General features: G+C 63.5%; 412 protein-coding genes, 1 tRNA gene, 2 other RNA genes, 4 pseudogenes and 2 riboswitches (2 of these 421 running past the window's edge). Of the genes and pseudogenes, 228 read left to right on the top strand and 191 right to left on the bottom strand.

The features are described 5' to 3' along the window. Positions 1-942 carry the 5' portion of a DNA alkylation repair protein gene (locus tag AC1Z3V_RS31520; RefSeq protein WP_483503959.1) on the bottom strand. The gene continues 159 nt to the left of window position 1, outside the view, so the window shows 942 of its 1,101 coding nt (coding positions 1-942); it begins with the start codon at positions 940-942; its stop codon lies beyond the left edge, outside the window. A gap of 50 nt (positions 943-992) precedes the next feature. Continuing rightward, positions 993-1,292: a hypothetical protein gene (locus AC1Z3V_RS31515; RefSeq protein ID WP_483503958.1), complete on the bottom strand. Its 300-nt coding sequence runs from the start codon at positions 1,290-1,292 to the stop codon at positions 993-995. A 145-nt stretch (positions 1,293-1,437) separates the two neighbouring features. Between AC1Z3V_RS31515 and AC1Z3V_RS31510 the strand changes: the two genes are divergently transcribed. Then, on the top strand, positions 1,438-2,112 hold the full coding sequence (locus AC1Z3V_RS31510; protein ID WP_429816329.1) for a helix-turn-helix transcriptional regulator: 675 nt from the start codon (positions 1,438-1,440) through the stop codon (positions 2,110-2,112). 126 nt (positions 2,113-2,238) lie between these two features. Beyond that, positions 2,239-2,688, top strand: coding sequence for a host attachment protein (locus AC1Z3V_RS31505; RefSeq protein WP_173517480.1), 450 nt, complete (start codon positions 2,239-2,241; stop codon positions 2,686-2,688). Between the two features lie 57 nt (positions 2,689-2,745). On the opposite strand, the gene AC1Z3V_RS31500 is transcribed toward AC1Z3V_RS31505, so the two are convergent. Both AC1Z3V_RS31500 and mnmC2 read right to left on the bottom strand, forming a co-directional pair. After that, complete coding sequence (locus AC1Z3V_RS31500; protein ID WP_483503957.1) at positions 2,746-4,332, bottom strand: trimethylamine methyltransferase family protein; 1,587 nt, start codon at positions 4,330-4,332, stop codon at positions 2,746-2,748. A 168-nt stretch (positions 4,333-4,500) separates the two neighbouring features. Continuing rightward, complete coding sequence (mnmC2, locus tag AC1Z3V_RS31495) at positions 4,501-5,217, bottom strand: tRNA (5-methylaminomethyl-2-thiouridine)(34)-methyltransferase MnmC2 (protein WP_483503956.1); 717 nt, start codon at positions 5,215-5,217, stop codon at positions 4,501-4,503. 39 nt (positions 5,218-5,256) lie between these two features. Here mnmC2 and AC1Z3V_RS31490 point away from each other — a divergent pair, with 39 nt between their 5' ends. After that, complete coding sequence (locus AC1Z3V_RS31490) at positions 5,257-6,399, top strand: NAD(P)/FAD-dependent oxidoreductase (RefSeq protein WP_483503955.1); 1,143 nt, start codon at positions 5,257-5,259, stop codon at positions 6,397-6,399. Between the two features lie 64 nt (positions 6,400-6,463). Here the strand turns inward: AC1Z3V_RS31490 and AC1Z3V_RS31485 are convergent, their stop codons facing one another. Next, positions 6,464-6,853 (bottom strand): PRC-barrel domain-containing protein, encoded by a 390-nt coding sequence (locus tag AC1Z3V_RS31485; protein ID WP_483503954.1) that lies wholly within the window; start codon positions 6,851-6,853, stop codon positions 6,464-6,466. 244 nt (positions 6,854-7,097) lie between these two features. Between AC1Z3V_RS31485 and AC1Z3V_RS31480 the strand changes: the two genes are divergently transcribed. The 5 genes from AC1Z3V_RS31480 to uraH all read left to right on the top strand — a co-directional run bounded on the left by AC1Z3V_RS31480 (position 7,098) and on the right by uraH (position 10,457). Further along, complete coding sequence (locus tag AC1Z3V_RS31480; RefSeq protein ID WP_483503953.1) at positions 7,098-7,898, top strand: DUF1045 domain-containing protein; 801 nt, start codon at positions 7,098-7,100, stop codon at positions 7,896-7,898. Between the two features lie 126 nt (positions 7,899-8,024). Then, positions 8,025-8,954: an allantoinase PuuE gene (gene puuE / locus AC1Z3V_RS31475; protein ID WP_429816314.1), complete on the top strand. Its 930-nt coding sequence runs from the start codon at positions 8,025-8,027 to the stop codon at positions 8,952-8,954. After that, on the top strand, positions 8,954-9,457 hold the full coding sequence (gene uraD, locus AC1Z3V_RS31470) for a 2-oxo-4-hydroxy-4-carboxy-5-ureidoimidazoline decarboxylase (RefSeq protein ID WP_429816312.1): 504 nt from the start codon (positions 8,954-8,956) through the stop codon (positions 9,455-9,457). Before puuE ends, uraD begins: the two co-directional genes overlap by 1 nt. Positions 9,458-9,553: 96 nt before the next feature. After that, on the top strand, positions 9,554-10,051 hold the full coding sequence (locus AC1Z3V_RS31465; protein ID WP_483503952.1) for an ureidoglycolate lyase: 498 nt from the start codon (positions 9,554-9,556) through the stop codon (positions 10,049-10,051). Between the two features lie 43 nt (positions 10,052-10,094). Beyond that, on the top strand, positions 10,095-10,457 hold the full coding sequence (gene uraH / locus AC1Z3V_RS31460) for a hydroxyisourate hydrolase (RefSeq protein WP_483503951.1): 363 nt from the start codon (positions 10,095-10,097) through the stop codon (positions 10,455-10,457). Between the two features lie 241 nt (positions 10,458-10,698). Here uraH and AC1Z3V_RS31455 read toward each other — a convergent pair whose 3' ends face one another. From AC1Z3V_RS31455 to AC1Z3V_RS31435, 5 genes are all read right to left on the bottom strand, one after another. Continuing rightward, entirely contained in the window at positions 10,699-11,835 is a 1,137-nt protein-coding gene (locus AC1Z3V_RS31455; RefSeq protein ID WP_429816307.1) for an alpha-hydroxy acid oxidase, read from the bottom strand. Positions 11,836-11,949: 114 nt separating this feature from the next. Then, a complete protein-coding gene (guaD, locus tag AC1Z3V_RS31450) occupies positions 11,950-13,266 on the bottom strand; it encodes a guanine deaminase (protein WP_483503950.1) in 1,317 nt (438 codons plus the stop codon). Then, entirely contained in the window at positions 13,263-14,501 is a 1,239-nt protein-coding gene (gene puuD, locus AC1Z3V_RS31445; protein WP_483503949.1) for a urate hydroxylase PuuD, read from the bottom strand. The genes guaD and puuD overlap by 4 nt, the downstream gene beginning before the upstream one ends. Positions 14,502-14,560: 59 nt before the next feature. After that, positions 14,561-14,815 carry a hypothetical protein gene (locus AC1Z3V_RS31440; protein WP_483503948.1) on the bottom strand — a complete coding sequence of 85 codons (255 nt, stop codon included), beginning with the start codon at positions 14,813-14,815 and terminating at the stop codon, positions 14,561-14,563. A gap of 467 nt (positions 14,816-15,282) precedes the next feature. Next, positions 15,283-16,197 (bottom strand): LysR substrate-binding domain-containing protein, encoded by a 915-nt coding sequence (locus AC1Z3V_RS31435; protein ID WP_483503947.1) that lies wholly within the window; start codon positions 16,195-16,197, stop codon positions 15,283-15,285. 29 nt (positions 16,198-16,226) lie between these two features. Between AC1Z3V_RS31435 and AC1Z3V_RS31430 the strand changes: the two genes are divergently transcribed. Further along, on the top strand, positions 16,227-16,544 hold the full coding sequence (locus AC1Z3V_RS31430; RefSeq protein ID WP_483503946.1) for a hypothetical protein: 318 nt from the start codon (positions 16,227-16,229) through the stop codon (positions 16,542-16,544). Positions 16,545-16,632: 88 nt separating this feature from the next. Here the strand turns inward: AC1Z3V_RS31430 and xdhB are convergent, their stop codons facing one another. The 3 genes from xdhB to AC1Z3V_RS31415 all read right to left on the bottom strand — a co-directional run bounded on the left by xdhB (position 16,633) and on the right by AC1Z3V_RS31415 (position 21,564). Continuing rightward, complete coding sequence (xdhB, locus tag AC1Z3V_RS31425; RefSeq protein WP_483503945.1) at positions 16,633-18,969, bottom strand: xanthine dehydrogenase molybdopterin binding subunit; 2,337 nt, start codon at positions 18,967-18,969, stop codon at positions 16,633-16,635. A gap of 240 nt (positions 18,970-19,209) precedes the next feature. Continuing rightward, a complete protein-coding gene (gene xdhA, locus AC1Z3V_RS31420; protein WP_483503944.1) occupies positions 19,210-20,682 on the bottom strand; it encodes a xanthine dehydrogenase small subunit in 1,473 nt (490 codons plus the stop codon). Positions 20,683-20,787: 105 nt separating this feature from the next. Further along, positions 20,788-21,564 (bottom strand): 3-hydroxybutyrate dehydrogenase, encoded by a 777-nt coding sequence (locus tag AC1Z3V_RS31415; protein ID WP_483503943.1) that lies wholly within the window; start codon positions 21,562-21,564, stop codon positions 20,788-20,790. A 311-nt stretch (positions 21,565-21,875) separates the two neighbouring features. On the opposite strand from AC1Z3V_RS31415, the gene glpK reads away from it, so the two are divergent. The 5 genes from glpK to sbmA all read left to right on the top strand — a co-directional run bounded on the left by glpK (position 21,876) and on the right by sbmA (position 28,347). Next, positions 21,876-23,363, top strand: coding sequence for a glycerol kinase GlpK (gene glpK / locus AC1Z3V_RS31410; protein ID WP_483503942.1), 1,488 nt, complete (start codon positions 21,876-21,878; stop codon positions 23,361-23,363). 167 nt (positions 23,364-23,530) lie between these two features. Then, positions 23,531-24,589 (top strand): LLM class flavin-dependent oxidoreductase, encoded by a 1,059-nt coding sequence (locus AC1Z3V_RS31405; protein ID WP_483503941.1) that lies wholly within the window; start codon positions 23,531-23,533, stop codon positions 24,587-24,589. A gap of 101 nt (positions 24,590-24,690) precedes the next feature. Next, positions 24,691-25,440, top strand: a complete 750-nt coding sequence (gene map / locus AC1Z3V_RS31400) for a type I methionyl aminopeptidase (protein ID WP_483503940.1) — start codon at positions 24,691-24,693, stop codon at positions 25,438-25,440. Between the two features lie 275 nt (positions 25,441-25,715). Beyond that, positions 25,716-26,915, top strand: a complete 1,200-nt coding sequence (locus AC1Z3V_RS31395) for an MFS transporter (protein WP_483503939.1) — start codon at positions 25,716-25,718, stop codon at positions 26,913-26,915. Between the two features lie 163 nt (positions 26,916-27,078). Then, positions 27,079-28,347 carry a peptide antibiotic transporter SbmA gene (gene sbmA / locus AC1Z3V_RS31390; RefSeq protein ID WP_483503938.1) on the top strand — a complete coding sequence of 423 codons (1,269 nt, stop codon included), beginning with the start codon at positions 27,079-27,081 and terminating at the stop codon, positions 28,345-28,347. A 27-nt stretch (positions 28,348-28,374) separates the two neighbouring features. On the opposite strand, the gene AC1Z3V_RS31385 is transcribed toward sbmA, so the two are convergent. Next, positions 28,375-29,382, bottom strand: a complete 1,008-nt coding sequence (locus AC1Z3V_RS31385) for a polysaccharide deacetylase family protein (protein WP_483504188.1) — start codon at positions 29,380-29,382, stop codon at positions 28,375-28,377. A 225-nt stretch (positions 29,383-29,607) separates the two neighbouring features. Here AC1Z3V_RS31385 and AC1Z3V_RS31380 point away from each other — a divergent pair, with 225 nt between their 5' ends. Continuing rightward, positions 29,608-30,195 (top strand): NnrU family protein, encoded by a 588-nt coding sequence (locus AC1Z3V_RS31380; protein WP_483503937.1) that lies wholly within the window; start codon positions 29,608-29,610, stop codon positions 30,193-30,195. Positions 30,196-30,474: 279 nt separating this feature from the next. Next, positions 30,475-31,143, top strand: a complete 669-nt coding sequence (locus AC1Z3V_RS31375; RefSeq protein ID WP_483503936.1) for a tetratricopeptide repeat protein — start codon at positions 30,475-30,477, stop codon at positions 31,141-31,143. Positions 31,144-31,195: 52 nt separating this feature from the next. On the opposite strand, the gene AC1Z3V_RS31370 is transcribed toward AC1Z3V_RS31375, so the two are convergent. Continuing rightward, complete coding sequence (locus AC1Z3V_RS31370; RefSeq protein WP_483503935.1) at positions 31,196-31,558, bottom strand: hypothetical protein; 363 nt, start codon at positions 31,556-31,558, stop codon at positions 31,196-31,198. On the opposite strand from AC1Z3V_RS31370, the gene der reads away from it, so the two are divergent. Then, the gene (gene der / locus AC1Z3V_RS31365; RefSeq protein ID WP_429816264.1) at positions 31,539-32,972 is read left to right on the top strand and encodes a ribosome biogenesis GTPase Der; all 1,434 of its coding nucleotides are present in this window, start codon (positions 31,539-31,541) and stop codon (positions 32,970-32,972) included. The genes AC1Z3V_RS31370 and der overlap by 20 nt on opposite strands. Positions 32,973-33,051: 79 nt before the next feature. Here der and AC1Z3V_RS31360 read toward each other — a convergent pair whose 3' ends face one another. Continuing rightward, positions 33,052-33,969, bottom strand: coding sequence for a sugar kinase (locus AC1Z3V_RS31360; RefSeq protein ID WP_483503934.1), 918 nt, complete (start codon positions 33,967-33,969; stop codon positions 33,052-33,054). 165 nt (positions 33,970-34,134) lie between these two features. Here AC1Z3V_RS31360 and bglA point away from each other — a divergent pair, with 165 nt between their 5' ends. Together bglA and aac(6') are read left to right on the top strand one after the other, a co-directional pair. Beyond that, positions 34,135-35,772, top strand: a complete 1,638-nt coding sequence (bglA, locus tag AC1Z3V_RS31355; RefSeq protein WP_483503933.1) for a beta-galactosidase BglA — start codon at positions 34,135-34,137, stop codon at positions 35,770-35,772. Further along, positions 35,772-36,236, top strand: coding sequence for an aminoglycoside 6'-N-acetyltransferase (aac(6'), locus tag AC1Z3V_RS31350; protein WP_483503932.1), 465 nt, complete (start codon positions 35,772-35,774; stop codon positions 36,234-36,236). The genes bglA and aac(6') overlap by 1 nt, the downstream gene beginning before the upstream one ends. Positions 36,237-36,254: 18 nt before the next feature. On the opposite strand, the gene ade is transcribed toward aac(6'), so the two are convergent. Further along, complete coding sequence (gene ade / locus AC1Z3V_RS31345; protein ID WP_483503931.1) at positions 36,255-37,952, bottom strand: adenine deaminase; 1,698 nt, start codon at positions 37,950-37,952, stop codon at positions 36,255-36,257. A 135-nt stretch (positions 37,953-38,087) separates the two neighbouring features. After that, positions 38,088-39,413 (bottom strand): omega-aminotransferase AptA, encoded by a 1,326-nt coding sequence (aptA, locus tag AC1Z3V_RS31340; protein WP_483503930.1) that lies wholly within the window; start codon positions 39,411-39,413, stop codon positions 38,088-38,090. Positions 39,414-39,684: 271 nt separating this feature from the next. On the opposite strand from aptA, the gene AC1Z3V_RS31335 reads away from it, so the two are divergent. Both AC1Z3V_RS31335 and AC1Z3V_RS31330 read left to right on the top strand, forming a co-directional pair. Beyond that, complete coding sequence (locus AC1Z3V_RS31335; RefSeq protein ID WP_483503929.1) at positions 39,685-41,934, top strand: glycoside hydrolase family 9 protein; 2,250 nt, start codon at positions 39,685-39,687, stop codon at positions 41,932-41,934. A gap of 60 nt (positions 41,935-41,994) precedes the next feature. Beyond that, positions 41,995-43,083, top strand: a complete 1,089-nt coding sequence (locus tag AC1Z3V_RS31330) for a Gfo/Idh/MocA family protein (protein WP_483504187.1) — start codon at positions 41,995-41,997, stop codon at positions 43,081-43,083. Positions 43,084-43,089: 6 nt separating this feature from the next. On the opposite strand, the gene AC1Z3V_RS31325 is transcribed toward AC1Z3V_RS31330, so the two are convergent. The 7 genes from AC1Z3V_RS31325 to AC1Z3V_RS31295 form a co-directional block, all read right to left on the bottom strand. Beyond that, positions 43,090-44,038, bottom strand: a protein-coding gene (locus AC1Z3V_RS31325; RefSeq protein WP_483501827.1) for an IS630 family transposase whose coding sequence is annotated in 2 segments (ribosomal slippage) — positions 43,090-43,701 and positions 43,703-44,038 — 948 coding nt in all. Because the reading frame shifts where the segments join, the coding sequence is not laid out codon by codon here. 177 nt (positions 44,039-44,215) lie between these two features. After that, entirely contained in the window at positions 44,216-45,250 is a 1,035-nt protein-coding gene (locus AC1Z3V_RS31320) for a Gfo/Idh/MocA family protein (protein WP_483503928.1), read from the bottom strand. Between the two features lie 189 nt (positions 45,251-45,439). After that, positions 45,440-45,784: an ArsR/SmtB family transcription factor gene (locus tag AC1Z3V_RS31315; protein ID WP_429816244.1), complete on the bottom strand. Its 345-nt coding sequence runs from the start codon at positions 45,782-45,784 to the stop codon at positions 45,440-45,442. Between the two features lie 119 nt (positions 45,785-45,903). After that, the gene (locus tag AC1Z3V_RS31310; protein ID WP_483503927.1) at positions 45,904-46,647 is read right to left on the bottom strand and encodes a HugZ family pyridoxamine 5'-phosphate oxidase; all 744 of its coding nucleotides are present in this window, start codon (positions 46,645-46,647) and stop codon (positions 45,904-45,906) included. A gap of 185 nt (positions 46,648-46,832) precedes the next feature. Beyond that, positions 46,833-47,882, bottom strand: coding sequence for a choline ABC transporter ATP-binding protein (gene choV / locus AC1Z3V_RS31305; RefSeq protein WP_429816239.1), 1,050 nt, complete (start codon positions 47,880-47,882; stop codon positions 46,833-46,835). Then, on the bottom strand, positions 47,879-48,724 hold the full coding sequence (gene choW, locus AC1Z3V_RS31300; RefSeq protein ID WP_483503926.1) for a choline ABC transporter permease subunit: 846 nt from the start codon (positions 48,722-48,724) through the stop codon (positions 47,879-47,881). The genes choV and choW overlap by 4 nt, the downstream gene beginning before the upstream one ends. Positions 48,725-48,807: 83 nt before the next feature. Further along, the gene (locus tag AC1Z3V_RS31295) at positions 48,808-49,764 is read right to left on the bottom strand and encodes a choline ABC transporter substrate-binding protein (RefSeq protein WP_483503924.1); all 957 of its coding nucleotides are present in this window, start codon (positions 49,762-49,764) and stop codon (positions 48,808-48,810) included. A gap of 244 nt (positions 49,765-50,008) precedes the next feature. On the opposite strand from AC1Z3V_RS31295, the gene AC1Z3V_RS31290 reads away from it, so the two are divergent. The 8 genes from AC1Z3V_RS31290 to AC1Z3V_RS31255 all read left to right on the top strand — a co-directional run bounded on the left by AC1Z3V_RS31290 (position 50,009) and on the right by AC1Z3V_RS31255 (position 59,778). Then, the gene (locus AC1Z3V_RS31290; RefSeq protein ID WP_429816231.1) at positions 50,009-50,596 is read left to right on the top strand and encodes a thymidine kinase; all 588 of its coding nucleotides are present in this window, start codon (positions 50,009-50,011) and stop codon (positions 50,594-50,596) included. 111 nt (positions 50,597-50,707) lie between these two features. Further along, positions 50,708-51,094 carry a c-type cytochrome gene (locus AC1Z3V_RS31285; RefSeq protein WP_429816228.1) on the top strand — a complete coding sequence of 129 codons (387 nt, stop codon included), beginning with the start codon at positions 50,708-50,710 and terminating at the stop codon, positions 51,092-51,094. Positions 51,095-51,261: 167 nt separating this feature from the next. Then, positions 51,262-52,350: a hypothetical protein gene (locus AC1Z3V_RS31280; protein WP_483503922.1), complete on the top strand. Its 1,089-nt coding sequence runs from the start codon at positions 51,262-51,264 to the stop codon at positions 52,348-52,350. Positions 52,351-52,405: 55 nt separating this feature from the next. Next, positions 52,406-53,554 carry a hypothetical protein gene (locus AC1Z3V_RS31275; RefSeq protein WP_483503920.1) on the top strand — a complete coding sequence of 383 codons (1,149 nt, stop codon included), beginning with the start codon at positions 52,406-52,408 and terminating at the stop codon, positions 53,552-53,554. A gap of 2 nt (positions 53,555-53,556) precedes the next feature. Beyond that, positions 53,557-55,473, top strand: a complete 1,917-nt coding sequence (locus AC1Z3V_RS31270; RefSeq protein ID WP_483503918.1) for an AAA family ATPase — start codon at positions 53,557-53,559, stop codon at positions 55,471-55,473. Positions 55,474-55,489: 16 nt separating this feature from the next. After that, complete coding sequence (locus tag AC1Z3V_RS31265) at positions 55,490-56,779, top strand: DUF6638 family protein (protein WP_483503916.1); 1,290 nt, start codon at positions 55,490-55,492, stop codon at positions 56,777-56,779. Between the two features lie 3 nt (positions 56,780-56,782). Continuing rightward, entirely contained in the window at positions 56,783-58,003 is a 1,221-nt protein-coding gene (locus tag AC1Z3V_RS31260) for a DUF2333 family protein (protein WP_483503914.1), read from the top strand. Between the two features lie 95 nt (positions 58,004-58,098). Beyond that, the gene (locus AC1Z3V_RS31255; protein WP_483503912.1) at positions 58,099-59,778 is read left to right on the top strand and encodes a formate--tetrahydrofolate ligase; all 1,680 of its coding nucleotides are present in this window, start codon (positions 58,099-58,101) and stop codon (positions 59,776-59,778) included. A gap of 96 nt (positions 59,779-59,874) precedes the next feature. Here the strand turns inward: AC1Z3V_RS31255 and AC1Z3V_RS31250 are convergent, their stop codons facing one another. Beyond that, positions 59,875-60,384, bottom strand: a complete 510-nt coding sequence (locus tag AC1Z3V_RS31250) for a DUF1993 domain-containing protein (protein WP_483503910.1) — start codon at positions 60,382-60,384, stop codon at positions 59,875-59,877. 249 nt (positions 60,385-60,633) lie between these two features. Between AC1Z3V_RS31250 and AC1Z3V_RS31245 the strand changes: the two genes are divergently transcribed. Then, entirely contained in the window at positions 60,634-61,086 is a 453-nt protein-coding gene (locus AC1Z3V_RS31245; protein WP_483503908.1) for a thioesterase domain-containing protein, read from the top strand. A gap of 30 nt (positions 61,087-61,116) precedes the next feature. Here the strand turns inward: AC1Z3V_RS31245 and AC1Z3V_RS31240 are convergent, their stop codons facing one another. After that, positions 61,117-62,028, bottom strand: a complete 912-nt coding sequence (locus tag AC1Z3V_RS31240) for an extensin-like domain-containing protein (protein ID WP_483503906.1) — start codon at positions 62,026-62,028, stop codon at positions 61,117-61,119. 398 nt (positions 62,029-62,426) lie between these two features. On the opposite strand from AC1Z3V_RS31240, the gene AC1Z3V_RS31235 reads away from it, so the two are divergent. The 3 genes from AC1Z3V_RS31235 to AC1Z3V_RS31225 all read left to right on the top strand — a co-directional run bounded on the left by AC1Z3V_RS31235 (position 62,427) and on the right by AC1Z3V_RS31225 (position 67,000). Next, positions 62,427-64,529: a TonB-dependent receptor domain-containing protein gene (locus AC1Z3V_RS31235; protein WP_483503904.1), complete on the top strand. Its 2,103-nt coding sequence runs from the start codon at positions 62,427-62,429 to the stop codon at positions 64,527-64,529. Between the two features lie 124 nt (positions 64,530-64,653). Beyond that, a complete protein-coding gene (trpLE, locus tag AC1Z3V_RS31230; protein WP_178385070.1) occupies positions 64,654-64,698 on the top strand; it encodes a trpE operon leader peptide TrpLE in 45 nt (14 codons plus the stop codon). A 112-nt stretch (positions 64,699-64,810) separates the two neighbouring features. Continuing rightward, positions 64,811-67,000, top strand: a complete 2,190-nt coding sequence (locus tag AC1Z3V_RS31225; RefSeq protein WP_483503902.1) for an anthranilate synthase — start codon at positions 64,811-64,813, stop codon at positions 66,998-67,000. Positions 67,001-67,085: 85 nt separating this feature from the next. Here the strand turns inward: AC1Z3V_RS31225 and AC1Z3V_RS31220 are convergent, their stop codons facing one another. Then, the gene (locus tag AC1Z3V_RS31220) at positions 67,086-68,012 is read right to left on the bottom strand and encodes a LysR family transcriptional regulator (protein WP_483503900.1); all 927 of its coding nucleotides are present in this window, start codon (positions 68,010-68,012) and stop codon (positions 67,086-67,088) included. 178 nt (positions 68,013-68,190) lie between these two features. Here AC1Z3V_RS31220 and AC1Z3V_RS31215 point away from each other — a divergent pair, with 178 nt between their 5' ends. The 3 genes from AC1Z3V_RS31215 (at position 68,191) to queF (ending at position 71,425) form a co-directional block, all read left to right on the top strand. Then, a complete protein-coding gene (locus tag AC1Z3V_RS31215) occupies positions 68,191-69,765 on the top strand; it encodes an MFS transporter (RefSeq protein WP_483503898.1) in 1,575 nt (524 codons plus the stop codon). Positions 69,766-69,888: 123 nt separating this feature from the next. Further along, positions 69,889-70,809, top strand: coding sequence for a cation diffusion facilitator family transporter (locus AC1Z3V_RS31210; protein ID WP_483503896.1), 921 nt, complete (start codon positions 69,889-69,891; stop codon positions 70,807-70,809). Between the two features lie 151 nt (positions 70,810-70,960). After that, positions 70,961-71,425: a preQ(1) synthase gene (queF, locus tag AC1Z3V_RS31205; RefSeq protein ID WP_429816187.1), complete on the top strand. Its 465-nt coding sequence runs from the start codon at positions 70,961-70,963 to the stop codon at positions 71,423-71,425. A gap of 51 nt (positions 71,426-71,476) precedes the next feature. Here queF and AC1Z3V_RS31200 read toward each other — a convergent pair whose 3' ends face one another. Beyond that, positions 71,477-72,055, bottom strand: a complete 579-nt coding sequence (locus AC1Z3V_RS31200) for a HupE/UreJ family protein (protein ID WP_429816184.1) — start codon at positions 72,053-72,055, stop codon at positions 71,477-71,479. A gap of 239 nt (positions 72,056-72,294) precedes the next feature. Between AC1Z3V_RS31200 and AC1Z3V_RS31195 the strand changes: the two genes are divergently transcribed. Both AC1Z3V_RS31195 and leuA read left to right on the top strand, forming a co-directional pair. Beyond that, entirely contained in the window at positions 72,295-72,882 is a 588-nt protein-coding gene (locus AC1Z3V_RS31195; RefSeq protein WP_483503893.1) for an ATP-dependent Clp protease proteolytic subunit, read from the top strand. 473 nt (positions 72,883-73,355) lie between these two features. Continuing rightward, positions 73,356-75,065 (top strand): 2-isopropylmalate synthase, encoded by a 1,710-nt coding sequence (leuA, locus tag AC1Z3V_RS31190; RefSeq protein ID WP_483503891.1) that lies wholly within the window; start codon positions 73,356-73,358, stop codon positions 75,063-75,065. 120 nt (positions 75,066-75,185) lie between these two features. Here leuA and AC1Z3V_RS31185 read toward each other — a convergent pair whose 3' ends face one another. Both AC1Z3V_RS31185 and AC1Z3V_RS31180 read right to left on the bottom strand, forming a co-directional pair. Continuing rightward, a complete protein-coding gene (locus AC1Z3V_RS31185; protein WP_483503889.1) occupies positions 75,186-76,013 on the bottom strand; it encodes an anti-sigma factor family protein in 828 nt (275 codons plus the stop codon). 3 nt (positions 76,014-76,016) lie between these two features. Continuing rightward, positions 76,017-76,535 carry an RNA polymerase sigma factor gene (locus AC1Z3V_RS31180; protein ID WP_483503887.1) on the bottom strand — a complete coding sequence of 173 codons (519 nt, stop codon included), beginning with the start codon at positions 76,533-76,535 and terminating at the stop codon, positions 76,017-76,019. A gap of 288 nt (positions 76,536-76,823) precedes the next feature. On the opposite strand from AC1Z3V_RS31180, the gene AC1Z3V_RS31175 reads away from it, so the two are divergent. Further along, on the top strand, positions 76,824-77,765 hold the full coding sequence (locus tag AC1Z3V_RS31175) for a DUF3313 domain-containing protein (protein ID WP_483503885.1): 942 nt from the start codon (positions 76,824-76,826) through the stop codon (positions 77,763-77,765). A gap of 100 nt (positions 77,766-77,865) precedes the next feature. Here AC1Z3V_RS31175 and AC1Z3V_RS31170 read toward each other — a convergent pair whose 3' ends face one another. Together AC1Z3V_RS31170 and AC1Z3V_RS31165 are read right to left on the bottom strand one after the other, a co-directional pair. Continuing rightward, complete coding sequence (locus AC1Z3V_RS31170) at positions 77,866-78,414, bottom strand: tetratricopeptide repeat protein (protein ID WP_483503883.1); 549 nt, start codon at positions 78,412-78,414, stop codon at positions 77,866-77,868. Positions 78,415-78,653: 239 nt separating this feature from the next. Further along, positions 78,654-79,556 carry a metallophosphoesterase family protein gene (locus AC1Z3V_RS31165; RefSeq protein ID WP_429816164.1) on the bottom strand — a complete coding sequence of 301 codons (903 nt, stop codon included), beginning with the start codon at positions 79,554-79,556 and terminating at the stop codon, positions 78,654-78,656. A gap of 78 nt (positions 79,557-79,634) precedes the next feature. On the opposite strand from AC1Z3V_RS31165, the gene AC1Z3V_RS31160 reads away from it, so the two are divergent. Further along, positions 79,635-80,135 carry an NUDIX domain-containing protein gene (locus AC1Z3V_RS31160; protein ID WP_483503881.1) on the top strand — a complete coding sequence of 167 codons (501 nt, stop codon included), beginning with the start codon at positions 79,635-79,637 and terminating at the stop codon, positions 80,133-80,135. A 28-nt stretch (positions 80,136-80,163) separates the two neighbouring features. Here the strand turns inward: AC1Z3V_RS31160 and AC1Z3V_RS31155 are convergent, their stop codons facing one another. After that, complete coding sequence (locus AC1Z3V_RS31155) at positions 80,164-81,141, bottom strand: glutathione S-transferase family protein (protein WP_483503879.1); 978 nt, start codon at positions 81,139-81,141, stop codon at positions 80,164-80,166. A 259-nt stretch (positions 81,142-81,400) separates the two neighbouring features. Here AC1Z3V_RS31155 and AC1Z3V_RS31150 point away from each other — a divergent pair, with 259 nt between their 5' ends. Then, complete coding sequence (locus tag AC1Z3V_RS31150; RefSeq protein ID WP_429816156.1) at positions 81,401-81,946, top strand: GNAT family N-acetyltransferase; 546 nt, start codon at positions 81,401-81,403, stop codon at positions 81,944-81,946. An 8-nt stretch (positions 81,947-81,954) separates the two neighbouring features. On the opposite strand, the gene AC1Z3V_RS31145 is transcribed toward AC1Z3V_RS31150, so the two are convergent. Genes AC1Z3V_RS31145 through AC1Z3V_RS31120 form a run of 6 tightly spaced genes read right to left on the bottom strand, consistent with a single transcriptional unit; the run spans position 81,955 to position 89,697 of the window. Beyond that, positions 81,955-82,377, bottom strand: coding sequence for a GNAT family N-acetyltransferase (locus AC1Z3V_RS31145; RefSeq protein WP_483503876.1), 423 nt, complete (start codon positions 82,375-82,377; stop codon positions 81,955-81,957). Positions 82,378-82,387: 10 nt separating this feature from the next. Continuing rightward, a complete protein-coding gene (locus AC1Z3V_RS31140; protein WP_483503874.1) occupies positions 82,388-82,861 on the bottom strand; it encodes a GNAT family N-acetyltransferase in 474 nt (157 codons plus the stop codon). Beyond that, positions 82,858-84,927, bottom strand: coding sequence for a hypothetical protein (locus AC1Z3V_RS31135; RefSeq protein WP_483503872.1), 2,070 nt, complete (start codon positions 84,925-84,927; stop codon positions 82,858-82,860). The genes AC1Z3V_RS31140 and AC1Z3V_RS31135 overlap by 4 nt, the downstream gene beginning before the upstream one ends. Positions 84,928-84,937: 10 nt before the next feature. Then, the gene (locus AC1Z3V_RS31130) at positions 84,938-87,763 is read right to left on the bottom strand and encodes a DUF4159 domain-containing protein (protein WP_483503870.1); all 2,826 of its coding nucleotides are present in this window, start codon (positions 87,761-87,763) and stop codon (positions 84,938-84,940) included. Then, positions 87,760-88,680 carry a DUF58 domain-containing protein gene (locus tag AC1Z3V_RS31125; protein WP_483503868.1) on the bottom strand — a complete coding sequence of 307 codons (921 nt, stop codon included), beginning with the start codon at positions 88,678-88,680 and terminating at the stop codon, positions 87,760-87,762. Before AC1Z3V_RS31125 ends, AC1Z3V_RS31130 begins: the two co-directional genes overlap by 4 nt. 3 nt (positions 88,681-88,683) lie before the next feature. Continuing rightward, positions 88,684-89,697 (bottom strand): AAA family ATPase, encoded by a 1,014-nt coding sequence (locus AC1Z3V_RS31120; protein WP_429816139.1) that lies wholly within the window; start codon positions 89,695-89,697, stop codon positions 88,684-88,686. Positions 89,698-89,971: 274 nt separating this feature from the next. Here AC1Z3V_RS31120 and AC1Z3V_RS31115 point away from each other — a divergent pair, with 274 nt between their 5' ends. The 3 genes from AC1Z3V_RS31115 to AC1Z3V_RS31105 are packed head-to-tail and all read left to right on the top strand — an operon-like array spanning position 89,972 to position 92,480. Continuing rightward, entirely contained in the window at positions 89,972-90,595 is a 624-nt protein-coding gene (locus AC1Z3V_RS31115) for a DUF1285 domain-containing protein (protein ID WP_483503866.1), read from the top strand. After that, entirely contained in the window at positions 90,592-91,224 is a 633-nt protein-coding gene (locus AC1Z3V_RS31110; protein ID WP_429816133.1) for a CoA pyrophosphatase, read from the top strand. The genes AC1Z3V_RS31115 and AC1Z3V_RS31110 overlap by 4 nt, the downstream gene beginning before the upstream one ends. Then, positions 91,221-92,480: a CCA tRNA nucleotidyltransferase gene (locus AC1Z3V_RS31105; RefSeq protein WP_483503864.1), complete on the top strand. Its 1,260-nt coding sequence runs from the start codon at positions 91,221-91,223 to the stop codon at positions 92,478-92,480. Before AC1Z3V_RS31110 ends, AC1Z3V_RS31105 begins: the two co-directional genes overlap by 4 nt. A gap of 29 nt (positions 92,481-92,509) precedes the next feature. Here the strand turns inward: AC1Z3V_RS31105 and AC1Z3V_RS31100 are convergent, their stop codons facing one another. Further along, positions 92,510-92,695 carry a DUF1059 domain-containing protein gene (locus AC1Z3V_RS31100; protein WP_173517404.1) on the bottom strand — a complete coding sequence of 62 codons (186 nt, stop codon included), beginning with the start codon at positions 92,693-92,695 and terminating at the stop codon, positions 92,510-92,512. Between the two features lie 193 nt (positions 92,696-92,888). On the opposite strand from AC1Z3V_RS31100, the gene AC1Z3V_RS31095 reads away from it, so the two are divergent. Further along, positions 92,889-93,431, top strand: a complete 543-nt coding sequence (locus AC1Z3V_RS31095; protein ID WP_429816127.1) for an adenine phosphoribosyltransferase — start codon at positions 92,889-92,891, stop codon at positions 93,429-93,431. Between the two features lie 124 nt (positions 93,432-93,555). Here AC1Z3V_RS31095 and AC1Z3V_RS31090 read toward each other — a convergent pair whose 3' ends face one another. From AC1Z3V_RS31090 to ychF, 4 genes are all read right to left on the bottom strand, one after another. Beyond that, positions 93,556-93,768, bottom strand: a complete 213-nt coding sequence (locus tag AC1Z3V_RS31090; RefSeq protein WP_429816124.1) for a hypothetical protein — start codon at positions 93,766-93,768, stop codon at positions 93,556-93,558. A gap of 200 nt (positions 93,769-93,968) precedes the next feature. Then, positions 93,969-94,439 (bottom strand): MaoC family dehydratase, encoded by a 471-nt coding sequence (locus AC1Z3V_RS31085; protein ID WP_483503861.1) that lies wholly within the window; start codon positions 94,437-94,439, stop codon positions 93,969-93,971. Then, positions 94,439-94,891 carry a MaoC family dehydratase gene (locus AC1Z3V_RS31080; RefSeq protein ID WP_483503859.1) on the bottom strand — a complete coding sequence of 151 codons (453 nt, stop codon included), beginning with the start codon at positions 94,889-94,891 and terminating at the stop codon, positions 94,439-94,441. Before AC1Z3V_RS31080 ends, AC1Z3V_RS31085 begins: the two co-directional genes overlap by 1 nt. Before the next feature lie 269 nt (positions 94,892-95,160). Next, entirely contained in the window at positions 95,161-96,264 is a 1,104-nt protein-coding gene (gene ychF / locus AC1Z3V_RS31075; RefSeq protein ID WP_483503857.1) for a redox-regulated ATPase YchF, read from the bottom strand. Between the two features lie 190 nt (positions 96,265-96,454). On the opposite strand from ychF, the gene AC1Z3V_RS31070 reads away from it, so the two are divergent. Together AC1Z3V_RS31070 and clpS are read left to right on the top strand one after the other, a co-directional pair. After that, complete coding sequence (locus AC1Z3V_RS31070) at positions 96,455-97,021, top strand: hypothetical protein (protein ID WP_483503855.1); 567 nt, start codon at positions 96,455-96,457, stop codon at positions 97,019-97,021. A 201-nt stretch (positions 97,022-97,222) separates the two neighbouring features. Further along, entirely contained in the window at positions 97,223-97,534 is a 312-nt protein-coding gene (gene clpS / locus AC1Z3V_RS31065) for an ATP-dependent Clp protease adapter ClpS (protein WP_057253114.1), read from the top strand. 39 nt (positions 97,535-97,573) lie between these two features. Here clpS and AC1Z3V_RS31060 read toward each other — a convergent pair whose 3' ends face one another. After that, entirely contained in the window at positions 97,574-97,876 is a 303-nt protein-coding gene (locus AC1Z3V_RS31060) for a DUF6958 family protein (RefSeq protein WP_429816109.1), read from the bottom strand. After that, entirely contained in the window at positions 97,860-98,420 is a 561-nt protein-coding gene (locus tag AC1Z3V_RS31055) for a GFA family protein (protein WP_483503852.1), read from the bottom strand. Before AC1Z3V_RS31055 ends, AC1Z3V_RS31060 begins: the two co-directional genes overlap by 17 nt. Positions 98,421-98,540: 120 nt before the next feature. On the opposite strand from AC1Z3V_RS31055, the gene AC1Z3V_RS31050 reads away from it, so the two are divergent. Further along, entirely contained in the window at positions 98,541-99,170 is a 630-nt protein-coding gene (locus AC1Z3V_RS31050) for a TetR/AcrR family transcriptional regulator (RefSeq protein WP_483503850.1), read from the top strand. A 111-nt stretch (positions 99,171-99,281) separates the two neighbouring features. On the opposite strand, the gene pth is transcribed toward AC1Z3V_RS31050, so the two are convergent. The 5 genes from pth to AC1Z3V_RS31025 form a co-directional block, all read right to left on the bottom strand. Beyond that, positions 99,282-100,001 (bottom strand): aminoacyl-tRNA hydrolase, encoded by a 720-nt coding sequence (pth, locus tag AC1Z3V_RS31045; protein ID WP_429816097.1) that lies wholly within the window; start codon positions 99,999-100,001, stop codon positions 99,282-99,284. Positions 100,002-100,068: 67 nt separating this feature from the next. After that, a complete protein-coding gene (locus tag AC1Z3V_RS31040) occupies positions 100,069-100,803 on the bottom strand; it encodes a substrate-binding periplasmic protein (RefSeq protein WP_483503848.1) in 735 nt (244 codons plus the stop codon). A gap of 92 nt (positions 100,804-100,895) precedes the next feature. Next, on the bottom strand, positions 100,896-103,280 hold the full coding sequence (locus AC1Z3V_RS31035; RefSeq protein ID WP_483504186.1) for a putative bifunctional diguanylate cyclase/phosphodiesterase: 2,385 nt from the start codon (positions 103,278-103,280) through the stop codon (positions 100,896-100,898). Between the two features lie 261 nt (positions 103,281-103,541). Further along, a complete protein-coding gene (locus AC1Z3V_RS31030; RefSeq protein WP_429816091.1) occupies positions 103,542-104,150 on the bottom strand; it encodes a 50S ribosomal protein L25/general stress protein Ctc in 609 nt (202 codons plus the stop codon). A gap of 155 nt (positions 104,151-104,305) precedes the next feature. After that, complete coding sequence (locus AC1Z3V_RS31025) at positions 104,306-105,487, bottom strand: benzoate/H(+) symporter BenE family transporter (protein ID WP_483503846.1); 1,182 nt, start codon at positions 105,485-105,487, stop codon at positions 104,306-104,308. A 248-nt stretch (positions 105,488-105,735) separates the two neighbouring features. Here AC1Z3V_RS31025 and AC1Z3V_RS31020 point away from each other — a divergent pair, with 248 nt between their 5' ends. The 3 genes from AC1Z3V_RS31020 to AC1Z3V_RS31010 all read left to right on the top strand — a co-directional run bounded on the left by AC1Z3V_RS31020 (position 105,736) and on the right by AC1Z3V_RS31010 (position 109,013). Beyond that, on the top strand, positions 105,736-106,692 hold the full coding sequence (locus tag AC1Z3V_RS31020; RefSeq protein ID WP_483503844.1) for a helix-turn-helix domain-containing protein: 957 nt from the start codon (positions 105,736-105,738) through the stop codon (positions 106,690-106,692). 259 nt (positions 106,693-106,951) lie between these two features. Next, positions 106,952-108,460, top strand: a complete 1,509-nt coding sequence (gene adh / locus AC1Z3V_RS31015; RefSeq protein ID WP_483503842.1) for an aldehyde dehydrogenase — start codon at positions 106,952-106,954, stop codon at positions 108,458-108,460. A gap of 154 nt (positions 108,461-108,614) precedes the next feature. Then, on the top strand, positions 108,615-109,013 hold the full coding sequence (locus AC1Z3V_RS31010) for a DUF779 domain-containing protein (RefSeq protein WP_483503840.1): 399 nt from the start codon (positions 108,615-108,617) through the stop codon (positions 109,011-109,013). 6 nt (positions 109,014-109,019) lie between these two features. On the opposite strand, the gene AC1Z3V_RS31005 is transcribed toward AC1Z3V_RS31010, so the two are convergent. Beyond that, positions 109,020-109,925, bottom strand: coding sequence for a LysR family transcriptional regulator (locus tag AC1Z3V_RS31005; protein ID WP_483503839.1), 906 nt, complete (start codon positions 109,923-109,925; stop codon positions 109,020-109,022). 116 nt (positions 109,926-110,041) lie between these two features. Here AC1Z3V_RS31005 and AC1Z3V_RS31000 point away from each other — a divergent pair, with 116 nt between their 5' ends. Then, a complete protein-coding gene (locus AC1Z3V_RS31000; protein WP_483503837.1) occupies positions 110,042-111,070 on the top strand; it encodes an aldo/keto reductase in 1,029 nt (342 codons plus the stop codon). 70 nt (positions 111,071-111,140) lie between these two features. On the opposite strand, the gene AC1Z3V_RS30995 is transcribed toward AC1Z3V_RS31000, so the two are convergent. The 4 genes from AC1Z3V_RS30995 to pgeF all read right to left on the bottom strand — a co-directional run bounded on the left by AC1Z3V_RS30995 (position 111,141) and on the right by pgeF (position 115,122). Then, positions 111,141-112,073, bottom strand: coding sequence for a ribose-phosphate pyrophosphokinase (locus AC1Z3V_RS30995; RefSeq protein WP_065775021.1), 933 nt, complete (start codon positions 112,071-112,073; stop codon positions 111,141-111,143). 207 nt (positions 112,074-112,280) lie between these two features. Further along, on the bottom strand, positions 112,281-113,090 hold the full coding sequence (locus AC1Z3V_RS30990; RefSeq protein ID WP_483503835.1) for a hypothetical protein: 810 nt from the start codon (positions 113,088-113,090) through the stop codon (positions 112,281-112,283). Positions 113,091-113,174: 84 nt separating this feature from the next. After that, positions 113,175-114,326, bottom strand: a complete 1,152-nt coding sequence (locus tag AC1Z3V_RS30985; protein WP_483503833.1) for a M24 family metallopeptidase — start codon at positions 114,324-114,326, stop codon at positions 113,175-113,177. Between the two features lies 1 nt (position 114,327). Then, the gene (pgeF, locus tag AC1Z3V_RS30980) at positions 114,328-115,122 is read right to left on the bottom strand and encodes a peptidoglycan editing factor PgeF (RefSeq protein ID WP_483503831.1); all 795 of its coding nucleotides are present in this window, start codon (positions 115,120-115,122) and stop codon (positions 114,328-114,330) included. A 134-nt stretch (positions 115,123-115,256) separates the two neighbouring features. Between pgeF and AC1Z3V_RS30975 the strand changes: the two are divergent. Then, positions 115,257-115,796 (top strand): annotated as a pseudogene (locus AC1Z3V_RS30975) (TRAP transporter small permease subunit); the annotation flags it as partial. 80 nt (positions 115,797-115,876) lie between these two features. On the opposite strand, the gene AC1Z3V_RS30970 reads toward AC1Z3V_RS30975, so the two are convergent. Next, complete coding sequence (locus AC1Z3V_RS30970) at positions 115,877-116,980, bottom strand: class I SAM-dependent methyltransferase (protein WP_483503829.1); 1,104 nt, start codon at positions 116,978-116,980, stop codon at positions 115,877-115,879. Between the two features lie 62 nt (positions 116,981-117,042). Then, positions 117,043-117,882, bottom strand: coding sequence for a prolipoprotein diacylglyceryl transferase (lgt, locus tag AC1Z3V_RS30965; protein ID WP_429816046.1), 840 nt, complete (start codon positions 117,880-117,882; stop codon positions 117,043-117,045). Between the two features lie 215 nt (positions 117,883-118,097). Here lgt and AC1Z3V_RS30960 point away from each other — a divergent pair, with 215 nt between their 5' ends. The 5 genes from AC1Z3V_RS30960 (at position 118,098) to AC1Z3V_RS30940 (ending at position 121,317) form a co-directional block, all read left to right on the top strand. Next, positions 118,098-118,358 (top strand): accessory factor UbiK family protein, encoded by a 261-nt coding sequence (locus tag AC1Z3V_RS30960; protein WP_275024421.1) that lies wholly within the window; start codon positions 118,098-118,100, stop codon positions 118,356-118,358. Positions 118,359-118,806: 448 nt separating this feature from the next. After that, complete coding sequence (locus AC1Z3V_RS30955; RefSeq protein ID WP_043618087.1) at positions 118,807-119,307, top strand: type III secretion system chaperone family protein; 501 nt, start codon at positions 118,807-118,809, stop codon at positions 119,305-119,307. A 2-nt stretch (positions 119,308-119,309) separates the two neighbouring features. Then, the gene (proC, locus tag AC1Z3V_RS30950; RefSeq protein WP_429816043.1) at positions 119,310-120,128 is read left to right on the top strand and encodes a pyrroline-5-carboxylate reductase; all 819 of its coding nucleotides are present in this window, start codon (positions 119,310-119,312) and stop codon (positions 120,126-120,128) included. A 278-nt stretch (positions 120,129-120,406) separates the two neighbouring features. Beyond that, positions 120,407-120,748 carry a tRNA-binding protein gene (locus tag AC1Z3V_RS30945; protein WP_429816641.1) on the top strand — a complete coding sequence of 114 codons (342 nt, stop codon included), beginning with the start codon at positions 120,407-120,409 and terminating at the stop codon, positions 120,746-120,748. A 5-nt stretch (positions 120,749-120,753) separates the two neighbouring features. Next, the gene (locus AC1Z3V_RS30940; protein ID WP_483503826.1) at positions 120,754-121,317 is read left to right on the top strand and encodes a protein tyrosine phosphatase; all 564 of its coding nucleotides are present in this window, start codon (positions 120,754-120,756) and stop codon (positions 121,315-121,317) included. 3 nt (positions 121,318-121,320) lie between these two features. Here the strand turns inward: AC1Z3V_RS30940 and AC1Z3V_RS30935 are convergent, their stop codons facing one another. From AC1Z3V_RS30935 to AC1Z3V_RS30920, 4 genes are read right to left on the bottom strand one after another with little or no spacing between them, the layout of a single operon-like run. Further along, positions 121,321-121,824 carry a tetratricopeptide repeat protein gene (locus tag AC1Z3V_RS30935; protein WP_483503824.1) on the bottom strand — a complete coding sequence of 168 codons (504 nt, stop codon included), beginning with the start codon at positions 121,822-121,824 and terminating at the stop codon, positions 121,321-121,323. A 56-nt stretch (positions 121,825-121,880) separates the two neighbouring features. Continuing rightward, positions 121,881-123,263 carry an ATP-binding protein gene (locus AC1Z3V_RS30930; protein ID WP_483503822.1) on the bottom strand — a complete coding sequence of 461 codons (1,383 nt, stop codon included), beginning with the start codon at positions 123,261-123,263 and terminating at the stop codon, positions 121,881-121,883. Positions 123,264-123,295: 32 nt separating this feature from the next. Beyond that, positions 123,296-123,997, bottom strand: coding sequence for a response regulator (locus AC1Z3V_RS30925; RefSeq protein ID WP_173517373.1), 702 nt, complete (start codon positions 123,995-123,997; stop codon positions 123,296-123,298). A 55-nt stretch (positions 123,998-124,052) separates the two neighbouring features. Next, positions 124,053-124,529 (bottom strand): MarR family winged helix-turn-helix transcriptional regulator, encoded by a 477-nt coding sequence (locus AC1Z3V_RS30920; RefSeq protein WP_429816031.1) that lies wholly within the window; start codon positions 124,527-124,529, stop codon positions 124,053-124,055. A gap of 269 nt (positions 124,530-124,798) precedes the next feature. On the opposite strand from AC1Z3V_RS30920, the gene AC1Z3V_RS30915 reads away from it, so the two are divergent. Further along, a complete protein-coding gene (locus AC1Z3V_RS30915; protein WP_483503820.1) occupies positions 124,799-125,689 on the top strand; it encodes a branched-chain amino acid aminotransferase in 891 nt (296 codons plus the stop codon). Between the two features lie 73 nt (positions 125,690-125,762). On the opposite strand, the gene AC1Z3V_RS30910 is transcribed toward AC1Z3V_RS30915, so the two are convergent. After that, complete coding sequence (locus tag AC1Z3V_RS30910; protein ID WP_429816025.1) at positions 125,763-126,029, bottom strand: hypothetical protein; 267 nt, start codon at positions 126,027-126,029, stop codon at positions 125,763-125,765. Positions 126,030-126,364: 335 nt separating this feature from the next. After that, positions 126,365-126,988: a DUF1236 domain-containing protein gene (locus tag AC1Z3V_RS30905; protein ID WP_429816022.1), complete on the bottom strand. Its 624-nt coding sequence runs from the start codon at positions 126,986-126,988 to the stop codon at positions 126,365-126,367. A 148-nt stretch (positions 126,989-127,136) separates the two neighbouring features. On the opposite strand from AC1Z3V_RS30905, the gene AC1Z3V_RS30900 reads away from it, so the two are divergent. Further along, a complete protein-coding gene (locus AC1Z3V_RS30900) occupies positions 127,137-127,301 on the top strand; it encodes a hypothetical protein (RefSeq protein ID WP_483503818.1) in 165 nt (54 codons plus the stop codon). A 67-nt stretch (positions 127,302-127,368) separates the two neighbouring features. Next, positions 127,369-128,010, top strand: coding sequence for an MBL fold metallo-hydrolase (locus AC1Z3V_RS30895; RefSeq protein ID WP_483503816.1), 642 nt, complete (start codon positions 127,369-127,371; stop codon positions 128,008-128,010). 182 nt (positions 128,011-128,192) lie between these two features. On the opposite strand, the gene AC1Z3V_RS30890 is transcribed toward AC1Z3V_RS30895, so the two are convergent. The 3 genes from AC1Z3V_RS30890 to AC1Z3V_RS30880 form a co-directional block, all read right to left on the bottom strand. Further along, entirely contained in the window at positions 128,193-128,615 is a 423-nt protein-coding gene (locus tag AC1Z3V_RS30890; RefSeq protein ID WP_429816013.1) for a BA14K family protein, read from the bottom strand. Between the two features lie 147 nt (positions 128,616-128,762). Next, entirely contained in the window at positions 128,763-128,978 is a 216-nt protein-coding gene (locus AC1Z3V_RS30885; RefSeq protein WP_057253168.1) for a cold-shock protein, read from the bottom strand. 701 nt (positions 128,979-129,679) lie between these two features. Next, entirely contained in the window at positions 129,680-130,576 is an 897-nt protein-coding gene (locus tag AC1Z3V_RS30880) for a DMT family transporter (protein ID WP_483503814.1), read from the bottom strand. A gap of 92 nt (positions 130,577-130,668) precedes the next feature. On the opposite strand from AC1Z3V_RS30880, the gene AC1Z3V_RS30875 reads away from it, so the two are divergent. Next, positions 130,669-131,100: a hypothetical protein gene (locus AC1Z3V_RS30875; RefSeq protein WP_483503812.1), complete on the top strand. Its 432-nt coding sequence runs from the start codon at positions 130,669-130,671 to the stop codon at positions 131,098-131,100. Positions 131,101-131,123: 23 nt separating this feature from the next. Here the strand turns inward: AC1Z3V_RS30875 and AC1Z3V_RS30870 are convergent, their stop codons facing one another. From AC1Z3V_RS30870 to AC1Z3V_RS30855, 4 genes are all read right to left on the bottom strand, one after another. Continuing rightward, positions 131,124-132,245 (bottom strand): PQQ-dependent sugar dehydrogenase, encoded by a 1,122-nt coding sequence (locus AC1Z3V_RS30870; RefSeq protein ID WP_483503810.1) that lies wholly within the window; start codon positions 132,243-132,245, stop codon positions 131,124-131,126. A gap of 149 nt (positions 132,246-132,394) precedes the next feature. Continuing rightward, positions 132,395-133,096: a class GN sortase gene (locus AC1Z3V_RS30865; RefSeq protein ID WP_483503809.1), complete on the bottom strand. Its 702-nt coding sequence runs from the start codon at positions 133,094-133,096 to the stop codon at positions 132,395-132,397. Then, positions 133,053-135,407: a marine proteobacterial sortase target protein gene (locus tag AC1Z3V_RS30860; RefSeq protein ID WP_483503807.1), complete on the bottom strand. Its 2,355-nt coding sequence runs from the start codon at positions 135,405-135,407 to the stop codon at positions 133,053-133,055. Before AC1Z3V_RS30860 ends, AC1Z3V_RS30865 begins: the two co-directional genes overlap by 44 nt. Further along, on the bottom strand, positions 135,377-135,703 hold the full coding sequence (locus AC1Z3V_RS30855) for a hypothetical protein (RefSeq protein WP_483503805.1): 327 nt from the start codon (positions 135,701-135,703) through the stop codon (positions 135,377-135,379). The genes AC1Z3V_RS30860 and AC1Z3V_RS30855 overlap by 31 nt, the downstream gene beginning before the upstream one ends. A gap of 164 nt (positions 135,704-135,867) precedes the next feature. On the opposite strand from AC1Z3V_RS30855, the pseudogene AC1Z3V_RS30850 reads away from it, so the two are divergent. Continuing rightward, positions 135,868-137,071 (top strand): annotated as a pseudogene (locus tag AC1Z3V_RS30850) (pyridoxal phosphate-dependent aminotransferase). Positions 137,072-137,326: 255 nt separating this feature from the next. Continuing rightward, the gene (locus tag AC1Z3V_RS30845) at positions 137,327-138,214 is read left to right on the top strand and encodes a LysR substrate-binding domain-containing protein (RefSeq protein WP_483504185.1); all 888 of its coding nucleotides are present in this window, start codon (positions 137,327-137,329) and stop codon (positions 138,212-138,214) included. Between the two features lie 30 nt (positions 138,215-138,244). Here the strand turns inward: AC1Z3V_RS30845 and AC1Z3V_RS30840 are convergent, their stop codons facing one another. Next, the gene (locus tag AC1Z3V_RS30840) at positions 138,245-138,883 is read right to left on the bottom strand and encodes a glutathione S-transferase family protein (protein WP_483503803.1); all 639 of its coding nucleotides are present in this window, start codon (positions 138,881-138,883) and stop codon (positions 138,245-138,247) included. 135 nt (positions 138,884-139,018) lie between these two features. Then, the gene (carA, locus tag AC1Z3V_RS30835; protein WP_429815987.1) at positions 139,019-140,224 is read right to left on the bottom strand and encodes a glutamine-hydrolyzing carbamoyl-phosphate synthase small subunit; all 1,206 of its coding nucleotides are present in this window, start codon (positions 140,222-140,224) and stop codon (positions 139,019-139,021) included. 327 nt (positions 140,225-140,551) lie between these two features. On the opposite strand from carA, the gene AC1Z3V_RS30830 reads away from it, so the two are divergent. Together AC1Z3V_RS30830 and dnaG are read left to right on the top strand one after the other, a co-directional pair. Further along, positions 140,552-141,001 (top strand): GatB/YqeY domain-containing protein, encoded by a 450-nt coding sequence (locus AC1Z3V_RS30830; RefSeq protein ID WP_429815984.1) that lies wholly within the window; start codon positions 140,552-140,554, stop codon positions 140,999-141,001. Between the two features lie 336 nt (positions 141,002-141,337). Then, on the top strand, positions 141,338-143,350 hold the full coding sequence (gene dnaG / locus AC1Z3V_RS30825; RefSeq protein WP_429815981.1) for a DNA primase: 2,013 nt from the start codon (positions 141,338-141,340) through the stop codon (positions 143,348-143,350). Between the two features lie 55 nt (positions 143,351-143,405). Here the strand turns inward: dnaG and AC1Z3V_RS30820 are convergent, their stop codons facing one another. Continuing rightward, positions 143,406-144,245 (bottom strand): glycosyl transferase, encoded by an 840-nt coding sequence (locus tag AC1Z3V_RS30820; RefSeq protein WP_483503801.1) that lies wholly within the window; start codon positions 144,243-144,245, stop codon positions 143,406-143,408. A gap of 202 nt (positions 144,246-144,447) precedes the next feature. Between AC1Z3V_RS30820 and recQ the strand changes: the two genes are divergently transcribed. Then, on the top strand, positions 144,448-146,325 hold the full coding sequence (gene recQ, locus AC1Z3V_RS30815) for a DNA helicase RecQ (RefSeq protein WP_483503799.1): 1,878 nt from the start codon (positions 144,448-144,450) through the stop codon (positions 146,323-146,325). A gap of 214 nt (positions 146,326-146,539) precedes the next feature. Here recQ and AC1Z3V_RS30810 read toward each other — a convergent pair whose 3' ends face one another. Then, the gene (locus AC1Z3V_RS30810) at positions 146,540-146,830 is read right to left on the bottom strand and encodes a GIY-YIG nuclease family protein (protein ID WP_483503797.1); all 291 of its coding nucleotides are present in this window, start codon (positions 146,828-146,830) and stop codon (positions 146,540-146,542) included. 330 nt (positions 146,831-147,160) lie between these two features. On the opposite strand from AC1Z3V_RS30810, the gene AC1Z3V_RS30805 reads away from it, so the two are divergent. Then, positions 147,161-148,348, top strand: a complete 1,188-nt coding sequence (locus AC1Z3V_RS30805) for a glycine C-acetyltransferase (protein WP_483503795.1) — start codon at positions 147,161-147,163, stop codon at positions 148,346-148,348. An 11-nt stretch (positions 148,349-148,359) separates the two neighbouring features. After that, complete coding sequence (gene tdh / locus AC1Z3V_RS30800; protein ID WP_483503794.1) at positions 148,360-149,394, top strand: L-threonine 3-dehydrogenase; 1,035 nt, start codon at positions 148,360-148,362, stop codon at positions 149,392-149,394. A 36-nt stretch (positions 149,395-149,430) separates the two neighbouring features. Here tdh and AC1Z3V_RS30795 read toward each other — a convergent pair whose 3' ends face one another. Further along, positions 149,431-149,889, bottom strand: a complete 459-nt coding sequence (locus AC1Z3V_RS30795; RefSeq protein ID WP_483503792.1) for a GyrI-like domain-containing protein — start codon at positions 149,887-149,889, stop codon at positions 149,431-149,433. A gap of 681 nt (positions 149,890-150,570) precedes the next feature. Between AC1Z3V_RS30795 and rpoD the strand changes: the two genes are divergently transcribed. Next, positions 150,571-152,628 (top strand): RNA polymerase sigma factor RpoD, encoded by a 2,058-nt coding sequence (gene rpoD, locus AC1Z3V_RS30790; protein WP_429806327.1) that lies wholly within the window; start codon positions 150,571-150,573, stop codon positions 152,626-152,628. Between the two features lie 234 nt (positions 152,629-152,862). Beyond that, positions 152,863-153,156: a GYD domain-containing protein gene (locus AC1Z3V_RS30785; RefSeq protein WP_429806328.1), complete on the top strand. Its 294-nt coding sequence runs from the start codon at positions 152,863-152,865 to the stop codon at positions 153,154-153,156. A gap of 27 nt (positions 153,157-153,183) precedes the next feature. Here the strand turns inward: AC1Z3V_RS30785 and AC1Z3V_RS30780 are convergent, their stop codons facing one another. Continuing rightward, entirely contained in the window at positions 153,184-153,999 is an 816-nt protein-coding gene (locus tag AC1Z3V_RS30780; RefSeq protein WP_483503789.1) for a DUF2066 domain-containing protein, read from the bottom strand. Between the two features lie 87 nt (positions 154,000-154,086). Between AC1Z3V_RS30780 and AC1Z3V_RS30775 the strand changes: the two genes are divergently transcribed. After that, on the top strand, positions 154,087-154,656 hold the full coding sequence (locus tag AC1Z3V_RS30775; RefSeq protein WP_483503788.1) for a transglycosylase SLT domain-containing protein: 570 nt from the start codon (positions 154,087-154,089) through the stop codon (positions 154,654-154,656). Positions 154,657-154,705: 49 nt separating this feature from the next. Here the strand turns inward: AC1Z3V_RS30775 and AC1Z3V_RS30770 are convergent, their stop codons facing one another. Then, on the bottom strand, positions 154,706-155,158 hold the full coding sequence (locus AC1Z3V_RS30770; RefSeq protein ID WP_483503786.1) for a VOC family protein: 453 nt from the start codon (positions 155,156-155,158) through the stop codon (positions 154,706-154,708). Positions 155,159-155,309: 151 nt separating this feature from the next. On the opposite strand from AC1Z3V_RS30770, the gene AC1Z3V_RS30765 reads away from it, so the two are divergent. From AC1Z3V_RS30765 to AC1Z3V_RS30745, 5 genes are all read left to right on the top strand, one after another. Next, complete coding sequence (locus AC1Z3V_RS30765; RefSeq protein ID WP_483503785.1) at positions 155,310-155,663, top strand: DUF1428 domain-containing protein; 354 nt, start codon at positions 155,310-155,312, stop codon at positions 155,661-155,663. Between the two features lie 221 nt (positions 155,664-155,884). Continuing rightward, positions 155,885-156,307 (top strand): secondary thiamine-phosphate synthase enzyme YjbQ, encoded by a 423-nt coding sequence (locus AC1Z3V_RS30760; RefSeq protein WP_483503783.1) that lies wholly within the window; start codon positions 155,885-155,887, stop codon positions 156,305-156,307. Between the two features lie 107 nt (positions 156,308-156,414). Continuing rightward, complete coding sequence (locus AC1Z3V_RS30755) at positions 156,415-156,819, top strand: ketosteroid isomerase-related protein (protein ID WP_483503782.1); 405 nt, start codon at positions 156,415-156,417, stop codon at positions 156,817-156,819. Between the two features lie 114 nt (positions 156,820-156,933). Continuing rightward, positions 156,934-157,239 carry a hypothetical protein gene (locus AC1Z3V_RS30750; protein WP_483503780.1) on the top strand — a complete coding sequence of 102 codons (306 nt, stop codon included), beginning with the start codon at positions 156,934-156,936 and terminating at the stop codon, positions 157,237-157,239. A gap of 364 nt (positions 157,240-157,603) precedes the next feature. Continuing rightward, complete coding sequence (locus AC1Z3V_RS30745; protein WP_429806344.1) at positions 157,604-157,990, top strand: hypothetical protein; 387 nt, start codon at positions 157,604-157,606, stop codon at positions 157,988-157,990. Positions 157,991-158,613: 623 nt separating this feature from the next. Here AC1Z3V_RS30745 and AC1Z3V_RS30740 read toward each other — a convergent pair. Further along, positions 158,614-159,354 (bottom strand): SIMPL domain-containing protein, encoded by a 741-nt coding sequence (locus AC1Z3V_RS30740; protein WP_483503778.1) that lies wholly within the window; start codon positions 159,352-159,354, stop codon positions 158,614-158,616. A gap of 257 nt (positions 159,355-159,611) precedes the next feature. Here AC1Z3V_RS30740 and AC1Z3V_RS30735 point away from each other — a divergent pair. The 3 genes from AC1Z3V_RS30735 to AC1Z3V_RS30725 all read left to right on the top strand — a co-directional run bounded on the left by AC1Z3V_RS30735 (position 159,612) and on the right by AC1Z3V_RS30725 (position 161,987). Beyond that, a tRNA-Ile gene (locus tag AC1Z3V_RS30735) sits at positions 159,612-159,687 on the top strand. Positions 159,688-160,448: 761 nt separating this feature from the next. Next, positions 160,449-160,802 (top strand): hypothetical protein, encoded by a 354-nt coding sequence (locus tag AC1Z3V_RS30730; protein ID WP_483503776.1) that lies wholly within the window; start codon positions 160,449-160,451, stop codon positions 160,800-160,802. A 168-nt stretch (positions 160,803-160,970) separates the two neighbouring features. Next, the gene (locus AC1Z3V_RS30725; RefSeq protein ID WP_483503774.1) at positions 160,971-161,987 is read left to right on the top strand and encodes a glycoside hydrolase family 26 protein; all 1,017 of its coding nucleotides are present in this window, start codon (positions 160,971-160,973) and stop codon (positions 161,985-161,987) included. A 224-nt stretch (positions 161,988-162,211) separates the two neighbouring features. Here the strand turns inward: AC1Z3V_RS30725 and AC1Z3V_RS30720 are convergent, their stop codons facing one another. The 3 genes from AC1Z3V_RS30720 to AC1Z3V_RS30710 form a co-directional block, all read right to left on the bottom strand. Then, positions 162,212-162,451 carry a DUF982 domain-containing protein gene (locus AC1Z3V_RS30720; protein WP_173517321.1) on the bottom strand — a complete coding sequence of 80 codons (240 nt, stop codon included), beginning with the start codon at positions 162,449-162,451 and terminating at the stop codon, positions 162,212-162,214. Between the two features lie 128 nt (positions 162,452-162,579). Next, positions 162,580-163,290: a GntR family transcriptional regulator gene (locus AC1Z3V_RS30715; RefSeq protein WP_483503772.1), complete on the bottom strand. Its 711-nt coding sequence runs from the start codon at positions 163,288-163,290 to the stop codon at positions 162,580-162,582. 90 nt (positions 163,291-163,380) lie between these two features. Beyond that, a complete protein-coding gene (locus tag AC1Z3V_RS30710; protein WP_429806358.1) occupies positions 163,381-164,175 on the bottom strand; it encodes a DUF1194 domain-containing protein in 795 nt (264 codons plus the stop codon). A gap of 157 nt (positions 164,176-164,332) precedes the next feature. Here AC1Z3V_RS30710 and AC1Z3V_RS30705 point away from each other — a divergent pair, with 157 nt between their 5' ends. Further along, on the top strand, positions 164,333-165,640 hold the full coding sequence (locus AC1Z3V_RS30705; protein WP_483503770.1) for a glucoamylase family protein: 1,308 nt from the start codon (positions 164,333-164,335) through the stop codon (positions 165,638-165,640). Further along, positions 165,641-166,486 (top strand): ferric iron reductase, encoded by an 846-nt coding sequence (locus tag AC1Z3V_RS30700; RefSeq protein WP_483503768.1) that lies wholly within the window; start codon positions 165,641-165,643, stop codon positions 166,484-166,486. Positions 166,487-166,536: 50 nt separating this feature from the next. Here AC1Z3V_RS30700 and AC1Z3V_RS30695 read toward each other — a convergent pair whose 3' ends face one another. The 3 genes from AC1Z3V_RS30695 to AC1Z3V_RS30685 all read right to left on the bottom strand — a co-directional run bounded on the left by AC1Z3V_RS30695 (position 166,537) and on the right by AC1Z3V_RS30685 (position 168,705). Beyond that, positions 166,537-167,334: a CbtA family protein gene (locus AC1Z3V_RS30695; RefSeq protein ID WP_483503766.1), complete on the bottom strand. Its 798-nt coding sequence runs from the start codon at positions 167,332-167,334 to the stop codon at positions 166,537-166,539. Between the two features lie 197 nt (positions 167,335-167,531). After that, positions 167,532-167,708 (bottom strand): CbtB domain-containing protein, encoded by a 177-nt coding sequence (locus AC1Z3V_RS30690; RefSeq protein ID WP_173517316.1) that lies wholly within the window; start codon positions 167,706-167,708, stop codon positions 167,532-167,534. A 42-nt stretch (positions 167,709-167,750) separates the two neighbouring features. After that, positions 167,751-168,014, bottom strand: a riboswitch (cobalamin riboswitch). Next, positions 168,013-168,705: a TetR/AcrR family transcriptional regulator gene (locus AC1Z3V_RS30685; RefSeq protein WP_483503764.1), complete on the bottom strand. Its 693-nt coding sequence runs from the start codon at positions 168,703-168,705 to the stop codon at positions 168,013-168,015. (Overlaps the previous riboswitch by 2 nt.) A 98-nt stretch (positions 168,706-168,803) precedes the next feature. Here AC1Z3V_RS30685 and AC1Z3V_RS30680 point away from each other — a divergent pair, with 98 nt between their 5' ends. Then, positions 168,804-169,634: an NAD(P)H-binding protein gene (locus AC1Z3V_RS30680; RefSeq protein ID WP_483503762.1), complete on the top strand. Its 831-nt coding sequence runs from the start codon at positions 168,804-168,806 to the stop codon at positions 169,632-169,634. Continuing rightward, positions 169,631-170,110 (top strand): anthrone oxygenase family protein, encoded by a 480-nt coding sequence (locus tag AC1Z3V_RS30675; protein ID WP_483503760.1) that lies wholly within the window; start codon positions 169,631-169,633, stop codon positions 170,108-170,110. The genes AC1Z3V_RS30680 and AC1Z3V_RS30675 overlap by 4 nt, the downstream gene beginning before the upstream one ends. A 58-nt stretch (positions 170,111-170,168) precedes the next feature. On the opposite strand, the gene AC1Z3V_RS30670 is transcribed toward AC1Z3V_RS30675, so the two are convergent. Beyond that, positions 170,169-170,963, bottom strand: a complete 795-nt coding sequence (locus AC1Z3V_RS30670; RefSeq protein ID WP_483503758.1) for a crotonase/enoyl-CoA hydratase family protein — start codon at positions 170,961-170,963, stop codon at positions 170,169-170,171. Positions 170,964-171,045: 82 nt separating this feature from the next. Here AC1Z3V_RS30670 and AC1Z3V_RS30665 point away from each other — a divergent pair, with 82 nt between their 5' ends. The 3 genes from AC1Z3V_RS30665 to AC1Z3V_RS30655 all read left to right on the top strand — a co-directional run bounded on the left by AC1Z3V_RS30665 (position 171,046) and on the right by AC1Z3V_RS30655 (position 173,028). Further along, positions 171,046-171,651: a TetR/AcrR family transcriptional regulator gene (locus AC1Z3V_RS30665; RefSeq protein ID WP_483504184.1), complete on the top strand. Its 606-nt coding sequence runs from the start codon at positions 171,046-171,048 to the stop codon at positions 171,649-171,651. Positions 171,652-171,762: 111 nt separating this feature from the next. After that, complete coding sequence (locus AC1Z3V_RS30660) at positions 171,763-172,113, top strand: VOC family protein (protein ID WP_483503756.1); 351 nt, start codon at positions 171,763-171,765, stop codon at positions 172,111-172,113. A gap of 324 nt (positions 172,114-172,437) precedes the next feature. After that, complete coding sequence (locus AC1Z3V_RS30655) at positions 172,438-173,028, top strand: YajG family lipoprotein (RefSeq protein ID WP_483503754.1); 591 nt, start codon at positions 172,438-172,440, stop codon at positions 173,026-173,028. A 135-nt stretch (positions 173,029-173,163) separates the two neighbouring features. Here the strand turns inward: AC1Z3V_RS30655 and AC1Z3V_RS30650 are convergent, their stop codons facing one another. Next, positions 173,164-174,447 (bottom strand): cystathionine gamma-synthase family protein, encoded by a 1,284-nt coding sequence (locus AC1Z3V_RS30650; RefSeq protein WP_483503752.1) that lies wholly within the window; start codon positions 174,445-174,447, stop codon positions 173,164-173,166. A 125-nt stretch (positions 174,448-174,572) separates the two neighbouring features. Between AC1Z3V_RS30650 and AC1Z3V_RS30645 the strand changes: the two genes are divergently transcribed. The 3 genes from AC1Z3V_RS30645 to AC1Z3V_RS30635 all read left to right on the top strand — a co-directional run bounded on the left by AC1Z3V_RS30645 (position 174,573) and on the right by AC1Z3V_RS30635 (position 178,374). Next, the gene (locus AC1Z3V_RS30645; protein ID WP_483503750.1) at positions 174,573-175,031 is read left to right on the top strand and encodes an Lrp/AsnC family transcriptional regulator; all 459 of its coding nucleotides are present in this window, start codon (positions 174,573-174,575) and stop codon (positions 175,029-175,031) included. A 220-nt stretch (positions 175,032-175,251) separates the two neighbouring features. Further along, the gene (locus AC1Z3V_RS30640; RefSeq protein ID WP_483503748.1) at positions 175,252-176,541 is read left to right on the top strand and encodes a mechanosensitive ion channel family protein; all 1,290 of its coding nucleotides are present in this window, start codon (positions 175,252-175,254) and stop codon (positions 176,539-176,541) included. Positions 176,542-176,688: 147 nt separating this feature from the next. Continuing rightward, positions 176,689-178,374: an alpha/beta hydrolase gene (locus AC1Z3V_RS30635; protein ID WP_483503746.1), complete on the top strand. Its 1,686-nt coding sequence runs from the start codon at positions 176,689-176,691 to the stop codon at positions 178,372-178,374. On the opposite strand, the gene AC1Z3V_RS30630 is transcribed toward AC1Z3V_RS30635, so the two are convergent. After that, positions 178,368-179,240 (bottom strand): LysR family transcriptional regulator, encoded by an 873-nt coding sequence (locus AC1Z3V_RS30630; RefSeq protein WP_483503744.1) that lies wholly within the window; start codon positions 179,238-179,240, stop codon positions 178,368-178,370. The genes AC1Z3V_RS30635 and AC1Z3V_RS30630 overlap by 7 nt on opposite strands. Before the next feature lie 125 nt (positions 179,241-179,365). Here AC1Z3V_RS30630 and AC1Z3V_RS30625 point away from each other — a divergent pair, with 125 nt between their 5' ends. The 3 genes from AC1Z3V_RS30625 to AC1Z3V_RS30615 all read left to right on the top strand — a co-directional run bounded on the left by AC1Z3V_RS30625 (position 179,366) and on the right by AC1Z3V_RS30615 (position 186,068). Then, positions 179,366-181,813, top strand: coding sequence for a GcvT family protein (locus AC1Z3V_RS30625; RefSeq protein WP_483503742.1), 2,448 nt, complete (start codon positions 179,366-179,368; stop codon positions 181,811-181,813). Next, on the top strand, positions 181,810-184,257 hold the full coding sequence (locus AC1Z3V_RS30620; RefSeq protein WP_483503740.1) for a GcvT family protein: 2,448 nt from the start codon (positions 181,810-181,812) through the stop codon (positions 184,255-184,257). The genes AC1Z3V_RS30625 and AC1Z3V_RS30620 overlap by 4 nt, the downstream gene beginning before the upstream one ends. 266 nt (positions 184,258-184,523) lie before the next feature. Further along, entirely contained in the window at positions 184,524-186,068 is a 1,545-nt protein-coding gene (locus AC1Z3V_RS30615) for a trimethylamine methyltransferase family protein (RefSeq protein ID WP_483503739.1), read from the top strand. Positions 186,069-186,119: 51 nt separating this feature from the next. On the opposite strand, the gene AC1Z3V_RS30610 is transcribed toward AC1Z3V_RS30615, so the two are convergent. Beyond that, positions 186,120-186,563 carry an Lrp/AsnC family transcriptional regulator gene (locus tag AC1Z3V_RS30610; RefSeq protein ID WP_429806387.1) on the bottom strand — a complete coding sequence of 148 codons (444 nt, stop codon included), beginning with the start codon at positions 186,561-186,563 and terminating at the stop codon, positions 186,120-186,122. A 114-nt stretch (positions 186,564-186,677) separates the two neighbouring features. Between AC1Z3V_RS30610 and AC1Z3V_RS30605 the strand changes: the two genes are divergently transcribed. Next, the gene (locus tag AC1Z3V_RS30605; protein WP_483503737.1) at positions 186,678-187,262 is read left to right on the top strand and encodes a cysteine hydrolase family protein; all 585 of its coding nucleotides are present in this window, start codon (positions 186,678-186,680) and stop codon (positions 187,260-187,262) included. A 118-nt stretch (positions 187,263-187,380) separates the two neighbouring features. Here AC1Z3V_RS30605 and AC1Z3V_RS30600 read toward each other — a convergent pair whose 3' ends face one another. From AC1Z3V_RS30600 to AC1Z3V_RS30555, 10 genes are all read right to left on the bottom strand, one after another. Continuing rightward, positions 187,381-187,905: a hypothetical protein gene (locus AC1Z3V_RS30600; RefSeq protein ID WP_429806391.1), complete on the bottom strand. Its 525-nt coding sequence runs from the start codon at positions 187,903-187,905 to the stop codon at positions 187,381-187,383. 218 nt (positions 187,906-188,123) lie between these two features. After that, positions 188,124-189,224, bottom strand: a complete 1,101-nt coding sequence (locus tag AC1Z3V_RS30595; protein ID WP_483504183.1) for an ABC transporter substrate-binding protein — start codon at positions 189,222-189,224, stop codon at positions 188,124-188,126. A gap of 41 nt (positions 189,225-189,265) precedes the next feature. After that, on the bottom strand, positions 189,266-190,021 hold the full coding sequence (gene fhuF, locus AC1Z3V_RS30590; protein ID WP_483503735.1) for a siderophore-iron reductase FhuF: 756 nt from the start codon (positions 190,019-190,021) through the stop codon (positions 189,266-189,268). Between the two features lie 235 nt (positions 190,022-190,256). Continuing rightward, a complete protein-coding gene (locus AC1Z3V_RS30585; RefSeq protein ID WP_483503733.1) occupies positions 190,257-190,751 on the bottom strand; it encodes an ester cyclase in 495 nt (164 codons plus the stop codon). A 62-nt stretch (positions 190,752-190,813) separates the two neighbouring features. Further along, positions 190,814-192,241 carry a gamma-aminobutyraldehyde dehydrogenase gene (locus AC1Z3V_RS30580; RefSeq protein ID WP_483503731.1) on the bottom strand — a complete coding sequence of 476 codons (1,428 nt, stop codon included), beginning with the start codon at positions 192,239-192,241 and terminating at the stop codon, positions 190,814-190,816. Between the two features lie 24 nt (positions 192,242-192,265). Further along, positions 192,266-193,081 (bottom strand): ABC transporter permease, encoded by an 816-nt coding sequence (locus AC1Z3V_RS30575; RefSeq protein WP_483503729.1) that lies wholly within the window; start codon positions 193,079-193,081, stop codon positions 192,266-192,268. Next, entirely contained in the window at positions 193,071-194,021 is a 951-nt protein-coding gene (locus AC1Z3V_RS30570; RefSeq protein ID WP_483503727.1) for an ABC transporter permease, read from the bottom strand. Before AC1Z3V_RS30570 ends, AC1Z3V_RS30575 begins: the two co-directional genes overlap by 11 nt. Then, positions 194,018-195,016 (bottom strand): ABC transporter ATP-binding protein, encoded by a 999-nt coding sequence (locus AC1Z3V_RS30565; protein ID WP_483503725.1) that lies wholly within the window; start codon positions 195,014-195,016, stop codon positions 194,018-194,020. Before AC1Z3V_RS30565 ends, AC1Z3V_RS30570 begins: the two co-directional genes overlap by 4 nt. Before the next feature lie 217 nt (positions 195,017-195,233). Next, positions 195,234-196,394, bottom strand: coding sequence for an ABC transporter substrate-binding protein (locus tag AC1Z3V_RS30560; protein ID WP_483503723.1), 1,161 nt, complete (start codon positions 196,392-196,394; stop codon positions 195,234-195,236). Between the two features lie 173 nt (positions 196,395-196,567). After that, positions 196,568-197,476: a LysR family transcriptional regulator gene (locus AC1Z3V_RS30555; protein ID WP_483503721.1), complete on the bottom strand. Its 909-nt coding sequence runs from the start codon at positions 197,474-197,476 to the stop codon at positions 196,568-196,570. Between the two features lie 153 nt (positions 197,477-197,629). On the opposite strand from AC1Z3V_RS30555, the gene AC1Z3V_RS30550 reads away from it, so the two are divergent. Further along, positions 197,630-198,553, top strand: a complete 924-nt coding sequence (locus AC1Z3V_RS30550) for an alpha/beta hydrolase (protein WP_483503719.1) — start codon at positions 197,630-197,632, stop codon at positions 198,551-198,553. A gap of 58 nt (positions 198,554-198,611) precedes the next feature. Here AC1Z3V_RS30550 and msrA read toward each other — a convergent pair whose 3' ends face one another. After that, entirely contained in the window at positions 198,612-199,331 is a 720-nt protein-coding gene (gene msrA / locus AC1Z3V_RS30545) for a peptide-methionine (S)-S-oxide reductase MsrA (RefSeq protein ID WP_483503717.1), read from the bottom strand. Positions 199,332-199,489: 158 nt separating this feature from the next. Here msrA and AC1Z3V_RS30540 point away from each other — a divergent pair, with 158 nt between their 5' ends. Continuing rightward, a complete protein-coding gene (locus tag AC1Z3V_RS30540; protein WP_483503715.1) occupies positions 199,490-199,891 on the top strand; it encodes an ACT domain-containing protein in 402 nt (133 codons plus the stop codon). Between the two features lie 25 nt (positions 199,892-199,916). Here the strand turns inward: AC1Z3V_RS30540 and AC1Z3V_RS30535 are convergent, their stop codons facing one another. From AC1Z3V_RS30535 to AC1Z3V_RS30505, 7 genes are all read right to left on the bottom strand, one after another. After that, a complete protein-coding gene (locus AC1Z3V_RS30535; RefSeq protein ID WP_483503713.1) occupies positions 199,917-200,336 on the bottom strand; it encodes a GFA family protein in 420 nt (139 codons plus the stop codon). Positions 200,337-200,444: 108 nt separating this feature from the next. Further along, on the bottom strand, positions 200,445-200,597 hold the full coding sequence (locus tag AC1Z3V_RS30530; RefSeq protein ID WP_483503712.1) for a hypothetical protein: 153 nt from the start codon (positions 200,595-200,597) through the stop codon (positions 200,445-200,447). Next, a complete protein-coding gene (locus AC1Z3V_RS30525) occupies positions 200,590-201,054 on the bottom strand; it encodes an SRPBCC family protein (RefSeq protein WP_483503710.1) in 465 nt (154 codons plus the stop codon). Before AC1Z3V_RS30525 ends, AC1Z3V_RS30530 begins: the two co-directional genes overlap by 8 nt. 178 nt (positions 201,055-201,232) lie before the next feature. Then, positions 201,233-201,799, bottom strand: coding sequence for a TetR/AcrR family transcriptional regulator (locus AC1Z3V_RS30520; protein WP_483503708.1), 567 nt, complete (start codon positions 201,797-201,799; stop codon positions 201,233-201,235). Continuing rightward, positions 201,796-202,290 carry an HPP family protein gene (locus AC1Z3V_RS30515; RefSeq protein WP_483503706.1) on the bottom strand — a complete coding sequence of 165 codons (495 nt, stop codon included), beginning with the start codon at positions 202,288-202,290 and terminating at the stop codon, positions 201,796-201,798. Before AC1Z3V_RS30515 ends, AC1Z3V_RS30520 begins: the two co-directional genes overlap by 4 nt. A 111-nt stretch (positions 202,291-202,401) precedes the next feature. Then, complete coding sequence (locus AC1Z3V_RS30510) at positions 202,402-204,396, bottom strand: CocE/NonD family hydrolase (protein WP_483503704.1); 1,995 nt, start codon at positions 204,394-204,396, stop codon at positions 202,402-202,404. A 131-nt stretch (positions 204,397-204,527) separates the two neighbouring features. Then, positions 204,528-206,132, bottom strand: coding sequence for an ABC transporter substrate-binding protein (locus tag AC1Z3V_RS30505; RefSeq protein WP_483503702.1), 1,605 nt, complete (start codon positions 206,130-206,132; stop codon positions 204,528-204,530). Positions 206,133-206,403: 271 nt separating this feature from the next. Here AC1Z3V_RS30505 and AC1Z3V_RS30500 point away from each other — a divergent pair, with 271 nt between their 5' ends. Further along, positions 206,404-207,189, top strand: a complete 786-nt coding sequence (locus AC1Z3V_RS30500) for a helix-turn-helix domain-containing protein (RefSeq protein WP_483504182.1) — start codon at positions 206,404-206,406, stop codon at positions 207,187-207,189. Positions 207,190-207,247: 58 nt separating this feature from the next. After that, on the top strand, positions 207,248-207,592 hold the full coding sequence (locus AC1Z3V_RS30495; protein WP_483503700.1) for a PAAR domain-containing protein: 345 nt from the start codon (positions 207,248-207,250) through the stop codon (positions 207,590-207,592). Positions 207,593-207,644: 52 nt separating this feature from the next. On the opposite strand, the gene AC1Z3V_RS30490 is transcribed toward AC1Z3V_RS30495, so the two are convergent. Next, positions 207,645-209,075: a LuxR C-terminal-related transcriptional regulator gene (locus tag AC1Z3V_RS30490; protein ID WP_483503699.1), complete on the bottom strand. Its 1,431-nt coding sequence runs from the start codon at positions 209,073-209,075 to the stop codon at positions 207,645-207,647. A 148-nt stretch (positions 209,076-209,223) separates the two neighbouring features. Between AC1Z3V_RS30490 and AC1Z3V_RS30485 the strand changes: the two genes are divergently transcribed. Further along, the gene (locus AC1Z3V_RS30485) at positions 209,224-209,481 is read left to right on the top strand and encodes a DUF1127 domain-containing protein (protein WP_429806425.1); all 258 of its coding nucleotides are present in this window, start codon (positions 209,224-209,226) and stop codon (positions 209,479-209,481) included. 156 nt (positions 209,482-209,637) lie between these two features. Here the strand turns inward: AC1Z3V_RS30485 and AC1Z3V_RS30480 are convergent, their stop codons facing one another. The 9 genes from AC1Z3V_RS30480 to bcoG form a co-directional block, all read right to left on the bottom strand. Further along, a complete protein-coding gene (locus AC1Z3V_RS30480; RefSeq protein WP_483503697.1) occupies positions 209,638-211,269 on the bottom strand; it encodes an ABC transporter ATP-binding protein in 1,632 nt (543 codons plus the stop codon). Then, positions 211,262-212,089 (bottom strand): ABC transporter permease, encoded by an 828-nt coding sequence (locus AC1Z3V_RS30475; protein ID WP_429806427.1) that lies wholly within the window; start codon positions 212,087-212,089, stop codon positions 211,262-211,264. Before AC1Z3V_RS30475 ends, AC1Z3V_RS30480 begins: the two co-directional genes overlap by 8 nt. Continuing rightward, positions 212,086-213,201 carry an ABC transporter permease gene (locus tag AC1Z3V_RS30470; RefSeq protein WP_429806428.1) on the bottom strand — a complete coding sequence of 372 codons (1,116 nt, stop codon included), beginning with the start codon at positions 213,199-213,201 and terminating at the stop codon, positions 212,086-212,088. Before AC1Z3V_RS30470 ends, AC1Z3V_RS30475 begins: the two co-directional genes overlap by 4 nt. After that, positions 213,198-214,787: an ABC transporter substrate-binding protein gene (locus AC1Z3V_RS30465; protein WP_483503694.1), complete on the bottom strand. Its 1,590-nt coding sequence runs from the start codon at positions 214,785-214,787 to the stop codon at positions 213,198-213,200. The genes AC1Z3V_RS30470 and AC1Z3V_RS30465 overlap by 4 nt, the downstream gene beginning before the upstream one ends. A gap of 378 nt (positions 214,788-215,165) precedes the next feature. Continuing rightward, a complete protein-coding gene (locus AC1Z3V_RS30460; RefSeq protein WP_483503692.1) occupies positions 215,166-215,948 on the bottom strand; it encodes a carnitinyl-CoA dehydratase in 783 nt (260 codons plus the stop codon). Between the two features lie 3 nt (positions 215,949-215,951). After that, positions 215,952-218,009 (bottom strand): acetate--CoA ligase family protein, encoded by a 2,058-nt coding sequence (locus tag AC1Z3V_RS30455; protein ID WP_483503690.1) that lies wholly within the window; start codon positions 218,007-218,009, stop codon positions 215,952-215,954. 63 nt (positions 218,010-218,072) lie between these two features. Further along, positions 218,073-219,233 carry an acyl-CoA dehydrogenase family protein gene (locus AC1Z3V_RS30450; protein ID WP_483503688.1) on the bottom strand — a complete coding sequence of 387 codons (1,161 nt, stop codon included), beginning with the start codon at positions 219,231-219,233 and terminating at the stop codon, positions 218,073-218,075. Between the two features lie 140 nt (positions 219,234-219,373). Next, positions 219,374-220,867 (bottom strand): carnitine 3-dehydrogenase, encoded by a 1,494-nt coding sequence (locus tag AC1Z3V_RS30445; RefSeq protein WP_483503686.1) that lies wholly within the window; start codon positions 220,865-220,867, stop codon positions 219,374-219,376. A 184-nt stretch (positions 220,868-221,051) separates the two neighbouring features. Next, a complete protein-coding gene (gene bcoG, locus AC1Z3V_RS30440; protein ID WP_429806438.1) occupies positions 221,052-221,954 on the bottom strand; it encodes a 3-dehydrocarnitine:acetyl-CoA trimethylamine transferase BcoG in 903 nt (300 codons plus the stop codon). Between the two features lie 108 nt (positions 221,955-222,062). Here bcoG and AC1Z3V_RS30435 point away from each other — a divergent pair, with 108 nt between their 5' ends. Then, positions 222,063-223,034 (top strand): GlxA family transcriptional regulator, encoded by a 972-nt coding sequence (locus AC1Z3V_RS30435; protein ID WP_483503684.1) that lies wholly within the window; start codon positions 222,063-222,065, stop codon positions 223,032-223,034. Positions 223,035-223,082: 48 nt separating this feature from the next. Here the strand turns inward: AC1Z3V_RS30435 and AC1Z3V_RS30430 are convergent, their stop codons facing one another. Next, the gene (locus AC1Z3V_RS30430; protein WP_483503682.1) at positions 223,083-224,315 is read right to left on the bottom strand and encodes a LysR family transcriptional regulator; all 1,233 of its coding nucleotides are present in this window, start codon (positions 224,313-224,315) and stop codon (positions 223,083-223,085) included. 279 nt (positions 224,316-224,594) lie between these two features. On the opposite strand from AC1Z3V_RS30430, the gene AC1Z3V_RS30425 reads away from it, so the two are divergent. From AC1Z3V_RS30425 to AC1Z3V_RS30400, 6 genes and pseudogenes are all read left to right on the top strand, one after another. Beyond that, complete coding sequence (locus AC1Z3V_RS30425; protein ID WP_483503680.1) at positions 224,595-226,133, top strand: aromatic amino acid lyase; 1,539 nt, start codon at positions 224,595-224,597, stop codon at positions 226,131-226,133. A gap of 29 nt (positions 226,134-226,162) precedes the next feature. Then, complete coding sequence (locus AC1Z3V_RS30420; protein WP_483503679.1) at positions 226,163-227,542, top strand: dihydroorotase; 1,380 nt, start codon at positions 226,163-226,165, stop codon at positions 227,540-227,542. Continuing rightward, on the top strand, positions 227,539-228,807 hold the full coding sequence (locus AC1Z3V_RS30415; protein WP_483503677.1) for a Zn-dependent hydrolase: 1,269 nt from the start codon (positions 227,539-227,541) through the stop codon (positions 228,805-228,807). The genes AC1Z3V_RS30420 and AC1Z3V_RS30415 overlap by 4 nt, the downstream gene beginning before the upstream one ends. A 1-nt stretch (position 228,808) precedes the next feature. After that, on the top strand, positions 228,809-229,903 hold the full coding sequence (locus AC1Z3V_RS30410; RefSeq protein WP_483503675.1) for a DUF917 domain-containing protein: 1,095 nt from the start codon (positions 228,809-228,811) through the stop codon (positions 229,901-229,903). 13 nt (positions 229,904-229,916) lie between these two features. Next, positions 229,917-230,238, top strand: a pseudogene (locus AC1Z3V_RS30405) (cold-shock protein). A gap of 162 nt (positions 230,239-230,400) precedes the next feature. Next, positions 230,401-232,059: a urocanate hydratase gene (locus AC1Z3V_RS30400; protein WP_483503673.1), complete on the top strand. Its 1,659-nt coding sequence runs from the start codon at positions 230,401-230,403 to the stop codon at positions 232,057-232,059. Between the two features lie 34 nt (positions 232,060-232,093). Here the strand turns inward: AC1Z3V_RS30400 and AC1Z3V_RS30395 are convergent, their stop codons facing one another. Beyond that, positions 232,094-232,537: a cupin domain-containing protein gene (locus AC1Z3V_RS30395; RefSeq protein ID WP_483503671.1), complete on the bottom strand. Its 444-nt coding sequence runs from the start codon at positions 232,535-232,537 to the stop codon at positions 232,094-232,096. Positions 232,538-232,608: 71 nt separating this feature from the next. Here AC1Z3V_RS30395 and AC1Z3V_RS30390 point away from each other — a divergent pair, with 71 nt between their 5' ends. Next, the gene (locus tag AC1Z3V_RS30390; RefSeq protein ID WP_483503669.1) at positions 232,609-234,237 is read left to right on the top strand and encodes a winged helix-turn-helix domain-containing tetratricopeptide repeat protein; all 1,629 of its coding nucleotides are present in this window, start codon (positions 232,609-232,611) and stop codon (positions 234,235-234,237) included. 122 nt (positions 234,238-234,359) lie between these two features. Continuing rightward, entirely contained in the window at positions 234,360-235,166 is an 807-nt protein-coding gene (locus AC1Z3V_RS30385; protein WP_483503668.1) for a class I SAM-dependent methyltransferase, read from the top strand. 91 nt (positions 235,167-235,257) lie between these two features. Here the strand turns inward: AC1Z3V_RS30385 and AC1Z3V_RS30380 are convergent, their stop codons facing one another. From AC1Z3V_RS30380 to AC1Z3V_RS30360, 5 genes are all read right to left on the bottom strand, one after another. Then, positions 235,258-236,019, bottom strand: coding sequence for an SDR family NAD(P)-dependent oxidoreductase (locus AC1Z3V_RS30380; protein WP_483503666.1), 762 nt, complete (start codon positions 236,017-236,019; stop codon positions 235,258-235,260). A gap of 4 nt (positions 236,020-236,023) precedes the next feature. Beyond that, positions 236,024-236,842: an ABC transporter permease gene (locus AC1Z3V_RS30375; protein ID WP_483503664.1), complete on the bottom strand. Its 819-nt coding sequence runs from the start codon at positions 236,840-236,842 to the stop codon at positions 236,024-236,026. After that, a complete protein-coding gene (locus tag AC1Z3V_RS30370) occupies positions 236,842-237,708 on the bottom strand; it encodes an ABC transporter permease (RefSeq protein WP_429806462.1) in 867 nt (288 codons plus the stop codon). The genes AC1Z3V_RS30375 and AC1Z3V_RS30370 overlap by 1 nt, the downstream gene beginning before the upstream one ends. A gap of 281 nt (positions 237,709-237,989) precedes the next feature. After that, positions 237,990-239,150: a polyamine ABC transporter substrate-binding protein gene (locus tag AC1Z3V_RS30365; protein WP_483503661.1), complete on the bottom strand. Its 1,161-nt coding sequence runs from the start codon at positions 239,148-239,150 to the stop codon at positions 237,990-237,992. 66 nt (positions 239,151-239,216) lie between these two features. Then, positions 239,217-240,299 (bottom strand): ABC transporter ATP-binding protein, encoded by a 1,083-nt coding sequence (locus AC1Z3V_RS30360; RefSeq protein ID WP_483503659.1) that lies wholly within the window; start codon positions 240,297-240,299, stop codon positions 239,217-239,219. A 220-nt stretch (positions 240,300-240,519) separates the two neighbouring features. Here AC1Z3V_RS30360 and AC1Z3V_RS30355 point away from each other — a divergent pair, with 220 nt between their 5' ends. From AC1Z3V_RS30355 to AC1Z3V_RS30265, 19 genes and pseudogenes are all read left to right on the top strand, one after another. Next, the gene (locus AC1Z3V_RS30355) at positions 240,520-241,290 is read left to right on the top strand and encodes a helix-turn-helix transcriptional regulator (RefSeq protein ID WP_483504181.1); all 771 of its coding nucleotides are present in this window, start codon (positions 240,520-240,522) and stop codon (positions 241,288-241,290) included. A gap of 273 nt (positions 241,291-241,563) precedes the next feature. Next, on the top strand, positions 241,564-242,532 hold the full coding sequence (locus AC1Z3V_RS30350) for a sugar-binding transcriptional regulator (protein ID WP_483503657.1): 969 nt from the start codon (positions 241,564-241,566) through the stop codon (positions 242,530-242,532). A 121-nt stretch (positions 242,533-242,653) separates the two neighbouring features. Further along, on the top strand, positions 242,654-244,096 hold the full coding sequence (locus AC1Z3V_RS30345; protein ID WP_483503655.1) for an extracellular solute-binding protein: 1,443 nt from the start codon (positions 242,654-242,656) through the stop codon (positions 244,094-244,096). A gap of 325 nt (positions 244,097-244,421) precedes the next feature. After that, positions 244,422-245,345 carry a carbohydrate ABC transporter permease gene (locus AC1Z3V_RS30340; RefSeq protein WP_429806471.1) on the top strand — a complete coding sequence of 308 codons (924 nt, stop codon included), beginning with the start codon at positions 244,422-244,424 and terminating at the stop codon, positions 245,343-245,345. A 10-nt stretch (positions 245,346-245,355) separates the two neighbouring features. Continuing rightward, a complete protein-coding gene (locus AC1Z3V_RS30335; protein ID WP_173517254.1) occupies positions 245,356-246,213 on the top strand; it encodes a carbohydrate ABC transporter permease in 858 nt (285 codons plus the stop codon). Between the two features lie 3 nt (positions 246,214-246,216). Further along, complete coding sequence (locus tag AC1Z3V_RS30330) at positions 246,217-247,335, top strand: ABC transporter ATP-binding protein (protein ID WP_483503653.1); 1,119 nt, start codon at positions 246,217-246,219, stop codon at positions 247,333-247,335. Then, the gene (locus AC1Z3V_RS30325; RefSeq protein ID WP_483503651.1) at positions 247,332-248,456 is read left to right on the top strand and encodes an ABC transporter ATP-binding protein; all 1,125 of its coding nucleotides are present in this window, start codon (positions 247,332-247,334) and stop codon (positions 248,454-248,456) included. Before AC1Z3V_RS30330 ends, AC1Z3V_RS30325 begins: the two co-directional genes overlap by 4 nt. Then, positions 248,456-250,033, top strand: a complete 1,578-nt coding sequence (locus AC1Z3V_RS30320; protein WP_483503649.1) for an FGGY family carbohydrate kinase — start codon at positions 248,456-248,458, stop codon at positions 250,031-250,033. Before AC1Z3V_RS30325 ends, AC1Z3V_RS30320 begins: the two co-directional genes overlap by 1 nt. Further along, positions 250,030-251,067 carry a 2-hydroxyacid dehydrogenase gene (locus AC1Z3V_RS30315; RefSeq protein ID WP_483503647.1) on the top strand — a complete coding sequence of 346 codons (1,038 nt, stop codon included), beginning with the start codon at positions 250,030-250,032 and terminating at the stop codon, positions 251,065-251,067. The genes AC1Z3V_RS30320 and AC1Z3V_RS30315 overlap by 4 nt, the downstream gene beginning before the upstream one ends. Before the next feature lie 66 nt (positions 251,068-251,133). Then, positions 251,134-251,797 (top strand): annotated as a pseudogene (locus tag AC1Z3V_RS30310) (class II aldolase/adducin family protein). Positions 251,798-251,827: 30 nt separating this feature from the next. Then, a complete protein-coding gene (locus AC1Z3V_RS30305; protein WP_483503645.1) occupies positions 251,828-253,342 on the top strand; it encodes a glycerol-3-phosphate dehydrogenase in 1,515 nt (504 codons plus the stop codon). Positions 253,343-253,354: 12 nt separating this feature from the next. Further along, positions 253,355-254,407, top strand: a complete 1,053-nt coding sequence (locus tag AC1Z3V_RS30300) for a class II aldolase/adducin family protein (protein WP_483503643.1) — start codon at positions 253,355-253,357, stop codon at positions 254,405-254,407. Beyond that, on the top strand, positions 254,404-255,690 hold the full coding sequence (locus AC1Z3V_RS30295; RefSeq protein WP_483503641.1) for an FGGY-family carbohydrate kinase: 1,287 nt from the start codon (positions 254,404-254,406) through the stop codon (positions 255,688-255,690). The genes AC1Z3V_RS30300 and AC1Z3V_RS30295 overlap by 4 nt, the downstream gene beginning before the upstream one ends. After that, complete coding sequence (locus tag AC1Z3V_RS30290) at positions 255,687-256,532, top strand: TIGR01459 family HAD-type hydrolase (protein WP_483503639.1); 846 nt, start codon at positions 255,687-255,689, stop codon at positions 256,530-256,532. Before AC1Z3V_RS30295 ends, AC1Z3V_RS30290 begins: the two co-directional genes overlap by 4 nt. A gap of 12 nt (positions 256,533-256,544) precedes the next feature. Beyond that, complete coding sequence (locus tag AC1Z3V_RS30285; protein WP_483503637.1) at positions 256,545-257,483, top strand: sugar phosphate isomerase/epimerase family protein; 939 nt, start codon at positions 256,545-256,547, stop codon at positions 257,481-257,483. Between the two features lie 100 nt (positions 257,484-257,583). Then, positions 257,584-258,363, top strand: coding sequence for a DeoR/GlpR family DNA-binding transcription regulator (locus AC1Z3V_RS30280; RefSeq protein ID WP_483503635.1), 780 nt, complete (start codon positions 257,584-257,586; stop codon positions 258,361-258,363). After that, the gene (locus AC1Z3V_RS30275; RefSeq protein ID WP_483503633.1) at positions 258,360-259,127 is read left to right on the top strand and encodes a triose-phosphate isomerase; all 768 of its coding nucleotides are present in this window, start codon (positions 258,360-258,362) and stop codon (positions 259,125-259,127) included. Before AC1Z3V_RS30280 ends, AC1Z3V_RS30275 begins: the two co-directional genes overlap by 4 nt. Positions 259,128-259,170: 43 nt before the next feature. Then, positions 259,171-259,614, top strand: coding sequence for a D-erythrulose-4-phosphate isomerase (gene derI, locus AC1Z3V_RS30270; protein ID WP_483503631.1), 444 nt, complete (start codon positions 259,171-259,173; stop codon positions 259,612-259,614). Positions 259,615-259,828: 214 nt separating this feature from the next. Next, on the top strand, positions 259,829-261,112 hold the full coding sequence (locus AC1Z3V_RS30265) for a low temperature requirement protein A (protein ID WP_483503629.1): 1,284 nt from the start codon (positions 259,829-259,831) through the stop codon (positions 261,110-261,112). A gap of 373 nt (positions 261,113-261,485) precedes the next feature. On the opposite strand, the gene AC1Z3V_RS30260 is transcribed toward AC1Z3V_RS30265, so the two are convergent. From AC1Z3V_RS30260 to AC1Z3V_RS30235, 6 genes are all read right to left on the bottom strand, one after another. Then, entirely contained in the window at positions 261,486-261,959 is a 474-nt protein-coding gene (locus tag AC1Z3V_RS30260) for a 6,7-dimethyl-8-ribityllumazine synthase (protein ID WP_429806500.1), read from the bottom strand. 91 nt (positions 261,960-262,050) lie between these two features. Continuing rightward, a riboswitch (FMN riboswitch) is annotated at positions 262,051-262,200 on the bottom strand. A 123-nt stretch (positions 262,201-262,323) separates the two neighbouring features. Next, entirely contained in the window at positions 262,324-263,385 is a 1,062-nt protein-coding gene (locus AC1Z3V_RS30255; RefSeq protein ID WP_429806502.1) for an ABC transporter ATP-binding protein, read from the bottom strand. Positions 263,386-263,396: 11 nt separating this feature from the next. Beyond that, positions 263,397-264,179 (bottom strand): ABC transporter permease, encoded by a 783-nt coding sequence (locus AC1Z3V_RS30250; RefSeq protein ID WP_483503627.1) that lies wholly within the window; start codon positions 264,177-264,179, stop codon positions 263,397-263,399. Next, positions 264,176-265,057 (bottom strand): ABC transporter permease, encoded by an 882-nt coding sequence (locus tag AC1Z3V_RS30245; protein ID WP_483503625.1) that lies wholly within the window; start codon positions 265,055-265,057, stop codon positions 264,176-264,178. The genes AC1Z3V_RS30250 and AC1Z3V_RS30245 overlap by 4 nt, the downstream gene beginning before the upstream one ends. 129 nt (positions 265,058-265,186) lie before the next feature. Further along, the gene (locus tag AC1Z3V_RS30240; protein WP_429806507.1) at positions 265,187-266,293 is read right to left on the bottom strand and encodes an ABC transporter substrate-binding protein; all 1,107 of its coding nucleotides are present in this window, start codon (positions 266,291-266,293) and stop codon (positions 265,187-265,189) included. 204 nt (positions 266,294-266,497) lie between these two features. Then, positions 266,498-267,376, bottom strand: coding sequence for a MurR/RpiR family transcriptional regulator (locus tag AC1Z3V_RS30235; protein WP_429806509.1), 879 nt, complete (start codon positions 267,374-267,376; stop codon positions 266,498-266,500). A gap of 175 nt (positions 267,377-267,551) precedes the next feature. Between AC1Z3V_RS30235 and AC1Z3V_RS30230 the strand changes: the two genes are divergently transcribed. From AC1Z3V_RS30230 to AC1Z3V_RS30195, 8 genes are all read left to right on the top strand, one after another. After that, the gene (locus tag AC1Z3V_RS30230; RefSeq protein ID WP_483504180.1) at positions 267,552-268,325 is read left to right on the top strand and encodes an N-formylglutamate amidohydrolase; all 774 of its coding nucleotides are present in this window, start codon (positions 267,552-267,554) and stop codon (positions 268,323-268,325) included. Between the two features lie 113 nt (positions 268,326-268,438). Then, positions 268,439-269,986 carry an amino acid permease gene (locus tag AC1Z3V_RS30225; protein ID WP_429806512.1) on the top strand — a complete coding sequence of 516 codons (1,548 nt, stop codon included), beginning with the start codon at positions 268,439-268,441 and terminating at the stop codon, positions 269,984-269,986. A 188-nt stretch (positions 269,987-270,174) separates the two neighbouring features. Next, a complete protein-coding gene (locus tag AC1Z3V_RS30220; RefSeq protein WP_429806514.1) occupies positions 270,175-271,539 on the top strand; it encodes a glutamine synthetase family protein in 1,365 nt (454 codons plus the stop codon). Between the two features lie 84 nt (positions 271,540-271,623). Beyond that, positions 271,624-273,009, top strand: coding sequence for an aldehyde dehydrogenase family protein (locus tag AC1Z3V_RS30215; protein WP_483503622.1), 1,386 nt, complete (start codon positions 271,624-271,626; stop codon positions 273,007-273,009). After that, positions 273,006-274,151 carry an iron-containing alcohol dehydrogenase gene (locus AC1Z3V_RS30210; protein ID WP_483503620.1) on the top strand — a complete coding sequence of 382 codons (1,146 nt, stop codon included), beginning with the start codon at positions 273,006-273,008 and terminating at the stop codon, positions 274,149-274,151. The genes AC1Z3V_RS30215 and AC1Z3V_RS30210 overlap by 4 nt, the downstream gene beginning before the upstream one ends. 343 nt (positions 274,152-274,494) lie before the next feature. Beyond that, the gene (locus AC1Z3V_RS30205; RefSeq protein WP_483503618.1) at positions 274,495-275,241 is read left to right on the top strand and encodes an AAA family ATPase; all 747 of its coding nucleotides are present in this window, start codon (positions 274,495-274,497) and stop codon (positions 275,239-275,241) included. A 186-nt stretch (positions 275,242-275,427) separates the two neighbouring features. Further along, positions 275,428-276,147 (top strand): AAA family ATPase, encoded by a 720-nt coding sequence (locus AC1Z3V_RS30200; RefSeq protein WP_483503616.1) that lies wholly within the window; start codon positions 275,428-275,430, stop codon positions 276,145-276,147. 362 nt (positions 276,148-276,509) lie between these two features. Continuing rightward, on the top strand, positions 276,510-278,030 hold the full coding sequence (locus AC1Z3V_RS30195) for a methyl-accepting chemotaxis protein (protein WP_483503614.1): 1,521 nt from the start codon (positions 276,510-276,512) through the stop codon (positions 278,028-278,030). 251 nt (positions 278,031-278,281) lie between these two features. Here AC1Z3V_RS30195 and AC1Z3V_RS30190 read toward each other — a convergent pair whose 3' ends face one another. The 4 genes from AC1Z3V_RS30190 to AC1Z3V_RS30175 all read right to left on the bottom strand — a co-directional run bounded on the left by AC1Z3V_RS30190 (position 278,282) and on the right by AC1Z3V_RS30175 (position 281,621). Then, positions 278,282-278,764: a GNAT family N-acetyltransferase gene (locus AC1Z3V_RS30190; protein WP_429806524.1), complete on the bottom strand. Its 483-nt coding sequence runs from the start codon at positions 278,762-278,764 to the stop codon at positions 278,282-278,284. A gap of 187 nt (positions 278,765-278,951) precedes the next feature. Further along, positions 278,952-279,482 (bottom strand): dihydrofolate reductase family protein, encoded by a 531-nt coding sequence (locus AC1Z3V_RS30185; protein WP_483503612.1) that lies wholly within the window; start codon positions 279,480-279,482, stop codon positions 278,952-278,954. A gap of 301 nt (positions 279,483-279,783) precedes the next feature. Continuing rightward, positions 279,784-281,139 (bottom strand): GAF domain-containing protein, encoded by a 1,356-nt coding sequence (locus tag AC1Z3V_RS30180; protein WP_483503610.1) that lies wholly within the window; start codon positions 281,137-281,139, stop codon positions 279,784-279,786. Next, a complete protein-coding gene (locus AC1Z3V_RS30175; RefSeq protein WP_483503608.1) occupies positions 281,136-281,621 on the bottom strand; it encodes a pyridoxamine 5'-phosphate oxidase family protein in 486 nt (161 codons plus the stop codon). The genes AC1Z3V_RS30180 and AC1Z3V_RS30175 overlap by 4 nt, the downstream gene beginning before the upstream one ends. 335 nt (positions 281,622-281,956) lie before the next feature. On the opposite strand from AC1Z3V_RS30175, the gene AC1Z3V_RS30170 reads away from it, so the two are divergent. From AC1Z3V_RS30170 to AC1Z3V_RS30160, 3 genes are read left to right on the top strand one after another with little or no spacing between them, the layout of a single operon-like run. Then, positions 281,957-282,364, top strand: coding sequence for a cupin domain-containing protein (locus tag AC1Z3V_RS30170; RefSeq protein WP_483503606.1), 408 nt, complete (start codon positions 281,957-281,959; stop codon positions 282,362-282,364). A gap of 59 nt (positions 282,365-282,423) precedes the next feature. Further along, on the top strand, positions 282,424-283,269 hold the full coding sequence (locus AC1Z3V_RS30165; RefSeq protein WP_483503604.1) for an arylamine N-acetyltransferase family protein: 846 nt from the start codon (positions 282,424-282,426) through the stop codon (positions 283,267-283,269). Between the two features lie 35 nt (positions 283,270-283,304). After that, on the top strand, positions 283,305-283,922 hold the full coding sequence (locus AC1Z3V_RS30160) for a YceI family protein (RefSeq protein ID WP_483503602.1): 618 nt from the start codon (positions 283,305-283,307) through the stop codon (positions 283,920-283,922). 54 nt (positions 283,923-283,976) lie between these two features. On the opposite strand, the gene AC1Z3V_RS30155 is transcribed toward AC1Z3V_RS30160, so the two are convergent. Next, on the bottom strand, positions 283,977-285,266 hold the full coding sequence (locus AC1Z3V_RS30155) for an NAD(P)/FAD-dependent oxidoreductase (protein WP_483503600.1): 1,290 nt from the start codon (positions 285,264-285,266) through the stop codon (positions 283,977-283,979). A 479-nt stretch (positions 285,267-285,745) separates the two neighbouring features. Beyond that, complete coding sequence (locus tag AC1Z3V_RS30150) at positions 285,746-287,173, bottom strand: L,D-transpeptidase family protein (RefSeq protein ID WP_483503598.1); 1,428 nt, start codon at positions 287,171-287,173, stop codon at positions 285,746-285,748. 286 nt (positions 287,174-287,459) lie between these two features. Between AC1Z3V_RS30150 and AC1Z3V_RS30145 the strand changes: the two genes are divergently transcribed. The 3 genes from AC1Z3V_RS30145 (at position 287,460) to AC1Z3V_RS30135 (ending at position 289,160) form a co-directional block, all read left to right on the top strand. After that, positions 287,460-288,305, top strand: a complete 846-nt coding sequence (locus AC1Z3V_RS30145; RefSeq protein WP_483503597.1) for a DUF4432 family protein — start codon at positions 287,460-287,462, stop codon at positions 288,303-288,305. A 100-nt stretch (positions 288,306-288,405) separates the two neighbouring features. Further along, on the top strand, positions 288,406-288,744 hold the full coding sequence (locus AC1Z3V_RS30140) for a protein tyrosine phosphatase family protein (protein ID WP_173517222.1): 339 nt from the start codon (positions 288,406-288,408) through the stop codon (positions 288,742-288,744). Between the two features lie 62 nt (positions 288,745-288,806). Further along, a complete protein-coding gene (locus AC1Z3V_RS30135) occupies positions 288,807-289,160 on the top strand; it encodes a cupin domain-containing protein (protein WP_483503594.1) in 354 nt (117 codons plus the stop codon). Between the two features lie 153 nt (positions 289,161-289,313). On the opposite strand, the gene AC1Z3V_RS30130 is transcribed toward AC1Z3V_RS30135, so the two are convergent. The 3 genes from AC1Z3V_RS30130 to AC1Z3V_RS30120 are packed head-to-tail and all read right to left on the bottom strand — an operon-like array spanning position 289,314 to position 292,891. Further along, positions 289,314-290,960: a thiamine pyrophosphate-binding protein gene (locus AC1Z3V_RS30130; protein WP_483503592.1), complete on the bottom strand. Its 1,647-nt coding sequence runs from the start codon at positions 290,958-290,960 to the stop codon at positions 289,314-289,316. 30 nt (positions 290,961-290,990) lie between these two features. Then, complete coding sequence (locus AC1Z3V_RS30125) at positions 290,991-291,944, bottom strand: DMT family transporter (protein ID WP_483503590.1); 954 nt, start codon at positions 291,942-291,944, stop codon at positions 290,991-290,993. 11 nt (positions 291,945-291,955) lie between these two features. Then, on the bottom strand, positions 291,956-292,891 hold the full coding sequence (locus AC1Z3V_RS30120) for an alpha/beta fold hydrolase (protein ID WP_483503588.1): 936 nt from the start codon (positions 292,889-292,891) through the stop codon (positions 291,956-291,958). Between the two features lie 185 nt (positions 292,892-293,076). On the opposite strand from AC1Z3V_RS30120, the gene AC1Z3V_RS30115 reads away from it, so the two are divergent. The 4 genes from AC1Z3V_RS30115 (at position 293,077) to metF (ending at position 297,978) form a co-directional block, all read left to right on the top strand. After that, entirely contained in the window at positions 293,077-293,859 is a 783-nt protein-coding gene (locus AC1Z3V_RS30115; RefSeq protein ID WP_483503586.1) for a ribonuclease T2, read from the top strand. A 168-nt stretch (positions 293,860-294,027) separates the two neighbouring features. Next, positions 294,028-295,677: an energy-dependent translational throttle protein EttA gene (gene ettA / locus AC1Z3V_RS30110; protein ID WP_429806550.1), complete on the top strand. Its 1,650-nt coding sequence runs from the start codon at positions 294,028-294,030 to the stop codon at positions 295,675-295,677. A 328-nt stretch (positions 295,678-296,005) separates the two neighbouring features. Further along, the gene (locus AC1Z3V_RS30105) at positions 296,006-297,025 is read left to right on the top strand and encodes an ArsR/SmtB family transcription factor (RefSeq protein ID WP_429806551.1); all 1,020 of its coding nucleotides are present in this window, start codon (positions 296,006-296,008) and stop codon (positions 297,023-297,025) included. Positions 297,026-297,027: 2 nt separating this feature from the next. Next, entirely contained in the window at positions 297,028-297,978 is a 951-nt protein-coding gene (metF, locus tag AC1Z3V_RS30100; protein ID WP_429806552.1) for a methylenetetrahydrofolate reductase [NAD(P)H], read from the top strand. 589 nt (positions 297,979-298,567) lie between these two features. On the opposite strand, the gene AC1Z3V_RS30095 is transcribed toward metF, so the two are convergent. The 5 genes from AC1Z3V_RS30095 to AC1Z3V_RS30075 all read right to left on the bottom strand — a co-directional run bounded on the left by AC1Z3V_RS30095 (position 298,568) and on the right by AC1Z3V_RS30075 (position 304,174). Beyond that, on the bottom strand, positions 298,568-299,506 hold the full coding sequence (locus tag AC1Z3V_RS30095) for a DMT family transporter (RefSeq protein WP_483504179.1): 939 nt from the start codon (positions 299,504-299,506) through the stop codon (positions 298,568-298,570). A 293-nt stretch (positions 299,507-299,799) separates the two neighbouring features. Continuing rightward, a complete protein-coding gene (locus tag AC1Z3V_RS30090; RefSeq protein WP_483503583.1) occupies positions 299,800-301,029 on the bottom strand; it encodes a lytic murein transglycosylase in 1,230 nt (409 codons plus the stop codon). A gap of 196 nt (positions 301,030-301,225) precedes the next feature. Beyond that, positions 301,226-302,011 (bottom strand): glycoside hydrolase family 25 protein, encoded by a 786-nt coding sequence (locus AC1Z3V_RS30085; protein WP_483503581.1) that lies wholly within the window; start codon positions 302,009-302,011, stop codon positions 301,226-301,228. Between the two features lie 239 nt (positions 302,012-302,250). After that, a complete protein-coding gene (locus tag AC1Z3V_RS30080; RefSeq protein WP_483503579.1) occupies positions 302,251-302,919 on the bottom strand; it encodes a class I SAM-dependent methyltransferase in 669 nt (222 codons plus the stop codon). 4 nt (positions 302,920-302,923) lie between these two features. Next, entirely contained in the window at positions 302,924-304,174 is a 1,251-nt protein-coding gene (locus AC1Z3V_RS30075) for a BtaA family protein (protein WP_483503577.1), read from the bottom strand. 176 nt (positions 304,175-304,350) lie between these two features. Here AC1Z3V_RS30075 and AC1Z3V_RS30070 point away from each other — a divergent pair, with 176 nt between their 5' ends. Both AC1Z3V_RS30070 and AC1Z3V_RS30065 read left to right on the top strand, forming a co-directional pair. Continuing rightward, on the top strand, positions 304,351-305,901 hold the full coding sequence (locus AC1Z3V_RS30070; protein WP_483503575.1) for a putative bifunctional diguanylate cyclase/phosphodiesterase: 1,551 nt from the start codon (positions 304,351-304,353) through the stop codon (positions 305,899-305,901). Between the two features lie 212 nt (positions 305,902-306,113). Continuing rightward, a complete protein-coding gene (locus AC1Z3V_RS30065; protein WP_483503573.1) occupies positions 306,114-307,469 on the top strand; it encodes a serine hydrolase domain-containing protein in 1,356 nt (451 codons plus the stop codon). Positions 307,470-307,512: 43 nt separating this feature from the next. On the opposite strand, the gene AC1Z3V_RS30060 is transcribed toward AC1Z3V_RS30065, so the two are convergent. The 3 genes from AC1Z3V_RS30060 to AC1Z3V_RS30050 form a co-directional block, all read right to left on the bottom strand. Further along, positions 307,513-308,562 carry a transglycosylase SLT domain-containing protein gene (locus tag AC1Z3V_RS30060; protein ID WP_483503571.1) on the bottom strand — a complete coding sequence of 350 codons (1,050 nt, stop codon included), beginning with the start codon at positions 308,560-308,562 and terminating at the stop codon, positions 307,513-307,515. Between the two features lie 117 nt (positions 308,563-308,679). Next, positions 308,680-309,315: a LysE family translocator gene (locus tag AC1Z3V_RS30055; protein WP_483503569.1), complete on the bottom strand. Its 636-nt coding sequence runs from the start codon at positions 309,313-309,315 to the stop codon at positions 308,680-308,682. 231 nt (positions 309,316-309,546) lie between these two features. Then, the gene (locus AC1Z3V_RS30050; protein ID WP_429806568.1) at positions 309,547-310,761 is read right to left on the bottom strand and encodes a pyrophosphate--fructose-6-phosphate 1-phosphotransferase; all 1,215 of its coding nucleotides are present in this window, start codon (positions 310,759-310,761) and stop codon (positions 309,547-309,549) included. A gap of 429 nt (positions 310,762-311,190) precedes the next feature. On the opposite strand from AC1Z3V_RS30050, the gene AC1Z3V_RS30045 reads away from it, so the two are divergent. The 18 genes from AC1Z3V_RS30045 (at position 311,191) to murB (ending at position 330,574) form a co-directional block, all read left to right on the top strand. Beyond that, the gene (locus tag AC1Z3V_RS30045) at positions 311,191-311,898 is read left to right on the top strand and encodes a TerB family tellurite resistance protein (RefSeq protein WP_429806570.1); all 708 of its coding nucleotides are present in this window, start codon (positions 311,191-311,193) and stop codon (positions 311,896-311,898) included. After that, entirely contained in the window at positions 311,895-312,659 is a 765-nt protein-coding gene (locus AC1Z3V_RS30040) for an N-acetylmuramoyl-L-alanine amidase (RefSeq protein WP_429806572.1), read from the top strand. Before AC1Z3V_RS30045 ends, AC1Z3V_RS30040 begins: the two co-directional genes overlap by 4 nt. 224 nt (positions 312,660-312,883) lie before the next feature. After that, the gene (locus AC1Z3V_RS30035) at positions 312,884-313,411 is read left to right on the top strand and encodes a lytic transglycosylase domain-containing protein (protein WP_429806574.1); all 528 of its coding nucleotides are present in this window, start codon (positions 312,884-312,886) and stop codon (positions 313,409-313,411) included. Positions 313,412-313,603: 192 nt separating this feature from the next. Beyond that, positions 313,604-314,794: an NAD(P)/FAD-dependent oxidoreductase gene (locus AC1Z3V_RS30030; protein WP_483503566.1), complete on the top strand. Its 1,191-nt coding sequence runs from the start codon at positions 313,604-313,606 to the stop codon at positions 314,792-314,794. Positions 314,795-314,900: 106 nt separating this feature from the next. After that, positions 314,901-315,300: RNase P RNA component class A (gene rnpB, locus AC1Z3V_RS30025), an RNA gene on the top strand. A gap of 100 nt (positions 315,301-315,400) precedes the next feature. Then, complete coding sequence (locus tag AC1Z3V_RS30020) at positions 315,401-315,937, top strand: hypothetical protein (RefSeq protein WP_483503564.1); 537 nt, start codon at positions 315,401-315,403, stop codon at positions 315,935-315,937. A 502-nt stretch (positions 315,938-316,439) separates the two neighbouring features. Then, positions 316,440-316,880: a division/cell wall cluster transcriptional repressor MraZ gene (gene mraZ / locus AC1Z3V_RS30015; RefSeq protein WP_429806579.1), complete on the top strand. Its 441-nt coding sequence runs from the start codon at positions 316,440-316,442 to the stop codon at positions 316,878-316,880. A gap of 14 nt (positions 316,881-316,894) precedes the next feature. Then, entirely contained in the window at positions 316,895-317,920 is a 1,026-nt protein-coding gene (rsmH, locus tag AC1Z3V_RS30010) for a 16S rRNA (cytosine(1402)-N(4))-methyltransferase RsmH (protein WP_483503561.1), read from the top strand. Between the two features lie 6 nt (positions 317,921-317,926). Next, complete coding sequence (gene ftsL / locus AC1Z3V_RS30005; protein ID WP_429806583.1) at positions 317,927-318,313, top strand: cell division protein FtsL; 387 nt, start codon at positions 317,927-317,929, stop codon at positions 318,311-318,313. Further along, positions 318,313-320,061 (top strand): peptidoglycan D,D-transpeptidase FtsI family protein, encoded by a 1,749-nt coding sequence (locus tag AC1Z3V_RS30000; protein WP_429806585.1) that lies wholly within the window; start codon positions 318,313-318,315, stop codon positions 320,059-320,061. The genes ftsL and AC1Z3V_RS30000 overlap by 1 nt, the downstream gene beginning before the upstream one ends. Before the next feature lie 66 nt (positions 320,062-320,127). Continuing rightward, positions 320,128-321,591, top strand: coding sequence for a UDP-N-acetylmuramoyl-L-alanyl-D-glutamate--2,6-diaminopimelate ligase (locus AC1Z3V_RS29995; protein WP_483503559.1), 1,464 nt, complete (start codon positions 320,128-320,130; stop codon positions 321,589-321,591). Between the two features lies 1 nt (position 321,592). Beyond that, the gene (locus AC1Z3V_RS29990) at positions 321,593-323,032 is read left to right on the top strand and encodes a UDP-N-acetylmuramoylalanyl-D-glutamyl-2,6-diaminopimelate--D-alanyl-D-alanine ligase (protein WP_483503557.1); all 1,440 of its coding nucleotides are present in this window, start codon (positions 321,593-321,595) and stop codon (positions 323,030-323,032) included. Positions 323,033-323,308: 276 nt separating this feature from the next. Then, complete coding sequence (gene mraY / locus AC1Z3V_RS29985) at positions 323,309-324,409, top strand: phospho-N-acetylmuramoyl-pentapeptide-transferase (RefSeq protein ID WP_429806590.1); 1,101 nt, start codon at positions 323,309-323,311, stop codon at positions 324,407-324,409. Positions 324,410-324,416: 7 nt separating this feature from the next. Then, complete coding sequence (gene murD / locus AC1Z3V_RS29980) at positions 324,417-325,808, top strand: UDP-N-acetylmuramoyl-L-alanine--D-glutamate ligase (protein WP_483503554.1); 1,392 nt, start codon at positions 324,417-324,419, stop codon at positions 325,806-325,808. 100 nt (positions 325,809-325,908) lie between these two features. Continuing rightward, positions 325,909-327,063, top strand: coding sequence for a putative lipid II flippase FtsW (ftsW, locus tag AC1Z3V_RS29975; protein WP_247958386.1), 1,155 nt, complete (start codon positions 325,909-325,911; stop codon positions 327,061-327,063). Positions 327,064-327,066: 3 nt separating this feature from the next. Further along, the gene (murG, locus tag AC1Z3V_RS29970; RefSeq protein ID WP_483503552.1) at positions 327,067-328,191 is read left to right on the top strand and encodes an undecaprenyldiphospho-muramoylpentapeptide beta-N-acetylglucosaminyltransferase; all 1,125 of its coding nucleotides are present in this window, start codon (positions 327,067-327,069) and stop codon (positions 328,189-328,191) included. Further along, positions 328,188-329,597: a UDP-N-acetylmuramate--L-alanine ligase gene (murC, locus tag AC1Z3V_RS29965; protein ID WP_483503550.1), complete on the top strand. Its 1,410-nt coding sequence runs from the start codon at positions 328,188-328,190 to the stop codon at positions 329,595-329,597. Before murG ends, murC begins: the two co-directional genes overlap by 4 nt. Before the next feature lie 2 nt (positions 329,598-329,599). After that, on the top strand, positions 329,600-330,574 hold the full coding sequence (murB, locus tag AC1Z3V_RS29960) for a UDP-N-acetylmuramate dehydrogenase (RefSeq protein WP_483503548.1): 975 nt from the start codon (positions 329,600-329,602) through the stop codon (positions 330,572-330,574). Positions 330,575-330,913: 339 nt separating this feature from the next. Here murB and AC1Z3V_RS29955 read toward each other — a convergent pair whose 3' ends face one another. Beyond that, positions 330,914-332,224: an MFS transporter gene (locus AC1Z3V_RS29955; RefSeq protein WP_483503546.1), complete on the bottom strand. Its 1,311-nt coding sequence runs from the start codon at positions 332,222-332,224 to the stop codon at positions 330,914-330,916. A gap of 369 nt (positions 332,225-332,593) precedes the next feature. On the opposite strand from AC1Z3V_RS29955, the gene aqpZ reads away from it, so the two are divergent. The 9 genes from aqpZ (at position 332,594) to ligA (ending at position 345,662) form a co-directional block, all read left to right on the top strand. Next, positions 332,594-333,280 (top strand): aquaporin Z, encoded by a 687-nt coding sequence (aqpZ, locus tag AC1Z3V_RS29950; protein WP_483503544.1) that lies wholly within the window; start codon positions 332,594-332,596, stop codon positions 333,278-333,280. Between the two features lie 306 nt (positions 333,281-333,586). Next, positions 333,587-334,513: a D-alanine--D-alanine ligase gene (locus tag AC1Z3V_RS29945; RefSeq protein ID WP_483503542.1), complete on the top strand. Its 927-nt coding sequence runs from the start codon at positions 333,587-333,589 to the stop codon at positions 334,511-334,513. Beyond that, positions 334,501-335,451, top strand: a complete 951-nt coding sequence (ftsQ, locus tag AC1Z3V_RS29940; RefSeq protein ID WP_483503540.1) for a cell division protein FtsQ — start codon at positions 334,501-334,503, stop codon at positions 335,449-335,451. Before AC1Z3V_RS29945 ends, ftsQ begins: the two co-directional genes overlap by 13 nt. Further along, positions 335,448-336,779, top strand: coding sequence for a cell division protein FtsA (gene ftsA / locus AC1Z3V_RS29935; RefSeq protein WP_429806605.1), 1,332 nt, complete (start codon positions 335,448-335,450; stop codon positions 336,777-336,779). The genes ftsQ and ftsA overlap by 4 nt, the downstream gene beginning before the upstream one ends. Before the next feature lie 203 nt (positions 336,780-336,982). Then, a complete protein-coding gene (ftsZ, locus tag AC1Z3V_RS29930) occupies positions 336,983-338,761 on the top strand; it encodes a cell division protein FtsZ (RefSeq protein ID WP_483503537.1) in 1,779 nt (592 codons plus the stop codon). A 334-nt stretch (positions 338,762-339,095) separates the two neighbouring features. Then, positions 339,096-340,049, top strand: a complete 954-nt coding sequence (gene lpxC, locus AC1Z3V_RS29925; RefSeq protein ID WP_483503535.1) for a UDP-3-O-acyl-N-acetylglucosamine deacetylase — start codon at positions 339,096-339,098, stop codon at positions 340,047-340,049. Between the two features lie 173 nt (positions 340,050-340,222). After that, positions 340,223-341,089 (top strand): outer membrane protein assembly factor BamD, encoded by an 867-nt coding sequence (locus tag AC1Z3V_RS29920; protein WP_429806610.1) that lies wholly within the window; start codon positions 340,223-340,225, stop codon positions 341,087-341,089. Between the two features lie 37 nt (positions 341,090-341,126). Then, positions 341,127-342,800, top strand: coding sequence for a DNA repair protein RecN (gene recN / locus AC1Z3V_RS29915; protein ID WP_483503533.1), 1,674 nt, complete (start codon positions 341,127-341,129; stop codon positions 342,798-342,800). 708 nt (positions 342,801-343,508) lie between these two features. Then, positions 343,509-345,662, top strand: a complete 2,154-nt coding sequence (gene ligA, locus AC1Z3V_RS29910) for an NAD-dependent DNA ligase LigA (RefSeq protein WP_483503531.1) — start codon at positions 343,509-343,511, stop codon at positions 345,660-345,662. A gap of 162 nt (positions 345,663-345,824) precedes the next feature. Here the strand turns inward: ligA and AC1Z3V_RS29905 are convergent, their stop codons facing one another. Next, positions 345,825-346,232: a VOC family protein gene (locus AC1Z3V_RS29905; RefSeq protein WP_483503529.1), complete on the bottom strand. Its 408-nt coding sequence runs from the start codon at positions 346,230-346,232 to the stop codon at positions 345,825-345,827. Between the two features lie 461 nt (positions 346,233-346,693). Here AC1Z3V_RS29905 and panC point away from each other — a divergent pair, with 461 nt between their 5' ends. The 4 genes from panC to AC1Z3V_RS29885 all read left to right on the top strand — a co-directional run bounded on the left by panC (position 346,694) and on the right by AC1Z3V_RS29885 (position 349,639). Beyond that, complete coding sequence (gene panC / locus AC1Z3V_RS29900) at positions 346,694-347,569, top strand: pantoate--beta-alanine ligase (protein WP_483503527.1); 876 nt, start codon at positions 346,694-346,696, stop codon at positions 347,567-347,569. 1 nt (position 347,570) lies between these two features. Further along, a complete protein-coding gene (gene panB / locus AC1Z3V_RS29895) occupies positions 347,571-348,392 on the top strand; it encodes a 3-methyl-2-oxobutanoate hydroxymethyltransferase (RefSeq protein WP_173517174.1) in 822 nt (273 codons plus the stop codon). A 213-nt stretch (positions 348,393-348,605) separates the two neighbouring features. Beyond that, positions 348,606-349,322 carry an AzlC family ABC transporter permease gene (locus AC1Z3V_RS29890; RefSeq protein WP_483503525.1) on the top strand — a complete coding sequence of 239 codons (717 nt, stop codon included), beginning with the start codon at positions 348,606-348,608 and terminating at the stop codon, positions 349,320-349,322. 2 nt (positions 349,323-349,324) lie between these two features. Next, positions 349,325-349,639, top strand: a complete 315-nt coding sequence (locus AC1Z3V_RS29885) for an AzlD family protein (protein WP_483503523.1) — start codon at positions 349,325-349,327, stop codon at positions 349,637-349,639. A gap of 213 nt (positions 349,640-349,852) precedes the next feature. Here AC1Z3V_RS29885 and AC1Z3V_RS29880 read toward each other — a convergent pair whose 3' ends face one another. The 4 genes from AC1Z3V_RS29880 to AC1Z3V_RS29865 all read right to left on the bottom strand — a co-directional run bounded on the left by AC1Z3V_RS29880 (position 349,853) and on the right by AC1Z3V_RS29865 (position 354,633). Beyond that, the gene (locus AC1Z3V_RS29880; RefSeq protein WP_483503521.1) at positions 349,853-351,688 is read right to left on the bottom strand and encodes an aminopeptidase P family protein; all 1,836 of its coding nucleotides are present in this window, start codon (positions 351,686-351,688) and stop codon (positions 349,853-349,855) included. Between the two features lie 917 nt (positions 351,689-352,605). After that, a complete protein-coding gene (locus AC1Z3V_RS29875; RefSeq protein WP_483503520.1) occupies positions 352,606-353,481 on the bottom strand; it encodes a 50S ribosomal protein L11 methyltransferase in 876 nt (291 codons plus the stop codon). Between the two features lie 172 nt (positions 353,482-353,653). Further along, entirely contained in the window at positions 353,654-354,253 is a 600-nt protein-coding gene (locus AC1Z3V_RS29870; protein WP_483503518.1) for an SCO family protein, read from the bottom strand. A 221-nt stretch (positions 354,254-354,474) separates the two neighbouring features. Next, the gene (locus AC1Z3V_RS29865) at positions 354,475-354,633 is read right to left on the bottom strand and encodes a hypothetical protein (protein WP_483503516.1); all 159 of its coding nucleotides are present in this window, start codon (positions 354,631-354,633) and stop codon (positions 354,475-354,477) included. A 359-nt stretch (positions 354,634-354,992) separates the two neighbouring features. Here AC1Z3V_RS29865 and AC1Z3V_RS29860 point away from each other — a divergent pair, with 359 nt between their 5' ends. The 3 genes from AC1Z3V_RS29860 (at position 354,993) to AC1Z3V_RS29850 (ending at position 358,113) form a co-directional block, all read left to right on the top strand. After that, a complete protein-coding gene (locus tag AC1Z3V_RS29860) occupies positions 354,993-357,095 on the top strand; it encodes a methyl-accepting chemotaxis protein (RefSeq protein ID WP_483503514.1) in 2,103 nt (700 codons plus the stop codon). Positions 357,096-357,097: 2 nt separating this feature from the next. Beyond that, on the top strand, positions 357,098-357,562 hold the full coding sequence (locus AC1Z3V_RS29855; RefSeq protein ID WP_483503512.1) for a chemotaxis protein CheW: 465 nt from the start codon (positions 357,098-357,100) through the stop codon (positions 357,560-357,562). 251 nt (positions 357,563-357,813) lie between these two features. Further along, a complete protein-coding gene (locus AC1Z3V_RS29850; protein ID WP_429806634.1) occupies positions 357,814-358,113 on the top strand; it encodes a hypothetical protein in 300 nt (99 codons plus the stop codon). Positions 358,114-358,356: 243 nt separating this feature from the next. Here the strand turns inward: AC1Z3V_RS29850 and AC1Z3V_RS29845 are convergent, their stop codons facing one another. Together AC1Z3V_RS29845 and AC1Z3V_RS29840 are read right to left on the bottom strand one after the other, a co-directional pair. Next, entirely contained in the window at positions 358,357-358,854 is a 498-nt protein-coding gene (locus AC1Z3V_RS29845) for a CreA family protein (RefSeq protein ID WP_483503510.1), read from the bottom strand. Positions 358,855-359,016: 162 nt separating this feature from the next. After that, on the bottom strand, positions 359,017-360,258 hold the full coding sequence (locus AC1Z3V_RS29840) for a GGDEF domain-containing protein (RefSeq protein WP_483503508.1): 1,242 nt from the start codon (positions 360,256-360,258) through the stop codon (positions 359,017-359,019). Between the two features lie 397 nt (positions 360,259-360,655). Between AC1Z3V_RS29840 and AC1Z3V_RS29835 the strand changes: the two genes are divergently transcribed. The 6 genes from AC1Z3V_RS29835 (at position 360,656) to AC1Z3V_RS29810 (ending at position 364,964) form a co-directional block, all read left to right on the top strand. Further along, positions 360,656-361,315, top strand: coding sequence for a phosphoribosyltransferase (locus AC1Z3V_RS29835; RefSeq protein WP_483503506.1), 660 nt, complete (start codon positions 360,656-360,658; stop codon positions 361,313-361,315). Positions 361,316-361,488: 173 nt separating this feature from the next. Continuing rightward, positions 361,489-362,571: a type I restriction endonuclease gene (locus AC1Z3V_RS29830; protein ID WP_483503504.1), complete on the top strand. Its 1,083-nt coding sequence runs from the start codon at positions 361,489-361,491 to the stop codon at positions 362,569-362,571. 122 nt (positions 362,572-362,693) lie between these two features. Then, complete coding sequence (locus tag AC1Z3V_RS29825; protein ID WP_483503502.1) at positions 362,694-363,332, top strand: cysteine hydrolase family protein; 639 nt, start codon at positions 362,694-362,696, stop codon at positions 363,330-363,332. A gap of 99 nt (positions 363,333-363,431) precedes the next feature. Continuing rightward, positions 363,432-363,896, top strand: coding sequence for a DUF4304 domain-containing protein (locus AC1Z3V_RS29820; protein ID WP_483503500.1), 465 nt, complete (start codon positions 363,432-363,434; stop codon positions 363,894-363,896). 4 nt (positions 363,897-363,900) lie between these two features. Further along, entirely contained in the window at positions 363,901-364,374 is a 474-nt protein-coding gene (locus AC1Z3V_RS29815; RefSeq protein WP_483503499.1) for a hypothetical protein, read from the top strand. A gap of 128 nt (positions 364,375-364,502) precedes the next feature. Then, the gene (locus AC1Z3V_RS29810) at positions 364,503-364,964 is read left to right on the top strand and encodes an N-acetyltransferase family protein (protein WP_483503497.1); all 462 of its coding nucleotides are present in this window, start codon (positions 364,503-364,505) and stop codon (positions 364,962-364,964) included. Positions 364,965-364,990: 26 nt separating this feature from the next. On the opposite strand, the gene AC1Z3V_RS29805 is transcribed toward AC1Z3V_RS29810, so the two are convergent. Beyond that, positions 364,991-366,241 (bottom strand): adenylate/guanylate cyclase domain-containing protein, encoded by a 1,251-nt coding sequence (locus tag AC1Z3V_RS29805; protein ID WP_483503495.1) that lies wholly within the window; start codon positions 366,239-366,241, stop codon positions 364,991-364,993. Positions 366,242-366,804: 563 nt separating this feature from the next. Between AC1Z3V_RS29805 and AC1Z3V_RS29800 the strand changes: the two genes are divergently transcribed. After that, a complete protein-coding gene (locus tag AC1Z3V_RS29800) occupies positions 366,805-367,161 on the top strand; it encodes a hypothetical protein (RefSeq protein WP_483503494.1) in 357 nt (118 codons plus the stop codon). Positions 367,162-367,215: 54 nt separating this feature from the next. Here AC1Z3V_RS29800 and AC1Z3V_RS29795 read toward each other — a convergent pair whose 3' ends face one another. The 4 genes from AC1Z3V_RS29795 to AC1Z3V_RS29780 all read right to left on the bottom strand — a co-directional run bounded on the left by AC1Z3V_RS29795 (position 367,216) and on the right by AC1Z3V_RS29780 (position 371,521). Continuing rightward, positions 367,216-369,834, bottom strand: coding sequence for an ATP-dependent helicase (locus tag AC1Z3V_RS29795; protein WP_483503492.1), 2,619 nt, complete (start codon positions 369,832-369,834; stop codon positions 367,216-367,218). A 187-nt stretch (positions 369,835-370,021) separates the two neighbouring features. Next, complete coding sequence (locus tag AC1Z3V_RS29790; RefSeq protein ID WP_483503490.1) at positions 370,022-370,429, bottom strand: carboxymuconolactone decarboxylase family protein; 408 nt, start codon at positions 370,427-370,429, stop codon at positions 370,022-370,024. A 57-nt stretch (positions 370,430-370,486) separates the two neighbouring features. After that, positions 370,487-371,308, bottom strand: a complete 822-nt coding sequence (locus tag AC1Z3V_RS29785; protein WP_483503488.1) for a cyclase family protein — start codon at positions 371,306-371,308, stop codon at positions 370,487-370,489. Positions 371,309-371,323: 15 nt separating this feature from the next. Beyond that, positions 371,324-371,521, bottom strand: coding sequence for a hypothetical protein (locus AC1Z3V_RS29780; protein ID WP_483503486.1), 198 nt, complete (start codon positions 371,519-371,521; stop codon positions 371,324-371,326). 106 nt (positions 371,522-371,627) lie between these two features. On the opposite strand from AC1Z3V_RS29780, the gene AC1Z3V_RS29775 reads away from it, so the two are divergent. Both AC1Z3V_RS29775 and AC1Z3V_RS29770 read left to right on the top strand, forming a co-directional pair. Continuing rightward, positions 371,628-372,809 carry an efflux RND transporter periplasmic adaptor subunit gene (locus tag AC1Z3V_RS29775; protein ID WP_483503484.1) on the top strand — a complete coding sequence of 394 codons (1,182 nt, stop codon included), beginning with the start codon at positions 371,628-371,630 and terminating at the stop codon, positions 372,807-372,809. Further along, positions 372,806-375,943, top strand: a complete 3,138-nt coding sequence (locus AC1Z3V_RS29770) for an efflux RND transporter permease subunit (protein WP_483503482.1) — start codon at positions 372,806-372,808, stop codon at positions 375,941-375,943. The genes AC1Z3V_RS29775 and AC1Z3V_RS29770 overlap by 4 nt, the downstream gene beginning before the upstream one ends. Before the next feature lie 95 nt (positions 375,944-376,038). Here the strand turns inward: AC1Z3V_RS29770 and AC1Z3V_RS29765 are convergent, their stop codons facing one another. Together AC1Z3V_RS29765 and tetR are read right to left on the bottom strand one after the other, a co-directional pair. After that, a complete protein-coding gene (locus AC1Z3V_RS29765; protein WP_483503480.1) occupies positions 376,039-376,473 on the bottom strand; it encodes an anthrone oxygenase family protein in 435 nt (144 codons plus the stop codon). A gap of 172 nt (positions 376,474-376,645) precedes the next feature. After that, positions 376,646-377,263, bottom strand: a complete 618-nt coding sequence (tetR, locus tag AC1Z3V_RS29760) for a tetracycline resistance transcriptional repressor TetR (protein ID WP_483503478.1) — start codon at positions 377,261-377,263, stop codon at positions 376,646-376,648. A gap of 80 nt (positions 377,264-377,343) precedes the next feature. On the opposite strand from tetR, the gene tet reads away from it, so the two are divergent. The 3 genes from tet to AC1Z3V_RS29745 all read left to right on the top strand — a co-directional run bounded on the left by tet (position 377,344) and on the right by AC1Z3V_RS29745 (position 384,138). After that, positions 377,344-378,567 (top strand): Tet(A)/Tet(B)/Tet(C) family tetracycline efflux MFS transporter, encoded by a 1,224-nt coding sequence (gene tet, locus AC1Z3V_RS29755; protein ID WP_483503476.1) that lies wholly within the window; start codon positions 377,344-377,346, stop codon positions 378,565-378,567. A gap of 202 nt (positions 378,568-378,769) precedes the next feature. Further along, positions 378,770-380,176 carry an FAD-binding oxidoreductase gene (locus tag AC1Z3V_RS29750; protein WP_483503474.1) on the top strand — a complete coding sequence of 469 codons (1,407 nt, stop codon included), beginning with the start codon at positions 378,770-378,772 and terminating at the stop codon, positions 380,174-380,176. Positions 380,177-380,382: 206 nt separating this feature from the next. Next, complete coding sequence (locus AC1Z3V_RS29745) at positions 380,383-384,138, top strand: AsmA family protein (protein WP_483503472.1); 3,756 nt, start codon at positions 380,383-380,385, stop codon at positions 384,136-384,138. A gap of 215 nt (positions 384,139-384,353) precedes the next feature. On the opposite strand, the gene AC1Z3V_RS29740 is transcribed toward AC1Z3V_RS29745, so the two are convergent. Next, on the bottom strand, positions 384,354-384,935 hold the full coding sequence (locus AC1Z3V_RS29740) for a cation efflux transmembrane domain-containing protein (RefSeq protein WP_483503470.1): 582 nt from the start codon (positions 384,933-384,935) through the stop codon (positions 384,354-384,356). A gap of 304 nt (positions 384,936-385,239) precedes the next feature. On the opposite strand from AC1Z3V_RS29740, the gene AC1Z3V_RS29735 reads away from it, so the two are divergent. Beyond that, positions 385,240-386,577 carry a TadE/TadG family type IV pilus assembly protein gene (locus AC1Z3V_RS29735; protein ID WP_483503468.1) on the top strand — a complete coding sequence of 446 codons (1,338 nt, stop codon included), beginning with the start codon at positions 385,240-385,242 and terminating at the stop codon, positions 386,575-386,577. A 185-nt stretch (positions 386,578-386,762) separates the two neighbouring features. Here the strand turns inward: AC1Z3V_RS29735 and AC1Z3V_RS29730 are convergent, their stop codons facing one another. The 5 genes from AC1Z3V_RS29730 to ssrA all read right to left on the bottom strand — a co-directional run bounded on the left by AC1Z3V_RS29730 (position 386,763) and on the right by ssrA (position 389,583). Further along, positions 386,763-387,464 (bottom strand): hypothetical protein, encoded by a 702-nt coding sequence (locus tag AC1Z3V_RS29730; protein ID WP_483504178.1) that lies wholly within the window; start codon positions 387,462-387,464, stop codon positions 386,763-386,765. 263 nt (positions 387,465-387,727) lie between these two features. Further along, positions 387,728-387,964 carry a ribbon-helix-helix domain-containing protein gene (locus AC1Z3V_RS29725; protein WP_483503466.1) on the bottom strand — a complete coding sequence of 79 codons (237 nt, stop codon included), beginning with the start codon at positions 387,962-387,964 and terminating at the stop codon, positions 387,728-387,730. 277 nt (positions 387,965-388,241) lie between these two features. Next, entirely contained in the window at positions 388,242-388,454 is a 213-nt protein-coding gene (locus AC1Z3V_RS29720) for a DUF4169 family protein (RefSeq protein ID WP_483503464.1), read from the bottom strand. A 122-nt stretch (positions 388,455-388,576) separates the two neighbouring features. Then, the gene (locus AC1Z3V_RS29715; protein WP_483503462.1) at positions 388,577-389,089 is read right to left on the bottom strand and encodes an SspB family protein; all 513 of its coding nucleotides are present in this window, start codon (positions 389,087-389,089) and stop codon (positions 388,577-388,579) included. 134 nt (positions 389,090-389,223) lie between these two features. After that, positions 389,224-389,583, bottom strand: a transfer-messenger RNA (tmRNA) gene (ssrA, locus tag AC1Z3V_RS29710). 146 nt (positions 389,584-389,729) lie between these two features. On the opposite strand from ssrA, the gene AC1Z3V_RS29705 reads away from it, so the two are divergent. The 9 genes from AC1Z3V_RS29705 to AC1Z3V_RS29665 all read left to right on the top strand — a co-directional run bounded on the left by AC1Z3V_RS29705 (position 389,730) and on the right by AC1Z3V_RS29665 (position 397,031). Beyond that, positions 389,730-390,038 carry a DUF2853 family protein gene (locus tag AC1Z3V_RS29705; RefSeq protein ID WP_429806673.1) on the top strand — a complete coding sequence of 103 codons (309 nt, stop codon included), beginning with the start codon at positions 389,730-389,732 and terminating at the stop codon, positions 390,036-390,038. Positions 390,039-390,245: 207 nt separating this feature from the next. Continuing rightward, positions 390,246-391,040 (top strand): thymidylate synthase, encoded by a 795-nt coding sequence (locus AC1Z3V_RS29700; RefSeq protein ID WP_483503460.1) that lies wholly within the window; start codon positions 390,246-390,248, stop codon positions 391,038-391,040. A gap of 143 nt (positions 391,041-391,183) precedes the next feature. After that, positions 391,184-391,789, top strand: a complete 606-nt coding sequence (locus AC1Z3V_RS29695; RefSeq protein ID WP_483503458.1) for a glutathione S-transferase — start codon at positions 391,184-391,186, stop codon at positions 391,787-391,789. Next, positions 391,782-392,318: a dihydrofolate reductase gene (locus AC1Z3V_RS29690; protein ID WP_483503456.1), complete on the top strand. Its 537-nt coding sequence runs from the start codon at positions 391,782-391,784 to the stop codon at positions 392,316-392,318. The genes AC1Z3V_RS29695 and AC1Z3V_RS29690 overlap by 8 nt, the downstream gene beginning before the upstream one ends. Positions 392,319-392,473: 155 nt before the next feature. Next, positions 392,474-393,580: an FtsH protease activity modulator HflK gene (gene hflK, locus AC1Z3V_RS29685; RefSeq protein WP_429806680.1), complete on the top strand. Its 1,107-nt coding sequence runs from the start codon at positions 392,474-392,476 to the stop codon at positions 393,578-393,580. Continuing rightward, the gene (gene hflC, locus AC1Z3V_RS29680) at positions 393,577-394,500 is read left to right on the top strand and encodes a protease modulator HflC (protein WP_429806682.1); all 924 of its coding nucleotides are present in this window, start codon (positions 393,577-393,579) and stop codon (positions 394,498-394,500) included. Before hflK ends, hflC begins: the two co-directional genes overlap by 4 nt. A 7-nt stretch (positions 394,501-394,507) precedes the next feature. After that, positions 394,508-394,693 (top strand): DUF2065 domain-containing protein, encoded by a 186-nt coding sequence (locus AC1Z3V_RS29675; RefSeq protein WP_429806684.1) that lies wholly within the window; start codon positions 394,508-394,510, stop codon positions 394,691-394,693. 6 nt (positions 394,694-394,699) lie between these two features. Then, entirely contained in the window at positions 394,700-395,086 is a 387-nt protein-coding gene (locus tag AC1Z3V_RS29670) for an ACT domain-containing protein (protein WP_429806686.1), read from the top strand. A 418-nt stretch (positions 395,087-395,504) separates the two neighbouring features. Beyond that, on the top strand, positions 395,505-397,031 hold the full coding sequence (locus AC1Z3V_RS29665) for a DegQ family serine endoprotease (protein WP_483503453.1): 1,527 nt from the start codon (positions 395,505-395,507) through the stop codon (positions 397,029-397,031). 231 nt (positions 397,032-397,262) lie between these two features. On the opposite strand, the gene AC1Z3V_RS29660 is transcribed toward AC1Z3V_RS29665, so the two are convergent. Together AC1Z3V_RS29660 and AC1Z3V_RS29655 are read right to left on the bottom strand one after the other, a co-directional pair. Then, complete coding sequence (locus AC1Z3V_RS29660) at positions 397,263-398,924, bottom strand: arylsulfatase (protein ID WP_483503451.1); 1,662 nt, start codon at positions 398,922-398,924, stop codon at positions 397,263-397,265. A gap of 191 nt (positions 398,925-399,115) precedes the next feature. Next, entirely contained in the window at positions 399,116-399,328 is a 213-nt protein-coding gene (locus AC1Z3V_RS29655) for a hypothetical protein (protein WP_483503449.1), read from the bottom strand. 132 nt (positions 399,329-399,460) lie between these two features. Between AC1Z3V_RS29655 and AC1Z3V_RS29650 the strand changes: the two genes are divergently transcribed. Next, a complete protein-coding gene (locus AC1Z3V_RS29650) occupies positions 399,461-400,363 on the top strand; it encodes a LysR substrate-binding domain-containing protein (RefSeq protein WP_483503447.1) in 903 nt (300 codons plus the stop codon). Positions 400,364-400,402: 39 nt separating this feature from the next. Here AC1Z3V_RS29650 and AC1Z3V_RS29645 read toward each other — a convergent pair whose 3' ends face one another. Together AC1Z3V_RS29645 and serB are read right to left on the bottom strand one after the other, a co-directional pair. Next, positions 400,403-400,975, bottom strand: a complete 573-nt coding sequence (locus tag AC1Z3V_RS29645; protein ID WP_483503445.1) for a GNAT family N-acetyltransferase — start codon at positions 400,973-400,975, stop codon at positions 400,403-400,405. After that, positions 400,972-401,859 (bottom strand): phosphoserine phosphatase SerB, encoded by an 888-nt coding sequence (serB, locus tag AC1Z3V_RS29640; RefSeq protein ID WP_483503443.1) that lies wholly within the window; start codon positions 401,857-401,859, stop codon positions 400,972-400,974. Before serB ends, AC1Z3V_RS29645 begins: the two co-directional genes overlap by 4 nt. Here serB and miaA point away from each other — a divergent pair. Next, complete coding sequence (gene miaA / locus AC1Z3V_RS29635) at positions 401,858-402,775, top strand: tRNA (adenosine(37)-N6)-dimethylallyltransferase MiaA (RefSeq protein ID WP_483503441.1); 918 nt, start codon at positions 401,858-401,860, stop codon at positions 402,773-402,775. The genes serB and miaA overlap by 2 nt on opposite strands. A gap of 91 nt (positions 402,776-402,866) precedes the next feature. Here the strand turns inward: miaA and AC1Z3V_RS29630 are convergent, their stop codons facing one another. After that, positions 402,867-403,268 carry a VOC family protein gene (locus AC1Z3V_RS29630; protein WP_483503440.1) on the bottom strand — a complete coding sequence of 134 codons (402 nt, stop codon included), beginning with the start codon at positions 403,266-403,268 and terminating at the stop codon, positions 402,867-402,869. A gap of 202 nt (positions 403,269-403,470) precedes the next feature. Further along, on the bottom strand, positions 403,471-405,513 hold the full coding sequence (locus tag AC1Z3V_RS29625; RefSeq protein ID WP_483503438.1) for an ATP-binding protein: 2,043 nt from the start codon (positions 405,511-405,513) through the stop codon (positions 403,471-403,473). Positions 405,514-405,833: 320 nt separating this feature from the next. Between AC1Z3V_RS29625 and cax the strand changes: the two genes are divergently transcribed. After that, positions 405,834-406,934, top strand: a complete 1,101-nt coding sequence (gene cax / locus AC1Z3V_RS29620; RefSeq protein WP_429806704.1) for a calcium/proton exchanger — start codon at positions 405,834-405,836, stop codon at positions 406,932-406,934. A gap of 99 nt (positions 406,935-407,033) precedes the next feature. Here cax and AC1Z3V_RS29615 read toward each other — a convergent pair whose 3' ends face one another. Beyond that, entirely contained in the window at positions 407,034-408,767 is a 1,734-nt protein-coding gene (locus AC1Z3V_RS29615) for an adenylate/guanylate cyclase domain-containing protein (RefSeq protein WP_483503436.1), read from the bottom strand. Between the two features lie 312 nt (positions 408,768-409,079). Next, positions 409,080-410,453: an MATE family efflux transporter gene (locus AC1Z3V_RS29610; RefSeq protein ID WP_483503434.1), complete on the bottom strand. Its 1,374-nt coding sequence runs from the start codon at positions 410,451-410,453 to the stop codon at positions 409,080-409,082. 542 nt (positions 410,454-410,995) lie between these two features. On the opposite strand from AC1Z3V_RS29610, the gene AC1Z3V_RS29605 reads away from it, so the two are divergent. The 3 genes from AC1Z3V_RS29605 to AC1Z3V_RS29595 all read left to right on the top strand — a co-directional run bounded on the left by AC1Z3V_RS29605 (position 410,996) and on the right by AC1Z3V_RS29595 (position 414,795). Beyond that, positions 410,996-412,774: an acetolactate synthase 3 large subunit gene (locus AC1Z3V_RS29605; protein WP_483503432.1), complete on the top strand. Its 1,779-nt coding sequence runs from the start codon at positions 410,996-410,998 to the stop codon at positions 412,772-412,774. Positions 412,775-412,797: 23 nt separating this feature from the next. Then, entirely contained in the window at positions 412,798-413,370 is a 573-nt protein-coding gene (gene ilvN, locus AC1Z3V_RS29600; protein ID WP_429806713.1) for an acetolactate synthase small subunit, read from the top strand. Between the two features lie 399 nt (positions 413,371-413,769). Further along, entirely contained in the window at positions 413,770-414,795 is a 1,026-nt protein-coding gene (locus AC1Z3V_RS29595) for an NADP-dependent oxidoreductase (protein ID WP_483503430.1), read from the top strand. A gap of 21 nt (positions 414,796-414,816) precedes the next feature. Here the strand turns inward: AC1Z3V_RS29595 and AC1Z3V_RS29590 are convergent, their stop codons facing one another. After that, positions 414,817-415,662 (bottom strand): aldo/keto reductase, encoded by an 846-nt coding sequence (locus tag AC1Z3V_RS29590; RefSeq protein ID WP_483503428.1) that lies wholly within the window; start codon positions 415,660-415,662, stop codon positions 414,817-414,819. A 239-nt stretch (positions 415,663-415,901) separates the two neighbouring features. On the opposite strand from AC1Z3V_RS29590, the gene AC1Z3V_RS29585 reads away from it, so the two are divergent. From AC1Z3V_RS29585 to AC1Z3V_RS29560, 6 genes are all read left to right on the top strand, one after another. After that, positions 415,902-416,495 (top strand): LysE family translocator, encoded by a 594-nt coding sequence (locus AC1Z3V_RS29585; protein ID WP_483503426.1) that lies wholly within the window; start codon positions 415,902-415,904, stop codon positions 416,493-416,495. 197 nt (positions 416,496-416,692) lie between these two features. Further along, positions 416,693-417,337: a nitrile hydratase subunit alpha gene (nthA, locus tag AC1Z3V_RS29580; RefSeq protein WP_483503424.1), complete on the top strand. Its 645-nt coding sequence runs from the start codon at positions 416,693-416,695 to the stop codon at positions 417,335-417,337. Then, positions 417,334-417,993 carry a nitrile hydratase subunit beta gene (gene nthB, locus AC1Z3V_RS29575; RefSeq protein ID WP_483503422.1) on the top strand — a complete coding sequence of 220 codons (660 nt, stop codon included), beginning with the start codon at positions 417,334-417,336 and terminating at the stop codon, positions 417,991-417,993. The genes nthA and nthB overlap by 4 nt, the downstream gene beginning before the upstream one ends. Further along, positions 417,980-418,354 carry a nitrile hydratase accessory protein gene (locus AC1Z3V_RS29570; protein ID WP_483503420.1) on the top strand — a complete coding sequence of 125 codons (375 nt, stop codon included), beginning with the start codon at positions 417,980-417,982 and terminating at the stop codon, positions 418,352-418,354. Before nthB ends, AC1Z3V_RS29570 begins: the two co-directional genes overlap by 14 nt. 187 nt (positions 418,355-418,541) lie before the next feature. Continuing rightward, positions 418,542-419,483 carry a glycosyltransferase family 2 protein gene (locus AC1Z3V_RS29565; RefSeq protein ID WP_429806726.1) on the top strand — a complete coding sequence of 314 codons (942 nt, stop codon included), beginning with the start codon at positions 418,542-418,544 and terminating at the stop codon, positions 419,481-419,483. A gap of 34 nt (positions 419,484-419,517) precedes the next feature. Further along, the gene (locus AC1Z3V_RS29560) at positions 419,518-420,363 is read left to right on the top strand and encodes a glycosyltransferase family 2 protein (protein ID WP_429806728.1); all 846 of its coding nucleotides are present in this window, start codon (positions 419,518-419,520) and stop codon (positions 420,361-420,363) included. A 38-nt stretch (positions 420,364-420,401) separates the two neighbouring features. Here the strand turns inward: AC1Z3V_RS29560 and AC1Z3V_RS29555 are convergent, their stop codons facing one another. The 4 genes from AC1Z3V_RS29555 to AC1Z3V_RS29540 form a co-directional block, all read right to left on the bottom strand. Further along, complete coding sequence (locus AC1Z3V_RS29555) at positions 420,402-421,250, bottom strand: anti-sigma factor family protein (protein WP_483503418.1); 849 nt, start codon at positions 421,248-421,250, stop codon at positions 420,402-420,404. Continuing rightward, positions 421,247-421,801 (bottom strand): RNA polymerase sigma factor, encoded by a 555-nt coding sequence (locus tag AC1Z3V_RS29550; RefSeq protein ID WP_483503416.1) that lies wholly within the window; start codon positions 421,799-421,801, stop codon positions 421,247-421,249. Before AC1Z3V_RS29550 ends, AC1Z3V_RS29555 begins: the two co-directional genes overlap by 4 nt. Continuing rightward, the gene (locus AC1Z3V_RS29545; protein ID WP_483503414.1) at positions 421,785-422,162 is read right to left on the bottom strand and encodes a COG4315 family predicted lipoprotein; all 378 of its coding nucleotides are present in this window, start codon (positions 422,160-422,162) and stop codon (positions 421,785-421,787) included. Before AC1Z3V_RS29545 ends, AC1Z3V_RS29550 begins: the two co-directional genes overlap by 17 nt. Positions 422,163-422,543: 381 nt before the next feature. Beyond that, entirely contained in the window at positions 422,544-423,632 is a 1,089-nt protein-coding gene (locus tag AC1Z3V_RS29540) for an AbrB family transcriptional regulator (protein WP_483503412.1), read from the bottom strand. 505 nt (positions 423,633-424,137) lie between these two features. Here AC1Z3V_RS29540 and AC1Z3V_RS29535 point away from each other — a divergent pair. Beyond that, positions 424,138-425,265 (top strand): ATP-dependent DNA helicase, encoded by a 1,128-nt coding sequence (locus tag AC1Z3V_RS29535; protein ID WP_173517113.1) that lies wholly within the window; start codon positions 424,138-424,140, stop codon positions 425,263-425,265. Between the two features lie 385 nt (positions 425,266-425,650). Here AC1Z3V_RS29535 and AC1Z3V_RS29530 read toward each other — a convergent pair whose 3' ends face one another. The 5 genes from AC1Z3V_RS29530 to AC1Z3V_RS29510 all read right to left on the bottom strand — a co-directional run bounded on the left by AC1Z3V_RS29530 (position 425,651) and on the right by AC1Z3V_RS29510 (position 429,898). Next, positions 425,651-426,154, bottom strand: a complete 504-nt coding sequence (locus AC1Z3V_RS29530) for an SRPBCC family protein (protein ID WP_483503410.1) — start codon at positions 426,152-426,154, stop codon at positions 425,651-425,653. Further along, positions 426,138-426,494, bottom strand: a complete 357-nt coding sequence (locus tag AC1Z3V_RS29525; RefSeq protein WP_483504177.1) for an ArsR/SmtB family transcription factor — start codon at positions 426,492-426,494, stop codon at positions 426,138-426,140. Before AC1Z3V_RS29525 ends, AC1Z3V_RS29530 begins: the two co-directional genes overlap by 17 nt. 191 nt (positions 426,495-426,685) lie before the next feature. Next, positions 426,686-427,360: a spermine/spermidine synthase domain-containing protein gene (locus AC1Z3V_RS29520; protein ID WP_483503408.1), complete on the bottom strand. Its 675-nt coding sequence runs from the start codon at positions 427,358-427,360 to the stop codon at positions 426,686-426,688. Positions 427,361-427,578: 218 nt separating this feature from the next. Then, the gene (locus AC1Z3V_RS29515) at positions 427,579-428,256 is read right to left on the bottom strand and encodes a MerR family transcriptional regulator (protein WP_483503406.1); all 678 of its coding nucleotides are present in this window, start codon (positions 428,254-428,256) and stop codon (positions 427,579-427,581) included. A gap of 529 nt (positions 428,257-428,785) precedes the next feature. Then, positions 428,786-429,898 carry a hypothetical protein gene (locus tag AC1Z3V_RS29510; RefSeq protein WP_483503404.1) on the bottom strand — a complete coding sequence of 371 codons (1,113 nt, stop codon included), beginning with the start codon at positions 429,896-429,898 and terminating at the stop codon, positions 428,786-428,788. Between the two features lie 450 nt (positions 429,899-430,348). Here AC1Z3V_RS29510 and AC1Z3V_RS29505 point away from each other — a divergent pair, with 450 nt between their 5' ends. Together AC1Z3V_RS29505 and AC1Z3V_RS29500 are read left to right on the top strand one after the other, a co-directional pair. Continuing rightward, positions 430,349-431,101, top strand: coding sequence for a pyridoxine 5'-phosphate synthase (locus tag AC1Z3V_RS29505; protein WP_483503402.1), 753 nt, complete (start codon positions 430,349-430,351; stop codon positions 431,099-431,101). Between the two features lie 202 nt (positions 431,102-431,303). Further along, positions 431,304-432,518 (top strand): multidrug effflux MFS transporter, encoded by a 1,215-nt coding sequence (locus AC1Z3V_RS29500; protein WP_483503400.1) that lies wholly within the window; start codon positions 431,304-431,306, stop codon positions 432,516-432,518. Positions 432,519-432,596: 78 nt separating this feature from the next. On the opposite strand, the gene AC1Z3V_RS29495 is transcribed toward AC1Z3V_RS29500, so the two are convergent. Then, positions 432,597-433,481 carry an NmrA family NAD(P)-binding protein gene (locus AC1Z3V_RS29495; protein ID WP_483503398.1) on the bottom strand — a complete coding sequence of 295 codons (885 nt, stop codon included), beginning with the start codon at positions 433,479-433,481 and terminating at the stop codon, positions 432,597-432,599. Positions 433,482-433,671: 190 nt separating this feature from the next. On the opposite strand from AC1Z3V_RS29495, the gene AC1Z3V_RS29490 reads away from it, so the two are divergent. Then, positions 433,672-434,076: a winged helix-turn-helix transcriptional regulator gene (locus AC1Z3V_RS29490; protein WP_429806750.1), complete on the top strand. Its 405-nt coding sequence runs from the start codon at positions 433,672-433,674 to the stop codon at positions 434,074-434,076. A gap of 430 nt (positions 434,077-434,506) precedes the next feature. After that, positions 434,507-435,781: an FAD-dependent oxidoreductase gene (locus tag AC1Z3V_RS29485; protein ID WP_483503396.1), complete on the top strand. Its 1,275-nt coding sequence runs from the start codon at positions 434,507-434,509 to the stop codon at positions 435,779-435,781. A 754-nt stretch (positions 435,782-436,535) separates the two neighbouring features. Here AC1Z3V_RS29485 and AC1Z3V_RS29480 read toward each other — a convergent pair. Beyond that, the gene (locus AC1Z3V_RS29480; protein WP_483503394.1) at positions 436,536-436,853 is read right to left on the bottom strand and encodes a hypothetical protein; all 318 of its coding nucleotides are present in this window, start codon (positions 436,851-436,853) and stop codon (positions 436,536-436,538) included. A 215-nt stretch (positions 436,854-437,068) separates the two neighbouring features. On the opposite strand from AC1Z3V_RS29480, the gene AC1Z3V_RS29475 reads away from it, so the two are divergent. Further along, the gene (locus tag AC1Z3V_RS29475) at positions 437,069-437,449 is read left to right on the top strand and encodes a VOC family protein (protein ID WP_483503392.1); all 381 of its coding nucleotides are present in this window, start codon (positions 437,069-437,071) and stop codon (positions 437,447-437,449) included. After that, positions 437,449-437,817, top strand: a complete 369-nt coding sequence (locus AC1Z3V_RS29470; RefSeq protein ID WP_483503390.1) for an NIPSNAP family protein — start codon at positions 437,449-437,451, stop codon at positions 437,815-437,817. The genes AC1Z3V_RS29475 and AC1Z3V_RS29470 overlap by 1 nt, the downstream gene beginning before the upstream one ends. A gap of 172 nt (positions 437,818-437,989) precedes the next feature. Here AC1Z3V_RS29470 and AC1Z3V_RS29465 read toward each other — a convergent pair whose 3' ends face one another. After that, positions 437,990-438,709: an aspartate/glutamate racemase family protein gene (locus AC1Z3V_RS29465; RefSeq protein WP_483503388.1), complete on the bottom strand. Its 720-nt coding sequence runs from the start codon at positions 438,707-438,709 to the stop codon at positions 437,990-437,992. Between the two features lie 187 nt (positions 438,710-438,896). Here AC1Z3V_RS29465 and AC1Z3V_RS29460 point away from each other — a divergent pair, with 187 nt between their 5' ends. The 3 genes from AC1Z3V_RS29460 (at position 438,897) to AC1Z3V_RS29450 (ending at position 441,359) form a co-directional block, all read left to right on the top strand. Further along, complete coding sequence (locus AC1Z3V_RS29460) at positions 438,897-439,361, top strand: Lrp/AsnC family transcriptional regulator (protein WP_483504176.1); 465 nt, start codon at positions 438,897-438,899, stop codon at positions 439,359-439,361. A gap of 6 nt (positions 439,362-439,367) precedes the next feature. Then, complete coding sequence (locus tag AC1Z3V_RS29455; RefSeq protein ID WP_483503386.1) at positions 439,368-439,964, top strand: isochorismatase family protein; 597 nt, start codon at positions 439,368-439,370, stop codon at positions 439,962-439,964. 126 nt (positions 439,965-440,090) lie between these two features. Then, a complete protein-coding gene (locus AC1Z3V_RS29450; protein WP_483503384.1) occupies positions 440,091-441,359 on the top strand; it encodes an NAD(P)/FAD-dependent oxidoreductase in 1,269 nt (422 codons plus the stop codon). A 39-nt stretch (positions 441,360-441,398) separates the two neighbouring features. Here AC1Z3V_RS29450 and AC1Z3V_RS29445 read toward each other — a convergent pair whose 3' ends face one another. Beyond that, entirely contained in the window at positions 441,399-442,124 is a 726-nt protein-coding gene (locus AC1Z3V_RS29445; RefSeq protein WP_483503382.1) for a class I SAM-dependent methyltransferase, read from the bottom strand. A 362-nt stretch (positions 442,125-442,486) separates the two neighbouring features. Here AC1Z3V_RS29445 and AC1Z3V_RS29440 point away from each other — a divergent pair, with 362 nt between their 5' ends. The 3 genes from AC1Z3V_RS29440 to AC1Z3V_RS29430 all read left to right on the top strand — a co-directional run. After that, a complete protein-coding gene (locus tag AC1Z3V_RS29440) occupies positions 442,487-442,927 on the top strand; it encodes a hypothetical protein (RefSeq protein ID WP_429806764.1) in 441 nt (146 codons plus the stop codon). A 3-nt stretch (positions 442,928-442,930) separates the two neighbouring features. Further along, positions 442,931-444,163, top strand: coding sequence for an HlyD family secretion protein (locus AC1Z3V_RS29435; RefSeq protein WP_483503380.1), 1,233 nt, complete (start codon positions 442,931-442,933; stop codon positions 444,161-444,163). A 287-nt stretch (positions 444,164-444,450) separates the two neighbouring features. Further along, positions 444,451-445,420 carry the 5' end (the start) of an adenylate/guanylate cyclase domain-containing protein gene (locus AC1Z3V_RS29430; RefSeq protein ID WP_483503378.1) on the top strand. Its footprint extends 1,166 nt past the window's final position, so the window shows 970 of its 2,136 coding nt (coding positions 1-970); the start codon lies at positions 444,451-444,453; its stop codon lies off the right edge, out of view.

Below are 445,420 nucleotides of genomic sequence, written 5' to 3'. Positions count from 1 at the left end.
TGTCCATTTGAAGACTTTGGGTGTTGTCGAGCCGTTCGCCTTGCGATGGTGCACGGCGTAGTCGATCATCACCTTCTGGCTGGTTTTGGCCTGATGGCTGATTGTAAGGCGCAGGCCAAGGCTTTCGCCGAGCACGATTTCTGAGCGGTCGAGCGAGAGACGGGCATGAATGCGGCTCGGGGCGGCGAAGCCGAAATTCGAAAGCGCGGCGGAATGCCCCTGCTTCAGGAGCGTGCGCGAGGCGTGGCGCAGAAGCTGGCGACGCTCTGGTGGCGCATCGCCGACATGCTCGGCGACGAAGGCTGCCACCATATCCGGGTGGTCCTTGGCAATGTCGTTGAGACTGTTGGCGACCGAGCGGCGCACATAGTCCTCGGGGTCGTCGAGGAGCGCCGTCAGGATCGGCAGGATCGGTTTCGGATCGCGGATGAGTTTCGGCAGACGCATTGCCCAGGGCAGGCGCGGCCGCGTACCTTCGCTCGCCAGCCGCCGAACGTGATGGTTGGCCTCGCCGGTCCAGGTCCGGATCGTCGCCAGTGCGCGATCCTGGTCGTGATCGACGAAGACGCGAATGCCGAACTCGCCGGTGAAATGCGGTGTCAAGGCACGCAGAAGCGATAGCGACAGATCGAAGTCCTCGAGACCGCGCAGGGCGACAAACTGGCTGACGGGCAGAAGCGCCCAGCCGCTGATGCCGGGAACGCCATCCCGGGGCAGGCAGGCTGCGAGAATCTCGGCGGCCCCGGCAAACGGTTGCGGCAAGGTCTCGACGAGCGCGTCGCGGATCTTGAGCGAACGCTGCATCAGTTCCAGCGCCTCGAGGCCGTCGCCCGCGAGACTCAGGAATTTTTCCCGATCGAAGGCGCTGGCGCCACGGGCGATCCGGTCGGCAATATCCGTGACGACGCCGGGGTGCAGCAGGTTCTTCAGTGGCTCGGCCATTGTCAGGCAGTCCTTCCTCTCGTCTCTCTGGACTCTCGTCTCTCTGGCGCTCAGATCTTCTGGCCGTCGGTAAAATGCTGCACCAGCATTACCGCACTGATCGTTGCCGCATAAGGCGCAAACTCCGGATCGACCCGAACGCGTTCACCGGCGGATCGGGCGGCCTCCAGCGTCTCCCATTCGACCAGATCCGCAAACATTCCCGACGTCTCGCAGGAGTCGACCGCGCGCCAGGAGATGAAGCCGGGATAGCGGGAAACGGCTTGCATCGCCCGGTGGCGCGTGGCTGCCGCCGCGGGCTTGTCGAGGACGATGCAAACGGCAAGCTCAAGGATGTGATCGCTGGTCATGTTCATGCTCCATGTCTGTCGGGGCTTGATTTAGCACAGGGCAACTGACAGCCTTATGGCCATAGTCGACCCTCGCATGCTTGTGCGTGTCGGGCGATCGCTATAGCCCTTCAAACGTGCGGCACGACGGCGAAGGAGACCACGCATGAGACCCGCCGACCGGCTCTTTCGCATCATCCAACTCATGCGCGCCACCGGCCGGGCGATGACGGCGCGTGAGATCGCCGAGAAGATGGAGGTCGCTCAGAGGACGATCTACCGTGACATGGAGCATCTGATCGCCTCGGGCGCTCCGATCGATGGCGAGCGCGGCGTCGGCTATCTGCTGCGCGGGGCCTTCGACGCGCCGCCGCTCGCCTTCACCTTCGAGCAGCTCGAAGCGCTCGCCTTCGGTGCCCGGGCCGTGCAGATGCTGGGCGACGGGCGGCTTGCCCAGTCGGCGCGCGAGGCGATGGAGAAGATCGCCCACGGTCTGCCGCCCGAACACCGGCAGCGGCTGACGGCGGCACCGCTTCGCGCCTTCCGCTCGGCACTCCAGCCGGAACCGCCGGCACTGCTCGGCGATCTCCGACAGGCGATCGCCGAGCGGCGCAAGCTTCGGCTTGCCTATGACAGCCTCAAGGACGAGCACTCCGAGCGCACCATCTGGCCGCTCGGCCTCAGCGTCTTCGGTCATAACTGGCTGCTGACCGGCTGGTGCGAGCTGAGGTCGGACTTCCGGGATTTCCGGGTCGACCGGATCAGTTCGCTCCAGGTCGAACGCGAACGCTACGAGGCGATGCCCGAGCGCAGCTTCGAAGCCTATCTTGCACGGATGTAGATGCCACCGCGGGCGCAAATAAATGGCGCGGAAGCGGCCGCCTATGGAACCGAACCGGGCCTCGTACGTTTCTTTAAAGGGCTTCTTCGGCCCGCCACGATCCACACCTTTCACTGGGAGACAATCGTGCAGAACCGGACATGGATACTGGTCGCGGACGGCAACACCGCGCGCATCGTCAAGGGCGTTAATCTCTTGAAAGAGTGCCGCCAGCGACCGGACGAGGAGACTTTTCACACCGAACCCAAGCGCGTGCAGGACATCATGGCCGACAAGCCGGGTCGGTCGCACACTTCGGTCGGATACGGCCGATCCGCAATGGAATACAAGAGCGATCCCGTTCGCGAAGAGCAGCAACGCTTCGTTGCCGACGTGGCTGAAAAACTGGAGAGCTACGCCGCCGACCATGCTTTCGACAGCCTGGTGATCTGCGCGGCTCCAAAGACGCTCGGCGATCTCAGGAAGCACCTCTCCGCGCACGTCCGGGAGCGGACGGTCGCCGAGATCGACCGCAATTGTGTCGCGGCAACCACCGAGCAACTGATCGCGACAGCGCGAGCCGCGGTGTTCCCCTAAGTTCGGGCGAGATTAAGCTTCGCAACGTTTACTGCATCTCTTGGGGGGCGCGCCCCGTCAGAAGTCCGTCGGGACGCCGCCTTCTGCCTTGCGCTTGGCGACAAAGGCATCGAGCTCCTCCTCGATCGCAGGGTCGAGGGGCGGCCGCTCGTATTCGTTGAGCTTCTGCTTGAAGATCCGGTTGGCGTGGTCGTAGGTCGTCGGCCGCCCCGCTTCGGTCCAGGTCTCGAAATTGCGCCAGTCGGAAAGGATGGGCGAATAGAAGGCCGTTTCGTAGCGCTGCAGCGTATGCAGCGTGCCGAAGTAGTGGCCGCCGGGGCCGACGTCGCGCACGGCATCGAGGCCGAGGGCATCCTCGCTGACGTTGAGCGGCGCCAGATATTCCGCCACCATCTGCAGCATGTCGACGTCGAGGATGAACTTCTCGAAGGAGGCGGTGAGCCCGCCTTCGGTCCAGCCGGCGGCATGCATGACGAAATTGCCGCCCCCTTGCGTCAGCGCCCAGAGCGACATCGCCGACTCGTAGGCCGCCTGGGCATCGAGCGTATTGGCGGCATTGGTGTTCGAGGTGCGGTAGGGGATGTTGTATTTGCGCGCGAGCTGGCCGCCAGCAACCACCGCCTTCATGTATTCGGGCGTGCCGAAGGCCGGCGCGCCGGTCTTCATGTCGACATTCGAGGTAAAGCCGCCATACATCACAGGCGCCCCGCGCCGGACCATCTGGGTGAAGGCGATGCCGCAGAGCGCCTCGGCATTCTGTTGCACCAGGGCGCCGGCGATCGTCACGGGGGCCATGGCGCCGGCCAGCGTAAAGGGCGTGACCACCACCACCTGATTGCGCGAGGACATCTCGATGATCCCTTGCAGCATCGGTCCATCGAGGCGCAGCGGCGAGGAGGTGTTGATGATGGTGAAGAGCGACGGCTCGCGCTCCATCTGCTCCATGGAAATGCCGCGGCCGATGCGGGCGATCTCGATGCCGTCGGTGTTGCGCTGCCGCCCGAGCGAATAGACGTGGAAGACCTTGTCCGTCAGCTTCACCATGTCGGAGAGGCAGTCGAGGTGACGCACGGACGCGTGCAGGTCCACGGGCTCGACGGGATAGCCGCCGGTCGTGTGGACGATGTCGTAGCACTGGGCGAGCTTCACCAGCTTGCGGAAATCCTCGTGGTTGCCGGTGCGGCGGCCACCGTCACGATCGGCGACAAAAGGCGCGCTGGCGATCTGGGCGAAGACGAGATTGTTGCCGCCGATCGCGACGTTGCGCGCCGGGTTGCGGGCATGCATGGTGAAGGAGGAGGGCGCTGACGCGACCATCTCCATGATCAGGCCGCGGTCGAAGCGCACCCGGTCGGTGCCGGGCGTCACATCAGCGCCGGCAGCCTTCATCCGGTCACGCGCTTCCGGCAGGATGATGTCCATGCCGATCTCTTCGAGGATGGTCAGCGACGCGTCATGGATCGCCTCGAGCGCATCTTCCGAAAGGATCGTCGATTTGCTCAACGTATTGACGAGATTGAGGTATTTCCCGCCTGTGGATTTGCGAGCCCGTTCTGCTCCGCGGCCGCCCGGCCTGCGTCGCCGCTCCAACGGCGTCGAGGCCGCATCGCCGGTTGCTGCATCGGGAAACTGATCGTTGTTCATGATGGTCCCACCGCGTTGCCGATGGGTGTGTGTCGCAGATTCTCGGTGGCGATGGCCCGCCATTTGCGACAGTTCAGTTCTCTTGTGGAGTAAATCGTTCTCGCTGACGCATTTTCGCAGTGCGATGGCGCAAGCGTTCAAGACGGGTCGGAATCGAGGGGCGGCGATTTAGGGGCGATCGCCCCGCAGCATCTCGCGCTTGCCGGCAAAACCCTTGCGCTTCTCGACGACGAAGCCGGCGGCCTGGAGATTGCGGCGGACGAAGCCAGCGGCCGCGTAAGTCGCGAAGCTGCCGCCTGATGCCGTATTTTCGAAAACGAGCCGCATCAGCTCTTCCGACCACATGTCGGGATTGCGGGACGGCGCGAAGCCGTCGAGATACCAGGCGTTGAACGGGTCTTCAGCCCGGGCAACGCCTTCGAGCGCCGGGCCGCAGACGACGGTGAGGGTGACACGGTCGCCAAAGTCGATGTGGACGTTACCGTCGGGGCTTGCCGGCCAGCGCGAGACCAGGGCCTGCCGTTCCGCGTCGATCTCGGGCCAGTGAGCGAGCGCCCGGGAAATCTCCTCGGCCGCCATCGGGAAGCGCTCGAACGAGACGAAATGCAGGCGGTCGCCGGCGGTCGCGGTCATCTTCCACTGGCGCCATGTCTCGCAGAAATTGAGCCCGGTGCCGAAGCCCAGTTCGCCGATGCGGAAGGTGCCCGCACCGACCCAGCGATGCGGCAGGCCGTTGCCGGAAAGGAAGACATGGCCGCATTCCAGCCGGCCATCGGTACGGCAATAAAAGTGATCGCCAAACTCCCGGGAATAGGGCATATCGCCCTCGTGCCAATCGAGGTTTTGGTGCGCCGGGGGCTCGAACGGGTCTGCGGGTCCTGTCATGGCGAAGGCGATAATCCGCCGGCCGGAGAAGGTCAATCGATGAGCGAGCTTTTGGTCGTCGGCGGCGGCATCATGGGGCTGTGGGCCGCCCTTTCCGCCGCACGCAAGGGCATGGAGGTGCGGCTTGTCGAGCAGCAGGCGATCGGCGCCGGCGCGAGCGGTGGCCTGCTGGGCGCGCTCATGCCGCACATGCCCGACCGTTGGGACGCCAAGAAGCAATTCCAGTTCGATGCCCTGGTGTCACTCGAAGAGCAGATCGCGCAGCTCGAAGCCGAGGCGGGGATGTCGACCGGCTACCGGCGCACCGGGCGGCTGATGCCGCTCGCCAAGCCGCATCTGCGCGACATCGCGCTCCGGCATGAGCAGGACGCGAAACAGCAATGGCGCGCGGGCGACCGGCAATTCTTCTGGCATGTCCAGGAGAATGGACCCGAGGGCTGGCCGACCGGGGAGGCAACGGCGCACGGCGTCGTTTTCGATACGCTGGCCGCGCGGATGTCGCCGCGCAGAACGCTGTCGGCCCTGCGTGCCGCCCTGTCACGGTTCTCCAAGGTTCAGATCGACGAAGGCTCAGGCGTGCGCGCCATTCTCCCGACGCATGGCCGGATCGAGCTCGACGATGGCAGTCGACACAGCTTCGATCATTGCATCATCGCTGCCGGCATCGGCAGTTTCCCGTTGATCGATGCGGTGTCGGGTCCACTGAAAGCGACGAGCGGCACGGCCGTCAAGGGGCAGGCCGCGCTCTTGCGGGCAGAGGTGGACCCCGCCTTGCCGGTTATCTTTACCGACGGCGTCTATATCATCGCGCATGACGACGGCCATGTGGCGGTGGGCAGCACCAGCGAAAACAGCTTTGCCGATCCATTGTCCACGGACGAACAGCTCGACGATTTGTTGCGGCGCGCCCTCTTCCTGGCGCCGCGTCTGGCCGATGCCCAGGTGGTCGAGCGCTGGGCAGGGCTCAGGCCAAAGTCGGCGGGGCGCGAACCCATCGTCGGCCGGCATCCTGATCATTCGAATATTTCCGTGCTGACCGGCGGCTTCAAGGTAAGCTTCGGCATTGCGCATCGCCTCGCGCGATTTGTCGTCGACGAGATCGCTGGCATTCCGACGATCGACATTCCCGCATCTTTCCTGTGCCGGAATCACTTGGGGGCGCTTCGCGAGGAGCATCTTTAGGACTGGATCGAGGAAGGGCCCCGCCCGCCGGCGGAGCCCTGTTCGGACAATCGAAAGCCCGACCTTACATCCAATAGGGCGGCACACCGTAGTAGTCGTAGACGCGGCGGCCGTTTTCCCCGTTCCAGTCGTATTCCTCGTCGCCGCGATATTTCGGTGCGCGCTCCACCTGATCACGCGTCACGTCGGTGCGGTAGCCGCCGAGGTTTTCGTCATAGGTCAACTTCGCCCAGGGCAACGGATAGTGATCTTCGCCGACGCCGAGAAAGCCGCCGAAACCGAGCACGGCATAGGCCACGCGACCGCTGCGCTTTTCGATGATCACGCGCTCGATCGAGCCGATGTGCTTGTTGTCGGAGCCATAAACCTTCGTGCCTTCAACCTTGTCGCTTGCGATCAGGTCATGGGTTTCCTTGATCCCGGCGTCCTGCAGGCTTGCGTTGTGGTAGCTCACGCTTCTTCTCCATCCTTGATTGTCACCTTGAAGGAACGGATCTTGGGCTGGATGGTTCCGATGTCTCGACGCCAAACCGGTGGTGTCGGGCGGTTTTGCCCGATCCACTTCGTCAATTTGTCACGCAAATCACCTAAGACGCGGCCGATAGATCATCATGGTCTATTCTCATGAGTTTGGGCGGGATGCGGGCGGAAATCGCACGTGTTTTCCTCATCCCGCTCAAGGACAACCGGAGCCACCCATGCGCTACGCCATTTGTTTCACACCGCCGATGGCCGACCCGCTTTCCGCGGTTGCCGCAAGTTGGCTGGGGCGCAACGTCTATTCCGGCGAGCCGACGGAGCTGCCTTCGGTTGCCGGCCTGAGCTCTGCCGACATTGCTTACCACACGGCCGTGCCGCGCCGCTTCGGTTTCCATGCGATGATGATGTCGCCGTTTCGCCTGCACCCGGACATGACGGAATCGCAGCTCCTGAAGGCGCTCATGCACTTTGCCGGCGCCCAGACGCCGTTCGAAATCGACCGGCTGGAGGTCGCCCGCATCGGCCGGTGCTTCGGCCTGATGCCGCAGGTGCCGAGCACTCCCATGCACCTGTTGGCAGCCAATGTCGTACAGGAGTTCAACGCCTTTCGCGCACCGCTCAGCGAAGACGAGATCGAGCGTTCCGATCCGGACCGGCTGACCGCGCCGCAATTCTCCAATCTGCACCGCTGGGGCGCCCCTCATGTCATGGACGAGTATCGCTTCCATATGCTGCTCACGGGCCCGCTCGCCCCGGATGCGCTGCGTCAGGTCGAGGCGCCGCTTCGCGGCCTGTTCGAACCGCACCTGGCGACACCGCTTGCCGTCGGCAGCCTCGCTCTCTTCGTCGAGCCGGAGACCGGTGCACCTCTGCGCGTGCATTCGCAGCACCCGCTCGGCAAGATCTCCACCAGTGCGCGCACCGAGCGCGCCAAACGCGTTGCCGCCGAGCCCTCCCTTGGTCCGGGATCGATCCGGCCCTTGCCGCTCATCGTTGCGGCCTTGATGGCGCAGCGTTAGCAAGAGCGCGGTTCTCCGTCTTCCTCTCCCTCCGACATTGCTGCCAGCGCTCCCCCGCGGGTAGTTTTCGGTATCGACAATCCGGCCGGCGGTGATACCGTTCTGGAAAAATCGAAGGGTGATTTGATGTCTGAGACGAAGTATCCACGCGACCTCGTTGGCTATGGCCGCAATCCGCCGAAGGCAAACTGGCCGGGCGATGCGCGCATTGCCGTGCAGTTCGTGCTGAACTACGAGGAGGGCGGCGAAAGCTGCATTCTCGATGGCGATCCGGCGTCCGAATGTCTGCTGTCCGAGATCGTCGGCGCGCAGCCCTGGCACGGCCAGCGCAACCTCAACATGGAATCGATCTACGAATATGGCGCCCGTTCCGGCTTTTGGCGGCTGTGGCGTATGTTCACGAGCCGCAACGTGCCGCTGACCGTCTACGGCGTGACGCTTGCCATGGCGCGCAACCCGGAGGCGGTTGCGGCCATGAAGGAAGCCGGTTGGGAGATCGCCAGCCACGGCCTGCGCTGGCTGGAGTACAAGGATTTCCCGGAAGATGTGGAACGCGAGCATATCCGCGAGGTCGTGCGCCTGCATACGGAGCTGACCGGCGAGCGCCCGCTCGGCATCTACCAGGGCAAGCCCTCGGCCAACACGCTGAAACTGGTGCTGGAAGAGGGGGGGTTCCTCTATTCCTGCGATTCCTACGCCGACGAGTTGCCCTATTGGGTGCCGGGTCTGCCGGCCGACAAGCCGCACCTGATCATTCCCTATACGCTCGATGCCAACGACATGCGCTTTGCCACCAATCAGGGTTTCAACTCCGGCGACCAGTTCTTCACCTATCTCAAGGACACCTTCGACGTGCTCTACGAGGAAGGCCGCCAGGGCGATGCCAAGATGATGAATATCGGCCTGCATTGCCGGCTTGTCGGCCGCCCCGGCCGGGCCGCCGCGCTCGCCCGCTTCATCGATTACGTCATGTCGCACGACAAGGTCTGGGTGCCCAGGCGCATCGACATCGCCCGCCATTGGTACCAGCATCACAAGCCGGAAGGGGCGCTTTGATGTCCGACCGCGACGCCTTCGTCGCCCGTTTCGGGGGTGTGTTCGAGCATTCGCCCTGGGTGGCCGAACGCGCCTTCGATCGCGCCGCGGCGACGGGTCTGACGGCGGGCAACGTGCATTCGGCGCTCTGCCAGGCTTTTCGTGCGGCGCTGCCGCGCGAGAAGCTGGAGGTCTTGCGCGCCCATCCCGATCTTGCCGGCAAGCTGGCGATCGCGGGCAAGCTGACGGCGGACTCGACGGCGGAGCAGGCGTCTGCCGGCCTCGATCGGCTGACGCCCGAGGAGCATCAGCGCTTCACGGCGCTCAACGACGCCTATACGCAGAAATTCGGTTTTCCCTTCATCATCGCGGTGAAGGGGCTCACCAAGGGCCAGATTCTCGCCTCCTTCGAAAGCCGCATTGACAATTCGCCCGAAGAGGAATTTGAAACCGCTTGCGCGCAGGTGGAAAAAATCGCCCGCCTGCGGCTGCAGTCGATGCTTCCTGGAGACGAAAATGCCTGACAAAACCGTTCGATACGCGCTCTCATGCATTGGGGAGGCAGTCGAACTGGAGCTGATATCCGCAAGTGCGGCCCCCTCTCGTGAGGCCAATGTCTGATGCCGCGCCTGCTTGAGATCGAACCGCTGACGCGCGACGCCTTTGCACCCTTCGGAACCATTATCGAAGCGGATCCGGCGACGATGCGCTACATCAACGGCGGCAATACGGAACGCTTTCACGGGCTGGCGCGCGCCGATGTGGTCGGCGACGGCGCCAATGTCATCATCAACATCTTCCGTGGCCAGCCGCGCGCCTTTCCCTATGCCGTGACCATGATGGAGCGCCATCCGCTCGGCAGCCAGAGCTTCTCGCCGCTCGACGATCGCCCCTGGCTCGTCGTTGTCGCCGAAGACGAGGACGGGCGTCCGGGCACGCCGAGGGTATTCCAGGCAAGCGGTCGGCAGGGCGTCAACTATGGTCGCAATGTCTGGCATCATCCGCTGATGTCGGTCGGGGCTGTCAGCGATTTCCTGATCGTCGATCGCGAAGGGCCGGGCAACAATCTGGAAGAATATTTCTACGACGAGCCTTTTGTCATTCCGAGCCCAGTCTAGCGGGTTGGACGCCCGCATGCCGCGCCAGCAGAAAGAGGATGCCATGAGCAGCACCGGCCGCCTGACGACTCACGTTCTCGACACCGCACTCGGCAAGCCGGCCGAGGGACTGCGCATCGATCTCTACTGGCTCGAGGGCGAAGAGCGGCAGTTGATCCGCACCGTCCACACCAACAGCGACGGCCGCGTCGACGGACCGATGGTCGAAGGCATCGGCTTCATGGCCGGCCATTACGAGCTGGTCTTCCATGCCGGCGACTACCTGCGCCGCACCGGCGCCACGCTGCCGGAGCCGGCCTTCCTCGACCGCATCCCGTTGCGCTTCGGCATCGCCGACCCGGCCAGCCACTATCACGTGCCGCTGTTGCTCTCGCCCTATGGCTACTCGACCTATCGGGGGAGCTGAGGGCGTCCGTTCGGCGTCCCCCTGCCTAAAGCGGGTCGCGACGCCAGATTCGCTCCTTGCGCTTTAAGCTTTTGATCTTTCGCATGTCGTTGTCGCAAGACCGCTGCGCACTTCTGCGCGACACGCTTAGGGGCGCTGACCCTCTCCTTCGGTCATCCTCGGGCGCGAGCATTCATACGGCCACCCGCGGCAATGGATGCTCGGGTCAAGCCCGAGCAGGACGGAGTGGTGACGCGCCTTCTCAATCCGCCAGAATGCTGCGGTCGACGTCGTTGATGTTGCGCTTGCCGCAGAGCGCCATGGTGATGTCCATCTCCTTGCGGATGATTTCCAGCGCCTTGGTCACGCCTTCCTTGCCCATGGCGCCGAGGCCATAGAGGAAAGGGCGGCCGATATAGGTGCCCTTGGCGCCCATGGCGACAGCCTTCAGCACGTCCTGGCCGGAGCGGATGCCGCCGTCGATATGCACCTCGATCTGATGGCCGACCGCATCGACGATGCGCGGCAGCATGCTGATCGACGAATGAGCGCCGTCGAGCTGGCGGCCGCCATGGTTGGAAACGATAATCGCGTCGGCGCCGGTCGCGGCTGCCATCTTGGCGTCTTCGGGGTCAAGAATACCCTTGAGGATCAGCGGCCCGCCCCAACGCTCCTTGATCCAGGCCACATCCTTCCAGGAGAGTTGCGGATCGAACTGTTCCGCCGTCCAGGCGCCGAGCGAGGAAAGGTCGGTAACGCTCTTGGCGTGGCCGACGATGTTGCGGAAGGTGCGGCGCTTGGTGCCGAGCATCTTCATGCACCAGCCGGGGCGCGTCGCCATCTGCCAGAGATGCTTGGGCGTCATTTTCGGCGGTGCGGAAAGGCCGTTCCTCAAGTCCTTGTGACGCTGGCCGAGGATCTGCAGGTCGAGCGTCAACACCAGCGCCGAACATTTCGCTGCCTTGGCGCGGTCAATCAGGTTCAGCACGAATTCACGCTCGCGCATGACGTAGAGCTGGAACCAGAAGGGCTTGGTGGTGACCGAGGCGACGTCCTCGATCGAGCAGATGCTCATGGTCGAGAGCGTGAAGGGGACGCCGAAGGCTTCGGCGGCCTGGGCTGCCAGCATCTCTCCGTCGGCGTGCTGCATGCCGGTGAGGCCGGTTGGGGCGAGCGCCACGGGCATCGAGACCTTCTGGCCGATCATCGTCGTTTCCAGCGAACGGTTGGTCATGTCGACCAGCACCCGCTGGCGCAGCTTCACCTTGGCGAAATCCTCCTCGTTGGCGCGATAGGTGCCTTCGGTCCAGGCGCCGCTGTCGGCATAGTCGAAGAAGAGCTTCGGCACGCGGCGCTTGGCAAGAGCCTTGAGGTCGCTGATTTCGAGGATTTGCGTCATGGAAACGGCCTTCGTCCAAGGGAGATTGACGAGCCATTATCATGTTTGCCGGAGGCTTGTTAATAGCCAGAACGCGGAGAGGTCAATTTTCTTGACCTCTCCGCGCTTGGCGGGTCACGCGGCGGCGAGCGCCGATTTCGCCGGCTTGCCGGCGACATAGGTTTCGACGATCGCGCGGTCGTCGCCCATGGTCTGCAGCAGGAAGAGTTCGTCGGCCAGTGAATTGACCACTTCGGCGCGGAGCGCCATCGCCGGCGTCGCCGCCATGTCGAGCACGATGAAATCGGCATCCGTACCAGCTTCGAGCGTGCCGATCCTGTCGACGAGCGAGAGCGCTTCGGCGTTGCCGCGGGTCATCATGAAGAAGCTGTCGAAGGGGTTCAGCCGCTCGCCCTGCAACTGCAGGATCTTGTAGGCCTCGTCGAGTGTCTTCAGCATCGAATAGCTGGTGCCGCCGCCGATGTCGGACGCGACCGAGGTGCGCACCGGCTTGTCGCGGCGGGTGAGCGCGCGCAGCGGAAAGAGACCGGAACCGAGAAAGAGATTGGAGGTCGGACAGAAGACGGCGACGGAACCGGTTTCGCTCATCGCATCCGCCTCGCGCTCCGACAGGTGGATGCAATGGCCGAACAGGCTTTTCGGTCCGAGCAGGCCATAGCGGGCGTAGACGTCGGTATAGTCCTTGGCTTCCGGATAGAGCTCGCAGGTAAAGGCGATCTCGTCGCGGTTTTCCGAAAGATGGGTCTGGACGTGCAGGTCGGGGAACTCGCGCACCAGTGACCTGGCAACATCCATCTGTTCCGGCGTCGAGGTGATGGCGAAGCGCGGCGTGATGGCCACGTGGTTGCGGCCCTTGCCGTGCCATTCGCGGATCACCGCACGGGTTTCGTCGTAGCTCATCTCAGGCGTGTCGAGCAGCCCTTGCGGCGCGTTGCGGTCCATCATCACCTTGCCGGCGACCATGCGCATGTCGCGGCGGAGCGCCTCGGCGAAGAAGGCATCGGCGGAGGCCTTGTGCACCGAGCAATAGGCGGTCGCCGTCGTCGTTCCGTGCCGCACCATCTCGTCGAAGAAGCGCGTCGCAATGCGTTCGGCATGGGCGGTTTCGACGAAGCGGCACTCCTCGGGGAAGGTATAGGTGTTCAGCCACTCCAAGAGGTTGGCGGCATAGGAGGCCATCACCTGCATCTGCGGGAAATGCAGGTGCGTGTCGATGAAACCGGGAACGATCAGGTGCGGGCGATGATCGATTTCCGCGACACCCTCGGGAGCGCCCGCCTTGACGGCGGCGTAGCCGCCGCTGGCAATGATCTGCCCACCTTCGACCAGCAGAGCGCCGTCGCTCTCGTAGCTATAGGCGGCGCTGTCGTCGATCGACGTTGGCGCGCGGTGGAAGCTTAAGAGTCGGCCGCGGATGAGGGTGGTTGTCATTGTGTTCTGCCTTCCTCGACGGCGCCTTCGAACCAGGCCGTCAGAAGCTGGCGCTCGTCCGTCGTCATGTCTGTCACGTTGCCGGGCGGCATCGCGTGGCTGCGCCCGGCCTGGATATAGATTTCACGGGCATGGGCGGCAATCTCCGCGTCGCTTTCCAGCACCACGCCCTTCGGCGCCCGGGTGATGCCCTCATAAACCGGTTCGGCGGCATGGCACATGGAGCAGCGGGTCGAGACCGTGTCCTTGACGGCGGGGAAGTGGGCGTTCGCGGCAAAGCGGGCGAAGGCCGGCGCCACTTCCGCCTTCTCGCCGCCGGTCAGAACCTTCGGCACGGTCGAAAGCCACATGATCAGGACGAAGATCAGCGCGGTGACGAGCCAGGTCCAGGTCGGCTTGCCCTTGCGGGCATGGGTGGTGTTGAACCAGTGGCGGATGGTGACGCCCATCAGGAAGACCAGCGCCGCGATGATCCAGTTGAACGCCGTCGCAAACGCCAGCGGATAGTGGTTCGACAGCATGAAGAAGATGACGGGAAGCGTCAGGTAGTTGTTGTGGAGCGAACGCTGCTTGGCTTGCGCTCCGAGCTTCGGATCCGGCGTGCGGCCGGCGATCAAATCCGCGACGACGATCTTCTGGTTGGGGATGATGATGAAGAACACGTTGGCCGACATGATCGTCGCGGTGAAGGCGCCGAGATGGAGGAAGGCGGCGCGGCCGGTGAAGAGCTGGGTATAGCCCCAGGCCATGGCGACGAGCGCCACATAGAGCAGCGCCATCAGCCCCCAGGTGTTCCGGCCAACGGGCGATTTGCACAAGAGATCGTAGAACAGCCAGCCGACGCCGAGCGAGGCGAGCGAGATCAGGATCGCGGACGTTGCGGAAATATCGAGCACATGACGGTCGATGAGGAAGAGATCGGCGCCGCCGTAATAGACGATACAGAGCATGGCGAAGCCCGAAAGCCATGTCATGTAGGATTCCCATTTGAACCAGGTGAGATGCTCCGGCATCGTGGCCGGCGCCACCAGGTATTTCTGGATATGGTAGAAGCCGCCGCCATGCACCTGCCACTCCTCGCCATAGGCGCCGACGGGCAGGTGATCGCGCTTCATCAGGCCGAGGTCGAGCGCGATGAAATAGAAGGATGAGCCGATCCAGGCGATGGCCGTGATCACGTGCAGCCAGCGCACGGCAAAGGCCAGCCATTCCCAGGCAATGGCGAACTCGTACATTCAGATCCCCTTTTGTCTGCGTTTAGCGCCTTGCGCAAAAATAGCCGATAAGAAGGCGGTCAACGCTGCGCCCGCAGTATTCTCTTCCAGATCGTGCCGCCCAAATACTTATTGAAAACCAGAAAGTACGCCACGATCAAGATCATCGCGAGGAGTGCAGGGCCGCCCTTGAGGTGGAAGCCAGCTTCAGTTCTTCCGCCGAAGATCAGTGCCAAAAGATATCCGATCCCGAAAAAGGCGGTGAAGAAGTCAAGCAATGCGGCAAGCACAATCCGCCAGGTAGCCGGTCCTTTGGAGACTTCAGAATTATTCATTGCGTTGGCTCCATTCGTTGCGATCTAGGTATCCTGCATGTTTCCTTTAATCGTAGCCGGTTAAAGGACAAAAACATGCGGCAATTCAAAGTGCTATAGCGACCTTTGCGCGTCTGATAAGACGCACGGCTCTGCAGTGTCGCTCGCGCCGTTGCAGCAATTGATGCAGAGAGTCCACGTGACAGGGCGATCGGCGCTCTAGGTGTGAATCGAGCCGCAATCGCGTTCAATGGTGCCTAAAAAGGGGGTCGCTACAGCTGTAGCCGTGGCATAAAACAAAGTGCAGAGGATAGTTGTCTTCTTCAATGCTTGCCGTCCTTGGGCGATGGCTAGCCTTAACAGGAAAATTCGAGCAGACTAGAACAAAAACCATCTCGCTTTTCGAGATGGCTGCTGGATATTTACTCAAATTCTCTGGCTTGCTCTAGCAATCCTGTCCTGCTTTTTTACGGCACTACATTATCGTCTCAAGCCCTATTTGCTTGCAGGAACACCGGCGGGCAGAGCTCGCCGAGGATCCAGTCGCGGAAGATCCGGATCTTCGGTGTGTTGCGGCGGGCGTGCGGATAGGCGAGCCAGTAGTCGCAACCGTCGCTGCAGCGCAGATCGAACGGCTGGTAGAGGCGGCCGAGTGCCACATCGTCCGGATAGAATTCCGGCGTCAGGATCGCGACCCCTTGGCCCGCGACGGCAGCGCGCGCCTCGAAGGATTGCGCGCCGAGCCGGCTGTGCGGCCGCCCTTCGAGATCGGGATCGTCGACCCCGGCCGCCTTGAACCACATCCGCCACCAGGGATCGCCGGCATCGATGATCCTGAGCTTCAGCAGGTCGCGTGGCTCGTGCACGCCGCCGATGGTTTCGGCAAGTGCCGGGCTCAGCATCGGGCTGAATTCCACGCGCATCAGCGGGTGTGTGTCGAGGCCGGGCCAGACGCCTGCGCCTGAACGGATCGCGAGATCGGCCGGCTCCCGGGTGAAATCGGTGAGCGAGTCGCTCGTCGTCAGCCGGACGGCAATGTTGGGATGGGCGAGCTGGAAGCTGCCGATGTTGCGCGCGAGCCATTGCGAGGCGAAGGTCGGCGTCGAGCTGATCAGGAGCGCGCTGTCGATATCGCCGCGGGCGTTGGACACCGCTTCCTGCAGCATTTCGAAGGCTTCGGTCACGCGTGGGGCCATGCGCTGGCCGACTTCCGTCAGCGAGATCTGGCGCGGGCGGCGCAGGAACAGCGGCTCGCCGACATTCTCCTCGATCAACTTGACCTGGTAGCTGACGGCCGTCTGGGTCATGCCCAGTTCTTCGCCGGCCTTGGTGAAGCTGCCGAGTCTCGCAACCGCTTCGAAGACCCGGAGCGCATTGAGCGGAAACTGCTTCGACATCTTCATGGATAAGTTCTCTTGATGCATGCAGACGGATGTTCGATTGGATTTCGATCCTCCTCCACGGCATCCTCCGAGTCAACTTCCCAAGACGAACAGGTGCCGAGATGACTTGCGATACTTTCGAACGTACTGAAAGAAAACCATTTCTTTCGTTTGAGCCGGTGGTCCGGCTCACGGCCGCCCTGCTCGGCGGCCTCGTTGCCCCCAAGCCGATGCTGGATGTCAACGCGCTCTCCGATCACATGAAGAGAGATATGGGTTTCATGGATGTTCACAGCCCCCACAGCGACGACGAGGAGGCAATGGCCAACGCTCGCCGTCTGCTCATCAATGAACTGCCGCGGCTGTAGAGGCCTGCGTTCTGTTTCTGGAGCATCTTCCCGCTTCCGGTGATTCCACTTGAAAGCGGGATGCTCTGGACGCGGGATCGATGGCCGGTCAGGCGCGCCGAAGGCGTTCGACGGCCATCAGCACGCGCTCCGGTGTTGCCGGCGCGTCGAGCCGCGGGCATTCGCGGTAATCCGCGACACTGGCGACCGCCATCGACAGGGCTTCCAGTACCGAGATCGGTAGCATGAAGGGCGGCTCTCCTACCGCCTTGGAGCGACCAATGGTTTTCTCGACGTTGCTCGACCATTCGGCAAGCCTGACGTTGAAGATCTTCGGCCGGTCGGAAGCGAGCGGGATCTTGTAGGTGGAGGGGGCGTGGGTGCGCAGCCGGCCCTTGTCGTCCCACCAGAGTTCTTCCGTCGTCAGCCAGCCCATGCCCTGCACGAAACCGCCCTCGATCTGGCCGATATCGATCGCCGGGTTGAGCGAGCGGCCGACATCGTGCAGCACGTCGACACGATCGACCATGTACTCGCCGGTCAGCGTATCGATCGAGACTTCCGAAACCGCGGCGCCATAGGCGAAATAGTAGAAGGGCGTGCCGCGACCGGTGGCGCGATCCCAATGGATCTTCGGCGTCTTGTAGTAGCCGGCGGCCGAAAGCTGGATGCGGCCCATATAGGCCTGCTTGATGAATTCGGGGAAGGGCACCAGTTCTTCGCCGATCTTCACATGGTTGGCAACGAAGCTGACATTGTCCGGCGTTGTCTGCCAGCGCTCGCAGGCGAAGCTCACCAGCCGTTCCTTGATCTGGCGGGCGGCGTCGAAGGCGGCCATGCCGTTGAGGTCGGAGCCGGAGGAGGCGGCGGTCGCCGACGTGTTCGGCACCTTGCCCGTCGTCGTCGCGGTGATGCGGACGCGGTCGAGATCGACCTGGAAACTGTCGGCGATCACCTGCGCCACCTTGATGTAGAGGCCCTGGCCCATCTCGGTGCCGCCATGGTTCAGGTGGATCGAGCCGTCCTGATAGATATGCACCAGGGCTCCCGCCTGGTTGAAGGCGGTCATGGTGAAGGAGATGCCGAACTTCACCGGCGTCAACGCAATGCCCTTGCGGATGACGCGGCTCGTCCGGTTGAAGTCGATGACCGCCCGGCGGCGCGCCTGATAATCCGCACTCTCTTCGAGTTCGGCGACGATCTGCGCGATGATGTTGTCTTCGACCTGCTGGTGGTAGGGAGTGATGTCGCGGCCGGAGCCCTTCTCGCCATAAAAGTTCAGCTTGCGGATCTCGAGCGGGTCCTTGCCAAGCTGATAGGCGATCTCTTCGATGATGCGCTCGCCGCCGAGCATGCCCTGCGGGCCGCCGAAGCCGCGATAGGCGGTGTTCGATACCGTGTTGGTCTTCAGCGGTTGCGACGTGAGCTTTACATGCGGGTAGAAATAGGAGCTGTCCGCGTGGAACAGGGCCCGGTCGGTTACCGGTCCGGAGAGGTCGGACGAATAGCCGCAGCGCGCCGCATAATTGGCGTGGACGGCATGGATGCGGCCCTCGTCGTCGTAGCCGACGTCATAATCGACCAGGAAGTCGTGGCGCTTGCCGGTTGCCGTCATGTCCTCGTCGCGATCCGGGCGGAACTTGACCGCGCGGTTGAGCTTCTTCGCCGCAACGGCCGCAAGCGCTGCGAACTGGTTGCCTTGCGTTTCCTTGCCGCCGAAGCCGCCGCCCATGCGGCGCACGTTCACCGTCACCGCGTTCGAGGGAACGCCGAGCACGTGCGATACCATATGCTGGATTTCGCTCGGATGCTGGGTCGAGGACCAGACGGTGACCTCGTCGTCCTCGCCGGGAATGGCGAGCGCGATATGGCCTTCAAGGTAGAAATGCTCCTGGCCGCCGATCCGCATGCTGCCCTTGAGCCGGCGCGGCGCCTTTTCCAGCTCCGCCTCGGCGTCGCCGCGCTGCAGGGTCAAGGGTTGGGTGACGAGTTCGCCGCCGTGGGCGACAGCATCGAGAATGTCGGTGAAATGCGGCAGGTCGCGGTAGGTGATCTTCGCCAGCCGCGCGGCCCGGCGGGCAATGTCGCGGGTCTCCGCAATCACGGCAAAGGCCGGCTGACCATGGAACTGCACCAGCCCATCGGCGAGCACCGGCTCGTCGTGCAGGTGGCTGGGGCTGATGTCGTTGGAATGCGGCATGTCCTTGGCGGTCAGCACCAAGACGACGCCGGGCACGGCGGCGACCGCCGCGAGGTCCATGGCGATGATTTCCGCATGCGCCCGGTCGGTCATGCCGAGCGCGCCATGCAGGGTGCCTGCCGGTTCGGGCATATCGTCGATATAATCGGCGGTGCCGGCCACATGCTTGTGGGCGCTGTCATGACGCAGCGGCGCATGCATCTCGCCGCGGATCGCCTTGCGTTCCTCGAAAGTCGATTTGTCCATCTTACTGGTTCCTTCCGAAGAAAATGCCCGTCATCCGGCCTGCCGGCCACCTTCTCCCCGCCGTGCGGGGAGAAGACTCGTGGTAACCGCCCATGGCAGGTTGAACGCTCCTGGCCGCTGCTTGGCCTGACACCACCGCCTGGTTGGCGAAGCCTGCGACGTCCACGTTTCCTCTCCCCGCTTGCGGGGAGAGGGCTAGGGGGAGGGGCAAATCCCACCCGTTGAACTGGCGATCGATGCTCATACCGCCTCCTCGAAGCGACGCAGTTGAGCCGTCTCGCCGCCGCTTTCCAGGAAGAAGCGCATCAACAGGTTCTTCGCCGCCAGCATGCGATATTCGCCGGTGGCACGCCAGTCGGTGAGCGGCTGATAATCGGTCTCGAAGGCTGGCTGCGCCGCGCGAACGGTCTCCTCGTTCCAGGGCTTGCCGATGAGTGCCGCCTCGACATTCGCCGCGCGCTTCGGCGTGGCGGCCATGCCGCCGAAGGCGATACGGGCGGAGCGGACAACGCCATTTTCCACCGACAGGCGGAAGGCGCCGAGCAGGGCGGAGATGTCCTCGTCGCGGCGCTTGGAGACCTTGTAGGCGGCAAAGAGATTCCCGGCCGGCAGGCGCGGCACGAAAATGCTCTCGACGAACTCGCCCGGTTGGCGATCCTGCTTGCCATAGGCGATGAAGAAGGCTTCGAGCGGCAGCGTGCGTCGGCCCTTGGTCGAGCTGAGCGTCACGGTGGCCTCGAGCACGATCAAGGGCGGCGGGCTGTCGCCGATCGGCGAGCCGTTGGCGATGTTGCCGCCGATCGTGCCCATGTTGCGCACCTGCTCGCCGCCGATCCGGTCGATCAACGGGCCGAAGCCGGGATGGATCTTGGCGAGGGCCGAAAATGCGGCGGTATAGGTGACGCCGGCGCCGATTGTCAGGCCTGCCTCGGTCTCTTCGATGCGCTGCAACTCGGCGATGCCGTTGATGAAGATGACCGGGTTGATCGGCCGCATCTGCTTGGTCACCCAGAGACCGACATCGGTGGATCCGGCAACGACCGTCGCCTCCGGATGTTCCGAGAGTGCCACGGCCAGGCCGTCGCCGTCCGCCGGCACGATCAGACAGTTTTCGCCCTGGCGAATGGTGATCGTTTCGGCCGGTATCAGCGCCTTGAGCCTTGCGGTGATCGCTTCACGCTCCCTGGTGATCGGATCGAAAATGGCGGAGGGCCGCTCTCTCGCGGCCGCTTCCGCGGCGCGCACGATCGGCTCGTAGCCGGTGCAGCGACAGAGATTGCCTTGCAGCGCCTTCTCGATGGCAGCCCGGCTCGGGTCGTCGTTCGTAAGCCAGAGGCCATAGAGCGACATGACGAAGCCGGGCGTGCAGAAGCCGCATTGCGAGCCGTGGAAATCGACCATTGCCTGCTGCACCGGATGCAACGTGCCGTCCTTGCCGGCCAGATGCTCGACGGTGACCACATGTGTTGCCTGCAGCGAGCCGAGGAAGCGGATGCAGGCGTTGACGCTTTCGTACACGAGTGCGTCGCCTGCGAGCCGCCCGACCAGCACGGTGCAGGCGCCGCAGTCGCCCTCGGCGCAGCCTTCCTTGGTGCCGGTCAGCCGGCGCTCGAGCCGCAGATAGTCGAGCAGGGTCGTGGTCGGCGCGATGTCCGAAAGCGAGATCTCGCGGTCGTTGAGGATGAAGCTGATCGTTCCGTTCGACTGGGGCATGCGATTCATTCCCTGCGGCTGCATTACCTGAAATCACTTTGATTTTAGGTGGTTATGCAGAAAAGCAAAGGGCCGAAGAAACTTTTGCCTGCCCCAGGGGCGTGCCTATTGCGCCGTCCAGCCGCCGTCCATGGAAACATGGGTGCCGGTGATCTGGGCCGCGTCGTCGCTGGCGAGATAGACGGCGAGGGAAGCGACCTGTTCGACGGTGATGAACTTCTTGGTCGGCTGGCCCTTCAGCATCACGTCGTTGATTACCTGCTGCTCGGTGATGCCGCGGGTGCGCGCCTGGTCCGGAATCTGCTTTTCGACGAGCGGCGTCAGCACGTAGCCGGGGCAGATCGAATTTACGGTGATGCCGTTTTCGGCAACTTCGAGAGCCACGGTCTTCGTCAGGCCGAGGACGCCGTGCTTGGCAGCGACATAGGCCGCCTTGAACGGCGAGGCGACGAGGCCGTGGGCGGAGGCGATGTTGACGATGCGGCCCCAGCCCTTCGCCTTCATGCCCGGAATGGCGGCGCGGATCGTATGGAAGGAAGAGGAGAGGTTGATCGCAATGATGCGGTCCCATTGCTCGATCGGGAAATCCTCGACCTTCTCGACATATTGAATGCCGGCATTGTTGACGAGGATATCGACGCCGCCGAAGCGTGTCGTCGCCGTGGCGATCAGATCGGCGATCTCGGTCGGCTTCGTCATGTCGGCGCCATGATAGACGACCGTCCCGCTCGTCAGTGCGCCGACGTCGTCCGTCGCTTGTCTGATTTCATCGGGGCTGCCGAAGCCGTTCAACACGATGTTGGCGCCGCCCTTGGCGAAGGCCTTGGCGATCGCAAGCCCGATGCCGCTCGTAGAACCGGTGATGACCGCTGTTTTCGTCATTGCTGCTCTCTCCCTTTGCGGCGCCGCGGACTGCCCTTGCTGCGGCGCAACAGCGCCAGCCTACGCGTAAAACCGCGGCGCTGACAATTGTGTTTTTGAGCGTGCGATTGCAGAGTTGTCGAGGGGACCAACGAAGCTGACCGGTTGCGTTTTGTTTTCGTTTGACATTCGTTTTGCCATCGTATTGAAGTTTTCGAAATGACGTCCCGCCCTTGAGGAAGGGCGGAGAGCAATTGAGCGGGATGAGGAAAAGTGTGTGCGGTTTTCCGCCCGCATCCCGCTCTAACTATGATGCGGCCGGGGAGGGGCATATGGGCGGATATATTCTCGCGATCGATCAGGGTACGACCTCGAGCCGTGCGATCGTCTTCGACGGTCGGCAGCAGGTCGCCGGCGCTGGCCAGAAGGAATTCAAGCAGCATTTCCCGAAATCCGGCTGGGTCGAGCACGATCCCGAGGAAATCTGGCAGACGGTCCTTTCGACGGTCCAGGAAGCGATCGCCAAGGCTGGCATCACTGCCGGCGACCTCTCGGGCATCGGCATCACCAACCAGCGCGAGACCGTCGTCGTCTGGGATCGGGAAACCGGCAACCCGATCCACAACGCGATCGTCTGGCAGGACCGCCGCACCGCCGCCTATTGCGACAGGCTGAAGAAGCAGGGGCTTGAAAAGACCTTTACCAGGAAGACCGGCCTGTTGCTCGATCCCTATTTTTCCGGGACCAAGCTCAACTGGCTACTGACCAATGTCGAGGGCGCGCAGGCGCGTGCGGCCAGAGGCGAACTCTGCTTCGGCACGATCGACACTTTCCTCATCTGGCGGCTGACCGGCGGCAAGTCCTTCTCGACCGACGCCACCAATGCGTCGCGCACGCTTCTCTATAATATCGCCGAGAATGCCTGGGACGACGAGCTGCTGAAGATCCTCAAGGTGCCACGCGCGATGCTGCCGGAGGTCAAGGACTGCGCCGCCGATTTCGGCATGACCGATCCGGCGATCTTCGGCGCGGCAATCCCGATCCTCGGCGTTGCCGGCGACCAGCAGGCGGCGACGATCGGCCAGGCCTGCTTCAAGCCGGGCATGCTGAAATCCACCTATGGCACCGGGTGCTTCGCGCTGCTCAACACCGGTAAGGACATGGTGCGCTCCAAGAACCGGCTGCTGACCACCATTGCCTACCGGCTCGACGGCGAAACGACCTATGCGCTGGAAGGTTCGATCTTCGTCGCCGGTGCAGCCGTGCAATGGCTGCGCGATGGGCTCAAGGTCATCAAGGCAGCCCCCGATACCGGTACGCTCGCTGAAAGCGCCGATCCGACGCAGGAGGTCTATCTGGTCCCGGCCTTCACCGGTCTCGGCGCGCCGCACTGGGATCCGGATGCGCGCGGCGCAATCTTCGGCATGACCCGAAACACCGGCCCGGCCGAGTTTGCCCGCGCCGCGCTCGAAGCCGTCTGCTACCAGACGCGCGACCTGCTGGAGGCGATGCACAAGGACTGGCGCAACAACGGTAACGAAACGGTGCTGCGCGTCGATGGCGGCATGGTTGCCTCCGACTGGACGATGCAGCGGTTGTCTGATCTTCTCGACGCACCGGTCGATCGGCCCATCATCCTCGAAACGACGGCGCTCGGCGTCGCCTGGCTCGCCGGCGGCCGCGCCGGCGTCTGGCCGAAACAGGAAGCGTTCGCCCAGTCCTGGGCGCGTGACCGCCGCTTTGAGCCGGCCATGGACGAGAAGACGCGCAAGGCCAAGCTTCGGGGATGGCGTAACGCCGTGAAGCGCACGCTGAACTAACAGCGCGGGCGAGACGCGGTTTTCAGCCGTAATATCCGGTTCCCGCCAATCATCCGACACAGGCTCCCTTCATGCTCATCCGGGAAACACAGCGTTTCCCGGATGAGCATTTGCTGCTCCTGCGCGCGGCAACTATCTGTTGTCACAACAGAAACAGGACGGGCATCATGGAACTCGGGCTTTACACTTTCGCGGATGTCGATCCGAATGCTGAAGACAAGGGCAAAGAGGGGCAGCGCCGCCTCAAGAACCTTCTCGAAGAAATCGAGCTCGCCGATCAGGTAGGCCTCGACGTTTTCGGGCTCGGCGAGCATCATCGCCCCGATTATGCGGCCTCCGTACCATCCGTCATTCTGGCTGCTGCCGCTGCCAAGACGAAGAATATCCGGTTGACCAGCGCCGTCACGGTGCTGAGTTCGGACGATCCCGTGCGCGTGTTCCAGCAGTTCTCGACCCTGGACCTGATCTCCAATGGCCGCGCCGAGATCATGGCGGGGCGCGGGTCCTTCATCGAATCCTTCCCGCTCTTTGGCCAGTCGCTCGACGACTACGAGCAGCTATTTGCCGAGAAGCTCGATCTCTTAATGGCGTTGCGTGACAGCGAGAAGGTCACGTGGTCGGGCGAGATGCGGCCGGCGATCCACGATCGCGGCGTCTACCCGCGGCCGCTGCAGGATCCGTTGCCGCTCTGGATCGCCGTTGGCGGCACGCCGCAATCGGTGGCGCGCGCCGGCGCGCTCGGCCTGCCGGTGGCGCTTGCGATCATCGGCGGCGAGCCGCGCCGTTTCGCGCCGCTCTTCGATCTCTACCGCGAGGCCGCGCGCCGCGCCGGCCAGGATCCGGCCAAGCTGAAAACCAGCATCAACGTGCACGGCTTCATCGCCGACACGACCGATCTGGCCGCCGACCAATTCTATGGGCCGCAGGCGGAGGTGATGAACCGCATCGGTCGCGAGCGCGGCTGGGGACCGACAAACCGGGCGCATTTCGATCAGGCGCGTGGGCCTAGCGGCAACCTCTTCCTCGGCGATCCGGAAACGGTGGCGCAGAAGATCATCGAAAACTGGAAGGTCTTCCGCAACGATCGCTTCCTGCTGCAGATGGCGATCGGGCCGATGCCGCACGACCAGATCATGCGCGGCATCGAACTTTACGGCACCAAGGTGGCACCGCTGGTGCGCAAGGCGGTGGCGGAAGAGACGGCGGCTGCACCGGCCGCCGTCTGACCTGCAACGCGGGGTTTCAGGGCTCGATTGCCGGCCGTCCCGCTCGGCGCTGGCATAACGTATGGCGACACGCTACATGTGAGCGCGAAAGCGAGACACGGATGACCCTGAACAACGAAGAAGATCTGCTGCGGCTGAAGGAAATCGGCCGCATCTGCGCCAATACATTGCAGGCCATGGGCGAGGCGCTCGAGCCCGGCATCACCACGGCGGAACTGGATGCGATCGGCCGCAAGGTGCTGGAAGAGGCCGGCGCACGCTCGGCGCCCGAGCTCTGCTACAATTTCCCCGGTGCCACCTGCATCAGCGTCAACGAGGAAATCGCCCACGGCATTCCCGGCAGCCGGGTGATCCAGGCGGGCGACCTCGTCAACATCGACGTCTCGGCCGAAAAGGATGGCATCTTCGCCGACACGGGCGCCTCCTTCCCGGTGCCGCCGGTCAGCGTCGCGATCGACCGGCTCTGCCGCGATGGCAAGCGGGCGATGTGGGTGGGCCTCAAGCAGGTGCGCCCCGACCAGCCGCTGGCGGCCATCGGCAACGCGATCGGCGACTTCGCCCGCAAGAACCGCTATTCGCTCGTCACCAATCTCGCCAGCCACGGCATCGGCCGCTCGCTGCATGAAGAGCCGACCGAGATCGCCACCTGGCCGGACCCGCGCGAGCGCCGCCGGATGACCGACGGCATGGTCTTCACCGTTGAGCCTTTCCTCTCCATGGGCGCGCAATGGGCCGAGGGCGGCAATGACGACTGGACGCTCTACAGCGATCCACGGGCGCCGACGGTGCAATACGAGCACACCGTCGTGGTCACCCGCGGCGGGCCGCTGGTGGTGACGTTGCCTGGCTAAAGCAACGCCAGGAAAAGTGCGAAGCGGTTTTCCGTCCGGCGTCGCGTCTACAGGGGCAACGCCAGGAAAAGTGCGAAGCGGTTTTCCGTCCGGCGTCGCGCCTTACAAGGGGTAACGCCAGGAAAAGTGGGCAGCGGTTTTCCGTCCGGCGTCGCGCGCGGGTTTCGGGGCCGCAGCCCCGTAACCCATTGAAGTCATTCGATCGTTCGATTTCTTCAATAGGTCCTTCAATTATTGTCATTTGTGGGGTCCTTGTTGCGGTGCAATAAAAGGGCATGACCACGCTCGACAGACCGCTCCAGACCAACATCTCCGCCACGGCCACTGCAGGCGCTAACGCCATGGCCGTCGCCATGGGCTTCGGCCGTTTTTCCTATACGCCGATCCTGCCGGCGATGATGGCCGATCTCGGCCTCTCCCCGGGCGATGCCGGCCTCATCGCCTCGGCCAACTTCGTCGGCTATCTCGCCGGTGCCATTCTCGCCGCCTATGGTTGGGCGCATGGGCACGAGCGCCGGATCGGGCTGGCGTCGCTCGTCGCCACGACGGCGCTGCTGGCGGCCATGGGGCTCTCGTCCTCCGTCGCCGTGCTGGCGCTCATCCGCTTCCTGGCCGGCCTTGCCAGCGCCTTTGCCATGATCTTCATCTCCGGCATCGTGCTTGGCCATGGCCTGCTTGCGCGGTCGGAGCATGTGCCGGCCGTCCACTTTGGCGGCGTCGGCCTCGGCATCGCATTTTCCTCGCTCTGCGTCTGGGCAAACCCGCTTGCGGGGCATGCCAGCTTGACGACTTCGATGAGCGATTGGTTTACCGGTGCCCTCGTTGGGCTGGTCGGGACCATTTTGGTCGCAGTGCTCCTGCCCGGCGTTCCTTCGTCCGGTGGCGGCACGGTGCGCGAGAAGCCGCTTGCCTGGACGCGACCGTTCACGGTGGTGACATTTACCTATGCGCTGTTCGGCTTCGGCTATGTCATCACCGCCACCTTCCTTGTCACCATGGCGCGTGACCCGAGCGGCGGCCACAGCATCGAGTTTCTCGCCTGGCTGCTGACCGGCCTTGCCGCGGCGCTCTCCGTCCATCTCTGGCGCTTTGCCGTCCCGCGCCTCGGTCTTGCCGGTGTCTACGCGGTCGGCCTTTTGGTCGAGGCGGTCGGCCTGGTGCTGACGGTCGGACTGCCCTTGCCCTATGCGCCGCTTGCCGGCGGGCTGATGCTTGGGGCTACCTTCATGATGATAACGGCCTATGGCCTCCAGATCGGCCGACGGCTCGCGCCGGAAAGCCCGCGCAAGGCGCTCGCCCTGATGACCGCCGCTTTCGGCATCGGCCAGATCATCGGCCCGCTGGTCGCCGGTTGGCTGGCTGAACGCACCGGCAGCTTCGCCGCGCCGACCTTGATCGCGGCGATCGTGCTCTTCCTCTGCGGCGGCGTCATCCTGGCCGAATTGAAGCGGATTTCCGCAGCCCTAAGGGCCTGACGCGCGCCATGCGCTGCGGCAAAAAAAGGCCGTGTTCGTGGCGGTTTGCCCGGATGAAATAACAGTAACGTTTATATTATCCGATTGTTGACGACGGCGCTTTGCCCTAGTTTCGGCGCTTCGAGCGGTGACATATCGCCTTACCGAAACGTGAGTAGACCCTTTGTTCCATTCCTTCTTCCCGAAGCCGAAACTGTTCTTCACCTCCGGCGCCCTCTGGTCGCTTATCTGCATTCTCGTCTGGTACACGGTCGGCCCGCAAATGGGCGCGGCCATCGGCCTGCCGCCACTGGCTCCGGGCGAAAAGCCACCGATAGGCCTTGCCTATTTCTTCACGCCGGACAATCTCTGGTTCTACCTCTACTTCACCATCTTCGTGGCGATATACGGCGGTGTCTGGAAGATCATCGCCAGGGATCACCCCTGGGCCAACTGGTCGATCTGGGGCTCGGCCTTCATCATCTTTATCGCCTATTTCGCTGTGCAGGCGTCCGTGGCGCTCAACAACTGGCGCGGTCCGTTCTTCGATCTCCTGCAGGATGCGCTTGCCGGAAAGCCCGGCATTACCACCAGCCAGTTCTACACGCTGCAACTGCGCTTCCTCGAAATCGGCTTCGTCGGCGTCACGTTGAACGTCGTCACCGCGTTCTTCACCAATCATTATGTGTTCCGCTGGCGCACCGCCATGAACGACTTCTACATGTCGAAGTGGGACAAGTTGCGCCACATCGAGGGAGCGTCGCAGCGTGTGCAGGAAGACACCATGCGCTTTGCCAATATCCTCGAAGGGCTCGGCGTTACCCTGATCAACTCGGTGATGACGCTGGTGGTGTTCCTGCCTTTGCTGTTCAACATGTCGCAGCACGTCTCCGACCTTCCGATCATCGGTGCGGTCCCGCACGCGCTGTTCTGGCTGGCGATCGCGTGGTCGCTGTTCGGCACGGTGCTTCTGGCGCTTGCCGGTATCAAGCTGCCTGGGCTGAACTTCAAAAACCAGCGCGTCGAGGCGGCCTATCGCAAGGAACTGGTCTATGGCGAGGACCATGAGGATCGCGCGCAGCCGGTTACGGTGCGGGAGCTTTTCGGCAATGTTCGCCGAAACTACTTCCGCATGTACTGGCACTATCTCTATTTCAACATCGCGCGCTTTTCCTATGGCCAGCTCGATGCGATTTTCCTGAACTTCATCCTGATCCCGACATTCGTCGCCGGGAAGATCACGATGGGTATCTGGCAGCAGATAGCCACGGCCTTCGGCGAGGTCAGCAACTCGTTCCAGTATCTGGTGAATTACTGGTCGACGATCATCGAGCTGCTGTCGATCCACAAGCGCCTGAAGGCTTTCGAGGCGGCCATCTCCGACGAACCGCTGCCGGATATCGACCAGCGCTATCTGGAGCACGGCGCTGCGGAAGATGCGCAGCCCGCCTGAGGCGGGTGCGCAAACCATCGACGACGGTCAGAAGGCGGAGCGATCCGCCTTCTTTTTTGCCTGCTCGATGACAGGCAACGCCTGGGCATAACTGACACAGGCAACGTCCGGTTTTCCGCAGACTTCCGTCAGCAAACGATCGAGGGCGCGCCAATAGGCGCCGCCGTTCATCTCGACGAAGTGGAAGCCGAGCTGCAGGGGAATCCGGTCGCCGCCATATTCGCGGTCGAAGGCTTTCCTGTAGGCCTCGTAAGTGCGCTCCTCGAAGCGCGCGCTGTCTTTCTTGTTCTCGACACCCATGGAGTGGCGGACGAAGAGATTGTAGTCCATGCCGATGACGGGGCGCTGCGACGGTCCCTCGGGAATCATCGGCAAGCCGAAGCGCGGCAACCCGTCCTTGGTCGTCGGCCAGCCCGGTCCCTTGGTCACCAGGCTGGCGTCATAGGTGAAGCCCGATTCCGTCAGGGCCGGCAGCAAGCCGTCGCTCAGTGAAAGATAGGGAGCACGGAAACCCTTGACGCCGGCTTTGGCGAACTCGGCCCAGCCCCCGGGCTCTGCCTCCGGTCGATCCGCCTTCTTCCAGGCGTCGCGGAGCGCGGTGTTGAACGTTGTGAATTCGCTCTGCCAATCGGCCTTGCTCCAGCCCTTGCCGTCGAAATGACCGCAGGCGTGGCTGGCGATGTCGTGGCCATCGAGATGGGCCTGCCAGATATGACCGGCGCGAACCGCGATCTCCTCGCGGCTCTGGGCGAAGCCGACATTCGAGCGGCCGGGCTTTTGGCCCGGCGGCCTATAGATCTCCCTGCCGTCGGCCCTGGTCATCAGGAAGGTGCAGGAGAGGAAATAGGTGAAGTGCGCGCCGGTGCGCTTCGCCATCGCCAGGCTCTTTTCCCAAAGCGCATTGTCATGGGCACCGTCGAAAGAGACGATGACAAGCTGCTGGTCAGCGGTGGGGACGGTGGCCGGCGTCGCCGGTTCGGAGCGCGCAAGCGCAGGTACCATGGCAAGGGAAAAGGCGAGAGATATACGAATTATGATCAACTGCAGCGAGGAATTTTCGTCGCAGATGGTTCGAAATTGCGGCAATCCTTTGATCGGGCTGGAAAAAGGACGCCATCAAGGCTACTCCATAGCAACCCGGGCCAGAATCGGTCCAAGGGCGAATGGCATAAAAAATCAAAGAGCTACAGCGACTCAAGCGCGCCTGCCCGGCACGCGGACGCTGTCTTGGTCCGATCTCTCGAACAAAGCGGTGGCCCCATGGCGATACTCGTTCTCGGCATCATCATCTTTCTCGGCTTGCATCTCATCCGCGTGATTGCGCCCGGTTTCCGCGCCAGCGTCATCGAGAGCCGCGGCAAGGGAGCCTGGATGGGGATCTATGCGATCCTCAGCCTCATCGGCCTCTGTCTGATCATCTACGGCTTCGGCCAGGCCCGCAGCGAAACGGGCATGCTCTACAATCCGCCGGTGTTCCTGCGCCACATTGCGCTTCTGCTGATGCTCTTCGCATTCGTCTTCCTGGCTGCCGGCTTCCTACCGGCGGGTCGCATTGCCGTGGCGGTCAAGCATCCGCAGATCCTGTCGATCAAGATCTGGGCCTTCGCGCATCTGCTCGCCAACGGCGAGACATCCTCCGTGCTGCTCTTCGGTTCGTTTCTCGCCTGGGGCGTGATCCTGCGCATCTCGTTGAAGCGCCGCGAGCGGGCAGGGGAGCGCGTGCTGCCGGTGTTCAAATCATCGACGAACGACGTGTTGGCGATCGTCATCGGTCTCGTCGGCTATGTGCTCTTCGTCTGGAAGCTGCACGAATGGCTGATCGGGGTTGCCCCCGTGGCGATGGGCTAAGGTAATTCCGGAGAAAGTGCGCAGCGGGTCTTGCTTCGGGATTGCCTGTAACGAGAAATTTAGAGCGGCGGAGGTGGCCTCGTGTCGACCGTAGGCGCTCTAAATCACGTCGGCCCCCTTACAAGCGCCGCAAAATCGGGTAGAAGGCGCAAAATCCATGAGAGCGCGGTGCGTGGGCAAGAACGCGTCGCGCGTGCTCGAACAGTTTGAGATCATGCGCTGTTCCCGTTGATGACGGTCGGAATGGCGCACCAGTGGCAGGCAAGGCCGGGGCAGTAGATGGCGAACCAAGACGACAGCTTTATCCGCGAGGTCAATGAGGAACTGCGTTCCGACCAGATGAAGAACATCTGGGCTCGTTTCGGCGGTGTCATCGTCGCGATCGCCGTGCTTATCGTCCTCGGAACCATCGGCAAGGTCGGGTTTGACTACTGGCAGGAGGGAGCCTCCTCGAAGTCGGGCGATGCCTTCCTGCAGGCGCTCAACCTTGCCAAGGAAAACAAGACGGACGAGGCGCTTGCTGCCTTGAACGCGTTGGAAAAGGACGGCTACGGCGCCTATCCGGTACTGGCGCGCTTGCGCGCGGCGACGCTTCAGGCCCAGAAGGGCGACACCGATGCAGCGGTGAAGGCATTCTCGGCCATTGGCAAGGACGGCAGTGTACCGGCGGCCATCCAGGATGCGGCGCGGCTGCGTGCCGCCTATCTGCTGGTTGACGCCGGAAGCTACGATCAGGTTTCGGCCGAGGTCGAACAACTCGCGACGCCGCAGAACAACATGCGCCACTCGGCGCGCGAAGCGCTCGGCCTCGCAGCCTACAAGGCCGGCGACTACGCCAAGGCAAAGACCTGGTTTCAGCAGATCGTCGACGATCCGCAGAGCCCGCGCAACATCACCGGTCGCGCCCAGATGCTGCTCGATGTGATCACCGCCAGCGGCAAGGCCTGACGTTTCGCCCATCCGCCATGTGGATGGGCACAGGGTGCACGACCCTTTCGAATCAGCGCATGATCCCAAAATCGATCTCGATCTTGGGGTTGTGCGCTAAAGCATTTAAAGCAGTTCCAGCAAAAGTGCGTAGCGGTTTTGCGTCCGGAACTGCGAAAGACAGGCAAGCAGTTCCAGCAAAAGTGCGTAGCGGTTTTGCGTCCGGAACTGCAAGAGGTAGACAAGCAGTTCCAGCAAAAGTGCGCGGTAATTTTGCGCCTGGAATTGCACCAGCAATCAGACCGAGCGGTTCTCCAGAGGAAACGCTCCCAGGCCGCCTCAATGCGGCAGAGAACGAAATTACGAGCGCGGCCGCCCGATCGGCTGCCGCGCTCCAAGCGGAAACGGATAGATCCATGAGCTTCACCGTCGCCATCGTCGGGCGTCCCAATGTCGGCAAGTCCACCTTGTTCAACCGTCTGGTCGGCAAGAAGCTGGCGCTCGTCGACGATACGCCGGGCGTTACCCGTGACCGGCGGCCGGGCGAGGCAAAGCTCATCGACCTGCGCTTCCGCATCATCGACACGGCCGGTCTCGAGCAATCGGCGCCAGACACGCTTCAGGGTCGGATGTGGGCGCAGACCGAGGCTGCGATCGACGAGGCGGATCTTTCGCTGTTCCTGGTCGATGCCAAGGGCGGCCTGACGCCGGCCGACGAGACGCTTGCCGAAATGCTGCGCCGGCGCGGCAAGCCGGTGGTGCTGGTCGCCAACAAGTCCGAGGCACGCGGTTCCGACGGCGGCTTTTATGATGCCTTCACGCTCGGTCTTGGCGAACCTTGCCCGATCTCGGCCGAACACGGCCAGGGCATGCTCGACCTGCGCGATGCGATCGTCGCCGCGATCGGCGAAGACCGCGCCTTCCCACCGGAAGACGACGTGGCGGAGACCGATATCGATCTGCGCCCGACGGCGAGAGACGGCGAGGGCGAAGAGGAAGAAATCGAGGCTGCCTATGACGAGACCAAGCCGCTGCGCGTGGCGATCGTCGGCCGTCCGAATGCCGGCAAGTCGACGCTGATCAACCGCTTCCTCGGCGAGGACCGGCTTTTGACCGGGCCGGAAGCCGGTATTACCCGCGATTCCATTTCGGTCGAATGGGAATGGCGCGGCCGCACCATCAAGATGTTCGACACCGCCGGCATGCGCCGCAAGGCGAAGGTGCAGGAGAAGCTGGAAAAGCTCTCGGTCGCCGATGCGCTGCGCGCCATCCGCTTTGCCGAGACGGTGGTCATCGTCTTCGACGCGACCATCCCCTTCGAGAAGCAGGATCTGCAGATCGTCGACCTCGTCCTGCGCGAGGGCCGGGCGGCCGTGCTCGCCTTCAACAAGTGGGACCTTGTCGAGGACTGGCAGGCGGTGCTTGCCGACCTTCGTGAAAAGACCGAGCGGCTCTTGCCGCAGGCGCGCGGCATCCGTGCCGTGCCGATTTCCGGCCACACCGGCTATGGCCTCGACCGGCTGATGCAGGCGATCATCGAGACGGACAGGACATGGAACCGCCGCATCTCCACCGCGCGGCTCAATCGTTGGCTGGAATCGCAGCAGGTGCAGCATCCGCCACCGGCCGTGTCCGGCCGCCGCCTGAAACTCAAATACATGACCCAGGTGAAGGCCCGCCCACCGGGCTTCATGATCTCCTGCACGCGCCCCGACGCGCTGCCGGAATCTTACGTGCGCTATCTGATCAACGGTCTGCGCAACGATTTCGACCTGCCAGGCGTGCCGATCCGCATGCATTTCCGTTCGGGTGACAACCCGTACGAATCGAAGGCGAAGAAGCGGCGTTAAAGCAGTTCCAGGAAAAGTGCGAAGCGGTTTTTCGTCCGGAATTGCGTGACCAAAGCAAAGCTGAAAGCGATCCTGCCGCTCAGGCCGCAGGCAGCTTTTCCTTGGGGACGAGCGCCCCATGATGGCCGATAACGCCCGCGGCAACGCTTGCTGCAAAGACGGCGGCCTCGGCCGGTTGAGCACCCGCGACCAGGCGGGCGACGAAGGCGCCGTTGAAACTATCGCCGGCGCTCGTCGTGTCGACGACGCGCGCGACCGGCGTTGCCGGCACGTGCTGGAGGGCGGCATCGCCGAAGGCGAGCGTCACGCCCTTCTCGCCATCTTTCACGACGACATTGGCGGCGCCGAGGCCCTTGTAGCGCGCGACCGTCGCTTCGATCGATGCGTCGCCGAAATGGGTGACCTCATCGTCGAAACTCGGCATGACAAGGCTTGCCGCACGGGCGCCATCGGTCAGCGTCCGGCGCATGCGTTCGGCGTCGTCCCAAAGCCGCGGGCGAATATTGGGATCGAAGACCACCAGCTTGCCGGCGGCTTTCGCGCGGCGGAGTTCCGAAAGCAGCGTTTCCACCGCATCGGGTGCAAGGATCGCCAGGGTGATGCCGGAATAGAGGATGAGCTCGGAGGACTCGATCGCGCGCCGAAGGTGCTCGGCATCGTCGGCCAGAAGCTTGGCGGCCGAGTGCGACCGCCAGTAGGAGAAGCTGCGCTCGCCGTCTTTCAGGTGGATCATGTAGAGCCCGGCGGAACGGTTCTCGATCCGGCGCACGGCCGAGGTGTCGATCCCTTTTTCCGCCATGAAGGCCAGCATCTCGTCCGAGACCGTATCGGTGCCGACGGCGGAGCAATAGGCGACGGTCCAGTCGGCAGGCATGAACAGCCGCGCGTAGTAGGCGGCGTTGAAGGTGTCGCCGGCATAACCCTTGCGCAGCAGTCCGCCTTCCGCCTGCATGAGCTCGACCATGCACTCCCCGATCGCAAGCATCTTCCCGGCCAACAGCTTTCCTCCTCACAAGATTTCGCCTGAGACGGGATAAGGGGCTCTGCCTTTCTCGGCAAGAGATTGTTTCCGGTGGCGTTGGTGTCGATAGAAGACGGCGTTTACTGATCCGGCGAGCAAGGCTACACCTTTGCGGGCGAAACCGTCTTCAAGGGGGCATTCATGACGTCTCGGCAGGTATCGGGTGACGATTGGTGGCGCGGCGCGGTGATCTACCAGGTCTATCCGCGCTCCTTCCAGGATACCGACGATGACGGCATCGGCGATCTGAAGGGCGTCACCCGTCGGCTGGCGCATATCGCTTCGCTCGGCGTGGACGCGATCTGGCTGTCGCCTTTCTTCACTTCACCGCAGGCCGACATGGGCTACGACGTCTCTGACTATTGCGACGTCGACCCGATGTTCGGAACGCTCGTCGATTTCGACGAGATGCTGGGCGAGGCCCACCGTCTCGGCCTCAAGGTGATCATCGATCAGGTGATCTCGCATACTTCCGATCGCCATCCCTGGTTCATCGAAAGCCGCTCGGACCGGACGAATCTGAAGGCCGATTGGTATGTCTGGGCGGATCCGAAGCCGGATGGCACGGCGCCCAACAACTGGCTGTCGATCTTTGGCGGGCCGGCCTGGGAATGGGACGGGGTGCGCAAGCAATATTACATGCACAACTTCCTCGGCTCGCAGCCAGACCTCAACTTCCACAATCCCGCCGTCCAGGACGCCGTGCTCGATGCCGCCCGCTTCTGGCTCGACCGCGGCGTCGACGGCTTCCGCCTCGATACCGTGAATTTCTATTTTCACGACCGGCATCTCAGGGACAACCCGCCGCTCGTGCCTGATCCGGACGCAACCAGCAACGATGCGCCTGACGTGAACCCCTACGGCATGCAGGACCATCTCCACGACAAGAGCCAGCCGGAAAACATCGCCTTCCTCCAGCGCTTCCGGGCGCTGCTCGACCGTTACGAGGGGCGCATGACCGTCGGCGAAGTCGGCGATGGCGCCCGCTCGCTGAAGACGGTGGCCGCCTATACCGGCGGCGGCGACAAGCTCAACATGTGCTACACCTTCGATCTGCTCGGTCCGGACTTTACGGCGCGGCATATCCGCCGCTGCGTCGAGAATTTCCAGAAGGTGGTCACCGATGGCTGGGTTTGCTGGGCCTTCTCCAACCACGACGTGACGCGCCATGTCAGCCGCTTCGCCCGGAGCGAGGCAGAACGGGAGAGGATAGCGCGGCTGGCGATCACGCTGCTTTCCAGCCTGCGCGGCTCGATCTGTCTCTATCAGGGCGAAGAACTGGGGCTGCCGGAGGCGGAGCTTGCCTTCGAGGACCTGCGCGATCCCTATGGCATCCGCTTCTGGCCGTCCTACAAGGGCCGCGACGGGTGCCGCACGCCGATGGTCTGGGAAGAGGCGGCGGCCAATGCCGGCTTCTCCGCTGGCAAGCCCTGGCTGCCGGTGCCGGCTGAACACCGCCGCCTGGCCGTGGATGTCATGGTTGCGGGCGTGGATACGACCCTCGACCATTACCGGGCGACGCTCGCTTTCCGCAATTCGCAGCCGGTGTTGCGCGATGGTGCGATGCGCTTCCTCGACAGCAACAGCGAGCTGCTCGCCTTCGTTCGCGAGAAGGACGGCGAGCGGTTGCTCTTCGTCTTCAACCTCACGCGTGAACCGCTCGAGTTTCTGGCTCCGGCCGACACGGTGCAACCCCTGGATTTGCCCGGATATCCGGCGCGCCTCGAAGCCGGTAGCATCAAGCTCGCCGGATTGTCGGCCTTCTCAGGAAAATTCTGATGCGCGTCTTGTTGATGGATGGTGAAACCATCGGCCGCTGGGTCGAAATGCGCCTGGCGCTGTGGCCGGATACGCCGGAAGCGGAGCATCGCGCCGAGGTCGAATCCTCTCTTGCCGAAAGTGATCGCTATGCGTCGTTCCTGTGCGAGGACGAGGCGGGGGTCGCCGCAGGCTTTGCCGAGGCGTCGATCCGCCGGGACTATGTCAACGGCTGCGAAACCTCGCCCGTGGCCTTTCTCGAAGGGATTTATGTGTTGCCGGCCTATCGCCGGCGCGGGGTCGCGCGGGCACTGATCACTGCCGTCGAACGCTGGGCGACGAGCCAGGGATGCCAGGAACTTGCCTCCGACACGGCGACCGACAATCTCAGGAGCCAGAGCCTGCACATGGCACTCGGCTTCGAAGAGACGGAGCGGGTCGTCTATTTCCGCAAGGAGCTCGCGCCGGCTGCAGCGGACAATTGAGCGCTCCAGCGGCCAGCCTCAGCCGATCAGCATGAACTTGTCGACGTCGACCAGCCCGCGGTCGGAGATCTTCAGGTGCGGGATGACCGGTAGAGGCAGGAAGGCGAGCTGCAGGAAGGGCTCTTCCAGCGTGGCGCCGAGCGCGAAGGCGGCGTGTCTCAGGTGGTGCAGGGTATCGCGCACGGACTCGTAGGGCTCCAGGCTCATCAGGCCCGCGACCGGAAGCGCGATCTCGCCGGTCACCTTGCCGTCTTCGACGACGACGAAACCGCCCTTGATTTCGCCGAGCCGGTTGGCGGCGATCGCCATGTCCTCGTCGTTGACGCCGACGACGCAGATATTGTGGCTGTCATGGCCGACGGTCGAGGCGATCGCGCCCTTCTTCAATCCGAAACCCTGGACGAAGCCGTTGGCGTGGTTGCCGTTGACGCCGTGCCGCTCGATGACTGCCACCTTGATGATGTCGCGGCCGAGATCGACGCCGGTCTGGTTGCCGACGGCCGGCAGGCGGTAGCGGCGGTGTTCGGTGATGATCTTGCCGGGGAGCACGCCGATGACCGAACTGTCGCCATCGGTGACGGGGACGCTGAAGGCGCTGGCATGGACCTGGCCGGCCTTGACGCTGTCGAGCCCGACAGGCTCGACCGGTTTGCGGGTGGTAAAGAGTGCGTCCGTGACGCGTCTTCCGCCTGAGAACACCATCTCGGCCTTGCAGTTTTCCAGGCTGTCGACGACGACGAGATCGGCGCGCCAGCCGGGCGCGACGAGGCCGCGGTCGGAGAGCCCGAAGGCGCGGGCGGCTGAGATCGAAGCGGCGCGATAGATCGCCAGCGGCTCGACGCCGGCGGCGATGGCCGTGCGGATCATGTGGTCGAGATGGCCCTGCTCGGCGATGTCGAGCGGATTGCGATCGTCGGTGCAGAGCGCCAGATGCGGTGACAGGCGTTCGGTGATGATCGGCATCAGCGCATTGAGGTCCTTCGAGACCGAACCCTCGCGCACGAGGATGTGCATGCCCTTGCGGATCTTCTCCATGGCTTCTTCGGCACTGGTGCATTCGTGGTCGGTGCGGATGCCGGCGGCGAGATAGCCGTTCAGATCCTTGCCGGAGAGCAACGGCGCGTGGCCATCGATATGGCCGCCCTGGAAGGCGTCGAGCTTGGCGAGGCAGACGGGATCCTTGTGGACGACGCCGGGGAAATTCATGAACTCGGCGAGGCCGATGACCTTGGGATGATGGCGGAAGGGCAGGAGCCTTTCGATCGGCAGGTCGGCACCCGACGTTTCCAGGTGCGTTGCCGGCACGCAGGAGGAGAGCTGGACACGGATGTCCATGATCGTTTCCTGGGCCGAATCCAGGAAGAACTGGATGCCCTCTGTGCCGAGCACGTTGGCAATTTCGTGCGGGTCGCAGACGACGGTGGTGATGCCGAGCGGCAGGACGCAGCGATCGAATTCATGCGGCGTCACGAGCGAGGATTCGATGTGCAGATGCGTGTCGATGAAGCCGGGCACGACGATGCGGCCGGTGATGTCGATCTCCTCGCGTCCCTCGTAGCTGCCGAAGGTGCCGACGATGCGGTCGTTGGAGATCGCAATGTCGGAGGCGACCAGCTCGCCGGTCACGAGATCGAAGCAGCGCCCGCCCTTCAAAACGATATCGGCCGGTTCGCGTCCGACGCCCTGATCGATGTAGCGTTCCAGCGCTTCGGACATGGGGACAACTCCAGTTCTTGTGTGCATCGAGCCACCGGTCTGGTAGCGACCGTGCTTCGGTTCCGCGTGGCAGATAAGAGTAACCCTCTCCCCGTCGCCGGGGAAAGGGTCATTGATGGTCGGCGCGAGGCCGGATCAGATGTTGTTGTTGAGAACGGCGTGCAGCTTGCCGAACAGCTCGTCGATCTGGGTCTTGCTGATGATCAGCGGCGGCGACAGCGCGATGATATCGCCGGTGGTGCGGATCAGCAGGCCGCTCTCATAGGCCTTCAGGAAGGCGGAGAAGGCGCGCTTGGTCGGCTCGCCGGCGATCGGCTGGAGCTCGATCGCACCGATCAGGCCGAGATTGCGGATGTCGATGACATTCGGGCAATCTTTCAGCGAATGCAGCCCGTCTTCCCAGTAGGGGGCGAGCTCGGCGGCGCGCGTCAGCAAGCCTTCTTCCTTGTAGGTGTCGAGCGTGCCGAGGGCTGCGGCCGAGGCGATCGGGTTGCCGGAATAGGTGTAGCCGTGGAAGAACTCGATCATGTGCTCCGGGCCGTTCATGAAGGCATCATGGATCTCGGAGGTGACGAAGACCGCGCCCATCGGGATGACGCCGTTGGTCAGGCCCTTGGCGGTAGTGATGATGTCCGGCTTCACGTCGAAATACTGTGCGGCGAAGGGCGTGCCGAGGCGGCCGAAACCGGTGATGACTTCATCGAAGATCAACAGGATGCCATGCTTGGTGCAGATGTCGCGAAGCTTCTGCAGGTAGCCCTTCGGCGGGATCAGCACGCCGGTGGAGCCGGCCACCGGCTCGACGATCACGGCGGCGATGGTGGAAGCGTCATGCAGCGTCACGATGCGCTCGAGCTCGGTGGCGATGTCGCCGCCATGTTCCGGCTCGCCGCGGGTAAAGGAATTCTGCGCCGGCAGGTGGGTGTGCGGCATGTGGTCGACACCGGTCAGAAGCGTGCCGAACATCTTGCGGTTGGAGACGATGCCGCCGACCGAGACGCCGCCGAAGTTGACGCCGTGGTAGCCGCGCTCGCGGCCGATCAGCCGGAAGCGCGAGCCGTCGCCTTTGGCGCGGTGATAGGCGAGCGCCACTTTGAGCGCGGTGTCGACCGATTCCGAACCGGAGTTGGTGTAGAGAACGTGGTTCATGCCTTCGGGCGCGATGTCGACCAGGCGGTTTGCAAGCTCGAAGGCCTTGGGGTGGCCGAGCTGGAAGGCCGGCGCATAATCGAGTTCGCCCGCCTGTTCGCGGATCGCCTCGGTGATCTTCGGGCGACAATGGCCGGCGTTCACGCACCACAGACCCGCCGTCCCGTCCAGAACCGTACGACCGTCATGGGTCGTGTAGTACATATCCTTGGCGCCGACGAACAGGCGCGGTTCCTTCTTGAACTGCCGGTTCGCGGTGAACGGCATCCAGAAGGCGCGCAGATCGTTCGGGGTGTTGAGACGGTTCGACATTCCAGTTCTCCTCGGTCCGTTTTTCGTCAGGCGCTCGCCGCCCGCATTTTTTACCCTTTGGTCAAACTATCAGCGCCCCGGGACGCGTCAAGCCTTGGAAGTCCCGCACAGAGAGCCTTCGGGGTGGCGAATTTTTGTCTCGGGGCTGGATATTTTCTCTAGCTTAACTTGTTTGCGTCAACGCTGCGTTGCCATGCCTTGCCGGGTCCATGGCCGCCTGTGAATGGGTCTTCGCGCCTGCGGCCCGGCTGAGCCACTTGGGAGCTTAGACGTGTCGAGGTTCGGGATAGTACACGCGGCAGTTGCTGCGCTCTTCCTGCCTGCCCCGGCTGCTGCCGAACTGATCGCCGACGGTCGCTTCGAAAAGGGGCGGGATGCGTTCTGGGCGAGCGACGGGTTGACGCTCGAGCGAGAGAGCGGGCGGCTCTGTGTGGAGACCCGGGGCGGAGGAGAGGTCTGGAGCCAGATCATCGGCGTCAACGGGTTGAAGCTGATGCCGGGGCATGTCTACCGCCTCTCGGCGAAAGTCATCGCCCAGCCGGCGCGCGCGATCCCGGCAAGGGTGCAGCGGGCTGCAGATCCCTGGACTGCCGTTGCCGAATTTGCGATGGCGGGGTCACCCGGCGGCACCCCGTTCTCGATTGAATTTGAGGCAAGCGAAGCGAATGAGGCGCAGTTTGTGCTGCCGCTCGGGGGTGGGGAGGCCGGCCGCCTCTGCCTTGACGACGTATCGCTGGTCGCGACCGGCGCCGTCTCGCCGACGGCAAAGCGAGCGATCGAGGAGCCTGCCATCCGCGTCAATCAGCTCGGCTACTTCACCGGCGGGCCGAAGCGTGCGACCTTCGTTGCCGATGCGAAACGCCCGATAGATTTCCAATTGCTCGATGCCAAGGACACGGTCGTCGGCAAGGGTCGCACGCAACCAAGCGGCTTCGATCCGATGGCGGGTGTCGAAACCCAGGTCGCGGATTTCTCATCCTTCGCAACGGCTGGAAACGGCTATCGTCTCGTGGCCGGCGACTGGGCGAGTGATCGCTTTTCGATCGGCGATGATCTCTATAACCGCCTGCGCGTCGATGCGCTGTCCTGGTTCTATCCGCAGCGAAGCGGCATCGAGATCAAGGCGGCGATCGCCGGCAAGGCCTACGCCCGTTCCGCCGGCCATATCGGTGTGGCCCCGAACCAGGGCGACAAGGCGGTCGCGTGCCTCGATGGCAAGCAAGCCGAGGCGCTCTACAGCGGCTGGTCCTGTTCCTATCGGCTGGACGTTTCCGGCGGGTGGTACGATGCAGGCGACCACGGCAAATACGCGGTGACCGGCGCGCTGTCCGCAGCGCAACTGCTCGCCACCTACGAGCGCGGGCGTGTTTATGCCACGGGGTCGCCGGTGACGCGCGACGGTCTCTCGCACATTCCCGAAGACGGCAACGGCATGCCCGACATCCTCGACGAGGCCCGCTGGGAGCTCGAATTCCTGTTGCGCATGATGGTGCCGGATGGCGAGCCGCTCGCGGGCATGGTGCATCACAAGGTCCATGACATCGCCTGGACCGCGGTGCCGATGCTGCCGAGCGACGACCCGCAGCCGCGGGCGCTTTACCGCCCTTCGACTGCCGCAACGCTCGACGTCGCAGCCGTCGCGGCTCAGGGCGCCCGGCTTTTCGCCGATCAGGATCCGACGTTCTCGGAACGGCTGCTTGCGGCCGCACGCAAGGCATGGGTGGCGGCCAATGCCAATCCCGCGCTCTTCGCGCCAACATCGGACGGACTTGCCGGCGGCGGCGACTACGACGACGACAGTATTTCGGACGAACTCTTCTGGGCGGCGACCGAGCTCTATCTGACGACCGGTGACGAGGCCTATCTCGACGTGGTGAGGGCGTCGCCGCTTTGGGCGGCGGATACGCTGTCTCCCGGCGGTGCCTTCGATTGGCGCAACGTCGCAGGCTTTGCACGGCTGCAATTGGCCCTTTATGGCACCGGGTTGCCGGACGGCGACCGTGACGCCATCCGGAACTCGGTGCTTTCGGCAGCGCGGCACTTCCTGTCGCTGCAAAAGACAGAACCCTTCGGTGTCGTCTACCGACCCGAGGACCGGCGTTACGACTGGGGATCGAACCAGCTGATGCTGCAGAACATCATCGTGCTCTCGGCCGCTTTCGATCTCTCCGGCGAGAAGACCTTTCTCGACGGTGCGCGCGAGGGCATGGATTACATTCTCGGCCGCAATGCGTTGGCGCTATCCTATATCACCGGCTACGGCACGCGCGCCGCCAAGAACCAGCACAGTCGCTGGTACGCGCAGCAGCGCGATCCGCAACTGCCGAACCCGCCGGTTGGCTCTCTCGCCGGCGGCCCGAACTCCACCCTTGTCGACGACGTCGCACGGCAGCACTTGAAGGGCTGCGCGCCGCAGACCTGCTATGCCGACGATATCGAAGCCTATGGATCCAATGAAATCGCCATCAACTGGAATGCGCCGCTCGTCTATGTCGCGTCGTTCCTTGCCGATGCGCGCTAGGAGAGTGCAAGCGTGACCGGAATAGCCTTCGTCGGAACCGGCTTCGTCGCCGACTATTACATGACGACGCTCGCCAACCATCCGCAGCTCCGACTCGTCGGCGTCTGGGATCGCGATGCGGAGCGTCTCGACGCCTTTGCGCGCTACTGGAACGTTGCGGCCTATGCTTCGCTGGATGCGGTGCTCGCCGATCCCGCCGTCTCGATCGTCGTCAATCTGACGACGCCGGAAAGCCATTACAGCATCAACCGCGCCGCTCTCTCCGCCGGAAAGCATGTCTATTGCGAGAAGCCGCTGGCAATGACGGTCGAGGAGGCGAGCGAACTGGTGGAGCTCGCCCGTGGGCGTGCACGCGTGCTTGCCGGCGCGCCTGCCAATGGCCTTAGCGATGCGCAGGCGCTCTGTGCGAGCCTGCTTGCGGCCGGGACCATCGGCACACCGCGGCTGGTCTATGCCGAGATGGAGGATGGCCCGGTCTTCAAGGCGAACTGGCGCGCCTGGCGCAGCCGCTCAGGTGCCCGCTGGCCCGGCATGCATGAGTTCGAGGTGGGCTGCACCCTCGAGCATGCGGGCTATGCCGCAAGCTGGCTCGTCTCGCTCTTCGGGCCGGTCGCCGAGGTCAGCGCCGTTTCCGCCCTGACCTTTCCGGACAAGGGCCCGGGAACCGAGACGCTGGCGCTCGGTCCTGATTTTTCGGTGGGGTGTCTCACATTCCGCTCCGGGGTAACGGCGCGCGTCACCTGCGGCCTGGCGGCGCCACGCGACCGGTCGCTGACGATCATCGGCGACAAGGGAACCATCGTCGTTCGCGATCTCTGGGACAACCGCTCGCCCGTTCATGTGGAGGCGTTCGGCGCCAGGCGCTCCGCTGTGCATCGCGGGCTCGACTGGCTGGAATGGAAAATGGGGCGCAAATTGCCAGTTCGGCTCTATCCCGGAACGAGGGTGCGTTACGCCAAGGCGTCGTCCGGGCCGGCCCTTCCGGCCTTTCCGTCGCAGATCGATTTCGTGCGGGGCATCGCGGTCCAGGCCGACGCGATCAAGCGCGGCGAAACGCCGTTTTTCTCCGGCGCGACGGCACGGCACCTGACCGAGGTCGTGCTCGCACTCAGCAGCGGTTGGCGGGACTATCGTCCGCTCGATCTCTAGAGCGTTTCAGGTTTTGACGGAAGCATATCCGGCATTGGCGAAGTAGTTGCTGCATTCGTCGGGTTGAACTGAGGAGACGAGGCTGCCGAGGTGTTGCCATGTCTCCTCGATGGTTCGCTTCTGCGCCGCCCGCATCCAGTGTTTGATTTTGGCGAAGGCTTGCTCGATCGGATTAAGATCGGGCGAGTATGGGGGTAGATACCAGAGCCTTGCGCCAGCGGCTTGGATCATCTGCCGGATGGCGGCCGACTTGTGGGAGCCGAGATTGTCCATGATGACGATGTCGCCGGGTTCGAGCACGGGCACGAGCAGTTGCTCAACATAAGCGCGGAAACACTGACCGTTGATCGGTCCGTCGAAGACGCAAGGCGCGGTTAGCCGGTCGTGGCGCAAAGCGCCGAGAAAGGTCAGCGTGCGCCAGTGGCCGTACGGGGCAAAGCCGCGCAGGCGCTTGCCTCGCGGCCCCCACCCCCGCAGCGGCGCCATGTTGGTCTTGATCCAGGTTTCGTCAATGAACACCAGCCGTCTCGGATCGAGACCGGACTGCCAGGAGCGCCAGCGTTGCCGCCGGCGGGCAATATCGGCACGGGCCTGCTCAAGCGCGAACAGCGTTTTTTTTGAACCGCAGCCCCTCGCGGCGCAGGAACCGCCAGACCGTATCGTGCGACACCTTCACCCCACGCGCCGCCAGCTCTTCCTGCAGCCTATGCAGCGACAAATGCGGCATCTGGTTGATCCTCTCCGCGATAAACGCACGGTGCGGCTCCAGCAGATGCTTGCGGTGGCCGCCCATCTTGCCGGGCGCCACAGACCCACTCGAACGGTAGCGCTGAGACCACTTCACCGCCGACGATACGGCAATGCCGAAACGAGCCGCAACCGATCGGCAGCTTTCGCCGGCCTCAATGGCGCACACAACACGTTCACGAAGATCATTCGAAAGAGGTCGCGTCATCAGATGCTGGCCTCCCCTCCAGCCAGCATCTTGAATCACAAAATGGACCGAAACGGAATCCCCTCCGATTCAGTCAAAGCCGGAACCGCTCTAGGACGCCGTGCGTTCAGGTAAATGCACAAAGGACGCTCCGGAAACTCTTCCGAAGGGCGGCCGCCGGCGTGTCGGGCAGGAGGTTCAGGCCAGGGGTGCCTTGGCGCGGATCGTCTCGATGATTTCCAGAGCTGCGATGCTGCGCGAAAGCGGCATCAGCGGATGCTCGCGCCGGCCGTGCAGAATGGCCGCGCTGGCGGCCTCGATCTCGAACTGAAGGCCGTTGCCCGGAAAAGCATGGTCGAAGCGTTCGAGACCGGGCAAGGGGATCCGCCGAGCGACCTTGAAAAGGGACTGCCCTGTCGATGCCAGCAGCCTGCGCGCCGGGGCGGTGGTGCCGACGAACAGGCGGCTTGCCTTCAGAAACGGCGCGTCAATGGCAAGTGTGCCGCGGTCGCCTTCGATGACGAAGCGATTGTCGCCGTTTCGATCAAAACCACAGCGGAGTTCGGCATCGAAGCCGTCATAGCCCAGCCTGATGTCTGCCGAGAAGTCGACGCCGGTCGGCGCGCTTCTCCAGGTGCCGGCAATCGACTTCGGATGGCCGAAGAGGTTCAGGCAAAGCGCGATCGGATAGATACCGAGATCGAGCAGCGAACCACCGCCCAGTTTCGGATCGAAGAAGCGGCTGCCCGCATCGAACGGCTTTTCATAGGCGAGTTCCGCCCGGACGCGCATGATGGTGCCAATCCTCCCGTCGCGAAGGAGCATGCGAAGCGCGGCGATGGCCGGCAGGAAGCAGGTCCATAGCGCTTCCATCGCGAAGGCGCCGCTGGCAGCGGCGGCTTCCGCGAGGACGCGCGCATCAGTGGCGCATGTGGTCAGCGGCTTTTCGACCAGCACGGCCTTGCCGGCAGCAAGAGCCAAGGCGGCATGGTCGCGGTGCACCGCATTGGGTGAGGCGATGTAGATCGCATCGATATCCGGCGCTTCCGCCAGCGGCTGGATATCGTGGTAGCTGCGGATGCCGCCATAATGCGCGGCGAAAGCATGGGCCTTCTCAGTATTGCGGGAGGAAACGGCAGCAAGCGTCGCGTTGCCGGCGAACCGCAAATCCGATGCGAAGCTGTTCGCGATTGTACCGGTACCGGCGATGCCCCAACGGACCCTGTCACGCATTACCTAATGTCCGCCGTTCGGGCTGATCTGTCGGGCGCATGGTGCCGCGGAAGTCTCAAGGCCCGGTAAACGGCGGAGGCGAAGCCGGCACCCTTCAAGGGCTCGTTGCGATCCCACAGGAAAAGAATAAGCCCCGCGCGATTTCTCGTGTGGGGCTGTTCGAACGGGTCCGCAGAGCGAACCGAAATATCAGGCCGACTTGCGGACCACGGTCTTTTCTGCGGTGACGTTCTGCTCGTCGCCGTAGATTTGGTTGAGCGTGCCTAGAATCCGCATCACTGCGTCGGATGAGCTCGAATAATAGATCGTCTGCGCATCGCGGCGGGTGCTGACGAGATTCTGGGCACGGAGCTTCGAAAGATGCTGGGAGAGAGCCGACTGGCTCAGCCCAACCTTGTTGGCCAATGCGCCGACCGCCATCTCTTCCTTGACGAGGGAATCGAGGATGAGAAGGCGCTTGGGGTTTGCCATGGCCGAGAGGAAACCGGCTGCTACCTCGGCTTCATCGTGTTTTTCAGGCGAAAGTGGCTGCATTGCGTGCTCCATGCGAAAATTACATCACACGTAGTTATGGTTGACGAAGCACGATAATTAGTCGTGACGCATAAAAGGGCAACCACCCACTGCAAGAAATGGGGGTAGTTCTTTTGCGATTAACCGTAAAGTTCACGCAAAATTGCCCGTAAATTGGAACTGTCTTCGATTGGCACGGAAAATTCAAGGCGCTTCAGCCGATCGCCATCGGCGAGATCGATGCCGGCAGCGTCGATCCCGACGATCTTCCAGTTGCCTTCCGGCGCGTTGCAGAGCTTGACGGCATAGTGCTGCACGGCGTCCGAATGATCCGCATTCATATGCTCGATCGCGCTTGCTTCCTTGGCGGCGAGCGAGGCTATGGCGGGCGTGTCGATCAGGAGATCTTCCGCTGTCAGGACATAGGCGCGACCGAAACCGCCGTTGAGGCTGGCGCGTAACGGTCTCAGCCGGAAGAAGCCGAAATCGGGAAAATCCACATAGAGCTTCGACTTCGGATGACGGCGAACGAATCGCTCACGGATGCGGGCGTGGATGTCGCTGTCGCGGGCGACCTGCTCGGCCGCGCACTGCACGGTGAGGCGCGGATGCGCCAGAGGATCACCTTTGCCGGGCTCGCCCGTCAGCAACGAGGCGCGGTTGTCGGCAAGCAGCGCCTGGGTGTGCGTCGAGAGCCTGGAGATCAGGACCACCGGCACGCCGTCGACATCCATGCCGACGAGAACGCGGCTGACGAAGGGGAAGCCACCGCTTTCCGGTTCGATCGCGGCGAGCGAACCGCTACGGGCGCCCCGCAGAAGCGTGCGGGCGAGGGTGCGGGCCTCGTCATCGGTATCACGCAATACGTTCGGCTTGTCGCTCATGTCCTCAACCCTTCCTGTCATGCTATCACGGCGCTGCGCGTCTTATCAGACGCACAGAGGTCGCAGCGGCACTTTGAAGGACTGCATGTTTTCGTGCTTCGGTCGGTTACGACTTGGGGAAACATGCAGTAACAAAAAGCCCGGAGCGGAACCCCGGGCCTTTATTGGCTTGCTGAGCGGTTTCGTCAACTTTTGTTGCGGTGGCGCGTCAATCCGTGGACGATGTCCTGGGCATCGATGGTGCCGACCACCGAACCGTTTTCGACGACGCCGATGCTGCCCGGCTGGCGTGACATGGCGTCGAGAATATCGACGAGTGGTGTCGTCGGCTTGGCGGTAGCGGTAACGCCGGCAACCGTTGCGCCGCGCTGTACGCCGGTCTGCATTACGTCCTTGGCGGTCAGCATGGTGATCGGGTTCATGTGCTGAACGAAATCCGCGACATACTGGTTGGCCGGATTCTTGACGATATCCTGCGGCGTGCCGCACTGGATGATGCGCCCGCCTTCCATGATGGCAATGCGGTTGCCGATGCGGAAGGCCTCGTCGAGGTCGTGGCTGACGAAGATGATCGTCTTCTTCAGCCGCCGCTGAAACTCGAGCAGTTCGTCCTGCAGACGGGTGCGGATCAGGGGGTCGAGCGCCGAGAACGGTTCATCCATCAGAAGGATCGGTGCGCCGGTGGCAAAGGCGCGGGCAAGCCCGACGCGCTGTTGCATGCCGCCCGAAAGTTCGTTGACCTTACGCCCCGCCCATTTCGTCAGATTGACGAGATCGAGCTGTTCGCCGACGCGCGCCTTGCGCTCGGCGTCCGGCATGCCGGCAAGCTCCAGGCCGAAGCCCACATTGTCGGCAACGGTGCGCCAGGGCAGCAGTGCAAACTGCTGGAACACCATCGAGACCGTGTGCATGCGGAAGTCGCGCAACGACTTCGCATTGGTCCGGTAGGGGTTGAGCGGTCCGTTCGAGGTCTTCACCTCGACGTCGCCACGCACCACAGGGGCGAGGCCGTTGACGGCGCGCAGAAGCGTCGACTTGCCGGAACCCGAAAGCCCCATCAGCACAAGGATTTCGCCCTCGGTGATTTCGAGCGATGCGCCGGCGACACCCAGCACCAGCCCGGTTTCGGCGCCGATCTCGTCGCGGGTCTTGCCCTGATCGACCATTTGCAGCGCTGTCTGCGGGTTGTTGCCAAAGATGATATCGACATTCTTGAAAACGACGGCGTTGGTCATGCGCCTTCTCCTTCGTCGGACGAGCGGAAAAGGCGGTCGAGAATGATCGCCAGGATGACGATGCAGAGGCCGGCTTCAAAGCCCTTGGCGACGTTGACGGAGTTCAGCGCGCGCAGAACCGGAACGCCGAGACCGTTGGCGCCGACCAGTGCCGCGATAACCACCATCGACAGCGACAGCATGATCGTCTGGGTGAGGCCGGCCATGATCTGCGGCATGGCGAAGGGCAGCTCCACCTTGCGCAGCACCTGGCCGGGCGTCGCGCCGAAGGCCTGGGCGGCTTCGACGAGCGACGGCGGCGTCGAGATGATGCCGAGGCGGGTGAGGCGGATCGGCGCGGGGATCGCGAAGATCACGGTGGCGATGAGGCCCGGGACCATGCCGAGGCCGAAGAGGATCAGCGCCGGGATCAGGTAGACGAAGGTCGGGATCGTCTGCATCAGGTCGAGGATCGGCCGCATGATGGCATAGACCCAGGCGCGGCGGGCGGCGGCGATGCCGAGCGGCACGCCGACGGCCATGCTGACGAAGCTGGCGGCGAGCACCAGTGCCAAGGTTTCCGTCGTTTCCTTCCAATAGCCCTGGTTGATGATCAGCAGCAGGCCGAGGCCGGTGAACAGCGTGACGCCGAGCGACCGGCGGAACCACCAGGCAGCCGCCGTGATGACGGCGACGACGATCAGCGGGTGCGGGGTCTGCAGCCCCCAGAGCAGCACGGCAACGACGCCGGAGAGGAAGCGGGCGAGCTGGTCGAAGAACAGTTCGAAATTGGTCGTCAGCCAGTCGACGAACGCCTTGGCCCAGCCGCCGATGGGGATGCGATTATCGGTCAGATATTCCACGAAGGTAGATCCGTTTCATCAGGTCAAAAAGTGCGCATGACGCGGTGAAAAAAAGGCGGGGTCTTTCCCCGCCTTGATGCCGATCAGAGGCCGAGCGCGGCCTTGACCGCGGCGAGCCCATCGCCGCCATCCTTGGCGGTCACACCGGCAAGCCACGGATCGATCGTGGTCGGGTTGGCCTTCAGCCATTCTTCCGCAGCCTTGTCCGGCTCCTGCCCGTCGTTCAGGATCTTGCCCATGATCTCGTTTTCCATCTGGAGCGAGAACTTCAGATTGGTGAGCAGCTTGCCGACGTTCGGGCACTCGGTGGTGTAGCCGGCGCGCACGTTGGTGAAGACTTCCGCGCCGCCGTAGTTGGCGCCGAAGATGTCGTCGCCGCCCGAGAGATAGGTCAGCTTGAAGTTGGCGTTCATCGGATGCGGTTCCCATCCGAGGAAGACGATCGGCGAGCCGTCCTTTTCGGCACGCGCGACCTGGGCGAGCATGCCCTGCTCGGAGGATTCGACCACCTCGAAGCCCTTCAGGCCAAAGGTGTCCTTGTCGACCATGTCGATGATCAGGCGGTTGCCGTCATTGCCGGGCTCGATGCCATAGATCTTGCCATCAAGCGCGTCCTTCTTGGCGGCGATATCCTTGAAATCCTTGATGCCGAGTTCGGCACCCTTGGCATTGGTCGCCAGCGTGTACTTGGCGCCGACCAGGTTCGGCCCGAAGGATTCGACCGACTTGTCGTCGAGATAGGGGCGCACGTCGTTTTCCTGGGTCGGCATCCAGTTGCCGAGGAAGACGTCGATGTCCTTGTTCTTGAGCGACGTGTAGGTGACCGGAACCGAGAGAACCTTGATGTCGGTCTGGTAGCCGAGGCCCTTGAGGACGGTCGAGATCGTCGCGGTGGTTGCAGTGATGTCCGTCCATCCGACGTCGGAGAAACGGACGGTTGCACAGCTTTCCGGCTCGGCAGCTGCAGCCTGCCCAGCGGTAAGGGCGAAGACCGAAACGGCGCCCGCCAGCATCAATTTGAGAGAGAGTCCTTTTTTCATTGTCGTTCCCCTGCCTCGATTATTGTTTTAGCCAAACACCATTGGATAGCGAATTCAAGCGCTTTGATGTCGAAGGAAGTGTATTGCGTCAATATGCTGACGGGGTGCACGGTGCGACGCTGAATGTCGCAATGTCCACGAAATGGTCTGGTCCGGCGAAAAACTGTGGGTGCTGCAAAGACGCTCTGGCCTTCCGGGACAAGCCTCGTCATTACCCGGGAGACGGAAACCGGACGCGGTGAAGATGGCCAAACTCTATTTCAGCTATGCGACGATGAACGCTGGCAAGAGCACGATGCTCTTGCAGGCCTCCTACAACTACCAGGAGCGCGGCATGCGCGTGGTGATGCTGATCGCCGCGCATGACGACCGGGCAGGGGTGGGCCGCATCTCGTCGCGCATCGGTCTTGCCTCGGACGCCATTCCGTTCCATGGCGACGACGACCTCTATACGCTGATAGAAACGCTCCATTCCGATGGTGGCGGCGAGATCGCCTGCGTGTTCGTCGACGAGGCACAGTTCCTCAACGAGGGGCAGGTCTGGCAGCTCGCCCGCGTCGCTGACCGCATCGGCATTCCCGTCATGGCCTACGGCCTGCGCACGGATTTTCAGGGCAAGCTGTTTCCGGGCTCGATGGCGCTGCTGGCGATCGCCGACGAGCTGCGCGAAGTGCGCACCATCTGCCATTGCGGCCGGAAGGCGACCATGGTCGTGCGCCTCGATGGCCAAGGCAAGGTTGTCCGCGAAGGCGCCCAGGTCGATGTCGGCGGCAACGAGAAATATGTCTCCTATTGCCGACGTCACTGGGACGACCTGATGCGGTGCGAATGAGTGCGGCGGCTGACGGCGCCGCGCGTCCTTTAAGACGCGGTCGCCGTCGCACGTTGAATCGCCGCATTCACGGTGCCATTGTGGCCCAGTCTTCTCTCTATGAGGTCTTCCATGTCGCGTCTGGTTGCCGGCCTTCTGCTCTGTCTCTGTCTTGAAGTGCCGGCCGCTGAGGCCGGTGGCGATGCGACCGCGGGCGCGGCGGTGTTTCGCAAATGCGCGACCTGTCACACGGCGAGCGAGCCGGTCAATCGGGTGGGGCCGAGCCTCATGGGGGTCGTCGGCCGGCCGGCGGCATCGGTTTCCGGCTACAGCTATTCTGAGGCGATGAAGGCTTTCGGCGCCGAGGGACATGTCTGGGACGAGGCGACGCTGAGCGAATATCTCCTGAGCCCCAAAGCGATGGTCGGCGGCACCAAGATGAGTTTCCCTGGTCTCAAGAAGCCTCAGGATATTGCCGACGTGATTGCCTATCTCAAGGCGCAGCCGGCCGCCAAATAGGCAATGCCTTCGATATCTCAAGCACTTCGCTGCAACGCCTGATCGAAAAAAGCCGGCGGGAAAGGCTTGTTCTCTTCCCGCAAACACCCTTTATATAACTGCAATCGAAGGCTGAATAATTCGGCCGGGCTGGCGCGTTTCGCCGGGGTAGATCGAGGGGGCAGGACATGGCGAGTCTTCAGAATTTTGATGCGGAGATCGAGAAGACGAAAGGCGTCGTCGAACAGATGCGCGGCAAGCTCGAGCAATCCGGTGTGGTGCTGGAGCAATTCGCCAAGGCCGAGACCAAGCTCGGCGACGTCAACTTCGACATCGAGAACGCCCGCATCCAGGACGTGATCAACCAGCAGAAGGTGATGGAAGCCAACATCGCCGACCTGATCATCGGCCTTGAGGATGCGACCAACGTCTTCGGCTCCGAATTCGAGAGCATGAAGAACTATACCGGCTACGAGAAGTTCATCGGCATCTTCTCCAAGCAGAAGATGCAGCGCATGCGCACCGACCGCGTACGCAACATGTCGCTCGCCGGCAACCTGCAGGAGCTGCTGTCGAAGTCCGACATGATCGTCGGCATCCTCAAGGAGCAGAAGTCGATCCTCGACCAGCGCTACAAGACCTCGGAGCAGAGCCTCATCCAGGTGATCGAGCGCCGCAAGGGCACGATGGCGAACCTCGAAGCCGTGCAGAAGCGAATCGAGGAACTGAACCCGCTGCTGCTCGATATCGAGAACCGCATTGCCGCTTCGACGGAGCAGAAGGTCCGCACCGAGCTCGAAGGCGAACGCTCCGCGCTTGCCACCGAATACAACGAGAAGCAGGCCAAGGAGCAGGAACTGCTGGCCGAGAGCCAGACGCTCGAGCGCTACACCTCGATGTTCCAGACCTTCGTCAATTCGCTCAACAACCAGATCGCCGCGCAGAACACGCTGATCAACAAGCTGACGATCGATACCGAGCAGCGCATCGTGCTCTACAAGGCGCTGGAAGACTCGTTGAAGACGGCTGCGCAGCAGGACGTCGCCCATAAGATCAACACGCTCGGCAGCCAGGTCGACACGGCTGCCGAAGAAACGATGGCCGGCATCGGTGCCGCGGCGCAGCGCCATATCGGCGATCTCCTCGAAATGCACGAAAAGAACATGCTTTCGACGCAGGATATCCAGCGCCGCAAGAAGCTCGCCGACGATGCCTTTGCCCGCCGCTTCCAGGCGGTGATGGACAAACACAACACTGCCAACTACGTGAAGCAGTGAACGGCAGGCGCATGATCGCAACCGCGTTTGCCTGGCACGCGCCACGGGGATTTGCATGAAGGTCGCGGCTTCATCCGCTGTCGCACAATATTTCGCGTCGATCCACGCGGCGCTCGCCGGGCTCGAGCTTTTTCTCGGCGACCGCAACTCGCCGCTCTACCGCAACACGGTCGTCGGCGAGGTCATCATTCCCTATCTCGCGCGCCTGAAAGCCTCGATCGACTGCTGGGAAAACCGGATCGGCTTCGTCGACCAGTTCCGGATTTCCCGCGCCGAAAGCGGTTTTCCCATCTTCCAGAACGTGCTGGAACTGGAGAACGACCGCCAGACGGCGGCCAAGCGCCTGGCCGACATTCCCTCGGCCGATGCGCTGCGTGACGAGATGGTCGATTTCATCCTGAGGCAGAAGGCCTTTCCGGAGGCGCTGCAGACGCGCATGGCCGAGCGGCTCTATCTCGAGCAGATCGGCAAGGGCGAAATCTTCTCACCCTTCATCCTGCCGGAAACCATCCGCGTCGCCGTCAATTCCAAGACGATGCGGCCCTATTACGTGGTGAGCTGGGGTGCCTTCGACGGCGCCAACACCTTGCCGATGGTCTACATGGCGACGATCGAGGATTCGTCCGAGAAGATCGTCGAGATGCTCGTGACCGAGGATGGCAAGCTCAACCCGCAAGTCGAGATCCCGCTGCCGGTGGGCGGCCTGCTCAATCCGGATCTCGCCAGCCGCTTCGACGACTTTGCCTCCAAGAACAGCAGCTATTCGCTGACGCCGGTGACAATCGCCACCAATCTCGACAAGGATTTCGACGAACTGCACCCGAAGCAGCTTCGCCGCATCGTGCTCGGTCCCTTCTATTCGGCCGGTATCACCGAGAACAACGATCGCATCAACGACATTCTCTCCAAGGTCCGCAAGACGGAGAATGCCTGGCTTTTGACCTGGACGGTGCAGGAAGTCTTCTCGAAGGCGGAGCGGCCTGCCAAGCGCGGCTTCTGGTCGACGACGCCGGCGCAGGAGGAATTCCACATCGATACCGCCAACCTCGAAGCGACGCGCATGGGTGTATCGTCCTACGAGAAGCACGCGCTGGTGCCGCATGATGCCTATCAGGCGCTCTATGCCGCCGGCGAGGCTGAACAGGTGTTCGGCGACTACAAGGTCCACGTCATTTCCGGCAATCAGGTCGTGAGCGAGGTTTGACGATGACACTCAATACGGGGCTGACGACGCTGCACGAGGACGACATCGCCAAGCACCAGGCGGTGGCGCAGGGGCTGGTCACCAAGCTCATCATCCTGGAGCGCGAGGATGGGTCCGCCGGCACGTCGCTTGCCGGTACCGGCCGGCGCTTCGTGTCGACGGTTTCGACCGGCGGCCAGCGCCGCACGCGCGAGGTGGAGCTGACGAAGACCATCCAGGCGGTGCGCCAGGGCGACCCGATGCTCTCGCCGGCCCAGCACGCCGTGCTTTACCGCACGCGCCGCGGCATCCAGGTGGCGCTGGCCGTCGCCGACGTCTTCGCGCGCCAGACGAGCCTGGAACAGTTGCAGGCGAGGAACGCCACCTCGCCGCTTGCCGGAGACGAGGCGAACCAGTTCAAGGCGCTGCTTTCGGCCTCGGCCTACGTCGCCGCGTTCACGCTGGCGGCCTATCTCGGCTCGACGCTTGCCGGCGAGGGCGAGCCGGTCGACGATGCGGTCGAGCCCGACTTTCTGTTCGATACGCCGCAGGATGCGCTGAAGAGTCTCGTCGCGGCGCTTGACCGCAGCATTGCCGGCGCACCTGACGAGCTGGCGCTGACGGCCCGGACGCGGACGTTCTCGCGTGTGGCGATCGAAGGGCTGATCGCGCGCAAGGCGCGCTTCACCGGCCTGCAAAGCTTCGAGACCGTGCATATCCGGCTCGACCAGGACGATTTCACGCTGAACGGTTTCGACGTCGCGCCCGGCCAGAAGCGCAAGCCCCTGGTCATGACCTTCAAGAAGCCGGAGGAGATCATCGGCAACCACATCGCCAAGTACCAGGCGCTGAAGCTTGCCAAGATGCTGATGGCCTATGACTTCGACCGGCAGATGAACCCCTTCGTCGAGCTCGGCGGCTTTCTCTTCACCTTTATCGGCGACGGCATGCCGGGTACCGGCAAGACGATCCTGATCCAGATGCTCGCCGGCATGCTCAACGATTATTGCGCGATTGCCGGCTACGCCTTCCACTATGAGAATTTCGGGGTCGACCAGATCTCCTCCTATCAGGGCAAATCCGGCCAGAACTGCAAGGAGTTCGTCAACAACGTCATGAACCCGCGGGCGATCGGCTTCGGCACGATCGACGATGTCGACCAGGTGGCGGCGAAGCGCTCCGACGATCGCGCCTCGGCCGGCCAGCACGAGGTGACGGCGGTGCTGATGGAGAGCTTTGCCGGCGCCTCGACGGTGGTGCGCGGCAATTGCACCTTCGGCATGTTCTCCAACTACCCGGAAAATGTCGACGATGCGCTGCGCCAGCGCGCCGGCGCCCGCTGGCTGGTGGACGGGCCGCAGACGGAGGACGACTATATCGACATCTTCGCGCTTCTCGTCGGCAAGAACCACAAGATCCCGCTCGGCGAGCACCAGTTGTTCGAGGGCCAGGAGATCAAGCGCGCCGTGTCGCAATCCTACGCCGAGCACGCACGGCCGAAAGAGGATGGTCTCGTTGCCGTCTGGGAGCGCTACGAGAAGGAGAGGGGCAAGATCGCCTCGCTCGCCGATGTCGGCGCCTACCTGCACATGATCAAGGAGGCGGAGCCCCGCTTTACCGGCCGGGCGATCAAGAACATCACCGATGCGATCAAGCTCAGGGCCATGGATGTCGAGCTGCCGGACGATTGGTTCAAGGACGCCGGCTCGTTCATGCACAAGGGCTACGATGAGAAGAAGGCGATGATCGAGGCGCTGCGCGGTCCGATCACCATCGAGATGGTGCTGCAGGAGGTCAACCGCTACGCCGACAGCGAATTCCGCTACACCGATAAATCCGACGATGCCGCCGTCACCGACATCATCCGCCGCGAGCGCCAGCGCGAAAAGGCGACCCGCGAGATCGAGGCGATGAAACGCGACGGCCGGTGGCAGGGATGATGGGAAGAGCAGATCGATGAAACGCCTGCTTGAAGCGGAACTCATCTATGGGCGGCTGCTCGATATTTCCGAGCCGCATCTGATCGCGCGCTACAACAAGGCGCTCGAGGGATTCGGCCTGCGGCCGACGGCGCTCACGGCCTTCAGCATCGACATGACCGGGTTTTCGCCCGAGATCGCCGAGGAACTGGGCGATCGCGATTATCTCGACCCGAACCGCGTCAACCGCCGCTTCATCATCATGACGCCGGAACAGGCGGAACTGCCGGTTGTTCACACCAGCTTTTCCAACACCGCGGCACTGATGCACGAATTCTTCAACGCCAATAGCCGCGCGATCAACGCGGTGACGATCAAGGATGCGCTCTACGGCGAGATCGAGGATTCGGTTTCGATCGTCGACGACATCGATGATCTGCTGTCGATCAACGAGGTGCGTTTCCGGGTGCTTTCGGCCGAAGACATGCTCGGCAAGGCGGCCGAGTTGCGCGGGCTGGTCGACCGGCTGAAGAAAGTGCCGACGGCCTGGGCCGACGACGAGATGCTGAACCGCATGGTCGAGCTCGCCAAGCTGACCGGCGATATCCGCCAGAACGCGCTGGTGCCGGATCAGCTCGTCTTCCGCCACGAAGCCTTCTGGGCCAATCATTTCGGCGGCGTCTACGTCTTCCTCGACGACAAGACGACCACCGTCATCTGCGACCCCTCGGTTCCCGGCTTCCGTCGGTCGCGGCCCTGGCAGGTGAGCTACATCGCCATCAACGACCACGCCCGGATCTACGATTTTCTCGCCTCGACCAAACGGCTGCAGTTGCCGCAGGCCTCCTGGGTCGAGGACTCCGGCCTCTACCAGCATCGCGCCGACATGGTCGTGCGCGGCCTGATCAACGAAAGCGACCCGACGGCCGATCTCGCCAACGCCGACCGGATCTGGCTGCAGACCTGGATGCACCGCAATGCGGCCGCCGTCGCCAGGGACGGAGCCTATCCGTTCCTGCAGGAGATGATCCGCACCGTGGCTGCCACCGGCACGATCAAGATGCAGGATGTCGCGCCGGCGAACCGCTTCATGCTGGTGCGCGCGGCCCCGACCCATCCTGATCAATGGCTCGTCAACCGCCTGATTTCCCAGCTCGTCCCTCGCGATTTCATCTCCCGCTTCGTCTTCGACAAGCAGGGCTTCTATGATGCCTATGAGCGCTATAGCGAGAGCTTCAAGGCCTATGTTGTGGCGACGCTGACGGGCTCATATCTCAAGGACAAGGCGGCCTTCCGCCACAAGCTTTACGGCCTCAGAGAGGAATAGGACATGTTCGACCCGATCGTTGCGTTTTTCCAGCGTGTCTTTACCGCGATCGGCCGCGGCATCGGGCTCGCCGTCGCCTGGTTGCTCTGGCCCTTCATCGCGGTCGGCGACTGGTATCGGCAGCGGAGCTGGATCATCAAGGGACCGATCGGCATTATCCTGCTCGGCCTGATCCTGTTCTATGGCTATTTCATCTGGCAGACCCAGGCCTGGACGAATTTCAACGAGGACTATGTCGACCGCTACAAGCTGGCGGAACGCAAGGTCCCTGCCGGCTCGCCGATGAGCGGGCCCGGCGCGACGACAGGACAGTCGGCGACGGGCGGCGCCAGCAATCTCGCGGGTGTTGCGGGGCAGCCGCAGGAATCGACGCCGGAAGCGCTGTCGGCCGTGCAGTTGCCGGCCGGCACCGTCTGCCAGACCTCGGCAATCGTCGATCTCACCGCCGACCTCATCGATTTCAATGTCAACGAGAATGCCTGGATCTCGTCGATGCTGCTCTACAAGCTCGGCTTCTTCGGGCTCGATTGGGATGACACGCCCTGGCTCGACAACAAGGCGTCGTTCCAGCGCGGCATCAACCAGGCGATCCGCCGTACTTCGGTCGAGCTGGTCGACTCGCTCGGCCGCGTGCGCGGTACCTCCGGCATCAACAACGACCTGCAGCGGGCGCGCGGCAACGTTCAGTTCGACGAGGAGACCTGGTATTTCGGCCTGAACCCGTTTGGTCCGAAGACGCCGACGCCGAGCTTCTACCGTGCGGCAATGAAGGACCTGCGCTCCTTCAATACCTCGCTCAGCAAGTGCGAAGCGATCTTCGACGGCCGTTCCGACAACCTCGTCGAGTTTCTCGATCGTGTCGCCAACGACCTCGGCAACACCTCGGCGATCCTTCGCGAGCGTTCGGAAAACCACAATGGCGGCTGGTTCGACACGCGCGCCGACGACCGGTTCTGGTTCTCCTATGGTCAGCTCTATGGCTACTACGGCATCCTGTCGGCGGCCGGTGCCGATTTCGAAAACGTGGTTGCCCAGCGCGGGCTGACGCCGATCTGGGCCGAGACGATCAAGCAGTTGCGTGCCGCTTTGCGCATTCAGCCGTTCATCATCTCCAATGGTGAGGAGGCCGGTTGGATCATGCCGACGCATCTGGCGACCATGGGCTTCTACATTCTGAGGGTGCGCTCGAATATCGTCGAAATGCGCGATATTCTCGCCCGCTAACCCGAAAGAGGGCGGTCGCCGACGGCCGCCCTTGCATGCGTTCATAACGCGCCCGAAATGGAGCGAACAAGAAAAGAACCAGGGAGGAGCATGGCATGACGGAGGTGAAGTCGGATATCGAAATCGCGCGCGCGGCCAGGAAGAAGCCGATCCTGGAGATCGGCGCGGCGCTCGGAATACCACCCGAAGACCTGCTGCCCTATGGCCACGACAAGGCGAAGATCGGCGCCGATTTCATCGCGCGCCAACAGGACAAGAAGAACGGCCGCCTGATCCTGGTAACCGCGATCAACCCGACGCCGGCCGGCGAAGGCAAGACGACGACCACGGTGGGTCTCGGCGACGGCCTCAACCGCATCGGCAAGAAGGCGATCGTCTGTATCCGCGAGGCTTCGCTCGGCCCCTGTTTCGGCATCAAGGGCGGCGCCGCCGGCGGCGGGTATTCCCAGGTCGTGCCGATGGAAGACATAAACCTGCACTTCACCGGCGATTTCCATGCGATCACGTCGGCCCACAATCTGCTCGCCGCGTTGATCGACAACCACATCTATTGGAGCAATGAGCAGAATATCGACGTCCGCCGCATCGCCTGGCGGCGGGTCATGGACATGAACGACCGGGCGCTGCGTCACATCGTCGGCTCGCTCGGCGGCGTCGCCAACGGCTATCCGCGCGAGACCGGCTTCGACATTACCGTCGCCTCCGAGGTGATGGCGATCCTTTGCCTGGCGACCGATCTTAAGGATCTCGAACAACGGCTCGGCAATATCATCATCGGCTATCGCCGCGACAAGAGCCCGGTCTTTGCCCGTGACATCAAGGCCGATGGCGCGATGACGGTGCTGCTCAAGGACGCGATGCAGCCGAACCTGGTGCAGACGCTCGAAAACAATCCCGCCTTCGTGCACGGCGGTCCCTTCGCCAACATTGCCCATGGCTGCAATTCGGTGATCGCGACGACGACGGCGCTGAAGCTCGCCGACTACGTGGTGACCGAAGCCGGTTTCGGTGCCGATCTCGGCGCGGAGAAATTCTTCGACATCAAGTGCCGCAAGGCGGGATTGAAGCCAGACGCCGCAGTGATCGTCGCGACGGTCCGGGCGATCAAGATGAACGGCGGCGTCAAGAAGGACGATCTCGGCAAGGAAAACCTGGAGGCGCTGCGCAGGGGCTGCGCCAATCTCGGGCGGCACGTGCAGAACGTCAAGAAATTCGGCGTGCCCGTCGTCGTCGCGATCAACCACTTCACCTCCGATACCGAGGCCGAGATCCAGGCGATCAAGGACTATGTCGCGACGCTTGGTGCCGAAGCGGTGCTCTGCCGGCATTGGGCCCAAGGGTCGGCTGGCATCGAGGAATTGGCGCGCAGGGTTGCGGAATTGGCCGAAGCCGGCCATTCGCAGTTCTCGCCGCTTTATCCCGACGACATGTCGCTCTTCCACAAGATCGAGACGATCGCCAAGGACATCTACCACGCGAGCGAGGTGATCGCCGACAAGACGGTGCGCGATCAGTTGCGCACTTGGGAGGAGCAGGGCTATGGCCACTTGCCGATCTGCATGGCGAAGACGCAATATTCCTTCTCGACCGATCCGAACCTGCGCGGCGCGCCGACCGGCCATGCGGTGCCGATCCGCGAGGTGCGGCTTGCGGCCGGCGCCGGCTTCATCGTCGTCGTCACCGGCGAGATCATGACCATGCCCGGCCTTCCCAAGGTGCCGTCGTCGGAGAAGATCTTCCTGAACGAGCAGGGTTATATTGAAGGCCTGTTCTAGGCGCGCTTGCCGGCAGCCTGACGAAAACAACGCCGCGCATCCGGTGGATGCGCGGCGTTGTCATGTCTGCTTTTCTGTTCGCTTCCGCAGCGGAAACTAGGCCGCGAGGCTGAGGAAGTCACCCTTGCCGATCGGAACGCCGTTGTGGCGCAGGATGTCGTAGGCCGTCGTCAGGTGGAAATAGAAGTTCGGCAACACAAACCTCAACAGATACTCTTCACCCGTGAGCGTCACTTTCAGCGTCGGGAAGTTGAGGACGACCTCGCGGCTGGCGCTGTCCTCCAGATCGACCGGACGGACCGTTTCGAGGAAGGCAACGGTGTTGGCGATGCGCTGCCGCAGTTCGTCCAGGGTCTTTTCCTCGTCCGGGAAACGGGGCACCTCGATCGAGGTCAGGCGGCCGACGAGGCCCTTGCTCGTATCGCTGACGCGCTGCACCTGGCCGGCCAGCGTCAACATGTCCGGCGCAAGCCGGGCATTGACGAGGTCGTCGGAGGAGATGCCGTTGTCGCGCGCGAAAGCCTCCGCCTTGTCGAGCAGTTTGGTGAGGACACCGAGCCCGCGAATGAGGGCGGGAATGGAGAGGTGGTACATCGTCAATGCCATGACAAATTTCCTTGAGCCTGGGCGCAAAACGGGTGGATTTCCTCGCGCTTGTATTTTGGGGGCCGGGGCCCGTTCCTGCAAGCCGGGCGAACCGGTATCTTTGCGGGCCATGGAGCGCTGGCAAGAGGCGACAGGACGCAGGCCTGCTGCTCTGGCCAGGACATAGGGTCTGGTGCATTGATCGAAAGCGAACACCGCGCGTCCCATAAGACGTGCAGCGCTGCAGAAAGACCATGGACACCGCGATCGATGACACCTCAGGATTTGCAGGCCTATCTTCACGCCCATATCCCGCTTTCGGCGGCGATGCAGGTTCATGTGGACGACATAACCGACGACCATGTTCGGCTCTCTGCTCCCTTGGCACCCAACATCAACCACCGCGAAACGGTGTTCGGCGGCAGCGCATCGGCGCTCACGATCCTTTCGGCCTGGTCGCTCCTGCATGTGCGGTTGCGCAACAGCGGCGTGGCGGCCCGCCTGGTGATCCAGAGCAACCGGATGGACTATCTGAAACCCGTCGCCGGCGCCTTTTCGGCCCGCTCGTCGCTGGCGGACGCCGCGCAATGGTCGAGCTTTCTGCGGATGCTCGAACGGCGGGGCAGGGCGCGCGCCGTGGTCGTTGCCGACCTCCTCGACGGCGACGCTGTGGCCGGACGCTTCGAGGGTGAATTCGTCGCCCTCGGATATGGCAAGGGCTGAGCCGCGACGCCCCTCGCCAATGGTCCTCGCCTAACGGCAGTAGCGATAGCCGTTGCGGCGATTGATGACGTCGAGATGCAGGTGGGTTTCGTGGGCGGCATCGCTGCCGGGATCGAGCACGGTCTTGAAATACAGGCAGGCGGAGGCGGTGACCGCGCGCTGGAACGCGCCTTCCATCGTACCGTCCTCATCGCGCGGCTGGATGGCGATCGTCGTCCCGTCGCTCAAGCTGAAGGACGCGATGTCGACGGCATTGCCGTGGGCATGTTCGGAGATCTTGCCTGTCGTCGCATTGTTGCGCAGGCGACAAACATAGGTCGATGCCTGGTTCAGCGCCTTGATCTTGATGGTCTTGGCGAAGGCGACTTCGGCAGCCGGCTGGGCGGTCTCCTTCGTCCAGCGTGCCAGCGCCAGCGCCGTTTCGCACCGCATCAATCCCTTGGGTGAGAGCTTGACGTCCGGCAGAATGCTGGTGACCTCCAACGGTTTGTCGATGCCGCAGCCCTTGCCGTCGTCGATGCGCTTGGCTTCGACGAACGTCGCCCCGACCGCCCTCAAGTCGGTCAGGCATTTCGCATATTCGGCTGCATTCTCCGTTTCGACCGGTGGATAGACGATTGGCGCCGGCGCGGGCTCGGTATCCTTCTTCTCGTCCGCGCGCTGGTCCTTTTCGTCCGCCACCGGCTTCTCGTCCTTTGGCGGTTGCTCGTCTCCAGCCGTCGGCTTCGGCTGGGGGACGGCTCGTCCGTCCTTGCCCGCCGGCGGCTGTTGCGTCGTTGCGCCCTTGGCATCGTCCGTCGGCTTCTTGTCGGGCGTTGGAACAGCCTCCTCCGTCCCCGCATCTGTCGCCGGCCTTTTTGCGGGGATGGGGCCGTATTTCGGCAGGCTGGCGCCCGTCAGGATCAGGAATGACAGCAGGATCAAGGGGAAAGAGCGACGCATCCAGTTCCTTTCTTGCTGCCCGCACAGCGGGCTTTGAGCGGAGGGAACGCGCGGAACCGGATCTGGTTTCATGAGATCACGATGATTTGGGCGGGTCGACCGCAATCATAAACGTCACCGATTCCAATGAATTAGAGCGGGATGCGGGCGGAACGGCGCAGGCACGTTTCCTCATCCGCTCCAGCTCTTCGGCAAAAGCGTTGCAGTTCGGCAACGCCTCGAATTGCCACAACCCCCACAAATTGTGGGGAGGATCTTTGTATGTTGACAAAGATACTCATGTTTTTTATGCGGCATGAATGAGGCGACGACATGTCGCAACGCCCAGAACGCCCAGCCAGCCCCTTGAGTTTGCCGCTCAACAGCAAGCCCGGCCTCGAACCTCAAAGGATTGGTCCATGCTCACCCGGCATCGTCGCCAGGCCCTCTTGGCTTGCACGACAACTCTTGCAATTTCAGTCGCCACCGTCGCCTTCGCCCAGAGCGCGACAACCCAGGTAAAGCCGGAAGAGAAAAAGGCCGAGGAGACCAAGAAGGGCGAAACCTACCTGTCGCCGATCGTTGCCAAGGGCTCGCGCACCGCTGACCCCTATACCAAGGCCGGCCCGGTCAGCGTCGTCACCTCCGACCAGATCGACCTGCAATCCGGTCTCGAGACCGATGACCTGCTGCGCGGCGTTCCCGGTACTTCGACCGCGAACAACCCGCAAAACCCGGGCGTCGCCGTGAACATCCGCGGCTTCGAGGGCTCCGGCCGCGTCAACATGATGATCGACGGTGTGCGCCAGAATTTCCGTTTCACCGGCCATGAAGCCCAGGGATTTGCCTATTTCGATCCGGCATTCCTGTCCGAGATCGACGTGACCCGTGGCGCCGTTACCGGTGTTGGCGGTGGCGCACTCGCCGGTGCGGTCAATTTCAAGACCTATGACGTCGAAGACCTGATCCAGGACGGCAAGAACTACGGCGGCATCGCTTCGGCCACCTACGGCAGCAACGAGGCCGGCTGGTCGGAATCGCTGATCGGCGCCTACCGTTTCAACGACGTCTTCTCGGTGCTCGGCGGTATCAGCAAGGCCGACCCCGGCAACTACGACAACGGCAATGGCGTAAAGGTGCCCTTTACCGAGGAAGACCTGCTGTCGGGCCTGTTGAAGTTCGAGGTGACGCCGGACAAGGATCACACCTTCAAGCTCACCGGCATCACCTATGACAACGACTTCTTCGCGAACTCCTACTTCCAGAACGTGAAGAACGAGACGATTTCGGCCAGCTATTCCTACACGCCGGACAACGAACTCATCGACTTCAAGGCCAATGCCTATTGGAACCGGCTGAGGATGAAGTACGACACCGATGTTCGCGGTGGCGGCTCGGCGGCCGGCCGTCGCATCACCGATACCGGCAAGGGCTTCGATATCTCGAACACCTCGCTGTTCGATCTCGGCGATGTATCGGTCAGGTCGAACTACGGCGTCGAGTATTTCCGCGACGACTACGACGTCATCAACAGTGCTGCGCGTCCGTCCGGCGGCGTCAACGGCAGCGGCACCAATGCCACGACCGGTGTCTTCAGCAACACCACCTTCACCTATGGCATCGTCGACCTGACGGCCGGCCTGCGTTGGGATCACTTCAGCCTCGATGGCTCCGGTGCCGTCTCGGCCGGCAACCCGATCGGCCTGCCGGCGGGTCCGTACACGGTCGACAAGTCCGACGGACGTCTCAACCCAAGCGTCACGGTCGCGCTGAACCCCACCGACTGGTTCCAGCCCTATGTGACCTATGCCGAGACCTCGCGTTCGCCGACGGTCAACGAGACCTTTGCCGGCGGCTCCCACCCGGGCGGCTTCCAGATGTTCTTCCCCAACCCGTTCCTCGAGCCTGAAATCTCGAAGGGCTGGGAAATCGGTGCGAACTTCACGTTCGACGGACTGCTCGATCCCAGCGACAGCCTGCGCCTGAAGGCCAACTACTTCCACAACCGCATCGACAACTACATCACTGCAGCGCTCCTCGGTGGCGGTCGCCAGATCTTCTTCGTCAACAATCCGGGCACTTCGACGGTGCAGGGTTTCGAACTGCAGGCGGCTTACGATGCCGGCTATGTCTTTGGCGATCTCGCCTACACCTACACCGAGAGCGATCTGCCTTCCCAGGTCAACGGTTTCGGCGTCCAGAGCTACCTGCCTGACAACATCATCAGCGCAACGCTCGGTGCGCGTTTCCTCGAAGACCAGCGCCTGACGGTCGGCACGCGGCTCTATGCCGTATCGAACGCCTTCGTCGGCGAGATCAACCGCACGCCGCCGAACGTTCCGGGCTACGGCCTCGTCGACCTCTTCGCGAACTACAAGTTCGAGAATGGCTTCGAGGTGACGGCGACAGTGACGAACCTGTTCGACAAGACCTACACGCCGTCGTCGAGCACGATTGCCGGCAGCACGATCGATACGGGCCGCGGCCGCACCTTCCTGGTGACGGCGAAGGCGAAGTTCTGATAGTATCGGATCAACTCCAGTCGGGGCGGCTCGCAAGGGTCGCCTCTTTTTTTGCCGCAGCCACCGCAGTTGCCGTCGCTTTCCCGCTTGCGCGTGGCATAAAGCCACGCTAACACTTTCGCCCATGGAAAACGCACGCAACATTTCGATCTGGTGGTGGGCTCGCTGAGGCGGCCTTGACCAGTCATGCGTGATTGAGAGATGAAGCCGCCCGGAGATTTCGAGGCGGCTTTTTTCATGTTTGGGCCGCTCAAGGACCGGGCTTTTACGGAGCGAGGCGAATGGCAACGGTAATTCTCGAAGACGGAGCGGAGAGCTACACCACCAAGGGCGGCATCGTGGTGACGCGCAGGCGGCGCGAAGCTTCCTATGGCCAGGCGATCGCGAGCTATGTGGACAAGCTCGATGAACGCCGCGGCGCGGTGTTTTCTTCCAACTATGAATATCCCGGCCGCTACACCCGCTGGGACACAGCGGTCGTCGACCCTCCGCTCGGCATCTCCTCTTTCGGCCGCTCGCTCTGGATCGAAGCCTATAACGGCCGTGGCGAGGTGCTGCTGTCGATCATCGCCGAGCATCTGAAGACCGTTTCCGACATCACACTCGGCGCTTCGACCAGCCGTCGTCTGGATCTCACGATCAACGAACCGGATCGCGTCTTCACTGAGGAAGAGCGCTCGAAGATACCGACGGTGTTCAGCGTGCTTCGCGCCGTCACCAATCTTTTCCATTCGGCCGAGGATGCGAGCCTCGGCCTCTATGGCGCCTTCGGCTACGATCTCGCCTTCCAGTTCGATGCGATCGAGCTGAAGCTCAAGCGCCCGGACGACCAGCGCGACATGGTGCTGTTCCTGCCGGACGAGATCCTGGTCGTCGACCACTATGCCGCCAAGGCCTGGATCGACGGCTACGACTTCGCCAAGGATGGCCGCACCACCGAAGGCAAGGCGGACGAGATTGCGCCGGAACGGTTCCAGACGGTCGACACTATCCCGCCGCATGGCGACCATCGTCCGGGCGAATACGCCGAGCTCGTCGTCAAGGCGAAGGAGAGCTTCCGCCGCGGCGACCTCTTTGAAGTGGTGCCCGGCCAGAAGTTCTATGAGCGCTGCGAGAGCAAGCCTTCGGAGATCTCCAACCGGCTGAAGGCGATCAATCCGTCGCCCTATTCCTTCTTCATCAATCTCGGAAACCAGGAATATCTCGTCGGCGCATCGCCGGAAATGTTCGTGCGCGTTTCCGGTCGTCGCATCGAAACCTGCCCGATCTCCGGCACGATCAAGCGTGGCGACGACCCGATCGCCGACAGCGAACAGATCCTGAAGCTGCTGAACTCCAAGAAGGACGAATCCGAGCTCACCATGTGCTCGGACGTCGACCGTAACGACAAGAGCCGTGTCTGCGTGCCGGGCTCCGTCAAGGTCATCGGCCGCCGCCAGATCGAGATGTATTCGCGCCTGATCCACACGGTCGACCATATCGAAGGACGCCTGCGCGACGACATGGACGCCTTCGACGGCTTCTTGAGCCATGCCTGGGCGGTGACGGTCACCGGCGCGCCGAAGCTCTGGGCGATGCGCTTCATCGAAAGCCATGAGAAAAGCCCGCGTGCATGGTATGGTGGCGCCATCGGCATGGTCGGCTTCAACGGCGACATGAACACGGGCCTGACGCTGCGCACGATCCGCATCAAGGATGGCATCGCCGAGGTGAGGGCGGGGGCGACGCTGCTCTACGATTCAAACCCGGAAGAAGAAGAAGCCGAAACCGAACTGAAGGCCTCCGCCATGATCGCAGCCATTCGTGACGCGAAATCCGCCAACAGCGCCAAGGCAAGCCGCGACGTTGCCGCGGTTGGCGCCGGCGTCAACATCCTGCTCGTCGATCACGAGGACAGCTTCGTTCATACGCTCGCGAATTATTTCCGCCAGACGGGGGCCACCGTGACGACGGTGCGCACGCCGGTGGCCGAAGAGATCTTCGATCGCGTCAAGCCGGACCTCGTCGTACTTTCGCCTGGACCGGGCAATCCGAAAGACTTCGATTGCAAGGCGACGATCAAGAAGGCGCGGGCGCGCGACCTGCCGATTTTCGGCGTCTGCCTCGGCCTGCAGGCGCTGGCCGAAGCCTATGGCGGGGACCTGCGCCAGCTCGCGATCCCGATGCACGGCAAGCCGTCGCGCATCCGCGTGCTGGAACCCGGCATCGTCTTCTCCGGCCTCGGCAGGGAAGTGACGGTCGGTCGTTACCACTCGATCTTCGCCGATCCGTCGAGTCTGCCCGGTGATTTCATGATCACCGCCGAAAGCGAAGACGGCACGATCATGGGGATCGAGCACACGAAGGAACCGGTGGCGGCAGTGCAGTTCCACCCGGAATCGATCATGACGCTCGGTGGCGATGCCGGCATGCGGATGATCGAGAACGTGGTGGCGCATCTTGCCAAGCGCGCAAAGGTCAAGGCCGCCTGATCGCCTGAGCATTCCCGAAGTCGGGCGATGCTGGAGAGGAAACCCAAGGTGCCGCTTCCGCGCTGGAGGCGGCACCTTTTTGTCTTCACCGTGCCGCAGGCATTGCCGGCACGCGCTCGCAGCGATCGGAAAAAAGCCGCTCGCTCAGGAAATCGACGAAAACGCGCACCTTTGGCGACAGATGCCGGCTTGACGGCCAGAGAAGGTGGAACTGTCCGGGAGCGTCGAGATAGGCATCGAGCACTGTGCGGAGGCGGCCATCGGTGAGCGGTTGGCGGGCGAGGAAATCCGGCAGGCAGCCGATGCCAAGCCCGCTGAGGACAGAACCGCTCAACGCCTCCATGTTGTTGCAGGTGAGCACCGTCCTGATCTGCGGGTCGGGCCCGCCCGGGGGCATGACGATCGGCCATTCCTGCAGCTTGCGGCTGTTGGGGAAACGGAACCGGATCGCGTGATGCCCATCGAGGTCGCGCGGGCATTCAGGCGTGCCGTGCCGATCGAGATAGGCGGGGGCGGCGCAGAGCAGAAGCTGGAATGGCCTGAGCGCCCGGGTCATCAGCCGGGAATCGGGCAGCACGCCGCTGCGGATGGCAACATCCACTTCCTCGTCGATCAGGTCGACGATGCGGTCGTTGAAGTCGAGGTCGAGCTCGACCTCGGGATAACGTCGCACGAATTCCGGCAGAACCGGCAGCAGCAGATGGTAGCTGACGATCGGCACGCTGACACGCAGCCGTCCGCGTGGAACGGCCACTGCCTCGGCCAATGAAGCCTCGGCGTCGTCGAGATCGTCGAGGATGCGGCGGCAGCGCTCGTGAAAGAGGCGTCCTTCCTCGGTCAGCCGGATACTGCGCGTCGAGCGCTGCAGCAGGCGCACCCCGAGCTCTCTTTCGAGATTGGTCACGGCCTTGCCGACCGCGGAGGCGGACAGTCCGAGCACGCGTCCGGCGGCAACGAAGCTGCCGAGATCGGCAGTGCGCACGAAGGCCGTCAATCCGCTCAAGCGATCCATTGCTTCTCCATTCGAGCGTCATGTTCCAGTATGAATGGCCAAGTGGCACTGTATTCATGCAATTATGTCGAAACTATCCTGCATTCGTCAACGGATACCCGGGAGTTGCGGACCTCTGGGCGGAGGTTCCACGGAGCCTGCGCGGGTATCTCCTTTGCTCGAACGGATGGAATGAGGCATGAGAGAAGATATTCGAAACACACGCAGGCGCTGGTTCGTGCTCCCAGCGGTTTGTTGCGCCGCCGCGGCGATGCCACTTACTTTCACCGGACCGGCGGTGGCGCTGCCGGCGATCAGCCGCAGCCTCGGCGCCGATCCGATCACACTTAATTGGGTCACCAATGCCTTCATGCTGACCTTCGGCAGTTCGCTGATGGCGGCAGGGGCAGTTGCCGACAGTTTCGGTCGCAAGCGTGTCTTTCTCGGCGGTCTTGCCGCCTTCCTCTTGTTCTCGGCTGCTCTGGCATTCGCCGGCAATATCGTCTGGTTCGATGTGTTGCGTGCGCTCCAAGGGGTCGGGGCGGCCGCCGCATTCTCCGGCGGCATGGCCTCGCTTGCCCAGGAATTCGAAGAAAACGAGCGGCTGAGAGCCTTCAGCCTCGTCGGTGCCAGCTTCGGCATCGGCCTGGCCTTCGGGCCAATCGCCTCAGGCCTCATGATCGAGGCCTTCGGGTGGCCCGCGATCTTCGTGCTCGTCGTTGTTCTCGCGGGCCTGGCGCTGGCGCTCGGCGCGGTCTTCATGCGAGAGACGCGCGATCCGGATGCAACAGGCCTGGACTGGAAGGGAGCCGCGAGTTTCACCGCGGCGTTGACCGCGCTCACCTTCGGCATCCTGCAGGCCCCGGAAAGTGGCTGGAGTGATCTGCTCGTGATCGCCATGCTCGCGGCCTCCGCGTTCCTCTTTCTGGCCTTCTGGCGGATCGAACGTTCGGTCGCGCGGCCAATGCTGGATCTGACGCTCTTTCGCTATCCGCGCTTCGTCGGCGTGCAACTGCTTGCGGCCGCGCCTGCCTATGGGTTCGTGGTGCTGCTCATCCTGCTTCCCGTGCGTTTCATCGGCATAGAGGGGATGAGCGCGGTTGCCGGGGGCCAAATGATGATCACCATGTCGGCGCCGCTTCTAGTCCTGCCGGTTGCCGCGGGCCTTTTGACGCGTTGGTTCACGCCGGCGGCGATCTGCGGCGTGGGCTTGCTGCTCTCGGCGGCGGGGCTCTTCTGGCTCGGTCGGATTCCGGTGGGCTCCGAGCCGGCCATGCTGCTGGCCCCTCTGCTGTTGATCGGTCTTGGTATCAGCCTGCCCTGGGGGCTGATGGACGGGCTTGCGGTGAGTGTGGTGCCGAAGGAGCGCGCGGGCATGGCAACGGGAATATTCAGTACCACGCGCGTGGCAGGCGAGGGGGTGGCGCTCGCGATCGTGACCGCGCTTCTCTCCGCGCTCACGGCTTCGAACCTGGGTGCGGAAGCAGGCGTGACCGCTGCTGCGATGGCACAGCGCGTCGTGACCGGCAACCTCGCGGACGCAGCATTGCTCGCACCCCAGACATCGCATGCCGTGCTCCTGCAAGCCTACGGCGACGCGTTCAGTGCCCTGCTTTGGCTGCTGACCGGCATCACGGTGGCGACCGCAGCGGTCGTGTTTTTCTTCATTGGCCGGGGCGGCAAGGCTGCCGACGGCGATGAAATCAACGCCGAGCTGCTGGCCTTCGAGGCCATTCCCTGCGGAGAAACCGGATCCAGCCGAACCAATCTTTGACAAGCGGCGTTTAATCCACCATATGCTTGTCCATCAACCGCCTGCGCGAAAATTCGCGCGGGCGGTTTTGCGTTTGAATGGGCTTGCGTTTGCAACTCGTTTGCATCTGCACGAGGAATGACAATGACGACCGGAACTGAAAACCGTACCGTGCTCCGACTGGCCTTCTGGGGCATACCACTCTCGCTCGCCGTGCTCGGCCTGAAGCTGCTCGCCTGGTGGCTGACCGGCTCGATCGCGCTTCTGTCCGATGGGCTGGAGTCGACGGTCAACGTGATCGCGGCGGTGATCGCCTATGCGATGATCGGCTATGCGGCAAAGCCCGCCGATGCGGGGCATCCCTTCGGCCACCACAAGGCGGAGTATTTTTCGGCCGTCATCGAAGGCGTGCTGATCGTCGTCGCGGCACTGCTCATCGTCTGGGAGGCGGTGCCGGCGATCCTGTCGCCGGTGCTGCTCGAGGCTCCTGTGCTCGGGCTTGCGATCAACTTCGTCGCCGGCGTCATCAACGCCGTCTGGGCCTATGTGCTGATCCGCGCCGGCGCGCGCCATCGCTCTCCCGCGCTCAGCGCCGACGGTCACCATATCCTTTCCGATGTGGTGACTTCGGCCGGCGTGCTCGTCGGCCTTGTTCTCGCCATCGCCACCGGCTACGCGATCCTCGACCCGCTGCTGGCAGTTGTCGTTGCCTGCAATATCCTGTTTCAGGGCTGGAAGGTCATCTCCCGTTCGATCGACGGCTTGATGGACCGGGCGGTTTCGGGTGAAGAGGAAGAGGCGATCAAGCAGGCGATCGCGGCCAATGCCAAGGGATCGCTCGGCGTGCATGACCTCAAGACCCGCCAGGCCGGCCCTGCGATCTTCGTGGATTTCCACATGGTCGTGCCGGAGGCTATGCCGGTCGGCGAGGCGCATGATATCTGCGACCGGATCGAGGATGCGATCCGCGCCGTGCATCCGGGCGCCAGGATCGCGATCCATGTGGAGCCGGAAGGTGAAAAGGCGCACGGCGTGCGCGTCAAGACGACGTCGGCGCGCCACTGAAAGCACAAACGGCCATATTTCTCTTGAACCGCAAGAAGGTTTCCTTCTTAAGGCAGTTCTGATTTAAGGGCCGCAAGCGAGGCGGGTCGGTGTGGTGCGAGCCAGAGCCGATCGCGCTGATGCGCAAATGTTCTCACGGAGCAACAGGCAAATGAGCAAGACCGACGTATCCGGCCTTTCGCAACTGGGCGCGAAGGTCGATCTACCGCAAAGCCCGGAAGAGGCTGTGCTGGAGCGGGTGCCGAGCGGCAACCGGGGCAAGGATTATCTGGTGCGCTTCACCGCGCCGGAATTCACCTCGCTCTGCCCGATGACCGGCCAGCCGGATTTCGCCCATATCGTCATCGACTATGTGCCGGACGAGTGGCTGGTGGAATCGAAGTCGCTGAAGCTGTTCCTGCATTCCTTCCGTAACCACGGCGCTTTCCACGAGGATTGCACGATCGAGATCGCCAGCCGGCTGGTTTCGCTGCTTTCGCCGCGCTGGCTTCGCATTGGCGCCTATTGGTATCCGCGCGGCGGCATCCCGATCGACGTCTTCTGGCAGACCGGCAAGCCGCCGGAGGGTTTGTGGCTGCCCGACCAGGGCGTGCCGACCTATCGCGGTCGCGGCTAAACGAAAATGGCGGGCTCGGCCCGCCATTTGCTTTTCTCCGGGTGATTTAGATCAGCCGAAGATCAGGGCGGCGCCGGCAAGGGCGGTGAGGCCGCCGAGGATGCGGGCCAGCAGGCCGCCGCCGGAGAGGCGCTGCAGGGCGATACCGAGGCCGATGCCCGCCCCGTGAAGAGCCGCAGTGGCGGCGATGAAACCGGCCGAGAAGGCGAGCGCCCCGGCGCTGCCGAGTTCGCCGCCATGCGCATGCCCATGGAAGAGGGCGAAAACGCCGACGATTGCTGCCGACGCAGCCGTGTCGAGACGCGCGGCCATGGCGACGAGCAGGCCGAGCGCCACCACGGAAGCAAGAATTGCCGGTTCGACGAAGGGGAGCGTGACGCCGGCCACCGCCAGCGCGAAGCCTGCCGTCATCATGGCGACGAAGGCGGTGGGCACGACCCACAAGGCGCGGCCGCCGATCTGGGCGGCCCAGAGGCCAACGGCGACCATGACCAGGATATGGTCGACGCCGAAGAGCGGATGGGAGAAGCCGGCGGCAAGCGAGCCATGTTCGGCCGGATTGAGATGGGCGAAGGCGGGCGCGGCCGAAGCCGCCAGTGCCGCCGCAGCGATCAGGATGCGTCTGTTCATGCGTGTCCCCGTGGATCGGCGGGGCCTGGGAGGATGGCCCCGTCCTGCGATTGTTCGACGCGATTGATCTTATTGGCCTTTCCGGACCTGTCTATACGGCATTTGGCGCAAGCAGTTTTTACCATAAGCATAGTCCGCCCTGCCGCTATGTTGCCCCTTCCGTTTGTTGCATTGTTTTCGGGGCCGAGTCGCATTATCTGATTTTGACTGTGAATTCATGAGACGCCGGAGAAATACGGATGAACGACAACGACGACGAGGACGACAAGAAGATTGAATTGCCGCTCGGCAAGGAAACGGAGGCGAACCTTTTCAAGTCGCGTTCGATTTTCATCTACGGCACGATCAACCAGGAACTGGCGCAGAAGGTCTGCTCGCAGCTCGTGGCGCTTGCCGCGGCCAGCGACGAAGACATCCGCATCTTCGTCAATTCGCCGGGCGGCCATGTCGAGTCGGGTGACAGCATCCACGACATGATCAAGTTCGTGAAGCCGAAGGTCTGGACCATCGGCACCGGCTGGGTCGCTTCCGCCGGCGCCCTGATCTATGTCGGCGCCGCGAAGGAACGCCGCATCTGCATGCCGAACACGCGCTTCCTGCTGCATCAACCGTCCGGCGGCACCCGTGGCATGGCTTCGGACATCGAGATCCAGGCACGCGAAATCATCAAGATGAACGAGCGCCTGAACAAGATCTTCTCCGATGCGACCGGCCAGCCGGTCGAGAAGATCGCCAAGGACACCGACCGCGACTACTGGCTCTCGGCTGAAGAAGCCAAGGCCTATGGTCTCGTGTCGCGCATCATCACTTCGGCTGCGGACATCTGAGTTCGCTTCAGTCGAATGGATATCGAGGGCACCGACATCGCGCGGTGCCCTTTTCTTTTGCAGCGACCTTCGCGCATTGCGACGCTTGCTCCGGTCCGGCAAGCCGTGTATAGGCTTTGACCATGACCAAGGCAGACGCATATCGGATCGCATCGATCCCCGCCGGACACGATGACAATCGTGCGCCGTTGCGCGCCTTCGCATCGCTTCTTCTTCTCGGCCTTACTCGCGGTTGCCGGGTTCGCTGAGGAGCGCCCGGCGGCCGAAAAGCCACGCCGGCAGATGCTCCTCGAATCCATAAGAGTTTTAGGAAAAGGCGCGTTCGACGCGATGCTGTAACGCTTTAGGTCTGCTGCATAATTTGTCCTTAAATCGCTTTCCGATTTAAGGAATCGCGCAGTAGCCATCGCAATCCGATCTCCGATCGGCTATGGCAAGGCGGCCAGGACGCTCAGTGATGAAGAGAAGCTGCAATGATCCAGAAATCGCACCCCGTTAAGATTGGCATGCCGGACGCGGCGGTGAAGTATCAACCCTATCCGCAGATTGCGCTTGCCGACCGTACCTGGCCGTCAAAGACGATCACCAAGGCGCCGATCTGGTGCTCGGTCGACCTGCGCGACGGCAACCAGTCGCTGATCGACCCGATGGGCCACGATCGCAAGGCCCGCATGTTCCAGTTGCTGCTCGACATGGGCTTCAAGGAAATCGAGATCGGCTTCCCCTCGGCATCGCAGACCGACTTCGACTTCGCCCGCTGGTGCATCGAAGAGGGCAATGTTGCCGAGGACGTGTCGCTGCAGGTGCTGGTGCAGTGCCGGCCCGAGCTGATCACCCGCACATTCGAAGCATTGGAAGGCGCCCACAAGCCGATCGTGCACTTCTACAATTCGACCAGCGAATTGCAGCGCCGTGTGGTCTTTGCCAAGGACGTCGCCGGCATCAAGAAGATCGCCACCGATGCCGCCAAGATGATCACCGACATGGCGGCCAAGGCCGGCGGCGGCTACCGCTTCGAATATTCGCCGGAGAGCTTCACCGGCACCGAGCTCGAAGTGGCGCTGGAGATCTGCAACGCGGTCACCGAAATCGTCAAGCCGACGCCCGACAACAAGCTGATCCTGAACCTGCCGTCGACCGTCGAGATGGCGACGCCGAACATCTATGCCGACCAGATCGAGTGGATGTGCCGCAACCTCGACAACCGCGAAAGCCTGATCATCTCGTTGCACCCGCATAACGACCGCGGCACCGGCATCGCGGCCACCGAACTGGGTCTGATGGCCGGCGCCGATCGCGTCGAGGGCACGCTGTTCGGCAATGGCGAGCGGACCGGCAACGTCGACGTCGTCACGTTGGCGCTGAACATGTTCACGCAAGGCGTCGACCCGCTGCTCGACTGCTCCGATATCGAGCGCATCAAGGAAGTCTACGAATACTCCAACCAGATGGTCATTCCGGAGCGCCATCCTTATGTCGGCGAACTGGTCTATACGGCCTTCTCCGGCTCGCACCAGGACGCGATCAACAAGGGCATGAAGGCGATCAAGAGCGCCAACAAGCCGCTCTGGGAAGTGCCGTACCTGCCGATCGACCCGCGCGACGTCGGCCGCTCCTACGAGGCGATCATCCGCATCAACTCGCAGTCGGGCAAGGGCGGCATTGCCTACATCCTGCAGGAGGATTACGGCATCAACCTGCCGCGCAACCTCCAGGTCGAGTTCCGTGAGGACATTCAGCGCATCACCGACGAGGAAGGCAAGGAGCTGCCCTCGAAGCGCATCTACGAACGCTTCATCGAGCGTTATGTCGAGCAGCCGGGCGCGCGCATCAAGTTCATCGACCACCACACCTACCCGGTGGGCGAACACAAGGGCGTGCGCGTGGTTGCGGCCGAGATCACCGACAATGGCGAGATCAAGCGGATCGAAGGCAAGGGCACCGGCCCGATCGACGGATTCATCAATGCGCTGTCGATCTATCTCGGCATCGATCTCTCGGTAGCGGATTACTCCGAGCACTCGCTGCAGCACGGCTCCAACGCGGCGGCCATCGCCTATGTCGAGATGGAGCACCCGGGCGGAAAGCTGTTCGGCGCCGGCATCAACACCAACATCGTCGCGGCCTCGCTCGAAGCGATCGTCTCGGCGGCGAACCGCGTCCTGGACATGAAGCGCGGCTGACCGGCGCGTCCAGGCGAGCAAACAATAGGCCGTACCGGCAAGCCGGTGCGGCCTTTTTCATGCCATGAATTCGATTGTGGCTTGCGCCTTGAAGGGACGCCGTTTTTTCCAGAAATGGCTTCAGATCGTCGCGGCGGCCGCCTCGGCGATATCCTGCATTCCCACATGGGCGGAGGGGCCGACGAGCACGAAGGAGGCGCCGCCTCTCTGCCAGGAGACCATGCCGAGATCGTCGCGGATGCTTTCGTCAAAATTGTCCGACTGCGGCCCGGTCGTGTTCTTGAGGAAGCAGATCGCGAAGATCTCGCCCTCGGCGCTGCGGTAGACGAGCTGTGCCACGGGTTTGCCGTTGGCCACCAGCAGGCGGGCGCCTTCGAAGGTCAGGCCCTTGCCGCCGAGCTGCGGAATCTTGAAGGGAACGCCGACGCTGGACGCAAGCCAGGTCTCGATCTTGGCGGCCTCGGAGGCGGGAACCTCGACGAGATGTTCCTTCTGGCGCGAATAGACCCGGTGATAGTCGGCGATATCGTCCAGCCAGCCGCGCGCGGCGGCCACTTGGGTCGGTTCGCCCACATTGTTTGCCGCGCCGATGATGAAACCGGCCGAACCGCCGAGCAGTATCAGCGCCACCGACGCGGCAAGCACGCGCGGCCAGATACGCACATTTCGGACGCTGGCGGCCGTCGCCGTCACGCGTTCGGTCTTGGGGCTGACACCGGGACCCTGCTTGATCTGCCGCACCAGGGCCAGCGGCACCGGATCGTGCAGAAAATCCTCAAAAGCCGTATCGCCGAAGCTGCTGCCGGCCTTCAGCTTTTCGAACAAGGCCTTGGCGTCGTCGTCGCGAGCGAGAAGCGCTTCGAGTTCAGCTCGTTCCGCTTCGCCGACCTCGCCGTCGATATAGGCAGATAGGCGAACTTCGAGTGCGTGACCCTTTGTCTGTTGCAACGGTCAGGCCCTCCTTTCGGTATTCTCGGAGATCAAGGCCGCAAGCCTGAGGCGCGCGGTCGACAGCCTGCTCATGACGGTGCCGATCGGAATGCCGAGGATATCGGCCGTCTCGCGATAGCTATGGCCTTCGACGTTGACCAGCAGGAACACACTCGCAAGCCCTTCGGGCATCGACAGGATCATTTTCTGCAACTGGTTGGCGTAGACGGCTTTTTCGGCCGAAGGCTCGATGTTGAGCTCGTCCTGGCCAAGCGCATCGACCGTGCCGCTGCCGGCGCGGACCTTGCGCTTGCGAATCTCGTCGACCCAGAGGTTGCGCGTCATCGCATAGATCCAGCTCTCCAGACGGCCTTCTCCGTTCCAGAGGTGGCTGCGCGTAATCGCGCGCTCGCAGGCTTCCTGAACGAGATCGTCGGCGTCATTGGCATTGCGCGTCAGCGTCATCGCGAACCGGCGCAATTTGGGCAGGAGGCTGACCAAGTCGCGTCTGAAGTCCTTCGTTTCTGCCGCTGGACGCATTGCTCTTCCAAATGAAACGTGCCGGATCGTGCGTTTATTCGCGGTGCGGGGCACGAGCCGGATTGTATGAAACATTTGCCCCTTAGTCTGCAAGGGAAGTGCCGGAACGGAAAGCAAATTCTGCTGCTTCTTGGCGTCTTTTCCCAAAAAGCTTTTGCTTGCCGGCGGCCGTTAACCGAGGTCCTCGTTACCGTAAACTGCAGCGGCGTCCGGAGATCGCGTCAAAGTTCGGCCCGAATCTGGCCGGACCTCATCGCACAACTGCAGGTCGATGTCGGGGACACGCCAATGAACGCACAGCATCGGAATAGGATGAATTTTGCCTGGTTTGTCGGGAGGCGCCGTGGCGGAGGCTGCGTCCGGGGAGGCGCCGCGGCCATCCGCACGGTTGCCCTGGCTCCTCTGCTTGCGGGGCTCGCTGCTTGCCAGAGCGCTGAGGTCATCGAAACCGGATCGCTATCGTCCTACAAGGATTTCGTCGCCAGCAACGGGATGGTGACCAAGACGAAATATCGGGTCGATGCCGCCGCCACCAAGAACGTGAAGACGGTGCACGTGATCCCGACCACCTTCGCGGCCAGTGCCGATCTCGACAAGCTTGGAGATCCGCAGAAGAAGCTGGTGGCGACAGCGATTGACCGCTCGCTCTGCGAAGCATTGAGTGCGCAATTCGATGTCGTGCCGATATCGAAGCCGGCGGATATGGCCGTGCGTTCGGTGATCAGCAAGGTCAAATCGACAAATGCCGTCGTCGCGGGCGTGTCGACCGTCACCTCGGCGGTTTCTCCCGTTCCGGTTCCGCGCATTCCGATCGGTCTCGGAAGTCTCGCGGTCGAGGCGGAGGCTTTCGATGCGACGGGCAAGCAGATCGCCGGGCTGACCTGGGCACGTGGCGCCAACATCCTCACCAATGGCTCCCGCGCCTCGACGGCAGCCGACGCTTTTGAACTCGCCGGAGATTTTTCAGGCGATTTCAGCGCGTTGCTGGAAAAATCGGGTGATCCGATGAAATCCGATTTCAAACTGCCTTCGATGAAGAACGTCAAGAACGGCGTCGCCTATGCGGTGACGGGCAAGCCCTCTGATCCGGATTGCGCCGTTTTCGGAAAAGGATCCGGTATCGGCGGCATCGCCAGTGGCGCACTTGGCCTGCCGCCGGAATGGTCGGAGAAGAAGAACGAGAGCGCGCCGATTGCGAGCGGTGCGGGCGGAGGCGCAAGGAAGAGCTAGAAACCAATGCGGTAGCGCCGCTTGCACGCTCGGCTGAACGCACGGCGATCCGTCGCTTGGCAACCGAGGTGGCGCCCAGCGCCACCTCGGTTGCTGTTGGTCAGTATTGGCGAATGCCGCCTAGCGACTGTAGCAGGGCGCGGTAGGCCCAGGTGTTTTCGCCGCCGCGATCGCGGATCTCGACGAGTTGCACGCGGGCTTCCTCGACGCGTCCCTGATCGATCAGCGCCTGGCCCATGTAGGAGCGGGCGAGAATGTAGTTCTCGTCAGCCTGGAGCGCACGTTTGTAGTATTGCATGCCGAGTTCCATGCGGCCGGCCTTGCGGTTGGCATAGCCGAGATAGTTGAGCACGCGGGCGCTCTTCTGGTCCTTGACCGCGCCGAGCACCTTGATGGAATTTTCATACTGGCCGGCATAGGCGAGTTCGCGGGCGGCCTGGAACAGGATATCGTCGCTGAGGTCGCTTTTCTTGGCGTTGACGCAGGCATTCTTCTTTGCGTCCCACACCTTGCCATCCGTGCATTCGCTGGTCGTCTTGGTTTTCTTGGGCGGTTCGCTGGTGTCTTCGCCGGCGGCCATCACGGCCTGCGCCATGAAGCTGGTTGCGCCGGCCACAATCATGGCACCAAGCAGGCTCTTCCGGTACATCATGCCATCTCCCGTTCCTCGCGCATGCCCTCGAAAGTCAGCGCATCGTTTCAAATTGATCGCATGTCCTTGACGCCCCCGAAAGGGAGGTGAACCGCCGTCGGCCAATTCACCCACGAAGATGCCAGAAGACAGGGGACGCCACCGGCGAGCGGTGCGCGACCGGCATATGACGCATGAATACGGGAATTTATTCGCCGGACGATGAATATTCTGCGAAGCGGATCCGCCTGACGGCTTCAGAAACGCGTCGTTTCGGCGAGCGTCAGCGTGGTCGCGTCGCTGTTCAGCGCGTAGCGCTCGCGCGTGAGGTGCCAGTTTCCAGGCTCGCCGACGACGGTGAACAGGTTGTAGGCGGCTGGCGGCTTGTGGCCGTCGGGTGCCTGTGAAGCGGAGGCGATGCCGACGACCGGGACGGGAGCCTCTGGCCCTTTGAGCCAATAGACGGTGTTGAGATGGGTGTGGCCGTGAATGACCAGTTCCGCGCCGCCCGACGAAATCGTCGCGGCAAAGCGGCGAATGCCGATCATGCGCTTGTGCATCGAGGTCGCACCGCGGATCGGCGGGTGGTGGATCATGACGATGCGAAAGAGGCCGGCCTCGCCGGCGGCCCTGAGCATGTTGACGGTCGCGCGCGCCTGCCGCTGGCCGAAATAGCCGCTTGCCGCAAAAGGGGGCGTCGCGACGGCGGTCGAACAGCCGATCAGTGCGACGGGCCCTCGCACCCGCATATAGGGAAAGCAATGGTACCGGTCGTGCCAATGGGCGGGCGCATCGTCGCCCCGCATATAGGGGTACCAGGCACGGGTGGTTTTCTCGTAAGCGCCCGGCACATAGGCGTCGTGGTTGCCGGGCACGACGGAAATGTTCTCCGGCTTGCCGGCATCCTCCAGCCATTCGGTCACGGCCTTGATCTCCAGCGAAGACGCCAGGTTCACGAGGTCGCCGGTGATCGCCAGATGGTCGGGATCCTTCTTCTCGATATCGGCCAGCAGGGTGTCGAGCATGCCGGTAAAGAGATTCCGGCTGCGGTTGCGGTGCCAGTTGACGAAACCGGTGATGCGCTTCGACGCGAGCTCCCGCAGGGACAATTCGGGCAGGGGGCCGAGATGGACATCGGAGATATGGGCAAGTTTGAACATCGCCCCCGTCTAGCGCATATTCCGGTCGAGGGGAATCAGGTCGCCCGATGAATCGCGTGTGGCCGAAAATTGAGAAGGATGAGACGACTGAGCGACGAACGGCCACCGGAGATGCGGCGCTGGTATCTCCGGCTCCTGATGCGGCTCGCGCATGGCTATTTCGCACTTGCGCGCGGCATGACGATCGGCGTGCGCGCTGCCTGTTTCGATGACGAGGGCCGGGTCTTTCTGGTGCGCCATTCCTATCTGCCGGGCTGGCACCTGCCGGGGGGCGGGCTCGATCGCGACGAAGCCTCGATCGACGGGCTGCTGCGGGAGCTGCGCGAAGAGGGGAACCTGGAGGTGACGACGCCGCCGGTGCTGGTCCAGGTCTATTACAACAGGCGCACGAGTCGCCGTGACCATGTCGTCTTCTATCGCTGCACCGGCGTCAGGCAGACTGCGCCGAAGGCGCCGGACCTGGAGATTGCCGCGAGCGGTTTCTTCGCGCTCGATGCGCTGCCGGAGGAGACCACGCCGGCGACGCGCCGCCGGCTTGCGGAACTCGCCGGCAGCGCTGCTTTCGACCTTTACTGGTAGAGGCGATCGGTCCGCTCGAACGATCGGTCTACAGCCGCTCACGTCCGTGCGGGGAGGAAAGGTTAAGCACCGGACCCACCGGCACGACGCCGGTCGGGTTGATGGTCGTGTGGCTGCGGTAGTAGTGCTCCTTGATGTGGCGCATGTCGACCGTCTCGGCCACGCCCGGCACCTGGTAGAGTTCCCGGAGGTAACCCTGAAGGTTCGGATAGTCGGCGATCCGGCGAATGTTGCACTTGAAGTGGCCGACATAGACCGGGTCGAAGCGCACCAGCGTCGTGAACAGGCGCCAGTCGGCCTCGCTGAGGTGGTTGCCGATCAGGTAGCGGTGCGATGCAAGGCGTTCTTCCAGCTTGTCGAGGCGGGCGAAGAGCGCGGTGACGCTCTCTTCATAGGCGGCCTGCGTCGTGGCGAAGCCCGCCTTGTAGACGCCGTTGTTGACGTCGTTGTAGACGTCCGTGTTCATCGCATCGATCTCGCCGCGCAGTTCTTCCGGGTAGAAGTCGAGCCTCGAGCCGGTCAGGCCATCGAAGGCGGAATTGAACATCCGGATGATCTCGGAGGATTCATTCGAGACGATGGTGTTTTGCTGCTTGTCCCAGAGAACCGGCACGGTCACGCGGCCGGAGTAGTGGGCATCGGCGCGGGTATAGATCTGCCACAGCGCCTTCGATCCGAAGAGGTGGTCGCTCGTGCCGATACCGCCTTCCTTGAATTCCCAGCCCTGGGCGAGCATCAGCGGATCGACGACCGAAACGGAGATGAGGTCCTCGAGCTTCTTCAGCTTGCGAAAGATCAGCGTGCGGTGCGCCCAGGGACAGGCGAGCGAAACATAGAGATGATAGCGACCGGGCTCCGCCTTGAAGCCGGCGTCACCGCTCGGGCCGGCCGATCCGTCTGCCGTCACCCAGTTGCGGAACTGCGAAGCGCTACGCTTGAAATGGCCGTTCGTTGCCACGGTATCGTACCAAACGTCCTGCCAGACGCCGTCCACCAACCTGCCCATCCTGAAATCTCCTTCGTGATCCTTGCCCTCATAGATAGCGCTTCCAGCGGCGTCCGATAGGTAGCGAATTGGGAACAGTGCGTTTTAGGCTTTGACAGCGGGCATTTTTCTGATATCGGCGATCTCACGACTTTTTTCGTGTTGGAAGAAACCACACCGATGATGTTCTCGGGAAACCTGCGACGACGCTGATGCTGCCAACGCCCTAATTCGGGCGAAGCCATCCCTATGTCTGTCCGCATGCTTGGTTCCCGTTCTCATGAAAAAGCACGATCTCGTCTACCTGACCGAAGACGCGTCCCATGACGCAGCCATCGAAATCATCAACGAAGAAGCCTTCGGCCCCGGTCGGTTCGCCCGGGCGGCCGCGCGTATTCGCGAGCAGGGGCCGCATGATCGGTCGCTGTCCTTCATCTGCGCCGACAACGGCGAGACGATCGCCTCGGTCAGGATGACGCCGGTCATGGCCGGCTCGGTCAAAGGTCATCTGCTCGGGCCGCTCGCGGTGCGGCCGTCGCACAAGAACCAGGGCATCGGTCGGGAACTGGTGCGCATCGCCGTCGAAGCGGCACGGCGGAAGGGGTCGCAGGCGGTGATCCTCGTCGGTGATCCGCCTTACTACCAGCCGCTCGGCTTCGAGAAGGTCCGCTACGGCGCGCTCGAGTTTCCCGGGCCGGTCGATCCCGCGCGTGTGCTCGTCGTGCCGATGGCGGACGACGTGCATGCTGGCCTTGCTGGTGTCATCGGCTGGCGGGACGATGCGGTCGTGCCGGTCGTGGTGCTCGATCTGCCGCTTGCGGTCTGACGCGGACACTATCCGGCGGCGAGCGATTTCTTCAGGAAAACCCGGGTGCGGCCGATGGGGAAGTCAGGCAGCTCACCGAAGGCCTGGTAACCTTGGCGTTCGTAAGCGCGCCGGGCTTGCGGATTGAAGGTATCAATCCAGGCACTGTGGCAGCCGCGGCTTCGAGCCTCATCCTCCGCTGCCTGAAGCAGCTTGCCGGCGAGGCCTTGGCCACGAAGATCCTCCGGCAGCCACAGCCACTGCACGAAGAGCCAACCCCAGCCGGTGTAACCGTTCAGGCCACCGCGTTGCCCTTTCGCATCGGGACCGCCGACCAGAACGGCGAGCGGTCGCCGCTCCGACGGGCCGACATCGGCGGCATTGAAGGCCGTCAGGCCATTGCCGATCGTTTCCAGCGCCTCGGGTGAGGGCGCGTCCGTTACCTCGAACATCGAAGACCTCTCATGTGCGGCGCATGCTGAAGACGTCGAGGCGATCCTCGCCCACGTCCTTTTCATCGAGCCGCCAGCCGAGGCGCTCGTAGAAGGCCCGCTTGCCGGGAAGGGCGCAGAGATGCACGGTGTCGGCCCCGGTATCGAGCGCCGCAGAAGCGGCTTTCAGCACGATATCGCCGCCGATGCCGAGGCCGCGGAACGGCGGGTCGACCCAGACGGCTGCCACCCAAGGGGTGAGGTTCGGCCGCTCCTCAAGGTCCGAGGCAATCACCGAGGCGGTGCCGACGAAGCGATCTCCGGCGTGGGCCACCAGGCAAAGGGGTTCTGCGCTATCGGCAAGACTCTCTTCGAGCAGGCCGGTGATATGGCTCAGCGGGAAGCCCTGTGGCTCCCACCAGGCGCGCCAGATACGGTCGGCCACAGTATCGAAGAAATGCGGTGCGTCGCGAAGGTCGCTGACGACAACGGTCTGACCGGTCATCGTCCCTCGCGATACCAGGTGGCGGAGATCAGGAAGAGCAGTGCCGCAAGCCCGAGAAGCCCGGTGAACAACGGCAACGAGTTGATGCCCTTCAATACGGTTTCGTCGGTCATGCGGATGGAGAGGCGCTGATCGTCGGCCGACCTAATCGAGCCTCTGACCGGCAGCACCGTCGGCAGATCAAGCGGGCCGTCGGCGCTTGCGAGACGCCGCACCAGCCCCTTGGTCTTCTCCGCCCAGGGGCGCAGCTTGTCCTCGGTCGAAATCGCCGCCTTGAACTCCGGCGCATTGGGATCGCCGACATGGGCAAGGGCCGTGAGTTCGCCATTGGTCATCTCGAACAGGCCGGTCTCGGTCGTGGCGAGTTCTGCCGAGTAGAGGCCCGGCTGGCGCTCGGTCAGCTTCACGTCCTGCTTTTGGCCCGACGGCGAAACGAGAGAAACGGGACCAGGATCGCCATCGATCGTCTGGCGGGTGATTTCCAGCGTCCGGCCCCGGGCGCGTGCCGTCAAGGCTTCTTCCTCGAGCGACGGCTCCTGCATCAGCCAATGGGCGGTGCGGCGATAGAGCGAGACATGCGGGCCGCCGCCTTCGAAGCCGCGGGCCCAGAGCCAGCCCTGGTCGGAGAGCAGCATGGCGACGCGGCCCTTGCCGACGCGATTGAGCACGAGCAGCGGCTTGCCGTCGGCCGCTTCCATCACCGTATTACCCTGCGGCCTGTTGACATCGACCGTGCGGAACCAGCGGCCCCAGTGCGGCGGCTCGCTATCGGAGCCTTCAAGGCCGCGCGTCACCGGATGTTTCTTCCCTTCCTCCGACAGGCGGGGGAAGAAGGCCTTCTCGTTCATGACGCCCGTGGGCGCGGCCGGAAGCACGGCCGAGAGCGGCGTTGCGGCGATCGAATCGTCGCCGGCATGTTCCGGCCCGGCGGCAATCAGAAGCGCGCCGCCGTTCTCCACATACTGCGCGATGTTGTCATAGTAGAGGATCGGCAGCAGGCCGCGATGCTGATAGCGGTCGAGGATGATCAGGTCGAACTCGTTGATCTTGTCGACGAACAGCTCACGCGTCGGGAAGGCGATCAGCGACAGCTCATTGATCGGGGTGCCGTCCTGCTTTTCCTGCGGACGCAGAATGGTGAAGTGCACCAGATCGACCGCAGCGTCGGATTTCAAAAGATTGCGCCAGGCGCGCTCGCCCGCGTGGGGTTCGCCGGAGACGAGCAGCACGCGGAGGTTTTCGCGAATGCCGTCGAGCACGTGTACCGCGCGGTTGTTGGCCGTGGTCACTTCGCCGGGAACCGCATCCACCGCAAATTCAAGCACGTTGTTGCCGCCGCGCGGAACCTTGAAGCTGAAGGGAACGTCGGTGCCCGGCTCGGCCCTTTCCCGGGCGATTTCGTTGCCGTTGAGGCGGATGCTGACTTCCGCGGTCCCGCCGGGTGCGGCGCCGTCGTCGACGACCCGGAACGAGAGCTTCTGCTCTTCGCCGACGATGCCGAAGCGCGGCGGGTTGATGAGCTCGACACGCCGGTCGAATTCATCAGGCTTGCCGGTGATGAGGCCATGAATCGGGGCGTCGAATCCCAGCTTGCGGCTGACGTCGGGCACGTCATGGATCTGGCCGTCGGTCACGAAGATCGCGCCGCCGATGCGCGCCGGCGGAACGTCGGCGAGCGCTGTCGCGAGAGCGGAGAACAGATTGGTCGCCGGCGAGACGCTCGCCGGATCGGACTTGGCCTCGACGATGCGGGGCTCGATCAGCGGTATCCCGGCCAGCCGCGCCTTCAGGCCTTCGACCGCACGATCGGTCTGCGCGGTGCGGTCGCCATTCTGCTGGCTCTGGCTGCGGTCGACGACGATCGCGACGATCGTCGAAAGCGGATCGCGCAGTTCGACGAAGATGGAAGGGTTGGCGATCGCCAGGGCGAGTGCAGCCAAGGCGAGGGCGCGCAGCCAGGCGCCGCGTATCTTTCGCCACAGGCCATAGCCGATGAACAGTGCCGCGACGACCAGAAGCGGCACGAAGAACATCAGCGGAAGCAACGGAGCAAAACCATAAGTCATCGATCGGCCCTCACTGCCCAAGCCTCTGGAGGAGGTCCGGCACATGAACCTGATCGGACTTATAGTTGCCGGTCAGCATATACATCATGATGTTGACGCCTGCCCGATAGGCATATTCGCGCTGCATTTCGTCCGGCGGAACCGTCGGCAGGAGCGGCGCGCCGTTGGCGTCCACGGCCCAGGCGCCGGCGAAATCGTTGCCGGTGATCATGATCGGCGTGACGCCGTCGCCGCCGCGCACCGGCCGGTTGCTCTGTTCCTCGGCGCCGTTGGGGGCGGCTTCCACCCACAACTGGCTCTCGGTGTAGCGGCCGGGAAAATTCGAAAGCAGGTAGAAGGCCTTTGTCAGGACGTGGTCGGCGGGCACCGGTTCCAGGGGCGGAATGTCGAGACCGTTCAGCATCTCCTGCAGGCGCTGCACATTGGGGCTGTCGCCTGCCGCCGAAGGCGTGAGCGAGGAGAACTGGTCGCGCGTGTCGAAGAGAACGGTGCCGCCGTTGCGCATATAGGCGTCGATCCGGCTCATCACCCTGCTGCTCGGCATCGGCGCCGTCGCGGATACCGGCCAGTAGATGATCGGGTAGAAGGCCAGCTCGTCCTGTTCGAGGTCGACGCCGACGGGCGCGCCCGGTTCGAGAGCCGTGCGATAGGTCAGGTAGTTGCTCAGGCCGACGAGGCCCTGTTCCGACAGCCGGTCAACATCGGCCTCGCCGGTGATGACATAGGCGAGGTGGGTCGTGTCGAGGCGTTGCAGCGTCTGCTCGTCGCTCGGCTGGCTATCCTGCGCGTGCGCGATCGTGGGTGCCAGCGCCGCAAAGCCAAGCGTTGCGAGGCCGAGCGTGGCGAGCACCGCTGCGGTGGCGGCGCCACGGCTTCCGCGGCCGCGCAATCCCGCAAGGCCGCCGGCCATGTAAAGCACGATCAAGGTGTCCATGAGGAAGAGCATCAGCGCCAGCCCGAAGAGATACGGCCGGATAGAGAAGGGGCGCGCGCCTTCCAGCCCTTCCGCGCGTTCGCTGACGAGGTTGCCCCTGATCGGAGCGAGGCTGCCGCCGTCGGGAAGAAGATTGTTGGCAACGAAGCCCTCTTCCGAGCCGTAGAGGCCGGGTGGTGTGTCTGCGGAGACGGTCGGGGCGACGCCAGGGGCGATCTCGAGCGGCCGGGCGCTGCCGGTCTCGGTGGTCAGTTCGCCCCGGGCGCTTACCAGGCGATAGGGCGGCAGGGTCTCAGCCTTGCTCGCCTGGTCGCCGGCGATGCCGCCGGCACGCGAAAGCTGGATGGATCGGCGCAGCATATCGACGAAGGAGCCTGAAATCGGCAGGTTCGACCAGCCCGGGTCTGCGCTCACATGGAAGAGCACGATGCGTCCGCGTCCGCGTTCGGCTGTCGTGACCAGCGGCGTGCCATCGGCGAGGTTGGCCCAGGTCCGTTCGGCGAGGTCTGGTGTCGGCTGTGCCAGCACCTGGCGTTTGACAAGCACATCGCGCGGATGCTCGAGACCGGCAAAGGGGCTGGAAGACGGGTAGTCGGCAAGCGGCTGCGGCTCTGACCAGGAGAGCGCGCCATCGAGGGAACGTTCGCCCTGCCTGAGCACGACGGGGACCAGCGGGTCATCGGCAGGCGCACCGGCCAGTCTCGGGCCGGCAAAGCGAACGAGCATGCCGCCGTTCTCCAGCCAGCGCGTCACCAGCGGATAGCTTTCGTCCGGCAACCGGCCGACGTCGGCCATGACAAGGATCGAGGGATTTTGAGCGAGAAGTTCGGCAATCGCTTTGCCGATCGCTTCCTCTCGCGGCTCGATCAAGTCGGCATGCGGTTCGAGCGCCCGCTTGATGTAGTAGAGCGGCGAGAGCAGCGGCTGCGACTGGTGGACCTCGCCGCTCAGCAACGCGACGCGACGGCGGCGGTTGCCGTCGTCGAGCAGGTGGATACTGCCGGCCGTCGCCTGGCCCTCGATCGTCAGGCGTGCGAAGTCGTTGCGCAGCTCGAAGGGAGCTTTCAGAAGTGCGTTCGCAGTCGTGGCGCCTGCACCGAAGCGGAGTTCGCCTTCGGCAATGGCGGTGCCGCGCGCGTCGCGGGCAAAAACGTAATAGGCCCGTGGCTCGCCAAGCGGCAACCGCGATGCCGTGACGCGCATACCATCGTTTTCGTTGGTCGCGGACGTCAGCGCGATGGCGCTTTCCGCATTGCCTTCGATCCGGCGAACGTTGGCGGCGCCGATCTCCGCCACTTGCCGCATCGTCTGGCCGCCCCCGGTCTCGATCCCGTCACTGAGGAAGGCAAGCGTGCCGGGCGGCGAATTCGAAAGGGCAGCTTTCATGGCGGCAAGCGCCTGGTCGCGCACGGCTGGCAGCGGTTGCGGCTGCGCCGCGGCGAGACGATCGCGCGCAGTGGTGGCCGAGGCCGGTGTCGCGTCGTGCTGCCGGTCGGTCGTGAAGACGATCGAAACCGGCAGGTCCTTGGCTTCCGCATCGTCGATGAGGGCGTTAGCGGCCTCGACCCGCCGATCCCAATCGGAGACCGTCGCCCAGCTGTTGTCGATGACGAGTGCGAGCGGACCGGCGGAGGAAAGCGTGTTCTGTCGCGGGTTGAACACCGGATCGGCGATCGCCAGGATCAGCGCGGCCGCCATCAGCATGCGCAGCAGCGTCAGCCACCACGGGCTTTGCGCCGGGGTTTCCTCGCGCTTCATCACGGAGGCCAGGATGCGCAGCGGCGGGAAGACTTCGGCCGCGGGCCTTGGCGGCGTCATGCGCAGCAGCCACCAGATGACAGGCAGGGCGACCAGGGCGGCGAGGATGGCGGGGTTGGTGAAGAGGAAGGGCAAGCCGCTCATAGCAGGCCCCCGTGCGTCGCGCGTCCCGGCATGCCGGAGAGGTAGGTGTGCACGGCGACGAGCGCCTCCGAGGCGGGCCGGTCGGTTCTGTGCGGGATGAAGGTCCAGCCGAGATGACGGAGCGTCACGCCCAGGCCGTCGCGCCGGCTGACATAGGCACGCTGATAGTCCTCGCGCAACACTTCGGCGCGGCCGGCCGTCAGCTTCTCGCCGGTCTCCGGGTCGGTGAACTCGGTGCGGCCGCTATAGGGAAACACCTCTTCGGCCGGGTCGGCGATCTCGACCACATGGCCGCGCAGCCCCCGCCGTGCCAGCGGGCCGAGGCGGTCCATGATCTTTTCCGCCGGATCGAGAAAATCGCCGATCAGCACGAGATCGCTGGCGTTGCGGATCATCCCGGTATTGGGGATGCCTTCCGCGAGCGGGCTCAGCATGATCGCGGTCGCCAGCCTTTCGGCGGCGTTGCGAGCTGAGATCGGCTCCATGATGCCGGGGCAACCGATGCGTTCGCCGGAGCGCGCGAGGATCTCCGCGAGCGCCAGCATCAGGACCAGCGCGCGGCTTTCCTTGGAGACGGCGCCGAGCTTCGACTTGTACATCATCGAAGGGGAAAGATCCGCCCACAGCCAGATCGTATGCGCGGCCTCCCATTCGCGGTCGCGGACATAGGTGTGGTCGTCGCGGGCCGAGCGGCGCCAGTCGATGCGCGACATGCTTTCGCCGTCGCTATAGGGCCGGAACTGCCAGAAATTCTCGCCGATCCCACGCTTGCGCCGGCCATGCCAGCCGGAGATCACCGTGTTGGCGATCCGCCGTGCCTCGACCAGGCAATCGGGAACGAGCATGGCGCGCTGCTGGGCGCGCGAAAGCACTTCACCAGCGGGAGTACGCGAAACTATGTGCCCGACGGTGGCCATGCCCTAGCCTCTGGCCTGCTTCACCAGGCCGGCGATGACGTCGCGCACGGTCATGCCTTCGGCACGGGCAGCGAAGGTCAGCGCCATGCGGTGCTGAAGCACGGGCTCGGCGAGCGCCAGGATGTCGTCGATCGACGGCGCCAGGCGGCCATCATAGAGCGCGCGAGCGCGAGCGCAGAGCATCAGCGCCTGGCCGGCGCGGGGGCCCGGACCCCAGGCGACATTCTTGTCGGTCGCGGCGTTGCCATTGCCCGGACGGGCAGAGCGCACCAGCGACAGGATCGCATCGACCACCTTCTCGCCGACCGGCATCTGGCGGATGAGGGCCTGGATCTGCTGAAGCCGCGCGGCATCGATGACCGGGTGGGCGGTCGCTTCGCCGACGCCTGTGGTTTCGAGCAGGATCTGCCGCTCGGCGGAAAGGTCCGGATAGCCGACGTCCACCTGCATCAGGAAGCGGTCGAGCTGCGCCTCGGGCAGGGGATAGGTGCCTTCCTGCTCCAGCGGGTTCTGGGTGGCGAGCACGTGGAAAGGCTGGGGCAGATCCTTGCGCGCGCCCGCAACGGTGATGTGATACTCCTGCATTGCCTGCAGCAGCGCCGATTGCGTCCGCGGCGAGGCGCGGTTGATCTCGTCGGCCATCAGCAATTGCGTGAAGATCGGGCCGGGGATGAAGCGGAACGAGCGGTGGCCGGCCGCATCCTGGTCCATGACTTCGGAGCCGAGGATGTCGGAGGGCATCAGGTCGGGCGTGAATTGCACGCGGCTGGAATCAAGGCCAAGCACCGTGCCGAGCGTGGCGACGAGCTTCGTCTTGGCAAGACCGGGAACGCCGACGAGCAGGGCATGGCCGCCGGAGAGAACGGCGAGCAGGGTCTGCTCGACGACGCTTTCCTGGCCGAAGATGACCTTGCCGACTTCCGCACGCACCCGGGCGATTTCTCCGAGTGCGCTTTCGGCTGCGGCGACAATCGCCTTCTCGTCGATCGCGTCGGCCGCGCCTTTCATTACAGTCATGGTCGTACTCCCCGGTCGCCCGTTTTTAAACCGAATCGCCTTACAGCGCCGCGCGTCTTTATAAGACGTGCAAAGGTCGCTGTAACATTTTGAGCTGCTGCATAATTTTGTCCTTAAATCGATTCCGATTTACGGAATTATACGGTAGCCGGGATTTCAGTTGCCAAATTCCAATTTAGACCCTGCCGGACGGCTGACAAGTCGGCGCCGACGCACTATCTCGTGAGATATCAAAGGTCTCGATGCAAAAATCGGGGTCAAACGGGACGGAACAATGGCAGAAGCCGAAATTCAGCAAACCGGCGATGCCGCCGGACTGGCGGCGCTGATTGCGCGTGCCGCCGGGCAGACCGGCGAAAAGGCGCGCGGCCTGCCGCCGGTGGACCGTTGGAATCCGCCGTTCTGCGGTGACATCGACATGGAGATTCGCGCCGACGGCACCTGGTTCTATCTGGGCACTCCGATCGGCCGACAGCCCCTGGTCAGACTTTTCTCCACCGTTCTGCGCAAGGACGAGGACGGGCGCACCTATCTTGTGACTCCTGTGGAAAAGGTCGGCATCCGCATCGTCGATGCCCCCTTCGTCGCCGTCGAGATGAGCGTCACGCATGGGGGAGAGGGCCAGGTCCTGACCTTCCGCACCAATGTCGGCGACGTGGTCGAAGCGGGGCCGGAGCACCCGCTGCGCTTCGTCATTCATGGCGAGAACCGGGAGTTGAAGCCGTACCTGCATGTGCGCGGGCGCCTGGAGGCACTGGTCTCCCGGCCGGTGATGTATGACATCGTCGAACTCGGCGAGACGCTTGAAGTCGACGGCACCGAAATGTTCTGCGTGCGCTCCGCCGGCGCCGTCTTCCCGATCATGCCGGCGGCCGAGCTGGAAGCGCTTTCCCGATGAACCGGCATCTCTTTTCCGCTGACGAGTTCCGTCGACGCGCGCTGACCCAGATGGGCGGGCCGGTGGAAACCGCCTGGCGCGATCATGGCGACTTCCTGCTCAATCCCGGCATGGTGCCCTATCTGGAGACGCTGCATCTGAAGGACGCCGCCGTTCTCGTGCCGGTTGTCGACGATGGCGACGATGCGAGCGTCATCCTGACCCAGCGCACCACCAGCCTGCGCAAGCATTCCGGACAGGTGGCTTTCCCCGGCGGCGCTGTCGATCCCGAGGACCGGTCCGTCGAAGTGGCGGCGCTCCGCGAGGCGCAGGAGGAGATCGGCCTCGATCCGCGCTTCGTCGAAACCATCGGCCGGCTGCCGCATTACATGGCCATGTCCGGTTTTCGCATCACTCCGGTGCTGGCGGTGGTGAAACCCGGCTTCGAACTGACAGCCAATCCGGACGAGGTCGAAAGCGTCTTCGAGGTGCCGCTATCCTTCCTGATGAACCCGAGCAATCACGCCCGCGGGCGCGGACATTGGCAGGGCGAGGAACGGCATTTCTACCGAATGCCCTATGGCGACTACAACATCTGGGGTATCACCGCCGGCATTCTCCGCATGCTCTATGAAAGGCTTTATGCATGATTTCCGTTGCCGGCGAAGGCTGGTTTTCATCGCCTTCTCTCCGCCGCGTCTTCGAGGTCCTGAACATCGAGGGCGGCGAGGTCAGGGTCGTCGGCGGCGCGGTGCGCAACAGCTTGATGGGCCTGCCTGCCGGCGACATCGACATGGCGACCACCTGGCGCCCCCAGGACGTCTCCGAGCGGGCGAAGGCGGCGGGCATCAAGGTGGTGCCGACCGGCATCGATCATGGCACGGTGACGCTCGTCATCGACGCAACACCCTATGAAGTCACGACGCTCCGCCGCGACGTTGAGACCGATGGGCGGCGCGCGGAAGTCGCGTTCGGCACCGACTGGAAGGCGGATGCGGAGCGGCGGGATTTCACGATCAACGCACTCTATGCCAACGATCGCGGCGAAGTGTTCGATGACGTCGGTGGGCTGGCGGATATCGAGACCCGCACGGTACGCTTCATCGGCGATGCTTCCGAGCGGGTCGCCGAGGATTATCTGCGCATCCTGCGTTTCTTCCGGTTCTTCGCTCATTACGGCAGCGGCCGACCGGATGCCGACGGCTTGCGCGCCTGCGCGAGGGCGCGTTCGAAACTTGCAACGCTCTCGGCCGAACGGGTCTGGGCCGAAACGAAGAAATTGCTCTCCGCCGAGGATCCCGGCCGTGCGCTCCTTTGGATGCGCCAGGCCGGCGTGCTGACCGAGATTCTGCCGGAGACGGAGAAATGGGGCATCGACGCGATCCCGGATATCGTTGCCGCCGAGCGGGCCTTTGGCTGGACGCCGAGCCCGCTTCTGCGCCTGGCCGCGATCGTACCGCCAGACGAGGAGAGGCTGGAGGCGATGGCGGAGCGTCTGCGTCTGGCGAAGGTCGAGGCCGCCTATTTCGGCCGCTGGGCCAAGGCGCCGGCGGTCCCGGCGACGACCGCCGATACCGCCTTCGACCGGCTGCTCTATCGCCATGGCGCGGAGGGGATTGTCGTAAAACTGCGGCTGGCGCTGGCAACGGCGCGGCGCAAGTCGGAAGGCGATCCGGCATTGTTGTCGGAAACCGCGGCGCTGCGCCGGCTGTTGGCGCGTGCGGAAGCCTGGAAACGGCCGAGCTTTCCGCTGAATGGCGGTGACGTGCTGAAGGCCGGCGTGCCGGCCGGCCCAAAAGTGGGGGAAATCCTCGGCGAACTCGAAAATCTTTGGATCGAGCGCAACTTCACGCTCGACCGGACAAACCTCGTCGCCCGGCTCGAAGCCATGGTGCGGCCGGACTGATCGGACGGCTTACGCCGCCTAGAGGACGGCTACGCCGCCTTGGATTCGTCGGTGATCCGGGCCTTGATGTTTTCGATCATGTTTTCGCGGATGATCGTCTCGCCGTGCGTTTCGCGCATGTGCTCCACGACGCGGCGCACGATTTCGGCATCGTTGTCGGCGCGCGTGTGCCATTCGCAACCCGGGACGAGTGAACCGCATTCAAACAGGCGCATGGTGCTTCCTTCCCTGTGTAAGTTTGATGCGAGAGCGCGGTGCGCCAGCCGGACGACCGCGCAAATAGAGTAGCATCAACCCCCGAGGCGGCCAAATTGTTCCAGCCGGGCGCGCGAGAAGAAAGCATTATCGACAAGCGTGCCGATGGTGTTATGGGTTTGCGGTAACAAGAGACGCAAAGGCCTTTTGCCCATGACCACCGTTCAATCGGAACTGATCTCCGCCATCCGGAACATTCCTGATTATCCGAAGCCGGGCGTGATGTTTCGCGATATCACCACGCTGCTCGGTAATCCGCGCGCCTTTCGCCGCGCGATCGACGAGCTGGTGCATCCCTACGCCGGTACCAAGATCGATAAGATCGCCGGCATCGAGGCGCGCGGTTTCATTCTCGGTGGCGCGATCGCACACCAGCTTTCGTCGGGCTTCGTGCCGATCCGCAAGAAAGGCAAGCTGCCGCACGACACCGTGCGCATCGCCTACAGCCTGGAATACGGCGTCGACGAGATGGAGATGCACAAGGATGCGATCCGACCGGGTGAAAAGGTGATCCTCGTCGACGACCTGATCGCAACCGGCGGCACGGCGGAAGCCGCTACCAAGCTTCTGAAGCAGATGGGCGCCGAAATCGTAGCGGCCTGTTTCGTCATCGATCTGCCCGAACTCGGCGGCCGCAAGAAGCTCGAAGCGCTCGGCGTCAACGTCCGGACGCTGATCGAATTCGAAGGCCATTGATCAATCCGGCGATTCCTGCATGTCGTCGGGACGCAGATATGCAGCAAATCGGCCACCGTCGCGCGTGATAAGACGCGCGACGCCATAGAGCGGGGCGAATGCTGCGCCCTTTCTCGTCTCTGCGTTAGAGCCGATTGATCGTCCGCAACATCAGCTGCACTTCACGCTGTGTTGCCGGTGGCAGTGTTTCCACTTCCTTCTGCCAGAAGCTTTCGGCTTCCGGCGGCTCTTCTTCCCAGCTTCTGACCGATGTTTGGTTGTCGTCTATGACGACACGACGGTGACCGCCGAGACGTATATATTCGTCCGCCAGTTCGCGGACATGGGTTTTTTCCATGGCTACTCCTCCGCTACGAGCGGTTCGTCGCCCTCAAGCCGCCGGAGACGCGGCCGACGGCGCGCGACCTTGCTTGCGAATAGACAGTCTATCTCTGGTCAGCGGCGAATTTATGGAGGTGCGGCGGTTCAAGGTGTTACAGCGATCTTGGCGCCTCTCAAAAGGAGCGCGGCGCTGTAGGCGGGGCGGCCATCGCCGCGTCAGACGAACTCGATCACCTTGCTCTCGAAGCGGATCACCGCCTCGCCATGCTGGTTGTCGCCTTCGCACAGGATCGTGTTGATCCGCCAGCCGGGTTTCGAGTTGAGCGAGCGGCTTTCGAGGAAGGTCACGAAATAGGTGACGGTGTCTCCGGCATAGACCGGCTTCAGCCATTTGAGGTTGCGGAAGCCGGGCGAGGGGCCGAGGTTCGGCGCACGCAGACCCTCGGCGGCAAGCCGGCGCTGCTCGTTCTTCCAGAACCGGACGAAGCATTGCATCCAACCGGCTGAGGTATGCCAGCCCGATGCGCAGAGCCCGCCGAACAGCGAATGCCGCGCCGCTTCTTCATCGAGATGGAAAGGCTGCGGGTCGAAGTCGCGAGCGAAGTGGATGATGTCCTCGGCCGTGAAAGTCAGGCTGCCGATGGCAGTCTTGGCCCGGGCGGCGTAAAATTCTTCCATCGTCATCATCAGGCCTGGCCCTTCTCGCGGGCGCGAAAGAGAACCGTACATTCGGAGATCGCCACGGGTTCACCCGCCTGGTTGGTGATTTCGTTGCGGAACTTGACGATGCCGAGCTCAGGCTTCGACCGCGAGCGCCGCGCCTCGAGCACGAGGCTGAAGCCGGTGAGGACGTCTCCGGCGATAACCGGTTTCCTCCAGTCCATGAAGTCGATGCCGGGCGAACCCTGGGACGTCGAGTCGCCCATGAAGGCGTCGAGCATCATGCGCATGCCGACGGCGCTGGTGTGCCAGCCGGACGCTGCAAGACCACCTAGGATGCTGCGTTTTCCCGCTTCCTCGTCGAGATGCATCGGCTGCTGGTCGAACTCGCTGGCGAAGGCGATCATCTCCGCCGACTTCATCTCGACCGGCTTGTAGTCGAAACGCCGCCCTTCGGAAAAATCCTCGAAATACAGCATGCTTGAGTTGTCCCGTCTGATTTGTTGCCGCCTTACCTACTGCATAATTTCGCGGAGCGGAATCGATTTGAGCGGGACGGCTGGATGCCGGCCTCAACGTCATCGGCATCCTCCGGCAGCGACTGCGCCGCATGATCATGGGCCTGTTGCCGGAAGCGATTACGGCGCGGTTGCCTGCCGCGCCGTAATGCCGAGTTCGTCGCGCGCTGCACTCTTTGCATCACGCCTAGCCTTTGACCTTGCGCGCGTGTCGCGCAAGACCGCAACACTTACGTGTTGAAGCGGAAGTGGATGACGTCGCCGTCCTGGACGACGTATTCCTTGCCTTCGTCGCGCGCCTTGCCGGCTTCCTTGGCGCCGGTTTCGCCGCCGAGCGCGATGTAGTCGTCATAGGCGATGGTGTTGGCGCGAATGAAGCCGCGTTCGAAATCCGAGTGGATGACGCCGGCGGCCTGCGGCGCCTTGGTGCCGCGCTGGATCGTCCAGGCGCGGGTTTCCTTGGGGCCGACGGTGAAATAGGTGATGAGGTCGAGCAGCTTGTAGCCGGCGCGGATCAGGCGGTCGAGACCGGCTTCTTCCAGGCCGAGCGCGCTGAGGAATTCCTTGGCCTCTTCATCCGGCAGCTGCGCCACTTCCGACTCGATGGCAGCCGAAATCACGACGGACTCGGCGCCCTGGGCCTTGGCCATTTCGGCGACGGCACGGGTGTGTTCGTTGCCGTCGGCGGCGTCACTTTCGGCGACGTTGCAGACATAGAGAACCGGATGCGCGGTCAGGAGGTTGAGCCCCTGCAGGATGCGCAGTTCTTCGGCGTCGAGCTTCGAAAGCAGGGTGCGGACGGGCTTGCCTTCGCGCAGCAGGCTCAGCGAAGCCTCCATGATCGGAAGCTGGGCCATGGACTCCTTGTCCTTGCCGACGGCGCGCTTGCGGGTCTGCTCGGTGCGGCGCTCCAGGCTATCGAGGTCGGCCAGCATCAGTTCTGTCTCGATCGTCTCGGCGTCGGCGACCGGATGGATGCGGCCTTCGACGTGGGTGATATCGTCATCCTCGAAGCAGCGGAGCACGTGAACCACGGCGTCCACTTCGCGGATGTTGGCGAGGAACTGGTTGCCGAGGCCTTCGCCCTTCGACGCGCCGCGCACCAGGCCGGCGATGTCGACGAAGGAGATGCGAGTCGGGATGATTTCCTTCGACTTGGCGGTTTCGGCAAGCTTGCGCATGCGCGGATCCGGCACTGCCACTTCGCCGGTGTTCGGCTCGATGGTGCAGAAGGGATAGTTGGCGGCTTGCGCGGCCGCCGTCTTGGTGAGCGCGTTGAAGAGAGTGGACTTGCCGACGTTCGGCAGTCCGACAATACCGCATTTGAAGCCCATGGGGTCTCGTCCGTATCTTAAAATTCCGTTGGCGTGGCTATGCGGGAAGGGCGCTTCCTGGTCAAGGGCGCACGCCCCGTTCACGGTAAATAAGGGGCTTGCGCCGTTGAACGCGCGACCTTTGGGCCGCATATGCGCCTCAGAATTCCGCCGGCCCTGTGGAGGCGGCGAAAAATCCGGGGAGCCCGCATTGATCGACCAGAAGTTCATGTTCCCGCGCGTGCCGGTGGCCGTCGTCGATATCGGCGACACGCTGGAGGCCCTGTTGATCCGTTCCATGCTGGAGAGCCTTGGCGCCGTCGTCACGCTGCATCTGCCGGGAACGCCTGAGGATTTCCTGACCCTGATCGCTGGCGGTGAACGCGTGCATCAGCATCTGATCTTCTGCGGCCACGGCGACGAAAACGGTTTCGTCTTCGGCGATTACATCGCGGATATCGACACCTCGATGCTGGTCGAAGGAAGCATGCCGCCCTCGGTGGTCGCCGAGCATGCCCGGCTCGACGGCAAGATCGTTCTCAGCACCTGCTGCGAAACCGGCGGCAAGGCGTTCGCCGATGCCATCGTTGGGAAGGGAGGGGCAGCACTCTATGTCGCTCCCGATGGTTCGCCCGAAGGGGCCGATGCGCCGCTCTTCGTCCATTGCTTCTATCATGCGCTTCTCGCGCGCAAGCAGACGCCCGAGGCGGCGCTGGAGCGGGCCCGCTCTTGCGACGAGGCGGCGGTGATGTTCGCCGGCCACTGGCGCGGCCGCTGATAGCCGTAACTGGAGTCCGGCTTTTGCTTGATCGGTGCGCCTGCCCGTAGGATAGTGCGCATCGTGCGGCGCGCGATCTTAGAGAGAGTCCGCTGCGACACTGAGATCTGCTGCCCGGATCTGTTCTTGAATCCATTTCGATTCAAGAAGCCATGCGGTGGCGGCCGTGCCGTCCTTTCTGTCATCAACGGGGTGGTTCCGATGAGTGACAACGAAGTTGCCAGAAAAGTCAAAGTGAAGGTCAAGCCGAAGCTCGAACGGCCGAAGCTTTACAAGGTCATGCTGCTCAATGACGATTACACGCCGCGGGAATTCGTCGTTGGCGTGCTCAAGGCCGTGTTCCATATGAGTGAGGAGGCGGGGTATCGCGTGATGATGACGGCGCACAAGATGGGCACTTCGGTGGTCGTCGTCTGCGTGCGCGACATTGCCGAAACCAAGGCCAAGGCGGCGACCGATCTCGCCAAGGAAGCGGGTTTTCCATTGCTCTTCACCACCGAGCCCGAGGAATAGCGGCCGGCGCCGACCATGCCCGGCTGCTGCCGGCCTGCTTTATGCGTTCCTGTGCAGACGAAGCGGCTTGGTCGCTTCTCGCTCGATCGTGCCCTTGGCCTCGAGGTCGAGCTGAGCCGCCTTCAGCCACCAGCCGGCCTTTGCCCCCTCGGGAAAGAGGTCCTGCGGCAGGAGCGGCAGCAGCTTTTCCTTCGCTTCGGCAACTGTGAGGCCCGGTGCGGCCGCTGGCAGCACCGCCAGCAAGGCTTTTCGCATCGCCTCGTATTTCACCCGGTCGACGCGGTATTTGTGGCCGGGCGATACGATATTTTCGATCTCGATCTTCTCAGCCCCGGATGCCATTGGCCTCGCCTTTCACATAGTCGATCTCCGGCGCCTTGAAGCCCATGGCGGCCCAGGCCTTCAGCAGCCGCCACATGAACCGGCCCGAATGCGTCTTGTAGCTCGGCAACGTGTCGGTGAATTCGACGCCCGCCTTGCGATCTTTCGTCATGGTCCGCATTTCGAGCGGCGGCTGGTCATCCGGGGCGAAGCGCTGGTTGTAGACGCTCAGCCAGTGGCCGCCCTTGAATTCTAGGAACATGGCGGCGTTGCAGCAGCTCGCAATGACCCTGCGCGTCGGCGCCGTTGGCGTCAACCGATGCTCGCGCAGCAGGTCGCCGCCCCGGATACAGCGGATCCTGTCCTTCCGGTAGAGCGCGAAGCGCGTCGAGCCATCGGCTTCCAGCACCGGCGACGCTTCGGGCAGAGCCTCGAAGCGCTCGCCGGCGGTGCGGCAACTGGTGCAGTAGCAGGCGGCGCCGACGATCGGCTCGCCGACGGCTTCAAAGGCAACCAGCCCGCAGCGGCAGGCGGCGATGCGATTTCTTGCTCGCGTTTTGACCATGGCTCTCCCCGATCCCGTATTGCTAACTAGACTGGACCGTCCAGTTTGATTTGTCAATCCGACTGGCCTATCCTAGGTGGCAAGTGATTTGCTGACGTAAGGCAGGGGGGAAGGGCAGGTTTGAGCAACGGCGCAAAGACGCGCATGGAGCGCACCCGCAGGGCGATCGTGGCGGCGGCGAGCGATCTCTTCCTGAAGCACGGCTTTCTCGGCACCAACATGGATGAGATCGCGGCGACCGCTGACGTGTCGAAGCAGACGGTCTATTCCCATTTCCAGAGCAAGGAGGCGCTGTTTCTGGAAGTCGTGCGCAGTATGACCGGTGGCGCCGGCGACGAGTTTCAGGAGCAGGTCGCCGACCCTGAAGGCGATGAGCCGATCGAGGAATTCCTGCTCGACTATGCCACCCAGTTGCTGACGATCGTGATGACGCCGCGGCTGATGCAGGTGCGGCGCCTGGTGATCGCCGAGGTCGAGCGCTTTCCACAGCTCGGCGAAGCATTGCACGAGCGCGGGCCGATGCGTTCGATCAGGCGGCTTGCGGGCGCCTTCAAGCGCTATAGCGAGAAGGGCGACATCCGGGTGAAGGATGCCGAGGTGGCCGGCGGGTTCTTCAACTGGCTCGTCATGGGCGGACCGGTGAACGACGCCATGCTGCTCGGCGATGGCGCCATTCCAGCGCCGGAGGCTTTGAAAGCGCATGCGGAGGAAGCGGTGCGGATCTTTCTGGCAGCGCACAGGGCAGGCTAGACGAGGACGTCACGCCCGCTGGTGGTCGAACCGAACCAAGCCCGTGTCGGTGGGATCTGTGGCGGCGACCAGCGCGGGATCATGGTCCGCCGCAAGCGGGAAGAGGCGAGCTCAGTCACCCTTCGAGCCGAACATCTTCTTCAGCATGTCGGCCATCGGGCCGGTCGCCGGCAGCTTCTTCGGCTGGGCTGAATTGCGCGCCTGATGGATGTGGGACTGCGCGCCCTGCTTCTTCGAGGATTCGGGCTTGTCCGCTTCCGGCTTGCCGCCGGTCGCGAGCGCGATCTTGTTCAGGAGCTGGGAATCCTCGCCGCGCACCAGCATGTCGGCATTGTCGGCGATCGCGTCGAGCAGCGGCACCAGCCAGGTCTGGTCGGCCTTGGCGAAATCGCCGAGCACATGGGCGTGCACCAGATCCTTGACGCCGGGATGGCCGATGCCGAGGCGCAGACGACGATAGTCCTTGCCGCAATGAGCGTCGATCGACTTGATGCCGTTGTGGCCGCCATGGCCGCCGCCGACCTTGATCCGCGCCTTGGCGGCGGGCAGGTCGAGCTCGTCATAGATGACGGTGATGTCCTTCGGCTGCAGCTTGTAGAAACGCATGGCCTCGCCGACCGCCTCGCCGGAGAGGTTCATGAACGTCTGCGGTTTCATCAAGAGCACGCGCTCGCCGGCGATCTCGCCTTCGGCGATCTCGGCCTTGAACTTCTTCGACCAGGAGGAAAAGCCGTGCCGGCGGTGAATGACGTCGACCGCCATGAAGCCGATATTGTGCCGGTTGGCGGCGTATTTCGAACCTGGATTGCCAAGCCCTGCGATGATCAGCATGTCGTCACGCGTCGATGATTTCGGGGTGGGGCCATCCAAAATCATCGTACCCGGGGGAAGTCAACGCTTATTTCTCGGCATGCAGGCTGGCATTCGGCGTCAGGCCATAGTGCTTGAAGATCTCGTCCTGGGTACCGTCGCCGACCAGCCGGTCAAGTTCGCGCTGCATCGCGGCGATGGTTACTCGCGATACGTCGCGGTGGCAGGCGATGCCATAGAGCTTGCCCTCGAGCACGAGCGCCGCTTCGACCGGTTTGCCCTCGGCGCGCATGATCTGGAAGGTCTTTTCCGACGTCATCAGCAGATCGACGCGTCCGGCGATCAGCTTCTTCAGGCTGGAATCAAGGTTGGCGGCATAGTCGATCTTCGGAAAGCCGTGGTCCCTGAGATAGGTTGCGGAGAAGTCCTCGCGCTGCGTGCCCACGGTATACTGACGCGCCGCTTCCAGCGAAGCCGGCGCTATGTGGGAGCCGGTATGGCGAACCATCACCATGTGATCGACGAGCAGCGGCTCGACCCATTGGAACTTCCTGTCGCGTTCGGCGTCGTGGCCAGTGGTGAAGACGCAATAGGCGGGATCGGTTTCGGCCAGCATGAAGGCTCGCGCCCAGGGCAGGACCTCGATCGTGTACGGCTGTTTCAGCCGCTCCATGATCAGCTTGACCTGGTCGACGGCGGCGCCGCTCGGACCGTTCTCGGTCGAAAAATTGTAAGGCGGGTACTCCTCGGTGACGAACTTGATCGTCTGCGCCTGCGCGGTCGTGAAGAGACCGAGGAAAAACAATGGGATCAGCGCCTTCACGTGCCTTCCTCCTTTTGCCGCTTGTTGCGGTGTCCGCGCGACACGCCCGCGTCCCGAACCTCCATCGGGATCGTGGCCGCTGGCGCCGAACATCATGCCCGCTTGCCTGCGGCCGTCGCCGCCTTTGCTTCCGAGTCGCTTTCCAGCATCTTCAGCATGCTTTCGATCGGCATCGGTCGGCTGAAGAGATAGCCCTGGCCGCAATCGACGCCCAGCTTGCGCAGGAGCTGCCATTGCTCCTTCGTCTCGATGCCCTCGGCGACGACGGTGCAGCCCATCTGGTGCGAGATGGTGCGGATACCCTTGATCAGCATGCGGCTCTTGCGCCGGATGTCGGCGGTGCCTGAGCTTAGAGAACGGGTGAAGGACTGGTCGACCTTGACGATATCGACCGGGAAACGGTTGAGGTAGCTCAGCGACGAATAGCCGGTGCCGAAGTCGTCGAGCGCGATGCGGCAGCCGAATTCGTTGAGCTGTTTCAGCACCGCATGCACTTCCGGATTGTCGAGCATGAGCACGGCCTCGGTGATCTCGACGACGATCCGGCTCGGCGAAATATGGTGCTTCAGCAGCAGGGCGGCGAGCTTGTGCGGCAGCGTCAGCTCGAATTGTAGCGGCGAGAAGTTCACGGCCAGATAGGTATCCTGCGTGCCGTCCAGCTCGGAGACCGCCGCCAGATGGCGGATCGCCTTCTCGAGGATGCGGTCGCCGATGCGCGCGATCGTGCCGGTCTCCTCGGCGATGCCGATGATCTTGCCCGGCGGCATCAGGCCCTTTTCCGGGTGGTTGAGGCGCATCAGTGCCTCGAAGCCGGCGATCTGCCCGTCGGCAAGGCTGACGATCGGCTGCAGCCAGGCTTCGAAGTGGTCGTCCTTCATCCCGGCTTCGATGCACTGTTCGATCTCATGGCGTTCGCGGGAAGCGTCGAGCATGCTGGCGTCGAACAGCTTCAGGCCGTTCTTGCCATCATGCTTGCGCGCATACATCGCCATATCCGCCTTGAGCAGCAAGTCGGAAGCGTTTTCCGCATGGGCCGGGTAGACCGAGATGCCGACGCTGGCGCTGACGAGGAGTTCGTTGCCGGCAATCGGCATCGGCTCGCGGAGCGCCGAAACGATGCGCTCGCCGATCTCGCTCGCGAGCGCCGCGGCGTCCGTGTCGGAAATCAGGATGGCGAATTCGTCGCCGCCGAGACGGGCCATGATATCGCCGGGGCGCAGTGCATCATGGATGAGCTCGACCGTGTGGCGCAGCACGTCGTCGCCGGCCGCGTGGCCGAAATTGTCGTTGATCCACTTGAAGCGGTCGAGATCGATGAACAGGCAGCCGAGCTGCATGCCGCATTCGTCGGCCTGGCGGATTGCGTCGTCGAGGGCTGCCTCGAACCCCTGGCGGTTGAGCAGGCCGGTGAGGTGGTCGGTGATCGCCTGGGTGTGGTTGCGGCTTTCCGCCTGCTTCAGCGCCGTGACATCAGTCATGACCGAGAGCGACAGGCTGCCTTGGCCGATCGCCTTCGTTTCCTGGATCAGGACCGTCATCAGTTCGTCGTCCGCCTTGCGGAACGGGACCGTGACCTCGCGGATCTCGTGATCGCCGACGGCGATCGTCTTGGCGTGGCTGCGATAGGTCTCGTGCCAGTGCTGGTCGATGAAGTCGACGAAGTCGCGGCCGATGACGTCGTCGCGATCGTAGCCGGTCGCCAGCAGCCAATAGTCGCTGACGGCGAGCAGGCGCCCGTCGACGTCGAGCGAAAACAGCATGGCCGGCGTCAGGTTGTAGATGTCGGTGACACGTTCGTGCGCGTTTTTCAGTTCCGTCTCCTCGCGCTCGAGCCGGTCCTGCATCTCGTTGAAGTTGGCGGCAAGCGCGCCCATTTCGTCGTCGGAAGTCCAGTCGACGCGGTGACGAGAGCCGAGCCGCCGGGTCGCCTCGATCGCCGCCGTCAGGCGCATCAGCGGGCGCATCACGGTGAAGCGATTGCCGACGAGCGCTGCGGCGAAGACGATGGCGACGGCGAAGAGCAGGATGGCGAGGATCGCCAGTTCGTCCTTGCTGAATTGCGACAGAAGGCCGGGCGTCGGTATTCTCACTTCGATGCGGCCGACCTCCTTCATCCCATCCATGGACTGATAGGAAATGGGCAGGCCGAGGATCCGGTCCTTGGCGCCGGGCACGGCGCCGCCAAGCGGCATCTGTGCGAGGATCGAGCCGGTTTGGTCGCGGACGGTGACGGAGAGGATATCGGTGCCGTTTATCAGCGAGCGGGCGATGTGCTTGATGCCGTCGCTGTCGAAATCCCAGATCGGCTTGCCCAGCGCCTCGGCGCTTGCGGCCATCAGCAGTTCGATATTGTGAATCCGCTCGCGTGCGATGCGTTCGCTGGAAATGCTCAGGAAGAGGACGAGCAGCGGGGCAATGAAAACGAGCATTGCGCCACAGACAATCGCAATAAATCGGTTCTCCACGGAGTGCATCATCGGATGCACGCCTTTGAAGGTGCTGCCACGCATCTCATATTCGGATTCTCTTCAGTCTGAGCCCCAGTTTCCCCGCCAGAAGAACATCATCAAAACCTTAAATGTTGCTGAAATCGCTTCGTGATAAATGATGAGACGCGATGCCGGCGCCAGGTGGCGACAGGCCTGTGGACCAAAGCAAAAAGCCCGCCCCAAACGAATGGGACGGGCTCTCGATGAAGTACGGCGGGACTGGCTTTTCGCCAGTCACCCGAAAGCCAATCAGGCTTCTGCTTCGCCTTCGGCTTCTTCCTTCACGCCACCGGCCGGAGCAACAAGCGTTGCAACGGTGAAGTCGCGGTCGGTGATGACCGGGGTCGCGCCCTTCGGCAGCTTGATGTTGGAAATGTGAACGGCGTCGCCGACCTTGAGGCCGGAGAGATCGACGGTCAGGAATTCCGGAATGTCGTCAGCCGAAACGTTGAGCTCGACTTCGTGGCGAACGATGTTGAGAACGCCGCCGGCCTTCAGGCCCGGGGACTTCTCTTCGTTCACGAAGTGAACCGGAACTTCAACGGTGACCTGGCTGTCCTTGGAGACGCGCAGGAAGTCGACATGCATGGTGAAGTCGCGGACCGGATCCAGCTGGTAGTCCTTCGGAAGGACGCGGATCTTTTCGCCGTTGACGTCGATGGTTGCGACGGTGGTCATGAAACCGCCGGCGTGAATCTTCATCGTCACTTCCTTGGTGGAGAGTGCGATGGAAAGGGGGGCCTGCTTGTCACCGTAGATGACAGCCGGGATAAGACCGTTGCGGCGAAGTTCACGGGAGGACCCCTTACCAACCCGTTCGCGCGTCTCGGCCTTGAGCTCGTAAGTTGCGTGGCTCATGGGTAGACCTTTCTATGTCTAATTCTGGAGAGCTCATCCGACATGCCGGATGAACCGAAGCCGCATGGGCTTCATCCGCGTTGCCTCCAAGGGTGTCTACGCGGACGCGCGCTGCATAGACGAGATCGCCCGCAAATGCAAGCTTTGCCGCGGGTTCAGGCCTTTTTGCGGGTAAGGCGCGCCAGCGCCAGCATCAACCCGCCGGCGATCAGCCCCCAGAAGGCGCCGGAAACGCCGCCGAAACTGACGCCGGAGGCGGTGACCAGGAAGGTGATGGCCGCGGCCTCGCGGGTCTTCGCCTCGGTGAAGGCGGCCATGGCGGAACTGGCGAAGGCGCCGACGAGGGCGAGGCCGGCGACCGCCTCGATCAGGATGGAAGGCGCAAGGCTGACGAAGGTGGTGACGACGCCGGCAAGCAGGCCGAAGAGAATATAGAAGGCGCCGGCATTGATCGCAGACCAGTAGCGCCTGCCGCGATCGGGATGGGAATCGCTGCCGGCGCACATGGCCGCCGTGATCGCCGCAAGGTTGACCGCATGGCCGCCAAAGGGGGCGCTCAGCATGGAGAAGACACCGGTCGTCGCGAACAGCGGGCCGGGGGCGGGGTGATAGTCGTTGACCTTCAGGACCGCGATGCCGGGGATGTTCTGCGAGGCCATGGTGACGATGAAGAGCGGCAGGGCAATGCTGACCATGGCGGCGACATTGAACCGCGGGGTCACGAACTCGACGGTCGGCACCAGCGCGGATGACAGGGAGGAAAGGGCTCCTTCGGGGATATCGACACCGAAGGCGATGACGAGCACGAAGGCGACGAGCGCGGCAGGCACCGCATAGAGCTTGTTGACGCTGCCGACGACCGCCCAGGCAATCAGGATCGGCAATCCTAAGAGAGGATTGAAGGCAATCGCCTTGACCGGCGCGAAGCAGAGGCTGAGCAGCACGCCGGCGAGCATGGCATTGGCGAGCGGGGCAGGGATGGTCGAAACCAGACGGCCGAGTGGCTTCCAGAGGCCGGCGATGACCACGAGCAATCCACAGACGAGAAAGGCGCCGACGGCAGCATTGAAGCCGCCCTCGATGATCCCGGCGCTCGCGAGCAGCGCGGCACCCGGCGTCGACCAGGCGATGCTGACCGGCAGCCGCGTGACGGCGCTGATGACGATCGCGCAGACGCCCATGGAGATCGACAGCGCCATCAGCCCGGAGGCGGCCTGTGCTTCGCTGGCGCCGACGCCGGTCAGCCCATGCAGAACGACGGCGAAGGAACTGGCGAAGCCGACGAAGGCGATCAGCAGGCCCATGAAAAGGCTCTGGAGCGAAAAGTCACGAAACATGGCGGCAACCGGCTGTTGTTGGTTGAGTCGCGGCGATTGATCCTTTCGCCTACCACATTCGGGCCGGCTGTCGATATCGGCGGCGTGATGCACCGATCAAACTCGCTGACGGATACTTGGGCTCTCGAACCTTCGTCTGGCTGGACCTTTGCGGAGATCGTTGGCTATAGTGCCGCCCAAGCAGGTGCGCCGTTTGGGAGATCGGCCGCATCGGTCTTCGCCGGTCGACGCTTTCAGGGAGGAAGGCGATGCCTGTCGTCAGGGATCATTCGGAACTTGTCTATCGGGTCGCGCACCAGCCTTCGGCCGCGGCGAGTTCGCCGGTGGCGGCGTCCTGGCGCCGCTGCATGACCCTGCACAAGCTTGCTCCGGAGGAAGCGCGTACGCCGCTTCGGCTCTTGGACAGCGAGTTTCTCTCCGTCCGCGAACGTTCGGGTGAATTGCTGGCGGAGGCCGGCATCGAGCTCGACCGGTTGTTTGCGACCGTCGGCAAGGCCGGCTGCTGCCTGCTCCTCACGGATGATGATGGCGTGGCGCTCGAACGGCGCGGTGCGGTCGGCGACGACGCGGATTTTCGTGGCGTCGGGCTCTGGTCGGGAACGGTGTGGAGCGAGGCGAGCGTCGGTACCAACGGCATCGGCACGGCGATCGCCGACGAGCGCGCCGTCGTCATCCAGCGCGACCAGCATTTCCTCAGCCGCAACATCGGCTTGAGCTGTGCCACCGCGCCGATCCGCGACCACCGCGGCCGGCTGGCGGCGGCCATCGACATTTCCACCTGCCGCGACGATGCCTCGGAGATCACCATGTCGATCCTGTCGCAGGCGGTTCGCGATGCCGCAGCGCGCATCGAGGCCGGCCTCTTCCGCCGCGCCTTCGCCGGTGCGCGCATCGTGCTGGTTCCGGTGGATCGCGCCGGGCCAGCGCTTCTCGCCGTCGACCGCGATGACCTCGTGCTCGGCGCCACACGTGCCGCGCGGCAATGGCTCGATCTCGACGACAAACGCATTGCTGCCGGAGTTCCGGCCTCCGATCTTCTCAGGGAAGACACGTCCGGCGACGCGGGCGAGCTACCAGATGCGGAGCGCGCCGCCCTTCGCCGCGTTCTCTCGCGTGCCAACGGCAACGTTTCCATGGCGGCCGAGCTGCTCGGTATCAGCCGCGCCACGCTTTACCGCAAGATGAAGCGGCTATCGGTGAATTGATCTCCTCACCGTGGGGAATGCCCTTCATCCCAACCTTCTCCGCGTTGTGACGGGGAGAAGGTCCTGGCAGGGGAATGAGGGGCAGCTTCTGACCGTTGCCGTTCCCTGCTTGCTGCATTGCAGCACGCTCGATGGAGCCAAGCTGTCTCAATTCTGAAACAGATCGTCTTGCGGGCGATTGCGCCTCACTATCGAAGATGACGGATCCGCCTCACCTTCCTCTCACAGCTCCGTTGCTGGTTCTCAGGGAGGAATGACCATGTTGCATCAGAAGATCGTCGAAAGCCCGTTCAAGCAGAAATACGGCAACTTCATCGGCGGCGAATGGCGCGAGCCGGTGGCCGGCCGCTACTTTGACAACACGACGCCGGTGACGGGCGGTGTGCTTTGCCAGGTGGCACGCTCGGATGCCGCCGATATCGAGCTGGCGCTTGATGCTGCCCATGCGGTTCGCGAGAAATGGGGCCGGACCTCGGCGGCCGAGCGCTCTAACATCCTGATGAAGATCGCCGGCCGCATGGAGGACAATCTCGAACTCCTGGCGCGCGCTGAAACCTTCGACAACGGCAAGCCGATCCGCGAGACCATGGCCGCCGACATTCCGCTCGCCATCGATCATTTCCGCTATTTCGCTGCCTGCATCCGTGCCCAGGAAGGCTCGATCGGCGAGATCGACCACGACACGGTCGCGTATCACTTCCACGAGCCGCTCGGCGTCGTCGGCCAGATCATTCCCTGGAACTTCCCGATCCTGATGGCGGCGTGGAAGCTGGCGCCGGCGCTTGCCGCCGGCAACTGCGTCGTGTTGAAGCCGGCCGAGCAGACGCCGGCCTCGATCCTCGTCTGGGCGGAATTGATCGGCGATCTGCTGCCGGCGGGCGTGCTCAACATCGTCAACGGCTTCGGCCTTGAGGCCGGCAAGCCGCTCGCCACCAGCCCGCGCATCGCCAAGATTGCCTTTACCGGCGAGACGACGACCGGCCGCCTGATCATGCAATATGCCAGCCAGAACCTCATTCCCGTGACGCTGGAACTCGGCGGCAAGTCGCCGAACATCTTCTTCGCCGACGTACTCGCCGAGGACGACGACTATTTCGACAAGGCGCTCGAAGGCTTTGCCATGTTCGCGCTGAACCAGGGCGAAGTTTGCACCTGCCCGAGCCGGGCGCTGGTGCAGGAGAGCATCTATGACCGCTTCATGGAACGGGCGGTGAAGCGCGTCGAGGCGATCCGCCAGGGCAATCCGCTCGACAGCGCCACGATGATCGGCGCGCAGGCGTCGAGCGAGCAGCTCGAAAAGATCCTCTCCTATATCGACATCGGCAAGCAGGAGGGCGCCGAAGTGCTGACCGGCGGCGGCCGCAATGTGCTGGAAGGCGAACTGTCGGAAGGCTTCTACGTCAAGCCGACCGTCTTCCGCGGGCACAACAGGATGCGGATCTTCCAGGAGGAAATCTTCGGGCCGGTCGTCTCGGTCACCACCTTCAAGACGGAAGCCGAGGCGCTGGAGATCGCCAACGACACGCTCTACGGCCTCGGTGCCGGCGTCTGGAGCCGCGATGCCAACCGCTGCTACCGCTTCGGCCGTGAAATCCAGGCCGGCCGCGTCTGGACCAATTGCTATCACGCCTATCCGGCCCACGCGGCCTTCGGCGGCTACAAGCAGTCCGGCATCGGCCGCGAGACGCACAAGATGATGCTCGATCACTACCAGCAGACCAAGAACATGCTGGTGAGCTACAGCCCGAAGGCGCTCGGCTTCTTCTGATCGGAACCTGCCTTCCCTGCCGCCGGGGAAGGCAACACGAGCGGGAGGGAGGTCGTCTCCACCCTTCCTCGAGCTCGAGCGTAGGCTGAGGCGTGCTCTCCACCCGCGCCTCAGCCGGCCAATATCGACCGCGCCTGAGCTTGGAGGCTCGCCAATGCCCACCGAACTGACGGAAGATACCGGGACCAGCGAACCCCGCGTGCTGGCGACGGATGCGGCGCTCGACCTCATCGCCGAAATCCGGCGCGATCACCCCGATATCCTGTTTCACCAGTCTGGCGGCTGCTGCGACGGCTCGTCACCCATGTGTTATCCGGCTGATGATTACATCGTCGGCGACAATGACGTGAAGCTCGGCGAGATCGGCGGCGCACCCGTCTATATCAGCGCCAGCCAATTCGAGGTCTGGAAGCACACGCAACTGATCATCGACGTGGTGCCGGGCAGGGGCGGCATGTTCTCGCTCGACAATGGACGGGAGAAGCGGTTCCTGACGCGGTCGCGGCTGTTTGATGGCGGCGAGGGGTGCGTCGTTATCTTTCGTGGGCGCTGAGGTGACCTACCTCCGCTCCCGCACCATCTTTGCCGCCAGATCGAGGAACGCCCGCAACTTGGGCTGGGTCTGCGCCTTCGCCGGAAAATAGATGAAGAGGCCGGGCGACGTCGGCAGGTAGGCTTCGAGCACCCGTTCGAGGTGTCCGCTTGTGACGGCGTCGTGCACGGAAAGGTCCGGCAGGTAGGCGAGCCCGGTGCCGGCTTCCGCCATCTCCACGAGCATCTGGAAATCGTTGACGGTCAGCCCGCCGGGTACGTCGACGGAGAAATCGCGTCCCTCCCGCTCGAACTCCCAGCGGTAGATCGTGCCGGACGCCGGGTAGCGATAACGGATCGCCTCGTGGCGCGTCAGCTCTTCGGGCGTTTGCGGCCGGCCTCGCTTCACGAAGTAGGCGGGTGAGCCGACCACTGCCCAGGTGATGTCGGGTGTCAGTCGCACTGCGATCATGTCCCGTTCGACCGCCTCGCCGATGCGGATGCCGGCATCGAAGCCGCGCTCGGTGATGTCGACAGCCGCATCGTCGATCGCCACTTCCACCGACACATCGGGATGAGCCTGCCGGAAGCGCGGCAGGAGCGGGGTCAGAGCCAGCGGGATCGCCATGCGCGGCACGGTCAGCCGCAGGTTGCCCATGGGCCGGTCGCGAAAGTCGCCGAGCAATTCATAGGCATCGACGATCTCGGTGGCGGCTGGGCGCACGCGCTTGAGGAAAGCGCTGCCCGCTTCGGTCAGCGCGACGCGCCGCGTGGTGCGGACGAAGAGTTGCAGGCCGAGACGGGTTTCCAGCGCTCTGATCGTCTGGCTGACGGCATTGGGCGTGACGCCGAGCATCGCCGCCGCCGCCGTGAAGCTGTTGTGCGTCGCGACCGCCAGAAACTCCCGCAATCCGTTGAAGGGATCGTTCGCCATTTGCCGATTATGAAGATTTTCTTCCAGAGCTTTAAAGATAAAGCCTGTTTCTCGCAAGAATCAACTTCGGCATGTTCTCTGCATCCAATCGGTCTATGAGGAAGATGGAGAACGACATGCAATATACGACGCTTGGAAATACCGGTCTCGCGGTCTCGCGCCTTGCTTTCGGCGCCATGACCTTTACCGCCGGCGATCGCAGCCTTGGCGCCGTCTACAAGACTGATGCCGAAGTGGCCGACGCCCTTGTCGGGCAGGCGCTGGATGCGGGCATCAATTTCTTCGACACGGCCGACGCCTATGCCTCCGGGCAGTCGGAACGGATCCTCGGCGAAGCGCTCAAGTCGCGTCGCGACGAGGTGGTGATCGCCACCAAGGTCGGCTTTCGCACCGGATCGCCGTTCACCCAGGCTGGCCTCTCGCGCCGCCATATCCTCTGGTCGGTCGACCAGAGCCTCAAGCGCCTCGGTACGGACTGGATCGATACCTATATCGTCCACAAGGAGGATCCGTACACGCCGCTTGAGGAAACGCTTTCCGCGCTCGACGCGGTCGTACGGTCCGGCAAGGTGCGCTACATCGGCTTTTCCAACTGGTCGGCGTGGAAGGTAGCGGCGGCAATGGAGCTTCAGAAGGCCAACGGGCTGGCGCCCTTCACCCATGGCCAGATGCATTATTCCTTGCTTGGTCGCGATGTGGAGCGTGACGTCATCCCGATGATGCAGCGGTACGGGTTGGGGCTGACGGTCTGGAGCCCGCTCGCTTCAGGCTTTCTCTCCGGCAAATACACGCGCGAAAATCTCGGCGATCCGGACAACCGCTATTCCGGCTTCGACATCCTGCCCTTTGACAAGGAGCAGGGCTTCAAGCTGGTGGAACGCATGCGGGTGATCGCCGATCACCATGGGGCGAGCGTGGCGCAGGTGGCGATCGCCTGGCTGCTGGCAAAGAAGGCGGTGACGAGCGTGCTGCTCGGCGCCTCCAAGCCGCACCAGCTCAAGGACAATCTCGGCGCGGCCGATCTGGCGTTGACGCCGGCGGAAATCGCCGCGCTCGATGCCGAGACCGTGCCCGCGCCGGTTTATCCGAACTGGTTCATCGACAATCTCGTCGACCAGCCGGTGGCGCAGGCTCTCGGGAAATAGCGGCATCTCCACAACAAAAAACGCCGGCGCTTGGCGCCGGCGTTCATGAATTGCCGAGTTGGAAACGACCTCAGTCGAAGAGGCTCGATACCGACTCTTCCTGGCTGGTGCGGCTGATGGCTTCGCCGAGCAGGCCTGCCGTCGTGATCACCCGGATATTGTGGGCGGACTGGACGGCCGTCGTCGGCTGAATCGAGTCGGTGATGACCAGTTCCTTCAGCATCGACGAGGTGACACGGGCAACTGCGCCGCCGGAGAGGACGCCGTGGGTGATGTAGGCGGTGACGCTGGTTGCGCCGTTTTTCAGCAGCGCTTCGGCCGCGTTGCAGAGCGTGCCGCCGGAATCGACGATGTCGTCGATCAGCAGGCAGTCCTTGCCCTTCACGTCGCCGATGACGTTCATGACTTCCGATTCACCCGGACGGTCGCGGCGCTTGTCGACGATCGCCAGCAGACAGTCGAGGCGCTTGGCGAGTGCACGGGCGCGAACCACGCCACCGACATCCGGCGAAACGACCATGACGTTCTTGAGGTCGTAGTTTTCCTTGACGTCACGCGCCAGGATCGGGATCGCATAGAGGTTATCGGTCGGGATATCGAAGAAGCCCTGGATCTGTCCGGCATGAAGATCGAGAGTCAGTACGCGGTCGGCGCCGGCTTCGGTGATCAGGTTGGCGACGAGCTTGGCGGAGATCGGCGTGCGCGGACCGGGTTTGCGGTCCTGGCGGGCATAGCCGAAATAGGGAAGCACTGCGGTGATGCGGCGGGCGGAGGAGCGGCGCACCGCGTCGATCATGATGAGCAGTTCCATCAGGTGATCGTTGGTGGGGAAGGAGGTCGACTGGATGATGAAGACATCCTCGCCGCGCACGTTTTCGCCGATTTCGACGAAGATTTCCTGATCGGCGAAACGGCGTACTGTCGCTTTGCCGAGGGGCAGGTTGAGATAGTTGCAGATCGCTTCGGCCAGGAGCCGGTTCGAATTGCCTGCGAAAACCTTCATTGACGGACCGCCTTGAGCTGGCGCGGTCACCGTCCGGCACTTTTCCGGGAGCGGTGTGTTCCGCGCAGATTCCGAGAGCCATTCCAATCGCGGACATTCTTTGCGGATGGCCGCCGTTCAGAGCTGATCGGCCGCTTTTTAGCGAGACTGAACTTGAATGCAAGGGGAATGCTGCGCCGCGAAGGCCAATATCCTAAAAACTTTGTGTCAACCGGCCTGAGATTGCCGCCATTCGAGGTAGGCGTTGATGGTTTTTGTCGCGATTCCCTGCATGGTTGTCGCCGGTACTCCGCTCCACAAGTCGGCGCCGCCGCCGGGAACCGATTCCTGTCCCTGGATGCGGTGCAGGCGGTTGCCGCCGCCGTCGAGCACGTCCCAGACATAGACGACGGTGGTCTTGTCGCCGTCCTTCAGCGTCGAGAAGTAGCCCTTGAGGATATGTTCGCTGCTGGCGTCGGCCGAGCCCTTGATCGTCAGGCCATGTGCGCGTGCCTCGGTACCGAGCTGTTTGGAGAGCGGCGTGACCGCCTGAACCGGCGCGCCGATGATCGGCAGGAAACGGATCGATCCGCTGGCGGCCGCGCTTGCCTTCGGCAGCGAAGCGACGCTCGGTTGGTTCTGAATGGTCTCGGCTGCGGCCGCGGTCTGCTGCACCGGCGTCGGTTGGGCTTGAGTCATGCTCTGTACCGGAGCGGAACCGGCGGCAAGCCTGTTTGCCTGGCCTTCGAGCGTGCCGGCCGGATCGGTATAGGTCGCGTCGCCCATGGCATAGGCCGTCGGCGTGTTCGACGGGGCCGGCTCCGTGGTGAAGGCCGTGGTCTGGCTGACGGGCGCCCGTTGCACCGGAGCGACGGCGGTCTGGCTGGACATGGAGTCGAGGTCGGATTGCGTCACCGGCGGCGAGCGGAAGGTCCCGCCACCGACGTCGACCTGCGGCGTCAGCATGTCGGTGCTGTTGCAGCCGGCCAAGGCGATGAGCAGGCCAAGGCTGAAAAGGGGCGTCGAGAGCTTTCGCATGGTCAACCGTCCGTTTCTTCGCGGCAGTTTCCTGAAATGGTCTCCTGTCGTCTGCCAGTTCAAAGCAATTCTAGGCGGATTTCCCTAAGCAGAAATGAAGTCCAGGCCGTAACGCGACAACGCGCGTGGCGTATCCGTGGTGGTGAGATAGGTCTGGCCGAGGGTCATGGCGGTGCCGCTGTCGGAATCCATGATGATCATGTGCACGAACAGCGACATGTTCGGCTCGATCTCCTGCGGGTTGCCGGCATGGAACATCTGGTGCTCCATCCAGGAGGGCGAGAAGCGGGCGCCGAGCGAATAGCCACAGGCATTCAGGCGGTGGCGGGCGAGGCCGCGCTCGTCGATGATCTTGGCATGCATGTCGAAGACGGTGCCAAAGGTGTTGCCGGGACGAAGCACCATCTCGATCGCCTGGATGGTTTCGCGGCAGGCGCTGTAGAGTTCGCGGTGACGGTTGGTCGGCTCGCCGATGACGACGGTGCGCATCATCGCGGCATGATAGTGAGCGCTGACGCCGGCCCATTCGAGCGTGAGCTGGTCTTGGCTGTCGAGCACGCGGCGCCCGGACTTGTAGCGGCAGAGCAGCGCGTCGGTGCCGGAGCCGATGATGAACTCGTTGGCCGGATAGTCGCCGCCGCCGGCGAGGATCTTGCCCTGCATCGCCGCGAGGATGTCGGCCTCGTTGCCGCCGGGACGGATCAGCGGCAGTGCGGCTTCGAGCGCATCATCGGCGAGGCTGGCCGCCTTCTCGACATAGGCGATCTCGGCGTCGCTCTTGATGAGGCGCAGACGGCTGACGAGGAGCGAGGCGTCGATCAGTTCGCCGAAGGTCTGGAGCTGGCGGTCGAGCAGACGGGCGACGCGGCCGGTCATGCCGTGCGTGTCATATTCGACGCCGATGCGGCAGCCGAGCAGGTCGAGTTCGCTCAAGAGGTTCTTGAGGTCCAGGGTCGGATCGGCATTGGCCCGGTCCACCCAGATCTCGATGCGCTCGATGTTGGAGGTGTGGCGTGCCTGGCGCAGGTCGGCCGAGCGCGTCAGCAGGACCATCGAGCCGTCCTTCTTCACGACCAGCGTCTGGAAGAAGCAGTAGCCGAAGGTATCGTAGCCCGTCAGCCAGTACATGCTCTCCTGGGCGAAGAGCAGCATCGCATCGAGCTTCTCCTCGCGCATCTTCTCGGTCAGCCGCTCAAGACGGCTTGCATATTCTTCCTGGGCAAAATGAAGCGCCATGTCAGGTCCCCTGTATGCAAATGGCGGAAATCTGTCGGCCGTAGTCCGGTTCCTGCCTGTGGGTCGTCCGACGGTAGGAGAAGAAACGCTCCTCGTCGGCATAGGTGCAGATATCTAGATTTTCGGCGGTAACGCCGGCTTCGGTCAACCTGCGGATCGTGAGGCCCGGCAGGTCGAACATTGCGTGGCCGTCGCGGTCGGACGGCCTGAAATAGGATGCGTAGCTCTCGTTCGACGAGACGAAGCGCTCGACGAATTCGGCGCCGACCTCGTAGTTGCGGCGGCTGATCGACGGGCCGAGGCAGGCGACGATGCGATCGCGCCGAGCGCCGAGCGTCACCATCGCGTCGATCGTGCTTTCGAGCACACCGCCGAGCGCCCCCTTCCAGCCGGCATGGGCCGCGCCGATGACATTGGCTCCAGGATCGGCAAAGAGAATTGGGCCGCAATCGGCCGTCAGAACACCGAGCACGATGCCCGGTGTCGCCGTCACCAGCGCGTCGGCCTCGGGCCGCGCGCCGTCATAGCTTCCGTCTATGATGACGGCGTCGGGAGAATGGACCTGGTGCACGGTCGCCAGCCGCTCCAGCGGCGCGCCGAACCAGCCGGCGACGCGGGTGCGATTCTCGTTGACATGGGCTCTTTCGTCCTTCGAGCCGAGGCCGACATTGAGGCCGCGATAGAGCCCTTCGGAAACGCCCCCCTGGCGGGTGAAATAGCCGTGGGCGATTGCCGGCCCGACCTTCTCGCTGAAAAGCGAGCTTTGCACGGGAGAAAGCGCGGCGTCATGCTGCATCGGTATATTTGCCTTTGCTTTATGAATAAATTCAATGGGTTTGGGCGCGCGCTCCGGCCCGGCGACTGGCGGCTGATTTGCCGGCGCGATGTTGACCCGCGATGGCTGGGCTGTCAATTCCCGAACGACGAGGGATGCCGACGGCCTGGATATTCGACGCCAGCAACATGTTCTATGGGACGCCGTTCATGCTCGCAGGCGCATACGCCCTGGCGCAGAATGCCCATGTGCGCGGCGACTTCCTCTACAGTTCCATGAGGCCGCGCACGCAGGCCGCTCTTGATCTGGTCCTCTACATCCTCTTCTTTCTGCCCGGCGTCACCGCGCTCGTTTACGCCGGCTACGATTACGCAGCGCTTTCCTGGCGGATCGGCGAGCATTCCAACGTGATGGCCGAGGGGCCGCCCATCCACTACTTCAAGACCGTCATTCCAGTCGCCGGCGGTCTCGTCCTGCTGCAGGGGTTGGCCGAGATCATCCGTTGCATCGTTTGCCTGCGGACCCGTGAATGGCCAGATCGGCTCAAGGATGTCGAGGAACTCGACGTCGTCGCCGAGCAGCTCGATCACAGCGGGGATGTGGACACGCAAGCGCGCGAGGCAGCGATCGAGCGGGCGCAGGAGATCGACCGGGCGGCGCGGCAACGGGGAATGAGGGGAGACGGCGAGACGTGAGGGTCCACTCCTCGGATTGACGATGCTGATGCTCATGCTCATCGTGGTGGTCATCATGCACCGTGCGTTGGGCTGCCGCGTCAGGCCTTCGGTCTTCGGAAGGGTGACAGGGGTACCGGCGGGCTGCTGACGGCGAGGACCTTGAAGAGTTCGCCCATCTTTCCGGCACCGGCGCCGGCGAGCCTTTCCACGTCCTGGCGGATGCTCTCTTGCGTCGCGGCGTCCTTGTCGCGGCCAAGTGCCGCGGCGCGATCGAGAAGACCGAGCCCCACGAGGAAATCGCCCTGGTGGGCAAGGCCGTTGATCTGCACGTCGTCGGTCTTGGCGCGGCGGGCGAGCTGCTCGAAATCGACATGGCTGGTGAGATCGGCCCGCCCTGGATTGGCGAGTGGCGGATCATACTCGTGATTGCGAACGGCCTGCAGCGTATCGCCATAGCCGGTGGCAAGGTGGCCGTAATCGATGATCACGGCGGTGCCGCCGCTGATCTTCAGCCGCTCGCAAAGGGCGGACATCACGGCATCGCGGGCAGGGGCGATCTCGAAGATCGTGCCTTCGGCGACGCCCTGTGCCGGCGTCGGCAGCAGGCTCGGGTCGATGCCGGCGACGCCGGCAGCAAAGGTCAATTCGTCGTTCGCGTCGAGGCCGACCATGCGCTCACGGAACCCTTGTGTCGTGCGCACGAATTGCCGGATCGGGATCGCATCGAACAGCTCGTTGGCGGCAAGCAGCAGGAAGCCTTCGGGCAAAGTCTCGAAGCTTGCGTGCCATTCGACCTTGTTGCCATGGGCGGCAAGGGTTTCGGACTGGATCTTGCGCAGGCGCTCACTGGTTTCGACGAGATGCACGCCAGCGGACGCATAGAGCTCCGGTGCGAGGCGACGCACGACGCGCAGCATGTCGGCCATCATCGTGCCGCGGCCGGGGCCGATCTCGGCGATGACGGCGCCTTCGGGCTTGCCGTGCTGCTGCCAGGCGTGGACGAGGAAGATGCCGATCATCTCGCCGAAGAGTTGGCTGATTTCCGGCGCCGTGATGAAATCGCCCTCCCTGCCGAAAGGTTCGTGCACCCGGTAATAACCGTGCTCCGGATCCGCAAGGCAAAGCGAGAAATAATCGGTGACGCTGATCGGCCCGTGAGCCTTGATCAGCGCCTTGATCTTGTCCGCGAGTGGTGTCGTCATGCGTTCGCCCAGTTGACGGGGTGCGGCAGGAGCCGCACGCACCGTTCCTCCTCATTCCGCGCTTAGGCTGCGGCCGCGCGGCGCGCCCGGGCGATCGCCCAGATGCCGGCCAGTGCCATCGGCAGCGAGAGCAGCATGCCCATCGTCAGCCAGCCGCCGACAAGATAGCCGATCTGGGCGTCCGGTTCGCGGAAGAATTCGACGAAAATACGGCTCAAGGCGTAGCCAAGCACGAAGATGCCGGTGACAAGGCCCGGCGATTTCAACGCCTGGCGGCGGTAGATGAACCAGGCGAGCACACAGAGCAGCACCAGGCCTTCCAGCGCCGCTTCGTAAAGCTGGCTCGGGTGGCGGGCAAAGGGCCCGCCGGTCGGGAAGACGATTGCCCAGGGCATCGATGACAGCCGGCCCCAGAGTTCGCCGTTGATGAAATTGGCAATGCGGCCGAAGAACAGCCCGATCGGGACGACGGCAGCGACGATATCGAATAGGCTCCAGAGCACGATGCCGTTGCGCCGCGCGAAGATGATCATGGCGAGCGTGGTGCCGAGGAAACCGCCATGGAACGACATGCCGCCGTTCCAGATCTCAATGGCGCGGATCGGATTGGCGAGCACGGAGCCCAGATCGTAGAAGAGGATGTAGCCGATGCGGCCGCCGAGTACGATGCCGCCGGCGGCCCAGAGCAGGAAGTCGTCGAGTTGCTGCAGCGTGACGGCGGGGGTCTCGTTGCGCCAGAGCGCAGTATTCATCGCGAGGCGGCGCGCATAGAACCAGCCGATCAGGATGCCCGCGACATAGGCGAGCCCGTACCAATGAACGGCAAGCGGCCCGATCTGGAAGATGACGGGGTCGATTTCGGGGAAGGGAAGAATGGCGAGGCGGGCCGCTAAAGTTTCCAAGATATGTTCTCGTATCTATTTTCTTGTGCAAGGGCCGATTGTTTGGCGGAACATGGCGAGCGATTTCCGCCGGGTCAAGGCGCCTGTGCGTGCGCCTGGTACACGGCGGCGTGATTTGGCATGTGATTTTCCTTGCATCCGCTCGCCGCTGACCCTACCTGAAATTCATGACCGCATCGCAATGCGAGGCGACGACTGAAATGGAGATCGCGACGATGAGCACAGGCGCCAACCGCATTCTGGATGACTTTGCCAAGATGATGACCGATGCCGCAGGTGCCGCCCAGGGCGTGCGCCGCGAGGTCGAGACCGCCTTCCGCGCGCAGGCCGAACGGGCGCTGAACTCGCTCGACGTGGTCAAGCGCGAGGAGTTCGAGATGGTCAAGGAAATGGCGATCAAGGCGCGCGAGGAAAACGATGCGCTGCTCGCCCGCATCGAGGCTTTGGAAGCGCGTCTCGCCGAGGCCGGCAAGTAACGCGATTCCGCCGAAATAACGGTATTTCAGCGTTTTTACTTCGCCCGCGAACTGGTTTCGCGGGCGTTTTGCTGTCGTTTGTCCTGGATCGTCTGAAACGCCGTTGAGGCTGGTTAATAAAACCTGAAAAGTTTTCCACCTGTGGACACTGCCAAAAAACCCTTATGGCAGAGTCGGTTAAGCTCTCGCGCTTCATCCAAATGACAACGTGGACGCGATTCATCCCGGCTATTTTTCGGCCCGGGGGCTGGCAGCCTGACTCCGCCATTATACACTGATTTTAAATGATGATTCGAAACGAACCACGCAAGCTCCGGGCAGGGTAAGTCAGCCAGGATGGATGTGAGTTCAGCAATCATAGTGTGTTTGTAATCGGTGTCGGGTTTGCAGCGTTGCGTCTTGTGAGCGTGATGATGCACGTCTGCGCCACACCTATACAGGGTGATGCATGAGCCTTTTGGAAATGGAAGTCGAGCGCCAATCCAACCCGGTCGATATGATCGAGTTCGTGGCCGCAAACAACGACTGGTCGTTCGAACGATCCGGCGAAGACGAAATCGCCATGACGGTCGAAGGCAAGTGGGCGGACTACCACGTTTCCTTCTCCTGGATGGAGGAATTCGAGGCTCTGCATCTCGCCTGCGCCTTCGACATCAAGGTTCCGGAAAGCCGGGTCAACGAAGTCATCCGCCTGCTCTCCCATATCAACGGACAGGTGCTGATGGGCCACTTCGACCTGTGGCGCCAGGAGGAAGTGGTGATCTTCCGCCAGTCGCTGCTGCTTGCCGGCGGCGCCGAGCCCACCAACCAGCAGGTCGAAGTTCTGCTTTCGAGCGCACTCGACGCTTGCGAATCCTATTATCAGGCGTTTCAATTCGTCGTCTGGTCCGGCATGGACGCGCAGCGCGCCGTCGATGCGGTCCTGTTTGAAACGGTTGGAGAGGCCTGATCATGACGAATGCCGCTTCCGGTCCCATCGTCCTCGTCGGCGCCGGCAATATGGGCGGCGCCATGCTTTCCGGCTGGCTGAAAAGCGGCGTCAAGGGCGCCGACGTGCTCGTCGTCGATCCCGGCCCGCCGCCGGCCATGGCCAAGCTCATCGCCGATAACGGCGTGACCCATGCGACCTCGGCGCCATCCGGTGTCCAGGCGGGCGTGATCTTCCTGGCGGTCAAGCCGCAGGTGATGGAAACCGTGCTGCCGCCGCTGAAGCCGCTCGTCGGGCCGGACACGGTCATCGTATCGGTCGCGGCCGGCAAGACGCTCGCCTTCATCGAAACGCATCTCGCCGCAGCGGCCACGGTTCGCGCCATGCCGAACACGCCGGCGATGATCGGCCGCGGCGTCACCGGCGCCTTTGCCAATGCGCGCGTCAGCGAAGCGCAGCGCGCCCAGGTTCACGATCTCTTGAAGGTGAGCGGTCCGGTCGAATGGGTCAGGACCGAAGCCGAGATCGATGCCGTGACGGCCGTTTCGGGCAGCGGTCCGGCCTATGTCTTCTATCTCGTCGAGTGCATGGCGGAGGCCGGGCGCAAGGCCGGCCTCGAGGCGGACCTCGCCATGCGGCTCGCACGGGAAACCGTCGCGGGGGCGGGAGAATTGTTGCACCAATCCCCGGACGAAGCGGCAAGGCTACGCCAGAACGTGACGTCGCCCGGCGGCACGACGGCGGCCGCACTCTCCGTGTTGATGGCCGACGATGGCATGCAGCCGCTGTTCGACAAGGCGATCGCGGCTGCGCGCAAACGGGCGGAAGAGCTGGCGGGCTAGAGCATCCAGTTTCAAGTGGAATCACTTGAAAGCGGAAAGATGGCCTAGAATCAAAGTGCTAGAGCATCCTTTGTGCGTTCTTATGAACGCACGGCCTACTAGAGCGCGCACGCCAACCAAATGCAGATTGCGGCCCCGCGACATCGTCGTGGGGCCGATCCATTTCGTGGGCGTCGACGATTGCTGCTTCAATGGCGCCGCTGCGGCGCGGAACCTTCCGGAATCTCGCCGGATGCTTTAAGCCCGGCGGCGAAGACCGTTTCACTAAGGACATTGTTATGGCTGAAACTATTGAATTTGCTGATTTCGAGCGCGTCGACATTCGCGTGGGCACGATTGTGGAGGCCGAGCCCTTTCCGGAAGCGCGCAAGCCGGCCTTCAAGCTGAAGATCGATTTTGGCCCGGAGATCGGCATAAAAAAGTCATCGGCGCAAATCACCGTGCACTATCGTCCGGAAGATCTCGTCGGGCGGCAGGTGCTGGGCGTGGTCAATTTTCCGCCACGCCAGATTGGGCCTGTCCGCTCCGAAGTGCTGACGCTGGGCTTTGAAGACGAGGCCGGCGCGATCGTGCTGGCTGCCACCGAACGGTCGGTCCCCAACGGCAAAAAACTGATGTGATCCCTATGACGATTTCATTCGAAGTGGTCTCCGAACGCGTCAAGGTCTCCTGTCTCTGGCGCGCTGCTGATGCTGCGCGCGACTGGCGCGCGAGCCACGTGCTTTCGCTGCTCGATCCGGAGCTGCCGGATGCCAACGTGCCTGTCATCACTGACGCGAGCCACCGGGTCGTGCGCATGCGCGACCAGGAAAACCCGACCGCCACCCAGCATTTTCCGGATCTGGTGTTGGACGTGTTCGAGGCGATGCGCCCCGCGGCCGAGGATGCGTCGAGCCGCATTCTCGTGCATTGCCACGCCGGCGTCAGCCGTTCCACCGCCTTCGCCTATGGGCTGATTGCCCATCAGTTCGGCGCGGGCCGCGAGGACGAAGCCTTCCAGGCGCTGCTGACGATCACCCGCAAGCCCTGGCCGAACCGGCGGATCATCGAGATCCTCGACGAAGCCCTCGGCCGCGAGGGCCGGCTTCTGGCGCCGCTCGATGTCATGCGCGCCCGCCACCCGCGCCGCATCGACGCCTGGCACCGCTTCAACGAACGCCGCGGCCTGACGTCGATCTACAAGCGGTAGTGCTTACGCGTCAGACAGCAGCGCGTCGGCATAGCGCTTGAGCGACCGGTTGTAGCGGGGGAGGTGGCGCGACAGGGCGCCGAGCGAAAGCGCAGCCGCCTCCTGGGCGCGTCCGGCATCGACCAGGCAAAGAGCCAGGAACGCGACGACCGCATCGTCGAACTCGTCCGATGGTTCCGTCCGCTCGGCGCTGAGCAAGGCGATGCCTTCGCCGGCCCGGCCGAGATTGCGCAAGGTGCTGGCAAGCTGAATGGTGGCGCGCCGGCGGCGGATGCCGGTGAGACCGGTTTCAAGCGCCTGCCGATAGAGAGGTTCGGCTTCCGTCTCATGGCCGGTCGAGTCCTGTGCACAGGCTCGCTCGAACAGGCCTATGGCGTGGTTTTCCGGCAGTTCGGCCGCCAGCGCCTCGATGCGTGCGACGAAGGTTTCGGCGTCGGTGGCGCCGAAGGCAGCCCAGAGTTCAGCCAGCCGTCGTTCCCATTCATTCGAGTCGATAGTGCCCGACATGTTCCGTCCCTCTGCCCCAATTCCCGGGCGAGCAGTGGCCCGTCACCGCATCGAGGTCAAGCCGGCACGCGCACTGTTGCCCTGAGGCCGCCGAGCGGGCTGTCGCCCAGCGTAACGTTGCCGCCGTGGCTGCGGGCGATGTCGCGGGCGATCGCAAGGCCAAGGCCGGTGCCGGAGCTGTCGAGATTGCGTGCCTCGTCAAGGCGGAAGAAGGGCTTGAAAACGTCTTCGCGCGATCGCTCGGGAATGCCTGGACCGTCGTCGTCGACGGTGATCGTGACCCATTTGGCGCTGTGGCGGGCGTCGACGTTGACGGTGTTGGCGTAGCGATAGGCGTTCGAGGCGAGATTGGCGACGAGGCGGGTGAAGGCGTTCGGCCGGACGCGAACCTCGTCCTCGCCCTCGATCGAGGTGGTCAGCGTCTTGCCGAGCAGTTCGGCTTCTGCGGCAAGCCGCGTCATCAGGTCGCTGAGTTTCAACTGGCCGACGTCCTCTTCCGCTTCGCCACGGGCGAAAGCGAGGTAACCCTCAAGCATGTTCTGCATGTCCTCGACATCCTGGTTCAGGCTTTCGAGATCCGGATTGTTGCCGGCCAACGCCAACTGCAGCTTGAAGCGGGTGAGGATGGTTCTGAGGTCGTGACTGACGCCCGTCAGCATTGCGGTACGCTGCTCGATCTGGCGCTCGATGCGCTCGCGCATCAGGATGAAGGCAAGGCCGGCGCGGCGGATCTCGTCGGCGCCGCGCGGCGCGAAGTCGTCGATCTTCTGGCCCTTGCCGAAGCTTTCGGCTGCCTTGGTCAGCGCCAGGATGGGCCGGATCTGGCCGCGCAGGAACAGGATCGCGATCGCCAGCAGCACCAGCGATGCCGCCACCATCCACACGAGGAAGATGTGGGTGTTCGAGGCATAGGCCTGGTTGCGCCGGGCGTAGACACGCAGAATACGGCCGTCGTCGAGCTTGATGCGGATCTCGACGAGCTTGGAGTTGCCGACCGTATCGATCCAGAAGGGGCGGCGGACCTGGTTGGAGATTTCCTCGCCGAGGATCTGATCGAGGATTTCGAAGAAGGGGCTTGGGCGCGGCGGCGGCAGTTCGCCAGGCGGATCGACGGAGATGCTGAGATCGAGTTGCTCGCGGGCGATGCGGATGATCTCGGCAATGTTGCGATCATCGGGGAAGGTATCGATGAGATCGACGATCGCGGCGATGTCGCCGGTCACGGCGGCCGACAGGCGCTGCGTCACCAGTTGCCAGTGGCGCTCCATGAAGATGAAGGCGACGACCGACTGCAGGAGGACCATCGGGATGATTACGATGAGCAGCGACCGGGCATAAAGGCCCATCGGCAGGCGGCGGCGCAGCCAGCGCGTGAAGCGCCGCCAGGCATTGTCGCTGGAACCCGCCGCCCCGCGCTCTATGCCGTCAAAGCTTGCCATGGGACGCTGCGCTCATCGGAAGGGCTGCCATCTCAGTCCACGCTCAGCCGGTAGCCGATGCCGCGCACCGTCTGCAGCCAGACCGGATTGGACGGATCGTCCTCGATCTTGCGCCGGAGGCGGTTGATCTGCACATCGATCGTGCGCTCGCCCACTTCGGCATCGTCGCCGATCAGTTCGTGGCGCGGGATGGTCTCTCCGGCGCGCTGCGAGAAGAGCGTCATGATCTCCTGTTCGCGGTCGGTGAGGCGGATGTGGTCGGCGCCGCGCCGGAGTTCCTTGCGCACCACCGAAAAAGTGTAGGGACCGAAGATCACCTGGTCGACCTTGGGCGCTTGGGCCGGCTGGTTACGGCGCAGGATGTTGTTGATGCGCAGCACCAGTTCGCGGGGTTCGAAGGGCTTCGACAGATAGTCGTCGGCCCCGGCCTCGAGACCTTCGATGCGGGAATTGGATTCCGCCAGGGCCGTCAGCATCAGGATCGGCACGGACTTGATCTGCCGGAGACTATGGGTCAGCGAGATGCCGCTCTCGCCCGGCATCATCACGTCGACGATCAGAAGATCGAAGTCGAGGCCGACGAGCTTGCGCCGCGCCTCGTCCGCATCGGACGCGGTCGTCACCCGGAATCCCTGTTCGACCAGATAGCGGTTGAGGAGATCGCGGATGCGCCGGTCGTCGTCGACGACCAGAAGGTGAGCCGCATCGTCCGAGACAGTCGCTTTTGTCGTCATTCCACGCTTCCCAAATTCCAGGCTCCCGCGCCGTCTGCCGGCGGCAAGCCTCGTGTCAGTCTGCGGCGTTCTTCATTCCGGCGAGAAAGCGCTTGACCGTTTCCCGCGCGCCCGGACCCGATCTTGCCAATGCATCGGCTATGCGGCGGGACTGTGGCTCGGCCAGCGCACGCGCCAGCGCCTGGCCTTCCTCGGTTGTATAGAGCATGCGCTGGCGGCGGTCTTCAGGGCCGGTTTCCTGGCGGATGTAGCCGGAGTCGATCAATTGCTTGAGGACGCGGGCAAGGCTCTGCTTGGTGATCTTCAACGTGTCGAGAAGGTCGGCGACGGTCATGCCGGGCTCACGGTCGACAAAGTGCACGACCCGGTGATGCGCCCGCCCGAAGCCGCTCTTTTCAAGGATCGCATCCGGGTCGGAGGTGAAGTCGCGATAGGCAAAGAAGAGCAACTCGATGATCTCGAAATCGATCGTGTCATCATCGGCGGCGGCATCGCTGAGATACCGGGTGTTCTCTTTGGATTGGCCGGCCACGCGGTCATTTCCTTTCAGCCAGATTGCAACTTGCGAAACATTCGGAAAAATACGTCAGCTTTATTGACATATTTTTACCGCGTCATTAGCGTCCTCGCTCGGTAAGCGAGACATTTGGCGTTGGCAACACCTTGAAAGGATAAGCCCCGCCGTTCCGATCGCAAATCCAAAATCACGAAATTGAATTTTCCCTCAGTCAGTTTGCCGATAGACTGAAAGCAGGACGATAATCAACAGAGAATGGCGCATATGCGCCGGAGGATGACACTATGGCAGCGGTTCCATTTGATCAGTTGGACGGAGAGATCTGGTTCAACGGCGAGTTCGTCGCATGGAAGGACGCCAAGATTCACGTGCTGACCCATGGCCTGCACTATGCCAGCGCCGTTTTCGAGGGTGAGCGCGCCTATGGCGGACGCATCTTCAAGCTGACGGAACACAACCAGCGCCTTCACAAGTCGGCCGATATCCTCGGCTTCAAGATTCCCTATTCGGTGGAAGAACTGGATGAGGCGAGCGTGGAGCTCCTGAAGCGCCAGGGCTTCTCCGAAGCCTATGTGCGGCCGATTGCCTGGCGCGGCAGCGAGAGCATGGGCGTTTCGGCGCAGAATAACCGCATCAATGTCGCCATCGCCATCTGGCAATGGGGCAGCTACTTCAACCCGGCGGAAAAACTGAAGGGCATCCGGCTCGACATCGCCGAGTATCGCCGCCCGGATCCGCAGACCGCGCCTTCGAAGTCCAAGGCCGCCGGGCTCTACATGATCTGCACCATTTCCAAGCATGCGGCGGAAGCCAAGGGCTATGCGGATGCGATGATGCTCGACTATCGCGGCCGGGTGGCCGAAGCGACGGGTGCCAACATCTTCTTCGTCAGGGACGGCGTCATCCATACGCCGGTGCCGGATTGCTTCCTCGACGGCATTACCCGCCGCACGGTTATCGAGCTTGCCAAGCGCCGCGGCTATGAGGTTGTCGAGCGGGCGATCATGCCGGAGGAACTGTCCGGTTTCACCGAGTGCTTCCTGACCGGCTCCGCCGCCGAAGTTACGCCGGTTTCCGAAATCGGCCCCTATCGCTTCACCCCGGCGACGATCTCTGAGACGTTGATGAACGACTACATGAAGGAAGTCTACCCGGTTGCTGCGGCCGCCGAGTAACGCCATCTGGAATTGTCTCGGATGCAGAAAAGGCGGCCCCGGGCCGCCTTTTGTCTTGCTACGGATGATCGGGTCAGGCGGTCTTGCCGAGGAACTGCCCGACAATGCCGCTCAGCACGCCGCCGCCGACCAGGCCGCCGATGGCCTCCACGGCAAGGCCGGTCGCGGCGGCTTCGCCGCCGAGCATCTGAATGAGGAACCCTCCGCCCAGGCCGCCGATCGCGCCGACGATTGTCCGTGCGACGATACCGAATGCCTGCTGCTTCAACACTGCGCTGGCTGCGTTGCCGCCAACCGCCCCCGCGATCAATTGGGTAATGATAGGCATTAATGCTTCCATTGATCCCTCCCGTGTCGTGGCTCGTCGTGGACGAGCCACCAAAAGCCGATGATCCGGCACCGATAGGTTGAAGCCGAATCTGGATTATTGTCAATTTGAACGAAATCGCCGCCCCGATGGCCGCTATCTTACCTATTGAAATGGTTTGATTTCAGCCGGAAGCCGCGTTTCGCGGTGGCAGAGAGGAAGCACGCTCTGGTATCCAGAACGATCGGTTCTCGGTCTGCGTTGAAACGAAACGCGTGATTCGTGTGGAGGTCGAACGATGGGAGAAGAGGCGGAAGGCACGGTATTCTCCGGCGACCGCTTGATCGCCGGAGTGGCAAGGGGGCTCGTTATCGATAGACGTAGACGATGCGTCGCGTCGCCGGCTCGACCAGTACGGGCTGGCCGTTGATGCTGACGTAGTCGTAGTTATAGTCAGGCACGCGGTGAACCGCGACCGTCTGCGGCAGCTCGGCGCCAACCACGACTTCACCATCGAGGTAGACGGTTTCGCCAGGGTTCGACGCGATGTAGGTGCGTACGGTCTCCGGCGGCACGATCGGGTCGATCTCTTCGACCGGGCCGATCAGCTCATCACCGCTGCTGACGATCACCGGATCGCTCGGCTGCGCCTCATAGGTGACGGCGGGAATCGCGAGGTCGGCGCGCCGTTCCTGTACCACGACGGCCGAACCGCCGAGGTCAGTCGTCAGATATTGGGCATAGACCCAGCCGCGTACGCCATTGATGTCGATGCGGCACCATTTGCTGCCTTCGATGCAGCCGTCGATGACCGCGGTGCTACCGCGGGTCGCCAGGCCGACTGTCGGATATTGAGGGCCCGGACCCGTGCGAATGTTGAGATCCGTGACTGTGGTGGCGGTCATGGCTGCAAAGGCGGCCGGTATGCCGACCGTCAACACCAAACCCGCGGCCGCAGCGGCTCGCAACAGGGGGCGGGTAAGCTTCACCATCATCTTTCTCCTCTTATTGATGAGGGCGAAACGCCCGCGTGCGCGCGGATGTTCCCCCGGGAACGTCACGAAATGTGACGCCGTGACATTCTCTCTCTGCTGCCGCGGCCCGAGCGCCTGAAGAACTGGCAGCAGGAGAGGGACGAAAATGCAGGATATTCAACAGGATCAAAACAACGTCACGGCCCGCGGCCTGAAGCCCGTCGTGCGCATCGTCGTTGCCGCCGAACTGGCAATTTCGGCGCTGCTGATGACGACCGTGCAATGGCCGGCGCCGCAAGTCGCCACGAGCCAAGTCGCCATTCTGCGCTGATTGGCGCTGTCACCGGCGCCAATTGCCGTTATAGGAAGAACAACAGATCCTATAGAGGCAGACGCGCATGTTACAGGCGGGCATCATTCCAGTTACCCATTTCGAGCAGAATTGCACGGTGCTGTTCGACAGCGAAACCAAGGAGGGCGTTGTCGTCGATCCTGGTGGCGATGTCGATATCATCCTGCAGACGGTTCGCGAGAACGGCATTACGCTGACGGCGATCTGGATCACCCATGGCCATATCGACCACGCCGGCGGTGCCAAGGAATTGAAGGATGCCCTCGGGCTCGAAATCATCGGCCCGCACAAGGACGACCTGCCTTTGCTCGAACGGCTGGAGACCCAGGCGGAGCGTTTCGGACTGGCGATGAAGGTCCAGAACGTCATTCCGGATCGCTGGCTCGAAGAGGGCGATACCGTTTCCTTCGGCGATCATGTCTTCGAGGTCCTGCATTGCCCCGGCCACGCACCCGGCCACGTCGTCTACTTCAACCGGGCACAGAATTTCGTCCATGTCGGCGACGTTCTCTTCCACGGCTCGATCGGGCGCACCGACCTGCCGGGTGGCAATCACCAGCAACTGCTCGATTCCATCCGTGACAAGATCCTGCCGCTCGGCGACAATGTCGGCTTCATCTGCGGCCATGGCCCCGGCGGCCAGATCGGCGAGGAACGCCGCACCAATCCCTATCTGCGCGGGCTCTGACAGCACGCCTGCGATGCCTGCATCGCAAGAAAAAAAGCACATGCCTCGGGCGAGACATGTGCTTTTCAAGTTCTACTGCATGTCTCCTTAAACGACCTCGATTTAAGGACGAAGACATGCAGCAAATCAAAGTCCTACAGTGACCTTTGCGCGTCTGAGGCGCGCGGCGCTATAGATCTCACTCAGCGGCAGAGACGGCTACGGCCGTCATAGCCAATGTACGTGCCGCTGTCCGGATCGAACGAGCGGTAGCGCTGCGAGCAATAGCGGTACCATGCCGGCGTCCAAGGCTCGACACCATAGGTCTCGACGGCAACCGGGCGATAAACCTCACGATAGACCGGGCGGGCACGGTAGACCGGCCGCGGCTCGTAATATTCGGGTTCCGGATCGACATAGACACGGTCGTCGTAGCCGCCGTAGGAGCGCGGCTGCGAGGCGATCGCGCCGCCGATCAGCGTGCCGGCGACGAGGCCCGCTGCGCCGGCCGCCCATGCATCGCTGTTGTCGTGATGCCGGTGGGTTGCTTGGGCGACGCCGAAGGTCGGGATGACCATGGCGGCGGCGGCGACCGAAAGAACGGCTGCTTTGATGAACTTGTTCATGGGCTTTAAATCCTATCGCATGGACCGGATCAATCCGGATTTCATGATGAGGGGAGGTTAATGCCGCCACCATGAACCGAGCCTGAACAAAAAAAACCCGGCAAGTTTGCCGGGCTTCAACTGTGAATTTGTCAGCAGATGTCGGCGTTAGCCGGCGATCTGCAGGTTGACCGCCTTCGGGCCCTTGCCGCGGCGATCCGGTTCGGTGTCGAAGCTCACCTTCTGGTTTTCCGTCAGACCGTTCAGGCCGGAAGCCTGGACTGCGGAAATGTGTACGAAGATATCTGCACCACCGTTGTCGGGCTTGATGAAACCAAAGCCCTTGTCGGTGTTGAAGAATTTTACAGTGCCAGTTTCGGCCATGCGTCAGGTCCTTTTCTCTCCACCCGTTTGACGGACGGGCGGCATTGCAGTTTGCCCGGATGGGCGTTGGCAGGCAGTTCTCGACGTCTGAGGAAAGGGTCCTGTTACCGCAGCCAGCCATTGGAGAAGTTGCATTTTCATGCGTCTCCCCGGTCTGGCCGCCCGGAGTTTTGCGTCTCCGGCCCGCTTTTATTTCAAGATCTTCCCGTGTTCGCAGATTGCCCGAACAGAGTAAGAGTGATGGGTTTATTTTGAATTGGCAAGCAAAACTTTTCAGGCGTGGTATTGCGTCTTGTCATTGCTCAAAAACCGGTCATTTTCGCGCTTGTTGTCCCTCCTTCAAGATATATCGCAAGCTGTTGAAATCACAGCTTTTTGAAAATGAGTGCCGCAAAATTGAGTGGGTTTTTGCCGTTTTTCGATGCAGCCGCAAGGAGGCTCATTGAACGCCGGCTCAGCCCGGCATTCGCAACTGTCTGATATATTTGATGCTTCTCGCGTCGTGCGGTTTTTATGCGAGAATCTTGCAGAAAGTCTGCAGGTATGGATTGGACCGGTCGATTGCGCCGCGCATCGCGCGCTACGCCGAAGCAACGGCTTTGATGGCCCGGTACAATAGTAAGTAAAGCATCAGCCCGACGCCGGACTGGCCGCTGATATAGTTCCTGGCGCAGCGTCGGCTGCGGCCGCAATGTCCGGTTTCAGGTGGCGGCTTGCGCGCGGCGATTTCTGGTCAGCTCGGGTATGATCTCGACCGCAAGCATTGCCGCGAAGATGATGGCGCAGCCGGCATAGCCGATCGGCGTGATGACTTCGCCAAGCAGGAGAACGCCGAAGAGCGCGGCAAAAAGCGCCTCGCTCGAAAGGAAGATGGCCGCCTGCGGCGCCGTGGTGTAGCGCTGGCCCACCACCTGCAGGATGAAGGCGAGGCCGCTGGAGAAGATGCCGGCATAGAGGATTTCGAAGAGGGCGCCTTCCACGGCCGCAAGGCTCAGCGGCCCCGTCTTCACCGCGAGGAGGAAACCGAGCACCGCGCAGACGGCGAACTGCGTCATGGAAAGCAACATCGGCCGGCCGCTGCTTGGGGCGAAGAGGCCGACGAGCAGCAACTGCACCGCCCAGCAGAGGGCGCACAGGATCGTCAGGTAGTCGCCGCCGCTCAATGCCGACAGGGTGCCGCCGCTCAAGAGGAAGATGCCGAAGAGAGCCATCAGCGCGCCTGGCCAGATGACCCAATGCGGCTTGCGGCGCAGGAAGACGACCGTCAGCACGGGGACGAAGACGACATAGAGCCCGGTCAGGAAGCCGGAATTGGTGACGCTGGTGTCGAGAAGGCCGAACTGCTGGGTCGCTGCGCCGGCAAAAAGTGCGAGGCCGATGAAGATGAAATTGCGCACGGTCGTCAGCCGCAGAGGCTCGGCCGCGCGCCTCGTTTCGATGACGGCGAAGGGCATCGCAACCAATGTCGCGATCGCAAAACGAAGCGTGATGAACCACAGCGGGCTGATCGTATCCATGGCCGTCGACTGCGCGACGAAGCCGGCGCCCCAGATCGCGCCTGATATCAACAGCAGCAGATTGGCCTGAATGCGGGGCATGTCGTTTCTCTCCTCGGACAGGCCGCCGTCTAGCAGTTGCGTTCTGGGCGGGCAAGGCTCATCGTCGGCGTTCATGTCGCTCGGAGATGGCGATGAATGAAAGCGGATATTCCGGCACCCCGCTTGCCCGCAAGCTCGGCTTGAAAGCGGGGCAGGCGGCGCTGCTCCTTGGCGTTCCGCTCGGGCTCGGCGAAATCACGGACTTTTCCGGCTTCTCGACCCGCGAAAGCTCGATCAGTCGTGTCGCCGGGCGCAGCTACGACTATATCCATGTGTTCGAGACGCAGAGCTCCCTATTGGATGGCCTGGCGCCGGAGGTTGCGGCCCGGCTGAGGCCTGACGGCATGCTCTGGATTTCCTGGCCGAAGAAGGCATCGAAGGTGCCGACGACCTTGACGGAGGATGTGCTGCGCGACGTCTTCCTGCCGCTCGGCCTCGTCGACGTGAAGGTCTGCGCCGTCGATGCGGTCTGGTCCGGGCTGAAGTTCATGTTCCGCAGGGAGTTTCGCGACCGGCTGTCGTGAGGTGGGAGCGAAGGCCTGAATTCCTATTGCGTCGCGCCCTTGGAGACGCGCAGAACGGCGCCGTCCTCCTCGTCGGTCACCATCAGCAATGCACCGTCCGGCGCGACGACGACGTCGCGGATGCGGCCGAACTCGCCGTCGAACAGCCGCTCTTCGGAGCCGATGGCGCCGCTGTCGTCACGCTCCAGGCGGACGAGAAGCTGGTACTTCAGCGCGGCGACCAGCAGGTCACCATCCCACTCAGGAAACATCTTGCCGCGATAGACGGCAAGCGCACCGGGGGCGATCGAGGGATCCCAATAGAAGAGCGGCTGATCGAGGCCTTCCTTCGCGGTGCCTTCGCCAATCTCGGCGCCGGAATAGTCCTTGCCGTAGGTGATGATCGGCCAGCCGTAGTTGTGGCCGGCCTGCGGATTGTTGATCTCGTCGCCACCGCGGGCACCGTGCTCGACGGTCAGCAGCGTGCCGTCCTTCGGGTCGAAGGCGATGCCCTGGGGATTGCGGTGGCCCTTCGACCAGATCTCCGCCAGTCCCCCGGTGCCGCCGCGATAAGGGTTCGATCCGGGAATGCTGCCATCGGCGTTGATGTGCAGGATGGCGCCGGCGTGATCGCGCGGGTCCTGGGCCCGATCGCCTTCGCCGCGGTCGCCGATGCCGAAGAACAGGGTGCCGTCGGCTGCGATTGCGATACGGGAACCGAAATGCTGTCCCTTGCCGGTGAATTTCTTCATCCGGAAGAGTTCCTTGACGTCGGTGAGACCGCTCTCGTCATCGGCCAGTTTTGCCCGCGCGACGGCGGTGCCATAGCCGCCCTTGCCGTTGGCGGCCAAGGTCAGATAGAGCGTCCTGTTCTTGGCGAAGCCGGGGTCGAGGGCGATGTCGAGCAGGCCGCCCTGGCCGTGTTCGGCGACCTCGGGCACGCCCTTCAGGGGTTTCGACAGCTTGCCGTCGCGCAGGATCCTCAACCGGCCGGGACGTTCGCTGACGATCAGGCCGCCGCCGGGAAGCGCTTCGACGGACCACGGGTGTTCGAGGCCGGTCGCCAGGGTTTCGACCCGCAGTGTGCCGTGCTGGCTCGGGAATTCACGCGTCTCCTGGGAGCGGGCGCCGGAAGGCGCGACGATCGTGGCCAGAGCGGCGAGCATCGCGAACGCCGGGATGCGCCGCCGCTTGCCCAAGTGTCTCGACGCTTCTGCATCCGCTCGCCGCATTCCGCTTCTCCGGGCCGATTCGTTCAACAGGCAAGCTGGAGCGGGAGACGAAGCGGTTCAAGTCACATCCGATCAAAAGCGGTTTATTTCGAGATCGAGCCCGTCGTCAGCGGCACAGGCCGTTGTTCGCCGATGAGATCGGCATTGACGATGTAGCGCATCGGCCCCCGTTCGACCGCATCGAAGGGCCAGCAGGTGGCGAGCGCCAGATGGTGTCCGGTGGCCGATGCGTTGATGCCGCTTTCGTCCCAGCGGGCGACGCGGCTCTCGCCGGCCCGGAACAGGAAGCGCCGGCCATCCTTGCGTGTCAGCACCAGGAGATCGCCGGGATTGACGTCCTTCAGCCAGCGGAAATGCGTGTCGCGGTGTGCGGCGATGACGGAGGTGCCTTCGTCGCCGGGCCGCGGCGTCGTCGTCAGCCAGGCCGGGCCGAAGGCGAGCGCCTCGCCACTGGCGCCTTCGAGCACGATCGCCGAGCGGTTGAGCCGTGGCGCGGTGATTTCAGCCGTCGTCTGGAAGTCGGCCCAAGGCCAGGGCTTGCCATCCGGGTTGCCGTGCAGTTGCGCCTCGAAGGTGCGCTTCAGAAGCACCTGGGAGACTTCGGCCTTGGCCTTCATGTAGAAGCCCTTGCCGATCAGCATCAGGCCGGCAAGGGCAATGAGGGCGATCACCGCGAGCACGATCGTTTCGACCGCCGAGAGGCGGGCGAGAAAGCCCGGGCGAGGCTCGGGCTTCTGGTTGTCAGCGGCCACGACGGCGCACTCCCGCGAGCATGACGGCGGCAATCGGCGCGCGCCAGAAGACGAACGCCGTGCCGGCGAGGAGGGCGAAAGCCAGCAGCATCAGGCCGATCAGGATCTGCTTATCCGCTTCCGTTGCCGTCTGCGGCAGGTTTACCTGATTGTTGGCCTCGGCGATCAGGCCCGCTGCACGCGCCGTGGGTGCCGCCAGCATCCGGTCTGCCGTCGCCATGGCAAGTTTGGTCCGGCTTTCGATCGCGGCGTCGCGTTCGTCAACCTTGCCGGGGGTGCTCCCGGCGGGCTTTTCGCCGAACACCTTGCCGAAGTCCCAGCCGGCCGGAAGGTTGAGCGGCAGCTTCGTTTCGGCCTGCGGCTTGCCTGCCGGGCGCGACGGCGTGGCATCGACCGCGACGAGGCTGGTGACGCGGGAAACAAGGTGGTGGGCGAGTGCGACGGTCTCGATCCGCTTGTCGAGCGTGGCGGGGTCGGCAATCGAGGCGGCGCTTGCCTCGAGATCATCGATCTTGCGACGCGCCCAGAGCTTGGCGATACCCTGACCGGTCGAGGCCTTGGCGATGTCCATTTCGACCCGCCAGGGCTGGTCGCCGGCCTTGCCGAGAATCTGCAGCTTGCCCGCGGGTGCGGTGCCGTCGAGTTCGGCCGTCAGCACCACCGGTTCGCCGCGGTAGAGATCGGGCATCGGGTTCGGCGTGATGTCGCTTGCCGATGCGCCCTCGAAGTTCGCGGAGATATCGGTCATTGCAGGGCTTTCGAGCTTGGTGAAGAGCTCGCCCATGCGCTCGGCCACCTGGTTTTCCGAACCGATCAGCGTGAAGCTGCCGCGGCCGTATTCGGCGGCCTTGGTCATGAAATGGCTGTTCGGGGCCGAGCCGATGCCGACGGTAAAGACACGGGCGTCACCGCGGTTCTTCTGGATCTCGTCGAAGAGCTGCGTCTCGTTGCCGATCGCGCCATCGGTCAGGAAGACGACCTGGCGAAGGGCGCCGGCCTGGACCGGACCCTGGCTGCGCAGCGCCGCTTCGAGCGCCGGCAGCATTTCCGTACCGCCGTCGGCGGTCAGGCCGCGGACATAGGCGATCGCATCCTCGCGCTTGTCCGGCGTCGCCTCGGCAAGATCAGGGAAATGCACGGTCATCGTGTCGTCGAAGCGGATGACGTTGAAGCGATCCTCGGGCTTCAGCCTCGAGATCGCCAGCGCCAGGCTTTCCTTGGCCTGCTCCATCGAGGGGCCGGCCATGGAGCCGGAATTGTCGATGACGAAAACGATCTCGCGCTTGACCGGCTTGGCTACGGCGTCGGCTGCTGCGGCCGGCGGCGTCACGAAGGAGAGCAGATAGGTCTTCTTGTCCACCGTCTCCCGGAAGAGGCCGGCATAGGGGCTCTTGCCCTCGATCGCCTTCCAGGTGAGCTCGAAGTCGCGGTCGGCTGGAACACTGTCGCCCTTCAACGTGACGCGGCGGCTCAGATCGTCGAGGTTGGCGATGTCGACGTCGTGGTAGGCGGATTTCACCTCGCCGAGCGGGAAGCCTGCCTTGAGATTGACCGTCAGCGTGACGGGGTTGACCTTGGCGTTCTCCTTGGGGTCGAGAACTGGGGCCTCGATCTTTTCGCGATCGGGAACCGGGTCGTTGACGGCATAACCGGTGCGGCTGTCGAGATCGACGGTCTGAACGATCGGCTGCGGGTTGTAGCGGGGTGCCACGACCATCGGGAAGCGGAGGGAATAAAGCCCGTTCGATTGGCGGACCGCGCTCTGATACTCGATCTGCACGACGACCGTTTCGCCGGGGCCGATATTGGCGACCTGGTTGGTGAAGATGTTCGGGCGCTGCTGTTCCAGGAGTGCCGCCTTCTTGCCCTCGGCCTTCGCCTGCTCGTAAATCTCCTTGGCTTCCTGACGTGGTTTGATCTGGCCCTCGATGAAGCGGTCACCGATTCGCATCTTCAGCGTATCGACGGCCGAGTCCTCGGGGAGCGGAAAGACATAGGTGCCTTCGACCCAGCCCTTGCTGGGGTTCTCGAAGCGCTGGGTCACGCGGGTGCGCATGATCGGGCCGTTGACGTCGATCGTCACGTCCGTCGCCAGCCGCGGCGCCTCGACGAAATAGCCGGGTTCCTTCGACGGAAAGAGCAGGGCGCCGGTGCCCAAATCGTTGGGGCGAACATAGCCTGCCATCTGCTGGGGTTTGGCGTCTGGCGTTTGCGCGGCAGCCTGGGTCATCAGGCCGATGAGCATCAGGATGCAGGCGGCGAGCGCTGCGATCGCCAGATACATGCCCCAGCGCGCTTCATTCCGTCCGGTCTTTAATGAGGCGATTTCGTCGTCGAGAAACATTGCATAACCCCCGTAATGCGAATGTGTTCGGATGATCGAAGAAGAGGCCCGGAAACCGGCTCTTGCAGGACGGAATTGCGGCGTTCCGCGACAGTTGTCGTGGCCAAATTATGGCATTTGCGAAATTGTGCGATTGCGCTGATTTTTTTGAATAAATCGCGATCAACAACCGTTTCCGGCTGATACGTTTCGTGGTCGATCAAACGGTCGCCATAATTCCGTTTTTCGCTGCCGTCGACCCACGACTGAGCTTCGTTCGGGGCCTGCGCGCGATCGACCGTGCTGATGGCATTCATGAAACTTTGTCATGGTGACGCTTTTTGCCCGCGTTTCCGGCGTTTTTGCCGTTCCGGCGCTTGCAAGACCGGGCGTCTTTCGACATAGACCTAACCGCTATGGAGCCTGGTTTTTTACGTTCCGTAGCGATCACCTCGTCTCGAAACGATCAGGACCTTCACCCATGGCCTTCCTTGCCGATGCCCTTTCCCGTGTAAAGCCTTCCGCCACCATCGCCGTTTCGCAGAAAGCCCGTGAGCTGAAAGCGAAAGGCCGCGATGTGATCGGCCTTGGCGCCGGGGAGCCGGACTTCGATACGCCCGACAATATCAAGAAGGCTGCGATCGACGCGATCAACCGCGGCGAGACGAAGTACACGCCGGTCTCCGGCATTCCGGAACTGCGCGAAGCCATCGCCAAGAAGTTCAAGCGCGAGAACAACCTCGACTACACGGCGGCCCAGACAATCGTCGGCACCGGGGGAAAGCAGAATTCTTTTCAACGCCTTCATGGCGACGCTGAACGCGGGCGATGAAGTTGTCATCCCGGCACCCTACTGGGTTTCCTATCCGGAAATGGTGGCGCTGTGCGGCGGCACGCCGGTCTTCGTCTCGACCAAGCAGGAAAACAACTTCAAGCTCAAGGCCGAGGACCTCGAAAAGGCGATTACGCCGAAGACCAAGTGGTTCATCTTCAACTCGCCGTCCAACCCGTCGGGCGCTGCCTACAGCCATGCCGAGCTCAAGGCGCTGACCGACGTGCTGATGAAACATCCGCATGTCTGGGTGCTCACCGACGACATGTACGAGCACCTGACCTATGGCGACTTCAAGTTCGCGACCCCGGTCGAAGTGGAGCCCGGCCTCTATGACCGCACGCTCACCATGAACGGCGTTTCCAAGGCTTACGCCATGACCGGCTGGCGCATCGGCTACGCTGCTGGCCCGCTGCAGCTCATCAAGGCCATGGACATGATCCAGGGCCAGCAGACCTCGGGCGCCACCTCGATCGCGCAGTGGGCTGCCGTCGAGGCGCTGAACGGTACGCAGGACTTCATCCCCGCGAACAAGAAGATCTTCGAAGGCCGCCGCGATCTCGTGGTGTCGATGCTGAACCAGGCCAAGGGCATCTCGTGCCCGACGCCGGAAGGCGCCTTCTACGTCTACCCGTCCTGCGCCGGCCTGATCGGCAAGACCGCGCCGTCGGGCAAGGTCATCGAGACGGACGAAGACTTCGTCTCCGAACTGCTGGAAGCCGAAGGCGTGGCCGTCGTGCATGGTTCGGCCTTCGGTCTCGGCCCGAACTTCCGCATCTCCTACGCGACCTCGGAAGCGCAGCTTGAGGAAGCCTGCCGCCGCATCCAGCGTTTTTGCGCTGCCTGCAAGTAAGCTCGGCCGACGCCGAGACAAACAGTGGGCCTGCCGTCTCCGGCGGGCCCTTTTTCGTTCGTGCTTTGATAGAAGGCGCGAGCAATCCGATTCAAATCGGCCGGCCAAGCCGCTGAAAACAGAATCATTTCTTCCGCCGGATCTTCTTTCAAAGATCGCCCCGATCCAATGTCCGGCAAGTTTCGTGGACGACGTTGCGGATCTCGCACCGTCGTGGATATATCGTCCACGCCTATGGACAGGAGGCGAGCCATGATGCGCAATCTCAACGACTTCATCATCTTCGCCCATGTCGTCGACCACAAGGGCTTTGCGCCGGCGGCGCGTGGACTCAACGTGCCGAAGTCGACGCTCAGCAAGCGCGTGGCGGAGCTCGAAAGGACGCTCGGCGTCCGGCTTATCAACCGCACGTCCAGGCGCTTTACCGTGACCGAGATCGGCGAGGACTTCTATCGCCACGCGGCCGCGATGCTGATCGAGGCGGAAGCCGCGGAGGCGGTCGTCAAGGGCAGGCTTGCGGAGCCGAGCGGCACCGTGCGCGTCACGGCCTCGGTGCCGACGGCGCAGATGACGCTGGCCGGGCTGCTGCCGCAACTGGCACTGGCCTATCCCAAGATGCGGGTGGTGCTGCACGCGACCGACCGCTTCGTCGACCTCATCCAGGAAGGCTTCGATATTGCCGTGCGCGATCATTTCGCGCCCTTGCCCGATTCCGGTCTCGTCCAGCGGCGGGTGGCAACGGAGGTCATCTGGCTGGTTGCCGCGCCCGACTATCTCGCCCGGCGCGGCACACCACTCCAGCCCGGCGATCTCAATGACCATGATGGCCTGCTGACGTCGCTCGCAAGCGACGGCTGGACGCTTCACAATCGAGACGGCGTTGCTGCCTCCGTGCGCCCCGAGCCGCGTTTTGTCGCCGACGAGACCCGCGTTCTCCTCGAGGCGGCGCTTGTCGGCCTCGGCATCACCGCCCTGCCGCGCAAACTGTGCCGCGCCGAAATCGACAATGGCAGCCTCGTGCGGGTGCTGCCCGATTGGCAGGCGGGGCTGGTGACGACGACGCTCTTGATGCCGCACCGGCGCGGCCAGCTTCCCTCGGTCCGCACGGTCGTCGATTTCATCGCCGAGCGCCTCGGCGAGTGATTCCCGTCCAGGAAACGCCTGACCGAACCGTCAGGCCGTGGGGCGCGTGGCCAGCACGCTCTGCCGTTCGGATATTCGGGACCACCAATCCACCAGATTGGGATGGTCCTTGATGAGCGTCTGGCCCTCCGGGGTCAGGAGGAAATAGGCGAACACGGAAGCCGTATGCAGATCGGCCAAGGTCAGGCGATCACCCGTAAGCCAAGGTGCGTCCTGCATGAGGTCGCTCAATGCCTTGAGCAGGGTGGCGGCCTTCGGGAGGTTCTCTCTGACGCGCGCTTCGTCGGTCAGGTCGCCTTCAGCGGGTTTCGATATCCGTTCGACGTAGATGCCCCACACCATGACCGGGTAGCCATAGGCGTCCATCATGCTGATGATCTGGTTGCCGCGGGCCCTTTGCCGCAAATCCGTAGCCTGGAGCGCCGGCCCCTCGAAGGCTTCGTCGACGTAGCGAATGATCGCGCCCGTCTCATAGAGCCTGAAGCCGTCATGTTCGAAGGCAGGAATGCGACCGAACGGCTGCCGTTCAAGATAGTCGCGTGGAGGACCGCCCTCGGCAAAGACGTCGACGGGCACCAGCCGATAGCCGACGCCCTTTTCCTCGAGCGTCAGGCGAACGGTTCTGACATAGACGCTGTAGTCGGCGCCGAACACAACGGGATTGGCCATGACCTGCTCCCTTCCAGCAATGGTTCTGTGGTACGCGCTGGTATGTCGGACATAAAAAACCCCTCCCGGCAAGTGCCAAGAGGGGTTTGATTCTGTGGCGGCAGGGACGCGGCCCTATCGCTTTGTCGGGTTCCGTCAGCGCTCGGCAAGTGCCGGTTCGCCCTTCTTCTCGCGCACCAGGTTCATGAAGCGGCGGAAGAGATAGTGGCTGTCCTGCGGGCCGGGCGAGGCTTCCGGGTGATGCTGGACGGAGAAGACCGGCTTGCCGGCGACGCGCAGGCCGCAATTCGTGCCGTCGAAGAGCGAAATGTGAGTCTCTTCAACGCCTTCCGGCAGCGACTTCGAATCCACCGCGAAGCCGTGGTTCATCGAGACGATCTCGACCTTGCCTGTCGTGTGGTCCTTGACCGGATGGTTGGCGCCGTGGTGGCCCTGGTGCATCTTTTCGGTCTTGCCGCCGAGGGCGAGCGCCAGCATCTGGTGGCCGAGGCAGATGCCGAAGACCGGAATGTCGGTCTTCAACAGGTCCTGGATGACCGGCACGGCGTATTCGCCGGTTGCCGCCGGGTCGCCCGGGCCGTTGGAAAGGAAGATGCCGTCCGGCTTCTGCGCCAGCACGTCATTGGCGCTGGTCGAGGCCGGCATGACGGTGACGCGGGCGTCGAGGCCGGCGAAGAGGCGCAGGATGTTCCGCTTCACGCCGTAGTCGAGCGCGACGATGTGGTAGGCCGCATCGGTTTCGCCGAGTGTCGAATAGCCTTCGTTCCAGACCCAGGGCTTCTCGTCCCAACGCGAGGACTGGCCCGAGGTTGCGACCTTGGCGAGGTCGAGGCCTTCGAGGCCGCTCCAGGCCTTGGCTTCGGCCTTCAGCGTTTCGATGTCGAAGACACCTGCGGGGTCGTGGGCGATGACGGCGTTCGGCATGCCGTTCTCGCGGATCCAGGCGGTGAGCGCGCGGGTGTCGATGCCGCAGAGGCCGATGATGCCGCGCGCCTTCAGCCAGGCGTCGAGATGCTTGGCGGCGCGGTAGTTGGACGGCTCGGTGATATCGGCCTTGAAGATGACGCCGACCGCGCCATGACGGGCTGCCGGCGTCAGGTCCTCGATATCCTCGTCATTGGCGCCGATGTTGCCGATATGCGGGAAGGTGAAGGTGACGATCTGGCCGAGATAGGAAGGGTCCGTCAGGATTTCCTGGTAGCCGGTCAGTGCGGTGTTGAAGCAGACTTCCGCCTGCACCTTGCCGGTCGCGCCGATGCCCTTGCCTTCGATCACGGTGCCGTCGGCCAGAACGAGCAGTGCGGTTGGTTTTTCAGTGGTCCATGCGGGTGTCGCGGTCATCGTTCCTATCCCGTTGCGGCGTGAAGCGCGGGACTTGAAAGCCCGGCGGTCGATCGCCATTTCATGTGCTCAGGCATGGACGCGCGGAAACCCCGCGGAAAGTGCTCTCATGCCGATGTTGTGCAGGTGCGGGAAAATACCCAAAGCGCTTATCCGGGTCAACCGGCCGCTGTGAATTGTCAGGAAATAAAATTCCTTATAATTCAAGCGGTTGCGTATTCCGTTTGATTGCGCCTGTCACACTGGTTTAAGACGACGACAACAATGATGGTTTCGAACCGGTTCCGGGCAGAGCACCGCGGGCCGGTTTCGACATGGAGTATGAACATGCGCGACCAGTTCGCTGACGCACTGAAGGAAGCCCTGAAAGCCAAGGACGCACGGCGTACCTCGACCGTCCGGCTGATCCAGGCGGCGATCAAGGACCGGGACATCGCCAATCGCGGCCAGGGCAAGGACCCGGTCAGCGATGACGAAATCCTGCAGATCCTCGCCAAGATGATCAAGCAGCGCGAGGAGTCGGCCCGCATCTACGACGAGGGCGGCCGGCCGGAGCTTGCCGAGCAGGAGCGCCAGGAAATCGGCATCATCAACCAGTTCCTTCCGGCCCAATTGTCGGAAGAGGAGGTTCGCGAGCTTTGCACCGCGGTCATCCAGGAAACCGGGGCGCAGGGCCTGCGTGATATGGGCAAGTGCATGAACGTGCTCAAGGAGCGCTATCCCGGCCAGATGGACTTCGCCAAGGCTTCCGGCCTGGTGAAGGAACTGCTGAAGTAATCCTACAGCGCTGCACGTCTTATCAGACGCGCAAAGGTCGCTGTAGCACTTTGAATTGCTGCATGTCTTTGTCCTTTAACCGGCTACGATTAAAGGAAACATGCAGCAGGCCCGTCTCGAAAGAGGCGGGCACGCTTTCTCGCCGTCGTCGGCGATCGCTTGATCTGTGAATTGCGTGAAAGGCGGGTGGAAGCGATGGCTTCCTCGCGTCATGCTGCTTATATGGGCGATCGCGCGTGGGCGAGCGTAGGATGCCTTGTCTGCGACCCGTCCGCTTCCGCAATCCATCGCGATGAACCTGGATCGCACCAGGCTCGCTGCGATCCAGAGGTATTGATGCGCTTTTCACAGTCCTTCCTTGACGAGATACGCGATCGCGTGCCGATTTCGGACGTGATCGCCAAGCGCGTCACCTGGGACCGGCGCAAGACCAATGTTTCGCGCGGCGACTATTGGGCCTGCTGCCCTTTTCACGGGGAGAAGTCGCCGAGCTTTCACTGCGAGGACCGCAAGGGCCGCTACCATTGCTTCGGCTGCGGCGTTTCCGGTGATCATTTTCGCTTCCTCACCGATCTCGAAGGCTTGAGCTTCCCGGAAGCCGTGCAGCAGATCGCTGACATGGCGGGCGTTGCCATGCCGCAACCCGACCCGCAGGCCGAACGACGGGAGAAGGAGCGCACCAGCCTTCTCGACGTCATGGAACTGGCGACGCAGTTTTTCGAGGACCAACTCCAGACCGCCAACGGCGCCAAGGCGCGCGCCTATCTGCGCGAGCGCGGGTTGACGGGCCGCACGATCGAGACCTTTCGCCTGGGCTATGCGCCCGACAGCCGCAATGCGCTCAAGGAATTTCTCGCCGGCAAGGGTATCGGCAAGGAGCAGATCGAGGCTTGCGGCCTCGTGGTGCACGGACCTGACGTGCCCGTTTCCTACGATCGTTTCCGCGACCGCATCATGTTTCCGATCCTGTCGTCCCGCGAGAAGGTCATCGCCTTCGGCGGCCGCGCCATGTCGCCGGATGCGCCGGCGAAATATTTGAACTCGAACGAGACCGAGCTCTTCCACAAGGGCAATGTGCTCTACAATTTCGCCCGCGCCCGCCGCGCGGCGCAAGGCGCTTCCCGCGTGGGCGATGCCGGGCCGGACGACGCTGCCGGAACGATCATCGCGGTCGAAGGCTATATGGACGTGATCGCCCTGCATCAGGCGGGCGTCGAGAACGCGGTCGCGCCGCTCGGCACTGCCTTGACCGAAAACCAGCTCGACCTGCTCTGGAAGATGACGTCGCAGCCGGTGCTCTGCTTCGACGGCGATGGCGCCGGCATCCGCGCCGCCAACCGCGGTGTCGACCTGGCTCTGCCGCATCTGAAGCCCGGCCGCTCGGTGCGTTTCGCCATGCTGCCCGATGGCAAGGACCCGGACGATCTGGTGCGCCATGAGGGCCGCGCGCCCTTCGACAAGGTGCTCGCCAATGCACGGTCCCTTGCCGACATGGTCTGGCAGCGCGAGATCCAGGGCGGATCTTTCGACACGCCGGAAAAACGCGCTGAGCTCGAAGCGCGGTTGAAGCAGGTGACTGCCGTCATCGCCGACGAAAGCGTGCGCCGCCACTATGGCCAGGACATGCGGGACCGTCTGAACGCCTTCCTGCAATCGTCAGGGGCGGGGCGGGGCGAGCGGCGTCCCTTCGAACGTGGCGGCCGCCAAGGTGGCGGACCGCGTGGCGCCGGCGGGGCGAGGGGGCCGAATGCGGCCGGACCCACGGCGATTTCCGATCGGCTGGCGCGGTCTTCGCTCGTCAGCGGGCAGCAGATTGCGCCGTTGCTGCGCGAAAGCGTGCTGGCACTCACCATCGTCAACCACCCGCAACTGCTGTTCGACGAGTATGACGAGATCTCGACGATCGAGTTCGACCATCGCGATCTGCAGCGCTGCTGGGCGGCGGTGCTGAATGCTGCCGCCGCGCACGGGCCGCGCCTGACGCGCGAAGGCCTGATCGAGCAATTGGAGGCGGAAGGCTTTGGTCCGCTGATCGGCGCGATAGACCAGCAGATCCGCTATGCGCGGCTCTGGACCGCGACGACGGCGGCCGCACCCGAGGATGCCCGCGAAGGCTACCTGCAGGCGCTGGCCTTGCACCAGCGGTCCAAGGCGCTGCACTGGCAGCGACGTGAACTCGAGCGCGAGCTTGCGCATGCGACCGAGGAGGGCGACCTCGAGGCGGTGCCGCAACTGCTGCGCACGCTTCAGGAAGTGCAGCTCGAAGTGACGCGACTTGAAAACCAGGAAGCGATCATCGAAGGTTTCGGGGTGCTTTCCGGCCGCGTGAAGGGGCCGGCGGCACGCTAACCCAAAAAGCTGCGCCGCCCCGCCAAAGCCCGATCCGTTCTTAACGGAATGCCGACTATTCGCGCCAATGTTCGGCTACCCAGGGAGCAGGGCGGATATAGTGGCGCAGGTAGCGGAACGGGTTCTTCTCGCGGCGGTCGCCGTTGAACAGGCGGCGAATATGTCCAAGCGGCGTGTCGACGCGGCCGCGATAGCCATATTGCCCATCGATCGCATGTTGCGGCAGCAGGCTGCGCGGGAAAAGCACCACGCGCGCATCGGACGGAAGGCGCGGCGCGAAGAAGTAATTGAGCGGGAAGGTCCAATGACAGTCCTGCCGAAAATGCAGGACCCAGCGCCTAGGGAAAAGCTTCACGCCCCCGGGCGCATTGCGTGTGACGAAACGCTGCTCGAAGCGGTATTCGTCGGCAATCGCCTGCGGATTGGCGCCAAATTTCTGCTGCAGGGGCACGAGTTTGCCCACCGGGAAGCGGAACAGCGAGGTCTGCCCGAGGCGCTCGAAGGGTGTCGTCTGGTTTCTGGCGAGAATCACGTCATCGGGTTCGCCGAGCTCGAAGAAGGAATCGAGCGATCCGACAATGACGAGGTCGAGGTCGAGAAAGAGAACCTGGCCCTTGAGATTGCCGAGCTTCGGCCCCCAGAGCCGCGACTTCTGCCAGATGCCCGGCGTGTTCGTGGGCATGTCCGCGATGTTGAGCGGCGGCAGGTCCTCGCAGAGAATTTCCGGGCGCAACCCTTCGAAACTGTCGGTGAAACAGGTGAAGGTGAAGGGCGGGGTGATGTTGCGCGCCACCATGGCATAAAGCCGGTTGATGAACGGAGCGCCGTACTTCGTACCCCAGTTGATGCAGATGATCTGCTTGACGCCGCCGCTCGCCGCTAAAATGTTCGCCATGATGACTTCCTGATTTTTGCGAGCCACTAAAGTACTGGTGCGTTGTCAAGGTCAAGCTGGCAAAAGGCTCAATCCCCCACCTTGGAAAGCTTGCTGATCGCGCGGGATTATTGCGGCGTTCTCTTCATTTGCCCTGACGGCTATGGCATTGCGGTCGCATCTTGCGATGATTGCAGGCAGTGATTCCCGTGAAGGAGACGTGATGGAGTTTGTCGAAAGGGCGAAGCGCGCCGCAAGCGCTGCCAGCCATCTCTTCGACGACGCCGGCCCGGCGCCGCTCGATGTGCTGAAGCGCGTCTATGGTTATTCCGCCTTTCGCGGCAAACAGCAGGAAGTGGTCGAGCATGTGACCGGCGGCGGCGATGCCGTCGTTCTCTTTCCGACCGGAGCCGGAAAATCGCTCTGCTTCCAGATCCCGGCGCTCTGCCGTCCTGGGCTCGGCATCGTCGTCTCGCCTTTGATTGCGCTGATGCGCGATCAGGTGGAGGCGCTGAGGCAGCTCGGCGTCAATGCCGCGGCCCTCAACTCATCGCTGACCCGCGAGGAAGCGATCGCCGTGCGGCGGCAGATCTATGACGGCACGCTCGACCTTCTCTATGTGACGCCGGAGCGGATCGTCACCGACGGCTTCGCCGATCTCCTCGGCGATGCCCGTATCGCGCTGTTCGCCATCGACGAGGCCCATTGCGTTTCGCAATGGGGCCATGATTTTCGCCCGGAATACCGCGCGCTCGGGTTGCTGGCGGAGCGTTATCCTAGCGTGCCGCGCATCGCCCTGACGGCGACTGCCGATCCGCACACGCGGGACGACATTGTCGAACGGCTGGCGCTGACCAACGCCAAGGTCTTCACCACCAGTTTCGACCGGCCGAACATCGCCTATGAAATCGTCGAGCGCGACCAGCCGCGCCAGCAATTGCTGCGCTTCCTTTCGCGCTTCAAGGGCTCCTCCGGCATCGTCTACTGCCTGTCGCGGGCGAAGGTCGAGGATACGGCCGAGTGGCTGAACGCGCAGGGTATCCGGGCGCTGCCCTATCATGCCGGCATGGACCGGACGCTCAGGGACAAGCACCAGGACGCGTTTCTGAAAGAGGAGAGCCTCTGCCTTGTCGCGACCGTCGCCTTCGGCATGGGCATCGACAAGCCCGACGTGCGCTATGTCGCCCATCTCGACCTGCCGGGATCGGTGGAGGCCTATTACCAGGAGACCGGGCGCGCCGGCCGCGACGGCCAGCCGTCGGAGGTCTGGATGGCCTATGGCATGGCCGATGTATTGCAACGCCGCCGGATGATCGACGAGGGCGGGGCGGCAGACGAGATCAAGCGCATCGAGCGCAGCAAGCTCAATGCGCTGCTCGCGATCTGCGAGACGGCCGGCTGCCGCCGCCAGGCGATCCTCGCGCATTTCGGCGAAGCTCATCCCGGACGCTGCGGCCATTGCGACACTTGCCTGAAGCCGGTCGAGACCTGGGACGGAACGGAAGCCGCGATCAAGGCGCTGGCGGCGGTCTATCGCACCGGCGAGCGCTTCGGCACCGGCCATGTGATCGATGTGCTGATGGGGACGGTCAACGAGAAGACCGAGCGCTTCGGCCATGTCGATATGCCGGTCTTCGGCGCCGGCAAGGATCTTCCCGCCCGCACCTGGCAATCGGTCTTCCGGCAGTTGCTGGCGACCGGGCTGATCAGCGTCGATCACACGGCCTTCGGTGCGATGAAGCTGGAACCGGAGGCGCGCGCCGTCTTCAAGCGCGAGCGTCAGGTGTTTTTCCGCAAGGACCGTCCGACCTCCGGCAAGGCCGCGCGGGGCGCAAAGTCGGGCTCGCAGCGCGAGCGCGCCGATCTCGCCGGCTCCGATCTCGAACTGTTCGAACTGCTGCGCGCCGAGCGCTTCTCGATCGCCAAGGACCTGAACGTCCCACCCTATGTCGTCTTCCCCGACGCGACGCTCATCGCGCTCGCCAAGGAGCGCCCGCGGGATTTCGACGAACTGCTCGACATCCCCGGCATCGGCGAAAGCAAGCGCGAACGCTACGGCGAAGCGTTCCTCGCGGTCATCGACGGCTATCTCGACGGGTGAGGGCAGTCGCGTTCACGATCGTCCCGTCGCGCGGCTTCCGGATCGCAAGCGGTTGAAGCGACTGCGGTTTCGTATTTAATGGTCTCTCGCGCCGCCGACGCGACGCGGCTGGATTCCTGTGACAAGCACAGGAATGAGGGAGGAGGGGATCAGCGAACGCGTGCGACCACTCACAAGAGGGCCGCGCCGTCTGCGCCGCAGATCGAGAGAAGACTTACAACGCGTGGAGATAGTGCGAAATGTCCAGCCATTCCGGATTGGTCGCTTCGATCAGATTCACTTTCCATTTGCGCGGCCACTTTTTCATTGTCTTTTCGCGCGTGATTGCCGTCGTCAGCAGATCGAACTCTTCAAACCAGACAAGGGTTTTCACACCGTATTTGGATGTAAACCCCGGCGTAAGCTCGTTTTGATGCTCGTATAGCCGGCTCAGAAGATTCCGCGTTACGCCTATGTAGAGCGTGCCGTTTCGCTTTGATGCAAGGATGTAGACGTAACCCTTCATCTCGCAAAGATTGTCAATCTCCGCAAACGGTTCAAGCGAAAGTTGGCAACTCTAGGGAGGGCTCAAACTCCGCCCTCATTCCTGTGCTTGTCACAGGAATCCAGCAGCGCCGCGTCGGCGGCGCGAGGGAAGCAGACATGGCTGTCGCCATCGGAAAGAAAGCGTCGCTTGCTTCAATGCTTGCGACACAATATGTCCGCCTCGCCATGCCGTCGTGAAATGCCCTTTCGTTTTCGCGCTCGATCCCTAAGAGCGTGGGATTTTGCTGCAAGTCACCAGCCGTCATGGTACTCGTCAGGCACGCGATGTTCTTTTACAGCGAGAGCGGCCATGACTTCAGCCTTTCTGTCTCATCTTCGTTTAGAACTCGAGGGCCTGAAGACGGCCGGGCTTTACAAGTCCGAGCGCGTCATCACCTCGAAGCAGGCGGGCGAGATCGCGGTCGCCTCGGGCGACCGCGTGCTCAACTTCTGCGCCAACAACTATCTCGGCCTGGCCGACAACGAGGCGCTCGCCGCGGCCGGCAAGACGGCGCTCGACCGCTACGGCTACGGCATGGCGTCGGTGCGCTTCATCTGCGGCACCCAGGAGGAGCATAAGCAGCTCGAGGCACGCATCTCCTCCTTCCTCGGCATGGAAGACACGATCCTCTATTCCTCCTGCTTCGATGCCAATGGCGGCCTGTTCGAGACGCTGCTTGGCGAAGAGGACGCGATCATCTCCGACGCGCTCAACCATGCCTCGATCATCGACGGCGTGCGCCTCTCCAAGGCCAAGCGCTTCCGCTATGCCAACAACGACATGGCGGCGCTCGAGGAGGAACTGAAGAAGGCCGACGGCAGCCGTTTCAAGCTGATTGCCACCGACGGCGTGTTCTCGATGGACGGCATCATCGCCAATCTCAAAGGGGTCTGCGACCTCGCCGACAAATACGGCGCCATGGTCATGGTCGACGACAGCCACGCGGTCGGTTTCGTCGGCAGGAATGGCCGCGGCTCGGCCGAGCATTGCGGCGTCGAGGGCCGCATCGACATCATCACCGGCACGCTCGGCAAGGCGCTCGGCGGCGCCTCCGGCGGCTATACCGCGGCCAAGGCCGAAGTGGTCGAGTGGCTCAGGCAGCGTTCGCGCCCCTATCTGTTCTCCAACACGCTGGCGCCGGTGATCGCGGCGGCCTCGCTCAAGGTCTTCGACCTGATCGAAAACGGCGACGCACTGCGCGCGCGGCTCTATGCCAACGCGGCGCTGTTCCGCACCGAGATGTCGAAGCTCGGCTTCACGCTTGCCGGCGAGGGGCATCCGATCATCCCGGTCATGCTCGGCGATGCGGCGCTCGCCCAGGAGATGGCGGCCCGCATGCTGCAGAAGGGCGTCTATGTCATCGGCTTCTCCTTCCCGGTGGTGCCGAAGGGGCAGGCGCGCATCCGCACGCAGATGTCGGCGGCGCACAGCGACAACGACGTGCGCCGGGCAATCGCCGCCTTCGAAGAGGTCGGCCGTGCGCTCGGGGTGATCTGAAGGAGGGACCGATGACGAAGATGATGAAGGCGCTGGTCAAGTCGAAGCCGGAAGAGGGGCTGTGGATGGAGCGCGTGCCGGTGCCGGAGATCGGCCCGAACGACGTCTTGATCAAGGTCAAGAAATCGGCGATCTGCGGCACCGACGTGCACATCTGGAACTGGGACCAGTGGGCGCAGAAGACGATACCGGTGCCGATGGTGGTCGGCCATGAGTTCATGGGCGAGATCGCCGCGGTCGGCTCGGCCGTCACCAAGTACCATGTCGGCGAACGGGTGTCGGGCGAGGGGCATATCGTCTGCGGCAAGTGCCGCAACTGCCGCGCCGGCCGCGGGCATCTGTGCCGCAACACGCTTGGCGTCGGCGTCAACCGGCCGGGCTCGTTCGGCGAGTTCGTCTGCCTGCCGGAATACAACGTCGTGCCGATCCCGGACGACGTGCCCGATGAGATCGCCGCGATCTTCGATCCGTTCGGCAATGCAGTGCACACGGCGCTGTCCTTCGATCTCGTCGGCGAGGACGTGCTCGTCACCGGCGCCGGGCCGATCGGCATCATGGGAGCGCTGGTCGCCAAGCGCTCCGGCGCCCGCAAGGTGGTCATCACCGACATCAACCCGACGCGGCTGGCGCTCGCGAAAAGCGTCGGCATCGACCATGTCGTCGACGCCTCGAAGGAAAACCTTGCCGACGTGATGAAGGCGATCGGCATGACCGAGGGGTTCGACGTCGGGCTGGAGATGTCCGGGGCGGCCCCGGCCTTCCGCGACATGATCGACAAGATGAACAATGGCGGCAAGATCGCCATCCTCGGCATCGCGCCGGCCGGCTTCGAGATCGACTGGAACAAGGTGATCTTCAAGATGCTGAACCTCAAGGGCATCTACGGCCGCGAGATGTTCGAGACCTGGTACAAGATGATCGCCTTCGTGCAAGGCGGCCTCGACCCGTCTCCGGTCATCACCCACCGCATCACGATCGACGAATTCCGCGACGGTTTCGAGGCCATGCGCTCCGGCAACTCCGGCAAGGTCGTCATGGACTGGTGAGCCTTATGGGCCGTCGTGCACGTGATGCGCGGCGGCTCAGTTGGCGAGGCCGAACTGGATCTCGATCTCGTGGTAGCGGGCGCCTTGGCCCGCCCAGCGATGATAGATCTCGCGGCTCTCGCCGGAGAAATTGTGCCTGCTCATCTCGATCTCCTCGACGAGCGGCGCGTAGCCCTGGGTGAAAAGGCTGCGCATCGGCCCCTGATGCAGGGCGGACGCGACCATGATCGACTCGAGATCGATCAGCTCGAGCTTGCCGCGATAGTCGTCGCCGCCCGTGACCGGGCGGCAGATGCGCCAGTCGAACCGGCTCTTGGCGTTTTTCGGCAGGTTCTGCGCGATGAAGATCCAGGGCCCGGCGGGCGTCATTCCGGTGCGCTCAATCTCCGCTTCGATGATAGGCGCCAGTGCGGCGCTTTCGCTTTTGACGTCGGGAATGGTGAGGCGCCGCGCGATCGATAGCACGCGCATGGCGTCGGTTTCCTTGATGAGCATCTGAGCCTCCATAAATCGGCGGCGAAGGTCGTCTGCGATCGGGTCGGGCGCAAGCAAGAATTCGGAATAAACTTGCGAACTTTCGGCAGAAGAGGGTCGTTCGGGAAATTGTTTTGCGTGCGCGTCGCCACCCCGCCCCTCGCTTGCCTGGAGGCGCTGCCTGCCGGAATTCGATCTGGAGGCGGCCAAGGTCGTCAAATGCGGCGGCCGCTCGGTTGGGTGGCAGAGGGAAGATGAAGCCCTGGTTGCGGGTGCGGATATGGCACAACGGGACCTTGCCGATTAAATTCCCGGTACCCTTGTCTTTTGGCGGGCAGCGCCTACATCTTCAGCGGAAGCTGATAAACCCCAAAAAGCGATAGGAACGGCGATTTTTGCCGAATCAGCCGGTTTTTCAGCGGAAATGCTTGACGGGATCGAAAATTATGGGAATCACCATTTCCGAATAAGAAATGGCGAAGTGACACGGCGGTTAGGGAATCATGCCAGAGGCGTTTCAGTGGCAGGACTGTCGGAGCTTGCCCGCTTGCCACGATCGCACTCGTGGTTAAACAGGAATTAAACATCATCCCGTTACGTCAGGGGAAATGATTCGGTGGCGGGTACGCGGCGTGCCCGAACCTTCGAGCGGCATTGGCACCGGACTTAACGCCGGTTGCGACAAGGAAAGCGACGAACTAAATGGCAACCAAAGTCAAAGAAAACGAAGAAGCTGACGTAGAACGCGAAGGTGCTCCGGACGGTCCGCTTCTCGATCTTTCCGACGACGCTGTCAAGAAGATGATCAAGGCCGCCAAGAAGCGCGGCTACGTGACGATGGACGAGTTGAACTCCGTCCTTCCGTCCGAGGAAGTCACCTCCGAACAGATCGAAGACACGATGGCGATGCTGTCCGACATGGGCATCAACGTGATCGAGGACGAGGAAGCCGAAGAGGCGGCCGGTGGCGGTGACGACGAGGCCGGCGATGACGACGGCGACAGCGAAGGCGGCGAACTCGCGCCTTCCGGCGGCACGGCGCTCGCGACCAGCAAGAAGAAGGAACCGACCGATCGTACCGACGATCCGGTCCGCATGTACCTGCGCGAAATGGGCTCGGTCGAACTCCTGTCCCGCGAAGGCGAAATCGCGATTGCCAAGCGCATCGAGGCTGGCCGCGAAACGATGATCGCCGGTCTCTGCGAGAGCCCGCTGACCTTCCAGGCGCTGATCATCTGGCGCGACGAACTGAACGAAGGCCAGACGCTGCTGCGCGAGATCATCGATCTCGAAACCACCTATTCCGGTCCCGAGGCCAAGGCTGCACCGCAGTTCCAGAGCCCGGAAAAGATCGAGGCCGACCGCAAGGCTGCCGAGGAAAAGGAAAAGACCCGCAAGGTGCGCACGGCCGCCAACGACGACGACATCACCAATGTCGGCGGCGATGCCATGCCGGTCGAGGAGGAAGAGGAAGACGACGACGAGTCGAACCTCTCGCTCGCCGCCATGGAAGCGGAACTGCGCCCGCAGGTCATGGAAACGCTCGACATCATCGCCGAGACCTACAAGAAGCTGCGCAAGCTGCAGGATCAGCAGGTGGAAGCCCGTCTTGCTGCCACCGGCACGCTTTCGCCCGCCCAGGAGCGCCGCTACAAGGAGCTCAAGGACGAGCTGATCAAGGCGGTCAAGTCGCTGTCGCTCAACCAGAACCGCGTCGACAGCCTGGTCGAGCAACTCTACGACATCTCCAAGCGGCTGATGCAGAACGAAGGCCGCCTGCTGCGGCTTGCCGAATCCTATGGCGTCAAGCGCGACTCGTTCCTGGAGCAGTATTCGGGCGCCGAACTCGACCCGAACTGGATGAAGTCGATCAGCAACCTCGCCGGCAAGGGCTGGAAGGAATTCGCCAAGAGCGAAAACCAGACGATTCGCGACATTCGCCAGGAGATCCAGAATCTCGCCACCGAAACCGGCATCTCGATTGCCGAGTTCCGCCGCATCGTCTCCATGGTGCAGAAGGGCGAGCGCGAAGCGCGCATCGCCAAGAAGGAAATGGTCGAAGCGAACCTGCGCCTCGTCATCTCCATCGCCAAGAAGTACACCAACCGCGGCCTGCAGTTCCTCGATCTGATCCAGGAAGGCAATATCGGCCTGATGAAGGCGGTCGACAAGTTCGAATACCGCCGCGGCTACAAGTTCTCGACCTACGCCACCTGGTGGATCCGTCAGGCGATCACCCGGTCGATCGCCGACCAGGCCCGCACGATCCGTATTCCGGTGCACATGATCGAGACGATCAACAAGATCGTCCGTACCTCGCGCCAGATGCTGCACGAGATCGGCCGCGAGCCGACGCCGGAAGAACTGGCCGAAAAGCTCGCCATGCCGCTCGAAAAGGTGCGCAAGGTCCTGAAGATCGCCAAGGAGCCGATCTCGCTCGAAACACCTGTTGGTGACGAAGAGGATTCGCACCTCGGCGATTTCATCGAGGACAAGAACGCGCTGCTGCCGATCGACGCTGCCATCCAGGCGAACCTGCGCGAGACGACGACCCGCGTTCTCGCCTCGCTGACGCCGCGCGAAGAGCGCGTGCTGCGCATGCGCTTCGGCATCGGCATGAACACCGACCACACGCTCGAAGAGGTTGGCCAGCAGTTCTCGGTCACCCGCGAACGTATCCGCCAGATCGAAGCGAAGGCGCTTCGGAAGCTCAAGCATCCGAGCCGCTCCAGGAAGCTCAGAAGCTTCCTCGACAGCTAAGCAAGCTGCGCTTGTTCCGCGCTAAAGTCGGGCAACATTGAAAATCAGAAAGGCCGGGCCATGTGTCCGGCTTTTTCGTTTCTGCCTCACCCCGTTTCTGCCTAACCCATGTGATTTATTGTGAGGCTCTGCGCCCAGGAGTATATTCGCGCTTTCGGAGCAATTGGGGCGCCTCGTCTAAGACGCGGGAGCAATCGCACCGCGGGCGTGAAGCGTGCCCCGTGGAGGTGTAGGATGACCACTTATGTCATGCTCCTCAACTGGACCGAGCAGGGTATCAAGAATGTGCGCGAGTCTCCGAAGCGGCTCGACGCGGCAAGACAGGTGCTCGGTGAGATGGGCGGCTCCTTCAAGCATTTCTTCCTGACCATGGGTGACTACGACATGGTGGCCGTCGTGGAGGCGCCGGATGACGCGGTCGCCGCGCGCTTCGCGCTGACGCTCGGCATGGCCGGCAATGTGCGCTCGACCACGCTCAAGGCATTTCCCGAGGCGGCCTATCGCGAACTGATTGCCTCGCTTGGATAAGCTGAAGGGCAGCGACAGCGGAACTGCTCAGGGCGACCCGTTTCCGGAGAGGATGCGGGCCGCACCGCCTAGCGCGTTGCGAAAAGCGTCGTCGAAGCTGACGCCGCTGATCTGCCACGCGTGACTTTTGCCGTTCGACGCCATCCGCCAGTTGGCGATCCAGCCGCGGGCTTGATCGGACCAGACCAGTGTGCCGGCAAGCGTCACATCCCTCTTGCCGAGCACCGCGAGCCTGGCGAATTTTTCCGGGTTCGCTTGCGATATCGATGCAAAGTCCAGCGCTCCACCGGCGACGGCCGCCCTGTCCGGCAGGATGACGGAAAGCGCCAGCGGTGCCGCGGCCGCGCGGAGCGAGTCGGCCATATAGGGGCTCTCGTCGCCGTCGCGCGCCAGAACGAAACGGCGTCTCTGATCCTTAACCGCCAGCAACACGGCGATCACCGGGCGAGGTTCAAGCCATGGCTTTCGGCCGAGCTTTGCAAGAAGCGGGTCGAGCGTCGCCGGCTCGTAGCGGCAGGTGAGATCATGCGGGCGGTCGTGAGTGCCCTGTTCGTCATGGATCGGAACGCCTTCGAGCCGGTCGCGGTAGGAAAAGGACGAGACGAAGCTGCCGGCTTCCGCCTCGAGCGCGGCGAAGCCGGGCGCGTCGAGGATCGTCGGATCACCCGACAGCTTGACCAAAACTTCACTCAGGCACGCGCGAAAGCCGATCTGCCGGTTGACCTCGCCGGTGCCGGTGACAATGGCATCGCTTAGATAAAGCCGACCGATGTCGGCGGCATTTACCGCACCGCCAAGGCTCACGGCAAACAGCATCGGCAGCAGCACTTGTGACATCGTCATGCCGTTCTCCCGATCGTTTGTCTTTGAATCAAAAGAGATCCTTAACGTTTACACTTTATCAATCTCTCGGAAACCCGAGGTTCTACGATGCGTTGTGTTTTTGTCGTCGTCCTCCTGTTGCTGGCCGGCTGCGGAACGGTGCCGAGAGACACCCGGAATGCCTGCGCGGTTTTCGAGCAGCGAGATGGCCTATTCAACAATTGGCGCCGTGCCGCCTACAGCGCCGAGCGCGAATATGGCGTGCCCGTGCCGATCCTGATGGCGACGATCTATACCGAGTCCGGCTTCCGCCATAATGCGCGGCCGCCGCGCACCAAGCTTTTCGGCTTCATTCCCTGGACCCGTGTTTCGACCGCCTACGGCTACTCCCAGGCGCTTGATGGCACCTGGGCGCGCTACCAGAGCGAGACCGGCCGCTGGGCGGCGCGACGCTCGGACTTCGGCGACGCCATCCGCTTCATCGCCTGGTACCATCGCGAAAGCGCACAGCAGAACGGCATCGCGCTCAACGACGCCTACCGGCTCTATATCGCCTATTACCACGGCCACGCCGGCTACGCCCGCGGCAACTGGAGCGAGACGGCCAAGACCGGAGCGAAACGGGCGGCCGGCATGGCCTCGGTCTATAGCCAGCAACTGCGCGGCTGCGGCAGCTGACGAGCTCCACGGACCGAGCACCTGTTGCACCGCGCGGGTGGGAATGGCGCTAACCCGCCGCTGCCCGCTCGAGCTCGGCGACATCGATCTTGACCATGCCCATCATCGCCTGCTGGGCGCGGGCAGCGCGTGCCGGATCGGGATCGCTGAGGTGCCGCATCAGCGCGTCGGGAATGATCTGCCAGGCAAGGCCGAACTTGTCCTTGAGCCAGCCGCAACGTTGCGGCGTGCCGCCTTCGAGCAATCGGTTCCAACAATAGTCGACCTCCGTCTGGTCGGCGCAGCGCACGAAAAACGATACCGCCTCGCTGAACTTGAAATGCGGGCCGCCGTTCAAGCCCATGAAATGCTGGCCCTCGAGTTCGAAGCTCGCGGTGAAGGCCTTGCCATCGGGGCCCTTGTTGATGTCGGTGACGCGGGCGTCGCGAAAGATGGAGGTGTAGAAGCCGATGGCTTCCTCCAGTTGGTCGTCGAACCAGAGAAAGGGCGTGATCTTCTGCATGGATTTGTCTCCCGTGGTGATTGATACCAACGAGGACGAACGGGCGACGCCCGTTCCGACAGGCGCTGCCTGAAAAAAATCCAAGGGGGTGTCGGAACCTTTGCGCCCCAAACGTCCTATGCTGGTCGAAAGAACCAAGGAGGATTTCTCAATGACCTATGTCGATGGTTTTGTTGTTGCCGTGCCGAAGGCGAATATCGAGGCGTACAAGGCGATGGCCAAGGCGGCGGGCGACGTCTGGATGGAATATGGCGCGCTCTCCTACAACGAATGCCTGGCAGACGACGTGCCCTATGGCGAGGTGACGTCCTTCCCCCGCGCGGTGCAGGCCAAGGACGACGAGACCGTGGTCTTCTCGTGGATCGCCTACAAGTCCCGCGCCGACCGCGACACGATCGTCGCCAAGGTGATGGCCGACCCGCGGCTGCAGGGCGATGCCTGGAAGGAAGTCTTCGACGGCAAGCGCATGATTTACGGCGGCTTCCAGACCTTTCTCGAGATGTAGCCGGCGCACGGCGCTTTTCTTGCGACGGACTGCCTTGGACCGGGAACGGTCCGGGGATAGAAGCGTTGGGCAAATCAACGTGTTGCACCTGCCTACTGCATGGGCCTTGCTGATTAAAGGGACAAAAACATGCAGCACTTCAAAGTGCTACAGCGGCCTTTGCGCGTCTGATAGACACGCGCCGCCGTAGCGGCGGGTGCCGCTTTCGGCCGGAGATCGATATGCCGCAGACGAGCATCACCATTTCCACGCGCGGCCAGGGGCTCTACGAATTCACCGACGAGGCGGCCGCCTTCGTGCGGGCCAACACGGACGGCGAGGGGCTTTTGACCGTTTTCGTCCGGCACACGTCCTGCTCGCTTCTCATCCAGGAAAACGCCGACCCGGATGTGAGGCGCGACCTCGACACCTTCTTCCGCCGCCTGGTGCCGCCGTCCTCCGATCCCTCGATGAGCTGGGTCGTGCACACACAGGAGGGGCCGGATGACATGCCGGCGCATATCAAGGCGGCGCTGACGTCGGTTTCGCTCGGCATTCCCGTTGCCCGTGGCCGCATGGCGCTCGGCACCTGGCAGGGGATCTATCTCTTCGAACATCGCGACCGGCCGCACCGCCGCGAGGTCGTGCTGCACCTTGGCGCCTGACCGCCGTCCGATCGATGCAACACGGCGCAATTGACCGCAGCGGGATCCGTTCTAGTTAGAGCTTTGAGATCAGCGGGGCTCCCGCGCGGCGCCGGAGAGGAGCAGCAATGACGGATGCACAGACCATTGCCAATCGCTTCATCGAAGCGCTGAACCAGCGTGATTTCGAGGCGCTGGCGCGGCTCGTCCATGAGGATGTCGAGCTTGATTCGATGACCGGCCAGCGCACCGTCGGCGCCGGGCCCTTGCGCGCCTGGCTGATGAACTATCTGCGCCGTTTCGACGAGCAGTTCGGCGATGTCGTGCTGATGCGCGACGCCTTCGGCCAGCGCGTGGCGGCGGACCTGACGGCGCGTGGCACCTACCGCGAGACGATGGAGGGCTTCCCGGCCGCATCAGGCCAGGGCTATTCCATTCCGAGCGTGCTCGTCTTCGAGATCGAGGACGGCGTCATTACCCGCCTCAGCCACTATCGCAACATCCGCGTCTTCGAGCGCCTGCTCGCCGGCTGACCTTCCGGCGGATAAGCGGGAGGACAGGGGCCGGCGATGACAGCGCCCTGCGACCCGCCTATCGTATGCCGGTTGCAGCCGGGTTCTTGTTTCGCGTTGATCGGGAGATGATGCATGAAAGCCATGCTTCGCAATTCGGTTCTGGGCGTTGCGCTCGCCGTGACGAGTTTCGTGACCCTGCCGGCGGAGGCTGCGGCCCCGATGCCGGTGCCGATGGTCGACCGTACGGATGTCGATCTCGTCCGCCACCGCGGCTACTGTTCGTCACGCGAGGCGTTGCGCAAGGCCTGGCGTCTCGGCTTTCACCGCGCCCGCGTCGAGCGCGTCACGCATTCGCGCGTCGTCGTCGTCGGCTGGCGCCGCGGTTTCCTGAGCCGGGTCGTTTTCGCCAACGCCTATGGCTGTCCGCGGATCGGCTGATCGCGCGCTTGGGGCCAGCAAATCCCGGGTGGTTTTCGGGCGCGGCCGGCGACGGCCGCGCTCGATCTGTCAAACAGGGGAAGCGTCGGCGAGACGAATGTCCGGCAGTGTCCAATACGGCGTGTCGGTGCCTCCGACTTTAGAAATTCAGTTTTATCAAAGTGTTACAGCGATCCCGCTTTGCTCGGTCCAACCCGCCGCGGCGCCGAATCTCGCCGGCTGGAGCGTCGGGAATCACGCGCCGGCTATCTGAACCTTCCATGAACACCAGGTTCCGCTGTCGTTCAGCTTGGACCACCTATCCTCTGCTCAATCGCTTGGGACGGTGATTGCCCATTGAACCCTTCAAGCCCGGAGAGATGTCATGAAGAACCGCTTTTTTAACGCTGCTGCCGCCGCCGTCATCGGATTGACCGGCCTGCTTGGCGCAGCCTCCACCGCCTCGGCGGACTCGATCGAATTCGGCTTCGGCCCGGCTGACGGCATCGACGTGCAGTACCGCGACTATAACGGCGGCTATGGCGACGAGCGTGATTGGAACCGTGGCCGCGACCGCCACTGGGATCGTGGTCGCCGCGGCCGCTGCGCGCCGTGGATCGCCGTCGACAAGGCACGCGACCACGGCCTGCGTCGCGCCTATGTCGCCGACGTTACGCCGCGCCGTGTCGTCGTCGAGGGGCGCCGCCACGGCTACCGCCAGACGATCGTCTTCGCCAATGCCCGCGGCTGCCCGACGATCGGCCGCTGGTAAGCTCCGATCCTGAGATCTTCCCGCCTTGTCTCCCCCGGCCGGCGGAAGAATGGCCCCTCATGCTTCGGCATGGGGGGCTTTTTCGTTTGTGAGGAATCGGATCGTGCCCGCAACGTGCACTCCGAGACGGTCCCCGGCGCCGTTTGTCTCGGGGAAGGCTTCTGCTCACGGGCATCCCTGGGTTCGACCTCAGAACCTGTGTCGACAGCGGCCGGAATCTGGATCCTGGCCTCACGTGGTCGGTCCGGGGGGACGCCTGACAGGTGTTCGGGGAAATAGCGGACATACCATAAGCTAGATTTGATCTGAGGAGATCGGTCGATGCCCTGGCGAGCGGTCTCGGCGATGGAAGAGCATCGGGCCGCCGCAGCCGTGGCAGCCGCCGGCTTCGCAGCTTCCACCAGGGTTTGTGGACCGACACCTACGGCGCCGCGCGTCTTATCAGACACGCAAAGGTCGCTGTAGCACATTGATCTGCTACATGTCTTCGTCCTTAAATCGAGGTCGATTCAAGGAGACATGCAGGAAGCCTGCCGCCCAAAACCATCGCCCCCGGCGCCGATCTCCGGCGCCAGGGGCGAGAAGGGTGAGAGCCCGCACGGGTCGCGGCAGGCTTACAAGTCTTACTGCTTGATTTCGAAGGTCACGTTGACCATCACGTTGTAGCTGTTCTCGCCGGTTGCAACCGGCACGGCGTCGGCGGCATATTCCTTGGCCATGCCGGCGCGCATCATCGGGACCGGCTCGGGACGGTAACCCTGTTCGCTGATGTCGACGACCTTGCCGAGCGAAACGCCGGCGGCTTCGGCGAGAACCTTCGCCTTGACGATGGCATCGGCAACGGCGGCCTTGCGCGCCTCCGTGATGATGGGTTCCGGCTTGTCGTTGGTGAACTGGATGCCGCCGCCCTGGTTGACGCCGAGCGTCACCGACTTGTCGACGATTTCGCCGAGCTTGGTGAGATCGCGCACGCGCACGCTGACGCCGTTTATCACCTGGTAGCCGATCAGCTCCGGCGGGCGATTGCCGCCGTCATTGTTGGTCGGGTAGTTGTATTGCGGGTTCACCGAAAAGCCGCTCGTCTGTAGGTCGCGATCGGCAATGCCGTCGGCCCTCAACGCCTTCAGCACCTCGGCCATGGTCTTGTTGTTGGCGTCGAGCGCTTCGCGGGCGGTCTTGGCGTCCTTGACGACGCTGAGTTGCAGGACCGCCATGTCGGGCGCGGCCGTCGCGCGGCCTTCGCCGGCAACGACGATGGTTGCCTTGTCCTTGTCCGACTCCTCAGCCTGAGCGGCGGCCACGCCGGCAAAAGCGGCGGCGAAGGCGGCGATCGAAAGCGTGCGGGCAGTGCGTGTGGAAATCATGGTCTATGTCTCTCCGGTTGTTCCGTCCCTGCGCCTTCATGCTTAGCGATTGTGTGAGCATTGCGGCAATGGCTTGTCCGCAAAAAGGTTTTCCGCTAGAGCCTTTGCCATCCGCGAACTGCCATTGGTTCGCGAAGCTGGATCGCTGCAGCGCCACACGTTTTATCTGAGACGGGAGCGGTCGCTGCAGCACTTAGAGTTGCTGCATGTCTTACCCTTGGATCGTTACGATCTGAGGAAACCTGCAGATCCAGAGTGGGCCTGTAGCTCAATGGTTAGAGCCGGCGGCTCATAACCGCTTGGTTGGGGGTTCGAGTCCCTCCGGGCCCACCATTTTTGTCCGTCACCACATCGTCGACCGCCTCCATTTCACAATCTGGGCGTTGGAAACTCAATGATGTTGAATGCGTCGCGTGAGCGGTGGGCGCCCGGTTGGCCGAGCAAATAGTGCCTTACGATTGCGAGGCGTGTCAGCCTGGTCCGGTCTTTGCCTGACCGCTTGGCTCTGACCAAAAAGATGCCCGCAGGACGCGGGCAGTTTTGGAGTGGGCGCATACGCTCAAACATGTTGCGCCTGGCACCAAGGTGGCTGCCAGAGGTCAACGAACTGTAAATGCGCGGTGGCTAAAAATGAGGAATGGGGCGGTACTAGCGTTCCGATACCGTGCCGCTTGAGCGGTCGGCGCGGTGGATGGGGCGGCTTTGCCGTCGATTTTCCGCTTTCGCTCGAAATTTTTCCGTATGAACCGTTCGGCGATGCCGCTCCGCATCCACCACCGGGCGTGGTAGCCGGCGGAGTGGGCGGGGTGACTGATGGCGGGCGGGTTCGCCTTCGTGCCTGCTATCGGGCAAGCGTTTGGTTTTCCTGTTTTGTCTTGCCGATCCTCGTGCCGACGCGCGGTGCGCGGTGCGCGGCCAATGGCCAGCCGCATTGGCACTTGGGCGAGTGCCCTTGGCTGCAACCTCCGGAAGAAGTTACTAAGAAAGAAAGTGTTAATTTAAGCAATTTATAATGGAGGAGGGGTTGAACATTGCCGCCATATAGCCCAAAGGAGGCACCGGGCGGTCGTGGCCGCTAATTCGAAAGGATGCTTATGCGAGATAACACCGCATGTGCCGGCGCGCGCCGCACCACCATTTCGGGTTTCAAGTATCTCGTACCGACCGCTTCCATTCTTGGCCTTCTGCTGCTTTCCGCCGGCTGCTCGTCGACGGTGATCGGTGAAACGCCGCTGTTCACCTCGAGCCATTCCAGCGCCTATGCCAGCCCTTCGGTGAAGCTCCGCAAGGAGGAGAAGCAGTTGCGGGTCGCCGAGGCCGATGAGGATGTGGTTGCGCCGCAGCCCGTGCGGAAGAGCACGGCCGCCTATCTCGGCCGCGCTCCCTATATCTGCTCGCCGAGCGGCTTCGGCCGTACGTCGCACTGCTTCCTGAGAGCTTCGCTCTAACGGGACTGTCTCCTTGCGAGTTTGCGCAATTCCAGGGCTGTGAGGCCGCCGGGGGATCGCCTGGCGATCGGCCGGTTCCCTCCTTGGCGGCGACCTTCCGACCGCCGCATGCGTGACGTGTCCGGTTTCATTTGCGGCGTCTGCGGACGATCCGCCGGAGAATGTTCGTTGTCTGCCAAAGTTTTGAGATCAGCCCTTGCCGCGGGAACCCTGGCGCTTCTCGCCGTCACCGGAACACCAGCGGCGCGCGCGGATGATCCGGCGGACGGCATCGACCGAAGGCTGACGACGGCGGCGATCGAGCCGCAGGCGAAGGCCGCGACCGAGCGGGCGGTTGCCATCGGCGTCTACGACCCGCATGACGCCGTTGCCGACAGCGACGCGCTGGAGCTCGAACATGTCTTCGTCTACTGGCAGAAGCCGGACCGGGCGCTCTTAAAGCGCAAGATCGCGATCGCCGCGCGGCATGGCCGGGCGCTGATGCTCTCGGTCGAGCCCTATACCCACGCCGCCGACTGGCGTGCCGGCGGTGAGAAGCTCTTTGCCGATATCGGCAAGGGCCGCTTCGATCGCGAGATTGGCGACGTCTGCGCCCGGGCCGCGGCCTTCGAAGGCCCGATCTATGTGCGCTGGGGCCACGAGATGGAGGATCCCGATGGCCGCTATCCCTGGGCCCGCCGCGACAAGGACGGCTACAAGACGGCATTCCGCTATTTCGTGGCGAGATGCCGGGAGCTCGCGCCCAAGGCGCGGTTCGTCTGGTCGCCGAAGGGCCAGCGCAATCTCGCCGGCTATTATCCGGGCGACGATGTCGTCGATGTCGTCGGCATCCCCGTCTGGGGCCTGCAGAAGATGGACGTCGACTATTGGGGGCGCGAGCGCCGCTTCAGCGAGGCGCTGAACGAAAAATATCAGCGTGTCGCCGGCTTCGGCAAACCGATCATGATCGCCGAACTCGGCGTCTCGGGCTCGGCCGATTACAAGCGCGCCTGGTACAAGGAAATCCTCGATCAGCGGACCTATCGGCGGGCTTTTCCGCTGCTGACCACCGTCGTGTTCTTCAACGACAGGGAGCCCTACAAGTGGCCGCTCGGCTACGGCTCGCCGGACTGGCGGCTCGACAAGGAAGCGCTGAAGGCGCTTGCCGGCCGTCAGACGAAGGAAGCGGCCGAACTCGCCGACTGATTGACGGTTTCATTCGTCAAGGCGTGATGGCTTGGGGATCTGTGGCGCCCTACTGCATGACTCCTTCAATCGATCTCGATTTAAGGACAAAGACATGCAGCAAATCAAAGTGCTGCAGCGACCTTTGCGCGTCTGGCAAGACGCGCGGCGCTGTGGGGCGATGCGCCGATCGTCCTTCGGCGCATCGTGAGAGACTGGTCCACGGGACCTTGGGGAATTCCGCGTCAGGTCAAAAGCAGGCCCGATTCGCGGGCAGCGGCCGCAAAGCAGCGGCTGGCCCGTTCGGTACTCGTCAATCCGTCCAGCGCGTCCAGGCAGCGCCTGAGAGCCGCGCGATACTCCCGTCCGCGGCGCCCCGGCCATTGCCGCAGCAACTCGACGGCTTCGAAGACCGTTCTGACGACGGTCTGCCGTTTTGCGGATAACCGGAGGGGGATGGGAGTGGCGAAGAATTTCTCGCTCATTTGCTTTCCTCGTTCTCAGTCTTTTTCGAGCGCGAGGCCAACGCTGTCGTGCGGGAATGGTTCCGCGGGATCACCGACTTTTTTCGGCACATAACCCTTTTGTGATTCCCGGAGCGCTGGAGCGGATTCTAAAGCTCGAGTGCAGCCTTGAGGTCGGTCGATTTGTGGGTGCGAAGGTCGAGGTCGGCTTCGATGTGGTCGATATGATGGATCATCAGTCTGGCGGCGGCGTCGATGTCGCCGCGTTCCAGCGCGTTGACGATCTCGTCGTGCTCGCTATGGCCGCAGCTCGAAACGGTCGACTGGCCGTAGAGCGCGATGACGAGTGACGAGCGGGCGACGAGCTCGTCCATGAAGCGGCGGAGAATGGCGTTGCCGCTGAGGTCGGCGAGCGCCAGGTGAAAGTCGCCCGACGCCTTGATCTCGGCGCGCCTGGCCGAATGGCCGCGCTGTTCGGTTAGCTGCCGTTCGGCAGCAAGCATGCGCCGGAGCTCGGCGAGCTCGGTCTTGCCGATATTCGCCGCTGCGGCGCGCACGATCCCGGGCTCGATCAGCCGGCGGGTAGCGAAGATCTGGCGTGCCTCTTCAATCGAGGGATGGGCGACGAAGGCGCCACGGTTCTTCTCGACATTGACGAGGCCTTCATAGGAAAGCGCTTGAAGGGCTGCGCGCACCAATGTGCGGCTGACATTGAAGAGTTCGCCGACATCGCTTTCCGAAAGCTTGGTGCCAGGCGCAAGCCGCCGTTCGACGATCGCGTCGCGCAACGTATCGCGGATATGCTGGCTGCCGGTGTCTGTGGCCATCTCGGCCGGTGGGGGCGTAGTGGTCAAGGACATGAATCGATCCGCGAAGCAATGGTTCATCTTATCGTCGGGCGGGGCGAAGGGAAACGACAATCTGTCGCGCATGGGTTGCGCGCCGAGGGGTTACTTGTCGAGCTCGGGATAGACGCGGTCGAGGAAGCCGGGCCGGAGTTTCTCGCCGATCAGGCAATCGGGCGTCGGGAGGGCATCGACATACCGCACGGTTGGCGGTGGCGGCAGGCCGCTCACTTCGAGCACGAGCTTCTGGCGGATGGCGATGGAAAAATCTTCCGGCTCGTGTACCGGCAGCACGAAAGACCCGGGGCCACCGATGACGCATTCGGCATAATACTGGTCGAGTGGGCCGGTCGAGACCGAGGGGCGGATGAGGATCGCAAGCCCGTTGATGGTGATGCCGCGGGCGACCGCCGTCTCGCGGGCGGGAATGACCGGCGGGCCGATATTGTTCGGGCCATCGCCGGAGATGTCGATTACCCGGCGTATGCCGTTGAAGGCGTTCGAATCGATCAGCGCCGTACCGTAGATGATTGCGTTCGAGATCGACGTGCCGCGCCGGGTGCCCACCGGACGCGCCTCGATCCGCTTGGCAAAGGCATCGGCATCGGCGGCGGTGGAGATCACTTGCCAGGCGACGACGGAGGATTCGTTAACCGTCCCGGCCCATTCGAAATAGCCGATGGCGATCTTGCCCAGCTGCCCGCTTGCGACGGCATCGAGGAAGTCGCGGTGCCGGAGCGCCTCGACGTAACCGGCGCGCTGGATGCGCGCCTCATCCAGATCCATCGAGCCGGACATGTCGACGGCCAGGATCAATTCGACATCGACATCCGTCGGCGCGGCGGTCGATGGGCTCGGGCCGCCGCTCAATGAGAGGATCAACGCCAACACGCTCAACATCGCTTCAACCAGTCATTGCGCGCGGTCAGATGAGAAGAATGTAACACAGGATTGGCTTTCGGCGACCATTTGGGTGTAGTTGGCCTTCAACAAAGAGTGATTTGCCGGGGTTCGCCCCGAAATGCCTGCGCGCCGGGGACGGGGCTGGAAAGGCGGAATGCTGACGCCGACGGAAAATGCCGAGCTATTTCAGATCGATAGCCTGCAGCGGGCGGCGTTCGGGTATTTTCTCGACCATGCCGATCCGGCCACCGGGCTGATCGCGGACACGTCGCTTCCCGGCGCGCCCTCGAGCATCGCGGCGACGGGTTTTGGCCTTTCCTGCTATCCTATCGGCGTCGAGCGCGGCTGGATCTCGCGCCGCGAGGCAAGCCGGCGGGTCTTGACCGCGCTGCGCTTCCTGAGCGAGAGCGCGCAGTCCCGCGACCAGCGGGCGAGCGGCCATCGCGGCTTCTACTATCATTTCCTCGATATGCGGACCGGCGAGCGCACCTGGCGCAGCGAGCTCTCAACCGTCGACACGGCGCTGCTGATCGCCGGATGCCTGACGGCTTGCGCCTATTTCTCCGGCGAGGACGCGGTTGAAGGCGAGATCCGCAGGCTTGCCGAAAGGCTCTATGCGCGCGTCGACTGGCACTGGGCGCTGAACCGGAGTGACACGCTGACGATGGGCTGGCGCCCGCCCGGCCGGTTCCTGAAACATCGCTGGCGGGGGTATAGCGAAGCGCTGCTCCTCTATGTGTTGGCGCTTGGGGCGACGGATCATGCCATCGGACCCGAGCACTACGACGCCTTCACCGAGGGCTATGACTGGATCCCGGTTGATGGGGAGCCGCATCTTCATGCGGCGCCACTGTTCATCCACCTGTTCCCGCAGGCCTGGCTCGATCTTCGCGCAGTCGGCGATCGGCCGATGCGGGAGAGGAGGACGGACTATTTCGCGAACGCCCGGCGCGCCATTGCGTTGCAGCGCGACCATGCGCGCCGGAATTCGGGCCGCTTCGCCGGCTATGGCGAACAGCTCTGGGGGCTCAGTGCCTGTCACGCGCCGCGCGGCCGGCTGCGCCTTGCGGACGGACGCTGGCAGCGGCTTTTCGGCTACGCCAACCGGGGCGCGCCGTTCGGACTGGATGACGGCACGCTCGTGCCCTGGGCAGCGCCCGCCTGCCTGCCGTTCGATCCGGACGCGTCACGCGCGGCACTCAGCCATATCGCAGCCAGCTATCCCGGACTTCTGAAAGAGGGGCGCCTGCCGGGCGGCTTCAATCCGAGCCTTCCCGGCGATGGACCGGAAGGCTGGATCGACGAGCGCGTCGTCGGCCTTGACCAGGGGCTCGTCGTGATGATGATCGAGAATTGGCGGAGCGGCTTTGTCTGGAAGCTGACACGCAGCCTGCCGGCGATCCGGCGCGGTCTCGAACGCGCGGGATTTGAGGGCGGTTGGCTGGCGACGGAGACGGCATGAATGGGCGAGCGCCGGCAGACAGCAGAAACTGCAGGGAAATATCCGCCGCAGCTGCTGGCGGCGGTCGAGCGGTTGCGCACGCAGTTTCCTGACGCCGGGGTTTCGCTCGAAGTGGGCGAAAGCGCCTTCGGCACGCCGGGCGCCTTCTGGGCCATGGGCGGGGCAGGGGTGGAGCAGAGCCTTGCCTATCAGGACGTTTTCGCCATCGGCATGACGGACCGGATCCGCGCGGCGCATCTGATCGCCTTTTATAGTCGGCAACTGAGTGTGGTTCTCGGCGCATTCTATCTCGGGGCGGGGCTTCACGCAGAAATCGCCGGCATTCGCTTCGAGGACTGGGCTCGGCTGCACGAGGGGCGGGAGATTGCCGGCAAGCGCTATCATTTCCATCTTGGTCGGCTGACCGCGGTGCCGCAGGCGAGCGAAGGCGGCAGCACTTTCGAGCGCGGCTTCACCGCCCATCTGGCGCCGGTCGTCGCAGTCTTGAAACGGCGGACGGGGCTTTCCTCCGGAGCGCAGTGGCGGCTGGCGGCAGATTCGCTTGCCGGTGCCTTTCTGGAGATCGGGCGCGCGATCGGCGACGAGGCGCGCTGCATGGCCGAGGCGCTGGCCATCGTCAAAAGGCCCGGGTCGCGGCTGTTCTCGGAAGAACTCTGCTACGAGGAGATCTCGGCAATCGATCCGGCAAGCAGCGAGCGGCTGTCGCGCCAGTACAGGATACGCTGCGGTTGCTGCCTCTATTTCCGAGCGGAAGGTGGCAGCTTCTGCGACACCTGCGTGCTGCTCGAGCCGGACGATCGTCGCGAAAGGCTGGCAGCCCATCTCATGCAAAACGGCGGGGGCTGAACCCCGCCGCCTGCTTGTTCAGGTTCCCATGGAGCATGGGATCGGCCGGATCAGTTCGCCCTGGCGAAACGCTCGTTGATGAAGCCGGAAACGACGCCGAGCACGATCCAGAAGGCAAGCGTGGTGGCGAGGGCGGCGACGGCAAATTCGGCGCCGAGCACGGCCGGGACGTTGCTGGAAATATCGAGCGGTTGCGGTGCGCCGTAGACATGCGGCGCGGCGATCAGCGCGAGGCCGACGACCTTTGCGACGATCTCCTCGCGCAGGACGACGAGATAGAGGCCGATGGCTGAGAGGGCGACGGTTGCCAGCCACCACGTCTGGCGATCGCCGAGCTCGGCGGCCGGGAAGCCCGGCAATTCCGGCGGCAGGCCGATCGCCGGCAACATGTGCACCGCGAGCCAGCCGCAGGCGCCCCAGAGCGCACCGTTCCTCAGCGTGATCGGATAGCCGATCACCAGGCTGACGCCGGCCAGCAGCAGGCCGAAGCCGGAGCCGGTGACGAGGTTCGCCATCAGCGTGCCCGAGAAGCGGCTGAGGCCGAACATGATGCCGCCTTCCTCGTGTTCGCCCTCATGGGCATAGGCCGGCGTGATCGGCGACAGCGCATCGAGCACTGCGCCGAGCGGCGAGACCGCCTTCAGCGACGAATGCTGATCGTGCCCTTCTGCGGCCGGCTGCGCCGCCCCCGGCTGGCCGGCGGGCTGCTCGGTGGTCGCCGGAGCCTCGCCTTCGAATTGTTCCGCATGCAGGATCAGCGGCGTAACCCGGAGTTCCTGGGCGCCGGTCATGAAGACGCCGGCAATCAGTCCAGCCACGATCGCGGCCAGAAGCGTTCTGACAATCATGTCGAATTCCCTCGATAACGACAAAAGCCACGCACTCTGGCGTGGTTTGCAAGCCTTTTCGTTCTTTCTGCCGTGCGGATGAACCTGGTGTGCCGGACGAACCGGCATGCACAAACACCGACATCCGGCACAGGCCGGATGCGTTCAGGTCCGCAGACACGTGGATGCGGAACGTGAGCTACGTTCCGAGACATCGTTTAGTGGCAGGGGAAGCCGTAGGAATGGCGGGTGTCGTGCGCGGTGTCGTGCAGCACGGCCGAATTGGCAAGGCCGGCGCCGAAGACGAGGAATGCGCCGATGAGAAGCGCGATGACGCCAGCGGTCAGACGATCGCTGAGGGAGAGCGGGGTGCTCGAAATAGTAGACGTAGCCATGACAACCTCCGTGATGGCATCGGGAAATTCCCGGTGTGGGCCCTATGCCCGTATCGAGTGGCAGGTTTCCTGGCTCACGGCGCTGGGCGGAATGCCCGGGATCTGCCTCGCCTTCCCAGTCCGACCACCCTCTCGGGGTCTCTTCCAGTGGCTTCTCCCGGATCGCTCCGGAACGGCAAGATCGACGTCGCTCTACAGTCGCGGGGTCGGCCGTGATTTGAATGCCCAGCTTGGGTCCATCCGTCACGTTCCCGTTTACTCCCGACACACGTTCGCGTCTCGGGAACCAATCGATCCCTGATGATTATGAGCGTGTCATGGCGTTGTCAATTGAGCCTGCGCCGCCGGCCGCTTCATCAGCGACAAAATCGCGAAGGATCATCTGCTTGTAGGCCTCGACGATGCGGTTGCCCTCGGCGCGGTCGACCGAGATTGCGAGCCGCATCGTGCATTCGCCGAGATACATGATCAGGAACGCGGCCTCGTCGATCGCAGCGCGTGGGCGTTGCGGCTGGAGCCGGGCGAGGACATCGGCGAGCAGACGGCCGGTCATGCGGCTTTCTTCCAGTTCGATCTGTCTCAGCGTCTTGTCGGCCTGCATCGCCGACCAGATGTCGCGCATCACCGGTTCGGCGAGGAACATGTCGTAATAGGTATCGAAGAGCGCGCCGAAGGCGTCGCGCAGTTCTGCCATCGACGTCACCTTGGCGAATTCGCCCTCGATGCACTCGCGGGAATAGGCGTTGTAGCGCTCGGCGAGCGTGCGCACGATCGCCGCCTTGTCCGGGAAATACTGATACAGCGATCCGATCGAAATTCCTGCCTTTTCCGCCACTTCGCTCATGCGCATGGCATCGCTGCCCTTCTCGGCGATGAGCACGGAGGCGCAGGTGAGGATGTGCTCGACGCGCTCCCGGCTGCGCTTCTGGCTGGGCGTGCGGCGCAGCGCAGTGTCGTCGTCGCCTGCAATCGGCAGGGTGCCTGTCGGCTCAATCATGAGTAATCCTCACATTTTGTCTTGACTCCCAAAATACGAGGATTTATCACATTTGCAAATGTGAGGATTACTCATATTTAAAACCAGGAGGAAAGATCATGTCTGGCAAGGTTACACTGGTGCTGGGTGGTACGGGCAAGACGGGGCGCCGCGTTGCGGAGCGGCTGCGCGCCAAGGGTGTCACGGTGCGCATCGGCGCGCGCTCGGCCAAGCCGCCCTTCGACTGGAACGACGAGACGACCTGGGCGCCGGTGCTCGAGAATGTCGAGCGCATCTATGTCAGCTATCAGCCGGATCTCGCCGTGCCCGGCGCGGTCGAGGCGATCCGCCGCTTTTCCGCGCTTGCGGTCCGTTCCGGTATCAAGCGCCTCGTGCTGCTTTCGGGGCGCGGCGAGGACGCGGCGCAGGCGACCGAACGCGAATTGCAGGCATCGGGCGCCGACTGGACGATCATTCGGGGGAGCTGGTTCTTCGAGAATTTCAGCGAAGCCTTCCTGATGGATGCGGTTCGCGGCGGCATGATCTACCTGCCGCCGGACGCGGTCACCGAACCGTTTGTCAGCGCCGATGACATCGCCGATGTCGCCGTGCTTGCGCTCCTCGACGACGCGCATGTCGGCAAGATCTACGAACTGACAGGGCCGCGGCTGCTGACCTTCGCCGAGGCCGTCGCGGAGATCGCCGCGGCATCGGGGCGGCCCATCGGCTACCGGTCCGTGCCGCTTGCGGATTTCGTGGCGCAGATGCGAGCCGAGGGGCTGCCGGATGACTATGTCGAACTCATCCGCTATCTCTTCTCGTCCGTGCTCGACGGGCGCAATTCCAGCCTGACGTCCGATATCGAGCGCGTGCTTCTGCGCCGGCCGCGCGACTTCGCCGTCTATGCCCGGGAAACCGCAGCAACCGGTGTCTGGAGTATCGCCGCATGATCCCGCTGATTCCCGCTTTGGCCTTCGTCGCCGCCATCGGTTCCGGCCTGATGGCCGGCCTGTTCTTCATCTTCTCGGTCTGCATCATGCAGGCCCTGTCGCGGCTGCCGCCGGAGCAGGGGATCGCCGCGATGAACGCGATCAATGTCGTCATCCAGAACCCGATCTTCCTCAGCGCCTTCATGGGCACGGCGCTGATCGGCCTGGCGCTGGTGGTCATGGCCTTCCTCTCGGGCGGTGAAGGCAGGTGGCTGCTCGCGGCCGGTGGCATCGCCTATGTCGTCGGCGTGCTCCTGGTAACGATCATCTTCAACGTGCCGATGAACGATGCGCTCGCCGCTGCGGCACCCGGCCAGGCGGCGGCCGATCTCTGGCAGCAGCGCTATCTTACCGATTGGGTCTGCTGGAACCATGTGCGTACCGTCGCCTCGATCGGCTCGCTGGCGCTCTTCATCCTCGGCTTCGCCCGCGCCTGACGAATAGCGGCGGCAAGGCCTTCGCGCCGTGCCGCCGTTTGCCGTGCTGACGAGACGCTCAGCGTGTCGGGCCGTCCTCGTGGACGCGCCGTCCCTTCCAGGCGGCAAGCGCGTCCGAGAGATCGTCGGTCGGCACCATCTGGGCGAATTGTTCGCTCTCGACCAGCAGCCCCTCCGCTATCGACATGTTGAGGCCGCGGGTGACGGCGGTGATGATCGAGCGAACGGCAAGTGGCGAATAGCCCATGATGCGCCTGGCCAGGTCACGGGCCGCAGGGATCAGCGCCTCATGGGCGACAACCCGGTTGATGAGCCCCATCTCCAGTGCGTGCTCGGGCGAGAAGTCCTCTCCTGTCAACAGGAGTTCGAGCGCGCGCTTGCGGCCGGCAAGGCGCGGCAGGCGCTGGGTGCCGCCGAAGGTCGGCGGCATGCCGAGCTTGATCTCGGGCTTGGCGAAGCGCGCCCTGTCGCTGGCGATGGCCAGATGCACGGCCTCGGTGATCTCGCAGCCGCCGCCATAGGCGATGCCGTTGACGGCGGCGATGACCGGCTTTGGAAAGGCTTCGAGCCGGGCCGTCAGCCGTTGGCCGCGGCGGACGAAATCGCGCACGGCGGGGTTCACGCCCTTGGCCACGCTTTCGGAAAATTCATGGATATCGCCGCCAGCGGAAAAGGCGCGGTCGCCGGCGCCGGTGATGATCACGGCGCCGACATTGTCGTTCACCTCGATCATGTCGAGAAGGACCATGAGGTGGTCGATCAGCTCGTAATTCAGCGCGTTGAGTTTCTCCGGGCGGTTGAGGGTCAGGTGAGCGATCCCCTCGGAAATCTGCATCAGCACGGTATTGGACATGGTTGTTCTCCGGCAGTGGTTGACGCGGGGAGGCTAGGTGAGGGAAGATGTCATGTATATTCACTAGTCGGTATACATCGTGATGGCGAAAGCAGAGAAATCGACCCGGGATGTGATCGTCGCCGCTGCGGCAAGGCTCTTTTATGCCGAGGGCATCCGTGCCGTCAGCGTCGACGCGGTGGCCGAAGAGGCGGGGGTAACGAAGCGCACGCTCTACTACCACTTCGACAGCAAGGACGATCTGATCGCGGCCTATCTCGAAGGCCGAGACCAGCCCAATCTGAAACTCTTCCAGAAGTGGTTCGCCGAGGCCGAAGGCGAACTGGCGGCGAAGGTTGACGCGATCTTCGTCAACCTCGCGCGGGCGGCGCGCCATCCGAAGTGGAAAGGCTGCGGCTTCCTGCGTACCTCCGCCGAACTTGCCAACATGCCGGGGCATCCGGCGATCCGTATCGGTGCCGCTCACAAGAAGAAGTTCGAGGTCTGGATGGCCGAGACCCTTGCCGATGCCGGGGCGTCCGAACCCGCCCTGCTGGCGAAACAGATCCTGCTGCTTCTCGACGGCAGTTTTGCCGTGGTGCTGCTGCATCGTGACGCCGGCTACATGGAGGCAGCCGGCAAGGCGGCGGCCTCACTGGTGCGAGCGGCGCTTGCTCGCGCCAACCCAAAGGCGTTGTCGGTGCTGTAAGGCGAGACGCGGTTTCCGCTTCAAACGGACGCAATTGGCGGGCAGTATAGGCTGCATCATCAACGGCAGAACAACCTGTGAGCGCGGGCACGCCGCGAAAAAGGGAAAACCATGACCGTCAAGCGTATCGTCTCGAACCTCTACGCCCCGGACCCGCAGGCGGCGCGCGCCTTCTATGGCGACCTGCTGGAACTGGACGTGGTGATGGATCACGGCTGGATCCTGACCTTCGCCGCCAAGGGCAAGGCCGCGATGCCGCAGCTAAGCATCGCCAGTGAGGGCGGCAACGATACGCCGGTGCCGGTGCTTTCGATCGAAGTCGACGACGTCGACCAAACCTACGCGCGCGCCAAGGCGGCGGGCGCGGAGATCGTCTACGACATCACCAACGAGCCCTGGGGTGTGCGGCGCTTCTTCATGCGCGACCCCTTCGGCAACATCGTCAACATTCTCACGCACTAAAATCTAGAGCGGGACGAGGAAAAGTGCGTGCAGTTTTCTGCGCGCATCCCTTGCCTAGCCCACTTAGACCCTTGAGCGCATGCCAGGGTGGCTGAGCTTGCACATCGACGCGCTCATGCTCCTGAACTACGCCGCCTGAACGGCTCCCGCTTGTCGCTTAACCATCAACGTTATCGCTGAGGTTCGCGGTTCCGGCGTCGGTCGGACCGAAGTGCACGCGGCTCACCATTCGACCAGTTCATCTTAACGTGTGTGATTTGCGGCGCTCCCCGAATAACCTGTTTTGTAATATTGCGAATCAACTCTGGAAATTTGGAGATTCCATTGCTTCGCCGCAGTTTTATTGCCCTTGTCGCGGTGGCTCTTACCGCTTGCGCCACATCCACCATCGATCCGCAGAGGAAGGCCGCCCTAGCCTCCGTCTATTTGGAGCCTGTGCAGTTATCAAAAGCCTCTGTCTTTGGGCCAAATTTAAGTGAGGCAAATGCAAATTCTGGGAAAGTGCCCACCACGGTGGCAGAGGCTACCTCTCGTCTTCAAGAGATAGTGGACACGCGCACAAACCTCCGCGAACTCATCGAGAGTCAGGCGAAGCAAGACCTCATTACCAAGGGATATCGCGTAACAGACGCTGCATCAGGCGCTTCCGCCAAGCTGAAGATCAACGTGTACCATGCATTGAGCGTTCCCATTGGCGATGGGCGAGGGATTGCAATGACCGTCAGCGCTGAGATGGTTCGCTCATCGGACGGCAAACGGTTAATGTTCGCCGGCGAGAGCCAGATCAAGGATTCTGAAGCGAAGGGAGTTCGAATGGCACCCTATGCCGAATGGTTCACAAATGATGATTTCGTCGTCGAGCAGTACCGCTTGGTAGCTCGGCTACTCACGGCTCAGGCCCTTGCGGGCCTATAGGGACTTAAAATTCGTTGGAGGCGACGTCCGGCACCGGATCTGACCCCGCGCGAATGCCGACGTTCTCGCTCGTGTTTCAACTATTAGAATCGATCACGCCTTGCCACCGGAGAACCGGCGGCAAGGCCATGGATGTCAGGCGACCGCCAGGGCGTTGGCGAGATCGGCGACGAGATCGTCCGGATGCTCGATGCCGATCGACAGGCGGATGGTCGATTCGAGCACGCCGATGCGGTGGCGCACTTCGATCGGCACGCCGGAATGGGTCATGGCCGCCGGGTGGCTGGCAAGCGATTCCGTACCACCGAGGCTGACGGCGAGCTTGAAGATCTGTAGCGCATTGAGGAAGCGGAAGGCCGCCTCCTGGCCGCCGGTGATGTCGAAGGAGAAGGTCGAGCCGGCGCCGGTGCATTGGGCCTTGAAGGTGCGGCCGACGGGCGAGGTCTCGTCGTGGAAGGGCAGGTAGTGGATGCGCTCGACCTTCGGGTGCTCGCGCAGGAATTCGGCGACGATGCGGGCATTGTCGTCAGCCTTCTGCATGCGCACCGAGAGCGTTTCCAGCGAACGGCCGAGCATCCAGCAGGAATGCGGATCGAGCTGGGTGCCGATCGCGCCACGCAGCGCCTTTACCTGCTTCATCACGGCCTTCGAGCCGAGGGCGGCGCCGGCGATGAGGTCGGAATGGCCGCCGACATACTTGGTCAGCGAATAGAGCGAGATGTCGGCGCCGTGTTCGATCGGCCGTTGGAAGACGGGCCCGAGCAGCGTGTTGTCGCAGGCGACGATGGGCGTGTGGCCCTGCTTCCTGCCGATCGCATCGGCGACGCGGCGGATCATGGCGACGTCGACGAGGCTGTTCGTCGGGTTCGCCGGCGTTTCCACGAGGATCACCGAGACCCGGCCCTTCGCCATGGCCTCCTCGGCGGCGGCGCTGACGGCCGCCTCGTTGACGCCATCGGCAAAGCCGACGGCCGAGACACCGAGATTGAGGAAGGTTCTGGCGAGCAACGTCTCGGTGCCGCCATAAAGCGGCTGGCTGTGCAGCACCGCGTCACCCGGCTTGACGAAGGCGAGCAGGGTGGTGGCGATCGCCGACATGCCGGAGGAGAACAGCGCGCAGCTTTCGGTACGCTCGTAGACGGCGAGGCGGTCCTCGACGATCTCGCTGTTCGGATGGTTGAAGCGCGAATAGACGAGGCCGGCGCCGACACCCGCGGGCGGCTCGCGGCGGCCGGAGACGAAATCGAAGAAGTCGCGGCCCTCTTCGGCCGAACGGAAGACGAAGGTCGAGGTCAGGAACACCGGCGGCTTGACGGCGCCCTCCGACAGTTCCGGATCGTAGCCATAGTTCAGCATCAGCGTTTCGGGATGCAGCTTGTGGTTTCCGATGTGGGTCTTGGAGGGATGCGGTGCGGTCATGACTTGTCTCCTGAAGGAAGCGGACTCGACTGACAGGCAAATTATATCAGATGCTTGGATCGATCCTTGCTATTTCCGGCCGGATCGCCTTGAGTTGAGCAAAGATTTGGCTGGAAAGAAAAGATATGGCGCAGAAAATTGCCGACGAGACGGATCGCAGAATTTTGAAGGAGCTTGTTGCCGATGCCCGTCTCACCAACAACGAGCTTGCCGAGCGCGTGGGGCTCTCGGCTTCGCCCTGCCTGCGCCGCTTGCGGCGGCTTGAAGAAACCGGCGTTATCAGAGGCTATACGGCGCTGATCGATCCATCGATCGACGGCTGGACGATGACCGCGATTGCCACCGTCAGGCTCAGCCGCCAGCACGAGGACGAGATCGTCATGTTCGAGGAGGCGGTGCGCGGCTGGGACGAGGTGCTCGAATGCCATCTGGTCACCGGCTCACGCGATTATGTGCTGAAGGTGATGAGCGCCGGGCTCGACCACTACGAGCGCTTCATCAAGGAAAAGATCGCGCGGCTCAAATGCGTCGCCTCGATCGAGACGAGCTTCGTCATGAACACGATCAAGGAGCGGCGGATCTAACGTCCATCACGCAATAAATCTTTGAAGACGTTCGACTTTCTCGAGCTTCTGCCATGGTGTTGCGATTACGACGGATCTTGCGGGGGCATTCGAGCTCGAGGGATCCCGACGCAATGGCTGCGCGTGGCGGCTTTGAAAGTGTCAAGGACGCCCTAGATTCAAGGGATTAGGGCGTCCTCCATACGCTCGGTCGGACGCCTGGCTCTCTCGGAGAGAGACGATGGATCTCGTAGAGGCGTTCGACGCCGCCGCTTCCTGGTTGCGGACGGTCCTGCTGAACGAATGGACGTATTATCAGCTTGCCATCATCGTTGCCGGCTACCTGGTCTGCGGCGCGCTGGCAAGGCGGGTAGAGCCGCTGGTCGAAGCCCGTGCCCGCATGATCAAGGGCAATCCCGATTTGCTGCGCGTCATCATCGCCTTCATGCGGCGGCTGCGGTGGCTCTTTCTGATCGTCTGGCTCTGGATCGCCGACGGGATGATATTGCGCTTCGGCTGGCCTTCCTATCGCTGGCTGGTGTCGACCGCGCTGACGTTGACGGCGGCGTGGTTTGTCATCTCGGTCCTCACGCGGATCATCCGCAACCAGATGCTGGCGCGTGTTACCGCTGTCGTGGGCTGGATCTATTTTGCTCTCTACGCAGTCGGATTGGACCGCGTGATCCTGACGACGCTTGATGGCGTTGCGGTCAATCTCGGCGCGGTTCGTCTTTCGCTGCTGCTCGTCCTGAAAGCGATTGTGCTTTCTTCCGCCCTGATCTGGCTTGCAGTGCTGACCGGCAACGTCTCGGCGCACTGGATACAGCGGTCAGCGGATCTCACGCCTTCCTTCAAGGTGCTGATCAGCAAATTGGTCAAGATCGTGCTAATCGGCTTTGCCGGTGCGATTGCGCTCTCCGCAACCGGTATCGACCTGACGGCGCTGACGGTCTTTTCCGGGGCGGTCGGCGTCGGTATTGGCTTCGGTCTACAGAAGGTGGTCTCCAACTTCATCTCCGGCATCATCATCCTGCTCGACAAATCGATAAAGCCGGGCGACACGATCACGCTTGGCGATACCTTCGGCTCCGTGCGCGACCTGCGTTCCCGCTTCGTCTCCGTCATCACCAGGGACGGCCAGGAATACCTCATTCCGAACGAGGACTTCATTTCGCAGCAGGTGGTGAACTGGTCCTTTTCCAGCGACTTCGTCCGCATCGAGGTCAGTTTCGGCACCTCCTATGACAGCGACCCGCACGAGGTGGCTCGCATCGCCATCGCGACGGCCAAATCGATCCCACGGGTTGCGAGCAGCCACTCGGAGCCGGTCTGCTGGATGACCGGCTTCGGTTCGTCGTCGCTCGATTTCAAGCTCAGATTCTGGATTTCCGATCCGAGCAACGGGCTGACCAACATTCGCGGCCAGGTGCTGATCGCGCTTTGGGACGCGTTCAAGGCGGCGGGTATTTCGATCCCGTTCCCGCACCGCGAAATCATCATGAAGACACCCGTAGAGGTCACCCGGGCCTGAGGGGGGCGACCGGCCAAGACCAGCTTGCGTCCGCGCGTCTTCCGGTTGCGGCGATTGACTGGACACGAGTGGAAGGCGACATTGCCGCCGGCGGAACGACCCACGGCCGTTCCGGTGACAGTGTCAGTACAAGTGGGACCCGACGCCATGGAACATCTTCATGAGACACATCTGTCGAGATTGCCGGTCCCGCGTTTTCTTTCGGCGCTCGCGGCATCGTTCTCGACGACGGGTCTGATTGTCGGCGTCTTCTTCTTCGCGATGTCGCTGACGCCGAGCCTGATCCCGCGGCCCTATGCCGTGCAGGCGGTGATCTCCGGCCTGTCGCTTGGCGCGGGCTACGCGATCGGTGTCTTGCTGCGCTGGATCTGGTCCTTGCTCGACCTCCCGGAAATCCGCGGGCGCGCCGGGCTCATGGTGAAGGTGTTTGCCGCGTTCGGCTGCATCGCCGTCGCACTCACCTTCCTCTGGCGCACCGCCTACTGGCAGAACACCGTGCGTCAGATCATGGGGCTTGCTCCGGTCGAAAGCGCCGAGCCGGTCAAGCTCGGGCTGATCGCCGCCCTCGTTTTCGTCGCAATCGTGCTCATCGCGCGCCTGTTCCGGCTGACCTTCCGGTTTCTCACCCGGCGTTTCGAATATGTGCTGACCCGACCGCTGGCGAAGGTTGCCGGCGTGGTCGCGGCGCTGGCGCTCTTCTGGTCGGCCGCCGACGGCGTTATCTTCCGCTTCGCGCTGCATGCGGCCGACAGTTCGTTCCAGCGGCTCGACGCCCTGATCGACCCGGACGTCGCCCCGCCGACCGATCCCTCAAAGACCGGCAGCGGCGCCTCGCTGATGACCTGGGACGCGCTCGGCCGCCAGGGGCGCCAGTTCATCGCCTCCGGCCCAGGAGCCAAGGACATCGGCGCCTTTTTCGGCGGCGGCGCGAAAGAACCCTTGCGGGTCTATGCCGGCCTCAACTCGGCCGAGACCGCCACGGAGCGGGCAAAGCTGGCGCTCGAAGAGCTGAAGCGCGTCGGTGGATTCGAGCGATCGAACCTCTTGATCGTCGTGCCGACCGGCACCGGCTGGATCGACCCACCGGGACTCGATTCGCTCGAATATCTGCTGAAGGGCGACGTCGCGAGCGTTGCGGTGCAGTATTCCTATCTTACGAGCTGGCTGTCGCTGCTGGTCGAGCCGGAATATGGCGCCGAGACCGCGGACGCGCTGTTCGATGCCGTCTACGGTTACTGGACGACCTTGCCCAAGGACAAGCGGCCGAGGCTCTACCTCTATGGCCTCAGCCTCGGCTCGATGAACTCGCAAGGGTCGGTCGATCCCTTCGACATCATCAGCGATCCCTTCCAGGGGGCCCTCTGGGTCGGCTCCCCGTTTCCGACGAAGACCTGGCTGCAGATCACGCGAAACCGCAATCCGGGCTCGCCGGAGTGGCGGCCGCTCTATCGCGACGGTTCGGTTATCCGCTTCACCAACCAGGAGAACGCGCTTGAACTTCCGGGCGCGACGTGGGGCAATGTCCGCATCGTCTACCTGCAATATGCGAGCGACCCGATCACCTTCTTCGATCCCCATTCCTTCTACCGCGAACCGGACTGGATGAAGGCGCCGCGCGGTGCCGATGTCTCTCCGGCGCTGCGCTGGTTCCCGGTCGTCACCATGTTCCAACTGCTCGCCGACATGGCGCTCGCGACAACCTCGCCGATCGGCTACGGCCACGTCTATGCGCCGGAACACTACATCGACGCCTGGATGCAGGTGGTGGCGCCGCCTGGTGTCACCGAGGCGGACGCCGAGCGCTTGAAGGTGCTGCTCAAGGGCCGCTATTGAGACTCGGAAGGCACCGGCAGAGCGGATAGCAGTGCGCCCATCGCGGCGATGATCTTGCGATGCTGGTGAGCGTGACGGGTACGAAGGCTGGTGGCGGCATAGACCGTCTGGGCAATGACCGGCGCATCCGGTATCCGCGCGGCAGATCCATCCGCCGCCAGCCGCTCCGCCGCTGCCGCCGTCACATAGGCTGAGCCGCCGAGGGCTGCGAGCAGCCGGGTGATCGCCATGTTCTGCCCGGCGGAGAGGAGGGCCGCGGAGAGATGCGGCAGGGCCAGGCGGTGGGCGCGATCGAAGGTCGGCGAATAGCTCGAGCGGATATAGCTCTCGGAGCGGACTTCGGAGAGGGTGCGCGCTTCGGTGCTGACCAGCACGTAATGCAGATCGCCGATCCGTTCATAGTAGAGATCGGGCAGGTAGTGGGGGGTGTAGAGGATCGCGAGGTCGAGGTTGCCGGCGCCAAGATCGCGGTTCATCTGGTTGGAGTAATCCGCCTCCATGTAGACCTCGATGCCGGGCATTTCCCGGCGGATCGCCGCCATCCATTCGCCGGCGAAAGCCTCCGCCAGATCGTGCTGGATACCGAGGCGCATCGAGCGCTCCAGCGCCCCGGCATTGGTGACCGCGCGTGTTGCCTCATGCCATTGGTTTTGCAGGGCTTTTGCGTAATCCAGAAAGCGCAGGCCCGCAGCCGTCGGCACCGTGCCGCCCTTGTTGCGGGTGAAGAGCTTGCGGTTGAACTGGGCTTCGAGCGCCTTCACCCTATGCGAGACGGTCGATTGGGTGACGTTCAACCGCTCGGCGGTGCGGTTGAAGGAGCGGCTTTCCATCAGGTCGAGGAAGGTTTCGATCAGCTCTACCTGCATGCCATTCTCTCCCGTTGCAGATTGCTCCAATCTAATCGAATTCGTCGATCAATAAAGCCTGTTTCCTTCGCTTGATGGCGCCCTTCTTCACCGGCAAGAATTTGGCCAAAACGAGGGAACTACTGATGTCGAATTTGCCGTCGCACGCACGTGTCGTGATCATCGGCGGGGGAGCGGTCGGCGCTTCCTCGCTCTACCACCTTGCCAAGGCGGGCTGGACCGATTGCGTGCTTCTGGAAAAGAACGAGCTGACGGCGGGTTCCACCTGGCATGCGGCCGGCAATGTGCCGACCTTCTCGTCCTCCTGGTCGATCATGAACATGCAGCGCTATTCGGCCTCGCTCTATCGCGATCTTGGCGTGCTCGTCGATTACCCGATGAATTATCACGTCACCGGCTCGATCCGGCTCGGCCACTCCAAAGAGCGCCTACAGGAATTCAAGCGCGTCGTCGGCATGGGGCGCTACCAGGGCATGGACCTCGACATTCTCTCGCCCGACGAGATGCGTGCCCGCTATCCGTTCCTCGAAACCCACGAGCTGACCGGTGCGCTTTACGATCCCTATGACGGCGACATCGATCCGGCGCAGCTGACGCAGGCGCTGGCGAAAGGCGCGCGCGACATGGGCGCGAAGATCATCCGCTTCTGTCCGGTGACCGGGGCGCGGCGCGAGAACGACGAGTGGGTGATTTCGACGCCGCAGGGCGAGATCCGCTGCGAATATGTCGTCAATGCCGCCGGCTACTATGCCCGCGAGGTCGGCAAGATGTTCGGCCGCGACGTGCCGATGATGGTGATGAGCCATCAGTATATCCTGTTCGACGAGATCCCGGAGCTTGCCGCCTGGTCGAAGGAGGCTGGCCACAAGCTGCCGCTGCTCCGTGACGTCGACAGCTCCTACTATCTCCGCCAGGAGAAGAACGGCATGAATCTCGGGCCCTACGAGCGCAACTGCCGCGCCCATTGGGTGACGCCCGACGATCCGATGCCGGAGGATTTCTCCTTCCAGCTCTTCCCCGACGACCTCGACCGGCTGGAATGGTACCTGAACGATGCGGTCGAACGCGTACCGATCCTCGGCACGGCTGGGCTGTCGCGGATCATCAACGGCCCGATTCCCTATGCGCCCGACGGCAACCCGCTGATCGGCCCGATGCCGGGCGTGCCGAACGCGTTCGAGGCCTGCGTCTTCACCTTCGGCATCTGCCAGGCGGGCGGCGCCGGCAAGGTGCTGGCAGAATGGATCACCGAGGGCCAGACCGAATGGGACATGTGGTCCTGCGATCCGCGTCGCTACACCGACTATACCGACCAGGATTACTGCATCGCCAAGGGCATGGAGATTTACGGCCATGAATATGCGATGCATTTCCCGAAGCACTACTGGCCGGCAGGGCGGGGCAAGAAACTCTCGCCGATCCACGACCGGATTGCCGCTCTCGGCGCCCAGTTCAAGCCTTACAACGGCTGGGAACGGGCCATGTGGTACGCCAAGCCTGGCGACGATACCTCCGAGGAAGCGACGCAGACCTGGGGGCGCGAAGGGCCGTGGGCGAAGCGCATCGAGGAGGAGTGCCTGGCCGTGCGTGACGCCGCGGGCATTCTCGACCTGCCGGGCTTCTCGCGTTTCCGGGTGAAGGGCGAGGGGGCGACCGCCTGGCTTTCGGGGCTGATCACCGGCCGTGTGCCGAAGCCCGGGCGCATCGGTCTTGCCTATTTCGCCGACGACAAGGGCCGGATCGTCACCGAGATGTCTGTCATGATGATCGACGAGGACTTCTTCTTCCTGATCACGGCGGCCACGGCGCAATGGCATGACTTCGAGTGGCTGACGAAGCACCGGCCGGCCGAGGCCGCCTTCACCATCGACGACGTGACGAAATCCTTCTCCTGCCAGATCCTCACCGGCCCGAAGTCGCGCGCGATCCTTGCGGAAGTCAGCGATGCCGATCTTGCCAAAGGCTGGCTCACGCATCAGACGGCTGAGATCGCCGGGCGCTATTGCCAGCTTGTGCGCGTCTCCTTCGCCGGCGAACTCGGCTGGGAAATCCACACCAAGATTGAAGATACCGCCACGATCTTCGACGCCGTCTGGGCGGCCGGGCAGAAGCACGGGTTGAAGCCTTTCGGCATGGAGGCGCTCGATAGCCTCCGCATCGAGAAGGGGTATCGTGCCTGGAAGGGCGATCTTTCCACCGACTACACCATCCTGCAGGGTGGGCTCGAACGCTTCGTCGACTGGTCGAAACCCGGCTTCAAGGGCAAGGCGGCGCTGGAGCGCGAGAAGCAGCAGGGGGGTTCCAAGCGTTTCGTGACGCTGACGGTTGCCGCCGACGGCTGCGACGCGCCTTACATGTCGACACTCTGGTCCGACGGCCAGGTTGTCGGCGAGACGACCTCCGGCAACTGGGGTTACCGCGTCGGCAAGTCGATCGCGCTCGGCATGCTGCGCGCCGATCTTGCCGTGCCGGGCAAGGAAATCGAGGTCGAGATCTTCGGCGACCGCTTCAAGGCGACGGTCGAAGCGGATCAGCCGCTCTGGGATCCCTCCAACGAAAGACTGCGCGCATGACGAAGCCCATTCCCTCGAAAGCCCGTGCGGTCATCATCGGCGGCGGCGTTTCCGGCTGTTCGGTCGCCTATCACCTCGCCAAGCTTGGCTGGACCGACGTGGTGCTCTTGGAGCGCAAGCAACTGACCTCGGGCACCACCTGGCATGCGGCCGGCCTGATCGGCCAGCTTCGCGCCTCGCAGAACATGACGCGGCTGGCGAAATATTCGGCCGACCTCTACGTCAAGCTCGAGGCTGAGACCGGCATTTCCACCGGCATGCGCCAGAACGGTTCGATCACCGTCGCGTTGACGGAAGAGCGCAAGGAAGAGATCTATCGTCAGGCCTCGCTGGCGCGCGCCTTCAACGTCGACGTACGCGAGATCACGCCCGACGAGGTGAAGGCGATGTATCCGCACCTCAACACCTCGGATGTGAAGGCGGCGGTGCATCTGCCGCTCGACGGCCAGTGCGACCCGGCCAACATTGCCATGGCGCTGGCCAAGGGTGCCCGCCAGAACGGTGCTGTCATCATCGAGGGCGTCAAGGTGACGTCCGTCCTAAAGAAGGATGGCCGGGTGACGGGTGTGACCTGCGAGCAGAATGGCGAGACCTACACGATCGAGACCGACAATGTCGTCAACTGCGCCGGCATGTGGGGCCGGGAGTTCGCGCGGCAATCGGGCGTCACCGTGCCGCTGCACGCCTGCGAACATTTCTACATCGTCACCGAGGCGATCCCGAACCTCACGCGCCTGCCGGTGCTGCGCGTGCCGGACGAGTGCACCTACTACAAGGAAGATGCCGGCAAGATGCTGGTCGGCGCCTTCGAGCTGAAGGCCAAGCCCTGGGGTATGGACGGCATTCGCGAGGACTTCTGTTTCGACCAGTTGCCTGACGATTTCGACCACTTCGCACCGATCCTGGAGATGGCGGTCAACCGCATGCCGATGCTGGAAACGGCGGGCATCCATACCTTCTTCAACGGCCCGGAGAGCTTCACGCCCGACGACCGCTACTATCTCGGCGAAGCGCCCGAGGTGAAGGGCTATTGGGTGGCGGCCGGCTACAATTCGATCGGCATCGTTTCCTCCGGCGGCGCCGGCATGGCGCTGGCGCAATGGATGAACGATGGCGAGCCGCCCTTCGATCTCTGGGAGGTAGATATCCGCCGGGCGCAGCCGTTCCAGAAGAACCGCGCCTATTTGAAAGATCGGGTCTCGGAAACACTCGGGCTGCTCTACGCCGATCACTTCCCCTATCGCCAGATGGCGACGGCCCGCGGCGTGCGCCGCTCGCCACTGCACGAGCACCTGAAAGCCCGCGGCGCCGTCTTCGGCGAAGTCGCCGGCTGGGAGCGCGCCAACTGGTTTGCGAAAGAAGGCCAGGAGCGGGCGTACCGCTATTCCTGGAAGCGGCAGAACTGGTTCGAGAACCAAAGGGACGAGCATCTCGCCGTTCGCAATGGCGTCGGCCTGTTCGACATGACCTCCTTCGGCAAGATCCGGGTGGAGGGGCGCGACGCGCTTTCCTTCCTGCAGCGGCTCTGCGCCAACGAGATGAATGTCGAGCCTGGCCGCATCGTCTACACCCAGATGCTGAACGCCCGCGGCGGCATCGAGAGCGACCTGACGGTGACGCGCCTTTCGGAAACCGCCTTCCTCTTGGTCGTTCCCGGCGGCACGCTGCAGCGCGACCTTGCCTGGCTGCGCAAGCATCTCACTGATGAGTTCGTGGTGGTCACCGATGTCAGCGCCGGCGAAAGCGTGCTCTGCGTCATGGGGCCGAAGGCGCGGGAGCTGATGCAGAGGGTCAGCCCCAACGATTTCGGGAATGCCGCCCATCCCTTCGGCACGGCGCGCGAGATCGAGGTCGGGATGGGCTTGGCCCGTGCGCATCGCGTCACCTATGTCGGCGAACTCGGCTGGGAGCTCTATGTCTCGACCGACCAGGCGGCGCATGTGTTCGAGGCGCTGGAAGCGGCGGGGCAGGATCTGGGGCTGAAGCTCTGCGGCATCCATACGCTGGATAGCTGCCGGATCGAGAAGGCCTTCCGCCATTTTGGCCACGACATCACCGACGAGGATCACGTGCTTGAAGCCGGGCTCGGCTTCGCGGTCAAAGCCGACAAGGGTGATTTCATCGGCCGCGAAGCGGTGCTCGCCAAGCACAATCGCGGGCTCGCGCGCCGGCTGGTGCAGTTCCGGCTGGCCGATCCCGAGCCGCTGCTCTTCCACAACGAGGCGATCGTGCGCGACGGCAAGATCGTCGGCACGATCACCTCAGGCAATTACGGCCATCACCTCGGCGGCGCAATCGGCCTCGGCTATGTGCCCTCGGAAGGGGAGAGCGCAGACGACGTGCTCGGCTCGCGCTTCGAGATCGAGATCGCCGGAACGCGGGTGAAGGCCGAGGCGTCGCTAAAGCCGATGTACGACCCGCGGGCCGAGCGGGTGCGAATGTAGGGCGAAAGTTGCCCCTTATCCGGCCTGCCGGTCATCTTCTCCCCGCAGACGGGGAGAACGAGACGGGGCGGGCCTCCAGCCCAAAGCTGGGCGAGGCGGCAATCTGAATGAACAACGGTCTCATTCCCTGAGCGGTGGGGACGAGCGGGAGCGGCGAATCCCCCTGTCAAAACGGGGAGAGGGTGCCGACAGGCGGATGAGGGGCGCTTCTCTCACCGCGCGGATAAGGGGCGAAAAACACACCCGCCCCATTGGGAGACAAGACAATGGCTGACGATTGCGCAGTTGTGGCTTCGAGACGGTCCGGGGGACGGGCGGCGCGGGTGGCGCTTCGCGCCGCACCGCTTGCCGAAAATATCCGGCCGGTCCGCCCCGGTCTTTCCGGTGGGCAGTACAAGCCGCTGACGGAAGCAGGCGTGAGGCGCATCCATGAGGCCGCGCTCGATGCGCTGGAACAGATCGGCCTTGCCAATGCACCGAAATCGGGCATCGAGATCATGACCGGCGCCGGCGCCATCCTCGGCGATGACGGACGCATCCGCTTTCCGCGGGCGCTGGTGGAGGACATGCTTGCGATCGCCGCGCGCGACATCACGCTTTACGCCCGTGACCCGAAGCAGGATCTCGAACTCAGCGGCACGCGCGTCTATTACGGTACGGCGGGTGCGGCGGTGCACATCGTCGACGTCGAGAAGCGCGAGTATCGGGAATCCACCGCCAAGGACCTGTTGAACGCCGCGCAGCTCGTGCATCATCTCGACAATGTGCATTTCTTCCAGCGCGCCATGGTCTGCCGCGATGTCGCCGACAACTTCCTGATGGACGTCAACACGCTCTATGCCTGCTGCGCCGGCACGACGAAACATGTCGGCACGAGCTTCTCCGATCCATCGCATGTCGATGGCTGCTTCGATCTCATCCACATGATCGCCGGCGGCGAGGACAAGTGGCGGGCGCGGCCCTTTGTTTCCAACTCGAACTGCTTTGTCGTTCCGCCGATGAAGTTCGCCGAGGAAAGCTGCATCACCATGGAGAAGTGCATCCGCGCCGGCATGCCGATCCTGCTGCTCTCGGCCGGCCAGGCGGGGGCCACCGCACCGGCGCCGCTTGCGACCGCGATCGTGCAGGCGGTGGCCGAATGCCTGGCGGGCGTCGTCTATGTCAATGCCATGTCGCCGGGGCATCCGGCGGTCTTCGGCACCTGGCCCTTCGTCTCGGATCTTCGCACCGGGGCGATGTCCGGCGGCTCCGGCGAACAGGCGCTGCTGACGGCCGGCTGCGCGCAGATGCACCAGTTCTACGGTCTGCCGGGTGGCGCCGCCGCCGGCATTGCCGATGCGAAATTGCCGGACATGCAGGCCGGCTGGGAACAAGCGATCTCCAACGTCATGGCCGGTCTCTCGGGGCTCAACATGGTCTACGAGGCCGTCGGCATGCACGCCTCGCTGCTCGGCTTCTGCCTGGAGTCGCTGGTGCTCGGCGACGATCTCTTAGGGCAAGTGCAGCGCTGCATCCGCGGCATCGACGTCACAGAGGACTCCGTCTCGCTCGAAACCATGCGCTCGGTCTGCCTCGATGGCCCCGGCCACTATCTCGGTCATCCGCAGACGCTCGGGCTGATGCAGACGGAATACATCTATCCGGCCGTCGCCGACCGCACGAGCCCGAAGGAATGGGTGGAGATCGGCCGACCGGATCTGGTGGCAAAGGCGATCGAGAAGAAGAACCGCATTCTGGCGGAAGCTGCACCCTCGGTGATCGCACCGGAGATCGATCGGGCGATCCGCGAAAAATTCCAGATCTACTGCTGAGTTTCGTCGAGAGGCCCAATCCTCGCACCGGTTCGGGGCGAGGGGGTTCGCCTAATCCCGCCGGTCGAAATGGGTCCGGAGCGCCACGTGCGTCTGCACCGTGGCGACGCCCGGGATCAAGGAGATTTGCCGGCGGATCGTGTCGAGGTCGCCGTTCGTGGCGCACTCGACGAGCACCATCAGGTCGGTGGCACCGGCGAGCGACCAGCAGGTGACGACAGGCGTCATGGCGGAAAGATGCGGCACGATATGGTCGCAATTCTTGCCGGACTGGAACGAGATGGCGACCAGCGCCCTGACCGTCGGGTTCTTGTCCTCGACGCCGAGGCGGATCGTGTAGCCGGCGACGACGCCCTTGGCTTCGAGCCGCCGCAGGCGCTCATGCACGCCGCTGCGCGAGAGGCCGGCGTGTCGGGCGAGCGCTACCAGGCTCTGGCGCGAATCCTGGCGAAGCGCTGCCAACAGCAGCCGATCCTTGTCGTCGAGTTCCGTCAAATTGTATCTCCTTTTGCGCCAAGTCCGGACAATTGTCCGGTTTGGCGCCATTTTGTCCAGTGAAACCGGACGACAGGACAGATAGCTTCCTTCTCGCAACGAAGGAGCTTTGCCATGAAAATACCAGTCGTGCCCGACAATGCTGTGCTGCTGCCGATCGACATGCAACAGGCTTTTGACAGTGCCCCCTGGCCGCGACGCTGGAATGCCGATATCGACCGGAACGGTCTCACCCTGCTTGCCGCCTGGCGCGCGGCCGGCCGGCCGGTGATCCATGTCCGCCACGACAGCGTCATGCCGGGCTCGACGCTTGGACCCGGTGCACCCGGCAATGCCTTTAGGCCCGGCTTCGAGCCACAGACCGGCGAACCGCTCGTCACCAAGAGCGTCAACGCAGCCTTTATTGGTACCGATCTCGACCTCAGGCTTCGGCGTCTCGGCGTCGATACAGTCGTTACCTTCGGCATTTCGACCGACATGTGTGTCTCCACCTCGGTGCGCGTCGGCGCCAATCTCGGCTACCGCATGATCCTCGTCGAGGATGCGTGCGACTGCTTCGATCAGCCGGATGGAGACGGAACGGTAATCGCTGCCCGGGACATTCACCGGGCCCATGTCGCGACCCTGCGCGCCGAATTCGCCGAGGTGACGTCGACGGTTGCCTTCGTCGAAGCCTTACGCCGTCCGGACGCCGCCTAGGATATCCCACTCTCCTGTCGAAATCGCCGAGCGCGCGCTGTTCACAAGCGATTCCTGAAAAACTGTGAAGCGGGTTTCCGCCGGAATTGTGTCGCATTCCGGGCACCGGACGCGCTGTTCACCGGTTTGTGCCGCGGACCTCGACGATCTCGGTCGTCCATTTCGGCGCCGTCAGGCTCTGGCCTTCGCGGTTCGGAAAGGTGAGGAAGGTCTCGAATGGCCGGCTCTGGCCGGCCGGCACCCGGGCGAGAATGAGGGCCGCATCGTCGCCGATCGTCTGGCAGGCGTCACCCGGGCAATCCTCCAGCGTGACGGAGAGGCGGAAATATTCGAGCAGCGTTTGGCCCTTGTTCGTCACCGTACCGCGCAGCCGGAAGCTTCGTTCCGGCTGGCTTTGCTCGAAGGTCAGTCCATCCAATGCAATGTCGGTGGTGGTTAGGCTCGCGGGCTGCGCCGTCTGGGTCGGCTCGGGTGCTACGGGCTTGCGGCCGTCGCGATCGCCGAACCAGATGATGAAGGCGACAAGCAGGCCGACCGCCACGGCAACCGAGAGGATGGGTTCCGCCCATTGGCGAAAACGGCTGAAGCGCGCGGCCAGATACACAACGACAAGACACAGCGGTAACGCGACCAACCAAAGCATCCAGATCCTCCTCACCGCATCATTCCTTGAATCGGATTCGATGCAAGAGGGAAACCATGCAGCCGATCAAAGCGTTAGACGGCCTTGCCGTGACGAGGCAAGGCCGTGACGACACTTATATAGGGTGCCCGACGGCTGACAACACGCGACCATAGGCAGCAGCCGCCGGTTCCGGCGAACCAGGGATGGGTCATGTTTCGGGGGAGGCAAAGCGGATGCTAGTCCGCCGGCTTCAGGTCCACCCAGTAGCTGCCCTCGAACGGGACGGCGGCGAAACGTTCGTTGATTTCGGCAAGGCTCTTCTTCGGGTCGAGATCGCCGAAGAGGTCCGGCCGGATCCAGGTGGCGAAGGCTTCGGCGGCGACGATGTTGAGCGGGATGGCGTTGAAGAAGTTCCAAAGTCCGTGAACACGCTTTTCCTGCACGGCGCGGATGCTCGCGAGCGCCGGCGCCTCGATGGTGCGGGCGAGCGTCTCGCGCGCCTCGTCTTCGCTGACGCCGGGGCCGATCGACAGCGTGCCGTATTTGCCGCCGGGCGACGAGGTGGCGATGTAGATATCAGGATTTGCCGCCATGATCGCCTCGGCGTTGACCGTGCCGCCCGGCCGCGGCAGGACGCCTTCGGCGATGTTGCGGCCGCCCGCCATCGTCAGGAACTCGCCGAGACCGCCGGTGCCATAGGCCCAGCAGCAGCGGTCGGCCTGGGGGAAGGCGTCCATCAGCACCAGCGGGCGCGGCTCCGGCTTGGCGGCGATGCGTGACCGGATCAGCGCCAGCCTGTCCTCGTAAAACCGGGCGAAGGCCTCGGCCTGTTCCTCCCGTTCGAGGATCCTGCCGAGCTGGCGCATCATGCGCGGCGTGCCGGTCAGCGCGTCGTTGTTGAAGTCGACGACGATCACCGGCACGCCGATGCCGGTCAAATATTCGATGGCGCGCTTGCCGGACTCGGTATCGGATTGCCAGTTGTTGAGGAGCGCGAGATCGGCCTTCACCGTCAGCAGGGTCTCGAAGGAGAGGCCCGGGCCGGTGCCGTCGTCGATCTGCGGCACGTCGGCGATCGCCGGGAACTTCCGCCGGAAGCTCTCGTAGATCTCCGGATTGTCGCCCTTCATGTCGCCGGACCAGCCGGCGAGCAGGCCGACGGGATCCGGATGGATCAGCGACAGGGCCACGAGGTTGAAGCCGCTGCCGAGAAGGATCGCCTTCGGCTTTGCCGGGATCGTCACCTCGCGACCGACCGCATCGGTGACGGTCATCGGCCACTGGCCTTCGGCGCGGGCTGCGGTCGCGAGCGTCAGAGCGGAGAAGAGAACGAGCATGAGCCGCCGGGCGGCCGGGAGAATGCAGCGATGAAGCAAGCCTATTGGTTCCTTTGGCTGGGGAGGGCGCAGAGACTGCCGCAACTGGGGACCCCGGGCAGCAGGTAGCGCAGGCAGCAGATCTTGCGGCGGCAAACGCGGGCGCCGTCTTCCTCCTCGTGGCGCAGGCAATCGAAGAAGGGATTGGGCGAACCGTCGGGCATCGACTTGTTGCCGATCAGCACGTCGGCCTGGGCGTTCAGCGGCTCGATGCCGGAGGCGCGCAGCGCATAGTCGATATAGACGAGCGCATTGTTCCAGGCGAGTTTCGGGGCGATGCCGCCGACAGACTTGAGGTAGCCGACCACCTCGCGCAAATGTCCGTGCATCAGGGGGCCAAGCGTGGCGAAAACGTCGCTATCGTCAGCTTCCTGCCAATTGCCAGATGTCGCGACGCCGAAAGTCCGGGGCAGGCCATCCTCAGCGAGCGCCACCTTCATCTCGTCGAAAGCGACGGGCAGCACCTGATGATCGAGTACGCGTGCCACCAGATAGGGGATGGTGAGGCTGGAGAAATAATAGAGCGACCAGATGGAGGCGACGGCGCGCCTATCGCTGGCGCCGGATTTTTCGGTGTAGACGTCGAGCGCCCTGTCGAAGGCGCCGGAAGCGAAGAAGTCCGGCAGCGCCATGCCGTCGGAGAGCTCGTCCGAGAGCACCATCTTCTCGTTGCACCAGGCATGGGTGCCGGCAAAGGCCGCCGACAGCGCCTTGGGACCGCCGGTCGCGACGACCGGTTCGCAAACGCCAGCCGTCATGGCGCCACCCGCGCGCGAATGCGCCCGATCGGGAACACAGCCGTGAAAGAACGCCGTCCTGCAAGCATGCGACACCTATGAGCGCAGTCAGAAACTCATAAGCTGATTGTGTTACTCAAGATTTTTGCTGACGCAAGTCATTTATGAGTTTTGTAGTCATGATTTGTCGGCAAAAGATGCGAGAAGCCGCAAGCCGGAGCTTGCGGCCGTCGAGGCGTCGAGACGCAGGCCCCGCCTATTGCATCAACCCGAGCTGCTTGTAGAAGCCGAGCGCGTCGTAATAGTCGCTCTGGGCAGCGATCTTGCCATCCTTCACGGTGAACACCGAGGCGCCGGTGAGCTTGAAGCTCTTGTTGGTTGCAGCCGTGCCGTCGCTCCAGGCGCCCGAATTGGTGCCGGAGAACTCCCATTCAAAGGACACCTTGTCGCCGGCGGCGATGGGATCGCCCTTCATGGTCCAGACTGCGTCCGGGACCGCATTCAGGAAATTGTCGATGACGCCGGTCTTGGCGGCATCTTTCCCAGTTATAGGCTTGCCGACGGACGCGTCGTAATAGGTCACATCATCGGCGAAGTAGGAGGCCGCCTTGCCCGGGTCGTGGGCGTTCCAGGCTGCGACATAGGCCGCGACCACATCCGGCGCCGCGTCGGCGGCAAGGGCCGCCGGCGTGAGCACGAGGGTACTGAGGCCGAGGGCCCCAGCGGCAAGAAGCAATTGACGACGGTACATGGCAAACTCCTCCCGTTTGTTTTTGTTTGCATGCGGAATCGTGGCTCGCGATGCGCTGAGCCTCAGCCGTGGTTGATCATGATGTGGCGAACAGCGGTGTAGTCCTCGAGCGCGTAGACCGACATGTCCTTGCCGTAGCCCGACTGCTTGACGCCGCCGTGCGGCATCTCGTTGGTCAGCATGAAGTGGGTGTTGATCCAGGTGCAGCCATATTGCAGGCGCGAGGCGGCCTTCATCGCCTTGGAGATATCCTTGGTCCAGACGGAGGAGGCGAGGCCGTAATCGCTGTCGTTCGCCCAGGCGATCGCATCGTCCTTGCCGGCAAAGCGGGTGATCGAGACGACCGGGCCGAAGACTTCGCGCCGGACGATCTCGTCGTCCTGGGTTGCGCCGGCGACCACCGTCGGCTGGAAGAAGAAGCCGTCCGAACTGCCGGCGCTGCCGCCGGTGGTGATCTCGATGTGCTTCTGGTCGGCGGCACGCTCGACGAAGCTCGCGACACGGTCGCGCTGGCGGCGCGAGATCAGCGGGCCGATTTCGTTTTCGGTGTCGTCGGCGAGATTGTAGCGGATCGTCGAGACCGCCGATGTGAGGTCGGCGACCAGTTTCTCGTAGATGCCCGCTTCGGCATAGATGCGGCAGGCGGCAGTGCAATCCTGGCCGGCATTGTAATAGCCGAAGGTGCGGATGCCGTTGACGGCGGCTTCGAGGTCGGCGTCGTCATAGACGATGACCGGGGCCTTGCCGCCGAGTTCGAGATGGGTGCGCTTGACGGTCTTGGCGGCCGCCGCCAGCACCTTCTTGCCGGTGGCGATGTCGCCGGTGATCGAGACCATCGAGATTTTCGGATGGTTGATCAGCGCATTGCCGACGGTTTCGCCGCGGCCGGTAATGACGTTGACGACGCCTTCGGGCAGGATATCGGCGAGGATGCGCGCGAGCTTCAGCGCCGTCAGCGGCGTCTGTTCGGAAGGCTTGAAGACGACCGTGTTGCCGCCGGCGATCGCCGGCGCCAGCTTCCAGGCCATCATCATCAACGGGTAGTTCCAGGGTGCGATCGAGCCGACGATGCCGATCGGGTCGCGGCGGATCATCGAGGTGTGGCCGGGCAGGTATTCGCCTGCGGTCGGCGCATGCAGGTTGCGCACGGCGCCGGCGAAGAAGCGCCAGCAGTCGACGATCGCCGGAAGCTCGTCGTTCTTCACGGCGTTGATCGGCTTGCCGCAGTTCAGCGCTTCGAGCGCCGCAAAGCCGTCGGCCTCCTTCTCGATCGCGTCGGCGATCTTCAAGAGATAGTTGGAGCGCTCCGCAGGTGTGGTCTGCGACCAGGTGGGGAAGGCGCTTTCGGCGGCGTCGACCGCCGCCTCGACCTGGGTGTGCGAGGCTTCCGCCAGGTCGACGATCTTGCCGCCCGTCCGCGGGTTCAGGATGTGTTCGTCGGCCTCGGTGCCGGCCTCGAAGCGCGATCCGATCAGCAGTTGGGTGTCCATGTCTGTTCTCCCTTGAAAGTCGAGTTACTTGCCGGCGCCGGCGATCTGGTCGCCGTCGCGGGTGAGGTAGTAGGCGCCGAGGATCGGCAGGAAGGTAACGAGCACCACGACCATGGCGACGACATTTGTCACCGGCCGCTGGCGCGGGCGGATCAGCTCTTCGAGCATCCAGATCGGCAGGGTCGATTGCTGTCCGGCGGTAAAGGTGGTGACGATCACCTCGTCGAAGGACAGCGCGAAGGCGAGCATGCCGCCGGCGAGTAGCGCCGTGCCGATGTTCGGAAGGATGATGTAGCGGAAGGTCTGGAAGCCGTCGGCGCCGAGATCCATCGACGCTTCGATCAGCGAGCCGGAGATCCGCCGGAAGCGGGCAACCGCATTGTTGTAGACGACGACGATGCAGAAGGTCGCGTGGCCGAGTACGATGGTCCAGAAGGAGAAGGGGATGTCGGCCATCGAGAAGGCGGAGCGGAGCGCGATGCCGGTGATGATGCCGGGCAGGGCGATCGGCAGGATGACGAGTAGCGAGATCGCCTCCCGGCCGAAGAAGCGCGTCTGGCTGACGGCTGCGGCGCAGAGCGTGCCGAGCACCAGCGCCATGGCGGTGGCGATCGAGGCGACCTTGACCGAAAGGGTCAGCGCCGCCCAGACATCGGGCCTGTTCCAGGCAACGGCGAACCATTGCGTCGTCAGTCCCGGCGGCGGGAACTGATAGCTCTTTTCCTCCGTCGTAAACGCATAGAGGAAGATCAAGAGGATCGGCAGGTGCAGGAAGGCGAGGCCGGCGGCGGCCGCGATCTTCAGGCCCATTGGCGAGCGGTTCAGGCGATCAGAGCGCATCGAAGGCCCCCATGCGTTTGGCCATGAAGAGATAGGCACCCATGATGACGATTGGCACGACGGTAAAGGCGGCGGCGAGCGGGATGTTGCCGGCCGTGCCCTGCTGGGCATAGACCGCCTGGCCGATAAACAGGCGCGACGAGCCGACGATCTGCGGGATGATGTAGTCGCCGAGCGTCAGCGAAAACGTGAAGATCGAGCCGGCGACGATGCCGGGCAAAGCCAGAGGGAAGAGCACGAAGCGGAAGGTCTGCGCCGGCGTGCCGCCGAGGTCGGAGGAGGCCTCGATCAGGTTGCCGGGCACGCGTTCCAGCGCTGCCTGGATCGGCAGGATCATGAATGGCAGCCAGACATAGACGAAGACGATGAAGGTGCCGGTGTAGCTGACCGAGAGCGAGTTGCCGCCAACGACGGGCAGCGACAGCCAGCCGTCGAGCAGCCAGAGCAGGTGCAGCTTTTCAAAGATCCAGGTAAGGATGCCTTCCTTGGCGAGGATCAGCTTCCAGGCGTAGATCTTGACCAGATAGCTCGACCACAGCGGCAGCATGACGCCGAGATAGAAGAGCACCTTCCATTTTCCCTGCGCATAGCGGGCGGCATAATAGGCGATCGGGAAGGCGATGACGGCGGAAGCGAGCGTGACGGTCGCCGCCATCAGCACGGTGCGCAGGATGATGTCGAGATTGGTTTCGCTGAGGAGCTGCTGATAGGTCGCCAGCGTGAACTCGTAATTGATGAGGCCGGAGAAGTCGTCGATCGAGAAAAAGCTCTGGAGAAGCAGCGCAAAGAGCGAACCGAGATAGACGATGCCGAGCCAGAGCAGCGGCGGGGCGAGCAGCACCATCAGAAGCAGATGCGGGTGGCGCCAGAAGAAGTCCGACAGGCGACCGGCGGGGCCGCGGCGTTCCGGCAGCACGAGGGGTTCGGCAAAGGCGGTCATGCGTCCTCCATCGGGTGCAGCTCGTTAGCGGCGAAGCTGATGGTGACGGGGCTGCCGACCGCAGGCACGGCGAACGCTGCGGGGCAGGCGACGGCAACACGGGCGCCGTCGACATCGACGACGACGCGATTGACGGCGCCGAGGAAACTATGGGCGGAGACGGTGCCGGAGAGGCTGAGTGCGCCATCGGCGGGTGCTGCGATGGCGATCGCCTCCGGGCGCAGGCTGGCAAAGGGCGTCTTCAGCCCCAGCCGCTGGCAGAGCTTTTGCGGCAGCACGTTGGAGGAGCCGACGAAATCGGCAACGAACCGCGTCTTCGGCTGCTTGTAGACATCTTCCGGGCGGCCGAGCTGCTGGATGCGGCCATCGTTGAAGACGGCGATGCGATCGGCCATCGACAGCGCCTCGCCCTGGTCGTGGGTGACGAAGACGAAGGTGATGCCGAGCGATTTCTGCAGGCTCTTCAGTTCCTCCTGCATCTGCTCGCGCAGCTTCAGGTCGAGTGCGCCGAGCGGCTCGTCGAGTAGCAGCACCTTCGGCTTGTTGACCAGCGCGCGGGCAAGCGCAACGCGCTGGCGCTGGCCGCCGGAGAGCTGGCCGGGGCGGCGGGTGCCATAGCCTGGCAGCTTGACCATGGCGAGCGCGTCCTCGGCCGCCTTGCGGCGTTCCTCGCGGCCGACGCCCTTGACCATCAGCCCGTAGGCGACGTTGTCGAGGATCGAGAGATGCGGGAAGAGCGCATAGTCCTGGAAGACGGTGTTGACGCTGCGGCGATAGGGCGGCACGCCCTCGGCCGTTTCGCCGAAGATCTCGATATGGCCGCCGGTCGGCTGCTCGAAGCCGGCCATCAGGCGCAGGCAGGTGGTCTTGCCCGAGCCGGAGGGGCCGAGCATGGCGAAAAACTCGCCCTCGGCGATTTCGAGGTTCACGCCATCGACGGCGCGCACGGCGCCGAAGTGGCGGGAAACATTGTCGAAGAGAACGGCGGTGGTCATCAAACTGCTCCAGGATTCCAGCCCCTCATCCCCGCGGTGAGGGGAAGTACCCTTCATCCGCCTGCCGAGCACCTTCTCCCCGCAGGCGGGGCGAAGGGGACTCGTGGCCGGCGTCTTGCCTCAAGGTCACGCGATGCTTGGCCGGAGGCGTTCCCTCTCCCCGCGTGCGGGGAGAGGGCCAGGGTGAGGGGCGATGCTTGCGATATGTCGCGACGGTTCAGCGGCCGCCGATCACGCCGATATAGTCGGAGACCCAGCGGTGATAGGGCACGCATTCGCCCTGGCTTGCGCACTTCGTCACCGGCGTCTTCCAAAACTTCACCTTGTCGAAGTCTTCGTAGCCATTGGTCTTGCAGCCGGCATCGGTCAAAAGGTCGTTGCCCTTGCAGGCAGCACCAACGGACGGGTTTGCGCCGAACCAGGCGGAGACGTCACCCTGGACCTTCGGCGACAGCGAGTGCTCCATCCACATGTAGGCGCAATTCGGATGCTGGCTTTCGGCATGCAGCATGGTCGTGTCTGCCCACCCCGTGACGCCTTCTTCCGGAATGGTCGAGGCGATCGGCAGCTTCTCGGCTTCCATCAGGTTGACCTGGAATGGCCAGGAGCCGGAAGCGACGACGCCTTCGTTCTTGAAGTCGTCGATCTGGATCATCGCGTCATGCCAGTAGCGGCCGACGAGCGTGCGCTGGGTGCGCAAGAGATCGAGGGCTGCCTTGTACTGGTCCTCGTTCAGCTCGTAGGGATCCTTGATGCCCAATTCCGGCTTGTGCTTCATCAGGTAGTTAGCGGCATCGGCGACATGGATCGGACCGTCATAGGCCTGAACGCGGCCCTTGTTGGACTTGCCGTCGGGGAGCGTCATTTCCTCGAACACGACGTTCCAGCTCTTCGGCGCTTCGCCCTTGAAGGCATCCTTGTTGTACATCAGTACGTTCGGGCCCCAGACATAGGGGACGCCGTAGTGAACGCCGTCGACGGTGTGCCAGGGGGCGTTCTGCATGCGCTCGTCGATCGTCTTCCAGCTCGGGATGAGGTCGGTGTTGATCGGCTGCACGCGCTTGCCGGCGACGAGACGCAGCGAGGCGTCGCCCGAGGCGGTGACGAGGTCGAAGCCGCCTTCGTTCATCAGCGCGACCATTTCATCCGAGGTCGCTGCCGTCTTGACGCTGACCTTGCAGCCCGTCTGCTTTTCGAAATCCGTGACCCAGTCGTAGTTCTTGTCGGTTTCGCCGCGCTCGATGTAGCCGGACCAGGCGACGATGGAGAGCTCGCCTTCCCCCTTGCCGAGTTCCTTCAGCGGCTCCTGCGCGAAGGCCGGGCCGACAAGGCCGAGCGACAGGGTCAATGCCGTGCAGGATTTGAGCATCTGCTTCATCTGAATTCTCCCAGTTTTTGAGCCGCATTTTGCGGCTTCGTTCCCAAGATGAAGCGTGCCTTGATTTCTCCGTATTCGCAAATTCATTAATCAGAATGTCGCTTTCGGTTTTTCCGATATCTTTACTCCGAAGGCGCGGCATCCAGGCGTAAAACTCTTGAAAAAGCAGATGATTAGCGCGGACGTGCGCTTCTGAGCGCCTCGGCGATGCCGACGAAATCGCGGGCCGATTGTGGCAGGCTGGAGCCCTTGCGCCAGACCATGCCGACCTGCACGACCGGAAGTGCGCCCGAGACGTCGCGGCTTTCGATGCGGTCGCCTTCAAGCGACCAGGGGCGGTAGACGAGGTCGGGCAGGAGCGCGATGCCGGCACCGGTCGCGACCAGGCTGCGCACCGCTTCGACCGAGCGGGTGCGGAAGGCCACATGCGGGCGGGCGCCGAGCGCGGTCAGCAGCTTGCCGGTGTTCTCCTCGATTTCATCCACCGTCAGCATGATCAGCGGCTCCCTGGCGATATCGCTGACGGAGATGATGTCGGCGCTGACCAGCGGATGGCCGATCGGCAGCCACAGGCGATAGGGCGAGGTTTCGAGGATTTCCGCCTGCAGCGCCATGCGATCGCGCAGGTTGGAGATGACCATGACGGCGACGTCGAGTTCGCCGCCGATCAGGAGATGTTCGAGATAGGAGCCGTTGTCCTCGATGGCGCTGACCTCGACGCCGGGGCAGGCGCGGCGATAGCGCGCGAGCAGATCGGAAAGCACGTAGCCGGCGACCAGCGAAGTGACGCCGAGATTGAGCTTGCCGCCGGTCTCCTCGCGGCTGTCGGAAAAGCTGCGCCTGGCGTCCGAGACATTGGCGAGGATTTTCGTCGCATGGCGCAGGAACTGGTGGCCGTTGTGGGTGATCGACAGGCCGCGCGGATGCCGGTCGAAGAGTTCGACGCCAAGATCGCCTTCGAGCTCCTTGATCGCTTCGGTGATCGAGGATTGCGAGATCGAAAGGTTCTGCGCCGCGCGGGTGATCGAACCCTGTTCGGCGACGGCGACGAAATACTGCAACTGTCGAAATGTGAAGGCCATGGCGCGAGTTAATAGGTGCGGGGCGGGGCTGGCAAGCGGCGAAACGCATGCGGATCGATCGGTCGTTTTTTCCGCCCATGTCGGTTTTCGGACAGGGAGCCGGGGCGGCGGTGATAAGCTTGCGCGCAAGAGCGGGATCAGTGGGAGGAAGACATGGACCAGGCGACCAAGCGGCCGATGCCGACGGAGGAGGGGATCCTCGCCTTTCACCGCCGCTGCGAGGACTTCTATCCCGCCGACGCGGTCGATGCCTCGATCGAGCAGCAGCGCAAATGGTACGATGCGCTCTGCGCCGAATTCGATGCGCCGAGCCCGGCCGGTCTCACGCGCGAAGACACACTCGTCGACGGCCGCATCCCGATCCGGCGCTATCGCCCGGCGACGGTCTCGACCGAGACGCGCATCTATTACATTCATGGCGGCGGCTTCGTCGTCGGCTCGCTCGACAGCCACGACGCCATCTGTGCCGAGCTTGCCGACTTTGCCCAGGCCGAACTGGTATCGATCGACTACCGCCTGGCGCCGAAGCATGTCTGGCCGGCGGCCTTCGAGGATTGCTACGCGGTGCTCCGCGAGCTCCTGTCCGGCGGTCGCCCGGTCGTCGTTGCCGGCGACAGCGCCGGCGGCAATCTGACGGCAGGCATCGTGCTCAAGGCTCGGGCCGAAGGGCTCACCGGCGTCGTTGGCCAGGTGCTGATCTATCCCGGGCTCGGCGGCGATCTGGTCTCCGGCTCCTATGTGGAAATGGCCGAGGCGCCGGGACTGACGACCGCCGACACCCGCTACTATCGCAAGATCCTGCAGGCGCCGGCCGACAATCCGTTCGCGGCACCCTTGGCGGAAAAGGATCTCTCTGGCTTGCCGCCCACCTATATCACCGGCGCCTTCTTCGACCCCTTGCGCGATGACGCCCGCATCTATGCCGCTCGCCTTGCCATGGCGGGCGTCAACGTCACCTTCCGCGAAGAACCGCAGATGATCCATGCCTGGCTGCGGGCGCGGCACATGAGCGAGGGCGCGCGCGAGGGGTTCCGGCGGCTGGCCGAGGGCGTTGCGGTTCTCGTCGGTACCCGCTGACGTCGCGATCCGGTACGACGCGTTTGCGGCCCACCGCTTCAGAATTGTTGGGGAATGCTCAGCTCTTCACCTTGAACACCAGCGCCGGATTTGCCCGGAAGGCTTGCGGGAAGAGCGCCCGCAGGTTCTCGATCTTGGGCAGGTCGTTATAGACGATGTAGGGATGCGTCGGGTTCCGGGCCAGAAAGTCCTGGTGATAGTCTTCGGCGGCGTAGAAGCCCTTGAACGGCGTGACCTCCGTGACGATCCTTGCCGGGAACGCGCCTGACTTGCCGAGCTCGGCAATATAGGCATCGGCGATGCGCTTCTGCTCAGCGGTAACTGTGAAGACGGCCGATCGATACTGGGTGCCATGATCCGGTCCCTGGTAGTTGAGCTGCGTCGGATGGTGGGCGACGGAGAAGAAGACCTGCAGCAGCCGCCCATAGGTCACCTCGCGCGGATCGTAGGTTACTTCCACCGATTCCGCGTGGCCGGTCTTGCCGCCGCTCACCGTCTCGTAATCGGCGGTCTCGCGGCTGCCGCCGGAATAGCCGGAGACGGCGTTTCTGACGCCTTTGACATGCTGGAAGACGCCCTGGACGCCCCAGAAGCAGCCGCCGGCGAAGACGGCGATCTCCGTCGTTCCGGAGACCTTCTCATCGAGCGATGGTGGCGGGATGACGACGGCCGGTTCCTGGGCGGCGGCGATCGGCGCTGAGGCCAGCAGCGCGGCGACAGCAGCAGCCAGCATCACGAGTCCGCCCGAGGTGTGTCTCGACTTGCTGCAGGTCATCATTTTCATCTTCCTCCGCCACCCGTTTTCGGCTTCGGGCGCTTGATGACCTCATGTTTTCACGGGAATGACAATGGTCAAATCGCGATCGCGTGCTTCACGCCAACGTGACGATCCGCTACCACTTCATTCGAAGCAGCGGTTCGAAACAGGAGAGCGTCATGGCCGGAGAAACGGATCTCGCGAAGTTGCTGGCGACCATGAGCCCGGTCCTGCTTCCACAGACCTACGTCTATTGCACGGTCGCCTATCGGGATGTTGCGCGCTATCAGGCGCTGGAACCGCTGGCCACCTATCGCGAGGATGAAGGGTTGACGCTGGTGCTTGCCCGCAGCGATGCGGACGAGGCGGGGCTCGATTACGGTCCGCTGCTCCGGCGCATCACACTCAACGTGCATTCCGCGCTTGAAGCCGTCGGCCTGACTGCGGCCGTCTCGGCGGCGCTGACGCGCGAGGGCATCAGCGCCAACGTGATTGCGGCCTATTATCACGATCATATCTTCGTGCCGGAGGCCGATGCGGAGCGGGCGCTGGCGGCGTTGCGTGCACTCACGATCGCCTGATGTCCCGGCGCCTGTTTCGAGACGGTCACATGAAACGCGTGTCGGCCGGCGGATTGACATAGTCGTCGATACGGCCGTTCTCGTAGATCAGTGGCGCTTCGCCGAGTTCGGCGTCGCTGAGGCCATCCAGGCAGGCGACGTTGACCGCGTAGAAATGCCCGAGGAAATCCTCGAGATAGCCGCGCGAGAAGGGCCTGACGCCGCAGCGGCTGCAGAAATAGTGATCGACGTCGCCCTCGCGCCAGTTGGAGTTTTCGGCGCGATAGGCCGAGAGCCTGTCCTTGCCGGCGGTGATCTCGAATTCCTCTCGAAGGGCGAAGGCCTTCTGCATCCGTGTCTTGGCGCAGAAGGAGCAATTGCAGCGGCGGATGCCCGCTGCGAGATCGAGCTGGCATGCGAAGGTGACGGCGCCGCAATGGCAACTGCCGCGATAGAGCTTTTTCATCGGTTTCCTCCCTGAGATTGGGCGCGCGTCATCGTTCTCCGGCTGGATGGCCGGCGCCGGTGGACACTGAATTGCTATGGCTGCCGCGGCGGCCGTCGCCGCGGCGTGTTATCCGATATTGCCCGACGGCGCCGGCTTATCGACGAGCGCCGCGTCACCGCCCGTGTCGTGATCGCCCGCCTTGGCCAGCCCGATCCATTCGCGCCGGGTTGCCTTCGGGCCGAGTCCGCTTGTGTCTTGCGGATTTGTGATCTCAGCCATGTTCGACATAGTCCCTGAGCCTGTCGAGGCACTCGCCCCAGCCTTCCTGGTGCGAGTCGCGCTCGTCGATGGTCTCGAATGGTGTTTGCTGGAAGACCAGCCGGGTCTTGCCGCCGATATCGGCAAAGGAAACGGTGATGAGCGTATCGCTGCCGGGCTCGCCCTCTTCGTCCCAGGCGAAGGTGAAGACGAGCTTCTCCGGCTCCCGCACTTCGCGATAGACACCGCCCATCCAGTAGTCGCGGCCTTCGGGTGAACGGATGCAGGCGCGCCATGCACCGCCCGGACGGAAATCCATGTTGACCGAATGGGGCGTGAAATCACGTGGACCCCACCAGCGCAGCATGTGCTCGGGCGTCGACCAGACCTTGAAGACAAGGCCCACAGGCGCCTCGAAGTCGCGCACGATCTCCAGGCCGATTTCCTTGCGCCTTGCGTTCGCGGTCGCCGCTGCCATGAATCCTCCTCCCAGGGCACCCCACGCGCCCAGTCCTTAACCTTAGAGTTATTTAACTCATCGGTTAATATCCGTGCGCAAAGGCGCTTGTCAAGGCAGGCTCAAGGTGGTGATCTGATTTTCGTCAAGCGGTGCGAATGGGTGATACGCGGGCGGCTTTTCGCTCGTATCTCGCTTTTCACGATAGGGCAGGCAGGCACCGGCTCTGCAGCCGAGCGAGCACCCGGCCGAAAGCGCCGGGATCGTCGAGGCTTCGGGCAAGGATCAGCGCACCCTGGATACCGCCGATGATCTCCTCGGCGAGGGCTGCGCACTCGGCCCCGGGGGTGCCGTTGCGCTCGAGCGTGACGGCGAGATCGGCGCGCCAGTCGGAGAAATAGCCGTTGAGTTCGCGCGCGAAGCGGTCATGGGCGCCGCTCGCCGCGATCACGCCCATCAGGCAGAGCCTGCGGCCCTGGCGGAAATAGTTGTCGACGGCGGCAAACATAGCCTCCAGCGCCTGCTCGGCATTTTCCGTGTTGCGCAGCGCGTCGAAGATGTGGGTGCGGAACCAGGCGGCGATGTCGCCAAGCACGGCTTCGGCCATCTCTTCCTTCCCGCCCGGGAAGAAGTGGTAGAGGCTGCCTTTTCCGAGGCCGGTCTTGTCGGTAATCAGGCTGAGGCTCGCGCCGTCATAACCATGCTCGCGGAAGATCTCGGCCAACATGGCGATAACGTCCTGGCGCTCGGCGACGGTGCGGCTCATGCCGGCTTCCTCACCAGCGGATATTCGACCTTGGCGAAACGGTGGAACAGCGCGCCGACGGCGACGAGGATCAGCGAGCCGGTCAGGACCGGGAAGAGCAGGAACTCGAAGCCGGGGTCGGCCGAGAAGACGACGAGGGGATTGGCGCCGGCCGGCGGGTGGGTGATGCGCAGCGCCGCCATCAGCGCGATTGCCACGCCGACCGCGATCCCCACCGCCCACCATTCGTTGGGGAAGACAGTCCTCAGAACGAGACCGACGAGAGTGGCGACGAAATGGCCGCCGACGACATTGGCCGGCTGCGACAGCGGGCTGGAGGTGACGGAGAAGATCAGGACGCAGCTTGCTCCGAACGGCGCCATCAGCATGGGATGGCCGACGAGATTGGTGAGCGCGCCGACGGCGGCGATGGCGACAAGGCCGCCGATGCCGGCGATCAGGCCGCGGGAGATGTGAACGGAAGGCTGATGACGCGAGAAGAAACGACGCATGACTGTACCGATTGGTAAGTTGTTTACCGATCGGTACAGTCCTTTCTTGGCGGTGTCAAGGAGGCGGATGGGAACCGGGCGTGGCGGCGGCCCACCGCTTTCCTTGGCGTTCTACATGAGATCGCGACGGATCCGCTTCTTGAAATGCTTCTCGAAGATACGGTTTTCGCCCTCATAGGCGACAACCTCGGCTTCGGTGACCCATTCGCCCTCCGTGCAATGGAGCGTCGAGGTCGAGACCGTGCGCACCGACCAGCCGTCGCGCCTGGCGACACAAGTCCAGGTCGAGGTGCCGATCATCGAAAGCGGATCGTCAGGCGCGATCGACCAGGTTTCGTCGCGAATGTCCTGGGTGGCGAGGCCCGTATCCGGGTGTTCGGAAAGGCCGGTGTCCTCGTAGATCCGGTAGTGCGTCATGCCGTGGGTCATGTCGCGCTCGACCGTCCGGCTGGTGCTGCCGCGCGTCAGTTCGCGATATTTCGGCAGCGGGTCCGGATTTGCCGGCTCGGGAACGACAATCTCCTTGTGCGCGCCGAGCAGGGGCAGCGCCAGCGACAGGCTTGATGTATCGATCGTCAGGCCCGGATCCGTGGGTGATGGCAGGATCAACGGCCAATAGGAGGTGGAGAGCGATACGCGAATACGGTTGCCGGCGCGGAAGCGATAGCCGCAGGCATCGAGCACCAGCGTGATCCGCGTCTTGCGGCCCGGCTCCATCGGCCGCGGCTGGGCGTTGCCGTCGCGATGCGCCAGGTTGAGCACGCCGAAGGCGACGCGAGTCGCGGTTCCATCCGGATGCACATCGACGAGGCGGACGGCGAGATTGGCGGTTGCCGCCTGGCAGGTGACCTCGACCGTCAGCGCCGGCTGACCGAGATAGTCGGCGGCTTCGAGCAGCGGTGCCGTCTCGAAGGTGAGCGAGCCGGCGTCGTCGATGCGCTGGTCGCCGGCCATTTCGGCGTCGGGCTTCAGCGTGAAATATTCGCCGGAGGCCGTGCCGGTATCGAGCGGCGATTTCAGGTAGATCTCGCCGATACCGGTTCCGCCGGCAGACGGCGTCAGCCTGCCGTCATGGGAGACGCCGAAGAGCTGCATTTCCGGGGACGTCCAGGCATCTTTCGCCACCCAGCGGCCGGGATCGCTGTCGCGCCGGAGCGACGGGCGCGGACCGTCGAGAATATAGGCGCGCACCTGCGGCCCATCCTCGGCGCCGTTCTTCTCGTCGCGCAGCCAGCGGTTCCACCAGCGGATCGCCTCGCCGTGAAAATCGGCGCGCGGCTTCGGGAAGGCGAAGTGCGGATACTTGTGTACCCAGGGGCCGATCAGCGCCTTCGCCTTGTCGCCCAGGCCCTCGACCGCCTTCAGCGGCGTGTTGCGGTAGCCGTCGGCCCAGCCGGCAATGACGAGCGCCGGGATCTCGACCTGGTTGAAATCCTCGCAAATGGAGCCGTGTTGCCAGAAGGCGTCGCGGCGCTGGTGTGCCAGCCATTCCTCCATGAAGAAGGGCTCGTTCTCCAGCCGCTCCAGCCACGTTTCCTTCCAGCGGTCGCCGACGATTGCGGGGTCCGGCGAGCGCGACTGATAGCCGAGCATGGTCGCTGCCCAGGAAAGCTGTGCCGAGAGGTGGCAGCCGTTCTTGTAGTGGATGTCGTCATTGTAGCGGTCGACCGTCGAGGCGATGGAGATGACGGCCTTCAGCGCCGGCGGCTTGAGTGCGGCGACCTGCAGGCAATTGAAGCCGCCCCAGGAGATGCCCATCATGCCGACGTTGCCGTTGGACCAGGGCTGCGCGGCGATCCATTCGATGATCTCGCAGCCGTCGGCAAGCTCGCGCGGTGTATACTCGCCGTCGATGACACCATCGCTTTCGCCGCAGCCGCGAATGTCGACGCGCACGCCGGCAATCCCGGCGGCCGCGAAGACCGGATAGGTGGATTCGTCGCGCAGGCTCGTGCCGCCCTGTTTGCGGTAGGGCAGGTATTCAAGCACGGCCGGTACCGGATCGGCTTCGGCGCCGGCGGGCATCCAGATGCGGGCGGCGAGCCGGGTGCCGTCCTTCAGCCGGATCCATTCGTTCTCGATCAAGGTGAATTCACGTTCGGACATGTCGTTCTAACTATCTCTTTGTTCTCTCGGGCAAATTGGGGACGCGAAGGCGCCCCTACTTTCACTCGAACTGCTCCATTGCCTTTCGCAATTCCTGACGCGAAACCGCGTTGCACTTTCGCTGGAATTGCTTAGCTGTCGAACCAGACGCGGCTGGCGACGTAGCCGTTGGAAAGATCGTTGCCGATGTCGTCGACGAAGCCCTTCAGCGAGGCCGAGGCGGCGTTCACATAGTCGTTGAAGACGGGCAGGATCAGGCCGCCTTCGTCGCGCACCGTCATCGCCATGGTGTGGTACATCTCCTTGCGCTTGGTCTCGTCGAGCTCGGAGCGGGCCTGGAGCAGGAGCTTGTCGAAATCCGCGCGCTTGAAGCGCGTGTCGTTCCATTCGGCCGTCGAGAGATACGAGGTGGAGTAGCGCGAATCCTGCGTCGGCCGGCCGCCCCAATAGGAGGCGCAGAAGGGCTGCACGTTCCAGACATTGGTCCAGTAGCCGTCCTCCGGCTCGCGCCTAACTTCGATTTCGATGCCGGCCTTCTTGGCGCTTTCCTGGAAGAGGACCGCAGCATCGGCCGCGCCGGGGAAGGCGGCGTCGGAGGTGCGCAGAAGGATCGGCCGGTCGTGGCCGGACTTCTTGAAGTGGAAGGCGGCCTTGTCGGGGTCATAGGCTCGCTGCTCGATGCCCTCGGGCGCCAGCGCGTAGTTGCCGTTGACGGGGTAGTCGTTGCCGAGCGTGCCGAAGCCGCCGAGCACCCGGTCGAGGATCGCCTGGCGATCGACCGCGTATTTCAGCGCCAGCCTCAAATCGTTGTTGTCGAAGGGGGCGGTGTCGCAATGCATCAGGAAGCTGTAGAAGCCCTTGCCGGCCGTGCGCAGGATCTCGACGCGCGGCGCCCGCTTCAGGAGAGGCACCGTCTTCGGATCGATGTTGTTGATGAAGTGGACCTGGCCCGAGGAAAGCGCCGCGATGCGCGCCGTCGTGTCGTTCATCACGATGATCTCGACCGAATCGACGAAGCCGCGGTCGGAGCGCCAGTCATCGGCGTTCTTCTCGAAGGTGGCGCGCAGGCCGGCCTCGTAGCTTGCAAGCTTGTAGGGACCGGTGCCGATCGGCGAGGCCGGATTGTCGACGCCGCCCTTCGGCTGGATGATCAGGTGATAATCGGTCAGCAGCAGCGGCAGGTCGGCATTGCCTTCGGTCAGCGTCAGCACCAGCGCGCCGGCCTTTTCCTCGATCGTCTTGATCGAGCGCATCAGCCCGAGCGCGCCGGACTTCGAGCCTTCGTCCGCATGGCGCTTCAGCGTGGCGACGACGTCGGCCACGGTCAGCTTGCTGCCGTCATGGAAGCTGACATCGCTGCGGATCTTGAAGGTCCACATGGACGCATCCGCCGAGGGTTCCCAGGATTCGGCAAGAGCCGGCAGCGGCGCGCCGCTCTTCGGGTCGGACTCGACCAGCGTGTCGCCCCAGAGGTGACCGATGACGAAGGAGACGGAACCGCTATAGGCGGCCGGGTCGAGCGAATCGGTGGTGGCGCCGCCCTTGAGACCGAGCTTCAGGTGGCCGCCGCGCTTCGGCTCCTCGGCACGCGCGTCCTTGGCCGTCAGCGTGCCGCCAAGGCCGGCCGCAAGGCCAATCGCTGCCGTGCCCGCCAGAAAGCCGCGCCGGCTGATGCCAGCCGGGGCAAGGCCAGTCGGGACAAGAAGGCCGTCGGGTCGCTTCGTGAAGTCGGTCATTTCCAGGTTCCCTTTTTGTATGATGTTCTCCTGCAAGTTCCTACAATCGCTGCCGATGGAAGGACAAAAACATGCAGCAGATCAAGGTGCTGCAGCGATCTTCGCGCGTCTCAAGACGCGTGGCGCTGTAGGGAAAACCTAGCGCCTGCGGGATCGTGCACAATTTCGCGACTTGACGCTGATTTACGCTCTTTTACGCTATCCCTCGACCTCTCTGGGCCACATCGGTCGGCGCGACGGGAGCACATGTTGGGGGAATGACGTGCAGGACATCGAAATCTTCTCGGCCAATCTGCGTTTTGCCTGCGCGACACGGCGTTCGATTTCGCAGATTTGCCGCGAGATCGGCATCAACCGGCAGCAATTCAACCGCTATATCGGCGGCGAGGCGCGGCCGTCGCCGCACAATGTCGCGCGCATCGCCCGCTTCTTCGGGCTCGCTGCCGAAGACTTCTCGCTTACCCCGAAACAGTTCCAAGCCCGGATGGTGCGGCCAGACCGCGATCGCTCGGACGCCGGCCTGCTGCTCGAAGGTTTCCCGGGCGATATCGTCGGCCTCCGGCGTCACATCGGCTACTATCAGACCTATCACGTCTCGCCGTCCTGGCCGGGGCTCGTCGTCTGCTCCTCGGCCCGGATCTACGAGGAGGCGGGTTCGATCCGGGTGAAGTCGATCGAGCGCATCCGTGATCCGATAAACGAGATCCAGCAATTCTCGAAATATGTGGGGCTCGTCACCTTCTGGCGGAACCGCATCTTCATCGCCGAGCGCAGCATCGGGCGTGAGCCGATGCTGGCGCAGACGATTCTTCTGCCATTCGAAGTGCACCAGCGCGTCTATCTGCGCGGCACCACCATGGGCGTCTCCTGGCGCAAGGAGAACCTGCCCTATGCCTCGCGCATGATCTGGCGCTCTCTCGGCCAGCAGCCGGACCTGCGCCAGATGCTCTCGCGTTGCGGCGTGCTTTCCTTCGGCTCGCGCCATATGCCCCAGACCGTCCGCGCCTTTCTCGATACGCCCGATGCCGAGCTCTTGACTGTACCCACCGAATATTGAGGCGCGGCGGCGCGGCCTTGTGATAGGTTTCGCTGACGCGGACCCATGGAGGGGGATCATGAAATCTGCGATGTCCGTCATCGCCTGCCTTTGGTCCGCCTTGCCGGCTCCGTCGGCGATGGCCGGGGAGGCGCGGGCCCCGATCCCGTCCTGTGCGCTTTCGGGCGCCTCCAGCGTCATGATCGGCGGCCAGCCGGCGCTCAGGCTCTCCGACGTCGCCAACTGCCCACCGGAACTTTACGAGGTGGTGCCGAGCATCATGATCGAGGGCCAGCCGGTCGTGCATTTCCGCGCCGGAAGCGGCCCCATGGGCGATTGCTCGGCAAAGGGCGAGGCGACGGTGACCTTTGAAGGCGAGGCGGCGCAACGCGTGGGCGACGTCGACTGCCGCCGGCAGAAGTAACGGAGCACACCGCTGCCAGAGCCGTGCCGGCGTGCCACGCCTTTGCTGTTCTCTAGTCGAACATCGCCAGCCGGGATCCTTCCTGGACCGCTTGCAGTGCCGGAGGATTGGTGACCGGGTAGCCGGCGATGAACCGGTCGACCGAAAAGAGCGGGAACTCGGTCTTGAGCCTTAGCGCAGTGCTCGCCGCTTCGGACGATTGTCCGACAAAAGCCTGGGCCATCGCCTGGAACATGAGGGTGTTCGGCGATTCCTGCGAACTGCGTCCCAGCGCCGAAAGGCTCTCGGCGTGGCGTCCGGTGACGAAGAGGACGCGGCCGCGCATGCCGTAGTACCAGGGCGGCGCCAGCGGATTGAGGGACAGCGCCTTTTCGATCAACACTATCGCTTCGTCCGGATCTCCGGCCACCAAAGCCTTGCTTCCGGCCAAAAGCGCCAGCGTGTCGGCACTGTGTTTGCCGTGCTGGAACGCCAGTGCCTGGGCGTCGGCCGCACCCTTGAGATCGCCCATGCATGCCTTGAGGTCGCCAAGGCAGGTGTGGGCGAAGGGGTTCGTCGGATCGAGGTGCAGGGCCTGTTCGACCGCCGATCGCCAGTTCCCGATGGTCGTGCCAAGGTCGCTGCCGTAGCCGTTGCAAGCCTGGACGGAATAGGCATAAGCCAGTTCGATCCAGGCCCTTACCCGTGCGGGGTCAAGCTCGAGCGACCGCGTGAGGAGGCGGATTGCTGCGGCGTTTCCCTCTGCGCTGAACCGGTTGAGCTGCTCGACACCGAGAACATAGTAATCGTAGGAATGCAGTTTCGCGGGCGTCTTGCTGCGGCTGGCATTGCGTCCGAGTGCGGCCAGCTTGCCGAAGCAGCCTGCCAGCGCGTTGACGACACACTCGGTCAAATTGTCCTGAAGCGCGAGGATGTCTCCGAGCGGCCGGTCGTAGCGTTCGCTCCATAGCGTCATGCCGGAGCGCGTTTCCGAGAGCTGGATCGTCAGCCGCACCTGTCGGTCGTCGGCGCGCACCTGGCCGGTCACCGCGTAGGTCGCGCCGACCGTCTGGACGTGGTCATCGTAACTTTCCGAACGATTGCCGAGCAGCTTCATGGTGTGAAAGGCGACGACGGGCAGATCGGCGTAGCGCGCGAGATCGACGCAGATATCCGACGAAAGACCGTCGGCAAACCGGTGCCAACGTTGCTCCTCGTTGAGGCTTTCGATCGGGAACAGGGCGAGCACCGGTGGTCCTTGCTCTGTCGCTGCCGCGATCGGTCCCTCGGCTGGCCCGGCTATCTCCGACGCCAGCTCGATCTTGTTACGAACGCCGAGCTTGCCGTAGATCGTCGCGAGATGGCTGCGCACGGTCGAGGGCGCAATGCAGAGCGCTTCGCCGATCTGGCGATAGGTCAGGCCGGCGGCATAGCGTTCGGCGACCGCGCGCTCGCGATCCGACAGGGCCGCAGGCACAAAGCGAGGCGTCAGGATGCGGGCCATACCTGCCTCCTTGTCGTTCCACCGGTTCGTTCTGCTGCGGCTCCAGCAAAATACTACAAATGCTGGAAGCAAAACACCGCACATGTGCGATTGCCGCATAGCTCTATGAGGCTAGAGTTTGCGCTGAACATCACGTGGGAGGACGACAATGAGCAAGCTTCTGTCAGGCATGTCCGACTTCTACCACGCCGTATCCGAGGACGTCGAACAGACGTCCGAGCCCGGCGATGGCCGCATCACCAAGTGGTTTCACCCGAAGCGTCTCTTTGCCATGTGGGACGATCGCCAGCACTACCGCGATCAGCTTGCCCATATGGCGGTCGATGCGCCGGAACTGATCGATGATATCGGCATGACCGAAAGACAGGTCGATGCCGAGGTCAAGAAGCATTTCTGGGAGCATTGACGGGAGCTCACGCGAAGCATGAAAGCGTCCGCTGCGCCGTGATGCGGCGGACCCTCCAGCCGAGCATTGGGGGCAGGGAAGCCGATCGCCTGTACGCGGGCGGCTTCCCTTCATATTGCGCTCTACGACAGGCAAGGCGCGTTTTCGGCCGCCGCGTCAGTTTCCGGCGCTTTCCATCCTTCGCGTCTTCAGGACGCGCTCCAGCCAGCCGATCTCCATTTCCGGAACCGACTTCAGAAGCAGGTCGGTATAGTCGTCGAAGGGTGGTGATAGCACTTTCGACTTCGGCCCGAAGCGCACGAGGCGGCCGCGGTGCATGACCGCGACGCTGTCGGCGATCGCCCGGACGATGGCGATGTCATGGGTGATAAAGACATAGGAAACAGCGGTTTCCTCCTGAAGCTTCAAAAGCAGATTCAGGATGCCTTCGGCCACCAGGGGGTCGAGCGCCGAGGTCGGTTCGTCGCAGAGGATCAGCTCCGGCTTGGCGGCCAGGGCGCGTGCGATCGCCACGCGCTGCTTCTGCCCGCCGGAAAGTTCGGCCGGATAGCGATCGAGGAAGCGGCTGCCCATCTCGATCTGGTCCAGCAGTTCCTTGACCCGCTCCGTCTTCTTCTGGCCGTGCATGCCGAAGTAGAAGGAGAGCGGCCGGCCGACGATGTCGCGCACCGTCTGGCGCGGGTTCATCGCCGTGTCGGCCATCTGGTAGATCATCTGGATGCGCCGAAGCTCGTCATTGCTGCGGCCCTTCAAGGCCCGCGGCAGTTCCTTGCCCTCGAAGGAGATGCGCCCCTCGGTCGGCGGCAAGAGGCCGGTGATGACGCGGGCAAGGGTGGATTTGCCCGAGCCGCTTTCGCCGACGATCGCCAGCGTCTGCCCCTTCGGCAGGTGCATGGAGACATCGTGCAGCACCTTGAAGCCATTGGCATAGCCGGCGCTGATATTCTCGATCTTCAACTGCGCCCCGGTCTGGTCGGTTGCCTCGTCGCGCTTGGTCTGGCGGACGCTGACGAGCGCACGGGTATAGTCTTCCCGCGGTGCCTCGATCACCTGCTTGGTGGTGCCGTATTCCACCGTCTTGCCGTGGCGCAGCACCATGATGTGGTCGGAGATCTGGGCGACCACCGCGAGATCGTGGGTGATGTAGAGCGCCGCCGTATGCGTCTCCTCGATCGCGTGCTTGATCGCGGCCAGCACGTCGATCTGGGTCGTGACGTCGAGCGCGGTCGTCGGTTCGTCGAAGACGATCAGCTCCGGATTGGGGCAGAGCGCCATGGCGGTCATGGCACGCTGGAGCTGTCCGCCGGAGACCTGGTGCGGATAGCGGTCGCCGAAGGTTTCCGGATTGGGCAGGCCCAGCACCCGGAAGAGATAGAGCGCCCGCTTCTTCGCTTCCTCGCGGCTCATGATGCCGTGGCGGAGCGATGCCTCGATCACCTGGTCACCGAGCCGGTGGGCCGGGTTGAAGGCGGCGGCTGCCGATTGCGCGACATAGCAGACACGGGCGCCGCGGATCGAGCGGATGCCGTTCTTTTCGAGCGTCAGGATGTCCTTGCCGTCGAGCAGGACCTGGCCGCCGGTGATGCGCACGCCGCCGCGGCCATAGGCGAGCGCCGAAAGGCCGATGGTCGACTTGCCGGCGCCAGATTCGCCGATGAGACCGAGCACCTTGCCCTTCTCGACATCGAAGGACACGCCCTCGACGAGGGTGACGACCTTGGGCGGTTCGCCCGGCGGGTAGCTCGTCGCTTCGATCTTGAGGTTCTTGACGGAGAGCAACTCAGGCATCGCCGCGTCCTCCCTTGAGGCTGGAGGTTCTCTTCATCAGCCAGTCGACCACGAGGTTGACGCAGATCGCGAGCGTGGCGATCGCCGCCCCCGGGATCAGCGCCGCCGAGATGCCGAAGATGATGCCGTCCTTGTTGTCCTTGACCATGCCGCCCCAGTCGGCGGCCGGCGGCTGGATGCCGAGGCCGAGGAAGGAGAGGGTGGAGAGGAACAGGATCGAGAAGGCGAAGCGCAGGCCGAACTCGGCCAAGAGCGGCGACAGCGTGTTCGGCAGGATCTCGCGGAAGATGATCCAGAGCGAGCCTTCGCCGCGCAGCCTCGCGGCCTCGACGAACTCCATGACCGCGACATCGAGCGCAACGGCACGGCCGATGCGGAAGACGCGGGTGCTGTCGAGCACCGCCATGACGAGGATCAGGATCCACAGATGCTGCGGCAGCACGGCGAGAACGACGAGGGCGAAGATCAGTGTCGGGATCGCCATCATCAGGTCGTTGAAGCGGGAGAAGAGCTGGTCGGTGAAGCCGCCGACGACGGCCGCCGTGAAGCTCAAAAGCATGCCCAGCGAGAAGGAGAGCACGGTTGCCGCCAGCGCCACGAAGATGGTGGTGCGGGCGCCGTAGATCAGACGCGAAAGCAGGTCGCGGCCGAGGTTGTCGGTGCCGAGCAGGAAGTCGCCGCCGGCGGGGAGCCAGACGTCGCCGACCACGTCGCGCTCGCCGAAGGGGGCGATGACCGGTGCGAAGATGGCACAGAAGATCGCAATCGCGATGCCGGCGATGCCGATCCAGGCGCTCAAGGGGATGGATCTCAGGTTCATCGCGGGTGCCTCAGTCTCGGATTGGCGATGATGGCGAGAATGTCGGCCGCCATGTTGAGGAAGATGTAGAAGGCCGCGAAGATCAGGCCGCAGGCCTGGACGACCGGCATGTCGCGCACGGTCACCGCATCCACCATGTATTGCCCCATGCCGGGATAGACGAAGACGACTTCGACCACGACCACGCCGACGACAAGATAGGCGAGGTTGAGCGCGATGACGTTGATGACGGGCGCCACCGCATTGGGGGCTGCGTGCCGCGCGATAATGCGGAACATGCCGAGACCCTTCAACTCCGCCGTCTCGACATAGGCCGACGACATGACGTTGAGGATCGCGGCCCGGGTCATGCGCATCATGTGGGCGAGCACGACGAGAACGAGGGTCGCGACGGGAAGCGCGATCGCCGAAAGCCGTTCGGTGAAGCTCATGCTGTCATAGACGGTCGCGGGGAAGGTCGCGATGCCGTATTTGACGGCGAAGAACATGATCAGCAGATAGCCGACGAAGAACTCCGGCAGAGAGATGGCCGCGAGCGAGATGACGTTGATGATCTTGTCGGGCAGCCGGTTGCGGAACTGTACCGCCAGCATGCCGAGGCCGACGGCGAGCGGCACCGAGATGAGTGCTGCAAAGAAAGCGAGGAACAGCGAGTTGCCGAGGCGCTTGCTGATCTGTTCGCCGACCGAGTTCTTGCTCGCCCAGGAGGTGCCGAAATCGCCCTGCAGGGCGCCGCCGAGCCAGGAGACGTAGCGTTCGGTCCAGGGCTTGTCGAGGCCAAGGTCCTTGCGGATGTTTTCGACCGCCTGCGGCGTTGCCGACTGGCCGAGATAGGTGGTGGCGAAGTCGCCGGGAAGCGCCTCGATGCCGCCGAAGATCATCAGCGATACGGCGAAGAGCAGGCCGACGCTCAAGCCGAGGCGCTGCAGAATCAGCGCCGCGAGAGGGCGACGGAAGGTAAAGCGCCGCCAGAAGGTGCCGGCGATTTCACCATCGGCGGCAGGCTTGGGTTTTGCTGGTACTCCGGTAAGTTCGGCAGGCCGCGGATGCGATGCATCCGCGGTCCCATCCGTCGGAACCGGACCAGTGAGCGGTCCGCTTTCCATCGTCATGCGTCCAGCCACACTCGGGTCGCGACATAGCCGTTCGACATGTCGTTGCCGATATCGTGCACATAGCCCTTCACCTGCTTGGTGGCGGCGTTCACGAAGTCATTGAACATCGGCAGGATCAGACCGCCTTCGTCACGCACCATCATCGCCATGGTGCGGTACATGTCCTTGCGCTTGGCCTCGTCGAGTTCCGAGCGGGCCTCGAGCAGGATCTTGTCGAAATCCGGACGCTTGAAGCGGGTGTCGTTCCAGTCGGCCGTTGAAAGGTAGGCGGTGGAGTACATCTGGTCCTGGGTCGGGCGGCCGCCCCAGTAGGAGGTGGAGAAGGGCTGCACGTTCCAGACGTTCGTCCAGTAGCCGTCGCCCGGCTCGCGCTTGACCTCGATCTCGATGCCCGCCTTCTTGGCGCTTGCCTGGTAGAGCACGGCCGCATCGACCGCGCCCGGGAAGGCGACGTCGGAGGTGCGCAGCAGCACCGGACCGCTGTGGCCGGACTTCTTGTAGTGGAAGGCCGCCTTGTCCGGATCGTAGACGCGCTGCTCGATGCCTTCCGGGAAGAGGGCATAGGTGTCGTTGATCGGGAAGTCGTTGCCGACCTTGCCGTAGCCGCCGAGGATGCGCTGGACCATGGTTTCGCGGTCCATCGCGTATTTCAGCGCCATGCGCAGGTCGTTGTTGTCGAAGGGCGCGGTGTTGCAATGCATGATGAACACGTAGTGGCCGCGGCCGGACGTGTTGAGAATCTCGACCGTCGGCGCCTTCTTCAGAAGGCTGACGGTCTTCGGGTCGACGCGGTTGATGTAGTGCACCTGACCGGAGGAGAGGGCGGCGATACGGGCGGTTGCATCGTTCATGGCGATCAGTTCGACCGAGTCCACGTAGCCGCGGTCGGTGCGCCAGTCGTCGGCATTCTTCTCGAAGGTGGCGCGAACGCCGGCCTCGAAGCTCGTCACCTTGTAGGGACCGGTGCCGATCATCGCATCGGGAGCGTCGAAGCCGCCGCCCGGCTGGATGATGAGATGGTAGTCGGAAAGAAGCAGCGGCAGGTCGGCATTGCCTTCCGTCAGCACCAGCACCAGCTTGTCGCCGTCGGCCTTGATTTCCTTGATCGACTTCATCACGCCGAGTGCGCCGGACTCCGACTTCGCGTCGGTGTGGCGCTGCAGCGTCTTGATGACGTCGTCGAGCGTCAGTTCCTTGCCGTCATGGAACTTCACGCCCTTGCGGATGGCGAAGGTCCAGGTCGAGGCGTCGGCCGACGGCTCCCAGGATTCGGCAAGAGCCGGCACCGGCGCGCCGGTCGTCGGATGGCTTTCGACCAGCATGTCGCCCCAGTTTCGGCCGACGACGAACATGAATTGCGAAAGCGCCTTGGCCGGATCCTTCGAGTCGGTCGCAGCCGCACCTTCGAGGCCGAGTTTCAGGTGGCCGCCGCGCTTCGGCTCCTGCGCCGCCGCGCTGGTCGCAAACAGCGTGCCTGCCGTCGAGGCGAGAATGCCGGCAGCAGCCGCGCGGCCGAGAAACTCGCGCCGGTTCATCTTGCCGAGCATGACCTGTCGTGTGAGGTAATCCTTGTAATCGCTCATTCCCCTGTTCCCTTCTCTGTCGGCATTCGCCGTTCGTTGTGGTTGGTTAGAGATTGCTGCGTACAGCCATTGTATCGATGGCTTCGGATCGGCCCAAAGCGGCCGTTTCTTGTTCTTTCGGTGGCTTGTTCTCCTTCCCTCGGCCAGGGGCGTCCCTCGTTCAGATCGATAAGCGTAATCTCTGGAACTCGTCTTGTAACGCCCTAAATTACAATTTATTTCCATAAACTTGGCTTATGGAGACGTGTTTCGTAGCGCGCGGTCTCGTCCGCGCGTCCTGCCACGTCATGCTGCCGGTCGCCCGGCTCTGTTGCCTGCGCCGCCATGCCTGGCGGCGTCTGTTCAAAGCGGCGGAAAACCGCACACATTCATCCGCCTTTAGCGGCCCTTCCAGACCGGGTCGCGTTTCTCGGCGAAGGCGCGCACGCCTTCCAGCTGGTCTTCGCTCGAATAGAGGATGTCGACCGTCTTGAACTGCCGTTTGGTGATCTTGTTCATGGTCGTCTGGAAAGCCTCGCCTTCGGCGTTGCGAACCACTTCCTTGATCGCGGCGTAAACCAGCGGCGGTCCGCTTTCGAGCAGGCGGGCGAGTTCCCAGGCGCGTTCCATAAGCTTGCTCAATGGCAGGATCTCGTTGACGAAGCCCCATCGGTTGGCCTCGGCCGCATCGAGCCAGCGGCCGGTCAAAAGCATGTCCATGGCGATGTGGTAGGGGATGCGCTTCGGCAGCTTGATCGATGCGGCATCGGCGACGGTGCCGGAGCGGATCTCGGGCAGCGCGAAGGTCGCGTGCTCGGCGGCAAGGATCATGTCGGTCGACAGCGCGATCTCCAGGCCGCCGCCGCAGCAGATGCCGTTTATGGCGGCAATGATCGGCTTGTTGAGATCGCGCAGCTCCTGCATGCCGCCGAAACCGCCGACGCCATAATCGCCGTCGACCGCGTCACCGGCGGCGGCCGCCTTCAGGTCCCATCCCGGGCAGAAGAATTTTTCTCCCGCCCCGGTGATGATCGCGACGCGCAACGTGTCGTCGTCGCGGAAGTCGCGGAAGATTTCGCCCATTACCCGGCTGGTCGCAAGGTCGATGGCATTGGCCTTTGGCCGGTCAATGGTGACTTCGAGAATGCCGCCTTCGCGGCGTGTACGGATCGGTCCGGTCATGGGTCATTTCCTCCGGCGGATCAGGGCGTCGGCGGCCACGGCGCCTTGGCCGTTCGGCAACACCATCAATGGATTGATATCGAGTTCTTCGAGCTTGGAGGCGTTTGAAACGACATAGGATGCCGCTGCGGCGACAGCCTCCGTCAGGGCGGCGAAATCAGCGGTCGGGCCGCCGCGATAGCCGTCCAAGAGCTTGCGGATCCTGAGCCCGCCGATCGCCTCGCGGATCGCTTCAGGCGTCGTCGGCAGCGTCAGGATGGCGGAATCATCGAGCAGTTCCACGAGGATGCCGCCGGCGCCGATCGTCAGTACGGGACCGGCGACAGGGTCGCGCATGGCGCCGATGATGAGTTCGGCGACGGGCTTGCCCACCATCTTCTCGACGAGGTAGCCCGAGGCGACACCGGCCATGGCGGTTGCCGCCGCAAGGACCTCCTGGCGACTTGCGAGGTTGAGCTTCACCGCGCCCGCCTCGGTCTTGTGGGCGACGCCGAGGCCCTTGAGCACGACGGGGAAACCAAGAGCCTCGGCAGTCGTAGCGGCCTCCTCGGCGGTCGCGGCCGTCCTGCCTTCCGGCACCTTCAGACCCGAAGCGGCAAGCTCCACCTTGGCCTCATATTCGCTGAGCGTGATCGCGTCTCCGCCGGCGACACCGCTGCCATCGAGCAGGCGGGGCGAGGCGGGTTTCGCCCAGGCGGCGCCGATGTCGGCGGCCGTCTCGATCGCATCCAGCGCCTCCTCGATACCGAAGAAGGGCACGATGCCCGCCTTCATCAGGAAAAGCGCCGTCGCCTCTGGCATGTTCTCGCCGAGGCTGGCGACGATGCCGGCGCGGGCACCGGTCGTTCTTGCCGCTTCGATCACCGCTTGGCAGGTGGTTTCCCAGTCGGCGGCGTCGCAGCGGTCGAGCCGCGGGAAATCGAGCACAACGAGGTTGATCGCGTAGCCGCCCTTCATCATGGCGGCAAAGGCGGTCGCCTGCTTCTCGCGGTTGCCCCAGACGAAGGTGTGGTAGTCGAGCGGGTTGGCGATCGTCACCATCTCGCCGAGCGCGTCCTTGAGCGGCTTGCGCTGCTCGTCGCGCAGCGCCCGGTAGTTCACCCGGTAGCGCTCGCCGGCGTCCGCCATCAGCGAGGCCTCGCCGCCGGAGCAGCTCATCGAGGAGATGTCGCGGCTGTCGAGGGGCCCTGCGACATGCAGCAGCTTCAACGTTTCCAGGAGCGCCGGCAACGTATCGACGCGGCCGATGCCGAGACGGGCAAGCAGAGCTGAGGAGACGCGGTCGTTGCCGGCAAGCGAGGCGGTGTGCGATACCGTCGCAAGCTGGGCGGCTTCGGATTTGCCGACCTTGAGTGTCACGACCGGTTTGCCGAGTTCGCGCGCCCGGGTCGCCAGCCGTTCGAGTGCTGCGACGCTGTCGAAGCCTTCGATATGCAAGCCGACGGCGGTGACGCGCGGGTCTTCCAGCACGGCGCAGGCGATGTCGGAAAGGCCGGTCTGCGCCTGGTTGCCCGCGGTCATGACGTAGGCGAGCGGCAGGCCGCGCGTCTGCATCGAGATGTTGCAGGCGATGTTGGAGGACTGCGTCAGGATCGCGACACCCTTCTCGACGCGCAGCATGCCATGCTGGTCCGGCCAGAGCAGGGCGCCATCGAGCATGTTGATGAAGCCGTAGCAATTGGGCCCGACAATCGGCATGTCGCCGGCAGCGGCGACCAGCGCCTCCTGCAAGTCGCTGCCATCGTCGAGTTCACTTGCCGCCTCGCGGAAGCCCGAGGCGTAGCAGACGGCGCCGCCGGCGCCGCGGGCGGCGAGATCGCGGATGATGTCGATCGTCAGTTGCCGGTTGACGCCGACGAAGGAGGCATCCGGCGCTGCGGGCAGTTCCGCCACGGAGCGGTAGCACTTGCGGCCGAGGATCTCGGCCTCGCGCGGGTGCACCGGCCAGATCTCGCCGGAAAAACCCATCTTGTCGCATTGTTCGATGACGCGCCGGGCTTCCTTGCCGCCGAAGACGGCGATGGTCAGCGGGCGGATCAGGCGGTCGAGGGAGCGCGTCATGCGGCGCCTCCCGCGATGGCGGGGCAGAGGGGGGTAAGCTGCGGAACTTCGACCCTCATCCCGTCACGCTCCCAGCGGCCTGAGCAGATCGCGGCTGATGATGTGGCGCTGGATTTCGGAGGTGCCGTCCCAGATGCGCTCGACGCGGGCGTCGCGCCAGAAGCGGGCGAGCGGCAGGTCGTCCATCAGGCCCATGCCGCCGAAGATCTGGATCGCCTCGTCGGTGACGCGGGCGAGCATCTCGGTGGCGAAGACCTTGGCGGATGCGATCTCGCGGTTCGACGGCAGGCCGTTGTCGAGCCGCCAGGCGGCGGAAAGCGTCAGCAGGTCGGCGGCGTCGATGTCGGTGATCATGTCGGCGAGCTTGAAGGAAACGCCCTGGTTGGCGCCGATCGGCTTGCCGAACTGCTTGCGTTCGGCGGCGTAGTTCAACGCATAGTCGAAGGCGCGCCGTGCCCGGCCGACCGAGGTCGCCGCAACCGTCAGGCGGGTGGCATAGAGCCAGTCGTTGGCGAGGTCGAAGCCCTTGTGGACCTCGCCGAGGATCTGTGCGGAGGGCAGGCGGCAATCGTCGAAGGTCAGGATGCAGTTGTTGTAGCCGCGATGGGAAACCGAATTGTAGCCCCTGCGGATCTCGAAGCCGGGTGTGCCGCGATCGACGAGGAAGCAGGTGATCTTCTTCTTCGGGCCGCGGGGCGTGTCCTCTTCGCCCGTCGCGATGAAAACGATAACGAAGTCGGCGATGTCGGCATGGCTGATGAAGTGCTTGGTGCCGTTGACGATCCAGTCGTCGCCGTCCTTTCGGGCGAAGCATTTCATGCCGCGCACGTCGGAGCCGGCATCCGGCTCGGTCATGGCAAGCGCATCGAACTTCTCGCCCTTGACCGCCGGGATCAGATATTTCTCGCGCTGTTCGGCATTGCATCCCATCAAAATGCCCGAGGGCCGGCCGAAGAAGACCGTGAGGCCCATGGAGCCGCGGCCGAGCTCGCGCTCGACCAGCGTGAAGGAGGTGTGGTCCAAGCCGGCGCCGCCGACTTCTTCCGGAAAATTGCAGCCGAAGAAACCGATCTCCTTGCACTTGCGGGCGATTTCCTGGCCGAGCTCGCGCGGCACCACGCCGGTGCGCTCGACCTCGTCCTCATGCGGATAGATTTCCGCTTCGACGAAGCTCCTGACCGTATCGACGATCATCTGCTGTTCTTCGGTCAGTGCGAAATTCATTGTGTTGTTCCCCTCGTTTTCGCGCCGCTGACGTCCGTGCCGGAGCCTTGGCCCACCTCCTCAAGCGGGCCTCGGCTGCGGTTTGCGGCTGCGCCGTCGGGACGGCGAAGCTGCCTGTTGATGGCCTGCCGGTATTGCGGTCAGGCGCGCTTCTGGCCGACGAAGCGCCCGGCGCCTTCCGGAGCCGGCAGCTTCGCATGCGCTTCGGTGAGCGCACGGAGCTTGCTCAGCACCTTCTCAGGCGCCGCCACCGCCTTGCCGGCCTTGCTGTCGACATGCAGCGCCATCTGTTCGGCGGTCGCGACGGCTTCGTTGGTCTGCGCATTGTAGATCGTCGAGAAGATGTGCAGGCGTTTCTCGTCGGAGGAAAGCACCTGGCAGGTCGAATAGAGCGCGTCGCCGAGCTTGGCCTCGCCGAGGTTCCGGATATGGGTCTCGACGGTGTAGTAGCTGTGGCCGTCGCGCACATAGTCGAGATCGACGCCGATCAGGCGCAGCAGGCCGTCGGTCGTGTCGCCGAAGACCTGAAGATAGCGATGCTCGGTCATGTGGCCGTTGTAGTCGACCCAGGCGGCACTCACCTTGGTGTCGACGATACGTAGCGGCTTGACGTCGCCGAGATCGGCTTCCGGCTTCCTGGCGTTGGCCCAGAGCCTGGCTTCGAAATCGGCAAGCAGTTTGCCGGCGCCCCAGCCTTCGCCGCCATTGCCGGCTTTCAGCGCATGCATGATGCCGACGAGGTTTTCGTCGCGGATGCGCTCGAGCTCGCGGATCGAGCGGCCGGCTGCCTGTGCGTCCGACTGGGCGCCGATCTTTTCCACCAGGGCGTCGTCGAGGTCGACGACATCGGTGAACTTCGTCCACGGCCATTTGAGGCAGGGGCCGAACTGGGCGAGGAAGTGGCGCATGCCGGCTTCGCCGCCGGCGATGCGATAGGTCTCGAACAGGCCCATCTGTGCCCAGCGCATGCCGAAGGAATAGCGCATGACGTTGTCGAGCGTCTCGGTATCGCAGATGTCGTCCTGGATCAGCCACAGCGCCTCGCGCCAGAGCGCTTCGAGCAGGCGGTCGCCGACGAAAGCCTCGATCTCCTTGGCGATGACGACGCCCTTCATGCCGATCTGCTCGACGCCCTGCATGGCGCGCTCGATCGTCGCCTTCGTCGTCTTCTTGCCGCCGACGAGCTCGACGAGCGGCAACAGGTAGACCGGGTTATAGGGGTGCGCCACGAACATGCGCTCGGGGTGGTGCATCTCAGATTGCAGGTCGGAGGGCAGCAGGCCCGAAGTGGACGAGCCGATCAATGCATCCGGGCGCGCCGCCGCATCGATCTTGGTGATGACGCCACGCTTCAGCTCCAGCCGCTCCGGCACGCTTTCCTGAATCCAGTCAGCATCTTGAACGGCTTCTTCGATGCTCTTGCAGAAGGTCAGTTTGCCCTTCGGCGGCAGCGGCGCCATGGTCAACATCGCATAGGCGCGCTCGGCATTCGCCATGACCTCGCCGATGATGCGCTCGGCTTCCGGATGCGGATCGAAGATCTTCACATCGATGCCCGCCAGCGCGAAGCGCGCCACCCAGGCGCCGCCGATAACGCCACCGCCGACGCAGGCTGCTCTCTTGATTTCGGTCATTCCTCACCTCGACTTCTAAAATTGCAAACTGCCCCTCTCCTCGGGTTAAACCCGAGAACCAGCTTTCCCCCCGCCCGCGGGGAGAGGGGGCTGAGCCCCTTCGGCTTGCGGCCTTCTCCCAGACTTGCGGGGAGAAGGTGCCGGCAGGCGGATGAGGGGCACTCTCCGGGACTGCCAGCTCGACTCAGCGCTTCGTCAGCTTCAGCTTCTTGCGGACTTCGTCGGGGCCGATGATCTTGGCGCCCATGCCTTCGATGACGCCGACCGCCTTTTCGACGAGCTGGCCGTTGGTCGCGAGCTGGCCCTTGCCGATATAGAGGTTGTCTTCGAGGCCGACGCGGACGTTGCCGCCGGCAAGGATCGCCGCTGCCGGATAGGCAAGCGCGTTGCGGCCGATGGAGAAGGCCGAGAAGGTCCAGTTGGCAGGCACGTTGTTGACCATGGCCATGAAGGTGTTGAGGTCGTCGGGCGCGCCCCACGGAATACCCATGCAGAGCTGGATCAGCACCGGATCCTCGATCAGACCTTCCTCGACGAGCTGCTTGGCAAACCAGAGGTGGCCGGTATCGAACGCTTCGATCTCGGGGCGGACGCCAAGCGCGGTCATCTGGCGGGCCATTTCTCTCAGCATCGACGGCGTGTTGGTCATGACGTAATCGCCAAGCGAGAAGTTCATGGTGCCGCAGTCGAGCGTGCAGATTTCCGGCAGACATTGCGCCACATGGGCGACGCGCTCGGTGGCGCCGGCCATGTCGGTGAACTTCTCGTTGACCGGGAAGGGGCTCTCGACATTGCCGAAGACGAGGTCGCCGCCCATGCCGGCGGTGAGGTTCAGTACCATGTCGACATCGGCGGAGCGGATGCGGTCGGTCACTTCCTTGTAGAGATCGAGCCTGCGGGAAGGCGCTCCGGTCTCCGGATCGCGGACGTGGCAATGGACCACGGCAGCGCCGGCCTTGGCCGCCTCGACCGCCGCTTCGGCGATCTGTTTCGGCGTGATCGGAACATGGCTGGACTTTGAAACGGTGTCTCCCGAGCCGGTGACGGCGCAGGTGATGAATACCTCGCGGTTCATGCTGAGCGGCATTGCTGTCTCCCTTTTATTGAGCCCATTACGAGCCAAGAAAGGCGGCGCTGCTTTTCATTATCGGCTCCATCTTATACATTATCGGTGACGAGGTGGAGAAGTTTGGGTATGGATCGGAACGTTTCGCAGGTGCAGCACGTCGATGTCCTGGTGCTGCCGGAGACCAATCTGATCCTTGTCGCCTCGGTGATCGAGCCGATGCGTGCCGCCAACCGCATCGCCGGGCGGCCGCTCTACGACTGGACGATCTATAGTCCCGATGGCGCGCCGATCGAAACGAAGAGCGGCATACCCATTCCGGTCTCGGGCATGTTCCGGCCGCAGCGCGAAACCTCGCCGCTCTTCATCCTGTCGAGCTACAACTGGCGGCGCAGCGCCACCTCGCAACTGAAGATGCTGCTTTCGCAGACCGCTCGGCACCGGGAGCTGATGGCGGGCATCGAATCGGGGTCCTGGCTGCTCGCGGAGACCAGCCTGCTCGACAATTTCAAGGCGACCACCCACTGGGAGGATTTCGAGGATTTCACCGCTGCTTACCCGCAGGTGACGATGGTGCGCGAGCGCTTCGTCATCGACGGCAAGCGGATCACCACCGGCGGTTCGCTGCCGACGCTTGACCTGATGCTGGAGCTCATTCGCCGGGCGCACGGTTATTCCTTGGCACTCGAGGTCTCGCGGCTCTTCATCTACGAGCAGGAGCGCACCCGCGGCGACCTCTTGCAGATGCCGGCGATCGGCAACATGCGTATCCTCGATCCGCGCGTCGGCGCCGCCGTGAAACTGATGGAGGAAACGGTGGAGGCGCCGTTGACGCTGGTGCGGCTCGCCCGCCGCATCGGTGTCAGCACGCGCCACTTGCAGGATCTCTTTCGCGACACGATGGGGGTCGCGCCGCACGAGCATTACCTGGCGCTCCGTCTCAACGCCGCCCGGCGCAAGGTGATCGAGACTCGCCTGGAGTTTGCCGATATCGCAGCGATTTCCGGCTTCAACTCGTCGTCCTCCTTCTCGCGCAGCTACCGGGCGCATTATCGCGAAAGCCCGAGCGAAACCCGCAGACGGCTGAAGCTGAAGACTTGAGGTCGCACTTCATGAAATGATTCAAGAAGGGTGATTTGCAGATTCGTTTCAGGCGTTTGGCGAGGAAAGGTCGGAAAGTGATTCCGTCGAGGACGGCCGTTCCGAGGGCTGGGCCGGCGCTCGCATCATCGAAATCATCAACTCGCCGATCTCGCCGGCAAAAGTGCCACGCGGCCAGACGAGTGTCAGAGACTGCCGGTAGGCCGGGCCGAGCCGGATCATGGCGGGCGGGCGGTGCACGCGGGCAAGCGAGGATTCCGGCAGTACCGAGAGATAGCCGTGCTCGCCGACGAGGTTGATGATAACGGGGATGGAGTCGACCTCGACGAGGGTGATGCGCCGCCGCTCCGCCTCGCTGAGCGTATCGTCGAGAAAGCGGGCGGCCTCGCGGCGCAGGCCGCTCCTTGCGCTGGGCACGGCAATCGGGCAGGTGGCGAGCAGACGCGGCATGTCGCCGCCGAGATCGGACAGCGCCGCGGCGGGGCCTGCGAGCACCAAGGGTGTTTGCGACACCCGCCGTCCGTCGCAATCGGCGGGGATCTCGGCGAGATCGAGCAGGGCGGCATCGAAGCGCCGGCTGCGGAGGCCGGCAAGGAGGTCGTCGGCCGTGGTGCTGGAAATGAACAGCGGCTGACGTGGGCGCGTGCGGTGCCAGTTGGCGGTCAGGCTCGCAAGCATGCGGGCGATCTCGCTTTCGGGCCCGAGCGGCATGACGGCGCCGAGCCGCCAGGTGGCGACATCGCGGCGGAAGCGATCGGCGGAAGCGTGCGTCAGCCGCGCCCATATGTCGAGCAGCGCCTCGACGAGTGGAATGATGCGCTCGGCAGTTGCGGTGCAGAGGATGCCGCTGTGGGAGCGCTCGAACAGGCGGCAGCCGAGGTGGCGTTCGAGATCGGCGATCTGCCGGGTCAATTGCGGCTGGCCGAGGCCGAGCGCCTTTGCCGTGGCGCGGATGCTGCCGGAGCGGGCGATCCGGACGAAGCGGTCGAGCGCGACGAGGCCGAGCGGCGGCACGGGGTCGGCGGGTTCTCTTCCCGCCGCATCGAGGATCACGGCGATCTTCGCCGTCGCCTCGCGGACAGCAGGCGCGCGGGCGCGGGCCTCCAGCGTCAGCACGATTACGCTCTCCTCCCGCCGGAAAAGCGGCATGGAGAGCGCCTGCTCGAACCTCTTGACCGCGGCGCTGACGCTTGAGGGTGCCCGGCTGCAGCGGGCGGCAGCGGCGCGAATGCCGCCTTCGCTAAGCACCGCATCGACGATTACGATCGTTGCCAGGTCCATTCGATGGTCCTTCTCGCGCGGGATGAGGAAATCTGTGCGCGGTTTTCGGTCCGCATCCCGCTCTACCTTTAGAATCGATCACGTGCAGCCGCATGCGCCGATGCTGTGTTCATGATTCGGCATCGCCCGTTCGAGATTTGGGATATAGCACGAGCGGGCGATAAGCGCATAGCATGCATGAAGCAGCCGGGCGCTTGCGAGCGGCGGTTGCGTGAAAATCCAGGCATCCGCGCGCAGCCTCGATGTCGAGGCGCGCCGCGCGGAAAGGTTCGTGTCGGCATGCTGCATCAGGTCAAAACCATCGTTCTCTGCGGGAAACCGCTGGACTTCGCGACACTCGAGGATATCGGGGCGGGAAGGGTGAGGCCGGTGGCGGACGACGGCGGCATGGAGCGCGTGGCCGCAGCCCACAAGGTGATCGCCGACCGCATCGCAATGGGGCTTCCCGTCTATGGCTCCAACACCGGCGTCGGCTCGATGAAGGACCGGCTCTGGACCGCCGGTGATCTTGCGGAGTTCAACAATTCGCTGGTGCGCGCGCACCACTTCGGCACGGGCGAGTTCTTCGCGCCGGCAATCGTGCGGATGGCGATCGCCATCCGCGTCAATACCGCGATGCGCGGCCATACCGGTTGCAGCCCGGAGTTGATCCGGGCTTTCCTGGCGCTCTCCGAGCACGACATCATTCCGGCCGTGCGCCGCCATGGTTCGATGGGCTGTGCCGACATCGGCCTGATGGGGCAGATCGCCTCGGTGCTGACCGGCGTCGGCGAGGCCTATTATCAGGGGCGTCTCGTCTCGGCAGAGACGGCGCTTGCCGAGGCCGGCCTGGAACCGTTTGTCATGCAACCGCGCGACGCGCTGGCAGCGCTCAGCGTCAACGCCATCGCCTTTGCCGCGGCCGCCGACGTGCTGCGCGAGGCTGCCGCCGCGATCCGGGTACTGCTCGTTACCGGCGTGATGTCGTCGCTGGCGCTCGGTGCGTCCGCCGATCCATGGCGGGTGGCGGCGACGCTTTCGACCCGCGGCGAGGCATTGGTCGGCTCCTGGCTCTATGGCCAATCCGGCATCTCCGACTGGCCGGTGCCGACGGCGATCCACGACCCGTTGAGCCTGCGCATGACGGCTCAGGTCTTCGGCGCCGTGGTCGATACGCTATTGGTCGCCGCCGGCCGGCTGGTGGAGCAGACCTATCTTTCCGACGACAATCCCGTCGTGCTCGGTGGCCAGGTCCATTCTTCCGGCGCATCGCTGCCTTTGACGACGACGCTCTATATCGAAGCGGCGCAGATCGCCTTTTCCCATGTGGCGCGCAACGTGCTGAACCGCTGCATCCTCCTGTCGAATGGCGGCCGCCGCAATCTCTCGGTCAATCTGGTGGCGCCCGGCGAAGTGGCGACCGGGCTCGGCCCGCTGATGAAGCTCGCGGTCGAGCTCTACATGCGCGTGCAGTCGCTCGCCGTGCCGCTCTCGGCGCAGTCGATCGTTGTGGCTGGCGGGCTCGAAGAGGAAGCGACCTTCCTGCCGCTGATCGTCGAGCGCATGGAAACGCAGGTGCGGGATCTCCGCCAGCTTGCCGCGATCGAGGCGATGCTGTCGGCGCAGGCGATCGACCTCGTCGGCGACCAGCCCCAAGGGATCGTCAAGCGCGCTTATGACCAGACCCGGTCGGTCACCGCGATCTATCTCAAGGACCGGCCGCTTTCGAAGGAGATCGAGGCGCTACAGGAGGCCTTCACCTGTCACGATCTCTTGCGCTCCTTCGTCGCCACCGCGCCGATGCCGGAGTTCGACGACTTCTTCGCGCTCGGCAAGTGATCGAAGACTGATCCAATTGGGAGAACAGCATGTCCGATTTCGATCTCGTTCTGAAAGGCACCGTTGTTCTTCCGCACAGGATCGTTGAGGCCGGCCATGTGGCGGTACGCGACGGCAAGGTCGTGCATGTCGGCCAGGGCGCGGCACCGGCGGCACGCGAGCGGCATGATCTCGGCAATGCCTTGATCCTGCCCGGCGCCGTCGACGCGCAGGTGCATTCGCTGTCGCAGAAGAACCAGGAGGATTTCGTCTGGTCGACGCGCTCGGCTGCCGCCGGCGGTGTCACGACGATCGTCGACATGCCCTATGACGAGGGCAATCTCGTCTGCTCCGCCGAGGCCGTGCGCCGCAAGATCGACCATGCAGGCCCACAGGCGCGCGTCGATTTCGCCCTTTATGGCACCGTTGACCCGGAGGACGGGCCGGCGCGGATCGGCGAAATGGTGGAAGCGGGCGTTGCCGCGTTCAAGTTCTCCACCTTCGGCACCGATCCGAAGCGCTTTCCCCGCATTCCGGCCGCCCTTCTCGAAGACTGCTTCCGCGCGATCGCGCCGACCGGGCTCGCCGCCGGGGTGCACAACGAGGACGACGAGGCGGTGCGTGCCGCGATCGACAAGGTGAAGGCGGCCGGGATCACCGACTATCGCGCCCATGGCCTGTCGCGTCCGCCGCTGACGGAACTGCTTGCCACCAACCAGATCTACGAGACCGGCGCGGCCACGGGATGTCCGGCGCATGTGGTGCATTGCTCGCTCGGGCGCGGCTACGAGATCGCCGCCGCCTACCGCGCGCAGGGTCACGCCGCGACGATCGAGTGCTGCATCCATTACCTGACGCTCGACGAGGAGAACGACGTTCGCCGTCTCGGCGGCAAGGCGAAGATCAACCCGCCGATCCGGCCGCGCGCCGAGGTGGAGAAGCTCTGGCGGCACGTGGCCGATGGCAGGGTGACGATGGTTTCGACCGATCACGTGAGCTGGTCGGAAGACCGCAAGACCAATCCGGACATGCTGGCCAACGCGTCGGGCGTGCCGGGGCTGGAAGTCATGGTGCCGCTCTTCGTCATGGGGGCGCTGGAGCGCGGCATTCCGCTGACGCGGGCGGCCGAACTGATGGCGCTCAACCCGGCGCGGCATTTCCGTATCGATCACCAGAAGGGGGCTCTGGAGGCCGGCAAGGACGCCGATATCATCGTCATGACGCCGGAGCCCTATATCTATGACGCCGCCGCAAGCGGTCATAACGTCGTCGGCTGGTCGCCCTATAACGGCATGAGCCTGCCCTGGCGGGTGGCTGCGACCTATCTCCGGGGGCAGCTTGTCTTTGATGGTCGCGCGGTGCTGGCCGAGCCGGGCACCGGCCAGTTCGTCCGGCCGCTTGCGACCTTGGTGCTCCAGGAGGCGCGATGATGACGCCCCGCATCAACCTGCCTGTCAATGCCGGCCGGATCGCCGGCATCGTCAACGGGCTGGCCGGCATCACCGAGCCGGACCGGCCCCATACGCGCCGCGCCTTCACGCCGCTGTTCCTCGAAGGCCGCGCCTTTCTCGATAGACGTTTTCGTGCGGCTGGCCTCGAAACACGGATCGATGCCGCCGGCAATCTGATCGGCCGGCGCAAGGGGCGCAAATCGGCGCTCGGCACCATCCTTGTCGGCTCCCATTCCGATACGGTGCCGGATGGCGGCCGTTTCGACGGCATCGCCGGCGTGGCGGCAGCGCTCGAAGTGGCGCGGGCGCTCACGGACAACGGCATCGAGCTCGACCATGATCTGGAGATCGTCGATTTCCTGGCCGAGGAGGTATCGATCTTCGGCGTCTCCTGCGTCGGCAGCCGCGGCATGGCCGGGGTGCTGCCGGATGGCTGGCTGAGCCGCACGCAGGGAGACTTGAGCCTGCGGCAGGGCATCGTCGAAGTGGGTGGTGATCCCTCCCGCCTTTCGGGCTCGAAGCGCTCCGACATCAAGGCCTTCCTGGAACTGCACATCGAGCAGGGTCCGGTGCTGGAAGCCGGGCGGCTCGATGTGGGCGTCGTCACCGCCATCTCCGGAATCACCCGCATCGAGATCATCGTCGAGGGACAGGCCGACCATGCCGGCACGACGCCGATGGGGCATCGCCGCGATGCGCTGGTCGCGGCCTCCCGGCTGGTGCTGGAGATCGAGAAACTGGCGACGGAATTTTCCGGAGGCGAGGGGCATTTCACGGCCACGGTCGGCGAGTTCTCGATCGAGCCGAATGCCGCCAACGTGGTGCCGTCCCGCGCGCGGCTGCTGATCGATGCGCGCGCCGAGCTGCGCCCGCAGATGGAGCGGTTCCTCGCCGCGCTCGGGCCGCTTTGCCAGGGCGTTGCCGCGGCATCGGGCGTTGTGATCGCGCCTGCCAATGTGATTTCCGACAACCACCCGACGCCGGGCGATGCGCTGTTGCTGTCGACGCTCGAAGAAAGCTGCGACGCGATTGGTGCCAAGCACCGGCGCATGGCGTCCGGCGCCGGCCACGACACCGCCTGGATGGGGCGCATCACCCGCTCGGCGATGATCTTCATTCCGTGCCTCGGCGGGCGCTCGCATGCGCCGGAGGAATGGGCCGAAAACGACGATATCGCGCTTGGCGCCGCCGTGCTCTTCGATGCGGTGAAGAGGCTCGACAAGAAACTGCAGGAGAAGGTGTGAGATGGGCCGGATACTGAAGGAGAAGGACGTCGAGGCGGCGGTCAAGGGCGGTTCCGTCTATGCGGCGGGCGGCGGCGGCTGGGCCGATCATGGCCGCATGCTGGGATACGCCGCGGTCTCGATCGGCAAGCCTGAGCTCGTCTCGATCGACGAACTCGACGCCAACGACTGGGTGGCGACGGCGGCCGCGATCGGTGCGCCCGCCTCGACCACGCCCTGGGAAATGCGCGGCGTCGACTACGTCAAGGCCGTGCAACTGCTGCAGGAGGCACTTGGCGAGAAGCTTTCGGGCCTGATCATCGGCCAGAACGGCAAGTCCTCGACGCTGAACGGCTGGCTGCCTTCGGCGATCCTCGGCACCAAGGTGGTCGACGCGGTCGGCGATATCCGCGCGCACCCGACCGGCGACATGGGCTCGATCGGCCTTGCCGGATCTCCGGAACCGATGATCCAGACGGCCGTTGGCGGAAACCGCGAGGAAAACCGCTACATCGAGCTTGTGGTGCGCGGCGCCACCGCCAAGGTCTCACCTGTCCTGCGCACCGCCTCGGACATGTCCGGCGGCTTCATTGCCTCCTGCCGCAATCCGGTCCGGGCGTCCTATGTGAAGGCCAATGCGGCGCTCGGCGGCATCTCGCTGGCGCTCAAGCTCGGCGAGGCGATCATCGCGGCCGAAGCGAAGGGCGGCAGTGCGGTGATCGATGCGATCGTCAAGACCACCAATGGCGCAATCCTTGCCGAAGGCACGATCACCGACAAATCGGTCGTCTATACCAAGGAAGCCTTCGACATCGGCACGGTGACGCTGGGGAAGGGCGCCGACTCCACGGTATTGCACGTGATGAACGAATATATGGCGGTTGACTCTGCGGAAGGCCGGCGGCTGGCAACCTTCCCCGACGTCATCACCACGCTGTCGCCGGAGGGTGAGCCCTTAAGTGTCGGGCAGCTTCAAGTCGGCATGAAGATCTTCGTGCTGCATGTGCCGAAAACGGTGATCCCGCTGTCCTCCAGCGTGCTCGACCCAACGGTCTATCCGTCGGTCGAAAAGGCGATGGGCATCGAGCTCGCCCGTTACGCGCTTTCCGGAAATTGATGGGAGCGATGTCATGGCGCGCGATGCAGGACTGGAGGAACTGATCCGGGAAGAACTCGGCGACCGATCCGGGCTTTCGGAGAAGGCAATGTTCGGCGGCTGGGCTTATCTGCTTCATGGCAACCTGCTCCTCGGCGCACGTGAGGGCTCGCTGCTCGTCAGGCTCGGCAAGGGCAATGACGGCTGGGCTCCCCGATATCGAGCTGATGGTGATGAACGGGCGGGCGATGCACGGCTGGGTACGCGTAGGAGCCGATGCCTATGGCGACGATGCGCTCCGTCGGCGCCTGATCGATGGCGCGATTGCTTTCGTGGAGACGCTGCCGCCGAAATAAAGGGGGCGAGTTTCCGCCCTGAGCATTGAGGGGCAGCCAACTTCGCCATCACAAGTGAAGGGCAGCCATCTTTGCCACCGTGAGAGAGGGAGCAGCGACCTCTCGCCGCCATGAATGAGTGTGGACAACGACCCCGCCGAGACGACAAAGAGGAACGAGACGATGCCCAAGGCCAATCCCCGTCATCCTGGTTTTCCGATCCCCGGCGGGCCGGAGCTGCGCGCCAAGGGCTGGCGGCAGGAAGCGCTGCTGCGGCTCCTCGAAAACGTGCTTTCGGTCGGCGAGGATCCCGACAATCTCGTCGTCTATGCCGCGCTTGGCAAGGCGGCGCGCAACTGGCCGGCGCATCGCGCCATCGTCAGGACGCTCACCGAAATGGACGAGGACCAGACGCTCATCATCCAGTCGGGCAAACCGGTCGGCCTCTTGAAGACCCATGCCAAGGCGCCGCTCGTCATCATGGCCAATTGCAACATCGTCGGGCAATGGGCAAAGGCCGAGGTTTTCTACGAGCTTCAGCGCAAGGGCCTGATTTGCTGGGGCGGGCTGACGGCCGGCGCCTGGCAATATATCGGCAGTCAGGGCGTGATCCAGGGCACCTACGAGATCTTCATGCGCATTGCCGAGCGCCGTTTCGGCGGCGATCTCTCCGGCCGCTTCGTGCTGACGGCGGGGCTTGGCGGCATGGGAGGCGCGCAGCCACTTGCGGGCCGCATGGCGGGGGCGGCGATCCTCTGTGTCGACATCGATGCGGAACGGGGGAAGAAGCGCCGGGAGATCGGCTATCTCCAGGAGATCGCGCCCGATCTCGACGCGGCGCTCTCGATGATCGACGCGGCGGTGAAAGAGAAGCGGGCGCTCTCCGTCGGCCTCGTCGGCAATGCCGCGGAGATCTATCCGGAGATCGCCCGGCGCGGCATCGTGCCTGACGTCGTCACCGACCAGACCTCGGCGCATGATCTCGTCTACGGCTACGTGCCGAAGGGCATGAGCCTCGATCAGGTGAAATCGCTGCGCGACGACGGCCAGGGGCAATTGATGGCGGCAAGCCGCGCCTCGATCGTCGAGCATGTGAAGGCGATGCTCGACTTCCAGAAAAAGGGCGCGGAAGTCTTCGACAACGGCAACCTCATCCGCACCCAGGCGCGCGAGGGTGGCGTCGCCAATGCCTTCGACATCCCGATCTTCACCGAAGCCTATCTGCGCCCGCTCTTTGCTCGCGCCATCGGCCCGTTCCGCTGGATGGCATTGTCAGGCGAAGAGAGTGACATCGCCCGCATCGACGATCTGCTCTTGGAAATGTTCCCGGACAACAGGATCATCACCAACTGGATCAGGCTGGCGCGGCAGCATATCCCGTTTGAGGGGCTGCCGGCGCGCATTGCCTGGCTCGGCCATGGCGAACGCACGGCGCTGGCACGGCGCGTCAACGAGCTGGTGGCATCCGGCGAGCTCGAGGGGCCGGTTGCGTTTTCCCGCGACCACCTCGACGCCGGCGCCATGGCGCACCCCAACATTATGACCGAGCGGATGAAGGACGGCTCGGACGCGATCGCCGATTGGCCGCTTCTCGACGCCATGCTGCTCTGCTCGTCGATGGCCGATCTCGTCGTCGTGCATTCCGGCGGCGGCGGCTATGCCGGCTACATGACGAGCTGCGGCGTGACGGTCGTTGCCGATGGCACAAAGGCCGCCGACGAGCGGCTCGACCATGCGCTCACCAACGACACCGCGCTCGGCGTCATCCGCTATGCCGATGCGGGGTATGACGAGAGTTTGGAGGAGATCGCCGCCAAGGGCATCGGGCACGTGAAGGTGTGAGGACCTGCGGCTTTGCCAAGCTGTCTCACACCTGTCACGGCACTCTGGAATCCATTTCAGGATAGAGAACAACGCTCTCCTGCGCGGTTGGCTCGTTGCGCGCCCCGACAAAAACGGCTGGCTGGGCACCTCGATTGACGGCTACGTGCAACACGTTGGCAGGGATGTACAGATAATCTCCTGGGTGCATCACATCCCGGTGCTGGAGTTGATCGCCACTCCATAGTTCCAACTCTTCACCGCTCAACATGTAGAAGGCAGTCTCGTGGCGCTCATGCACATGCGCCTTGGTGCGCTTTCCAGGCGGGATCGTCGCAATACCGAGCCACAGTGTCGTGGAGCCAACCGACTCCGCACTAATGCCGGGCAGGTAATCGGGCCCCTGTTCAGCGCGGTAACCGGCGTCCCCTTTGGACACGAGGGCCTTGCCCTGCGAGAAGCCTGGACGCGCGTCGGTTCGTTCTTTTGAAATCGTCATGTTTCGGTCTCCTCTGTGGTAGTCTGGTCGACCTACGCAAAGGATCGCAAGAAGACCGGCTGGAGTCCTGAATGGAAGGGCGAAAAGTTCCGAAATATTCCGAAGATGTCGTGGCCGATCGCGTCGAGCCGCAACTGTTCGCGTTCGGGACATTCATCCTCGACATGCAGCGCGGCGCCCTGACGTGTGAAGGGCGGCGGGTCGCAACTGGCCATAAGGGCCTGTTGCTGTTGCACGCGCTGGTGCGAGCGTCGATGCAGGTCGTGAGCAAGTCCGCGCTGATGGAGGCAGCCTGGCCGGGGGCTATCGTTGAGGAGAGCAATCTCTCGGTTCAGATCGCTGCCTTGCGCAAGATGCTGGGCCCGCAACCGGAGGGGAACGAATGGATCGCCACCGTGCCGCGTGCGGGGTATCGTTTTGCCGCCCGGGTGAAAAGCCTGCATGCGGTTGCCGCTGATGCGCCGCCTGCGTTGCCAGGTTCGCCCGCGAACCCAGGCAGACCATCGATCGTGGTCCTACCGTTTGCAAATTTGAGCAGTGACACGCAACAGTCGTATCTGGTCGATGGTATCACCGAAGACGTGATCACCGCGCTCACGAGATTTCGGTGGTTTCGGGTCATCGGGCGCAATTCAAGTTTCGTCTACAAGCACAAGTCGGTGAGTGCCAAGCAGGTGGGCCGAGACCTGGGTGTCGATTACGTGCTCGAAGGAAGCGTGCGCCGCTCCGGCGGCCGTCTTCGGGTCTCCACGCAACTGGTCGAAACCACCTCGGCCAGCCAAGTGTGGGCCGAACGGTATGACCTGGAAATGGAAGAGGCATTCGCAGTTCAAGACGCCATCGCAGAGAGGGTTGCAGGTGCGATTGAACCGGAACTGTTGAAGACGGCATCATTCCCCTCGTCGGCGCGGCACACGGGGAACTTGACGGCGTGGGAGATCGTGCGGCAGGGGACCTGGTATTTCCACCAGGTTGGCCGGCAGACCCACCTGATTGCACGAGAGCTGTTCAGGGAGGCGTGTCGGCTTGACCCCGAACTTGCCGAAGCGCATCTCTGGCTTGGTCGCGTGAGCGCAGGCATCGTCGCCTACGGGTGGAGCGAGCGTCCTTCCGATGACATCAAGGAGGGTTTGGACGCCGCCTTGGCGGCAGTTCGGCTCGACGAAAAGAACCCGTACACACACTATGCGCTGGCGATCTGCAGCGCGTATGCGAATGCGCCTGAGCAGGCGGTCCTTGCCGCCGAAAGGGCGATCGAGATCAGTCCGAGTTTCGCCCTTGGCCACCTTGTCCTGGGAATGGCGGAGCTGTTTAGGGGGAGCGCGTCTGGTGCCATAGCGCCGCTGGAACACGGTCTGATGTTGAACGCCAACGACCCGCAGAACTTCGTTTGGCTGAATTTTCTGGCGCTCGCCCACTTGTTTGCAGGCGACGGAACCAACGCGCTCGCTGCTGCCGTGAGGGCCCAAAAAGTGCGCCCCGCATGGCGGCCGGTCCATGAAACGCTGGCCTGCTGTTATGCGGCGGCTGGGCGTCTTGCAGAGGCTCGATCATCGTGCGCGTTGATGAGCGAAATGGAGAACGCGTCAGGCGACGCTTTAGAGCCGCTCAGACAGCGCAATCCGCATTGGCAGCAACGATTGGCGGAATTGTTGCAACAAATCCCGAGTAACCCGTTTCCGACGCCTCAACCTTCCTGACCTTGCAGGCGATCTGACAACTGTTGCTCCCACCGTTGCTACGGCGCTCAAGCGGTACGCCGGTATCTTGGTGTCGCGCCTGCCCCACGTTACAATGCACGCCTCACTGCCCGGAGGCGATCATGACATCGAGCTTCAATGTGCAGAGTGCTGATGGTTACGAGCAACTGATGGGGCGATGGAGCCGGCAGCTTGCGCCGCTCTTCATTGATTTCGCAGGCGTTGCCGACGGTGAGCGGGTGCTGGATGTCGGCTGCGGCACCGGCAGTCTGACTTTTGCATTGCCGCATGCGGCCAATCTCAGCGAGATTGCCGCAATCGACTTTTCGCCTGTCTTCGTCGAGGCAGCGACCCAGCGTAACACCGATCCCAGGGTCCACATCCGGCAGGCTGATGCCTGCGACCTGCCATTTCCGGAGGGCTATTTTGATCGGGCGCTGGCACTTCTGGTTCTGCATTTCGTGCCGGAGGCCGGCAAGGCCGTTGCCGAAATGCGCCGTGTCGTGCGGCCGGGCGGCGTGGTCGCCGCTACGGTATGGGATCATCTCGGCGGTATGTCGGGCATGCGGATGGTGCTCGATACGGTCGCGATGCTGGATGAAAGGGCAGCTCAGGTCCGCAGCCGCTATTGTTTCCAGCCGATGATGCGGCCGGGCGAGATGAAGCAGAGTTTTGAGGCGCATGGACTCGTGGACGTCGAGCAGACCTCGCTCCTGATCCGGATGGACTATCAGACCTTCGAGGATTTTTGGCAGCCGATCGCTGCGGGCGAGGGACCACTCGGCAAATATGTCGGCTCATTGGATCCGGCGCTGCGGGCGAAGGTCGACGCGGCCGTGAGGGCCGCCTACGAAGCCGGCCAGCCGGATGGCCCGCGGTCCTTCGCGTCGGTGGCCTGGGCGTGCCGGGGTATCGTTCCCGGGGCGTGACGGCATTCTGCCACACACGCAAACCTCATCCCTGTGCTCGTCAGCACCCGGAGTGGCAGAACTGCGCTGGCTATCCCTCGACGCCTGACCTTCACACCACCGTCTCGCCGCCATCCACCACGAGGATCTGGCCGGTCATGTAGGAGGAGCGGTCGGAGACGAGGAAGAGGATCGACTCGGCGATCTCGTCGACGCTTGCCCAGCGGCCGAGTGGCACCTTTTCGCGGATATAGGCTTCGATCGCGCCGCGGCCGCCCATCTGGGCGATGAAGGGCTCGTTGAAGGGCGTATCCACCCAGCCCGGGCAGAGCGCGTTGACGCGGATGCCGTGGCGGGCGTAGTCGCCGGCCATCTGCTTGGTCATAGCGATGACGGCGTGTTTGGTCGTGGTATAGGCGATCATCTCGCGGTCGTAGAGCACGCCTGAGGAGGAGGAGGTGTTGACGATGACGCCGCGGCCGGCGGCCCGCATCGACGGCATGACGAGGCGTGCGGCCATGAAATGGGCGCGCACGTTGAGGTTCCAGGAGCGGTCGAAGCCCGGGATCTCGACCTGTTCCAGATCGCCCGCAACCTGCGCGCCGGCATGGTTGTGCAGGATGTCGATGCGGCCGTGGCGGTAGAGGATATCGGCGATGCCATCGGCGAGGGCTGCATCATCCGTCACGTCGATGGCGAGCGCCTCGGCGCTGCCGCCCGTTACGGCAATGCCATCGACGGTGGCGCTGGCGGCCGCAAGGCTGCGATCGACGACGACGACATGGGCGCCTTCGCGCGCCATGATTGAGGCACCCGCCTGGCCGATCCCGGAGCCGGCTCCGGTCACGATCGCGACCCGGTCTTTCAGGATCATGGTTTCACTCCCCGGATTTCGTTTTCTTCTCCCGCATCAGGATGCGGGCGGTCAGGATCAGAAGCAGCGAGGCGACGAGGACCAGCGTCGCGATCGCGTTGATCTCGGGCGTCACGCCGCGGCGGATCGAGGCGAAGACGTAGATCGGCAGGGTGGTCTTCGAGCCCGCGACGAAGAAGGCGATGATGAAATCGTCGAAGGAGAAGGTGAAGGCCAAGAGGAAGCCCGCAAGGATCGACGGCAGGATCTGCGGCAGCACGATCAGCCGGAAGGTGGTGAGCGGTGTCGCGTAGAGGTCGCTCGAGGCCTCGACGATATCGCGGCCGAGGCTGGCGATGCGGGCCTTCACGATCATCGTCACCAGCGCCATCGAGAACAGGCCGTGGGCGGTGATGATCGAACCGTAGCCGAGCCCGAGCTGCGGCGGCTGCTCGCCCGGCCAGATCGCTGCCAGCGCCGGATTGACGAAGGAGAAGACGGCGACGAGCGCCACCAGCGTCGCGATGCCGATGACGACGCCGGGCACGACGATGGCTGCGGCAAAGAGCGCGTCGAAGATCGCCCGGTTGCGCGGCGCCAGCCGCTCCATGCCGAGTGCGGCCATGGTGCCGAAGACCGCCGCGAGCGTGGCGCTGGTGAAGGCGATCATCAGGCTGTTCTGCAGCGCCGAGACGAGGAAGGTGTTGGTCAGCGCCTTGCCGTACCAGGCGGTCGAAAACCCGGTGAACTCGCTCGCATTGCGCCCCGCATTGAAGGAGAACAGCACGACGAGCGCGATCGGCGCGTAGAGAAAGAGGTAGACGGAAGAGATGAAGGCGCGCATCAGACGAGATCCACCTGTCTTGTGCCGGCGACGCGGAAGGCGATGCGCATCGCTACCATCAGCACCACGACGACGACGGCAACGAGTGTGACGGCGATCGCCGAGCCGAAGGGCCAGTTGCGCGATTGCAGGAAGAGATCGACCAGCGCATTGCCGATGAAGAACACCTTGCCGCCGCCCAAGAGCTGCGGGATCAGATATTCGCCGAGCAGCAGGATCGTCACCAGCGCCACGCCGGTCATCACGCCCGGCAGCGACAGGGGCAGCGTGACGCCGAAGAAGGTCGAGACCGGCTTGGCGCCGAGGTCGGCGGAGGCTTCGAGCAGGCGGCGGTCGAGTTTTTCGAGGCTGACATAGATCGGCATGATCATCAGCGGCAGGTAGCCGTAGACGATGCCGAGCAGGACGGCGCCCGGCGTGTTCAGCATTCTCACGTCCTCGATGCCGATCATCGACAAGAGGTTCGGGATGCCGCGCGAGCCGAGGATGTACATCCAGGCATAGGTGCGCACCAAGAGGCTGGTCCAGAAGGGTACGACGACGAGTGAGACGAGGATCAGCCGGTAGCGCGGGTTCGCCTTGACCGCGAGGTAATAGGCAACCGGATAGGCGATCAGCAGGCAGGCGAGCGCACCGATCGGCGCGAGAATCAGCGTGTTCCAGAAAGCCGCCGCCCGCGTCGGCAGGTTGGCGAACTGGGCAAAGGTGAAGGCCGCCTGATAGCCGCCTTCCGGTGCGCGTTCGCCAAAGGCGAAGACCAGCATGGCGATGAAGGGCAGCACGAGGAAGATCATCAGCCAGGCGGCAGCCGGCGCCACCAGCGCCGCCGTCACCAGGTTTCTCTTCGTGTTCGTTGCCGCGGTCATGAAAATGGATCCGTTGAGTTTCAATGGCAATTCGGCCCGCGCGGCAAGGGAAGGGCCCCTCATCCGCCTGCCGGCCCTTCTCCCCGCAGGCGGGGCGAAGGGGACTCGTTGCTCCCGCTCGTCTCCATGCATGCCAAGCGGGAGATGGGAGCGAGGGGCTTGCCGCTTGTCCCTTCTCCCCGTCAGAACGGGGAGAAGGTGCCGGCAGGCGGATGAGGGGCGTTCTCCTCACCGCGCCGATGATGGGGCTCCCTTTCCGCGTGGGACAGTCGGATGGCAGATCAGGCCGACTTGAAGCGCGCCATCAGCTCGGCGCGGCCGGGGTCGGTGAGGGTGACGGCGGCGCCGAATTCGAGCGGCGTCAGCGCTGCCTCGTCCGGATAGACGATCTTGTTGCCGGTGACGTCGGCCGGCAGCAGCTTCAGAACGCGGCTGTCGGTGGTCGGTGCGCCGTTGGCGATGTGTTCCTTGACGGCGTTTTCCGGCGTCATCAGGTAGTTGAGCAGCGCGTAACCGGCCGCCTTGTTGGCGGCGCTTTTCGGGATTGCGTAGAAATCCGACCAGATCTCGCCGCCGTCCTTGCCGAGCGTGAACTGGATTTCCGGCATGTCGCGGTTGAGCTGGGCGCCGTCATTGGTCCAGCACATGGTCATCCAGGCATCGGTGGCGCGCATCGACGGCTGGTAGTCGCTGTTGATGGCGTAGAGATGCGGCTTCACCTTGATCAGCAGTTCCTCGGCCTTGGCGAGTTCCTCCGGCTTGATCGAATTGAAGGAGTAGCCGAGCGAGACCAGCGCATTGCCGATGGTGGTGAGCTGGTAGTCGTGGACCATGGCGCGGCCGTCGGCCTCGGTCATGGCGATCTCGAAAAAGTCCTTCCAGCTGGTCACCGGCTTCTTGATCTTGCCGGAGTTGACCGCGATGCCGGTCGTGCCCCAGTTCTTCGGCACGGCATAGGTCTTGCCATCGACGATGCCTTCGTTGGTGAAGCGGGCCGTCTCGGTGGAGGCGTCGTAGTTCGGCAGCTTGGAAAGATCGAGCTCGTCGATGAGGCCAAGCTTCACATAGGTCGAGATCGTGTAGTTGGTGGGAACGAAGAGGTCCCAGCCGGTGCCGCCGGCCTGCAATTTCGCCAGCATCTCCTCGTTCGAGCCGAAGACGTTGACCTCGACGGCAACGCCGGTTGTCGCCTGGAAGGCCTCGAAGGTCGCAGGGTCATGGTAGTTCGGCCAGGTGGCGATCGACATCTGCGTGCCGAGGTCGCCGGCAAAGGCGGTGGAGTTGAAGAGGCCCGGCTGGCGCGCGAGCACCGCGGTCGCAAGCCCGAGGCCGGTCACGCCGAGGAAGTGGCGGCGGGTGACCGAGCCGCGCTTCAGGCGCATCAGTTCGTCGGCGAGCTGATCGGCGGTGATAGGGGCATTTTCTCTGTACCATTTGCTCATGACGCTGTTCCCTTTATCGTTTGACGTACATGCGAAGGTGCCGCCGGTCTTAGGCGGCAAGAGATTTCAGGCTGGAAAGACGTGCAGCGCATTCGGATCGAAGGCGAGGCCGACCTTTTCACCGGGTTCGACGAGCTCGCCGTCGCCGAGCGTGCGGCGGTCGGCGGTCACCAGGAAGTCGCCGAGCCCGTCGACCGCAACGGAATATTCGACTGCCGACCCCAGGAAGATGCGGTGCGTGACGGTGCCGGCGAGCGTGTCTGCGTTGGCGGCGCCATTGCGCGTCAGGTGGATCGCCTCCGGCCGCAAGGCCACCATGGCAGCGCCCCTCGTGCCGTTGACCGCCGGGGCGGCGAAGCGGGCGCCGTTGGCAAACTGGACCGAGGCATTGCCGTCGACGGTGGCGGAGATCCGGTTGGTCTTGCCGACGAAATCGGCGACGAAGAGGCTCGCCGGGCGGTCGTAGATTTCCTGCGGCGGCCCGACCTGGACGATGCGACCGGCATTCATGACGCAGACGAAATCGCTCATCGACAGCGCTTCCTCCTGGTCGTGGGTGACGAGCACGAAGGTAATGCCGAGATCGCGCTGCAGCGTCTGCAGCTCGATCTGCATGGCGGTGCGCAGCTTCTTGTCGAGGGCCGCCAAGGGCTCGTCGAGCAGCAGCACCTTCGGCTTGTTGACGATGGCGCGGGCAAGCGCCACGCGCTGCTGCTGGCCGCCGGACATTTCGTGGATGCGACGCTTGCCGAAGCCGCCGAGCCGCACCATTTCCAGCGATTCCTGGGCGCGCCGGGTGATCTCGCCGGCGGCGATGCGCGGCCGCATCTGCCTCAAGCCGTAGGAGACGTTCTGCTCGACGTCGAGGTGCGGGAACAGCGCATAGTGCTGGAACACCATGTTGACCGGGCGGCGGTAGGCGGCCACGCCGTTCATCGGCTCGCCGCTGATGAAGACCGTGCCCTCGCTCGGCTGCTCGAAGCCGCCGATCATGCGCAGACACGTGGTCTTGCCGCAGCCGGAGGGGCCCAGCAGCGCCATGAAGGCGCCGCGCGGCACCTCGAGATTGATGTCCGATACGGCCGTCACGGCGCCATAGCGTTTGGCGACCGAACGGAATTCGATGTCGTTCGTCGAAGCGGATGTCACGTCTGTTCCCTGCGGTTGTTATCGGATGTCGCCAGGAATCTCCCGTCCCGGCACTCCACCGTCATTGACACGCAGCCTAGTCACCGCGTGGCCTGCCGGTATATACCCCGAGAGAGGTATTTCAACGTGAGAAGCTCTGTGTGAGGAGTATACCCCTGAAGCGGCAGGCATTGACCGGGGGAGCGGTTTGAGCGTCGATCTCGAAGGACTTTTTCAGGTCATGGCGCCGCTGGTGACGGGCGCGCCGCTGGAAGACGAGGCCGTCGGCACCACCTATCGGCGGTTGATGTCGATGCTGATGACTTTCGACTATGTCGTCGTCTTCGCCTATCGCGGCAAGGAACGGCCGATCGATCTCTACAGCACCTTCAACGCCAAGGACCATGTGCTCTTCGTCAGCCTCTACCAGGCGGGGCCTTATCTGCTCGATCCGTTCTACCATGCGGCGTCGCAGGGCAAGCCCGGCGTCTGGCGGATGCGCGAGCTCGCGCCCGACCGGTTCTTCTCGTCGGAATACTACCGCACCTATTACGTGCAGACGGGGCTTGCCGAGGAGGTCGGCTTCTTCGTGCCGCTCGACGAGCAGATCACCGTCGTGCTCTCCTTGATGCGGCGCGAGGCGACGGGACCGTTCAGCGCGGCGGAGTTTGCGCTGCTGAAGAAGGTCGAGCCCTTGGTCTCCGGCCTCGTGCGCCACCACTGGGCGGGTCTCGGCCGGCAATTCGATGCGGCGCTGGCGAAAAACGGCCGCAGCCGCCGCAAGGCGACGCATCCGCCGGCCGATGGCGTCTGGCAGCATCTGAACCTGACGGAACGGGAATCCGCGATCATCGAACTGGTGCTGCAGGGCCATTCGTCGGAATCGATCGGCCTCAGGCTTGGCATCTCCACCGGCACGGTGAAGGTCCACCGCCGCAACGTCTACCGCAAGCTCGGCATCTCCTCGCAGACGCAATTGCTGTCGCTCTATCTGAGAAACCTCGGGCAATAGCGGGCGCGCTCTAGCACCTCCGGCCGCCACGCCGGTAAGGGACGCGGACCGTCAGCGCGTCCATTCAAAGTCTTTTTCCTCGCCGGCTCTTCGCTGCCCCACTGTCGTGCGGCAGCGCGCTTCCATCCGCTCTCCTCCACAAACGTGAACGGTCGCTTTGTCGATCGCTCTTGACATTTTTTTCAGGTCATGAAATTTCTTTCATAAGCGGATAAAAATATCACGCGGTGCAAAAAATATCATGCAGCGCAACAAGAGACGCGGGTGGAGACAATGACGATCATCGGTGGGGCAGGCATTCGGGATGACGAGACCAGCATGGCGACGCGGGCGGCCTGGCTGCACTATGCCGGCGGCCTGACCCAGGCCGAGGTTGCCAAGCGGTTGGGTCTCACCTCGCTGAAAGCCCATCGGCTGATCATGAAGGCCAACCAGGAAGGGCTGGTGAAGGTCTATATCGACGGCGAAGTCTCCGAATGCGTCGAACTCGAACAGGCGCTTTCGGCGCGCTACGGCCTCGACTATTGCGAGGTGGTGCCGGACTTCGATTCCGACGATCTGCCGCTGAAGGCGCTCGGCATTTCCGGCGCGCAGTTCCTGAAGCGCGAGATCGAACGCGGCGAAACGGCGCTGGTCGGCGTCGGCCATGGCCGTACGCTCGCGGCCTGCGTCGAATATCTGCCGCGCATGGCGAGCGGCAACACCCGGTTCGTCTCGCTGCTCGGCGGCCTGACCCGCAAGTTTTCGGCCAATCCGCATGACGTGATTCACCGGCTCGCCGAGCGCACCGGCGCGGAAGCCTATGTCATGCCGGTGCCGTTCTTCGCCAACACGGTCGAGGATCGCGACGTGCTCTTCAGCCAGCGCGGCGTGCGCGAGGTCTTCGATCTCGCCAAGACCGCCGACCTGCTGATGGTCGGCATCGGAACCGTCGAGCGCGAGGCGTCGCTGGTCTCGACCGGCATGATCGAGACCAGCGAGATCGAGGAGATCCAGAAGGGCGGGGCGATGGGCGAACTGCTCGGCCACTTCTTCGACGAGGATGGGGCGCCGGTCGAAACGGCGCTATCCGACCGCACCTTCACGCTCAGCCGCGAGGACCTGAAGAACCGCCGCGCGGTTGCCGTTGCCGGCGGCAAGATCAAGGTGCCGGCCATTCGCGCGGTGCTTGGCAGCGGACACCTGAGCGGCCTCATCACCGATGAGCGGACCGCACGGGCGCTGGCCGCCCACAGCGCATGAGGCGCTGAGACATTCGAGGCCATGGGGAGGGCAGGGAGGATCTGCCGTCCAGGTCTCAAAGGGAGGAATACCGGTGGGGTAGCCGGCACTGCAATCATACCCGCAACGGAGGAGAAGACGAATGTACGAGAAGGAGAAGGACCTCATCAGCGCGTTCCTGCGTGGGGAGGTGGACCGCCGCGGCATGCTCAAGGGATTGGGCGCGGCAGGCTTGACGGCCGGCACGGCCGGCACGTTGTTCAACATGATGTCGACCCGGGCGCTGGCCGCCGATTTCGACTGGAAGGCCCATTCCGGCAAGAAGCTGAAGCTGCTTTTGAACAAGCACCCCTACGCCGATGCGATGATCGCCAACCTGCAGGCCTTCAAGGATCTGACCGGCATCGAGGTCACCTATGACGTGTTTCCCGAAGACGTCTATTTCGACAAGGTGACGGCGGCGCTGTCGTCGGGCTCGGCCGAATACGACGCCTTCATGACCGGCGCCTACATGACCTGGACCTATGGTCCGGCCGGCTGGATCGCCGACCTCAACGAATGGATCAAGGATCCGACCAAGACCAACCCCAACTACAATTGGGACGATTTCCTCGTCGGCGTGAAGAACTCCTGCGCCTGGAACGGTCAGCCGGGCGGGGCGCTGGGTTCGGAAGATGCCAAGCAATGGTGCATCCCGTGGGCGTTCGAACAGAACAACATCACCTATAACCGCGAGATGTTCGACAAGGCCGGCGTCGAACTGCCGAAGAACCTCGACGACATGATCGCGGTCGCGGCCAAGCTGCAGAAGGACATCGGCGGCATCTACGGCATCGGCGTGCGTGGTTCGCGCTCCTGGGCGACGATCCATCCGGGCTTCCTGTCGGGCTATGCCAACTTCAACCAGAAGGACCTGAACGTCTCGGCCGACGGCAAGCTGTCGGCGGCGATGAACACCGCCGAATCCAAGGCCTACCACGCCAAGTTCGTGCAGATGATCCAGGAAAGCGGCCCGAAGGACTGGTCGACCTATACCTGGTACCAGGTGGGCACCGACCTTGGCGCCGGCGCCTCGGCCATGATCTTCGACGCCGATTGCCTGGGCTACTTCATGAACGGCGGCGACAACAAGATGGCCGGCAAGCTCGGCTATGCCGCCTTTGCCGCCAACCCCGAAGCCACGGCCTCGACCCCGAACATCTGGATCTGGTCGCTCGCCATGTCCAACTTCTCCAAGGACAAGGACGCCACCTGGTACTTCCTGCAATGGGCTTCCGGTCCGGAGCATGCGCTGTTCGGCGCCACCAAGATGGACTTCGTCGATCCGGTTCGCCAGTCGATCTGGAAGGACGAGATCTTCCGCGAGAAGCTGAACAAGAGCTATCCGGGCTATGTCGAAATGTTCGACGCTTCGGCCGCCGGCGCCTCCATCAAGTTCACGCCGCAGCCGCTGTTCTTCGACGTCACCACCGAATGGGCGGCGACGCTGCAGAAGATGGTCGCCAAGCAGGTGCCGGTCGACGAAGGTCTCGACCAGCTCGCAGAAAGCATCAACCGCCAGCTGCAAGAGGCGGGTCTCGGCTGATAGGCCTCCCAAGCGATGCCCGGCGCCCTAGAGCATCCTGCCCCTCAAGTGGAACCACGCGAGGCAGAAAGATGCTCTAGAATCAAAGTGCTAGAGCGTCCTTCGTGCGTTCGTACGAACGCACGGCGCTCCAGTGGCGCCGGGCATTCCGAGATGCCTGTCATGGCCGGCTTGCGACGATCCCGGTCGTCGGAAGCCAAAACGTGGGAGCCGATCTGGCGCGAGGCGCCGGCTCCAGAGACAACCTGAGATGCCGAGGACTGGCGCGGGCTCGAGCTTCCGCGTGCCGCGTGCGTTCTTCAAGACTTCAGGAACGGAGCTCGACATGGCTTCAACAGAAACCCTTCGCAGACCGGCCTCCGGCTTCAGGATCAGCAGGAAGATGCTTCCCTATGTGCTGAGCCTGCCGGCGCTGCTCGTCTGCATCGGCATCCTCATCCCGTTCTTCACGGCGGTGGTCTATTCCTTCCAGCGCTACCGGCTGAGCCAGCCCTGGAGCCGTCAGTTCAACTGGGGCGAAAACTACCTCAACTTCTTCACCGACCCGGCCTTCTGGAACACGCTCAAGGTATCGCTGCTCTATGCCGGCATCACCGTGACGCTGGAGCTGCTGCTCGGTCTCGGCATTGCGCTGCTCTTGCAGCGCCGCTCGGCGGTCAACAATTTCATCTCGATCATGCTGCTCCTGCCGCTGATGATCGCGCCGGCGCTCGCCGCGCTGATGTGGAAGCTGATGACCAATCCGAGCTTCGGCATTCTCAGCTACCTTGCAAGCCTCATCGGTCTGCATGATTTCCGCTGGGCGTCCTCGCCGGACACGGCACTGCTTACCGTCGTGCTCGTCGATATCTGGGTCTACACGCCCTTCATCATGATCCTGCTGCTTGCGGGGCTGCGCTCGCTGCCGACCCAGCCCTTCGAGGCGGCAGCCCTCGACGGCGTGCCGCGCAGCTTCGTCTTCTTCCGCATTACGCTGCCGATGCTGACCCCCTACATTCTGACGGCGACGCTCTTCCGGCTGCTCGACAGTATCCAGCAGTTCGACATCATCTATGCGATGACGCAAGGGGGGCCGGGCAACACGCTCACCGTCTTCCAGGTCGAGGCCTATCTCAATTTCTTCCAGTCGACCAATGTCGGCCGTTCGGCGGCGCTGCTGATCATCCTGTGGGCGATCACCTACACGCTGTCCAACGTCTTTATCAAGAATTGGCTGCGCCTGCGCGAACGCGCTCGCGGCGAAGCGTAAGGAGGTTCCAATGGAAACCATGTCTCCGCTCGAACGGGCCCTGCGCGGTCTCGCCCTCACGCTCGTCGTCGTCTTCTTCATGTTCCCGATCTTCTGGATCTTCCTGATGTCGTTCCAGACGAACGAGACAATCCTCGCCATCCCGCCCTCGGTCATCTTCACACCAACGCTTTCGAACTATGCGGCGCTGATCACCGGCAAGCTGCAGACGGCCGCCGGTACGCTCGACATCGCCTTCATGAGCAATCTCGGCAACTCGATCTTCCTGTCGGTTGCCTCCGTTGCTGTCTCGCTGGTGCTTGGCGTGCCCGCGGCCTATGCCTTCGCCCGCCACAAGTTCAGGGGCTCGGAAGACATCGCCTTCACGCTGCTGTCCTTCCGCTTCGCGCCACCGCTGCTGGTACTCCTGCCGCTGACGCAGTATTTCCAGTGGCTCGGGCTCTCCAACACTTACTTTGGCCTGATCTGGGTCTATCAGTTGATCTGCCTGCCGCTCATCCTCTGGATCGTGCGCGGCTATTTCGAGGATATCTCGGCCGACGTCGAATATGCCTATCGCATCGCCGGTCATTCCTGGTTTGCGACCTTCCGCAAGATCGCCCTGCCGCTGGCAGGACCCGGCATTGCCGCTGCCGGCCTGCTCGCCTTCATCTTCGCCTGGAACAATTTCGTCTTCGCGCTGGTGCTGGCCTCCGCCGACAAGCAGCCGGTGACGGTGGGCGCGCTCGCCTTCGTCACGTCCTCGGGCATCCAATACGGGCAGATCGCCGCGGCCATCGTGCTTTCGGTCACGCCGACGCTCGCACTTGCACTCTACGCCCAGCGCTACCTCGTCGAAGGCCTGTCGCTCGGCGCGGTGAAGGGATAAATCATGACCACGCTGCAACTGAAGAATATCGTCAAGCGCTACAAGAGCCAGACGGTTCTCGACGACCTGACGCTCGACGTCGCCGATGGCGAGCGGCTGGTGCTCTTCGGCCCCTCCGGCGCCGGCAAGACCGTGCTGCTGAGATTGGTGGCCGGGGTCATCGAGCCGGACGAGGGCCGGGTGCTGATCGGCAGCGAAGACATGACCGACGTCGATGCCGAACATCGCGGCGTCGGCATGGCCTTCCAGAACTTCGCGCTCTTCCCGCACATGAGCGCCTTCGACAATATCGCCAGCCCGCTGACGGCAACGAAATCGCCGAAGGAGAAGATCGCGGCCGGCGTGCAGAAGGTCGCGAAGCTCCTCAAGATCGACCATGTGCTGAGCCATCACCCGAAGGCGCTTTCCAACGGCCAGAAGCAGCGCACGGCGCTTGCCCGCGCGCTGGTCGGCTCGCCGCCGCTGCTTCTGCTGGATGATCCCTTGCGCAACGTCGATGCCAAGCTCCGCTTCGAGATGCGGCTGGAGCTGCCGCGGCTCTTGGCCGCCGAAGGGGCAACGGTCGTCTACGTCACCCAGGATTACAAGGAGGCCATGGCGCTCGGCGACCGGATCGCGGTCATGGCCGCCGGCCGCATCCGCCAGATCGGCACGCCGCAGGAGATCTACAACTCGCCCTCGGATATCGAGATTGCGCGGCTCTTCGGCGACCCCACCATCAACCTGCTTGATGTTACGCCGCAGCGCAGCGGCGAGGGCGTCTTCGTCGAGCTTTCCAATGTCCGGGTGCGGCTTGCCGACTATGGTGGCGATGTCGTCGGCAGGCAGTGCGTTCTCGGCCTGCGTCCGGAAACGATCAGCTTCGTCGACGCCGCGGCACCCGGCGCCATCCCTGTCACGGTGGAGGCGGAAACGCCTCTCAACGAGAAGACCGTGACCTTGGCGCTGACCGTCCGCGGCCGCGAAATCCTGGTGTCGCGCCCGGCCGGTACGCCTGGTCCAACCGCCGGCCCGGCCCATATTGCCGTCAATGGCAGCCAGGCCTTTCTCTTCGACAAGGCGAGCGGCGTTCTGCTGCCGCGCGCCGACCTCGCAGCCAAGCGCAATGGAGAAGCGGCATGACCGACACCGCTCTTTTGATCAAGGACGTCGACAAGTTCTACGGCCCCGTCGACTACGGCGTGCACGCCGTAAAGAAGCTGAACATGGATGTGCGCAAGGGCGAGATCATCGCGCTGCTCGGCTCGTCCGGTTGTGGCAAGACCTCGACCTTGCGGATGATCGCCGGCTTCGAGGCGGTGTCGCGCGGCACGATCTCGCTTGCCGCCAAAGAGGTCCAGACCCTGCCGCCGGTGCGCCGCAACGTCGCCATGGCCTTCGAGGGTTATTCGCTCTATCCGCCGCTGACGGTGCGTGAGAACATCGCCTTCGCGCTGAAGGCGTCGAAACTTTCGCAGGGCGTCGTCGATGAGAAGGTGGCGAGCATCGCCAAGCTGCTCGAAATCGAGGACATTCTCGGGCGCTATCCAAGCTCGATCTCCGGCGGCCAACAGCAGCGCGCCTCGCTCGGCCGGGCACTGATCCGCGATGCCAACCTGCATCTGCTCGACGAGCCGATGGGGCAACTGGAGCCGCAGCTTCGGGCGCTGCTGCGCGGCCGGATCAAGCATTACATCAAGGAGCGCGGTCTGACGGCGATCCTCGTTACCCACGACCAGACCGAGGCCAATGCGCTCGCGGATCGCATCGCCGTCATGGAAGGCGGCGTGCTGCAGCAGTTCGACACACCGCAGAAGATCAAGGAGCGTCCGGCCAATCTCTTCACCGGCACCTTCGTCGGCGAGCCGCCGATGAACGTGTTCGAGGCCAGCGTTTCCGGCTCGGAGAGCAAGGTCGCCTTCGGCCTCAAGGACGGCGTGCGGCTCGAATACCCGGCCTCCGATTTCTCGCATGCGGTGCGCGATGCGCTGGTCAAGCGGCAGAAGGTGGTGCTCGGCATCCGGCCCTATTCGGTGCGCCGCAGCGCCGACGGCGTGACAGGCCGTGTCGCCGTCAACCAGTGGCTCGGCGACCAGACCCATATCGCCGCGGATTTCGCCGGCGGTACCATGGTGCTGGTCGAGCACGACCGCACCGAACTCGATGTCGGCCAGCCGATCGGCATCCATCTCGATCCGTCGAGCCTGCATGTCTTCGATGGCGAGAGCGGCCGGGCGATCAGCCATGGACAGGAGCTTGCCTGATGCGGGACATCCTCATCGGCATCGATGCGGGCACCTCGGTCATCAAGTCGGTGGCCTTCGACCTTCGCGGCCGGCAGCTCGCCATGGCGGCGCTGCCGAACGCCTATGAGGCCGTCGGCCGCGCCGGCAGCGTGCAGGATCTCGAGCGCACCTGGGCGGACGCGGCAACGACGTTGAAGCAGCTCTCCGACAAGATCGAGAACCTCTCCGGCCGCGTTGCCGCCATCGCGGTCACTGGTCAGGGAGATGGCACCTGGATGATCGACAAGGCGGGGGCGCCTGTCGGCAAGGGCTGGCTGTGGCTTGACGCGCGCGCCGGTGAGACGGTGGAGCGGCTTCGCGCCGACAGTGGCGATATCGCCCGCTTTCAAAGCACCGGCGCGGGCCTTGCCGCCTGCCAGCAGGGGCCGCAGCTTCGCTGGATGAGCGACCATGCGCCCGAGATGTTGAACGGCGTCGCAACGACGTTCCATTGCAAGGACTGGCTCTATTTCAAGCTGACCGGCAAACGGGCGACCGATCCGTCCGAGGCCAATTTCAGTTTCGGCGACTTCCGCACCCGCACCTACAACGACGATGTCATCGCCTTCCTCGGCCTCGAAAAGCTGAAGCATGTGCTGCCCGAGATCGTCGATGGTGCCTCGACCCATCACCTGCTCTCGGCGGAAGCTGCAAGGACCACGGGCCTCACGGAGGGCACGCCTGTTGTGCTTGGCTACGTCGATGTCGTCTGCACCGCGCTTGGCGCCGGGCTCTATGATCCCGGTACCGATACCGGCTGCTCGATCATCGGCTCGACGGGCATGCACATGCGGCTCGCCAATGGCGCCGACGACGTGCGGCTGAATCGGGATCTGACCGGCTACACCATGTGCATGCCGATAGCAGGCACCTATGCGCAGATGCAGTCGAACATGGCGGCGACGCTCAATATCGACTGGATCCTGTCGGTCGCATCCGGCCTGCTGAAGGGCATGGGGGTCGAAAAATCGAAGAGCGAACTGCTGGCTCATGTCGATGGCTGGCTGGCCGATGCCAAGGGCACGCCGCTGATCTTCCAGCCCTATATCTCGGACGCCGGCGAACGCGGGCCGTTCGTCGACGCGACGGCGAGAGCGTCCTTCGTCGGGCTCTCGATAACCCACGGTTTCGGCGACATGGTGAAGGCGGTTTTCGACGGGCTCGCCATGGCGGCGCGCGATTGTTACGCCGAGATGGGGCCGCTTCCGGCGCGCATCCGGCTGACGGGTGGTGCCGCGCGCAGCGCCTCGCTCCGCCGCATCCTCGGAGCGGCGCTCGGCGCCAGTGTCCAGACAAGCGAGCGGGAAGAGGCGGGGGCAGCGGGTGCTGCGATGATCGCCGCCGTCTCGCTCGGCATCTATCCCACGATGGCCGATTGCCTCGGCGATTGGGTCACCCCCTATCAGCGACCGGCGGAAGCCGCCGATCCGGCGCTTGCCCGCCGTTTTGACGAACTCTTCCCCGCCTACCAGCAGTCGCGAACAGCGCTCAGACCCGTCTGGCACGCACTCTCCCAAGGTGCTGACGCCGGAAATCAACAGGAAAGACCGAAATGAAGAAGATAGCCATTATCGGCGACCGGTTCATGCTGCCGGACGTCTTCCGCGACAAGATCGTCGAGGCGATCGGCAACGGCCATGACATCCGCACGCTCGAACTGCCCTGGCCGGACGTGCCGATGGAACACGGTTATGCCGTCGAAGGCATGGACGGGTTGAAGGAATATCTCGGCAAGCCCGAGGATATCGTCGAATTTATCGGCGACGCCGAAATCCTGGTGACGCAGCTTGCGCCTCTGTCCCGGGGAATGCTTCAGGCGCTGCCCGGCCTGAAGCTCGTCGCCGTCTCGCGCGGCGGCCCCGTCAACATCGACATGGGAGCGGCGCGCGATGCGGGTGTGCGCGTCGTCAACACGCCCGGCCGCAATGCAAGCGCGGTTGCCGAATTCACGCTCGGCGCCATCCTCTCGGAGACCCGGCTGATCCGGACGGGCCACGAGGCTCTGCGCAGGGGCGAATGGCGCGGCGATCTCTACCGGGCCGACCGCACCGGCCGCGAGCTCTCGGAAATGACCGTCGGCGTCATCGGTTACGGCAATATCGGCACCAAGGTGGTGCGCTTGCTGCGCGCCTTCGGCACCAAGGTGCTGGTGCACGATCCCTATGTCCAATTGAGTGCCGACGATCTCAACGCCGGCGTCGAGCAGGTGGCGCTCGACGATCTTCTCTCGCGTTCCGACCTCGTGACGCTGCATCCGCGCGTGACCGAGGAGACCCGGAACATGATGAATGCCGATACCTTTGCGAAGATGAAGCCGGGCGCGATCTTCGTGAACACGGCGCGCGGACCGCTCTGCGACTATGACGCGCTCTACGAAAACCTGGTGAGCGGCCATCTCTCGGCGGCGATGCTGGAGACCTTTGCCGTGGAGCCGGTGCCGGAGGATTGGCCGCTGCTCAAGCTTCCGAATGTGACGCTGACACCGCATATCGCCGGCGCCTCGGTGCGCACCGTCACCTTCGCCGCCGAAATGGCCGCCGAGGAAGTCCGCCGCTACATCGCCGGCTTGCCGCCGGTTCATCCCTGCTAGAGCGGGATGAGGAAATGTGTGTGCGGTTTTCCGCCCGCATCCCGCTCTAATCCAAGAGGACTCGCCATGAAAGAACACGAACTGCGCCAGTCGATCGTCGACCATTGCCGTCACATGAACGCCATCGGCCTCAATCAGGGCACGTCGGGCAATATCAGTGTGCGCCACGGCGACACGATGCTGGTGACGCCCTCGGGCATTCCCTATGGCGAGATGACGGCGGACATGATCGTCGCCATGCCGATCGATGGCGAATACGGCGCTTGGCAAGGGCCGAAGAAACCCTCGGTCGAGTGGCCGTTCCACCTCGATATCCTGCGTGCTCGGCCGGAGATCGGCGCCGTCGTCCACACCCATGCGATGTATTCGACCATTCTGGCGATTGCCCGCAAGCCGATCCCGGCCTGCCACTACATGATCGCGGCCTTCGGCGGCAACGACGTACGCGTTGCCGACTACGAGCGCTACGGCACCAAGGCGCTGTCCGAAAGCGTGCTGCGGGCGCTTGAGGGCCGTGCGGCGTGCCTGATGGCAAATCACGGCATGATCGCGACCGGCGCCAGCCTGGAGAAGGCGATGTGGGCGGCAGTCGAGCTCGAAGACGATCGCCAAGCAATATTACCACACGCTCTTGATCGGCGGCCCGGTGGTCCTGCCGGAAGCGGAAATCGCCGGCGTAATCGAGGGCTTCTCCACCTATGGCCTGCAGGACAAGACGAAGGCTGCCTGAGGTGCGACGTGAATTCGAAGGAGTGACGACGTGAATCCCGAGACCGGAGTATATGATCTGTTCGTCGTCGGCGGCGGCGTCAATGGCGCGGGCATTGCGCGTGATGCTGCCGGGCGGGGGCTCTCGGTTCTCCTGTGCGAGAAGGACGATCTGGCGCAAGGGACGAGCTCGCGCTCGGGCAAGCTCGTGCATGGGGGCCTGCGCTATCTCGAATATTACGAGTTCCGCCTGGTGCGCGAGGCGCTGATCGAGCGCGAAGTGCTCTTGGAATCCGCGCCGCACATCATCTGGCCGATGCGCTTCGTGCTGCCGCACAATCCGGCGGACCGGCCGGCCTGGCTGGTAAGGCTCGGCCTCTTCCTCTACGACCACCTCGGCGGCCGCAAGCGCCTGCCGGGAACCCGCAGCCTCAACCTTGCGACCGCGCCCGAGGGCGCACCGATCAAGCGCGAATACCGCAAGGCGTTCGAATATTCCGACTGCTGGGTGGATGACGCGCGCCTCGTCGTCCTGAACGCGCTCGACGCCCGCGCCCGCGGCGCCCGGGTGCTGACGCGCACCGCCTGCAGCGCCATCCGCCGGCGCGACGGGCTCTGGCATATCGAAATGACCGATACGCGCACGGGCGTGAAGACCGAGGTGAAGGCGCGCTGCGTCGTCAACACCGCCGGCCCCTGGGTCAACGACGTCATCGGCCGGATCGGCGGGCTGAATTCGAGCCGCAGCGTGCGCCTCGTCAAGGGCAGCCACATCGTCGTGCCGAAATTCTGGGAGGGGCGGCAGGCCTATCTCGTGCAGAACCCGGACAAGCGGGTGATCTTCATCAACCCCTATCAGAATGACCTGGCGCTGATCGGCACGACCGACATCCCCTATGAAGGCCGGCCCGAGGACGCGGCCGCCGACGACAACGAGATCGCCTATCTGTTGAAGTCAGTGAACCGCTACTTCAAGCAGCAGCTCACATCGGACGATATCGTCTACAGCTTCTCGGGCGTCCGGCCGCTTTATGACGACAATGCCGAAAATCCTTCGGCCGTCACCCGCGACTATATTTTCGAGGTCGATGCGGCCAACGGTCAGGCGCCGCTGCTCTCGGTTTTCGGCGGCAAGATCACGACTTTCCGCAAGCTTTCCGAACATGCGCTGGAGCGGCTGAAGCCCTTCTTCCCGAAAATGGGGCCGGCCTGGACGGCGAAGTCGCATCTGCCCGGCGGCGACATGGCGGATGCCGATTTCGAGCAGTTCCTCGGCGATCTCAAGGCACGCTACCGCTGGCTGCCGGCCGACCTCGCCAAGCACTATGCGCGGCTCTACGGCACGCGGACGCATGCGTTGCTTGCCGGCGCGTCCGCGCTCGAGGATCTCGGGCCGGCCTTCGGCCCGCACCTTCGCGAGCGCGAGGCGCGTTTCCTCATCGAAAACGAATGGGCGCGGACGGCGGACGACATTCTCGACCGCCGGACCAAACACGGCCTGCACATGACGCCGGCCGAGCGGCAGGCCTTCACCCATTGGCTTGAGCGTCAGCAGGCGGCGGCCTGAAGGAGAACCGGGATGCGAAGTCTGGAATTCGAAGCGCTTCTCGATCTGTCGGCCCGCGTCGGATCGGATCCGCTGCTGGTGCAGGGGGCGGGTGGCAACACCTCGATCAAGGAGGGCGGCACGCTCTGGATCAAGGCCTCGGGCCTGTGGCTGACGCACGCCCGCCAGCGCGACGTCATGGTGCCGGTGGCGCTCGATGCGTTGCTCGATGCGCTGGAGCGCAACGACCCGGCGACCGAGAAGGCCCAGGATTTTGTCATTGCCGGGCGCAACCCTTCGGGGTTGCGCCCCTCGATCGAAACGACGGTGCATGCGCTGATGCCACAGAAGGTGGTGGTGCACGTGCATTGCGTCGAAACGATCGCGACGGCGGTGCAGACGAACGGGGCGGCAATTGCCGCCGAGCAGCTTGCCGGTTTCCCGCATGTCTTCGTGCCCTATGCCCGGCCGGGACTGCCGCTTGCCAAGGCAATCGCCGAACGCCTGCAGGACAATACTTCCGTGCTGGTCCTCGGCAACCATGGTCTCGTCGTCGCGGCCGAAACCGTGGCGGATGCGGCGAGCCTTTTGAGCGACATCACGCGCCGTCTGACCAGGCCGAGGCGACAGGCGCCGACCGCCGATCTCGCGGCGCTTTCGCGGCTTGCCGTCGATAGCGACTATCGGCTGCCGGAAGATGCTTTTCTGCATGCGGTCGCGGCCGATCTCGACAGTTGCAGGCTTGCCGCCGGCGGCAGCCTTTATCCCGACCATGTGATCTTCCTCGGCAAGGGCAGCGTGGTGGCCGCTCCCGGCGAGACTGCCCTTTCGATCGAGGAGAAGCCGCGTGCCGCCGGCGAGAGCCTGCCGCCACTCCTGCTTTTCCCCGGCAAGGGCGTGCTGGTGCAGAAGGAGATTTCCGCCGGAGCCTTCGCCATGGCGCGGTGTCTTGCCGATGTGACGGCACGCATTCCGGCGGATGCGCGGCTGCGCTACCTGACGGAAGCCGAAAACGCGGAGCTTCTCGGCTGGGACGCGGAAAAATATCGCCAGCAGCTCAATCGCGCCGGGCAGGTGCTGCAATGAGCGGCGACGATCGCAAGCTCGTCCTCGGCATCGATATCGGCACCTCGGGTGCGCGTGCCGTCGCGATGGCTTCGAATGGCGTCGTCGTCGCATCGGGTGCGGCGAAGCTCTCGTCCTATTCCGACGACCATCGCGACCCCATCGGTTGGTGGAAGGCGGTGCAGGCGGCACTCGAAGAAACGCTCGGCGGCATCGACAGGCAAACGGTTCGTGCTCTCGCGATCGACGGCACCTCGGGCACGATGCTGCCGGTCGACCAGAGTGGCGCGCCGCTGGCAACGCCGATGATGTACAACGACCCGGTTGCCGATCGTGCTCTTCTCGATGCGGTTTCTGCCGAGGCGCCGCGCGAAAGCGCCGCCCACGGCGCCACATCCGGGCTTGCCAAGCTTCTCGCCTTTCAGTCCGTGCCCGGCACTTTCCGGGTGATCCATCAGGCCGATTGGCTTGCCGGACATTTCACCGGACTTTATGACGTCTCCGACGAGAACAACGCGCTGAAGACCGGCTACGATCCGGTATCGCGGTCGTGGCCGGAGTGGATCGACAGGACCGGCGCACGTGTCGATCTGCTGCCCGATGTGATGCCGGCCGGAGCGCCGGTCGCGGCGATCAGTCCCGTGGTTGCCGAAGCTTTCGGCCTATCGGCCGATCTCGTGGTCGTTGCCGGCACCACGGATGGATGCGCCTCGTTCCTGGCAACGGGCGCCGATCAGCCGGGTGACGGCGTCAGCGCGCTCGGCACGACACTGACGGTGAAGATGCTCTCGGACCGCCCGCTGTTTGCGCCGGAATATGGGCTTTACAGTCACCGCATCGGCGAGATGTGGTTGGCCGGCGGGGCATCCAATACCGGCGGCGTGGTGCTGGCTGAACATTTCTCGCCGGAGCGGATCGCAGCGCTTTCGGCCGAGATCGATCCTTCCGTCGACACCGGGCTCGACTATTATCCGCTGGTGAAACCGGGCGAGCGCTTCCCGGTCGCGGATCCGGATTTTCCGCCGCGGATGAGCCCGCGGCCGGCCGATGACGCGACCTTTCTCAAGGCGATTTTTGAAGGCATCGCCGGGGTCGAAAGCCTTGCCTATCGGCGGTTGACCTCACTCGGCGGGCCGGCGCTCCGGTCGCTGCGCAGCGTCGGCGGCGGTGCGAAGAATGCGGCCTGGACGGCGATCCGGGCGCGCAAGCTCGGCGTGCCTTTCCTGCCGGTTCTCTCCGAGGAGGCCGCCGCCGGGACGGCGCGGCTGGCGCTGGCCGGTGCCAGAAAGGCAGGTGTGCTGTGACGGAAGCCCAAGCCATCGACAGGCTAAGCGCCATTGCCGAGCGCTACGACGCCTTCCTGATCGACCAGTTCGGCGTGTTGCGCGATGGCCGCGGTCCCTATCCGGGTGCGGCCGAAACATTGGTGCGGCTGAAGGACGCCGGAAAACGCATCATCATTCTCTCCAACTCGGGCAAACGCTCGGCAGAAAACGACCGCCGCCTCGTCGATCTCGGCTTCGTCGCCGGGAGCTGGGACTGGTTCTTGACCTCCGGTGAGGTCGCCTGGCAGATCCTCAAGCGGGAAGGTGAGGGTGCTGGCGGCGGGCGGCGCAAGTGTTTGCTCATCAGCCGCGACGGTGACCTCTCGCCGCTGGCGGGGCTCGACCTCGAACGCACGGCGAGCGGGGCGGACGCCGACTTCGTGCTTCTGGCCGCGAGCGAGGGCGACATCTATCCGCTTTCCCATTACGAGACGCTGCTGGCACCGGCGGCGCGGCGCGGCGTTCCCTGTCTCTGCACCAATCCCGACAAGGTGATGCTGACGAAGACGGGCACGGCCTTCGGCGCCGGCCGTATCGCCGAGCTCTACGAGGAGCTTGGCGGCTGCGTGCGCTGGATCGGCAAGCCCTTTGCCGACATCTATGCGTCAGCGCTCGATTTCCTTGGCCATCCCGATCCAACGCGGGTCTGCGCCATCGGCGACAGCATCGAGCATGACATTGCCGGTGCGGCGGGTGCAGGGCTCCATTCCGTGCTGGTGACGACGGGGATCCTGGCGCACGCCTCAGACGAAGAGCGGCGCAAGCTCTTTGCCGAGCACGGCGCCGCTCCCGACTTCATCCTTCCAAAATTTACTTGGTAAGAGGAGCCGATCGTGGCCTTCACGCTGTCGCTCAACACCAATCCGCTGGTCAACCGCTTCGCAGAGCCCGACGATCTGATCGACACGATCGCGGAGAAGATCCGCATCGGCTACGTGCAGCTCACCCACGAATTCGTCAATCCCGGCTGGCCGGCGGCAACGATCGCCAAGACCCTTAGGCAGTTTCGTCGCGCGCTCGACCGCACCGGCGTGAAGATCACCTCGGGCATGACCGGGCCCTATGGCAGGCTCAACCATTTCGGCCATCCGGACCCGGATGTCAGGCGCTACTATGTCGACTGGTTCAAGACCTTTGCCGATATCTCCGCCGAGCTCGGCGCTTCCGGCATGGGCACGCAATTCGCGATCTTCACCCTGAGGGACTACGACGATCCGGCGCGGCGCGAGGAGATGATGCGGATCGCCATCGACTGCTGGCGCGAGGTCGCCGAGCACGGCGAGGCGGCGGGTCTCTCCTATGTCTTCTGGGAACCGATGTCGGTCGGCCGCGAGTTCGGCCATACGATCGAGGAATGCCGGGCGCTCGACCGGCGGCTCGCCGAAGCCCAGCTCCCGATCCCGATGAAGATGATGGTCGATATCGACCACGGTGACGTCACCTCCGACAATCCTGACGATATCGACCCCTATGCCTGGGCCGGGGCGTTCCCCAAGCGTTCGCCGATCATCCACATCAAGCAGTCGTCGATGAACAAGGGCGGCCATTGGCCGTTTACCGCCGCCTACAACAGAGACGGCCGCATCACGCCCGAGAAGCTGATCGGCGCGGTCAGGGCCGGCGGTGGCACCGACAACGAGATCTGCCTGGAGCTTTCCTTCCGTGAGCGTGAGCCGACCGACCGCAACGTCGTCGCGATGATCCGGGAGTCGGTCGAATTCTGGGAGCCCTACATCGACACGGGCTTCAATCGCACAGAAAAATCACATTAAAAGATCACAAAATCACGCAATGGAAATTGAAATATCACAAATGGATGTTATCTTCTCACGGTGAACGTGGCCGAGGCTGCGTGAAATCGGGGCCGAGACGATGAAGCCGGAAGACAGGCGACAGGCGATCATGGATGTGCTGATGGAGGCCGGTACGGCGTCCGTCGAAGACCTGTCGCTGCGCTTCGGCGTCAGCAAGATGACGGTGCACCGCGATCTCGACGACCTCGAACAGGCGGGCCTCCTGCGCAAGGTTCATGGCGGCGCCTCGATCCAGTCGAGCCCGCAATTCGAAAGCGACTTCCGCTATCGTGAGAAGATCGCCACCGTCGAGAAGCGGCGGATCGCCGAATATGCAGCCGGGCTGGTTGAGCCGGGACAGAGCATCCTGATCGACGACAGTTCGACGACCGGCGCGATCGCCGAGTGCATTCGTGACATCCGCCCGCTGACCGTCATCACCAACAATCTCGGCGTGATCACCAGTCTCTCGGGCGCGCCGGGCATCAATGTCATCGCGCTCGGCGGCCAGTACAGCAAGAAGTTCAACGGCTTCTTCGGCATCGTCACCGACGAGGCGCTGCGGTCGCTGCGTGTCGACATCGCCTTTCTCTCGAATTCGGCGATCGAAGGGACCGTGGCCTTCCACCAGGACCAGGAAGTGGTGCAGGCCAAGCGCCTGATGGTGAAGGCGGCCAAGCGCAAATACCTTTTGGTGGATCACGACAAATTCGGGCGCTCGGCGCTCCATTTCCTGACCGGGCTCGATGCCTTCGACGCGGTGCTGACCGGCGCTGAAGTTGCGGTCGAACACGCTGCGCCGCTCGATGAAGCCGGCATCCGGCTGGTCAGGGTCGACAATCGCAAGGAGAAGGCATGAGCAAGTCCGGGCTCTGGGTCGGCACCAGTTGGAAGATGAACAAGACGCTGGCCGAGGCGATGGTCTTCGCCGACGGTCTCAAGGCTGCGGACGCGGCGCGTGACGAACGCATCCAGCGCTTCGTCATTCCACCCTTCACGGCGGTGCGTGAGGTCAAGGCCCGGCTTGCCGCAACCAGCGTCAAGGTCGGCGCGCAGAACATGCATTGGGATGATGCCGGCGCCTGGACCGGCGAGGTATCGCCGCTGATGCTGAAAGACTGCAACCTTGATGTAGTCGAGCTCGGCCACAGCGAGCGGCGCGAACATTTCGGCGAGACGGATCGCACCGTCGGCCTGAAGACGGCGGCCGCCGTGCGCCATGGCCTGGTGCCCTTGATCTGCATCGGCGAGACGCTTGCCGAGCGCGAGGCGGGCGAGGCGGATCAGGTGCTGAAGCGCCAGGTCGAGGGCGCCCTGGCGCTGCTCGAAGGCGAGGCGAAGGCGGCGACGATCCTGCTTGCCTACGAGCCCGTCTGGGCGATTGGCGTCAACGGCATTCCGGCGACATCGGACTATACCGACGAGCGCCACAAGCGCATCGCGGATGTGGCGGAAGCGGCGCTCGGCAGGCGCGTGCCGGTTCTCTATGGCGGCAGCGTCAATCCCGGCAATTGCGAAGAACTGATCAGTGAGGCGCATATCGACGGCCTCTTCATCGGCCGCTCCGCCTGGGACGTCACTGGCTATCTCGACATTCTGCAGCGTGTCTCGAAGGCGATCTGAGCCTTCAGCAGCGGCAGTTCCTCAAGAATGGAAAGGAACAATCATGAAGATTGCAATCGGGGCGGACAGTGCCGGCAAGCCCCTGCTGGATGTGATCGCCGCCCATCTTGCGGGCAGGGACGACGTGGAGGTCGTGGACCTCAGCCAGGCCGGTTACTATGCGGATCTCGCGCAGAAGCTGGCGCAGCAGGTCGTCGAGGGCAAGCACGATCGCGGCATCCTGTTCTGCGGCACCGGCATCGGCGTCTGCATCTCCGCCAACAAGGTGCCGGGTATTCGCGCAGCGCTGACGCATGACACCTATTCGGCCGAGCGTGCGGCGAAGTCGAACAACGCCCAGATCATAACCATGGGCGCCCGCGTCATCGGGCCGGAACTGGCGAAGTCGATCGTCGATACCTGGCTCGCGTCCGAATTCGACCCGAACGGCCCCTCGGCCGGCAATGTCGAGGCGATCGACCGTCTCGATGCTGCTAGAGCGGGATGAGGAAAAGTGTGTGCGGTTTTCCGCCCGCGTCCCGCTCACGTATATCAAGGCATCACAGTTCTCGCGACGCCCGTTGATCCTCCCTCAGGCATCGTGACGAGACGCCCGGCAGCAATGCCGGGCGTTTTCATGTTCGGGATTGTCCGTCGTCTTGACGAAGCTTCCGTAAATATTTGAACATTCTTGCGGATCGTCAAACGAAGGGCGCCGCCGCATGACTGAAACAACCTCGACCGGGCCGCAGCAAAGCGCGCATCACCATGTCTCGCGCATGAGGGGCCGCGACACGCACGAACATCACAGGACGGCAACGACGCTCGAACTTCTGTTCGACCTGACTTTCGTCATCGCCTTCAGCCTTGCCGCCTCGCAGCTCGCGCATCTCTTCGCCGAGGGCCACTTCATCGCCGGGCTGATCGGCTTCGGCTTCGCTACATTCGCCATCTGCTGGGCCTGGATCAATTTCAGCTGGTTCGCCTCGGCCTACGACACGGATGACTGGATCTTCCGCAGCGTCACCATGGTGCAGATGGTCGGCGTCCTGATCCTGGCGATCGGCCTGCCGCCGATGTTCGAGTCGATCGACAAGGGCGAGCACCTCAACAACGGCGTCATGGTGCTCGGCTATGTCGTCATGCGCGTGGCGATGGTCTTCCAGTGGCTGCGCGCCAGCCGGCAGGACCCGGCGCGGCGCGAGGCGTGCATGGTCTATGTGAAGGCGATCAGCGCTGCCCAACTCGGCTGGATCGTGCTGATCTTCTTTGATTTCTCGCTGGCGGTGACCTTTGCCATGGTTGTCGTGCTGACGGCGATCGAGATGCTCGGTCCCTATATCGCCGAGATACGGTATGGCGGAACGCCCTGGCATGCGCATCACATCGCCGAGCGCTATGGGCTGCTCGCGATCATCGCGCTCGGGGAAGGGGTGGTCGGCACGGTTGCCTCGATCTCCGCGGTGGTCGAGGGCGAGGGCTGGAACCTCGATGTCGCGCTCGTCTGCCTCGCGGGCACGGGGCTCACCTTCGGCATGTGGTGGATCTATTTCCTGCTGCCGAGCGCCGAAATCCTGCACCACCACCGTCTCAAGCGGTCCTTCGTCTGGGGCTATGGCCACATGCCGATCTTCGCATCGATCGTCGCAACCGGCGCCGGGCTGCATGTGGCGGCCTACTATATCGAGCACAAGGCGCATATCGGCTCGGTCGCAACGGTGCTGACGGTCGCGGTGCCCGTCGCGTTCTACATCGGCCTTCTCTACGCGATGTACGCCTATCTGCTGCAGCAGGCGGACCGGCTGCATCTCTGGCTGCTCGTGGGCACGGCGCTGGTGTTGGTCGCCTCCGTAGCCGCGGCGATGGCCGGGCTCGACATGGCCGCGTGCCTGATCATCCTGACGCTGGCGCCTGTCGTCACCATCGTCGGCTACGAGGTGGCGGGGCACCGGCACCGCATGGCGGCGCTGGAGCGCAGCCTGCATGAGGGTGGGGCGACGCATTGATTTTGCGAATCGAAACAACGGCTTGTTCTTCGGTGCTGACGCGGTGATTCAGGTGGTTCAGAGGTTGAATCAACTGGTCTGATTGCGACAGCGCGCGGACCGCGAACGTGGAGCGAGTAGGGCGCTTGCCCCTCTCCTCGGGGTCAACCCGAGGACTAACCCTCTCCCCGCAGGCGGGGAGAGGGGACGAGTTCTTTCGCCGGCCCGGAGCCTTTGATCGACCCCCGTGTGGACGCTGTTCTCGAAGACCAAGGGTTAGTCAAGGTGACAAGGGTGCGGCGCGTCTCCTTCTCCCCGCTTGCGGGGAGAAGGTGGCCGGTAGGCCGGATGAGGGGCGAGCCGAGCGCCGGTACCTCACAGGCGTGGCGGTCGCTCAGGCGTTGACCAGCGCCAGCTTGGCGCGGGCGTCGAGGATTTGGGCGCAGGCGTTGGCCGCTTCCGTGCCTTTGACGACGAAGTGCTCGCGGAAGAAGGCGATCAGCGGTTCGCTTTCCTGGAAATTGTGCGGCGTCAGCACAGCGGAAAGTACCGGTACATCGGTGTCGAGCTGTACGCGCATCATGCCGTCAAGGACGGTGCCGGCGACGAAGTCATGGCGGTAGATGCCGCCGTCGACGACGAAGGCGGTGCCGAGGATCGCGGCATAGCGGCCGGTCCTGGCAAGCGTCTGCGCATGCAGCGGAATTTCGAGCGCGCCCGGCACGTCGAAGATCTCGACATCGGCGGCCGAGCCGCCGAGCTTCGTCCATTGCGCAACGAAGGCATCGACGCAGCGGTCGACGATATCGGCATGCCAGCGGGCACGGACGATCGCGATCTTGGCGGCGGGTTGGGACAGAATGGTCATGGTCTCAAGCCTTTCAGGGTTTGGCGTTTCCAATGATCCCGTCGGGCGAACATGCATGCGCGCGGGGTCCCGTCGCGGGGCCCACGTTCCTGCTTGCTCTCTTCCATCCGGACTGTGACCGTCGGCTCCGGAATTCGACCGGATCTGCTGACCCCCAGGGTAAAACCCAAAGGCGCTCGCGGGCTCCGGCCTTTCAGCCGCTACCGCCGGTGGGGAATTTCGCCCCGCCCTGAGAACAACGCGACTATATAGCCCGGCCGTGCGCGGTCAAACGCACGGTGCGACGAAAATGCCGGAAATCACGACAGATTTTTCCCGGGACCGACGTCACCGGAAAATATCGTTCCGATGACGTCCGGCTCACTCACTCGCGAATGACGAGCAGATCCTTGGCGGCGAAGCGCAGCGTGACATTGTCGCCGGAGACCGGCGGGGTGACGCCCGGATTGTTGAACATGTCGAAGGAGATGACGTCGCCGCCGACGCGCAGGCGCGTGCGGATGACCGAGCCGAGGAAGCTGGTCGAGACGACCTCGCCGGCAAGTGCGGTATCGCCCTTCGCGCCCTCGGCGATCGAGCCCGCTTCGGGACGCAGCGCCAGCGAGATGCTGTCGCCGCCCTTCATGCCGGCAATCGGGTCCTTGAGCGCCACCTGCTGGTTGCCGATCGTCACGGACCCGGAAGCCGGATCGGCGACCTTGCCCTCGATGATGTTCAGCGTGCCGACGAAGGACGCGACGAAGCGCGTCGACGGCGTGTTGTAAATCTCGAAGGGGGTGCCGATCTGGTCGGCGCGGCCGGCATTCATGACGACGATGCGGTCGGAGATCGACAGGGCCTCTTCCTGATCATGGGTGACGAAGACGGTGGTGATGCCCAGCTGCTGCTGGATCTGCCGGATTTCCTCGCGCAGTGACACGCGGATCTTGGCGTCGAGCGCCGAAAGCGGCTCGTCGAGCAGCAGCACCTGCGGCTTGACCGCAATGGCGCGGGCAAGGGCCACGCGCTGCTGCTGGCCGCCGGAGAGCTGGTAGGGGAAGCGGTCCGCCAGGTGCTCGAGCTTGATCAGCCCGAGCATCTGCTTCACCCGTGCCTCGATCTCCGACTTGTCGACGCCCGCGACCTTGAGGCCGAAGGCGACGTTGTCTTGCACGTTCATGTTGGGAAACAGCGCATAGGCCTGGAACACCATGCCGATGTTGCGCTGGTTGGGCTTCAGCGAATTCTGGTCGCGGCCGTTGATGACGATCTTGCCGCTGGTCGGCGTCTCGAAACCGGCGATCATGCGAAGCACGGTCGTCTTGCCGCAGCCCGAGGGCCCGAGGAAGGAGACGAACTCGCCCTTCTCGATGTTCATGTTGAAATCATGCACGACCTGAACCGGGCCGAAGGACTTCTTGATGCTGGTGAGTGACAGGAAACTCATGAGTGCGGTCCTCAGGCCTTGGGGGGCGCGCTTTTCTGGAAGCGCGAAACGAGCTGGATGAGGCCGAGGCAGCCCCAGGTGATGCCGAATGCGATGACGGCGAGTGCTGCCGGCTCATAGGCGCGGTTGGCGCCGAGAAGCTGCATGTAGGGGCCAAAGGCCGGCCGGTTGAGCAGCGCCGCCATGGTGAATTCGCCGATGACGATGGCAAAGGTCAGGAAGGCGCCCGAAAGCACCGCGACGAGCACGTTCGGCAGGATGATCTTTGCCAGGATCGTGGCCCATCCTGCGCCGAGGCTCTGGGCGGCTTCGGTGAGCGTCGCGACGTCGATGGTCCGAAGTCCCGTATCCACGGCACGATACATGTAGGGCAAAGCGAGCGTGGCATAGCCGAACATCAAGAGGATGTTGGTGCCGGTGACCGTGCCGGTCAGCGGCAGCCAGCTCGAGGTGTTGTAGAGCCGGATATAGCCGAAGACGATGACGATGGCCGGAATGACCAGCGGCAACAGCGTGATGAACTCGATAACCGGGCGCAGCCGCGGCAGCTTGAGCCGGACCCAATAGGCGGTCGGTACGACGAGCAGCACGCCGAAGATGATGGTGAACAGCGCCTGCATCACCGAATAGGTGAAGGTTTCCTGGAAGCGTGGATCGGTGAAGACCTTGCCGTAGGCGTCGAAGGAATATTCGCCGCGCCGCATCTTCAGCGAGAAGTTGGTCATGCCGATGAGTGGAAGGGTGAAATAGAGGAGGCCGAAAACGAGGGCCCCCCAGGCCCAGATCTTCTTCATTTCAGCCACCTTTCGCTGCGGGCGCGGAGCCAGATGTAGATCGCGTTGGCAATACCGGTGACGACGATCATGCCGAAGGCGAGCGCGTAGCCGAGATGCGGATTGCCAAGCACGTCGCCGCGGATCTGGGCGAAGAGCAGGATCGGCACGATCGAGAGCGACGAGCCGGTAAGCGCGATGGCGGTCGCGACCGCGCCGAAGGCATTGGCGAAAAGAAGCGCCAGCGTGCCGAGCAGCGACGGCAGCAGGATCGGGAAGGCGACCATGCGCCAGTATTGCAGGCCGGAGGCGCCGAGAATTTCGGCGGCCTCGCGCCACTCGCGCTTCAGCCCGTCCAGCGCCGGCGTGATGATGAGGATCATCAGCGGGATCTGGAAGAAGAGATATGTGATCGTCAGCCCCCAGAAGGAGAGGAGGTTGAAGCCGAGCATTCGCAGGTCGAAGCCGAAGTTCGAGCGCAGGAAGACGGTGAGGATACCGACCGGACCGAGGGTCGCGAGAAAGGCGAAGGCGAGTGGCACGCCGGCAAAGTTGGAGGCGACGCCGGAAAAGGTCAGGAGCGGGCCGCGGATGCCCTTCGGCAAGCCGCCGAAGACGATGGCCGAGGCCATGGCAAAGCCGATCAGGCAGCCGAGAAGCGCCGAGGCGATGCTGATCTTGATGGAGATCCAGTAGGCCGCGAGGATCGAGGGCGTGAACAGGCCCCGGATGTTCTCAAGCGTGAAGCTGCCATCCGCCGTCTGAAAGGCGCCGACCACGATCTTCATCGTCGGCAATATCAGGAACAGCGTCACGAAGGCGGCAAAGGGCACGATGCCCAGCCAGTGAAGCGGTAGGCGACGCGCCGGCGGGCTGGCGTCGGGTTTAGCAGATGACATTCCGTTCGCGCCCCTGAAGCCGCGTTGTCGACGCGGGCGTTATTGGTGTTCTAAGAAATTGAATTCCTTACGAATAACGTAAGTGCCCCGACCGGAAAACCGGTCGGGGCGACATCTCTGTGGAAAGGCTTACTGGACGTTCGCGCCGACGACGGCATCCCAGCCGCCGGTGACGGCAGCCTTGTTGGCGTCGACTTCTTCGAGCGTCGGGAAGTAGGCCTTCTCGTAAGCCGCTGCCGGCGGCAGGGCGTCGATCAGCGCCTGCGGAACCTTGCCGGCCTTGACCATGGCGTTGAAGCGGGCCGGGTGGCAGAAGCCCTTGAGCCAACCGAGCTGACCTTCGTCGGAATAGAGGTGCTCCATCCAGAGCTTGGCTGCGTTCGGGTGCGGTGCGTAGGCCGAGATGCCCTGGACGTAAACGCCGGCAAGGACGCCGCTGGCCGGAACGACGACTTCGGTCGGCGGGTTGCCGTTGAGGGTCTTCGCCCAGCCGAGTGCGTTGTAGTCCCAGGCGACAACGATCGGGGTCGAGCCCTGGGCGAGCGTGCCGGACTTGCCGATGACCGGAACGAAGGTGCCGGCCTTGTTCAGCTCGGCGAAATAGCCGAGACCGGCTTCACCGGCTTCCTTGCCCGCCTTTGCGCCCTTGGCGAGGCCGGCGGCGAGAACGCCGAGGATCGCCTGGTTCGAAGCGCGCGGATCGCCGGCGAGCGCGACCTGACCGGAATATTCCGGCTTCAGCAGGTCAACCCAGTCCTTCGGCGAATTCTGGACGAGGTCCTTGTTCACGAGGAAGGACATCACGCCGTAGTAGTCGCCGTACCAGTAGCCTTCGGCGTCCTTGACGCTGTCCGGAATCTCGTCCCAGGTGGAGACCTTGTAAGGCTGCAGCAGGCCTTCGGCCTTCATCTGCGGGCCGAAGGCGAGACCGACGTCGACGACGTCGGGAGCCTGCGGGCCCTTGTTGTCCTTGTTGGCCTTGACGGCCTCGACTTCGTCAGCGGAGCCGGCGTCCGGGTTCAGTTCGTTGACCTGGATTTCCGGATACTTGGCCTTGAAGGAGGCGATGACGTCGCCATAGCCGCACCAGTCGTGGGGCAGGGCGACCGTGGTCAGCATGCCTTCCTTCTTGGCGGCTTCGATGAGCTCTGCGCTCGGCTCGGCGGCGGCAATTGCGGTCGTCGCCAGGAAAACGGCGGTGGAGAGCGAAAGCAGGCGATGGGTTTTTGAAATCACTGGTGTTCTCCTTATGGGTTTAGTCAATTTCGTGGGTTTTCAGTCGATTTCGGCTAGGCTGTTAAAGAGATGCGATGAAAGTAATGTGACAGCAGTTTTTCCGTTCGCGCCGCCTATGTCGTTGGAAGAACATTTGTTTTTTCGATCCGGCGGGCCACTGTCGCATAACTGTATGAAATTCCGTGAACAGGTCGGCGAGCTCTCCTAGACAGGTTTGCGAAAGATGCGGGTGGAATCGAACAGGCCCTCGAGCGTCTTCATCCGATCCCGGGTTGCCTCCCAGTTCGAACTTTGCACGGCCTCGATCAGCGCTTCGATCAGGAACAGGATCACTACCGAGCTGTCCCAGGCCGAAGGCACTTCGATCTGCGAGCGGAACACGCGGGAGGCGGACTTGGCGACCGGCGAGGTCCAGCGATCGGTGAAAAGGACGATCTCGACGCCACGCTCGCGGGCGGATCTGGCGAGCGTCACCATTTCCTGCTCGTAGCGGCGGATGTCGAAGAGAATCAGCACGTCGCCCTGGCGCATGTCGAGCACGTAGTGCGGCCAGGCACTGGCATTGGAGGCGATTTCGGTGACGCCCGGCCGGATGACCTGAAGGTGGGTGAAGAGATAATCGGCAAGGGCGTGGGTGATGCGTCCGCCGAGTAGATAGATGCTGCGCTTGCGGTCGGCGATCAGGGCGGCGGCCTCGTCGAAATCCTGCGGCTCGATCTGTGTCAGCGTCTCGCGCAGGTTGCTGGTGATCGCATCGGCGAAGCGATTGAGCGTATGGGTGCCGGGCGCATTGGCGGCCCAGCGGTCGTGCTTGGCGATCGGATTGGAAATCGTCGCTTCCAGCTCCTGGTGCAGCCTCGCTTGGAAATCCGGAAAGCCGCGGAAGCCGAGCTTTTGCACCATGCGTGCGACGGTAGGTGTCGAAACACCGGCGTTCTCGGCGACCGTGGTGATCGAGCCGAGCCCCGAGACGGGATAATTGTCGAGAAGCGTCTCTGCCAACTGCTTCTCCGCGCGGGTCAGCGCAGTGAAGTGGGCAGTGATCACATCCGACACCGTCGTGGATGCAGCCTTGCTGGTCAAATTGTCTCCCCTGAACCGATCTAGAGCCGGTTTGTGACAGATTAAACATCGCTGTCACAATTGGAGTCAATCGCAATTTTGAAGAGATCGTTTCAGATTTCGATTGACACTCGCCAATCTCTGAAGAATTCTTTTCATTAACGAACGCCTAACGGGGCAAGAGGGGATGCCGGTGTTGACGCGACTTTTGACCGAAGCAGATGGCGATCCGGTTGCGATCGAAAATGCCGCAGGAAAGGGCGATATCGTTCTCGTCTGCGAGCACGCCTCACGCCGTGTCCCGGAGCGCCTGGGAACGCTGGGCCTCACCGAGCAGGCGCTCGAAAGCCACATCGCCTGGGACCCCGGCGCGCTCGCCGTTGCCAAGTTTCTTGCCGCCAAACTTGATGCGGCGCTGATCTACCAGCGTTTTTCGCGGCTTGCCTATGATTGCAACCGCCCGCCCGAGGCCGAGGCGGCGATGCCGGTTCTGAGCGAAGTCTACGAGATCCCGGGAAACCGCACGATGTCGGCCGAGGAGCGCCAGGCGCGCGTGGACGAGATCTACCGGCCGTTCCATGACACAGTCGCGCGGTTCGTTTCCGAACGCAAGGCGGCCGGCAGGCCACCCATCCTCGTGACCATGCACAGCTTCACGCCCGTCTATTTCGGCAGGCCGCGGGCGGTCGAAGTCGGCATTCTGCATGATGCCGACAGCCGCCTTGCCGACCACATGCTGGCGTTCGCAACGAAGGGCCAGGTTTCCTACGACATTCGTCGCAACGAGCCCTACGGGCCCGCCGACGGCGTCACCCACAGCCTGATTGAATACGGCGTCCACAACGGACTGCCGAATGTGATGATCGAGATCCGCAACGATCTCATTCGCAATGAAATCGGCCAAAGGGTCATGGCCGATTATCTGGAAGGATTGCTCCGCAAAGGCGCAGCGGCACTTTCAGCACAATAAAAGACCCTGGGGAGCGGCATGGCCGCGGTCCTGTTCCGGCTCTCCGGACCAGGTGGTTGATGGGACCCAGCCGCAATGGGGCGGCCTGGTCTGAAGAAATCAGGGGAAGAGCAATGTCAGACTACAGTGAACTGGACAAAAAGCAGGACATGAGTGTCTTGCATTCGATGGGCTATGCCCAGGAGCTCGAGCGGCGCATGAGCCAGTTCTCGAACTTCGCGGTGTCGTTCTCGATCATCTGCATTCTTTCGGGCGGCATCAACTCGCTGGCCCAGGCGACGGCCGGTGCAGGGGGCGCCGCGATCGGCATCGGTTGGCCGCTCGGCTGCTTCATTTCCCTGGTCTTCGCCGTCGCCATGGCGCAGATCAGCTCAGCCTATCCGACGGCCGGCGGCCTCTATCACTGGGGTTCGATCCTCGGCAACCGCTTCACCGGCTGGCTGACGGCCTGGTTCAACCTGCTCGGCCTCGTCACCGTTCTCGGCGCCATCAATGTCGGCACCTACTATTTCTTCATGGGCTCCTTCGGCACGCCCTATCTCGGGCTGGAAGACACGACGGTAACGCGCATCGTCTTCCTGGCTGTCATCACCGGCGCCCAGGCGCTCGTCAACCACATGGGCATCGGCCTCACCGCCAAGCTTACCGACTTCTCGGGCTATCTGATCTTTGCGACGGCGATCCTGCTCGCGGTCGTCTGCCTCGCGGCGGCCGACAGCTACGACATTGCCCGCCTCTTCACCTTCTCCAACTATTCCGGTGAAGCCGGCGGCAATGTCTGGCCCGAGACCTCGGGCACCTGGGTTTTCCTGCTCGGCCTGCTGCTGCCGATCTACACGATCACCGGCTACGATGCTTCGGCGCATACCTCGGAGGAAACGGTGAAGGCCGCTCATTCCGTGCCGCGCGGCATGGTTTCCTCGGTGCTCTGGTCGGCGCTCTTCGGCTACATCATGCTCTGCGCCTTCGTGCTGATGATCCCGAACATGGACGAAGCTGCCAAGCAGGGCTGGAACGTGTTCTTCTGGGCGATGGACGCTCAGGTGCAGCCTGCCATCAAGGACATCCTCTACTTCGCCATCCTCGTCAGCCAGTGGCTGTGCGGCCTGGCGACGGTGACCTCGGTGTCGCGCATGATCTTCGCCTTCTCGCGTGACGGCGGCCTGCCGGCCTCCAAGGCGCTCGCCAAGGTGAGCCCGACCTACCGTACGCCGGTGGCTGCGATCTGGGTCGGTTCGATCCTTTCGGTTCTGTTCGTCTGGGGCTCGTCGCTGGTCTCGATCGGCGAAACGCCGGTTTATACGATTGTCGTTTCCTGCACCGTCATCTTCCTGTTCTTCTCCTTCGCGATCCCGATCACGCTCGGCCTCTTCGCCTGGGGAACCTCGAAGTGGGACAAGATGGGCCCGTGGAACCTCGGCGAGAGCATGTTCAAGCTCTTCGCGGTGCTGTCGATCATCGCCATGGTGCTGATCTTCATCCTCGGCGTGCAACCGCCGAACGATTGGGCGCTCTACATCACCGTCGGCTTCCTGCTTCTGACCGGCGCGGTCTGGTTCGGGTTTGAAAGCCGCCGCTTCCGCGGCCCGCCGATCGGTGACGAAGTGGCGCGCCGCCAGGCCGAAATCGCCGCTGCGGAAAAGGCCGTAGGCGAAGTCTAACGAACGAGCGAAAGGCGGGAGCGCGACCGCGACTTCCGCCTTTTCTTTTGTGGAGCCGGGATGAGCAAGCCAGGCGCGGATTTCCGCTGGCATCCCGCTCCGATCACCTGAAGCGATCACGTTCACGCGGCCCAAAAATATCGTGACCCAAGGGGACGGCCGCGTGACCAAACATGGGATGGAAGTTGATGAGCTATACGTTTGATGAGTTGAAGGAAGACGTCGCTGCCGGCCGCATTGATACGGTTCTCGCCTGCCAGGTCGACATGCAGGGCCGTCTGATGGGCAAGCGCTTCCACGCGCAGTTTTTCGTCGACGGTGCCTGGAAGGAAACGCATAGCTGCAACTATCTGCTTGCGACCGACATCGAGATGGAGACCGTGCCCGGCTACAAGGCGACGAGCTGGGAGAAGGGCTACGGCGACTATACGATGAAGCCGGACCTTTCGACGCTCCGTCGCATTCCCTGGCTTGAAGGCACCGCACTCGTGCTCTGCGACGTGCTCGACCACCACACCCATGAGGAAGTGGCACACTCGCCGCGGGCGATCCTGAAGAAGCAGGTGGCGCGGCTCGAGAAGATGGGGCTCAAGGCCTATATGGCGAGCGAACTTGAGTTCTTCCTGTTCGACCAGTCCTATGACGATGCCCGCCAGACCGGCTATCGCGACCTGCAGCTCGCCAGTGGCTACAACGAGGACTACCACATCTTCCAGACGACTAAGGAAGAGGATGTGATGCGGGCGATCCGCAACGGTCTGCAGGGCGCCGGCATCCCGGTCGAGAATTCCAAGGGCGAGGCGTCTGCCGGCCAGGAAGAAATCAACGTGCGCTATGCCGATGCGCTGACGATGGCCGACCGGCACGCGATCATCAAGAATGGCTGCAAGGAAATCGCCTGGTCGCGCGGCAAGGCGATCACCTTCCTCGCCAAGTGGAACTATTCGGCTGCCGGCTCCTCCTCGCATATCCACCAGTCGCTCTGGAGCGCCGACGGCAAGACGTCGAAGTTCTACGACGAGGGCGGCAAATACGGCATGTCCGAGATGATGCGCCACTATGTGGCCGGCCTGCTCAGCCATGCGAGCGAGATCACCTATTTCCTGGCACCCTACATCAACTCCTACAAGCGCTTCATGGCCGGCACCTTCGCGCCGACCAAGGCGGTCTGGAGCAAGGACAACCGCACCGCCGGCTATCGCCTGTGCGGCGAGGACACCAAGGCGATCCGCATCGAATGCCGCGTCGGCGGCTCGGATCTCAATCCCTATCTTGCCTTCGCGGCTTTGATCGCGGCCGGCATTTCCGGTATCGAGAACAAGATGGAACTGGAAGCGCCCTTCGTCGGCGACGCCTATGGCGGCAAGGACGTGCGCGAGATCCCGCGCACGCTCAGAGATGCGACCGTGGCGCTGTCGGAATCGAAGATGCTGCGCGCCGCCCTCGGCGACGACGTTGTCGAGCATTATGCGCGGGCCGCACGCTGGGAACAGGAAGAATATGACCGCCGCGTCACCGACTGGGAGGTCGCGCGCGGCTTCGAACGGGCCTGAAACCGGCCCCTATCTCTCACACGGTGGCCGCTCCCGGACGGGCGCGGCCACCGCATCATTCGCAATGAAAGCAGGAAAACGATCATGAGCATGATCAAGTGCATTTCGCCCGTGAACGGCGAAGTCTACGCAGAGCGCCCGGCGATGCCGCTGGAGATGGCAAAGCAGGTGGTTTCCCGCGCCCGCCAGGCGCAGAAGGCCTGGGCGCGCCGTCCGCTCGACGAGCGCGTCAACCTGGTGCTGTCAGGTGTCGCCCGCCTCAACGAGATGGTCGACGAGGTGGTGCCGGAGCTCGCCTGGCAGATGGGCCGGCCGGTGCGCTACGGCGGCGAGTTCAAGGGGTTCAACGAGCGCTCGAACTATGTCGCGACGATCGCTGCCGATGCGCTGAAGCCGCTGGTGATCGAGGAAAGCGACCGCTTCGAGCGGCGCATCGCCCGCGAGCCGCACGGCGTCGTCTTCGTCGTCGCGCCCTGGAACTATCCCTACATGACCGCGATCAACACGGTGGCGCCGGCGCTGATGGCCGGCAACACCGTCATCATCAAGCATGCGAGCCAGACGATCCTCGTCGGCGAGCGCATGGTGCGCGCCTTCGTCGAAGCCGGTGTTCCAGCCGACGTCTTCCAGAACATCTTTCTCGACCATGAAACGACGGCGGCGCTGATCGCCGCCAAGAGCTTCGATTTCGTCAACTTCACCGGCTCGGTCGAAGGCGGCCGGTCGATCGAGCGCGCGGCCGCCGGCACTTTTACCGGTCTTGGTCTGGAGCTCGGCGGCAAGGATCCGGGCTACGTCATGGAAGACGCGGACCTCGACGCTGCCGTCGACACGCTGATGGATGGCGCTACCTACAATTCCGGCCAGTGCTGCTGCGGCATCGAGCGCATCTACGTGCATGAAAAGCTTTATGACGCCTTCGTCGAAAAGTCGGTCGCCTGGGTTTCCAACTACAAGCTCGGCAACCCGCTGGATCCGGAAACAACGCTCGGGCCGATGGCCAACAAGCGCTTTGCCGCAACCGTGCGCGACCAGATCGCCGATGCCGTCTCCAAGGGCGCCAAGGCACTGATCGATCCGAAGCTCTTCCCGCAGGATGATGGCGGCGCCTATCTCGCGCCGCAGATCCTCGTCGACGTCGATCACTCCATGGCCTTCATGCGCGAAGAGACCTTCGGTCCGGCCGTCGGCATCATGAAGGTCAAGAGCGACAGCCAGGCGATCGAACTGATGAACGACAGCCAATATGGTCTGACCGCATCGCTCTGGACCAAGGACGCCGAGCGCGCCGCGCGCATCGGCGCCGATATCGAGACCGGAACGGTGTTCATGAACCGCGCCGACTATCTCGACCCAGCGCTTTGCTGGACCGGCGTCAAGGAGACCGGCCGTGGCGGCTCGCTCTCGGTCATCGGCTTCCAGAACCTCACCCGTCCGAAATCCTACCATCTGAAGAAAGTCACCGCATGACCATCACCGCCAACTGGAGCTATCCGACCGCCATCAAGTTCGGTGCCGGCCGGATCAAGGAGCTTGCCGACCACTGCAAGGCGGTCGGCATGAAGAAGCCGCTGCTGATCACCGACCGAGGCCTGGCGCCGATGGCGATCACTCAGAATGCGCTCGACATCCTCGACGCCGCCGGCCTCGGCCGCGCGATCTTCGCCGAAGTCGATCCGAACCCGAACGACGTCAACCTCGAAGCCGGCGTGAAGGCGTTCAAGGATGGCGGCCATGACGGGGTCGTCGCCTTCGGCGGCGGCTCGGGCCTCGACCTTGGCAAATGCGTGGCCTTCATGGCCGGGCAGAGCCGCCCGGTCTGGGACTTCGAGGACATTGGCGACTGGTGGACCCGCGCGAGCGTCGAAGGCATCGCGCCGATCGTCGCCGTGCCGACGACGGCCGGCACCGGCTCGGAGGTCGGCCGCGCCAGCGTCATCACCAATTCCGCCAGCCACGTGAAGAAGGTGATCTTCCATCCGAAGTTCCTGCCGACTGTCACGATCTGCGACCCGGAACTGACGGTCGGCATGCCGAAGGTGATCACCGCCGGCACCGGCATGGACGCCTTTGCCCATTGCCTGGAAGCCTATTCCTCGCCCTTCTACCATCCGATGTCGGCGGGCATCGCACTCGAAGGCATGCGGCTGGTGAAAGAGTATCTGCCGCGCGCCTACAAGGACGGTACCGACATCGAGGCCCGTGCCAACATGATGAGCGCCGCCGCCATGGGCGCGGTGGCCTTCCAGAAGGGCCTTGGCGCCATCCACTCGCTGTCGCATCCGGTCGGCGCGATCTACAACACCCACCACGGCATGACCAATGCGGTGGTGATGCCGCCGGTCTTACGCTTCAACCGCCCGGCGATCGAAGACAAGATCGCGCGTGCTGCCGCCTATCTCGGCATTTCCGGCGGCTTCGACGGTTTCTACGACTATGTGCTGAAGCTGCGCGAGGAACTCGGCGTTCCGGACAAGCTCTCGGCGCTCGGCGTCGGCACCGACCGTATCGATGAGATGTCGGAAATGGCGATCGTCGACCCGACGGCCGGCGGCAATCCGGTCGAGCTCACGCTCGACGCCGCAAAGAAGCTCTTCCGCGAGTGCATCTGAGGTAAATTTCCCGGCGCCTTTGCAGAGCGAAGGCGCCGTTCCCCCTACTGCATGTGTCCTTAATCTAAATCGGCCTCGGACGAAGACATGCAGCAAATCAAAGTGCTACAGCGACCTTTGCGCGTCTGATCAGATGCGCAAAGGTCGCTGTAGTTTAGTGTGGTCGAAAATACCACTTGCCATTGCAGGCGATTTGTCACCTAATTGTCACGGAACTGTCGCGATTTGGTTCCGTGGAATGTCTCCTTTACGCTTCGTTTACCGCGATCTGGAACGCTTCCATTAGAGCGTGCGTATGTATGGCCCTGGATGTGATGGGCCTGAGTTGAGTTAGGGTCGACCGATGGCAATTGTTTCCCTCGCGAATGCGAAGGGGGGAGCCGGCAAGACGACGGCAGCTTTGCTGCTCGCCTGCGAATACGCCCGGCGCGGCGACAGGGTTGCGGTTCTCGATTGCGATCCACTCGCCTGCATGACCGACTGGTTCCGGCACGGCCGGCATGACGGCAATCTCTCCATCATCTCGGGCGTGACGACGACGACGCTCAGCGATCATCTCAGGCGGCTGCGCGGCCGGGCCGAGCATGTGGTCATCGATCTCTCCGGTGCCGCCGACGTGCTCGTGGCGCTTGCGATCGGCCTCTCTGATCTGACGCTGATCCCGGTGCAGGGCTGCATCATGGACGCGCGCGGCGCCACCCATGTGCTCGAACTGATCCGCTATATCGAGAACAGTGCGCACGCCAACATCAACCACGCCGTGCTGCTCACGCGCGTCAACCCGATCGTGACGACCCGTGCCATGCGCAAGGTCAAGCTGTTGTTGGCCGAGAGCCGGATCCGGCTCGTCGATACCCCGCTGGTCGAGCGCACGGCGTTCCGCGAACTTTTCGAGCAGGGCGACACGCTCCATTCGCTCGACGCGAGCAGGGTCAGCAATCTGGCGAAGGCCCAGGCGAATGCGCGCGATTTTGCCGATAACGTGCTGGTGCTTCTCCATCCGGCAGGAGAGGCGGTGCGCCACGGCCCGTTCTCGTCGATGTGCTACCGCTCGGAGCGGACAGCCGACCCGGTCGTGCTGCCGGCGTGAGGGCCGGCCCCCCGGCTTTTCCCATCGAAATCTAAGGCGCCGACGTCTCCCGGCAGGGCGACTGTCAGGTTTCGCGTTCCCGCGTTACCAATTCGTTAACCATGATCTGAAAGGTTTCGTTAAGAAGCGAACCACCGGCCATGGCCGTCCGGTTCAGCGCGGAACACGCAGAGAATGAGGAATATCATGGCGGTCATCACTTTCGCCAATGCAAAGGGCGGCGCGGGCAAGACCACGGCAGCGCTGATCCTGTCGACGGAGCTGGCGAGGCAGGGACATCGCGTCGTGGTTCTCGATGCCGATCCGCAGCGCTGGATCACGAGCTGGGCGGAAGTTTCCGGCCACATCGCCAATCTCACCGTCATCTCGCATATCACGCCCGGCTCGCTCGAATGTCACATCCGCGAGATGAAGGACGAGGCGGACTACATCGTCATCGATCTCGCGGGCGCGAAGGACCAGATCGTCGCGCTGGCACTGGCCGTTTCCGACCACGTCCTGATCCCGGTGCAGGGCTGCGCCATGGATGCCAAGGGCGCTGCCCAGATCCTCGAACTCATCCGCCAGATCGAGGACCGCTCGAAGCAACGCATCAACCATTCGGTCGTGCTCACCCGCGTCAATTCGCTCGTCACCACGCGGGCATTGCAGACGATCAAGGCCATGCTTGCCGAGCGCGGCGTCTCGGTGCTCGACACGCCGATCGTCGAGCGTGCCGCCTACCGCGAAATCTTCGACTGCGGCGGTACGCTGCAGACGATGGATCCGGCCCGCGTCAGCAATCTCGACAAGGCGCGCGAAAACGCATTCGCCCTGGCCAGGGAAGTCCAGACGTTGCTGCCGGTAAAAGCGCGCCGTTCCTGGGCCGCACGCATGCCGTCCTGGGCGTCGCGCAACGCGGCCTGACCTTTCCTGGAATTGCTTCTTCTCAACCGGAATTGACGTTTGTCAGTTCCGGTTGAATCCCGTTTCGGACTTCGCGAAATGGCTGTCGCCTGTAAGGCTTCCTTTACCCTGGACTTCTAACAGTGGCCCTGGATACAGGTTTGCCCGCCACGATCACCTACAACCGGGCAATCGGCCGCCATGACTGCGGCCACGATCTCAACGCCTTGCGCGATAGATCCCGTCTCCATGATCCACGACAGTGCCGTGGCGTCTCATCAGGCGCACAAGGGTCGCTGTATCACTTTGAACTGCTTCATGTTTCTCCCCAAATCGAACCGGATTTGCGAAGCATGCGGCAGAGCATGCAGGGAAGTTCGCACATGAAAACGGAACACACCGCTGCCGGCACGCAGGACGTTGCCGGTCGTCTGAATTTCATGGCGCTCGATGATGCCGCCAGAACGAGCCTCAGGGCGCTGAAGCCGATCCTCGAGAAGGAGCTGAAGCCGGCGCTCGACACGTTCTACGGCAAGGTGAAGACGACGCCCGAGACGAAGCGGTTCTTTGCGTCCGACAGCCATATCGATCGCGCCAAGGGCGCGCAGGTGGGGCACTGGGCGAACATCGCCGACGCCAATTTCAACGAAGACTATAGCGCCAAGGTCCGTACCATCGGCCAGGTGCACGCCCGCATCGGGCTTGAGCCGCGCTGGTATATCGGCGGCTATGCGCTGATCGCCGAACACCTGATTACCGAGATCGTCAGGGCACACTGGCCGAAGCGCGGCCTGTTCTCGCGCCAGATCACCTCGGCCGAAGAGCTGGGCGCCATGCTGTCGAGCCTCGTCAAGGGCATCTTCCTCGACATGGACCTGTCGATCTCCGTCTATATGGACGCGTCCGACGTGACCAAGCAGCGCGCCGTCCAGGAGGAAGTGCTGGCGGCCGAGCGCGCGCTGATCAGCAGGACCTTCGGCGCCGCCTTGAAGAAGATCGCCGAAGGCGACCTCACCGCGCGCATCGGCGCCGATCTGCCGGTCGCCTATCAGGAGCTTGGCGAAAACTTCAACCACGCGATTGGCGAGCTCTCGCGCGCGATCGGCGGCATCGAGGCCGGCGCCAGCCAGATCCACACGAGCGCCAAGGAAATCGCGGCGGCCGCCGACGATCTTGCCAAGCGCACCGAGCGCCAGGCCGCCAATCTCGAGGAGACGGCAGCGGCCGTCGAGCAGGTGACGCGCACCGTCAAGCAGACCGCCGAAGGCGCCGACCAGGCGAATTCGACCGTGATCGCCGCGCGTGCCAACGCCGAGCAGAGCGGCGAGATCGTCAGCCATGCGATCGAGGTGATGCAGGAGATCCAGACGTCGTCGGCCAGCATTGCCCGGATCGTCGACGTGATCGACGAGATCGCCTTCCAGACCAACCTCCTGGCGCTGAACGCCGGCATCGAAGCGGCGCGCGCCGGCGAGGCGGGCAGGGGCTTTGCCGTGGTCGCTTCCGAAGTCCGCGCGCTTGCCCAGCGCTGCGCCGAAGCGGCCAAGGACATCCAGGGCCTGATCGCCAAGTCGCGCGGCCAGGTGGACGACGGCGTGAACTCCGTCAACCAGGTGGCCCAGTCGCTGCAGCAGATCGTGGCGCAGGTGGTGGAAGTCAGCTCCGTCTTCGGTGCGATCCGAGCCAGCACCGCCGAACAGGCAACCGGCCTGCAGGAGGTCAACACCGCCATCGCGCAAATGGACCAGATCACCCAGCAGAATGCCGCCATGGTCGAACAGGCCAATGCCGCAAGCCAGGCGCTGACGGGCGAGGCCGAACACATCGCCACGCGCCTGCGCGCCTTCCGCACGTCCGGCCAGGTGCAGGTCAGCGCCGCTTCGGGCTACCGCGCGGCGGCGTGAACGCGCGGTGTCTTGAGAAAGAACGCCTCGGGTCAGGGATGGCCCGGGGCGTTTTGCTTTGGGGCTGGCTGGGGGCAGGTTCCGCAACGGGGCAAGGGCCTCTTTGCGAAGTTTGCGGATCGTCAGGAGCTCCAGTACGGCGACCGCGCTCCTTTCAAGTTGGAGATCGTAGTCTATCTCCCGCCCAAAGCCCCCCGGACGAAATTAAGCAGAGAAACAACTTTCCGTCGAGACTGACCGCGGGTGCCTGCCTAAAGCTTGCGAAACATCACGAAGGCGTCGACGTAGCCGAGCGAAGGGTGAAGGAATGCTTCCGGAAGCCGACCGACGATCTCAAATCCGAGCGACTGCCATAGCCGCACCGCACGTTCGTTGCTGCTGACGACGAAGTTGAACTGCATGGCCCGGAAGCCCTTTGCGCGAGCATGGGCGAGAGAGTGCTCATGCATCTGGCGGGCCACGCCTCGGCCGCTTGCCTTCGCGTCTGTCATGTAGCCACAGTTGCAAACATGCTGCCCGCCGCCCGCCCGGTTTGCCTGGATGTAGTATGTGCCTAAAATCAGGCCATTCTCTTCCGCGACGAACGTTTCCCGGTCCGGAGCCATCCAGTAAGCCAACGCATCGTTTTCGCTAAGATCGCGGTCCAGGGTATAGGTCTCGCCCGCCCGGATTGTCGGACGAATTATTCCCCAGATGGCGCTTCGATCGTCGCTGCTTGCGGGACGGATTATCATTGCTCTACCTACTGTCAGCATCGGACGCGCGCAACGCGCTTATCGCATCCTTGGCCAAGCTGCAATTGCTTTCACCGGCTCCCGCATGCGGTGGCCTTCCTCGGTGCAAGCGCACCTCTCCGGGAAGCGGAGTGCACCGTCATGAAGCGTTTTCGCAGAGTCATTTCGCGACTGGCAAGTCGCGAGACTAAGCGGGAACGTAGGTCAACCGGATCACATCCTCGTCAATCCGATCATGAGCCATAAGGCGGAGCCGCGGCCGGGGGCCGGCGAAATAGGGGTTGCCGTGACCCAGTACGACCGGGTGCAGGTAGATCCGATACTCATCGATCAGGCCGAGCTCCGTGAGGCTTTGCGCCAGGACCGGGCCGGCAACTTCGATCTCTCCTTCGCGCTCGGCCTTCAACGCGCGGATCGCGCCTTCGAGATCACCCTCGACGAGCCGGGCATTGGGGCCGACAGATGTCAACGAGCGCGAGACGACCCATTTCGGCTGCTTGCGCCACGCCGCCGCAAAGGCCTGTTCGTCCGCATCCCATTCGGGATGCTCGTCGTCCCAGTAGCGCATGATCTCATAAATGCGGCGGCCATATAGGCTGCCGGCCTGACGCTCAGCCTCCTCGACGAAGTGGCGGAAGAGCTTGGGACCTGGCGCAAACGCCGTATGGTCGACATAGCCGTCTAGCGACTGGTTCATCCCGAACACGAGCTTAGCCATAGTCATTCCTCCTCTCAAATGGCACATTCGCGCGGATCTGATTGTGATATGCAATCGGTTCTAAGCTAAATCGACTGATCTTAAATCACAAGCGGTTTTGGCGTACGCATGAACGTCCCCGCTCGGGGCTTTCCGCTCAATCTGGCTCGCGAGGCGCCGGGATCTTGTGGGACCGGGCGAAAGACTTGCTGGGCGGCCAAGGTGGCCCGAGACGGTCGCCCCGCTCTCAAGGACGAGTATCCGCTTAGGGGCCTGGCTGTGCAACGCTGATGCTGTGGGTAATTGTGGAGCTGAGCGTAGCTCAAGCGTCATCATCACCTGTGGTCGCGTTGAGGACGAGCGAACCTTCGGCCTCCAGCCGGACGCGGCCTCTGCCAACGCGGATGAGGCGAATGGGCGCGCGCTTTTCTTCGAGCCGGCGGCGGAGCAGCAGGAGCCGGGTTTCTAGATTGTCCTTGATTTCCGGCATGCGAGCGCCGGCCGCGAGGCGCATTTCCCGGTTCGTGAATTCGCTTCGACCCTCGCTCAGGTGCCAGTCGAGCATCAGGCGCAACAGCGTTCCGGCAACGCCTTTCACGATATAGGTGCCGTCGACGAACACGCTGTCGTCAAAGCGGTGATGGGCCACGTGAACCTTTCGCCCGTTGACGGCAGGCTCGGGCGCGGGCGCCGTCTGTCTCGGTTCGGCTGCGGCTGCCTCCCGCTCGCTGGCTCTGAGGGCGCTGGCGGCCTGTTTCGCCAAGATTTCGAGAGCCGCCTCGTCTTCCTGGCGGAAGGCCAGCCGTTCCGTACTTTCAACGAAGAGCACGCCGGTCACGGTGCCGCGGGCGGTCATGGGGACGGCGATCTGGCTCATGGCCCTCGGCAATTGCGGGAAGCCGACGGTGCGCGTGGTGTTTTCAGCTCCTTCCGTTTCCAGGCCGATCGCCTCGCCGAAGCGACGCACGCGGCTCATGTCGCTGACCTTGATAGTCTGGCCGCTCGTTGCTGCAGCGCCGATCAATCCCTCGCTACCGGCGACTTCCGATCCAAGCCCCGAGCGCTCGTAGCCGATGCTGCCAGTCGTGATCAGGCAGCCGCGATGGTTGTCGTGGATGAGCACGAGCGCATTACCGTATCCGAGAACACGCTGGACTTCGTCGAGCAGGGTGTCGATGATCTCATCAGCTTCGGCTTGTTGCTCGATGGCGTTGATCGCCTCCGAGAGGGCGGGAAGGCTGACGGGCGCGCGGCCGGCCATAGCCGGCGCTGTCTCCACTGGCGAGGGGACTTTTTCAATTCCATGCACGCGGAAAATGTCAGCGCTCCTGAGCCGCATAACATCCGACATGCCGACTTGCGCGCTGCTTGCCTTGAGCTGGCGGGCGATCTTGTCGAACAGCGCGCCCGTATCGATGGATCGCACGAAACCGATGTCGAGCAGAAACTGGTCTCCGGTGAAGCCGTCGACGAGGATCAACGTGACCTTTGGATTGGCGCGCACATTCGCCGCCGTCTTGGCGAAGAACTGGTTGGAAAGCGCGACATGCTCCTCGTCGACCTGTACCACGTGGGAGAGATAGGAGATGTTCGGCATTCCATCGGCCGAAGCTGTGGCGATGATGGAGGGGATGACACCCTCGAAGCAGGCGGAAAGATCGGAAAGCCGCAGGTTCATTGGGACCTCGCGCCAGCCTTCGTGCCTGCCAGCATGCCGGCGAGCGGGCCAGGCGTCTGGACATAGATTTCGCTAACCGCCAGCCGGGCGACCCTCGTTTCGCGTGCTGTCAACCATGGCGCGATAAGGTGCCGGGGCACCCCGAGGGCTTCGAGCTCGTTCGTCGCCACCGTCATGAAGCGGTCGGCGCGATCGAGGTCGGCCGTTTCCGGTTCTCGCATCGTGGCCGAACCCTTCATCTGGAAGCTCACATAGTCCGAGGGGCTGACGAAGGTGACGGCGATCCGCCCGGTCTGCCGGATGCAGGGCTCCAGCCGTGGCCACTGCCAGTGGGAAAAAATGACGTCTATCGTCTCGCGGTCTTCCAGGAGATGGAAGCCCACGCCGCGTCCGGCGGAGGGACGGCCGGCCCCATCGGCCACGGCGATGATGCACATCAGCGGCCGATTGAAAAAGTCGAGGAGTTTGTCGTCGAGCCTCACTGCCGTCCCCTATTGATTGCCCCCGCCCTTCTTAGCAAACTTTTAGGATATTCGGCACGGCTTGCACATTCATTTAGGAACGCCGGTTTTCACGGCGCGCTATAGAAGCGCCGTACCGGCTGGACGGCCTGGATATTCACCAACTAGCGGTCTTGGGCGGCCCGGGTCGTCCGAGCGAAAGATAGTGACACTTCGCCCGGAATGCACCGGCGGCGACACGATTTCTGCGTCCGCAAGAGCGAAAGCACCGACGAGCGATACAGTCCGAACCTGGAGAGAAAGATGAGAAAGTTCACCTATGCGGCGGTTCGCCGGCAGGGCATGGGACGCCGGCGATGGCGTTCGGCAAACATGTCATCCGCATGATGGCGGCCAATACCGGCGGTTCGCTCGGCATGTTCGAGGCCTTCGTGCCGGCCGGCGAAGGACCGCCGCTGCATGTGCACGAGCGCGAGGACGAATTCTTCCGCGTCCTTGCCGGCCGCTTCGGCTTCTGGTGCGCCGGCGACTATGTCGAACTCACGGAAGGCGGCTGCATCGCGCTGCCACGCGGCGTGCCGCACCGCTTTAGCAATATCGGGAAGACGGAGGGTCGTCTCATGGTCGTCGTCACACCGGGCGGATTTGAAGACTTTTTTGCCATCTTTGAGCTCTGCAAGCCCGAAACGCCCGAGCAGATCGCCTCGGTCGCCAGAGACTTCGGTCTGACCTTTCCGTCCGACGACAACCGTCAGGTCGCCTGAACCAACCCGACACACACCAACGGAACTTCAACAACGGTCCATCGAAAGGAGACCGAAGGATGACACACGCGCCTTCGAAAGTAGACCAGACGATACTGACAGCCCCGCAACTCGAGACCTATCTCGCCCGGATCGGGATGGAACTTCCGGCTTGCCTCGATATCCGCAGCCTGTCGCAATTGCACCGCGCCCACCTCATGACCTTCACTTGGGAAGCGCTCGATGCCTTTATGGGATGGCCTTCCGCGATAACCCCGGCCGCGGCCTTCTCCAAGATGGTCAAGGGTCGGCGCGGCGGCTGGTGCTACGAGATGAACGGCCTCTTCGGCGCTGCACTTGCCGCACTTGGCTTCCGCGTGATCCGTCTTTGCGGCGGCGTCGACCGGGAAAAGCTAGGCGACATCGCCATCGGCAATCATCTCACCCTGCGCGTCGATCTCGACCGTCCCTATCTCGCCGAGGTCGGCGTGGCCGATGCCATTATCGAACCCGTGCCGCTTGCCGTCGGGCCGATCAGCCAGCGCGGCTTCGACTTCTCGATCATGCCGGCGGACGGCGGCTGGCTGCGCTTCAACAACCATGTACGCGGCATCGCGAAGAGCTTCGATTTCCGGCCCGACCAAAGCGACGAAGCCGCGATGGCCGCAACGCATGGCTGGCTGATGCAGGATCCCGGCTCACCGTTCACCAATGCCCTCGCGGTCTTGCGGCACACGACGGACGGTTATGTCGCCCTGCAGAATGACTGCCTGCGCCGCGTGACGGCAAATAGCCTTAGCGAGCAGCGCATCACGAGCGCCGACCATCTCGCCGACGCGTTCGAGACCGTGTTCGACCTCGACATTCCCCAATCCGGCCGTGTCTGGGAGCGCCTCCAGGCCATTGGCCGCGACAAGGCAGCCTGAACCGGCACCATCACTTCACAGTCAAGGAACCACCCATGCTTCGCATTCCTGCATTCTCACTCGCGCTTACCTTGAGCACGACCTTCGCCCTCGCCGCCGCCAGCGACCCGGCGCCGGGCGGCACCTATAAGACCGACCCCTCGCATTCCAGCTTCAACTGGTCGTTCAACCATTCCGGCCTGTCGCACTACACAGCGCGCTTCACCAAAGTCGACGCGCGGCTCAGTTGGAAGCCGGACAAGCCGGAGACCTCCACGCTTTCCGTCACAATCGATCCGCTTTCGGTCCGCACCGACTATCCCTGGCCGGAAAAGGTTGATTTCGATGCGGAGATCGGCGGCGAGGAGATGTTCCTGGCTGCGAAGCCGATCACGTTCGTTTCCAAGACGATTCGCGTGACGGGCGAGAAGACCGGCACCGTCGAAGGCCTCCTGACGCTCCGCGGCGAGACGCACCCGGCGACGCTCGACGTCACCTTTAACGGCTCGATGGCCGAGCATCCGATGATGGGCGTCCCGAAGATCGGTTTCTCGGCAACCGGCAGCATCCGTCGCAGCGAATGGGGGCTGGACTTCGCAATCCCCGAACTCGGAGACGAGGTCACCTTTGCCATCGAGACACAGATGGTTCCCGCGGATTATTCGTTCCGGTGAAAAAGAGCAGCAGGCGGTGGGCCGGCATGACCGGCCCAACCCTCCAAGACCGACTCAAAACCGCCGGTCGATGAAATGCTTGGCCTGGGCGCCGGCGTGGTAGAAGGCGGACTTCACGCCGCGCCAGGTGTCCGGGGTTACCGGCGTCTCGGCGAGCGGGATCGCCGAGGTCTCGCCGGTGACGTGGTTGGCAAGCGCGCGGCCGAAGACCGTGCCGGGCGCAATGCCGCGGCCGTTGTAGCCGCTGACAGAAACGACGTTCGGGGCCAGCGTGTGCATGGCCGGCAGGTTGTTGGTCGTCATGCCGATACGGCCGTCCCACCAGTATTCGAAGCGGAAGTCGCCGATATAGGGGAAGAGCTTGCGCACCGAGCGGGCGGCAAACGCACGATGCGTGCCTTCGGCGATTGCGTCGAGCCGGCCGATCGAGCCGAAGATCAGCCGGTTCTGCTGGTCCATGCGGAACGAGGTCATCACAAGGCCGGTGTCCCAGGTGCCCTGACGTTCCGGCAGGATGCGGCTGGCGACCGGTTCGGGCAGCGGATTGGTGGCGAACTGGAAATAGGGCAGGATCGTCAGCTCCTGCGTATGCGCCTGCCACGGCGTCTCGGCGAAGAGGCCGCCATAGGCGTTGGTGGCGAGGATCACCTGCTTGGCGCGCACGACTCCATTGCCGGCCTTCAGCACCCAGGTGTCGCCCTGGCGCTCGGCGCCGGTCAGCGGCGTGTCGGTGTAGATCTCGGCTCCGGCGGCAAGGGCGGCGCGCGCCAGGCCGCGGGCGTAGGCGAGCGGCTGGATCGTGCCGGCGCGACGATCGAGCAGGGCGCCGGCAAAACCTTCGGCGCCGGTCAGCGCATGCGCGCGCTCGGCCGAGAGCGCCTCGACCGGAGCGCCGCGCTTCTGCCATTGCGCTTCGCGATCCTTGATTTCGGTAACACCTTCGCTGCCGACCGCCATGTGCAGCGTGCCGTTGCGTACCGCCTCGCAGGTCATTCCGTGTTTTTCGACCAGTGCGTAAACCATCGACGGGCCGTCACCAAGCTCGGTGAGCAGCCGGTTGCCGGCGGCCGGACCGAGGGTCGAGATCAGGTCGTCGGGCTTCACCCACATGCCGGCATTGACCAGGCCGACATTGCGGCCGGAGCCGCCGAAGCCGATCATCTTTGCTTCGACGACCGTGGCCTTCACGCCCTTTTCGGCGAGGTGCAGGGCTGCCGAGAGGCCGGTAAAGCCGCCGCCGATGATGGCGACATCGGTCGACACATCGCGGCCAAGCGGCTTCGTGTCGGGCGCGGCCGGTGCCGTCGCATGCCAGAGGTTGGGCAGGGTGCGCTCCGTCGCCATCGCGGCAATCCTTCAAGTGCGGCCGGGTGTCGGCCTATGGTCAGGGTTTCTCGGTGATAGCCGATTGCGGCGAAAATTCTCATGACAATGTTTCATGAAGTCATGATGCAAGGCCGGGCGTTGGCGGCATCCGAGCGCTGTGCTGTGGGGCGATGGAGAAAAACCGCAGCTGGGTCGTCGGCAGCTGCGGTCTTGTAAATGTATAGGTCTGAAAAGTCTTTGCCGAAACTTCGTCTCGCTTCGGCGATACATCTTTAAATACGTGCCTGTCGTGGATGGTCAATCAGGCAATCCCATCTTCTACGGCGTTTTGCCGAAGTCACTCACCCAATTGGGGGAAGAGCGCAAAAATGCTTTCGGCAGCGCCGCTTGGCCGACAGCGCCGCACGTCTTGCGCGGAGCTCGCTGGATTGCTGCATTTTTTTGTCGTTCAACCGGCTACGATTGAAGGAAACAGGCACTAGCCGAAGGCAAAGGCGTCAATCCACGAACTCGACGGTCACGCCGGGGCTGACCATCTTGGCGAGCTCGGTCGCATCCCAATTGGTCAGGCGGACGCAGCCATGGCTCTGGGTCTTGCCGATCTTGGAGGGATCGGGCGTGCCGTGGATGCCGTAGGTCGGCTTTGAAAGTGCGATCCAGACGGTGCCGACCGGGCCGTTCGGACCGGGCTGCAGCGTGAGGATCTTGTCGTTGTTGCCCTGCTGGAAGTTGATCTTCGGGTTGTAGGTGTAGCCCGGATCGAGGGCAATGCGCTCGACATTGACGGTGCCCGAAGGCGACGGCGTGTCGGACGAGCCGATCGTTGCCGGATAGGCGGCGATCAGCTTGCCGGCGTCGTCATAGGCGAGCACCTGCTTGCGCGCCTTGTCGGCGAGGATGCGGGCCACCTTGCCGGTCTTGTTCGCACCCGGATTGATGACCTTGATGATCGTGCCCGGGATGGTGAAGTCGACGCCGGGGTTCAACTCGCGCAGATAGGCCTCGTCCATGTGGAACTTCTCGCCGAGCATTTCCGTGGTCGAGGTGAAGGACAAATGCGGTAGCATCGCCTTGTGCGCGTAGTCCTCCGGGATCGACGCGACATAGGGGCCGGCGGCGTCGGCCGCGGAGATCGTATAGCTGGTGATCGGCATGCCGCCGTTCATGCGCAGCCGCTCGAGAATGTCCTCGGTATTGTTGGGGTCGAGCGTCTCGCCGGTCGACTGCTGCCAGGCCTCGATCGCCTTGGTGACGTTCGAGCCCATCTTGCCGTCGATCACGCCGGGCGAAAAACCTTCGCGGTCGAGGAAGACCTGCAGCGCGGTGATCTCGGCGCGCGACTTGCTCTTGACCGTCATGGCCGGCGGCATCGACGGGCGCATGGTCTGGGTGTCGTTCGGATCGATCGCAGCCTCTTCGGTGCCGTCGATCAGGCCCGGCAGGCTGTTCGGCAGATCGTTGCCGTCGGTGGACGGCGGCACCACGTCGCGGTAGTCGGGGATGGAGCCGGTGACCTCGCCAGGCTCGGAATAGCCGTAGCCGCGCTCGCTGTCGCGGTTGCGCCGGTTCGAATAGATGTCGACGTCTCCCTGGCGGCGATAGCCGCCATAGCCGCCTTGGCGACCGCGATTGGGCACCACGGTCGCAATCACGTTGCCCCAACCATCGATCAGGAGCGTGCGGCCCCGGCTGTCGCGCATGGTCTGCACCTCGTCGGCGCGCGGCACGTAGTCGAGGATTTCGCCATCGGGCGTGACCAGCAGGACATCGTCGCCATAGCGGTTCCTACCGCGATAGTCCTGCGCGAAAGCGGCCGTCAAATCCACGGCAAGAAAGCCGGCTGCGGCGAGAAGCGAGAGGCCGATGCGGGTCGCTGACGTCACGTGAGAACCTGTTTTCATTGAAGCGAATGTGGCGCGGTACATTTGGATTTCGACGTTAATGTGAAAAAAATGAATTCATCATGAATGAGCGGTTAAATTCAATACATCGGGATGAGGAAAAGCGTGCGCGGCTTTCCGCCCGCATCCCGTTCTAACTTATTGCTGCAGCGACCTTTGCGCGTCTGGTCAGACGCGCGGCGCTGTAGAATCGATCGCGTTCAAGATCTAGGCGGCACAATCCCAGGCTTCACCTGAGGAAATGATTCTCTCCTCGGCTATCATCTCCTTGCGATTGCAGTGATTCTGCGGCCGATTTGAGGAAGAGGACATGCTGATAACGCTTGAAGAACCTGCGGACGGCCGAGAGAATCATGTTCTGTTCGACCGCCGGTCTGCGCTCGACATCGCCGCCTTCGTCGTCGATGGCGTCGACCTGTCGCCAGGCGCCGCGATCCCCTCCGATGGCGATATCAGGGTCGACCGGGCGCTCGCCGGTTTTCTCTTCACCTGCGGGCCGGAACATATCCGCCATCCCGAAGCGATCGAGGGTGGTGTGGAAGGCGCGCGCTATCCGCTGCATGGATCGCTTGCCGGAACGGCGGTCAGCCGAACGGAGATGGCAAGTGACGGCGCCGAGTGCACGGCGACGATCGAGGTGGCGCTCGCCGATGGCGGGCAAGCGCGGGTCGAGCGGCGGTGGCGGATCGATGCCGGGCGGAACGAAGTCGTGCTCGAGGATCGCATCGTCAACGTTGGGGCGGCGGACTTTCCACCGATGATGATGTATCACGTCAATATCGCCGGGCGGCTGCTTGGGCCTGACACCCGCATCGTCAGCGCTTCGCTGGAAGGTGGGGAGAGCGCCTGGCGCTTCGGCAATGGTGAGAGCGCGCATTTCTGCCTGCCGGCGGCCGTTGGTTCCGATGGCTGGTCGGAGGCCACCCTTGCGGGTCTTGCCGGGCTCGGTGGGCGAAATCTCCAGGTGCGGTTCCGGACCGACACGCTGCCGTTTCTGCAGATGTGGCGCTGCCAGCGCGGCGGAGCGGATGTGATCAGCATCGAGCCCGTGTCGCACCGCATCGCCAAGCGTCCGGAACTTGCGGCGGCCGGAGAATTGGTCCCACTTCGACCGGGTGAGGCACGGAGCTACGCGATCGCCTTCTCGGTCTTTTGACCTTTCGCGACCTTGGGACTTTGAGGCGCGGCTTTTGAATTGACGCGGAGAAGTGCTGCGCCTACATCAGAGACCACCACATTTCCTGAGGAAGACGACCATGGACATCCGCCAGATCAACGACGAATACTCGGTCTCCGGCCAGATCACCGTCGAGGATCTCGACCAGATCAAGGCGCTCGGCTTCAAGTCCATCGTCTGCCACCGCCCGGATTTCGAGGCGCCGGATCAGCCGACCTTCGATTCGATTGCGGCACGCGCCGAAGAGCTCGGTATCGAAACCATGCACATCCCCGTCGGCCCGATGGGCGTGACGGCAGAGGCCGTGACGCGCATGGTCGATGCACTCGACGAGTTCCAGCGGCCGATGCTCGGCTATTGCCGTTCGGGTGCCCGCTCGACGGCCGTCTACCAGCAGACCCAGCATATCCGCGGCTGAACCACGCGAACCCAAGTTCTCGCGCTCGGCCGCTTCGTTCCATCTGACAATGGAGGACCGGCATGGCCGAAGCGCATCTCATTTCGCGCGAGCAATGGGCTGATGAGCCCGGGGTCTGGAGTGGCGAGTTCGAGGGCGGTGCCTATGGTGCGGGGCTCTCGGTGATCTTCTTTGCCTCCGACGAGATCGGCTTCGGGCCGAAGCTGCACTGCCATCCCTATCCGGAAACCTTCATCGTCCGCCTCGGCCGCGCTCGCTTCACCGTCGGTGACCGTAGCATCGACGCCGAGGCGGGCGAGATCGTCGTGGTGCCGGCCAACGTGCCGCACAAATTCGAGAATCTAGGGCCGGGGCGCTTGGAGACGACCGACCTGCATGCGGCCGGCGCGTTTTCGACCGAGTGGCTGGAAGAGTAGGGCGGTCGCCCAATTCGCAGTGGTCACTGAACGGGCGGCGGCGGAAGTTTTTCACGCGCCGTGGACGCGGCGCGGCTGGATTCCTGTGTCCGTCACGGGAATCCAATCACGGCACGTTGGCGCCGTGATTGGACGTTCTTCTGTAAACCCCGCTCAGCCGTTGCGGATATCCGTCAGCGTGCGCGTCGGCGTGATCGCTTCGGGGTCGAGCTTGATCTCGATGATCGACGGTTTGCCGCTGGCGCGCGCCCTGAGGAACGCGGCGGCGAACTCCTCCGTCTTCTCGACCGTTTCGCCGTGGCCGCCATAGGCGCGGGCGAGCGCTGCGAAATCCGGATTGGTGAGATCGGTGGCGCTGACGCGGCCGGGATATTCGCGCTCCTGGTGCATGCGGATCGTGCCGTAGATGCCGTTGTTGACGACGACGGTGATGATCGGCAGGCGGTAGCGCACGGCGGTGGCGAATTCCTGGCCGTGCATCAGGAAACAGCCGTCGCCGGCAAAGCAGATGACCTCGCGATCCGGATGGAGCTGCTTGGCGGCCACTGCGGCCGGCAGGCCATAACCCATCGAGCCGGAGGCAGGCGCTGCCTGCGTCGCATAGCGGCGGAAGCGGTGGAAGCGATGCACCCAGGTGGCGTAGTTGCCGGCGCCGTTGGTGAAGATGGTATCTTCGGGCACGTTCGCCTCGATCCAGTTCATGATCGGGCCCATCTGCACCGCACCCGGTCCGGTTTCCGGCGGGGTCGACCATTTGAGATAGGCGGCGTGCATGGCTTCCGTGCGAGCGGACCAGGCGGGTTCGCCTGCGGGTATAAGGCCGTCGAGGGCGGCGACGAAGTCGCGCGGGCTTGCGGCGATCGCCAGTTCCGGCCGGTAGACGCGGCCGAGCTCGGATGTGTCCGGATGCACATGTACCAGCGTCTGGCTCGGGTAGGGGCTATCCATCAGCGTGTAGCCGGAGGAGGGCATTTCCGAGAAGCGGCCGCCGAGCAACAGGACGAGATCCGCTTCCTTGACCTCCTTGGCGAGCGCCGGGTTGATGCCGATGCCGACATCGCCGGCATACATCGGATGCAGGTGATCGAAGAGCATCTGGCGACGGAAGGAGCAGCCGACGGGCAGTTTCCACCGCTCGGCGAAACGCTGGAACGCCGCGACGCTGTCCGCGGTCCAGCGGGTGCCGCCGAGGATGGCGATCGGTCGCTTGGCCGTGCTGAGCATTTCGCCGAGCCGCTTTACCTGCGCCGGGCCCGGATGGCCTTCGACCGGCTGGTAGGCCTTGGCGGCGGGCGCCTCGGCGCTACGGGTCAGCATGTCCTCCGGCAGCGTCAGCACGACCGGGCCGGGACGGCCGGAGGTGGCGACGGCGAAGGCGCGGGTGACGAATTCGGGAATGCGGGCGGGATCGTCGATCTCGCCCACCCACTTGGCGACCTCGGTAAAGGCGCGGCGGTACTCGATCTCCTGGAAGGCCTCGCGCTCGCGCGCTTCGCTCTGCACCTGGCCGATGAAGAGGATCATGGGGATCGAATCCTGCCTTGCGACATGCAGGCCGGCGGACGCGTTGGTGGCGCCGGGGCCGCGGGTCACCATGCAGATGCCGGGCTCACCTGTCAGCCGGCCCCAGGCATCCGCCATCATCGCCGCGCCGCCTTCCTGGCGGCAGACGAGCACGTCGATGTCGGTGTCGTAGAGCGCATCCAGCACCGCCAGGTAGCTTTCCCCCGGCACGCAGGCGATGCGCTTGACGCCATTGGCGACGAGGGCGTCGACGACGAGCTGTCCTCCAGTTTTCATGATCTTCCTCCCGATGGACTTTCTTTGTTGTCAGATTGCTGGCGACACCGCAGCGACGCTCGTGTCCTTGTGCACGCGGCGCTCGCGCCAGATGATGTAGAGGCCGGAGCCGATGATGATGGCGATGCCGAGCCACTTCAGCGCGTCGGGCAGATCGCCGAAGACGAGCCAGCCGAAGATCGTGGCCGAGACGATCTCCAGATATTGCAGTGGCGCCAGCACCGAAGCCGGGGCGGCACGATAGGCGTAGACGCCGAGCACGCCCGAGATGGTGGCGGTGACGCCGACGCCGAGCAGGTAGGCCCAGGTGTAGCCTTCCGGCCAGGCCGGATCGAAGATGCTGGAGCCGGTGCCTTCACCGAAATAGAGCAGCACGAGGCAGAAGAGCCCACCCCAGATGCCGGCATGAAACTGCATAGACCAGGGGTCCTCGTTCTGCGCCACCATGCGGGTGACGAGCAGGAACACGGCGAGGCCGAAGGCGGCGACAACAGGTAAAAGCGCGATCGGCCCGACCTCCTGCATGCTCGGCTGGATGACGAGCAGTGCGCCGAAGAAGCCGACGCCGCAGGCGGTATAGCGCCGCCAGCCGATCGTTTCCTTCAGGAAGACGCTGCCGAGGATCGTCAGGATGATCGGCTCGACGAAGAAGATCGCAATCGCGTCGGCAACCTCCATCACCTTCAGCGTGGTGATGAAGGAGAGCATCGTCACGACCAGAAGACCGCCGCGCAGCGCATGGAGCCCGGTCTTGCGCCAGGTGAGATCGAAGAGGCTGCCGCGGACGAGCACGATCGGCAGGATGAAGACGACCTGCAGCAGGAAGCGGACGGCAGTAATCTCGGCCGAGGGAACGGTGGTGATCGCCAGCTTCGCGAAGATAAAGATCAGCGGCGACAACAGCACCGAGATCACCATCAGCGTCAGCCCAAAAGAGATGCGATTGTGGTCCGCTGCGATCTTGGGAAGGGACATGTCGGTCATGGGATTTCCGGTCAGCGCTTGCCTGCGACGACGCCCAAGCACCAGGCGGCAAAGTCCGCGGTCGCCTGTTCCCGGCCAAGTTCGTTCAGGGTCTCGTGGCGCATGCCATCATAGACGGTGACGGTGACGTTGCGCAGGCCGGCCGCCTTCATCTTGGTACCGAGCCAGCGCACGGCGTTGCCCATCTCCGTGGACGGGTCGGCGCTGCCGCCGACGAGATGGATGGGCAGGTCCTTGCGGAGCCGTGCCAGACGGTCGGGCCGGGCACCACCGAAGGACAGGCGGAAGAGGTCGAGCCAGAGCGAGACGGTCGCATCGAAGCCGCAAAGCGGATCGGCTGCGTATTTCGCGACCTCGGCATCGTCGCGGGAGAGCCAGTCGAGATCGGTCTTGCGATCCTTTATGGCGCCGCCCCACATGCCGAAGGTGAGCTTGGTCAAAAGCGGGCTCGGCACGTCCGAGCCCTTCAACGCCTTCTCGATCTTGAGGATAACCTGGCCGCCGCGGCCGGCAAGGCCGGGGCGGAAATTGGAGTTCCAGATGGCGAGCGCATCATAGAGGCCGGGGTCGGTCTCGGCGGCGTTGAGCGCGATCAGCCCGCCCATGGAGTGGCCGAAGAGGATGACCGGCAGATCCGGGTGCGCCGCGGTCGCCAGAGCCCGCACGGCCCGGATATCGGCGAACACCTTGTCGAGGCCTTCGCGGTTCGAGAACATGCCGAGCGGTGCGTCCGGCGCCCGCGTTCTGCCGTGGCCGCGATGGTCATGGGTATAGACATGGAAACCGTGCGCGGCCATGGCTTCGGCGAAGCGGGCGTAGCGGCCGGAATGTTCGGCAAGGCCGTGGCTGACGAGAAGGATGCCGCGGGCATCGGCGGCGGCCGGGAAATGGCGCCAGCTCAAGGTGGCACCGGTCGGGCTCTGATGTGTCTTCACCTGCCCGAACACGATTTCCCCCGGCACCAACGACAAACCATTTCGATATCAAATCGATTTGCAAGGCAAAGGCAATCGCCGCTTGTTGCTCGTTGCGCATGAGGTCACAAGAGAATGTGCATTCATCGTAATTATGAGTTGCATTTTTCCCGTTTTGAGCGATATTCGTTCCCTGTTTGTTTCCGCAGGAGGATATCATGGTTAGTTTCTGCAAGGCGATATCGGGTCCGATGGCAGGACTGCTGGCGGCATTGGCGCTGTTCCTTGCTCCGGCTGCCTTCGCCGCCGGCGAGGAAATGTCGGACCAGGGGGCGACCGAAGGCGCGGGCTCGCGCACGGAATATGTGCTGGCGGTGAGCTGGCAACCCGGCTTCTGCGAGACCCGGCCGCAGCGCAAGGAATGCGAAAGCCAGACGGCGGAGCGTTTCGACGCCACCAATCTCTCGCTGCATGGCCTCTGGCCGCTCCGCAAGAGCTATTGCGGGGTAGCGGCCGATGCGCGCGCGAAGGATCGCAAGGGCAACTGGCTTGATCTGCCGAAGCTTGCCATGGCCGGCGACACGGCGGCGCGGCTGCTCACCGCCATGCCCGGCGTGCAGTCCGGGCTCGACCGGCACCAGTGGCTGAGGAGCGGCACCTGCCAGAGCGGCTCGGTCGACGATTATTTCTCGGCGCAGCTGCGCATGCTGGAGGAGCTCAATCGCTCGGCGGTCGGCGCCCTGTTTCGCCAGCGCATCGGCTCCGAGCTCGATGAGGCGACGATCAAGCAGGCCTTCGACCAGAGTTTTGGCGCCGGTGCCGGCGATCGGGTGCGCATGCGCTGTCAGACGGTTCAGGGACGCAGCATCATCACCGGGCTGACGATCGGGCTGACCGGCGACGTCTTGAAGGCATCGAGCCTCGGCCTGCTGATCCAGGCGGCGGGACCGACCGAGTTCAAATGCGCCAAGGGTATTGCCGATACGGCCGGGCGAAGCTGATCGGCCTCGCAGGGCCATTTCTTCGGCGGCGAGGGCGCTGTCGAGGCAGGACGGCCGCATGGGACAGGTTAAGGGGACAAGCCGGCGCGAATGCCTTTGATCATTGCCCCCTTCCTATAATTCGCCTACATAGCGGGCAAATTTCCTTTCCCTGCGGAGCATTTCCTTATGGCACGTCAGTTCATCTATCATATGGCCGGACTTAATAAGTCCTACGGCGCGAAAAAGGTCCTGGAGAACGTTCATCTGTCGTTCTACCCGGACGCCAAGATCGGTATCCTCGGCCCGAACGGCGCCGGTAAGTCGACGGTGCTCAGGATCATGGCCGGCCTCGACAAGGAATTCACCGGTGAGGCCTGGGTCGCCGAAGGTGCCACCGTCGGTTACCTGCCGCAGGAGCCGCAACTCGATCCGACGAAGACGGTGCTCGAAAACGCCATGGAAGGCGTTGCCAAGAAGAAAGCGATCGTCGACCGCTACAACGAACTGATGATGAACTATTCCGACGAGACGGCGGAAGAAGGCGCCAAGCTCCAGGACATCATCGACAGCCAGAACCTCTGGGACCTCGAAAGCCAGGTCGAGATGGCCATGGAAGCGCTGCGCTGCCCGCCGGGCGACGCGGAAGTGACCAATCTTTCCGGCGGTGAAAAGCGCCGTGTCGCGCTCTGCAAGCTGTTGCTGTCGCAGCCGGACCTGCTGCTGCTCGACGAACCGACCAACCACCTCGACGCCGAGACGATCGCCTGGCTCGAAAAGCACCTGCGCGAGTATCCGGGCGCCGTGCTGATGATCACCCACGACCGCTACTTCCTCGACAACGTCACGGGCTGGATCCTCGAGCTCGACCGCGGCCGCAGCATTCCCTACGAGGGCAACTACTCGGCCTACCTCGTTGCCAAGGCCAAGCGCATGCAGCAGGAAGGCCGCGAAGAGGCCTCCCGCCAGAAGGCGATCGCCCGCGAACAGGAATGGATCGCATCCAGCCCCAAGGCCCGCCAGGCCAAGTCCAAGGCGCGTATCCGCTCCTATGACGAACTGGTCAACGCCGCGGAAAACCAGCGTCCGGGCGACGCGCAGATCATCATCCCGGTCGGCGAGCGTCTCGGCCAGGTGGTCATCGAGATGGATGGCGTCACCAAGGGCTACGGCGACCGCCTCTTGATCGACGGCCTGTCGCTGAAGCTGCCCCCGGGCGGCATCGTCGGCATCATCGGCCCGAACGGCGCCGGTAAGACGACGCTCTTCCGCATGATCACCGGCCAGGAGCAGCCCGACAGCGGCTCGATCCGCATCGGTGACACCGTACATCTCGGTTATGTCGACCAGAGCCGCGACGCGCTCGACGGCAACAAGACCGTCTGGGAAGAAATCTCCGGCGGCGCCGAAGTCATCAAGCTCGGCAAGCACGAGATGAACTCGCGCGCCTATTGCTCGACCTTCAACTTCAAGGGCGGCGACCAGCAACAGAAGGTCGGCAACCTCTCGGGTGGTCAGCGCAACCGCGTTCACCTCGCCAAGATGCTGAAGGCCGGCGGCAACGTTCTGCTGCTCGACGAACCGACCAACGACCTCGACACCGAGACGCTGGCGGCGCTCGAAGTCGCGCTCGAAAACTTCGCCGGTTGCGCCGTTATCATCAGCCACGACCGCATGTTCCTCGACCGCTTGGCCACGCACATCCTCGCATTCGAAGGTGACAGCCAGGTCGAATGGTTCGAAGGCAACTTCGAAGACTACGAGAAGGACAAGATCCGTCGCCTCGGCCCGGATTCGGTCAACCCCAAGCGCGTCACCTACAAGCGCCTGACGCGCTGATCAGTGATCGGCGCCGCCATGTGTGCGGCGCCCATTGCCCGCAGCCGGCTGCGCAAGCAGGCGGTGCAGCTGGAATTCACGGAACGGGCGAAGCGCAGGCTTCGCCCGTTTTCCTTTGCCGCTCGGGCAGGGAAGGCATCCAATAAAATCGAGACCGAATGAGATAGTCCGGCTGAGGCATGGCCATGCGCCGTGGAATGGGTCTTGCGGGTGCGCGGGGCGCAAAGCCTGTCTTGTGTGCGCCATTGTTCGGCCTGTCCACGCAAATCCGCTTGCACCGATCTCGCAAATCACATAAACATATCTTTATGTGTTGATGGGGATCGCGATGGCTGTTCAGAAAGAGTTGGGTCTGGATGCGCTGGTAGACGTGCTGAAGGCGGCGGGAGAGCCGACCCGCATGCGTCTCGTCGCTTTGCTTGCCGCGGGCGATCTCACCGTCACCGATCTTACCGAAATTCTCGGGCAGTCGCAGCCACGCATTTCGCGGCACCTGAAGCTGCTGGCCGAGGTCGAACTCGTCGACCGTTATCAGGAAGGCGCCTGGGCCTATTTCCGCCTCAGGCAGGATGGCGCCCGCGTCGCGCTGGTGCGGGCGATGCTGGCGTCGGCATCCGCCGACGACGCGGTGCTTTCGCGCGATGCGGCGCGGCTGGCGACGCTCAAGAAGGCGAGGGCCGAGAAGGCGCAGGCCTATTTCAGCCGCAACGCCGCCGGCTGGGACGAGCTTCGCCGCCTGCATGTCAGCGAGCGCGACGTCGAAGCGAAGCTGCGCGAGATGGTCGGCGACGAGCCGGTCGAAAGCCTGCTCGACCTTGGTACCGGCACCGGGCGCATCCTTCAGCTCTTCGAAGGGCTCTATCGCCGCGGTGTCGGCGTCGATGCCAGCCGCGACATGCTCGCCGTGGCGCGCTCCAATCTCGACCGCGCCGGCATCACCAAGGCGTCGATCCGGCACGGTGACATCTTCAATCTCCCGCTCGACGGCCACGCCTTCGATCTCGTCACCATTCACCAGGTGCTGCATTTTCTCGATGAGCCGGAGGCAGCGATCGCGGAAGCTGCGCGCATGCTGATGCCGGGCGGTCGCCTTGTCATCATCGACTTTGCGCCGCACCGGCTCGAGCATCTGCGCGACGAGCATGCGCATGCGCGCCTCGGCTTTTCGCACCAGGTGATCGCCGATTGGCTCGCCAAGGCCGGCCTGGTGCTCGAAAAGACCACGGACCTTTCGCCGGAAGCGGCGGAGGAAGAAAAGCTGACGGTGACGATCTGGCTGGCGCGCGATCGGCGGGCCGTGAATGAGAATGAAACGCCGCGGCCGCGCGTTCATGCAGGGGGAGTTTGAGAATGACGGCACAGACGCTTTATCCGGCCGAGCGCGGCAATCTGAGGCTTTCCTTCGAATACTTCCCCCCCAAGACCGACGAAATGGAAGTGCAGCTCTTCCAGACGGCGGAAGATCTTTCCGTCTTCGGTCCCGCATTCGTGACGGTTACCTATGGTGCCGGCGGCTCGACCAAGGCGCGCTCGCTGACGACCGTGCGGCGGATGATCGAGCAGATGGGGTTTGCCAATACGGCCGCGCATCTGACCTGCGTCGGGGCGCCGAAGGCGGAAGTCGATGCCGTCATCGACGAATACATCGACTATGGCGTCCGCCATTTCGTGGCGCTGCGCGGCGATCCGCAGGGCGGCATCGGCAGCACGTATCAGCCGCATCCGGATGGCTATGCCAGCAGCACCGATCTGGTGCGGGCGATCCGCGCGCGGGGCGACGATATCGAGATTTCCGTATCCTCCTATCCGGAGAAGCACCCGGAGAGCCCTGACGTGGCCGCCGACATCGACATGCTGAAGCGCAAGGTCGACGCGGGAGCCAACCGGGCCCTGACCCAGTTCTTTTTCGACAATAACGATTTCGAGCGCTATCTCGAACGTGTGCGCCGCGCCGGCGTCAACATCCCGATCGTGCCGGGCATCCTGCCGATCAACAACCTGGCGCAGGTGCAGAAATTTGCCGGCCTCTGCGGCGCGAGCGTGCCGGAGGCGATCGTCACCCGGCTCGTGCACCTGGAAGACCAGCCGGCCGAACGCTTCAAGGAGGCGACCCACATCGCCGCCGAGCAGATCGTCGATCTCGCCCGGCGCGGCGTGCGCGATTTCCATCTCTATACGATGAACCGCTCGCCGCTGGTGACCGCCGTCTGCGATCTCGTGGGCTTCGAGCGGGTCTCGGCGGAGCCAAGTGTGGTGCTCCCCGGTCAGCGGCTCCAGGTGGCGGCCGGAGCGGCTGCCTGAATTGGTGCGGTAAACCCGGTCTACGGCGCTCAGCGCCTGGCCGACGTGCAAAGGTCGCCGTGGCGCTTTGACTGCCGCACGTCTTTTCAGCCAGGTTGCCCGAAAACAGAGAAAGCGCATGAAGGCCGGCCTTCATGCGCTTTCTTTTCTGTCGCAGCGATCAGACCCTGTGCTCTCTTGGCGGTCTAGCTTGCTTGGTGCTGCAAAATGGGTTTCCGGAAATTTAAGTCCCTATTCGGTTTGGACTGTCAGCGGCCGCTCATCAGATGAAGAGCATCGTGGCCACGAATACGAACGCTGCACTTATCATGAGGACATTCAGCGAATGTGTAAGGCCCATGGAAGACCCTCCCTGCGTTGACGCGTTAAAACATAGGGCGAAATCACGATGTGTTAAAGCGAAACTTGTGCTGCAGTGCGAAATCCGTGAGGGGGAGTATGCTTGTTCACAGGGCTATAATATTGAGATATTTATCTTTTTCAGCCTGCCACAATTTTTTCACAATCACTTCAGCAAGGTTAATATAAACGATTGTAATCGTGCGTGAGCGCCTCGGAAGAGGACGAATTGACCGGTTCGATTCCTCGTTCAGACGGCGTGTCTGAGCCGTAGAATGCGGCCGTCGAGCACTGCGAGGCCGAATGCGATCAGCGCCATGCCGGCGATGTCGGCTGCCTGCAGCGTTTCCCCGAGGAAGAGATAGCCGAGCAGGATCGCGCTTGGCGGCACCAGCAGCGTGACGAGGGAGGCATTGGTGGCGCCGGCTTCCGCCATGATCCGGAAGAAGAGGATATATCCGTAGGCGGTCGAGACGAGGGCGAGGCCGAGGATGGCAAGCGTCGCTGCCATTGGCGGCATCGGCAAGGTCCAGGGCGCATCGGTGAAGGCGGCAACGGGCAGCATCATCAGCGTCGAAGCGGTGAGCTGGCCAGCCGCGGTCACCGGCGGAGCGAAATTTCGAAAGCGCTTTCCGTAGGTCGCTGCGAAACCATAGCTGACGGCGGCGAGCACCGGCAGGACGAGCGCCCAGAGCGGAATGCCGCTTGTCGTGCCGAACAGGCCTGCAAGCGCACTCGGCCCGATCAGCACCACGGTACCGGCAAGGCCGAGCAGGCAGCCGGAGATCTTGGCGGAGCTCAGCTTCTCGTCCTCGGTCGCCATATTGGCGATGATGACGGTCCAGACCGGCGTCGTGGCGTTGAGGATCGCGGCCAGCCCGGCGCCGATCTGGGTCTGCCCGAGGAAGATGAACGCGTGCGGAATGGCGTTGTTGATCAGTCCCATCAGCGCGAACTCGCGCCAGCGTCCGGAAAGTGCCTGATACATGCCGAAGCGGCCGCGGATATAGAGATGCAGGGCAAATGCCGCGAGGCCCAGGCGCAGCATCACCAGCGTGAATGGCGGCACATGGGCGACGGCCACGCGCGCGAAGAAGAAGGACCCGCCCCAAATGAGACCGAGCAGGGCGAGCAGCGCCCAGGTTCTGACGCTCATCTGATGGCCGTCGATTGTGGTTCGCGCATCCATGGTGATTGCCCTGTCCGTGCTGATTGCCTCGCCCGTCAGCTTCGTCCAGGCGGGAGAATGGAGATCGCTGCGCAAAGTTCGCGCCCGACATTCCCGGACCGGTTGTGATCTGACGACAATTTCATAGCCCGGCGTCCTCGCGGGGGCCACCCGGTTCTTGCGGTACTGGTGGAAAGGGGCGCTCAAGCCGCCGTAGCGCATCTGGGTGGGACAAAAGAAACCCCGGAGATCGGTTCCGATCCCCGGGGTGATGGGTCTTTACGCATGAGCCACGTCTGTGGCCCGCGGTTCGCTCAGAGCGCGTTCAGGAGTTCCAGCGTCGCCCAGCCGTCGGCCGGGCGACCGAGGCGGAGCTGCTCCTTCTGGAGTGCGGCGCGGGTACCGGAGCCGAGGATGCCGTCGACCTTGCCGACGTCATGGCCGAGCGTCTGCAGCTTGGTCTGCAGCGCCTTCATGCCGACATCGTCGAGGCCGGGCTCCGGGTTGCCGCCTTCATAGGTCGGCGCGCCGGCGAGGCGGGTTGCGAAATAGGCGGCCGAGGTCGTGTAGATGAACGACTGGTTCCACTCGAGATAGATATTGAAGTTCGGATAGGTGAGGAAGGCCACGCCCTTGCGGCCCTGCGGCAGCACCAGCGAGGCTTCGAGGTTGCCATTGGCGGTGTTGCCGTCGCGTGGGCTGACGCCGAGCGCGAACCAGTCGGAAGCCTTCATGCCCGGCTGCAGGCCGGTCTTTTCCCAGGGAAGATTTTCGGGAACGGTCACTTCCTGGATCCAGGGCTGGCCGGCCTTGAAGCCGAGGCTCTGGATGAACTTGGCCGCGGTCAGGATCGCGTCCGGCGAGCTCTTCTTGAGGTTGACGTGACCGTCGCCGTCGCCATCGACGCCATAGGCGATGATGTCTTCCGGCAGCATCTGCACCTGACCGATCTCGCCGGCCCAGGCGCCGGTGGTCGTTGCCGGATCGAGGTCGCCGTGCTGAACCATCTGGATCGCTGCAATCAACTGCGGCCGGAACATTTCCGGGCGGCGGCAATCGTGCGAGAGCGTTACCAGCGCATTGCGGGTGTTGAAGTCGCCCTGAACGGCGCCGAAGTCGGTTTCCATCGCCCAGAAGGCGGTGATGACGGGGGCCGGCACGCCGAATTCCTTCTCGGCCCGGGCAAAGACGTCGGCATATTCCTTCATCTTCTGGTGGCCGAGATCGAGACGCGACTTGCTGACGGTTCGCTTGGAGAACTCGGTGAAGGTCTGCTTGAAGACGCCCTGGGTGCGGTCACGGCTCAGGACCTTCTGGTCGATCGCGGCACCGGCGAGCGCACGATCGGCGACATCGGCCGGAACGCCCTTGGCGATGGCTTCGGCCTTCACGCCCTCAAGGAATGCGCCGAGATCGCCGCCGCAGGCCACAGCCGGAGCGGCGCTCTGCGTGCCCGTCTGCGCTGCGGTCTGGGCGAAGGCGGCGGAGGCGGTGAGCGCCAGGAGGGCGACGGAGGCCAGGGCGTGCCGGGCTATGCGGTTCATTATAATTCCTTTCTGTGGTCGCGCGGTGAGGGAGGCACCACCACCGACAACAATTTGCTGTTTAAAGTGCTACAGCGACCTTTGCGCGTCTCCGGAGACGCGCGGCGCTGCAAATCTGCCGTTGCTCTTTCAGAGCATTATGACCGAATGAAGAAAATGGGGTTTCTTGCCGCGCCCGGCGGCAAGAATGCCGGCCTTACTTCGGCTCTGAGACCGCTGCGACCCAGTTCTTCCAGTTTTTCGCCGAGCCGGCGAAGACGTTGATATCCGTGGCGCCGTCGATGCCGGGGATCACGCCGGTGCTGGTGTATTGCCAGAACGCCCAGCGGCGCTCGACATAGACTTCACCCGGATGCTTCGCGACCGAGCGGACCCAGAAGTGGTGTTCCTTGAACTGGTCGACGAGATTGTCCCGGTGGAAATCGACCGAGGTGTAGATGATCGGCCGCTTGCCGTAATGGGCTTCGAGGCGATCCATGAAGCGCTTCATCTCGGCGCGCACTTCCTCCGGCGTCGGACGGTGGCGGCAGGTCTTCGATTCGCCGTTCCATTCGACGTCGAGAACCGGCGGCAGATAGACCGCGTTCTTCGGCACGTTGGCGATGAACCAGTCGGCCTGGGCGTCGGCGGTCGAGCAGAAATAATAGAAGTGATAGGGCGCATAGGGGATGCCGGCGGCGCGCGCCTGCTGCCAATATTCGTTGAAGCGGGTGTCGACCCGGTCCTTGCCTTCCGTCGCCTTGATGAAGGCGAAGGAGACGCCTGAGTTCTTCACCCTCATCCAGTCGATATCGCCGTTCCACTTTGAGATGTCGATGCCGTGGATGTTGTGGTTCTGCGGGGTGCGATCACCGAAATCCTGCGGATCGGTGTCCTGGAACCGCGGCGGGATCGATGCCGTCTTGATCAGGTCGTAATCGGTCGACGAACAGGCGGAAAGGAGGGTGGCAATGGGCAGTAGAGCCAGGAGAAGCCGGCGCATGAGGTACCTGTCTAGAGACGATCGACGATCCTGCCTCACACGATGGCTTTCATATCGGTGATTTCCCCCGCGAGGCGTGAACCTCATCTTCACCATATCATCGTAAAAATTGGGTTAGCTCAAGCGGGAATTGCAGGTGCTGCGAAGCACTCCCCAGCAGGAAAAAAGCCGAAATCCCGAGGCGATTTCGGCTCTCGCTTGGCATGGACTCGGGGACGATCGCGAGCCGTGGGCCCGGATCAGGCGGCAACCGCGACGGCTGGGCGGTGATAGACCGCCAGCCAGGCATAGCCGCGGCCAATCGCCCGGCGTTCGAGATCGGCACCGTTTGCTCTCGCCTTCTCGCGCAGAACGTCGAAAAGGCTTGCACGTGGCGTGACGTGGAAACGGTCCAGCCAGCCGTGCAGCGCGCGGCGGAAGCTCGCCGGCAGGCGCTCCTGCTGGCCGAAATCGGCGATATGCAGCGATCCGCCCGGATTGAGCGCGGCGATGGCCGCATCGATCGCCTTCTGCCAATCGGGGATCATCGACAGCGAATAGGAGATGACGATGTGGTCGAAACCCCGTTCGCCGAAGATTGCCGGATCGAAATCCGTCGCATCGGCGACCTGAAGCACGGCACGGCGCCTGCCGCCGCGGTTGAGCTTGGCATCGGCGGAGGTGAGCATCTCCGAGGAGATGTCCAAGCCGAAGAGGCGGGCCGAAGGGAAGCAGCGGCCGATGAGCGCCAGGTTACGGCCGGTGCCGCAGCCGACTTCGAGCACCGAGGCGCCGGGGGCCGGGTTCATTTCCCGGATCAGCGTGTCGCGGCCGAAGAGGTAGTATTTTCGCGTCACGTCGTAGAAGTGCCGCTGGTAGCGGTACATATGATCCATGCGCCGCGCGTGGGAAATCCCGGCCTCGCGCATCGGCTCAAGCCTTCTTCCGGTAGATGTGGAAACCGCCATAGATGGCGGAGCGATCTTCTGCGCCGAGCTTGGCCGATCCCTCGGCATCGTAGTGCCACTGATCGAGCAGGGCCGAAGAGACGCGCCCCGGCAGGATGCTGTCTTCAGCCGCGGTGCGGAAGATGACGACGGCACCACTGTCTGCGGTGCGGGTGATCTCGGTCCAGAGATCGTTGAGCTGCTGATCGGTCATCCAGTCCTGGGCATCGAGCAGGACGTAGCGGTCGACGGAAGCGGCCGGCTTGTTGGCCAGGAGCTCGGTGTAGCTTGCGTGATGGACCTCGACGCGCTCGGCATTGTTGCGGATCGCCTCATAGGCGCGGGCATTGAGGTAGGGCGGCAATTCGCCTTCGTGCGGCAGCGGATAACGGCGCCCGAAGGCCTGCCAGGCGAAATAGTTTTCCCTAAGCGGGAAGTGGCAGGTGAGCTTTTCCAGGCGGTGACGCAGCACGGCGGCGAGCGATTTCTCGCTGCTGAGGCTTGCAAGCTCGTCGAACTGCTGCGGCGGAATGCCGAGCCCGAAGAGCGAGCTCTTGCGCCCGGTGATCCAGCGGATGACGGGACGATCGAAAAGCGGCGCAAGGCGCTCGTCGAAGAATTGGCGCTGCTCGCGCATTGAGCGCGCCTGGACGAACTCTTCCGGATTGACGCCATGCAGGCGGGCGAGCAGATGGCTTGCGGCGATGAAGCGGCCGAGCAGGCCGGTGCGATAGATGTTGCGGCCGAAGACGCCGATGCGCCGGCGGCCGGTCATGCCGCGGCCGTTCCAGTAGTTGCGCGTGGCGGTGTCGAGCTTCGGAGAGAGGAAGAGGTCGAAGGCCTGGACGTTGGTCGCCGTGCCCTGGGTTGCCAGGAAGCGGATGACATCCTTGTGGCTCGGCAAGTGGCGGAAAGCCGCGAGCTTGAGGCGGTTCAGCGCGACGTGGTGCGGGTTGAGATCGACGACGTCGATCTTGCGCGGGCCGGCCGACAGGTAGCTCAGCATGTTGCAGCCGCCGGAGCCGATGGTGACGATCCGATGCTCTGGGCCAAGCTGCATCGCCTCCATGTCGACGATCGGATCCTCCCAGATCTGCGGGTAGACGAGCCCCGAGAAGAGCAGGCCGAAGAGACGTTCCGAGAGGCCGGCGAGGGAGAAGGTCTTGTGCTGGAGCAGCGCGTTTTTCAGCTTCGGATTTTTTCTGCCAAAGCCAACATCGGGGGCTAGTTCGGTCATCTCTGCCGGTCATCCAGTTGAAACTTAGCCGCTTCTAAAGTGACTCCGCTACACTTTGATGACGGGGTTTCCACAGCCCCGGAAGGCCATCGAACGGCCGCCATACAATTTTTCACCCATAAGAAATCATTAAACCCTAGCGTGCTACGCACCGCCTTATATTCGGGGGCGTCGACATGATGTTAAGAACGTTTCTGCCGAAGCCCGAGCAGCGATTTGCGGCTGCCGGCGCGGCATTGGGGGCTCTGGTTTCTGCGGCGTGGCTGGTGACCGAAACCGTGCTTGCAAGACAATCGCATTGGGATGTTCCCGCAATGCTGGCGGCTGGCGCCATGCCGTTCATCCTCGGCGGATCCTTCTATCGCTGGCGCTACTTGCGCCGGCTCGAACACGAGCTGCATACGGCGCGCCGTGCCGAGCGGCGCTTGCGCCACGAAGTCCACCGCGACAAGCTCACCGGGCTTGCAAACCGCGCGGCCCTGGAAGCGGACATTCGCCAGGCGCTTTCAGTGGAAGGGGCCGCCTTCGAGCGCAATGCGCTGCTCCTTCTCGATCTCGACCGGTTCAAGGCGATCAACGATACGATGGGCCACGACGCCGGCGACCGGCTGCTGGCGCTCTTTGGCGCTCGCCTGAGGCGCGCCTTCTCCGGAGAGGCGAGCATCTACCGGCTGGGGGGAGACGAGTTCGTGCTCGCAGCCGCCGGTGCGTCATCGCAGGCTGAGGCGGAAATACTCGCAATGCGGGTAAAGGCACTATTCGAAGCGCCGTTCGATCTTGACGATGCACGGGTCGCTTCCGGCTGCAGCATCGGCGTCGCCTTCATCGAGCGAAGCGATACGGCGACGGGCGACGTGCTGAAGCGCGCGGACCTGGCGCTCTACGAGGCGAAGGCGGTGAGCGGCAACAGCCACGCCTTCCACTCGGAGACGCTGACCCGCGCCGCCAGGCAGCGGGCGGAGGCCGAGCGCGACGTGGCACGCGGGCTCGCGGCCGACGAATTCTTCCTCGAATTCCTGCCGATGGCCGGGACGGCGAGCGGAGCCATCCGTGCTTTCGAGGCGCTGCTGCGCTGGCGACATCCGCTACGCGGCGTCATGGGTGCGGAAGCCTTCATAGAGCCGTCCGAGAAGAGCGCGAGCACGCTCTCGCTTGGCTATTGGACACTCCGGGCGGCCTGCACGCAGGCTGCCCGCTGGGCTTCGCCGACAGGGCTGACTGTCGCCCCCTTTGCTCCGCAGCTCAAGGATCGCGATTTTGTCGCGCAGGTCGAGCAATGCCTCGCCGAAGCGAGCTTGCCTCCGGGACGCCTGACGATCGAGATCGCCGGGGACTTTTCGAGCGAGGATCTTGCCCTGATCTCCGGCAACCTCCAGGGGGTGCGCGCGCTCGGTGTGCGGATTGCGCTTGGCGGCGGCGCCGGCTCATCCTTGCCCCTGAACCTGATTGCCGAACTGCAGCCCGATCAGGTGACCATCGATCTTAGCGCCATCCGGGCCACCCACGGCAGCGAGCGCAGCGTTGCGCTGCTTGCCTGCCTCATCAAGACCGGCCAGGTGCTGCGCCTGCCGATCGCGGTGCGCGGCATCGAAAAGGAAAGCGAGATGGATTGCGCACGGGCCAGCGGCGCCGTGGAAGTCCGCGGTCCGTGGATATCGTCGGCGCTGAGGGATGTGGCGGCATTGCTCGAGACGGGCGAAGCGGCGGATTTGCGACGCTCGGCCTAGAGCGCCGTGCGTTCGGATGACCGCGCAAAGGACGCTCTGGCATATTGATTCGAGAGCATCTTTCGGCTTCAGGCAATTCCAAGTGCGCGCGGGAGGCTTCAGGGCATTGCGGACCTTCGCTCGCAGGCTAGAAATTGGAACCCTGCAATTTCCGGGCTTTTCCCGGCGGCGAAATGCTGGTTCTTTCTCTGAAACTCGACCGGAGGGAGCGCATGGGACGCATATTGAGGAGATCAGGTGCGGCGCTGGTGTTGGGCATCGTCGCCATCGGCGCATGGCTTGCGATCGCGCCGCCTGAGCTTCTCAAGGTCGGCGATGGTTATGCGGCGAAGATCGTCTGCTCCAATGTCTTCATCGCAAAACGGGACGCCCAATCGGTGCTGGCCGATGACGTCCAGGCGCCGGGCCACCCCTTGCTGAAGCTGGTGAAGGTTGCCGTCGATCCCGAGAGGCAGATGGTGACCGCGCAGATTCTCGGCTTTGCTGCCGCAGGATACGCCGCCTACAGACCGGGCGCAGGCTGCGCAAGCCTGCCCGATGGCGACGGCACGCGCTTGCCGCCGGTCAAGACGGCTGCGGCCGTGGTGGACGCACCCGCCGCCGGAGCACCCTGGCCGGACGGCGAAGGGGCCGCGATCGATCCCGCCCTGCAGAAGCTTGTCGAGGATGCCGATCTCGCCGGTCCGGGCGTGCGGGCGATTGCCGTCATCCGCGATGGTCGCCTGATCGCCGAGACCTATGGCCAGGGCTTCGACCGTTCGACGCCCTTGCTCGGCTGGTCGATGACGAAATCGGTCACGGCGGCGCTGATCGGCCTGCGTGTGGCTGAAGGCAAAATGGAGATGGCGCGTGCCGGGCTTCTGCCGGAATGGGCGAGCGACGAGCGGGCAAGCATCACGCTTGCCGACCTGATGGGCATGCAGAGCGGCCTCGAATTCAACGAGAACTATGGCGACGTCACCGACGTCACGCGCATGCTCTATCTTGAAAGGGATATGGCGAGCTACGCGGCCGCAAAGCCGCTGACATCCGATCCGGGCGAGAAGTTCAGCTATTCCAGCGGCACGAGCACGCTGCTGTCACGCCTCTGGATGCGAAGCTTCGACGATCGGGCGGCGGCACTCGCCTTTCCGCATGATGCGCTGTTCGCGCCTTTGGGCATGAGGAGCGCCGTGCTCGAAACCGATGCGAGCGGCACCTTCGTCGGTTCGTCCTACATGTATGCGACCGCGCAGGACTGGGCGCGTTTCGCGCAGTTCCTCTTGCAGGATGGCATCTGGAAGGGGAGGGCGATGCTGCCGAAGGACTACGTCGCCTTCATGCGTCGGCCAACCAAGGCCTCGGAGGGAAAATATGGCCAGGGGCAGGTGTGGCTGGAGGAAAACGGTGTCCGCGCAGGCTCGGGCCGCTTCCCGGCGGATGCTTTCTGGATGCTCGGCCATGACGGCCAGGCGATCATGCTGGTGCCTTCGCTGAAGCTCGCGGTGGTCCGGCTAGGGCTCACGCCCTCGCGCCTCGGCTACGACGTTCAGAAGCTCAACGCCAAAATAATAGAGGCGCTCGATTGAGCGCCTCGCAAAATCACCTGAGCTCGGCTCAAGCGGCCTTAGCTCACTTCATGCCGAGTTCTTCGAGAAGGCCCTTGCGCTTGGCGTGGTAGTAGTAGCCGCTGGCATAGAGCTTGACCGCGCTGTCGTGCTGGTTGTCGGCCACCATCCAGGCGCCGTGCAGATATTTCGTCGCGTATTTGAGGTTGGTTTCGGCGTCGAACAGGCCCTCCGCCGGACCGTCATAGCCGAGACCCTTGGCGGTGTTGTAGCGGATCTGCATCAGGCCGTAATTGCCGTTGCTATAGGCGCGCGGATTGTAGTTGCTCTCGCGCTTGACGACACGGTGAACGAGCTCGACCGGGATATCGTTCAGGTCGGCATAATACTTGATCAGCTTGTCGAGGTCGGGACGCGAGCTCGTCGGCGCCTTGCTGAGCTTCATCGAATCCGGAATGACACTGGCAACGGCTGCGACCGTCGAACCGATAACGCCAGTCTTCGGGCGCTCGGTCGGCACGATCATGCGGTTGGCGACCAGTGTCTCGAGACCGACGGGTTCGCCGGTGTCGAAGTCCGATTCCATCGCGGCGGCAACCGCGAGCGTCGAAACTGGAAGATCCTGCACGCGGCCGGTCTTGCTCGCAACTTCTGCAGAGGCCGGTGCCGGCACTTGCGCAGCATTGGCGGAAACCTGGGTAACGGCCGCGGCTGCCGTTTGTGCATTGGCGACGGCAGGCGTCGTCGGGGCGACCATGGCAAGCGCCATGGTGCTGCCGGGCTTGGACGCGGGAACCGCAACCATCGCTGGGGCGGCTTCGGCGCCTTGTGCCAGGTCGGCCGCGACCGGATAGGTGGCAGCCATGCCCGATGTCTGGGCGGTCGTCTGGGCCGTCAGGGCGGCGCTCGTCGCGGTGGCCACACCGTCAGGCGTGGGCAGTGCGTAGGCCGTCATTTCCGTGCCGGGCTTTGCGAGCGGGGTGACCGTCTGTACGGCGGTCAGTTCTTCGAGCGACGTGTGCTCTACCGTCGAGCATCCCGAGACGATGGTCGCCGACAGGATAGCTGCCACGCCAAACGTCTGTTTGGAAAGGGAAATACGGTACTTCGCCATTCTGTCACTTTCGTGCTTCTGGGCCCCGTCGCCCCCTGCAAATCAGCGGTTGCCAGCCGCCAAGAGTGAATCTCCATTAACCTATGAGGCTGGCGGCGGCAAGCGCAGGCGACAATTTCACGCCGTGGCGCGCTTCATCGTCACCGTCAGAAGCCCCGCGCCGATGAGCATGGAGCCGCCGGCGCGGTTGACGATCCGGCGGATATTGGGCCTGGAAATCGTGCTGCGCGCAGCGGTCGCAAGGGCTGCATAGAGACTGGCATTGAGAATCGCCAGCGTCAGGAAGGTGAGCTCGAAAATCGCCATCTGGGTGAAGAGCGGCTGCGTCAGATCGAGGAACTGCGGCAGGAAGGCGACGAAGAAGACGATGCTTTTCGGATTCAATGCGGTCACCGCATAGGTATGGAAGAAGATGCGCAGCGGCCGCTCGGGGGCGGTGGTTTCGAGGTCGGTGTCGCCTCCGCCTGCCACCGGTGCACGCCAGAGCTTGATGCCGAGCCAGACGAGATAGGCGGCGCCCACCCATTTCAGCACGGTGAAGATCGCGGCTGATGTCGCAAGCAGCGCGCCGAGGCCAAGCATGGAGGCGGTCATGGCGGTGAAATCACCGAGCGCCACACCGGCAACGGTCGCGCCGGCGGTCTTGCGGCCATGGCCGAGCGCATAGGAAATGACGAGAAGAATGGTGGGACCGGGGATGGCGAGCAGCACGGCAGAGGCTGCGGCAAAGGCAAACCAATGTTCAAAGGACATGAAAAGGCTCCGCGTTTCCTGCATAATTCCTTAAATCGGGAGCGATTTAAGGACAAAATTATGCAGCGGTTTAAAGTGCTACAGCGACCTTAGCGCGCCCTGACGCGCGGCGCTGTAGATGGTTCTCGACAATGAATTTGCCGAGCCAGCCACGGAAACGCGGAGCCGTCAATCTCGAAATCAGGTGCTTTCGGCGCGCCGCAACGGGCGGCACGCCGAAGCCTATGATTGTCAGTTCTGCGCCTGCCACTTCTGGCCGATGACGTCCATGACCTCACCGAACCACTTGACCGAGGTGTCGAAGTGCTTGCCGCCCTTGATGCGCGGGAACTCGATCGTGCGCAGCTTGCCGCCCTGGTCCTCGTCGTGGCCGGTGACGCCCGAGACCTTGTTGAGCGCGCTTTCGACGGCGAGGTCGACCATGCTCTGGATCAGGCGCAGGTCGTCGCCGTTGGCCGGTGCCGAGCGGGCGTAGTAGCCGGACTTCTGCACCATCGAGCGCTCGGCGCCGAGCAGAGCTGCGAACTGCTTGGAGAACCAGTTGCCGACATTGATCGTGTCGATCTTCACGTGACCGAAGGCATCGCGCTTGATCGTTTCGCCGGCCGCTTCCCGTTCGGCGACGATCGCATCGAGGCAGGCGCCTTCACTGACGAACAGCGTGACGAAGCCGGTGCGGTCCATGACCTTGCGCAGGCGATCGGCTTCGGCCTGCAGATCGAACTTCATCTCCGGCAGATAAAGGCCGTCGATGTTCTTCATCTGGCGGTTCATCATGAAGCCGTCGACGAACTCCTTGTCGTCGACCGTCTGGATATAGGAGCGGGCGGTGGCCGCCGTCAGCCAGCCGCAATGGCGGCCCATGACCTCGTGTACGACCAGGGTGCGCGGTGCGGCGCTCTGCTCATTGCTCACATTGTCGAAGAAGCGGGCGCCGTAGTCGGCCGCCGTCCAGGCGCCGAGCGTCTGGCGGATCGGTACCACGTCGTTGTCGACGGTCTTCGGCAGGCCGACCACGGTGAGGTCATAGCCATTGGCGCCGAGATAGGCGGCAAGGTCGGCTGCCGTCGTGTTGGTGTCGTCGCCACCGATCGTGTGCAGGATCGAGATGCCGTCACTGGCAAGCCGCTCGGCGGCGATGCGCAGCGGATTCTCGCCATCCTTGACGAGGCCGCGCTTGACACAATCGGCCGCGTTGGTGAGCTTGACGCGACTGTTGCCGATCGGCGAGCCGCCATGGCGATGCAGGATGTGCGCCTTCTCGCGCATGTCGCGCGTGATCTCGATGCGGTCGGCCAAGAGCAGGCCCTGGTAGCCGGAGCGATAGGCGACCAGCTCGTATTCGGGCGCGACGTCCGTGTAGCGCTCGATCAGACCCCCAACGGCGGATGACAGACAGGGCGCGAGCCCGCCGGCCGTCAGCATTGCGACTTTTTTCTTGGCCATGTTTCCTCCTCGGGACTTTGGCATGCGATGGGTGGGGCCTCCATAACGCAAATCAGATGGAAATTAAATGACGGGCCTGTGGATGTTGTGTCGAGGCGATGCCGCCAGGAGCCAATGAAGGCTGCAATGGCGGGGCAGGGCAGATGCGCGCGGATTGTCGCAGGGCGCTATCCGGGCAGTTCTGCGCTGAGGCGGCCGCGAACGGCGCAGTTGCTGATTTTCAGGGCGGCGATGACATCTCCTTTTTATTGAAGGCTGTTCCCGCGGTAACAGCTTTCTGTCGGCTGGCTGTCGCAAGTTCCAACAGATGGATTGACAATAGTGAGGGGCCATCACAAATTCGTCATCCTCGTGGTTCGGGCCGCCCACCGCTTGCAATTTGCCACCACATCGGTCCATGCTATAGGGTGGAGAGACAGGGAACCTCGTATGTCATTCTGGGACAGCCTCCTCAAGATCGTTACTGCCACCGGCAATGCGCTTGCCGGCGTGGTCGAGGCCGTGCGCACCCTGTTCGAGGGCGATCCGGAAACACGGCGCAAGGTGGCTTTCTCCGTCGCCATGATCGCGCTTTCGGCCAAGATGGCCAAGGCCGACGGCATCGTGACCGAGGCCGAGGTGGCCGCCTTCCGCGACATTTTCCAGTTTCCGCCGGATCAGGCGCAGAACGTCGCCCGTCTCTATAATCTGGCGCGCCAGGACGTCGCCGGTTACGAGGCCTATGCCGAGAAGATGGCGTCGCTGTGTTCGTCCTGCGAAAAGAACTGCCCGATCCTCGAGGATATTGTCGACGGCCTCTTCCATATCGCCAAGTCTGACGGGGCGGTGCACGAGCGCGAGCTCGCCTTCCTGATGCGCGTGGCCGATATCTTCGGCATGGACGAGGCGCATTTCGCGCGGATCATGGCCCGTCACGTTCACGGCGACGGCCGTGACCCCTATCAGGTTCTCGGCGTTTCGCGTAAGGATGATTTCGCCGATATCCGCAAGCGCTACCGGGTGCTCGTTTCCGAAAACCATCCGGACATGCTGGTGGCTCGCGGCGTACCGCAAGAATTCCACGCGATCGCCAATGATCGCATGGCGGCGCTGAATGCCGCCTATGAGGCGATCGAGAAAGAACGCCGAGCCGCATGACCTCGAAATACTGCGATTATCCGGGTGCACGCTTCATGCCGTCGCCCAATTTCGGCGACCGCGTCGGCCAGCGCGCCCCGGATATGATCGTTCTGCATTACACCGGCATGCCGACGGGGGCCTCTGCGCTCGAATGGCTCTGCCGCGAGGAGAGCCAGGTCTCCAGCCACTATTTCGTCCACGAGGATGGGCGCGTCGATCAGCTCGTGCCGGAGGCACGCCGTGCCTGGCATGCCGGCAAGAGCTATTGGAAGGGCGAGACCGACATCAACTCCTGCTCGATCGGTATCGAGATCGCCAATCCCGGCCACCCGGGCGGGTTGCCGGACTTTCCGGAAAAGCAGATCGCGGCGGTTGTGGAATTGTGTCGCGACTGTGGCCAACGCTGGTCGATCGCGCCGGAAAGAGTGCTCGCACACAGCGATATCGCCCCCATTCGCAAGGTCGATCCGGGAGAAAAATTTCCCTGGCACATTCTTCATCGCGAGGGGGTCGGCCACTGGGTGGAGCCGGCTCCGATCGGCGGCGGGCGGTTTTTTCAGCGCGGCGACCGCGGCCAGCCGGTGGAGGCCATCCAGTCGATGCTGTCGCTCTATGGCTATGGCATTGATGTGACTGGCGAATTCTGTGAGAAGACCGAAGGCGCCGTTGCCGCTTTCCAGCGGCACTTCCGACAACAAGGGGTCGACGGCATCGCCGACATCTCAACCCTCGATACGCTGCACCGCCTGCTCTCCGGCCTACCGCAATTCACCGCCTGACGCGGAAGATTTTTTCGTCATAACGGCGCTTTTGCAGAAATTCGTGGCATGAATTTTTAGCTTTGCCACATGTTTACCATGATGCGGCATTCATTTCCCGCTCCATTGGAACTGCAGGAGCATCAGGGCGCAACGCTCACTTCCTGTGAATGAAACGATCGGGAAGTGAGGCTCGAGGCGGGGTGCGCCTCGGTCCATTCCCCAGACCGGAGAATTCAAACTACATGAGAATCTCGTCTGTTGCTGCGGTGGCGGCATGCCTTGGCATGTTCTTCGCCGGGATGGGTACGTCGTATGCGGGGAATGTCGACGAAGCCATCAAGACCTCATCCATCCAGTCCGTCACCCGGACCACAGGCTATCCTAAGCCGGATCTCCTCCAGAGCGCTGAGTATACGGGTCTGATCAAGACCTACGCCAAGCAGTACGGCGTTCCGATCGACCTGGCGCATGCGATCGTCAAGGTCGAAAGCAACTTCAATCCCAAGGCGCGCGGCAGCGCCGGCGAAATCGGCCTGATGCAGATCAAGCCCTCCACCGCCCGCATGATGGGCTATTCCGGTTCCTCCAAGGGCCTCTACGATCCGGAAACCAACATCAAGTTCGGCATGAAGTATCTTGCCGTGGCGCATGAGCTGTCCGGCGGCACCACCTGCGGTACGGTTCTCAAATACAATGCCGGCCACGGTGCCAAGCGCATGAACCCGGTTTCCAAGCGCTACTGCGGCAAGGTTCAGGACATCATCGACTGATCGATCGATTGACCGGCGCAGCGAGACTTCGCTCAGCAGCCAAAGAGCTTCATCCGCCAGCCGCGCCCGGTGATGGCGGATGCTCCAGCCGGACAGGTATCGCGTTCCGGCGCACATGGAATTCCCTACAACCATCGTGCCATATCGGCGCCGGCGTGCTATCTCCCCTTGAGCAAGAGGACGAGGAGCGGCATGTCGGAGAGCTTTGATTTCATTGTCGTCGGCAAGGGCATGATGGGGGCCGCGGCCGCGCGCCACCTGGCGCTTTCGGGGGCCAGGGTGGCGCTGATCGGTCCGGACGAGCCGACTGACTGGGCCAATCATACCGGCGTCTTTTCCAGCCACTACGACAATGCCCGCATCACCCGGACGATCGACCACGATCCGATCTGGGCGCGGCTCGCCAGGCGTTCGATCGAGCGCTACGGCGAAATCGAAGGCGAAAGCGGCATCGTCTTCTACCACGAAGTCGGCTGCCTGATCGCCGGGCCGGCGCCCGGATCGTCCTACGATTATATCGAGGAGGTCGAAAAGGCGCGCGATGCGCTTGGCGTCGAGGCGCCGCTCTACGATGACGAAAAGCTGTCGCAGCGCTTTCCCTGGTTCCGTTTTCCGCCAGGCACCGCCGGCGTCCACGAAAGGCGCGGGGCGGGCTACATCAATCCGCGGGCGTTGGTCGCGGCACAGACGGTATGCGCCGAGAAGGCGGGCGTCCGGATCGTGCGCAGCGAGGTTGCGGCCGTAGCGGAGGACCGTGACCGCGTGGTCGTCACGATGGTCGACGGAAAGCATTTCGCTGCAGGCCGGGTGATCGTTGCCGCCGGTGGGTTCTCGATTTCCGCAGCGCTCTTGCCGCGGCCGATCGATCTCACCGTCAAGGCGCGGACCGTATTCTTCGCCGAGGTCGCAAACGGCGATCTCTCCGGTTTTGAGGGCATGCCGTCGCTGATCGGCGCGGCGCCCGAACAGGAGAGAAGCTACTACCTGCTGCCGCCGGTCGGCTATACGGGCGGCAAGCACTATATCAAGATCGGCGGCGATCCGACCGACCGGATTCTCGACGGCGAAGCGGCGGTGCGGCAATGGTTCCGCGGGCCGGGCAGTGCGGCAGCGGCAGAGCACTTGCGCGGACTGCTGGCCGAGGTGATGCCGGGCTTGCAGCCGGTTTCCACCCATTTTTCGCCCTGCGTCACCTCGTTCACCCGGCACGGGTTGCCCTATATCGGCTTTGCCGAGGGGAGCCGCATCGCCGTCGTCACCGGCGGCAACGGACAGGCGGCGAAGAGTTCCGACGAGATCGGCCGGCTCGGCGCGGTCCTCGTGCTCGACGGCCGGATCGACGAGGCCGAATACGACGCGGATTTCTCCGTCGCGTTTCGCTAGGTCAGGGCATCGTCCATTCGGGTCGATCCGATCTGCCCTGTTGGCTGCCGAAAAAACCTGCCGTTTTTTCTGGCGCAAGGCGGGGGCTTGCGTTAAGGAGCGCGTGCCAGTTGGCCGGGCAGCCGCTCTCCGCAAGTGCCGAAAGGCCGCGGGGGGAGGAAAGTCCGGGCTCCACGGAAGCACGGTGCCGGATAACGTCCGGCGAGGGTGACCTCAGGGAAAGTGCCACAGAAAGCAAACCGCTCCGCTCGCGGAGTAAGGGTGAAAGGGTGGGGTAAGAGCCCACCGCGGACATGGCGACATGGACGGCACGGTAAACCCCACCGGGAGCAAGACCGAATAGGGATGACGCGGGCGCGCAAGCGCTCAGCCTGTTTCCGGGCCAGTCATCCGGGTGGGTTGCAAGAGGCTGCGTGCAAGCGCAGTCCCAGATGAATGGCTGCCACGTTCCGTTGCCTTCGGGTGGCGGGGCCATACAGAACCCGGCTTACAGGCCAACTGGCGATTTCTCTCACCGACGCACCACGGCGACGCTGAATTGACAAGCGGTCCGATTGCCCGTTCCTCTGGGTGAGATGTGGTGCGTTTTTTGGAAGGATCCGCAGCATGATTGCGAGATTTGCCTTTGCCTGCGGTCGTTCGATCTTTCCTGCGGCGCTCCTATCCGCCTTCCTATGCACACCGCCGGCCTTCGCGCAGCCGACCGATCCGCGGCCCGAGCAGTTTCCGGTCACCAGGATCTACAAGGGCAAGGCGAAGGCGCCGGACTTCGAGGGGCGGGACAAGGACTTTGCGACCTTTCGTACGCGCATCCGCAACGGCATGAAGGAAGGCCCGAATTTTGCCGGTGAATATACGATCATCCAGGTTGGCTGCGGCGCCGGCTGCTCCTTTGCGATGGTTGCAAACAACCGCACCGGGAAGATGTTCGATTTTCCGCGCGGTGGCGAAGACAACATGTATCTCAGCTTGAGGTACGCCCTCGACAGTACGCTCGTCGTTGCTCAATGGGCGAGTTACGAAACGCAGAAATGCACCGTCGAGCATTTCCGCTTCGACCAGGGCAAGTGGTCCACGCTCGCAAAACGAGACGTGGGCGACATGGATGCCTGCTACCGGACACTCGACGAAAACGCACCTTGAGCTCGCGGATCAGCGCTCGCAAATCGGGTTAGGCATGCCTCATTTTTCGCGTCGGTGGCACCGTTTTGCGCGCGGATTTTTCGCTGCCGTTGCGCCTTCCCGTTTCGCGACGGCGCGCGGAACACTCTGCGCAGGTCACATTGCTGCGCTCTTTCTCACATTCTGATTTTTCAACGATTTGAAGCCGTTCGACCGTCGCATTCCCGGACGGTGGGGGTCTCTTCGTAACCCTTCGTTAAACTTAACAACCTATCAATATTTGATCAGCTCGGCGGCTGTTTACGAACCCATTCCCATTGACGCCCATATGGTCCCATGATATCCCATAATGGCACTGCGCAGGGGCTGCTTCGCGGCTCAACATCGCAAGATTCCAGTGCCTTCCGGCTTCGGAAGGTGGGCGGACATTCCAGTGTCCGGCGTGGGTGTCTTACGTGTGCGGTGACGTGTTCGTGCGGGTCGATGATCGTGGCCCGTCAGTCTTGGGCGGCCGTTTCGCGTTATGAACCGCTTCTTGTCACATGCTGCCAATCGGATCGATGCGAAGGGGCGGGTCTCCGTTCCCTCGGCGTTTCGTTCCGTGCTGTCGGATGGGGGCGTCCGGGAGTTATACTGTTTTCAGGATTTCGTCTTTCCGGCGATCAGCGTCGGCGGGCCGGAACTCCTGGATCGGTTCGAGAAGCAGATGGCGGCCGAGGATCCGTTTTCCCCGGTGGCCAACGAGATGTCGCTGCTCGTTCATGGCGGAGGCGTCTTCGTGAAGCTCGATACCGAAGGCCGGTTGATGGTGACGGATTTCATCCGCGACTTCACCGGAATCTCGACCGACGTGATGTTTGTCGGGCGGGGCGATTATTTTCAGCTCTGGGAGCCGCAGGCCTTCATCAAGGCGCAGGCGGTGGCCCGGGAGGGGCGCAAGTCACGGGGGTTGCGTCCAGACTAGAATGGAGAGGCGGAATGGTGACGGAACAAGGCGGAGGTATTCCTGAAGCCGAAGGCGGACCGGTTCGTCACATTCCCGTCCTCTTGCCGGAAGTTCTTGCGGCGCTCGAGCCTGCACCCGGCAAGGTCATCCTCGATGGCACCTTCGGAGCCGGCGGCTACAGTTCGGCAATCCTGAAGGCCGGTGCCGACGTCATCGCGCTCGACCGCGACCCGACGGCGATCGCTGCAGGTGAGAAGCAGGTCGCCGAATGGGGCGGCCGGTTGAAACTCGTTCATGCGCAATTCTCCGATCTTGCCGCCCATGCGCCGGCCGAAGGGCTCGACGGCGTCGTGCTCGATATCGGCGTCTCCTCCATGCAGATCGACGAAGCCGAGCGTGGCTTCTCCTTCCAGAAGAAGGGGCCGCTCGACATGCGCATGTCGGCATCGGGCGTTTCGGCGGCCGATGTCGTCAACCGCGCCAAGGTCTCCGACCTCATCCGCATCTTCGGCTTTCTCGGCGAAGAGAAGCAGGCGGGCCGCATTGCCCGCGCGATCGAGAAGCGCCGGGCCGAGCAGCCCTTCGAGACGACCCGCGATCTCGCCGGCCTGATCGAGGTGGTGACGCCGCGCAAGGCGAAAGACAAGATCCATCCGGCCACCCGCGTCTTCCAGGCGCTGCGCATCTTCGTCAACGATGAGCTCGGCGAGCTGGCTCAGGCGCTGTTCGCCGCCGAAAAGGTCTTGAAGCCAGGCGGACGCCTTGTCGTCGTGACCTTCCATTCGCTCGAAGACCGCATCGTCAAGGCTTTCTTCCAGGATCGTTCCGGCAAGGCCAGCGGCTCGCGCCACCTGCCCATGGTTTCCGCGCGCGCCGCAACCTTCACGCCAGTTGGCAAGCCTATGGTGGCGGCCAGCGAGGAAGAAGCGTCCCTCAATCCGCGCGCCCGCTCCGCAAAGCTGCGCGCCGGGATCCGCACGCAAGCCGCGTCGCCGGGAAACGATCTATCCATTTTCAATCTGCCGGAACTGGCGAGCCTTGCAAGGTTGGGGGGCTGACAAGACATGCTTCGAACGCTCGATATCGTTCTGATCGTCGTCATGACGGCTGCCGCGACGGTGACCTATACGATCAAGCACCGCGCCGAAAACAAGCTTGAGGAAGTCCGCAAGCTCGACGCGGCGATCAAGCTCGAGGAAGACACGATCGATCTGCTTCGTGCCGATTGGGCGCTCTTGACGCAGCCGAACCGGCTGGAGCGTCTCGTCGGCGCTTTCGGTGCCGACCTGCAGCTTCAGCCGACGCCTTCGACGCAGCTCGCCCAGCCGCAGGAACTGCCGATGCTGAAGGCGGATCTGCCGGTGCCTGAAGACGAAAAGGCTGCGAAGGACGGCGTCGCGGCCATCATCAACAAGACGGATAACATGGCAACTGGCTCGGTGGCGCGCTGATGTCGTTTCTCTCCCGCATCATGGTATTGAAGAGCAAGGCGCATTTCTCGGCAGGCGGCAACAACCGCCCGGCGGAAGGCGGCCTCAACGTCACCTTCCAGGGGACGCGCAAGAAGACCACCAACCAGGCGAAGAACCGCGTCGCCATCGTGATCGCGAGCTTCGGTATCGTCTATGCCGTCATCGGTGGCCGCCTCGTGCAATACGGCATGGCAGCGCCCGAAACGGTTTCGAGCATCGGCCGCGCCGACAACCTGATGGCCTCGCGCCCTGATATTCTCGACCGCAACGGCGAGATCCTCGCGACCGACATCCGCACCGTTTCGCTCTATGCCGAGCCGCACAAGATCGTCGATGCCGACGAGGCGGTGGAGCGGCTGGCGACGGTATTGCCGGACATCAATACCCGCGAGATCTACAACAAGCTGAAGTCGAAATCGCGTTTCCAGTGGCTGCGCCGCCAGCTCACGCCGAAGCAGCAGAGCGACATCCTGGCGCTCGGCATTCCCGGCGTGGGATTCCGTCCTGAAAAGCGCCGCTTCTATCCCGGCGGCCACACCGCCGCGCATATCCTCGGCCACGTCAACATCGACAACCGCGGCGTTGCCGGCATGGAACGCTATATCGACAGCCAGGGGCTCGCCGATCTTGCCGCGATCGGCATGACCAGCGACGCCAAGCTCGAGCCGGTGAAACTCTCGATCGACGTGCGCGTGCAGAACATCGTGCGCGATGTCATCGATGCCGGCATGAAGAACTTTCAGGCACTGGCCGCCGGCGCCGTCGTGCTCGACGTGCATACCGGCGAAGTGCTGGCCATGGCCTCCGTCCCCGACTACGACCCGAACAAACCGGCCGAAGGGGCGGAAGAAGGCTGGATGAACCGCATGTCGAACGGCACGTTCGAAATGGGCTCCACCTTCAAGACCTTCACCATCGCCATGGGTCTCGACTCCGGCAAGGTGACGCTGAACGACAGCTTCGACGCCTCGGCGCCGATCCGCATCGGCGGCTTCACCATCAAGGACTTCCACGGCAAGCGCCGCGTGCTGACCGTTCCGGAAATCTTCCAGTATTCGTCGAACATCGGCACCGCCAAGATCGCCGACCTCGTCGGCATCCCCGGCCACAAGGAATTCCTGACGCGCCTCGGCCTGCTTTCCAAGCTGCCGACCGAACTGCCGGAAGTGAAGACGCCGAGCCAGCCGCGCGAATGGAAGAAGATCAACTCGGTCACCATCTCCTTCGGCCACGGCGTCTCGACGACGCCGTTGCAGACGGCGGTTGCGGGTGCTGCACTCGTCAACGGCGGCAAGCTGATCGAGCCGACCTTCCTGCCGCGCACCGAGGAGCAGGCCAACGCAGTCGCCACGCCGGTGGTGAAGAAGAGCACCAGCGACGACATGCGCTTCCTGTTGCGCTGGAACGGCATTGCCGGCTCCGGCAAGCGCGCGCTGGTGCCGGGCTTCAATGTCGGTGGCAAGACGGGCACGGCCGACAAGGTGGTCAATGGCCGTTATGCCAGCGACCAGAACTTCAACGCCTTCCTCGCGGCCTTCCCGATCGACAATCCGAAATACATCGTGCTCACCTTCATCGACGCGCCGAAGACCGGTGAGGGTGGCGGGCGCACGGCAGGCTCGAACGCAGCTCCCATGGTTCGCGACATCATCAGCCGCTCCGCGCCGCTGCTCGGTGTCGAACCAAAGTTTGGAGAAGACGGTTCTGCCTTGCTTGTGTCTTATTAGACATGAAATGAGAAAGCGGACAATTCGCGATTCTTGCGGATCGAAATCGATGCGAGACGTGCGTTCATGAAGATCAAAGAGCTGGCGGGATCAAACTTCCCGGAACTTTCGGCGCAATTGAGCGGCGCTGCCGCCGAAATCGACGTTGCCGGACTGACGGCCGATAGTCGGCAGGTTCAGCCAGGGGATCTCTTCGTCGCGGTTGCCGGCAGCAAGGCCAATGGCAACACCTATATCGCCGACGCGCTGAAGCGCGGCGCGGTCGCCGTCGTCACGGAAGCGGGCTCGAACGTGGATGCCTCGTCGGTGCCGGTGCTGAAGCTCTCGGAGCCCCGCGCTTTCCTCGCGCGTGCCGCCGCCGCCTTCTATGACCGCCAGCCCGAGACCATGGTTGCCGTGACCGGCACCGCCGGCAAGACCTCGGTCGCCTCCTTCACACGCCAGATCTGGGCGCATTCGGGCTTGGCAGCCGCGATGATAGGCACGACGGGCGTCGTGGCCCCCGGACGCAACGATTACGGCTCGCTGACGACGCCCGATCCGGTGTCGCTGCACAAGCTGCTCGCCGAACTGGCCGATGCCGGCGTCACCCATGCGGCGATGGAAGCCTCCAGCCATGGCCTCGACCAGAGCCGTCTCGACGGCGTGCGCCTTTCGGCCGCCGCCTTCACCAATCTCGGCCGCGACCACATGGACTACCATCCGACGGTCGAGCATTACATGGACTCCAAGATGCGGCTGTTCAATGCGCTCCTGCCGAAGGGCGCGCCGGCGGTGATCTTTGCCGACGACCAATGGTCGGACCAGGCGATCGCCGCTGCCCGCAAGGCGAAGCTCGACGTGCGCACCGTCGGCCGCAAGGGCGACTTCATCTCGCTGAAGCGCGTCGAGCATTTCCGCCACAAGCAATCGGCCGAAGTGCATGTCGGCGACGACATCTTCGAAATCCACATTCCGCTCGCCGGCGATTTCCAGGTGGCGAATGCGCTGGTCGCGGCGGGTCTCGCCATGTCGACCGGTATCAGCGCCAAGGCTGCCTTCTCCGCGCTTGAGAAGCTGCAGGGCGCATCCGGCCGCCTCGAACTGGTCGGCCAAACCAAGGACGGCGCGCTCGCCTATGTCGACTACGCCCACAAGCCGGATGCGCTGGAAAACGTGCTCGCCTCGGTGCGTCCGTTCACGACTGGCCGCGTCGTCGTGGTCTTCGGCTGCGGCGGCGACCGCGACAAGGGCAAACGCCCGATCATGGGCGAGATCGCCACGCGGCTTGCCGACGTGACGATCGTTACCGACGACAATCCGCGTTCGGAGATCCCCGAGGTTATCCGCGCCGAAATCATGGTTGCAGCCAAGGGCGCGATCGAGATCGGCGACCGTGCCCAGGCGATCCGCACGGCGGTCGGCATGCTGAAGACCGGCGACACGCTGATCGTCGCCGGCAAGGGACACGAGGAGGGCCAGACGATCGGCTCGGTGACGCTGCCCTTCTCGGATCATGCGGAGGTCCGCAAGGCATTGGGAGGCTTGTGATTTGAACTGGCTCTGGACAAGCAGCGATCTCCTGGCCGCGATGAACGGCCGGCCGGTTGGCAACCTGCCCGAGGGCATCTCGGGGATTTCGATCGACAGCCGCTCGATCGGCAAGGGCGAGGCTTTCTTCGCGATCAAGGGCGACCGGGTCGATGGTCACGACTATGCCGGCATCGCGCTCGCCAACGGCGCGGCGGTGCTCGTCGTCAGCGAAGGCAAGCTGCCGGCGCTCGGACGATTGAATGCACCGATGATCGTCGTCGACGACGTGCTCGAAGCGATGATCCGGCTCGGCTGTGCGGCGCGTGACCGCAGCGCCGCCAAGATCATCGCCGTCACCGGGTCGGTCGGCAAGACCACGACCAAGGAGATGCTGCGCCATGTGCTTAAGCCCCAGGGCCGCGTGCATGCGTCGGTCGCCTCGTTCAACAATCACTGGGGCGTGCCGCTGACGCTGGCGCGCATGCCCGAGGCAACCGATTTCGGCATCTTCGAGATCGGCATGAACCACCCGGGCGAGATCCGGCCGCTGACCGCCATGGTGCGGCCGCATGTGGCCATGGTGACGAGCATCGCCGCCGCCCATCTCGGCAATTTCGAGAGCCTCGACCAGATCGCCGAGGCCAAGGCCGAGATCTTCGAGGGCGTCGTCAATGGCGGCCATGCGCTGATCATTCATGACAGCCCGCAGTACAAGCTTCTGGAAAACGCGGCGGCCGCGGCCGGCGTCAGCCATATCCATTCCTTCGGCGCCAGTCCAAAGGCTGAATTTCGCCTGGTCGAATTCAGCGGCGGTCCGGAAGGCTCCATTCTCTGGGCTGGCATTGGCGGCCGGACGTTGGAGGTCGCGATCGGGGCGCCCGGTCGTCACATTGCCGAAAACGCGGTCGCCGTTCTGGCTGCGGTGAAACTTGCCGGTGCCGATCTCGACTATGCGGCTCAGGCGCTTGCGACGATGCAGGCCGAAACGGGCAGGGGCCGGCGCCATACGCTTGCGATCGGGACCGGCACGCTGAAACTGATCGACGAGAGCTACAATGCCAATCCGAGCTCGATGCGGGCGGCAATCGCGCTTCTGCGCGACAGCGAACCGCCGGCCGGCGGCCGCCGTATCGCCGTGCTCGGCGACATGCTGGAGATGGGCGAACATGCCGCCGACGTGCATGCGGCACTCGCCCGGCCGCTCGTCGAGGCCGGGATCACCGATGTCTGGCTTGCCGGGCCTTTGATGGCGCATCTGCGTGATGCCCTGCCGCCGGAGGTCTCCGTGATCTACCGCGAGAGCGTCGAGGACCTGAAGTCCTATGCGCTGGCCGCGGTCGCGCCTGGCGACGTCGTCATGGTCAAGTCGTCGAAGGGGACCGGTTGCGCCAAGATCGTGCAGGCACTGATCGAAGCCTATCCGGCGGCGCAAGCCGAAGTATCCGGGGCCGCGGGATAGCCGGCGCAAACAGTGCCGGCGCTGCCGCCCATGATAGGCGCGGTGGATACAGGCGCGGTGGATACAGCCTGGAGTTAGGTGCGCCCGCCCTAACACTTTCGCATGCTGCTGGATAATTCCTTAATTCGGAATCGATTTAAGGAATTGTGCAGCGGACCAAAATGTTACAGCGACCTTTGCGCGTCTCGTTAGACGCGCGGCGCTGTAATGCGTATCGTTTTTCAGATGATTCTGTTGGACGACGTGTATTACTAAACCTTTGGGGAAAGGTCCCTTATGCTCATATGGCTCGTGGAACTGGCGGACCACTTTCAGTTTTTCAATCTCTTTCGCTACATCACCTTCCGCACCGGTGCGGCGCTCTTCACCTCGGCCATGATCGTCTTCCTGTTCGGCCCGGCAATGATCGCATCGCTGCGCATTCGCCAGGGCAAGGGCCAGCCGATCCGCGCCGACGGGCCGCAGACGCATTTCAAGAAGGCCGGCACGCCGACCATGGGCGGCCTGATGATCCTGGCCGGCATCGTCGTCTCGTCGCTGCTCTGGGCCGATCTTTCGAGCGTCTATGTGGTCTCGACCCTGCTCGTCACCCTCGGCTTCGGCGCCATCGGCTTCTATGACGACTACCTCAAGGTCACCAAGCAATCGGAGAAGGGTTTTTCCGGCAAGGCGCGCCTCGGTATCGAATTCGTCATCGCGGCGGTCGCCGTGTTTTTCATGATGCAGGCCTCGCTTTCGAGCGGTGCGGCCGGTTCGACCTTCGGCTCCTCGGTGACGTTCCCCTTCTTCAAGGACCTCATTCTCAATCTCGGCTATTTCTTCGTGCTGTTCGGCGGCTTCGTCATCGTCGGCGCCGGCAATGCCGTGAACCTGACCGATGGTCTCGACGGCCTTGCGATCGTGCCGGTGATGATCGCGGCGGCCGCCTTCGGCCTGATCTCCTATCTCGCCGGTAACGCCGTTTTCGCCAACTACCTGCAGATCCATTTCGTGCCCGGCACCGGCGAGCTCGCCGTGATCCTCGGCGCCGTCATCGGCGCCGGCCTCGGCTTCCTGTGGTTCAACGCGCCGCCGGCGGCAATCTTCATGGGCGACACCGGGTCGCTCGCCCTTGGCGGCCTGATCGGCACCGTCGCCGTCGCCGTCAAGCATGAGATCGTCATGGTCATCATCGGCGGCCTCTTCGTCATGGAAACGCTGTCGGTCATCATCCAGGTCTTCTGGTTCAAGCGCACCGGCCGCCGCGTCTTCCTGATGGCGCCGATCCACCACCACTTCGAAAAGAAGGGCTGGACCGAAAGCCAGGTCGTGATCCGCTTCTGGATCATCGCCGTCATCCTGGCGATGATCGGCCTCTCCACCCTCAAGCTGCGGTGAGCGGACGATGATCCCGGTCACCACATTTAGCGGTAGGAAGGTCGCTCTCTTCGGTCTCGGCGGTTCGGGGCTTGCAACGGCTGAGGCGCTGGTCGCCGGCGGCGCCGAGGTCACCGCCTGGGATGACAATCCGGATAGCGTCGCCAAGGCTGTGGCCGCCGGCGTGCCGACGGCGGACCTGCGCACGGTCGAGTGGGCCGCCTTTGCCGCCTTCGTACTTTCGCCCGGCGTGCCGCTCACCCATCCGAAGCCGCACTGGACGGTGGATCTCGCCCATGCAGCCGGCGTCGAGATCATCGGCGACGTGGAACTCTTCGTGCGCGAGCGCCGCGCCCATGCGCCCGATTGCCCTTTCATCGCCATTACCGGTACCAACGGCAAGTCGACGACGACGGCGCTGATCGCCCACATCCTTAGGGAAAGCGGCCGCGATACCCAACTCGGCGGCAACATCGGCACGGCGGTGCTGACCCTTGGGTCCCCGAAAGTCGGTCGCTTCTACGTGGTCGAGTGTTCGTCCTACCAGATCGACCTGGCGCCGACGCTGAACCCGACCGCCGGCATTCTCCTCAATCTCACGCCGGATCATCTCGATCGCCACGGCACCATGCAGCATTACGCCGACATCAAGGAGCGGCTGGTCGCCGGCAGCGGCACGGCCATCGTCGGCGTCGACGACAGCTTCTCGGCGCTGATCGCCGACCGCGTCGAACGCGCCGGCACGAAGACGGTACGCATTTCGCGCCGCCATGTGCTCGCCAATGGTCTTTATGCCGAAGGCTCGCGCATCATGAGAGCCGAAGGCGGCACGTCGAGCCTGTTCGTCGATCTCGACGGCATCCAGACGCTGCGCGGCGGCCACAATGCCCAGAACGCGGCGGCGGCCATTGCCGCCTGCCTTGCGGTCGGCGTCAGCGAGGCCGAGATCCGCGCGGGTCTCAAGAGCTTCCCGGGCCTCAAGCACCGCATGCAGCCGGTTGGACGCAAGGGCACGGTCGTCTTCGTCAACGACAGCAAGGCGACCAATGCGGACGCGGCGGCCCCGGCGCTTTCGAGCTACGAGCGGATCTACTGGATCGCCGGCGGCCTGCCGAAAGAGGGGGGCATCACGACGCTTGCGCCCTTCTTCCCGAAGATCGTCAAGGCCTACCTGATCGGCGAAGCGGCGCCCGCCTTTGCGGCGACGCTCGGCGAAACAGTTCCTTACGAGATTTCGGGCACGCTGGAACAGGCGGTGGCGCATGCGGCGGCCGAGGCCGGCAGGGACGAAGCCGGCCCTTCGGCGGTGATGTTATCCCCGGCTTGCGCAAGCTTCGACCAGTATAAGAACTTCGAGGTACGCGGCGATGCCTTCGTCGGCCATGTGCGCGCGATCGAAGGCGTGACGATGCTGATCTGACGCTGCCCGGTCCAGCGCGCCAACCGGCGCCAGGGCCAGGCGGTGATACCGAGGTTTCGGACGTGGGGCGCGATGGGCGCCGGAGAAGGGGACTGACAAGATGGTAAGCCGAGCCGAACGTGGCCCCGTGGCCGACTGGTTCTGGACGATCGACAGGTTCTTTCTGGCGACCTTCATCCTGTTGATGGGCGTCGGCTTCATGCTGTCCTTCGCCGCAAGCCCCGCGGTCGCCGAGCGCATCGGCCTCGACAGCTTCCACTTCGTCAAGCGCCATGCGCTCTTCCTGCTGCCTTCGCTGGTGGTGATGGTCGGCATCTCCTTCCTCTCGCCGCGCCAGGTCAGGCGTGCCGCGATCCTGCTTCTCGGCGGTTCGCTGGCGATGATGGTGCTGGTGCTCTTCATCGGCGAAGAGGTGAAGGGTTCGATGCGCTGGCTTTCGATCGCCGGCATTTCGATCCAGCCGTCGGAATTCATGAAGCCGGCTTTCGTCGTCGTCTGTGCCTGGCTCTTTTCCGAGCACGCGCGCCAGCCGGAAATCCCGGGCAATCTCTTTGCCATTCTGCTCTTCGGCATCGTCGCAGCGCTTCTCGTCGCCCAGCCCGACCTTGGCCAGACGATCCTGACGACCGCGGTCTGGGGCGGCATGTTCTTCATGGCCGGCATGCCCTGGCTCTGGATCATCCTGCTCGGCAGCGCGGCGGTCGGCGGCTTCTTCGTCGCCTATACGATGCTGCCGCACGTGGCGGCCCGTATCGACAAGTTCCTGACGGGCGAGGGCGATACCTTCCAGATGGACACGGCACGGGAGGCAATCATCCGCGGCGACTGGTTCGGGCGCGGCCCGGGTGAGGGCATCGTCAAGCGCATCATCCCGGACAGCCACACCGACTTCGTCTTCTCCGTTGCGGCCGAGGAATTCGGCATCGTCTTCTGCATGGTCATCGTGCTGATCTTCGCCTTCCTGGTGATGCGCGGCCTCAACCATGCCTTCCGCGAACGCAACGACTTCAACCGGTTCGCCGTCGCCGGCCTGGTTCTCCAGATCGGCATCCAGTCGATGATCAACATCGGCGTGAACCTCGAACTGCTTCCGGCCAAGGGCATGACCCTGCCGCTGATCTCCTATGGCGGCTCGTCCATGGTGGCGATCTGCGTCACCGCCGGTTTCATCCTGGCGCTGACGCGTCACCGGCCGGAGAAGCGCGCGGTGGAGCGTAGCCTGTTTCGGTCCGGCATCGGCGTGCCGGCGGAGTAAAACATGACTAAAGGCATCATCCTGCTTGCCGCCGGCGGTACCGGCGGCCATCTCTTTCCGGCGGAGGCGCTGGCCCACGAACTGAAAGCCAATGGCTATTCGGTGCATCTCGTCACCGACAGCCGCGCCGAACGCTATGCAGGCAAGTTTCCGGCCGACGAAGTGCATGTCGTGCCCTCGGCGACGATCGGCTCGAAAAACCCGATCAGCGTGGCGAAGTCGCTGTGGACGCTTTGGAGCGGCATGCGTGCTGCGCGCAAGCTGATCGCGCGGCTGAAGCCGAAGGCCGTCGTCGGCTTCGGCGGTTATCCGACCGTGCCGCCGCTTCTTGCCGCCACCGGCATGGGCGTGCCGTCGCTGATCCATGAGCAGAATGCGGTCATGGGCCGCGCCAACAAGGCGCTGGCCTCGCGCGTCAAGGCGATCGCCGGCGGGTTCCTGCCGGAAGGTACGGGTGCCTTTTCCGCCAAGACCGTGACAACCGGCAATCCGGTTCGTCCGGCGGTACTTGCCGCTGCCAAGACGCCCTATGCCGCCGCCGGCGGCGATGCGCCGTTCCACCTCGTCGTCTTTGGCGGCAGCCAGGGTGCGCAATATTTCTCCAAGGCGATCCCGCAGGCGATCTGCCGGCTCGACGACGCGGTTCGCCAGCGGTTCAAGGTGACGCAGCAGGCGCGGCAGGAAGACAAGGACGGCGTGATCGCGACCTACGAGCAGCTTGGCGTGCCGGCCGAGGTCTCGCCCTTCTTCACCGACATGGCCGAGCGCATCGCCGGCGCGCAGCTCGTGATCTGCCGCTCCGGCGCCTCGACGGTTTCGGAACTTTCGGTCATCGGCCGTCCGGCGATCCTGGTGCCCTATCCCTACGCGCTCGATCACGACCAGGCGGCCAATGCCGCAGCACTCGCCGCCAAGGGCGGCGCGCGGGTGATCGCCCAGTCCGAACTGACGGCAGATCGTCTTGCCGGCATCCTCAAGGATGCGGTCGATAACCCACAATCGCTCGCCCAGATGGCGGCAAACGCCCGGGAAACCGGCAAGCCGGACGCAGCGAGCTTGCTTGCATCCCTCGTAGAGGCTATTGCCAGCGGTTTGACAGTCGAGAAATTCAGGGAAACACGCTCATGAAAATGCCGAAAACCATCGGGCTGGTCCATTTCATCGGTATCGGCGGCATCGGCATGAGCGGCATTGCCGAGGTGCTGCACAATCTCGGCCATCGCGTCCAGGGCTCCGACCAGGCCGATAGCGCCAATGTGCAGCGCCTGCGCGCCAAGGGCATCGAGGTCTTCGTCGGCCACAAGGCCGAGAATATCGGCGATGCCGAGGTGATCGTCGTCTCGACCGCGATCAAGAAGAACAATCCAGAGCTGATCGCCGCGCGCGAAAAATTCCTGCCCGTCGTGCGCCGTGCCGAGATGCTCGCCGAACTGATGCGCTTCCGCAACGCGATCGCGATCGGCGGCACGCACGGCAAGACGACGACGACGTCCATGGTCGCCGCGCTGCTCGAGGCCGGTGGGCTCGATCCGACCGTCATCAACGGCGGCATCATCAACGCCTATGGCACCAACGCCCGCATGGGCGAGGGCGAGTGGATGGTAGTGGAGGCCGACGAATCCGACGGCACCTTCCTGAAGCTGCCGGCCGATGTCGCCATCGTCACCAATATCGACCCCGAACATCTCGACCACTACGGCAATTTCGACGCGGTGCGCGCGGCCTTCCGCCAGTTCGTCGAGAACGTGCCCTTCTACGGTTTCGGCGTGCTCTGCCTGGATCATCCGGAAGTGCAGACCATGGTCGGCAGGATCGAGGACCGCAAGGTCGTCACCTATGGCGAGAACCCGCAGGCCGACGTGCGCTTCCATAATATCCGCATGGATAACGGCACATCCGTCTTCGACATCGAGATCCGCCGCCGCCGCACCGGCCAGGTGATCACAATGAAGGACCTGCGCCTGCCGATGCCCGGCCGCCACAACGTCTCGAATGCGACCGCGGCCATTGCGGTTGCCCAGCGCCTCGGCATCAGCCCGGAAGCGATCGCAAAGGGTCTTGCCTCCTTCAGCGGCGTCAAGCGTCGCTTCACCCTTACCGGCGAGTGTAACGGCGTACGCGTCTATGACGACTACGGCCACCATCCGGTCGAGATCAAGGCGGTGCTGAAGGCGGCGCGCGAGGCCTGCCAGGGCAGAATCATCGCCGTGCACCAGCCGCATCGCTACAGCCGTCTTTCAAGCCTGCTCGAAGACTTCTCCGCCTGCTTCAACGATGCCGACACGGTCCTGATCGCGCCGGTCTATGCGGCCGGCGAGGATCCGATCCCCGGCGCAACCTCCGAGGAGCTGGTGGATCGCATCAAGGCCGGCGGCCATCGTGACGCCCGTTACGTCGCCGGTCCGGAAGCAATTGCGCCGGTCGTCAGCAAGATTGCGCAGCCCGGCGATTTTGTGGTTCTCTTGGGGGCTGGCAGCATCACCTACTGGGCCGCTGCCCTGCCTAAGGAACTCGCGGATATTTCAGGAATTTGAGCATGAAACAGGTCAACGGTCAGAAACTACTGGATGCGCTCGGAAGCGGTGTCAGCGCCGTTCGCGGCCGCATCACGCCCGATGCGCCGATGGATCGCGTCACCTGGTTCCGCGCCGGCGGTCTTGCCGAGCTGATGTTCCAGCCGCACGACACGGATGATCTCGTCACCTTCCTGAAGCTCGTTCCGGAAGACGTGCCGGTCATGGTCGTCGGTGTCGGCTCGAACCTGCTCGTGCGCGACGGCGGCATTCCCGGCGTCGTCATCCGCCTCTCGGCCAAGGGCTTCGGCGATCTGGAACTGGTCGGCGAAAACCGCATCAAGGCCGGCGCCATCTGCCCGGACAAGAACATCGCGGCCATGGCGCTCGATCACGGCATCGGCGGCTTCTATTTCTTCTACGGCATTCCCGGCTCTCTCGGTGGCGCGCTGCGCATGAATGCCGGGGCGAACGGTGCCGAGACCCGCGAGCGCGTCGTCGAGGTTCATGCGGTCGACCGCCAGGGCAACCAGCATGTGCTGTCGAATGCCGACATGGGCTATGCCTATCGTCACTCGTCGGCGGCGAAGGATCTGATCTTCACCCATGCGATCTTCGAGGGCTACGCCGAGGACAAGAACAAGATCCGCACCGACATGGATGCCGTGCGCCATCACCGCGAGACGGTGCAGCCGATCCGCGAGAAGACCGGCGGCTCGACCTTCAAGAACCCGGAAGGCCACTCGGCCTGGAAGCTGATCGACGAGGCCGGCTGCCGCGGCCTGATGATCGGCAGCGCGCAGATGTCGCCGCTGCATTGCAACTTCATGATCAACACCGGACAGGCGACCGGCTACGAGCTCGAATATCTTGGAGAAACGGTGCGCCAGCGCGTGCTCGAACATTCCGGCGTGCGGCTCGAATGGGAAATCAAGCGCATCGGCAACTTCATGCCGGGCTACGAGATCAAGGAATTCCTCGGCCGCGGCATCGCCTGAGGCTGGACGGGATCGTTTACAGAAAAGGGCCGTGGCGGAGACGCTGCGGCCCTTCTTCTTTTTGCGTGGTCGCCGCACTCTTGACGGCTCCATCTCCGCTCGGGCTTGACCCGAGCATCCAGATTCCGGCCCTGCGGATCTGCGCGCATGAGGTTTCCTCGCGTCGCCCGCCGAAAGGGATGGATCCTCGGGTCGAGCCCGAGGATGACGGGAGGAGAGGGGCGCTGGCCACAACCGAACGCGGGAGATCGAGGCTCCACAAACAAGAAAGGCCGCAGCGTTGCCGCCACGACCCCTTGTTGTTCGTGCCAGGCCGCGCCTGCGCGGGCCGAGCCGATATCAGGCCGAAACCTCGTCTTCGGTCGACAGCACCAGGCACAGCAGCGTGATGGCGGCGGCGGCCAGCAGGTAGTAGCCGACATAATCGAGGCTGTAGTTGGTGGCGAGCCAGGTGGCGATGTAGGGCGCCAGCGACGCGCCGAAGATGCCGGCGAGGTTGAAAGTCATCGAGGCGCCGGTGTAGCGCACCGAGGTCGGGAAGGGGGCGGCAAGCGCTGCACCGATCGGGCCGTAGGTGAGGCCCATGAGGCCGAGGCCGATGATCGAGAACAGGAAGGCGCCACCGAGGCCGCCGGCGAGCAGCGGGGCCATGAAGATGCCGAAGACGCCGATGCCGATGGTGGTAAGGATCAGCACGAGGCGGCGGCCGAAGCGGTCCGAGAGGATGCCGGCAACCGGGATCATCAGGCCGAAGAAGACGACGCCGGTCATCTGCACGACCAGGAACTGCTCACGCGAGTAACCGAGCTTCGCCGTGCCCCAGGAGAGCGAGAAGACGGTCATCAGGTAGAACAGCACGAAGGTCGCGAGCGCCACGAAGGTGCCGAGCACCAGGCTGCGCTTGTGCGAACGGAAGATCTCGGCGATCGGCACCTGCACGCGCTCGTGCTTGTCGACCGCCTTCTGGAACTCCGGCGTTTCGGTGATCTTCAGGCGAACATAGAGGCCGACGGCGACGAGCAGGATGCTGGCGATGAAGGGCACGCGCCAGCCCCAGGCGAGGAAGGCTTCGTCGTTCATCACTTCGCCGAGGACCAGGAAGGTGCCGGCCGAGAGGATGAAGCCGATCGGCGCACCAAGCTGCGGGAACATGGCGTACCAGCTCCGCTTGCCCTCGGGCGCGTTTTCGGTGGCGAGCAGCACGGCGCCGCCCCATTCCCCGCCGAGGCCGAGGCCCTGGCCGAAGCGGCACAGTGCCAGGAGCAGCGGTGCAGCGACGCCGATCGAAGCATAGGTCGGCAGCAGACCGATGACGACGGTGGAGATGCCCATGGTCATCAGCGCGGCGACCAGGGTCGCCTTGCGGCCGACCTTGTCGCCGAAATGGCCGAAGACCACGGCGCCGAAGGGGCGGGCGAAGAAGGCGATCGAGAAGGTCGCGAAGGATTGCAGCATTGCCGAGGTCGGATCGGCCGAGGGGAAGAAGAGGTGCGGGAAAACGAGCACCGCGGCGGTGGCGTAAACGTAGAAGTCGAAGAATTCGATGGTCGTGCCGACGAGGCTTGCGAACAGCACCCGGGCAGGGGAGTTCACTGCCGCGTGCTTCGACGCATTGCCCTTCGGCGACAGGATGGTTGTCGCGTCTGTCATTATCATAGTTCCTGATATGGATGTCGTGCCGTCCTGGGAGGCGGACTGCACTTCATAGTCTGCAGCGGCCCTTGCGCGTCTGGTCAGCCGCGCGGCGCCGCAGGCGCTCTTAGCGCAAGTTTCGGCATGGCGAAACCCTGATATCGTAAGAAATGCGAACGATCTTGGCGCCGTGCGCAGCATTATTCCGCCAACGCATGGCTCGTCGGAGAAGCGCCCGGGCCTGCCCCTTCTTTAGGCGCGGCGGCTTGTAAATCTCGCCTATTGCGGGTGCATGCGTCGCAAGACAACCGCGCTTGACCAGAATCAAATTGTGGCAAACTCTCGGCAGCCGAAGCGATCGGCTTCGTTTTCTTCAGGAGCGAATGCATGTTCAAAAGGCTTTCTGCGGAGTTTCTCGGTACATTCTGGCTCGTTTTCGGCGGTTGCGGCAGCGCGGTGCTGGCGGCGGCCTTTCCTGAGGTCGGTATCGGCCTGCTTGGCGTTTCCTTTGCTTTCGGTCTTACCGTGCTCACCATGGCCTATGCGGTCGGAGGCATCTCCGGCGGGCATTTCAATCCGGCCGTCTCGGTGGGATTGATGGTCGCCGGCAAGTTTCCGGCGCACAAGCTCGTCGGCTACGTCATCTCGCAGGTGCTGGGCGCGATTGCTGCTGCGGCCGTCCTCTATCTGATCGCCAGCGGCAAGGCCGATTTCCAGCTCGGGGGCTTCGCCGCCAATGGCTACGGTGAGCATTCGCCCGGCGGATATTCGCTCACCGCTGCCCTCGTCGCCGAGGTCGCACTCACCTTCTTCTTCCTGTTCATCATTCTCGGCGCCACCCATGGCCGCGTGCCGGCCGGCTTTGCGCCGATCGCTATCGGCCTGGCGCTGACCCTCATTCATCTGGTCTCGATCCCGGTCACGAACACCTCCGTCAATCCGGCCCGCTCGACGGGGCAGGCGCTGTTCGTCGGCGATTGGGCGCTGGCGCAGCTCTGGCTTTTCTGGGTGGCGCCGATCATTGGTGCGGCAATCGCCGGCATCGTCTGGAAGATCGTCGGCGACGACGACTAAGCGCCTATCGCATCGCCAGAATGGAGCCCGCCGCCTCGTTTACGGCGGGTTTTTCATTTTTTCGCTTCTTATGCATTTGATTCAGGATCGCTCCGCAACCCCTTGATCTCCCGCTGAAATGCATTGTCGCCCATGCGCTTGCGCACACGACACGTGTTTCGTTTCCCGACTAAGGTTAACGAAAGTAAACGGTTCGTTAACCATAATGACGCTCTAGTGCCCCCAATGGCGTGGTGACTCGCGAAAGCCGGAATCAGCCAGACGCAAGGAAACCTTGCGATAGTGGCGTATTGTTTGGGGGTTTGAATGAGCGGCAAGCATGTGGCTGTCCTGATGGGCGGATTTTCTTCGGAGCGACCGGTTAGCCTGTCGTCCGGGACTGCCTGTGCGGATGCCCTCGAAGCCGCCGGCTACCGCGTCACGCGCATCGATGTCGATCGCAACGTTGCCGAAGTGCTGGCGGCGCTTCGCCCGGACGTTGCCTTCAATGCTCTTCACGGTCCATTCGGCGAGGACGGCACGATCCAGGGCATCCTCGAATATCTGGAAATTCCCTACACCCATTCCGGTGTGCTCGCCTCGGCGCTCGCCATGGACAAGGCTCAGGCGAAGCACGTCGCTGCTGCCGCCGGCATTCCGGTGGCGGACGCGCAGGTGATGGATCGCCACGCTTTCGGTCCGAAGCATCCGATGAAGCCGCCCTATGTCGTCAAGCCGGTCCGCGAGGGCTCGAGCTTCGGCGTCGTCATCGTCAAGGAGGACCAGCCCCATCCGCCGCAGGTGGTGGCCTCGAGCGAATGGCGTTACGGCGACCGAATCATGGTCGAGCGCTATGTCGCCGGCCGCGAACTGACCTGCGGCGTCATGGGCGATCGCGCGCTCGGCGTCACCGAGATCATCCCGCAGGGCCATGCCTTCTACGATTACGACTCCAAGTACGTAAAAGGCGGTTCCTCCCACGTCATTCCGGCACAGATTTCACCAAATATTTACCAAAAAATACAAACACTCGCTGTGAAGGCGCATCAGGCAATCGGTTGCCGCGGCGTCAGCCGATCCGACTTTCGTTTCGATGACAGTTCCTCCGGTGAGGGCGAGCTGATCTGGCTGGAAATCAACACCCAGCCCGGCATGACGCCAACCTCCCTGGTGCCCGAGATGGCCGCGCATGCCGGCTATAGCTTCGGTGAGTTTTTGAGTTGGATGGTGGAGGAAGCGTCGTGTTTGCGTTGAGGGGCAGAAGGGGCAGGAGGGTTCGTCACCTCGATGGCGCTGCAGCCGTCGACGTGGACGGCGGCCGCGTGTTGCCGCGCCCGCTCCGCCGTGTCGTGCGTTTCCTCGTCAGCCTCGGAACCGGCCGCATTCGCTTCCCAGCGCATACGGGCACGGCGTCGGCGCTCGCGTTTTTTGCTGCGACCGGTTTCTACGGCATGTCGCTTGGCGGTCACACGCAGAATTTCGCCCAGGCCTCGACCACGGCGGCAGGCTTTGCCATCGAAGACGTCAAGGTCTCCGGCAATGAGCAGACCTCCGAGATCGACATCCTTCAGCAGCTCGGCCTTGACGGCACCACGTCGCTGGTGGCGCTCGACATTGCCGAGGCGCGCAGGCTGATTGCCGAGTTGCCCTGGGTGCAGGGTGTCACCGTCCGCAAGGTCTATCCTGGCACGATCGAGGTCAGCCTCACCGAGCGCAAGGCCTTCGGCATCTGGCAGCACGGCTCCGATCTTTCACTGATCGAAAGAAGCGGCAGCGTGATCGCGCCCTTGCGCGACAACAAGTTCGCAGCCTTGCCGCTGTTCGTCGGCCGCGATGCCGAAACGGCGGCCGCCGATTTCTATGACGAGTTTTCCCGCTGGCCGGAAATCCGCTCGCGGGTGAAGGCCTTCGTCCGCGTCGCCGGTCGCCGCTGGGACCTGCGCCTCGACAACGGCATCGTCGTCAAGTTGCCGGAGCACGACGTCGCCCAGGCGATGCAGGTGCTCTCCGACATGGAAAGCCAGCACCAGCTCCTCGAGCGCGACATCGCTGCCGTGGATCTGAGGCTGCAGGATCGAACCACAGTTCAGTTGACGCCGGATGCAGTCGCCCGGCGCGAAGTTGCCTTGAAGGCGAGGGACAAAATGCTGAAGGCGCAGGAGACCGAGAAGAAGAAAGAGGGCCGCATATGAGTCTGTTCGGTTCCTCCAGCTTTGGCCTGCCGCGCCTGAAGCCGCTTTCTTCGAAGCGGTCTCATGTCGTCTCGGTGCTGGATATCGGTTCGACCAAGGTGGTCTGCATGATCGGCCGGCTGACGCCGCGCGCCGAGAGCCAGATCCTGCCGAACCGCACCCACAACGTTGAAATCATCGGCATCGGCCATCAGAAGTCGCGCGGCGTCAAGAACGGTGTCGTCGCCGATCTCGATGCGGTCGAAAGCGTCGTGCGGCTGGCGGTGGATGCGGCCGAGCGCATGGCCGGCCTTACCATCGACAGCCTGATCGTCAACGTTTCGGCCGGCCGGCTGCAGAGCGACGTCTACACCGCGACGATCGATCTCGGCGGCCAGGAAGTCGACGCCAACGACTTGCGCAAGGTTCTGTCGGCCGCCGGCCAGCAGTCGCTGCGCTCCGACCGCGCCATCCTGCACTCGCTGCCGACGGGCTTCTCGCTCGATGGCGAACGCGGCATCCGTGATCCGCTCGCCATGTTCGGCGACGTTCTCGGCGTCGACATGCATGTGCTGACGGCCGAGCGCGCGGCGCTGAAAAACCTGGAACTCTGCGTCAACCGCGCGCACCTCTCTGTCGAGGGCATGGTTGCGACCCCCTATGCCAGCGGTCTTGCGGCGCTCGTCGACGACGAGGTTGAGCTCGGCTGCGCCGCCATCGACATGGGCGGCGGCACGACGACGATCTCGGTCTTCGCCGAAGGCAAGCTCGTTCATGCCGACGCCGTCAGCCTCGGCGGCCACCACGTGACGACGGATCTGGCGCGGGGTCTTTCGACCCGCATCGAAGATGCCGAGCGGCTGAAGGTCGTGCATGGCTCGGCGCTGCCGAACAGCGCCGACGAGCGCGACATCGTCTCGGTTCCGCCGATCGGCGAGGATGACCGCGACCAGCCGACGCACGTGCCGCGCGCTCTCGTTTCGCGCATCGTGCGCGCCCGCATCGAGGAGACGCTGGAGCTCATCCGCGATCGCATCCAGCGCTCGGGCTTCAGCCCGATCGTCGGCAAGCGCATCGTTCTGACGGGCGGCGCAAGCCAGCTTACGGGCCTGCCGGAAGCGGCGCGCCGCATCCTCGCCCGCAATGTTCGCATCGGCCGTCCGCTCGGGGTTTCCGGGCTGCCGGCGGCCGCCAAGGGCCCGGCCTTTTCCACGGCGGTCGGCCTGATGATCTATCCGCAGGTCGCCGACCTCGAGACCCATGCCTCCCACGGCGGCATGTTCTCGGCGCTCGGCGCCGGCAACGGCCGCATCGCCCGCATGGGCCAATGGCTGAAAGAGAGTTTCTAGAGCGCCGTGCGTCCGAAGGGACGCAAGGGGCACTCTAGGTTTTGTAAGTGCGCATAAGCCTTTTCGAAAATCGAAGACGATTTTCGAGGTTATGCGGAGTACGGCCGGCGCCGACAGGGACGGTGCCGGGTGAAGACAAACTAAGACTTTGAAAGATTTGGCCGGCTCGGCAAGGCGGCCAGAAAACAGAAGGAACGGGTACAATGACTATCAACTTGCAGAAGCCGGATATCACGGAGCTGAAGCCGCGCATCACCGTCTTTGGGGTGGGTGGCGGCGGCGGCAACGCCGTCAACAACATGATCACCGCAGGCCTCCAGGGCGTCGATTTCGTCGTCGCCAACACCGATGCCCAGGCGCTGACCATGACCAAGGCCGAGCGCATCATCCAGATGGGCGTCGCCGTCACCGAAGGTCTCGGCGCCGGTTCGCAGCCGGAAGTCGGCCGCGCGGCCGCCGAAGAGTGCATCGATGAGATCATCGACCACCTGAACGGCACCCATATGTGCTTCGTCACCGCCGGCATGGGCGGCGGCACCGGCACCGGTGCAGCCCCGATCGTCGCCCAGGCCGCCCGCAACAAGGGCATCCTGACGGTTGGCGTCGTCACCAAGCCGTTCCATTTCGAAGGCGCGCGCCGCATGCGGCTTGCCGACCAGGGCATTGCCGAACTGCAGAAGTCGGTCGATACCCTGATCGTCATCCCGAACCAGAACCTCTTCCGCATTGCCAACGACCGCACGACCTTTGCGGATGCCTTCGCGATGGCTGACCAGGTTCTCTATTCGGGCGTTGCCTGCATCACCGACCTCATGGTCAAGGAAGGCCTCATCAACCTCGACTTTGCCGACGTCCGCTCGGTGATGCGTGAAATGGGCCGCGCGATGATGGGCACGGGCGAGGCTTCGGGCGAAGGCCGCGCACTGGCCGCTGCCGAAGCCGCGATCGCCAACCCGCTGCTCGACGAGACCTCGATGAAGGGCGCCCAGGGCCTGCTGATCTCGATCACCGGCGGCCGCGACCTGACCCTGTTCGAACTCGACGAAGCTGCAACCCGTATTCGCGAAGAAGTCGACCCGGATGCCAACATCATCCTCGGCGCGACTTTCGACGAGGAACTCGAAGGCCTCATCCGCGTCTCGGTCGTCGCCACCGGCATCGACCGCACGGCCGCGGAGGTGGCGGGCCGTTCCGCCGACTTTCGTCCGGTAGCAGCCAAGCCGGCCGTTCGCCCGTCCGCCGCCATTCCTGCCCAGCAGCCGCAGCCGGTTGCCCAGCACCAGCCGGCCCCGGTTCACCAGCCGGTGATGCAGCAGCCCATCGTCCAGCAGGTGCAGCAGCCGGTCCAGCAGCAGCCGTCCGTCGACCAGATCGCGCTCGCCATCCGCGAAGCCGAGATGGAGCGGGAACTGGACATCGCGACCCGCGCCGCACAGGCTCCGGCTCCGGTTCAGCCGGCGCATGAGGAGAACTTCCGTCCCCAGAGCAAGCTTTTCGCCGGCGCAGCACCGGTAGAGGCCGCTCCGGTCATGCGCCAGCCGCAGCCGCAGATGCAACCGGTTCAGCCCCAGCCGCAGCCGGTGATGCGCCAGGAGCCCGTCGCTCCGGTCATGCGCCAGCAGCCGGAACAGGTTCGCATGCCGAAGGTCGAAGACTTTCCGCCGGTCGTGAAGGCCGAGATGGACCGCCGCGCCCAGCCGGCGGCCCCGATCGCGGAAGAGCGTGGCCCGATGGGTCTCCTCAACCGCATTACCAGCTCGCTCGGCCTGCGTGAACGCGAGCAGACCCCCGCGGCAGCCGACATGACGGCTTCCGCACCGACCGCTGCTTCCCAGCAGCGCCGGCCGCTCTCGCCGGAAGCGAGCCTCTATGCGCCGCGTCGCGGCCAGCTTGACGATCACGGTCGCGTTTCGCAGCAGGCGCGCCCGCACGAAGATGATCAGCTCGAAATCCCGGCGTTCCTGCGCCGTCAGTCGAACTGATTGGAAGGCCCGTTCCTTCACCTTGCCGAATGCCCGGGCAACTGCCCGGGCATTTTTGCGTTTTCTTCATCATTTCAGATATTTGAATCAATGTTACGGACCGTCGCAAATGCGTAACAAAGCGAAACGAACAGTGATTTGGAATGGTGCCTCCAAACTCTTATTTTCACACTTGGAATTGGGGACGCATGCGATTCGATCAAGCGCTGTCTGTTCGGAACGCAGAGGATCGGACTTTGTGCCGAGACTCTCGGACGCCTTGTTTGTGCCCTGAAGTTTGCTGCGTCCGCCAGCGGGTTTTGGCCATCGGCCACAGGTATTGAAAGTGACGAGAATGGGAATCGAATTGCTCGGGTTTCAGACGACGATTGCAAGCCCGGTAACGCTCAAGGGAATTGGCGTTCACTCCGGTGCGGAAGTGTCGATAACCTTCCATCCGGCGGAAGCGGATGCGGGCATCGTTTTCCAGCGCGTCCTGGCCAATGGCCGGGTCAGCGAATACAAGGCGGTTTCCTCGCAGGTCGGCAACACCGATCTCTGCACCGTTCTCGGCATGTCGCCGGCAGCGTCGATCGCCACGATCGAACATGTGATGGCCGCGATCTACGCGCTCGGCCTCGACAACCTGACGATCGAAGTGCACGGCGCCGAAATGCCGATCATGGACGGCAGCTCCGAACCCTTCATCGACGCGATCGAGCAGGTGGGCGTTTGCGCCCTTGCGGTCAAGCGTCGCTACATCCGCATCATCAAGCCGGTGCGCATCGAATCGGGCGCCTCCTGGTCGGAGTTCACGCCCTATGACGGCATGCGCTTCGAGGTCGAAATCGACTTCGATTCCCCGCTGATCGGTCGCCAGTCCTGGAAGGGCGACATGACGCCGTCGGTCTTCAAGCGCGAACTGTCGCGCGCCCGCACCTTCGGCTTCATGCGTGACGTCGAGCGGCTCTGGGCCGCCGGTTTTGCGCTCGGCTCCTCGCTCGAAAACTCGGTCGTCATTTCCGACGACAATACGGTGATCAACGTCGAGGGTCTGCGTTACACGGATGAATTCGTTCGTCACAAGACGCTCGACGCCGTCGGCGATCTCTCGCTCGCCGGTGCACCGTTCATCGGTTGCTACCGCTCCTACCGCGGCGGCCACAAGATGAACGCCAACGCCCTGAAGGCGCTCCTCAGCGACCCGACGGCCTATGAAGTCGTCGAGACCGCGACCCCGCGCCAGCGTACCCGCGCGCGCGATATGGTTGCAGTCGCAGTTCCGGGCTTCGCGCCCTGGTCCGCATAACAAAAAAAGTCATCATCTCCTCCAGTCGCCGGCCGAAAGGCCGGCATTTTCATGATGGGGCCGCCACAAATTTGCATGAATCACCGATCATGACGTTGCGGTCTCAAGGTAACTTGCTCTAAAAGCGCATGTCTGGCGGGGTCCATGCCCGCAGAGTGGAACGGGAATATCCGATGGTTCTTGCAGTTTCTGTTGATCTGAGAAAATCAGCGCGCGTCGCCGCCGTGATCGTCGCGGCCATTGCCGGCAGCGCCCTGATTACCGCCTGCCAGAACGACCCGGATATCGACATCACCAAATTGACGGCGGAGACGGATCCGCCGGAAGTGCTCTACAATCAGGGCCTTGCCAACCTCAATGCGGGCAAGACGACGGAAGCGTCGCGCAAGTTCGAAGCGCTCGACCGCCAGCATCCGTTCTCGGAATATGCCCGCAAGGCACTGGTCATGAACGCCTTCGTTTCCTACCGCAACGGCCAGTACCAGGAGGCGATCAACGCCACCGGTCGTTACCTCAATCTCTATCCGCAGTCGGAAGACGCGGCTTACGCGCAGTACATCCAGGGGCTGGCCTATACCAAGCAGATCCCCGCGGTGACGCAGGACCAGAAGCCGGCGATGAAGGCGATCGAGGCCATGCAGGCGGTCGTCGACCGTTACCCGGACTCCGAATATGTCGACGACGCCAAGTCGAAGATCCGCTTTGCCCGCGACCAGCTCGCCGGCAAGGAGATGCAGGTCGGCCGCTACTATCTCGAGCGCAAGGAATATCTCGCGGCGGTATCGCGTTTCCGCGTCGTCATCGAGCAGTATCCGAACACCAACCAGGTGGAAGAAGCACTGGCGCGTCTGACCGAGGCCTATTTCGCGATGGGCGTGACCCAGGAGGCGCAGACCGCTGCCGCCGTTCTCGGCCACAACTATCCGGACAGCCAGTGGTACGCAGATTCCTTCAAGCTGCTGCAGTCCGGCGGTTTGGAGCCGCGTGAAAGCGGCAACTCCTGGATTTCGCGCGCTGCCAAGAACCTCATCGGCGCCTGATCCTTATCGGCGCCCGTCAAGGAAGATACGAACCCGGATGCTCGCCCAGCTTTCGATCCGCGATATCGTCCTGATTGAACGGCTTGATCTGGCTTTCGACGCCGGGCTCTCGGTGCTGACCGGTGAAACCGGCGCCGGCAAATCCATCCTGCTCGACAGCCTGTCGCTGGCCCTTGGCGGCCGCGGCGATGGTTCGCTGGTGCGCCACGGCTCGGACAAGGGCCAGGTGACGGCGGTCTTCGACGTGCCCGCCGGCCATTCGGCGCGGCTGATGCTCAACGCGAACGGCATCGACGACGATGGCGACCTGATCTTCCGCCGCGTCCAATCCGCCGACGGCCGCACCAAGGCCTATGTCAACGACCAGCCGATCAGCGTCCAGCTCATGCGCCAGCTCGGGCAGACGCTCGTCGAAATTCACGGGCAGCACGACGATCGCGCGCTTGTCGACATCGACGCGCACCGCACATTGCTTGACGCCTTTGGCGGCACATCCGACGAGGCGCACCATGTCGGCAATCTCTTCCGGGCCTGGAAGGACGCCGAGCGCGGCTTGAAGAAGCATCGCGAACGCGTCGAGGCAGCCGCGCGCGAGGCGGATTTCCTGCGTTCTTCGGTCGAGGAACTGGAAAAGCTTAATCCCCGCGACGGCGAAGAGGACGAACTTGCCGAGAAGCGGGCGCGGATGATGAAGTCCGAGCGGATCGCCGGCGATATCAGCGAGGCGTCGGAGTTCCTGAACGGCAACGCTTCCCCGGTTCCGCTGATCGCGTCGCTGGTGCGTCGTCTGGAGCGCAAGAGCCACGAGGCGCCGGGCCTGCTCGAAGAGACGGTGGAGCTGCTCGACGGTGCGCTGAACCAGCTCTCCGATGCGCAGATGGCGGTCGAGCGTGCGCTGCGCAACACCGAATTCGACCCGAAGGAGCTGGAGCGGGTGGAGGAGCGGCTGTTCGCGCTGCGTGCCGCCAGCCGCAAATACTCCGTTCCGGTGACCGAGCTGCCGGCGCTGGCGGTACGCATGATCTCCGATCTCGCCGATCTCGATGCCGGCGAGGAGAGGCTGAAGCAGCTCGAAAGCCAGGTCGGCGTCGCCAAGGCGGCCTTCGACGCGTCGGCGCGCTCGCTCTCGGAAAAGCGGCACCGCACGGCATCGGCGCTTTCCGCCGCCGTCATGGCCGAGCTGCCGGCGCTGAAGCTCGAACGCGCACGCTTCATGGTGGAAGTTGCAAGCGATCCGGCGCAGGCGACGGCCGAAGGCATCGACCTCGTCGAGTTCCACGTGCAGACCAACCCCGGCACGCGGCCGGGGCCGATCATGAAGGTCGCCTCGGGCGGCGAGCTCTCGCGCTTCCTGCTGGCGCTGAAGGTGGCGCTTGCCGATCGCGGCTCGGCGCCGACGCTTGTCTTCGACGAAATCGACACCGGTGTCGGCGGTGCGGTGGCCGATGCCATCGGCCAGCGGCTGAAGCGGCTTTCGAGCACCGTGCAGGTGCTTTCCGTCACCCACGCGCCGCAGGTGGCAGCGCGCGCCGCGACGCATCTCCTGATCTCCAAGGGTCCTTCGGCTGAGAAGGCCGAGACGATCTCCACGCGCGTCGCCCGCATGGACGACAAGGCGCGCACCGAAGAAATCGCCCGCATGCTGGCCGGCGCCTCGATCACCGAAGAGGCGAGGGCGGCGGCGGCTCGCCTGCTCTCTGGCAACGGCTAGCTCCCTTGCCTCTCACTCGCGGAGGCGGCGACGTCGTCCAGCGTGCATTGGCTGAGATGCTCTAGTTGCGTCCGCGATCTAGCAAGGCTGCATAGGCCAAAGAGATCGAAACGTTTTTTCGATGTCGGCAGCAGAATTCAGGTATCCTCCGGGAGACGTCTGCATGTCGACGCCATAAAGGTATAGGACCGAGGACCACAGCTGCTCTTCGAGATCTCTCGATTCAAAATCCAGATCCCCTCTATCCAGGGCTTGCATTGTCTCATAGGCCCACCGATCAGCAGTTTCTCGTTCGATCTTCCCTACAATCAGGTCTTCAAAAATCTGTCGAACCACCAACTCTGTAATGAGCATCTTCCACTCCCCCGCAGTGTGTTCGTTATTGTCGAACCTAAGTGCGTTTTCGTCCCACCCGGTCGGCACTGCCGCCCGTCCCACACTCGATCGGCTATGACGCCAACGGCGCCGTGAAGCTCTTTTGTTTCAGAGGGTCTGAGGCGCATGCGATATTTCTGGTAGCGCGCACGACATGTACAGGTTGTGTCATCCGGATATCAACAATTTTCAAATGGTGGGTGGCCGCATTACAGGATTGCTCAGGGCCGCGTTTGACCGGCGTGATGTTGTACCTCACAACGCCAGCGGCGTTGCTCTTTTCTTTCCCGGTGGTTGCTCTACAAAACGACTCCGAATCCGGAGTCGTCGCGCATGTCCAAAGAATTGAAACCCGTCGAGAATCTCAGCGAAATGGAAGCGGCCGAAGAACTCGCCTTTCTCGCCGCCGAGCTTGCCCGTCACGATGCGCTCTATCACGGTGAGGACGCGCCGGAGATTTCGGATGCCGACTATGATGCGCTGAAGCGGCGCAACGATGCGATCGAGGCGCGTTTTCCGGCGCTTATTCGCGAGGACAGCCCGTCGAAGAAGGTGGGGGCGGCGCCGTCCGTCACCTTCCAGCCGGTCGTGCACGCCCGGCCGATGCTGTCGCTCGACAACACCTTTTCGGATGAGGACGCGCGCGATTTCGTGGCGTCGGTCTATCGTTTCCTCGGGCAGCTTCCTGACAATTCGATCGCGTTTACCGCGGAGCCGAAGATCGACGGCCTCTCCATGGCGCTGCGCTACGAAAACCGCCGGCTGGTAACGGCGGCGACGCGCGGCGACGGCACGACCGGCGAAAACGTTACGGCCAATATCCGCACCATCGGCATGATCCCGCAGACGCTGCCGGCGGGCGCGCCCGATATCGTCGAGGTGCGCGGCGAGGTCTACATGGCGAAATCGGACTTTGCCGCCCTCAACGCCGAGATGGCGGCGCTCGGCAAGCCGCTCTACGTCAACCCGCGCAACACCGCCTCAGGGTCGCTTCGCCAGCTCGACGCCAAGGTGACGGCCAGCCGCAAGCTGCGCTTCTTCGCCTATGCCTGGGGCGAAATGTCGGCGATGCCGGCCGATACGCAAATGGGCATGGTCGAGATGTTCAAGGCCTGGGGTTTCCCGGTCAACCCGCTGATGCAGCGTCTCTCCTCGGCCGATGCGCTGCTCGAGCACTATCACCACATCGAGCGCGAACGGCCGGACCTCGACTACGATATCGACGGCGTCGTCTACAAGGTCGACCGGCTCGACCTGCAGGCGCGCCTCGGCTTCCGCTCGCGCTCGCCGCGCTGGGCGACGGCGCACAAGTTCCCGGCCGAGCAGGCCTTCACCCGGCTGACGGCGATCGACATCCAGGTCGGCCGCACCGGCGCGCTGACGCCTGTCGCGCGCCTCGAGCCGATCACGGTCGGCGGCGTCGTCGTCACCAATGCGACGCTGCACAACGAGGATTACATCAAGGGCCTCGGCAACAGCGGCGAACCGATCCGCGAGGGCAGGGACATCCGCATCGGCGATATGGTGATCGTGCAGCGCGCCGGCGACGTCATCCCGCAGATCGTCGACGTCGTCATGGACGAGCGCAAGGAAGGGGCCGAACCCTATCGCTTCCCGACCACATGCCCGGTCTGCGGCAGCCATGCGGTGCGCGACATCAACGAGAAGACCGGCAAGATCGATGCGGTGCGCCGCTGCACCGGCGGCTTCGTCTGCCGCGCCCAGGCTGTCGAGCATCTGAAGCATTTCGTTTCGCGCAACGCCTATGACATCGAGGGCCTCGGCTCGAAGCAGATCGAGTTCTTCTTCGAAAGTGAGGATCCGACGCTATCGATCCGCACCGCGCCCGATATCTTTACGCTGGAAAAGCGCCAGGCGGATTCGCTCACCAAGCTCGAAAACATCGAGGGCTTCGGCAAGGTCAGCGTGCGCAAGCTCTATGAGGCGATCAACACGCGCCGCTCGATCGCGCTTCACCGCTTCATCTATGCGCTCGGCATCCGCCATGTGGGCGAGACGACGGCGAAGCTTTTGGCGCGTTCCTATGGCAGCTACGAGCATTTCGGCACGGCGATGAGCGAAGCGGCGACGTTTTCCGGTGACGCCTGGAACGAGCTCAACAGCATCGACGGCATCGGCGAGGTCGTCGCCCGCGCGATCGTCGAGTTCTACAAGGAGCCGCGCAACCTCGAAGTGGTGACCCGTCTGCTATCGGAAGTGACGCCGGAGGCGGCGGAAGCGCCGGTTGCGTCCGATAGCCCGGTCGCCGGCAAGACCGTGGTCTTCACCGGCTCGCTCGAAAAGATGACGCGCGACGAGGCCAAGGCCAAGGCCGAGAGCCTCGGCGCCAAGGTCGCCGGTTCGGTATCGAAGAAGACCGACATCGTCGTTGCAGGGCCGGGTGCGGGATCCAAGCTCGACAAGGCGAGGGAGCTCGGCGTCCAGACGATGGACGAGGACGAGTGGCTGGCGCTGATCGGCGGGTGAAGGCGCTTCTGGATTGGTGATGAAGTCTTTTCGCCGCGCGGCGTCGGCCGCGCGAGAAAACCCTGTTACGTCAGCGGAAATGCCGAGGCCTTGATGCCTGCTCACAAAAAAACGCCCGGGAACCCCCGGGCGGAGCCTCTTTCCGTTCCGCCAGTTCGGCCATCAGCCCTGCTGCTGAGCCGCTTCCTGGTCCATCCACATGAATTCCCAGATGTGGCCGTCGAGGTCCTGGAAGGAGATGCCGTACATGAAGCCGTAGTCGATCGCCGGCTTCCAGGGCTTGGCGCCGGCGGCGAGCGCCTTGGCGAGCATGTCGTCGACTTCGGCGCGGCTCGAAGCCGAAAGGGCGGTGATGACCTCCGTGCCCTTCCTCGCGTCGCTGATCTCGCCGGTGATGAAGTCGCGGAACTTCGGCTCGGTCAGAAGCATGACGAAGATGTTGTCCGAGATCACCGTGCAGGCGGCGGTGTCGTCGGAGAACTGCTCGTTGAAGGTGAAGCCCAGCGCGGCGAAGAACGCACGCGAGGCCTTCAGGTCCTTGACCGGCAGGTTTACGAAAATCATGCGCATGAAATGCTCCTTGGGAATGGATTTTGTGTTTGACGCACTAAGGACGAATGGCGGTCGACGATCCCGACACCGGCTCAAATGTTTTTTGAACCGGGTTGATGTGGGGCGCACCCGATGGGTTTCAAGCGCGGGTCAGGCTGCGCTCCTCGACCCGGGCGGCATCGCGACGTGCTCTGTTTCGCCGTGCGAACCGGATCAATCCGCCCCGGTGTCTCGCTCTCCAGCATGGGTTGCAGGTGGCATTGATGACCACCGCGGCAGACCGTCTATGGATGCCAAACACGGCCGGGCGTCATCGAGCTGTCATCAATCCGATTGTTTTTTTGCGCTGCACAAGATAGAGCTTTGCAGCCGAATTTTGTGCAAATGCCCCTTGGCGAAGCAGGTCGTCATCATCCCAAGGGGCAGGGAGCCATCGTCCTTGGAGGGGGTGGCCCCGCCGCGGATTGGAGGGTCCGGAGATGAAGACTTTCACCACCATCGCCGAACTGCGTTCAGCGCTCGCCGAAGAACGGCGGGCGGGCAAGACGGTCGGCTTCGTGCCGACCATGGGCTACCTGCATGTCGGCCATATGGAGCTGATGCGGCGCGCGCGGGAAGAAAACGACGTCGTGGTCGCCAGCATCTTCGTCAATCCGCTGCAGTTCGGCGCGAACGAGGATCTTTCCAAATATCCGCGCGATCTCGCCCGCGACCAGGCGATGTTGGAGGGGGGCCGTGTCGACTATCTTCTCGCTCCCGGCGTCGCCGACATGTATCCGCGGCCGATGGAAACGGTGGTCGACGTGCCGACCCTTGGCAGCGAGCTCGAAGGATCGGTCCGCCCCGGCCACTTCGCCGGTGTTGCCACCGTGGTCACCAAGCTCTTCAACATCGTCCAGCCGGACCGCGCCTATTTCGGCGAGAAGGATTTCCAGCAGTTGCAGATCATCCGCCGCATGGTCGAAGACCTGGCGCAACCGGTCACCATCATCGGCGTGCCGACGGTGCGCGAGGCCGATGGGCTCGCCTGCTCGTCGCGCAATGTCTATCTGACGGCCGAGGAGCGCCGGGCTGCGGCAATCGTGCCGAAGGCGTTGGAAGAGGCGGAGCGTCTGGTCGCGTCCGGGGTCAGCGATGTGGCTCAACTCGAAAAGGCGGTGACCGAATTTCTCGCAAGCGAGCCGCTGGCGAGGCCCGAGGTCGTTGCGGTGCGCGATCCCGAGACGCTCGAGACCATCGAAACGATCGGCGACCGGCCGGTGTTGCTGCTGCTCTTCGTCCGCTTCGGCACGACGAAGCTGCTCGACAACCGCGTGATCGCCCCGAAATCCGCGCTGTTTGCAAAGGTTGCCTGACATGAGCGTTCAGACCGCAAAGCGCCGGCTCAGCCCCGCCAATATCGAAGCGCTGAAGGGCGAACGCCCGATCGTCAGCCTCACGGCCTATACGACGCCGATCGCAAGGCTGCTCGATCCGCATGTCGATTTCCTGCTCGTCGGCGATTCCGTCGGCATGGTGCTCTATGGGCTCGATACGACCGTCGGCGTGACGCTCGAGATGATGATCGCCCATGGCCAGGCGGTCATGCGCGGCGCGGAGCGCGCCTGCGTCGTCATCGACATGCCCTTCGGCTCCTATCAGGAATCGAAGGAGCAGGCATTCCGCAGCGCTGCGCGCATCCTGAAGGAAACCGGCTGCAGCGCCGTGAAGCTCGAAGGCGGCGCGGAGATGGCGGAGACGGTCGAGTTCCTCGTCAGCCGCGGCATTCCGGTCCTCGGCCATGTCGGGCTGATGCCGCAGCTCGTCAACACGACGGGCGGCTATCGCTCCGTCGGGCGCAACGACAAGGAAGTCAAGAAGATCCGCCGCGACGCCAAGGCGATCGACGACGCCGGCGCCTTTGCGATCGTCATCGAGGGCACGGTCGAGCCGGTCGCCCGCGACATCACCGCCGAACTGCGCTCGCCGACCATCGGCATCGGTGCTTCGCCCGCCTGTGATGGGCAGATCCTCGTCTCCGACGACATGCTCGGCCTCTTCAACGATTTCAAGCCGCGCTTCGTCAAGCACTTCGCCGAGCTGGCGCCGGCAATCTCCAAGGCCGCCGAGGACTATGCAAACGAGGTGAAGGCGCGCACCTTCCCCGGCATCGAGCATACGTTCCAGGTCAAGAAGTAAGACGCGGCCTGCCTGGCGGGCTGCGGAAACGGAGATCGAATGCGCGTCGGTTTCTCGATCGGTGCGCATTTTGTTCAAGCCTTGTTCGGGCAAGGCATCATAAAATTCAATCATTGTATCAGTTGATTTGAATTGTTGCCGGAGGCGCAAGCGCCTATCAGTCCGGCACCGGACGCTGGGCGCAGTTGTTCGCCTCGGCCGGCGGAGGTTTCCATGGCAAAAGACGGATTCTGGGAAGGCGTGCGCGGCGGCTTTCCCATCATGCTGGCGGCGTCGCCCTTCGGTGCGCTGTTCGGGGCGCTTGCGGTCGACAACGGTTTTACCATTGCCGATGCCGTGTTCATGAGCGCGAGCGTCTATGCCGGCGCCAGCCAGATGGTCGGCATCGAGCTCTTCGGCAATCACGTCCAGCCCTGGCTCGTCGTGCTTTCGGTCTTCGCCGTCAACTTCCGCCACGTGCTCTATTCGGCCTCGATCGCCAAATATGTCCGGCACTTCACTTTCGGGCAGAAGGTCCTGGCCTTCTTCCTGCTGGTCGATCCGCAATATGCCGAGACCGAGAAGCGCGGCGAGCGCGGCCTGCCGATCTCCTTCTCCTGGTATCTCGGCTTCGGCCTTGTCATCTACATTCCCTGGATCTTCAACACGCTGGTCGGCGCGATCTTCGGGCAGATGATCGGCGATCCCAAGGCGATCGGGCTCGACATCCTGCTACCGGTCTATTTCATGGGGCTGGTCATGGGCTTCCGCAAGCGCGACCGATTCCTGCCGATCGTCACGGTCTCGGCGCTCGCTTCGGTCGCCGGCATGCATTTCGTCGGCTCGCCCTGGCATGTCAGCATCGGGGCGCTTGCCGGCATCATGCTTGCCGCCTGTCTGCCGCAGAGCGAGCGGGCCAGCGCACCAACCGGCGTCGAGAAGGAGGCGTGACCATGGACCCGCAACACCTCAACCTCATCTACCTGATCCTTGCGGCCGCGGTCGCGACTTTCTTGACGCGCGTCGGCGGCTACATCCTGATCACCCAGATGAAGCAGATCCCGCCGCGGCTGGAGGCGGCGCTGAATGCCGTGCCGGCGGCCGTGTTGACCACCCTGGTCGCGCCCGCCTTCGTCTATGGCGGGCTCGATGTGACCGTCGCCATGTTCGTCGCCTTCGCCATTGCGCTCGGCCTCAACCTCTCGACGCTCCGCATGCTCGTCATCGGCTGGGTGGTGGTGATGCTGATCCGGCACGTGCTGATGTAGCTCTTCGCCTCCAGCCGGGCGGGCGTCGAAAGCCGCGCGGGCAGGGTGCGCCTGCATTATCATCCCTTGGTTGCCGGAAAGGTAAGGCAGCACCGCGCGCGAGGATGACGCGAGAAGGGGGATCCTCACCAAACAAGCGCTTCGAGACTTGTCCAGCGTCAAACGCCGCGCCTGAGAGCGCGACGTTTTCCATTGTGTCGCTCGGCGCCTGACTCAGCGTGCGAGCGCTTCCGTTGCGGCCTTCAGCCAGTCGCGGGTCTCGTCGCTGGCGAGCAGCGGCATCAGTTTCTCGCGGGTCTCGGCGTGGTAAGTGTTGAGCCAATCCAGCTCTTCGTCCGTCAGGAGCGCCGGCAGGACCAGGCGGCGGTCGATCGGGCAGAAGGTCAGCGTATCGAAGCCGAGCATCGGCAGGTCGCCGCCGTCCACCATCGTTGCCGGCTGCACCACCACGAGGTTTTCGATGCGGATGCCGAAGGCGCCGGGGCGGTAGTAGCCGGGCTCGTTGGAGAGGATCATGCCGGGCAGCAGTTCCTGGGTCGAAAGCCGGGCGATGCGCTGCGGGCCCTCATGCACCGAGAGATAGGAGCCGACCCCATGGCCGGTGCCGTGGGCGTAGTCGGCGCCTGCCTTCCAGAGCGCGATGCGTGCCAGCGGATCGAGATCGACGCCGCGCGACCCCTTGGGGAAGCGCGCGATGCTGATCGCGATCATGCCCTTCAGCACCAGGGTGAAGAAGCGCTTCTGCTCCTCCGGCACGGCGCCGACAGCGACCGTGCGGGTGATGTCGGTGGTGCCGTTGATGTATTGCGCGCCGGAATCGATCAGGAACATGGTGCCGGCTTCGATCGGCCGGTCGGTGGCGGTGGTGACGCGGTAATGCATGATTGCCGCATGCGAACCGGCGCCGGAGATCGTGTCGAAGGAGATGTCCTTCAGCGGGTTCTGCATGCGCTCGCCGACGGTGGCGCGGGCAGCTTCCAGCTGGTTGGTGGCGCCGATCTCGGTGACGGTACCGGGCTGCTGGTTATCGAGCCAGGCAAGGAACTCGACCATGGCGGCGCCGTCCTGCAGGTGGGCGCGGGTCGAGCCGTCGATTTCGGCCTTGTTCTTCTGGGCGCGCGGCAGGCGGGCGGGATCAACCGCTTCCACCACCTTGCCGCCCTTCGAGCGGATCAGCTCGGAGATGGCGAAGGAGGCGAGATCCGGGTCGATCATCACGGCGGCACCGGCAGCGCCGAGCGCCCTCAGGCGATCGTCGAAAGTGGAGGGCGCGACGATCTCGGCGATCTGGGTGAGATAGGCCTCCTGCTCGATGCCGGTCTTGCGCTTGTCGAGGAAAAGCTCGGCGCGGCCGTCGGCGTGGATGATCGCGCGGGCCAACGGATGCGGCGTGTGCGGCACGTCACTGCCGCGGATGTTGAAGGTCCAGGCGACGGAGGAGGGGTCGGTGAGCACCACGGCGCCGGCGCCCGCCTTGTCGAGGCCGGCCGCGATCCTGGCGATCTTGTCCTTGGCGAGCTCGCCGGCGTGCTCGATCGGCTGGATGCTGACCTTGCCGAGCGGGGCCGCGGGGCGGTTCGCCCAGATCCTGTCCAGCGGATTGTGATCGAGGAAGACCAGCGAACCGCCGAGGGTGGCGAGCGCCTTTTCCAGCCGGCGCACTTCGGCGCCGGTATGCAGCCAGGGGTCGATGCCGAGCCTGAAGCCCTTGGCCCCATGATTCTCCAGCCATAGATGCGGCGGCTCGCCGATGAGGTCGCCACCGGTGAATACGCTGCCGTCGACCTGCTCTTTCAACTGCGTGACGTAACGTCCGTCGACGAAAACGACTGCTTCACGCTGCGTGATGAGGGCCACGCCGGCGGAACCGGTGAAACCCGTCAGCCAGGAAAGGCGCTCGGAGGAGGCGGGCACATATTCGCCCTGGAACTCGTCGGCGCGCGGCACGAGAAAGCCGTCGATGCCGAGGGCCGCGAAGGACGCGCGCAGGGCTTCGGTGCGCTCCTTGCCGAATTGCGGCGTGGAGGTGACTTCAAAAGACTGAAACATGGGGATTTCCGGTAGATTGAGCGGTAAACCGCGGGAAAGATGGAGTCATGTTAGCGGAAACGGCCCTTTGGAGGAAAGAGGCGATATCCTGTAAGCGACCGCGACCCACGTTTCTCGCAATGCTCCCGGTTGTGGGCAACGCCGAGAGCAATTGCCCATTCGTCATACATATGCGCTCAGCGCATGGCACCCATGCTAAGAAGTCCCTATCTCTATCGGAATAATAGTTTATAAGCCCGCTCAACGAACACGGAAGAACATCCGGTGGTTCAAAAGACTGCGGTTCCGAGAATAGTTGGTCATTCTGTTCTCCTCCTCCCTCAAGGGTGGCCAGCTTCGGAACGGTAGACGCCCGCTCGAGCGCTCCTCCTCCTCAGGCTCGCGGGCATGGTTGGCCAAAAGCCAGCCAGCAGGCGATGCCCCTGGCATCGCCTTTGTTTCGAAAGGCCGCCCGTCATGATAGACGAGGCGGCCTTTTCGTTTTTCTTGATTTGTTTTGGGCGTTTGTCAGCGTCAGCCGCGCGTCGGCGCTCTTTGCGTTTCCGCAAAGCTCTCCCGCAAGCTTTTGCAGGCAAGATTGAAGCCGCCGGATTTCTTCAAAAGATCGCCCCTCACCCTAACTCTCTCCCCGCAGGCGGGGCGAGGGGACGTGCCCGACTGCACCGTTAGCAGCTGGGGCCGATCTTTGTGCGTGGTAATGCCGCAAGCCGCTTTACACAATGCACAGCGCGAACGCATCGGCGAGTGGACGTACCGAATGTCACGAATGGGAGTTGGATCTGCGGCAAGGCGGTGCCGCGGGTCCCTTCGCCCCGCTTGCGGGGAGAAGGTGGCGGCAGCCGGATGAGGGGCTATCACCTCGACAATGAAGGTGGGCAGTCGTTCTGCCGGACGGCAGCCGCCTTCGGCGTCGTCGCCTACTTCTCCAGATGAATCGTCACCCAGCCGTTGCGCCAGATTGTGCGCACATGGCGCAGGTGCTGGCCGTTGTAATGGGCGAGCACCTTCCAGCGTTGTTCGGCGAGAATGCCCGAGAGAATGACCGAGCCGCCGGGGGCGAGATTGGCGACGAGCTGCGGCGCCATCTTCATCAGCGGGCGAGCGAGGATGTTGGCGATGATGAGGTCGAAGGGGCCGTTGGCGCTAAACGCGGTGGAGTGAAAGCCCGGCGCGGTGGCGAAGGTCATGCCGGTGACGACGCCGTTGACCCGGGCGTTTTCTGCGGCGACGCGGGTGGCGATCGGGTCGATGTCGGTGGCGAGCACCGGCACTTGCATGAGCTTCCAGGCGGCGATCGCCAGCACGCCGCTGCCGGTGCCGAGATCGAGCACGTTGCGCACGGTGCGCGTGCGGGCAACCGAGGCCAGCACTTCGAGGCAGCCGGCGGTGGTGCCGTGATGACCGGTGCCGAAGGCCTGGCCTGCGTCGATCTCAATGGCGATCTCGCCGGTCTTCACCTTGTCGCGGTCGTGCGAGCCGTGCACCACGAAGCGGCCGGCGCGCACCGGCGCCAGACCCTCGAGCGACTTGGCGATCCAGTCGATATCCGGCAGCACTTCGCGCTCGATCGGAAGGTGGGCGAAATCCTCGGAAAGCGCTTCGGTGAGCCGTTCGTTCACCCGCTCCTCGTCGACGGCCATCATGTAGATCGAGGCTTCCCAGACGTCGCGCTTTTCATCGACCTCCGTCGTGCCGATGGCATAGTCCTCTTCGCCGAAGACCTCGCTCATGCGGTCGAGCACGGCTTCCGCCTGCTTCTCGGTGGTGGTGACGAAAAGTCTGATCTCGCTCAAGGCTCTGTCCTTCGGGCTGGCAAATCCGCGCGCGCGCCCCGCATCGAGCCATGCCGTTAGGGCGGCGCGCGGGGCGGTGGCAATCGTGTGCAGTGCGCTATCACGATTGCCCCACAAACGCAAAGCGCCGGGCAGGGCCGGCGCTTGCAACGTCACGTCACGATCATATGGCTCAGCCCTTGGTGAGGTTTTCCAGCTTCTTGACCGCCGTTTCCGGGTTTTCCTCATAGGCGATCGTACCGGAGAAATGGCCGTTGGCGTCGAGCAGGAAGACCGAGGCCGTGTGGTCCATGGTGTAGTCGCCCTCGGGTTTGGCGGCATCAACCGGCACCTTCTTGGCGTAGACGCGGAAGCCCTTGACCATCTCCATCACCTTGTCGGGCGGGCCGGAAATGCCGGTGATGCGTTTGGAGACGTTGGAGACGTACTGGCCGAGGACCTCCGGCGTGTCGCGCTCAGGATCGACGGTGATGAAATAGGCTTGCAGCTTGTTGCCTTCCGGGTCGACCTTTTCCAGCCAGCCGTTCAGCTCGAACAGCGTCGTCGGGCAAACCTCCGGGCAATGGGTGAAGCCGAAGAAGAGCGCGGTCGGTTTGCCGGTGAAGGCCTTCTCGGTGATTTCCTTGCCGTCCTGGGCGGTGAGCGTGAAGGGCACGCCGAAGGGACCGGTGGCGGCCTGCTGCTTCGACTGGGTCATTTCATAGGTCAGCCAGCCGAGGATGCCGGCCATGACGACGACAGCGGCCCAGAGGACGATGCGGATGGTTTTCATGCGTGCTACCGATTTTGTTGGGGCCGAAGACGGCCATGTCCGGTTGATCGGCCCTTGATACCGCCTTCACCGGGACCGTGCAAATGGGACAATTGCCGCAGGTTGTGGCGGCGCGCGCAGATCAGATGCTGCCCCTCATCCCGCTGCCGCGACCTTCTCCCCGCTGGCGGGGAGGGGTTAGTCCCCGGGTTAAACTTGAGGAGAGGGAGCGAAGCCGTCGCCTAAAAGCACCAGGAAAGGCCGGACTGGGCGAGCGCCAGGAACATCTCTGCGCCGTTCTCCATCCAGCCGCGGAAGGCGAGCAGGAGCACAAGCGCGATCGCAGCCGTAAGGCTTGCGGCGAGGGGGAGGCGGACCGAGCGCTGAGTCTTCGTGTTCATGGGGCCATCATAGCATCTAGCACGGCGAGGGGAAGCCGCGAGCCGCGGTCGTGGCGCCTTCCGGTCGGGACAGGAAACGGTGGAAAACCGGCCCGGAGTGCTCCGATGGATTGTGCCCGCAAATGCCGGGAAAACCGAGGCTTGCGACGCATATGCAAAAATATGCAAATAGCTCATCTCCCTGGGGATCGGCGGCCTGCCTTAGCGAATGTTTAAGGTCTGTTTGCCAGTGTTTTTTCCACGCGGGAGGAGCGTTCGGCTCCGATATGACATGAGGTCAGCCGGTTTCTCGGCCCCGGTTTTCCGTATCGATCGTAGGAGGACCCGCTTCCAGGCGGATCCGTGACCATGGACTCCCTATGACTGCCACATCTCCTTCCCTGAAGCGCAATCTTTCCGTGAGCCAGCGGCTGGCGACGCTTGCCGGCGCCGCCTTCGTCGGCTTTGGCTCCGTGCTTGGGGTCGGCTGGTACCAGGGCAGCCAAGCCAACGACGCCCTGCAGGGCGCGGTCGCGGCACAGAACGGGCTGACGACCGTCGATGAGGTTCGCCTGGCGACGACCAATCTCGTGCTCAACGCGATGGATAGCATCATCGACCGGGAAGAGGGCGCGATCCAGCCGGCCCGCGCCGCCAGTATTGCCGGGATACTGAGGCTGCTCGAAGCGAAATCGGCCGACATCAAGGCGCTTGCCGGGCTGCTCGGACGGAGCGACGCGCTTTCGACCTTCGATGCGGATGTCGCGGAACTGCGCAAGGCGATCGGCACCGACCTGAAGACGCTGATCGAAGGCAAGGCTTCCGCTGACGACTTTGGCAGGATCGACGATGCGATCGATGGCGCCGGCGAACGGGTCGCCACGGCTCTGACGTCGCTCTCCGAAGCGGCAACCGGCCTGGTACAGACGCGCGTTGCCGAGGCGCGTGCCACGTCCGACCGGGCATTCCAGCTTCAGGTGGCCGCGGGACTGCTCGCAATGGCCACATTGCTTTGTCTTCTCTGGTTCCACGGCAGCACGCTGCGCGCCGGCATCCTTGGCCTGCGCAATGCGATGCAGCGGGTCCAGAATGGTGACCTGGCAACCAAGGTCGAGGCGCTTGACCGCGGCGACGAAATCGGCGCCATGGCCCGCTCGGTCGATCTCTTCCGGCTTTCGGCCATCGAGAAGCAGTCGCTGGAGCAGAGCGCCGCACTCAGCCGGCGCGAAATCGAGAAGGAACGCGAGCAGCAGCAGCACGAGCGCGAGGAAGCGGTGCGCCGCATCCAGACGGCGATTGACAGCCTAGGCCGCGCCTTGACCCAGCTTGCCGACGGCGATCTTGCCGTTGCCATCGACCGGCCCTTCGACGGCAATCTCGACCAGCTTCGCCAGAACTTCAACCAGACGGTCGAGCGGCTGCGCCTGGTGCTTTCGAGCGTCAAGGAGAATGCGCTTTCGATCGAATCGAACGGCCGGCAGATGCGTTCGGCCGCCGACGACCTGGCGCGCCGCACCGAACGGCAGGCCGCTTCGCTGGAGCAGACCTCGGCAGCGCTCGATGAAATCACAGTCACGGTTCGCACCGCGACCCAGCGCGCCGAAGAGGCAAGCCGCATGGTCGACGAGACGCGCACCAATGCGGAGGAATCCGGCCGCATCGTCGGCGAGGCGATCGCCGCCATGGCGCGCATCGAAAGTGCTTCGAACGAGATCGGCAAGATCATCAACGTCATCGACGAGATCGCCTTCCAGACCAACCTCCTGGCGCTGAATGCCGGCGTCGAGGCGGCGCGTGCCGGTGAAGCCGGCAAGGGCTTTGCGGTCGTGGCGCAGGAAGTGCGTGAACTGGCGCAGCGCGCCGCCGGTGCCGCCAAGGACATCAAGGCGCTGGTCAGCCGCTCCGGCAACGAGGTCGGCAGCGGCGTCAAGCTCGTCCGGGCGACAGGCGAGGCGCTCGGCCGGATCGGCGCCGACGTGGCGCGCATCAACGAACACATGACCTCGATCGTGATGGCCGCGCGCGAGCAGTCGACCGGCCTCAACGAGATCAGCACCGCCGTCGGCCAGCTCGACCAGATGACGCAGCAGAATGCCGCCATGGTCGAGCAGACCAATGCCTCGAGCCACACGCTGGCGCAGGACGCCGAGCGCCTGACCGGCCTCGTCGGCCAGTTCCGCGAGGGCCATACGATGCAGCGCGCCATGCCGACGTCGGCGCCGGGGCCTGTGGCGCCAGCGGCAAGGGCGGCCGTTGCTCCGGTGCGGACGAAAACATCTTCGGCCCCGACCGCTCAGCGGCCGGCCGCCAAGGGCACCGGCGAGCCGGTGCCGCTGCGCAAGATCGGCTCGGCCCAAATGGCCTCGTTTCCAACTCCATCTCCCGCGAAGGCCCTGATGGGCAAGCTGGCGGGCGCTTTCGGCAACAAACCGGGCTCCATGCCGTCCGTTACGGCCTCCGGTGAAAACTGGGAAGAATTCTGATCATGACCAATTCAATCAAGCAGTCCGGCGCCTATCTCGAAATCGTGTCGTTCCATCTCGGCGACCAGGAATTCTGCATCGACATCATGGCGATCCGCGAAATCCGCGGCTGGGCACCGGTGACGCCGATGCCGCACACGCCGCCCTACGTGCTCGGCCTCATCAACCTGCGCGGCGCGGTGATCCCGGTCATCGACATGGCTGCCCGCCTCGGCATGAAGATGACCGAGCCGTCGGAGCGCTCGGCGATCATCGTCACCGATATCGCCGGCAAGCTCGTCGGCCTGCTGGTCGAGCAGGTCTCCGACATGATGACGATCAAGAGCGAAGCGCTGCAGCCGGCGCCGGAGATCATTCCGGAGGCACAGCGCGCCTTCTGCCGCGGCATCGTCGCGCTGGAAAAGACGATGGTCTGCTTCCTCAATCTCGATACGGTCATTGCCGACGAACTGGCCCAGGCCGCCTGATATTTCGACCGCTGCCAGAATTGAGGAGCACCCCGGTGGCATCGCCACTGGGGTGTTTTGCGTTTCGGCTGCGCTCGGGCAGGTAGTGGAATGCGTCGGTCAAGTTAAACTTCGGCAATGCTCTTCACGCTTGGGCGACTCCATTGTGACAAAACGTCATGTGGCCGGCGGGAATACTTGTACTAATTTACCGGTGTTGCCGGGCGCCCGAACGGAGGCCGGGTGCCTGCCACGAAACAGGAGTTGAACTCATGACAATCTCTGTAAGGAAACTTGTTGCCACGCTCTCCGTAACGATGCTGATGGCCGGGCCGGCTCTGGCCGACAGCTACTACCAGGGCATCGACGTCAACAATCCGCCCGGAACGCAGAACACGCACAAGGCCATGCCGCTGATGAAGCGGTCCGCCGCACGGGTTGACACGATGTCGACGGGCAGCATCAGCAGAACTGCCACACCGACCCCCGTTTATCGCGATCGTCAGCCTTTCGGCGGCTATCAGGGCGGTGACGGCGACTACTATCAGGGCATCGTTCCGCCGACCTATTGACATGCGGGAAGCGGATGGGGTGCTCCCAGAGACTTCGCCTCGTTCCGCTCTGCCTACCCGCGCGTCTCATGAGGCGCGCAAAGGTCGCCGTAGAACTTTGATTTGCTGCATGTCTTTGTCCTTAAATCGAGGTCGATTTCAAGGAGACATTCAGTAGGTTTCGGAAGCGCCCGCGAAGGGGCGGGCGCTTCATAGCGTCGCGATGGATTGCCCCGCCGGCTGAAGCAGGCGGATGGCGCGTGCTTACTGCGGCTTTCCGTTCTGCCAGGTCACCGTCTGACCGTAGAGCGGAATGGTGGTGATCGACATCTTCGCCGAGCCGTCGGTCAACTCACGCGAATGCGCAAGATAGATCAGCGTATCGTTCTTGCGATCGTAGATCCGTGTGACCAGCAGGTTCTTCCAGACAAGCGACAGCCCGGCGCGAAACACTTCCTCGCCGTCCTTCGAAAGATCGATGTCGCCGATTTCGATCGGGCCGGTCTGGCGGCAGGCGATGGAATTGTTCGACGGGTCCTCGAACCAGTTGCCGTTCTTCAGCCGGTCGATGACGCTGCGGTCGAAATAGGTGACGTGACAGGTGACGCCCTTGATCTTCGGGTCGGTGACGGCATCGATCATGATGTCGTTTCCGAGCCAGTCGACGCCGACCTCGCCGACCGTTTCGGCGCGGGCGGGCAGGACGGTCGCCGTGAAGGCGGCGAGACCGGCAACGAGAAGAGCGCGAACAGTACGCGACATGGATGTCCTCCTGCAGCGGTGCGTGTCATAGAGGCACGAGGGCCGCCGTAGCGTTTTGACGGGCTGCATGTTCCGCCCATGAACCGGTGGGGTCCAAGGGGACATGCACTGGGCCAAGCTCACATAGGTTCGGGAAGCGGCTTTACAAGATTGTCCTGCCGGTCAGCCGGTATCGCGCAACAGCCTCGGCTCGAAGCTTCTGCTGTCGGCGGCGCGCAGTTGCGCGGCCGCGGCCGCGAGCGCCCGCGCGCTTGCGTCGGGCTGGAAGCGGCCGGCAATCGTGCAGCGGTCGCGCCCTTCGGCCTTGGCGTCGTAGAGCGCCATGTCGGCGCGGATCATGATGTCGCTGATCGTGTCGCCGGGAACGGCCTCGGCGAGGCCGATGCTCACCGTCAGCCGGATCGGCCGATCGAAGCGGCCGATCGGCGTGTCGCGCACCACGCGGCCGATCTCCTCGGCGAGCTTGAAGGCCGCTTCTTCCGTGTGGTTGGGCAGAACGATGCCGAATTCTTCGCCGCCGATGCGCCCAAGCGTGCCGCGGCCGGTGAGACAGGTGGCGACGGTGCCGGCGAAGTGGCCGAGCGCGGCATCGCCGACCGCATGGCCATAGCGATCGTTGATCTTCTTGAAGTAGTCGAGATCGAGCAGCAGGAAGGACACCGGCTGTTGCCGTGCAAGGCTGGTGGTCAGGGCGCGCTGGCCAAGATCGAGCAGGGCGCGCCGCGACAGAACGCCCGTCAGCTCGTCGCGCGCGATCGCCGTCTTGAGGTCGGTGATCACCCGGTTCTGGATCATCAGGATCACGCCCAGGAAGAGCACCGGCAGATAGAAGTAGCGCATGACGGCACAAGCGAAATCCCAGCCGGCGGGTGCAGACGCGACCGCTGCGGCGTGGGCGGCGGGCGAGAGCACGGCGACTGCGAGAAGCGTCGAGCAGCCGGTTGCCGCACACGCGATGACGCAGAGCCGCTCCACCGGTCCCGGCGCCTGGCGCCGGTGCTGCGAGCAGACGGCGATGATCAGCACGAAGGCGGCGGCGATGCCGATGACGGAAAGGGCATGCAAGGTCGTGCTTTGCGCGCCGAATGCCGCAGTAAACAGCGCGACAAATGCCATCGACGCGGTCGCGACAAGGGACGTCGAGGTGCGCCTGTGAACGCCGAGCGCGCGGTGAAAGCCGGAAAGCACGAGCAGGCAGGCGCCGGCCAGGAACACGAGGCCGATCAGGGACAGCGGCTGGAGTGCCGGAAACTCGGAGAGCAGCATGAACACGGTTGACGTGCTTGCCACCGCGCTGGCCGCCGCGAAGTCCGTGCCGCCATCGACCATCGAGGCGCGCAATGAAATCAGGACCGGGAGCATCGCCAGGAGGGCGATGATCGATATGGCAGGGAGAAAGCTCATTTCGAAACGGCCTGTCGTGCTAAAATCAACAAAGGCGGCTTGCGTCTCAGCCAGATATGCAAGGCCAATTGGTAGCGAGGGCGCCTTAACGAAAGCCGGCGAATTCCGATGCAATTTTACCGATTGGCCTAGATTGGCACGGTTGTTCACATCAGCGCCCGGGCAACCGACAGATGGCGGATTGTCCGGGTCTTCTGGTGCGCCCGAGGGATGATGAAAAATCTTTTTCGGCCGGCGCAGGGGCCGCGCGAAACGACGGAGAGACCGGGCTGGCGGGCAGCGCCGGAGGCGGCGGAACCCGACCGGGCTTTTGCTCATTCCGTGTCTGCGGGCCAATCCCTCCGCGTCCGGTGGACCGGATTGAACCGTGGCGACGGTGAAACCTGGGAGAGATGAGGTGTTTACGGGAACATGGCTCTTCGAAAACAGGGCGGATGCCGGACGGCAACTCGCCGAGGCGGTCGAGGTCGAGACGCTTACCGATCCGCTGGTGGTGGCGCTGCCGCGGGGCGGCGTGCCGGTCGCCTATGAGATCGCGATTCGCATCGGCGCACCGCTCGACGTCCTGATCGTGCGCAAGATCGGCGCGCCGGGGCACGCGGAATTCGGGCTTGGCGCGCTGGTCGACGGCGAGGAGCCGGAATTGTTTCTCAACCGTCAGGCGATCCGGCTCGTGCGTCCGGCAAGGGGCTATCTGGAGGCGGAAACCGAGCGCCAGCATGCCGAAATCCTGCGGCGCCGCGCGCTCTATTTCGGCGATCGCGAACCGATCTCGCCCAGGGATCGCGACGTGATCCTCGTCGACGACGGGATTGCGACCGGGGGGACCGTACGCGCGGCGATCAGGGCGTTGCGCCGGGCAAACCCACGCCGCCTCATCCTTGCCGTTCCGGTGGCGCCGAAAGGCGAACTCGCGGATCTCCGCAACGCGGTCGACCGCGTCATCTGCCTCGCCACTCCCGCTGCATTTCGCGCCGTCGGCCTGCACTACCACGACTTCGAGCAGACGAGCGACGAGGAGGTGATCGCGTTGATGAAGAAGGCGGCAGCAACATGACGAGGCCGTTACTGGACTGTGTAGTGCGCTTCTGCGACGGGCGCGATCTTAGACTTTGTCAATGCCGGGGATATCGCTTGCCTCTCATCAGGAATCAATCAATTGTTGATATTCCTATGCAAAAATTCTTGTAGAAGTAGTTTTTAAGGCAGGCGCATCGAGGGGGAAGCGGCATGTCGTTTAAGGAGCAAGTAACCGAGCTGTCGAAGCGCGCTGTCTCCGCGCAGACGATCGCGCTCACGGAAGAGGCCACCAAGAATGCATTGGTGATGCCCTTCCTGCGAACGCTAGGCTTTGATGTTTTCGATCCAACCCAAATCATTCCCGAATTTGTTGCAGACGTCGGTCTGAAAAAGGGCGAAAAGGTTGACTACGCTGTCAAAATCGATGGAAAGATTCAGTACATCCTTGAGGCGAAGGCGGTCAGTGCAAACCTCTCGGACGCGCAATACAGTCAGCTTTATCGCTATTTTTCGACGACCGATTGCTCGATCGCGATTTTGACGAACGGCATTCAGGTCTGGTTTTTCACGGACTTGGATGCACCGAACAAGCTCGATGTGAACCCATTCTTCAAATTTGATCTATTTGATTATGATGAGAATGACCTCCGCGAACTGGAAAAGTTTCACAAGGATCGCTTCTCGATCGAAGACATCAAGAGTTCAGCTAATACGTTGAAACGGATGAAGGCAGCTATTAGCTGCATCGAGGCGCAATTCAACGAGCCAGATGACGAGTTCGTGAGGCTGATCTCAAAGAACATCTATGATGGCAAGCTGACCGCGACCGTGGTCACCGAGTTCAAACCGATCATAAAACGTGCCTTTGACGATCTAGTACGTCAGAAGATTCAACGAAAGTTGACGGCAGCGTTCAATGAGAGCGTAAGCATTCCGACGTCAAACGATGCCACGCCAGCCGGTGACAAGGAACTAGGTGATGAAGGCGGTATCGAAACGACCCAAGAGGAAATTGACGGATTTAATATTGTCCGGGCTATCGGGGCGGAGTTCGCCGATGTTTCCCGCATCGTGATGCGTGATCAAAAGAGTTACTGCGGTATTAACTTCGACGATAACAACAGAAAGCCAATATTGCGGCTACACTTCAACTCAAAGACAAAGTTTCTTACAATATTTGACGTTGATAAGAACGGCACGCGTTTTGACGTTAATCGTGTGACGGATATCTACAAGGTCAAAGGCGAGATCCAGAGTGTCATCCAGTCCTATGTCAAGAACGGATCTGCTTGACTGGTTCGAGCGCCCATCAACTCTCCTAGCGTGATCTTGCAACGGCGGGCCTCTCGCGCCACATTCCCGGCGCGAGATGTTGGCGGAGTGGGCGCCGGAGGAGGCGACCCCGAGGAGAAGCTATGGCCGCGAAGCTGGAAATTGGGAAGACGCTCGAAGATTTCTGCCGTCCGGAGCGCATGGCGCTCGTCGTTTACGACATGCAGATAGGCATCGTCAGGCAGATGAAGAACGGTGCCGAAATCACCGAAAGGGTGCTGAAGGTGCTGGAGGCGGCACGGGCAGGCGGCTTTCCGGTGATCTTCATGCGGCACCTCTCGATGCCGAAGCCGCTGATGGGCGCCTTCCAGATGCGCCAGGCGATGGCCTGGCAGCGGACGGACGACCCGGATGCGGTGCATCCCTGGTTCCTGCGCGGCACGCCGGGCTTTGAACTCGTGCCGGAGCTGCAGCCGCGCGAGCACGAGGCGATCCTCGACAAGATCACCTTCTCGGCCTTCGAGGGCACGCCACTCGCCATGATCCTGCGCGATCTCGGGCTTACCTCTTTCGCGATCTGCGGCATTGCCACGGAGATCGGCATCGACCCGACCGTGCGCCATGCGACCGACCTCGGCCTCGTGCCCATCGTCGTGCGCGACGCCTGCGGGGCAGGGCACCACGAGGCGGGCGAACGCTCGATGGAAAACATCGTCTTCATGGGCGATGCGATCATGACCGACATTCAGGCAATCACCGCGGCGATGGCGAAAGGGCACTGACCAAGCGCTAAGGCGGCATTGCCGCTCTATCCAATCGATCATAGGACCGATAATGACTGACAATCCGCCGCGCGGCACTGATTCCATCCGGAAGCGGACATGCCCGGCAGCAATCCTCTAGTGGACGCCGTTGCCTTTTCAGTGAAGCCATTTGGCTTCCGGACGAAAGCGCGGAGTTGGCATCTGGAAAACCCCGAGACTATCTTGATCGTGAACCTCCAGAAGTCTCAGTTCGGGAACCAGTTTTACCTGAACTTCTCTGTTGTCTTGCGATCGATATCGACTGTTGAGAGGCCCAAGCAGTATCATGGCGACATCCGCTTCCGCCTCGAAGATGTTCTTGCGCCCGCCGAGGCTGAGTTGTGCGTGAAGCTTCTCAATTTGGAAAACCAATTGTTTTCGGATGAAGAGCGGCAAGCCTGTTTCGCCGAGTTCGTCGATCGCGCTTTACCGCTCTTGCTTCGATGCGGAACGGAAGCCGGCGCCGCGGAGGCTCTATCCAGCAGGGCGCTGCCTGACTGGATGCTCTCCAGGGCGGGCGCCGAACGTCTTCGTCTTGGGTGACGCGATGGTCACGCGTTTCATTCCAATCGAGCTCGAACCAAAAGTGCCGTGCACGGGGATGGAGCTTTACGACCTCCAGCACACCTATCTCGGCGACGACGGCAATCCGCTGACAGCGTATTTTTCCCTGCCAGTCGACAAGGATGAGTTGCTCAAGATCTTCTTCCGTCATGCGGACATCGTTCGTGTCTTGGACGAGGTTTACCTTTCGACGGAGGAGCATGGCGTGGAGAGCAGCGGCCTAGTCCCCTATCACTTCGCGTATCGCGTAGAGAACAGCCGCTTTTGGCTTTCACAATCCGAATTCTATCGCGAGCTTAAACGTGATGCCGCCCATTATCGCTTCATAACGGGCGGTGCGTGTCTGGACATATTGGCGACCGTTGAGCCCCGGTTCTCTCTGGTTCGTCAATTCAACCGAAAAGCCGATCCCGACGAAGGTTCAGCCCTAGAAGGAGAGGCTGTGAGCCCGCGATGAAGAGATCGCCTTCATCGGCGGTGCGATCGCGACCTATGTTCCGGCGATTAAGTCAGCGACCACAGCGCCAATGACACGGCGTCAGGTGCACAGTGCCCTCTTAATCTCATTTTACCACAGGATTAAAAATGACTGATAATCTCCAAATCCGCCCAATAGCCCGGACAGACTACGAACAGTGGCTGCCGCTTTGGGATGGCTACAACGCCTTTTACGGCCGCTCCGGCGAAACCGCGCTCGATCCCGCAATCACCGCGATGACCTGGTCGCGCTTCTTTGACGCCTATGAGCCTGTGCACGCGCTGGTGGCCGAGAGCGATGGGCGGCTGGTCGGGCTTACGCACTACCTCTTTCACCGCAGCACGACGATGATCCAGCCCAACTGCTATCTGCAGGACCTCTTCACCAACGCGGAGGCCCGCGGCAAGGGCGTCGGGCGAGCGCTGATCGAAGGCGTCTACGAGGCGGCACGTGCCGTGGGCGCGCCGCGCGTCTACTGGATGACGCACGAGACCAATGAGACGGCGATGGCGCTTTACGACAAGGTGGCCGAGAAGTCGGGGTTTCTGGTGTATCGCAAGGCGGTTTGAGGCATCACTGGTCCGGCGCCCGTACGTCACGTTTCCACCGGCGCCCGGCTTTCGACCTCGCTTGTATCGCGGTCCGGCGATTGCATGGTCCAGATTTCGATCGGGCCGAAGCCCTTGATGTCTTCAGGGCCGCAGCGGACGAACTGGAAATGATCGCTTAATCGCTGCCTGACCTCCGCGGTCGTCGTGATGTAGTTGGGCTTGCCGATGGCTTCCAGGCGTGCCGCAAGGTTCACCGGCGCGCCCCAGACGTCATAGGCGTATTTCGTTCGCCCAAGCACGCCGGCCGTTACCGATCCCGACGCCATGCCCGCGCGCAGCGTCACGACGACGCCATGGCGCTCGCCGATCTCGCGGGCCGCGGCGATGGCGCCGAAGCCGAACGCCGCGGCCGCCTTCTCGGGAGCCGGATGCCGCCTCGGCACGCCAGCCACGGCGAGATAGGCATCGCCAATCGTCTTGATCTTTTCAACACCGGCATTCGCCGCCAGGCGATCGAACGCGCTAAAGAGTTCGTTGAGCAGGCTCACGGTCCTTTCCGGTCCCAAGCCATTTGACAGGCTCACGAACTGGACGATGTCGGTCAGGACCACGGTCGCGTGCTCGAATTCGTCGATGATCGTTTCCCGTTCATTTCTGAGGAGGCGTGCCACGATCTCGTCCGGCATGATCGATGCCATCAGGCGGGCGAGCCGTCCTTGCGCTTCTCTCGCCAGGTGGAAGGCATAATAGATCGTGGCGAAGCACAAGAGCGTGAGGGTGACGATCGAGGACGAATAGAGGAGCTGCAGGAAACCGTTGGCATCGTAGACGCCTGACCGCGCCTCCGGGAATGCGATGGATGCGGCGATGACCGTGATTGTGGCCGTGGCGCTCAAGACCGTCACCAGGGCGATATTCTCAAATCCAAGGATCGCGAAGGCGACCGGCGTCACGCCGAGCAGGGTCAACAGGACGCCGGAGTCTCGGCCGACATAGGAGGCGATCCACACCAGGATCACCACGCAGATCCCGAATTCCCATAGCCCCGACGCGACACGCCCGAAGCGATGAAAGAGCGGAGTCAGTGCAGCGGCCGCCGCCAGAGCGAGATTGGCGTAGACGAGCGGGACCAGGCTCGGCTCGCCGTAGAGAGCATAGATCAGTGCGAAGGTCGTCGTGGTGACGACGATCACGCACGCCGCGACATTCGCGACGAGGATGCCTTCGCGGTCACCCTCGGCAGCATTTGAAGCGCCCAGCTCCAGCAGGCTGCGAACAGCACTCGTCCAGGACATTTCTCCATCCACTTCGCGTCGAGGGAGATCGGTACTACAGCGCCGGGCGTCTTATCAGACGCGCAAAGGTCGCTGCAGGACTTTGATTTGCTGCATGTCTTCGCCCTCAAATCGAAGTCGATTTAAGGAGACATGCAGTAGGTTTCGTTTAAACGCGAGAATTGTGCCTGCAATTATTAGGGTACTTCGCCGGTTGGCGCCATGGGATCGACGGTTGCGGGGTCAATGACGATGCACGTGCGGAGGGCTCCGGATGGGCGAAAGCGGTCACCCTCCATTGCGCGGTAGTGGCCCCGTTGGGTGGTCATGCTCCCAAGATGCCGGTCCAAATTTTTCTCATGCCTCGCCGTTGAATTCGTCGTTTGTCGGACCTCTGCAGGTCTGACAGTTTCCCGACGCTCGTAGTGTGCAAGGCGCCGTCCCGGCGTTTCGCAAGGAGGACGATGTTGCCCATGGACGAAAAAAGGCGAGATAGCGCGACCTCATCAGGGGCGACAGGCCGCGATCGGGTCCTTCGCAGAGGGGCTCGCGCCCTCTTCGCGATAGGTCTTCTTGCGGGAACCATGACTGCGCCTGTGATAGCCGGGGAAGACACCGTTGTCGGACGGCGCGGCCTTGCCGGGGCGGAGGAGACGCCCGCGGAGGTCGCAAGCTGCGAGCAGCTTGCCGAAACGCTCCGCGATTTCAAGCTACCTGATGAGCGCGTAGACCTTTGGGCTAGCGGGCCGCTCACCCTCGTCGAGACGGATCAGGTGCTCTGGTATCTCGCCATCTGCTCCGACCCGGGTATCCGGGTGATGTGTGTTACCTATTCCGACAACGGTTTGAAGGTGGGCGAACAGGCCACAATTCGCGGCGCCATGCGGATCGAGGACGAAAGGCATGTGGTGCTCGACCCCTGCCTTGCCTCCCGAGATTGAGGTGCCCGCTGGTCGGCTGGCCTGCTGAATGGCATGCCGCTGGCCGAGTCCGCCTCACACCTTCTCGACAAACCCATCCAGCACGCGCTTCTGGCCGGCGCGGTCGAAATCGATGGTGAGCTTGTTGCCTTCGATCGCGGCGATGTTGCCGTTGCCGAACTTCATGTGGAAGACGCGGTCGCCAACCGAGAAGCGCGAGGGTTCGGCGGTCGTCGATTTCGCCACCAGTTCGCCGTCGATGGTGCGGCCGCGCGGGCCGCTTTCGCCGTAGCCGATGCGCTCGACCGCGTGGCCGGAGCGGGTGCCCCAATTGTCGCGGGTGGCGTCGGAGCGGTGCTGCTGGGCGCGCTTCCAGCCGGGCGTCGCATAGTTGTTCTGGAAGGGATCGGCCTTGTCGAAGCGCGACTGGCCGTAACCGCCGCGGCCATAGCCGCCATAGGATTGTTCATTCTCGGCCACGTCCACATGGGCGAGCGGCAGCTCGTCGAGGAAGCGCGAGGGCATGGTCGACTGCCAGAGGCCGTGGATACGGCGGTTAGAGACGAACCAGATGTGGCAGCGGTGCTTGGCGCGGGTGATGCCGACATAGGCGAGGCGGCGTTCTTCCTCCAAGCCGGCGCGGCCGCCTTCGTCGAGCGCGCGCTGGTGCGGGAAGAGGCCTTCCTCCCAGCCGGGCAGGAAGACGGTGTCGAACTCCAGGCCCTTGGCCGAGTGCAGCGTCATGATCGAGACCGCGTCGAGGTTCTCGTTCTGCTCGGCATCCATGACGAGGGCGACGTGCTCGAGGAAGCCGCGCATCGACTCGAAGGCCTCCATCGAGCGGATGAGTTCCTTCAGGTTTTCCAGCCGTCCCGGGGCTTCGGCCGTCTTGTCGGCTTGCCACATGGCGGTGTAGCCGCTCTCGTCGAGGATCTGCTCGGCAAGCTCGGTGTGCGGCGTCGTCTCCAGCAGGCTCTGCCAGCGGCGGAAATCGGTGACGACGTCGAAGAGAGCCTTGCGCGCCTTCGGCTTCAGCTCGTCGGTCTCGATGATCTCGGAGGCCGCCGCGAGCATGGGCACATCGCGGGCGCGGGCATAATCGTGCAGCGTGCGCACGGTGGTATCGCCCAGGCCGCGCTTCGGCGTGTTGATGATGCGCTCGAAGGCGAGGTCGTCGGCCGGCTGGCAGACGAGGCGGAAATAGGCCATGGCATCGCGGATCTCGAGGCGCTCGTAGAAGCGCGGTCCGCCGATGACGCGGTAGTTGAGGCCGAGCGTGACGAAGCGGTCTTCGAATTCGCGCATCTGGAACGAGGCGCGCACCAGGATCGCCATGTCGTTCAGCTTGTGCTTCCGGCGCTGGAGCTGCTCGATCTCCTCGCCGACGGCGCGCGCTTCCTCTTCCGAATCCCAGGCGGCGTGCACCTGCACCTTCTCGTCATCCGGATTGGTGCGGTCGGTGAAGAGCGTTTTGCCGAGGCGGCCCTCGTTGTGGGCGATCAGGTGGCCGGCGGCGCCGAGGATATGCTCGGTCGAGCGGTAGTTGCGCTCGAGCTTGATGACCTTGGCGCCCGGGAAATCCTTCTCGAAGCGCAGGATGTTGTCCACTTCCGCGCCGCGCCAGCCGTAGATCGACTGGTCGTCGTCGCCGACGCAGCAGATGTTGATCTGCTGCGCAGTTTTCCTTGCGCTCACGCTGTCGCCGCTTTGCGGCTCGCTCCGCCCGTCTTTCATCTGCGCGCCTTCGGCGTCGCGGGAGGGCGCGCCATGGGGCGCGACGGCCGCTTGGCCTTGCCGGGCTGTGCCCGGACCGGTGGCCGCGCTTGACGGCTTTGGGCGCTGCGCCAAGAGCCGCAGCCACATGTACTGCGCCGTGTTGGTGTCCTGATACTCGTCGACGAGGATATAGCGGAACTTGTCGTGATAGTCCTTCAGCACATCCGCATGCATGCGGAAGATACGGATCGGGTGCAGGAGAAGGTCGCCGAAGTCGCAGGCGTTCAGCGTCAGCAGCCGGTTCTGGTAGGCGGCATAGAGCTCGCGGCCCTTGCCGTTGGCAAAGGCGCGGGCGTCGCCCTCGGGGATCTGGGCGGGATCGAGGCCTTTGTTCTTCCAGCCGTCGATCATGCCGGCGAACTGCTTGGCCGGCCAACGCTTGTCGTCGATGCCTTCGGCCTGGATGAGCTGCTTGATCAGCCTGACCACGTCGTCGGTGTCGAGAATGGTGAAATCGGAGCGCAGGCCAACGAGCTCGGCGTGGCGGCGCAAGAGCTTGACGCCGATCGAGTGGAAGGTGCCGAGCCAGGGCATGCCTTCGACCGCATGGCCGACGAGCACGCCGATGCGCTCCTTCATCTCGCGCGCCGCCTTGTTGGTGAAGGTCACGGCAAGGATCTGCGAGGGGAAGGCGCGGCCGGTGGAAAGAATATGGGCGATGCGGGTGGTGAGCACGCGGGTCTTGCCGGTGCCGGCACCGGCAAGAACGAGCACCGGTCCATCGAGCGTTTCGACCGCTTCGGATTGTTCCGGGTTGAGACCGGAGAGATAGTCCGGGCGCGGCTGGGCGCGATCACGCGCCGCCATGGCGCGCGCGGCGATGCCGCCGGTGGCTGGGATACCTCCGGGGGCTGGCGGCTGCTTGCGCGGCGCCGGCTCCTCGTCGAAGAAAGGAATGTCGTCGAAACCACTCATCATGCGGCTCAATGTAGTGATTCGGTGGGGAAAGGCCAGAAAGGATGTTCTTCTTTTATTCCGTTTTCTGCGCCGGCAGCACCAAGCCTGTGGAAAGACAGGCGATTTCGAGACCGCTTATTCTTGGTATCATTTTAGTTTGGCGCATGTCGTTATCGCAAAACCGCTACACGCTTTTGCGCGACAGGCTTTATCCCATGGTTTTGTCGAAGACGGCATCGACCGGCACCTGCAGCGCGGTCGCAAGCTGGTTGGTGCGGGCGGCAAGCGAGATCACGCGGATGAGGTCCGCATGCTCTGCATCGTTCATGCCCTTCGCCCTTGCCGCCGCCGTGTGGGAGTGGGCGCAGTAGCCGCAGCCATTGGTGACGGAGACGGCGATATAGAGCATCTCCTTCACCAGCGGATCGAGCGCAGAAGGCGTGGCCATCACCGCCTTGACGTCGCGCCAGGTCTGCTCCAGCAGATCCGGATCGAAGGCGAGCCACAGCCACATATTGTTGATGAAATCGGATTTGCGCGTGGCGCGAATATCGTCGAACACGGCCTTGACGCGTGGGTTCGCTTCCGGGTCCTTCGGCGGGGTAACGGTGCTCATGGGCTTCCCTGCGTGGTGTTGCCGGCGGCCTTGCGCCGCCGAATTGAAGAATGGGGATCAGGCAAGGGCAAAGACGCGCGCCGGGCCGCCGGTGCCGCCGCGGTGCTTCGGCGCACCGAGGATGAGCGTCGCGCCCTTCGCCGGCAGCTTGTCGAGATTGGCGGCGGCTTCGAGGCCCCAGCGGCCCTCGGGCAGCCAGGCATAATGCGTGGCGAAATCGGGCGAGGGGCCGTGGTCCAGCGAAAGCGTATCGACGGCGATGCCGGCGGCCTTGCTCTCTTCGATGAGATAATGCGCCGCCTCAACGTGAAAGCCGGGGAAATGCAGCTTGCCGCCGCCATCGGCATTGCGGAATTTCTCCGTGCCCATATGCGCGCGCCAGCCCGAGAGCATGGCGACGCAGGCGTTTTCCGGGATCTCGCCATTGGCAGCGACCCAGGTCTTGATATCGTCGGGCGTCACCTGCGCGTCTGCGTCGCCGGATGCCTTTTCGCGGATATCGACGATGCAAAGCGGCACGACCAGCTTTTCCACCGGCAGTTCGGCGACCGAAAGGCCGTCGGCGGAAAAATGTAGCGGCGCGTCGACATGGGTGCCGGTGTGTTCGTTCACCCGCAGTTCGAACAGGTTGAACTTGTCCTTGGCGTAATTGAACTTCGCCTCGCGGAAGAACTGCTGCTGACCGAAGAAGGTCGGGAAATCCTCATGCAGTTCGTGGGTGAGATCGGTGACGCTTGCATGTTCCTGAGCCAAGGCGGGGGGTGCGATACCGGCGCTCGCGGCGGCGAGGCCGGCCGTTCCAACGGCGGCGGCTTTGAAGAAGCTGCGGCGCGAGAGCATGCGCTCCTTCACCGTTTCCATCACACAGGCATCGCACATCGTTCTTGCTCCCCTTCAAGCAAATGAAAAACCAGCGGGCGAAACCGCTTGGAAAAAGCTGCCGGCGGTTGCAGGATAGCGCAGCCGAAGCCGCTGTAAATGCCGGCTCATGCCGCAAATTGCGATTGACGGCGACGACCACGGGGCGATTGCGCCGCGCGTCATCATGCCGCCACCAAATTCGCTTTTATTACAATTGCGTAATGATGCCATTCCGTCATTGCCCCGACGCGCGCGAACAGGGATACTCCGCGCAATCGGAACGAACCGCCGGCCGTGCCGCGCTGGGGCGTGTTTTTTGCTTTATCTGGAGATTTGAATGCGGGTTTGGAAACAGCTTGCGGTGAGCGCCGCTGTGCTTCTCGTGGGCGTGACCGTCTGGGTGCGGTTCGTGCCCGGCGCAGGTGAAACGCTCGCTGCCATCGGCGTTTCTCACCCGCTGATCGATGCCTTGTCAAAGCCACAGACGGGCGGCAGCCAGGGCGGCGAACGCAATGGCGGGCGCGGCCAGGGCGGCGGTGCGATCCTGGTGATGGTTCGCCCCTCGGCAACATCAGTCGTCAACGACCGGCTGAACGCCATCGGCAACGGCGAGGCGATCCATTCCGTCAGCGTCACGCCGACGGCGACCGGCAATCTCACCGAAATCCTCGTGCGCTCGGGCGACAAGGTGGCGGAGGGCCAGGTGATCGCCCGGCTCGACAGCGACGACCAGAAGATCGCCGCCGACCAGGCGCGGCTGACGCGCGACAGCGCGCGCGAAAAGATGGAACGCTATCGCAATCTCAGCACCGCGCGGGCGGTGACCGCGGTGGACGTGCGCGATGCCGAAATCGCGCTGCAGGCGGCGGAACTGGCGCTGAAGACTGCCGAGCTTGATCTGAAGCGCCGCGATATCGTGGCTCCCTCCAAGGGCGTCGTCGGCATCATTACCGTCAATGTCGGCGACTATGTCACGACGACGACGCCGATCGCCGTTGTCGACGATCGCTCGGAGATCCTCGTCGATTTCTGGGTGCCGGAGCGGTTCGCCAACAAGATCACCGTCGGCCAGCCGGTCACCGCCTTTGCGATCGCCCAGCCGGGCAATCAGCTCAACGGCGTGATCCACGCGATCGACAACCGGCTGGACCAGGCAAGCCGCACGCTGCGCGTGCGCGCACGGCTCGAAAACCCCCAGGATACGCTGAGGGCCGGCATGTCCTTCTCCGTCACCATGGCCTTTGACGGCGACACCTATCCGACGGTCGATCCGCTGGCGATCCAGTGGAGCTCGGAAGGCTCCTACATCTGGCGCGTTACCAACGACAAAAGTGAGAAGGTGCCGGTGAAGATCATCCAGCGCAACCCGGACAAGGTGCTGGTCGACGCCGCGCTTTCGGTAGGCGATGAGATCGTGACCGAAGGCGTGCAGCGCCTGCGCGACGGCGGCGAAGTCCGCATCGCCGGGCGCGAACGCAAGCAGGATGCCGCCCAGAAGGTTGCGGAGGAAACGAAGTGAGCGGCGGGGAAGGGCACAGCAAAGCGTCCGCCCGCGAACGTGGCAAGACCGGCTTCACCGCACTCTTCATCCGCCGGCCGATCTTTGCGCTGGTGTTGAATACCCTGATCGTCGTCGCCGGCCTTGCCGCCTGGAACGGCATCGAGATCCGCGAACTGCCGCAAGTCGACCAACCGGTCATCTCGGTGACGACCACGCTCGATGGCGCGGCACCGGAGACGATGGACCGCGAGGTGACCTCGGTTGTCGAAGGTGCCGTCTCGCGCGTGCAGGGCATTCGCGACATCTCCTCGACCTCGTCCTTCGGCCGCAGCCGGGTGACGTTGCAATTCTCCGACACCACCGACATCGGCCAGGCCTCGAACGACATCCGCGATGCGCTCGGCCGGGTGCGCAACCAGTTGCCCGACAATGTCGACGAGCCGAGCATCGTGAAGGCCGACGCCGACAGCCAGCCGATCATGCGGCTGGCGCTGACCTCCGACACGATGAGCATGGAAGACATGACGCTGCTCGTCGAAAACGAGATCAGCGACCGGCTGGCGGCGGTGGAAGGCGTTGCCGACGTCGCAGTCTATGGCGACCAGGAGAAGATCTTCCGTATCGACCTCGATCAGGCGAAGCTTGCCGGGCGCGGGGTGACGGTGGCAAACCTCAGGACCGCGCTCGCCAATGCCTCCTACGACGTGCCGGCCGGCAAGCTGACCAGCGCCAGCCAGGACATCTCGGTGCGCGCCACCGCCGACCTGCAGACGCCGGAGCAGTTCGAGAACCTGATCCTCGTCAACAATGTGCGGCTGCGCGACGTCGCCACCGTGACGCTCGGTCCGGATACCGGCACGACGGCGCTGCGCTCCAATGGCCGCCAGGGCATCGGCCTCGGCATCGTCCGCCAGGCGCAGTCGAATACGGTCGATATCTCCGAGGGCGTTCGCAAGGTCGTCGACACGATCCAGACGCAGATACTGCCCGAGGGCACGCAGCTTCGGATCACCAGCGACGATGCGGTCTTCATCAACGGCGCCATCCACGAGGTGGAGATTGCGCTGGTCGTCGCCGTCTTCATCGTCACGCTGGTCATCTACCTGTTCCTGCTCGACTGGCGGGCGACGCTGATCCCGACCATCAGCATGCCGATCGCGCTGATCGGCACGGTGGCGGCGATCTATCTCGCTGGCTTTTCGATCAACATCCTGACGCTGCTGGCGATCGTTCTGGCAACCGGGCTCGTCGTCGACGATGCGATCGTGGTGCTCGAAAACATCGTGCGGCGGCGGGCCGAAGGGCTTGGTCCGCGTGCGGCTGCCGTGCACGGCACGCTCGAGGTGTTCTTCGCGGTGCTGGCAACGACGGCGACGCTTGCCGCCGTCTTCGTGCCGCTCTCCTTCCTGCCGGGGCAGACGGGCGGTCTCTTCCGCGAATTCGGCTTCGTGCTTGCCTTCGCGATCCTGCTTTCCTCCTTCGTGTCGCTGACGCTCTGCCCGATGCTCGCCTCGCGCATGCTGACGAAGGATACGCATACGGTGCCGGGGCCGATGGCGCGGTTCGGGGCACGCGCTGCCGGCTTCTATCGGGTGACGCTTCGCGCCTGCCTCAACTCGCCGCTGATCGTCTTCGTCGTCGCCGCCTTCTTCACCGCCATGGGCGCGGCCGGCTTCCTGACGCTGAAATCGGAGCTGACGCCGAGCGAGGACCGCTCGCAGGTGATGATGCGAATCAACGCGCCGCAGGGCGTCTCGCTCGAATATGCCCAATCCCAGATGCGCCGCATCGAGGACGGCCTGCAGCCGCTGGTCAAATCCGGCGAGATCGACAACATCTTCTCGATCTCGGGCCAGGGCGGCTCGGTCAACAGCGGCTTCATGGTGCTGACGCTCGCCCCCTGGGAGAAGCGTGACCGCACGCAGCAGGAGATTGTCGCCGACATCAACAAGGTGACGGCGCGCATCCCCTCGGTCCGCGTCTTCGCCATGCAGCCGAACAGTCTCGGCATTCGCGGCGCCGGCAGCGGCCTGCAGGTGGCGCTGGTCGGCAACGACTACAACAAGCTCGGCGACGCGGCGGCGAAACTGGTGCGCCAGATGGAGGACAGCGGCCGCTTCGAGAACGTTCGCCTCAATTACGAGGCCAACCAGGCGCAGCTCTCGATCACCATCGACCGCGAGCGCGCCTCCGACATGGGTGTCGACATCGGCGGTCTAGCCTGGGCGCTGCAGGCGATGCTCGACGGAAACAGTGTCGTCGACGTCTATGTCGATGGCGAATCCTATCCGGTGAAGCTCTTGTCCTCGACCAATCCGGTCAACGACCCGACGGATCTGCAGAACATCTTCCTGAAGGCCGGAGACGGCAAGATCGTGCCGATGTCGACGATCGCCAGCGTCGAGGAAATGGCGGTGGCGCCGCAGCTTTCGCGGGAATTGCAGCTTCGCGCCGTGTCGCTCTCCGCCGGCCTCAAATCGGATCTCGCGCTCGGCGAAGCGCTGACCATGGTCGAGCAGATGGCCGAGCCGCTACTGCCGCCGGGGTCGCGCATCATGCCGCTCGCGGAAGCGGCGACGCTCAATGAGAACGCCAACGGCCTCTTCGTCACCTTCGGCTTCGCCCTCGTCATCATCTTCCTGGTGCTGGCGGCGCAATTCGAAAGCTTCATCAGCGGCCTCATCATCATGTCGACGGTGCCGCTGGGGCTCGCCTGCGCGGTCTTCGCGATGATCATGACCGGCAACACGCTGAACATCTACAGCCAGATCGGCCTGGTCATGCTCGTCGGCATCATGGCGAAGAACGGCATCCTGATCGTCGAATTCGCCAACCAGCTCCGCGATCGCGGCCAGGACGTGCGCTCGGCGATCGAGAACGCCGCCAATATTCGCCTCCGCCCCGTGATGATGACGATGATCGCCACCATCGTCGGCGCGGTGCCGCTGGTGCTGGCGAGCGGCGCGGGTGCCGAAGCGCGCATCGCGCTTGGCTGGGTGCTGGTCGGCGGGCTCGGGCTGGCGGTGATCGTCACGCTCTACCTGACGCCGGTCGCCTATCTGGTGATCGCCCGCTTCACCAAGCCGCATGCGGATGAGGAGCGCAAGTTGAACGAGGAAATGGAAGCGGCAGCCGCGCTGGAGGCGCACTGAGCCACTGCAAAATACAAAGTGCTACGGCAACCTTGCACGTCTGATGAGACGGGCGGCGCTGTAGAGGCCGGCGAACGCCGCGGGCCTCTCCCACGCTACATTTCGAGCCCGGCGGCAATGAGAAAGATCGCTGCCGCCAGGCCGCCGAGTGCGGTTCGTCCGGCATGGAGCCTACCCCAGCGCTTGAGCAGGCTGCGGCTTTCCTCGCCGGTCTCATCCGGCCGCGTTGCCTCCAGCTTGCGATTGACCGGCATGACGAAGAACAGCGTATAGGGCCAGTTCAGGATGATGATTGCGGCACCCATGCCCCAGAGCACATGGCCGGTCCTTCCCCAGGCGGCAGCGCCGAGCAGGCCTGAGACAAGGGCGAGTGTCGCCTGCATCTCGAAGGCGCGGCGGTAGGAGGGAACCCATTGCGCCAATGCGGCGCGATCGTCGAGATGGAGCCGAGCGGGCTGTTCGGCGAGATTGATGTAGATGGCGGCGCCGAAAAAGATCGACGCGGTGAGCAAAGCGAGCAGACCCAGCATTGCCTCTCTCCCTTCACGTCAACATGATAATCCAACGCCGGCAATTTGAGCAGGTGTTTTCTGCGCTCTCGCCCTCATAGGTGGACCCGGAACCTTTGAAACTGATTCCGATTTCGCTGGTAGCGCCTTGAAATCGAATCGCTTTCGGTTCTGTTGCGCCGGGGTGGATCGCCTAGCTATTGCGCCGCTGTGCCAGGCCCTCGATGATCGTGTCGAGGCCGTATTCGAAGGTGGCGTCCGGTCCGCTCTCGTCGAGTTCCTCCATGGCGGCCGCGAGTAGCGGCGCGTTTTCCGCGGTTGCTGCTTCGCCATCGGCTTTGCTTTCTCCCGCGTCCAGGGCGGTCTGCTGTTCCAGCACCGAGCCGACGACATAGTGGCTGATCACGAGTAGCGCGGAGGCGGCGTCGGCGGGCTGAAAACCGGCCGCGTGCAGGAGGCGGATCTGCGCTTCCACCGCAGCCATCTGCGGTGCGCTTGGCCGCGTGCCGGCGTGAATGCGTGCACCGTCGCGGTAGGCAAGCAGGCTCTTTCGGAAGCTGCGGGCATTGGCGATGAGGAATGCGCGCCAGTCCTCGTTCGGCCGTGGCGCTGAACGATCGTGGCTCTCGGCCATCATCGCCTCCGCCAAGGCCGCGATCAGCGCCTGCTTGTTCCTGAAGTGCCAATAGAGCGCCGGCTGCTGCACGCCGAGCCGCTCGGCCAGCCGGCGGGTCGTCAGGCCGTCCAATCCCACCTCGTTCAGCAATGTCAGCGCGGTGCGCACCACGGTGTCCCGTTGCAGCTTCGTCATGTCTCGCTCCATCTATCGCTTGACAATTTATCATTGATAAGTTTCCTGTACATTAATTTATCAATGATAAGGAATCGAAGATGGCGCTTGAAAAAACCGACGGCGGAACTCCGCGTGCAGCCGGCAGCGTCAGGGCAGGGCGCAAGGCGCTTTGGGTGCTCTTTGCGGCGGTGGCGCTCGATGCATTCGGGATCGGCCTCGTCATGCCGGTGCTGCCGGGCCTCCTGCGCAACCTTGCCCATGCCGATCAGGTCGCCGCGCACTATGGCGTCCTGGTCTCGCTCTATGCCCTGATGCAATTTGCCTTCGCGCCCGTGCTCGGCTTTCTCTCCGACCGCCATGGTCGCCGGCCGGTGCTTCTCATCTCGCTCGCCGGCGCGGCGATCGACTATGCGATCATGGCGACGGCACCGAGCCTGGCGGTGCTCTATCTCGGCCGCATGATCGCCGGCATCACAGGGGCGACCGGCGCCGTCGCCGGCGCGGCGATCGCCGACACGACGGAAGGGGAGGAACGGGCGCGGCATTTCGGAATGCTCGGCGCCTGCTTCGGCGTCGGCATGATAGCGGGGCCCGTTGTCGGCGGGCTGCTCGGCTCTGTCGGCTTGCATGCGCCCTTCGTCGCCGCTGCAGTCATGAACGGTGCCGGTTTTCTCTTTGCCCTGTTCTTTCTGCCGGAGAGCCGTCGGAAGGCCCCGGCCAGCATGGCTGTCGGCGGCCTCAATCCGCTGGCGGGGCTGCGCCAGACCCTGCGCGGCCCGCTCCTCCTGCGGCTCGTCAGCGTATTCTTCGTCGTGCAACTCGTCGGTCAGGTGCCGGCCGTGCTCTGGGTCATCTTCGGCGAACACCGTTTCGGCTGGGATGCGCGGATGACGGGCCTGTCGCTCGCCGCCTTCGGGCTGCTGCACGCCGTGGCGCAAGGCGTCATCGCCGGACCGGCGGCAGCGCGTCTCGGTGAGCGCCGCGCGCTGCAACTCGGCATCGGGCTCGACGGTCTCGGCTATGGGCTGCTGGCGCTTGCCACGGCAAGCTGGATGGTGCTGCCGATCATGCTGCTGCTCGCCGCCGGCGGCATGGGTTCGCCCGCCTTGCAGGCGCTTCTGTCACGCGCCGTGGATGAGGAAGGGCAGGGCCGGTTACAGGGTGCGCTTGCGAGCCTCGCCAGCCTGGCGTCGATTGTCGGCCCGCTGCTCTTCATCGGCCTCTATTCGCTGACGCTTGCTGCCTGGGACGGCTGGGTGTGGATTGCAGGCATTGCGCTCTACCTCCTTTGCGTGCCGGCCCTGAGGCATCTGCCGCGTTGAAAAATCGGCTGTTTTCCCCGCTCCGATACGCTCTTGTGACACTCCGGTCTCACGTCAGGCGTTTTCCTGCGTTAGCCTGGCGGTCAAGAGCGCGAGCGTCTGGACAAAGTGATTCCGATTTGCACAGTAGCGCCTTGAAATGACTGCGCTTCCGAAGCATCGCTTCGGGACAGCAGCGCATGCAACAGGAAGGGCGTTTTCCGTGGCATTGAAGGCGATCAGAGCTGGCGTGAGGAACGAGGCCGGCATTACGGCGGCGAAACGGGAACTGGCCGCCCGCTTCGGCGACCGGCTGCAGACGGGCGAGGCGATCCGCGCCCAGCATGCCCACACCACCACCTACATTCCGGCGCAGCTTCCCGATGCGGTGGTGTTTGCCGAAAGCGCCGGAGACGTGCGCGAGATCGTTCGGATCGCCACCCAGCACAAGGCGCCGCTGATCCCCTTCGGCACCGGGTCGTCGCTCGAAGGCCATATCAATGCGCCGCATGGCGGAATCTCGGTCGATCTTTCCCGCATGAACAGGGTGCTGGAGGTCAATGCCGAGGATCTCGACTGCCGGGTCGAGCCGGGCATCACCCGCGAGGAGCTCAATACTTATCTGCGCGACACCGGCCTCTTCTTCCCGATTGACCCCGGCGCCAACGCCTCGATCGGCGGCATGGCCTCGACGAGGGCTTCGGGCACCAATGCGGTGCGCTACGGCACGATGAAGGACAATGTGCTGGCGCTGACGGTGGTGACGGCCGATGGGCGCGAGATCCGCACGGCCCACCGGGCACGCAAGTCTTCGGCGGGCTACGACCTGACGCGGCTTTTCGTCGGCGCGGAGGGCACGCTCGGCATCATTACCTCGATCACGCTCAGGCTGCAGGGTATCCCGGAGGTGATTTCCGGCGGCGTCTGCCCGTTCCCGACGATCGAAGACGCCTGCAATGCGGTGATCCTCACCATCCAGTCCGGCATTCCGGTGGCGCGCATCGAGCTTCTCGACGCGCTGCAGATGAAGGCCTGCAACGGCTATTCCGGCCTCTCCTATGCCGAGACGCCGACGCTCTTCGTCGAGTTTCACGGCAGCGCCGCAAGCGTCGAGCTGCAGTCGCGCCAGTTCGGTGAGATCGCGTCGGAGTTCGGCTCGACCGGTTTCCAGTGGACGACCAATCCGGAGGAGCGGGCGCGGCTCTGGAAGGCGCGGCACAACGCCTATTGGGCGCAGAAGAGCCTGATCCCGGGCGCGGCGATCCTGTCGACCGATGTCTGCGTGCCGATCTCGCGGCTCGCCGATTGCGTTGTGGCGACACAGGAGGACAGCGCCGCCCATGGGCTGACCGCGCCGATCGTCGGGCACGCGGGCGACGGGAACTTCCATGTCGGCTTGCTGTTTGACGACACGGACGCGGCCGATGTGGCGCGGGCCGAGGCTTTCGTCGAGCGGCTGAATGCCCGGGCGCTCGAAATGGATGGAACCTGTACCGGCGAGCACGGCATCGGCCAGGGAAAGATGCCGTTTATCGAGGCTGAGCTCGGCGACGCGCTGGACCTGATGCGCCAGGTCAAGCGTTCGCTCGATCCGGACAATATCTTCAACCCGGGCAAGATCTTCGCCTGAGGCGGCCCCCCGCGCGAGGGCGTCAGGTTTTGGCCCAATTTTTCGGGCAATGCGCCGGCGCCAAAGTGTGGTACTGCATAGTTCCGAAGTCGGAATCGACCCCGAACGAATTATGCGGCAAATCAGAGTGCCAGGGCGCGAGCCACTGGCGCTCAAGAGACGTGCGGCGCAAACGCGCCGATGAACTGAATGGGAATGTAGGCACGGTGCTTTCGCGAATTCTGCTTGCCGTCGGTGGACTTGTGGTCGTTGCGCTCTTCGCGGCGCTGATCGCCCCGTGGTTCATTGACTGGACGGATTTTCGCAAGGAGTTCGAGCGCGAGGCGAGCCGCATCATGGGCAAGCCGGTGGTCGTGCATGGCAGCGTCGATGCGCGGCTGATCCCGTTCCCGACCGTAACGCTCAATGATGTGCGTGTCGGTGCCAGCGAAGACGGTGAGCCGCTGATCCAGGTGGCGCAGTTTTCCATGAGCGCGGAACTGGCGCCGTTCCTGAGCGGCGAGGCGCTGATCTTCGACATGCGGCTGGACCGGCCGAAGGCCAAGGTGCGGCTGCTGCCTGACGGTACGCTCGACTGGGCGCGCGGGCGCCGCACTTCGATCCCGGCCAAGACCGTCGTGCTTGAAAACGTCGAGATCACCAATGGCCAGATCGAGTTCATCGATGAGCAGACCGGCCGCACCCGCCGCGTGAGCGGGCTTGAAGCCGATGTTTCCGCCCGTTCGCTTGCCGGTCCGTGGAAAGTGGAGGGGCGGGCGGCGCTCGACGGCGAAGCCGGCAGCTTCTCCTTCACCAGCAACGAAGTGGACGCAGCCGGTGCGCTCAGCCTCAAGGCGCGGGTAACGCCCGACAAGCGCCCCTTCGGCGTCGAGACCGACGGCGCATTGAAGATCGTCGATTTCAAGCCGGTTTACAGCGGCCGCTTCACCCTGACGGAAAACCGGCAGGGCGAAGACAAGGATGACGATCGGGCACCGTTGCGCATCAACGGTGACTTCCAGCTTACCAACGAAAGCATCCGCGTTCCGGACTATCGTTTCGAGGTCGGTTCGACCGATGATCCCTATGTGGTCACCGGCGAGGCGACGCTCGATACCGGCAAGGATCAGAAGTTCCTGCTGATCGCCGACGGCCAGCAGATCGACGTCAGCCGGATCGGCCCCAATCGCAACGCCAAGACCGGCCGTGACCCGGCGATCTCCATGCGCCAGCGGCTGGAGGCGATGCTGACGATTGCGGCCGAGATTCCCATTCCGCAGGTGCCGGGCCGCGCCAGCCTGAAGCTGCCGGCGATCGTCGTGGGCGACACGACGGTCCGCGACGTGCGCATCGACGTCCAGCCCGATGGCGCGGGCTGGGTGATCGACAACGTCGTCGCGCTCCTGCCAGGCCGCACGCAGCTTGAGGCCAAGGGGCGGTTGAACCTTAAAGGCCAGCGCAGCTTCCGCGGCGACCTGCTGCTTGCCTCCAACCAGCCATCCGGTCTTGCGAACTGGTTGGCAGGCTCGGTCGACCCGGCGATCCGCAAGCTGAAAACTGCCGGCTTTTCGGCCAAGGTGAACCTCACCGATACGCTGCAGCAATTCGAAAACCTCGAAGTGGCGGCGGGCGAGGCAAGCCTGAAGGGCCGGCTGGAACGGCAGTCCTTTGCCGCGCAGCAGCCGAACCTCTCGCTGCAGCTCAAGGGCAACCGCATCGATTTCGAGGCGCTTCAGGCACTGACCGGACTGGTGGCAGGCGACGCCTCCACCGATACGCTGCTGCAGCACGCGATCGCTGCCGACCTTTCGGCCGACGAGTTCTCCGCCTTCGGCGAAGAGGCCAAGGACGTGCAGGCCGTGCTGACGCTGAAGAACGGCCAGCTCCAGGCCGAGCGCGTGGCGATCGGCTCGCTCGCCGGTGCCCAGCTCGCCTTCTCCGGCCGGGCCAGCGGCGACCTGGAAAAGCCCGTCGTCTCGGCCAAGATGAAGCTCGCGGCCAAGAACCTGACGCCGTTCCTGGAAATGATCGGCCGGCACGCGGTCAACCATCCGGCGCTCAGGCAGCTGATCAAGGCCGGACCCTATTACAGCGACGCGGCTTTCGACGTGACGCTGACGGCCGGCAACAAGGAAGGCAACGCGCCGGCAACGTTTGGCATCTTCGGCACGGCGAACGGCACCAAGATCGCCGCCAGCTACCAGGCGCCGGACATGGCGCAGGCGCTGACCGGCAAGGCGATCCTGCTGGAAGCGACGCTCGAAAACCCTGAAACCCGCCTGCTTCTCGGCCAGACCGGTTTCGATCCCTTGCCCTTCGACGCGGATGCCAACGGCATTCTCTCGGTCAAGCTGCAAAGCACCGATGGTTCGAAGGCGAACGGCACGGTGACCTTCACCACCGAGAAGTCGTCGCTGGCAGCCAAGGGCAACGTCGATCTTTCACGCGACCACTTCCTCGAAGGCCAGGCGAAGATCACGCTCCAGACCCAGGACATCGAGCCCTATCTGCTCCTGCAGGGCGTGGCGCTGCCGCAGATGGGCAGCGGCCTGCCGCTGACGATCTCGGCCGATGTCGCGGCAAGTCCGGAGGCGATCGCGCTGACGGCGGTCGAGGGCAAGGCGGACAACAACGGCTTTACCGGCACCTTGACCGTGGACCGCAAGGCACCTGGTGCTGCCACCGGTCAGCTCACCGTCGACACGCTCGACCTCGCCTGGCTGGGCGAGGGTATCCTGGGCTCGGTCGAGGATGCGAACGGGGCGTTCTCGAAGAGCGCCCTGGCGCAGCCGGCCTGGACCGGTCTCAACGTCGCGCTCGACGTGCAGGCGGGAAAATTCTGGCCGGGCGTCTATGGCGCGGTCACCAGCTTTGCCGGCAAGATGGAATGGAAGGGCGACGAGATTTCCCTGACCGATGCCACCGGCGACTGGCTGGGCGGCAAGCTCGCCGGGCGTGTGCAGGTCGGCAACGCCAACGGCTCCGGCTTCCTGCGCTCGCGCCTGGACGTCAAGGGCGGTGACCTGACGCAGGCCGGCTGGACCCGTGCCGGTGCCCCGGTGGCGACCGGGACGTTCGATCTCTCCGTTGCGCTGGAAGCATCCGGCGCAACGGCGGAGGCGATGGCGCATTCGGCCAGCGGCTCCGGTACGGCGACCTTCAACGGCCTGACGCTGAACGGCATCAACAGTGCGGCCCTGCCGCAATTGATTGCCGCCGCCGATGGCCAGAAGACGCAGATTTCGGCCGATAGCATCCGCAGCGCGGCGGAAGCGGCCGTGTTCTCCGGTCAATCCGTGGTCGGCGTCGTCAAGGCCCCCTTCAGCGTTGCCGGCGGCGTGCTGAGGGTGCAGAACGTCACGGCCGGGGATGGCAATGCCGCCTTCATGGGCGGAGCTGCGCTCGACCTTGCGGCCGGCCGGATCGATGGCGGCATCGACCTGACCTTCCGCCCCGGCGAGGAGGCGCTTGCCGGTGCCGAACCGCGCGTGCGGATCGGCTATGCCGGCCTCATCGAGGCGCCGGGCGTCAGCCTCGACGTCGCCGATCTGGCCAATTTCCTGTCGCTGCGCGCCTTCGAGCGCGAGCGCCGGCGGGTCGAGATCCTGCAGGCGAACGTGCTGGAGAAGCAGCGGCTGCGCCGTGAAGTCGCGCTTTACAAGGCGAAGGCGGAAGCACGCGACCTCGAACGGCGACGGGCCATTGCCGAAGATCGCCGGCGTGCCGCCGGGGCTGCGGAAGCAGCCCGTGTCAAAGCCGAAGTGGAAGCGCGCGCCGCGGCTGAGCGAAAGGCCGAAGCCGAACGGCAGGCCGAAGCGGCACGCCGGGCGCAACAGGCGCCGTCGGGCATGCGCGGTGCCGGCGGGGAGCAGCAACCGATCGCGCCGCAAGGCGGGCCCGACGATGCCGGAGACGGTGGCACCGGGCGGCCAGCCGGCCAGAAGCTGAACTTCGAAGTGCTGCCCGACATCACGGTGCAATAAGCGGCGCTCAAATCCGAACCGATCCGCGCGCCTCGGCAGCGCCTTTCGCGCCCTACGCCCGCGCCAGTCGGGTGTGGGGGGGCGAGCCTGCCAGGTGCGGCAAGCGGTTCTGTAGCGCGCGACCCTTCAGATCCGCTCCTTGCCCTTTGTTTGATATTTTGCCGGTCGCTATTGCAAAAGCGCTGCGTACGTTTGCGCGACCTGCGTCAGGCGGATTAGGCCGCGACGTCGTGTTCCTCGCGTGCCGCTGTCCAGACTTCCCGCGCTGCGTCCAGATTCATCAGGGCGATCCCCAGGCCAACGATCAAATCCGGCCAAGCTGACCGCCACAGATAAGCTGTCGCCAGACCCGCGCCGATGATGGCGACGTTGGCGGAAGCATCGTTGCGGGCAGACAGGAACGCAGCCCGTGTGAGGCTGCCGCTCGTATGACGGTAGGCGACGAGAAGGTATGCGCAGAACAGGTTGATCAGGAGAGCCCCAAAGCCAGTGAAGGATAGGGCAAAGGGCTCAGGCGGGATTGGATCCGTGAACTTTACCCAGGCCGTCCATAAAAAAGCCAGCGCAGGGACAAGCAGAATGAATGCCATCGCCCTGCCGACCCGGGCGCGGCTCCGCGCCGTCCATGCCAGCGCAAAGAAAATCAGAAGATTCACCGATGCATCTTCGAGGAAGTCTACGCTGTCGGCCAAGAGCGACACCGAACCGATGGCAAGCGCAATGACGAATTCAACCGCAAAGTAACCTAGGTTCAGCAGGGCGACGAAAAACACGACGCGGCGGAGATTGTTGTCCACTCAAGGGTTCCTTGGCTGACCAGATATACCATCGGCAGATTGCGGCCTTGCGCCGGATATCGTCAATACTTCCGGTTTCCGCTGGGGATTAAGGCCCTCGCAGCGGCGATTTCGACAAGTTTAACGATTTCTGAAGCCATTTTGCTACGTTTTGTCGCTAAATTAGCAACATGTTTTGGAGCGCAGGGAGGGGCGCGGCCAAATGGTCGCTTCTGGCTCCAACTCATTGGAATCGATGACGTCTCTTGCTTTGGAGCCTGTGGCTCCGAAGTCGTCGTGATCTGTTGAGGGGCAACGAAGCAAGATGCTAAGCAAACTGAAGAACAAGCTCGTCCGCATGCTCGAGGACGAAAGCGGCAACTTTGCCGTCATGACAGCCCTGGTGATGATACCGCTGTTTACGGCTGCTTCCGTCGCCATCAATCTCGCCCGCATCAATCTCGAGTCGGCCAAGATGCAGGACGCGCTTGATGCCGCCGCCTTCTCCGCGGTCAAGTCCTATGGAGAAGGGGACAATGAAGCCCAGGCGAAAGACCTGGCGAACAACACCTTCTTTGCCAATTTCGGCATGCCGGAGATCGTCGACGAGATCGGGTCGGGGGGAAGTTCGGCACCGGTCGCGACACAGGCAATCAAGGTCGCTTTCGGCACGGCTGGCGTGGAGAGCACGGCGACGGCCACCTATGAGCTCAAATACGCTCCGCTCTTCTGGGGCCTTCGGCCCTATACGATCGACCGCGCAAGCGTCGCGGCGCGCTTGCCGGGAAGGGAAGCGTGCATTCTGGCGCTTCATCCGACCGCAACCCGGGCGTTCGAAGTGAGCGGCAGTGCCAGCGTCGATACGTCCGGCTGTACCATCACGTCGAATTCGAGCGATGCCCAGTCGATTTATCTCAGTGGTTCGGCCAGCTTGAAGGCGGAGTGTCTTTACGCGACCGGCAAGGTATCGGCGACGCTGGCCCATCTCCAGCTCGCCTGCGGCAAGGCGGTGGAGAATGTTCCGCCGATCCCGGATCCGTTCCGGTTCAAGAAAATGCCGACGACCGGGAGCTGGGTGAGCCTCGCCGGATGCGGACAGAACTTCGTGGCCGGCGGTGGCGGCAATGGCGACTGCAACGGCACGAGCAAAACGCCGAACAACCCAGCCGTCGACTATACTGTCGAACTGAAGCCCGGCACCTATGGCGGTCTGGAGATCAAGGGCAAGGTTCTGTTGCGGCCGGGCTCCTACATTATCGACGGCGGTGTCCTGAAACTTGCCAGCCAGTCGGTGCTCACAGGTGCGGGCGTCACCTTCTTCCTGATGAACGGCGCCCAGCTCGACATTCACGGCGGTTCGACCTTCAACATCACGCCATCCCTGACGGGGGACTGGGCAGGCTTCTCGATCGTCGCCGCCAGGAACAATACGGCGACCGCGACGATCAACGGCAACAGCGCCTCGTCGCTTGCTGGCATCATCTACATGCCGGCATCACGCGAGATCCAGTATGCCGGGAGTGGCTCCACCGGCGGCGAATGCGTGCGCATCGTCGCGCAGGAGATCACCATGATCGGCAACAGCAGCTTCAAGCTGGACTGCAAGGCGACGCTGGCGAACAACACCATCAACAATCCCGGTGCAATTCGTCTGGTCAGATAGGCTGCGACCAATCTACAGCGCCGCGCGCCTTATCAGACGCGCAAAGGTCGCTGTAGCACTTTGATTTACTGCATGTCTTCGTCCTTAAATCGAGGTCGATTTAAGGCGACATGCAGTAGCCGCACAACATTAAACCCGGTTGCATGGCAACCGGGTTCCTTTTATGCGCGAAGGCTCAAGCCGGTTCAGAAGCGTATGGCAAGGCCGAGGATCGGGCCCTGTTGCACCACATCGAAGATAAAGCCGTCATTGTCGTAGTCGACGCCGAGTGCACGGTAGCCGGCAATCGCCGAAACCGTGTCGTTGAAGCGGTAGCCGAGGCCGAGGGCCACATCCCAATCGATGTCGGCACCGCCGCCGCCGACGAGGCCCCAGCCGGTCAGGTAGATTTCCGGCGTCAGATAGTAGGCGCCGCGCAGGCCCACCATGCCGTCGACCCAGGTCTTGCCGTCGTCGCGGCTGACGCCGTCAAGCGGACCGCCATGGAAGGAGATGGTGGTATCGACCGACCAGACCTTCACGCCGCCGACCACGTCCAGGTTTGATTGCTGATCCTGGAACACCGTGTAGCCGACGGCGACGAGGCCGGCGAAGGTCTCCGAGTCGACATCCACCGTGTCGGTGAAAATTCCGCGCGCCTTCCCGTCGCCGGAGAGCTTCGTGTAGGCCAGATCGGTAAAGATGCTGAAGCGATCGTTCCGCGCTTCGCCGATCGCCATGGCGGCGAAATCGAGATTGCTCCAGATGTCGCCGAAATCGGAATCGATGTGGACGGTCGGCAGGCCGAACTGCGCCGTGTCGCCGGAGAGCCCGGCAATCCAGAAATAGGGGGCGAAGGTGAATTGCCAGCCGCTCTCGGTTTCCTGGACCGGTGCCGAAGGGGTCATCAGCGGTGTGATGTCTGCTGCTTTGGCCGGTAGAAAGGGCACCAGGCTCAGGCAGGCCGCAAGGCCCAGTCGCGTAGAGATACTCATGAAACGCCTCCCCCTATGAGACGGCAGCACAAGCCGTCTCCCTATGGGACATTTTTATGTAAGCCTGTCCGAAAACAACTGAATTCGATCGACGATGGGGGGCGCGAAGGGCAAAACCGGCCGGGTTGTTGCAAGGCGCACACAATCAGCCCGTGCGGGTGACCATTTTTTCGCCGTCAGGTCCTGTCGGGCGAGGGCGCCTGGATCTTCGCCTTCAACCATTCGAGCACATAGACACGCAGAGCCGAGGAAAGATTGCTGTCGGGGCCGCGCTGATCGTCGATCTCGGCGATGAGCTGGGCAAGCGGCATCCCCCTTGCCACGGCGATTTCCTTCAGCTCCTGCCAGAAGGCATCCTCGAGCGAGAAGCTGGTGCGGTGGCCGTGCAGGGTCGCGGAGTGCTTACGGATCATCGTCCGGTCTCTGGATCAATATGACTTTGGGGCGGCTTGCGCGCACCCCCTATAAGTTGGAGCAGGATGCCGGCGAAAAGCCGCCACACGCGGCGCTTCCAAATTGATTCGGTTAAAGCGCATCGCGATGCGCGCCTTGCGCTTCAAGTTTTGATATTTCGTATGTTCGTTGTCGCAAACCGCCGCACGCTTTGCGCGACATGCTTCCGTTGGCATTTCGATTCGGAAAGTGGCCGCAACTCCTTGCTCCGGAATCGTTTTCTGCGAGGAGGGCGGCTCAGTCCTTGCCGTCGCCGCCTTCGTCCTTGGCCGGCCGTTCCAGGCGGCCCTGGTCGAGGCGGATCTCCGCCTTGTCGTTCAGCGCCTTTGTCAGGGATTTTTCGGACTTGGTGCGGCCGAAGGAGATGCGGTTCTGTTCGGCCTGCTTTTCCTTTTCCGTGCGCTCACGGCGCTTGCGGAACTGGCGCAGATTGACGACGTCGCCGGTCATGATCCGAGGCTCCCTCAGCGCCGCGCGTCTTGCACGCGCAAAGGTCGCTGTAGCACTTTGACTGGCTGCATGTTCCGTCCTTCAGCCGTCTGCGGTCAAAGGAAACATGCAGTCGGTGGTGATCAGTTCTTCTTGCGGAAGGAATCGAGCGAAACGACCGAGCCGCCGCCGTTTTTCGGTTCGGTCGGCTTGTCGTCCTTGGCCGTGGCCTCGCCGTTTTCCTCCGGGACCGGATAGGCGGTGATTTCGGCCGATTCCACTTCCTCCTCCTCGCCGGCAGCGACATCGAACTCCAGCTCGAAATTGACCGAGGGGTCGTAGAAGCCGCGGATGGCGTTGAACGGGATGACCAGCCGTTCCGGCGTATCGGAGAAGGAAAGCCCGATCTCGAAGCCGGCTTCGGTTACCTTCAGTTCCCAGAACTGATGCTGGACCACAATGGTCATCTGCTCGGGATACTTCGCCTTGAGGTGCTGCGAGATACGCACGCCCGGCGCGCCGGTCAGGAAGGTGATGAAGAAGTGGTGTTCGCCGGGCAGATGGCCTGTCGTGGCGACCTCGGTCAGGACCTTGCGGATGACGCTGCGCAGCGCGTCCTGTGCCAGAATGTCGTAGCGGATGTGGTCCTGGCCCATGAGTGTCCCGTCTTTCCTCGAACTCAATCTTACTGCTTTTCCGTCGGCTATCCGCCGTCGACTTTTCATTGCCCATCCACAAGGAACGAGTCAATTATTTGAGCATCTATAGACCATTTCGAGCCGGGGGAGAAGGTGAAGGCTTCTGTTGCCAGGTGCCTTCGGACCCCGCCTTACGGTGCTACCCGGAAGGGCTTGATTTGAAGTGCCGCACCGCCGTTAGGCAGCGAGACGTGCTTCAGCATAGTTGTCGTTTGCAACTATAAGTTTAGCCCGATAACGGTGGTACAATGCCGAGCAAAAAGTCGATCTTTACGCCCTTGTCGATCCTATTTCGCCCCCATCAAAAGCCGATCCTCGGGAGATCGGTTTTTGGTGGAGGCGCCGGGTACCGCCCCCGGGTCCAATGGGTTTATTTCATCGCCCGTTTATTGCCATAGCCGCCCGAAGACGGCACCGTTCATATAGGTCTTTCCGGCCTCCAAGAAAAGGGGGATGTGTCGGATATATGACTTTGTCCCGGACTGCCCGGCGCCGAACCGCCTTGACTTGACCGACAGCCATGAAAAACTCCCGCTGCTGCATGCGGCCGGCAAGATCCCGGCCGCAGTTTCGAGAAACGAAGCAACTTGGAGGCCTCATGACGGACTACCTCGCAGATGTGCTGAAATACGACAGCGGTGCCGACGAGGCGATCGTGAACAAGATCGTGCGCCACCTTGGCATTGCCCTTCGCAACAAGGATTCTTCGCTCGTTTCGGCGACGGACCCGAAGGAGCTCGAACGGGTCAAGGAAAAATGGTGCGAGAAGAAGCTCGGCATCAGCGGCGCCGACGCGGACAAGGCGATCGACGCCACCGTCAAGGCGATGTCCGCCGATCGCTCCAAGTCGCGCGTCACCTTCTATTACCTGGTGGCGAAGAACCTCGGGAAGCTGCAGGCTCTGTAACTCACCTTGGCTTCGGGCCGACCAGGCCCCAAACCATAGATGTGATCGCTTCCGATCGTTGGAGCGGGATACGGGCGGGCCACGCGCACGTTTCCTCATCCCGCTTCAGGGAATGGCCGAATTATCCGGGATAATCACCCGGAGGTCATTGGTTCGCCGCCGGCTTCGTCCTAAATTTGGGGCATTACGAATCGGCGGCGCCAGACCATGCAGCAATATCTCGACCTTCTCGATCATGTGATGACCAACGGAACCGACCGGGGCGACCGGACGGGAACGGGCACGCGCTCGGTCTTCGGCCACCAGATGCGCTTCGATCTCGCCAAGGGCTTCCCGGTGCTGACCACCAAGAAGCTGCATCTGCGCTCGATCATCCATGAGCTGCTCTGGTTCCTGAAGGGCGATACCAATATCGCCTATCTCAAGGAAAACGGCGTCACCATCTGGGACGAATGGGCCGACGAAAACGGCGACCTCGGCCCGGTCTATGGCTACCAGTGGCGCTCCTGGCCGGCGCCGGATGGACGCCATATCGACCAGATCACCGGGCTCGTCGAAAGCCTCAAGACCAATCCGAATTCGCGCCGTCACATCGTTTCGGCCTGGAACCCGGCATTGGTGGACGAGATGGCGCTGCCGCCCTGCCATTGCCTGTTCCAGTTCTACGTGGCGGATGGCAAGCTTTCCTGCCAGCTCTACCAGCGCTCCGCCGATATCTTCCTGGGCGTGCCCTTCAACATCGCCTCCTACGCGCTTTTGACGATGATGGTGGCGCAGGTGACCGGCCTCAAGCCAGGCGATTTCGTCCACACGCTCGGCGACGCGCACATCTATCACAACCATTTCGAACAGGCCCGGCTGCAGCTCACCCGCACGCCGAAGGCGCTGCCGCGGATGGAGATCAATCCTGACGTGAAGGATCTGTTTTCTTTCCGCTTCGAAGACTTTACGCTCGTCGGCTACGAAGCTGATTCAACGATCAAGGCGCCGATCGCGGTCTAAGGCAGTCGAGCGCAGCGGTCCCGTGTCCGCGCCGGATATGATGTCTGGCGTGTGTTGCGCGGCAGGCACCGAGGGGCCGTGAAGCCGTCGGTCATGGCCGCGGCGAAGAGGCGCGGGGAGGGCTCGCCCTTGAGGGAGGTATGATGCTCACACTGATCCATGCGCCCCTGTCGCGGTCGTCGCGCATCGTCTGGCTGCTCGAGGAACTGGGCGCCGAATACGAGATCCGTTACGTCTCGATTCGCCGCTGGGATGGCTCCGGCGCGCCCGACGACAACAATCCGCATCCGCACAAGCAGGTGCCGGCGCTGCTGCACAACGGCGCGGTGATCTGGGAGTCGGCGGCGGTCGTGCAATATCTCACCGATCTCTATCCCGATTGCAGCCTCGGGCGCCCGCCGGGCCACAAGGATCGCGGCGCCTATCTTTCCTGGCTTGCCTATTATGCCGGCGTGATCGAGCCGACGGCGCTCGCCCATATTTCCGGCGCCACCATCAACAATCCGGCCCAGGCACGTCTCTACAACGAGATGTGCGCGCACGTGATCGACGTGCTCACCCGCCAGACCTATCTGCTCGGCGAGACGATGAGCGCGGCCGATCTGCTCTTGGCAAGCGCGCTGCAGTGGATGCGCAAGATCCTGCCGGAGAGCACGGTGGTCGACCGCTACATACGCGTGGTGACCGACCGGGCGGCCTATGACCGGGCACGGGAAATCGACAGCAAACCGAACGGATTCCATGACTGAGACGAAGAGCACACATCCGAAGATATCGATCGTCGTGGCGGTCGCCGCCAACGGCGTCATCGGCCGCGACGGCGATCTGCCCTGGCGGCTTTCGACCGATCTCAAGCGCTTCAAGGCGCTGACGATCGGCAAGCCCGTGATCATGGGGCGCAAGACCTGGGCTTCCCTGGGGCGACCGCTGCCGGGCCGCGCCAATATCGTCATCACCCGCAACGCGGATTTTATCGCGGAAGGCGCTGATGTCGTGCCGTCGCTCGAGGCTGCGATCGCGCTCGCGAAGCGTGAGGCTCAGACGACGGGCGCCGAAGAGATCTGCGTGATCGGCGGCGGAGAGATCTATCGCCAGTCGATCGGCGTGGCCGATATCCTGCATGTGACCGAGGTCCAGGCGACGGTGGAGGGCGACACACGCTTCCCGGATATCGATCCTGAGGCCTTCGAGAAGGTGTTCGAGGAAGACCTGCCGCAGGGCGAAAAGGACAGCCACGCCATGCATTTCGTCACCTTTAGGCGACGTGCGACAGCCTGACGCGCCGGATCGTCAACTATTTTGAACCATTTACGGTGAACTCGGTCCTATCGCGTTGAAAGCGGTGCGGGTGATACCTATAACGGTTTGACATCGTAGACGACCGTGCGGTGGCGCGGCCGTTTGGCGTGGAAAGTTTCAATAGAGAGGTTTTGATGCCCTGGAGCAATCAGAATGGCGGCGGCGGCCCGTGGGGCGGCGGCGGCGGCAATCAGGGGCCATGGGGCCAGGGGCCAAACCGGCCGCGCGGCAAGGGCGGCCCGCCGGATCTGGAAGAGATCATTCGCCGCGGCCAGGACCAGCTTAAGAACGTCGTTCCCGGCGGCTTCAACGGCGGCGTCTTTGCCATTGTCGGCCTGCTGATCGTCGGCTTCATCCTGATCAACTCGATCTACACCGTCCAGCCGGACGAGCGCGGCGTCGAGATGCGCTTCGGCAAGCCGAAGGACGAAATCTCGATGCCCGGGCTTCACTACCACTTCTGGCCGTTCGAGACCGTCGAGTTCGTGAAGATCACCGAGCAGCAGCAGAACATCGGCGGGCGCAGCAGCGGCCAGTCGAATTCCGGCCTGATGCTGACCGGCGACCAGAACATCGTCAACGTGCAGTTCTCGGTGCTGTTCTCGGTCACCGACCCGAAGGCCTATCTGTTCAATGTCGAAAATCCGTCCGACACGCTGCAGCGGGTGGCCGAAAGCGCCATGCGCGAAGTGGTCGGCCGCCGTCCGGCACAGGACATCTTCCGTGACAACCGTCAGGCGATCGCTGCCGACGTGAAGAGCACGATTCAGGCGACGATGGACACTTACGGTGCCGGCGTTTCCGTCAACACGGTCGCGATCGAGGACGCAGCGCCGCCGCGTGAAGTGGCGGACGCGTTCGACGAAGTGCAGCGCGCCGAGCAGGACGAAGACCGCTTCGTCGAAGAAGCCAACCAGTATGCCAACCAGGTGCTCGGCAAGGCTCGTGGTCAGGGCGCGCAGATTCGCGAAGAGGCGGCCGCCTACAAGGACCGCGTCGTCAAGGAAGCACAGGGTGAGGCGCAGCGCTTCATCTCGGTTTACGACGAATATTCCAAGGCGCCCGACGTGACCCGCAAGCGCCTCTATCTCGAAACGATGCAGGGTGTTCTCGGCAAGTCGAAGAAGGTGATCCTCGACGAGAAGAACGGGCAGGGCGTTCTGCCCTATCTGCCGCTGAATGAAATCGGCCGGCCCGTCCAGTCGGGAGCCGCCGCAGCAGCATCGGGAGCAGCCCAGTGATCAACAATCGTACCTCTGTCATCCTGATCCTGCTCGCCGTCGTCTTTGTCGGCATCTATTCCTCGGTCTTCGTCGTCAACGAGCGCCAGCAGGCGATCGTCGTTCGCTTCGGTCAGATCAAGGACGTCAAGACCCAGCCGGGCCTCTACTTCAAGCTGCCCTTCGCCTTCATGGACGCCGACCGTGTCCAGTATGTCGAAGACCAGGCGCTGCGCTTCGACCTCGACAACATCCGTGTCCAGGTTTCGGGCGGCAAGTTCTATGAAGTCGACGCCTTCGTCGTCTACAAGATCGCCGATCCCCGCCGCTTCCGCGAAACCGTTTCGGGTGATCGCGATTCGGCGGAATCGCGTCTCAGGACCCGTCTCGATGCATCGCTGCGTCGCGTCTACGGTCTGCGTGGCTTCGAGGCGGCGCTCTCCGACGAGCGCGCGTCGATGATGCGTGAAGTTCGCGCCGACCTCAAAGGCGACGCCGAGTCGCTCGGCCTCAACATCGAGGACGTCCGTATCCGCCGCACCGACCTGACGCAGGAAGTCTCGCAGCAGACCTACGACCGCATGAAGGCCGAGCGTCTGGCGGAAGCGGAACTGATCCGCGCCCGCGGTAACGAAGAGGGCCAGCGCCGCCGCGCCATCGCCGACCGTCAGGTCGTCGAGATCGTCGCCGACGCCCAGCGCGATTCGGAAATCCTGCGCGGCGAGGGCGAAGCCGAACGGACGAAGACCTTTGCCGACGCCTTTGCGCGCGATCCGAAGTTCTTCGAATTCTACCGCTCGATGTCGGCCTATACCCAGTCGATCGGCAGCGCGGACACGACGCTGGTGCTGTCGCCGCATTCGGAATTCTTCCGCTTCTTCAACAATTCCGAAGGCACGGCTCCGGCTGCCGCGGCGCCGCAACCAACCACCGGGAACTAGGCGAGCGATGTCGGATTTCCTGACGGGAATCGCGTTCTTCCTGATCATCGAGGGGCTGGTGTACGCACTGGCCCCTTTGGTTTTGGTGGAAATGGCGAAGCGTTTGCCGTATGTCCCCGAACATCAGCTTCGACTGGCGGGGGTCGTTTCCGTGGCTGCCGGGGTCGGACTTGTATGGTTGCTTCGAGGATAATGCGAAATGCCACATAAACTGCTGATCCGGCTGGTCGATGCCGAATACGCCATCACCCGCCTCAATATCGGCTCCAGCATACCCGAATGGTTGCCGGGGCCAGGCTTCTGGACCATTTCGAGCTCGCGCGAAGAGATGACGCTGGTCTGCCGTGCCGCTCGCGTGCCGTCCAGCGTCCAGAGTTCGCTCGGCTGGCGCTGCTTCCGTGTCGAACAGCATTTTGCCTTCGATGTACCCGGCGTGCTGTCTTCCGTGCTCCGGCCGCTTTCGGCCGCCGGCGTCGGCGTCTTCGCCAACTCGACCTTCAGCACCGACTATGTCTTTGTTGCCGGTTCCGATCTCGACAAGGCGGTCCAGGCCTTGAAGGACCACGGGCACGACCTGACGACCTGACGCGTCGCGCCCCTTCCAAGAACGCGCAACCGGTATCTTCTAACCTCCAGCAGTCCTCTGCGCGGGGATCAGGAAATCGTGTTTGGACGCTTCGGAATTCCGCCTTATCTTCTGGTATGGTCGGATGTCGAGCGGTCTGCGGATTGCATCGACGGTTCCTGCTGCATAAACGCTGTTGCCGGTTCCGGTTGACGCAAGATTATGCGAAGAATCAAAGTCCTATGGCGCCTCAACGCCGTAGGCCAGAGCGGGACGAGAAAAGGTGCATGCGGTTTTCCGCCCCGGATCCCGCTCTAATTTATGACAAACGATCACGCTATGATCTTGGGCCGGTTGGACCTCAGATCATCGGGATCCAGGAGAGGTGGCGGCCAGGAGAACCGGTCGACCATCGCGCATCGAGAGGAGCCTAAGCGACTTGTCCACGCGAACGAAATCCCGAGCTTACTCGCTTGGCACCTCCTTGGGCATTCTGGCGCTCGCAGGCGCGCTTGCCTTCAGCAATACGGCGCTCGCGCAGAATGCGGCCATCCGCCCGCCGACGAACGGTCCCGCTTCCGTTGCCGATCTCGCGGCCGGCCTGCTCGACGCGGTCGTCAATATCTCGACCTCGCAGAAGGTCAAGAACGACGACGATGCGCCGGCGCCGCAGGTGCCGGAGGGTTCGCCCTATCAGCCCTATTTCGATGAATTCTTCAAAGGGCAGGGCGGCCAGGGCGGTAACCGCCAGCGCACGGTCGATTCTCTTGGCTCCGGCTTTGTCATCGACCCGACCGGCTTCATCGTCACCAACAACCACGTGATCGAAGGCGCCGACGATATCGAGATCAACTTTGCCAATGGCAGCAAGCTGAAGGCGAAGCTCGTCGGCAAGGATACCAAGACCGACCTGGCCGTGCTGAAGGTCGAGCCGAAAGCGCCACTGAAGGCGGTGCCCTTCGGCGATTCGCGCAAGATGCGCATCGGCGACTGGGTGATGGCGATCGGCAATCCGTTCGGGCTCGGCGGTTCGGTTTCCGTCGGCATCATTTCGGCGCGCGGCCGCAACATCAATGCCGGCCCCTATGACAACTTCATCCAGACGGACGCGGCGATCAACCGCGGCAATTCCGGCGGGCCGCTCTTCAACATGGCCGGCGAAGTGATCGGCATCAACACCGTGATCATCTCGCCCTCCGGCGGCTCGATCGGCATCGGTTTCTCGGTGCCGACGGAGCTGGCCGCCAATGTCGTGCTGCAGCTCAAGGATTTCGGCGAGACCCGGCGCGGCTGGCTCGGCGTCCGTATCCAGCCGGTGACCGACGATATCGCCGAGACCCTGAAGATGGCGACGCCACATGGCGCGCTTGTCTCCGGCATCATCGAGGGCGGGCCGATTGCGCATGGCGAGATCAAGGCCGGCGACGTCATCGTCAAGTTCGATGGCCGCGATGTCACCGAAATGCGCGACCTGCCGCGTGCCGTTGCCGAAAGCCCCGTCGGCAAGGCGGTCGATGTGGTGGTGGTGCGTGACGGCAAGGAGCAGACGGTCAAGGTCACCCTCGGTCGCCTCGAGGACGGCGGTGAACTTGCAAGCGCGCCGGCGGCGACGACCGGCGACGAGACGCAGAAGCCGGACAAGCCCGAAGCGGCTCCGCTACCGGCGACCGACGTCGTGCTCGGCATGAAGCTTGCGACGCTGAACGAAGAGACGCGCAAGAAATACGGCATTGCCGAGGACGTGGATGGCGTTGTCATTACCGAGGTCTCGCCGAATTCGGCGGCGGCGGAACGGCGCGTCGAGCCGGGCGACGTCATCGTCGAGGTCGGGCAGGAAGCGATGGACTCGCCTGACGACGTTGCCCAACGGGTCGAGGAGCTGAAATCGGACGGCCGGCGCAATGCGCTGCTGATGCTCTCCAGCAAGACCGGCGAACTGCGCTTCGTCACGGTGCGGGTGGAATAGGGCTCCACCATGATGTGCGGCTGCGGCATCTGTTCGGTGCCGCGGCGCTGCTCTCGGGCGAGGGCGATTGTAGAGTCTTTTCAGATCGATCGCGGCGCACGCTGACAGATCGAATCCGCTTCCTCAGATTTTGATTCAAGCGCGATCTCGGGTGCCGCGGAGCTGAAACTGGGGTGAATTCACACCCCAGCCTCATGAAGGCTTAGCGCTACAGCACGCAACGGAATGCGCTCATTTCCCTCCGGCCTCCTGCAGCTTTGCGAGCACCTGGTCGAGCGAGAAGCTGCCCGGTTTCTGTCTCGGCGGGAAGTCGACATAGGTTTTCAGATGCTCGGCCACGAGCGCCTGCGCAGGCACGAGGAGGTACGTGCGATCCACACGCCACCGCTCGTACTCGCCGGAGTCGTGATCGGCCATCTCGAAAGGATCGGCCCGGAGATCAAAGATTTTGGGAAGCCGGAGCGTTACCAGTGGATCCTGCCAGACATCCAGACCATGTGCCCGCTGCTCCATGAACACCACCTTCCACCGTTCGTAGCGCAAGGCAGCGAGATTTCCGTCGTCGGTCCAGAAAAAATACTCCTTGCGGGCACCGGGGCCGGCGCCGGCCAGCAGGGTGCGCTGGTCGTAGCCGTCGAGATGAACCTTGAAGGTCTTGCCAGCCGCGTCGTATCCGGTCAGCAGCTTCCGGGCGATGTCCGGCTCGCCGGCTGCCGCCACAAAAGTCGGTACCCAATCCTCGTGTGAGACGATCTCGTTGATCTCGGTGCCGGGCTTGACGACGCCGGGCCAGCGGATCACGCCCGGCGCCCGATAACCGCCTTCCCAGTTCGCGTTCTTCTCGCCGCGGAACGGGGTCGTGCCGCCATCGGGCCACGAGAACTCCTCCGCGCCGTTGTCGGTGGTCCACAGCACGATGGTGTTGTCGGCGATGCCGAGATCGTCGAGCTGCTTCAAGAGCCGGCCGACCATGCCGTCGTGCTCGACCATGCCATCGGCCTCTATCCCAAGGCCGGTCTTGCCTTCAGACTCCGGCTTGAGGTGCGTGTGGATGTGCATTCGCGTCGAATTGAACCAGCAGAAGAACGGCTTGTTGGCTTTGGCGTTCTTGTCGATGAAGGCCGTTGCCGCGGCGAGGAACTCCTCGTCAACGGTTTCCATGCGTTTGCGGGTGAGTGGGCCAGTGTCCTCGATCTTCTGTTTGCCAACACGACCGAAGCGCCCGTCTTCTGTCGGGTCGTCAGTGTCGGTTGCGAAAGTGTGCAGGACTCCGCGTGGTCCGAACTTCGCCCGGAATTCGGGATTTTTCGGATAGTCGACATTCTCCGGCTCCTCCTCCGCGTTGAGGTGGTAGAGGTTGCCGAAAAACTCGTCGAAGCCATGCACCGTCGGCAGGAACTCGTTGCGGTCGCCGACGTGGTTCTTGCCGAACTGGCCGGTTGCATAGCCCTGCGGCTTGAGCAATTCCGCAAGCGTCGGGTCGTTATCGGACAGCCCTTCCTTGGCGCCGGGCAGCCCGACCTTGAGCAGGCCGGTGCGGAAGCAGCTCTGCCCGGTAATGAAGGCAGCGCGACCGGCGGTGCAGGATTGCTGCGCATAGAGATCCGTGAAGATCGCGCCCTCCTTGGCGATACGGTCGATATTGGGCGTGCGATAGCCCATCATACCGCGGTTGTAGGCGCTGACGTTCCAGTAGCCGATGTCATCGCCGAAGATGACCAGGATGTTCGGCTTGCCTGCTCCTGCCTGCTGAGCCCGTGCGCTCTGTCCCGCGGGCACTGTCGCATAGGCTGCGGTTGCCGCGGCCAGCGCGCAGCCTCCGAGCAGGACGTTGCGCCGGCTGAGGGTGACTTGGTCGTCGGGGCTCACTGCGCCGTCTCGATGGTTACTCATACCATCCTCCCGTTGCTCTAGCTCGGAACCCAAGGACCACGAATTTCGATGGCAAGCTTATTTAATGACGAGAGAGCGCCCTCTGAGTTTCGGGCGACGTTTGGGCCGAGTATTTGCGAATGTACGCTCGCGGCGAAGTAGCGAGAAGTACATTACGGTAATTTCGGTACCACTCGCAGCGATCGTCGCACTCACAGTCGGGAGGTTTGATCGCGGTTCCTCCTCCCGCCTGCGGAGCGAGGGTGAGGGGCAGGTGTGAGGAATAACCGATATGCCTGCGGGGTCTCGGCATCAGCATTCGTCGTCGTTGCCATGGTACACGAGGGCTGGTTGGATCCTTTGCGCATCGGCTGGAAGGTCATCAGCCGCAGGGCGTCGAACAGGACTTCGATGATCGCGAGCATGGCTGAACCTCCTTGCTGCCTAGAGCGCCATGCGTTTGGATGAACGCACAAGGGACGCTCCAGTATTTCAGCGCACTTGCCCGCGCCCCTCAAACGAGTTTACTATCGCCTTCGAATGACTTGAGGTTATGCATGAAGCGCGGACGCTTGCCCCTGACAGCGTTGCGGAGTTTCGAGGCGGCCGGGCGGCTCGAGAGCTTCACGCTGGCTGCCGCCGAGCTTTTCGTCTCGCAGGCGGCGATCAGCCGGCAGGTGCGCGGGCTCGAGGACCTGATCGGCCGGCCGCTGTTCGAGCGGCATCACCGCAGCGTCCGCCTGACCGCCGATGGCCGCGCCCTGCTCGGCGTGTTGACGGCGGCGTTCGACATGGTGGGCGAGCGCCTCGACATGCTCTCGGGGTGGCGGCTCTCGCAGACCCTGAGGGTCAGCGCCGAGCCGTCTTTCGCCGGCTGCTGGCTGGTGCCGCATCTGCAGGAGTTCCAGGATGCGCATCCGGAGATCGATCTGGAGATCGATGCGGAATCCCGGCTCGCCGAGTTTCGCAGCGGCGATGCCGACATCGCCATCCGCCACAGCTTCACCGTCGATTCATGGCCGCGGGTGGAGACGCGCCGGCTTGCCGAAGTCGAGATGATCCCGGTGATCGCGCCGGCGCTGGCGGCAGGCGGGCGGCCGCTCGAGCGACCCGAAGACTTGATGCAGTACGCGCTCTTGCATGAGGACAACCGGCAGCTCTGGGAACATTGGTTTGCAGCCGCCGGCGCCGGCCCGGTCAAGGTGGATCGCGGCGCCATCTTCGCCGATGGTTCGATGGTGCTTCAGGCGACGCTCAGAGGAAATGGCGTCGGGCTGATCGACCGCGACCACGCGCGTGACGATATCGAGACCGGCCGGCTGCTCCAGCCCTTTGATGTCTCGGTGCCCTATGGCACGTTCTTTCTCGTGGCACGGCGCTTCGAGGCGCTGTCGGACGCGGCAAAGGCCTTTGTCGCCTGGATCGAGCGGAGCTATCCTGGAGCGGAGCGGAAGAGGTGAGGTCGAGTTGACGCTTGGGGCCCGGTCGAAGGGAGGCGCTTACCTGGCCTTCGCCTGCCGCGCCCGCCATTCCTCGGCGCTGATGGCGTAAAGCACATGACGCACCAGTGCCGGCTGGTCGGCGGGGACGCGGGGGTGGTCGAAGTCGCGGCTTGCGTCGCGGTGCATGCCGAGCCGCTGCATCACCGCTGTCGAGCGGGTGTTTGCGGCGACGGCAAAGGAGACGACCTCGTCGAGCCCTTTTTCCTCGAAGCCGTAGCGCAGGAGGTCGGAGGCCGCTTCGGTGATGTAGCCCTGGCCCCAATAGCGGGCGGCGAGCCGCCAGCCGATCTCGACCGTGCCATTGGGAAAGTGCGGTTCCAGATCCGTCAAGGCAAGGCCGCAGAAGCCGATCGGCTGGTCGACGGCCTTTAGCGCTACCGCGAAGAAACCCAGGCCGGTTTCGGCGATGCCGCGGCCGACACGATCGAACAGCGCGTCCGCTTCCGCGCGGCTGCGGCGGAAGGGAAAGAACGCCATGACCTTGGGATCGCTGTTGATCTCGAAGAAGAGATCGCGATCGCTGTTCTTCCAGGCCCGGATGCGCAGCCGGCCGGTCTCGCCGATGATCATCCGACGAAATCCGTCTTGCGATAGCCCTGGAGATAGAGAAGGGCGGTCAGATCGCCATGGTCGATGCGAATCTTGGCCTGCTCGGCCACCACGGGCTTGGCGTGCAGTGCGACGCCGGTGCCGGCGAGCTGGATCATGCCGAGATCATTGGCGCCATCGCCGACGGCGAGGGCTTCACCAGTCGAGATGCCGAGGCGAGCGGTGATGTCGATGAGGGCATCGACCTTCGCCTGCTTGCCGAGAATGGGATTGGCGACCTCGCCGGTCAGGATGCCCGCTTCGGCAAGCAGCGTGTTGGCGCGGTTCTCGTCGAAGCCGAGCATCTCGGCGATCGGCCCGGTGAAGACGGTGAAGCCGCCGGAGACGAGCGCGGTGTAGTGACCCTTGCTCTTCATCGTCGCGATCAGTTGCCGCCCTCCCGGCGTCAGCGTGATGCGCTTGGCGATCACCTCGTCGACGACGCCGAGCGGCAGGCCCTTCAGCAGTGCGACGCGTTCGATCAGGGCCGGCTCGAAGGCAATCTCGCCGTTCATGGCGCGGGCGGTGATGGCCGCCACCTGGTCCTTGAGGCCGACTTCGGCGGCCAGTTCGTCGATGCATTCCTGGCCGATCATCGTCGAATCCATGTCGGCGATCAGCAGTTTCTTGCGACGGCTCTCGGCGTCCTGCACGGCGACGTCGATGGCGGCGGTGCCGATTTCGGCGCGCAGCAGCGCTTCGGCCGCGTTCGCGTCGGTGCCGTCCTTCAGCGCGATGTCGCAGGCGACGCCATCGGCCAGCCAATAAAGGCCGGACGCCTTGACGGCATTGGCAGCCGCTTCCGCGAGCGCGGGCATCAGAACAGGATTTGACGGATTGGCGATAAGCGTGGCAACGAGAGCCATGGACAATAACCTTGAAACCGAGAGCGACGCGATCCTGATAACCGGGCCGACCGCCAGCGGCAAGTCTGCGCTTGCCGTCGAATTGGCGCGGCGCCACGGCGGCGTGGTCGTCAATGCCGACAGCATGCAGGTCTATGACACGCTGCGGCTGCTGACGGCGCGGCCCGACCAAGCGGATATGGGCGGTGTGGAGCACTGCCTCTACGGCCATGTGCCGGCGGCCGCCGCCTATTCCACCGGCGCCTGGGTGCGCGAGGCGCAAGCGCTCGTTGCCAGGCTCAAGCAGGAGGGACGGCTGCCGGTCTTCGTCGGCGGCACCGGGCTTTATTTCAAGGCGCTGACCGGTGGTCTCTCGGACATGCCCGAGATCCCCGCCGCGATCCGCGAGCGCCTGCGTGAAAGGCTGAAGGCCGAAGGGCCCGAAACCCTTCATCGCGACCTCGAAGCCAAGGATCCGGAGACGGCGGCGACATTGAACGTCGGCGACGGCCAGCGGATCGTCCGGGCGCTCGAAGTAGTGGAGGCGACCGGCAGGCCGATCCGCTTCTTCCAGCGGCAGAACGGCCCTGTCATCGTCGATCCGGACCGGGCGGAGAAATATGTGGTGCTGCCGGAGCGCAAGCTTCTGCACGACCGCATCAACCGCCGCTTCGAACTGATGCTTGCCGGCGGCGCGATCGATGAGGTCAAGGCGCTGCTTTCGCTCGACCTGCCGCCGGAAATGCCTGTGATGAAGGCGATCGGCGTCAGCCAGATCGCGGCACTCCTCAAAGGCGAGATCGGGGAGGCCGAGGCGATCGAGGCCGGTGCCGCTGCCACGCGGCAATATGCCAAGCGCCAGATGACCTGGTTCCGCAACCAGCTCCACGAGAGCTGGCGGCGCATCGAAAGCGCTGACGCGGTGCTCCGCGCTTGATTTAGACATTCAGAAAATCGAAGTGCTACAGCGACCTGTGCGCGTCTGATAGGACGCGCGGTGCTGTAGGGCAGGCGGCAGCCAGGATGGCTCAGTCGGCGAGGTTCAACTGCCAGGACACGCCGAAGCGGTCGTTGACCCAGGTAAAGCGCTGGCTGAATCCGTAATTGTCGAGCGGCATCAGCACGGCACCGCCCTCGGCCAGCATGGTCGCGAGCGTGATGATCTCGTCCTCGCTCTGGCATTCGACGAAGAAAGAGAAGGACGGGGTGAAATCGAAGGCGTGCTTGACCGGGCTGTCGATGCACCTGACCCGCTGTGCGCCGAGCCGGAAAAGTGCGACCTTGATGCTGCCTTCAGGCCCCTGTTCGCCCGGGCCGTAGTGCTCGATCTCCAGCACCTCGGCATTCGGGAATAGCGAGATGTAGAAGGCCATGGCCTGCTCCGCCACGCCATCCTGAAACATCAAAAAAGGGGTAACGCTTGCGACCATGGCGGCCTCCGAATGCCTAGATGTTGTTGAATGTTTGACGGACGCTTCCGGGCATGGCGTCCGGGATTATCCGCACCAACGAAATGCCTGCCGCAAAAGTTCCCCGCCAGCCGCTTGGGCGAACTTACGCTTTAAAATAACGACATGCGAAATATCAAAAACTTGAAGCGCAAGGAGCGAATCTGAAAGATCGCGACATGCTTTAGGTTTTGCGGATGATGCTGCCGAGCGGCCGCTTCAGAAGGCTTTCCCGGAGCGACCCCTCGCGGGGCCGATCGCCGGCGGCCGGGGAGCCGTGTCCGGTCGGCGCCGCCGCCCCGAAGCGGGGTGCTGGCTGCTCGGCCGCGGGCTTTTCGTTCAGAAGGTGTTGGCGGATCTGGTTGAAGCGCTCCAGCTCGGGATTGGGGGAAATGGTGGTGCGCGGAAGCATGTCCGGGCGGTAGGGCTCGGCAGCCAGAGCCGAGTCCGCGAAGCCTTGTTCCGTCTCGCTTGCGGATCCGGCTCCGAGTTCGCTGTCCCAGAGACGCTCTTCGCTGCCGGTCGACGCTGCCATGTAGCTCTGCTGGAAGCTGGAAATATCCGGCCCGTTGATCGCCCGCATGCGGCTGACGATCGAACGCAGATCGACGGTCGGCGGCGCATCCACGTCGATCCGGTCGACGATGCCGTGGGCGCGCGGCAAGCGCTCTTCGGAGATGCGGGAAAAGCGCATGCGCATCGGCACCGCCACGGCCTCACCGAAGGCGATCGCTTCGCCGTTGCCGATCGAGGAGATGAAGCTGGTGGTCGAGGTCGACGAGTTCGGAATGGCCGAACGGATGATCTCCTGGTCGCGGTCGTTGGCAAGCCGCATGGCAAAGACCGTCGAGCATTGCGAAAGGATCGTCGGGTCCAGTTCGCCGGGGCGCTGGGTGATGACGCCGAGCGAGACGCCGTATTTACGGCCTTCCTTGGCGATGCGGGCAATCGCCTGGCGGGTCGGCAGGAAGCCGAGCGAGGGATCGGCCGGCACGTAGCGGTGCGCCTCCTCGCAGACGACGAGCATATGGATGCCGCCATTGCTCCACAGGCCGATTTCGAAGGCCATGCGGCAGAGCACCGAAGCGACCGAATTGACGACTTCCGAGGGAATGCCGGCAAGCTCGAAGGTGGCGATCGGCTTCCCATCGCCGGGAATGCGGAAGATCTTGGCGATCGTGTCCTGGATGGTGTCGGTGATGGTGTTCGAGGAGAACATGAAATGGTAGCGCGGGTCGTTGATCGCCGAGACGATCTTGACCTTCAGCGAGCGCAGATGCGGCTTGTCGTTGCGCCCCTCGAGCCGGCCGATGCGTTCGTCGATCAGCGACAGGAGGTCGGCGATGCGGTAGGGCACCGGCGTATCCGCGGTGATCGAGCTTTTCTCGGTCTGGCGCCGCATGAGGCTGGATTCGCCACCCCGGAAAGCCTTCTTCGCTTCGGGAATGATATCGCGCAGCATGTCGAGTTCGTCCGGCGGCGCCGGGCGGCCGCGGAAGATCACCTCGGCGAATTCCTCGAGGCGGAAGAACCAGAAGGGCAGGTCGAGCGTGTCGGTGTCGATGACGACCGCAAGCTCCGGGAAGGCGGCGGCGAACTCGTTGTGCGGGTCGAGGATCAGCACACGCAGCTTCGGATCGGAGGCGATCGCCTTGTTGAGCAGCAGCGTCACCGCGGTCGATTTACCGACGCCGGTCGTGCCGACGATGGCGAAGTGCTTGGCGAGCATCGAGGGGACGTGGATCGTCGCGTCGAGGCTTTCGTCCTGGGTGAGCTTGCCGATGATGCAGCTATCGCTGCGGCCGGAATCGTAGATGCGGGCAAGGTCGGCCGCGCGAATGCGGTGCACGATAGCGCCGAGATAGGGATATTGGCTGATGCCTGCGGAAAACTCCTCGCGTCCATCGGGTCCTATGTGGACCTCGCCCATCAGCTCGACTTCGATGCGGAAGGTGTTGTTGGCTTCCTCGCCCCATTCGGCCGAGGCGGTCTGCATCGAATAGACCAGAGCCACGACACGGTTCCTGCCGACGGAAATCGAGATCAGCCGCCCGACCGACCAGAGTTCGGTCAGCGACGTCTCGCCGTTTTCGGCGACGGCCGCGATGGTGGCGCGCGCGCCGTTGCACGCGACGACACGCCCCAGGAACCGGTTGCCGGGCTTCAGGCCGTCACGGCGATCCTGCTCTCCTGCGCGGATCGAGGAATGAAGTTCATTGTTCAGCAACGCAAAAACCCCGGCATCACAGCCGCTCATGTTAGCCGGGGGGATTTAACAAGTGGTTTCGCGGATTTGCCGGACGTTCAGCCCAGGACGTGGCGAAGGACACCGGCTGAGGCGACGTCGATCAGCGCGGTAGCGAGGCCGCTCGGCGAACAGGGAGAACCGGGTCGGCTTGATAAAAGTCAATGCGCTTCCGCCGGATGCGGAATAATCATAGTGCCGTGACCAGCCGATCCGGCCGGGCGTGGCATCCGGTTGGCCCGGCGGCCGCGATGGTGCGGCCGATCACGGATTGTTGCGGGTTCGCGTGGGGGGAGGCCGCCATGGGCAGTGCATTGGATTATTTGCGCCGGACACCCATTCTCTGGCTGCTTGTCTTCGTACCCGTCGTCATCGCGGGGGAGCATATCTGGCCCGGCGCGCACACCTTGCTCTTCCTGCTCTCTGTCGCCGCCATCGTGCCGCTTGCGGCCCTGCTCAGCCAGGCGACGGAGGCGGTTGCGGCACGGACCGGCGATACGATCGGCGCGCTCCTCAACGCGACGCTCGGCAACCTGACGGAACTCGTCATCGCGCTGATGGCGCTCAATGCCGGCCAGTATCTGCTGGTCAAGGCATCGATCGCCGGTGCGATCGTCACCAACACGCTGTTCATGCTGGGTGGCTCGTTCCTCTTCGGGGGGCTGCGCCATCACCTGCAGGAATTCAACCGGGTGAATGCGCGCTTCCAGGCAAGCCTCCTGTTCCTGGCGACGGTCGCGGTGCTGGTGCCGTCGCTGATCGGCAGCGCCGACAGCCAGCCGCAGACGGCCTTCACCCAGCAGCTCAGCGCCGGCCTCTCCATCGTGCTCATCGTCGTCTATGGGCTGTGGATGCTGTTTTCGCTGAGGACGCACCGCGAGCTCTTCGTCTCTGCCGGCTCCGGGCATGGCGAGGACGAAGTGCATTGGCCGCTGGCGACGGGCATCGTCGTGCTTTTGGCCGTCACGGTGTTGGTGGCGCTGGTCAGCGAGGTCTTCGTGGGATCGGTGCAGGTGGCGGCCGAAGAGCTCGGCATGACGCCGGCCTTCGTCGGCTTCATCGTGGTGGCCCTGGTCGGTGCCGCCGCCGAGATGGCGACGGCCTTCGCTGCGGCGCGCAAGGACCGGCTGGACTTGAGCGTCGGCGTCGCGCTCGGCAGTGCGGCCCAGATCGCCCTCTTCGTCGCACCGCTGCTGGTGCTCTTGAGCTATGTCATCGGCCCGCAGCCCATGAACCTGCAATTCTGGCCGGGTGCGGTGGTGATGATGCTGATCGCGACAATGGCCGCAACGCTCCTTTCCAACGGCGGGCGGTCTGCCTGGTACATGGGCGTTCTGGCGCTGACGGTCTATGTGATCTTCGGCATGACCCTGTTCCTGCTGCCGCCGCAAGTGCAGCCGTGAGGCGCACCCGCCGGCTGGCTCGTTCCCGGTTCGAATCCGGCCCGGGGAGCCAAACGACAAGCGGAAACGATCGGGAAATGTTCGGGCCAGCCGATTGCATCACGCCGGCAACCCTGCCTTCAGCAGGCCCTGGCGAAACAGATCCCGGTGTTCGTCACGCTCGAGCAACAGGCCGCGCCGGATGAAGTCTTCCGTCGAGAAGTCCGGGCACACCTGGAGAAGGCGGGCCTTCGTCTCTTCGACGGCGGCCGCGTTGGCGGACTGGGCGTGGCAGGCGACGAGGCGTGCGAGCGTGAAGGGGCCGGGATTGGGCAGTTCCTTCAGCGCCGCCGCGGCCTCTTCGTAGCGGCCGAGGATATACAGGGCGTTGCCGAGCGTGGCGCTGTACCAGGGCGGCGGAAACGGGTTCAGCCTGAAGCCTTCGTTGATCCACTCCATCGCCTCATCGAGCTTGCCGCGCCGCGCCAAGAGCCCTCCCATCTGCACCAGCGTATTGGCGTCGTTCGGGTTGAGCAGATAGGCGCGGCGATAGTGCCGCTCCGCCAGCTCGAATTCGCGACGATAGAATTGGATGATCGCCAGCATGCGCTGGCAACCGCTCTCGGCCTCATCGAGCGAGACGGCCTTTCGCGCGATCGCGAGCGCGGTGTCGAGAACGTCCGATGGCGCGTTGCCGTAGCCTTGTTCGGCGATGATGGCGAGCGCCAAATAGGCATGGGCGAGCGCAAACTGCGGGTCGCGGTCGACGGCCGCCTGGAACATGGCATGCGCCTGCCGATTGTCGTCCGGCTCGTAACCGCGAATATGCGCAAGCCCGCGCAGGTAGAATTCATAGGCTGCAAGACTCTTCGGCGGCTTGCGCAACGCCTGGCGCAGGTCTGCGCTTTCGATCTGGCCGACGAGTGTGGAGACGATCATTCGCGTTACGTCATCCTGAATGGCGAAAATATCCGTCAGGCTGCGGTCGTAATGTTCTGACCAAAGATGGGTTCCGCTGGCGACCTCGATCAGCCGCGCGGTGATGCGCATGCGCTCGCCCGCCCTCCGGACGCTGCCGTCGACGAGATAGGTGACGCCGAGCTTGCGGCCGATTTCCTTTATGTCGGCGTGCTCGCCGCGAAAGTTGAAGGAGGAGCTTGCGGCGGTGACGGAAAGGGCGCGAAACCGGGCAAGGCCACCAATGATATCCTCGGTGATGCCATCGCTGAAGAAGGTCTGGTCCGGCGCGTTGCTCAGGTTCTCGAAAGGCAGGACGGCGATCGACGTGCGCGCGCTGGCTTGCGACATCGATGGGCCGATCGTCGGCGCGTCCGTCCAGTGCCAGACGTGGATGGGCCGCGTGATGTTCTTCAGCGCGATCTCTCCGCCGTCGAGGAAGGCCGATCGGCCCTTGGCGCCGAGTTGCCGATGGACGACATCGGCGATGCAGATGCCGCCGGGGGTGGCTGAGGCCTGGAGGCGGGCGGCGACGTTGACGCCGTCGCCGAGCAGATCGTCGCCTTCGATAACGACGTCGGCAAGGTTGATGCCGATCCTGACGAGGATGCGGTCATCGGTCGGCTGCTCCTGCTGGTCGAAAGCCAGCGCCTCCTGCAGCGATATGGCGCAATCCACCGCATCGACGGCGGAGTTGAAGACGACGAGCGTGCCGTCGCCCATCAGCTTGACGATCCGGCCGCCGCAAGCGGTGATGCCGGGCGCAAGGATGGACGTCTGCAGCCGTCTCATCGTGTCGAGCGTGCGGGTTTCGTCGGCCTCCGTCAGACGGGAATAGCCGACAATATCGGTGGCCATGATGACCGCAAGTCGCCGCTCGACGCGCCCGTTTGCCATCCCGCTCTCCGCATGCCGCGTGTACTTTAGCGTGTTCTCATGGGTGCCGGAAGATGATTGCGCTTACGGCTATGTCCGTCCCATCTGTTCCTGCAGAAACTCGATGAAGCGGGGGGCTTGGCCGGCAGCAGCCGGGTTTCGGTGATGGCGTGGATCGCGATGGTGCCCTTCCAGCCCGGCAGCACGCACGGCGCTCCAGCTGGCCGCCGACAGGTCTGGCGGAAAGCGCGCGGGCCGCCGCGCGCGGTTTTCCTCCGCTCGGAACATGGCAGCGTCGCCGATCGATCCCGTCAGGGGTCGATCGTGCGTTCGTCAAGGCAGCCGGCGGGCAACGGCCCGTTGCCGCGACGACTGCCATAACACCAGCATCGCAACCACCAGCAATAGCGCCTCCGCGGTCGGCGTCGCGAACCAGATGCCGGGTTCGCCGAAGGTCGACGCGTAGAGCGCGACCAGCGGCATGGTGAAGAGATAGGGCTTGGAAAGGCCCAGGATCGCCGCCCGGCCGGCATCGCCGATTGCCTGGAAGTAGCTGCCGAGCATGATCAGCGGACCCGAGAAGAGGTACATCGCGACCATGGCAGGCATGATGCGCGCGACGTCGGAGACGACCGCATCGCTGTCGACGAAGAACGCGCCGACCGGCCCGGCAAATCCGACGAGCAGGACTTCGATCGCAAGGCAATAGAGGAGCGCCACGAGCAGGCCGAGGCGCAGCATGCTGTTGGCCCGATCGGCGAGGCCGGCGCCGATGTTGTTGCCGACGATCGCCTGCATCGCCTGGCTCAGCCCGAGAAGCGGCAGCAGCGCGAAGGTCATGACGCGGGTGATGATGCCATAGGCGGCGACCGTGGTGTCGTAGCTCTCGGCCGCCGTCTTCTGCAGCGCGGTCATGATCGTCATCGAAACCAGCGCCATGCCGATGAAGCCGAGGCTTTGCGGGCTCCCGAGCGCGATCATGCGGCTCCATCCCGTCAACGGGCTGTGCCGGAACAGGGCCGAGAGGCGGAGCTCGGTGCGTCCGACGATGCGGAAGAGGACGATGAGGCCAAGCGCCAGGACCTGGGCGAGAACCGTGGCCGTGGCGGAGCCCGCAACGCCCATGTCCAAGAGCGCGATCAGTACATAGTTGAGGGCGAGGTTTGCGACCGAGACCAGCAGGCTGAGGCCGGCCATCAGCCCGGCGCGGCCCTCGCAACGGAGCGCATCCGAATGAACCGCCAGCAGGAACTGGATGGGCGTGCAGAAGACGATGATCGCGATATAGCGGTAGGCCATGCCGGCGAGGGCACCCGGACCATTGGCGAGCATCAGCACCAGTGGCTCGCCGAAAGCGACGAACAGGCCGGCCAGCACAGCGGCGATCGTCAGCGCCAGCATATGGGCGCCGGCGAAGACGCCGCGGGCGTCCGTAAAACGGCCGGCGCCGAGATGGCGGGCGAGAAGGCTCGCCATGCCGCTGACGACGAGGGTTGCCAGCGCCACCGTGAGGATGAAGATCGGGAACACCGTGGTCACGGCGCCGACGGCATCGGCACCGATATAAAGGCCGAGCATGACGGCATCGACCACCGTCAACAGCCCGTTCATGCTCATCACGAAGATGATCGGCAAAGCCGTCTTGGCGAAGATCGCGCCGAGGGGCGCGGTCAAAAAGGTATTGTGCCTGGAAATGTCCTTGGACATCCAACGCTCCTTGTCTTCGCATTTCGACTGGGAAGAGGAGGGGCTCGCATTGCCTGCCACACGAAATGCGATCGGGGCGAGAGGGTGTCGTCAGATGTCAGATTTCACCGGGACGAAGACGTCTGCGAGCGGCGGGGATCTGAAGCCCGCAATGGAGGTAGCGTCAAGCCGCATCGCCGTCAAGTCGGGGCCTCGAGGCCCTTGCGCGTCCGTGGAGGCCGGCGCCGTGCCGTCATCGTCATGCTCCCGGTCGCCCCTTTCTCGGCCGGCCACGCGGTCGAGCGCTTCGGTTTGCGCAACAATGTTCCGCACAGGAACCGGATCGTGTAACTAAAAGCCGTTGACGCATGGGGGTTTTGTGGTTATCAAATCGCCCCATGAAAAATTTCGCGGTTATTCTTGTGGTGGGACGGCGCATGGGCAGGATGGTGTAACCATCCGGCGGTAGCCACCCATGCGCTGAACGAGGCTCCTGACGGGGCCTTTTTTTATGCCTTCAAACAAGCTAAGCACCCAACGGGAAAAGGGACGGAAGCAGGTCAATGAGCGGTACAGAAAATCAGATGACAGGCGCGGAGATCGTTCTCCAGGCTCTGAGAGACAACGGCGTCGAGCATATCTTCGGCTATCCCGGCGGCGCCGTGCTTCCGATCTACGACGAAATCCACCAGCAGGACGATATCCAGCACATCCTCGTTCGCCACGAGCAGGGCGCCGGCCACATGGCCGAAGGTTATGCCCGCTCCACCGGCAAGGTCGGCGTCATGCTGGTCACGTCCGGTCCCGGCGCCACCAATGCGGTGACCCCGCTGCAGGACGCGCTGATGGATTCGATCCCGCTCGTCTGCATCTCCGGCCAGGTTCCGACCTCGCTGATCGGTTCCGATGCCTTCCAGGAATGCGACACCGTCGGCATCACCCGGCCGTGCACCAAGCACAACTGGCTGGTCAAGGACGTCAACGATCTCGCCCGCATCATCCATGAGGCCTTCCGCGTCGCCCAGTCCGGCCGCCCGGGCCCGGTCGTCGTCGACATCCCGAAGGACATCCAGTTCGCGACCGGCACCTATACGCCGCCGTCTGCCGTCCCGACCCAGAAGAGCTACCAGCCGAAGACGCAGGGCGACCTGAAGAAGATCGAGGAAGCGGTCGAGCTGATGAGCACCGCGCGCCAGCCGATCATCTATTCCGGCGGCGGCGTCATCAATTCCGGTCCGGAAGCCTCGCATCTCTTGCGCGAGTTGGTCGAACTGACGGGCTTCCCGATCACCTCGACGCTGATGGGCCTCGGCGCCTATCCGGCCTCGGGCAAGAATTGGCTCGGCATGCTCGGCATGCACGGCACCTATGAAGCCAACATGGCGATGCATGATTGCGACGTCATGATCTGCATCGGCGCCCGCTTCGACGACCGTATCACCGGCCGCCTCAATGCGTTCTCGCCGAACTCCAAGAAGATCCACATCGACATCGACCCGTCGTCGATCAACAAGAACGTCCGCGTCGACGTTCCGATCCTCGGCGACGTCGGTACCGTCCTCGAAGACATGGTTCGCCTGTGGCGCGCGGCTTCCAAGTCGGCCGACAAGGCACGTCTCTCGGACTGGTGGGAGACGATCACCAAGTGGCGCGCCCGCAACTCGCTCGCCTACACGCCGAACGACGACGTCATCATGCCGCAATACGCGATCCAGCGGCTCTATGAGCTGAGCAAGGACCGCGACACCTACATCACCACCGAAGTCGGCCAGCACCAGATGTGGGCAGCGCAGTTCTTCGGCTTCGAGCAGCCAAACCGCTGGATGACCTCGGGCGGCCTCGGCACGATGGGTTACGGCTTCCCGGCGGCGATCGGCGCGCAGGTCGCGCATCCGAACAGCCTCGTCATCGACATTGCCGGCGATGCCTCGATCCAGATGTGCATCCAGGAAATGTCCTGCGCCGTCCAGTACGGCCTGCCGGTCAAGATCTTCATCCTCAACAACCAGTACATGGGCATGGTGCGGCAATGGCAGCAGCTCTTGCACGGCAACCGCCTGTCGCACTCCTACACCGAGGCGATGCCTGACTTCGTCAAGCTGGCGGAAGCCTATGGCGGCGTCGGCATCCGCTGCGACAAGCCGAGCGAGCTCGACGCTGCGATCCGCCAGATGATCGACACGCCGGCACCGGTCATCTTCGATTGCCGTGTCGCCAATCTCGCCAACTGCTTCCCGATGATCCCCTCGGGCAAGGCCCATAACGAGATGCTCCTGCCCGACGAAGCCACGGACGAAGCGGTCGCCAACGCGATCGACGCCAAGGGCCGTCAGCTCGTCTGAGATAGGTAGAGGAACCAATTGAAATGAACGCACACCTTCAACCGACCGGCTCCGCCTACTTCATCGCCAAGGAGACCGAGCTCGCTGAAACCCACACGCTTTCGGTCCTCGTCGACAACGAGCCGGGCGTCCTTGCCCGCGTCATCGGCCTCTTCTCCGGCCGCGGCTACAACATCGAAAGCCTCACGGTCTCGGAAACGGAGCACGAGGCGCATCTGTCGCGCATCACCATCGTGACGCGCGGCACGCCGCACGTGCTCGACCAGATCAAGAACCAGCTCGAGCGGCTGGTGCCGGTGCACCGCGTCGTCGATCTGACGGTGCGCGCCGCCAGCCTCGGCCACGACCGCCCGATCGAGCGCGAACTGGCGCTCGTCAAGGTTCAGGGCTCGGGCGACCACCGTGTCGAGGCGCTGCGTCTCGCCGACGCCTTCCGCGCCTCGGTCATCGACGCAAACATCGAGCATTTCGTCTTCGAAATCACCGGCAAGCCGTCGAAGATCGAGCAGTTCATCGCCATCATGAAGCCGCTCGGCCTCATCGAAGTCTGCCGCACCGGCATCGCGGCGATGAACCGCGGCCCGCAGGGCATGTGATTATTGAGCCGGTGAGGGGGAATTGCCCCTCTCCTCGGGTTTCACCCGAGGACTAACTCTCTCCCCGCAGGCGGGGAGAGAGGACGGTGCCGAGCGTGCCGCGGCTCTGTTGATCTCCCAAAACCAATATATGCAGGTAGCACTCGGTGTCCTTGTACCGGGCGGTTGCTGCGCGTTTCCTTCTCCCCGCGTGGCGGGGAGAGGTGGCCGGCAGGCCGGATGAGGGGGCAGGCGAAGCCCTGGAACGTCCGTTGAATCGGGAGAAACTTTCTACTTCCAGCGATTCCACTTGAGAGCGGGGTGTTCTGGCGGACGCTGTTACACCATTCGCTCGGTTGACTTTGCCGGCATTTCTCGCCGACTAATCCCGGATTGAAATCCGAAGGTATCGGGTGCCGGATGAGCTCCACGACGATGCAGGCATTGGTTCTGACACGATACGGCGGTCCCGGCGCTGCTGAGTTGCGCGACGTGGCGCGTCCGCGACCGGCACGTGGCGAAGTGCTTGTCCGGGTGCATGCCGCAGGTCTCAATCCCGTCGACTACAAAACGCGCGGAGGTGCTCTGAGGGTCGTCCAGCGCTATCCATTGCCGATCGTCATGGGTAACGAGCTTGCCGGCGTGGTGGAGGAACTGGGAGAAGACGTCACGTTCTTCACCCCGGGAGACCGTGTCTTTGCGCGCATGCCCAAGGATGCCATGGGCGGCTTGGCCGAGTATGCGGTCGTCCCGGCAAAGCTTCTGGCGAGGATGCCCGCGTCGATCGACTTCTGCACCGCGGCTGGCGTGCCTCTCGCCGGTCTCACCGCATTGCAAGCGCTTCGTAACGAACTCGACGTGAAGCAGGGCAACAGGATCTTCATATCCGGCGGCGCAGGGGGCGTTGGCACCTTCGCCATCCAGTTGGCAAAAAGGCTGGGGGCAGAGGTGACGACCACGGCATCTCCTCGTGGCCGTGCGCTGGTTGAGGAGCTCGGCGCGGATGTGGTGATCGACTACACGACACAACGGTTCGAGGAGTGCTTGCACGACATGGACGGCGTCTTCGATCTGCTTGGCGGCGAAGCGCTCGAAAGGTCGTTCGGCGTGGTCAAGCGCGGCGGAAAAGTGGTTTCCATCGCCGGCATGCCCGAACCTGAAACCGCGCGGAAGGATCTCGGCGGTGGCGTGTTCCTGACGGCGCTTTTCTGGCTTGCATCCTACAGGATACGCGCCGTCGCCAGGAAAAATGACGTTACTTACCGCTATCTTTTCATGCATCCTGATGGTGCCGAGCTTGCCGAGCTTGCCGATCTCATTGAGACGAAGGCGGTTCGGCCCGTCATCGACCGAGTGTTTCCGTTCAAGCACGTTTCGGAAGCCTTTGCCTATCTGGAATCCGGCCGCGCCAAGGGCAAGGTGGTGGTGGAGATCGAAAGCCGATAAGCCCGCTTGCGCGGCCAGCGCTCAAATCATCTCCAGCGAGCGCTTGCGCTTCGGCGGCGGGAAGGCGCGGTCGAGGTCGGCGAGGTCGTCCGCCGTCAGGTGAATATCCATCGCGTCGCGGTTTTCGCGGGCGCGTGTCGCCGAGCCGGTCTTCGGGATAGAGATCACTCCCGGGCGGGTCTTGAGGAAGGCGAGGGCGATCTGGGCCGGGGTCGCCTGGTGCGCCTTGGCGATGTGGATGAGATCGGAGTTGCGCAGGAGCCGGCCCTCGTCGAGCGGCGAATAGGCCATGATGGCGATGCCACGTTGCTGGCACCAGGGCAGAAGGTCGAACTCGATGCCGCGGCGCGAGAGGTTGTAAAGCACCTGGTTGACGGCGACGTGTCTGCCGTCCGGCACCGACAGAAGTTCCTCCATGTCGTCGACGTCGAAATTCGAGACGCCCCAGGCGCGGATCTTGCCGGCTTTTTTCAATGCCTCGAAAGCCGCAACCGTTTCGGCCAGCGGATAGCCGCCGCGCCAGTGCAGCAGATAGAGGTCGATATGGTCGACGCCGAGATGTTTCAGGCTGCGCTCGCAGGCGGCCTCGGTGCCGAGCCGGCTGGCATTCGACGGCAGCACCTTGCTGACGATGAAGGCCTCGTCGCGCCGGCCGCGCACCGCTTCGCCGACGACCCGTTCCGAGGCGCCGTTGCCGTACATTTCTGCGGTATCGATCAGCGTCATGCCGAGATCGAGGCCAAGCTGGAGGCTCTTCACCTCGTCTGCCGCACGCGAGGCCATGTCGCCCATGCGCCAGGTGCCTTGCCCCAATACGGGCACGCGGCTGCCATCGGGCAGCGTCGTTGTCGGGATGGAATCGTGCATGCTGTTCTCCTCGCGGGCGAATAGGTCGGACGGCGGTCGTCCGGTCCGACCGGCAATCTAGCGCAAAGTGGCGCGCTTTCGAGCCCATGTCCTCAAGCAAAGCTCTCTTGCGCTGCAGGCGGCTAATCTCGCGTGAAGTCGTTGATAATGCGCTTCGTCAATATGTCATGGTGACAAGTTCGCGGCTGGTGCCGGCCAATAGGTCAATTATGCTGACCCAATTAGTCCGGAGGAGACCCATGCAGGCCGATACGCTGCTGGCGCTGTTTTTGTTTGCTTTCACCACATCGATCACGCCGGGACCGAACAACATGATGCTCTTCGCATCGGGCGTGAATTTCGGCTTCGTGCGCACCGTGCCGCATATGCTGGGCATCGGCGCCGGTTTCTTCGTGCTTCTGATCGCCGTCGGCTTCGGCCTCGGTGCGCTGCTCCATTCCGTGCCGCTGCTCTACACCACGCTGAAATTTGCCGGCGGCGCCTATCTCGTCTGGATCGCCTGGAAGATCGGGACCTCGCGTTCGCTGGGAGAGGGCAAGGCGGGTTCCAGCCCGATGACGTTCCTGCAGGCGGCCGCCTTCCAATGGGTCAATCCCAAGGCCTGGGTCATGGCGGTTTCGGCCATGGCGACCTATACCAGCAGCGAGAGCTACCTGATGAGCGTTCTCGTCGTCGGTCTCGTCTTTGCCTTTGTCAACGTGCCGAGCGTCTCCACCTGGGCGGGCTTCGGTTCGGCGCTCCGCCAATGGCTGTCCGAGCCGTCGCGGCTGAAATGGTTCAACATCACCATGGCGGTGCTGCTCGTCGTCAGCCTCTGGCCGATGCTGAAATAGAGAAAAGCCGGAAGGCCGTGGAGCTGCCCGCCGGTTTCGGCGGGCGCGATTCTGCACTACAGTGCCGGGCGTCTTCTGAGACGCGCAAAGGTCGCTGTAGCACTTTGACTTGCTGCATGTCTTTGTCCTTAAATCGAGCTCGATTTAAGGAGACATGCAGTAGTAATGACAGCGATTTCCCGGCGGAGGAGCCAGGCATGTCCGAACACCATCATGGCCACGGCCACGATCACGACCATCACCACCACGACAACCATTTCACCGACATGGAAGCGCGGGTGAAGGCGCTGGAGACGGTGCTGACCGAGAAGGGGTTGATCGATCCGGCGGCGATCGATGCGATCGTCGAGACCTATGAGACGAGGATCGGCCCGCGCAACGGTGCGCGCGTGGTGGCGAAGGCCTGGGTCGAGGCCGAATTCGCCGATTGGCTGAAGCGTGACGCCACGGAGGCGATCGCCAGCCTTGGCTTCACGGGCCGCCAGGGCGAGCATATGCGCGCCGTGTTCAACACGCCCGACACCCATAACATCGTCGTCTGCACGCTCTGCTCCTGCTACCCCTGGTCCGTGCTCGGCCTGCCGCCGGTCTGGTACAAGGCGCCGCCCTATCGTTCGCGCGCCGTCATCGATCCGCGCGGGGTGCTTTCGGAATTCGGCGTGACGCTGCCGGAGGCGACCCGTATCCGTGTGTGGGATTCGACGGCGGAACTGCGCTATCTCGTGGTGCCGGAACGGCCGGCGGGCACCGAAGGCTTCAGCGAGGAGGAGCTGGCGGAACTGGTGACGCGCGATTCCATGATCGGCACCGGCCTGGCGCTTTCCGCGGAGGCGCTTCGATGAACGGCCCGCACGATCTCGGCGGCGCCCACGGCCTCGGGCCGGTGGCGCCGGAAAAGAACGAACCCTATTTCCATGCGGAATGGGAGAAGCGGGCGCTCGGCATCACGCTCTCCTGCGGTGCCTTCGGCGCCTGGACGATCGACGAAAGCCGGCATGCGCGCGAAAGCCTGCCGCCGGCGACCTATCTCTCGGCGAGCTACTACGAGATCTGGACGCGGGCGCTGGAGACGCTGCTGAAGCGCCACGGTTTCGTAAGCCAGGCCGAACTCGACGGCGGCCACAGGCTGGAACAGGGGGCGACCCCGAAGCGGGTGTTGAAGGCCGACATGGTTGCCGGCGTGCTCGCCAAGGGCGGCCCCTGCGACCGTCCGGTCGAGACCGCGCCGCGCTTTGCCGTCGGCGACCCGGTGCGCACGAAGAATTTCAATCCGGAAACCCATACGCGCCTGCCGCGCTACGCCCGCGCCAAACTCGGCCGGGTGGAGGCGGTGCAGGGCTCCTTCGTCTTTCCGGATGACAACGCCCATGGCCGCGGCGAAAATCCGCAATGGGTCTATACCGTCGTCTTCGACGGGGCTGAGATCTGGGGCCAGGGCGCCGACCCGACGCTGACGGTCTCGATCGATGCCTGGGAGAGCTATCTTGAACACGTGTAAGGTGGTGTCGCCGCTCATTGCCTCGGCCGAACTGCCGAAATCGCCGGAGGGTGATCCGGTTTTCGCCGAGCCCTGGCAGGCGAACGCCTTTGCCATGACCGTGCGCCTGCACGAAAAGGGCGTGTTCTCCTGGCCGGAATGGGCCGAGGCGCTCTCGGCCGAACTCTACAAGCCCGGCCGCAAGGCGGACGCCAGCGACTATTACGACTGCTGGGTGGCCGCTCTCTCGCGCCTCGTCACCGAACTCTCGATCGCCTCCGGCCGTGAACTGGAACATCTGACGCGGAGCTGGCAGCGGGCGGCGGAAGCGACGCCGCATGGCCAGCCGATCGCGCTCGCCAACGATCCTGAGCGCCCCTGACGTCGAAGCTCCGGCCGGAATGGCAAGTTGATCGCAGCCGGATTTTCACGTAGAGGCTGCTAAGCTAAACGATCCGGGGCTTGCCGTGGGTGAAACGCGATATCCTTTTTCCTCCACGGAGGCGGCGGCGAACGTATTCGGAAGAACGCCGCTCCAACGTCTCAGCACATGGCTGGAAACGAAAAGGATGGCCCGGCGCGAGAGGAAAAAGAAGCGCCGGCACGAGTTGACGTGCCTCAACGCGCGGGGGCCGGCGACCTTGGCGTCCGACGATATCCCGTTGATGTTCATCACCCATAACGACCTCAAGCTGATGCCGTCGTTCCTGGCGCATTACCGCAAGCTCGGGGTAACGCGCTTCATCTGCGTCGACGACGTCTCATCCGACGGCACGCGCGACTATCTGGTGGCGCAGCCGGACGTCGACGTCTGGTCGTCCATCGTTCGGTTCAAGGAGGCGCGGCGCGGGCGCGAGTGGCGGGAGACGCTGTTTGAGCGCTATGGCACCGGCCGCTGGTACGTCAATGTCGATTCCGACGAGTATCTCGTCTACGACGGCTATGAGGAACGCGGGCTCGGCTGGCTCATTCCGGTGCTGGAGCGCATGGGCGCCCGCCGCCTGCTGGCCCCCATGCTCGACATGTATCCGGTCGACCTGGAGGGCGCCGACGTCGATAAGCTGCAGCAGCAGGCTCCCTGGGAGATTGCCGATCATTTCGACGCTGCCGGCTATACGATGTGCGCGATGAAGCGGGCCTTTTGCGTCAAGGGCGGACCGCGCCGGCGCAAGTTCGGCGCCGACCTGGAGATGGTCAAATATCCGCTGATCTTCTGGGACCGCGAATGCTGCTTCGGCCCCAGCATCCACCAGCCCTTGCCCTATGACAGGAATTTCCCGGCCGCCATGGGCGTGCTCTTGCATTTCAAGTTCTTCGCCGATTATGCCGAGGTCGTCGACGCGGCGGCGGCAGGCGGCCAATATTTCGATGCCTCCGCCGTCTATGTGAAGATCAAGGAGAGCATTGCAAATAACGGCGGCCTGCAATTGACGTCGGACGTATCGGTACGCTTTACCGGATCGAGACAATTGCTGGATCTCGGATTCATAACGCGGCTTGAGCGCGCCTGACACGCCGCCCGGAAAAAAATAGCTTGGAGTGAGAATGGGGAAGGCGAAACTCGTCGTTCTGTTTCCGGTCTTCAATGGGGCGAAGACCTTGGAAAAGTGCCTGCAATGCATCGCGGATCAGGATTTCAAGGATTTTCGCGCCATCATCGTCGAGAACCGGTCGACCGATGGTTCGCTGGAGATCGCCAGAGCCTTCGCGGCGAAAGATCCTCGTTTCGAGGTGCTCGAGAACGAAGTGCATCTCGACGCCGACGAGAACTTTCTCAAGTGCTTCCGCCTCGGTACCGAGCTCGGCGAATATTTCTGCCTCCGGGCTTGCGACGACTATTCGACGCTCGACTACCTGTCGCGCCTCGTTGCAGCGCTCGAAGCGGACAAGACCAAGCTCCTGGGGGCTTCGGACGTCAGGCGGATCAACAATGGCAAGGGGCGCCTTGCCACCCCCAACCGCGACGTCTTCAATTTTGCCCAACGCATCCGCGACGGTAAAATCCCGCGCAATCTCAGCTATCCGTCGGAATGGGTGTACGGCATCTATCGCGCGGAGGGCAGCCTGGAGATCCTGCTCCGCCGCTATGCGGAGTTCAGCTACCCCTGGACCGGTGCCTCCTACATCATCACGGAGTTCGTGGTGCGCGATCTCGTCGCCTATGTGGAAGGGCCAGAGTTCCATTTCATCGAGGGTTCGGGATCGGTTCAGCGCTATGGGGCCAAAACCTTCCGGGAGAAATTTGCGCAGCGCTGGGAATATACGGTCGGCTGCTATCGGCTGAAGGACAAGCTGCCGCCGATGTCGCCGTGGACGCGGTTCCTGCTGTTCCGCATGTTCTGGAACGACGCGCGCCGCAAGACCCGCTACAAGCTGCTCGGCTTCTTTTGAGCGGATGAAATGCGCAAGTGAGACGGCACGTCGCCGTCTCAGCTTCCCGTCGCCTCGCCCCTGTCAAACTGGCGGTAGCACTCGCGGGCCACCTGCTGCAGCAGGTTGCGCGGAACCTCGCCGGTGACGGCGTAGCCGATCGGGCCGTCGATCCAATAGAAGGTCTCGACGCCGTCGGCGCTGTCGACGCGGAAACTGGTTTCGCGGTTGTCGTCGTTGCGGCCGAGAAGAACGGTCAGCCGGCGTCCGGTGCCATCCTCATACATGAACATCGCCCCCGCCTTGCCGTTGACCGGCAGCAGCCGACCGCCGACCAGGGAGAAGCCGAGCGAGGAGAGATCGGGGATCGACAGCGGGTGGTCGAGGCGTTTTCCGAGCCAGCTGGCAAGATGGCTCTGTTCGTCGGCGCCGACTTCCACCGCGTGGCGCACTTCGCTGGCATAGACCAGGAAGGCCGATTGCGCCTGTCGCGGCAGGCTGTCGGCGGTCTCGATCGCTCGGTTGTCGCGATCGGCCGAAAGCAGCGCGGGCGCATAGAGGCCGGTAAGCCCGCCGGCGGCAAAAAGTGCGAGACCGGCGGCGACGGCGCGCAGATGGCGGATGGCGGAGCCTGTGTCCTTGCCGTTGTTCTTGTCCGGGTTCGGTTGCGGAAGATCGCCGTGGCTGCTGTTCGAGAGCAAGGCGCGATCGCGTGCGTCGCTGCGGGCGTAACCGGCGAAGAGCGCACGGAGGTCCACCGCCTGCGCCTGCCATTGCCTGACTTCTTCGGCACGCGCGGGGTTGCGCTCCAGCCATTGCTCGATCCGGTCGCGTTCCCGCGCGGTCAAGAGACCGTCGACATAGGCGTGCAGGTCGTCTTCGGAGACGGTGTTGAGATCTTCCGTCATTTCGGTCTCCGCATGCTGATCACATTGTCGTCCTTCATGGCTTCGGCCAACTGGCGCCGGGCGCGCGAGAGCCTCGACATGACAGTGCCGATCGGAATGGCCATCATCTCGGCCACGTCCTGGTAGCGGTACCCCTCGATCACCACGAGCATGAGCACCGAACGGTTTTCGGCCGAAAGGCCGTTCAGCGCCCGTTCGAGCTTGGAGCGCTCGAGCGGATCGCTCTCGCGGTTCTCTGCCTCGAGCCCCAGATCCTCATCCAGCGCCACCTGCGGGTGCATGGCGAGGTAACGGTGCCGGTTGCGCCCGAGATTGGTCATGATGGTGAAGGCCCAGGCGCGCAGATTGACGCCGCGCCATTGCGCGCGGCGCGCCAGCACCTTCTCCACGCAATCCTGCAGCAGGTCCTCGCCGTCCGGGTCCGAACGCACGAGGCTGCGGGCATAGCGCCTCAGCGCCGGCACGAGTGCCAGCACATCCTCTTCGAACCGGTCGGATGCGGGGGAATCGCCCCCCGCATCCGTATTTCCGCCATTACGGCTTGGCGACATTCCATTCGCCCTTCTTCATACCGTCGCCGGTAATGTCACCCATCTTCTTGTCCTGGACAAAGAAATACAGCGGCATGCCGTCCTTCGCCCATTGTTTCTTGCCGTCCTTGCGCTCGACGATCGTATAGGCGCCTTCTGCCTTGGCACTGGCTTCCGCCAGGAAGGGCGGCCAGTTCTTGGCGCACTTGTCATAGCAACTGGACTTGCCGCCATGGTCGTCCTTGTAGGTATAGAGCGTCATGCCGTTTTCGCCGGCCAGTACCTTGCCCTTGGCCGATTCGACTTCCTTGACCGGTGGCGCGGCAAAGGCCGTGGCGCCGGCGGCAAGGAGCATGGCGATCGTCAATGCAAACGTTCTCATGGCAATTGTCCTTCCTCAAGATGGTTTTCGTATCCGGAAACGGGCGAATGCCTCCTAGAGCGCAGTGCGTTCAGATGAACGCACCAAGGTCGCTCCAGGACTTCGATTCTAGAGCATCTTCCCGCTTTCAAGTGATGCTACTTGAAAGCGGGATGCCCTAGTCCCGTTTCCGTAAGAGCCGCGTGCTTGCAGATCCGACCGTGAGACACGGTGCGCGGCGGATTTATTCCCGGAAAACTGGTGGCAGTTTTGGCCGGCCTTTTGGCCGCTACTGCATGTCTTTGTCCTCAAATCGACCTCGGTTTAAGGACAGCGACCATTGCGCGTCTAATAAGACGCGCGGCGCTGTAGGCACCGCCAGGCGTGTAGACGTCGAGCGGTTCAAGCCCGGTCGGCGACGAAGCGGGCGAGCGCCGGGCCGATCATGGTGATGATCAGCAGGCGGGCGGTCTGCAGCGCCATGACGAAGGAGAGATCGACGTTGCTGGAGGCGGCGATGACCGCGATCGAGTCGAGCCCGCCGGGGCTGGTGGCGAGATAGGCGGTGAGGGGATCGATGCCGACGACCTTGATCAGGAGCACCGCGAGCAGACCCGAGAAGGAGATCAGAACGATGATCGAGAGGACGGTCGGCACCAGGGCGCGGCGCGCGTGAATGAGGATCTGGCGGGTGAAGCCAAGCCCGATATTCCAGCCGAGCAGGGCATAACAGAGCCCCAGCAGCCACTGCGGCAGCACGGTGGTCATGACGCCGGTGACGTTCAGCACGGCGCCGAGGAGGAAGGGCAGCAGGAAGGCGCCCGCCGGCACGCGCAGAAAGCGGCCGGCAAGGGCAGCACCGAGCCCGACGGCGATGGTCTCGAGGAAGGGGAGGCCTGCGACCGGTGCGAACCAATGGGTGGTCTGCTCGGCTTCCGTACCGGTGACCCACATATGCGCCACCACGGTCGCGGTGCTGGCGACGAAGATCACGCGCAGATATTGCATGAAGGCGACCAGGCGGGCGTCCGCGCCGTAGGCGTCGGCCATCAAAAGCATCGTCGAGGCGGCACCGGCGGAAGAGCCCCAGATCGCCGTCGTGCCCGGCAGGATGCGCATGCGGGTGATCACCCAGCCGCAGAGCGTGCTGACGGCGATGACCGAAAGGATGACGGCGAGGAACAGCGGCCAGTTGCCGGAGAAGGTTGCGAGCATGCCCGGCGTCATGGCGCCCGCGATCATCATGGCCAGGATGAACTGCACGCAGAAGAAGAGCTGTCGCGGCAGGCGGATCGTGCCGCCGTTCAGGCCGACGAGCACCGCCGCAAGCATCGGCCCCATCAGCAACCCGGCGGGAATGCCGACGAATTCGAAACAGGTGGCAAGCACGAGCGACAAGGCCGAAAGCAGGCACCATTGCAGCCACGGCGGCAGCCGTCCGATGCCGACCTTTTCCGGAGGGGACGCGGCTTTGGACTTGTCGGTCGTCACGGGCATTCTCCGGCATGGCCCGGAAAAGGCGGGAGCGGCCATTCGTGGCCGGCCTTAACGGGCTTCGAGCGATGGTCTTCACGCGCGTCTGCGGGACGCGCAAAGGTCGCCGCAGCGCTTCGAGTTGCTGCAGGTTTCCTTAGATCAGAGTGGATTTAAGGAAACATGCAGCGGCAGGATCGCGGCGCCATCCCGTCCCGCTCGTTAGCAACAATGCGGCGTTGCATTCAAGGGGCACGGCAAGAAAGTGCCACAGCCATCGGCAGCCGCAAATGAGCGGAGCGCCGCCGCGGCCGTGTGATCGACGGCCGGTTATGAGAAAAAAACGTGAACAAAACATCTCCGATCCGAACGGCCGGATGGCCGCGATCAGGCGAAAACACATTGATTTTGCGTGGTAATTTCCTCAGTTGTCGAGAAGCGCCTTCCAAACTGCCGTCCCGGCATCCGCGCAGCCCATAAATCCGGGCTTGCTTGTGCCGCCCGAATCCTGACACTCAACCTCATGCAGTTCGCACCGCAACAGGATGAGGCCCTCAAGGCCGTTTCGCAGTGGCTGAAAGAGGGCCGCTCGCCGCTCTTCCGGCTGTTCGGCTATGCCGGCACCGGCAAGACGACGCTTGCGCGCTATTTTGCCGAACATGTCGATGGCGAGGTGCTGTTTGCCGCCTTCACCGGCAAGGCCGCGCAGGTGCTGCGCTCCAAGGGCGCCAGCAACGCCAAGACGATCCACTCGCTGATCTATCGACCGCGCGGCGAGGAGGAGGTTTCCGACGAGGAAACCGGCAAGACCTCGATCGCGCCGATGTTTGCGATCAACCGCCAGAGCCCGGTCGCGAAAGCCGCGCTGATCATCGTCGACGAATGCTCGATGGTCGACGAGGCGCTCGGCAAGGACCTGATGAGCTTCGGCACGCCGATCCTGGTGCTCGGCGATCCCGGCCAATTGCCGCCGGTTTCGGGCGGCGGCTACTTCACCAACCAGGAGCCGGACTATCTGCTGACGGACATTCACCGCCAGGCGCGCGACAACCCGATCATCCAGCTTGCCATGCAGGTGCGCGAAGGCAACGAGATCATGCATGGCGACTACGGCACCACGCAGGTGATCGGCCGCGGGCAGGTGAACCAGGAACTGGTGCTGGAAGCGGACCAGGTGCTTGTCGGCACCAACAGGACCCGCCGGCGCTACAACCAGCGCCTGCGCGAGCTCAAGGGCTTCACCAGCGACTATCCGCAGTCCGGCGACAAGCTCGTCTGCCTCAGGAACGATCCGGCCAAGGGCCTGCTCAACGGCTCGCTGTGGCAGGTGATGAGTTCGTCGAAGGAAACGGTGAAGCCGGGCATCAACCTGATGATCCGGCCGGAAGACGACGACATGGATCGCGGTGCCGCCAAGATCAAGCTCTTGAAGGCCGCCTTCGAGGATGTCGAGGGGGAGATCCCCTGGCAAACGCGCAAGCGCTACGACGAGTTCGACTACGGCTATGCGCTGACGGTGCACAAGGCGCAGGGCTCGCAATGGAACAACGTCGTGCTGTTCGACGAGAGCTGGGCCTTCCGCGACACCCGCGAGCGCTGGCTCTACACTGCCATCACCCGCGCGGCGGAGCGACTGACCATCGTTCGCTGACCGATCTCGCTGATCGAGGTGGACACGACCGACGGGGAGGGGCGACGTTTCCGATCAGCAGGATCATTCTTTACGCGCACGACGTGGAAGTGACTGGAAGCTCCTATGAGAAGCACTTCGGTTTCAGATGTTGCGCGAGGTGGGCGACCGTGTCATCGAGCTGGTTCCGCAAGATGGTGGCGCCAATCTGCTGATCCATCCTGCGTCCAAAAGACCAGCGGCATTGCCAATCGCTGGTCAAGCTGGTGTTCGATGTGCGAGAGACCTTTTGTCAGCATGGCGGACGCGATTTCGACTGCAAATGCGCCGTCGCGCCGGCCGAAAAGGTGGGTGGGCTCACTTCCCAGGAGCAGGCGTTCCCACGAGGCGAGTTTCCCGACCCGCGCTACTCGCCTTTGCCGGAAAGCAATTCGTCGAGCTGCTCCAACTGTTCCGGCAATGCGGCCGCCGAGCCCTGGAGTGCTTCCTCAAGCGCCTCCTTGGACGGATAGACTTCGTGGAAAGTCAGCAGCGTCTTCCCGCCCTGGTCCTCGAAAGTCACGGTCGTGACTGCGCCCTCTTCGCCTTCGTCGTTGGTCCAGACGATGCGCTCGTTCGGCACCACATCGAGATACTTGCCGTAAAAGGCCATGGTGTCCGAACCGCCGGTGCCGAATTCCAGCCGATATTTGCCGCCGGTACGGACATCCATATCGCACGATACGAGCGAAACGCCGGGTACCGATTTGGGCACCCACCAGCGCTGGAACAGCTCGGGCTGGCTCCAAGCCCTGTAAACCGTGCTCGGCGGCGCATTGAATGTCCGCGTTACGACGAGTTCGCGATCGCCCTTGCGCTCGACTGCCGTGCGGTTCTGCGCGCCGCCTGCATTGTTAACTTGCTGATTCATCGCTTCCCTCCTTCTGCATTTCGCTGATGATTTCGTCCAATGCTTCGAAGCGGGCCTCGAAGAGCTTGCGATGCGCCTCGATCCACTCGGCCTCTGCCTTCAGGCCGCGTTTCCCAAGCTTGCAGGTTCTCACCCGCCCGACCTTCTGCGTGACGACGAGCCCCGCCCGCTCGAGAACCTGGACGTGTTTCTTCATGCCGGTCAGCGTCATCTGGAACGTATCCGCGAGACTGGTGATCGACGCGTCACCTCGCCCAAGCTGATCGATGATCCCGCGGCGCGTCGCATCGGACAGTGCCGCAAACGAGAGATCGAGGGGAGGACTGATATACTGAACCATGTAGTTCAGTATTAGCCTGCTCGCGCAGGAAGCGCAAGCATACATCAGCGGCTCGAAGGTCCGCTTGATCCGCAACCGACGATTTTTGCTGCCGCCGCCGCGTTTGATGAGCTCGAATGAACGGTCTCCGGCAGGGAAAGATCGGGAGCTCGTGCCGGCTTCACGAATGAAGGGCGGGCCGCGGGTGGGACCTACCTTTTGGTCGCCATCCACAACACATGGCGGGCACCGCCGCGCTTGCCATTGGCGCGCACATTCACCTCGTCAGTGGCAAACCCCACCTCGCGCAGGCGGCGGGTAAAGGCGCTGTCCGGCGCGGACGACCAGACGGAAAGCACGCCACCAGGCCGAAGCGCGGCCTGGGCGGCGCGAAGGCCGGCATGGCTGTAGAGGCTGTCGTTGGAGGGGCGCGTCAATCCGTCCGGGCCATTGTCGACATCGAGCAGGATGGCGTCGTAAGCGGCCGTCTTCGAGCGGATCAGGGCGCCGACATCGCCGATATGGATTGTAACGCGCGGATCGTCGAGCGTGCCCTTGTGAAGATCCGCCATGGGGCCACGCGCCCAGTCGACGACGGCCGGCACCAGTTCGGCGACGACGACGCTGGCATCGTCCGGCAGCACGCCGAGGGCGGCGCGCAAGGTAAACCCCATGCCGAGGCCGCCGATCAGCATGCTCACCTTCTTGCCGCCGGCGATCCGCTCGTAGGCGAGCGTTGCCAGTGCCTCTTCCGAACCGCTCAGCCGGCTGTTCATCAGCTCGGTCGAGCCGAGCATGATAGAAAACTCCTGGCCGCGCTGCTTCAGGCGCAACTCGTCACCGTCTCCGGGAATAGTTGCGCGGTCTAGCTGGATCCAGGGAAGCATCGGGGCATTTCACTTCAGTCGTTTCAGCGCCTCGTAACATGAGCGTGGCGTTGAAGACATCACATTATCGGTCAAGCGGAGAGAATTGCGCGCAAACGGGTGCTGCGACCGGCTGCCAGAAGGCTTGGGTCTTTCTTCATTTCCGGGGGCGGCGGCACTGCCTCATGCCAATGAGGCGCATCGCCGAAGGCGAAAGGCGCCGCTGGGGCTCGGCTCGGTCATTCCGCCGAGATCATGCCGGCGAGGACGGCCTTGGCAATTGCCTGGAAGCGGTTGCTGGCGCCGAATTTACGAATGATGCCGGCTTCGAGCGTGAGCGCCGCCGCGACATCCATCTCCATCAGGCCGGCGATGCGCGCGGCCGGATAGCCTTCGGCCATGAAGGTCAGGCATTCGCTTTCGATCGGCGAAAGATGGACGTGCTCCTCGTCATCGCGCGCGGTGCCGCTGCCATCGCTGGTTTCGAGCAACTCGGTGATGCGCTGCATCTGGCGGCGCAGGTTCGCCTGCTGGGCGGCAAGTTCCCGGCGCCGCGCCAAAAGCGCCTCGCGAAACAAGTGGTCGGCGTCGGTCTGTTCTTCGGTGCCGGCAAGGCTGGTCAGAAGCTCCAGGATGGTGGCGATCGGCATGTCGATCTCGCGACAGGCGTTGATGACGGCCATGCGGCGGATGTGTTCTTCGTTGTAAACCCGCATCGGTCCCATGCGGGCGGCGGTCAGGAGGCCCTTCTCCTCGTAAAAATGCAGGGTGCGATGGGTGACGCCGAAGGCATCGGCCATGTCGGCGATCGCCAGCGGGGCCGTCGGGTCGTGATGGGGAAGGGGAAGGATGGGCAGGAAACCGCCGCGCTCGGGCGCGGCGAGCATGCCTTCGTATTTCCAGTGGTCTCGCGGCATATCGATTGTCCCCGGTTTACAGGCCGCGCCTATCCGGCGCGTTGTCGCTGTAACGTTTGATTTTCCGCATAGGTGACCTGGATCGAGGCCGACCCAGGGTACACACAGTCCGCGTCCGGATGCGGCGGCGATCACCGGGTCTCTCAAATGTGCGGAGCACGTCCGCGTGCTGAGGCACTCGTTGACCGACAACGACAATGCCTGCTGCTCGGCTGGGGCATCCCCGCGTGGACGACGCGGTTTACTCAGGACTTCGATGCTTGCCTGACGAGCAACCAGGCATCCATTCCCAACGCATGCGTGCAACGTTATACGCGAATCGAATATATGACCAGTCTTTAATATTGTAGAGTGACGGCCGTTTCGCCAATTGGTAGTGCCGTCGCGACCGCATGGTTGCTCGCGTCGTCGCCGATCTACTGCATGTCTCCTTAAATCGACCTCGATTTAAGGACGAAGAAATGCAGCAAATCAAAGTGTTACAGTGATCTTGGCGCGCATCGGGAGGCGCGCTGGACTCCGGGTGCGGTCAGTGACCGATGACCTTGAGCGGGCTGTTGGCGCTGAGGATGAACAGCGGTTCGTCGCCGCGCAGCGGCGACAGCTTCTGCTGGCAGGACCAGGCTTCCTCGAAGGCGCCCCGGGTCAGGTGCTTGCGATAGCGCTGGGTGGCGGCCATGCAGCCCATGAGGGGGCTTTCGATCTGTTCCTGGCGGGCGTGCTCGTAGATCTCGCCGTCGAGCGAAAACAGTTCCGAGGCCAGCGACAGGCTCTCGTAAAGCAGGTCCGGCTCGGACTCGAGCCGCTTCCAGGTGATGAAGTCCTGGCGCAGGGGTATATTTTCTCCATCATGGGAGAGGGTGACGCGGATGCCCTGCGCCGGCGCATCATACCAGGCCACCTGCACGGTGAAGGACAGGGCGGAATTGCGCGAAACGGGGCGGCCGGTGTCGCCATCGGTGGCGCGGGCCAGCGTCTTGTGGCGCTGGGCCGCAAGGCGGAGCGCGGTGGCGAAGGCCTTGGCGTCCTCGTTGTCGGCGCCAGCTACCTTCACCTGCACGGAGGGCAGCACCCGCTCGGTCGCGTGGCGCGCGTTGAAGAGCTTGGCCTGCGCGTCGATGTCCAGCGTCATTTCCTGCGAGGGCATCGGCGCGAAGAGAAGCAGCGGCAGCACGGTCAGCACCGAGAGCGGCGACGAGAAGGGCGCCGGCGGCCAGGCGGGCCGATGCCCGGCAAAGCGCCGCTTCGTCAGCTTCGGCTGGCGGGGCGAAGCTTCTGCCTGATGCTCTTCTTCTTTGCGGACGCGCTGGTACTCCGGAACATAGGTTCCCTTGGGAATGGCGATCCGCCATTCGTCGTCGGCACCATCGCCCTCGTAGAAAGCCTTGAGCAGCTTGCGCAATTTTCCGGCGTGCACGCGCACCAGCGGGTCGCTGTCGGCGTTGAAAGCCTGGGGCCGGCCGAAGACGTCGATCGCGATCGAATAGCCCTTGAGCTGATGGCCTTCGCCGGCCATCTCCTTCTCGACCACATAGGCGAGGAAGGCCCTGAGGCGCTCTGAACGCGCGAAAGCCTTGCTTTCGAGGATACGACGGAGGGCCCGTCGAATCGTCTCGTCGCAGGGTCTTTCGACCGTCGTCATCCGTTCTTGCTCCAGTGTCATGTGAATAAGGATCTATGAAATGCGATCGAGGCGCGGGCGGGGCCATTCGATCTGATTCGGAAAGTTAAGCCCAAAAAAGGTGGTTGTCAGGGGCAGCAGGCCGCAGGTTTGAGTTTTTTCTTAAATAAACGCAATAATTGCGGCGGTTCTCCCTGTGGTCGATGGTAGCGGAAGCCCAGCCGGCCATTTTCGCCGTTCGTCATTGAGCCTTTTCGCATATTAGAGGCGTTGATTGTCAAGACTTGGTCAAGACAAGGCGGGCAAACGAACCGCGCGCAATCGTCGCACCGTTCCGCGCGCAACCTCCTTGGAATTGCTGCATAATCGGACCTCAAAGCGTTTCTGGTTTCGGCAATTATGCAGTAGAACATTGCAACTACATTGCCTGCGTCCGGGCCCGCCAGGGTCCGCTTTCTGGAAAGTTCAGACATGCCTGCAAAACTGTCCGTGAATCTGAATGCCGTCGCAATGCTTCGCAACCGGCGCGATCTGCCCTGGCCCTCCGTCACCGCGCTTGGCCGAATCGCGCTTGAAGCGGGGGCCGCCGGTCTCACCGTGCATCCGCGTCCCGATCAGCGCCACATCCGCTTCACCGATCTGCAGCCGATCCGCGACCTGATCGACGAGGCGTTTCCGGAGACGGAATTCAACATGGAAGGCTATCCGAACGAGGAGTTCCTGGGCCTCGTGGAGGCCCACCGGCCGGAGCAGGTGACGCTGGTGCCCGACGATCCGGCGCAGGCGACCTCCGACCACGGCTGGGATTTCCGCAAGAACCACAACCTGCTCGGCAATGTCGTCGGCCGGCTGAAGAAGAAGGGTTTTCGCGTTTCGCTGTTTGCCGACGGTGACGAAGATGCCGAGGCGCTGCGGATTGCCAAGGAGACCGGTGCCGACCGTATCGAGCTCTACACCGGCCCCTATGGCGGCTGCTATGACGATCCGGCCAAGGCCGAGAAGATTGCCGGTGAACTCGGCCGCACGGCTGCGATCGCTGCAAGCCTGGGGCTCGATGTCAATGCCGGGCACGACCTGACGGTCGCCAACCTGCCGCTGCTCGCCCGGCACATCCCCAATCTTGCCGAAGTCTCGATCGGCCACGGGCTGACGGCCGATGCGCTGGAATACGGCATGGCCGAAACGGTACGCCGCTTCCGCCGCGCCTGCGGGCAGGAGGTCTGAGGCGACGTCTGCGCCTCTGTTTGCGCGGCGTGCCTTGCGTCCCCGAGAGATGCCTCGAAGGATCTCTTCGTCGTCAACGTCGGTCGCAAATATCTTCTGCAAAAACCAGAGTTTTGCGGGCGGTCTTGCGACTGGCGCGTGCAGACTTGCGGCAAGACTGCTACAGGTAGGGCCAATCCTCTCTCTCTCTCCTATGCGGCCAATGACATTCCCCACCAGTTTCCGTGAGCGCATCGTTCTCTATGCGCTACTCACATCGCTGACCTCGATCAGCATCGATGCGCTCTTGCCGGGCTTGCGCCAGATCGGGGCCGATCTCGGCGTCCGGCCGCCACTTTCCACCCAGCACGTCATCTCCCTTTTCATTCTCGGCATGGCGTTTGGAGAGCTGTTGCTGGGGCCGCTTTCCGATGCAATGGGGCGGAAGAAGGCGCTGGTTCTGGGGCTTGGCGTCTATGCCGTCGGGACGGTCGTTGCCCTGGTGGCGGGCTCGCTCGAGATGGTGATCCTCGGCCGCTTCCTTCAGGGCGTCGGCGTCTCCGGGCCGAAGATCGCGACGCGGGCGATGATCCGCGACCAGTTCGAAGGCGATGCCATGGCGCGCGTCATGTCCTTCATGTTCACGCTCTTCATTCTCGTGCCGATGCTGGCCCCGACGCTTGCGCAAGGGATCATCGCCGTCGGTGGCTGGCGCAGCGTCTTTGCGGTCTACCTCGCGGCAGCGGGCTTTCTCGGACTGTGGCTGGTGATGCGGCAGCCGGAAACATTGGCGACAGACAAGCGCATCCCCTTTCGCCCGCGGCTTCTCGTATCGAACGGACGGCGTATCCTCTCGAACCGGCGCGTGACGCTTCTGATCCTGGCGACCGGGCTCGTCTTCGGCGCGCAGCTCCTTTATCTCAGCACGGCGGCCGACCTCTTCTTCGACGCCTACGGGATCGGGCAGACTTTCCCCCTCTATTTTGCGACGTTGGCCACAGGCATCGGGCTTGCCTCGTTCCTCAATGCGAAGCTGGTGCAACGCTTCGGTTCGGAGGCGATGGCGCGTTATGGCTTCCTGGGATTGGCGGCGGCAGGGTTTGCCATGCTGGCAGTATCGGCGTCCTGGGCCGGCCGGCCGCCGCTCACGGTGCTGATGGTGCTCGGCTTTGCGGCCTTCTTTGCGATCGGGGTGCTTTTCGGCAACCTGAACGCCATGGCCATGCGCTCGCTGGGTCAGGTTGCGGGCCTTGGTGCCTCGTTGATCGCCTCCGGATCGAGCCTGATCGCCACGCTGTTCGCGGTCGCTATGGGCGCCTTTTACGATGGGACGACGCTTAATCTGTCCGCCGGGTTCTTCATCGCCGGCATCAGCGCGCTTGTGCTGGCGGAGTTCGCGGTGCGGGCAGATGCCGCGCCGGTAGAGGCCAAACGCTAGATCGTCTCAAGCGATGCTGGAAATGGGGCGGGCCGAGAGCCGGCATGCCGCCGGCTCCCTTCGTTTCACGCGGTTTTCTCAGCCGGCAAGCCGCGCCTTGCTCGCTTCCAGGAAAGCGCCGAGCTTCACCGGCGTCGCACCCGTCAGCGACGTCACGTCGTTCGTGACCATGTTGATGTGGCCCTCACGGGTGTTGGCGTCAAAGGAAACGACGATCGGAATGAGGAAGTCCGGGAGGCCGGCGCCCTTCAGTCCGCCCGCCAGCGCTTCGTCCGAGATATGCACGACATCGAGCGGCTTGCCGGTCGCCTTGGCGACAAGGGCGGCGATCTCGTCGGTCGAGCGCTGCTCGCCGCCGGTCAGCGTATAGGTGCGGCTCTCGTTCGTGCTCGAGGCAAGTGCTGCGGCGGCGGCCTTGGCGGCATCGGCACGGGCGATGTGGGCGAGGCGACCTTCGCCGGACGAGGAATACCACTGGCCGGTTTCGAGCGCATGCGGCAGCGCCATGAACAGGTTTTCCATGTACCAGCCGTTGCGCAGGATGGTGTAGGGGATGCCGGTTGCCTTGATGGCTTTCTCGGTGCCGAGATGATCGGGCGCGAAGGGGATGACCGATGTCTCGGGGCTGGGCATCGAGGTGTAGAGGATGTGCTTGGCGCCGGCCTTCTTGGCGGCGGCGACGGCCGCGAGATGCTGCTTCAGGCGCTTGCCCGGCTGGTCAAGCGCGTCGGTCGAGATGATCAGGATCCGGTCGGCGCCGGCAAATGCGTTTTCGAGCGAGGTGGGATCGTCAAAGTCGGCGACGCGGGTCTTGACGCGCTTGGCGGCATAATCGCCAAGCTTCGCCGTGTCGCGGCTGGTGGCGATGATGCGGGCCGGCTCGACGCCGGAGCCGAGAAGCTGGTCGAGCACGAGCTTGCCGAGTTGGCCGGTTGCGCCGGTGACGAGCAATGTTTCGGACATGTCTTTTTCCTTTTCCTCTAAACCTGAGACGGGATGGGCGGGAGAGCACCCGCCTTTCCTCAGATGCCGGTCGCTTGGGAGGAAGCGCCGGCACATGGTCTCTTTTTGAGACTTGCTCTTATCCCGTAATCTCGGTAGAGCTGTAAAGGAGGCAGTTTTTTCTGCTGTGGTAACAGGAAGGGTACCGCCTATGAACAGGCTGACCGGCGAACTGAAGGGCAAGCGCGTGGCAATGGTCTGCGGCGTTCCGATGGACGTCGAGAACTGTCCGGTGCGCGATGTCATGGACAATATCGGCGGCAAGTGGAATTCGCTGATGATCCTGTCGCTGGCCGACGGTCCCTTGCGCTTCTCGCAGCTCCGCCGGCTGATCCCCGACATCTCCCAGCGCATGCTGACCCAGACGCTGCGCGACCTGCAGCGCGACGGCTATATCCACCGCACCGTCTACCCGACCCAGCCGCCGAGCGTGGAATATGCGCTGACCGACCTCGGCCGTTCGCTGCTCGGCCTGCTCAAGCATTTCGTCGACTGGTCGGTGGAGAACCACGGGGCCATTCGGGCGGCGCGCAAGGTTTACGACGCGGAGGCGTGAGGTGCGCTTGCTTGCGGTGGCGGAGTTCGCCCGGGCAATTTGCTTGCTCCTGTCGCGCGCCTTCATCTCTCGTTTCCGGCTATCGTTGGCGGGGTTTGCCCCTCTCCTCGGGTTTAACCCGAGGACTAACCCTCTCCCTGCTTGCGGGGAGAGGGGACGAGGACGAAGGCGGCGTTGCCGAACAGAGGCGCGGTCAGGGCAAACTCGCGGGTGCCTATTGCTGGGACAAGTGGCGCCACAGTTTGGGGGCGAGGGTGAAGCGAGCGGGTGCCGCGAATCTCCTTCGCCCCGCCTGCGGGGAGAAGGCGCCGGCAGGCGGATGAGGGGCGTGCCACACTATGCCGCGCGGGTACGGCTCGGCCACCGCTTGCCCTAGCGCCTTGATTTTCCCTATAGTTTCGCCAATCACCTGCGTCATCCCTGGGGAATCATGAAGACACTTGATATCGGCATTGCGGGCGCCGGCCCGGCGGGGCTTGCGGCGGCACTGATGCTGTCCCGGCGTGGCCATCGGGTGGAGCTTCTCGAGCGTTTCGAAGAGGCGTCGCCCGTCGGTTCCGGCCTGATGCTGCAACCGACGGGACTGACGGTGCTCGACGCGCTCGGCCTGTTGCAGCCGATACTTGCCCTCGGCAGCCGGATCGACCGGCTTTACGGCGCCGATGCGAAATCCGGACGGACCGTTCTCGACGTGCGCTATGACGCGCTGGCCGGGGGCCGCTTCGGGCTGGCGGTGCAGCGGGCGGCGCTCTTCAACACGCTGCACGACGCGGTGCGCGGCGCCGGCCTGACGGTCCGGACCGGCGTCACGCTGACGGGCGCGAGGGTGGAAGCAGACAAGGCCGTTCTCCTCGATGCCGAAGGGCGAGAAGCGGGCGCCTACGATCTGGTGATCGATGCGAGCGGCGCGCGCTCGACGCTTTCGGCCGGCTCATCCGTGGCGCCCAAGGTGCGCGAACTGACCTATGGCGCTTTCTGGGCGACACTCGACAGCGACGGGCTCGTCCATGACCGCCATGCGCTGGTGCAGCGCTACGATCAGGCGCGGGTGATGATCGGCCTATTGCCGGCGGGCAGGGCGCGGGTCGGCGAGAAGGAGCGCGTCGCCTTCTTCTGGAGCCTCAAGGTGGCAGATGCGGACCGGGTGCGGGAGGCCGGGCTCGGCCGCTGGAAGACGCACATCCTCGACTACTGGCCGGATTGTGCGCCCTTGCTCGATCAGATCGCCGATTGGGAACAATTGACGCTGGCGCGCTATGCCCATCGCACCATGCGCCCGCCCGTTTCCGGCCGCATCGCCTTCCTCGGCGACAGCGCCCATTCGACCAGCCCGCAGCTCGGGCAGGGGGCCAATATGGCGCTTCTCGACGTGGCGGCGCTGGCGCATGCGCTCGACCGCGCGCCGGACCTCGACGCCGCCCTTGCTGCCTATGCCGCCGCGCGCCGCAATCACGTCGCCCTGTTCCAGCTTCTCTCGCTGGCCTTCACGCCCTTCTACCAGTCGGACTCGACGCTTCTTGCCTGGCTGCGCGACCGGCTGGTCGCCACGATCGCCCGCACGCCGCCGATGCAGGCGCTGCTCGCCTCGATCGTCTCGGGCACGCTGATCGACCCCTTCGCGCCGGCCGGGCTTGGCGAATGCGATTGGTATCCGGTTCAGCGCCAGGCCTGGCCGGGCGCTGAGACGGAAGCGATTTCCTGTTGAATAGTCGGCTTTTTGCTGCTGGTTGCGGCGTTCTTAGGATTGCTGGGGGAGATTAGCGCCCGTTCTAATTTGCCTATATAGAAAAGTTAACCAAATCTGGCCCAAGTATGTAGAGATTCGCCGCCGTTGGCATCTGGGAGAGCAAAATGCAGAACACGTCGCATGCTGTTATGGCCCAGAGGCATGAGGCGGCAGATAGCCCGGACGATTTTCCTACTCCGCCATGGGCAACACGCGCGCTCATCGAGCACGTCCTAACGCCTACTGCTGTCAAGGGCCTATCTTGCCTCGAGCCGGCTGCGGGTCGGGGCTACATGTCTCGGCCGCTCTCCGAATACTTCGCTCGCGTTGATTCGGCGGACGCCTTTGCCTACGGCTTCGCGCCTGTTCGCGATTTCTTAACCTATCCATATGAGGCGCAGTCGCACGACTGGGTAATTACAAACCCGCCTTTCAGGCTTGCTGAGGAGTTCGTCGCAAGAGCACTGGTAGTAGCGCGCCGAGGAGTAGCAATTCTCGCTAGAACGGTTTTCTTAGAGAGTGTCGGTCGATATGAGAGCATCTTTCGCGGCGAGCCGCCGACCACATTTGCGCAGTTCTCAGAGCGCGTCCCTATGATCAAAGGGCGCGTAGACGCGAAAGCGTCGACGGCCACAGGTTATGCGTGGTTTGTGTGGGACAAGGCAGCAGTTGATCCGCACCCACGGCTGGCATGGGTACCGCCATGCCGTCGCCGCCTCGAGCGCTGCAACGACTATCTATGATTTGCGACGCGATTGCGCCCGGCATTTGTGATCCGAAGACCATTGGGCACCTCTTCGAGGTAGCCTTCTGCAATAAAGTTACCTTCGCTTTTTTTATGTGATTTGATGTTACGCACTCGTTGTTCCCAGACCTCCTCATTGGGGTGAGTGTCCGACCCCACACGATCCTCGGTCGTGAGTGACAGAACGTCCGGAATTTCGGCGATTAGCCTCGCGAAGCTGGCTTGGCCATTTGCTTGGTCAACAAGAATTTGCAGCACAGCTTCGGAAAACTCTGCCTCAGTCGTTCTGTTCTGGTCGTCCGGCATTCGTCTCTCCCTTTAAAGTTGAATTTTGGTCGACAATATTGGAATTCTGTCGAGAGTCCATATGCAAGGTTCAACCTAGGATCTTGCTGGTCGCTAGTGCGTCGAGCACTCATTGCGATCCACTTTTCGGTCGTCTTGGACTTAGTCAGGGATAAATCCTGCGCTAAAGCATGACGACACGGTCATTGATTCGGCCGGCGGATAGAGAAATTGCGATGACCGATAGCGTGGCGGCCATTCTGGTGCATGTTCCGGACACGGAAGCGGCCACGGCCTGGTATCAGCGTGCTTTCCCGCATGCCGAACGCGAATGGCTTCAGGCGTTCGACTTCGCCTATCTGCGGATCGGCACCATCGATCTCGAAATCGTCCAGGCGGATGAGAAGGTGGCGAACGGTGCCGCAGGCTCGGTCGTCTATTGGGCTGTCGATGATTTCGACCGGGCGCTCAAGCATTTCGAAACGGTCGGCGCCTCGCTCTATCGTGGACCGATGGCGATACAGGAGGGGCTCTGGATGTGCCAGGTGCGCGATCCGTGGGGCAATTGCATCGGCCTTCGCGGCCCGAAATCCGGATACAAGGGAGATGAAGACTGATGCCGGATGGTCCCGTCACCTGCGAAATCCGCTACCGGCTCGCGCAAGGCTGGATGGCGGAGTTCGAGGCCTATGCGCGAACCTGGACGACGCTCATCGAACGTCACGGCGGAACCCATCACGGCTATTTCATCCCGCGCGAAAAGCCCGAGGGCGTCGGCACGAGTTTTCCGGGTGTGGGCGAAGAGGGCGCGGGCGATATCGCCATCGCGCTGTTCACGTTTCCGGATGAGGCAGCTTACCACCGCTATCGCAGGGAGGTTGCCAAGGATCCGGATGGCATTGCGGCCAATGCGCGCTTCGCGGACGACCCGCCGTTCATCAGCTATGAGCGCATCTTCCTGCGGCCGCTTGTGAGCAACCCTTAAGTCATCCCCGGACGGAACATCAAGCCCGAGGATGACGGGGTTCAGGGGTGTTGCGGCTTCTACATTGGACCAGCATGCTCGGGCTCCTGGCGACGAAGGAAGACGCGCTAAAGCCGATCGGGTGGGCTTTGCAGTCCCCTCGTAGGTACCTCCGAGGCTCGAGCGCCGGCGCTCAAGCCGCCCGCGCCAGCGACGCGCGCTCAAGTGCGAACTCCACGGCCGCTTCGGCATGGATCGCGGTGGAATCGAAGCCTGGCAGCGGCAGGGCCCTGGGGTCGAGGGTCAGGCAGATCTCGGTGCAGCCGAGGATGACGGCGTCGGCGCCTTCCGCCTCCGCCTTGTCGATGAGGTCGATCAGCGCCCTGCGGGAAGAGCGCAGCACCTTGCCGGCGCACAGTTCGTCGAAGATGACATTGTGGGTCAGCGTGCGGCCGTCCGCATCCGGCACCATGATGTCGATGCCGTGGCTCTTCATGCGCTCGGCATAGAAGCCGTGCTCCATGGTGTAGCGGGTGGCGAGCAGCAACGGCCGGCGGCTGCCGGCGGCCTTGAGACGTGCGGCGGTCTCGTCGATGATGTTGATCAGCGGAATGTCGACGGCGGCCTGCACGGCGTCGGCGATCAGGTGCATGGTGTTGGTGCAGATCAGCACGCAGTCGGCGCCGGCCGCTTCCAGACCGCGGGCGACATCGGCAAGCCGCCTGGCGGCGTCCTCCCAGCGGCCGGCCTTCTGCAGGTCGACGATCGACTGGAAATCGACGGAGTGCAGCAGCACCTCGGCCGAATGCAGCCCGCCCAGACGCTCGCGGACGGCTTCGTTGACCATCCGATAGTAGACCGCCGAGCTTTCGAAGCTCATGCCGCCGATGAGACCGATCTTGCGCATAACCATTCCTCTCTGCCGCTGTTGCCGCGCTGAGCGCAGCCATTGTTCGATGGAGAAAACTATGCGGCAAATCACGGTGGAGCGGTTCGCTTTGTTGGAAGGGAAAATATGCCTTGACGCGAATTAATTGCGCGAGGGATCATAGATGTGCAAAGATATGGCGCAGTGATTGGCAATGGCTGGAGGGATCGGCGTGCTCGACGAGAGGGACAGGAAGCTGCTTGGGCTGCTGCAGCAGGATGCAAGCGTTGCCGTTGGCGAGTTGGCGGAGCGGGTGAACCTCTCGCTGTCTGCCTGTTCGCGCCGGATCCAGCGGCTGGAGGAGGCGGGCTATATCAGCAGGCGCATCGTCGTGCTCGACCGCGAACGCATGGGCGTGCCGACGACCGTCTTCGCGCTGATCAAGACGGCGCACCATTCGGACGAATGGATCGAGACCTTCCGCCGGGCGATCAGCGACATTCCGGAGATCGTCGAGGTGCATCGGCTGACGGGGAACTATGACTATATCGTCAAGGTCGTGCTGCCGCGCGTCGAGCACTACGACGTGGTCTACAAGCAGATCGTGCGCAAGGTGGAACTCTTCGACGTCTCCGCCTCGATCTCGATGGAAATCCTGAAGAGCGGCACGGCGGTGCCGGTCGACTATGCGGAGTGAGGCAGAATGGCGGGCGAGATGTCGATAGAGGCAGGCACAGCGGGCAAGGACGACGCTGCGGATGCGTTGCTGGTCGTCGATGTCCAGCGCGCCTTCATAGCCGGGCCCCATGCCGTGCCCGGCCATGTCGACCTCCAGCGCGCAGTCGGCCTTCTGCTGCGACAGGCGCGCGCGGCAGGCGTGCCGGTGATCTTCCTGCAGAATGACGGGCCGGAAGGCGCGCTCGATGAGCCGGACGCCGACGGCTGGCGGCTCTTCTTTCCGCCGGAGGCTGGCGAAGCCGTGGTTCGCAAGTTGAAAGACGACGGTTTCGACGGCACCGACCTCGAAGGCCTGCTCAGGGCGCGGGAGATCGAAACGATTGCGATCTGCGGCATGCTCTCGGAAATGTGCCTGGCGGCGACGGCGCGCACGGCGATGGCGAGGGGGTTCTCGGTGATCCTCGCCAACGATGCACACGCCACCTACGACGTGCCGCCGGGGCCCGGCCGTTCGCCGATGGTGCCTGCGCGCCTGGCCGCACGCGCGGCCGAGTGGTCGCTCGGCGACGAGATCGTGCTGGTGGATGCGGCGGAGGAGATCGCCTTCGCGAGAAGGCTCTGATCGCCGCCGTTCTTGACATTTTGCAAGGGTGACATGACGCGGTTGCGCTTGTCCTTGCCGCCTGCAACCCCAATGTTGTGGCATGTCCAAACGGAAGGCCAGTTGCGCAGCCGACTGGAAAGAAACATGCAGGACAGGCATCACGTGGTCGTCGTCGGCGGTGGGTTCGGCGGGGTGCAGCTCGTCAAAGGGCTCGCCGGCGCACCGGTTCGGATCACCCTCATCGACCGCCGCAATCATCATCTCTTCCAACCCTTGCTCTATCAGGTCGCGACGACGCTGATTGCGACCTCGGAAATCGCCTGGCCGCTCCGCACGCTCTGGCGCGACCGGCCGGAAGTGACGACGCTTCTCGGCGAGGTGACGGATGTGGACGCGGCCGGAAAGGCGGTCGTCCTCAGGGACGGCAAGCGGATCGGCTACGACACGCTGGTGCTGGCGACCGGGGCGACGCATGCCTATTTCGGCCATGACGAATGGGAGCCGTTCGCGCCAGGCCTGAAGACGCTCGAGGACGCCACCACGATCCGCCGCCGCGTGCTCACCGCCTTCGAGCGCGCCGAGCTGGAAGAAGACCCAGCCGTGCGCAATGCGCTGCTGACCTTCACCATTATCGGTGCCGGTCCCACGGGCGTCGAGCTTGCCGGGATCATCGCCGAGATGGCGCATCGCACGCTTCCGGACGAGTTTCGCCGCATCGATACGCGGCAAACCCGCGTGATCCTCGTCGAGGCAGGGCCGCGCATTCTCGCTGCCTTCAGCGAGGATCTCTCGGTTTACGCGGTCGAGGAGCTGGAACGTCTCGGCGTCGAGGTTCGCACCGGCACGCCGGTAACATCCTGCACCGAAAAGGGCGTGATGATCGGCGAGGAGTTCGTGGCCAGCCGCACGCTCGTCTGGGCCGCGGGCGTCCAGGCTTCACCCGCCGCCCGCTGGCTGGGCATCGCCTCGGACCGGGCCGGCCGGGCGATCGTTAGCGCCGATCTCACCGCCCCCGGGCACAGGGATGTTTTCGTCATCGGCGACACGGCCGCCGTCACCTATGATGGCGGCAAGCCGGTGCCGGGCATTGCGCCGGCCGCCAAGCAACAGGGCGCCTATGTCGCCGACGTCATCCGCGCGCGGCTTGCCGGCGACAAACCGCCGGGCGATTTCCGCTATCGCCACCAGGGCAGCCTCGCCACCATCGGCCGGCGCGCGGCGATTATCGATTTCGGCCGCTTCAAGCTGAAGGGCGCGCTTGCCTGGTGGATCTGGGGCATCGCCCACATCTACTTCCTGATCGGCACCCGCAGCCGCTTCGCCGTCGCCTGGAGCTGGTTCTGGACCTACTTGAGCGGCCAGCACAGCGCCCGGCTGATCACCCAGAAGGAGACGCTGAAGGAAAAGGGGTAGGCGGTGAACGGCGGCCGCTGCATAGGCCGCCGTCTTCGGTTACTTCTGTACCTTCACGATCAGGATCATCGGCCGGTCGACTTCTTCGGCGAGCGCCGGGATCTCGGCGATCTGCGCTTCCGTGGGGCGCCATTCCTGAACGTGGCGGATGGCAAAGCCCGCCGATATCAGCGTGTTGAGCGTCGTGCCGATGGTGCGGTGATGCTTGATCACGCCCTTCGCCAGCCAGTCGGTGGTGCGCGGTCCTTCCTCGGAATAGTGATCGACCGGCCAGGTGCGTTCACCGTTTTCGAGGCGCCAGCCGGGATTCGACGAGGCCATGTAGATCGGGTGCTCGATGGTGAAGACGAAATGCGCGCCGGGAACGAGCGCCCGGTGGATGGTGGCGACCAGCCGGGCGAAATCCTCGACATAGTGGAAGGCGAGCGAGCTATAGGCGAAGTCGAAGCCTTGCTCGGGGAGTTCGAGCTCATCGAGATCGGCGATCTTGTATTCGATCGCCGCATCGGACGTGTCGGCCCGGGCGCGGGCGATCATCTTCTCGGAAAGATCGAGGCCGAGCACGTGAGCGGCGCCGGCCTCGCGGGCAAAGCGGGAAAACCAGCCGAAGCCGCAGCCGAGATCCACGACGCGCTTGCCTGAGAGATCCGGCAGCAGGGCGCGGATCGCCGGCCACTCGGCGGCCCCGGCAAGCCCGTGCAGCGAGCGCCCGAGCTGGCTGTAGCCTTCGAAGAACTCCGGCTTGTCGTAAATGTTTTGAGCCATCGTGGTCTCCTTCAGGCAATGGACGGCGCGTGCGGCCGTCTGTGTCGCGCGATAGGGCGAGCGGGCATCGGCTGCGGTTACCGGGGGAACAGCATGCCGCCGAGGATCCTGCTCGAAACCTCCGGCATTTCAGCGTGCTACTGCATGTCCTTCAATCGTAGCCGGTTAAAGGAAACATGCAGCAATTCAAAGTGCTACAGTGCTTTGCGCATCTGATAAGACGCGCAGTACCGCAGCCCTGATTTGCTTAGACGCACGGTCCCGCAAGGTCAAGTTGCGGCTGACGTGCAATGTTTGTTTGCGTTTATTGGGGGTGTGCTAATGTGCGATTCTCCTGGTCCGATCCGATTTGTGGAGGCGTAATGTCTGAGGCCGTCCATCCTACTGCAATTCATCATTTGCCGGCGTTCATCACAGCGCCGGGACAGAGCGACGTGCTCTTCAACGTGGTCGTCATCTTCATGGTTCTGGCGATCTTCGCGCTTGGCACTTTCTATCTCCGGCTGCATTCGCTGCCGGAAACCATGGCGCACAAGAGCCACAAGGTTCAATACGAGCTGGTGGCGGTGCTGGGGCTGATCTCGCTGGTCACGCACAACAACATCTTCTGGATCGCGGCGCTGATTCTGGCGCTGATCGACCTGCCGGACTTTTCGTCGCCGCTGGCGTCGGTCGCCCGCTCGCTGGAGCGGATCGCCGGCAAGGTGGATGCAGCAACCGAACCGGCGCCGGCCGCGCCCGACCCGGCAGCGGGCCATCCGGCCGCGCCTGCAGATCAGCCGTCGATGGAAGGGAAGGCCTGAGCCATGTTCGAATTCATGCTTTGCTCGATGCTGACGATCCTTCCGGATTATCTCTTCCGCCGCTATGTCCAGGGCAAGAGGTTCGGCAAGGAGATCACGATCTATTCGGTGTGGTTCGAGCTGCGCTGGGGCATCACCGCCTGCATCATCCTGACGATCTCGCTGATCACGCTGATCTTCTACTTCCATCCGTCGACGAAGAACGTTACCGCGGCGTTCCGCACGGTCGCGGTCCTGCCGGAGACGGGTGGGCGCGTCTCGGAGATCTACGTGACCACCTTCGAGAAGGTGAAGGCCGGCCAGCCGCTGTTCAAGCTCGACAGCTCGGAGGAGGAAGCCGCCGCCGAGGTTGCGCGCCGGCAGATCGCCGAGGTCGAGGCCGAGATCACCGTCGCCCGCACCGAGCTCATCGCTGCGGATGGCGCGATCGTGCAGGCGCAGGCGGCCGTGCAGCAGGCCCAGGACGAGTACGACACCCAGGTCGAATTGAATCGGTTGAACCCCAATGTCGTGGCGCGGCGCGAGATCGAACGCCGGCAGGTCGCGCTCGAGGGCAGCAAGGGTGCGCTGACCGCCGCCCAGTCCAACAAGCAGACGCTGGAGACCAAGCTCGCTTCGCTCTTGCCGTCGCAGAAGGCGAGCGCCGAAGCGGCGCTGAAGGAGGCGGAGGTCGATATTGCCAAGGCCACGGTCAGGGCCGGCGTGTCCGGCACGCTGCAGCAGTTCACGCTCCGGGTCGGCGAAGTGGTCAATCCGCTGCTGCGGCCGGCGGGCGTTCTCGTGCCCGAGACTGCCGGCCGGGCGCGGCTCATTGCCGGCTTCGGCCAGATCGAGACGCAGGTGATGAAGGTCGGCATGATCGGCGAGGCGACCTGCGTCGGCAAGCCGTTCACCATCATCCCGCTGGTCGTCACCGAGGTGCAGGAGGTGATTGCCGCCGGCCAGGTGCGCGCCAGCGACCAGTTGATCGACATCACGCAGATCTCGCAGCCCGGCACGCTGACCGTCTTCATGGAGCCGCTCTATCCCGGCGTGCTCGACGACGTTCCGCCCGGCAGCAGCTGCATCGCCAATGCCTATACCAACAGCCACGACGAACTGGAGTCGCCCGATATCAGCACGCTTCGCTGGGCCTATCTGCACGTGGTCGACACCGTGGGCCTCGTCCATGCGATGATCCTGCGGATGCAGGCGCTGATGCTGCCGGTGCAGACGCTGGTGCTCGGCGGGCACTAAACCCGCAAAGACAAGCCGGCCGGGTTTCTGAACCCGGCCGGCGCCCACCCGAAAGCCGCTCATTGCCGGATTAGCGGTAAGAGCCGCGTCGCGCGGCGGTTGCCGTCGCGAAGGGACTTGCCCGCATCGAGGTCTGAAGCTGGCATCATCGGAATCCAGAACGCGCTTGCAAACGGTTACACTGGGTATAGCCTAGGTTTAACTTAATCCCACAGGTTACGACAGCATCTGCATGGCGCGTAAACGTTGACATTATCTGGGGCAGTTCGCGTCGTGGGATAGGGTGAATGAAATCGTCGACGGATATGGTCTCCCCATCGCGCCCTGCGTCTTTCGGGTTGGCTGCAAAGCTCTTCAGTGTTCTCGTTCTGCTTGGCGCGACCGCTCTCCTGGTCACAGCGGTGCTTGGCTATTTCCGCGCCCGTGATGCGATCGAAGCGGTGATTTTTGATCATCTCACGGCGGCCCGCCAGAACAAGGTTCGCCAGGTCGAAACCTACTTCCGAACAATCCAGAGCGAGTTGCGGCTGCTTGCCACCTCGAAGATGGTGGTCGACGCAACGCGAGAGTTTCGTGGCGCTGTGGACCGGCTCGATCAGCAAGATTTGCCGTCCGGTCTGCGGGAGAAGGTCAGCAACTGGTACGTTGACAGTTTCATCCCGCAGATGGCACGGGTTCTGGGCAGGGAGCCGGCGCTGGCCGACTATCTTCCGGTCGGAACCGCCGCATATTATCTGCAGTACCACTATGTCGTCACCAATCCGAACCCGCCGGAGAGGCGGAAGCTCGTCGACGATGCTGGCGACGGGAGCGACTACAGCCGACTGCACGCCATTTACCACCCGCTGTTGCGCGCAGCGGCCAACACGGTTGGTTTCTTCGATTTCATGTTGGCGGACCCGAAGACGGGACGGTTGATCTACACGGTGCAGAAGGAGGTGGACTTCACCGCGTCTCTTCAATTCGGCTCATACCGTCGCTCCAATGTCGCCACAGCCGTTGCCAGATGTGCGGAAAGTGCCGATCGATCCGCAATTTGCCTCGAAGATTTCGCTCCTTACGCGCCCTCTGGCGGTGCACCCATCGCCTTCATGACCGCGCCGGTGATCGACCGCGGCGAAGTCATCGGGGTGCTGGTTGCGCAATTGTCGAACGAGGAGATCGACAAGGTCGTCACCGGGAACCGCCGCTGGCGGCAGGAGGGGTTCGGTGAGAGCGGGGAAGCCTACCTCGTCGGGCCTGACTATCTGGTTCGCT

Source organism: Ensifer sp. 38_S197 (assembly GCF_056924495.1).
Note: the sequence above shows the minus strand (reverse complement) of the source record. Positions and strands in the feature narration are given on the sequence as shown.

What these genes read in the sequence shown, in the direction of transcription:
- AC1Z3V_RS31515 (WP_483503958.1), bottom strand. Translation starts at nt 1,292, where the DNA reads ATGACCAGCGATCACATCCTTGAGCTTGCCGTTTGCATCGTCCTCGAC.
- AC1Z3V_RS31510 (WP_429816329.1), top strand. Translation starts at nt 1,438, where the DNA reads ATGAGACCCGCCGACCGGCTCTTTCGCATCATCCAACTCATGCGCGCC.
- AC1Z3V_RS31500 (WP_483503957.1), bottom strand. Translation starts at nt 4,332, where the DNA reads ATGAACAACGATCAGTTTCCCGATGCAGCAACCGGCGATGCGGCCTCG.
- mnmC2 (WP_483503956.1), bottom strand. Translation starts at nt 5,217, where the DNA reads ATGACAGGACCCGCAGACCCGTTCGAGCCCCCGGCGCACCAAAACCTC.
- AC1Z3V_RS31490 (WP_483503955.1), top strand. Translation starts at nt 5,257, where the DNA reads ATGAGCGAGCTTTTGGTCGTCGGCGGCGGCATCATGGGGCTGTGGGCC.
- AC1Z3V_RS31480 (WP_483503953.1), top strand. Translation starts at nt 7,098, where the DNA reads ATGCGCTACGCCATTTGTTTCACACCGCCGATGGCCGACCCGCTTTCC.
- puuE (WP_429816314.1), top strand. Translation starts at nt 8,025, where the DNA reads ATGTCTGAGACGAAGTATCCACGCGACCTCGTTGGCTATGGCCGCAAT.
- uraD (WP_429816312.1), top strand. Translation starts at nt 8,954, where the DNA reads ATGTCCGACCGCGACGCCTTCGTCGCCCGTTTCGGGGGTGTGTTCGAG.
- AC1Z3V_RS31465 (WP_483503952.1), top strand. Translation starts at nt 9,554, where the DNA reads ATGCCGCGCCTGCTTGAGATCGAACCGCTGACGCGCGACGCCTTTGCA.
- uraH (WP_483503951.1), top strand. Translation starts at nt 10,095, where the DNA reads ATGAGCAGCACCGGCCGCCTGACGACTCACGTTCTCGACACCGCACTC.
- AC1Z3V_RS31455 (WP_429816307.1), bottom strand. Translation starts at nt 11,835, where the DNA reads ATGACGCAAATCCTCGAAATCAGCGACCTCAAGGCTCTTGCCAAGCGC.
- guaD (WP_483503950.1), bottom strand. Translation starts at nt 13,266, where the DNA reads ATGACAACCACCCTCATCCGCGGCCGACTCTTAAGCTTCCACCGCGCG.
- puuD (WP_483503949.1), bottom strand. Translation starts at nt 14,501, where the DNA reads ATGTACGAGTTCGCCATTGCCTGGGAATGGCTGGCCTTTGCCGTGCGC.
- AC1Z3V_RS31440 (WP_483503948.1), bottom strand. Translation starts at nt 14,815, where the DNA reads ATGAATAATTCTGAAGTCTCCAAAGGACCGGCTACCTGGCGGATTGTG.
- AC1Z3V_RS31435 (WP_483503947.1), bottom strand. Translation starts at nt 16,197, where the DNA reads ATGAAGATGTCGAAGCAGTTTCCGCTCAATGCGCTCCGGGTCTTCGAA.
- AC1Z3V_RS31430 (WP_483503946.1), top strand. Translation starts at nt 16,227, where the DNA reads ATGTTCGATTGGATTTCGATCCTCCTCCACGGCATCCTCCGAGTCAAC.
- xdhB (WP_483503945.1), bottom strand. Translation starts at nt 18,969, where the DNA reads ATGGACAAATCGACTTTCGAGGAACGCAAGGCGATCCGCGGCGAGATG.
- xdhA (WP_483503944.1), bottom strand. Translation starts at nt 20,682, where the DNA reads ATGCCCCAGTCGAACGGAACGATCAGCTTCATCCTCAACGACCGCGAG.
- AC1Z3V_RS31415 (WP_483503943.1), bottom strand. Translation starts at nt 21,564, where the DNA reads ATGACGAAAACAGCGGTCATCACCGGTTCTACGAGCGGCATCGGGCTT.
- glpK (WP_483503942.1), top strand. Translation starts at nt 21,876, where the DNA reads ATGGGCGGATATATTCTCGCGATCGATCAGGGTACGACCTCGAGCCGT.
- AC1Z3V_RS31405 (WP_483503941.1), top strand. Translation starts at nt 23,531, where the DNA reads ATGGAACTCGGGCTTTACACTTTCGCGGATGTCGATCCGAATGCTGAA.
- map (WP_483503940.1), top strand. Translation starts at nt 24,691, where the DNA reads ATGACCCTGAACAACGAAGAAGATCTGCTGCGGCTGAAGGAAATCGGC.
- AC1Z3V_RS31395 (WP_483503939.1), top strand. Translation starts at nt 25,716, where the DNA reads ATGACCACGCTCGACAGACCGCTCCAGACCAACATCTCCGCCACGGCC.
- AC1Z3V_RS31380 (WP_483503937.1), top strand. Translation starts at nt 29,608, where the DNA reads ATGGCGATACTCGTTCTCGGCATCATCATCTTTCTCGGCTTGCATCTC.
- AC1Z3V_RS31375 (WP_483503936.1), top strand. Translation starts at nt 30,475, where the DNA reads ATGGCGAACCAAGACGACAGCTTTATCCGCGAGGTCAATGAGGAACTG.
- der (WP_429816264.1), top strand. Translation starts at nt 31,539, where the DNA reads ATGAGCTTCACCGTCGCCATCGTCGGGCGTCCCAATGTCGGCAAGTCC.
- AC1Z3V_RS31370 (WP_483503935.1), bottom strand. Translation starts at nt 31,558, where the DNA reads ATGGCGACGGTGAAGCTCATGGATCTATCCGTTTCCGCTTGGAGCGCG.
- bglA (WP_483503933.1), top strand. Translation starts at nt 34,135, where the DNA reads ATGACGTCTCGGCAGGTATCGGGTGACGATTGGTGGCGCGGCGCGGTG.
- ade (WP_483503931.1), bottom strand. Translation starts at nt 37,952, where the DNA reads ATGTCCGAAGCGCTGGAACGCTACATCGATCAGGGCGTCGGACGCGAA.
- aptA (WP_483503930.1), bottom strand. Translation starts at nt 39,413, where the DNA reads ATGTCGAACCGTCTCAACACCCCGAACGATCTGCGCGCCTTCTGGATG.
- AC1Z3V_RS31330 (WP_483504187.1), top strand. Translation starts at nt 41,995, where the DNA reads ATGACGACGCTCGCCAACCATCCGCAGCTCCGACTCGTCGGCGTCTGG.
- AC1Z3V_RS31320 (WP_483503928.1), bottom strand. Translation starts at nt 45,250, where the DNA reads ATGCGTGACAGGGTCCGTTGGGGCATCGCCGGTACCGGTACAATCGCG.
- AC1Z3V_RS31315 (WP_429816244.1), bottom strand. Translation starts at nt 45,784, where the DNA reads ATGCAGCCACTTTCGCCTGAAAAACACGATGAAGCCGAGGTAGCAGCC.
- AC1Z3V_RS31310 (WP_483503927.1), bottom strand. Translation starts at nt 46,647, where the DNA reads ATGAGCGACAAGCCGAACGTATTGCGTGATACCGATGACGAGGCCCGC.
- choV (WP_429816239.1), bottom strand. Translation starts at nt 47,882, where the DNA reads ATGACCAACGCCGTCGTTTTCAAGAATGTCGATATCATCTTTGGCAAC.
- AC1Z3V_RS31295 (WP_483503924.1), bottom strand. Translation starts at nt 49,764, where the DNA reads ATGAAAAAAGGACTCTCTCTCAAATTGATGCTGGCGGGCGCCGTTTCG.
- AC1Z3V_RS31290 (WP_429816231.1), top strand. Translation starts at nt 50,009, where the DNA reads ATGGCCAAACTCTATTTCAGCTATGCGACGATGAACGCTGGCAAGAGC.
- AC1Z3V_RS31285 (WP_429816228.1), top strand. Translation starts at nt 50,708, where the DNA reads ATGTCGCGTCTGGTTGCCGGCCTTCTGCTCTGTCTCTGTCTTGAAGTG.
- AC1Z3V_RS31280 (WP_483503922.1), top strand. Translation starts at nt 51,262, where the DNA reads ATGGCGAGTCTTCAGAATTTTGATGCGGAGATCGAGAAGACGAAAGGC.
- AC1Z3V_RS31275 (WP_483503920.1), top strand. Translation starts at nt 52,406, where the DNA reads ATGAAGGTCGCGGCTTCATCCGCTGTCGCACAATATTTCGCGTCGATC.
- AC1Z3V_RS31270 (WP_483503918.1), top strand. Translation starts at nt 53,557, where the DNA reads ATGACACTCAATACGGGGCTGACGACGCTGCACGAGGACGACATCGCC.
- AC1Z3V_RS31265 (WP_483503916.1), top strand. Translation starts at nt 55,490, where the DNA reads ATGAAACGCCTGCTTGAAGCGGAACTCATCTATGGGCGGCTGCTCGAT.
- AC1Z3V_RS31260 (WP_483503914.1), top strand. Translation starts at nt 56,783, where the DNA reads ATGTTCGACCCGATCGTTGCGTTTTTCCAGCGTGTCTTTACCGCGATC.
- AC1Z3V_RS31255 (WP_483503912.1), top strand. Translation starts at nt 58,099, where the DNA reads ATGACGGAGGTGAAGTCGGATATCGAAATCGCGCGCGCGGCCAGGAAG.
- AC1Z3V_RS31250 (WP_483503910.1), bottom strand. Translation starts at nt 60,384, where the DNA reads ATGGCATTGACGATGTACCACCTCTCCATTCCCGCCCTCATTCGCGGG.
- AC1Z3V_RS31245 (WP_483503908.1), top strand. Translation starts at nt 60,634, where the DNA reads ATGACACCTCAGGATTTGCAGGCCTATCTTCACGCCCATATCCCGCTT.
- AC1Z3V_RS31240 (WP_483503906.1), bottom strand. Translation starts at nt 62,028, where the DNA reads ATGCGTCGCTCTTTCCCCTTGATCCTGCTGTCATTCCTGATCCTGACG.
- AC1Z3V_RS31235 (WP_483503904.1), top strand. Translation starts at nt 62,427, where the DNA reads ATGCTCACCCGGCATCGTCGCCAGGCCCTCTTGGCTTGCACGACAACT.
- AC1Z3V_RS31225 (WP_483503902.1), top strand. Translation starts at nt 64,811, where the DNA reads ATGGCAACGGTAATTCTCGAAGACGGAGCGGAGAGCTACACCACCAAG.
- AC1Z3V_RS31220 (WP_483503900.1), bottom strand. Translation starts at nt 68,012, where the DNA reads ATGGATCGCTTGAGCGGATTGACGGCCTTCGTGCGCACTGCCGATCTC.
- AC1Z3V_RS31215 (WP_483503898.1), top strand. Translation starts at nt 68,191, where the DNA reads ATGAGAGAAGATATTCGAAACACACGCAGGCGCTGGTTCGTGCTCCCA.
- AC1Z3V_RS31210 (WP_483503896.1), top strand. Translation starts at nt 69,889, where the DNA reads ATGACGACCGGAACTGAAAACCGTACCGTGCTCCGACTGGCCTTCTGG.
- queF (WP_429816187.1), top strand. Translation starts at nt 70,961, where the DNA reads ATGAGCAAGACCGACGTATCCGGCCTTTCGCAACTGGGCGCGAAGGTC.
- AC1Z3V_RS31200 (WP_429816184.1), bottom strand. Translation starts at nt 72,055, where the DNA reads ATGAACAGACGCATCCTGATCGCTGCGGCGGCACTGGCGGCTTCGGCC.
- AC1Z3V_RS31195 (WP_483503893.1), top strand. Translation starts at nt 72,295, where the DNA reads ATGAACGACAACGACGACGAGGACGACAAGAAGATTGAATTGCCGCTC.
- leuA (WP_483503891.1), top strand. Translation starts at nt 73,356, where the DNA reads ATGATCCAGAAATCGCACCCCGTTAAGATTGGCATGCCGGACGCGGCG.
- AC1Z3V_RS31180 (WP_483503887.1), bottom strand. Translation starts at nt 76,535, where the DNA reads ATGCGTCCAGCGGCAGAAACGAAGGACTTCAGACGCGACTTGGTCAGC.
- AC1Z3V_RS31175 (WP_483503885.1), top strand. Translation starts at nt 76,824, where the DNA reads ATGAACGCACAGCATCGGAATAGGATGAATTTTGCCTGGTTTGTCGGG.
- AC1Z3V_RS31170 (WP_483503883.1), bottom strand. Translation starts at nt 78,414, where the DNA reads ATGTACCGGAAGAGCCTGCTTGGTGCCATGATTGTGGCCGGCGCAACC.
- AC1Z3V_RS31165 (WP_429816164.1), bottom strand. Translation starts at nt 79,556, where the DNA reads ATGTTCAAACTTGCCCATATCTCCGATGTCCATCTCGGCCCCCTGCCC.
- AC1Z3V_RS31160 (WP_483503881.1), top strand. Translation starts at nt 79,635, where the DNA reads ATGAGACGACTGAGCGACGAACGGCCACCGGAGATGCGGCGCTGGTAT.
- AC1Z3V_RS31155 (WP_483503879.1), bottom strand. Translation starts at nt 81,141, where the DNA reads ATGGGCAGGTTGGTGGACGGCGTCTGGCAGGACGTTTGGTACGATACC.
- AC1Z3V_RS31150 (WP_429816156.1), top strand. Translation starts at nt 81,401, where the DNA reads ATGAAAAAGCACGATCTCGTCTACCTGACCGAAGACGCGTCCCATGAC.
- AC1Z3V_RS31145 (WP_483503876.1), bottom strand. Translation starts at nt 82,377, where the DNA reads ATGTTCGAGGTAACGGACGCGCCCTCACCCGAGGCGCTGGAAACGATC.
- AC1Z3V_RS31140 (WP_483503874.1), bottom strand. Translation starts at nt 82,861, where the DNA reads ATGACCGGTCAGACCGTTGTCGTCAGCGACCTTCGCGACGCACCGCAT.
- AC1Z3V_RS31135 (WP_483503872.1), bottom strand. Translation starts at nt 84,927, where the DNA reads ATGACTTATGGTTTTGCTCCGTTGCTTCCGCTGATGTTCTTCGTGCCG.
- AC1Z3V_RS31130 (WP_483503870.1), bottom strand. Translation starts at nt 87,763, where the DNA reads ATGAGCGGCTTGCCCTTCCTCTTCACCAACCCCGCCATCCTCGCCGCC.
- AC1Z3V_RS31125 (WP_483503868.1), bottom strand. Translation starts at nt 88,680, where the DNA reads ATGGCCACCGTCGGGCACATAGTTTCGCGTACTCCCGCTGGTGAAGTG.
- AC1Z3V_RS31120 (WP_429816139.1), bottom strand. Translation starts at nt 89,697, where the DNA reads ATGACTGTAATGAAAGGCGCGGCCGACGCGATCGACGAGAAGGCGATT.
- AC1Z3V_RS31115 (WP_483503866.1), top strand. Translation starts at nt 89,972, where the DNA reads ATGGCAGAAGCCGAAATTCAGCAAACCGGCGATGCCGCCGGACTGGCG.
- AC1Z3V_RS31110 (WP_429816133.1), top strand. Translation starts at nt 90,592, where the DNA reads ATGAACCGGCATCTCTTTTCCGCTGACGAGTTCCGTCGACGCGCGCTG.
- AC1Z3V_RS31105 (WP_483503864.1), top strand. Translation starts at nt 91,221, where the DNA reads ATGATTTCCGTTGCCGGCGAAGGCTGGTTTTCATCGCCTTCTCTCCGC.
- AC1Z3V_RS31100 (WP_173517404.1), bottom strand. Translation starts at nt 92,695, where the DNA reads ATGCGCCTGTTTGAATGCGGTTCACTCGTCCCGGGTTGCGAATGGCAC.
- AC1Z3V_RS31095 (WP_429816127.1), top strand. Translation starts at nt 92,889, where the DNA reads ATGACCACCGTTCAATCGGAACTGATCTCCGCCATCCGGAACATTCCT.
- AC1Z3V_RS31090 (WP_429816124.1), bottom strand. Translation starts at nt 93,768, where the DNA reads ATGGAAAAAACCCATGTCCGCGAACTGGCGGACGAATATATACGTCTC.
- AC1Z3V_RS31085 (WP_483503861.1), bottom strand. Translation starts at nt 94,439, where the DNA reads ATGATGACGATGGAAGAATTTTACGCCGCCCGGGCCAAGACTGCCATC.
- AC1Z3V_RS31080 (WP_483503859.1), bottom strand. Translation starts at nt 94,891, where the DNA reads ATGCTGTATTTCGAGGATTTTTCCGAAGGGCGGCGTTTCGACTACAAG.
- ychF (WP_483503857.1), bottom strand. Translation starts at nt 96,264, where the DNA reads ATGGGCTTCAAATGCGGTATTGTCGGACTGCCGAACGTCGGCAAGTCC.
- clpS (WP_057253114.1), top strand. Translation starts at nt 97,223, where the DNA reads ATGAGTGACAACGAAGTTGCCAGAAAAGTCAAAGTGAAGGTCAAGCCG.
- AC1Z3V_RS31060 (WP_429816109.1), bottom strand. Translation starts at nt 97,876, where the DNA reads ATGGCATCCGGGGCTGAGAAGATCGAGATCGAAAATATCGTATCGCCC.
- AC1Z3V_RS31055 (WP_483503852.1), bottom strand. Translation starts at nt 98,420, where the DNA reads ATGGTCAAAACGCGAGCAAGAAATCGCATCGCCGCCTGCCGCTGCGGG.
- pth (WP_429816097.1), bottom strand. Translation starts at nt 100,001, where the DNA reads ATGCTGATCATCGCAGGGCTTGGCAATCCAGGTTCGAAATACGCCGCC.
- AC1Z3V_RS31035 (WP_483504186.1), bottom strand. Translation starts at nt 103,280, where the DNA reads ATGATGCACTCCGTGGAGAACCGATTTATTGCGATTGTCTGTGGCGCA.
- AC1Z3V_RS31030 (WP_429816091.1), bottom strand. Translation starts at nt 104,150, where the DNA reads ATGAGCCACGCAACTTACGAGCTCAAGGCCGAGACGCGCGAACGGGTT.
- AC1Z3V_RS31025 (WP_483503846.1), bottom strand. Translation starts at nt 105,487, where the DNA reads ATGTTTCGTGACTTTTCGCTCCAGAGCCTTTTCATGGGCCTGCTGATC.
- AC1Z3V_RS31020 (WP_483503844.1), top strand. Translation starts at nt 105,736, where the DNA reads ATGCCTGTCGTCAGGGATCATTCGGAACTTGTCTATCGGGTCGCGCAC.
- adh (WP_483503842.1), top strand. Translation starts at nt 106,952, where the DNA reads ATGTTGCATCAGAAGATCGTCGAAAGCCCGTTCAAGCAGAAATACGGC.
- AC1Z3V_RS31010 (WP_483503840.1), top strand. Translation starts at nt 108,615, where the DNA reads ATGCCCACCGAACTGACGGAAGATACCGGGACCAGCGAACCCCGCGTG.
- AC1Z3V_RS31005 (WP_483503839.1), bottom strand. Translation starts at nt 109,925, where the DNA reads ATGGCGAACGATCCCTTCAACGGATTGCGGGAGTTTCTGGCGGTCGCG.
- AC1Z3V_RS31000 (WP_483503837.1), top strand. Translation starts at nt 110,042, where the DNA reads ATGCAATATACGACGCTTGGAAATACCGGTCTCGCGGTCTCGCGCCTT.
- AC1Z3V_RS30995 (WP_065775021.1), bottom strand. Translation starts at nt 112,073, where the DNA reads ATGAAGGTTTTCGCAGGCAATTCGAACCGGCTCCTGGCCGAAGCGATC.
- AC1Z3V_RS30990 (WP_483503835.1), bottom strand. Translation starts at nt 113,090, where the DNA reads ATGCGAAAGCTCTCGACGCCCCTTTTCAGCCTTGGCCTGCTCATCGCC.
- AC1Z3V_RS30985 (WP_483503833.1), bottom strand. Translation starts at nt 114,326, where the DNA reads ATGGCGCTTCATTTTGCCCAGGAAGAATATGCAAGCCGTCTTGAGCGG.
- pgeF (WP_483503831.1), bottom strand. Translation starts at nt 115,122, where the DNA reads ATGCAGCATGACGCCGCGCTTTCTCCCGTGCAAAGCTCGCTTTTCAGC.
- AC1Z3V_RS30970 (WP_483503829.1), bottom strand. Translation starts at nt 116,980, where the DNA reads ATGACGACACCACTCGCGGACAAGATCAAGGCGCTGATCAAGGCTCAC.
- AC1Z3V_RS30960 (WP_275024421.1), top strand. Translation starts at nt 118,098, where the DNA reads ATGAGCACAGGCGCCAACCGCATTCTGGATGACTTTGCCAAGATGATG.
- AC1Z3V_RS30955 (WP_043618087.1), top strand. Translation starts at nt 118,807, where the DNA reads ATGAGCCTTTTGGAAATGGAAGTCGAGCGCCAATCCAACCCGGTCGAT.
- proC (WP_429816043.1), top strand. Translation starts at nt 119,310, where the DNA reads ATGACGAATGCCGCTTCCGGTCCCATCGTCCTCGTCGGCGCCGGCAAT.
- AC1Z3V_RS30945 (WP_429816641.1), top strand. Translation starts at nt 120,407, where the DNA reads ATGGCTGAAACTATTGAATTTGCTGATTTCGAGCGCGTCGACATTCGC.
- AC1Z3V_RS30940 (WP_483503826.1), top strand. Translation starts at nt 120,754, where the DNA reads ATGACGATTTCATTCGAAGTGGTCTCCGAACGCGTCAAGGTCTCCTGT.
- AC1Z3V_RS30935 (WP_483503824.1), bottom strand. Translation starts at nt 121,824, where the DNA reads ATGTCGGGCACTATCGACTCGAATGAATGGGAACGACGGCTGGCTGAA.
- AC1Z3V_RS30930 (WP_483503822.1), bottom strand. Translation starts at nt 123,263, where the DNA reads ATGGCAAGCTTTGACGGCATAGAGCGCGGGGCGGCGGGTTCCAGCGAC.
- AC1Z3V_RS30925 (WP_173517373.1), bottom strand. Translation starts at nt 123,997, where the DNA reads ATGACGACAAAAGCGACTGTCTCGGACGATGCGGCTCACCTTCTGGTC.
- AC1Z3V_RS30915 (WP_483503820.1), top strand. Translation starts at nt 124,799, where the DNA reads ATGGCAGCGGTTCCATTTGATCAGTTGGACGGAGAGATCTGGTTCAAC.
- AC1Z3V_RS30910 (WP_429816025.1), bottom strand. Translation starts at nt 126,029, where the DNA reads ATGGAAGCATTAATGCCTATCATTACCCAATTGATCGCGGGGGCGGTT.
- AC1Z3V_RS30905 (WP_429816022.1), bottom strand. Translation starts at nt 126,988, where the DNA reads ATGGTGAAGCTTACCCGCCCCCTGTTGCGAGCCGCTGCGGCCGCGGGT.
- AC1Z3V_RS30900 (WP_483503818.1), top strand. Translation starts at nt 127,137, where the DNA reads ATGCAGGATATTCAACAGGATCAAAACAACGTCACGGCCCGCGGCCTG.
- AC1Z3V_RS30895 (WP_483503816.1), top strand. Translation starts at nt 127,369, where the DNA reads ATGTTACAGGCGGGCATCATTCCAGTTACCCATTTCGAGCAGAATTGC.
- AC1Z3V_RS30890 (WP_429816013.1), bottom strand. Translation starts at nt 128,615, where the DNA reads ATGAACAAGTTCATCAAAGCAGCCGTTCTTTCGGTCGCCGCCGCCGCC.
- AC1Z3V_RS30885 (WP_057253168.1), bottom strand. Translation starts at nt 128,978, where the DNA reads ATGGCCGAAACTGGCACTGTAAAATTCTTCAACACCGACAAGGGCTTT.
- AC1Z3V_RS30880 (WP_483503814.1), bottom strand. Translation starts at nt 130,576, where the DNA reads ATGCCCCGCATTCAGGCCAATCTGCTGCTGTTGATATCAGGCGCGATC.
- AC1Z3V_RS30875 (WP_483503812.1), top strand. Translation starts at nt 130,669, where the DNA reads ATGAATGAAAGCGGATATTCCGGCACCCCGCTTGCCCGCAAGCTCGGC.
- AC1Z3V_RS30870 (WP_483503810.1), bottom strand. Translation starts at nt 132,245, where the DNA reads ATGCTCGCCGCTCTGGCCACGATCGTCGCGCCTTCCGGCGCCCGCTCC.
- AC1Z3V_RS30860 (WP_483503807.1), bottom strand. Translation starts at nt 135,407, where the DNA reads ATGTTTCTCGACGACGAAATCGCCTCATTAAAGACCGGACGGAATGAA.
- AC1Z3V_RS30855 (WP_483503805.1), bottom strand. Translation starts at nt 135,703, where the DNA reads ATGAATGCCATCAGCACGGTCGATCGCGCGCAGGCCCCGAACGAAGCT.
- AC1Z3V_RS30845 (WP_483504185.1), top strand. Translation starts at nt 137,327, where the DNA reads ATGCGCAATCTCAACGACTTCATCATCTTCGCCCATGTCGTCGACCAC.
- AC1Z3V_RS30840 (WP_483503803.1), bottom strand. Translation starts at nt 138,883, where the DNA reads ATGGCCAATCCCGTTGTGTTCGGCGCCGACTACAGCGTCTATGTCAGA.
- carA (WP_429815987.1), bottom strand. Translation starts at nt 140,224, where the DNA reads ATGACCGCGACACCCGCATGGACCACTGAAAAACCAACCGCACTGCTC.
- AC1Z3V_RS30830 (WP_429815984.1), top strand. Translation starts at nt 140,552, where the DNA reads ATGCGCGACCAGTTCGCTGACGCACTGAAGGAAGCCCTGAAAGCCAAG.
- dnaG (WP_429815981.1), top strand. Translation starts at nt 141,338, where the DNA reads ATGCGCTTTTCACAGTCCTTCCTTGACGAGATACGCGATCGCGTGCCG.
- AC1Z3V_RS30820 (WP_483503801.1), bottom strand. Translation starts at nt 144,245, where the DNA reads ATGGCGAACATTTTAGCGGCGAGCGGCGGCGTCAAGCAGATCATCTGC.
- recQ (WP_483503799.1), top strand. Translation starts at nt 144,448, where the DNA reads ATGGAGTTTGTCGAAAGGGCGAAGCGCGCCGCAAGCGCTGCCAGCCAT.
- AC1Z3V_RS30810 (WP_483503797.1), bottom strand. Translation starts at nt 146,830, where the DNA reads ATGAAGGGTTACGTCTACATCCTTGCATCAAAGCGAAACGGCACGCTC.
- AC1Z3V_RS30805 (WP_483503795.1), top strand. Translation starts at nt 147,161, where the DNA reads ATGACTTCAGCCTTTCTGTCTCATCTTCGTTTAGAACTCGAGGGCCTG.
- tdh (WP_483503794.1), top strand. Translation starts at nt 148,360, where the DNA reads ATGACGAAGATGATGAAGGCGCTGGTCAAGTCGAAGCCGGAAGAGGGG.
- AC1Z3V_RS30795 (WP_483503792.1), bottom strand. Translation starts at nt 149,889, where the DNA reads ATGCTCATCAAGGAAACCGACGCCATGCGCGTGCTATCGATCGCGCGG.
- rpoD (WP_429806327.1), top strand. Translation starts at nt 150,571, where the DNA reads ATGGCAACCAAAGTCAAAGAAAACGAAGAAGCTGACGTAGAACGCGAA.
- AC1Z3V_RS30785 (WP_429806328.1), top strand. Translation starts at nt 152,863, where the DNA reads ATGACCACTTATGTCATGCTCCTCAACTGGACCGAGCAGGGTATCAAG.
- AC1Z3V_RS30780 (WP_483503789.1), bottom strand. Translation starts at nt 153,999, where the DNA reads ATGACGATGTCACAAGTGCTGCTGCCGATGCTGTTTGCCGTGAGCCTT.
- AC1Z3V_RS30775 (WP_483503788.1), top strand. Translation starts at nt 154,087, where the DNA reads ATGCGTTGTGTTTTTGTCGTCGTCCTCCTGTTGCTGGCCGGCTGCGGA.
- AC1Z3V_RS30770 (WP_483503786.1), bottom strand. Translation starts at nt 155,158, where the DNA reads ATGCAGAAGATCACGCCCTTTCTCTGGTTCGACGACCAACTGGAGGAA.
- AC1Z3V_RS30765 (WP_483503785.1), top strand. Translation starts at nt 155,310, where the DNA reads ATGACCTATGTCGATGGTTTTGTTGTTGCCGTGCCGAAGGCGAATATC.
- AC1Z3V_RS30760 (WP_483503783.1), top strand. Translation starts at nt 155,885, where the DNA reads ATGCCGCAGACGAGCATCACCATTTCCACGCGCGGCCAGGGGCTCTAC.
- AC1Z3V_RS30755 (WP_483503782.1), top strand. Translation starts at nt 156,415, where the DNA reads ATGACGGATGCACAGACCATTGCCAATCGCTTCATCGAAGCGCTGAAC.
- AC1Z3V_RS30750 (WP_483503780.1), top strand. Translation starts at nt 156,934, where the DNA reads ATGAAAGCCATGCTTCGCAATTCGGTTCTGGGCGTTGCGCTCGCCGTG.
- AC1Z3V_RS30745 (WP_429806344.1), top strand. Translation starts at nt 157,604, where the DNA reads ATGAAGAACCGCTTTTTTAACGCTGCTGCCGCCGCCGTCATCGGATTG.
- AC1Z3V_RS30740 (WP_483503778.1), bottom strand. Translation starts at nt 159,354, where the DNA reads ATGATTTCCACACGCACTGCCCGCACGCTTTCGATCGCCGCCTTCGCC.
- AC1Z3V_RS30730 (WP_483503776.1), top strand. Translation starts at nt 160,449, where the DNA reads ATGCGAGATAACACCGCATGTGCCGGCGCGCGCCGCACCACCATTTCG.
- AC1Z3V_RS30720 (WP_173517321.1), bottom strand. Translation starts at nt 162,451, where the DNA reads ATGAGCGAGAAATTCTTCGCCACTCCCATCCCCCTCCGGTTATCCGCA.
- AC1Z3V_RS30715 (WP_483503772.1), bottom strand. Translation starts at nt 163,290, where the DNA reads ATGTCCTTGACCACTACGCCCCCACCGGCCGAGATGGCCACAGACACC.
- AC1Z3V_RS30710 (WP_429806358.1), bottom strand. Translation starts at nt 164,175, where the DNA reads ATGTTGAGCGTGTTGGCGTTGATCCTCTCATTGAGCGGCGGCCCGAGC.
- AC1Z3V_RS30705 (WP_483503770.1), top strand. Translation starts at nt 164,333, where the DNA reads ATGCTGACGCCGACGGAAAATGCCGAGCTATTTCAGATCGATAGCCTG.
- AC1Z3V_RS30700 (WP_483503768.1), top strand. Translation starts at nt 165,641, where the DNA reads ATGGGCGAGCGCCGGCAGACAGCAGAAACTGCAGGGAAATATCCGCCG.
- AC1Z3V_RS30695 (WP_483503766.1), bottom strand. Translation starts at nt 167,334, where the DNA reads ATGATTGTCAGAACGCTTCTGGCCGCGATCGTGGCTGGACTGATTGCC.
- AC1Z3V_RS30690 (WP_173517316.1), bottom strand. Translation starts at nt 167,708, where the DNA reads ATGGCTACGTCTACTATTTCGAGCACCCCGCTCTCCCTCAGCGATCGT.
- AC1Z3V_RS30685 (WP_483503764.1), bottom strand. Translation starts at nt 168,705, where the DNA reads ATGATTGAGCCGACAGGCACCCTGCCGATTGCAGGCGACGACGACACT.
- AC1Z3V_RS30680 (WP_483503762.1), top strand. Translation starts at nt 168,804, where the DNA reads ATGTCTGGCAAGGTTACACTGGTGCTGGGTGGTACGGGCAAGACGGGG.
- AC1Z3V_RS30675 (WP_483503760.1), top strand. Translation starts at nt 169,631, where the DNA reads ATGATCCCGCTGATTCCCGCTTTGGCCTTCGTCGCCGCCATCGGTTCC.
- AC1Z3V_RS30670 (WP_483503758.1), bottom strand. Translation starts at nt 170,963, where the DNA reads ATGTCCAATACCGTGCTGATGCAGATTTCCGAGGGGATCGCTCACCTG.
- AC1Z3V_RS30665 (WP_483504184.1), top strand. Translation starts at nt 171,046, where the DNA reads ATGGCGAAAGCAGAGAAATCGACCCGGGATGTGATCGTCGCCGCTGCG.
- AC1Z3V_RS30660 (WP_483503756.1), top strand. Translation starts at nt 171,763, where the DNA reads ATGACCGTCAAGCGTATCGTCTCGAACCTCTACGCCCCGGACCCGCAG.
- AC1Z3V_RS30650 (WP_483503752.1), bottom strand. Translation starts at nt 174,447, where the DNA reads ATGACCGCACCGCATCCCTCCAAGACCCACATCGGAAACCACAAGCTG.
- AC1Z3V_RS30645 (WP_483503750.1), top strand. Translation starts at nt 174,573, where the DNA reads ATGGCGCAGAAAATTGCCGACGAGACGGATCGCAGAATTTTGAAGGAG.
- AC1Z3V_RS30640 (WP_483503748.1), top strand. Translation starts at nt 175,252, where the DNA reads ATGGATCTCGTAGAGGCGTTCGACGCCGCCGCTTCCTGGTTGCGGACG.
- AC1Z3V_RS30635 (WP_483503746.1), top strand. Translation starts at nt 176,689, where the DNA reads ATGGAACATCTTCATGAGACACATCTGTCGAGATTGCCGGTCCCGCGT.
- AC1Z3V_RS30630 (WP_483503744.1), bottom strand. Translation starts at nt 179,240, where the DNA reads ATGCAGGTAGAGCTGATCGAAACCTTCCTCGACCTGATGGAAAGCCGC.
- AC1Z3V_RS30625 (WP_483503742.1), top strand. Translation starts at nt 179,366, where the DNA reads ATGTCGAATTTGCCGTCGCACGCACGTGTCGTGATCATCGGCGGGGGA.
- AC1Z3V_RS30620 (WP_483503740.1), top strand. Translation starts at nt 181,810, where the DNA reads ATGACGAAGCCCATTCCCTCGAAAGCCCGTGCGGTCATCATCGGCGGC.
- AC1Z3V_RS30615 (WP_483503739.1), top strand. Translation starts at nt 184,524, where the DNA reads ATGGCTGACGATTGCGCAGTTGTGGCTTCGAGACGGTCCGGGGGACGG.
- AC1Z3V_RS30605 (WP_483503737.1), top strand. Translation starts at nt 186,678, where the DNA reads ATGAAAATACCAGTCGTGCCCGACAATGCTGTGCTGCTGCCGATCGAC.
- AC1Z3V_RS30600 (WP_429806391.1), bottom strand. Translation starts at nt 187,905, where the DNA reads ATGCTTTGGTTGGTCGCGTTACCGCTGTGTCTTGTCGTTGTGTATCTG.
- AC1Z3V_RS30595 (WP_483504183.1), bottom strand. Translation starts at nt 189,224, where the DNA reads ATGCTCGTTCTCTTCTCCGCTCTGACGCTCGCGACCGCAGCCCGCGCC.
- fhuF (WP_483503735.1), bottom strand. Translation starts at nt 190,021, where the DNA reads ATGACGGCTGGCGTTTGCGAACCGGTCGTCGCGACCGGCGGTCCCAAG.
- AC1Z3V_RS30585 (WP_483503733.1), bottom strand. Translation starts at nt 190,751, where the DNA reads ATGTACCGTCGTCAATTGCTTCTTGCCGCTGGGGCCCTCGGCCTCAGT.
- AC1Z3V_RS30580 (WP_483503731.1), bottom strand. Translation starts at nt 192,241, where the DNA reads ATGGACACCCAACTGCTGATCGGATCGCGCTTCGAGGCCGGCACCGAG.
- AC1Z3V_RS30575 (WP_483503729.1), bottom strand. Translation starts at nt 193,081, where the DNA reads ATGCGCTCTGATCGCCTGAACCGCTCGCCAATGGGCCTGAAGATCGCG.
- AC1Z3V_RS30570 (WP_483503727.1), bottom strand. Translation starts at nt 194,021, where the DNA reads ATGACCGCCTTTGCCGAACCCCTCGTGCTGCCGGAACGCCGCGGCCCC.
- AC1Z3V_RS30565 (WP_483503725.1), bottom strand. Translation starts at nt 195,016, where the DNA reads ATGACCACCGCCGTTCTCTTCGACAATGTTTCCCGCCACTTCGGCGCC.
- AC1Z3V_RS30560 (WP_483503723.1), bottom strand. Translation starts at nt 196,394, where the DNA reads ATGAAGCAGATGCTCAAATCCTGCACGGCATTGACCCTGTCGCTCGGC.
- AC1Z3V_RS30555 (WP_483503721.1), bottom strand. Translation starts at nt 197,476, where the DNA reads ATGGCCTTCACATTTCGACAGTTGCAGTATTTCGTCGCCGTCGCCGAA.
- AC1Z3V_RS30550 (WP_483503719.1), top strand. Translation starts at nt 197,630, where the DNA reads ATGGACCAGGCGACCAAGCGGCCGATGCCGACGGAGGAGGGGATCCTC.
- msrA (WP_483503717.1), bottom strand. Translation starts at nt 199,331, where the DNA reads ATGATGACCTGCAGCAAGTCGAGACACACCTCGGGCGGACTCGTGATG.
- AC1Z3V_RS30540 (WP_483503715.1), top strand. Translation starts at nt 199,490, where the DNA reads ATGGCCGGAGAAACGGATCTCGCGAAGTTGCTGGCGACCATGAGCCCG.
- AC1Z3V_RS30535 (WP_483503713.1), bottom strand. Translation starts at nt 200,336, where the DNA reads ATGAAAAAGCTCTATCGCGGCAGTTGCCATTGCGGCGCCGTCACCTTC.
- AC1Z3V_RS30530 (WP_483503712.1), bottom strand. Translation starts at nt 200,597, where the DNA reads ATGGCTGAGATCACAAATCCGCAAGACACAAGCGGACTCGGCCCGAAG.
- AC1Z3V_RS30525 (WP_483503710.1), bottom strand. Translation starts at nt 201,054, where the DNA reads ATGGCAGCGGCGACCGCGAACGCAAGGCGCAAGGAAATCGGCCTGGAG.
- AC1Z3V_RS30520 (WP_483503708.1), bottom strand. Translation starts at nt 201,799, where the DNA reads ATGAGCCGCACCGTCGCCGAGCGCCAGGACGTTATCGCCATGTTGGCC.
- AC1Z3V_RS30515 (WP_483503706.1), bottom strand. Translation starts at nt 202,290, where the DNA reads ATGCGTCGTTTCTTCTCGCGTCATCAGCCTTCCGTTCACATCTCCCGC.
- AC1Z3V_RS30510 (WP_483503704.1), bottom strand. Translation starts at nt 204,396, where the DNA reads ATGTCCGAACGTGAATTCACCTTGATCGAGAACGAATGGATCCGGCTG.
- AC1Z3V_RS30505 (WP_483503702.1), bottom strand. Translation starts at nt 206,132, where the DNA reads ATGACCGACTTCACGAAGCGACCCGACGGCCTTCTTGTCCCGACTGGC.
- AC1Z3V_RS30495 (WP_483503700.1), top strand. Translation starts at nt 207,248, where the DNA reads ATGAAATCTGCGATGTCCGTCATCGCCTGCCTTTGGTCCGCCTTGCCG.
- AC1Z3V_RS30490 (WP_483503699.1), bottom strand. Translation starts at nt 209,075, where the DNA reads ATGGCCCGCATCCTGACGCCTCGCTTTGTGCCTGCGGCCCTGTCGGAT.
- AC1Z3V_RS30485 (WP_429806425.1), top strand. Translation starts at nt 209,224, where the DNA reads ATGAGCAAGCTTCTGTCAGGCATGTCCGACTTCTACCACGCCGTATCC.
- AC1Z3V_RS30480 (WP_483503697.1), bottom strand. Translation starts at nt 211,269, where the DNA reads ATGCCTGAGTTGCTCTCCGTCAAGAACCTCAAGATCGAAGCGACGAGC.
- AC1Z3V_RS30475 (WP_429806427.1), bottom strand. Translation starts at nt 212,089, where the DNA reads ATGAACCTGAGATCCATCCCCTTGAGCGCCTGGATCGGCATCGCCGGC.
- AC1Z3V_RS30470 (WP_429806428.1), bottom strand. Translation starts at nt 213,201, where the DNA reads ATGACGATGGAAAGCGGACCGCTCACTGGTCCGGTTCCGACGGATGGG.
- AC1Z3V_RS30465 (WP_483503694.1), bottom strand. Translation starts at nt 214,787, where the DNA reads ATGAGCGATTACAAGGATTACCTCACACGACAGGTCATGCTCGGCAAG.
- AC1Z3V_RS30460 (WP_483503692.1), bottom strand. Translation starts at nt 215,948, where the DNA reads ATGACCGGACCGATCCGTACACGCCGCGAAGGCGGCATTCTCGAAGTC.
- AC1Z3V_RS30455 (WP_483503690.1), bottom strand. Translation starts at nt 218,009, where the DNA reads ATGACGCGCTCCCTCGACCGCCTGATCCGCCCGCTGACCATCGCCGTC.
- AC1Z3V_RS30450 (WP_483503688.1), bottom strand. Translation starts at nt 219,233, where the DNA reads ATGAATTTCGCACTGACCGAAGAACAGCAGATGATCGTCGATACGGTC.
- AC1Z3V_RS30445 (WP_483503686.1), bottom strand. Translation starts at nt 220,867, where the DNA reads ATGACCGAAATCAAGAGAGCAGCCTGCGTCGGCGGTGGCGTTATCGGC.
- bcoG (WP_429806438.1), bottom strand. Translation starts at nt 221,954, where the DNA reads ATGCCGCTCAGCATGAACCGCGAGGTATTCATCACCTGCGCCGTCACC.
- AC1Z3V_RS30435 (WP_483503684.1), top strand. Translation starts at nt 222,063, where the DNA reads ATGGATCGGAACGTTTCGCAGGTGCAGCACGTCGATGTCCTGGTGCTG.
- AC1Z3V_RS30430 (WP_483503682.1), bottom strand. Translation starts at nt 224,315, where the DNA reads ATGGACCTGGCAACGATCGTAATCGTCGATGCGGTGCTTAGCGAAGGC.
- AC1Z3V_RS30425 (WP_483503680.1), top strand. Translation starts at nt 224,595, where the DNA reads ATGCTGCATCAGGTCAAAACCATCGTTCTCTGCGGGAAACCGCTGGAC.
- AC1Z3V_RS30420 (WP_483503679.1), top strand. Translation starts at nt 226,163, where the DNA reads ATGTCCGATTTCGATCTCGTTCTGAAAGGCACCGTTGTTCTTCCGCAC.
- AC1Z3V_RS30415 (WP_483503677.1), top strand. Translation starts at nt 227,539, where the DNA reads ATGATGACGCCCCGCATCAACCTGCCTGTCAATGCCGGCCGGATCGCC.
- AC1Z3V_RS30410 (WP_483503675.1), top strand. Translation starts at nt 228,809, where the DNA reads ATGGGCCGGATACTGAAGGAGAAGGACGTCGAGGCGGCGGTCAAGGGC.
- AC1Z3V_RS30400 (WP_483503673.1), top strand. Translation starts at nt 230,401, where the DNA reads ATGCCCAAGGCCAATCCCCGTCATCCTGGTTTTCCGATCCCCGGCGGG.
- AC1Z3V_RS30395 (WP_483503671.1), bottom strand. Translation starts at nt 232,537, where the DNA reads ATGACGATTTCAAAAGAACGAACCGACGCGCGTCCAGGCTTCTCGCAG.
- AC1Z3V_RS30390 (WP_483503669.1), top strand. Translation starts at nt 232,609, where the DNA reads ATGGAAGGGCGAAAAGTTCCGAAATATTCCGAAGATGTCGTGGCCGAT.
- AC1Z3V_RS30385 (WP_483503668.1), top strand. Translation starts at nt 234,360, where the DNA reads ATGACATCGAGCTTCAATGTGCAGAGTGCTGATGGTTACGAGCAACTG.
- AC1Z3V_RS30380 (WP_483503666.1), bottom strand. Translation starts at nt 236,019, where the DNA reads ATGATCCTGAAAGACCGGGTCGCGATCGTGACCGGAGCCGGCTCCGGG.
- AC1Z3V_RS30375 (WP_483503664.1), bottom strand. Translation starts at nt 236,842, where the DNA reads ATGCGCGCCTTCATCTCTTCCGTCTACCTCTTTCTCTACGCGCCGATC.
- AC1Z3V_RS30370 (WP_429806462.1), bottom strand. Translation starts at nt 237,708, where the DNA reads ATGACCGCGGCAACGAACACGAAGAGAAACCTGGTGACGGCGGCGCTG.
- AC1Z3V_RS30365 (WP_483503661.1), bottom strand. Translation starts at nt 239,150, where the DNA reads ATGAGCAAATGGTACAGAGAAAATGCCCCTATCACCGCCGATCAGCTC.
- AC1Z3V_RS30355 (WP_483504181.1), top strand. Translation starts at nt 240,520, where the DNA reads ATGGCGCCGCTGGTGACGGGCGCGCCGCTGGAAGACGAGGCCGTCGGC.
- AC1Z3V_RS30350 (WP_483503657.1), top strand. Translation starts at nt 241,564, where the DNA reads ATGACGATCATCGGTGGGGCAGGCATTCGGGATGACGAGACCAGCATG.
- AC1Z3V_RS30345 (WP_483503655.1), top strand. Translation starts at nt 242,654, where the DNA reads ATGTACGAGAAGGAGAAGGACCTCATCAGCGCGTTCCTGCGTGGGGAG.
- AC1Z3V_RS30340 (WP_429806471.1), top strand. Translation starts at nt 244,422, where the DNA reads ATGGCTTCAACAGAAACCCTTCGCAGACCGGCCTCCGGCTTCAGGATC.
- AC1Z3V_RS30335 (WP_173517254.1), top strand. Translation starts at nt 245,356, where the DNA reads ATGGAAACCATGTCTCCGCTCGAACGGGCCCTGCGCGGTCTCGCCCTC.
- AC1Z3V_RS30330 (WP_483503653.1), top strand. Translation starts at nt 246,217, where the DNA reads ATGACCACGCTGCAACTGAAGAATATCGTCAAGCGCTACAAGAGCCAG.
- AC1Z3V_RS30325 (WP_483503651.1), top strand. Translation starts at nt 247,332, where the DNA reads ATGACCGACACCGCTCTTTTGATCAAGGACGTCGACAAGTTCTACGGC.
- AC1Z3V_RS30320 (WP_483503649.1), top strand. Translation starts at nt 248,456, where the DNA reads ATGCGGGACATCCTCATCGGCATCGATGCGGGCACCTCGGTCATCAAG.
- AC1Z3V_RS30315 (WP_483503647.1), top strand. Translation starts at nt 250,030, where the DNA reads ATGAAGAAGATAGCCATTATCGGCGACCGGTTCATGCTGCCGGACGTC.
- AC1Z3V_RS30300 (WP_483503643.1), top strand. Translation starts at nt 253,355, where the DNA reads ATGCGAAGTCTGGAATTCGAAGCGCTTCTCGATCTGTCGGCCCGCGTC.
- AC1Z3V_RS30295 (WP_483503641.1), top strand. Translation starts at nt 254,404, where the DNA reads ATGAGCGGCGACGATCGCAAGCTCGTCCTCGGCATCGATATCGGCACC.
- AC1Z3V_RS30280 (WP_483503635.1), top strand. Translation starts at nt 257,584, where the DNA reads ATGAAGCCGGAAGACAGGCGACAGGCGATCATGGATGTGCTGATGGAG.
- AC1Z3V_RS30275 (WP_483503633.1), top strand. Translation starts at nt 258,360, where the DNA reads ATGAGCAAGTCCGGGCTCTGGGTCGGCACCAGTTGGAAGATGAACAAG.
- derI (WP_483503631.1), top strand. Translation starts at nt 259,171, where the DNA reads ATGAAGATTGCAATCGGGGCGGACAGTGCCGGCAAGCCCCTGCTGGAT.
- AC1Z3V_RS30265 (WP_483503629.1), top strand. Translation starts at nt 259,829, where the DNA reads ATGACTGAAACAACCTCGACCGGGCCGCAGCAAAGCGCGCATCACCAT.
- AC1Z3V_RS30260 (WP_429806500.1), bottom strand. Translation starts at nt 261,959, where the DNA reads ATGACCATTCTGTCCCAACCCGCCGCCAAGATCGCGATCGTCCGTGCC.
- AC1Z3V_RS30255 (WP_429806502.1), bottom strand. Translation starts at nt 263,385, where the DNA reads ATGAGTTTCCTGTCACTCACCAGCATCAAGAAGTCCTTCGGCCCGGTT.
- AC1Z3V_RS30250 (WP_483503627.1), bottom strand. Translation starts at nt 264,179, where the DNA reads ATGAAGAAGATCTGGGCCTGGGGGGCCCTCGTTTTCGGCCTCCTCTAT.
- AC1Z3V_RS30245 (WP_483503625.1), bottom strand. Translation starts at nt 265,057, where the DNA reads ATGTCATCTGCTAAACCCGACGCCAGCCCGCCGGCGCGTCGCCTACCG.
- AC1Z3V_RS30225 (WP_429806512.1), top strand. Translation starts at nt 268,439, where the DNA reads ATGTCAGACTACAGTGAACTGGACAAAAAGCAGGACATGAGTGTCTTG.
- AC1Z3V_RS30220 (WP_429806514.1), top strand. Translation starts at nt 270,175, where the DNA reads ATGAGCTATACGTTTGATGAGTTGAAGGAAGACGTCGCTGCCGGCCGC.
- AC1Z3V_RS30215 (WP_483503622.1), top strand. Translation starts at nt 271,624, where the DNA reads ATGAGCATGATCAAGTGCATTTCGCCCGTGAACGGCGAAGTCTACGCA.
- AC1Z3V_RS30210 (WP_483503620.1), top strand. Translation starts at nt 273,006, where the DNA reads ATGACCATCACCGCCAACTGGAGCTATCCGACCGCCATCAAGTTCGGT.
- AC1Z3V_RS30205 (WP_483503618.1), top strand. Translation starts at nt 274,495, where the DNA reads ATGGCAATTGTTTCCCTCGCGAATGCGAAGGGGGGAGCCGGCAAGACG.
- AC1Z3V_RS30200 (WP_483503616.1), top strand. Translation starts at nt 275,428, where the DNA reads ATGGCGGTCATCACTTTCGCCAATGCAAAGGGCGGCGCGGGCAAGACC.
- AC1Z3V_RS30195 (WP_483503614.1), top strand. Translation starts at nt 276,510, where the DNA reads ATGAAAACGGAACACACCGCTGCCGGCACGCAGGACGTTGCCGGTCGT.
- AC1Z3V_RS30190 (WP_429806524.1), bottom strand. Translation starts at nt 278,764, where the DNA reads ATGATAATCCGTCCCGCAAGCAGCGACGATCGAAGCGCCATCTGGGGA.
- AC1Z3V_RS30185 (WP_483503612.1), bottom strand. Translation starts at nt 279,482, where the DNA reads ATGGCTAAGCTCGTGTTCGGGATGAACCAGTCGCTAGACGGCTATGTC.
- AC1Z3V_RS30180 (WP_483503610.1), bottom strand. Translation starts at nt 281,139, where the DNA reads ATGAACCTGCGGCTTTCCGATCTTTCCGCCTGCTTCGAGGGTGTCATC.
- AC1Z3V_RS30170 (WP_483503606.1), top strand. Translation starts at nt 281,957, where the DNA reads ATGGCGTTCGGCAAACATGTCATCCGCATGATGGCGGCCAATACCGGC.
- AC1Z3V_RS30165 (WP_483503604.1), top strand. Translation starts at nt 282,424, where the DNA reads ATGACACACGCGCCTTCGAAAGTAGACCAGACGATACTGACAGCCCCG.
- AC1Z3V_RS30160 (WP_483503602.1), top strand. Translation starts at nt 283,305, where the DNA reads ATGCTTCGCATTCCTGCATTCTCACTCGCGCTTACCTTGAGCACGACC.
- AC1Z3V_RS30155 (WP_483503600.1), bottom strand. Translation starts at nt 285,266, where the DNA reads ATGGCGACGGAGCGCACCCTGCCCAACCTCTGGCATGCGACGGCACCG.
- AC1Z3V_RS30150 (WP_483503598.1), bottom strand. Translation starts at nt 287,173, where the DNA reads ATGTACCGCGCCACATTCGCTTCAATGAAAACAGGTTCTCACGTGACG.
- AC1Z3V_RS30145 (WP_483503597.1), top strand. Translation starts at nt 287,460, where the DNA reads ATGCTGATAACGCTTGAAGAACCTGCGGACGGCCGAGAGAATCATGTT.
- AC1Z3V_RS30140 (WP_173517222.1), top strand. Translation starts at nt 288,406, where the DNA reads ATGGACATCCGCCAGATCAACGACGAATACTCGGTCTCCGGCCAGATC.
- AC1Z3V_RS30135 (WP_483503594.1), top strand. Translation starts at nt 288,807, where the DNA reads ATGGCCGAAGCGCATCTCATTTCGCGCGAGCAATGGGCTGATGAGCCC.
- AC1Z3V_RS30130 (WP_483503592.1), bottom strand. Translation starts at nt 290,960, where the DNA reads ATGAAAACTGGAGGACAGCTCGTCGTCGACGCCCTCGTCGCCAATGGC.
- AC1Z3V_RS30125 (WP_483503590.1), bottom strand. Translation starts at nt 291,944, where the DNA reads ATGACCGACATGTCCCTTCCCAAGATCGCAGCGGACCACAATCGCATC.
- AC1Z3V_RS30115 (WP_483503586.1), top strand. Translation starts at nt 293,077, where the DNA reads ATGGTTAGTTTCTGCAAGGCGATATCGGGTCCGATGGCAGGACTGCTG.
- ettA (WP_429806550.1), top strand. Translation starts at nt 294,028, where the DNA reads ATGGCACGTCAGTTCATCTATCATATGGCCGGACTTAATAAGTCCTAC.
- AC1Z3V_RS30105 (WP_429806551.1), top strand. Translation starts at nt 296,006, where the DNA reads ATGGCTGTTCAGAAAGAGTTGGGTCTGGATGCGCTGGTAGACGTGCTG.
- metF (WP_429806552.1), top strand. Translation starts at nt 297,028, where the DNA reads ATGACGGCACAGACGCTTTATCCGGCCGAGCGCGGCAATCTGAGGCTT.
- AC1Z3V_RS30095 (WP_483504179.1), bottom strand. Translation starts at nt 299,506, where the DNA reads ATGGATGCGCGAACCACAATCGACGGCCATCAGATGAGCGTCAGAACC.
- AC1Z3V_RS30090 (WP_483503583.1), bottom strand. Translation starts at nt 301,029, where the DNA reads ATGAACCGCATAGCCCGGCACGCCCTGGCCTCCGTCGCCCTCCTGGCG.
- AC1Z3V_RS30085 (WP_483503581.1), bottom strand. Translation starts at nt 302,011, where the DNA reads ATGCGCCGGCTTCTCCTGGCTCTACTGCCCATTGCCACCCTCCTTTCC.
- AC1Z3V_RS30080 (WP_483503579.1), bottom strand. Translation starts at nt 302,919, where the DNA reads ATGCGCGAGGCCGGGATTTCCCACGCGCGGCGCATGGATCATATGTAC.
- AC1Z3V_RS30075 (WP_483503577.1), bottom strand. Translation starts at nt 304,174, where the DNA reads ATGACCGAACTAGCCCCCGATGTTGGCTTTGGCAGAAAAAATCCGAAG.
- AC1Z3V_RS30070 (WP_483503575.1), top strand. Translation starts at nt 304,351, where the DNA reads ATGATGTTAAGAACGTTTCTGCCGAAGCCCGAGCAGCGATTTGCGGCT.
- AC1Z3V_RS30065 (WP_483503573.1), top strand. Translation starts at nt 306,114, where the DNA reads ATGGGACGCATATTGAGGAGATCAGGTGCGGCGCTGGTGTTGGGCATC.
- AC1Z3V_RS30060 (WP_483503571.1), bottom strand. Translation starts at nt 308,562, where the DNA reads ATGGCGAAGTACCGTATTTCCCTTTCCAAACAGACGTTTGGCGTGGCA.
- AC1Z3V_RS30055 (WP_483503569.1), bottom strand. Translation starts at nt 309,315, where the DNA reads ATGTCCTTTGAACATTGGTTTGCCTTTGCCGCAGCCTCTGCCGTGCTG.
- AC1Z3V_RS30050 (WP_429806568.1), bottom strand. Translation starts at nt 310,761, where the DNA reads ATGGCCAAGAAAAAAGTCGCAATGCTGACGGCCGGCGGGCTCGCGCCC.
- AC1Z3V_RS30045 (WP_429806570.1), top strand. Translation starts at nt 311,191, where the DNA reads ATGTCATTCTGGGACAGCCTCCTCAAGATCGTTACTGCCACCGGCAAT.
- AC1Z3V_RS30040 (WP_429806572.1), top strand. Translation starts at nt 311,895, where the DNA reads ATGACCTCGAAATACTGCGATTATCCGGGTGCACGCTTCATGCCGTCG.
- AC1Z3V_RS30035 (WP_429806574.1), top strand. Translation starts at nt 312,884, where the DNA reads ATGAGAATCTCGTCTGTTGCTGCGGTGGCGGCATGCCTTGGCATGTTC.
- AC1Z3V_RS30030 (WP_483503566.1), top strand. Translation starts at nt 313,604, where the DNA reads ATGTCGGAGAGCTTTGATTTCATTGTCGTCGGCAAGGGCATGATGGGG.
- AC1Z3V_RS30020 (WP_483503564.1), top strand. Translation starts at nt 315,401, where the DNA reads ATGATTGCGAGATTTGCCTTTGCCTGCGGTCGTTCGATCTTTCCTGCG.
- mraZ (WP_429806579.1), top strand. Translation starts at nt 316,440, where the DNA reads ATGAACCGCTTCTTGTCACATGCTGCCAATCGGATCGATGCGAAGGGG.
- rsmH (WP_483503561.1), top strand. Translation starts at nt 316,895, where the DNA reads ATGGTGACGGAACAAGGCGGAGGTATTCCTGAAGCCGAAGGCGGACCG.
- ftsL (WP_429806583.1), top strand. Translation starts at nt 317,927, where the DNA reads ATGCTTCGAACGCTCGATATCGTTCTGATCGTCGTCATGACGGCTGCC.
- AC1Z3V_RS30000 (WP_429806585.1), top strand. Translation starts at nt 318,313, where the DNA reads ATGTCGTTTCTCTCCCGCATCATGGTATTGAAGAGCAAGGCGCATTTC.
- AC1Z3V_RS29995 (WP_483503559.1), top strand. Translation starts at nt 320,128, where the DNA reads ATGAAGATCAAAGAGCTGGCGGGATCAAACTTCCCGGAACTTTCGGCG.
- mraY (WP_429806590.1), top strand. Translation starts at nt 323,309, where the DNA reads ATGCTCATATGGCTCGTGGAACTGGCGGACCACTTTCAGTTTTTCAAT.
- murD (WP_483503554.1), top strand. Translation starts at nt 324,417, where the DNA reads ATGATCCCGGTCACCACATTTAGCGGTAGGAAGGTCGCTCTCTTCGGT.
- ftsW (WP_247958386.1), top strand. Translation starts at nt 325,909, where the DNA reads ATGGTAAGCCGAGCCGAACGTGGCCCCGTGGCCGACTGGTTCTGGACG.
- murG (WP_483503552.1), top strand. Translation starts at nt 327,067, where the DNA reads ATGACTAAAGGCATCATCCTGCTTGCCGCCGGCGGTACCGGCGGCCAT.
- murC (WP_483503550.1), top strand. Translation starts at nt 328,188, where the DNA reads ATGAAAATGCCGAAAACCATCGGGCTGGTCCATTTCATCGGTATCGGC.
- murB (WP_483503548.1), top strand. Translation starts at nt 329,600, where the DNA reads ATGAAACAGGTCAACGGTCAGAAACTACTGGATGCGCTCGGAAGCGGT.
- AC1Z3V_RS29955 (WP_483503546.1), bottom strand. Translation starts at nt 332,224, where the DNA reads ATGACAGACGCGACAACCATCCTGTCGCCGAAGGGCAATGCGTCGAAG.
- aqpZ (WP_483503544.1), top strand. Translation starts at nt 332,594, where the DNA reads ATGTTCAAAAGGCTTTCTGCGGAGTTTCTCGGTACATTCTGGCTCGTT.
- AC1Z3V_RS29945 (WP_483503542.1), top strand. Translation starts at nt 333,587, where the DNA reads ATGAGCGGCAAGCATGTGGCTGTCCTGATGGGCGGATTTTCTTCGGAG.
- ftsA (WP_429806605.1), top strand. Translation starts at nt 335,448, where the DNA reads ATGAGTCTGTTCGGTTCCTCCAGCTTTGGCCTGCCGCGCCTGAAGCCG.
- ftsZ (WP_483503537.1), top strand. Translation starts at nt 336,983, where the DNA reads ATGACTATCAACTTGCAGAAGCCGGATATCACGGAGCTGAAGCCGCGC.
- lpxC (WP_483503535.1), top strand. Translation starts at nt 339,096, where the DNA reads ATGGGAATCGAATTGCTCGGGTTTCAGACGACGATTGCAAGCCCGGTA.
- AC1Z3V_RS29920 (WP_429806610.1), top strand. Translation starts at nt 340,223, where the DNA reads ATGGTTCTTGCAGTTTCTGTTGATCTGAGAAAATCAGCGCGCGTCGCC.
- recN (WP_483503533.1), top strand. Translation starts at nt 341,127, where the DNA reads ATGCTCGCCCAGCTTTCGATCCGCGATATCGTCCTGATTGAACGGCTT.
- ligA (WP_483503531.1), top strand. Translation starts at nt 343,509, where the DNA reads ATGTCCAAAGAATTGAAACCCGTCGAGAATCTCAGCGAAATGGAAGCG.
- AC1Z3V_RS29905 (WP_483503529.1), bottom strand. Translation starts at nt 346,232, where the DNA reads ATGCGCATGATTTTCGTAAACCTGCCGGTCAAGGACCTGAAGGCCTCG.
- panC (WP_483503527.1), top strand. Translation starts at nt 346,694, where the DNA reads ATGAAGACTTTCACCACCATCGCCGAACTGCGTTCAGCGCTCGCCGAA.
- panB (WP_173517174.1), top strand. Translation starts at nt 347,571, where the DNA reads ATGAGCGTTCAGACCGCAAAGCGCCGGCTCAGCCCCGCCAATATCGAA.
- AC1Z3V_RS29890 (WP_483503525.1), top strand. Translation starts at nt 348,606, where the DNA reads ATGGCAAAAGACGGATTCTGGGAAGGCGTGCGCGGCGGCTTTCCCATC.
- AC1Z3V_RS29885 (WP_483503523.1), top strand. Translation starts at nt 349,325, where the DNA reads ATGGACCCGCAACACCTCAACCTCATCTACCTGATCCTTGCGGCCGCG.
- AC1Z3V_RS29880 (WP_483503521.1), bottom strand. Translation starts at nt 351,688, where the DNA reads ATGTTTCAGTCTTTTGAAGTCACCTCCACGCCGCAATTCGGCAAGGAG.
- AC1Z3V_RS29870 (WP_483503518.1), bottom strand. Translation starts at nt 354,253, where the DNA reads ATGAAAACCATCCGCATCGTCCTCTGGGCCGCTGTCGTCGTCATGGCC.
- AC1Z3V_RS29865 (WP_483503516.1), bottom strand. Translation starts at nt 354,633, where the DNA reads ATGAACACGAAGACTCAGCGCTCGGTCCGCCTCCCCCTCGCCGCAAGC.
- AC1Z3V_RS29860 (WP_483503514.1), top strand. Translation starts at nt 354,993, where the DNA reads ATGACTGCCACATCTCCTTCCCTGAAGCGCAATCTTTCCGTGAGCCAG.
- AC1Z3V_RS29855 (WP_483503512.1), top strand. Translation starts at nt 357,098, where the DNA reads ATGACCAATTCAATCAAGCAGTCCGGCGCCTATCTCGAAATCGTGTCG.
- AC1Z3V_RS29850 (WP_429806634.1), top strand. Translation starts at nt 357,814, where the DNA reads ATGACAATCTCTGTAAGGAAACTTGTTGCCACGCTCTCCGTAACGATG.
- AC1Z3V_RS29845 (WP_483503510.1), bottom strand. Translation starts at nt 358,854, where the DNA reads ATGTCGCGTACTGTTCGCGCTCTTCTCGTTGCCGGTCTCGCCGCCTTC.
- AC1Z3V_RS29840 (WP_483503508.1), bottom strand. Translation starts at nt 360,258, where the DNA reads ATGAGCTTTCTCCCTGCCATATCGATCATCGCCCTCCTGGCGATGCTC.
- AC1Z3V_RS29830 (WP_483503504.1), top strand. Translation starts at nt 361,489, where the DNA reads ATGTCGTTTAAGGAGCAAGTAACCGAGCTGTCGAAGCGCGCTGTCTCC.
- AC1Z3V_RS29825 (WP_483503502.1), top strand. Translation starts at nt 362,694, where the DNA reads ATGGCCGCGAAGCTGGAAATTGGGAAGACGCTCGAAGATTTCTGCCGT.
- AC1Z3V_RS29820 (WP_483503500.1), top strand. Translation starts at nt 363,432, where the DNA reads ATGCCCGGCAGCAATCCTCTAGTGGACGCCGTTGCCTTTTCAGTGAAG.
- AC1Z3V_RS29815 (WP_483503499.1), top strand. Translation starts at nt 363,901, where the DNA reads ATGGTCACGCGTTTCATTCCAATCGAGCTCGAACCAAAAGTGCCGTGC.
- AC1Z3V_RS29810 (WP_483503497.1), top strand. Translation starts at nt 364,503, where the DNA reads ATGACTGATAATCTCCAAATCCGCCCAATAGCCCGGACAGACTACGAA.
- AC1Z3V_RS29805 (WP_483503495.1), bottom strand. Translation starts at nt 366,241, where the DNA reads ATGTCCTGGACGAGTGCTGTTCGCAGCCTGCTGGAGCTGGGCGCTTCA.
- AC1Z3V_RS29800 (WP_483503494.1), top strand. Translation starts at nt 366,805, where the DNA reads ATGACTGCGCCTGTGATAGCCGGGGAAGACACCGTTGTCGGACGGCGC.
- AC1Z3V_RS29795 (WP_483503492.1), bottom strand. Translation starts at nt 369,834, where the DNA reads ATGATGAGTGGTTTCGACGACATTCCTTTCTTCGACGAGGAGCCGGCG.
- AC1Z3V_RS29790 (WP_483503490.1), bottom strand. Translation starts at nt 370,429, where the DNA reads ATGAGCACCGTTACCCCGCCGAAGGACCCGGAAGCGAACCCACGCGTC.
- AC1Z3V_RS29785 (WP_483503488.1), bottom strand. Translation starts at nt 371,308, where the DNA reads ATGTGCGATGCCTGTGTGATGGAAACGGTGAAGGAGCGCATGCTCTCG.
- AC1Z3V_RS29780 (WP_483503486.1), bottom strand. Translation starts at nt 371,521, where the DNA reads ATGGCATCATTACGCAATTGTAATAAAAGCGAATTTGGTGGCGGCATG.
- AC1Z3V_RS29775 (WP_483503484.1), top strand. Translation starts at nt 371,628, where the DNA reads ATGCGGGTTTGGAAACAGCTTGCGGTGAGCGCCGCTGTGCTTCTCGTG.
- AC1Z3V_RS29765 (WP_483503480.1), bottom strand. Translation starts at nt 376,473, where the DNA reads ATGCTGGGTCTGCTCGCTTTGCTCACCGCGTCGATCTTTTTCGGCGCC.
- tetR (WP_483503478.1), bottom strand. Translation starts at nt 377,263, where the DNA reads ATGACGAAGCTGCAACGGGACACCGTGGTGCGCACCGCGCTGACATTG.
- tet (WP_483503476.1), top strand. Translation starts at nt 377,344, where the DNA reads ATGGCGCTTGAAAAAACCGACGGCGGAACTCCGCGTGCAGCCGGCAGC.
- AC1Z3V_RS29735 (WP_483503468.1), top strand. Translation starts at nt 385,240, where the DNA reads ATGCTAAGCAAACTGAAGAACAAGCTCGTCCGCATGCTCGAGGACGAA.
- AC1Z3V_RS29730 (WP_483504178.1), bottom strand. Translation starts at nt 387,464, where the DNA reads ATGACCCCTTCGGCACCGGTCCAGGAAACCGAGAGCGGCTGGCAATTC.
- AC1Z3V_RS29725 (WP_483503466.1), bottom strand. Translation starts at nt 387,964, where the DNA reads ATGATCCGTAAGCACTCCGCGACCCTGCACGGCCACCGCACCAGCTTC.
- AC1Z3V_RS29720 (WP_483503464.1), bottom strand. Translation starts at nt 388,454, where the DNA reads ATGACCGGCGACGTCGTCAATCTGCGCCAGTTCCGCAAGCGCCGTGAG.
- AC1Z3V_RS29715 (WP_483503462.1), bottom strand. Translation starts at nt 389,089, where the DNA reads ATGGGCCAGGACCACATCCGCTACGACATTCTGGCACAGGACGCGCTG.
- AC1Z3V_RS29705 (WP_429806673.1), top strand. Translation starts at nt 389,730, where the DNA reads ATGACGGACTACCTCGCAGATGTGCTGAAATACGACAGCGGTGCCGAC.
- AC1Z3V_RS29700 (WP_483503460.1), top strand. Translation starts at nt 390,246, where the DNA reads ATGCAGCAATATCTCGACCTTCTCGATCATGTGATGACCAACGGAACC.
- AC1Z3V_RS29695 (WP_483503458.1), top strand. Translation starts at nt 391,184, where the DNA reads ATGCTCACACTGATCCATGCGCCCCTGTCGCGGTCGTCGCGCATCGTC.
- AC1Z3V_RS29690 (WP_483503456.1), top strand. Translation starts at nt 391,782, where the DNA reads ATGACTGAGACGAAGAGCACACATCCGAAGATATCGATCGTCGTGGCG.
- hflK (WP_429806680.1), top strand. Translation starts at nt 392,474, where the DNA reads ATGCCCTGGAGCAATCAGAATGGCGGCGGCGGCCCGTGGGGCGGCGGC.
- AC1Z3V_RS29675 (WP_429806684.1), top strand. Translation starts at nt 394,508, where the DNA reads ATGTCGGATTTCCTGACGGGAATCGCGTTCTTCCTGATCATCGAGGGG.
- AC1Z3V_RS29670 (WP_429806686.1), top strand. Translation starts at nt 394,700, where the DNA reads ATGCCACATAAACTGCTGATCCGGCTGGTCGATGCCGAATACGCCATC.
- AC1Z3V_RS29660 (WP_483503451.1), bottom strand. Translation starts at nt 398,924, where the DNA reads ATGAGTAACCATCGAGACGGCGCAGTGAGCCCCGACGACCAAGTCACC.
- AC1Z3V_RS29655 (WP_483503449.1), bottom strand. Translation starts at nt 399,328, where the DNA reads ATGCTCGCGATCATCGAAGTCCTGTTCGACGCCCTGCGGCTGATGACC.
- AC1Z3V_RS29650 (WP_483503447.1), top strand. Translation starts at nt 399,461, where the DNA reads ATGAAGCGCGGACGCTTGCCCCTGACAGCGTTGCGGAGTTTCGAGGCG.
- AC1Z3V_RS29645 (WP_483503445.1), bottom strand. Translation starts at nt 400,975, where the DNA reads ATGATCATCGGCGAGACCGGCCGGCTGCGCATCCGGGCCTGGAAGAAC.
- miaA (WP_483503441.1), top strand. Translation starts at nt 401,858, where the DNA reads ATGGACAATAACCTTGAAACCGAGAGCGACGCGATCCTGATAACCGGG.
- serB (WP_483503443.1), bottom strand. Translation starts at nt 401,859, where the DNA reads ATGGCTCTCGTTGCCACGCTTATCGCCAATCCGTCAAATCCTGTTCTG.
- AC1Z3V_RS29630 (WP_483503440.1), bottom strand. Translation starts at nt 403,268, where the DNA reads ATGGTCGCAAGCGTTACCCCTTTTTTGATGTTTCAGGATGGCGTGGCG.
- cax (WP_429806704.1), top strand. Translation starts at nt 405,834, where the DNA reads ATGGGCAGTGCATTGGATTATTTGCGCCGGACACCCATTCTCTGGCTG.
- AC1Z3V_RS29615 (WP_483503436.1), bottom strand. Translation starts at nt 408,767, where the DNA reads ATGGCAAACGGGCGCGTCGAGCGGCGACTTGCGGTCATCATGGCCACC.
- AC1Z3V_RS29610 (WP_483503434.1), bottom strand. Translation starts at nt 410,453, where the DNA reads ATGTCCAAGGACATTTCCAGGCACAATACCTTTTTGACCGCGCCCCTC.
- AC1Z3V_RS29605 (WP_483503432.1), top strand. Translation starts at nt 410,996, where the DNA reads ATGAGCGGTACAGAAAATCAGATGACAGGCGCGGAGATCGTTCTCCAG.
- ilvN (WP_429806713.1), top strand. Translation starts at nt 412,798, where the DNA reads ATGAACGCACACCTTCAACCGACCGGCTCCGCCTACTTCATCGCCAAG.
- AC1Z3V_RS29595 (WP_483503430.1), top strand. Translation starts at nt 413,770, where the DNA reads ATGAGCTCCACGACGATGCAGGCATTGGTTCTGACACGATACGGCGGT.
- AC1Z3V_RS29590 (WP_483503428.1), bottom strand. Translation starts at nt 415,662, where the DNA reads ATGCACGATTCCATCCCGACAACGACGCTGCCCGATGGCAGCCGCGTG.
- AC1Z3V_RS29585 (WP_483503426.1), top strand. Translation starts at nt 415,902, where the DNA reads ATGCAGGCCGATACGCTGCTGGCGCTGTTTTTGTTTGCTTTCACCACA.
- nthA (WP_483503424.1), top strand. Translation starts at nt 416,693, where the DNA reads ATGTCCGAACACCATCATGGCCACGGCCACGATCACGACCATCACCAC.
- nthB (WP_483503422.1), top strand. Translation starts at nt 417,334, where the DNA reads ATGAACGGCCCGCACGATCTCGGCGGCGCCCACGGCCTCGGGCCGGTG.
- AC1Z3V_RS29565 (WP_429806726.1), top strand. Translation starts at nt 418,542, where the DNA reads ATGGCCCGGCGCGAGAGGAAAAAGAAGCGCCGGCACGAGTTGACGTGC.
- AC1Z3V_RS29560 (WP_429806728.1), top strand. Translation starts at nt 419,518, where the DNA reads ATGGGGAAGGCGAAACTCGTCGTTCTGTTTCCGGTCTTCAATGGGGCG.
- AC1Z3V_RS29555 (WP_483503418.1), bottom strand. Translation starts at nt 421,250, where the DNA reads ATGACGGAAGATCTCAACACCGTCTCCGAAGACGACCTGCACGCCTAT.
- AC1Z3V_RS29550 (WP_483503416.1), bottom strand. Translation starts at nt 421,801, where the DNA reads ATGTCGCCAAGCCGTAATGGCGGAAATACGGATGCGGGGGGCGATTCC.
- AC1Z3V_RS29545 (WP_483503414.1), bottom strand. Translation starts at nt 422,162, where the DNA reads ATGAGAACGTTTGCATTGACGATCGCCATGCTCCTTGCCGCCGGCGCC.
- AC1Z3V_RS29535 (WP_173517113.1), top strand. Translation starts at nt 424,138, where the DNA reads ATGCAGTTCGCACCGCAACAGGATGAGGCCCTCAAGGCCGTTTCGCAG.
- AC1Z3V_RS29530 (WP_483503410.1), bottom strand. Translation starts at nt 426,154, where the DNA reads ATGAATCAGCAAGTTAACAATGCAGGCGGCGCGCAGAACCGCACGGCA.
- AC1Z3V_RS29525 (WP_483504177.1), bottom strand. Translation starts at nt 426,494, where the DNA reads ATGGTTCAGTATATCAGTCCTCCCCTCGATCTCTCGTTTGCGGCACTG.
- AC1Z3V_RS29520 (WP_483503408.1), bottom strand. Translation starts at nt 427,360, where the DNA reads ATGCTTCCCTGGATCCAGCTAGACCGCGCAACTATTCCCGGAGACGGT.
- AC1Z3V_RS29515 (WP_483503406.1), bottom strand. Translation starts at nt 428,256, where the DNA reads ATGCCGCGAGACCACTGGAAATACGAAGGCATGCTCGCCGCGCCCGAG.
- AC1Z3V_RS29510 (WP_483503404.1), bottom strand. Translation starts at nt 429,898, where the DNA reads ATGACGACGGTCGAAAGACCCTGCGACGAGACGATTCGACGGGCCCTC.
- AC1Z3V_RS29505 (WP_483503402.1), top strand. Translation starts at nt 430,349, where the DNA reads ATGCCTGCAAAACTGTCCGTGAATCTGAATGCCGTCGCAATGCTTCGC.
- AC1Z3V_RS29500 (WP_483503400.1), top strand. Translation starts at nt 431,304, where the DNA reads ATGACATTCCCCACCAGTTTCCGTGAGCGCATCGTTCTCTATGCGCTA.
- AC1Z3V_RS29495 (WP_483503398.1), bottom strand. Translation starts at nt 433,481, where the DNA reads ATGTCCGAAACATTGCTCGTCACCGGCGCAACCGGCCAACTCGGCAAG.
- AC1Z3V_RS29490 (WP_429806750.1), top strand. Translation starts at nt 433,672, where the DNA reads ATGAACAGGCTGACCGGCGAACTGAAGGGCAAGCGCGTGGCAATGGTC.
- AC1Z3V_RS29485 (WP_483503396.1), top strand. Translation starts at nt 434,507, where the DNA reads ATGAAGACACTTGATATCGGCATTGCGGGCGCCGGCCCGGCGGGGCTT.
- AC1Z3V_RS29480 (WP_483503394.1), bottom strand. Translation starts at nt 436,853, where the DNA reads ATGCCGGACGACCAGAACAGAACGACTGAGGCAGAGTTTTCCGAAGCT.
- AC1Z3V_RS29475 (WP_483503392.1), top strand. Translation starts at nt 437,069, where the DNA reads ATGACCGATAGCGTGGCGGCCATTCTGGTGCATGTTCCGGACACGGAA.
- AC1Z3V_RS29470 (WP_483503390.1), top strand. Translation starts at nt 437,449, where the DNA reads ATGCCGGATGGTCCCGTCACCTGCGAAATCCGCTACCGGCTCGCGCAA.
- AC1Z3V_RS29465 (WP_483503388.1), bottom strand. Translation starts at nt 438,709, where the DNA reads ATGGTTATGCGCAAGATCGGTCTCATCGGCGGCATGAGCTTCGAAAGC.
- AC1Z3V_RS29455 (WP_483503386.1), top strand. Translation starts at nt 439,368, where the DNA reads ATGGCGGGCGAGATGTCGATAGAGGCAGGCACAGCGGGCAAGGACGAC.
- AC1Z3V_RS29450 (WP_483503384.1), top strand. Translation starts at nt 440,091, where the DNA reads ATGCAGGACAGGCATCACGTGGTCGTCGTCGGCGGTGGGTTCGGCGGG.
- AC1Z3V_RS29445 (WP_483503382.1), bottom strand. Translation starts at nt 442,124, where the DNA reads ATGGCTCAAAACATTTACGACAAGCCGGAGTTCTTCGAAGGCTACAGC.
- AC1Z3V_RS29440 (WP_429806764.1), top strand. Translation starts at nt 442,487, where the DNA reads ATGTCTGAGGCCGTCCATCCTACTGCAATTCATCATTTGCCGGCGTTC.
- AC1Z3V_RS29435 (WP_483503380.1), top strand. Translation starts at nt 442,931, where the DNA reads ATGTTCGAATTCATGCTTTGCTCGATGCTGACGATCCTTCCGGATTAT.